This is a genomic window from Amycolatopsis sp. lyj-346 (genome assembly GCF_046548975.1).
Lineage (GTDB): Bacteria > Actinomycetota > Actinomycetes > Mycobacteriales > Pseudonocardiaceae > Amycolatopsis.
Window position 1 is genome coordinate 1 of sequence record NZ_JAJPWT010000002.1, and the last position, 461,373, is coordinate 461,373.

General features: G+C 73.9%; 192 protein-coding genes and 6 pseudogenes (1 of these 198 only partly in view). 81 read left to right on the forward strand and 117 right to left on the reverse strand.

Annotation, left to right across the window (positions count from 1 at the left end; all coding sequences use genetic code 11):
* Positions 1-176, forward strand: a pseudogene (locus ACLJQE_RS07410) (MerR family DNA-binding transcriptional regulator); the annotation flags it as partial.
* A 626-nt stretch (positions 177-802) separates the two neighbouring features.
* On the opposite strand, the gene ACLJQE_RS07415 reads toward ACLJQE_RS07410, so the two are convergent.
* Positions 803-1,357, reverse strand: a complete 555-nt coding sequence (locus ACLJQE_RS07415; protein WP_410638350.1) for an STAS domain-containing protein — start codon at positions 1,355-1,357, stop codon at positions 803-805.
* A 296-nt stretch (positions 1,358-1,653) separates the two neighbouring features.
* Between ACLJQE_RS07415 and ACLJQE_RS07420 the strand changes: the two genes are divergently transcribed.
* Together ACLJQE_RS07420 and ACLJQE_RS07425 are read left to right on the forward strand one after the other, a co-directional pair.
* Entirely contained in the window at positions 1,654-1,953 is a 300-nt protein-coding gene (locus tag ACLJQE_RS07420; protein WP_410639151.1) for a DUF5994 family protein, read from the forward strand.
* Entirely contained in the window at positions 1,839-2,129 is a 291-nt protein-coding gene (locus ACLJQE_RS07425) for a DUF5994 family protein (protein ID WP_410639152.1), read from the forward strand. Before ACLJQE_RS07420 ends, ACLJQE_RS07425 begins: the two co-directional genes overlap by 115 nt.
* Positions 2,130-3,136: 1,007 nt before the next feature.
* On the opposite strand, the gene ACLJQE_RS07430 is transcribed toward ACLJQE_RS07425, so the two are convergent.
* From ACLJQE_RS07430 to ACLJQE_RS07440, 3 genes are all read right to left on the reverse strand, one after another.
* Positions 3,137-3,772 (reverse strand): response regulator transcription factor, encoded by a 636-nt coding sequence (locus ACLJQE_RS07430; RefSeq protein ID WP_410638351.1) that lies wholly within the window; start codon positions 3,770-3,772, stop codon positions 3,137-3,139.
* Positions 3,773-3,795: 23 nt separating this feature from the next.
* Positions 3,796-4,803: a sensor histidine kinase gene (locus ACLJQE_RS07435; protein WP_410638352.1), complete on the reverse strand. Its 1,008-nt coding sequence runs from the start codon at positions 4,801-4,803 to the stop codon at positions 3,796-3,798.
* 129 nt (positions 4,804-4,932) lie between these two features.
* Positions 4,933-5,784 (reverse strand): UbiA family prenyltransferase, encoded by an 852-nt coding sequence (locus ACLJQE_RS07440; RefSeq protein WP_410638353.1) that lies wholly within the window; start codon positions 5,782-5,784, stop codon positions 4,933-4,935.
* Positions 5,785-6,031: 247 nt separating this feature from the next.
* On the opposite strand from ACLJQE_RS07440, the gene ACLJQE_RS07445 reads away from it, so the two are divergent.
* From ACLJQE_RS07445 to ACLJQE_RS07475, 7 genes are all read left to right on the forward strand, one after another.
* Positions 6,032-6,229 (forward strand): MbtH family NRPS accessory protein, encoded by a 198-nt coding sequence (locus ACLJQE_RS07445; RefSeq protein ID WP_410638354.1) that lies wholly within the window; start codon positions 6,032-6,034, stop codon positions 6,227-6,229.
* 9 nt (positions 6,230-6,238) lie between these two features.
* Positions 6,239-6,952 (forward strand): LuxR C-terminal-related transcriptional regulator, encoded by a 714-nt coding sequence (locus ACLJQE_RS07450; RefSeq protein WP_410638355.1) that lies wholly within the window; start codon positions 6,239-6,241, stop codon positions 6,950-6,952.
* Between the two features lie 104 nt (positions 6,953-7,056).
* Positions 7,057-7,332 (forward strand): hypothetical protein, encoded by a 276-nt coding sequence (locus ACLJQE_RS07455; RefSeq protein ID WP_410638356.1) that lies wholly within the window; start codon positions 7,057-7,059, stop codon positions 7,330-7,332.
* Positions 7,333-7,344: 12 nt separating this feature from the next.
* Entirely contained in the window at positions 7,345-9,327 is a 1,983-nt protein-coding gene (locus ACLJQE_RS07460) for a condensation domain-containing protein (RefSeq protein ID WP_410638357.1), read from the forward strand.
* A complete protein-coding gene (locus ACLJQE_RS07465; protein WP_410638358.1) occupies positions 9,324-10,877 on the forward strand; it encodes a condensation domain-containing protein in 1,554 nt (517 codons plus the stop codon). The genes ACLJQE_RS07460 and ACLJQE_RS07465 overlap by 4 nt, the downstream gene beginning before the upstream one ends.
* A complete protein-coding gene (locus tag ACLJQE_RS07470; RefSeq protein WP_410638359.1) occupies positions 10,874-12,052 on the forward strand; it encodes a DegT/DnrJ/EryC1/StrS family aminotransferase in 1,179 nt (392 codons plus the stop codon). The genes ACLJQE_RS07465 and ACLJQE_RS07470 overlap by 4 nt, the downstream gene beginning before the upstream one ends.
* Positions 12,049-12,516 (forward strand): NUDIX hydrolase, encoded by a 468-nt coding sequence (locus ACLJQE_RS07475; RefSeq protein WP_410638361.1) that lies wholly within the window; start codon positions 12,049-12,051, stop codon positions 12,514-12,516. The genes ACLJQE_RS07470 and ACLJQE_RS07475 overlap by 4 nt, the downstream gene beginning before the upstream one ends.
* Here the strand turns inward: ACLJQE_RS07475 and ACLJQE_RS07480 are convergent.
* The 7 genes from ACLJQE_RS07480 to ACLJQE_RS07510 are packed head-to-tail and all read right to left on the reverse strand — an operon-like array spanning position 12,449 to position 27,100.
* Entirely contained in the window at positions 12,449-13,690 is a 1,242-nt protein-coding gene (locus ACLJQE_RS07480) for an MFS transporter (protein ID WP_410638362.1), read from the reverse strand. The genes ACLJQE_RS07475 and ACLJQE_RS07480 overlap by 68 nt on opposite strands.
* A complete protein-coding gene (locus ACLJQE_RS07485; protein ID WP_410638363.1) occupies positions 13,681-14,871 on the reverse strand; it encodes a hypothetical protein in 1,191 nt (396 codons plus the stop codon). Before ACLJQE_RS07485 ends, ACLJQE_RS07480 begins: the two co-directional genes overlap by 10 nt.
* Positions 14,868-21,209, reverse strand: a complete 6,342-nt coding sequence (locus ACLJQE_RS07490; protein WP_410638364.1) for an amino acid adenylation domain-containing protein — start codon at positions 21,207-21,209, stop codon at positions 14,868-14,870. The genes ACLJQE_RS07485 and ACLJQE_RS07490 overlap by 4 nt, the downstream gene beginning before the upstream one ends.
* 16 nt (positions 21,210-21,225) lie before the next feature.
* Positions 21,226-22,050: an SDR family oxidoreductase gene (locus tag ACLJQE_RS07495; protein WP_410638365.1), complete on the reverse strand. Its 825-nt coding sequence runs from the start codon at positions 22,048-22,050 to the stop codon at positions 21,226-21,228.
* Positions 22,051-22,052: 2 nt separating this feature from the next.
* The gene (locus tag ACLJQE_RS07500; RefSeq protein ID WP_410638366.1) at positions 22,053-24,632 is read right to left on the reverse strand and encodes an amino acid adenylation domain-containing protein; all 2,580 of its coding nucleotides are present in this window, start codon (positions 24,630-24,632) and stop codon (positions 22,053-22,055) included.
* A 1-nt stretch (position 24,633) separates the two neighbouring features.
* Positions 24,634-25,323: a thioesterase II family protein gene (locus tag ACLJQE_RS07505; RefSeq protein WP_410638367.1), complete on the reverse strand. Its 690-nt coding sequence runs from the start codon at positions 25,321-25,323 to the stop codon at positions 24,634-24,636.
* Positions 25,324-25,342: 19 nt separating this feature from the next.
* Entirely contained in the window at positions 25,343-27,100 is a 1,758-nt protein-coding gene (locus ACLJQE_RS07510) for a carbamoyltransferase (protein WP_410638368.1), read from the reverse strand.
* A gap of 179 nt (positions 27,101-27,279) precedes the next feature.
* Here ACLJQE_RS07510 and ACLJQE_RS07515 point away from each other — a divergent pair, with 179 nt between their 5' ends.
* Genes ACLJQE_RS07515 through ACLJQE_RS07540 form a run of 6 tightly spaced genes read left to right on the forward strand, consistent with a single transcriptional unit; the run spans position 27,280 to position 32,904 of the window.
* Positions 27,280-28,302: an NAD-dependent epimerase/dehydratase family protein gene (locus tag ACLJQE_RS07515; RefSeq protein WP_410638369.1), complete on the forward strand. Its 1,023-nt coding sequence runs from the start codon at positions 27,280-27,282 to the stop codon at positions 28,300-28,302.
* A gap of 14 nt (positions 28,303-28,316) precedes the next feature.
* On the forward strand, positions 28,317-29,078 hold the full coding sequence (locus ACLJQE_RS07520) for a protein phosphatase 2C domain-containing protein (protein WP_410638371.1): 762 nt from the start codon (positions 28,317-28,319) through the stop codon (positions 29,076-29,078).
* Complete coding sequence (locus tag ACLJQE_RS07525; RefSeq protein ID WP_410638372.1) at positions 29,075-29,314, forward strand: MbtH family protein; 240 nt, start codon at positions 29,075-29,077, stop codon at positions 29,312-29,314. The genes ACLJQE_RS07520 and ACLJQE_RS07525 overlap by 4 nt, the downstream gene beginning before the upstream one ends.
* Positions 29,295-30,077, forward strand: coding sequence for a thioesterase II family protein (locus tag ACLJQE_RS07530; protein ID WP_410638373.1), 783 nt, complete (start codon positions 29,295-29,297; stop codon positions 30,075-30,077). The genes ACLJQE_RS07525 and ACLJQE_RS07530 overlap by 20 nt, the downstream gene beginning before the upstream one ends.
* 18 nt (positions 30,078-30,095) lie before the next feature.
* The gene (locus tag ACLJQE_RS07535; RefSeq protein WP_410638374.1) at positions 30,096-31,100 is read left to right on the forward strand and encodes a TauD/TfdA family dioxygenase; all 1,005 of its coding nucleotides are present in this window, start codon (positions 30,096-30,098) and stop codon (positions 31,098-31,100) included.
* A gap of 13 nt (positions 31,101-31,113) precedes the next feature.
* Positions 31,114-32,904 carry a non-ribosomal peptide synthetase gene (locus ACLJQE_RS07540; RefSeq protein WP_410638375.1) on the forward strand — a complete coding sequence of 597 codons (1,791 nt, stop codon included), beginning with the start codon at positions 31,114-31,116 and terminating at the stop codon, positions 32,902-32,904.
* 99 nt (positions 32,905-33,003) lie between these two features.
* On the opposite strand, the gene ACLJQE_RS07545 is transcribed toward ACLJQE_RS07540, so the two are convergent.
* From ACLJQE_RS07545 to ACLJQE_RS07655, 23 genes and pseudogenes are all read right to left on the reverse strand, one after another.
* Complete coding sequence (locus tag ACLJQE_RS07545; RefSeq protein WP_410638377.1) at positions 33,004-34,470, reverse strand: MFS transporter; 1,467 nt, start codon at positions 34,468-34,470, stop codon at positions 33,004-33,006.
* 74 nt (positions 34,471-34,544) lie between these two features.
* Complete coding sequence (locus tag ACLJQE_RS07550; RefSeq protein ID WP_410638378.1) at positions 34,545-35,396, reverse strand: SAM-dependent methyltransferase; 852 nt, start codon at positions 35,394-35,396, stop codon at positions 34,545-34,547.
* 96 nt (positions 35,397-35,492) lie between these two features.
* On the reverse strand, positions 35,493-36,701 hold the full coding sequence (locus ACLJQE_RS07555) for a cytochrome P450 (protein WP_410638379.1): 1,209 nt from the start codon (positions 36,699-36,701) through the stop codon (positions 35,493-35,495).
* 1 nt (position 36,702) lies between these two features.
* A complete protein-coding gene (locus ACLJQE_RS07560) occupies positions 36,703-43,638 on the reverse strand; it encodes an SDR family NAD(P)-dependent oxidoreductase (protein ID WP_410638381.1) in 6,936 nt (2,311 codons plus the stop codon).
* 142 nt (positions 43,639-43,780) lie between these two features.
* Positions 43,781-44,992 carry a cytochrome P450 gene (locus ACLJQE_RS07565; RefSeq protein ID WP_410638382.1) on the reverse strand — a complete coding sequence of 404 codons (1,212 nt, stop codon included), beginning with the start codon at positions 44,990-44,992 and terminating at the stop codon, positions 43,781-43,783.
* A 28-nt stretch (positions 44,993-45,020) separates the two neighbouring features.
* Positions 45,021-47,222: an ACP S-malonyltransferase gene (gene fabD, locus ACLJQE_RS07570; protein ID WP_410638383.1), complete on the reverse strand. Its 2,202-nt coding sequence runs from the start codon at positions 47,220-47,222 to the stop codon at positions 45,021-45,023.
* Between the two features lie 34 nt (positions 47,223-47,256).
* Positions 47,257-70,710: an SDR family NAD(P)-dependent oxidoreductase gene (locus ACLJQE_RS07575; protein ID WP_410638384.1), complete on the reverse strand. Its 23,454-nt coding sequence runs from the start codon at positions 70,708-70,710 to the stop codon at positions 47,257-47,259.
* A 37-nt stretch (positions 70,711-70,747) separates the two neighbouring features.
* Complete coding sequence (locus ACLJQE_RS07580) at positions 70,748-79,969, reverse strand: SDR family NAD(P)-dependent oxidoreductase (protein WP_410638385.1); 9,222 nt, start codon at positions 79,967-79,969, stop codon at positions 70,748-70,750.
* Between the two features lie 26 nt (positions 79,970-79,995).
* Complete coding sequence (gene asnB, locus ACLJQE_RS07585; RefSeq protein ID WP_410638386.1) at positions 79,996-81,966, reverse strand: asparagine synthase (glutamine-hydrolyzing); 1,971 nt, start codon at positions 81,964-81,966, stop codon at positions 79,996-79,998.
* A 7-nt stretch (positions 81,967-81,973) separates the two neighbouring features.
* Positions 81,974-82,252 (reverse strand): acyl carrier protein, encoded by a 279-nt coding sequence (locus tag ACLJQE_RS07590; RefSeq protein ID WP_410638387.1) that lies wholly within the window; start codon positions 82,250-82,252, stop codon positions 81,974-81,976.
* A gap of 32 nt (positions 82,253-82,284) precedes the next feature.
* Positions 82,285-83,862: a thioesterase domain-containing protein gene (locus ACLJQE_RS07595; protein WP_410638388.1), complete on the reverse strand. Its 1,578-nt coding sequence runs from the start codon at positions 83,860-83,862 to the stop codon at positions 82,285-82,287.
* 29 nt (positions 83,863-83,891) lie between these two features.
* Positions 83,892-84,542 carry a nitroreductase family protein gene (locus ACLJQE_RS07600; protein ID WP_410638389.1) on the reverse strand — a complete coding sequence of 217 codons (651 nt, stop codon included), beginning with the start codon at positions 84,540-84,542 and terminating at the stop codon, positions 83,892-83,894.
* A gap of 32 nt (positions 84,543-84,574) precedes the next feature.
* The gene (locus tag ACLJQE_RS07605) at positions 84,575-85,375 is read right to left on the reverse strand and encodes an AfsR/SARP family transcriptional regulator (protein ID WP_410638390.1); all 801 of its coding nucleotides are present in this window, start codon (positions 85,373-85,375) and stop codon (positions 84,575-84,577) included.
* A gap of 77 nt (positions 85,376-85,452) precedes the next feature.
* Positions 85,453-85,638 (reverse strand): acyl-CoA carboxylase epsilon subunit, encoded by a 186-nt coding sequence (locus tag ACLJQE_RS07610; protein ID WP_410638391.1) that lies wholly within the window; start codon positions 85,636-85,638, stop codon positions 85,453-85,455.
* Complete coding sequence (locus tag ACLJQE_RS07615) at positions 85,635-87,179, reverse strand: acyl-CoA carboxylase subunit beta (protein WP_410639153.1); 1,545 nt, start codon at positions 87,177-87,179, stop codon at positions 85,635-85,637. The genes ACLJQE_RS07610 and ACLJQE_RS07615 overlap by 4 nt, the downstream gene beginning before the upstream one ends.
* Before the next feature lie 174 nt (positions 87,180-87,353).
* Positions 87,354-87,506 carry a hypothetical protein gene (locus ACLJQE_RS07620; protein ID WP_410638392.1) on the reverse strand — a complete coding sequence of 51 codons (153 nt, stop codon included), beginning with the start codon at positions 87,504-87,506 and terminating at the stop codon, positions 87,354-87,356.
* Between the two features lie 38 nt (positions 87,507-87,544).
* A complete protein-coding gene (locus tag ACLJQE_RS07625) occupies positions 87,545-88,684 on the reverse strand; it encodes a hypothetical protein (protein WP_410638393.1) in 1,140 nt (379 codons plus the stop codon).
* A 212-nt stretch (positions 88,685-88,896) separates the two neighbouring features.
* Complete coding sequence (locus ACLJQE_RS07630; protein ID WP_410638394.1) at positions 88,897-91,950, reverse strand: AfsR/SARP family transcriptional regulator; 3,054 nt, start codon at positions 91,948-91,950, stop codon at positions 88,897-88,899.
* Between the two features lie 491 nt (positions 91,951-92,441).
* Positions 92,442-98,441: pseudogene (locus tag ACLJQE_RS07635) on the reverse strand (SDR family NAD(P)-dependent oxidoreductase); the annotation flags it as partial.
* A gap of 31 nt (positions 98,442-98,472) precedes the next feature.
* Entirely contained in the window at positions 98,473-108,108 is a 9,636-nt protein-coding gene (locus tag ACLJQE_RS07640; protein ID WP_410638396.1) for an SDR family NAD(P)-dependent oxidoreductase, read from the reverse strand.
* A 7-nt stretch (positions 108,109-108,115) separates the two neighbouring features.
* On the reverse strand, positions 108,116-120,430 hold the full coding sequence (locus ACLJQE_RS07645) for an SDR family NAD(P)-dependent oxidoreductase (RefSeq protein ID WP_410639154.1): 12,315 nt from the start codon (positions 120,428-120,430) through the stop codon (positions 108,116-108,118).
* Between the two features lie 477 nt (positions 120,431-120,907).
* Positions 120,908-121,764: pseudogene (locus ACLJQE_RS07650) on the reverse strand (acyltransferase domain-containing protein); the annotation flags it as partial.
* Positions 121,765-121,899: 135 nt separating this feature from the next.
* Positions 121,900-126,372 (reverse strand): annotated as a pseudogene (locus ACLJQE_RS07655) (beta-ketoacyl synthase N-terminal-like domain-containing protein); the annotation flags it as partial.
* A gap of 679 nt (positions 126,373-127,051) precedes the next feature.
* Between ACLJQE_RS07655 and ACLJQE_RS07660 the strand changes: the two are divergent.
* From ACLJQE_RS07660 to ACLJQE_RS07685, 6 genes are all read left to right on the forward strand, one after another.
* Entirely contained in the window at positions 127,052-128,176 is a 1,125-nt protein-coding gene (locus tag ACLJQE_RS07660) for a cytochrome P450 (RefSeq protein WP_410638397.1), read from the forward strand.
* A 258-nt stretch (positions 128,177-128,434) separates the two neighbouring features.
* Positions 128,435-129,478: a methyltransferase gene (locus ACLJQE_RS07665; protein ID WP_410638399.1), complete on the forward strand. Its 1,044-nt coding sequence runs from the start codon at positions 128,435-128,437 to the stop codon at positions 129,476-129,478.
* 40 nt (positions 129,479-129,518) lie between these two features.
* A complete protein-coding gene (locus tag ACLJQE_RS07670; RefSeq protein ID WP_410638400.1) occupies positions 129,519-129,806 on the forward strand; it encodes a hypothetical protein in 288 nt (95 codons plus the stop codon).
* 20 nt (positions 129,807-129,826) lie between these two features.
* Entirely contained in the window at positions 129,827-131,713 is a 1,887-nt protein-coding gene (locus ACLJQE_RS07675; RefSeq protein WP_410638401.1) for a RiPP maturation radical SAM C-methyltransferase, read from the forward strand.
* A gap of 11 nt (positions 131,714-131,724) precedes the next feature.
* Complete coding sequence (locus ACLJQE_RS07680) at positions 131,725-132,351, forward strand: DUF5825 family protein (RefSeq protein ID WP_410638402.1); 627 nt, start codon at positions 131,725-131,727, stop codon at positions 132,349-132,351.
* A complete protein-coding gene (locus tag ACLJQE_RS07685; protein WP_410638403.1) occupies positions 132,348-133,592 on the forward strand; it encodes an MFS transporter in 1,245 nt (414 codons plus the stop codon). Before ACLJQE_RS07680 ends, ACLJQE_RS07685 begins: the two co-directional genes overlap by 4 nt.
* Before the next feature lie 126 nt (positions 133,593-133,718).
* On the opposite strand, the gene ACLJQE_RS07690 is transcribed toward ACLJQE_RS07685, so the two are convergent.
* Positions 133,719-134,027, reverse strand: coding sequence for a hypothetical protein (locus ACLJQE_RS07690; RefSeq protein WP_410638405.1), 309 nt, complete (start codon positions 134,025-134,027; stop codon positions 133,719-133,721).
* Between the two features lie 342 nt (positions 134,028-134,369).
* On the opposite strand from ACLJQE_RS07690, the gene ACLJQE_RS07695 reads away from it, so the two are divergent.
* Positions 134,370-134,978, forward strand: coding sequence for a MerR family transcriptional regulator (locus tag ACLJQE_RS07695; RefSeq protein WP_410638406.1), 609 nt, complete (start codon positions 134,370-134,372; stop codon positions 134,976-134,978).
* Positions 134,979-135,013: 35 nt separating this feature from the next.
* Here the strand turns inward: ACLJQE_RS07695 and eno are convergent, their stop codons facing one another.
* A complete protein-coding gene (gene eno / locus ACLJQE_RS07700; protein WP_410638407.1) occupies positions 135,014-136,297 on the reverse strand; it encodes a phosphopyruvate hydratase in 1,284 nt (427 codons plus the stop codon).
* 321 nt (positions 136,298-136,618) lie between these two features.
* Between eno and ACLJQE_RS07705 the strand changes: the two genes are divergently transcribed.
* The 3 genes from ACLJQE_RS07705 to ACLJQE_RS07715 all read left to right on the forward strand — a co-directional run bounded on the left by ACLJQE_RS07705 (position 136,619) and on the right by ACLJQE_RS07715 (position 144,997).
* Positions 136,619-139,411 (forward strand): AAA family ATPase, encoded by a 2,793-nt coding sequence (locus ACLJQE_RS07705; protein ID WP_410638408.1) that lies wholly within the window; start codon positions 136,619-136,621, stop codon positions 139,409-139,411.
* Between the two features lie 159 nt (positions 139,412-139,570).
* Positions 139,571-142,288 (forward strand): helix-turn-helix transcriptional regulator, encoded by a 2,718-nt coding sequence (locus ACLJQE_RS07710; RefSeq protein WP_410638409.1) that lies wholly within the window; start codon positions 139,571-139,573, stop codon positions 142,286-142,288.
* Between the two features lie 3 nt (positions 142,289-142,291).
* Positions 142,292-144,997 (forward strand): AAA family ATPase, encoded by a 2,706-nt coding sequence (locus ACLJQE_RS07715; protein WP_410638410.1) that lies wholly within the window; start codon positions 142,292-142,294, stop codon positions 144,995-144,997.
* A 2-nt stretch (positions 144,998-144,999) separates the two neighbouring features.
* On the opposite strand, the pseudogene ACLJQE_RS07720 reads toward ACLJQE_RS07715, so the two are convergent.
* Positions 145,000-172,122 (reverse strand): annotated as a pseudogene (locus ACLJQE_RS07720) (SDR family NAD(P)-dependent oxidoreductase); the annotation flags it as partial.
* A 267-nt stretch (positions 172,123-172,389) separates the two neighbouring features.
* On the opposite strand from ACLJQE_RS07720, the gene ACLJQE_RS07725 reads away from it, so the two are divergent.
* Positions 172,390-173,178, forward strand: a complete 789-nt coding sequence (locus ACLJQE_RS07725; RefSeq protein ID WP_410638411.1) for a DUF2306 domain-containing protein — start codon at positions 172,390-172,392, stop codon at positions 173,176-173,178.
* 245 nt (positions 173,179-173,423) lie between these two features.
* Here ACLJQE_RS07725 and ACLJQE_RS07730 read toward each other — a convergent pair.
* The 4 genes and pseudogenes from ACLJQE_RS07730 to ACLJQE_RS07745 all read right to left on the reverse strand — a co-directional run.
* Positions 173,424-179,558 (reverse strand): annotated as a pseudogene (locus tag ACLJQE_RS07730) (type I polyketide synthase); the annotation flags it as partial.
* 6 nt (positions 179,559-179,564) lie between these two features.
* Positions 179,565-199,160 (reverse strand): type I polyketide synthase, encoded by a 19,596-nt coding sequence (locus ACLJQE_RS07735; protein WP_410639155.1) that lies wholly within the window; start codon positions 199,158-199,160, stop codon positions 179,565-179,567.
* Between the two features lie 259 nt (positions 199,161-199,419).
* On the reverse strand, positions 199,420-219,387 hold the full coding sequence (locus ACLJQE_RS07740) for a type I polyketide synthase (protein WP_410639156.1): 19,968 nt from the start codon (positions 219,385-219,387) through the stop codon (positions 199,420-199,422).
* 23 nt (positions 219,388-219,410) lie between these two features.
* Positions 219,411-227,714, reverse strand: a complete 8,304-nt coding sequence (locus ACLJQE_RS07745) for a type I polyketide synthase (RefSeq protein ID WP_410638412.1) — start codon at positions 227,712-227,714, stop codon at positions 219,411-219,413.
* Between the two features lie 211 nt (positions 227,715-227,925).
* Between ACLJQE_RS07745 and ACLJQE_RS07750 the strand changes: the two genes are divergently transcribed.
* Genes ACLJQE_RS07750 through ACLJQE_RS07760 form a run of 3 tightly spaced genes read left to right on the forward strand, consistent with a single transcriptional unit; the run spans position 227,926 to position 231,060 of the window.
* Entirely contained in the window at positions 227,926-229,332 is a 1,407-nt protein-coding gene (locus ACLJQE_RS07750) for a glycosyltransferase (protein WP_410638413.1), read from the forward strand.
* Positions 229,329-230,303 (forward strand): ATP-binding cassette domain-containing protein, encoded by a 975-nt coding sequence (locus ACLJQE_RS07755; RefSeq protein WP_410638414.1) that lies wholly within the window; start codon positions 229,329-229,331, stop codon positions 230,301-230,303. The genes ACLJQE_RS07750 and ACLJQE_RS07755 overlap by 4 nt, the downstream gene beginning before the upstream one ends.
* Entirely contained in the window at positions 230,293-231,060 is a 768-nt protein-coding gene (locus ACLJQE_RS07760) for an ABC transporter permease (protein ID WP_410638415.1), read from the forward strand. Before ACLJQE_RS07755 ends, ACLJQE_RS07760 begins: the two co-directional genes overlap by 11 nt.
* 134 nt (positions 231,061-231,194) lie before the next feature.
* Here ACLJQE_RS07760 and ACLJQE_RS07765 read toward each other — a convergent pair whose 3' ends face one another.
* The 4 genes from ACLJQE_RS07765 to ACLJQE_RS07780 form a co-directional block, all read right to left on the reverse strand.
* Positions 231,195-240,629, reverse strand: a complete 9,435-nt coding sequence (locus ACLJQE_RS07765) for an SDR family NAD(P)-dependent oxidoreductase (protein ID WP_410639157.1) — start codon at positions 240,627-240,629, stop codon at positions 231,195-231,197.
* A 37-nt stretch (positions 240,630-240,666) separates the two neighbouring features.
* Complete coding sequence (locus ACLJQE_RS07770; protein ID WP_410638416.1) at positions 240,667-265,944, reverse strand: type I polyketide synthase; 25,278 nt, start codon at positions 265,942-265,944, stop codon at positions 240,667-240,669.
* 26 nt (positions 265,945-265,970) lie between these two features.
* Entirely contained in the window at positions 265,971-292,718 is a 26,748-nt protein-coding gene (locus tag ACLJQE_RS07775; protein ID WP_410638417.1) for a type I polyketide synthase, read from the reverse strand.
* 138 nt (positions 292,719-292,856) lie between these two features.
* Positions 292,857-293,888 carry a GDP-mannose 4,6-dehydratase gene (locus ACLJQE_RS07780; RefSeq protein ID WP_410638418.1) on the reverse strand — a complete coding sequence of 344 codons (1,032 nt, stop codon included), beginning with the start codon at positions 293,886-293,888 and terminating at the stop codon, positions 292,857-292,859.
* Positions 293,889-294,083: 195 nt separating this feature from the next.
* On the opposite strand from ACLJQE_RS07780, the gene ACLJQE_RS07785 reads away from it, so the two are divergent.
* Complete coding sequence (locus ACLJQE_RS07785; protein ID WP_410638419.1) at positions 294,084-295,139, forward strand: DegT/DnrJ/EryC1/StrS family aminotransferase; 1,056 nt, start codon at positions 294,084-294,086, stop codon at positions 295,137-295,139.
* A gap of 141 nt (positions 295,140-295,280) precedes the next feature.
* Here the strand turns inward: ACLJQE_RS07785 and ACLJQE_RS07790 are convergent, their stop codons facing one another.
* The 11 genes from ACLJQE_RS07790 to ACLJQE_RS07840 form a co-directional block, all read right to left on the reverse strand.
* Positions 295,281-295,565: an HPr family phosphocarrier protein gene (locus tag ACLJQE_RS07790; RefSeq protein WP_410638420.1), complete on the reverse strand. Its 285-nt coding sequence runs from the start codon at positions 295,563-295,565 to the stop codon at positions 295,281-295,283.
* Between the two features lie 24 nt (positions 295,566-295,589).
* Complete coding sequence (gene ptsP, locus ACLJQE_RS07795; protein ID WP_410638421.1) at positions 295,590-297,257, reverse strand: phosphoenolpyruvate--protein phosphotransferase; 1,668 nt, start codon at positions 297,255-297,257, stop codon at positions 295,590-295,592.
* A gap of 34 nt (positions 297,258-297,291) precedes the next feature.
* Complete coding sequence (locus tag ACLJQE_RS07800) at positions 297,292-298,347, reverse strand: zinc-dependent dehydrogenase (RefSeq protein ID WP_410638422.1); 1,056 nt, start codon at positions 298,345-298,347, stop codon at positions 297,292-297,294.
* Positions 298,344-298,799 carry a PTS sugar transporter subunit IIA gene (locus ACLJQE_RS07805; protein WP_410638423.1) on the reverse strand — a complete coding sequence of 152 codons (456 nt, stop codon included), beginning with the start codon at positions 298,797-298,799 and terminating at the stop codon, positions 298,344-298,346. Before ACLJQE_RS07805 ends, ACLJQE_RS07800 begins: the two co-directional genes overlap by 4 nt.
* Positions 298,789-299,097: a PTS lactose transporter subunit IIB gene (locus tag ACLJQE_RS07810; RefSeq protein WP_410638424.1), complete on the reverse strand. Its 309-nt coding sequence runs from the start codon at positions 299,095-299,097 to the stop codon at positions 298,789-298,791. Before ACLJQE_RS07810 ends, ACLJQE_RS07805 begins: the two co-directional genes overlap by 11 nt.
* Before the next feature lie 34 nt (positions 299,098-299,131).
* Complete coding sequence (gene mtlA / locus ACLJQE_RS07815) at positions 299,132-300,247, reverse strand: mannitol-specific PTS transporter subunit IIC (protein WP_410638425.1); 1,116 nt, start codon at positions 300,245-300,247, stop codon at positions 299,132-299,134.
* Positions 300,248-300,323: 76 nt separating this feature from the next.
* Complete coding sequence (gene pfkB / locus ACLJQE_RS07820; RefSeq protein WP_410638426.1) at positions 300,324-301,259, reverse strand: 1-phosphofructokinase; 936 nt, start codon at positions 301,257-301,259, stop codon at positions 300,324-300,326.
* A 273-nt stretch (positions 301,260-301,532) separates the two neighbouring features.
* Positions 301,533-301,805 carry a hypothetical protein gene (locus tag ACLJQE_RS07825; protein ID WP_410638427.1) on the reverse strand — a complete coding sequence of 91 codons (273 nt, stop codon included), beginning with the start codon at positions 301,803-301,805 and terminating at the stop codon, positions 301,533-301,535.
* Positions 301,806-301,812: 7 nt separating this feature from the next.
* The gene (locus ACLJQE_RS07830) at positions 301,813-302,502 is read right to left on the reverse strand and encodes a LuxR C-terminal-related transcriptional regulator (RefSeq protein ID WP_410638428.1); all 690 of its coding nucleotides are present in this window, start codon (positions 302,500-302,502) and stop codon (positions 301,813-301,815) included.
* 371 nt (positions 302,503-302,873) lie between these two features.
* Complete coding sequence (locus ACLJQE_RS07835) at positions 302,874-305,684, reverse strand: AAA family ATPase (protein ID WP_410638430.1); 2,811 nt, start codon at positions 305,682-305,684, stop codon at positions 302,874-302,876.
* Between the two features lie 6 nt (positions 305,685-305,690).
* On the reverse strand, positions 305,691-308,585 hold the full coding sequence (locus tag ACLJQE_RS07840; RefSeq protein ID WP_410638431.1) for an AAA family ATPase: 2,895 nt from the start codon (positions 308,583-308,585) through the stop codon (positions 305,691-305,693).
* Positions 308,586-309,147: 562 nt separating this feature from the next.
* Here ACLJQE_RS07840 and ACLJQE_RS07845 point away from each other — a divergent pair.
* On the forward strand, positions 309,148-309,813 hold the full coding sequence (locus ACLJQE_RS07845) for an O-methyltransferase (protein ID WP_410638432.1): 666 nt from the start codon (positions 309,148-309,150) through the stop codon (positions 309,811-309,813).
* A 133-nt stretch (positions 309,814-309,946) separates the two neighbouring features.
* Here ACLJQE_RS07845 and ACLJQE_RS07850 read toward each other — a convergent pair whose 3' ends face one another.
* The 7 genes from ACLJQE_RS07850 to ACLJQE_RS07880 form a co-directional block, all read right to left on the reverse strand.
* Positions 309,947-311,017, reverse strand: coding sequence for an HAD-IIIC family phosphatase (locus ACLJQE_RS07850; RefSeq protein ID WP_410639158.1), 1,071 nt, complete (start codon positions 311,015-311,017; stop codon positions 309,947-309,949).
* A 26-nt stretch (positions 311,018-311,043) separates the two neighbouring features.
* Positions 311,044-312,165, reverse strand: a complete 1,122-nt coding sequence (locus ACLJQE_RS07855; protein WP_410638433.1) for an acyl-CoA dehydrogenase family protein — start codon at positions 312,163-312,165, stop codon at positions 311,044-311,046.
* A complete protein-coding gene (locus tag ACLJQE_RS07860) occupies positions 312,158-312,433 on the reverse strand; it encodes an acyl carrier protein (protein WP_410638434.1) in 276 nt (91 codons plus the stop codon). Before ACLJQE_RS07860 ends, ACLJQE_RS07855 begins: the two co-directional genes overlap by 8 nt.
* Positions 312,434-313,291 (reverse strand): 3-hydroxyacyl-CoA dehydrogenase family protein, encoded by an 858-nt coding sequence (locus ACLJQE_RS07865; RefSeq protein ID WP_410638436.1) that lies wholly within the window; start codon positions 313,289-313,291, stop codon positions 312,434-312,436.
* 88 nt (positions 313,292-313,379) lie between these two features.
* Positions 313,380-313,670, reverse strand: a complete 291-nt coding sequence (locus ACLJQE_RS07870) for a hypothetical protein (RefSeq protein ID WP_410638437.1) — start codon at positions 313,668-313,670, stop codon at positions 313,380-313,382.
* 73 nt (positions 313,671-313,743) lie between these two features.
* Positions 313,744-316,500 carry an AAA family ATPase gene (locus ACLJQE_RS07875; protein WP_410638438.1) on the reverse strand — a complete coding sequence of 919 codons (2,757 nt, stop codon included), beginning with the start codon at positions 316,498-316,500 and terminating at the stop codon, positions 313,744-313,746.
* Positions 316,501-316,513: 13 nt separating this feature from the next.
* A complete protein-coding gene (locus tag ACLJQE_RS07880; protein WP_410638439.1) occupies positions 316,514-316,780 on the reverse strand; it encodes a hypothetical protein in 267 nt (88 codons plus the stop codon).
* Between the two features lie 190 nt (positions 316,781-316,970).
* On the opposite strand from ACLJQE_RS07880, the gene ACLJQE_RS07885 reads away from it, so the two are divergent.
* Complete coding sequence (locus ACLJQE_RS07885) at positions 316,971-317,768, forward strand: thioesterase II family protein (RefSeq protein ID WP_410638441.1); 798 nt, start codon at positions 316,971-316,973, stop codon at positions 317,766-317,768.
* A gap of 70 nt (positions 317,769-317,838) precedes the next feature.
* Positions 317,839-318,600 (forward strand): DeoR/GlpR family DNA-binding transcription regulator, encoded by a 762-nt coding sequence (locus ACLJQE_RS07890; protein WP_410638442.1) that lies wholly within the window; start codon positions 317,839-317,841, stop codon positions 318,598-318,600.
* A 1-nt stretch (position 318,601) separates the two neighbouring features.
* Here the strand turns inward: ACLJQE_RS07890 and ACLJQE_RS07895 are convergent, their stop codons facing one another.
* Complete coding sequence (locus ACLJQE_RS07895) at positions 318,602-319,762, reverse strand: cytochrome P450 (protein WP_410638443.1); 1,161 nt, start codon at positions 319,760-319,762, stop codon at positions 318,602-318,604.
* 424 nt (positions 319,763-320,186) lie between these two features.
* On the opposite strand from ACLJQE_RS07895, the gene ACLJQE_RS07900 reads away from it, so the two are divergent.
* Positions 320,187-323,288 carry an ATP-binding protein gene (locus ACLJQE_RS07900; RefSeq protein ID WP_410638444.1) on the forward strand — a complete coding sequence of 1,034 codons (3,102 nt, stop codon included), beginning with the start codon at positions 320,187-320,189 and terminating at the stop codon, positions 323,286-323,288.
* A gap of 48 nt (positions 323,289-323,336) precedes the next feature.
* Here the strand turns inward: ACLJQE_RS07900 and ACLJQE_RS07905 are convergent, their stop codons facing one another.
* The 6 genes from ACLJQE_RS07905 to ACLJQE_RS07930 form a co-directional block, all read right to left on the reverse strand.
* Entirely contained in the window at positions 323,337-324,182 is an 846-nt protein-coding gene (locus ACLJQE_RS07905; protein ID WP_410638445.1) for an ABC transporter permease, read from the reverse strand.
* Between the two features lie 73 nt (positions 324,183-324,255).
* Positions 324,256-325,233, reverse strand: a complete 978-nt coding sequence (locus ACLJQE_RS07910) for an ATP-binding cassette domain-containing protein (RefSeq protein ID WP_410638446.1) — start codon at positions 325,231-325,233, stop codon at positions 324,256-324,258.
* Between the two features lie 11 nt (positions 325,234-325,244).
* Complete coding sequence (locus tag ACLJQE_RS07915) at positions 325,245-325,781, reverse strand: NADPH-dependent FMN reductase (protein ID WP_410638447.1); 537 nt, start codon at positions 325,779-325,781, stop codon at positions 325,245-325,247.
* Positions 325,782-325,914: 133 nt separating this feature from the next.
* A complete protein-coding gene (locus ACLJQE_RS07920) occupies positions 325,915-329,067 on the reverse strand; it encodes an MASE1 domain-containing protein (protein ID WP_410638448.1) in 3,153 nt (1,050 codons plus the stop codon).
* 139 nt (positions 329,068-329,206) lie between these two features.
* Positions 329,207-330,190 (reverse strand): hypothetical protein, encoded by a 984-nt coding sequence (locus ACLJQE_RS07925; RefSeq protein ID WP_410638449.1) that lies wholly within the window; start codon positions 330,188-330,190, stop codon positions 329,207-329,209.
* A gap of 788 nt (positions 330,191-330,978) precedes the next feature.
* Positions 330,979-331,488, reverse strand: coding sequence for a hypothetical protein (locus tag ACLJQE_RS07930; RefSeq protein WP_410638450.1), 510 nt, complete (start codon positions 331,486-331,488; stop codon positions 330,979-330,981).
* Positions 331,489-331,831: 343 nt separating this feature from the next.
* On the opposite strand from ACLJQE_RS07930, the gene ACLJQE_RS07935 reads away from it, so the two are divergent.
* From ACLJQE_RS07935 to ACLJQE_RS07945, 3 genes are all read left to right on the forward strand, one after another.
* Positions 331,832-332,773: a zinc-binding dehydrogenase gene (locus ACLJQE_RS07935; RefSeq protein ID WP_410638451.1), complete on the forward strand. Its 942-nt coding sequence runs from the start codon at positions 331,832-331,834 to the stop codon at positions 332,771-332,773.
* A 119-nt stretch (positions 332,774-332,892) separates the two neighbouring features.
* Positions 332,893-334,773 carry a serine/threonine-protein kinase gene (locus tag ACLJQE_RS07940; protein WP_410638452.1) on the forward strand — a complete coding sequence of 627 codons (1,881 nt, stop codon included), beginning with the start codon at positions 332,893-332,895 and terminating at the stop codon, positions 334,771-334,773.
* Positions 334,770-336,569, forward strand: coding sequence for a serine/threonine-protein kinase (locus ACLJQE_RS07945; RefSeq protein ID WP_410638453.1), 1,800 nt, complete (start codon positions 334,770-334,772; stop codon positions 336,567-336,569). Before ACLJQE_RS07940 ends, ACLJQE_RS07945 begins: the two co-directional genes overlap by 4 nt.
* 1 nt (position 336,570) lies before the next feature.
* Here the strand turns inward: ACLJQE_RS07945 and ACLJQE_RS07950 are convergent, their stop codons facing one another.
* Complete coding sequence (locus ACLJQE_RS07950) at positions 336,571-337,005, reverse strand: hypothetical protein (protein ID WP_410638454.1); 435 nt, start codon at positions 337,003-337,005, stop codon at positions 336,571-336,573.
* A 173-nt stretch (positions 337,006-337,178) separates the two neighbouring features.
* On the opposite strand from ACLJQE_RS07950, the gene ACLJQE_RS07955 reads away from it, so the two are divergent.
* The 3 genes from ACLJQE_RS07955 (at position 337,179) to ACLJQE_RS07965 (ending at position 340,314) form a co-directional block, all read left to right on the forward strand.
* Positions 337,179-338,177 carry an ArsR/SmtB family transcription factor gene (locus ACLJQE_RS07955; protein WP_410638455.1) on the forward strand — a complete coding sequence of 333 codons (999 nt, stop codon included), beginning with the start codon at positions 337,179-337,181 and terminating at the stop codon, positions 338,175-338,177.
* Between the two features lie 112 nt (positions 338,178-338,289).
* Complete coding sequence (locus ACLJQE_RS07960; RefSeq protein ID WP_410638456.1) at positions 338,290-339,477, forward strand: serine hydrolase domain-containing protein; 1,188 nt, start codon at positions 338,290-338,292, stop codon at positions 339,475-339,477.
* Positions 339,478-339,531: 54 nt separating this feature from the next.
* Positions 339,532-340,314: a MerR family transcriptional regulator gene (locus ACLJQE_RS07965; protein ID WP_410638457.1), complete on the forward strand. Its 783-nt coding sequence runs from the start codon at positions 339,532-339,534 to the stop codon at positions 340,312-340,314.
* 44 nt (positions 340,315-340,358) lie between these two features.
* Here ACLJQE_RS07965 and ACLJQE_RS07970 read toward each other — a convergent pair whose 3' ends face one another.
* Both ACLJQE_RS07970 and ACLJQE_RS07975 read right to left on the reverse strand, forming a co-directional pair.
* A complete protein-coding gene (locus tag ACLJQE_RS07970; protein ID WP_410638458.1) occupies positions 340,359-340,844 on the reverse strand; it encodes a nucleoside 2-deoxyribosyltransferase domain-containing protein in 486 nt (161 codons plus the stop codon).
* A gap of 95 nt (positions 340,845-340,939) precedes the next feature.
* Complete coding sequence (locus ACLJQE_RS07975; RefSeq protein WP_410638460.1) at positions 340,940-342,358, reverse strand: hypothetical protein; 1,419 nt, start codon at positions 342,356-342,358, stop codon at positions 340,940-340,942.
* Positions 342,359-342,588: 230 nt separating this feature from the next.
* Between ACLJQE_RS07975 and ACLJQE_RS07980 the strand changes: the two genes are divergently transcribed.
* The gene (locus tag ACLJQE_RS07980; RefSeq protein ID WP_410638462.1) at positions 342,589-343,599 is read left to right on the forward strand and encodes a methyltransferase; all 1,011 of its coding nucleotides are present in this window, start codon (positions 342,589-342,591) and stop codon (positions 343,597-343,599) included.
* Between the two features lie 177 nt (positions 343,600-343,776).
* A complete protein-coding gene (locus tag ACLJQE_RS07985) occupies positions 343,777-344,445 on the forward strand; it encodes an MFS transporter (protein WP_410638463.1) in 669 nt (222 codons plus the stop codon).
* 45 nt (positions 344,446-344,490) lie between these two features.
* Here the strand turns inward: ACLJQE_RS07985 and ACLJQE_RS07990 are convergent, their stop codons facing one another.
* Positions 344,491-345,243 (reverse strand): TetR family transcriptional regulator, encoded by a 753-nt coding sequence (locus tag ACLJQE_RS07990; protein WP_410638464.1) that lies wholly within the window; start codon positions 345,241-345,243, stop codon positions 344,491-344,493.
* 80 nt (positions 345,244-345,323) lie between these two features.
* Here ACLJQE_RS07990 and ACLJQE_RS07995 point away from each other — a divergent pair, with 80 nt between their 5' ends.
* Complete coding sequence (locus ACLJQE_RS07995; protein WP_410638465.1) at positions 345,324-345,791, forward strand: glycogen operon protein GlgX; 468 nt, start codon at positions 345,324-345,326, stop codon at positions 345,789-345,791.
* Positions 345,792-345,817: 26 nt separating this feature from the next.
* On the opposite strand, the gene ACLJQE_RS08000 is transcribed toward ACLJQE_RS07995, so the two are convergent.
* Positions 345,818-346,804 (reverse strand): helix-turn-helix domain-containing protein, encoded by a 987-nt coding sequence (locus ACLJQE_RS08000; RefSeq protein WP_410638466.1) that lies wholly within the window; start codon positions 346,802-346,804, stop codon positions 345,818-345,820.
* 156 nt (positions 346,805-346,960) lie between these two features.
* On the opposite strand from ACLJQE_RS08000, the gene ACLJQE_RS08005 reads away from it, so the two are divergent.
* The 4 genes from ACLJQE_RS08005 to ACLJQE_RS08020 are packed head-to-tail and all read left to right on the forward strand — an operon-like array spanning position 346,961 to position 350,242.
* Positions 346,961-347,914, forward strand: a complete 954-nt coding sequence (locus ACLJQE_RS08005; protein WP_410638467.1) for a ring-cleaving dioxygenase — start codon at positions 346,961-346,963, stop codon at positions 347,912-347,914.
* A gap of 11 nt (positions 347,915-347,925) precedes the next feature.
* On the forward strand, positions 347,926-348,450 hold the full coding sequence (locus tag ACLJQE_RS08010; protein ID WP_410638469.1) for a hypothetical protein: 525 nt from the start codon (positions 347,926-347,928) through the stop codon (positions 348,448-348,450).
* Positions 348,447-349,625, forward strand: a complete 1,179-nt coding sequence (locus tag ACLJQE_RS08015; protein WP_410638470.1) for an acyl-CoA dehydrogenase — start codon at positions 348,447-348,449, stop codon at positions 349,623-349,625. Before ACLJQE_RS08010 ends, ACLJQE_RS08015 begins: the two co-directional genes overlap by 4 nt.
* Positions 349,622-350,242 (forward strand): alpha/beta hydrolase, encoded by a 621-nt coding sequence (locus tag ACLJQE_RS08020; protein WP_410638471.1) that lies wholly within the window; start codon positions 349,622-349,624, stop codon positions 350,240-350,242. The genes ACLJQE_RS08015 and ACLJQE_RS08020 overlap by 4 nt, the downstream gene beginning before the upstream one ends.
* Before the next feature lie 11 nt (positions 350,243-350,253).
* On the opposite strand, the gene ACLJQE_RS08025 is transcribed toward ACLJQE_RS08020, so the two are convergent.
* The 5 genes from ACLJQE_RS08025 to ACLJQE_RS08045 form a co-directional block, all read right to left on the reverse strand.
* Positions 350,254-351,069 carry an alpha/beta fold hydrolase gene (locus tag ACLJQE_RS08025; protein ID WP_410638472.1) on the reverse strand — a complete coding sequence of 272 codons (816 nt, stop codon included), beginning with the start codon at positions 351,067-351,069 and terminating at the stop codon, positions 350,254-350,256.
* Between the two features lie 2 nt (positions 351,070-351,071).
* On the reverse strand, positions 351,072-351,668 hold the full coding sequence (locus ACLJQE_RS08030) for a TetR/AcrR family transcriptional regulator (RefSeq protein WP_410638473.1): 597 nt from the start codon (positions 351,666-351,668) through the stop codon (positions 351,072-351,074).
* Positions 351,669-351,744: 76 nt separating this feature from the next.
* Positions 351,745-351,936, reverse strand: a complete 192-nt coding sequence (locus ACLJQE_RS08035; protein ID WP_410638474.1) for a hypothetical protein — start codon at positions 351,934-351,936, stop codon at positions 351,745-351,747.
* 70 nt (positions 351,937-352,006) lie between these two features.
* Positions 352,007-352,975, reverse strand: a complete 969-nt coding sequence (locus ACLJQE_RS08040) for a glycine betaine ABC transporter substrate-binding protein (protein WP_410638476.1) — start codon at positions 352,973-352,975, stop codon at positions 352,007-352,009.
* Positions 352,976-353,004: 29 nt separating this feature from the next.
* Complete coding sequence (locus ACLJQE_RS08045; RefSeq protein WP_410638478.1) at positions 353,005-355,467, reverse strand: ABC transporter permease subunit; 2,463 nt, start codon at positions 355,465-355,467, stop codon at positions 353,005-353,007.
* A gap of 413 nt (positions 355,468-355,880) precedes the next feature.
* Between ACLJQE_RS08045 and ACLJQE_RS08050 the strand changes: the two genes are divergently transcribed.
* The 3 genes from ACLJQE_RS08050 (at position 355,881) to ACLJQE_RS08060 (ending at position 360,160) form a co-directional block, all read left to right on the forward strand.
* The gene (locus tag ACLJQE_RS08050; protein WP_410638480.1) at positions 355,881-356,585 is read left to right on the forward strand and encodes an aspartate/glutamate racemase family protein; all 705 of its coding nucleotides are present in this window, start codon (positions 355,881-355,883) and stop codon (positions 356,583-356,585) included.
* Between the two features lie 255 nt (positions 356,586-356,840).
* The gene (locus ACLJQE_RS08055) at positions 356,841-358,478 is read left to right on the forward strand and encodes an ABC-F family ATP-binding cassette domain-containing protein (RefSeq protein ID WP_410638482.1); all 1,638 of its coding nucleotides are present in this window, start codon (positions 356,841-356,843) and stop codon (positions 358,476-358,478) included.
* Between the two features lie 2 nt (positions 358,479-358,480).
* The gene (locus tag ACLJQE_RS08060; protein WP_410638484.1) at positions 358,481-360,160 is read left to right on the forward strand and encodes an ABC-F family ATP-binding cassette domain-containing protein; all 1,680 of its coding nucleotides are present in this window, start codon (positions 358,481-358,483) and stop codon (positions 360,158-360,160) included.
* On the opposite strand, the gene ACLJQE_RS08065 is transcribed toward ACLJQE_RS08060, so the two are convergent.
* The 8 genes from ACLJQE_RS08065 to ACLJQE_RS08100 are packed head-to-tail and all read right to left on the reverse strand — an operon-like array spanning position 360,148 to position 383,265.
* On the reverse strand, positions 360,148-360,702 hold the full coding sequence (locus ACLJQE_RS08065) for an isochorismatase family protein (protein ID WP_410638485.1): 555 nt from the start codon (positions 360,700-360,702) through the stop codon (positions 360,148-360,150). The genes ACLJQE_RS08060 and ACLJQE_RS08065 overlap by 13 nt on opposite strands.
* A gap of 22 nt (positions 360,703-360,724) precedes the next feature.
* Positions 360,725-363,352: an alpha/beta fold hydrolase gene (locus ACLJQE_RS08070; protein ID WP_410638486.1), complete on the reverse strand. Its 2,628-nt coding sequence runs from the start codon at positions 363,350-363,352 to the stop codon at positions 360,725-360,727.
* Between the two features lie 23 nt (positions 363,353-363,375).
* Positions 363,376-370,026, reverse strand: coding sequence for an SDR family NAD(P)-dependent oxidoreductase (locus tag ACLJQE_RS08075; RefSeq protein ID WP_410638487.1), 6,651 nt, complete (start codon positions 370,024-370,026; stop codon positions 363,376-363,378).
* A gap of 41 nt (positions 370,027-370,067) precedes the next feature.
* Positions 370,068-371,381, reverse strand: a complete 1,314-nt coding sequence (locus ACLJQE_RS08080) for an FAD-dependent oxidoreductase (RefSeq protein ID WP_410638489.1) — start codon at positions 371,379-371,381, stop codon at positions 370,068-370,070.
* A gap of 5 nt (positions 371,382-371,386) precedes the next feature.
* Positions 371,387-372,265 (reverse strand): ACP S-malonyltransferase, encoded by an 879-nt coding sequence (locus ACLJQE_RS08085; RefSeq protein ID WP_410638491.1) that lies wholly within the window; start codon positions 372,263-372,265, stop codon positions 371,387-371,389.
* Positions 372,266-372,276: 11 nt separating this feature from the next.
* On the reverse strand, positions 372,277-377,730 hold the full coding sequence (locus ACLJQE_RS08090) for a beta-ketoacyl synthase N-terminal-like domain-containing protein (RefSeq protein ID WP_410638492.1): 5,454 nt from the start codon (positions 377,728-377,730) through the stop codon (positions 372,277-372,279).
* 28 nt (positions 377,731-377,758) lie between these two features.
* The gene (locus tag ACLJQE_RS08095) at positions 377,759-378,571 is read right to left on the reverse strand and encodes a polyketide synthase dehydratase domain-containing protein (RefSeq protein ID WP_410638494.1); all 813 of its coding nucleotides are present in this window, start codon (positions 378,569-378,571) and stop codon (positions 377,759-377,761) included.
* A complete protein-coding gene (locus ACLJQE_RS08100; protein ID WP_410638495.1) occupies positions 378,571-383,265 on the reverse strand; it encodes a beta-ketoacyl synthase N-terminal-like domain-containing protein in 4,695 nt (1,564 codons plus the stop codon). Before ACLJQE_RS08100 ends, ACLJQE_RS08095 begins: the two co-directional genes overlap by 1 nt.
* A 322-nt stretch (positions 383,266-383,587) precedes the next feature.
* Between ACLJQE_RS08100 and ACLJQE_RS08105 the strand changes: the two genes are divergently transcribed.
* The gene (locus ACLJQE_RS08105; protein WP_410638496.1) at positions 383,588-384,829 is read left to right on the forward strand and encodes an MFS transporter; all 1,242 of its coding nucleotides are present in this window, start codon (positions 383,588-383,590) and stop codon (positions 384,827-384,829) included.
* 22 nt (positions 384,830-384,851) lie between these two features.
* Here the strand turns inward: ACLJQE_RS08105 and ACLJQE_RS08110 are convergent, their stop codons facing one another.
* Positions 384,852-386,354 carry an SDR family NAD(P)-dependent oxidoreductase gene (locus tag ACLJQE_RS08110; protein WP_410638498.1) on the reverse strand — a complete coding sequence of 501 codons (1,503 nt, stop codon included), beginning with the start codon at positions 386,352-386,354 and terminating at the stop codon, positions 384,852-384,854.
* 186 nt (positions 386,355-386,540) lie between these two features.
* Between ACLJQE_RS08110 and ACLJQE_RS08115 the strand changes: the two genes are divergently transcribed.
* The 3 genes from ACLJQE_RS08115 to ACLJQE_RS08125 are packed head-to-tail and all read left to right on the forward strand — an operon-like array spanning position 386,541 to position 390,058.
* Positions 386,541-386,804 (forward strand): acyl carrier protein, encoded by a 264-nt coding sequence (locus ACLJQE_RS08115; protein ID WP_410638499.1) that lies wholly within the window; start codon positions 386,541-386,543, stop codon positions 386,802-386,804.
* On the forward strand, positions 386,801-388,381 hold the full coding sequence (locus ACLJQE_RS08120) for an HAD-IIIC family phosphatase (RefSeq protein ID WP_410638500.1): 1,581 nt from the start codon (positions 386,801-386,803) through the stop codon (positions 388,379-388,381). The genes ACLJQE_RS08115 and ACLJQE_RS08120 overlap by 4 nt, the downstream gene beginning before the upstream one ends.
* A gap of 51 nt (positions 388,382-388,432) precedes the next feature.
* A complete protein-coding gene (locus tag ACLJQE_RS08125) occupies positions 388,433-390,058 on the forward strand; it encodes a PQQ-binding-like beta-propeller repeat protein (protein ID WP_410638501.1) in 1,626 nt (541 codons plus the stop codon).
* Positions 390,059-390,069: 11 nt separating this feature from the next.
* Here the strand turns inward: ACLJQE_RS08125 and ACLJQE_RS08130 are convergent, their stop codons facing one another.
* A complete protein-coding gene (locus tag ACLJQE_RS08130) occupies positions 390,070-390,717 on the reverse strand; it encodes an LmbU family transcriptional regulator (protein ID WP_410638503.1) in 648 nt (215 codons plus the stop codon).
* A 573-nt stretch (positions 390,718-391,290) separates the two neighbouring features.
* Between ACLJQE_RS08130 and ACLJQE_RS08135 the strand changes: the two genes are divergently transcribed.
* From ACLJQE_RS08135 to ACLJQE_RS08165, 7 genes are all read left to right on the forward strand, one after another.
* Entirely contained in the window at positions 391,291-392,481 is a 1,191-nt protein-coding gene (locus tag ACLJQE_RS08135) for an MFS transporter (RefSeq protein ID WP_410639159.1), read from the forward strand.
* 110 nt (positions 392,482-392,591) lie between these two features.
* Entirely contained in the window at positions 392,592-393,590 is a 999-nt protein-coding gene (locus tag ACLJQE_RS08140) for a hypothetical protein (RefSeq protein WP_410638504.1), read from the forward strand.
* A 17-nt stretch (positions 393,591-393,607) separates the two neighbouring features.
* Positions 393,608-394,054, forward strand: coding sequence for a hypothetical protein (locus ACLJQE_RS08145; RefSeq protein WP_410638505.1), 447 nt, complete (start codon positions 393,608-393,610; stop codon positions 394,052-394,054).
* 157 nt (positions 394,055-394,211) lie between these two features.
* Complete coding sequence (locus tag ACLJQE_RS08150; protein WP_410638506.1) at positions 394,212-394,490, forward strand: hypothetical protein; 279 nt, start codon at positions 394,212-394,214, stop codon at positions 394,488-394,490.
* Positions 394,491-394,858: 368 nt separating this feature from the next.
* Complete coding sequence (locus ACLJQE_RS08155) at positions 394,859-394,981, forward strand: hypothetical protein (RefSeq protein ID WP_410638507.1); 123 nt, start codon at positions 394,859-394,861, stop codon at positions 394,979-394,981.
* Positions 394,982-394,995: 14 nt separating this feature from the next.
* Positions 394,996-395,484, forward strand: a complete 489-nt coding sequence (locus ACLJQE_RS08160; RefSeq protein ID WP_410638508.1) for a hypothetical protein — start codon at positions 394,996-394,998, stop codon at positions 395,482-395,484.
* A gap of 137 nt (positions 395,485-395,621) precedes the next feature.
* Positions 395,622-396,491, forward strand: a complete 870-nt coding sequence (locus ACLJQE_RS08165; RefSeq protein ID WP_410638509.1) for a hypothetical protein — start codon at positions 395,622-395,624, stop codon at positions 396,489-396,491.
* 277 nt (positions 396,492-396,768) lie between these two features.
* Here ACLJQE_RS08165 and ACLJQE_RS08170 read toward each other — a convergent pair whose 3' ends face one another.
* From ACLJQE_RS08170 to merB, 3 genes are read right to left on the reverse strand one after another with little or no spacing between them, the layout of a single operon-like run.
* Complete coding sequence (locus ACLJQE_RS08170) at positions 396,769-397,767, reverse strand: carbohydrate kinase family protein (protein WP_410638510.1); 999 nt, start codon at positions 397,765-397,767, stop codon at positions 396,769-396,771.
* 20 nt (positions 397,768-397,787) lie between these two features.
* Entirely contained in the window at positions 397,788-398,981 is a 1,194-nt protein-coding gene (gene metK, locus ACLJQE_RS08175; RefSeq protein WP_410638511.1) for a methionine adenosyltransferase, read from the reverse strand.
* Positions 398,982-398,999: 18 nt separating this feature from the next.
* Positions 399,000-399,761, reverse strand: a complete 762-nt coding sequence (merB, locus tag ACLJQE_RS08180) for an organomercurial lyase (RefSeq protein ID WP_410638513.1) — start codon at positions 399,759-399,761, stop codon at positions 399,000-399,002.
* Positions 399,762-400,351: 590 nt separating this feature from the next.
* Here merB and ACLJQE_RS08185 point away from each other — a divergent pair.
* Genes ACLJQE_RS08185 through ACLJQE_RS08220 form a run of 8 tightly spaced genes read left to right on the forward strand, consistent with a single transcriptional unit; the run spans position 400,352 to position 415,963 of the window.
* Positions 400,352-400,582, forward strand: a complete 231-nt coding sequence (locus tag ACLJQE_RS08185) for an MbtH family protein (protein WP_410638515.1) — start codon at positions 400,352-400,354, stop codon at positions 400,580-400,582.
* 8 nt (positions 400,583-400,590) lie between these two features.
* Positions 400,591-405,687, forward strand: coding sequence for an amino acid adenylation domain-containing protein (locus tag ACLJQE_RS08190; protein WP_410638517.1), 5,097 nt, complete (start codon positions 400,591-400,593; stop codon positions 405,685-405,687).
* Positions 405,684-410,111: a MupA/Atu3671 family FMN-dependent luciferase-like monooxygenase gene (locus tag ACLJQE_RS08195; protein ID WP_410638519.1), complete on the forward strand. Its 4,428-nt coding sequence runs from the start codon at positions 405,684-405,686 to the stop codon at positions 410,109-410,111. The genes ACLJQE_RS08190 and ACLJQE_RS08195 overlap by 4 nt, the downstream gene beginning before the upstream one ends.
* Before the next feature lie 49 nt (positions 410,112-410,160).
* Entirely contained in the window at positions 410,161-412,626 is a 2,466-nt protein-coding gene (locus ACLJQE_RS08200; protein ID WP_410638521.1) for a type I polyketide synthase, read from the forward strand.
* Positions 412,599-413,453, forward strand: coding sequence for a 3-hydroxyacyl-CoA dehydrogenase family protein (locus ACLJQE_RS08205; protein WP_410638523.1), 855 nt, complete (start codon positions 412,599-412,601; stop codon positions 413,451-413,453). The genes ACLJQE_RS08200 and ACLJQE_RS08205 overlap by 28 nt, the downstream gene beginning before the upstream one ends.
* Complete coding sequence (locus tag ACLJQE_RS08210) at positions 413,450-413,746, forward strand: acyl carrier protein (protein ID WP_410638525.1); 297 nt, start codon at positions 413,450-413,452, stop codon at positions 413,744-413,746. Before ACLJQE_RS08205 ends, ACLJQE_RS08210 begins: the two co-directional genes overlap by 4 nt.
* Positions 413,739-414,872 (forward strand): acyl-CoA dehydrogenase family protein, encoded by a 1,134-nt coding sequence (locus ACLJQE_RS08215; protein WP_410638527.1) that lies wholly within the window; start codon positions 413,739-413,741, stop codon positions 414,870-414,872. Before ACLJQE_RS08210 ends, ACLJQE_RS08215 begins: the two co-directional genes overlap by 8 nt.
* Positions 414,869-415,963 carry an HAD-IIIC family phosphatase gene (locus ACLJQE_RS08220; protein WP_410638529.1) on the forward strand — a complete coding sequence of 365 codons (1,095 nt, stop codon included), beginning with the start codon at positions 414,869-414,871 and terminating at the stop codon, positions 415,961-415,963. The genes ACLJQE_RS08215 and ACLJQE_RS08220 overlap by 4 nt, the downstream gene beginning before the upstream one ends.
* Before the next feature lie 240 nt (positions 415,964-416,203).
* Here ACLJQE_RS08220 and ACLJQE_RS08225 read toward each other — a convergent pair whose 3' ends face one another.
* From ACLJQE_RS08225 to ACLJQE_RS08250, 6 genes are all read right to left on the reverse strand, one after another.
* Positions 416,204-416,884, reverse strand: coding sequence for an O-methyltransferase (locus ACLJQE_RS08225; RefSeq protein ID WP_410638532.1), 681 nt, complete (start codon positions 416,882-416,884; stop codon positions 416,204-416,206).
* Positions 416,885-416,892: 8 nt separating this feature from the next.
* Positions 416,893-417,708, reverse strand: a complete 816-nt coding sequence (locus ACLJQE_RS08230) for a class I SAM-dependent methyltransferase (protein WP_410638534.1) — start codon at positions 417,706-417,708, stop codon at positions 416,893-416,895.
* Positions 417,705-419,324, reverse strand: a complete 1,620-nt coding sequence (locus tag ACLJQE_RS08235) for a helix-turn-helix transcriptional regulator (RefSeq protein ID WP_410638536.1) — start codon at positions 419,322-419,324, stop codon at positions 417,705-417,707. Before ACLJQE_RS08235 ends, ACLJQE_RS08230 begins: the two co-directional genes overlap by 4 nt.
* A gap of 507 nt (positions 419,325-419,831) precedes the next feature.
* Positions 419,832-421,298 carry an MFS transporter gene (locus tag ACLJQE_RS08240; RefSeq protein WP_410638538.1) on the reverse strand — a complete coding sequence of 489 codons (1,467 nt, stop codon included), beginning with the start codon at positions 421,296-421,298 and terminating at the stop codon, positions 419,832-419,834.
* Between the two features lie 259 nt (positions 421,299-421,557).
* The gene (locus ACLJQE_RS08245; RefSeq protein ID WP_410638540.1) at positions 421,558-423,342 is read right to left on the reverse strand and encodes a S9 family peptidase; all 1,785 of its coding nucleotides are present in this window, start codon (positions 423,340-423,342) and stop codon (positions 421,558-421,560) included.
* The gene (locus ACLJQE_RS08250) at positions 423,339-424,664 is read right to left on the reverse strand and encodes a M20/M25/M40 family metallo-hydrolase (protein ID WP_410638542.1); all 1,326 of its coding nucleotides are present in this window, start codon (positions 424,662-424,664) and stop codon (positions 423,339-423,341) included. Before ACLJQE_RS08250 ends, ACLJQE_RS08245 begins: the two co-directional genes overlap by 4 nt.
* A gap of 82 nt (positions 424,665-424,746) precedes the next feature.
* Between ACLJQE_RS08250 and ACLJQE_RS08255 the strand changes: the two genes are divergently transcribed.
* The 4 genes from ACLJQE_RS08255 to ACLJQE_RS08270 all read left to right on the forward strand — a co-directional run bounded on the left by ACLJQE_RS08255 (position 424,747) and on the right by ACLJQE_RS08270 (position 427,877).
* The gene (locus ACLJQE_RS08255) at positions 424,747-425,283 is read left to right on the forward strand and encodes an ArsR/SmtB family transcription factor (RefSeq protein WP_410638543.1); all 537 of its coding nucleotides are present in this window, start codon (positions 424,747-424,749) and stop codon (positions 425,281-425,283) included.
* 245 nt (positions 425,284-425,528) lie between these two features.
* Positions 425,529-426,200, forward strand: coding sequence for an NAD(P)H-binding protein (locus ACLJQE_RS08260; protein WP_410638544.1), 672 nt, complete (start codon positions 425,529-425,531; stop codon positions 426,198-426,200).
* A 49-nt stretch (positions 426,201-426,249) separates the two neighbouring features.
* Positions 426,250-426,768 carry a flavin reductase family protein gene (locus ACLJQE_RS08265; protein ID WP_410638545.1) on the forward strand — a complete coding sequence of 173 codons (519 nt, stop codon included), beginning with the start codon at positions 426,250-426,252 and terminating at the stop codon, positions 426,766-426,768.
* On the forward strand, positions 426,765-427,877 hold the full coding sequence (locus ACLJQE_RS08270; protein WP_410638546.1) for a 3,4-dihydroxy-2-butanone-4-phosphate synthase: 1,113 nt from the start codon (positions 426,765-426,767) through the stop codon (positions 427,875-427,877). Before ACLJQE_RS08265 ends, ACLJQE_RS08270 begins: the two co-directional genes overlap by 4 nt.
* 378 nt (positions 427,878-428,255) lie before the next feature.
* Here ACLJQE_RS08270 and ACLJQE_RS08275 read toward each other — a convergent pair whose 3' ends face one another.
* Positions 428,256-429,131, reverse strand: a complete 876-nt coding sequence (locus tag ACLJQE_RS08275; RefSeq protein WP_410638547.1) for a helix-turn-helix domain-containing protein — start codon at positions 429,129-429,131, stop codon at positions 428,256-428,258.
* 64 nt (positions 429,132-429,195) lie between these two features.
* Between ACLJQE_RS08275 and ACLJQE_RS08280 the strand changes: the two genes are divergently transcribed.
* The 3 genes from ACLJQE_RS08280 to ACLJQE_RS08290 are packed head-to-tail and all read left to right on the forward strand — an operon-like array spanning position 429,196 to position 431,062.
* Entirely contained in the window at positions 429,196-429,822 is a 627-nt protein-coding gene (locus tag ACLJQE_RS08280) for a DsbA family protein (protein WP_410638548.1), read from the forward strand.
* 35 nt (positions 429,823-429,857) lie between these two features.
* Positions 429,858-430,664 carry an MBL fold metallo-hydrolase gene (locus ACLJQE_RS08285; RefSeq protein WP_410638549.1) on the forward strand — a complete coding sequence of 269 codons (807 nt, stop codon included), beginning with the start codon at positions 429,858-429,860 and terminating at the stop codon, positions 430,662-430,664.
* Positions 430,655-431,062 (forward strand): nuclear transport factor 2 family protein, encoded by a 408-nt coding sequence (locus ACLJQE_RS08290; RefSeq protein WP_410638550.1) that lies wholly within the window; start codon positions 430,655-430,657, stop codon positions 431,060-431,062. Before ACLJQE_RS08285 ends, ACLJQE_RS08290 begins: the two co-directional genes overlap by 10 nt.
* A gap of 6 nt (positions 431,063-431,068) precedes the next feature.
* Here the strand turns inward: ACLJQE_RS08290 and ACLJQE_RS08295 are convergent, their stop codons facing one another.
* The 14 genes from ACLJQE_RS08295 to ACLJQE_RS08360 form a co-directional block, all read right to left on the reverse strand.
* Positions 431,069-432,109 (reverse strand): hypothetical protein, encoded by a 1,041-nt coding sequence (locus ACLJQE_RS08295; protein ID WP_410638551.1) that lies wholly within the window; start codon positions 432,107-432,109, stop codon positions 431,069-431,071.
* 55 nt (positions 432,110-432,164) lie between these two features.
* Positions 432,165-432,608 (reverse strand): hypothetical protein, encoded by a 444-nt coding sequence (locus ACLJQE_RS08300; RefSeq protein WP_410638552.1) that lies wholly within the window; start codon positions 432,606-432,608, stop codon positions 432,165-432,167.
* 50 nt (positions 432,609-432,658) lie between these two features.
* Positions 432,659-433,498 carry a DUF3592 domain-containing protein gene (locus tag ACLJQE_RS08305; RefSeq protein ID WP_410638553.1) on the reverse strand — a complete coding sequence of 280 codons (840 nt, stop codon included), beginning with the start codon at positions 433,496-433,498 and terminating at the stop codon, positions 432,659-432,661.
* A gap of 8 nt (positions 433,499-433,506) precedes the next feature.
* Positions 433,507-434,034, reverse strand: coding sequence for a hypothetical protein (locus tag ACLJQE_RS08310; RefSeq protein ID WP_410638554.1), 528 nt, complete (start codon positions 434,032-434,034; stop codon positions 433,507-433,509).
* A gap of 52 nt (positions 434,035-434,086) precedes the next feature.
* Complete coding sequence (locus ACLJQE_RS08315; RefSeq protein WP_410638555.1) at positions 434,087-437,098, reverse strand: hypothetical protein; 3,012 nt, start codon at positions 437,096-437,098, stop codon at positions 434,087-434,089.
* Position 437,099: 1 nt separating this feature from the next.
* Entirely contained in the window at positions 437,100-438,134 is a 1,035-nt protein-coding gene (locus ACLJQE_RS08320) for a hypothetical protein (RefSeq protein WP_410638556.1), read from the reverse strand.
* Positions 438,131-439,435 carry a hypothetical protein gene (locus ACLJQE_RS08325; RefSeq protein WP_410638557.1) on the reverse strand — a complete coding sequence of 435 codons (1,305 nt, stop codon included), beginning with the start codon at positions 439,433-439,435 and terminating at the stop codon, positions 438,131-438,133. Before ACLJQE_RS08325 ends, ACLJQE_RS08320 begins: the two co-directional genes overlap by 4 nt.
* 186 nt (positions 439,436-439,621) lie before the next feature.
* Positions 439,622-440,947 (reverse strand): PHB depolymerase family esterase, encoded by a 1,326-nt coding sequence (locus ACLJQE_RS08330; protein ID WP_410638558.1) that lies wholly within the window; start codon positions 440,945-440,947, stop codon positions 439,622-439,624.
* On the reverse strand, positions 440,944-443,817 hold the full coding sequence (locus ACLJQE_RS08335; protein ID WP_410638559.1) for a ricin-type beta-trefoil lectin domain protein: 2,874 nt from the start codon (positions 443,815-443,817) through the stop codon (positions 440,944-440,946). Before ACLJQE_RS08335 ends, ACLJQE_RS08330 begins: the two co-directional genes overlap by 4 nt.
* Positions 443,818-443,856: 39 nt before the next feature.
* Positions 443,857-445,029: a ThuA domain-containing protein gene (locus tag ACLJQE_RS08340; protein ID WP_410638560.1), complete on the reverse strand. Its 1,173-nt coding sequence runs from the start codon at positions 445,027-445,029 to the stop codon at positions 443,857-443,859.
* A 220-nt stretch (positions 445,030-445,249) separates the two neighbouring features.
* Positions 445,250-447,547, reverse strand: a complete 2,298-nt coding sequence (locus ACLJQE_RS08345; RefSeq protein WP_410638561.1) for a hypothetical protein — start codon at positions 447,545-447,547, stop codon at positions 445,250-445,252.
* A 166-nt stretch (positions 447,548-447,713) separates the two neighbouring features.
* On the reverse strand, positions 447,714-449,156 hold the full coding sequence (locus tag ACLJQE_RS08350) for a non-reducing end alpha-L-arabinofuranosidase family hydrolase (RefSeq protein WP_410638562.1): 1,443 nt from the start codon (positions 449,154-449,156) through the stop codon (positions 447,714-447,716).
* Positions 449,157-449,566: 410 nt separating this feature from the next.
* Positions 449,567-450,598 (reverse strand): alpha/beta hydrolase, encoded by a 1,032-nt coding sequence (locus ACLJQE_RS08355; protein ID WP_410638563.1) that lies wholly within the window; start codon positions 450,596-450,598, stop codon positions 449,567-449,569.
* A 130-nt stretch (positions 450,599-450,728) separates the two neighbouring features.
* Positions 450,729-452,060, reverse strand: a complete 1,332-nt coding sequence (locus ACLJQE_RS08360) for a cytochrome P450 (protein ID WP_410638564.1) — start codon at positions 452,058-452,060, stop codon at positions 450,729-450,731.
* 159 nt (positions 452,061-452,219) lie between these two features.
* Here ACLJQE_RS08360 and ACLJQE_RS08365 point away from each other — a divergent pair, with 159 nt between their 5' ends.
* The 4 genes from ACLJQE_RS08365 to ACLJQE_RS08380 all read left to right on the forward strand — a co-directional run bounded on the left by ACLJQE_RS08365 (position 452,220) and on the right by ACLJQE_RS08380 (position 455,536).
* Positions 452,220-453,050, forward strand: coding sequence for an SAM-dependent methyltransferase (locus ACLJQE_RS08365; RefSeq protein ID WP_410638565.1), 831 nt, complete (start codon positions 452,220-452,222; stop codon positions 453,048-453,050).
* Between the two features lie 424 nt (positions 453,051-453,474).
* Positions 453,475-454,152, forward strand: coding sequence for a sensor histidine kinase (locus ACLJQE_RS08370; protein WP_410638566.1), 678 nt, complete (start codon positions 453,475-453,477; stop codon positions 454,150-454,152).
* A 4-nt stretch (positions 454,153-454,156) separates the two neighbouring features.
* A complete protein-coding gene (locus ACLJQE_RS08375) occupies positions 454,157-454,807 on the forward strand; it encodes a response regulator (protein WP_410638567.1) in 651 nt (216 codons plus the stop codon).
* Between the two features lie 102 nt (positions 454,808-454,909).
* Positions 454,910-455,536, forward strand: coding sequence for a response regulator transcription factor (locus ACLJQE_RS08380; protein WP_410612679.1), 627 nt, complete (start codon positions 454,910-454,912; stop codon positions 455,534-455,536).
* A 6-nt stretch (positions 455,537-455,542) separates the two neighbouring features.
* Here ACLJQE_RS08380 and ACLJQE_RS08385 read toward each other — a convergent pair whose 3' ends face one another.
* The 3 genes from ACLJQE_RS08385 to ACLJQE_RS08395 form a co-directional block, all read right to left on the reverse strand.
* Positions 455,543-456,868, reverse strand: a complete 1,326-nt coding sequence (locus ACLJQE_RS08385; RefSeq protein ID WP_410638568.1) for a hypothetical protein — start codon at positions 456,866-456,868, stop codon at positions 455,543-455,545.
* A gap of 146 nt (positions 456,869-457,014) precedes the next feature.
* Complete coding sequence (locus tag ACLJQE_RS08390) at positions 457,015-461,031, reverse strand: VWA domain-containing protein (protein WP_410638569.1); 4,017 nt, start codon at positions 461,029-461,031, stop codon at positions 457,015-457,017.
* Between the two features lie 121 nt (positions 461,032-461,152).
* Positions 461,153-461,373 carry the end of an NADase-type glycan-binding domain-containing protein gene (locus ACLJQE_RS08395; RefSeq protein WP_410638570.1) on the reverse strand. It continues 760 nt past the right edge of the window, so only the last 221 of its 981 coding nucleotides appear in the window; its start codon lies off the right edge, out of view; its stop codon occupies positions 461,153-461,155.

Below are 461,373 nucleotides of genomic sequence, written 5' to 3' on the forward strand. Positions count from 1 at the left end.
AACGCTCCACCGGCGGGCACCGCCGCTACTCCCGCCACCAACTGCGCCTCGCCGCCCGCGCACGGGAACTGGTCGACCAGGGCACCCCCGTCGACGCCGCCTGCCGCATCATCACCCTCGAAGACCAGCTCCACGAAGCCCGCCGTCACAACACCCAACTAACCACCGGCGACTGACACCCCCACTCGGCACGCGGCCCCGCGCCGCGTGCCGACCGCAGCCAGAGCCAGGACGCTGCACAGCGCGCTTGATCACCAGCGCGGGCTCTGCCCAATCCTTGCTCTGTGCCTTTATCGCTAGCACGGCTTGTCCAACTTCGGTGTGCGGCTACCCAGTCACGGGTTTACGCGAGGCGCGAGCGCCTTTCAGGGGGCAACCGCCGTCTCCGGAACTGGCCGTCTGGACTTATTCAGGGGCTCTGGAGACGTCCGCGACGAACCGCTCGGCGCCGCTCCAACGCACTCGTGACCTCATCCACCCGCCGGGCCACAACCTGCTCATCGAGCTGATCCCGCGCCACGCTCATCGCCTGGTCCTCCGGTCGCCTCTACCCAGCAAAGCATTCCCCAGACCACGCATCACCTCCACCCGGGCGTCCGGTCACACCCACGGCGGCGCCGCGAACGCGCTCCCGGAGATCATCACCCCGATCGAGATGATCGGCCCCGCGACCGTCACCAATGTGTCGCTGCTGGGGCAGGGGTTGTTCCGGATTGCCGAGGTCGGCCCGACCGACAACCTCACCTTCACCCCGAGTCGCGTTCACCTGCGGCAACGTACTCGGCAACGAGTGCGGGCATCCTCAACCGCGGTCTCCGCGACCAACGACCACGCCCTGCTGCTCCTGGGCTCGGCCGGCGGGGTGCAGGAGCACACGCCTGGGCACGGGGGCGGCGACGGCGGCCGCGCGCGAGGTGTGGATGACCAGGGTTTCGTGCAGCCGGGCGATCAGCAACGGCCGCCACGTCGACCGCGTCGTCGCCACGATGCGCAGCTCGGTGCGCGGGGCGGCACGCCGGTGGCAGGCGAGCAGCACCTCGAGCCCCGCCGAATTCAGGAAACAGACCTGCGAAAGGTCCACCACGAGCCGCCGCGGGCACCGGCGCAGGACCACATCGATGGCCCGGTCGACCTCGGGCGCGGTGTCCAGATCGAACTCGCCGGCCAGAGCCAGGACTGCCGTGCGGCCGATCAGCTCCTCCGACAGCTTCAGGCCCGGCGTGGACGACGGTGTCCCGTGCGGGCCGAACATGACCAGCACCGATGGTTCCGGTGCAACGTCATGGCTACGGCGTATGGTCAGCGCGCTGAGTTTCATGAGTTCACTCCCGGCATCGCCGGCCGGCTCGTACCACATCGGACACTGCGCGGGCCCGGCGCGGACTTCCGGTCTTCGGCTGGCGGTCGTCGCAAGAGCGGGGACTGGGCACTTCGGCGCTGTCCTCCGGAGCATACCGCCTTCCGGTACCGGTGAGCCTGATCGTTCAGCCCAACTTCGTTTCCCGGCACGCGATCCAGGGGGATGCGTGTATCTTCGGGAGTGTCCGGGAGCATTTCGCACGCGGGTGCTCAAGCCTACGTCGTCCTCGGACCCAGACCGGCCCGGTTCGCATGGCCGGGGACGGGAGCACCGACATGAAGTCGGTCCCGCACATGACTGTCGCCGCACGGTTCGCCCTGGCGGCCGACGAACACGCATCGCACTCACCACGGCTGCGGCTGAAGCCGAAAGCACCGACGACAGGCTACGTCGACGGCGCCTGGTGGCCCACATCCCGGGACCTGACCGCCGAACTGCCGCCGATCCTGGCCGTGCTGGCCGTCCGGCTGGGGGGGGAATCGAACGGGTCACGTTCAACCTCGCGGCGTGGCCGTCCACCGGACGTCGCTTGGCGTTCGACGGCGGCGACGTCCGCCTCGAGGGCTTCCGTTCCCAGCACAGCGGCACCGTGACCGTCATCGGTGCCTGGGGCCGGCACCAGGTGACTTTGCTCGTCATCCCGCCCGGCACCGACCCGGATCTCGCCCAGCGCATGCTGATGACCGCGGCGCACCGGGGCAACGAGGACAGCGTGGAGACCCTGCTTTCCGGCCCTCGTCCGGCCCTCGCGACGTCAGTCGTCGCATAGCCGTCAACCCGGACAGTCCATTGAGGACAATATAGAACAGCTCAGCCCGGCTTCCCATGGTGCCCCGGTACCGGCAGAAGATCCGGCGGGTGCCGTTCGACCTCAGCGCGCCGATGTAGGTCGAAGACGAGAACTTCACACTTCTTCCGGGTCGGGCTGCCCGCCCCGGGCGACGACGGATCACCCACCGCGGAACCGGGCACCGCGCAGCTCCTGCGCACCGCGCTCGCCGAGCTGGCGAGCAGCCCATTCTCCCGGCTCGGTTCTCTCGGGAAGCAGCTGCTCAGCCCGGACCGGCGGTGGCTTCCGGTGGCCGACAGCGTCCGCGCGCTCGTGCCGGTCTCCGTCCGGGCGGCCGGGGACCACGATGTCGTCGACAACCAGATCTCGCTGATGCTCCCGCCGCTACCGGTCGACGTTGTCGGCCGACAGTTCTCCCGCGTTCTGCCCGAAGAGGTTCAACGCCCCGATCGCCTGGGCCGTGCGCGCGGCCGCGAAGACCCCCCAGCGCAACATCGTCACGTGGCCACCAACATCCCGGGCCGCGGCGGCCGCTGTCGCTGCCGAGTTGTCCCCCTACGTCCCGATCGCGCTGCAGCTACGCGTCGGCGTGGCCGTGCTCACCTACTGCGACCGGATGACCTTCGGCATCACGTCGAACATCGCGACCATGACCATCGCCGCACGCGCCTCGAACGTGACAGTGCACCGGGAGCCACCCGTTCGCCGACGCCCCGGGCTGCGACAGTGCTACGCCGATCGGGTGAACCGAGAGAATCTCGGTAAACCGTATCCCCGGGCCGGCAGTGAGGGAGGTGAACGACTGGCGTGCAACTGATCAACGGAGCAGGAGACGTCCGGTGAGAAGATTCGGCAGACCGAAAACGCGCTTCTTGTCCGCCGTCGAACTCGTCGGGGTTCTGGCGGCCGCCATCCTCGGTGGAGCGGGTACCGCATCGGCGGCTCGCCCGGCTTCGCGGGTCCATTCACGGCCGCGTGTCGCCGCGTCAGGGGTTGGCGGTGATGTCAGGAAGGATGCCGGCCGCGACCGCCTTCTTGATCGCGTCGACCCGGGACGTGGCGTTCAGCTTCGCGTAGATGTTGGTGAGGTGGCGCTTCACCGTGCCCTCGCTGATGTACAACCGGGTCGCGACTTGGGCGTTGCTCATGGCCATGGCGACCAGCGAAAGTACCTGCACCTCGCGTTTCGACAGCAGGTCCTGCTGGTTCCGGGCATGTTCGAGGGACCTCATGGTCGCTCGCGGGACCGAAAGGACCACGTTGTGCCGGCTGCGGCTCACCGAGTGCACCGTAGCCACCAGTTCCTCGCACCCGATGCTCTTCACCAGGTACGCGGCGGCACCGCTGTCCAGCAGGTCGCCCACGACCGCCGGGGAATCATGCATCGTCAGGATGACGACCGCTGTCGAAGGGCAGTGCTGTTTCAGCTGCGTGATCACGGATTTGGCGCCGGGGCCCGGCATCTGGACATCGAGCAGGAGGACGTCCGGCCGAGTGTCCTGAACCAGGGCGATGGCCTGGTCACCGGTGGACGCCTCACCGAGGACACGCAAGCGTGGATCCGTCATCAGCAGTTCCTGGATGCCTTGACGGAACAGGGTGTGGTCGTCGGCGACGACCACGGTGACCCGCCGGTCCGGCCCGGTCACGACGCGCCCGGAACCGGGATCGTGATCGACACCGTGGTCCCGGAGCCTTCGGCACTCGTGATCATGAAGTGCCCGTCGAGCAGTTCGACGCGTTCGCTCATCGACCGCAAGCCGATACCGGAGCCGGTCATGGTGACGTCGAATCCGCAACCGTCGTCCTCGACCTTGGCCAACGCCTTGCTTTCCCGCACTTCGACGGTCACGCGGATGGTGCGCGGGCCCGCGTGCTGCACGGCGTTCCGGATCGCCTCACGCAGGATGATGTACAGTTCCTCGGACACCGCGAGCGGCATCGTGGCCAAATCGCCACTGAGGGCGGTAATCATTTCGATGCCGGCCGGGACGTGCGCCGCGGCATAGTCCGAGAGCGCTTTTCGCAGACCACCGTGGTCGCTGGCCGAATCGTGCAGCTCCTGAGCGGTCTCGCGCACGGCGGCGAGTGCTTCCTCCATCAGTGCACGGGCCGCAGAAATCTTCTGCCTCGCTCGATCCGAATCCCGCTTCACGTAGATTTCGTGCAGCTCCAATTCCTGCATGGCAACGCCGATCGAGTGCGCGACGCGATCGTGGAGCTCCCGGGCGATCCGGTTCCGTTCGTCGCGGTGCGAGTTGTTCACCTTTTTCAGCAAGTAACTGGCATACGACACGGCGCCGAGGCCAACCCGGCGCATGATCGACGCCTCCAGCGTGCCGGCTGCCTCGCACAGCGCGTCGTCATCGCCACCGCTCGCCCGCACTTCCCGGACCACCAAGGGCAACAACACCGCGAACATCTCGATCGCCACGCGTACCGATTCGACCGGATGCACACCCAGCATCGCCCGAGTGGCGCCGATCTCGTCCGCGAGGTGCGCCGTGCGCAAATCTGTCGCGATGGTGGGATCACCCGGGTGTTCCGCATCGTCGAGCACGGACCCGAGCTGATAGCGAAGCTGCGCGGATGCGCGTTCGGTCGCGACCAATGGACTGCGCAAAACCCGCAGACGCTCGGACAGTCTTTCCATCGCTCTTTGCCGGACTGCCGACGTGAACTCAAGGCCCACCACATCGCCCCCATCAGCAGGATTAACCCAGATAACGAATTACACCATGCGAGTGCCCTCATTTCAATACCCGGGAAAGAATCTGCCGCGTCATGGCATGTTCGACAACAGCAGCGTTACGTGAGCTGCGTACTGCGTAGTCATGAAGGCGCGATACGGACGCCGCCGGACAGAACGGCCGGGCCGGCGGACGGGCGCGAGCAGGAGCACCGCGACGACCACCGACCCGCAGCAGACCACGGCGGCGGCGGGCTGCAGATGCCCGCCCGCAACCGCGGCCGCGGCGAAGAACCCCCAGCCCACCACGGTCACCGCGATCGCCATCACCGTCCGGGCTCGACGCTCGCCGAGCAGCACCGGCAGGGTCCGCCGCCCGGCCGCCCGGTCACCCTTGAGATCGGAAAGGTCCTTGGTCCAGCCGACCAGACCCATCCACAACGACATGACCAGCCCGAACGGGAGCAACGGGGTATCCCAATCGCCGCCGGCCGCGCAGCCACCCGCCGAGTAGGTCAGCAGTCCGAGTGCCGTGACCGAGACCAAGAAGCCGGGCACGGTCATCTTCAACGGGCACGGCCCCAGGGAGTACGCCCAGCCGACGGCGAGCATGAGCAGCACCAGCACCACCATGCGGAACGACACCAGCGCACAGCACCCGAGCGCGCCCACGGCCAGCAGGAAGCAGGCCGCTGTCGCCGAGGTCACCGGGAGGCTGCCCCGAGCGATCGGTCGCGTCGAACCGTTGACGCGATCCTCGACCACGTCGGCGATGCCGTTCATCAAGTAAATTGCCCACGTCGCGGCGAGCCATCCCGCTGCGCCCGCAAACGCCGACAACCCCAGGGTGAATTCTCCGCGCGCAACACCGGCGAGAACGAAACCGCTGGCGAATCTCAATTGGAAGACGAACTGTACCACCGGTCGCGCCTCCAGCCACGCCATCCGGACAGTTCGAGAAATATTCAGCGGATTGATAAGAGTATGATTTGCCATATTTTATTGTGCTATGAATAGCCTTGACGTCGTCAACGGCACGGATCGGCGACTATCGACTACGACTTTGGTCACATACCGGCTACGACCTTCGCTGCGACCGCGTTCCCCGAGGGGGTCAGCGACCTTGAAACGGCTCTCGCCCGTCCATTACCGTCGTGATCGTGGGAGCACAAAGGCTTAGCTGGTGATAGCAGTGTCATCGCATTACTACCGGGTCATCGTCAACGACAGCGGTTGCTACTGCATCTGGCCACACGACATCGCGGTGCCTCCCGGCTGGACGTCGACCGGGTTCTCGAGCACCGGCGAGACCGCGTTGCGCCAGATCGCCGAACTTTGGGGCGCGAAAGCCGCTCGGTACCGCAGCGGTCCGGGCGTGACGGACACATAAGGGGAAGCGATGACTGTTGCCGACTGCCCGCCGGTTCAGGACGACGGCTCGATCGAAATCCTACTCTGCGATTCACAGCCGCTCAGCCGGATCGGCCTGAAGACCACCCTCTCGGAATATCCGGGGCTGCGGGTGGTGGGCGAAACCGCGTCCGGCGGGCAGGCCGTGCGGGCCGCGCGCGCCCTCAAACCCAACGTTGTTCTCTGCGACATCGGGCTTACCGGGCTGAACGTGATCTCGTTCACCGAACGGATCACCTGCGTCGACGCCCGGGTTCCGGCCGGCGGAAAAACGGCGATAGCCTTGATCGTCGACCATGTCGACTACGACATACTGACCGCACTGCGCCTGGGAGCTTCGGGCATCCTGCTCAAGACCTGCGACGTCGACGAGCTGATCTGGGCGATCAAGGCCATCCACGACGGGAACCGGTATCTCGCTCCGGAAGTGGTCAGCGACGTCCTCGACTACACCTTCGGCCACGCCCCGACGCCGGTCGGCAATATCGCGCTCGAGAACCTGACGCCACGCGAACTGGAGGTCCTGGAATTGCTCGCCACCGGGATGAGCAACCAGGAGATCAGCGACGAACTGAACATCGGCGAGCCGACCGTCAAGTACCACATGTCGCAAACGCTGCGCAAACTGGATCTGCGTGACCGGCTCCAGGCGGTGGCGTTCGCGTACCGGAACGGTCTCGTGTCCCGCGGTTCGGCCGGATAGGCCGGGCCTGTCCCATGGTCGAGGAACGGCTGGTCGAACGGGTGAAGCGGCCCGGCGCGCATCGCGCATATCGTCGGGGTGAACACGCTTCGCCGGGAGAATCCATGCACATCGACCCCGATATCGGCGCAGTCGCTGCACAGCTCACCGACCTGGCGACCGCGCTACGCAAGGGAGACCGCGCCGACGCGCGGCACGAAACACTGCTCTGCCTCGTGGAGAGCGCGTCTCGGGCTGCACTGGCCTTCACCTCGGCCGGCCGGGCCGGGTTGCTCGACGAAGCGCTTTCCGCCGCGCGAGCGGCAGTGACAGCCGCCTCGTTCGCACTCGTCGAGCAGGGCCCACCGCGCCGACCGGACGACTCGACAGCACGCCGCTGAGGAGGACCGCCGATGACCACCCCCACCCGATCCACCGAGGACCCTCCGGCAGCCACCGATGTCGAACGGACACTCACCCAGCTGTGGGCCTCGACGCTCGGGGTTGCGGAGATCGGTCTCGACGAAGACTTCTTCGCCCTCGGCGGCAGTTCCGTGCAGGCGTTCGCGGTCGCCGCGGTGCTGAGCGACCGGCTGGGCGTCGAACTGCCGGTCGATGTCCTGTTCTCCGTGCCGACCATCCGCCAGGCCGCTCAAGCCGTCATCGGGGCCGGCGACTCCGGCGCCGTGCGGCGGCCCGCGCTGGATCCCGGCGCCGATCTGCGGGCCTCGGCCAGCCAGGAACGCATCTGGTTCGCCGAACAATGGCGTCCCGGCACCGCGACCTACCACATGCCGTGGGCGCTGGACATTCGCGGCGCGCTGGACCGCGGCGCGCTGTTGCGCGCGCTCGACCTGCTGATGTCACGGCACGAAATCCTCCGCACCGCGTTCCCCGCCCGGGACGGCCGGCCCAACCCGGTCGTCCGGCCGGACCCGTGGCTTCCGGTGGCCGAGCACGATCTCGGTCGCGTCGCACCCGGATCACGCGCGCAGCTGGCCGAAGCGACCCTCGCCGACCACGCGCGCCGGCCGTTCGACCTCGAGCACGGCCCGCTCGCGCGTGCGGATCTGCTCAGGCTTTCCGCACGGGAACACATCCTGCTGCTCACGATGCACCATCTCGTCGGCGACGCCTGGTCGACCCGGGCTCTCATGACGGAGGTGGTCGAGGCGTACACCGCGTTCGCCGGTGGCGGCGAACCGGCGCTGCCGGAGCCGCCCACGCCGTTCGGCGCGTTCGCCGCCCAGCAGCAATCGGCGGTCGAAGACGGAACGTTCGCCGGTTCCGTCGCCTACTGGGCCGACGCACTGGCCGGGGTACCGCCGGATCCCGTCACCGTGGCGCCGAGCGGGCACAGCGGTTCCGGTGGGCGCCTCGTGCGCTTCGAATTGACGGACAAGCTTTCGTCGGGGGTCCGCGAACTCGGCAGGGAGCTGGCGGCGACTCCGTTCACCGTGCTCGCGACCGCCATGGCCGCGCTGCTCAACGCCCGCACCGGCCGGGAGGACGTCGTGCTCGGCACGACCGCCGCGAACCGGGAACGGGCGGACGTCGCCCCGATCATCGGCCCGGTGTTCAACCTCCTTCCGCTGCGGTTCCCGGTCCCCGCCGACGCGACGTTCGCCGCGCTGGTCGCCAAGGCGAAACCCGCCGTCCTTGGTGCTTTCGCCCACCAGGAAGTGCCCTTCGACGTGCTGGTCCGCCGGCTGGCACCGGACCGCGAACTGAACGCGCTGCCGTTCTTCCGGGTTCTCTTCGAACTTTCGCCGGAGCCGGAGCCGGTGACCGCCGGAGGTCTGTCCTGGACACCTCGGCTGGTGGACACCGGGACCGCGAAGTACGACCTCGCCGTCACGATCACCGAGTGCGGCGCCCGGTTCCGCGGCACGCTCACCTACGACTGCGGGCGCTATGACACCGCCGACGCGGAACGCTTCGCGGGTGATCTGCTCGACACGTTGGAGCACGCGTGCGCAGACCCGCACCGCGAGCGGCCGGCCGCCCGACGACCGGAGCCGGCAGCGGAAGTCCCGGACGAGCCGGCCGGCGACGTCGACGCGGAGCCGGATCACCTCGAACGCCTGCTGATCCGGCTGTGGGCGGACCTGCTCCGGCGGGAGCCGGCGGGGATCGCCACCGGGGACAGCTTCTTCGCGCTCGGCGGCACCTCGCTCGAAATCGCCCGGCTGGTGGCCTGGCTGCGCTCGGAAATGCGCATCCCGGTCAATCCGCTCCAGATCTACCAGCGGCCGACGGTGGCGGCCCTGGCCGCAGCCGTGCTCGCGGCCGAGCCGGAACCGGGATACGCCCGCGACCTGGCCAGGGTGTTGCTCCGGCTCCAGGAGGCCGGCTCGGACCGCTGGCACCCCCTCCACCCGAGGACCTCGGCGTGAAGCGGTTCGAGTTGAACTACGCGCAGCGGCGCAGCCTGTACCGGACTCCCGCTCGAGAGGTCTACACGATCACGGTCGCGGTCGAGCCGCCGGCCGGGACGACCGAGCAAACCGCTCGGGCGGCACTGGACGAACTGGTGGCGGCGCATGAGGCGCTGCGCTCCCGCCTGGTGTTCACCCGGGACGGCCGCCCGCTGCAAGAGGTCGCCGAAGCGCAGGACGGGATCGAGGTCGTCCTGCGGCCGATCCGGCACTTCGGCGAGATCCCGGACACCGCCGTCGCCGAACCAGCGCCGGTGGACCCCCGGATCCACGCCGGCAGGTGCCTGCTGTACACCATGGACGGGTCGGTGCGGTGCGTCATCCTTACCGTGACGCACCTGTTCGCCGACGGCGTGAGCCAGGGCGTGCTGTACCAGGACCTCACCGCCCTGCTGCACGGAGAACGGCTGTCCGGCACCGCGAACCGCAGGCAGGCGAGCGACTACGCCGACTCGCTGCTGGTCGCGACCACCCGCGAAAACACCGAGTTCTGGAAGAGGCGGCTCGCGGACGCCCCCCGGGCGTGCACCTTCGGCGGCTACACCCGTGCCGGCGAGGAGGAGCTGCGGATCGCGCGCCGGGCGGATGACCGGGTGCAGGACGCAGTCATGGCCGCCGCGCGCGAGGTCGGCGTCTCCGCGTTCACGGTGTGGGCGACGGCGCTCAGCGCGCTGGTGAGCGTCTACACCGGACAGGACCGGCAGGTGTTCCGGTCCGTGTCGGCCAATCGGCTCGAGCCTGCCGACGAGGAAGCGGTGGCCAACCTGGCGCAGCCCGTCTACATCCGGCTCGACGGCGAACAACGGGACACCCTCCGGCACCGTGCCGAGCTGGTGCTCGAAGCGAGCATCGACGCCCACACCCGGGGGGTTTTCGACGCCGCGGAGCTGTTGGCGTGGCTGGACTCTCCCGGCGTCCGGCGTGGCGTCGCGTTCCGGCCGGCGTTCGATCTCAACTTCCTCGTCCACGACGACGGCATGCGCGCGCCGACGGGTGACTACGTCCAGCGGCGGCGCGTGGTGCCCGCCAGGGCCACTGCCGACCTCGCCGTCCAGGTCCAGCAGGGACCGACGACACACGTGCGGGTGACCGCAGGTGAACCGATCTGGACCGCCCGGGCCGCCGGCGACATCGCGACCGATCTGTCCGGGGTACTGCGGCTGCTCCGTGATCACCCGGACCTGCCGGTCCACGATCTCCCCCTCGCGCGGCTGAGGAGCGCTTCCCGGCTGAGGCACGGGCATCCGAGTGGGATCGGCATCGACGACGACGCCCAGCGCGCCCTGCTGACCGGAGTCGCCGGGGTACGGTCCGCGAGCTGGACAGCGCTGCCCGCCGCGGAGGGGATGCGTGTGCTGGCCGTGGTCGAGACCGAAGTCCCGGTCGCCGCCGGCGCACTCGCCCGGTCCTACACCGGCCGGCAGCCGTGGATCTGCGGCGCCGTCGTGCCCGACCGGATCGAAATCAAGTGCCCGGAAACCGCTGGTGCGAAGGGAACGACGCGATGAGCCGCAGACCCGCCGTGCTCGGTGGCCCGCCATTGCTGGCCGATCCGCTGCCGATGACGCGCCCGACCATCGTCGCCGACGACGAGCTGTTCGGCCACTTCGGCGCGATCTTCGACAGCGGTATGCTCACCAACGGCCCGGCGGTGGCCGAATTCGAGCGGCAAGTAGCCGCGTACCTGCGCGTCGACGACGTCATCGCGGTCAGCAGCTGCACCACCGGGCTGATGCTCGTGCTGCGTTGTCTTTCCGCGTCCGGCTCGGTCATCCTGCCCAGCTTCACATTCATGGCCAGTGGGCACGCCGTGCGCTGGAACGACCTCCGGCCGCGGTTCGCCGACTGCGAACCGGACACGTTCACCCTCGACCCGCAAGCGGTGCGCAACTGCTCCGGCGACGACGTCTCCGTCGTGCTCGGCGTCCACACCTTCGGCGTGCCCAGCGATGCAGACGAGCTGGCCCAGGCGGCCGCGGCGCGTGGCGCCGAGCTGATATTCGACGCCGCGCACGGGCTCGGCGGACGCTACCGGGACGGCACGCGGATCGGCTCGAAGGGTCTCGCCGAAGTGTTCAGCCTGAGCCCGACGAAAGCGCTGTCCACCGGGGAGGGTGGGCTGATCGCGACGAACGATCCGGGCTTGGCCGCGGAACTGCGGCTGGCCCGCAACTACGGCAACCCCGGCGACTACGACAGCCGGATGATCGGGCTCAACGCCAGGATGACCGAGCTCGCGGCCGCGATCGGGTTGCGCAACCTGCCGTTGCTGGACGCCACGTTGGACCGCCGGCGCCGGCTGGCGGGCCGTTACGCCGAAACGCTCGCCACGCTGCCGGTCCGGCTGCAGCGAGTGCCCGACGGCACCACACCGGTCTACAAGGACTTCACCGTGCTCGTCACGGACGAGGAATTCGGGCTTTCCCGGGACCAGCTGGCCGCCGCCCTGGCCGCGGAGGGCGTCAGCACCCGGACGTACTTCGATCCACCGCTGCACCGGCAGCGGGCCTACACCGAATCCGCTGCACAGCTGCCTGTGACCGAAATGATCACCCGGAAGTGTCTCACTCTGCCGCTGTATTCACACATGCCATTCGACCTCGTCGACCGCGTCTGCGAAGCGATGGCGCTAGCATACGCGCACCGGCACGAGATCGCGGCGACCATGGGAGACGAGCGGTGAACTACATCCAGCAGCTGCGGTCGGTGGTCGGCACCCGGCCCCTGATCCTGCCCGGCACTTCCGTTCTCGTGCTCGACGACGACGGCCGGGTGCTGCTGGTCGAGCGGATCGGCATCGCCGGCTGGGGGCTGCCCGGCGGTTTCATGGAGCCGGGCGAAAGCTTCGAGGAGGTCGGCCGCCGGGAGGTGCTCGAGGAAACCGGGCTGGAGCTCGGGGCTCTCACGCTGCTCGGGGTCTTCTCCGGACCCGAGTACTACTTCCGTTACCCGCACGGCGACGAGGTGTTCAACGTGACCGCCGCCTACACCGCCAAGCCGCTCGGCGGGGAGCTCCGGGTCGACGGCGTCGAGCTGAGCCGGGGCCGGTACTTCGCGGTGGACGAGCTGCCCGCGGACGTCATCGGGCCGGAGAAGCCGATCGTGGACGCCTACGCCAAGCTTGTCGCCGACCAGCCCGGCCGCTGACCGGCTTCCCGGCGCCGCGCCAGAGCGCGACGGCGCAGCCGAGGGTCACCGCAGCCGTGGCGGCCAGCAGCACGCGGTAGTCGACGGCGGTGATCAGAACCGCGCCCAGTGCGATCGAGGCCGTGTTCGGGATGAGGATGACCATGTTGCTCGCGGCGTTGACCCGTCCTTGCACCCGCACCGGGGTGTGCGCCTGCATCGCGGTGCTGAAGCCGACGACGAACCACACCATCGCGGCCCCGTTGAGCACCGAGGCGACCACCACCACCGGCATCACCGGGAACGCGAGCGCGAGGTTGCCGACGCCGAACGAGACCAAGGCGAACGCCACCAGCCCGTCCTCGCCGAGACGTGCGCACAGCCGTCCGGCCACCAGGCCGCCCAGGATCGCCCCACCGCCCTGGATGCTGGTGATGACGCCGAAGAACGACGGCGGCCGGTGCAGGCCGGCGTCGATCACCGCGAAGATGACCGTCTCGAAGAACCCCAGCACCGCCCACGCGCCCGCGCCCGCCGCCGTCACCCGCGCCAGCAGCGGGACCGCGCGAATGTGCTTGAACCCGGCCAGGAACTCCCGGCGGAACGACTCCCGCTCGTCCGGTGGCGTCTCCGTCACGCGAATGCCGCCGAGGATCACCGCCGCCAAGGCGAACAGGATCGCGACGAACGCAGCCAGCGCCTTGCCGCCGACCGCGGCGTAGATCCCGGCGCCCGCCAGTGGCGACAGGACGCGGACACCTTGGCTCGCCGCCTGCAGGGCGGCGTTCGCGGCGGCCAGTTTCTCGTCGGGCACCAGCTCCTTCACCAACGCCGAACGCGCGGCTCCGACGAACAACGCCGACGCGCCGTAGCAAAAGGTGACGGCGTAGAGGATCCACAGCTGCCGCACGGAGTCGACGGCCAGCAGGCCCAGTACCACGCCACCGGTCAGCACGTTCGTCACCACCAGCAGCCGGCGGCGGCGCACGCGGTCCACGACGCTGCCGGCCGCGGGGGCGAACAGGACGGGCAAGGTCAACGTCAGGAAGATCGCGCCGGCCGCGCTGTTGCTTCCGGTGAGGTCCTTGGCCCAGATGCCCAGCGACAGGTAGAGCGCGGTGTCGCCGAGATTGGACACCGTTTGGCCGATCAGGAGCCGCCGGAATCCGGCCTCGGCGAGCACCGTCACGCGCACCTGACTTCCGCCGGGATCGCCGGCGGCCAGCCGGCCGGGTCGACGCCGTGCTGGCAGAGGAACGCGTAGGCGAACCGCTCCAGCCCGAAGGCCACGCACCCGGTCGACAGCTCGGTTCCGTCGGCCGCACCGATGTCGAACCGCGACGTGAAGAAGCTGTCGTGGTAGTTGAACGACCCGCAGGCGATCGTGCGATCGGCCGCGACGCCGAGGCGCAGCTCGTACTTGGACTCCGAAAGGCTCTGCAGTGTCATCTTCGCCGCGAAGTCGGCGCCGACGAAGAACGGGTCGTTGGCCACTTCGCAATGGCCACTCAGCTCGTGCCGCTCCAGGAACGCACGGACGTTTCCCAGCATGGCCTGCCGACGCTCGCGGACGTGATCGCGGTCGCCGATGAACACGATCTCGCGCATCGTGAAGTCCCACAGGCGCTCCAGCCCGTCCTCGTACTTCGACTCGTGGCGGAACACCTTGGCCGCGGCGGTCACCGCGGCGCGTCCCGCCGGCAGCCGCATCCCTTCGTGCTGGTGGTACACGTGGAAGCACGTCGCCGGCGGCAGGCAGTAGTCGGCCGGACCGGAGTGCTCCAGCACGTAGGAGGCGACGTCACCGCCCGGCGCGTGCCGGTCGGCGAACGCACGGTAGTTGTCGATGTCACCGCGAAGCCGCGTGGCGAACATCATCAGCTGCGGGAACGACGCGATGTACCCACAGCGGTCGATCACTTCGGTCGGGATCAGGGTCGGGTAGCGCACCTCGGTCGCGCCGCATTCGGCGGCCATCGCCCGGAACCGGCCGTCGAAGTACTCCAGGAGCGCCAAGGGCGCCCCGCTGATCGCGGTCAGCCCGGGTGCCGTGGTGGTGGCCGCCTGCGTCGCGCGCAGCCGTCCGGCGGTGTCGGCTGCGTACTCCCCGTGCTCCGGCAACCGCCACACGACTTTGTTCGGCACCTCCCGGCGCCGGAGGATGTCGTCGACGACCAGGCGGCGGACCTTCTCGGCCACCTCCTCGGCCCGGCCGGCGTCGGCCAGGGAGATCTCCACGCCCGCGACCCCGCCGTTTCCGCGGATGAGGCGGAATTCCCTGATGTCTTCGCTGACGTAGTAGACGTGCCGCCGCAGGTCGTCCGCGTGGTACTCGGTCAGCGGCTCGGCGAACGTGACGGCGAACGGTGTGCTCATCGGTTTGCTCCAATGCGGTCGGCCAGGGCACGCACGGTCCGGGCCCGGAAGAAGGTGACGAGAGGAAGCTCCACCGCATAGCGGGCGTTGATCCGGTCCCGCAGCTGCGCCGCCTTGAGCGACTGCCCGCCGATTTCGAAGAAGTCCGCCGTCACATCCGTGACCGGTACGCGCAGCAGGTCGCTCCAGATGCCGGCGATTTCGAGCTCCAGCTCGCCCACCGGCGCCGAACCGCCTCCCGCACGCGGGGTCCGCCGCTCGACCGCCGCCGTGAGCGCGACGCGATCCACCAGCCCGCTGGAGGTCGTGGGGATCTCGGAGATCCGGTGCAGCGCGGCGAGTTCGACGCCGGCCGGTACCTCCGCGGCGAGCGCGGCCACGGCATCCGGCAGCGGAACTTCCTGCCCGGCGACGTAGTACGCGATCAGGCCGCCCCGTTCGACGGTCACGACCGCGTCGCGAACTCCGGGCTGCCGGCACAACGCCGCGGCCAGTGCGGTCACGTCGACGGGAACGCCGCTGACGGCGGCCTCGTCGAGCACGTCCAGCTGCCCGTCCGGCAGCCAGCGGGCCTGCTTGCCGGTGGTGCGCAGCCGCTCGCCGTCGATCGGACCGGCGACGGACGGCTCGCCCACGACCTCGATCCCGCCGAAGCACAGCTCCCCCGCGACGCCGGGCGGTACGAGCTCGCGGTCCTCACCGAGGACATAGGCCGAAACACCGGGAATCGGCCGCCCGGCCGGAACGCGCGCCGACCAGCCGCTCGCGCCGGCGCGGAAGACGCACACCCCGCCGAGCAAATGGGTCTCGTGGTACACGGGGACATCGGGCGCGAGCGCGCGCCAAGCCTCGAGGACCCGGGCCGGGAAAGCGTCACCGTGCACGACGATCGTCCCCGCGAGCCCGGTGGCGGCTTCGCGGCCCACCGTGGACGAGACGTCCGCGAGCCGGGCCGGAGTCAGGCTGAGCAGTCCGTAGGGGGCCTGCCGGACCAGCCCGGCGACACCGTCGCGGACGACGCGCACGCCGGCGCCCGTCACCAGGCCCAGCAAGATCGCCGAGAGCTCCGCCGCGGACGTCGGCAGGCCGAGCATCGGCACGCCGCCGGCCAGCCGCTCACCGTACTCGCGCCGCGCCCACACCAGATATCCGGTGAGCGCCCGGTGTGCGATCGCCTGGCCGCCGACCACGCACGCCGGGTCCATCGGATCCACGTCGCACAGTGCGGTCGCCGACGGCCCGGTGCCGGCCCCAGCCGCGCGCACGGCGGGGTGTCCGTCCGGGGCGACCGTCACGAGCGCACTCACCCGCTGCTGGCCGGCGCCCTTTCCGGCCGGCGCGAGGAGGAACGCGGCGCCGGTGCGGCAGACGGCCAGCACGGCCACCACCAGGTCCGCGCCGGGCGGCAGTTCCACGGCCACGGCCGAGCCCTTCCCGGCGCCGGCCTCGCGCAGCCGGGCGGCGAGCCGATCGGCCCGCTCGGACAAGTCCCGGTAGCTGAGCCGGACGTTCCCGTCCGTCACCGCGACGGCCTCCGGCGCCGACCTGACCTGCTCGCCGACGAGCTCGTGCAGGCACCGGTCCGGACCGAGCCCGGCCCGGGATCCGTTCCACTCCGACACCAGCCGGTCCAGCTCGGCGGGCGCCAGCGGCGAGAAGCCCTTCTGCGGCTCCTCCGGCCTGGCCATCGCCCGCAGCACTGCGATGTAGTAGCGATGCACGGCTTCGGCGAGCTCGTCGGACACCTTGCCGGTGTAGTAGTCGACTCGCCAGAGCATCTGGTTCGACCGCGGGTTGCGCAGTACGCCCGCGTTGACGCTGAAGCTGTTCGGCTCCACCCGGTATTCGGCCTGGTGCGCCACCCTGCCGTCACGGATCTCGACACCGGCGTCGAGTACGTCGCTCATCACGTGGAAGTGGTTGTACAGGAACGAGGTGTCGAACAGCCTTGAGCGCGACCCGGCATCCCACTGCATGTGTGCGTAGGGGTAGCGGCGGTGGGGCAGCATCTCCTGCTCGGCGGCGAACGTGCGGCGGATCAGGTCCAGCCAGGTCCCGCCCGGAACCGTGACCAGCACCGGCGGGATGTTCAGGAACATCCCGCGCACCTCGGTGCTGTCGACGTCCTCCGAGCGCCCGTGGGTGCTCACCCCGGCCATCACGTCCGCACGGCCGCTGAGCAGGCTCAGCACCTTGAGGTACGCGGCCAGCAGCACCGTCTTCACCGGGACCTCGGCGATCGCGGCGACGGTGAGCACGGCCTCGCACAGATCCTGCGGGATCAGCGTGTCCGTGGAACGGTGGGCGGCGTCGCGGGTGGAGGTGAACCTCCAGCGGCGCACCCCGTCGACGACCTCGCCTTCGGTCGGCGTGTCGTACGTGGCGCCCGGTGCCGGCCCGTCCGGGCCGGTTCCCCAGTGCGGCAGCTGGAACGGGAGGCGATCCGCGAGCTTGCCTGCCCAGAAGTCGCGCTGCTCAGGTGAAGCGATGGCTTCCCGCTCCAGCTCGATGAAGTCGCGGAAGTGCGCGGCAGGTCGTGGGAGCGCAGGCGCGTCCGGATCCCGCAGCAGCGCCACGTACCGGCGCAACGTCTCGGCCTGGGTGGAGAACAGGCTCCAACCGTCGAACACCGCGTGGTGCTCGGTGATCGTCCACTGGAATTCCTCGTCCGAACGCCGGTGCAGCTGGTAGCGCAACAGTGGCGCCTCGTCCACTTTGAACGGATTGTGCCGCTCCCGGTCGAGCACGCCGAGCAGCCGGCGCTCTTGCTCCGCTTCGGACAGGTGACGCAGGTCCGACACCTCGATCGGCAACTCGGCAGCGGGGTACACCAGCTGCATCGGCTCGCTGAACCGGCTCAGGTCGAACGCCGTGCGCAGGATGCTGTGCCGGGCGACCACATCCCTGGTGGCCTGGCGGAACGCGGCCTCGTCGAAGGGAGCGCGGACGCGGAAGACGTTGACGTTGTGGTATGGCAGATTCGACGGGTCCAGTGTCATGTGGTAGACCATTCCGGCCTGCAGGACCGACATCGGGTACGCGTCCTCCAGCCCGTCCGGCAGCTTCTCCCGGTCTTCCGCCGACATCAGCGAGAACGGCTCCCGCACCCGTTCTTCCTCGGCGACCGGCTCGGCGCGCGCCGCGAGCCGCGCGATCGTCGGGGTGGTGAACAAGTCCTGCAGGCTGATCGCCAGCCCGCGTTCCTTGGCGCGGCCGATCGCCTGCAAGGTGCGGATGGAGTCGCCACCGAGGTCGAAGAAGCTGTCGTGGATGCCGACCCGGTCGACCTCGAGCACTTCGGCCCAGACCTCGGCCAGCGTCCGCTCGGTGTCGTCGCGTGGCGCCGTGTACCGCTGCCCGAGCTCGGGCCGGACGGCTTGCGGCGCAGGCAGCCGACGATAGTCGATCTTGCCGTTCGCGGTGGTCGGCAACTCGTCGAGGATCACGAACACCGCCGGAACCATGTAGTCCGGCAAGGAATGCGCGACCTGCTCGCGAAGCTCGCCGGTGGTCGAGCCGGCGCCGACCACGTACGCCACCAGACGCGGCTGCGCACCGTTGTCGGCGCGGGCCGTGACCGTCGCGGCGCGCACGCCGGCCACGTTTCGGAGCACTGCTTCGATCTCGCCGGTTTCGATGCGGAACCCGCGGATCTTGACCTGGCGATCGTTGCGTCCCAGGTACTCCAGCTCCCCGGCGAAACTCCAGCGACCGACGTCACCGCTGCGGTACAGCCGGGCTCCCGGCACGCCGCTCCAGCGGTCCGCGATGAACCGTTCGGCGGTGAGGCCGGGCCGGCCGAGGTAGCCCGCGGCCACTCCGGCGCCGCCCACGTGGAGCTCACCGGGTACCCCGGGAGGCAGCAGATTGCCGTGGCGATCGAGGACGTAGATGGCCAGATCCGGGATCGGCACGCCGATCGGGCTTTCCGGGCGGGTCACGTCGGCGCGGGTGAGCGGCCGGTAGGTCGCGTGCACCGTGATTTCGGTGATGCCGTACATGTTCACCAGGCGAGGCCGGTCGTCGCCATGCCGGTCGAACCACCGCCCGACGCTGCCGAGATCCAGCGCCTCGCCGGCGAAGATCACCAGTCGCAGCGCGAGCTCGGCGCCCGCGTCGGCGTCGAAGGCCTCCAGCTGGCGGAACGCCGACGGGGTCTGGTTGAGCACGGTCACGCGTTCCCGGCACAGCAGCTCGTGGAAGTCCTGCGGGGAGCGCGTCACCAGATGAGGCACGATGACGAGCCGGCCGCCGTAGAGGAGGGCGCCCCACAGTTCCCACACGGACACATCGAAGGCGTAGGAATGGAACATCGTCCACACGTCGGTGTCGTCGAATCCGAACCAGTCGTGGGTACGGGCGAGCAAACGGCTCACGTTGGCGTGGGTGACCTCGACCGCTTTCGGCCGGCCGGTCGTGCCCGAGGTGTAGAGCACGTAAGCCGGATCCGCCGCCCGCACCCGGACCTCGAGCGCGTCCGCGGCGGCTGCGGCGATGTGCCCGGCGTCGGCGTCCAGGTCGAGGACCGCCCAATCGCCGGACGGCAGCACGTCCCGGGACGCCGGGTCGGTGACGACCACCGCGGCGCGGGCGTCACCGAGCATGTACGCCAGCCGCTCGCGCGGGTAGCGGGGGTCCAGAGGCAGGTACGCCGCACCGGACTTCAGCACGGCGAGCAGCGCCACGACGAGGCCGGCCCCGCGGTCGAGGCACAGACCCACGACGGAGCCCGGACCGGCGCCGCGGTCCCGCAGCAATCGCGCCAACCGGTTGGATCGAGCATCCAGGTCCTGGTAGGACAGTGCGTCCCGCACGTCGGACACCGCGGTCGCGGCCGGGTTCCGCCGCGCCCGGACAGCGAAGAGCTCGTGCAGCGGCCGGGGGTCGGGTGCAGCTCCGAAGGCGTCACCCTTCGACTGGGCGACGACCGCCGCGAGCTCGTCCTCGGTGAGCATCTCCAGCTCGCCGACCGGGGAGTCCGGCTCACCGGCGGCCTGCAGCAGCCGCAGGTAGCAGGAGACCAGCTGCGCCACCGCTGCCGCGTCGAACAGGTCGGTGTTGTATTCGACCTCGAACTCGGTGCGCTCCCCCAGGAAGATCGACCAGGTGAGGTCGAACTTCGCGGTGCCGCGTTCCAGACCGACGGGCTCGAGCCGCGCGGCGCCGAGACGGGCGCCGGATTCCGGCCGGTCCTGCGCGCCGAACACCACCTGCACGATGGGGCTGTGGGTGAGGGCCCGCTGCGGGCTGAGCTCGGACACCATCCGTTCGAACGGCAGGTCCTTGTGCCCGAAGGCTTCCATCACGACGTCGTGCGTGCGGCGCAGCGCGTCGGTCAGCCGCGGACGCCCGGAGAGATCCATGCGGACCGGTACGGTGTTGACCATCGGGCCGATCACCTCGGCCAGCTCGGCCCGATCCCGCAGCGACACGGGAGTACCGACCACAAGGTCCTCCTGCCCGGTGTAGCGGGAGAGCAGGACGCCGAACACCGTGAGGTACGCGGCGAAGGGCGTGACCCCCACGGTCGCGGCGACCGCACGCACCCTCGCGGCCACTGCCTCGGGCACCTCGAAGGTGACCGTCCGCCCGGTGAACGTCTGGGCCGCCGGGCGCGCCCGGCTGGACGGTACCTCGAGTACCGGTGGCGCCCCTTCGAGCCGGTCACGCCAGAACTCGACTTCCCCGGCGAAATCGCCCGCGACCAGCCGGTCGGATTCGGCGCCGGCGAAGTCGAGGTAGCGCGCGGGCACCGCGGGCAGTTCGGCGGCGCGGTCCCGGTAGAGCACGTCGAGGTCACGCAGCAGCACTCCGAGTGCCACACCGTCGACGACCATGTGGTGCGCGGTGAACACCAGCAGATGCCGTTCGGCGCTCACGCGCACCAGCAGCAGCCGTGCCGGTGGGCCCCCGCGCAGATCGAAGGGGCGGCAGGTGTCCTGGGTGGCCACGGCCAGCGCTCCGGCATCCGGGTCGTCCTCCGTGGACACGTCGCGGTAGCTCCACTCGGCCGGCGCCTCGGCTTCGACGACCTGCTCGGGCCCCGAGCCGTCGTGCCCCGGCAGGAACCGGGTGCGCAGCGCGCCATGCCTGGCGACCAACGCGGTGTACGCCCGGCGAAGCGCCTCGGCGTCCAGCGGTCCGTCGACCCAGCAGGCCGCCGGCGTGTGGTAGGTCGCGGTGCCCGGGCTCCACTGCTCGAAGAACCACATCTGGCGCTGCCCGGACGACATCGGGCCCCGGTCCGCGGCCAGGCTCGGCAGGTCGTCGGCCTGCCTCCGGGCCAGCAACCTGGTCAGCTCGGCTTCGGCGTCGAGGGAAAAGTCGTCGATGCTCACGTTCACGTTCCTTCCGTCAGCGCGCGGTGAACCCGCCGTCCACGGTGATCACCGCGCCGGTCACGTCGGTCGATTCGTCGGTGCCGAGCCAGACACAGGTCCGCGCCACGTCGTGCGCGTCGACCAGCCGGTTGGTGGGCTGGTCCGTCACGAAGACGCCCTCGTGTTCGGCGGGCGGCAGCCCGAGGCTCCGCGCGATCTCGCCGAGCATGCGGCCGTCGAGGTCCGGGGCGTCGCGAACCGATCCCGGGCACACGGCGTTGACCCGCACGCCCAGCGGGGCCAGATCCAGCGCGGCGGCTTTGGTGAGGCCGACGAGCGCGTGCTTGGCGGCCACGTAAGCCGCGAAGTAGCGGTAGCCGACCAGCCCGGCGGTCGACGCGATCGAGACGATGCTCCCCCGGCCGGCGTCGACCATCGCCGGGGCGACGGCCCGCAGCATCCGCCACGAACCGTCCAGATCGACGTCCAGGACGAGACGCCAGCCGGCCTCGGTCACCTCGTGCACCGGAACTCCCGCCGGCGTGGCGAGTCCGGCGTTGTTCACCAGCACGTCGATACGGCCGAAGCGATCCAGTGTCTCGTCCACCGTTGCGGTCACGGCCACGGCATCCCGGACATCGACCTGCCGGGTGAGCACCGTCACCGCGTGGTCACGGCACAGTTTCGCGGTCGCACCCAGCTGATCGGCGGTGCCCAGCGGGTACGGGCAGCCGTCGATGTCACCGGCCACGTCCAGCAGCACGAGGTCCGCACCCTGCTCCGCGAACGCCAAAGCGATGGCACGGCCGATACCGCGGGCTGCCCCCGTGACGACAGCGACCTTGTCACGCAGCCGCATGATCAGTCCTTCCCGGTCATGATCGTCGCGAGGTCGCGGGCCGTGCGGAGGCGGTAGACGTCCTTCACGCTGAGCTCGCCGAAACCGGCCGCCCGGGCTTCGATCGCGGTCCGGAACGCCAGCAGCGAAGTGCCGCCGAGGAGGAACAAGTTGTCCTCCCGCGAGACCGGCTTCCCCAGCAACCGCCGCCACAGCGCCATCAGCCATTCCTCGGCGCCGCGCCCATCGCCGTCGCCGGGGTCTGCGTCCGGCGCCGTGTCGCCGGGGTCCGGCAGCCGTCCGGCGTCCAGCTTGCCGTTCGGCGTCGTGGGCAGCGCGTCGATCCGCACGATCGAGCGGGGCAGGCAGTGCTCCGGGAGTTCGGCGGCGAGCCGGTCGCGCAGGGCAGCCGGATTCGCGCGGTTTCCGACGACGTAAGCGGCGAGGTAGGCGTCCTCGCGCTCCCGGACCACCACCGCGACCGCGACGACGGACGGATCCCGCAGCAACGCCGCTCGCACCTCGCCCAGCTCGATGCGGTGACCCCGGATCTTGACCTGACTGTCGAGCCGGCCGAGGTGCTCCAGCTCGCCGGAGGGCAACAGCCGGCCCTGGTCCCCGCTGCGGTACCGCCGTGTGCCGCCGGGGCCCGCCGTGAATCGTTGTGCGGTCAGCGCAGCACGGCCGAGGTACCCACGGGTCACGCCGGCGCCCTCGACATGGATCTCTCCGGGCACGCCGACCGGCAGCCGCCGGCCACGCCGGTCCCGGACGCTCACCGTCCACCCGGGCAGGGCCGCGCCGATCGACCGCGACCCCGTCTCGACGGCCTCCGCGTCGACGACCTTCCAGGTGCAGTGCACGGTCGTCTCGGTGATCCCGTACATGTTGACCACGCGCTGCTGCGGATAGCGGCCGATCCAGTCCCGGAGCACCTTGGGGTCGAGCGGCTCGCCGCCGAAGATCAGCAGCCGCACCAGGAGCGGCTCGGCCCCGGGGTCCACCACGGCCAGCTGGGCGAACGCCGACGGCGTCTGGTTGAGGACCGTGACGTGTTCGCGGCGCAGCAGCCGGTGGAATGCGTGCGGGTCGCGCGCGGTGTCGCGGGGCACCACGACCAGCCGGCCACCGGTGGTGAGGCAGGCCCAGATTTCCCACACGGAGAAGTCGAAGGCGCAGGAGTGGAACAAGGTCCACACGTCTCGCGGGCCGAAGCCGTACTCTCCGGTCGCGGCCAGCAGGCTCAGCACGTTCCGGTGGGTGACGAGGACACCCTTGGGCGTTCCGGTCGAACCGGACGTGTAGATGACGTAGGCGTCGTCGTCCGCGGTGGTCCTCGGCATCCTCACCGGCTTCGCCGACGACACGCTCTCCGCCGAGAGGACCGGCGCGTCGGTGTCGATCGGCACAGAGTCCTGCGCGATCACCACGGCGAGCCCGGCGTCGCTCGCCGTGAACGACAGCCGCTGACGCGGGTAGGCAGGATCGAGCGGCACGTAGGCCGCGCCGGCTCGCAGCACACCCAGCAGCACCGCGATCAGGCGGGCCGACGGCGCCATCGCCACACCGACGCGGTCACCTCGGTGAACGCCCGCCGAGGCGAGCCCGGAGGCGATCCCGTCCGCCTGCCGGACGAGCTCGCGGTAGGTCAGCTGGGCGTCAGCGGCACAGACCGCGATGGAGTCGGGGGCCTCGGCGGCCCGCTCGATGACCGCCGAGGCGATCGTGGTGGCCGGGTCGACGGCGATGTCCGACCGGCCGGCAGCCGCGGGGACCAGCTCGACCGCCCCGACCGCATCCCGCTCGTCGACGTCGAGCACCGCGGCGATCGAGACGAGCAAGGCCTCGGCCGCCGCCGGGTGAACCAGATCCGTCCGGTAGTGGCAGTCCAGCTCGGTGCCGCCGAGCCGGAGCTCGACGGCACCGGACTGACCAGAGCGCCACTCGTCCACCGTGGGCACGTCGGCCGGGTCCACGGTCACCGCCGGGGTACCGGCACCTTCCGGCAGTGCCGCGCCCGGCAGCCGGACCGAGTCCCGTAACTCGGCCCGGCTCGCCCGCTCGTCGAGTTCGACGGCCAGCACGCCGCGGCCCCCGGTCCACGCCACACCGATCGGCACGACCGCGGCGCCGGTGTACCGGCCGAGGACCACCGCGGCCGCCGCGCAGACGTCCGCGACGTCCACGCCGGCCCGGATCGTGGCCGTCCGCACCGCCACACCGGCCGGGCCCGGGGCGCCGATCCGCGCCCAGTCCAGCGGAAGCTCGTCCACAGCGTGGGCCGCCTCGGCCGGCCGGGTGCAGGCGCGGAGCGGACTCGAAGTGAGCCGGGCCCCGAGGCGACGCACACCGCGCAGGTCCATCGCCGAGGCGTGGGCCGAGACGATCAGGTGCTGAACACCGTCGGCATAGCGCAGCAGGACGAGCCGGGTTCCCGGTCCGCGCCGGTGGTCCAGCGGCCGCCGCATGATCCGCCTGCGCAGCCGCGCGGCCCGTTCGTCGGTGCTCGCGAGCCCGGTGTCCTCCGTGTACAGGCGGATGCCGGGTTCAGCCGGTGTCCCAGTGCACACGAAGGCGGCCGCGGACAGGGCGCTCGAGTTCATCTCAGGTCCTCAGGGTCGTCCGGATGGCCCGCAGCAGCGGGAGCGCGTCGTCGACCAGGTACATGTGCCCGCCGGGCAGCTCGACGACCGAACACCCGGCGGTGGTCACCTTTCCCCAGCGTTCGCAGTCCTCGGCGCCGACGATGTGGTCGGCCGTCCCGCGGATCGCGGTGATGGGCACCGGCAACGGGGACTCTCCGGTGTCGCGGTAGGTCTCGTGCATCTGCACGTCCTCGCGGAGCACGGGCAGCACGAGGTCGCGCAGGTCCGGGATGTCCAGAGCGGGATGCCGGTAGCCGGCGAGGTGCTCGACCCTGGCCACGAACTCGTCGTCGGTCAGCGGCGCGGGGTCGCGGCCGAGCGGCGTGGTCGGGTCCAGCGACCCGCTGGCGAACAGGTGCACCGGCCGGTAGCCGTGACCGAGCAGGCACCGGGCCACCTCGTAGGCCATCAGTGCCCCGAAGCTGTGCCCGAACAACGCGATCCGATCGTCCGGGGTGCACCTTCCGGTCACCTGTTCCGCGGCGAACGCCACCGTGTCCGGCAGGCTGAGCGGCCACGGCTCGTCGAAGCACTCCTCCCGGCCCGGCAGCTGGACACCGTGCACGGTGAAGCCGGGCTGAACCGGCCATGAACGGTAGAAGGAGGCTCCTCCGCCCGCGTAGGGAAAGCCGAACAGCATCGTGTGCATCTCGGGTTTGCTCCTCACCTCAGCGGTCGGCGTGGTGGCGCACCAGGAAGTCCTGCAGGACCAGCCGGTCCAGACGCGACCGCCGGAAGGTGGCGGTGGCGGTCCACGGGTCGCGGATGATGGGCTGGCCGCGCAGGTTGAGCGACGTGTTGAGCAGCACCGGCAGGCCGGTCAGCTCGCCGACCCGGCCCAGCAGCTGCCACAGGCGCGGGTGGTCGGCCCGCGACAGCACCTGCACGCGGGCGGTGCCGTCGACGTGCGTGACAGCGGCGAGCGCATCGCGGAACTCCGGCCGGGTACGGGTGATCACGAGCATGTGCCGGTACGACTCCGCCGTGCCCGGCCGGATGTCGAAGAACCGGTCCGCGTCCTCTTCGCGCACCACCGGCGCGAACGGCCGGAAGTCCTCACGCTGTTTCACCACGGCGTTGAGCCTGTCGCGCACCCCGGCATCACGCGGATCGGCCAGGATGCTGCGATTGCCCAGTGCGCGGGGGCCGAACTCCATGCGCCCGGTGAACCATCCGACGAACTTCCCGTCGGCCAGCAGGTTCGCCACGTCGTCGAGCAGCTTGTCCTCGTCGTCGTATGCCTGACCGGCGATCCCGTCGGTGCCCGCGATCGCGGCGGCACATTCGGCCTCCGAGTACGCGGGCCCCCAGTACGGCATCCTCATCCGGGGAAAACGGCGCCGATCATGGACGACCAGCGCGGCGCCGAGCGCAGACCCGTCGTCACCGGCGGCCGGCTGGATGAACACCCGCTCGAAGATGCCGCTGCGTTCGAGCATCCCGTTGAACGTGCAGTTGAGCGCGACACCGCCGGCGAAACACAGGTTCCGCTCGCCCGTCTCGGCGGCGAAGCACCGCATGCTGTGCAGGAGCGCGACTTCGACGATCTTCTGCACGGTGGCCGCGACGTCCATGTGGTCCTGGGTGATCGGAGCGCCCGGCTCCCTCGCGGGGCCGAACAACCCGGCAAGCACGCGGCGGGTCCCCCGCAGCGTTTCGAATTCCTGCCAGCCACGGTTCCGCGCCAGGACGGGTACCGCGTACGTGCCGTCCGGCCGCAGGCGCACCAGCTGGTTCGCCGCCTCCGGGAAGCGGTCCGGATCGCCGTACGGAGCGAGCCCCATCACCTTGTACTCGTCCGAATTGAACTCGAAACCCAGATGCAGCGTCACCGCGCCGTAGAGCGTGCCGAGTGAGTGCAGCGCCGGAATCAGCCGAAGTGGCCGGATGCCGGCACGGTCGGCCACCGAGACGGTCATGCTCTCGGTCTCGCCCATGCCGTCGGCGACCACGACCAGCGCCCGTTCGAACCCGCTGAGGGCGTAAGCGCTCGCACCGTGCGCCAGGTGGTGCCGCACCGGGCGGAACAGACGGTCCCAGTCGGCACCCGGGAACGCCCGCGCCAACCGGGCCTTCATCGACTCGGGGGCGTAGACATCGTCGTAACGCCGGCGGAAGTACTCGTCGAGCGAGTCCGACGATGCCGGTTCGTAGTGGAACCCGTGCGCCACGGCGTCCAGATCGGCAAGGCCCAGGCCGGCTTCGCGAAGGCAGAACTCGATCGCGTTGACCGGCAGCGCGCCGGTGGTCTTCTCACCGGTGAACCGTTCCTCCGCGGCGGCGGCGACGACTCCGTCGTCGGTCACCAACGCGGCGGCCGCGTCCAATCCCTGCACGATCCGGTATTCGCGCTCTTCCAGGTGCGGCAGTTGCCTGCGCTTGAAGGCCATTCCGTCCGGCAAGCCGCTGATACCCAATACCCGCATGATGATCCGGCCTCCGTGGATTGCCGACTGGCCGCTGACGTCCTTGACCTGCTCGACGATAGGGCGCAAGCGGGCCGCCGTCCCCCCACCCGAGTAGCAACCCGGCCCCGCCCTAGGTCAGGGACGCGTGCGCCGTGTGGCCGGGGACAGCACCACGGGCCCGTCCCTACGCTCGCCGTATGAAGCGTCAAGCCGTCTTGGTGACCGGAGGAGCCGGATATCTGGGCTCCGTGCTGTCCCGCCGGCTCGCTGCGGCGGGTCATCCCGTGGTCGTGGTGGACAGCCACCTGACCTCCACACCGCGCGCGTCCACCACGGACGTGCGGCACATCGAGGGCGACGTCCGATCCGTGGCCGATTGGGGAGCTGCGCTGCGCGGAGTGGACGCGGTCGTGCATCTCGCGGCGATCGTGGGTGATCCGGCCTGCGACCTCGATCACGACCTGACGTGGGAGACGAACTACCTCGCGACCGTCCACCTGGTGGAGGCCTGCCGCGCGGCAGGCGTACGCCGGTTCGTCCTCGCGTCCACGTGCAGCAACTACGGTCTTTCTCCGGACGACCGCGCGCGCATCCATTCGCCGATGCAGCCACGATCGCTCTACGCGCAGACCAAGATCTTCGCCGAGCACCACGTGCTTTCGGCCCGTTGCCCAGCCTTCAGCACGTCGATCCTGCGGTTCGCGACCCTCTACGGGATCTCGCCACGGATGCGGTTCGACCTCGCTGTCAACACCATGACCGCGATGGCCGTCCAGCAGCACAAGGTCGTCGTGCACGGCGGCTCGCAGTGGCGGCCGCTCCTGCACGTCGAGGACGCCGCGCAAGCGCTGCTGCTGGCGGTCGGCGCACCTGCGGCCGGCGGGACAGGTGACACCTACAACGGCATCTACAACTGCGGCTCGGACGGTGAGAACTACCAGCTGCGCCAGGTCGGCCAGATCATCGTCGACGCCGTGCCGAGCGCCCGGCTGGTCGTCGAGCACACCAGTCTCGATCCGCGGGACTACCAGGTGGACTTCACCTCCGCGCGGCTGGGTCTCGGCCTGCGCCCGCGCAGAACGGTCCACGACGGGGTCGGCGAACTCGCCGTCGCGGTGGCGAACGGCCGGTTCGGGCTCGCGACGGATCCCCGCTACAGCAACGTCGAGACGGTCGCGGCCGCCGTACGCGACCGCCCGCTCGCGGCGGTCAGCGCCTGAGGAGGCGAATACCCATGCAGGTCGCCTACGCCACCTGGGCCGGGCCGGGCCGGGCCAACGAAGACCTCGTCGTGGCGACGAACGACTCGGTGGTCCTGCTCGACGGCGCCACCACGATGGTGCCGGACACCGGGTGCGTCCACGATGTCGTCTGGTTCGTCGGGCAGCTCGGCACGGTGCTGACCACCCGGCTGACCACCGATCCGGGGACTGCCGCGGCCCCCGCGCTCGCCGACGCGATCGCCGCGGTGCGGCGATCGCACGAGGACACCTGCGATCTGGCTCACGTCGACTCGCCGACCGCGGCCGTGGCGGTTCTGCTCGCCCGCGGGGAGCGGCTCGACTACCTGGTCCTGTGCGACACCACGGTCGCCTTCCGCCTGCGGGACGGAAGGATCCTCGTCGTCACCGACGAACGAATACGGCAACTGCCGGACGACTACCAGTTGACCAAACGACTGCTGCGCAACAGGTCCGGCGGGTTCTGGGTGGCCGGCGCCGACCCGGCCGCCGCCGGCCACGCGCTCCAGGGCGGTGTTTCCACATCCGATGTGGACAGTGTGCTGGTCCTCACCGACGGCGTCACCCGGCTGGTCGAGCGATACGAGACCACCTGGCCGGAGCTGTTCCGGCTCGCCGAGTCCGGCGGTCCGGAAACGGTGCTCGCCCGGCTGCGACGCGCGGAGTCGGCCGAACCCGGCCGGTTCCCCGGCAAGCTCCACGACGACGCGACGATCGTGTTCTGCGCGGTCACGACCCAGGGAGGAACGCCATGAGCGAAACCGGTGACCATCAGGGCGACTGGCTGGTTCTGGTCAACGAGGAGGAACAGCATTCGCTGTGGCCCGGCTTCGTGGCCGTGCCGGGGGGATGGCGGATCGCGCACGGACCGGACGCCCGGGATTCCTGCTTGACCTACGTGGAGCGGGCATGGCCGGACATCAGGCCACGCTCGGTCCGCATGGCGCTCACGAACGCTGCGACGGCCGCAGATGCGACCCACCGGGCATGACCCCGCGGTCGTCCGGCCCGCGCGGCGCCGGAACGCCCGGCGCACGCTGGTCTGTCTCGGCTTCGCCGGCGGCGGCACCGGGGCCTATCGGGCGTGGGCCGACGTGCTCGACGACGAGACCGACCTGGCCCTGATCTGCTACCCGGGCCGGGAGGGCCGGTTCACCGAGCCCGCGGCCGGTACCTGGCACGAGCTGGTCCGGGACACCGCGGACGCCGTGCGCCGGACGGCATCGACCCCGTTCGTCCTCTTCGGGCACAGCATGGGCGGCTGGGTCGCGTTCGACGTCACGCTTCTGCTGCAACGCCACGGCGCCGCCGTCCCCGAAGCGCTCGTGGTGTCCTCGTGCAACTCGCCCGTCCGCGGGCTGACCGAGCGGGACCGCTTTCCGCGGGCCGGCGACGACGACGAGAGCCTGGTGCGCTGGATGCGCACCTCCGGCTCATTGCCCGACCACGTCCTGGACGACGCCGACATGCTGGCGATGGCCCTTCGGCTCATGCGCGCCGACCTGCGCGTCCGGGACACCTACCGGCCCGACCGGCAGGCCGCGGTGCAGGTGCCGCTACAGGTCTGCCACGGCGTGGACGACGACGTGATCGAGCAGTCGGTCGCCGAGCAGTGGCAGGCCGCGGCCACCGGGCCGTTCGAGATCACCCGCCTCCCCGGCGGCCACTTCTACCAACCGCGGATCTGGCGGGACCTGCCGAAGCACTTCGCAAGCCTTGCGGCGGCGCCCGGGTTCGCCGGGAAGGAGAGCTGAACGACCATGCGAACGACGATGAGCACACAGGTGGACCTCCGGATGACGCCCGGAGCTCCGGCGCTGGTCGAGGTGTCCGGAGTAGACAGCATGGAACAGGCGACGACCTGGCTTCGGCACCGCCGCCCGGGGCTGCGTGCGGCGCTTGACGAGCACGGTGTGGTCTTCCTCCGCGGCCTGCCGATCCGCGGGACAGAGGACTTCGCCGTGGTGCGAGACTGCGTGGTCTCGTCGCGCGCGCCCTACCGGGAGAAGGCGACCCCGCGCAGCGCCTTCGGCGACGACGTCTACTCCTCGACGGACCTGCCGGCCGCACAGCGGATCCGGATGCACAACGAGAACAGCTACACGATGACCTTTCCCGGCATCCTGCTCTTCTGCTGCCTCGAGGCACCCCGCGAGGGTGGCGCGACGCCGACCGCCGACTGCCGCCGCGTCCTGGCCGAGCTCCCCGGCGAGCTCGCGCACCGGTTCCGCGAACACGGCTGGGCGTTGCGGCGCAACTACAGCGAGCACCTCTCGCTGCCGTGGCGGACCGCGTTCGGCACCGAGTCGCGAGCGGATGTCGAGCAGTACTGCCGGCAGAACGTGATCGGCCCGCAGTGGGGCACGGACGGTTCACTCCACACCACTCAGGTGCGCTCGGCGATCATCCACCACCCGCGGACCGGCGCCGCCGTGTGGTTCAACCACGTCGCGTTCTGGAACCGGTTCTCGCTCGACGACAGCATCCGGGACGTGCTCGAGTCCGAGTTCGGCGCGGACGGGTTGCCGTTCGCGACGTCGTTGGGCGACGGCGCCGAACTGACCGAGGCCGAGGTGGCCACGCTGAACGCCGCGTACGACGCGGCCACGGTGCGCGAGCCGTGGCAGCCGGGGGACGTGATGATCGTCGACAACATCCTGGCCGCGCACGGACGAGATCCGTTCCGCGGCGACCGCAGGATCGCGGTGGCGATGGGCGATCCCGTCGCGCTGGTGGACTGCGCGCCGACCGTACCCGCCGCAGCGGGCCTGAGCTGAGGGAGGAAGGGGCATGCCGACGACCGCGGATACCGACCTGATGGCACGCCTGCGCGAGGTAGTGGCGCTCCGCCCCGGGGATCTCGCCGTAGTGGCAGCGGGCGGCACGCTCACCTACGCCGAACTGGCCGACCGGATCGACGGGCTGGCCCGGACCCTGCACCACCACGGCGTCGGCCGGGGCGACCTGATCGGCATCTGCCTGCCACGCCGCGGTGAGCTGCTGGTGGCGTTGCTGGCGGTGTGGCGGCTGGGCGCCGCGTTCGTCCCGATGGACCCGGTGTACCCGCCGGAACGCCTGCACCACATGGCTTCCACCACGGGAATGTGCGCCGTGCTGACCGACGGCACCGCAGCTCCGTCGTTGTTCGGAGTGCCGGCGATCCGGGTGGACGAGTCAGCGGCGGAGGCTCCGGAACCCTCGCCGGCGCCACGTTCCGAAAGCGGCCACTCCGACGAGCTCGCCTACGTGATCTTCACTTCCGGATCCACCGGCACCCCCCTGGGGGTCCAGGTCGGCCGGAAGTCGTTGACCCATCTGATGGCGAGCCTCGAACGGTCTGGGGTCTACCCGGCGGCCGGAGCACGGGTGGCCTGGAACGCCAGCGTTTCGTTCGACGCCTCGGTCCAGCAGTGGACACGGGTCTGCCGGGGCGACACGATCGTGCTTCTCGACGAGGAGGTGCGCAGGGATCCGCAGCGCCTGGCGGAGTTCCTCGCCGACCACGGTGTGACGGACTTGGACGTGACGCCCTCGCACTGGCAGGTGCTGCGCGACCACGTCCGGCAGCCGCTTCGGCTGTTCGTCGGCGGTGAGCCCATCCCGCCCCGCATGTGGACGGATCTGGCAACCGGCGATGCGGTGCGCGCGGTCAACCTCTACGGTCCGACGGAATGCACCGTGGACTCGACGGCGGCCTGGATCACCGGCACCCGGCCGACGATCGGACGGGCTCTGCCCGGCGTGCGGACCTACGTGCTCGGCAACGCACTCGAACCGGTCCGCACCGGTGAGCTCTACCTCGCCGGCCCAGGTGTCGCGCACGGCTATCGCGGGCGCCCCTCCCGCACCGCGGAGCGGTTCCTCGCCGACCCGTTCGCCGGCGACGGCTCCCGCATGTACCGCACCGGGGACCGGGTCCGCCGGTCGGACGACGGCGAACTCGAGTTCCTCGGGCGTGCCGACCGGCAGGTCAAGATCCACGGCTTCCGGATCGAGCCGGCGGAGATCGAGGCCGTGCTCGCCACGCATCCCGGTGTCGCGTCCGCCGTCGTGGTCGTCCACGACGATCCCCACCGCGGCCGGGTGCTCGTGGCGTACTGCCTCGGAGCCGTCCCGGCGGCCCGGCTGCGCGAGCACGCCGCCGCCCGGCTGCCCGCGTTCATGGTGCCGGCCGCCTTCGTGCCGATGCGCGAGCTGCCGCGCACCGCGAGCGGCAAGGTGGACACGGCCACCCTGCCCACCCCCACGTTCGAGGAGTCCAGCGAGGCACCGGGCGTCGAAGATCAGCTGCCGGCCGGGCCGGTGGAAACGCTCATCGCGCAGATCTGGGCGGAGCTCCTCGGTCGCGAGCACGTGCACGCGACCGACGACTTCTTCGCTCTCGGCGGCCATTCCCTGCTCGCCCTGCACGTCGTGGCGGCGATCAAGCGGGAATGGGGAGTGCAGCTTCCGTCGACGACGGTCTACCAGCTCCCCCGCCTGCGCGATCTGGCCCGGCACGTCGCGAAGATCACCGCCTGCCGGGCATCCGCTCCTCCCCTGCTGTGTTCACAGGGCCGACCAGCCGTCAACCCAAGTTGACTCTCCCGCCCGTGAGCGGTTGAGACTTCCCGCAGGTCACCGTGCTCGCCGTACTCCGCCGCGACGACGGCACCACAGGGCGATCGGTCGGGGTGCGTCTCACGCACCGAAGGACGACTTCGGCAGCGCTCGTACGAACGCGAACACCAGCACCGCGCTCGCCGCGAGGAGTGCCGCGCTGACCGCGAACGCCTGGTGGTACCCGTGCATCGTCGCCGCTGTCGGGTCCGGTGTGGTGCCCGGTGTGGCGAGGTACGCGGCGACCGACGTGGTGAAGATCGTGTTGAGCAGGGCGACGCCGAGGGAACCGCCGATCTGCTGGGAGGTGTTCACCAGCGCGCTCGCCACCCCCGCGTCCGCGAGGTCGATGCCACTCAGCGCGACGTTGTTCATCGGTGTGTACACCAGGCCCATCCCCACGCTCATCACGACCAGCACCGGCAGGATCAGCCCGAAGTACGACGAATCCGGTTCCAGCAGGGTCAGAGCCAGCACGGCCACCGCGGCCAGCGCCGCGCCCGTCGTCATGAGGGCCCGCGCGCCGAAGCGGGGCAGCAGCTTCGCGGTGTACGTCGCGGTCAGCACCACGCAGACCGGGAACGGCAGGAAGATGATCCCCGCCTGCAGCGCGGTGTACCCCAGCGTCTGCTGGACGTAGTACATCATGAACAGGAACATGCCCATGCTCCCGATGCCGAGCAGGACCGACGTCAGGTAGGCGACTCCTCGGTCGCGGTCGAGCACCACCCGCAGCGGCAGCAGCGGGGTGCGCACGCGCCGCTCGACGACGACGAACGCGATCAGCAGCACCAGGGCGGCCGCGATCAGGCCCAGTGTCCGGCTCGACCCCCAGCCCTCGTCCGCCGCGGTGGTGAACCCGTAGACCAGCGTGATCAGGGCGGCGGTGCCCAGCAGGGCCCCGGCGACGTCGTAGTGCGCGCGGCCCTCGATCCGGCTCTCCCGCAGGTTCGGCACCGCGACGGCGAACGCGACCAGGACGACCGGGACGTTGAAGAACAGGCACCAGCGCCAGCTGGCGTACTCGGTGAGCACGCCGCCGACGAGCGCGCCGGCCGCGGCGCCCGCTCCGCTGACCGCGCCGAAGATGCCGAACGCCTTGGCGCGCTCGTGCGCTTCGGTGAAGGTGACCGTGATCAGCGACAGCGCGGCGGGCGCGAGCAGCGCGCCGAACACGCCCTGCAGCCCGCGGCCGGCGAACAGCATCCACGCGCTGGTGGCCGCTCCGCTCAGCGCGGAGGCGACGGCGAAGCCGGCCAGGCCGATCAGGAACACCCGTTTGCGGCCCGCGTAGTCGGCGACGCGCCCGCCGAGCAGCAGCAGCCCGCCGAACGTCAGCGTGTACGCGGTGATGCCCCACTGCCGGTCCGCGTCGGCGATGTGCAGCGCCTGCTGCGCCGACGGCAGCGCGATGTTGATCACGGTGGCGTCCAGCACCACCAGCAGCTGCGCGGTGACCACCACGGCCAGCAGCACCCAGCGCCGGGGGTCCGGCGCGAGCGGGCCGGGCGCCTGCGCCGTCCCGGCGACGGCGCGATCCTCGGACATGTGCCTTCCTTTCTGTGCTCGACGTCGCCCGGCTGGAGGCCGGCTCCGGCCTCCAGCCGGGCGACCCAGGGTCCCTAGGCCGGCTTGCGCAGGACGACGAGGAGCACGCCGACCGAGGGCGCGCCCTCGCTCATCGCCCGCAGCTCTTCGGGGCTGGGGGCGATCGCCAGGACCTGTTCGACCTCCGGCGGCACCTCGTTGTGCTCGGCGTACTCGCGCAGCGGCCCGTAGAACCGCTCCTCGGTGTACCTCGTGTTGAGGGTGATGTCGGTGACCTCGACGACCTCCAGGCCGGCCGCGGCGGCGAAGACCGGGTAGTCCCCTTCGGTGACCAGCGGCGCGGTGTGCCACGATTCGCCCACCTCCGCCAGCGCTTCCTTCTTCTTCGCGTTGGCCTCGGGGTCCCGGTCGCTGAAGTCGGTGAGCGCGACCGTGCCGCCCGGCCGCACCACCCGGGCGATCTCCTGGAGCGCCCGGACGCGGTCCGGCACGCACACGATCGACTCCAGCGCGAAGGCGTGGTCGAACGAGCTGTCCTCGAAGGGCAGGTCCATGGCGTCGGCGCGCTGGAACCGCACCCGGTCGGCGACGCCTTCCCGCTCGGCGCGGGCGTTCGAAACCTCGACGTCGCGGGCGCTGATCGAGATCCCGGTCAGGTCGGCCCCGGTCCGGACCGCCGTCCGCACGCCCGGGCGTCCCTGGCCGCAGCCGACGTCGAGCACCTGGTCGCCCGGCTTCGCCCCCAGCTTGCCGGCCAGGATGTCGGTGAGCCGGTCCGCCGCCTGCTCGAACGTGCTCTCGTCGTCCGGCCCGGTCCAGTAGCCGTAGTGCGTGCTGCCGCCGAGGAACCGGGTCATCAGGTCGTTGGTCGCGTCGTAGAACGTGCCGACTTCTTCGGGCTTGGGCAGGGTGACGTCAGTGGTCATGGCTTCTCCTAGGCAAGAATTGTGGAGGGGTAAGGGAAACGGCCGCGGATTGTCTGTTCCGGTTTCTCGGGGTTCTGCACTCCTCCCTCGGGTCGTTCAGGCGGAGACGGCGAGTGGCACGGTGTGGGCGTTGAACATCTGGTCGGTCCGGATGAACCGGGGCGGGTCGCCGGGCACGGTGGCCAGTTCGGGGAAGCGGTCGAACAGGACGTCGAGGGCCACGCGCCCTTCCAGCCGGCCCAGCCCGGCGCCGATGCAGAAGTGGATGCCCCGCGAGAACGTCAGGTGCGGGTTGGGGTGGCGCTCCGGGCGGAACTCCGCCGGGGCCTCGAACACCCGGGAGTCGCGGTTGGCCGGGGCCAGCCACACCATCACCAGCTGGTCGGGCGGGATCGTGACGCCGCCCAGCTCCGTCTCGGCCACGGTCACCCGGGAGGTCACCGAGAACGGCGGCAGGTAGCGCAGGGATTCCTCGATCACGCCGGGCAGGCGGGAGCGGTCACGGCGGGTGCGCCGGAACTCCTCCGGGTGCGCGTCGAGGCACAGGACCGTGTTGCTCAGCATCATCGTCGTGTTGAGGTGCCCGGCGAGCAGCAGCGTGTCGACGAGGCCCGCGACCTCCTTGTCGCTCAGGCGCTGCCCCTCGACCTCGGCGTGCACGAGCCCGCTGAGCAGGTCCTCCCGCGGCTGTTTCCGCCGGTCGTCGATGAACTGCTGCAGGTACCCGGCGAACTCCCGGTGCCGCTCGATGACCGTCTTGGTGACCTCTTCCTGGCCTTCGAAGCGGCCGACCAGCTGCACGTCGTCCGCGGTGGCCGGCATCAGCGACTCGGCCTGCTTGCGGAACAGCTCGCGGTCTTCGGCGGGGATGCCGAGCAGCTCGCAGATCACGATGACCGGCAGCGGGTAGGCCAGCGCGCTGACCAGCTCCAGCCGGCCCGAGGCCCCGGCCTCGTCGAGCAGTTCGTGCGTCAGCGCCGCGATCTTGGGCTCCAGGTCGGCCACGACCTTGGCCGTGAACGCGTGGCTGACCAGCTTGCGCAGCCGGGTGTGCGCCGGCGGATCCAGGTAGAGGAGCTCGTCGTAGGCCTCCTCGGGGTTGTCGACCCCGATTTCGGGCGCCATCAGCCGCTGCAGGTTCGAGGAGAACACCTGCGGCTTGCTGAGCAGCCGCACGATCTCCGGGTGGCCGTAGACGTGCCACATCCGGGTGTCCGGGTCGTAGTCGACGACTTTTCCGGGCTCGATGCCGCGCAGCCAGAACTGGCGCTCGTCGACCCCCCACTCGTCGAACTTGGGGATCATGTCAGGCTTCCTTTCCGTAGAGCGCGTCGCACAGCCGCAGCACCTTGTCCAGCGACTGGGGCGCCGTCATCACGTCGGTGTGGCTCGCGGTGTCGACGTCGGTGACGAAGAAGTCGTCGATCCGCTCCTCCCACTCGCGCCAGTACTCGACGCCGTCCAGCCCCGGCAGGCCGGGGTTCGGGAAGAGCACCATGTAGTCCTCGTAGCCGCCGAAGAACCGGCCGCTGCCGTTGCGGACGTAGTAGCAGCGCACCGCGTCCGGCCGCGGCAGCGGCTCGGCGACGTGGTCGTCGGTGTGCTGCCGTTCGAGGAAGCGCGCCAGCTGTTTGACCTGCGTGCGCAGCTGGGTCTCGGTCTTGGTGATCCCGGCGGCCAGCGCGGCCGTGATCAGCGAGTCGAAGAACTCCGGGTAGGGCAGGCCGGGGTCCACCTCGCCGCGGTGCAGGATGGGGGTGCCGTCCTTGGCGTCCAGGCGGTTGTTCCCCAGCACGAGGTTGACCGCGCGGAACGCGCTGACCTTGGCCACCGCGTCCGGCTCGGTCCGGCCGCCCCGGATGATGGCGTTGACGCGGTTGGTCGCCGCCGCGTCGAGGGTGTCGAGCATGACCAGCGTGTCCACTTCGGCGCCCTGCAGCTGCAGCTGCCGGACGACCTCGTAGGCCAGGAGGCCGCCCACGGAGAACCCGCCGATGTCGTAGGGCCCCTCGGGCTGCACCGCGCGGATGAGCGACGCGTAGTGCTTCGCCATCGCCACCTGGCCGCCGAGGATTTCCCCGGACTCCGTCCAGCCCTTCGGCCGGATCCCGTAGAAGGGCCGTCGGCAGCGCTGCGCCAGCGGCTGGTAGGACTCGACCCCGCCGTTGCCGTGGTGGATCCAGAACACCGGGCGGCCGGCGCCGCCCCGGTTCATCCGGACCAGCTCGGGGAAGTCCGCCTCCACCAACGGTTGCGGGGCGGGCACCGGCGCCGGAGCCACCGGCGCCGACTGCTCCTCCGCGGCCCCCGGCACGCCGAGCCGGGCGACGATGTCGCGCAGCGTTTCGCACTCGGCGATGACGTCCAGCGACGCCGTCTCGTCGAGGTGCCGCTTCACCTGGGACAGGAACTGGGCCATGAAGATCGAGTCGAAGCCGTAGCGGCGCAGGGGCACGTCCGGGTCCAGCCGGGCGGGGTCCATCTCCAGCACGCCGGCCAGCAGCTCCGCCACGCGGTCGGCGAACGCGGCGGACGCCGGAGCGGAAGCGGCAGCCGGGGCCGCCGGCGCCGCCGCGACCACCGGTCGCGGCCGGCGGATCACGCCGTCGCTTTCGGCGACGAGCACCTGCTGGCCGAGGCCCTCGGCGCCGTCGGCGGCGGGGAACGCGCCGCGGAAGCCCGCTTCGGTCAGCAGCCGCTGCCACGTGGCCGGAGTCAGCAACGGCGTGCCGGGAACGCGCGGCGCCGGGTCGTCGTGGCGCCACCAGCCGTCCAGGAGGCCGAAGGTGAAGTGGCTGAACAGGCTGCCGCCGCTGAGCTCGTTGAGCAGCAGGATCCCGTTGGCGCGCAAGGTGGCCTTGGTGTGCCGCAGGGTGGCGCGGATGTCGCGGGTGGCGTGCAGCACGTTCGTGGCGATGGCGACGTCGAAGCCGCCGACCGGGATCTCCTGCCCGGCGGGCGGGTGCTCGACGTCGAACAGGCGGGTGTCGAGGTACGGCGTCGTCTCGCCGAACTCGCGCCGGGCGTGCTGCAGGAACGCCTGGGAAATGTCGGTGTAGCAATAGGTTTCGACGTGGTCGCGCCACGGCCGCAGGTGGCGGAACACGGTTTCGCTGGTGCCGCCGGTGCCCGCGCCGATCTCCAGGATGCGCAGCCGCGCATCGGGGTCCTCGGCGACGCGGCGCCGGACGTAGCCGACGAGCGTTTCGGCCAGCACGCCGTTGAAGTGGTCGGCGACCGGGTTGGCCTTGTAGACGCCTTCGACGAGCTCGACCGACGAATCCGGGAACAGCACGTCGGTGGCCGGGCGGCGGCCGGTCAGGACGTCCGCTAGGGCGCGCAGCGCGGTGTCGGCGAGCGTGGCCTGCGCCCGGGTGCTCGCCTCGGCCAGCCAGCCGTCGCGGTCGCGTTCCCAGGCGGCCCAAGCGTCTTCGGTGGCCACGGCAGGCTCACTCGCGGCGCTGTACCGGCCTTCGTCGTCGCGGCGCAGGTGGCCGGCCTCGGTCAGCACGTCGAGGGTGTGCCGCAACCAGCGTTCGTACTGCGCCGTGATTCCGCCGCGGGCCCGCCATTCCGCCGCGGTGGCCGCGTCGCCGGGCTCGAACAGGCCGAGCGAGCGCAGCACGGCCCAGCCGGCGCGCAGCAGAGCGGCGTCCAGTGCCGCGCCGTGCCCGCCGACCTTCCGCCGGAGCCGGGCGGTCTCCTCCGCGCGGTCGGGCCGGTCCTCGCGCAGGGCGGTGACCAGCGCCGGGGACCGGGCGTCGAGCTGCTCCAGCACCTCGTCCGCCCGCAGCTCGCCGATCGCGTGCGTGTCCGTCACCTTCACCAGCGCCAGCCGCGGGTGACGCGAGCCCATCAGCGTCTCGTAGGTGGCCATCCCTTCGGCGGGCTCGATCGAACCCACCCCGGCCCGGGTCATCCGCGCCCGGTGGGCCTCGTCGGCGACGACGCCGACCCCGCCCCAGTAACCCCAGTTGACGACCTTGACGGGACAGCCGAGCCGGGTGCCCAGGTGCTCGGCCCAGGCGTCGGCGAAGGTGCAGCCGGCGGCGTAGTTGGCCTGCCCGGGTGAGACGAGGAACGACTGCAGCGACGAGAAGACCACGACGAAGTCCAGCGGCTCGCCCGCGAAGGCGTCGGCGATGTTCACCGCCACGTCCGCCTTGGCCGCGTAGGCGGCGGAGAACTGCGCTTCGTCCATCCGGGCCAGGCTCCGGTCCCCGAGCACGACGGCGGAGTGCAGCACGCCGCGCACCGGGCCGTGGCGGCGCACGATCTCGTCACGGGCCCGCCGCAGCGCCGCTGGGTCGGTGGCGTCGGCCTGGACGTAGTCCGGCTGGGGGCCGTGGACGGCGAGCCGTCGGCGGCGGGCTTCGATGCCCGCGTCCAGGGGCCGCCGTCCGATCCACACCACCCGCACCTTGTGCCGGCGCATCATGTGCTCGGTCCACACGGTGCCGATGCCGCCGGCGCCGCCGATGGCCACGACGACGTCGTCGGGCTGCAGGCTCGCCGGCTCCGGCTCGACCGGGACGGGCCCGGTCACCTCCAGCAGGCGCTGCCGGTACCACTCCCCGGTGCGGCGCGCCCGCAGCGCGCCGTCCGGCTCGGGCGGCAGCGCGAGCACGTCGTCCCAGGGCACCGGGGCGTCGCCGGGGACGTCCACCACCCGCACCGGCCAGTGCGGGTATTCCTTGGCCAGCGCGCCGAACAGCCCGTGCAGCCCGGCGGAGACGGGCTCGGCCGCGGTGTCGCCCGGCAGCAGCCGGGCCTGCTTGGTGACCACCGTCCAGCCGAGCTCCCGGGCCTCGGCGCCGGTCGCCAGAGCCGCCTTGACGAGCCGGAAGGCGGTCGGCGCCGCCACCGGGGCGAGCACCACGACGTGCTCGGTCCCGGCGGGGACCGGGTCGTCGGCGCCGAGCACCGTGGTGTCCGGGCAGCGACGCCGGAACCCGGCCTGGTCTTCCGGGGTGCCGCCGAACAGGGCCACCCGGGCACGCCCGGCGGGCCACTGCGGAGCCGGGTCCACGGCGGTCGCGTCCCACACCGGCGTCAGCAGGCTGGTCCGGGCGGCTTCGGGCGCCTCCGCCGTCGGCAGGGTCCGGGTGCGGAAGCCGGTCATGCGGACGCAGACGAGCCCGTCGGCGTCGCACACGTCGACGTCCAGCCGGCGCACCTCGCCGCCGCGGTCGCCGTCGGTGCCGCGGACGACGACCCAGCCGTCGGCGGGGGTCGCGGCCCGCACTTCGACCTCCCGCACCGCGAACGGCAGCGCGAGCCGGCCCGCCGTGCCGTCGTCCTCGCCCAGCCAGACGCCCAGGACGGCCTGCAGCGCGCCGTCGAGCAGGCTGGGGTTGAGCACGAGCGGCGACTCGGCCTCGCGCGGCAGGCTCAGCCGGGCCACGGCGATGCCGTCGTCGTAGTGCAGCGAGCGGACGGCCCGCAGCGCCGGGCCGTAGTCCATGCCGATGCGCTCGTACGTGCGGTAGAACCCGGACGCGTCCAGGCTGTGGGCGCATTCGTCCCGGAGCCGTTCGACAGCCACGGTTTCCCGGGCCGGCCCGGCGAGGGCTTCGCCGGTCCCCTGGGCGTAGACCGTCTCGTCCCCGTCGACGCGGACCTCGAACGCGCGGCGTCCGGTCCCGTCGGCCGGTTCGAGGCGCACCTCGACGCGCCGCGGCCCGGTCACCTCGATCGGCCGCAGCCAGCGGACGTCGTGGAGCCGGACGCCCGTCCCGGGCCCGGCGAGCGCTTCGCGCGCCAGTTCCAGGTACGCCACGGCGGGCAACGTCGGGACGCCGCGCAGGCGGTGGTCGCGCAGGTAGAACTCGCTGCCGTCGAGCACCCCCGGCCGCGCGGCCTGCTGACGCGCGGCCTCGGCGGTGGGCTCTGGAACAGCCCGGGTGCCGTGGTCGGCGATCCAGAAGCGACGCAGGTTGAACGGATAGGCCGGCAGCGGCACCCGGCGCGGCGGCGTGCCGCCGTGCAGACGCCGCCAGTCGAAGTCGAACCCGGCGGCCCACAGCTCGAGCAGCCGCGGCAATTTGCCCTTGGCGACCCAGGTGTCCATCGCGGCGGCGATGTCCTCGTCGCCGGCGAGCACCCGCCACACCGCGTCCGGCCGGGGCCGGCCGCGGTGGAGGCCGGCCGGCTCGTCGCCGTCGGCGAACGCCCGGAGGGTGCGGCGCAGGTCCTCGATCGTCTCGGCGGTGAAGGCCAGCCGTTCCGGCATCGCGACCCGGCCGACCTGGAGGGTGTAGGCCAGGCTCGCCAGGTCGTCGTCGCCGAGGCCGCGGTCGTCGATCCAGGCGAGCAGCTGCCGCGCGCGGGCCACCAGGGTGGCGGGTTCGCGGGCCGACAGGACGATGGCGAACGGGCCCGCTCCCCCGCGCACCTCGTGTACCTCGGCGGGCGCGCGGTACTCCTCGAGCACGACGTGCGCGTTCGCGCCGCCGAAGCCGAACGAGCTGATCCCGGCCCGGCGGGGCAGCTCGGCGCCGTCGGCGCCGACCGGCGCGGCCCACGGCCGCTTCTCGCGCACCAGGAAGAACGGGCTGCCGTCCAGCTCGACGTACGGGTTCACGGTCTCGCAGTGCAGGCTTTCGACGAGCGTGCGGTGCTTCAGCTGCAGCAGCACCTTCAGCACGCCGGCCACGCCGGCCGCCAGCTCCAGGTGCCCGATGTTGGTCTTGACCGAGCCGATCCCGCAGTGGGCGGCCGCGACATCGGCCCCAAAATCGGCCCCGAAGTCGGCGTACAGCTCGCGGAACGCCTCCTTGAGGCCGTCGACCTCCACCGGGTCGCCGAGTTTCGTGCCGGTGCCGTGCGCCTCGATGTAGCCGACCGTGCGCGGGTCGATCCCCGCGCGGCGGTAGGCGTCGCGGACCACCGCCGCCTGCGCCCGCGGGTTCGGCGCGGTCAGCGAGTTCGCCCGGCCGCCGTGGTTCACCGCGGTCGCGCGGATCACCCCGTGGATGTGGTCGCCGTCGCGCTCGGCCGCCGACAGCCGCTTCAGCACCAGCATCCCGACACCCTCGCCCCGCGCGTAGCCGTCCGCGTCGGCGGAGAAGGTCTTGCTGCGACCGTCCTCGCTCAGCATCCCGGCCCGGCCGAAGCTGATGTGGCCGTCGGGCACCGGAACCGTGTTGACCCCGCCGGCCACGGCGAGCGAGCACTCCCCGCGCTCCAGCGCCGAAACCGCCCGGTGCAGCGCGACCAGCGAGCTGGAGCAGGCCGTTTCGACCGGCTCGCTCGGGCCGTGCACGTCCAGGAAGAAGCTCATCCGGTGGGGACCGATGGACGGCACCGTGGCCGTGGCCGCCACGCCGTCCGCGCCACGGGCGTGCGCGTCGATCAGGCGGTGGTACCCGGTGACCGCGGTGCCCACGATGATGCCCAGGTCCGAGCCGGCCAGCGCGTCCGCCGCGTACCCCGCGTCCTCCAGCGCCTTCCAGACGTAGAGCATCAGCAGCCGGTGCTGCGGGTCCATCAGCTGCGCTTCCCGGGGCGCGATGCCGAAGAACTCCGGGTCGAAGTCGGCGACGCCGTCCATGAACCCGCCCCACTTCACGGTGGTGCGGCCGGCCTCGTCGAAGGCGTCGCCGTACAGCTCGCGCCAGTCCCACCGGTCGGCGGGGACCTCGCCGACGCAGTCGCGCCCTTCGGCCAGGTTGCGCCAGAACGCGTCGAGGTCGTCGGCCTGCGGGAAGCGGCCGCTCACGCCGATGATCGCGATCGGCTCCGCCGTCGCGGGCCGGTCGGCCGGGGCCTGCCGGGAGACCGCGTCGCGCTCGGGAGCCTGGCGGACGGGCTCGCGCACCGGCGGGGCCGGTGCCGGGCGCAGGCCGAGGCGGTCGGCCAGACCCGCGCCGTGCTCGGCGGCGAGGTGCGCGGCCAGGGCCCGCAGGGTGGGGTGCTCGAACAGCGCGGTGGGCTTGAGGTCCGAGCCCAGCGCGTCGTTGACCATGCTCACCAGGTGGCTGATGACGACCGAGTCGAGCCCGTACTCGCTCAGCTCGACGTCGGCGTCGAGGTCCTCGGGGCTCACCTTGAGCAGCCGCCGGACCTGGTCGGCGAGCACGTCGCAGACGCGGTCCCGCAGCACGTCCGGATCGACCCCGGCGCCCTTCGGCGGCTTGTCCCCCTTCAGCTGCTTGGCCAGGCGCACGGCCTCGGCCTTGTCGATCCGGCCCCGGCTGACCAGCTCGTACAGCTGGGTCACCGAACTGACGCGGTGGCTCATGTCAGGCTCCGTTCGCGGTCGTCGCGCTGATGGCTGCTCGAGGGCCGGAAATCAGGGTGACGCAACCGGTTCCCGGTTCGATCCCGCTCGTTCCCGGGCCCGCACCCCCGGCCGGTATTTCCGGCAAATCGGACATGACCGCTCACGCCGAGACGGCCAGCGGCACGGTGTGCGCGTTGAGCATCTGCGAGCTGCGGACGAACTGCGGCGGTTCGTCCGGAAGGGTGGCGATCTCGGCGAAGCGGTCGAACAGGATGTCCAGCGCGATCCGGCCCTCCAGCCGGGCGAGACCGGCCCCGATGCAGTAGTGGATGCCCCGCGAGAACGTCAGGTGCGGGTTGGGGTCGCGCCCAGGCCGGAACTCCACCGGGTCGTCGAACACCCGCGGGTCCCGGTTGGCGGCGCCGAGCCAGACCATCACCAGCTGATCGGGCGGAATCGTGACGCCGCCGACCTCGGCCTCGGCCGTGGTCACCCGCGACGTCACCGCGAACGGCGGGAGGTAGCGCAGCGACTCCTCGATCACGTCCGGCAGCCGCGAGCGGTCGGCGCGGACGCGGGCGAACTCGTCGCGGTGGGCGTCGAGGCACAGGATGGTGTTGCCCAGCAACATCGTGGTGGTCACGTGCCCGGCCAGCAGCAGCACGTCGGCCAGCGTCGCGATTTCCTTGTCGCTGAGCCGTTCCCCTTCGACCTCGGCGTGCACGAGCCCGCTCAGCAGGTCTTCGCGCGGGGTGCGGCGCCGGTCCTCGATGTAGTCGGCCAGGTATTCGCCGAACTCCTTGCGCTGCTGGATGGTCGTCTCGGTGACCTGCTCCTGGCCTTCGAACCGGCCGACCAGCGAAACGTCCGAGCCGGACGCCGTCGGGATCAGGGACTCGGCCCACTTCCGGAACAGGTCGCGGTCGCTCGCGGGCACGCCGAGCAGCTCGGCGATCACGATCACCGGCAGCGGGTAGGCCAGCGCGCTCACCAGCTCCAGCCGGTCGGTCACGGCGGCCTCGTCGAGCAGCTCGTGGGTCAGGCGCGCGATCTTCGGCTCGAGGTCGGCGAGCACCTTCGGGGTGAAGGCGTGGTTGACCAGCCGGCGCAGCCGGGTGTGCCGCGGCGGGTCGAGGTAGAGCAGCTCGCCCGCCTGCGCCTCCTCGACGTCCGCGCCGATCTCCGCGGCCATCAGCCGCATCATGTTGGAGGAGAACAGCTTCGGGTTGCTCAGCACCCGCGCCGCCTCGGGGTGGCCGTAGACGTTCCACATGCGGCTGCCGGCGTCGAAGTCGACGACCGTCTCCGGGACGGAGCCGCGCAGCCAGAACTGCCGTTCGTGCACGCCCCAGGTGTCGAATTCGGTGATCATGGTGTCCGTCCTTTCGGTACTCGGGAGGTCAGGGGCGCGAGAACGCGGCGAGGTGCTCGGCCGCGCCGTCCAGCAGCAGCAGGCCGATCTCGTCGACGTGCCGGTGCCGCCACGACTCGTGCGGGGTGCCCCGCACCCACTGGTTGAAGGACCCCAGCGCGGGTCCGGTGTGCACCTGGTAGTTGACCTTGTCGCCGGGGGTGCCTTCCAGCGCGATCCGGGCGCTGTAGCCGAAGTAGCGCCGGAAGACCAGCGCCATCTTCTGCTTCGGCTGCCGCTCGGCCCGCGCCAGCAGCTCGGTCCGGCCGGTCGCCCGCAGGTGCCGGGCGACGTCGGCCCAGACTTCGTCCAGCGGCTTGCGGAAGTAGGCGCGCTCCAGCTGCGCGCGGGTCTTGGCGGGCAGGTCGTCGAGGCTGTCGTGGTGGGTGTAGAGCGCGTGCAGCTTGGTGCCCCGCGACGGGAAGAACACGCCCTTGCGCAGGACCTGCACCTTGCTGCCGAGCTCGAACATGTCCCCGGCCGGGGCGTAGTCGGTGTCCTGCACGTCGATCTCGGCCAGCATGTCCTTGACCGTGTCGCTGGTCGCCGCCTCGACCGTGCACTGGTTGACCGAGCCGGTGAGCACGTAGTCCGCGCCCAGCACGAACGCGGCCGCCACCGCCGCGGGGGTGCCGATCCCGCCGGCCAGGCCCATGCAGATCGGCTCGGCGTAGCGGTGCTCGGCTTCCACGCGGCGGCGCAGTTCGAGCAGCGCGGGCAGCAGGACGGTCGGGATGCCGCCGTCGGTGTGCCCGCCGGAGTCGGCCTCGACGGTGATGTCGTGGCTCATCGGCACCCGCCGGGCCAGCTCGGCCTGCTCGGCGGTGAGCGTGCCGTCCGCGCGGAGCCGCTCCAGCACCGCCTCCGGCGGGGGCGCCATGAACGCGGCCGCGACCTCCGGCCGCGACACCTTCGCCATGATGCGGTGCCCGCACACCGGCTCGCCGCCGGGCCCGCGGCGCAGGCCGGTGGCCCGGTAGCGCACGAGCGCGGGGGTCATCCGGATGAACGCCGAGGCCTCGACCAGCCGGACGCCGTGCCGCAGCAGCACGTCCACCACGGCCTCCTCGGTGGCGGGGTCGTCGTGGCCGGCGATGAAGTTGACGCCGTAGGGATCGCCCGGCCCGAGCGCGGACTGGACCTCCTTGATCCCGCGCTCGATCTCCACCGGGTCGAGGCCGCCGGTGCCGAGGAACCCGAGCATGCCCGCGCGGCCCAGCCGGGCGACCAGCTCCGGCGAGGCGATCCCGCGGTACATCCCGCCGGCGACGTAGGCGTAGCGCAGGCCGTGCCGCTCGCGGAAGACCGCACTGCCCAGGTTCTGCGCCCGGAGCCCGGGCGACGGCGCGCGGGAGGCGGCGCGGGTCTGCTCGACCAGCTTCGTCAGCACCGTGCCGCCCAGCTCGACGAACTCCGTGACGCCGACGTCGAGCAGGTACCGCACGGTTTCGGTCCAGCGCACCGACTGGACGATCTGGTCGGCGAGCGTCCCCGCCGTCGCCCCGGCGGGGTACGGGCGCGCCGTGCTGTTCGCGATCACCGGCACCCGGGGCGCGCCGAGGTCGAACCGGCCGAGGCACCGGCGGAACTCCTGCTGGGCCGGGCGCATCAGCGCGGAGTGGAACCCGCCGGACACGCGCAGCCGCACCCAGCGGAGCCCGCGGGCCCCCAGGTACGTGCCGAGCTCGTCGATCGCCTCGGCGTCGCCCGAGACGACGCACTGCTCCGGCGAATTGTCGTTGGCCACGGCGAGGGTGGTGAACCCGCCTTCGCGCAGCAGCTGGGTGACCTGGTCGCGGCCGAGGCCGGTCACCGCGATCATCCCGCCGCCGCCGGCCCGGGCCATCAGCTCGCCCCGGCGCCGGACCAGGCGCAGTCCCGTCTCGAAGTCGAACGCGCCCGCCGCGTGCAGCGCGCAGTACTCGCCGAGGCTGTGCCCGGCGTAGAACGCCGCTTCCCCGCCGTTTTCCTCGCGCCACCGGCGGTGGGCCAGCGCACCGACCACGAACAGCGCCGGCTGGGTGAACTCCGTGCGGTTCAGCTCGCGCCGCGGGTCTTCCAGGCACAGTTCGCGGATCGAGTAGCCGAGCAGGTCCGAAGCCTGCTCGGTCTGTTCGGGGTAGGCGTCGAACAGCTCGCGGCCCATGCCCTTCACCTGGGCACCCTGGCCGGGGAAGATCACCGCTTTCACCGGTCCTCCTCTTCGGCGCGGCGGACGCGGGCGCTCACGCCAGGCTCCGTTCGAATTCGTCGAGGCTGATCGCGCCTTCGCCGGCGGCTTCGATCAGCCGGGTCAAGAACTCCTCGTCGGGATCGGCCGCCTCGGCGGGCCGCGGCCCGTCGAGCGCCCGGACGCGGAACCCGTGCAGCCGCAAGCAGATCTCGCCTTCGTCGTCGCACACGTCGATGTCGAGCGCGTACTCGCCGGGAACCGCTCCGTCCGCGGCGAACCGGACGACCGCCCACGCCGTGTCCGGCAGCGGGCGCAGCACGCGGACCTCGTCGACCGAGTGCGGGAGCGCGGCGGGCACCGCTTCGTCGCCGTCGGCGGCGAAAAGCCCCAGTGCGCTTTGGAACGCCGCGTCGAGCAGGCTCGGGTGCAGCACGAACGCCGGGTCGGCCGCGGCCTCGGCCGGGCGCCGCAGCCGCGCCACCGCGAGTTCGGCTCCGCTGTGCAGCCGCTCGATGGTCCGCAAGGCGGGCCCGTAGCCGAGGTCGAGCCCGCCGAAGCGCGCGTAGCACTCCCCCGCCTCGAGGACGCGTCCGTGGCACTGCTGCTCGACCAGGGCCGGGATGTCGTGGCGCGGCAACGGTTCCGGGTCCGCCCCGGCGGCCAGCACGCCGTGGCCGTGCACGACGGCCTCGCCGTCCGGGCCGGTGGTGCTCACCCGGTAGGCCAGCGTGCCGTCCCGGTCGGCCGAGAGTCCGATGTGGACATCGGTGGCCGACTCGACCGGCAGCGGCCGGTCCCAGGTGGCGCCGGTGAGCGACCAGGCGCGGTCGCCACCCGCCAGCCGGGCCGCGGCCAGTGCCATCTCCAGGTAGGCCGCTCCGGGCAGCACCGGCACCCCGCGGACCCGGTGGCCGTCGAGGAAGAACTCCCGGCCGGTGAACCGCGTGGTGTAACGCGGCCCGGTCAGATCCGAGGTGTTCGCGTGCACGAGCGGGTGCAGCTTCGCCCCCGCAGTCCCGGTGGTCCCGGCCGCCGGGACGCTGGTGTCGAGCCAGTAGCGCTTGAGCCGGAACGGGTAGGTCGGCAGCGGGATCCGCCGCTGCGGGCCGGTGTGCCACCGGCTCCAGTCGACCTCGGCGCCCCGCACCCAGGCCCGCAGGGCGGCGGCCGGGTCCGCGCCCGCCGGGGCCGCCGGAACGCCGTCGCGGGCGACGCGGCCGGTGACGACCGAGCCGTCCGGTTCGCCGCGCAGCCACGATTCCAGGCCGGCCGCGAGTGCGGCGACGCTGCCGGCGACGCAGCCCAGCCGCTCGGTCATGGCGGTGCGCCCGAGCTGGGACGTGGAGGCGATCGAGGCCAGGTCGGCGTCGTCGTAGCGGCCGTCGCGCAGCGCGGCGACCCAGTTCTCCACCAGGGTGCGCAGCACTTCGGGGTGGCTCGCGGACAGCACGACGGGCAGCGGTCCCGCGGGCGGCGCGGCGGGCGCCGGCTTCGGCACGTACTCCTCCAGCACGACGTGCGCGTTCGCGCCGCCGAAGGCGAAGGAGCTCACCCCGGCGCGGCGCGGCAGCTCGGCACCGGCGGCGTCGACCGGCGCCGGCCACGGCTGCTTCTCACGCACCAGGAAGAACGGCGTGCCGTCGAGCTTGACGTACGGGTTGACCGTGTCGCAGTGCAGGCTCTCGACGAGCGTGCGGTGCTTCATCTGCAGCAGCACCTTGATCACGCCGGCCACGCCGGCCGCGACCTCCAGGTGCCCGATGTTGGTCTTCACCGACCCGACGCCGCAGTGCGCGCCGGTCACCGCCGCCCCGGCGTCGGCGTAGAGGTCGCGGAAGGCCTCCTTGAGCCCGTTGACCTCCACCGGGTCGCCGAGTTTCGTGCCGGTGCCGTGCGCTTCGATGTAGCCGACCGTGCGCGGGTCGATCCCGGCCCTCCGGTAGGCCGCGCGGATCACCGCGGCCTGCGCCTTCGGATTGGGCGCGGTCAGCGAATTCGCGCGGCCACCGTGGTTTTCGGCGGTGCCGCGGATCAGCCCGTAGATGTGGTCGCCGTCGCGCTCGGCCGCCGACAGCCGCTTCAGCACCAGCATCCCGACACCCTCGCCCCGCGCGTAGCCGTCCGCGTCGGCGGAGAAGGTCTTGCTGCGGCCGTCCTCGGCGAGCATCCCGGCCTTGCTCATGCTGATGTGCAGGTCCTTGCTGAGCACGGTGTTGACGCCGCCGACGATGGCCATGTCGGACGTGCCGTCCTGCAGGGCGCAGACCGCGCGGTGAGTGGCGATCAGCGCGCTGGAGCAGGCGGTGTCGACGGGCTCGCTCGGGCCGTGCACGTCCAGGAAGTAGCTCATCCGGTTCGGCCCGAGGCACGGCGCGGCCCCGGTGGCGTCGTAGGGCTCCACGACCGGCGAGTACTTCGCGACCATCGTGGGGTACCCGGTGCTCGCGGTGCCCACCACGATCGCCAGGTCGCTGCCCGCCACGGACTCCGCCGCGTAACCGGCGTCTTCCAGTGCCTTCCACGCGTAGAGGAGCATGAGCCGCTGCTGCGGGTCCATCAGCTCGGCTTCGCGCGGGGAGATGTCGAAGAACAGCGGGTCGAAGTCGCCGACGCCGTCGATGAACCCGCCCCACTTGACGTTGCTGGTGTTGGGCTCGGTGACCGGGTCGCCGTAGCACTCGCGCCAGTCCCAGCGGTCGGCCGGGATCTCGCTGATGCAGTCGCGCCCCTCGGCCAGGTTGCGCCAGAACTCGGCGATGTCCCCGGCCATCGGGAACCGGCCGCTCATCCCGATCACGGCGATCGGCTCCGGTCCCTCCGGCTCTTCCGGCTCTTCGGCGGCCGCTTCCGCCGCGGCGGCCTCCGGTTCCGGCGGGACGGCGGGGCCGCCGAGCCGGTCCGCGTGGTGGGTCAGCAGGTAGTCCGCGAGCCCGTCGAGCGTCGGGTACTCGAACAGCAACGTCGGGTCCAGCGTCAGCCCGAACCGCGCGTTGACCTCCGAGACGAGCTCGGTCAGGGACAGCGAGTCCACCCCGTACCGGCTCAGCTCACGGCCGCCCTCGATCCGCTCCGCCGGGAGCCGCAGCACGGCCGACGTCAGCTCCGTGAGCTCGGCCAGCACCGCCGTCCGCGGCGCCGGGGCCGCGACCGGTTCGGGAGCCGGTTCGGGGCCGAAGACGGCGCCGTGGTGCTCCGCCAGGTAGGCGGCCAGGCCGTCGAGGGTGGGGTACTCGATCAGCAGGGTCGGCACCAGGCTCAGGCCGAACTCGTCGTTGAGCAGGCCGACGAAGTCCACCAGCGAGATCGAGTCGAACCCGTACTCGGCGAGGTCGACCGCGCCTTCGATTTCCTCGGCCGGCACGTCGAGCAGGCGTGACACCCGCTCGGCCAGCAGCAGTTCCACCAAGCCGCCGGACTCGGGCACGGCGGGCACCTCCGTTTCGGTGACGGGTTCGGGGACGGGAGCGGGCTCCGGGGCGGCGAGCAGGGTCCGCTCGATCCGCTCCCGGTCGCCGTACATGACCAGGACGTGCGGTGCGCCGCTGCCGTAGGCGTGGCGGAGCGCCGCCACCCCGGCCGCCGACGGCATCGGCACGATGCCCACGGTGTCCAGCATGGATCGTTCGGTCGCGGCGTCGACGCGCATGCCACCGCCGGCCCACAGCGGCCAGCCGACGCTGAGCGTGTGCCCGTGCCGCTCCCCCGCGGCGACCTGGGCCGCCCGCCGGGCCGCGAAGGCGTCGAGGAACGCGTTGGCCGCGGCGTAGTCGGCCTGGCCCGGGTTCCCGGACGCCGACAGCGAGGAGAAGCCGATGAAGAACTCCAGCCGCGTGCCCGCGGTCGCCTCGTCGAGGTGGACCAGGCCCGCGACCTTCGCGGCGAAGACCGCCCGCAGGTCGGCCGCGGTCTTCTTGGCCAGGTAGCCGTCGCGCAGGACCCCGGCGCAGTGCAGGACCCCGTGGAGGGCGCCGTGTCCGGCCACGACGCCGTCGACGCAGCGCTCGACCGCGGCCCGGTCCGCGACGTCCAGCTGCCGGTAGCTCGCGTCCGCCCCGGCCGCGCGCAGCTCGTCGAGCAGCGGGGCCGGCTCTTCGGGCGAACGGCCGCACAGCACCAGCACCGGCGCGGCGACGCTGGTGGCGATCTCCCGGGCGAACACCCGGCCGAGGCCGCCCGCGCCCCCGGTGATCAGGTAGACGCCGCCGGCCCGCCACGGCCGCACCGCCGGCGCGTCGGGCAGCGGGGTCCACCGCGCGACCTCGCGGCGGCCGTCCGTTTCCCGCGTCACCACGTCGTCGGGGGCGGCGGCTTCCCGGCGCAGGCGGGCGGCCACTTCGGCCGCGTCGGCGGTGGACGCCACCTCGACGAGCTGGGTGAGCAGCTTCGGGTGCTCACGGCGCGCGGTGCGCAACAGCCCGGCCAGCCCGGCGTACGGCTGGTTCTCCGCACCGGCGGGCACGACGACCTGCAGCAGCACCCGGCCGTCCCGGCTCGCCCCGACGACGGCCCGCAGCCGGGCGAGCAGCGCTTCGGCCTGCGCGGTGAAGGCGGCGGCCAGGTCTTCACCGCCTGGCAGGGCGGTGCACGGCACGTCGAGGTGAGCCCCGACCGCGGCAGCATCGAGGGCCCCAATGCCAGCGAGCAGCACCTCGTGGCGAGCCGGCGGCTGCGTCGGTAACGGCGCGGCGGCCGGGTGCCAGCCGGACCGGGCCAGCACGAGGGAACCGCGCTCCCGGCCGCCGCCGGGCTCGATCCCATCGACACCAGCGGAGCCGACAGGCAGCGCCTCGAGGCGAGCCGATCCCCGCGCGACGCCCGACCCGGCCAAGTCCCCGCCACCAGGCACAGCGGCGCGAACCTCGGCCCCGCCGACACCAGCTGAGCCGACAGGCAGCGCCTCACGGCGAACCGATCCCCGCGCGACGCCCGACCCCGCCAGATCCCCGCCACCCGGCACAGCGGCGCGAACCTCGGCCGCGTCCGCACTGGCGGAGCCGACCGGCACTGCCTCGCGGCGAACCGGCCCAGCCGGATTTCCGCCGCCCCGCGGGGCAGCGGCCGCATCCGCCGCCTCCACGGCGGCGCCACCGGGCTGGTTCGCGCCGCCCGGCCGCACGGCGACCGCCTCCGAGTCGCCCGCACCTGCCGGGCCGCCGCCCGGGAGGGCGCGGAACGTGAACCCGAGCAGGCGCACGCACACCTCGCCGTCGTCGTCGCACAGGTCGATGTCCAGCCGCCGGACCGTGCCCGGGCGGTCGTTGGCCGACGGGCGGATCACCGCCCAGCCGGTGGCCGGCGTGGGGGCGTGCACGCGGACTTCGGTGAGGGCGAACGGCAGCGCGGCCGTGACCTCCTCCGCGCCTTCGGCCAGGGCCAAGCCGAGGGTGGCCTGCAGCGCGGAGTCGAGCATCGCGGGGTGCACCGTGCTGCCGGTCGCGGCGCCGGGACGGCGCAGGCGCGCGACGATCAGTCCGTCACCGATGTGGAGCCGCTCGATGCCCCGCATGGCGGGCCCGAGCCCCATTTCCGTGCCTTCGTACTCGGCGTAGCAGGCGTCGCGGTCGAGCGTGCGGCGCGTGCACCGGTCCCGCAGCGCGGCGATGTCCAGCCGGGGCGGCGCGGTGGGCGCGGACGGCTCGATCCGGCCTTGGCCGTGGGTGACCGGCTCGCCCGCGCCGGTCGTGGCGATGCGGTAGCCGAACGCGCCGCCGTCCTGCGGATCCAGGGTGATTTCGGCGGTCGTCGGCGCCGTGATCCGCGCCGGCCGCGTCCAGACGACGTTGCGCAGCACCACCCCGGTCCGCGGGAAACCCTCGGCTTCGGCGGCGGCCCTGGCCAGTTCCAGGTACACGACGCCGGGCAGCACCGGCACGCCGGAAACCCGGTGGTGGTCGAGGAAGAACTCGCGGCCCGTCAGCTCGACGGCATGGGCGCGGCCACCGCCGGGTCGCTTGTGGACGGTCAGCGGAGCCGGCTCGGCGACGGGCGGGACGGCCGGCGGCGTGGTGATCCAGTACCGCTCACCGCCGAACGGGTAGCCCGGCAGCGGCACCACGCGGAAGCCGCCGCCGAACAGACCGCCGAACGACGCGAGCTCGCCGCGCACGTACCGCTGCACCGCCTCCGACGGCGTCAGCTCCCGCGGATCGACCGGCTCGGGGTGTTCGCCGGGCACCGTCCCGGTGACGACCGGGCCGGCGTGGCCGTCGCGCAGCCAGGCCCGCATGGCCTCGGCCCACTCCGCCGCGTCCCGCGCGACGCAGGCCCACCGCCACGTCTCGTGCCGCCGTCCGGTCGCCAGGGTGAACGCGACGTCGCCGAGGTCGAGGCCGGGGTGGGCCTCGACGTGGGCGAGCATCCGCTCGACGTGGGCGCGCAGCGTGCCCTCGTCCTGCGCGGACAGCACGACCGGCCACTCGTCCCGCGCGGGGTGCGCCGGGCCGTCGGGCTCGGGCGCCTCCTCGAAGACGGCGTGCGCGTTGGTGCCGCTGGCGCCGAAGGAGCTGACCCCGGCCCGGCGCGGCCCGGACGCCGGCTGCGGCCAGTCACGCAGCTCCGCGGGGACGTGGAACGGGCTGCCCGCCAGCGGGATGGCCGGGTTGGGCCGGGTGAAGTGCAGGGACGGCGGCACCTGCCGGTGGTGCAGCGCCAGCAGGACCTTCAGCGCGCCGGCGACGCCCGCGGTGAACTGGGTGTGCCCGAGGTTGGTCTTGATCGACCCGAGCGCGCAGCCGCCGGACGGCGCGCCGTCGAACGCCTCGGCGAGCGCGCCGAACTCGATCGGGTCGCCGAGCGGGGTGCCGGTGCCGTGGGCCTCGAGCAGCTGGACCCCGTCCGGGCGCACCCCCGCGGCGCGGTGGACCTGGCGTACCAGGTCCACCTGAGCCTGGGCGCTCGGCGCGGTGATGCCGTGGGTGGTGCCGTCCTGGTTGACGCCGGACCCGCGGATCACGCCGTAGACGTGGTCGCCGTCGCGCCGGGCGTCGCTCAGCCGCTTCAGCACCAGGACACCGGCGCCTTCGCCCGGCACCATCCCGTCCGCGGCCGCGTCGAACGTGCGGCACCGGCCGGTCGGCGAGAGCATCTTCGCGGTGGCCGAGTACTCGTAGAGCCGCGGGGTTGCCTGGACGAACACGCCGCCGGCCAGCGCCATCGACACCGTGCCGAGCCGGAGGCTGTCGCAGGCCAGGTGGATGGCGACCAGCGAGCTGGAGCACGCCGAGTCGACCGCGACCGCGGGCCCGGACAGGTCGAGCAGGTAGGAGATCCGGGACGCGATGACCGAGGCCATGTTGCCCCACATGGTCTGCGGCGGCCGCTCGGCGCCGATCAGCTCGTGGTAGTCGCCCGGGTAGGCGCCGACGTAGACCCCGCACGCACGGTCGGTGAGCCGCTCGCCCGCGTAACCGGCGTCTTCCAGCGCGTGCCAGCACTCCTCGAGGAACACCCGCTGCTGCGGATCGGTGTGCACGGCCTCGGTGCCGGACACGCCGAAGAACAACGCGTCGAAGCGGGCCGGGTCCTCCAGGAAGCTGCCGTGCTGACGGCCCGCCTTCGGGCCCAGCCGCCCGGTCAGGTCCCAGCGGGTCACTTCGCCGACGAGGTCGTCCCCGGCGGCCAGGTGCGCCCACAGGCTCTCGGCGTCCGGGCTGCCGGCGAACCGCGCGGCCAGGCCGACGACCGCGATCGGCTCGGCGGTGGCCGTCGACGCGCTCGGCAGTGGGGTCGCCGGGGTCGCCGGGGTCGCCGGGGTCGCTCCGCCCGGCCAGGCGCGGCGGCGCTGGAACGGGTACGTCGGCAGCGGGGTGCGCCGCACGTCGCGCCCGGCGAACAACGCCTCGGTGGCCAGCTCCCCGCCGTCGCGCCAAGCCGCCCGGATCCGCTCCAGCCCGGCGTCCGCCGCCGGGTGCTCGGTCCCGTCCGCCAGCCAGGACTCCAGCCGGCTCAGCAGGGTTTCGCGGTCGGCGGCGGCGAAGGCGACGCGCTGTCCGAAGTGGACACGGCCGTTCGCCAGGGTGTGGCTGACGTCCCGGAGCACGGCCTCCGGCGTCGCGGTCAGGTGCCCGGCCAGCGCGGCGACGAGCTGCCGCAGCGGTTCGGGCCGGGGCGCGGACACCACGAACAACAGTTCCCGGCCGTCGTCCTCACGCGGCCCGGGGGTGGGCGGTTCCTCGACGACGACGTGGGCGTTGGTGCCGCTGAACCCGAACGAGCTCGTCGCGGCGACCAGCCGGCCGCGGTGGTTCGGCTCCCACGGCCGCAGCCGCGTGACGACGTGGAACGGGCTGCCGTCGAGCCGGATCGCCGGGTTGGTCTCCTCGTGGTGCAGCGACGGCGGCAGCGTGCGGTGGCGCAGGGCCAGCACGATCTTCAGCAGCCCGGCCACGCCGGCGGCCGACATGGTGTGGCCGATGTTCGTCTTCACCGAGCCGAGCGCACAGCCGCGGGAGCCCTCGGCGGCGCCGAACGCGCGGACCAGCGCCTCGGTCTCGATCGGGTCGCCGAGCCGGGTGCCGGTGCCGTGCGCTTCGACGTACCCGATCTCCGCCGGGTCGACGCCGAAGCGCTCGTGCACCTCCCGGATCAGCCGCTCCTGTGACGCCGCGCTCGGGGCGGTGATCCCGTTGGTGGCGCCGTCCTGGTTGACCCCCGACCCGCGGAGCACGGCGTGGACGTGGTCGCCGTCGGCGAGCGCGTCGGCGAGCCGCTTGAGCACCACCACCCCGGCGCCTTCGCCGGGGACGAAGCCGTCGGCCGCCGCGTCGAAGGTGTGGCAGCGGCCGGTCGGCGAAAGCATCCCCGCGCGCCCGGCCGTCAGGTGGGTGCGCGGCGTGGTCAGCACGGCGACGCCGCCGGCGATCGCCAGGTCGACTTCCCCGCTCCACAGCGCCTGGCAGGCGAGGTGGACGGCGACCAGCGAGCTGGAGCACGCCGTGTCGACGGCGATCGCGGGCCCGCGCAGGTTCAGGTGGTAGGCCACCCGGGCGGGCACGATCGACGGGGCGTTGCCCCAGGCCGCCTGCGCCGGCGGCCGCTCGTCGAACCAGGCGCTGTAGTCGCCGCCGGTGCAGCCGGCGTAGACGCCCGCGCGGGTGCCTTCCAGCGCGGCGCCGACGTACCCGGCGTCCTCCAGCGCCGTCCACGCCTGCTCGAGGAACAGCCGCTGCTGCGGATCGGTGTAGGCCGCTTCGCGCCCGGACATCCGGAAGAAGCGGGCGTCGAACTCGTCGATGCCGTCGAGGAAGCTGCCGGACCGGCACGGCACGTCCGCCCATTCCGGGCCGGAGGTGTCCCAGCGCTCGATCGGGCCGACCAGGTCGTCGCCGGCGGCGAGGTGCGCCCACAGCGCGTCCAGGTCGGGCGACTGGGCGAACCGGCCGCTGATCCCGATGACGGCGATCGGCTCCCCCACCACCCCGGCGGCGGGCGCGGGCAGGGCGGCGGGCGCCGTCATCGGCTCGTCGCCGGCCGCCGGGGCCGCGCCGGGCAGGGCGGGCCGGTGCTCGCCCGCGATGTGCGCGGCGAGCTGCTCGACGCTGTGGTGGTCGAAGATCACCGTGGTCAGCAGGTCGAGCCCGAGCGATTCGTTGAGCTGCCGGACGAAGCCCGCGCCGACGATCGAGTCGAGGCCGTAGTCGGCGAACGCGCGGGCCGGGTCGATGGCGTCCCCGGGCATCCGCAGCGCCTCGGCGAGGGCGCCGAGCACGACGGCGGCGACCGCGGCCACGGGCACCGGGGCCGGCTTGGCGGACACCGGGGCAGGCAGGGCGGGTGCCACGGCCGGCTCCGGCAGGGCGCGCGGCCGGCGGGCCACCCCGTCGCTGTGGGCGAGCACCACCTGCTGGCCGAGCGGCTCGGCGTCGGCCGCGGGGTGGGTGACGGCGGTGAATCCCTCCTGCGCCAGGAGAGTCCGCCAGCCGGCCGGGGACAGCGCCGGGCCGTCCGGCACGCGCAGCTCGGGGTCGGTGGGGGCCCACCAGCCGTCCAGCAGCCCGAAGGTCAGGTGGTTCACGAGGTAGAACCCGCTGATCTCGTTGAGCGCCAGCAGCCCGTTGCCGCGCAGCAGGGCCTTGACGCCGCGCAGCGTCGCGCGCACGTCCGCCGTCGTGTGCAGGACGTTGGCCGCGATGACGACGTCGAACGTCCCGGGCTCCGGACCCTGGCCGTGCGGCGGCTCGGCGACGTCGAGCACCCGGTAGGTGAGGAAGCCGTGCCGGGCGCCGAAGGTGTCCTCGGCGCGGTGCAGGAACGCCCGTGACACGTCGGTGAAGCAGTACTCGGCGAGCGGCAGCCCGGCCTCGGCGAGCCGGTCGAGCACCACGCGCGTGGTGCCCCCGGTGCCCGCGCCGGCCTCCAGCACGCGCAGCCGCGCGCCGGGCTCGGCGGCGAGCCGCGCCCGCAGGAAGCCGACGACGTTCTCGGCCAGCACGGCGTTGAAGTGGTCGGCGACCCGGTTGTCCCGGTACACGCCCTCGACCAGGTCGAAGGAGCCGCCCGGGAACAGCACGTCGGTGGCCGGGACCTCGCCGCGCAGCACGGCGGGCAGGGCGGGCACGGTCCGGCCGAGCAGGGCCAGCGGCGTGCGCAGGTCGGGATTGGCCGCGGTCCAGCGCTCCGCCGAGCGCGGCCAGTCCACCCGGCACGCCTCGGCGTCCGGGACCGCCGCGGTCCAGCGGCCCGCGTCGTCGAGCAGGCCGTGCTCGGTGAGCACCCGCAGCGTCGGCGGCAGCCAGCGGGCGAACCGGCCGCTGGCCGGGAGGTCCGCCGCCGCGGCGAACCCGGCCGCGCGCAGTTCCGCGGCGACCCAGCGGGCCAGGGCCGCGTCGACCTCGGCGGGCACCGGGCCCGCCTGGTAGGCGGCGAGCGCCGCGGGCAGCGGCACCTCGGCCGGGGCGGTGGGCGCGGCCGGCGCGCCGGGGTGCACCTCGGCGGTCTGCCCGGTCAGCACGCCCTCCACCGGCAGCGGCCGGCCGAGCCGCAGGAACCCGATCTGGTCGAGCGGCCCGGCGAGCAGGGCTTCCAGCGCGGCCATCGCGGGGCCGGGCTCGATCGGCGCGAGGCCGGCCGCGGCCATGTCCTCGAGCAGGTCCTCGGTGACGTTGCCCCAGTAGCCCCAGTTCACCGTCTTCACCGGGCAGCCCAGTGCCGCGCGCATGCCCGCCGCCGCCGCGTCCACGGAGGCGCAAGCCGCCGCGTAGTGCGCCTGGCCGGCGTTGCGGATGAAGGTGACCAGCGACGACACCAGCAGCACGAAGTCGAGGTCGAGCCCCGCGAAGACGTCCGCGAAGTGCGCGCAGGGGTCTACTTTGGACGCCAGCGTCGCGGCCAGGTCCGGCTCGGCCAGCTCGGCGAGCGGGGTGTGGCTGAACGTCATCGCCAGGTGCACCACGCCGTCGATCCGGCCGTGCCGCCGCAGCACCTCGTCGCGGACGGCGCGCAGCGCGGCCGGGTCGGCGGCGTCGGCGCGCAGGTAAGCCGGCTCGGGGCCGGCGATCCCGGCCCGGCGCGCGCGGATGCCGTCGTCCTCGGCGCGGCGGCCGACCCAGACAACGCGGGCGCCGTAGGTGCGGGCGAGGTGCTCGGTGAGCACGACGCCGAGGTCGCCGGCGCCGCCGACGAGCAGGTACACGCCGTCCCGGCGGAACACCGGCGCGGCGGGCGCGGGCAGGTCGACCGGCAGCAGCCGGCGGCGCAGCCACTGCCCACCGGCACGCACGACCGGGTGCGCGCGGCGGTCGGCGGGCAGGCCGAACACCTCGGCCGGCCGCAGTGGCTCGTCGCCGGGCAGGTCGACGGCCCGGACCCGCCACCGCGGCTGCTCCTTCGCCAGGCCGCCGAGCAGGCCGTGCAGGGCGGCCTGGGCGGGGTCGCCGGGACCGCCCGCCGGGTCGAAGGCACCGCGGGTGAGCAAGGTCAGCTCGAAGTCGCGGTCGCCGTGCCGGGCCTGCAGCCGGTTGAGGACCTGGTGCATCCGCCGGACCGCGGCGCGGTGCCCGGAAAGCCGGGTGGCCGCGGAGCCCTCGACCCGGGTCGGGAACGCCAGGACGGCGGCGCTTTCGGCCGCACCCTCCCCGGTGACCACCTCGGCACCCCAGTCCCGCAGCGCGGCGACATCACCGGCGGACAACCCGACGGCGAGCAACCGCCCTCCGGGGGCGGCTGTCGTGGGCCGCTCGGCTTCCCAGACGGGGCAGACGGTGAGGTGCCCGGCGGGCAGGGTGGCGGGCTGGGTGGCGGGCACCGAGCCGGAGTTCACCCCGAACCCGGCCACGGTCGCCGGAGCGGGCACGGGCGCGGGCGATGCGGCAGCCGCCGAACCGGCACGCGCCCCGACCCCGGCGGCGACCACCACCGGAGCGGGCACCGAGGCAGGCGCCGGACCGGAGTCCACACCGGACTCCACGATGGACCCGTCGACGACCGCCGGTGCGGGCGTGGTCTCCGGAGCAGGCACGCCAGGCGACGCGAGCCGCTCCGGCTTCGGGAGGACATCCGTGTACCAGTAGCGGTCACGGGCGAACGGGTACGTCGGCAGGCCGACGCGGCGCGGGCGGGGGCCGTCGGCGTGCAGGCGGGGCCACTCCACCGTGACGCCGCCCGCCCAGGCCTCCGCCACCGAGGCCGGCTTGCCGCGGGCCGCCCAGCGGGTCAGGGTTTCCTGGAATTCGCCGTCCTCCGCGAGGGCGGCCCAGGGGCCCGTGGGCTCGCCGCTGCCGGTGAACGTGTCCGGGGGCAGTGGTGCCCCGGCGGCGTAGGCGTCCAGTGCCGCGCCGAGGGTCGCCAGGTCGGCCGCGACCGTCGCGAACCGGGCGGGCATCGGCTCCCGGCCGACCTGGAGGGTGTAGGCGATGTCGGCGAGGTCCGCGTCGCGCCACGAGCCGTCGCGCAGCTCGTCGCGCAGCCGCTGCGCCGACTCGCGCAGCCGCGTCTCGTCCAGGGCGGACAGCACCACGATCTGGGCCGTCGCCGGCCGCGGCGGGGGTTCGGGCACGACGTGCTCCTCCACGAGCAGGTGGGCGTTGGACCCGCCGGCGCCGAACGCCGAGACCACGCCGACGCGCGGCTCGCCGCCGGTCCGCGGCCACGGGGCGGCCTCGCGCTGCAGCACGAACGGCGTGCCGGCGAAGTCGATCTCCGGGTTGACGCTCTCGGCGTGCAGCGACGGCGCGAACGTCCCGTGCCGCATCTGCAGCAAGACCTTGCTGAGACCCGCGATCCCCGCCGCCGCCTCGAGGTGGCCGACGGCGGACTTGACCGAGCCGATCGCGCAGAAGCCGCGGTCTTCGGTGAACTCGGTGAACGCGGCGGTCAGCCCGGCCACCTCGATCGGGTCGCCCAGCGGGGTGCCGGTGCCGTGCGCCTCGACGTAGCCGATGCGCCGCGGGTCGATCCCGGCGGTCCGGTGGGCGCGGCGGATCACCGCCGCCTGCGCCCGCGGGTTCGGCACGGTGAAGCCGTGGGTGTGCCCGCCGTGGTTGACCGCGCTGCCCCGGATGACGCCCAGGATGCGGTCGCCGTCGGCTTCGGCGTCGGCCAGCGGGCGCAGCAGCACCGTGCCGACGCCCTCGCCGGGCACGTAGCCGTCGCCACCGGCGCCGAAGCTGCGGCAGCGGCCGTCGCTGGAGGCGAACTGCGTCTGCCCGATCATCAGGTACTTGCCCGGGTGCAGCGACAGGTTGACGCCGCCGGCGATGGCCGCACCGCACTCCCCGCGCCGCAGCGCCGCGCACGCGAGGTGGATGGCGGTCAGCGCCGAGGCGCACATGGTGTCCACCGCGACGCTCGGGCCGTCGGCGTCGAAGAAGTACGACACGCGGTTCGCGATCGACGCGAGGCTGCCCGGCACGACGACCGGCTCGCCCCGCACGGCCTGTTCCGCGCCGTAGAGCTGGTACTCGGTGTACATCGCCCCGGCGAACACCCCGATGTCGCCCGCGTCCGCGCCCGCCCGGGCCCGCGCCGCGGCACGCAGCGAGTCCCGCGTGTGGCCGGCGTCCTGCAGCGTCTCGTACGCCGACTGCAGGAACAGCCGCTCCTGGGGGTCCATCGTGGCCGCCGCGGCCGGGGAGATGCCGAAGAACAACGGGTCGAACTCGTCGACGCCGTCGAGAAAGCCGCCCCACTTGGCGTAGGTCTTGCCCGGGACGCCGCGGCGCGCGTCGTAGTAGCGCTCGTGGTCCCAGCGGTCGCCGGGGATCTCGGTCACGCAGTCCACCCCGGCCAGCAGGTTGGCCCAGAACTCGTCGAGGTTCCGCGCGCCGGGGTAACGCCCCGACATGCCGATGACGGCGATCGGCACGTCCTCGCCGGACCGGCCGGGCGACGGCGCGGGCGCCGGTTCCGCCGCGACCGCCGCCGGGGCGGCCGCGGGTGCCGGCTCGGTCAGGCCGGCCAGTGCGGCGAGCGCGTCCGGCTGGGTGCGGGCGAAGTGGCGGGCGAGCCCGTCGATCGTGCGCACCTCGAAGAACAGTGTGCTGCCGACGTTGCCGAACACCTTCCGCACCGCTTCGGTCAGCTGCACCACCAGGATCGAGTCGATGCCGTAGCGGTCGAACGTCACGTCGGCGCGCACCGACGACACCGGCAGCTGGAGCACGTCCGCGACGAGACCGCGGAAGTGCTCACGCGCCCGCTCCAGCAACTCGGCCTCGCGGTCGGTCCCCGCCGCCACGGACGCGGGCGCAGGCGCGGCTGCCGGTGCGGCGACGGGAGCCGGCGCCGAGCCGGGTTCCCCGGGGACCGGCGCGAAAGCCGGGCTCCCGGCCGGAACGGGCTGCCGGACGACGCCGTCGCTTTCCGCGACGAACACCTGCTGCCCGAGGTCGTCGGCGCCCTCGGCGGCGACGAACGCCGGCCGGAAGCCGGTCTCCTCGAGGGCGCGCAGCCAGTCGCGCGGGCTGAGGCCGGGCGAGCCGGGAATCCGCAGCGCCGGGTCGTCGTAGCGCCACCAGCCGTCGAGCAGGCCGAAGGTGAGGTGGCTGAAGAACACGTTGTCACTGAGCTCGTTGAGCAGCAGCACGCCGTTCGCGCGCAGGGCCGCCTTGGTGTTGGTCAGCGTCGCGCGGATGTTGCGGGTCGCGTGCAGCACGTTCGTGGCGACGGCGACGTCGAAGCTCCCGAGCTCGACACCTTGCTCCGCCAAGGGCTTCTCGATGTCGAGGATGCGGGGATCGAGGTAGGGCGCGGCCTCGCCGTAGGTCCGGCGGGCGTGCCGCAGGAAAGCCTGGGAAAGGTCGGTGTAGCAATAGGTTTCGAGGTGCTCGCGCCACGGGGCCAGCCGGCGGAACAGCACCGCACTGGTGCCGCCGGTGCCCGCGCCGATCTCCAGGATCCGCAGCCGCACCCCCGGGTCCTCGGCCACCCGGGCGCGCACGTGCTCGACGAGCGTGTCGGCCAGCACGTCGTTGAAGTAGTCGGCGACCGGGTTGTCGCGGTAGACGGCTTCGACGAGTTCCAGGGACGACTTCGGGAACATGACGTCGGTCGCCGGGCGGCGGCCGGTGAGCACGTCGGTGAGCGCGCGCAGGGTCGTGTCGACGAGCACCGCCTGCGGGCGCTTGCCGTCGCTGTCCAGCCACGGCGCCCGGTCGAGGTCCCAGCGGCGCCAGGCAGCGTCGAGGTCGGCCGGCCCGGTGTCGACGGCTTCGTAGCGGCCGTCGCCGGTTTCGCGCAGCAGGCCCCGGCGGGCGAACACGGCCAGGGTGTGGCCGAGCCACCGCTCGTAGCGGGCCTCGATGCCCCCGGCGGCGAGCCAGTCGGCGACGGTGCCGCGGCGGCCCGCGCCGAACAGGCCGAGGTGGCGCAGCAGGGCCCAGGTGATCCGGACCAGCGCGTCCTCCATGGACCGGCCGTGCCCGTCGGCGGCGGCGCGCACGCGCTCGATCGCGGCGCCGCGGTCGGGCCGGGCCGCGAGCAGCGCCGCGACCGGGGAGGACCCGGTGCCGGGCAGGGTGGTGAGGACGCTGTCCTCGTAGGCGACGGCGATGCTGCGGGCGTCGGCCGCCTTCAGCAGGGCCAGCCGGTCGTGCGGGGACGTCAGCAGCCGGTCGAACGCGGCCATGCCCTCGGCCGGTTCGATGGAGCCCAGGCCCAGGCGCGCCATCCGCTGCCGGTAGCCGGCTTCGGCCACCACGCCGACGCCGCCCCAGTAACCCCAGTTCATCACCTTCACCGGGCAGCCGAGCCGTCCGGCCAGCTCGTCGGCGTAGGCGTCGGCGAACGCGCAGCCCGCCGCGTAGTTGGCCTGTCCCGGCGCGGTGAAGAACGCCTGCATCGAGGAGAAGAACGCGACGAACTCCAGCGGCTGGCCGTCGAAGACCTCGGCGAGGTTGACCGCCACGGCCGCCTTGGCCGCGTAGGTGGCGCGGAAGCGCTCCTCGTCCATCCGGGCCACGCTGCGGTCGCCGAGCACGATCGCGGTGTGCAGCACGCCGTGCACCGGCCCGTGGCGCCGCACGATCTCGGCGCAGGCTCGGCGCAGGTCAGCCGGATCGGTGGCGTCGGCGCGCACGTAGTCCGGCTTCGGCCCGTGGGCGGCGATCCGCTCCTGGTTCGCCGCGATCTCTTCGTCCAGCGGACGGCGGCCGATCCAGACCACCTGGGTACCGTGGCGGCGCACCAGGTGCTCGGTCCACACGGTGCCGATGCCGCCGGCCCCGCCGATGGCGACGACGACGCCGCCGGGCGCCCCGGGCACGGCGGGCGGGCGCGCGTCGGCGACCTCCAGCAGCCGCTGCCGGAACCACTCGCCGCGGCGCCGGGCGGCGACCGCGCCGCGCAGCGCGGCCGGCGGATTCAGCACCGCGTCCCACGGCACCGGCTCGGCCGCGGCGACGTCGACCACCCGCACCCGCCAGTGCGGGTACTCCTTGGCGACCGAGCCGAGGAGGCCGTGCACCCCCGCGTGCTTCGCGTCGACGAACTCGTCACCCGGCACGCGGCACGCCTGCCGGGTGACCGCGGTGAACCCGATCTCCCGCTCGTCCGCCCCGCCGGCCAGCAGGGCCTTGATCCACCGGAAGACGGTGTACGCGCCGTCGGCTCCCTCACCTTCCGGAGCGAGCCAGACGACGTGGTCGGCGTCGGCGGGCAGGTTCCCGGCATCCTCGGCGCCGAGGACGGTGGCGCCGGGGAAGCGGGCCAGGAACGCGTCGCGGTCGGCCGCGCCGCCCCCGGCGAGGACCGGCCGGGTGCCGGCCGCCGGTGCGCGTTCGACGTCGCCCGGCAACGCGTCCCAGACCGGGGCGAGCAGGGCCGTGCGGACGCCCGCCTCCGCCGCCACGCGCCGGAAGGCGAGCCCGCGCAGGCGCACCGCGACGCGGCCTTCGTCGTCGCACACGTCGATGTCCACTGTGTCCAGTGGCTCCAGTGGTTCCGCACTGTCCACAGTGGTCGTTCGCCCGCCGGCGCGCCGCACGTGCGCCCACATCGCCGCCGTGGTGGGCGCGAGGATGTCGACCGCGTCGACGGCGAACGGCAGGGCTGGCCGGCCCGCGGGCCCGGCCAGCGCGCCGGTCTCGTCGCCGAACAGCCCGACGACCGCCTGCACCGCGCTGTCCAGCAGCGCCGGGTGCACGGCCAGGCCGGGGTCGTCGGCACCGCCGGGCAGGACGAGTTTCGCCAGCACTTCACCGTCGCCGACGGCCAGCCCGTCGAGCGCGCGCAGCCGGCTGCCGTGGCCGATGCCGACCGCGTCGAGGGCCGCCCGGCACTGCCCGGCGGTCAGCGACCGGACGCGGCAGCGCTCGCGCACCTCGCGCAGCGGCACGGTCGCGGCGGGGCCGGGTTCGGCGTACCGGCCGTGGGCGTGCGCTTCGGCGCCGTCGCGCCGCACGCGGAAGACGTCCCCGTCGCGCTCCACCGACAGCTCGGCCCCCTCGGCGCCGACCGGGAACGGCGCCGCCCACACGAGGTCGCGCAGCCCGGCCGGGGTGAACGCCCCGGGGGTCGCCGCGCGCCGGGCGAACTCCAGCGACAGCACGGCCGGCAGCACCGCCCGGCCGTTGACGTGGTGGTCGGCGAGGAAGAACTCCTCGCCGGTGAGCCGGACGCGGTAGGCGGTGGCCGTCTCCCCCGGCCAGTAGCGCTGCCGCTCGTACGGGTAGGTCGGCAGCGGCACGATCCGCCGGGCCGCGGCGGGGAAGGCTTCGGCGTACCGGACGGCGTCGCCGCGCACGAACGCCGCCGCCAGCTCCCGGGCGGTGGCGGGCGGCGCGGTCACGGCAGCCGGCGGGTCGGCGGGCGCCTCACCGGTCAGCACGTCCGCCTCCGCGCCGGACAGCCAGGCCCGCAGGCGCCGCACGAGCGTGGCCGGGTCCCCGGCCACGACGGCGAGCCGGTACGGCAGGGGCGCCCGGCCGGCCGCGAGGCTGAAGGCGATCTCCGCGGCGGACAGCTCCGGCTGCCGCTCCAGGTGCGCGGCGAGCCGCCCGGCCGCGGACCGCAGCGCCGCCGGGGTCCGCGCCGACAACAGGAACGCCTGCTCCCCCGGCACCTCGGCGGCCGGGTCGCGCCGGTACTCCTCCAGCACCACGTGCGCGTTGGTGCCGCTGGCTCCGAACGAGCTGACCGCGGCGCGGCGCGGGCCCTGCGCGGGCGCGGCCCATTCGGTGGTTTCCGACGGCACCGTGAACGGGCTGCCGGCCAGCGGGATCCGCGGGTTCGCCGCGGCGAAGTGCAGCGACGCCGGGATCCGGCGGTGGCGCAGGGCGAGCACCGCCTTGAGCACCCCGGCCACCCCGGCGGCGAACTGGGTGTGCCCGAGGTTGGTCTTGATCGAGCCGAGCGCGACGCTGCCCGGCGGGGCGCCGTCGAACACCCGGGACAGGGCGCGGAACTCGATCGGGTCACCCAGCGGGGTGCCGGTGCCGTGCGCCTCCACGAGCTGGACGCCGCCGGGCCCGATCCCGGCGTGCACCTCGCGCAGCAGCCGTTCCTGGGACGCCGCGCTGGGCGCGGTGAGCCCGTTCGTGGTGCCGTCCTGGTTGACGCCCGAGGCGCGCACGACGGCGTGGATGTGGTCGCCGTCGCGCTCGGCGTCGGCGAGCCGCTTGAGCACGAGCGCGCCCGCGCCCTCGCCCGGCACGAACCCGTCGGCGCCGGCGTCGAAGCTGCGGCACCGGCCCGACGGCGAGAGCATCCCGGCCCGGGCGGCCGAGGCGTAGAGCCGCGGCGTCGTCTGCACGAACACGCCGCCGGCGATGGCCAGGTCGGTGGTGCCCGCCCGCAGGTCGCGGCAGGCCAGGTCGATCGCGACCAGCGAGCTGGAGCAGGAGGTGTCCACGGTGAGCGCCGGGCCGGTCAGGTCGAGCAGGTAGGCGATCCGGGACGCGACGACCGAGCCCATGGTGCCCCACAGCGCCTGCGCGGGCGCCGTGCCGTCCAGGTGCTCCCCGTAGTCGCCGGCGTAGCAGCCGACGTAGACGCCGGTCCGGTCGCCGGGGCGGCGTTCGCCGGTGCGGCCGGCGTCCTCCAGGGCGTTCCAGCACTGTTCGAGGAAGATCCGCTGCTGCGGGTCCATCGCGGTCGCCTCGACGCCGGAGATGCCGAAGAAGGCGGGGTCGAACCGGTCGATGCCGCGCACGAAGCTGCCGGTGCGGCAGCCGATCTCCGGCGCCAGCGGCCACCGGGTGACCGGCTCGACGAGGTCGGCGCCGGCCAGGAGGTGGTCCCACAGCTCGTCCGGGCTTTCCGCGTCGCCGTAGCGCGCGGCCATCCCGACGATCGCGACGGCGTCGTCGTCCGGCGCGCGGTGGCCGGCGGGGGCGGCCGCGGCCGGGCGCACCCCGGCCAGGAACGCGCCGAGGCGGGCCAGGGTGCCGTGGTCGAACAGGTCGGTCGTGTCGATCGCGGTGCCCAGCGCCTCGTTGAGCCGGTGCACCAGGCTCACGCCGAGGATCGAGTCGAGCCCGTAGTCGGCGAACGGCCGGTGCCGCTCGATCTCGCCGGGCGGCAGCTGGAGGATGTCCGCCAGCTCGGTCAGCAGGACGTGTTCGGCGTCCGCCTCTCCGGCGGGAGCCGCCGGCCGCGCGGGTGCGGGGGACGTCTCGTGCGTCGACGGCCCGAACCAGAACTCGGGGCCGGCGAAGGGGTACCCGGGCAGGTGCACCCGGCGCGCGGCCGGCCCTCCACTGTCCAAAAGGGACCAGTCGAGCGGGGCGCCCTTGGCCCAGAAGGCCGCCGCTTCACCCCAAAGGCCGTCGGCGGCCCACCGTTCGACCAGCGCGCGCAGCTCGGCCTTGCCGGCCAGCGCGGCCAGGGTCTCCTGGCTGGCCCGGACCCGCCCGCGCCACCAGGGCCCTTCGGCGGCGGGGTCGGCGAGGAAGGCCCGCAGCTGCTCGCGCCACTCCCGCACGTCCCGCGCCACGAAGCACAGCCGTTCGGTCATGGCCTCGCGGCCGGTCTGCAGCGTCGCCGCGACGGCCGCGAGGTCGGGGTCGTCCTGGCGGTCGAGCCAGCCGGCCAGCGCGGCGGCGCGGCCGCGCAGGTCCTCCTCGGTCCGCGCGGACAGCGGCAGCAGCACGGGACGGCGCAGCGGGGCGGACAGCGTAGGAGCGGACGGGGTGGGGGTGGGCCGGTGCTCCGCCACGATCACGTGCGCGTTCGCGCCGCCCGCGCCGAAGGAGGAGATCCCGGCGATCCGCCGCCCGCCGTCCGGCCGCGGCCACGCACCGCCGTCGCGGCCGAGGGCGAACGGCGTCGCGGCGAAGTCGATGTCGGGGTTGGGTTCCTCGGCGTGCAGGCTCGGCGCCAGCTCGCCGTGGCGCAGCTGCAGCACCACCTTGGTCAGCCCGGCGATGCCCGCGGCCGCCTCCAGGTGGCCGATGTTGCTCTTGACCGAGCCGAGCGCGCAGGAGCCCGTGGCGGGCTCGTCCGGGGCGAACGCCTGGGTGAGGCCGTCGATCTCGATCGGGTCGCCGAGCCGGGTGCCGGTGCCGTGCGCCTCGACGTAGCCGATGTCGGCCGCGCTGAGCCCGGCCCGGTCGAGCGCTTCCCGCACCACCGCGGCCTGGGCGCGCGGGTTGGGCACGGTGTAGCCGTTGGTGCGGCCGCCGTGGTTGACCGCGGACCCGAGGATGACCGCGTGGACGGGGTCGCCGTCGGCCTCGGCCGCGGCCAGGGGCTTGAGCAGCACCGCGCCGACGCCCTCGCCGGGGACGAACCCGTCGCCGCCCGCGCCGAAGCTGCGGCAGCGGCCGTCGGCGGCGAGCATCCGGGCCCGGCACAGCTCGACGTAGGTCGAGGGGTGCAGGTACAGGTTCACCCCGCCGGCGATGGCCAGTTCGCACGCGCCGGAGCGCAGGTGCTCGCACGCTTCGTGGATCGCGGTCAGCGAGGCCGAGCACATCGTGTCCACCGGCAGGCTCGGTCCCCGCAGGTCCAGCAGGTAGGAGACGCGGTTGGCCAGTGACGCGAAGGAGGTCCGCGGCGCGGGCCGGAGCCCGCCGGAGGCCGGCGGGCGGTGGCGGTCGAAGCCGGTCTTGGTCACCCCGGCGAAGACCCCGACCCGGCCCTGGTGCCGCTCGGCCAGCCGGGCCCGGGTGTACCCGGCGTCTTCCAGAGCGCACCACACCGTTTCCAGGAACAGCCGCTCCTGCGGGTCGATGTCGGCGGCCTCCCGCGGCGCGATGCCGAAGAACGCGGCGTCGAACCGGGCGAAGCCGTCGAGGAACGCGCCCCACTTGCTGTAGCTGGCCCCCTCCTCGACGGCCCGCTGCCGGTCGGGCTCGTAGAAGCCGTCCAGCGACCACCGCGTGGCCGGGATTTCCCGGACGCTGTCGCGGCCGGCCCGCAGGTTGGCCCAGAAGTCCTCCAGGGTGGGGGCGTCCGGGTAACGGCCGCCGATCCCGATGACGGCGATCGGTTCGCCGGCCGCGACGGGCCGCGGGGACGCCGGTGCGGGAGCAGCGGCCCGAGCCGCCGCGGAACCGGACTCGGGTGCGGGCTCCGGCTCCGGGGCGGGAGCAGCGGCCCGAGCCGCCGCGGAACCGGACTCGGGTGCGGGCTCCGGCTCCGGGGCGGGAGCAGCGGTCGAAGAGGCCTCGGCGAGCCAGCGGGCGCAGCCGTCCGGGAAGTGCTCGGCGAGGTGGGCGGCCAGGTCCCCCAGCGTCGGGTACTGGTAGAGCAGCGTCTTGGGCAGCGCCCCGAACCACCGCGCGAACCGCCGGTTCAGCCGGGTGACGGTGAGCGAGTCGATCCCGTAGCCGTCCAGCGGGGCCGCCGCGTCGAGCCGGGCGGGGTCGAGCCGCATCGTCTCGGCCAGCAGGTCCTTCAACCGGACCAGCACGCGGGCGGTCAGGTCGGCCGGCTTCCCGTGCATGTCGTTCCCTTCCCCTTCCCCGGAAATCACGACGTGGGCGGCACCGAGCGCGATCGCTCCGTGCAGGGCCGCCAGTGCGGCGGCGGTCTCCAGCGGCGGGCCGAACCGCTCCGCGAGGGCGGGCAGCTCCTCCTCGGGCGGGTGCATGCCGCCGTCGCGCCACAGCGGCCAGCCCAGCGAGACGCTCACGCCGTGGCGCTCGCCGCGGGCGGCCCGCCCGGCCCGGACCCCGAGGTAGGCGTCGAGGAACCCGTTGGCGGCGGCGTAGCCGGCTTGGCCCGGGTTGCCGAGTGCCCCGGCGGCCGCGGAGAACGCGGCGAAGAAGTCGAGCGGCAGGTCGCGGGTCGCCTCGTCGAGGTGCACCACGCCGCTCACCTTCGGCGCGAGCACGCGCCGGAAGTCCTGGTAGGACGCGTGGATCAGGTAGCCGTCGCGCAGCACGCCGGCCGCGTGCACGACGCCGTCGAGCCGTCCGTGCGTGCCGACGACGTCCTCGACGAGCCGGCGCACCGCGGCCGCGTCCGTGACGTCCACGCTGCGGTACTCGCCGGGTCCGCCGGAGTCGGGGGCCCGGCCGCACCGGACCACGACCGCGCCCGGGGCGCGGCGCGTCACGTCTTCGGCGAGGAGCCGGCCGATCCCGCCCGCTCCGCCGCTGATCAGGTAGACGCCGCCGGGGCGCCACGCGGCCGGGGCGGCGGTGGCCGGCGTGGTGTCCCAGTGCGGGACCTCCCGGCCGGCCGGGGTGTAGCGCACGTGGTCGCGTTCCCCGCCCGCTTCGGCGGCCAGCGCCGCGGCCAGCTCGTCGGCCGACGGCTCGTGCGCGAACTCGACGAGCTGCCCGTGCAGCGCCGGATCTTCCTGGGCGGCGGTGCGCAGCAGCCCGAGCAGGCCCGGGAACGCGGTGCCCGCCCGGCAGGCGACCTGCACCAGGCACGGGCGGCCCGCCGGTGCCGAGAGCAACCGCTTGAGCTCGCCGAAGAGCCGGATCGCGGCCCGTTCGTAGGCGGTGGCCGGGTCGTCGCCTTCGCCGGGTACCAGCGCGAGCGAGGTGCCGGGGAACCGGTCGCGGACGGCGGCTCCGGGCAGGTCGCACACCAGGACCAGCCGCCGGGCGCCGGCCGGCGGAGCGGCCGGGCCTGCCGGTTCGGCGCGCCACGCGGGCACGCGCAGGATGCTGCGGGTCACGGCGGGAACTTCCTTCCAGCGGGGGCGGGCAGCGGTTTCAGACGCCGAGGACATCGGGGCTCTCCCGGTCGGCCAGGACTTCTTCGAGCAGGGCCGCGCGGGCGGCCACGTCGAACGACGGGGGTTCGGGCTGCGGGACCCAGTGGCGTTGCCGCGCGAACGGGTACGACGGCAGGGCCACGACGCGGCGGGTCCCGGCGGGGTGCAGGTCCGCCCAGCCGACCACGCGGCCTTCGCACCACAGGGCGGTGAGCCGGGCGAGGTCGCCCGCGTCCGCCGCTGCCGCGGCGGCCGGATCCGGCGTGCGGTCCCGGGCCACCGCGGCCCCGCGGGCCCGCCGCAGGGTGCCGGTGTGCAGGCCCGGGTGGGGGGTGCCGTCGAGGAACGCGCCGAGCGCGGCGACGACGTCTTCGACGCGGCCGGCGGCGAACCCGAGGCGGTGCTCCATCTCCTCGCGGCCCACCTGCAGCGTGAACGCCAGGTCCGCGAGCGACGGCGCGCGGTCCTCGGCGAGGGCGCGCACGAGGAACCCGCGCAGGTCCTCGGCGCGCGCCCGCAACCGGCCGGCGTCACGGGCGGAGAGCACGATCGCCTGCGGCCCCGCGGCCGGCGCCGGTGCCGGCCGGTCCGGCGGCGCTTCCACGACGACGTGCGCGTTGACGCCGCCGAAGCCGAAGCTGCTGATCCCGGCGCGCAGCGGCAGTTCGCGCCCGGCCGCGTCCGTCACCGGCGCCCAGCGGCGCCGCTCGCGCACCACCTCGAAGCCGCTGCCCTCGAGCTTCAGGTGCGGGTTCAGCCGGTCGCAGTGCAGCACGGGCAGCAGCTCGCGGTGCCGCATCTGCTGCAGCACCTTCAGCAGGCCCGCCAGGCCGGCCGCCGCTTCGGCGTGGCCGATGTTCGCCTTGACCGAGCCGAGGGCCCGGACGCGGCCGGCCGAGGCGCCGAGGTCCCGGTAGGCCGCGGCGAGCGCGTCGACCTCCACCGGGTCCCCCAGCGCGGTGCCGGTGCCGTGCGCTTCGACGTAGCCGATGGTGTCCGGGTCGACCCCGGCCATCGCCGCCCGCACCACTTCGGCCTGCGCGGCGGCGTTGGGCGCGGTCAGCGACGCGGCCCGGCCGCCGTGGTTCTCGGCGCTGCCGAGGAGCACGCCCCGGATGGCGTCGCCGTCGCGCAGCGCGGCCGCCAGCGGCTTGAGCAGCACGGCCGCGGCGCCTTCGGCCCGGACGTACCCGTCGGCGGCTGCCGAGAAGGTCTTGCACCGGCCGTCCGGGCTGAGCATCCCGGCCTGCTGCGTCGCGGCGAAGGTGTCGACGCTCAGCAGCAGGTTCACCCCACCGGCGATCGCCATGCCGCAGCGCCCGGACCGGACGCTCTCCACCGCGCGGTGCACGGCGACGAGCGAGCTGGAGCACGCGGTGTCGATCGGCTCGCTCGGCCCGTGCACGTCGAGCAGGAACGAGAGGCGGTTGGCGAGCACGGCGTGCGAATTGCCGGTCGCGGTGTAGGCCTCGGGCGCGACCCCGCTGGCGTTGAGCAGGTGGTGGTAGTCGGTGCCGGACACGCCGAAGAAGACGCCGGTGTCCGCGGGCAGCCGGACCGGCGGGTACCCGCCGTCCTCCAGCGCCGTCCACACGGTTTCCAGCGCCAGCCGGTGCTGCGGGTCCATCAGCTCGGCTTCCAGCCGGGACACGGCGAAGAAGTCCGCGTCGAACCGGTCGACGTCCCGCAGCAGCCCGGCGAACTTCGGGAAGTCCGTGCCCGCCACGACTTCGGCGTAGCGGTCGTCGAACCGGTCGCCGGGGTAGGGCGTCACCAGGTCCTCGCCCGCCCGCAGCCGGGCCCAGAAGGCGTCCGGGTCGTCCGCGCCGGGGAAGCGCCCGGCGACGCCGACGATCGCCACCGCGTCGCCGGCGGGCCCGGTGGAAGCGGGTTCGAGGGAAGCGGGTTCGATCGCCACGGCGGGCGTGGCGGCCGGCCGGGCCGCCGGTTCCCGGTCCCCGAGCCGGCCGGCCAGCTCGCCGGCGAGGCCGCGGATGTTGGGGAACTCGAAGAACACCGACGGGCGCAGGTCGGTCCCCAGCCGGGCGCCGAGTTCGGCCGCCAGCGAAGCGAGCGTGATCGACTCGAAGCCGAAAGCCGGGAAGTGGGTGTCCTCGTCGATCTCGGCCGGGTCCAGCTTGAGCAGCTCGGCGACCGTCTCCCGGACGACGCCGGCCAGCCGGTCGCGGACGTCGCCGGCGGGGGAACCGGCCGGCCCGTCCGACGGCGGAACCGCGCCGAACCGGGCTCCGGCGAGCAGGCCCAGCACCCGGCCGGTCTCGTCGAGCAGACGGACGTCGAAGCCGGCGTCGCCGGTGCCCTCGATCAGCAGGGCGCGGGTGCGACCGAAGTCCCCGCCGGTCGCCGACGCGAGGTGCCCGATCGCGGCGTCGGCGTCCCCGGTCAGGTACTGCACGCCCTGCACCAGCCCGGCGAACACCCAGGCCGGGATGCGCACGCGCCGCGGGTGCGGGTCCTGGCGCCGCGCGGGCTCGGCGACCCGCACGAGGAGCCGGCCGCCGAGTTCGGCGACGCCTTCGACGACGCGGGCGTAGGGCCGCGGATCCACGCCGAGCTCGGCCAGCTTCGCGTAGAAGGCGTCCTGGTCCAGCGACAGCGGCGCGCTCACCGCCGGCTCGGTCCCGGTTTCCGCCGCCGCGGCGGGCCGGACGTCCGCGCCGAACAGCAGGGTGCCGTCCTCGTCGCGCAGTTCGGCGCGGTGGGCGCCGTCCCGCGTGCCCAGCCGCCACTCCAGCTGCCGCTCCCCCGCCGCGGGCGCGGGCAGCGCGCCCCAGCGGGCGTCGCGGACGGTCCACCGGTCCCCGTCGAGGCCCGCGAGACCGGCGAAGGCGAGCACGCCGTCCAGCAGGGCGACCGTGGCGTACCGGCGTTCGCGGCGGACGGAGTAGACGTAGTCGAGCAGGTCGTCGCCGCGCAGCGGGAGCCGGTACCGGATGCCGCTCAGGTCCGACCGGTTCACCCCGACCCACGGGTGCTCGCGCCGGGTGAAGGCGAGCGGGCGCAGCACGTCCGGCGCGTCGGCGAAGCCGGGGTACCAGCACCGGACCTGCTCGAACGGGTAGGCGGGCAGCGACAGCTTGGCCGGGCGGGTGCCCGGCGGCCAGAGCACGTCCCAGTCCACGGCCGCGCCCGCGGTCCAGCAGGCGGCCAGGGCCGCGAGGTCGGCTCCGGCGAGGGCCCGCGTCACCTCTTCCTCGGCCGGGGGCCGGGACACGCCCATCGTGCTGGCGGTGAACCGGACGCCGGCGGGCACCCGCACGGTGGCGTCCCAGTCCAGTTCGGACAGTTCGGCGAGCCGGGCCTCGGCGGCGGCGATGTCTTCGGCGGCGAACGCCAGCCGGCACGGCAGCTCGTTCTTGCCGGTCTGCAGGGTGTGGGCCAGCGCGTCCAGGCCCGGCCGTTCGGCGCGCACGTACGCGTGCAGGTCGCGCAGCACCCGGCCGAGCGCCCGCGGGGTCGTCGCCGAACAGACCAGCAGCCGCGGCACGCCCGTGTCCGGGGCCGGTGCCGGGTTGTCGTGCTCTTCGACGATCAGGTGCACGTTGGCGCCGCCGGCGCCGATCGAGGTCACCCCGGCCCGCCGGGGCACCTCCTGCCCGTCGATCACCGGACGGCGCCATTCGGCGCGCTCGCGCTGCACGACGAACGGCGTGCCGGCGAAGTCGATCGCCGGGCTGACCGGCTCCGCGTGCAGGGAGGCCGCGAGCGTGCGGTGCTTGAGCTGCAGCAGCACCTTCGTCAGGCCGGCGATGCCCGAACCGGACAGCAGGTGCGCCACGTTCGACTTGACCGAGCCCAGTGCGCAGAAGCCGCGGTCGGCGGTGTGGCGGCGGAACGCCGTCGTCGCGCCCTTGATCTCGATCGGGTCGCCCAGCGACGTCGCCGAGCCGTGGCCTTCGAGGTAGCTGATCGTGCGCGCGTCCACGCCGGCGTCGTCGAGCGCCTTTTCGATGGCCCGGGCCTGCTGGGCCGGGCTCGGCACGGTGAAGCCGTTGCGCACGCCCGCGTTGGTCATGCCGGTGCCGCGGATGACGCCGTGGACGTGGTCGCCGTCGGCGATCGCTTCGGCCAGCGGCTTGAGCACCACCATCCCCACGCCCTCGCCGAGCACGGTGCCGTCGGTGCCGATCCCGTAGCTGCGCAGCACTTCGGCGGTCTTGCTGGTGAAGTGCGCCTGGGACGTCGCGATCAGGTCGTAGGGGTGCAGCATGAGGTTGATCCCGCCGACGACGGCCATCCGGCACTCGCCGGTCCGGAGCATCCGCACCGCCTGGTGCACGCACGTCGAGGACGAGGCGCACATCGTGTCCAGGAACATCGACGGCCCGGTGAAGCCGTAGAAGTAGGACAGCATGTTGGCGAACACGCCGAGCTCGCTGCCGCTGGTGGCCGTGCCGCGCGTCAGCATGTTCTGGAAGCCGTAGAGGGAATAGCTGTTGTTCATCGAACCGACGAGCACGGCGACGTCGCCCTGGTAACGGCGCTGGATCGTCTCCCGGGAGTAGCCGGCGTCCTCCAGCGCCGTCACGCCCGCCTGCAGCAGCAGCCGGACCTCGGGCGACATCAGTTCCGCCTGCCGCTGGGAGATCGCGAAGTACCGCGGGTCGAACGCATCGATGTCGCGCAGGAAGGTCCCGGTTTTCACGACGGTCTTGCCGGGCACGTCGCGCTCGTCGAAGTACAGGTCGTCGTGGCGCCACCGCTCGCGCGGCACCGGCTCGAAGCTGTGCCGCCCTTCGCTGAGCAGCTCCCAGAACTCCGCCAGCGTGTCCGCGCCCGGGTAGCGGCCGGCCATGCCGATCACGGCGATGTCGTGGACATCCCGCTCGGCCTTCTCGGCGCGCGCGGGCCGCGGCCGCTCGCTCACCACGGGCGGGGCGGGCGGCGGTTCCGGTGCGGGCGCGGGCGGCGATTCCGGTGCGGGGACGGGTTCCGGCTCGGGTGCGGCCGGCGGCTCGGGGGCCGTGCCGAACAGCTCCCGCAGCCGGTCGCGGTGCTCGGCCAGCAGGTGGCCCGCCACGCCGCGCAGGTCGACGTGCTCGAAGAACAACGTCTTGGGCAGCGAGCCGAAGTCGTCCTCCAGCCGGCTCGTCAGGTCCACCACGACGAGCGAGTCGATGCCGTAGCGCTCCAGCTTCTCGTCGGGCCGGATGCGCTCCGGGTCCTGCCCGGTCAGCTCCGCGAACAGCCGGCGCAGGTGGTCCTCGGCCCGCGCGGCGAGCGTCCGATCGTCCACTGTGGACTCGCGTGCCGCGGGCGCCGGGGTGACCGGGCGGACGGCGGGTTCGTCCGGGACCAGGCCCGCGTACCGGCGCAGCTTCGCCGCCTCCCCGAACAGGACGGCCCGCTGAACGGGCGCGTCGGCGCGCAGCGCGCGTTCCAGCGCGGCGAGCGCGGCCGGCGTCGGCAGCGCGACGGTGCCCGTCGTCTTGCGCAGGTAGGCCTCGGTCGCCGGATCGACCCGCATGCCGCCCTCGGCCCACAGCGGCCAGTCGACGACGCGGACCGTGAGGCCCGACGCCTGCGCCGCGTGGGCGTCGAGGAACGCGTTGGCCGCCGCGTACGCCGTTTGCGCCGCGCTGCCGAACGCGCCCGCGACCGAACCGAACAGCAGCAGGAAGCCCGCGCCCTGCTCCCGGCAGGCGGCGTCGACGTGCGCGGTGCCGGCCAGCTTGGGCGCGAGCACCGCGGCGGTGGCCTCCGGCGGCGTGGCCACGAGGTGGCCGTCGGCGAGCACCCCGGCGGCGTGGAACACCCCGTCGAGGCGCCCGAACCGCGCCCGGATCGCCGCGGCCGCGGCGCGCACGCCGTCCGCGTCGGTCACGTCGACCGGCTGGTGGCAGACCCGGTCGCCGTACCGGTCCCGCAGCGCTTCGACTTCGGTGCCGGGGGCCCCGCGGCCGCCGAGCACCACGGTGGCGCCGTACCGGTCGCACAGGTGCGCGGCGACCAGCCGGCCCACGCCGCCCGCGCCACCGGTGATCCAGTACACCCCGCCGGGGCGCAGCAGCGACTCGCCGCCGTCGGTCACCGGCAGTTCCACGCTCTCCCGGCGCAGGCGCCGCCCGTCCCGGTCGTAGGCGACCTCCACCTCGGCCGCCGTCGCCTCGGTCCGCACGATCGCCTCGAACCGGGCGGCGTCGTCCGCGCCGAGTCCCTCGACGAGCACGAGCTTGCCCCGGACCGCCGGGTTCTCCTTGCGCAGCGACTTCAGGACCGCGGCGAGCGGGGCGTGCACCGGGTCGTCCGGAGCGCCCGGGGCGAGGACGAGCACGGTCCGGGCCGCCGTTCCCGGCCGGCCGAGCAGGGTGCGCAGGTGCCGGTAGCAGGCGTCGAACGCGGCCGCGGCCGCGTCGGCCGGCGCCGCCGGCGCCGCCGGCGCCGCGGCGGGCAGCGGCAGGATCTCCGCGTCCAGCCGGGCCGCGACGGCCGCGGCGGGCGCGTCGGCCAAAACGGCGTTCAGCACCACCAGCGGACCCGCGGCGCCGGGGCCGGCCGCGGGCGGGGGCGCGGGCCGCCACACCTGCCGCACTTCGAGGAGGTCACCCTCGGCCGGCTTCGCCGCGAGCGGGCGGGCGGTGTAGCCGCGCAGCCGGGCGCACAGCACCCCGTCGTCGCCGTGCACGTCGACGTCCACTTTGGACTGGTCACCGCCCGCGCCGCGCACCACCGCCCAGGCGCCGGCGCCGACCGGGGCGTACAGGGTCAGCTCGTCCAGGGCGAACGGGACCGCGGCCGCGGCGGGCCGCCGCCAGCCGGGACCGTCCGCGCCGAGGGCGAGGACGGCTTGCAGCGCGCTGTCGAGCACCACCGGAGGCAGCAGCCAGCCCCCGCCGGCCTCCGCCGGCACCCGGATCCGGGCGAGCACCCCGTCCGCACCCCGGGACACCGCTTCGAGGCCGCGCAAGGCGGGCCCGTGCTCGATCCCGCTGGCCCGCAGCGCCGCGTAGCCGTCGGCGACGTCGAGGGACTCGGGGTACCGCGCCCGCAGCCCGGCCGGGTCCACGGGCTCGCCAGGGCCCGGCCCGGTCACCAGCCGCCCGACCGCGTACCGGTCGCCCGACTCGCCGAGGACGGCGACGTCGTAGCCGTCGCCGTCGGGCACCAGCCGCAGCCGCACGGCGAGCCGGTCGCCGGGCACGGCCAGCGGCCGGACCCACCCGAAGTGGCGCACGCTCGGGATCCCGGACCCGCCGATGCGGGCCGCGGCGGCGAGGACGAGGCCGAGCACGGCGACGCCCGGCACCACCGGGGTCCCGTTGACGACGTGGTCGCGGAGGAAGTCCTGGCCGGCGGTGAAGGTCAGCGGGAACGTCCAGCCGCCGTCGGACTCCCGTCCGTCGCCGAGCGACGGGTGGCCGGGCCCGGCCGGATCGAGCGGCCGGAACCAGAACGGCGTGCGGGCGAAGGCGTACCCGGGCAGGTGCACGCGCCGCCCGGTGCCGGGCCAGGCCGACCAGTCCACGGGCAGGCCGTGCACCCAGGCGCGGGCGAACTTCTCCGCGCGGCCCTGCTCCGCCCACCGGGCCGCCAGCTCGGCTACGTCGGCTTCCTCCAGGCCGGCGTCGAGGGCGCCGATCGGGCCGGCATGCCCGCGCAGGCACCCTTCCGGCTCGGTTCCGCCACGGGCGACGCACTCCAGCTGCCCGGCCCACCCGGCCAGGTCCGCGGCGTGGAACACCACCCGGGCGGGCATCGGGACGCGGCCGTGGCGCAGCGTGTGGGCGACGTCGGCCAGGGCCGGGGGCTCGCCCTCGGCGAGGCGCGCCCTGGCCCACGCGGCCAGCCCGGCGCAGGTCTCGCGCAGCCGCTCGTCGTCCATCGCCGACACCGGCAGCCATTCGTCCGTGTCTGCCCCGCCGGTGGCCGCCGCGGGCGCCGGGGGTGCCTCCTCCAGAACGGCGTGCGCGTTCGTCCCGCCGAAGCCGAACGAGCTGACCGCGGCCCGCAGCGGCCCGTCACCGGCCGGTGTCCAGCCGGCCGGCCGCTCGACGACGTGGAACGGCGTGCCGGTCAGCGTGATCAGCGGGTTCAGCCGCTCGAACCCGACGGTGGCCGGCAGCCGGCGGTGCCGCATCGCGGCGATCACCTTGAGCAGGCCCGCGATCCCCGCGGCGCCTTCGAGGTGCCCGATGTTCGGCTTGACCGAGCCGATCCCGCACCGCTGGTCGGTGCGGGTGTCCCCGAGCGCGGCGAACGCCTTCTTCAGCCCGCGCACCTCGATCGGGTCGCCGACGGGGGTGCCGGTGCCGTGCGCCTCGACGTAGCTCACCGACGCGGGGTCGATCCCGGCCTGCCGGTAGGTGTCCACGATCAGCTGGGCCTGGGCGTCGGGGTTGGTCACGGTGAGCGAGCTGGTGCGGCCGCCGTGGTTGGTCCCGACCGCCTTGACGATCGCGTGCACCGGGTCGCCGTCGCGGCGCGCGTCCGCCGCGCGCTTGAGCAGCAGGACGCCGCCGCCTTCACCGCGCACGTAACCGTCGGCCGCCGCGTCGAACGCGCGGGCCCGCCCCGTCGGGGACAGCATTCCCGCCTTGCTGAACGCGATGAAGTGCCGCGGCGACCAGACGAGGTTCACCCCGCCGGCCAGTGCCAGCTCGCAGTCGCCGGCCAGCAGCGCCTGCACCGCCTGCTGCACCGCCACCAGCGAGCTCGCGCAGGCGGTGTCGTTGACGACGCTCGGCCCGCGGAAGTCGAAGTGGTGCGACACGCGGTTGGCGATGATCGCGTACGCCGCGCCGGTCGGGTAGTAGGCGTCGATCCCGTCGTGCTCCTGCTCGACGAGCTCGGCGTAGTCCCAGTGGCACACGCCCATGAACACGCCGGTGCGCGAGCCGGCGAGCCGGTCGCCGCGGTAGCCGGCGTCTTCGATGGCGTGCCAGCTCAGTTCCAGCGCCATGCGCTGCTGCGGGTCCATCAGCCGCGCCTCGCGCGGGGAGACGTGGAAGAAGTCCGCGTCGAAGCACTCCACGTCGTCGACGAACCCGCCCCAGACGCTGCTCGTCTTGTCGCCGTCGCGGCGCGGGTCGCCCGCGTGGTCGGCGGCGCGCCAGCGCCGCGGGGGCACCTCGCGGATCAGCGAGCGGCCTTCGGCCAGGTTCGCCCAGAACTCGTCGATGGTGCGGGCGCCCGGCAGCCGCAGCGCCGCGCCCACGATGGCGACGTCGGCGCCGGCCGGGTCACCGGAGGGGTGGCTCATGAGAAGTCCTCGTCTTCCGTGCCCGGCTAGGCCGGCAGCATGCTGGTACGGCGGTCGATCACGCGCAGCCCGGAACGCAGCGGCGCGGTGTCGCGGGCCTGCCCGCGGACGAACCAGTGGTGCAGCCAGAACAGCGAAGCCAGCAAGGTGAACGCCTGGTTCTCCTTGGTGCCGACGCGTTCGGCGGGGCCGTCGAAGACCCGGTCCACGAGCGCGCGGGTGAACCCCGGGTCGAGGACCCCGATCTCGTCCATAGTGGACCGATCGGTCAGGGTGTCGCGGTAGTCCGGGCACGCGCGCACGAACGCCGCGCTGTCGGTGGCCCGGTAGGGGAACTTGCCCTTGGCGAGCACCCGTTCCGGCAGCACGTCCGCGTAGGCGCGCTTGAGCAGGTACTTCTCGTCGAACGGGTCGCCGAAGCGGTGGTTGACCGAAGCGGCCAGCCGCACCACGGCGGGATCGAGGAACGGGCAGCGGTTCTCGACGCCGTGCCCGAGCGCCATCCGGTCGCCCTGGGTGGACAGCAGGTAGCCGGCCAGCAGGGTGCGGAACTCCAGCCACTGCGCCCGCTGCACGGTGCCGAGCCCGGCGTACCCCGGCTCGCCGGCCACCAGCCGCTGCGCCGGGCCGAACGGGTCGGCCGCGTCGCGCAGCAGCCGGGCCGCGAACCGGCCGTTCTGGAACCGCATCTGGTGGGTGAACAGCCCGGGCAGGTGCTCTTCGGTGAACCGCCGGTACAGGCCCAGCAGCCGCTTCGGCGCGCCTTCGTCGCTGAAGTGCGGCAGGTACGGGTGGCTGCGCGCGATCCGGTCGAGCCGCGCCTGCTCGTCGAGCTCGTCCCAGGCGTCCAGCAGCAGCGCGTCCTTGAAGATGCCGTAGCCGAGGAAGGCCTCGTCCGCGCCCTCGCCGCTGAGCACCACCTTGATCCCGGCCTCGCGCACCCGCTCGGCGAGCAGGTACATCGGGACGAACGCGGTGCGGAACGCCGGGACCTCGGCGTGCCGGACCGCGGCCGGGAACGCGCCCACGATGTCCTCGTCCCGCACCCGCACAGCGTGGTGCCGGGTGCCGAGCCGCGCGGTGAGCGCCTCCTGCTCGGCGGACTCGTCGAACCGGGCGTCCTCGAACTCCAGGGAGAACGTCCGCAGGCCGGCGGGCTGCCGCCGCGCGGCCAGGTGGGCGATGATCGAGGAGTCCAGGCCGCCGGAGACGTAGACACCGACCTCGACGTCGCTGCGCAGCCGCACGTCCACGGCGGCGGCCAGTTCCGCGCGGACCCGCTCGATCGCGGCCGCCTCGGACTCCGGGGCCGGGCCGGGCGTCAGGTCGAGCTCGGCCCAGCGGCCGCGGTCCACCCGGTCACCGCGCAGGCGCAGGTATTCGCCCATCGGCACCTGCTCCACCCCGCGGTAGCCGCTGTGGGCGGGCAGCGGCGTCCAGGTGGCGAAGATCGACGCGAGCTGGCCGGGGTCGAAGGAGAACCGGAACCCCGGGTAGGCGAGGAAAGCCTTCATCTCCGAGGCGAACAGCCAGGCGTTCCCGTGCCGCGCCACGAACAGCGGGCGCTTGCCGAACCGGTCGCGCACCAGGGTGAGCTCGCCGGCCACGGCGTCGTAGACCGCGAAGGCGAAGGCGCCGTTGAACCGGGGCAGGCAGTCCCGGCCCCAGGTCAGCCACGCCTGCAGCACGACCTCGGTGTCGGAGTCCGTGCGGAACCGGACCCCGCGCGCCCGCAGTTCGCGGCGCAGCTCCCGGTAGTTGTAGAGCTCGCCGTTGTAGCACAGCCACCACCGCCCGTCGGCGCTGCCGACCGGCTGCGAGCCGCTCTCGAGGTCGATGATGCCCAGCCGGACCGTGCCCATGGCGAGCCGGTCGTCCAGGTAGCAGCCCGCCTCGTCCGGGCCGCGGTGCTCGATCTGGCGGAGCATCCCTGCGATCAGCTCCCGGTGGCCCTCGGGCGACCGGTCGCCGCCGTACACACCGGCGATTCCGCACATCCCCGCGTCACCGGCCGTCCGCGCTCGGCACCGCGCTCGGCACCGCGGCCGATTCGACGAACTCGACGATGGCGCGCAGCGACACCAGCACGCTGTCGAGCAGGTCCTCCCCCAGCTCGACGCCGTAGCGCTCGTGCACGTGGTTCATCAGGGCCAGGTAGCCGAACGAGTCGAGCACGCCGGCCTTGAACAGGTCGGTGTCCTCGGTGATCTCGTCGCCGAACCGGAAGAGCGCTTCGCTCTCCAGGTGGCTCTTCAGCTCGGCGGTCAACGTGGGGTCGGGCATCGGAGTTCCTCCCTCGGTCGGGCGGGTGCGGTTCACGGGCGGGACAGCGGTTCGGCTCCGCCGATCAGCTCCGCCAGCGCGGGCCAGTGCGCGCGGATGAAGAAGTGGTCGCCGGGCAGCCGGTGCCGCAGCAGCGGCTCGGTGGTTTCGCGCTGCCAGGCCGCGATCTCCGCGTCGGTGAACGGTTCGCGGTCCCCGGTGACGACGGTGATCGGCACGTCCAGCGGCGGCTCCGCGCGGTGGGTGTACCGGCCGAGCACGGTGAAGTCGGCCCGCAGCACGCGTTCGTAGTGCGCCATCAGGTCTTCGAACTGCCGCAGCTGCGCGGGCACCCCGCCGAGCCGCTCGAGGTGGGCCCAGAACGCGTCCCCGCTCAGGCGCCAGGTGTCGCGTTCCCGGCTCGGCACCGACGGGCCGCACTCCCCGGAGACCACGAGCCGCCGCGGCGCGGGCAGGCCCTCGGCCCGGAGGCGCCGGCAGAGCAGGAACGCCAGGCGCGCCCCGAGGCTGTGGCCGTAGATCGCGTACGGCTCGTCGAGCCGGTGCCGCAGCTGGTCCAGCAGGTCGGCCACGACCACGTCGACGTCCGCCGACAGCGGCTCGGCCACCCGGCGGCCGCGGCCCGGCCGTTCGAGCGGCACCACCTCCAGCTCCCCGAGGTGCGCGGTGAGGGGCCGGTAGGCGTTTTCGTCGCCGCCGGCGAACGCCACGGTGAACACCCGGCGCGGTGCCGTGGCGGCGGGCGCCGGCGTGGCGTCGATCTGCCGCACCATCCTGGTCAGCACTCCTTCCCCGCCGACTTCCCGGAAACTCGCCGCGGGCAGCCGGCGCAGCACCGCGCGGACGCTGTCGGCCCAGCGCACCGTGCCCGCGATCTGGTCGCTCAGCGTCCGCGCCACTTCGCCGTCGCGGTACGGGCGCGCGGTCACGTTGGCGATCACGGTCCGGCGCAGCGGGGCGAAGGTGAACCCGCGCAGGAAGGCCGCGAACTCGTCCCCGGCCGCCCGCAGGTACCGGGAGTGGAAGGCGGCCGACACGCGCAGCGCGGTCACCCGCACGCCCCGGTCGGTCAGTGCCTGCTTGGCGCGGTCGATGTCGGCCGCCGAGCCGGACAACACGTTCTGCGTGGGGGTGTTCCGGTTCGCGATGTCCACTGTGGTCAGTCCGTCGGCCGCGAGCAGCCCGGCCAGCTCGTCGGCCGGGACGCCCAGCACGGCCAGCATGGCCCCGCCGTTCTCTTCGGCCATGAAGGCCGCGCGCTGCGCGACGAGCTTCAGCCCCGTCTCGAAGTCGAAGGCCCCCGCGGCCAGCAGCGCGTTGTACTCGCCGAGGCTGTGCCCGAGCAGCACGTCGGCTTCGGGCTCGCCCCGCCGGATCCGGTCCAGGTAGGACAGCGCGTTGACGACGTAGAGCGCGGGCTGGGTGTAGCGGGTGTCGTCGAGGCGGCCGTCGGGGTCCGCCAGGCAAAGCCGGGCGATGTCGTAGCCGAGGACCTCCCCGGCGAGGGCGACGTGGTCGGGAAACCGGTCGAACAGCTCCGCGCCCATTCCCTTGGCCTGGGTGCCCTGGCCGGGGAAGAGCACGACACTGCCGCCGCTGGCGTCGGGCATGGCTGCTCCGCTCTCCAGAAACTGGCTGGTCAGGTCAGGGGCCTGCCCCACGTGTCGAGGAAGGCGACGGTGCCGAGGGGACGGCGGGGCGGTGGCCGGAAGGCGGTGGTGGTCGTGTGGGCGACCGGCAGCAGGCCGACCTGCGTCACGTCCTCGGGCAGGCCGAGGATTTCCGCGGCCTCCCGCTCCCGCCGCAGGTGCAGCGTCGTCAGGACGGTGCCGAGGCCCCGGGAGCGCAGCGCGAGCTGGAAGCTCCACACGGCGGGGTAGATCCCGCCGTAGAACGAAGCCGCCTCGGGGTGGCCCGGCGGCGGGGTGCCCTGCACGCACGGGACGACCAGCACCGGGACGCGGTCGATCACGTCGATCAGGTGCTGCACGGAATCGACCATCCGGCGGACCGGCGGGTGCGCCACCGCGGCGCCCAGCTCGGCCCGCACGCCGGCGAGGTAGGTGCGGCCGACCTCCCGGAACAGCGCGCCGAGCTGCTTGCGCGGCCACGGGTCCCGCACGACGACCCAGCGCCAGTTCTGCTGGTTGCCCGGCGAGGGCGCGTAGGTGCTCAGCCGCAGGCAGGTTTCCAGGACCTCCGGCGAGACCGGGCGGTCGAGGTCGAGCTTGCGGCGGACCGCGCGGGTGGTGCTCAGCACGTGGTCGACGCCGGCGGTGTCGATGTCCATGGTTCCTCCTGCCGGCGTGGACGGCTCGCCGGTCACGCCGGGATCGGGTGCTCGAGGGCGGACGTGCGCCGGGGCGCCCCGGCCGACGCGCCGGTCAGCACGAGGTGGTGCAGCCGGCGCAGCTCGTCGGAGGGGTCGAGGCCGAGTTCCTCGTTGAGCACGCGGCAGGTGTGCTGGTAGGCGACGAGGGCGTCGGCGCGCCGTCCCGCCCGGTTGAGCGCGGTGACCAGCTGGTGGTGGAAGCGCTCGCGCAGCGGGTAGCGCCGGATCAGCGCCTGCAGCTCCGGGATCACCTCGGGCAGGTGCTCCTGCTCCAGGTCGGCCTGGACCCGCAGTTCGAGCGCGGCCTCGCGCAGGCCCTCCAGGCGCACGGCTTCGGCGTCCAGCGCCGGTCCCTGCCGCACGTCGGCGAGCGCGGCCCCGCGCCACATGGCCAGCGCCCGGTCCATCCGGGCGGAGGCGTCGGCGGCGCGGCCGGCGTCCAGCGCCGCCCGGCCCTCCCGCACGGCCCGCTCGAACCGGCGGACGTCGAGGCACGCCGGGTCGATGTCCAGCAGGTAGCCGTTGCGCACGGTGGCGAGGAGCTTGCTGCCGGAGCCGACGTGCGCGGCCAGCTGCTTGCGCACGTGGTAGACGTAGGTCTGCACGGTGCCCAGCGCGGTCCTCGGCGGCCGCTGCGGCCACAGCTCCTCGGTGATGCGGTCGACGCCGACGGCGCTGGGGCTTTCCAGCGCCAGCAGGGCGAGGACCTGCCTGATCTTGGTGGACGTCGTCCCGAACTCCCCGCGGGGGCCTGCCACGCGCAGGGGTCCGAGCAGGCTGATTTCCAGCACGGCCTCTCCTCGGTTCGGCGCGCCGGGCTTCCGGCGCGGCAGCGGTCCGGCGGGCACGCTCCCGCCGGGGACGGATCTCACCCCGAAGTCCACATGCCGGGCGGCCGGTAGACCGGGCCGCCGGGCCGCCACGGGGCCCCGGCGCGGCGGTCCCGTCCCGGTGGCGGTGCGGGCCGGCGACGCAGCAGGACGAGCGCCGCGAGCAGCGCGGCCAGTTCCGCGTCGTCCGGCGCGCCCCGCCTGATCACGACGGCCGGGCTCATGTCGGCGGGTTCCCGTGCTTGCGCAGGGGCAGCTGCGCGTGCTTGGCCCGCAAGGCGCCCAGCGCGTCGATCAGCACCCGTCGCGTGTCGGCGGGGTCGATCACGTCGTCGACGAGGCCGCGTTCCGCGGCGTGGTAGCCGTGCATCAGGCTCGTCCGGTACTCCTCGATCAGCTTGGCGCGGACGGCTTCCGGGTCCAGTGCGGTGCTGATCTCCCGGCGGAACACCACGTTGGCCGCGCCTTCGGCGCCCATCACCGCGATTTCGTTGGTGGGCCAGGCGAAGGACAGGTCGGCCCCGATCGAGCGGGAGTCCATGACGATGTAGGCGCCGCCGTACGCCTTGCGCAGGACGACCTGCACGCGGGGCACCGAGGCGTTGCAGTAGGCGTAGAGCAGCTTCGCGCCGTGGCGGATGATGCCGCCGTGCTCCTGGTCGCGGCCGGGCAGGAAACCCGGCACGTCGACCAGCGTGACCAGCGGAATGCTGAAGGCGTCGCACATCTGCACGAACCGCGCGGCCTTCTCGGCGGCGTGGATGTCGAGGACCCCGGCCAGCACGGCGGGCTGGTTGGCGACGATCCCGGTCACGTGCCCGTCCAGCCGGGCGAGCGCGCAGATCACGTTCTCCGCCCAGGACGCGTGCACCTCGAAGAATTCGCCGTCGTCGACGATCTCCTCGACGACCGCGCGCATGTCGTAGGCGCGCGCCCCGTCGGCGGGCACGATGTCCAGCAGCCGCTCGCAGCGGCGGTCGGGGGCGTCGAGCGGCACCACCGGAGGTGCCGGCTCGCGGTTGTTGGACGGCAGCAGGGAAATCAGGTACCTGACGTCTTCGAGGCACTCCTCCTCGGTGTCGTGGACGAACCCGCTCGCGCCGGACACCGTGGCGTGCACCTCGGCCCCGCCGAGCTGCTCGTGGGTGATCTCCTCGCCGGTCACCGAGCGCACGACGTCCGGGCCGGTGATGTACATCTGCGCCACGTCACGCACCATGAACACGAAGTCGGTCAGCGCCGGCGAGTAGGTCGCGCCACCGGCGCACGGGCCGAGCATCACGCTGATCTGCGGGATCACCCCGGAGTAGCGGACGTTGCGCTCGAAGATCCCGCCGTACCCGGCGAGCGCGGTCACCCCTTCCTGGATGCGCGCGCCCGCGCCGTCGGACAGCGCCACCAGCGGGGCGCCCGCGGCCGCGGCCAGGTCCATCAGCTTCTGGATCTTCTGCGCGTGGGCCTCTCCCAGCGAGCCGCCGAAGATGCGGAAGTCGTGCGCGTAGGCGAACACCTTGCGCCCGGCCACCGTGCCCCAGCCGGTGACCACCCCGTCGGTCGCGGGCCGCCGGTGCTCCAGCCCGAACCCGGACGAGCGGTGGTGGCGGAACCTCTCGATCTCCCGGAAGCTCCCGGGGTCGAACAGCAGGTCGAGCCGCTCGCGCACGGTCAGTTTGCCCTTGGCGCGCTGGGCGCGGGTGGCCTCCGGGGAGGGCCCGTCCTCCGCGCGCCGCCGGGCCGTCGCCAGCTCGCGAACCAGGGCGCGCATGTCCGGCGCCACCGACGGCGGTGCCGTGGGTTCCTCGATCGTCGTCACCGCCGGGCCTCCCGCCGGACCGGCAACGCGCTCTTCTCGTCGCTCACTGTCGTTCTCCCCAAAAACGGCGCAACAACGCGTTGCGGATGGAATTCCTTCGCAGCACCGGGAAAGGGCCGGCCCGGCTCAGTTCGGCCCCTCGCCGCTTTCCCGGCCGGCCGGGAAAGCGGCCGTGAGGGCGGCACGCGCGCCGGGGGTCAGCGACGGCCCCGCGGGTTGCGCCACCCCGAGACCCCCCACGGCACCGCGCTTCCCGCCGATCGCCGAACCGCTTCGCATGTCACCACTCCTTTTCTCGCCGTCGACGAGAACCATGGTCACAAGCGCTGTTCCCAATCCGTTCCGTCCTCGATACCGCTCACTTCCACCCGAGGGGTATCTCCGGTCGATCGGACGCAGCGGCCGGCTTTTCCCGCGTGCGGCACGCGGTCGCGCGCGGCGTCGAGCCGCGCTTCGACGGCCTCCGGCGTCGCCCCTTCGGCCAGCACCCGCCAGCCCGGCAGGCCGGCACCGTGCCGCGCGGGAGCCGGCCGGGGAAACTCGACCGCGGCGAACCAGCGGGGCGCCGGCGGGCGCACCGGCACGCCGGCCAGCGCGCGGAACAGCTCGGTCTGCACGTCGAAGCCGGTGGCGGTCTTGATCAGCCGGGGAATCCCGCGGGTCCCGAAGCACGGCCGCGAACCGACGATCCGCGGCCCGCACTCCGACAGCACCACCGTGGTCTCCGCGGGGCCGAACTCGTAGCCCACCAGGTCCAGCATGGCGGTGACGGTGGCCCGCACGGCCGTCGCCGCCGACTCGCACAGCGGCGCCGGGTGCAGGTAGCGGACCCCGCGGTCACCCGGCCGCCGGGCGGTGAGCCCCACGACCCGGTGCATCCCGTCGTGGGTCAGCGTCGTGGTCACCACCTCCGGCCCGGCCACGAACTCCGCCACCGCGAAGGGAGCTCGCCTGCCGGGCGCGGCCAGCCACCGCCGCAGCGCCGGTGGCGACCCCACCACCGACTGCTCGCACCCCGAGCGGACGACCACCGGCCAGCCGAGCTCCGCCGCCGCCGCGGGCACGTCCCCGGCGGCGGCCACCACGCGGGTGCGCACCACGGGATGGCGGCTGCGGGCGAGCACCCGGCTCAGTTCGCCGATGTCGGCCAGCACGTGCGGCGCCCGCGCGGACTCGGGGCCCGGGACCCCGGCGACCGGGTACCCCGCGGCGTCGAGCACGTGGGTGATCGCCCGCTCCCGGACGACCCGGGCCACCGCCGCCGCCACGTCGGCCTCGTCACCGGGGTCCACCAGGGCCAGCCGGCCCTCGGCGAGCGGGGCGAACACCCGCTGCTGCGCCCGGTCGACGAGCAGCCACGGATCGAGGCCGCTGCGCACCGCTTTCCGCGCGAGCGAAAGCGCGGGGAAGCACAGCAGCAGCCGCGTGGCCGGCGGGCGGATCCGGTCCGGCGCCATCAAGGCACCCCGTCCGCGGTGTCCCGTCGTGCCCCGGACACGTCACCCGGACACCGCCGTGTCATGTCGACTCCCCACAGTGCGGTGGACCGCGATCCACCGGAGGAGCACCGCAGCCACGAAAATCTGGCGCCAGCTTTCGACGGTATTGTGACCGGCCCGGTTCCCGTTCCGTTCCCGTGACCGGAACACGCCGGCCGGACGGCCGCGGCTCAGTGGCGCGCCCCCGGCAGCACGCCGGCGACCCCGAAGATCTCCTCGGCCCGGCGGCGGCACTCCCGGCCTTCCTCGGGGGAGCCGAGCGCTATCCGGGCCTCCGCCATCCCGGTCAGCGCCCGGGCTTCTTCGATCCGGTAACCGATTTCGGCGGCGAGGGCGTGGGCCTGCTCGTGCAGGACGAGGGCTTCGGAGTGGGCGCCCTCGGCGCGGCGCAGGCGGCCGATGAGGTTGTTGATCACCACCCGCCGGATCGGCGTCCAGTGGGCGCGGTGGTGCTCCAGGCCCAGCGCGACGAACCGCCGGGCCTGCTCGGCCCGCCCGAGCCGGTGACCCACCAGCGCCGACACGGCGTAGGCCAGGGCGACGTCGCCGGGAGCGCCGAAGTCCTCGCCCAGTTCCCGGGCGAGGGCCAGCTGGGCGTCGGCTTCTTCGAGCGCGCCCGCTCCGAGGAGGGCGAGGGCCAGGTCGACGAGCGCCACGACCTCGTTCTCCCGGGCCCCGACCTCGCGGTTCAGCGCCAAGGCCCGGCGCGCCGAGTCCACCGCTTCGGCGTAGCTGCCCTGCTGCTCGTGCAGCGAGCTGAGGTTGACCAGCGACTCCGCCTCGGCCCGCCGGGCGCCGAGCTCGCGCTTGATGCGGATGGACTCCTGCAGCAACGGCAGCGCCTCGGCGAGGCGGCCGGTGGTGCACATCAGCAGGCCGAGCATGCCGGTGTCCTTGGCCATCCCCCGGCGGTCGCCCACTTCGGTGGCCAGCTCGAGTCCCTCGGCCGCTGCCTCGATCGCCTCGCCGAACTTGCCGTGCTTCCAGTGCGCCACGGCCGAGTTCGACAGGCTCAGGCGCAGCAGCGGGGCGTCGCCGAGCCGGCGGGCCGACGCCACGGCCAGCTCGGCGACTTCGGCGAACGCCGCGTACAACCCGGCCGCGTCGAGGTGGAAGACCAGGTTGCGGGCGAGCCGGACCACGTGGCGGTCGAACCCCCGGCCGTACGCGAGCGTCACCGCTTCCCGCAGGGTGGCCTGCTCGCGCTCGAGCCAGGCGCGGGCGGTTTCCCGGGTCGGCAGGTGCGGCAGCGCGGGCGCGGCTTCCGCGTTCACCGGCGGCAGCTCGGCCCGGCCGGGGAACAGCAGGTCGCAGACGTGGTCGGTGACGTGGACGAAGTAGTCGAGCAGCCGCTCGAACGCGCCGTGGGCGCCCTCGGCGTCGTCTTCCGCCTCCTCGCCGGCGTTGACCTGGGCGACGAAGCTGCGCACCAGGTCGTGGAAGGTGTAGTAGCCGATTTGGTGCTGCTGCACCATGTGCGCGTCGAGCAGGACCTCCAGCACGGTCTCGGCGAGGTCCGGGGGCAGGCCGAGCAGGGCGGCGGCCGAGTAGACATCGATGTCGCGCCCCGGATGCCGGCCCAGCACGCGGAAGGCCGCCCGGTGGCGCGGAGCCAGTCCCTCGTAGGAGATCCGCAGTGTGAGGTCGACCCCGCGGCCGCCGGATTTGAGCTCCTCCAGCCGCCGGGACTCGTCGCTCATCCGGTCGGCGAGGTAGCCGATCGGCCACCGCGGGCGGTTGGCGAGCCGGCTCATCGCGATGCGCATCGCCAGCGGGAGGTGGCCGCACAGCTCGACGAGCTCGGTCACCGCCTGCGGCTCCGCCTCGGCGCGCCGGCCGCCGAGCAACCGGGCGGCCATCGCGACCCCGTCTTCGGTGCTCATCGTGCCGAGCGACATCCAGTCGGCCCCGTCGAGGTCGATCAGCCGGGTCCGGCTCGTGATCAGGACCAGCGACCCGGGGCTCAGCGGCAGCAGCGGCCACACCTGGTCGACGTCGTGGGCGTTGTCCAGGAGCAGGAGCAGCCGGCTGCCCGCCGTCGTGGTCCGCCACAGCATCCCGCGCGCTTCGCCGTCGTCCGGCAGCTGGTCGGCGGGCACGCCGAGCATGCCGAGCAGCACTTCGATGGCGCGCTGGGGCGCCAGCGGCTCCCCGCCGGAGGTGTAGCCACGGAGGTTGACGTAGAGCTGGCCGTCCGGGTACCGGTCGGCGACCAGGTGGGCCGCGTGCACGGCCAGGGACGTCTTCCCCACCCCGCCCATGCCGTCGATCGTCACGATCTTCGGCCCCGGGCCCGCCGGCGCCTCGATCCGGCTCAGCAGGTCTTCCAGCTCGGCCTTGCGGCCGATGAAGTCCGCGAGGTCGTACGGCAGGGTGCGGGCGGGCCGGGCGGGCGGTGACTCCGGCGGGGGCGGCGGCTCCGGCGTGAGCGAGGGCGGCGGCTCCGGTGCCCCGAGCCCGGGATCGTTGCGCAGGACGCGCTCGTACAGCTCCGCGAGCGCGGTGCCCGGGTCGATCCCCAGCTCGTCGGCCAGCAGGGCGCTGACCTTCCGGTACTCAGCCAGCGCGTCCGCCTGCCTGCCGGAGCGGAACAGGGCGACCATCAGCTGCCCGCGCAGCTTCTCCCGCAGCGGGTGGGCGGCGATGTGCTCGCGCAGCTCACCGACCAGCTGCCGGGCCTCGCCGCGCGACAGGCGCAGGTCGATCAGCTGCTCGACCGCGTCGAGGTAGCGCTCCTGCAAGGCGGCGTCCGCCGCCCGGATCGCCGGGCCGCCACCGCCGGCGAGCACCGAACCGCGCCGCAGCTCCAGCGCTCCCTGCAGGTGCGTCGCCACCTCGTCCCACCGCCGGTCCGACGACGCCTTCCTGGCCTTTTCGAGCAGGCTCAGGAAAACGTTGACGTCCACCTGTTCGGTGGGCAGGACGGCGCGGTAGCCGGGCCCCTCGGTCAGGATGATCTCGTCACCGGCGGGGATCAGCCGGCGCAGCCGGGCCACCGCCTTGCGCACCTGGTGGGTCGCCGTGGCGGGCGGCTCCTCGTCCCAGACCGAGTCGACCAGCTGCGAAACGCTCAGCACCTGGCCGGATTCCAGCAGCAGCGCCACCATGACCCGTTCCTGCACGGCCCCGCCGAGGTGGATCCGGCGACCACCGGACCAGCACTCCAGCGACCCCAGGACGTTGATGCGGAGGTCCGCGTCCGGACGCGGCGGTGCACCGCTCATCGGTCCTCGCCGTCCTCAGGCACGCCGACCGCCCCCGCCCAGTGCAACGTCCACCCTTCCTGGCGGAAACCCGATCCCGCCGGCCCGTACGGCTGCTCACCCCCGGCCATGTTATGCGCAGAATCCAAGAAATTTCTCCGATCCTGGCCGCCGGAGTTGAGTCATGGGCAAGCAGGCAGCCACGGCGAGCTGAACGGGCAACATCCCGGCGCGGCAGGGCGAAAACTGTTGACGGAACCGGACCGCACCCGCAGAATTCGCTCCCCCCGCGGGTGATCTTCCTCCATTCGGCCGAATCCCCTGCCGCCGGAGCTCGTCGACATCGTCACCACCATGGCTGGCAACCACCGGGATTCCCCCGTGCGCGTCGGGATGGCCGAGCGCTTCACGGCGGCGGCCCACACCATGGAGACTTGGGCCCTGACGGCCCCCGGATCCGGGGGCCGACGTCACCGTCTGACGGACGCCATCCACCGGCGGCGCGGACGCGGTCACGCCGAGGGTGGCCTCCCGGCCCGTTCCCGATCGGTGAGCCACCGGTGCACCGCGCGGGCCACCTCCGCCGCGTTCTCCTGTTCCATCACGTTCATGTGGTGCCCGGGCACCTCGACCGTGTCGTCGGCGAAGGCGATCTCGTGCTGCCAGATCGGGTGGTCCGGGCCGACGCCGTCGGCCTCCGTCGGGAGCGGGTCCTTCGCGCGCACGAACAGCATCGGCGCCTTCGTGGCCCGGGGGGTGAACGTGCCGAGCACCGTGAGGTAGCCGCCCATCGCCGTGAGCCGGGCGTGGCCGATGCGGCCGAAGAACCGCTCGCGCGCGAACATCTCGTCCGCCAGGGTCGGTTCGATCAGGGGCAGGTCCTCGTCGAAGAAGTACGTGTCGACCAGGACCACGCCCGCCGGGGTGCGGCCGCGTTCCTCCAGCCGCAGCGCCGCCGCCGTGGCCAGCCAGCCGCCGGCCGAATAGCCGACCAGCGCGAACGGCTCCCCGCCGGCGGCGCGCTCCACCGACTCCGCCAGGAGGCCGGCCATCGCGTCGAACGACGCCGGCAGCCTCTCCCCCGCGTCGGCGTATCCCGGCAGGTGCACGACCGAGACGTCCCGGACGCCCTGCAGTTCGGCCGCGAACCGCGCGTAGTGCAAGGGACTCGACGACGCCGCCAGGGTCGGGACGCAGATCAGCCGCGGCCGCGCCGGGCCGTTCGCCAGGCGGACCGGCGGTGGCAGCTCCGCCAGGTACGACGCGTCGTCGTACTTCGGCCGCAGCCGCGCCGCCGCGCGCAGGAAGTCGTTGCCCGCCGCGATTTCCCGCCGCTCCCACGCCTGGCGGTACAGCGCGTTGACCGTGTCGCCCACGTCCGCCGCGGGCGCGGAGCCGGCGGTCGCCAGCTCCCCGGCGACGCGGCCGGCCAGCGCGGCGGGCGTGGCCAGGTCGAACACGACCGACGCGGGCAGCCGCACCCCGGTCGCCGCGGTGAGGCGGTTGCGCAGTTCGACGGCCGTGAGCGAATCGAACCCGGCTTCCAGGAACGGACGGCCGGCGGCGATCGCGTCCGCCCTCGCGTGGCCGAGGACGACGGCGGCCTCGTGGCGGACCAGCTCCAGCACGCGGGCGCGACGGTCCTCTTCGGACAGTCCGGCGAGCCGATCGCCGAACGGCGCGGCCGGGTCCGGCTCGCTCGCCGCGGCGCGCCGGACCGGGGTCCGGACCAGCCCGCGCAGCAGCGGGGGCAGCCGGTCGCCGGACCGCCGCAGCACGGCCCGGTCGAGGCCGATCGGGACCAGGACGGCGTCTTCGCCCGCCAACGCCGCGTCGAACAGCCGCACACCGTCCTCTTCGGACAGCGCGACGACACCCGCGCGCGCCATCCGGTTCAGCTCGGCGCCGCCGAGACCGCCCGCCATGCCGCCGTCCTGCGCCCACAGGCCCCAGGCGAGCGCCGTCGCGGGCAGGCCTTCGGCCCGGCGCCGCTGGGCCAGCGCGTCGGCGAACGCGTTCGCCGACGCGTAACCGGCCTGGCCCGGCGCGCCGAACTGCCCCGCAGCCGAGGAGAACAGGACGAACGCCGCCAGGTCGAGGTCCCGGGTCAGCTCGTGCAGGACGAGCCCGGCGTCCACCTTCGGGCGCAGCACCGCGTCGAGCTGCTCGCGCCGCAGCGCGGTCAGCACGCCGTCGTCGAGCACGCCCGCGGTGTGGATCACGGCGGTGAGCGGGTGCGCGGCGGGCACGCCCGCCAGCAGCGAGCGGACGGCCTCCCGGTCGGCGACGTCGCACGCCACGACCGCCACGTCGGCGCCCAGCCCCCTCAGCTCGGCGGCCAGCCCGGCCGCCCGGTCCGGCCGCCGGGCGGCCAGCAGCAGGTGGCGGACCCCGTGGGCGCGGACGAGGTGGCGGGCGAGCACGCCGGCGAGGTCCCCGGAACCGCCCGTGACGAGGACGGTCCCGTCCGAGCCGAAGGTGATCGGCCCGGCCGCGGCGGCCGCGGCCAGCCGGGGTACGTGCGCCTGCCCGTCGCGCAGCACGAGCTGCGGCTCGCCGGCGCCCAGCGCGTCCGCCAGTACCCGGGCCGACGCCTCGGTGGCGTCGGTGTCGACGAGCACGAACCGGTCCGGGTGCTCCGCCTGCGCGGATCTCAACAGGCCCCACAGCGGCGCCTGGGCCAGGTCGGGGGACGCGGCCGCCACCGCGCCGTGGGTGACGAGCACCAGCCGCGAGCCGGCGAACCGCTCGTCTTCGACCCAGGACCGGGCGAGCGCGAGGATCCGGGCGACCGTGTCGTGGACGGTGGCGGCGAGGTCGCCGGAGCCCGCGGCGACGGACGTCAGCACCACCGGCGGCACCGCCGTCCCCGCGTCGATCGCCCGGCCCAGCTCGGCCAGGTCGTGGTACTTGGCCGAGACGTCCACGTGCGCGAGGGCCGGGCCGAGCTCGCCGGCGACGGGCCGGCCGCCCGGTTCGACCGGCCGCAGCGGCAGCCGCGGCCAGTCGAGCCGGAGCAGTTCCCCGGTCCGCGGCCGGTCGCCCAGCTGGGCCGCCACGACCGGTCGCAGGACGAGGGAGCCGACCGTCAGCACCGGTCGCCCGGCCCCGTCCGTGGCGGCCAGGGACACCGCGTCCGCTCCCCCGGCCGGGGCGAGCCGCACCCGGAGGGCCGTCGCTCCGGCGGCGTGCAGGCGCACCCCGCTCCACGAGAACGGCATCCGCGGCACCCCGGGCTCCGCCAGCGACCCGAGGCGGGCGGCCGCGTGCAGGGCGGCGTCGAGCAGGGCCGGGTGCACGCCGAAGCGGTCGGCGTCGGTGGGCAGCGCCACCTCGGCGAAGACCTCGTCCCCGGCGCGCCAGACGGCGCGCAGACCCTGGAACGCCGGGCCGTAGCCGAGGCCGGCGGCCGCCAGGTCGTCGTAGAGGTCCGCCACGGGCAGCTCCGTGGCTCCCGCCGGTGGCCACCCGGGTACCTCCTCGGGTGCCGGACCGGCGGCCACGACGACGGAACCGGTGGCGTGCCGCGTCCACGGCCCTTCTCCGGCTTGGGCGTGGAAGTCGACCGCGCGGCGCCCGGCCGGCCCGGGGGCGCCGAGCACGACCTGGATCCGGGTCGCCTCGCCGTCCGGCAGGACCAGCGGGGCTTCGAGGGTCAGTTCTTCGATCTGCCCGCACCCGGCTTCGTCGGCGGCCCGCAGGACCAGCTCCACCACGGCGGCTCCCGGCAGCAGCCGCTTGCCCAGCACTTCGTGGTCGGCCAGCCACGGCTGGCCCGTGGCCGGCAGCCGCCCGGTCAGCACGAGCTCACCGCCGGCCGCCACGGGCACGCCCGCGGTGAGCAGCGGGTGGTCGAGCGCGGTGAGCCCGGCGGCGGCGACGTCCGCGGCGCGCGGCGGCTCCCGGAGCCAGAAGTGCTCGCGCTGGAACGCGTACGTCGGCAGGTCGACCCGGCGGCTGCCCGGGAACAGCGCCGCCCAGTCGGGCGACAGGGTGGCGAGCGCGCCGAACAGCGTCCGCGGCTCCGAGCGGCCGGCGCGCAGCGCGGGCCGGAAGCGGATGTCCCCGGTGCAGGCGGCACCCATCCCGGAGAGCACGCCGTCGGGTCCCAGTTCCAGACCGGTCGTCACGCCCTCGGCCCGCAGGGTCTCGACGGCGTCGGCGAAGCGCACCGTCGCGCGGACGTGCGTCACCCAGTAGTCCGCGGTGGACAGGTCGGCGCCGGGGAACACCGTCGAGCGGATCGGGATCCGCGGCGGAGCGTAGGCGAGTCCTTCGGCGACGCGGCGGAACTCCGCCAGCATCGGCTCCACCAGCGGCGAGTGGAACGCGTGCGACACGGCCAGCGCCTTCGTCCGGCGGCCCTGCCCGGCGAAGGTCTCCGCGATCCGATCGACGTCCGCCCGTGCCCCGGAGAGCACCACCGCCCGCGGTCCGTTGACGGCGGCGATCCCGGTCGTGGCGCCCAGGTACGGGCGGACTTCGGCCTCGGTGGCTTCGACCGCGGTCATCGCGCCGCCCGCGGGCAGGGCCTGCATCAGCGCGCCGCGGGCGGCAACCAGCGCGGCGGCGTCGGCGAGCGAGAGGATCCCGGCCACGTGCGCGGCCGCGAGCTCGCCGACCGAGTGTCCGGCCAGGACGTCCGGCCGCAGGCCCCACGACTCCAGGAGGCGGAACAGCGCGACCTCGACGGCGAACAACGCCGGCTGGGCGTACTCCGTGCGGGCCAAGGCTTCGGCGTCCCCGAAGACGACGTCCCGCACGGGCCGCGGGAACCGCGCGCACACGGCGTCGAAAGCCGTCGCGTAGACCGGGAACCGGTCGTACAGCTGCCGGCCCATGCCGGCGTGCTGGGCACCCTGGCCGGAGAACAGGAACGCCACCTTGCCCCCGGCGGCCGGCTCCGGCTCGGCCCGCGCGAGCGCGGCGAGCAGCTCGGCCCGGTCGGCTCCGGCGACGACGGCCCGGTACTCGAACAGCGGCCGCGTGGTGACCAGCGACCGCCCGATGTCCACCGGGGACAGCTCCGGCCGTTCCCCGGCGAAGGCCGCCAGCCGGGCGGCCTGGTCCCGCACCGCCTGCCCGGTCCGGCCGGACAGGACCCAGGGCACCATGCCGGCGGGCGGCGCGGGGTCCGGCCGCTCGTCTTCGGGCGGGGCCTGTTCGACGACCACGTGCGCGTTCGTCCCGGAGAGCCCGAACGCCGACACCCCGGCCCGGCGCGGGCGGCCGGTCTCCGGCCACGGCACCTGGGCGGTCAGCAGGGAAACGGCGCCCTCCGCCCAGTCCACGCGGGGGTTCGGCTCGTCGACGTGCAGCGTCCGGGGCAGGACGCCGTGACGCATCGCCTCGACCACCTTGATCACCCCGGCCACCCCGGCGGCGGCCTGGGTGTGCCCGATGTTCGACTTCACCGAACCCAGCCACAACGGCCGGTCCACCGGCCGGTCCTGGCCGTAGGTCGCCAGCACGGCCTGCGCCTCGATCGGATCACCCAGCGTCGTGCCGGTGCCGTGCGCCTCGACGACGTCGACGTCCGCCGCGGCCAGTCCGGCGTTCGCCAGCGCCGCCCGGATCACGCGCTGCTGGGCCGGGCCGTTGGGCGCGGTCAGGCCGCTGCTCGCGCCGTCGGAGTTGACCGCCGAGCCGCGCACGACGGCGAGCACGGGGTGGCCGAGGCGGCGGGCCTCGGAAAGCCGTTCCAGCAGCAGGATCCCGGCCCCCTCGGCCCAGCCGGTCCCGTCGGCCGCGGCGGCGAACGGCTTGCACCGGCCGTCCGGGGCGAGGCCGCGCTGCCGGGAGAACTCGAGGAACGCCGCCGGCGTGGCCAGGACGGTGACGCCGCCGGCGAGCGCCAGCGTGCATTCACCGCGCCGCAGCGATTCGCTCGCCAGGTGCAGCGCGACCAGCGCCGACGAGCACGCCGTGTCCACCGTGATCGCCGGTCCTTCGAGGCCGAGCGTGTAGGCGATCCGGCCGGAGGCGACCCCGCCGGCGCTGCCGGTACCGAGGAAGCCTTCGAGACCCTCGGGCGCGTTGCCGTTCCAGACGCGGGCGCCGTACTCGGTGTAGATCACGCCGGCGAACACGCCCGTGCGGGTGCCCCGCAGCGACACCGGGTCGATCCGCGCGCGTTCCACCGCTTCCCAGGCGGTTTCCAGCAGCAGCCGGTGCTGGGGGTCGGTCGCCACCGCCTCGCGCGGGCTGATCCCGAAGAACCCGGCGTCGAACTCGGCGGCGTCGTGGAGGAACGCGCCCGCCGCCGTGGTGGACGTGCCGGGGTGGTCGGGATCGGCGTCGAACAGCCCGCCGAGGTCCCAGCCGCGGTCCTCGGGGAAGCCGCCGACGGCGTCCGTGCCGTCGACGACCAGCCGCCACAGCTGCTCGGGAGTGCGGACCCCGCCGGGGAACCGGCAGGCCGTCCCGATGATCGCGATCGGCTCCCGCGCCCGGTCTTCGAGTTCGCGCTGCCGCTGCCGGGCGTCGCGCGCCTCGGTGACCGCGCGCTTCAAGTACGTCCGGAGCTGGTCCTCGTCGGCCACGTCACGCCATCCCGAAGTCGTTGTCGATGAGTTCGAAGAGCTCCTCGTCGGTCGCCCCGGCCAGGTCCTCGCGGCCGGTGTCGTCGTCCGGCGCGGCGCCGGGGCCGGCGACGAGGGCCTGCAGGCGCGTGAGGATCCGGGCCCGCACCTCGGGTCCGGCGGACCGGAGCACGGCGGCGACGTCGTCGAGGCCGGCGAGCGCCGCGGCCGCGGTGTCCTCCCCGGCACCGGCGAGGCGCGCCCCGGTGAACGCCGCGACCGCGGCGGGCGACGGGTGGTCGAAGACCAGCGTGCTCGGCAGTTTGACCCCGGTGGCGGCACTGAGCCGGTTGCGGAACTCCACGGCGATCAGCGAGTCGAACCCGATCTCCAGGAACCCGCGGTCGTCGCGCACGGCCGCGGCGGTCGTGAGCCCCAGCGCGTCCGCGGTCAGCTCCCGCACCAGGCCGAGCACCGCCTCGGTGCGCTCCGCCGGACCCAACGCGCGCACCCGCCGGGCGAAACCGGCCGGGTCGGCGCCGCGGCCGGGATCGGCCGCCCGGCGCCGGTGGGGCCCGGCCAGGCCGCGCAGCACGGGCGGCACCGCGGCCGGGTCCCCGGCCGAGCGCAGGGCCGCGGTGTCGACGCGCACCGGGACGACGACCGCTTCGGCCACGCTCAGTGCCGCGTCGAACAGTTCGAGGCCCTGGTCCGAGGACAGCGGCAGCAGGCCGATGCGGGCGCCGCGGGCGAGGTAGACGTCGCCGAGGCCGCCGCTCATCCCGCTCGGTTCGGCCCACAGACCCCAGGCCAGTGCCTTCGCCGGGACACCTTCGGCGCGGAGCCGGTGGGTGAACGCGTCGAGGAAGGCGTTCGACGCGGCGTAGCCGGCTTGCCCGGCCGTCCCGAGCAGCCCGGACGCCGACGAGAACAGGAGGAATGCCGCCAGGTCCCGCTCCTTCGTCACCTCGCGCAGCGCCAGTGCCGCGTCGAGCTTGGGCCGCAGCACCGTCTCGAGCCGCGCGGGGGTCAGGGCCGTGACGACGCCGTCGTCCAGCGCACCCGCCGAATGCACGACGGCGGTCAGGTCCGGCAGCGCGGCCACGACCTCGGCCAGCGCGGCGCGGTCCGCGGCGTCGCAGGCGTGCCAGGTGACCTCGGCCCCCAGCTCGCGCAGCTCGGCCAGCAGCGCGGCGGCTTCCGGCGTGCCGGCACCGCGCCGCCCGAGCAGCGCGAGCCGGGTGACGGCGTGGTGGGTGACGAGCCGCCGTGCGACCAGGCCGCCGATCAGCCCGGCCGCGCCGGTGACCAGCACCGTCCCGCCGCCCCACGCCGGGGTGCCGGTGCCCGGGGCCAGGCGGGCGAGGCGGGGAACCCGGAACTCGCCGTCCCGGACCGCGACCTGCGGCTCGTCGAGGGCGAGGGCCGCCCCGAGGCGGTCCCCGGCCGGGTCGTCCACGAGCACGAACCGGCCGGGGTGCTCGGACTGCGCGGAGCGCACCAGGCCCCAGACCGCCGCCTGGGCCGGGTCCGGCAGCTCCCCCGCACCGGCCGCGACGGCACCGCGGGTGTGCAGCACGAGCCGGTCCGTTTCGGCGCGGTGCTCGCCGCCGAGGAAGGCCTGCACGAGCTCCAGCGCCCGCGACGTCGTCCGGCGGACGGTGGTGGCCGGATCGCCGTCCTCGACGGCGAACCCGGCCACCAGGACGCCGCTCCCGGCCGCGAGATCGTCCACTGTGGACACGGAGGTCCAGGCCGCGGGGACGTCGGTGGCCGGGGCGGTGACGGGCACCCAGTCGAGCCGGTGGAGCCCGTCGGCGGCCGCCGACGGACGGGCGAGCTCGGGGACCGGCCGGGTCACCAAAGCGTCGATCCGGGCGACCGGCGCGCCGGTCTCGTCGGCGACGGTCACCGCGAGGCCGTCGCCACCGGCCGGGGACAGCCGGACGCGCACCCCGGTGGCCTCGGCCGCGAACCGCGTGTACCCGGTCCACGAGAACGGCAGGCCGTCCGGGGCGCTCAGCAGCCCGGCGGCGTGCAACGCGGCGTCCAGCAGGGCGGGGTGCAGGCCGAAGGACTCCGCGGGACAGCCGTCCGGGAGGCGGACTTCGGCGTAGACGTCGTCGCCGGCTCGCCAGGCCGCCCGCAGGCCGCGGAAGGCCGGGCCGTAGCCGTAACCCCGTTCGGCGAGGTCGTCGTAGAAGCCGGTCAGGTCGACGGGGACCGCGCCGGCCGGCGGCCACTCGGGCAGCCCGGGCGCCGCCGGTTCGGCCACCGACAGCACCCCGGTGGCGTGGCGCGTCCACGCCCCGCCGTCCGGCCGGGCGTGGACGGCGACGCCGCGGCGGCCCGCCTCGTCCGGCTCGCCGACCAGCACCTGCGTCTCGACGGTCCCGGTCGCGGTCAGCACCAGGGGCGCCTCGAGCGTCAGCTCCTCGACGGTCGGGCACCCCGTGTGGTCGCCCGCGGCGCTCGCCAGCTCCAGGAACCCGGTGCCGGGGAACAGGACCACCCCGTGCACGGCGTGGTCGGCGAGCCACGGCCGGCCCGCGGTGCCCAGCCGTCCGGCGAACCGGACCTCCGCCCGGTCGGCGACCGCGACGACCGCCCCCAGCAACGGGTGCCCGGACTCCGGCGGCCCCGCGGCCGCTCCCCCGGCCGTCGCGCCCCGGTCCAGCCAGAACCGCTCGCGCTCGAACGGGTAGGTGGGCAGCGGGACGCGCCGGGCGTCGGGGAAGAACGGCCCCCAGTCGACGGCGACGCCCCGGACGTGGAGGGCGGCCACCGATCCGGCGAACCGGTCCAGGCCACCGTCGCCGCGCCGCAGGGTGTCGGTCACCACGGCGTCGGCGCCACTCGCCTCGACGGTCTCCAGCACGGCCGCCAGCAGCACGGGGTGCGGTCCGACCTCGACGAACGCCGGGTGGCCCTGCCCGGCGAGCCGCTCGACGACCGGTTCGAGCAGCACCGTCCGCCGCAGGTTCCGGTACCAGTAGCCGGCGTCCGTCGCGGGGCCGTCGAGCCGCTCGCCGGTGACCGTCGACCAGAACGCGATCTCCGGCACCCGCGGCCGGATCGGCGCGAGCTCGCTCAGCAACCGGTCGCGGATCCGCTCGACGTGCGGTGAGTGCGACGCGTAGTCCACCGGCACGACCCGGGCCCGCACGCCTTCGCCGGCGCAGTGCGCGACGAGTTCGCGCAGGGCTCCGGGGTCGCCCGAGACCACCGCCGAGGAGGGCCCGTTGACCGCGGCGAGCGCGAGCCGCCCGTCCCAGCGGGCCAGCAGGTCCGCCGCCGCGGGTCCGGGCAGAGCGACCGAGACCATCCCGCCCTGACCGGCCAGCTCGCCCAAGGCCTTGCTGCGCAGGGCCACCACGCGGGCGGCGTCCGGAAGGGACAGCGCGCCGGCGACGCAGGCGGCGGCGATCTCACCCTGGGAGTGCCCGACGACCGCGGCCGGCTCGACGCCGGCCGACTGCCACAGCCGGGCCAGCGACACCATCATCGCGAACAGCGCCGGCTGCACGACGTCGACGGCGTCCAGGCCGGGCGCCCCCGGTTCGCCGAGCAGCACGTCGGTCACCGACCAGTCGACGAACTCGCCCAGCGCGGCGTCGCATTCGGCCACGTGCTTGGCGAACACGCCGGACTCGCGCAGCAGCCGCGCACCCATTCCGGCCCACTGACCACCCTGGCCGGGGAACACGAACACGGGCCGGCCCGGTGTGCCCGCGACACCCGAGAGCACCGAGGGCGACGGCTGACCGGTCGCGAGCGCGTGCAGCGCCGGGCGCGGGTCCCCCGCCGGCCGCACCACGGCACGGTGGCCGAACAGCGGGCGCGCGGCCAGTGAGGCCCCGAGATCCGCCCACGGGACGGCCGTCCGACCATCCACATGGGACAGCAGTCGGGCGGCCTGCGCGGCCAGCGCGGTTTCGGTCTTCGCCGAGAGGACCAGGGGCACGGCCGCGGGGGCCGCGACCGGCCGGGGACGCACCCGGGCCGGTGCCTGTTCGAGGACGACGTGCGCGTTGGTCCCGCTCATGCCGAACGACGAGACGCCCGCCCGCCGCGGCCGGTCCCCGGCCGGCCAGTCCACCGCGTCGGTGAGCAGCCGCACCGCACCCGATGGCCAGTCCACGTGGGGGGTCGGCTCGTCGACGTGCAGCGTCCGGGGCAGGACGCCGTGACGCATCGCCGCCACCATCTTGATCACCCCGGCGATGCCCGCCGCCGCCTGGGTGTGCCCGATGTTCGACTTCACCGAACCCAGCCACAACGGCCGATCCGACGGCCGGTCCTGGCCGTACGTCGCCAGCACCGCCTGCGCCTCGATCGGATCACCCAGCGTCGTGCCGGTGCCGTGCGCCTCGACGGCGTCCACTTCGGACGGCCGGAGCCCGGCCCTGGCGAGCGCGTCCCGGATGACGCGCTGCTGGGCCGGGCCGTTGGGCGCGGTCAGGCCGTTGCTCGCGCCGTCGGAGTTGACGGCGGAACCGCGGATCACCGCCAGCACCTCGTGCCCGTGGCGTTCGGCGTCGGACAGCCGTTCCAGCAGCAGCACGCCGGCGCCTTCGCCCCAGGCCGTGCCGTCGGCGGCGGCCGCGAACGGCTTGCACCGCCCGTCGGGCGCGAGTCCCCGCTGCCGCCCGAATTCGACGAACGCGCCGGGGGTGCTCATCACGGTCGCCCCGCCGGCCAGGGCGAGCGTGGACTCGCCGCGTCGCAGCGACTCGGCCGCCAGGTGCAGCGCGACCAGGGACGACGAGCAGGACGTGTCCACGGACAGGGCCGGGCCCTCCAGGCCGAACGTGTAGGCCACCCGGCCGGCGGCGACGCTGGAGGCGATCCCGGTGAGCAGGTGACCGGCCGCGGCGCCGGCGGCGGAGTCCCACGGCGGGCCGTAGCCCTGGTGGGTCACCCCGGTGAACACGCCGGTCCGGCTGCCGCGCAGGAGGTGCGGGTCGATGCCGGCGCTTTCGACGGCCTCCCACGACGTCTCCAGCAGCACCCGCTGCTGCGGGTCCATCGCCCGGGCCTCGCGCGGGCTGATCCCGAAGAACGCGGCGTCGAAGCCGGTGGCGTCCTCGAGGAACCCACCGGACCGGGTGTAGGTCTTGCCGGGCACCCCGGGCTCGGGGTCGTACAGCGCGGAGAGGTCCCAGCCGCGGTCTTCGGGGAAGCCCGAGACGGCGTCGCGGCCCGAACGGACGAGCTCCCAGAACCGGCCGGGGGTGTCGGCGCCACCGGGGAACCGGCAGGCGATGCCGATGACGGCGATCGGTTCGTCGGCCGCTGCCGGCGCTGTCGTCGCTTCGTCCCGCACCGCGCCGAGCGCCGCGCGGTGCAGTTCCCCGGCGAGCGCGGTGACGTCCGGGTGGTCGAACACGACGGTCGCCGGCAGCCTCAGCCCGGTGTCGCCGTTGAGCCGGTCACGCAGGTCGACGGCGGTGAGCGAGTCGAACCCGAGCTCGCGGAAGGCGCGGCCGGGGTCGACGGTGCCGGGCGCCTGGTGGCCGAGCACCGCGGCGACGTGCCCGCGGACCAGGTCGGTGACGAACGGCAGCCGGTCGGCCTCGGGCAGCTCCGCCAGCCGGGCCGCGAGCGTCGTGGTCCCGGCCTGCACCGCCTTCGCCGCGACCTGCCGCGCTTCGGGCAGTTCGTCCAGCAGGCCGCCGCGGCGGCCCGAGGTGAAGGCGGGCACGAAACCGGCCCAGTCGATGTCCGCGACGACCAGTGCGGTCTCGCCGTGGTCGAGGGCGTGCCGCATCGCGGCCACCGCGCGCCGGGGTGGCATCGCGACGAGACCCCGGCGGCGCAGATGCTCCTCGACGCCTTGGCGGGTGGACATGCCGGCTTCGCCCCACGCGCCCCAGGCGATGGCCGTGGCCGGCAGGCCCCGGGCGCGGCGTCGCTGCGCGAGCGCGTCGAGGTGGGCGTTCGCGGCGGCGTAGGCCGCTTGGCCGTCGGCACCCCAGACCCCCGAGATCGAGGAGAACAGCACGAAGGCGTCCAGGTCGGTCCCGGCCAGCAGTTCGTCCAGGTGGGCCGCGCCGCCGGCCTTGGCCGCACCGACCCGGGCCAGCTCGGCGGCGCTCGTGTCGTCGACGGGGGTGAACTGCGCGACGCCGGCGGTGTGGAAGACGGCGTTCGGCGGGTGCTCGGCCAGCAGCGCGGCGAGCGCCGACCGGTCGGCGACGTCGCACGCGGCGACGGTCACCCGCGAGCCGAGCGCGGTCAGTTCGTCCCGCAGGGCCGAGGCGCCCGGTGCCTCCGGCCCGCGGCGGCCGGCGAGGACCAGGTGTTCCGCACCGGTTTCGGCGAGCCACCGGGCGACGTGGGCGCCGAGCGCGCCCGTGCCGCCGGTCACCAGCACCGTGCCGCGGGGCTGCCACGGCCGTTCGGGCGCGGTGGCCGGCGCGGCCGCGCGAACCAGCCGGCGGCCGTGGACACCGTCGTGGCGCACCGCGACCCGGTCCTCGCCGGCCGCGCCGAGCAGACCGGCGAACCGCGCCACCGCGTCGCCGGCGACGTCGGCGAGCCGGAGGTCGCGATCCGGCGCTTCGAGCGCCGCGACCTGGCCGAGTCCCCAGATCCGCGCCTGGTCCGGGTCCGGGACCTCGGCCGGGCCCACCGCGACCGCGGACCGCGTGACCAGCCAGCAGGGCACGCCGGTCCCGATGTCGGCGAGGGCTTGGAGCGCCGTCGTGGTGAGGGCGAGCCCGGACGGCACCTCCGGGTGCTGCGGGTGCGGCGCGGTGGCCGCGGCGAGGAGCGAGACGACCCCGGCGAGCGCCTCTGTGCCGCCCAGAGCGGCGCGGAGGCGCTCGCCGGTGGTGCGGCGGTCGAGGCCGGGGTCGAGCGTGACGGCGACGACGGCGGCACCGAGGGCCCGGTGGACGTCGCCCGCCCAGGGGGCACCGTCGGCCGGGAGCAGGACCAGCCACCTGCCCGGTGGCGGGGAGGCAGGCCGTTCCGGCAGTACCGGCCAGGTGATCCGGTAGCGCCACGGGTCGTCGTGCGGCCGCTCGTGGGCCAGCCAGAACCGCTCCCGCTGGAAGGCGTAGGCAGGCAGGTCGACGGTCCGGGCGCCGGTGAGGAACGCCGGCCAGGCGGCGTCGCGAACGTGGCCGAGGGCGGCCACGACCGTGGTCGTCTCCGGTTCCGCCGCCCGCAGGGCCGGGACGAAGGTGAGGTCTTCGGCGCATTCCGCGCCCATCGCCGAGAGCACGGCGTCCGGCCCGAGTTCGATGCAGGTCGTCACGCCCGCTTCGGCCAGCGCCGTGACCGCGTCGGCGAAGCGGACGGTCGCGCGCACGTGCTCGACCCAGTAGCCGGGGGTGGCGGGGTCCCCGGACGGCGACACGGTCGAGACGATCGGGATCCGGGGCCGTGCGTACGACAGGCCCGCGACCACGGTCCGGAACTCTTCGAGCACCGGCTCCACCAGCGGTGAGTGGAACGCGTGCGACACGCTCAGCCGCTTGGTCCGGCGACCGGCCGCGGCGAAGTGCGCCGCGAGCGCGGCGACGGCCTCTTCGGCACCCGAGACGACGACGGCTTCGGGGCCGTTGACGGCGGCGATGCCGGCGGCTCCGGCCGGCCGGGCCCGGACTTCGGCCTCGGTCGCCTGGACGGCGACCATCGCCCCGGTTTCCGGCAGGGCCTGCAGCAGCCGGGCGCGGGCGGCGACGAGCGTCCCGGCGTCGGCCAGCGAGAGCACCCCGGCGACGTGGGCCGCGGCGATCTCCCCGATCGAATGGCCCACGAGCTTCTCCGGCCGGACGCCCCACGCCTCGAACAGCCGGTAGAGCGCCACCTCCAGGGCGAAGATCGCCGGCTGGGCCAGCTCTGTGCGGCTCAGGTCCGCGCCGCCGAGCACGACCTCGCGGTCGAGCCCGGCGGCCGCGCAGGCCTCGTCGAAGGCCCGCGCGTACACCGGGTACCGCTCGTGCAGCTCACGGCCCATCCCGGGGCGCTGGCTGCCCTGGCCGGTGAACAGGAACGCCGGCCTCCCGCCGGCCACCCGGCGCGGCCGCGCGGTGCCGAGCCCGGCGAGCAGCGCGTCACGATCGGCGCCGGCGACGACGATCCGGTGCTCCCAGGCGGGCCGGGTGGTCAGCAGCGAGCAGGCGATGTCCGATGTGGACAGTTCGGGCCGGTCCGCCGCGAAGGCCCGCAACCGCGCGGCCTGCGCCCGGGCCGCGGCCGCGGTCGCGCCGGTCACCACCCAGGGCACCACGCCCTCGTGCGTCCCCGGCTCGTCGTCGGCCGGAGCCTGTTCGAGGACGACGTGCGCGTTGGTCCCGGAGATCCCGAACGACGACACCCCGGCCCGGCGCGGGCGGCCCGGCTCCGGCCAGGGCACCGGCTCGGCCAGCAGCGACACCGCCCCGGCGGCCCAGTCGACCTGCGGGGTCGGCTCGTCGAGGTGCAGGGTCTTCGGGAGCACGCCGTGCCGCATCGCTTCGACGAGCTTGACGATGCTCGCGATGCCCGCCGCGGCCTGCGTGTGGCCGAGGTTGGACTTCACGGAGCCCAGCCACAGCGGCCGGTCCGCCGTCCGGTCCTGGCCGTAGGTCGCCAGGAGGGCCTGTGCCTCGATCGGGTCGCCCAGCCGCGTACCGGTGCCGTGGGCTTCGACCGCGTCGACGTCCGCGGCGGACAGCCCGGCGTTCGCCAGCGCGGCCCGGATGACCTGCTGCTGCGCCGGCCCGTTCGGGGCGGTCAGGCCGCTGCTCGCGCCGTCGGAGTTGACCGCCGAGCCGCGCACGACCGCGAGCACGGGGTGGCCCTGCCTGCGGGCGTCGGACAGCCGTTCGACCAACAGCATGCCGACGCCCTCGCTCAGCGCCGTCCCGTCGGCGCCGGCGGCGAACGACCGGCACCGCCCGTCGGCCGACAGTGCGCCTTGGCGGGCGAACTCGACGAACATCATCGGTGTCGCCAGCACCGCGACGCCGCCGGCCAGCGCGAGCGTGCACTCGCCGCGGCGCAGGGATTCGCAGGCCAGGTGCAGGGCCACCAGCGACGACGAGCACGCCGTGTCGACCGTGACCGCGGGACCGGCCAGGCCGAGGGTGTAGGAGATCCGGCCCGAGGCGACGCTGCCGGAGATCCCGGTGCTGAGGTAGCCCTCGAGGTCCGCCGGTGCCCGGCTCAGCCAGGAGCCGTAATCGTGGTAGACGAGCCCGGCGAACACCCCGGTCCGGCTGCCGCGCAGGGAAACCGGATCGATCCGGGCGTGCTCGACCGCCTCCCACGACGCTTCCAGCAGGAGCCGCTGCTGCGGGTCCATGGCCAGCGCCTCGCGCGGGCTGATCCCGAAGAACGCCGGATCGAAATCGGCGACGCCGTCGAGGAAGCCGCCCGAGCGGGTGTATGTGGTGCCGGGCCGGTCGCGGTCGGCGCTGTAGAGGGCGTCGAGGTCCCACCCCCGGTCGGCGGGGAAGCCGGAGATGACGTCGGTGCCGGCGGTGACCACCCGCCACAGGTCCGCCGGACCCCGGACCCCGCCGGGGAACCGGCAGCTCATCCCGACGATGGCGATCGGCTCGGCCTCGCCGGACGTGAGCTCCCGGTTGCGGCGCCTGAGCCGCTCGTTTTCCTTCAACGCGGCGCGGAGGGCTTCGACGATCTGCTCGGCGGAGGTGGTCATCGTCGGCTCACGTTTCGTCGTGGGGTTCGCGGGATTCGTCGTCGCCGCCCAGGGCCAGCCGGACCAGGTCGGCCACGTCCATCGCGTCGATCGAGCCCGCGGTGGCCGGTTCCCGCGCCAGGTCGAGGACGGTCCGCACGAGCCCGGCCTCCTTCAGCCGGGCGTAGCCGAGGGTGGTCAGGGCGGCGCGGAAGTCCTGCTCTTCGGAGTCCACCGGGGGTTCTCCGCCGTGGTCCGGGACGAGCAGGCTGCTGAGGTGACCGGCGATGTCCGCCGCGGCCGGGTAGTCGAAGACCAGGGTCGCGGGCAGCCGGAGCCCGGTCAGCTCCCCGAGCCTGGTCCGCAGCTCGACCGCGGTCAGGGAGTCGAAGCCGAGCTGGAGCAGGCCGCGGTCGTCGCGCACCAGCGCGGGGTTCGGCAGCCCGAGCACGGCGGCGACCTGCTCTCGCACCAGGCCGAGGACGGCCGCCGGGCGGTCCGCCGGGGGCAGCGCGGCCAGCCGCTGAGCCCACGTCCGGTCGGCGGGCGCGGCGCGCCGGGTGGCGCGCACGAGGTTCCGCAGGAGCGGCGGCACCGGCCCGGACGGCGAAGGAGGCAGCACCCCGGCCACGAGCCCGGTGCCGGCGCTCCGCCGGACGGCTTCGACGAGCTCCGCGACCGGTACGTCCGGCGGCGGCGCGTGCGGAAGCCCCCAAGTGAGGGCCCGCGCGGAGTGCCCGCCGGCCCGCCACCGCGCGGCCAGCGCCTCGGCGACCGGCCCTTCGACCGGCCCGGCGACCACCACCACCTCGCCGCGAATCCGCGGCGGAAGAGCGAAGCCGGTCAAGGAGGGCAGCCGGAGCACCGCAGGGAGACCGGCCGGGGCCGGCGGCTCCCCGGACTCGGAGTCCGGTGGCGCAGCGGGCAAACCAGGCATCGCCGCCGGAGGGACCGGAGAGTCCGGTGCGCCGGGCCGGACACCGGACTCGGCGTCCGGCACTTCAGCCGGCAAACCAGGCATCGCCGCCGGAAGGACCGGAGAGTCCGGTGCGCCGGGCCGGACACCGGCCCCGCCGTCCGGCACTTCAGCCGGCAAACCAGGCACCGCCGCCGGAGCGACCGATGCTCCCGATGCGACACCGGATTCACCCTCAACCGGCGAACCAGGCACCTCGGTCGCCTCCCCGACGACCACGATCGTGCCGGTGAAGGCTTCCGGTTCCTCCGGCGAAAGCAGTGCGCGTTCCAGCCGGGGGACGTGCACCGCACCTTCGCGCACCGCCAGTTCCGGCTCACCCAGGGTCGCGGCCGCCTTCGCCAGGTGCTCCGCGTCCGGGGAGCCGTCCAGGTCGGCGAGCACGATCCGGCCCGGGTGGTTCGCCCGCAGGTCCCGGATCGCGCCCCACACCGCGGCACGGGCGGGGTCGGGCAGCTCGGTGTCGGTCACCGCGACCGCTCCGCGCGTCGCCACCACCACCGTGCGGTCGCCCGCCGCGCGGGCCCACGCGATCGCCTCCGCCGGGTCGTCGCAGAACCGCAGCTCACCGTCCGGCACGGACTGCCCGCCAAGGGCGGGCAGCGGGGGCCAGCCGATCCGGAAGAGCACGTCGGGGCCGGCCGGGCGGAGCCGTCCGGCCGGCCGCAGGACCAGGGACTCCGCCGAGAACACCGGGAGCCCGCTCTCGTCGCTCAGCTCGACCGCGAGCGCGTCTTCGCCCGCCGGGGAAAGGCGGACCCGCGCCGCGGTCGCGCCGCCGGCGTGCAGGGCGGCCCCGGACCAGGCGAACGGCATGCGGCCCGGGCCGTCCGGCCAGGTCAGGCCGCCCGGCTGCAGGGCCGCGTCCAGCAGCGCGGGGTGGATGCCGTACCGGCCGGCGTCGGCCGCCTCGCGGTCGGGCAGCCGGACTTCGGCGAGCACGGCGTCGCCGTGCCGCCACGCCCGGGCGACGCCGTGGAACGCCGGTCCGTAGTGGACACCGGCCTCGCCGAGCAGGTCGGCCAGGGCATCGAGGTCCAGCGGCTCGGCCCCGTCGGGCGGCCACGGCCCGGTTCGCGGCGGTGGAGCGGCCTCGGTCACCGCCAGGACGCCCTCGGCGTGCCGCGTCCACGGGGCGTCCGCGGCCGCGTCCTCCGGGCGCGTGTGCACCCGGAAGGCGTGGCGGCCGGTGGCGTCCGGTGCGTCGGCGACCAGCCGCAGCTGCAGGCCGCCCCGCTCGGGCAGGACGACCGGGGTGGCCAGGACGAGGTCCTCGACGCGGTCGCGGCCGAGGTGTTCACCCGCGCGGAACGCGAGTTCCAGGACCGCGGTGCCCGGCAGCAGCGTGGTGCCCCGCAAGGCGTGCTCGCCGAGCCACGGCGGGGCCGACGCCGTGACCCGGCCGGTGAACACCACCGCCCCCGAGCCCGGTACCGCGACGGCCGCACCGAGCAGCGGGTGCCCGAGCGGGCTCACCCCGGCCGACGCCACGTCCGCGGCGCCGGTCCCCGACCGCAGCCAGAACCGCTGCCGCTGGAACGGGTAGGCGGGCAGCGGCACCCGTCGCCCGCCCGGCCGGATCGCGTCCCAGCCGACCGGAACGCCCCGGACGTGCAGTTCGGCCGCCGAGGTGAGGAAGCGGGTGAGACCGCCCTCGCCACGGCGGAGCGTGCCGGTCACGACGGGCGCCGGCGTGCCCGGCTCGTCGAGGATCTCCCGGATCGCCGCCGGCAGCACCGGGTGCGGGCCGACCTCGACGAACGTCGTGTGCTTCTGCTCGGCCAGCGCCCGGACGGCCCGGTCGAAGCGCACCGGGTGGCGCAGGTTGCGGTACCAGTAGCCGGCGTCCAGTTCGCGGCCGTCCAGCACGTCCCCGGTGACCGTCGAGCAGAAGGCCACCTCGCCCGTGCGGGGGCGGACGGGCGCGAACGCCGCGAGCAGCTCGTCGCGGATCGGCTCCACGGCCCGGGAGTGCGAGGCGAACGCGGCCGGGATCAACCGGGCCCGCACCCCGTCGGCCTCGCACCGGGCGACGAGCTCCTGCAGCGCGTCGAGGTCCCCGGCGACGGCGACCGAGCTCGGCCCGTTGACCGCCGCGATCGACAGCCGCGAGCCCCAGTCCGCGATGAGGGCGGTCGCGGCGGCCTCGCCGAGGGCGACCGGCGCCATGCTGCCGCGGCCGATGAGCACCCGCGAAATGGCGCTGCGCGAGACGATCACCCGCGCGGCGTCCGAAAGGGACAGCGCGCCCGCGACGCAGGCCGCGGCGATCTCGCCCTGGCTGTGGCCGACCACCGTGTCCGGCCGCACGCCCGCGGCCGCCCACAGCTCGGCCAGGGAGACCATGACGGCGAACAGCGCGGGCTGCACGACCTCGACGTCGTCGAGCGACGGCGCGCCCGGCTCGCCGCGCAGAACGGCGAGCACCGACCAGCCGGTGAACTCCGCCAGCGCGGCGTCGCACTCCCGCATCCGCCGCGCGAAGACGGCCGACCGGTCGAGCAGTTCGGCGCCCATGCCGGCCCATTGCCCGCCTTGGCCGGGGAACACGAAGACGGTGCGGCCCGGGGTGCCGGCGACGCCGCGCACCACCGCCGGGCCGGGACGCCCGTCGGCCAGGGCCGCCAGTGCCTCGCCCGGGTCGTCGCCGGCCAGGACGACCGCCCGGTGCTCGAACCGCGGCAGCCGGGCCAGGGTGTGCGCCACGTCCGCGGGGTCCGCGGTCTCCAGCGCGGTCGCGACCTGACGCGCCCGGGCCCGCAGGCCGTCCTCGGTCCGGGCCGAAAGCACCAGCGGCGCCGGCCCCGCGGGTGCCGCCGTCCGGGGCGGTCCGGCGGGCGGGGCGGCCTGTTCCAGGATCAGGTGCGCGTTCGTGCCGCTGATGCCGAACGAGGAGACCGCGGCCCGGGCCGGGCGTCCGGTGTCCGGCCACGGGGTGTGTTCGGTGAGCAGCCGCACGGTCCCGGGCGACCAGTCGACGTGCGGGGTGGGCTCGTCGAGGTTGATCGTGCGCGGCAGTTCCCCGCGACGCAGCGCCAGGACCATCTTGATCACCGCGGCCACCCCGGCCGCCGACTGGGCGTGGCCGATGTTGGACTTGAGCGAGCCGAGCCACAGCGGGCGGTCGGCGGACCGGTCCCGGCCGTAGGTCGCGAGCAGCGCCTGCGCCTCGATCGGGTCGCCGAGGCGGGTGCCGGTGCCGTGCGCCTCGACCGCATCGACGTCCGATGTGGACAGTCCGGCGCCGGCCAGCGCCGCCCGGATCACGCGTTGCTGCGACGGCCCGTTGGGCGCGGTCAAGCCGTTGCTCGCCCCGTCGGAGTTCACCGCGGAACCGCGGATCACCGCCAGCACCTCGTGCCCGTGGCGTTCGGCGTCGGACAGCCGTTCCAGCAGCAGCATCCCGACCCCTTCACCCCAGGCGGTCCCGTCGGCGGCCGCCGCGAACGGCTTGCACCGCCCGTCGGGCGCGAGTCCCCGCTGCCGGCTCAGTTCGACGAACAGGTCGGTGTTCGCCATGATCGCCGCCCCGCCGGACAGGGCGAGCGAACACTCGCCGCGGCGAATCGCCTGCGTCGCCAGGTGCAGCGCCACGAGCGACGACGAACAGGCCGTGTCGACGGTGAGGGCCGGGCCCTCGAGCCCGAAGGTGTAGGCGATCCGGCCCGAGAGGACGCTGGTCGTGCTGCCGGTCAGCCGGTAGCCCTCCAGCTCGCCGGGGAACTCCCGCGAGTCGGTGCCGTAGCCGAGCGACGCGCCGCCGACGAAGACGCCGAGCCGCTGCCCCCGTACCGAATCCGGGTCGATGCCCGCCGCTTCGAAGACCTCCCATGCCGTCTCGAGCAGGAGCCGCTGCTGCGGGTCCATGGCCAGCGCCTCGCGCGGGCTGATCCCGAAGAACTCCGGGTCGAATTCGTCCGCGTCGTGCAGGAAGCCACCCGCCCGCGCGTAGGTCGTGCCGGGCCGGTCGGGATCCGGGTCGTAGAGGGCGTCGAGGTCCCAGCCGCGGTTGACCGGGGGACCGGTGACCGCGTCGACGCCGTCGCGCACCAGCCGCCACAGGTCTTCGGGTGACCGGACGCCGCCGGGCAGCCGGCAGCTCATCGCGACGATCGCGACCGGGTCGTCGGCGGTCTCGCGAACCTCGAGGGCCGCGGGCGCGACGGGGGTGGCCGCCGCGGACAGCTCGGCGTGGAGGTGGGCCGCCAGCGCCACCGGGGTCGGCTGGTCGAACACGACGGTGGCGGACAGCCGCAGCCCGGTGGCCGCCGACAGCACGTTGCGCAGTTCGACCGAGCTCAGCGAGTCGAACCCGAGGTCCTTGAACGCCTTGTCCGGCGCCACCTCCGCGGCTCCGGTGTGCCCGAGGACCGCGGCGACCTGCGCGCGGACCAGCTCCAGCAGCCCCTCCGGCCCGGCCGGCCGGGTGTGCGGAGACGGCGGTCCGGTCGTCCGCGGTGGGGTGGTCCCGGCCAGGCCCCGCAGCGGCGGCGGGATCTCCTCGCCGCCCCGCCGCAGGGCCGCGACGTCCAGGTCCGCGGCCACGACGAACGGCCGGTCGAGCCGGCGCGCCGCGTCGAACAGGGCGAGCCCCCGCTCGTCGGACAGCGCCGCCAGGCCGGCCCGGGCCAGCCGGGCGTGGTCGGCCGCGCCGAGCCGCCCGGTCATGCTGCCGTCGTGGGCCCACGCGCCCCAGGCGATCGACACGGCGGGCAGCCCGGCGGCGCGGCGGCGCGCCGCGAGCGCGTCGAGGGCCGCGTTGGCGGCGGTGTAGTTGCCCTGCCCGGCGCCGCCGAAGAACGCCGACGCCGACGAGAACAGCACGAACTCGGCCAGGTCGGTGCCGCGGGTCAGCTCGTCGAGGTGGTGCGCCGCGGTGAGCTTCGGCCGCAGCACCCGGTCCAGCCGGTCGGGGGTCATCGTCGCCACGAGGCCGTCGTCGAGCACGCCCGCCGCGTGGATCACCGACGTCAGCGGGTGTTCGGCCGGGATGCCGGTCAGCAGCGCGGCGAGGTCGCGGCGGTCGGCGACGTCGCACGCGGCGACGGTCACGGACGCGCCCAGCCCGGTCAGCTCCGCGACCAGCTCGGGCACGCCCGCCGCCGCCGCGCCGCGCCGCCCGGTCAGCAGCAGGTGCCGCGCTCCGTGCTCGGCGACCAGGTGCCGGGCGAGGAGGCCGCCGAGGGCGCCGGTGCCGCCGGTGATCAGGACCGTGCCGTCCGGCGCCGGAGCCGACGGCACGGTGAGCACCACCTTGCCGACGTGCTTGGCCTGGCTGACGAACCGGAACGCCTCGACCGCGCCGCGGACGTCCCAAGTGGACAGGGGCAGCGGACGGAGTGCGCCGTCGGCGAACAGGCCGAGCAGTTCGAGGAGCATCTCCCGGATCCGGTCGGCGCCGGGTTCGGTCAGGTCGAACGTCCGGTACGTCACGCCGGGCCGGGTGGCCGCGAGCTCTTCGGGTGGCCGGACGTCGGTCTTGCCCAGCTCGACGAACCGCCCGCCGTCGCGCAGCAGCCGCAGGGACGCGTCGACGAACTCGCCGGACAGCGAGTTCAGCACGACGTCGAACCCGGCACCGGCGAACTCGGTTTCGAAGTCGAGGGTCCGCGACGAGGCGATGTTCCCTTCCGGCACGCCCAGCGCCCGCAGCACGTCGTGCTTGCCCGGGCTCGCGGTCGCGTGGACCTCGGCGCCGAGGTGGCGCGCCAGCTGGATCGCCGCCATCCCGACGCCGCCCGCCCCGGCGTGCACGAGCACCTTCTCCCCCGCCCGCAGCCCGGCCAGGTCGTGCAGCCCGTACCAGGCGGTGAGGAAGACGACCGGGATCGCCGCCGCCTCGGCGAACGTCCACTCCGCCGGCATCCGCACCAGCTTCCGGTGATCGGTGACGGCGACCGGGGCGAAGGCGTGGTCCAGCAGGCCCAGCACCCGGTCGCCCACGGCGAACCCGGTGACGCCGGGGCCGGTTCCGGTGACGACGCCCGCGCCTTCGATGCCCAGCGGCGGGGCCTCGCCGGGGTAGAGCCCCAGTGCGTTGAGCACGTCGCGGAAGTTGAGCCCCGCCGCGCGGACGGCCACCCGGACCTGCCCGGGGGCCAGTGGTGCGGCCGCGGCCGGGTGCGCGACCGGGGCGAGCCCGTCGAGCCGGCCCTGGTGGACGACGTCGAGCCGCCAGGGACCGGCCGGCGGCGGTGCCGGGTCGCTGTCGGTGCGCACCCGCCTCAGGCGGGGCACCAGGATTTCCCCGGCCCGCACCGCCAGCTGGGGTTCGCCGGTGGCGATCGCCTCGGCCAGGAGCCCGGCCGCGCCGTCGGGTTCGGTGTCGAGCAGCACGAACCGGCCGGGGTGCTCGGCCTGGGCGGCGCGCACGAGCCCCCAGACGGCGGCCTGGGCCGGGTCGGTGGTCGCGTTCCGGGTGTGCAGGACCAGCCGCGCGGCGCCGAACCGGTCGTCCGCCGCCCACGCCTGGCACACCGCGAGGACGCGGGCGGGCTCCCCCGCCGGGACCACCACGACGTCGGGCACCGGTGCGCCGGCCAGCTCGGCCAGGTCGCCGGCCGTCACGAACCGCGGGCCGGCGGCTTTCGGCGGGGTGACCCGGACCCAGTCCAGCTCCAGCAGGCCGTCCCCGGGCGCGGCGGTGCGCGGCCGCAGGACCAGGGAGTCCACTGTGGCCACCGGACGGCCTTCGGGGTCCGTGAGGTGGATCGACACGGCGTCCCCGGCGACGGGGCGGAGCCGCGCGCGGACGGCCGCGGGGCCCGGTCCGGTGACGGAGACCCCGCGCCAGGCGAACGGCACCGGGGTCCCGCCGTCGAGCCGGCCGGTGAGGCCGAGGGCGTGCAGCGCGGCGTCGAGCAACGCGGGGTGCAGGGCGAAGTTCCGGGCGTCGTCCCGCAGTTCTTCCGGCAGGGTCGCCTCGGCGTAGACGTCGTCGCCCTGGCGCCACGCCGCGGTGAGGCCGCGGAAGGCGGGACCGTAGCCGTACCCCGAGGCGGCCAGCCGTTCGTAAAGCCCGTCGAGGACAAGGGGTTCCGCACCGGCGGGCGGACGCCCGTCGAAGCCGCCGGGCTCCCCGCCCGTGGGGCGGACGGACCCGGTGGCGTGCCGGGTCCACGCGTCCGGCCGTCCGGAATGGACGGTCAGCGGGCGGTGGCCGGCCTCGTCCGCCGCGCCGACCCGGACCTGGACGGTCACGTCGCCGTCGCCCGGCAGGACGAGCGGGGCCTCGAGGGTGAGCTCCTCGACGGCCGCGCACCCGGCGGCGCCGGCGGCCCGCAGGGCCAGCTCCAGGACGGCGGTGCCGGGCACCAGCGTCGTCCCGCCGATCGTGTGGTCGCCGAGCCAGCCGGGCGCGGTCGCCGACAGCGTGGCGCTGAGCACGGCGCCGTCCCCGTCGGCCAGCCGGACGATCGTGCCCGCCAAGGGGTGCCCGGCGCGGTCCGGTCCCCGGCCGGGGGCCAGCCAGAAGCTCCGGTGCCGGAACGGGTACGCGGGCAGGTCGGCCCACCGGCCGCCGGCGCACAGCCGCGCCCAGCCGACGTCGTGGCCGAGGCCGTGCAGGCGGCCGGCGGCCGCGACCGCCGTCCGCGCGCCGGGCCGGTCGGCCCGCTGCGCCGGCACGAACTCGAGGTCGGGGTCGATCGCCGGGCCGAGGGCCGAGAGCACCCGGTCGGGGCCGATCTCCAGGCAGGTGGTGACGCCGTCGGCGCCGAGCCGCCCGAGCGCGTCGGCGAACCGCACGGTGCCGAGCACGTGGTCCACCCAGTAGTCCGCCGTGGCCGGGTTTCCGGCCGCGGCCGGAAGCAGCGGGATGACGGGTTCGGCGAACTCCAGCCTCGCGACGACGGCGCGGAACCGCTCGGCCATCGGTGCCATCAGCGGCGAATGGAACGCGTGCGCGCCGGGCAGGCGTTTCGTCCGGCGGCCCCGCGCGGCGAACCCCGCGGCGATCGCCTCGACGACGTCCGCGGCACCCGAGACGACGACGGCGTCCGGGCCGTTCACCGCCGCGACGGCGGCCTCGCCGGTCAACGCGGCCCGGACCTCGTCCTCGGTCCCTTCGACGGCGACCATCGCGCCGCTTTCGGGCAGCTCCTGCATCAACCGCCCGCGGGCCGCGACCAGCGTGGCCGCGTCCGTCAGCGACAGCACGCCGGCGACGTGCGCCGCCGCGATCTCCCCGACGGAGTGGCCGACGACGACGTCGGGGCGCGGTCCCCACGATTCGAAGAGCCGGTACAGCGCCACTTCCAGCGCGAACAGGGCCGGCTGGGCGAACTCCGTCCGGCCGAGCCGGTCGCCGTCGGCCACCACCGCGGGGTCGAGGCCCGCCGCGGCACACGCTTCGTCGAAGGCCTTCGCGTACACCGGGAACTGCTCGTGGAGTTCGCGGCCCATTCCGGGGTACTGGCTGCCCTGACCGGTGAACAGGAACGCCAGCTTCCCTCCGGCCGCCCGTTCGGGCCGGACGTCGGCCAGTGCGGCCAGCAGTTCTTCGCGGCCTTCGCCGACGACGACGGCCCGGTGCGCGTGGGCGGACCGCGCGGCCAGCGTCCGGCCCACGTCCCGCGCCGTCAGCTCCGGGTGCCCCGCGACGAACGACCGCACCCGGCCGGCCAGGTCGTGGACGGCCTCCGGGGTCGCCCCGCTCAGCACCCACGGCACCACTCCCGCCGGCGCCGGCCCGGGCGGCTCCGGGTCGGCCGGCGCCTGTTCGAGGATCACGTGGGCGTTGGTGCCGGAGATGCCGAACGACGAGACCCCGGCCCGCCGTGGCCGTCCGGCCGACGGCCACGGCGCCGGTTCGGCCAGCAGCGCCAGCGCGCCGCGGGTCCAGTCCACGTGGGACGACGGCCGTTCGACGTGCAGGGTGCGGGGCAGTTCGCCGTGCCGCAGCGCGAGCACGGTCTTGATCACGCCCGCGAGGCCGGAAACCGCCTGCGTGTGCCCGATGTTCGACTTGAGCGACCCCACCAGGACCGGCCGGTCACCCGGGCGGTCACGACCGTAGGTCTCCTGCAGCGCCAGCGCTTCCACGGGATCGCCCAGCCGGGTGCCGGTGCCGTGCGCCTCGACGGCGTCGACGTCCGCAGGGGACAGTCCCGCGTCGGCGAGCGCCGCCCGGATGACGCGTTGCTGGGCCAGGCCGTTCGGTGCGGTCAGCCCGTTGCTGGCGCCGTCGGAGTTGACCGCCGAACCGCGCAGCACGGCCAGCACGCGGTGGCCGTGCCGCCGCGCGTCCGAGAGCCGCTCCACGACCAGGGCCGCGACCCCTTCGGCGGCGCCGAACCCGTCGGCGTCGTCCGAGAACGCCTTGCACCGGCCGTCCGGCGAAAGCGCCCGCTGCCGGCTGAGGCTGCGCAGCGCCGCCGGGGTGGTCATCACGGTCGCGCCGCCGGCGATCGCCAGGGAGCACTCCCCCGCGCGCAGCGAACGCGCCGCCAGGTGCAGTGCGACCAGTGACGACGAGCACGCGGTGTCCACCGTCATCGCCGGGCCTTCGAGGCCGAAGGTGTAGGCGATCCGGCCCGCCGCCACGCTCGGGGCCCCCGCCGTCACCTGGTAGGCCTCGAGGCTGCCGGGGATCCGGTCCGGTGTCCAGTAGTCGGGCACCTGGATGCCCGCGAACACCGCGGTACTGCTGCCGGCCAGGGAGTCCGGCGCGATGCCGGCGTGCTCGAGCGCCGTCCACGTGGCTTCGAGCAGCTGCCGTTGCTGCGGGTCCATCGCCAGGGCCTCCCGCGGCGCGATGCCGAACAGGTCGGCGTCGAACCGGTCGATCCCGGTCAGGTACCCGCCGCCGCGGACGTAGCTGGTGCCCGGCCGGTCCGGGTCGGGGTCGTACAGCGCGTCGAGGTCCCAGCCGCGGTCGGCCGGGAGCTCGCCGACGGCGTCCCCTCCCCCGGCCAGCAACCGCCACAGGTCTTCGGGTCCCTCGACGCCACCGGGCAGCCGGCAGCTCATGCCCACGATCGCGAGCGGCTCGTCCGCGGCCGCCGGAGCCCCGGCGGCCGCTTCCGCGGCACGCGTGCCGAGCGCGGCGTTCCGCAGGTGGGCGGCCAGCGCCGTCGCGGTCGGGTGGTCGAAGACGATCGTGACCGGCAGCGCGAGCTCCGTCGCGGCCGCCAGCCGGTCGCGCAGCTCGACCGCCGTGAGCGAGTCCAGCCCGAGCTCGGAGAACGGCCGGTCCGCGGCCACCGACGCCGGCCCGTCGTGCCCGAGGACGGCGGCGAGCTGGGTGCGGACCACCGTCCGCAGCAGGTCGTGCTGCCCTGCTTCCGGCAGCCCGCGCAGGCGGTGCCCGAGTGCGGAAGCGGTCGGTCCCGGTTCGGTGTTCCGGCGGGCTTCGGCGATCTCGCCGAGCAGCGGGCTCGGCCGCGCCATCGTGTAGAGCGCGGCGAACGTGGTCCAGTCGACGTCGGCCACGACGGTGGCCGGCTCGCCGCCGCCGACGGCCGCCGCGAGGGCGTCGAGCGCGACGCCGGGGTCGAGCGGGGTGAACCCGCGGGCGCGTAGGGCCGTCTCGAACGCCGCGGTGACCATGCCGCCGCCGGGCCAGGGGCCCCACGCCACCGCCGTCGCCGCCCGCCCCCGGGCGTGACGCTGGTGGGCGAGCGCGTCGAGGCAGGCGTTCGCGGCGGAGTACGCGCCCTGGTCCGCACCGCCCCAGACCCCGGCGGCCGAGGAGAACAGCACGAAGGCGTCCAGCGGCCGGTCGCCGAGGACGCGGTCGAGGACTTCGGCGCCCAGCACCTTCGCCCGGAACACCTCCGCCAGGTCCGCCGGGCCGATCCCGGCCAGCCGCCCGAACCCGCCGGTTCCGGCGGCGTGGACGACGGCGGTCAGCTCCGCGCCCGGGACCGACGCGACCAGGCCGGCCACCGCGCGGTCGTCGGTGACGTCGCAGGCGACGACGGTGACCCGGTCCGCCCCCAGTTCTTCGGTGATCGTCGCGGCGTCCGGGGCCGCCGGTCCGCGGCGGCCGGCCAGCACGACGTGCGCGGCGCCGTTTTCCACGAGCCAGCGCGCGACCCGGCGGCCGAGCGCGCCGGTGCCGCCGGTGACCAGGACGGTACCCCGCGGCCGCCACGCGGTCCGCGTCGCCGGGACCGGGCGCACCAGGCGCCGCGCGAAGACGCCGGAGGCCCGGACGGCGACCTGGTCTTCGGTTCCGGTGAGCACCGCGGCCAGCAGCCGCGCGGCCTGCGCGACCGGCTGCTCGGGCAGGTCGGCGAGCCCGCCCCACCGGCGGGGCTGTTCCAGCGCGGCCACCTGGCCGAGGCCCCAGACGGCGGCCTGGCGGGGCGCGCGGACCGGGTCGTCGGCGCCGGTGCCGACGGCACCCGACGTGACGCTCCACATCGGACAGCCGAAGGCCCGCACCGCGGCGAGTGTCCTGGCGAGACCCGCCGGGACCGCGGGGTGGTCCGGGTCCGGGCGGTCGTCGAGGGCGAGCAGGGAGACGACCCCGGCCGGTTCGTCCTCGGGCGAAAGGTCCCCCTCGCGGACGTCGGCGCCTGCGGCCGACAGGGCCGCGACGAGCAGCGGACGCCACGGCGAGTCCTCGCCGCCGACGACGAACCACGTCCCGGAAAGCGGTGCGGCGCCGTCGGTCGTCGTGGGCCACCACGCGATCTCGTAGCGCAGGCCCGCCGCGGGATCGGTGGCGCGCCCCGCCCCCGCCGGCGGGCGCCACCAGAACCGCCGGCGCCGGAACGGGTAGGTCGGCAGGTCGGTGCGGCGGGCGCCGGTCCCGGCGAAGACCGCGTCCCAGCGCACGGCGGCACCGTGCGCGTGGGCCTGCGACAGCGACCGGAGGAACCGGTCCTGGCCGCCGTCCCCGCGCCGCAGCGTCCCGACCGCCGCCGCGGCCACTCCCGCGTCGTCGAACGTCTCCCGCATCCCGAGCGCGAGCACGGGGTGCGGGCCGACCTCGACGAACACGCGGTGCCCGGCCGCCAGCAACCGGCGCACCCCGGCTTCGAAGCGCACCGGTTCGCGCAGGTTGCGGTACCAGTAGGCGGCGTCGAGGCCGTCGGGGCCGACCGGTTCGCCGGTGACCGTCGAGAAGAACGGGATCTCCGCCGGGCGGGGCGTCACCGGCGCGAGCGCGGCGACGAGCCGGTCGTGGAGGCGCTCGACGTGCCGCGAGTGCGACGCGTAGTCGATCGGGATCTCGCGGGCCCGCACGTCGCGCAGCGCGCACGCGGCGACGAGCTCCCGCAGCGCGTCCGGGTCGCCGGACACCGCGACCGAGTTCGGGCCGTTGACCGCCGCGACCGACAGCCGGTCGCCCCAGCGGGCCAGCAGGGCGGTGACGTCCGCCTCCGGCAGCGGGACCGAGACCATCCCGGACAGCCCGGCCAGTTCGGTCAGGAGCCGGCCGCGCAGGGCGACGACCCGGGCGGCGTCCGGCAGGACAGCGCGCCCGCGACGCACGCCGCGGCGATCTCGCCCTGGGAATGGCCGATCACGGCGGCCGGCTCGACACCGTGGGCGCGCCAGAGCGCGGCCAGGGACACCATCACCGCGAACAGCACCGGCTGCACCACGTCGTCCCGGTCCAGCGCCGGGGCCGTGGCCCGCTCGCGCAGGACGTCGGCGGGCGAGAAGCCCAGGTGCTCCGCCAGCGCGTGTTCGCACTCGGCGAACCGGGCCGCGAACACCGGCGAGCTGTCGAGCAGTCCGGCCGCCATCCCGGCCCACTGCGAGCCCTGGCCGGGGAAGACGAACACCGTCCCGCCGTCGACGGCGGTGGCCCGCACGACGTCGACGGCACCGTCGCCGCTCGCGACGGCGTCGAGCGCGGCCAGGAGCCCGGAGCGGCCGGTGGCGACGAAGGCGGCGCGCTCGGCGAACCGCGCGCGGGTGGTGGCCAGCGAGTACGCGACGTCCGCCGGGGCCCGGTCCGGTTCCTGCGCCAGGTGGTCGCGCAGCCGCCGGGCCTGTGCTCGCAACCCGGCCTCGTCGCGGGCGGAAAGCACGTAGGGCAACGGCCGGTCGGCCGGTGCCGCCACCGCCGGTTCGGCCGGGGGCTGCTCCAGCACCACGTGGGCGTTCGTGCCGCTGATCCCGAACGAGGACACCCCGGCCCGGCGCGGGCGGTCGAGGGCGGGCCACGCGGTCGCCTCGGTGAGCAGCCGGACCCGCCCGGCCGACCAGTCGACGTGCGGGGACGGCGCGTCGACGTGCAGGGTCGCGGGCAGGACGCCGTGGCGCATCGCCTGCACCACCTTGAGCACGCCGCCGATCCCGGCGGCGGCCTGCGCGTGCCCGATGTTGGACTTCACCGAACCCAGCCACAGCGGCGTTTCCCGGTCCTGGCCGTAGGTCGCGAGCAGGGCACCGGCCTCGATCGGGTCGCCGAGGGTGGTCCCGGTGCCGTGCGCCTCCACCAGGTCGACGTCCGAAGCGGACAGTCCGGCGTCGGCGAGGGCGGCGCGGACGACGCGTTCCTGGGCGGGCCCGCTCGGGGCGGTCAGCCCGTTGCTGGCGCCGTCGGAGCCGATCGCCGACCCGGCCACGAGCGCGAGCACGGGGTGGCCGTGGCGGCGCGCGTCCGAAAGCCGTTCCAGCAGCACCAGACCGGCGCCCTCGGCCCAGGCGGTGCCGTCGGCCGCGGCGGCGAACGCCTTGCACCGCCCGTCCGCGGCCAGCCCGCCCTGCCGGCCGAACTCGAGGAAGATCCCCGGCGTGGCCATGACCGTGACGCCGCCGGCCAGTGCGACCGTGCACTCCCCCTGTCGCAGGGCCCGCGCGGCCAGGTGCAGCGCGACCAGCGACGACGAGCACGCCGTGTCCACGGTCACCGACGGGCCTTCGAAGCCGAGCGTGTAGGCCACCCGGCCCGACAGCACGCTCGCCGCGCTGCCGGTGAGCACGTGCCCCTCCGCGCCGTGGCCCGGCTCGTGCAGCCGGGGGCCGTAGTCGCTCGACGACGCGCCGACGAACACCCCGGCCGGGGTGCCGCGCAGGGCCGCGGGGTCGATGCCGGCCCGTTCCAGCGCCTCCCAGGCCGTCTCCAGGACGAGCCGCTGCTGCGGGTCCATCGTCAAGGCTTCGCGCGGGCTGATGCCGAAGAACTCCGCGTCGAACAAGGCCGCGTCGGGCAGGAAACCGCCGCGACGCGGGATCGTCGCCGCGCCGAGGTCCCAGCCGCGGTCGCCGGGGAAGCCCGTGATCGCGTCGACGCCGTCCGCGACCAGCCGCCACAGGTCCTCCGGTGACCGGACCCCGCCGGGGTACCGGCAGCTCATGCCGATGATCGCGATCGGCTCGCCGGGCTCGGCGGCGGTCGCCGGGGCGGCGGTCACGCGCTGTTCGCCGCGCAGGTGCGCGGCGAGGGCCAGCGGGGTGGGGTGGTCGAACGTCAGCGTGGGCACCAGGGGCAGGCCGGTCGCCGCGGCGAGGCGGTCCCGCAGCTCCACCGCGGCCAGGGAGTCGAAGCCCAGGTCGCGGAAGGTCCGGCGCGGGTCGACGTCGGCGGCGTCGGCGTACCCGAGCACGATCGCGGCGGCGGACCGGACGAGGTCGAGCGGATCCCCGCCGGGGACCGGCCGCGGCGGCTCGGGGACCGCTTCGACGTCCACAGTGGCCGGACTGTCCACACTGTCCACACTGGACGGGGCGGCGGCGAGCCAGTACGGCGTGCGCTGGAAGGGGTAGGTCGGCAGCCCGATCGGCCGGACCGGTGCCGGGGCGCCGAACACCGCGGGCCAGTCGACCGGCACGCCGTCGGCGAAGGCCTGGGCCAGCGCGGAAACCAGGGTGCGCGGCTCGGGGTGCCCCGCGCGCAGCACCGCCGCGACCGACACCGCCGCGTCCGGCGGCAGGTTGTCGCGGACCAGCGCGGCCAGCACCCGGTCCGGGCTCACCTCGACGAACCGGGTGACGCCCTGTTCGTGCAGGGTCCGGACGGTGTCGCCGAACCGGACGGGTTCGCGGAGCTGGCGCACCCAGTAGCCGGGCCAGCGCAGGTCGCCGCCGGCGGCGAGCCGGCCGGTGATGTTGGCGACCACGGGAACGGTGGGCTCGGCGTAGGTCAGCCGGTCCGCGGTGCGGCCGAACTCGCCGAGGATCGGGTCGAGCAGCGCGGAGTGCCCGGCGAGCCCGATCGCGAGCCGTTTCGTGCGGCGGCCGCGGTCGCCCCACCGCCCGGCCACCGCCAGGACGGCCGCCTCCGTCCCGGAGACGACCGTGGCCCGGGGGCCGTTGACGGCGGCGATGGTGACTTCGCCTTCGACGTCGGCCAGGGAGCCGAGGACTTCCGCTTCGGCGGCTTCGATCGCGACCATCGCGCCACCGCGGGCGACCGTCTGCATGAGCCGCCCGCGGGCCGTCACGAGCGCGGCCGCGTCCGGCAGGGACAGCACCCCCGCCACGTGCGCGGCGGCGAGCTCGCCCGCCGAGTGCCCGGCGAGCAGATCCGGGGCGAGGCCCCAGTGCCCGAGCAACCGCACCAGGGCGACCTGAACGGCGAACAGCGCGGGCTGGGTGAACCGCGTCTCGTCCACGAGGGCGCCACCGCCGAAGACGACCTCCTCGAGCGAGGTGCCCAGCAGGGGGTCGAACGCGGCGCACACCTCGTCGAACGCGGCGGCGTAGACCGGGAACGCCCGGTACAGCTCGCGTCCCATCCCCGGGCGCTGGCTGCCCTGCCCGGCGAAGAGGAACGCGGTCGCCCCGCCCGAGGCCGTGCCGCGGACGACGTTCCCCGCGTCGGTGCCGGACGCGAGCGCGGCCAGGCCGGCCCGGAGCTCGCCTTCGCCGGTGCCCACGACGACGGCGCGTTCGGGAAACGCGGTCCGCCCGGCGGCGAGCGCCCCCGCGATCTCGGCGGGCGGGCGGCCGGGCTCGGCCGCGGCGAACTCCGCCAGCCGGCCGGCCTGCTCCCGCACGGCTTGGCGGGTCCGGGCGGACACGGTCCAGGCCAGCACCGGCGGCGCGGCCGGGGCGGGTGTGGCCGCGGCGGGCGGGGCCGGGGCCGCGTACCGGGACAGGACCAGGTGGCAGTTGGTCCCGCCCATGCCGAACGAGCTCACCCCGGCGTAGCGGCCGTCCGCCGGCCACGGCGTACGGCCGCCGGCGACCGCGAGGTTGAGCGCGGCCAGCGGGATTTCCGGCGGCGGCGCCACGTGGTGGAGGCTGGCGGGAACTTCTTCGTGGTGCAGCGAAAGCACCGTCTTGAGCAGCCCGGCGACTCCGGCGGCCGCATCGAGGTGACCGATGTTCGTCTTGACCGAGCCGACGAGCAGCGGCCGTCCGGCGGGCCGGGCGGCGCCGAGCACCGAGCCGAGCGCGGCCGCCTCGACCGGATCACCCCGCCGGGTGCCGGTGCCGTGCAGTTCGACGTAGCCGACGTCCTCGGGGCGGACGCCGGCGCGGGCGTAGGCGGCCCGCAGGACCGCTTGTTGCGCGGCCTCGTCCGGCACCGTCAGTGCCTCGCTCGCGCCGCCGTGGTTGATCGCGCCGCCGTGCACGACCGCGTAGACCGGGTCGCCGGCCGCCTCCGCGTCGGCGAGCCGTTTGAGGACGACGAGGGCGCCGCCCTCGCCCCGCACCGTGCCGTTGGCGCGGGCGTCGAAGACGTGGCACCGGCCGTCCGGGGACAGCCCGCCGAACTTGGTGAACGCGACGGCGCCGTCCGGGACGAGGGTGAGGTGGACGCCGCCGGCGAGCGCCACGTCCGTTTCGCCGCGCCGCAGGCTTTCGCACGCGAAGTGCACCGCGACCAGCGACGACGACTGGGCGGTGTCGACGGTCAGGCTGGGCCCGTGCAGGCCGAGGAAGTGGGAGACGCGGTTGGCGGCGAGCCCGCGGTGCAGCCCGGCGAACGTGTGCGGGGTGATCGCGGAGAGCCCGGCCCGGTGGGTGAGCAGGGCGTAGTCGTCCCCGCCGGTCGCGAGGAACACCCCGGCGTCGCAGCCGGCCAGCCGCGCCGGGACGATGCCGGCGTCTTCCAGCGCCTCCCAGCCGAGTTCGAGGGCGAGGCGCTGCTGCGGATCCAGTGCGGCGGCGGCCCGCGGCGAGATCCCGAAGAAGCCGGGGTCGAACCCGCGCACGTCGTCGAGGAAGCCACCCCGCGTGGTGGTCGCCGTGCCGGGCGCGGCGGGATCCGGGTCGACCAGGCTGTGCGCGTCCCAGCGGCCGGCGGGCACGTCGGTGATCGCGTCGGTGCCCGCGCGCAGCAGCCGCCAGAACGCGGCGGGATCCGCGGCCCCCGGCACCCGGCAGGACAGCCCGACGATCGCGATCCGGTGATCACCGCCGTTGCCGTCCGGTTTCGGCCCCGTGCTCGCGGACATCCGGCCTCCCCCGTTCACCACTCGGCCGACCCTCGCACCCGCGTCCGGCCCCCGGCGTCTCCGGGCTTGCGCCGAGCACCTGGCGGGGATCCCCGATGACCCACGTCGGACCGGTGGTGGCTCTCCGTCAGCGGTCGCCGAAGACCCTTGCCGCGATGGCCGGCGCGGCCTCTTCGCCGATCACCGAGAGGTGGTCACCCGGCACGGGAGGCTTCGCGCGGATCGATTCGTCCTGCTGACCGGGCTGCGGCGGGCACTGACCTACCCCGCCACCGAGATCACCGACACCGCTGCATCATCTTGACCGGACACCTCTACCGGTATTCGACCGGCTTCCGGCGGTGCCAGCCGCCCGGTGACGGGAAGACGACCGCGGGCCCGGCATTCGAGTACGTGCCACCCGAAAGGCGAAACTGAAGCACCCGTGCTCGCCGGTATACCAGGTCCCAGCCGGGAGGGGTCCCCGGCTGGGGAGGGGAATATGGGACGGATGTGGCTGGGATCCGGCCGGGAGAGCCGGCTGCGATAGCCACCTCGATGAACGGCGTACGCATCTGTTCGGCTCAACGGGGAGGGAGTGCCCGGTCATGACGCTGACTCAGTCGGCTTCCGACACGCCAGGCCAGTCCAGGAATGAGTTCACCCTTCGCCAACTCCCGCCGAGCAACTCGCCCGCTCCATGAGAACGGGATACCGGCGCCGGCTCAAGCGGGACCCCTTCGAATACCTCGAGGACCTTCGCCGTCGCACCGCGACCGGCGTCATCCGGCTCCCCTGGGGCGGCTGGTGCGTGAGTGATCCGGATCTGGCGAACGAACTGCTGCGCAGCCCCGAATTCAACACCGGCACGTCCGGGTTCTTCGGGGACCTGCTGCCGACGCGGACCGCGCAGGTCGCCATCGGCCAGGCGGCGCGGAACCTCTTGCGGACACGGGTGTCCGAGTATCGGGACGCACTCGTCGGGGCCCTCGCGGACCTGCCCCCGGCCAGTGGCTGGCCGGCAGCCGGGGCCGAACTCGTGTACCGCGGCCTGGCAAACGTGCTCCTGCACCCGCGGACTTCCGCCGGAACGCGGCGATTGATGGACCAAGCCCTGCACGGCGGCGTCATGTTCCGCTCGCCACACGTGTGGCGGCGGGCGCGCGCGGAAATACTGCGCGGAAAGCTGATCGCAGCTGTCGCCGAGGAAGTGGGCTGGCGCAGGGCGGGGCCGGCCGGCCAGTCGCGTGATGTTCTGGACGCCGTGCTCGGTGCGTGCCCGGACGTCCTGGCGGACCGAACTGTCGCCGAGGTCTTCCTGGTGCTGTTCCGGTCGATCGTCGCGCCCGTCGGTTCCACGCTGGCCTGGTCGGTGTTGCTGGCCTGCCTGCACCACACGTCGGATTCCCCGTGGCCGTGGCCCCCTGCGTGGATCGTGCGGGAGGCGATGCGGCACCGCCCGATGGTCTGGATGGTCGGCCGCACCGTCATCCGGCCTGCCGAATTCGGCGGCCTCCCCTTCGAGCCTGGCGACGTCCTCTCGGTCAGCCCGTTCTTGGTGCACCACGACCAGCGCCGCTGGGCCGACGCCGATGTCTTTCGGCCCGAGCGGTGGGCGGAACCAGGTGAGCGTGGCCCCTACGTGCCGTTCGGCGCGGGGCCGTACAGCTGTGTCGGCGCGTCGGTGGCGCTGACCTTGATGACCGAAACGCTGGCGGCTCTCACGCGGGACGCCCGGCTGACCGTCACCGGAGCCGACGCCCGCCCGGCAATGGCCGAGGGTGCCGTTCCTCGGCCCTTCACCGTCCTCCGCACCCTCACCTGAGACGGAGGACATCGACACCGAAAGGAGGTGAACGACCATGATCGCCAAGCTGCGCCGCATCCTCGGCACCAAGCCGCCCGGACGGTGGCATTGGTAGGACCCGACAGCCGACACGGAACTCGGGGGCTCGATGACACAGCGAAGCTTTTATCGGGCCCCCGAGCGCCGGCGTTTACCGCACTGAGGCGATGACGAAAAGCAGGAGAGCAGGCAGGCATGGCGACATCTGAGACTCCGGCCACGGTACAGAGCACAAGCATGCGGGAATCGGACCGAAACCTGCGAGAGCTGTCCGATCTGATCACCCCGATGTCGATCAGGGTGGCCGTCACCCTGCGCATCCCGCAGAAGATTTCGGGAGGCGGGCTGACCGCGGAAGCGCTGGCGGCGGAGACGAACACCGATCCCGGTGTGCTGGAACGCATCCTTCTCCACCTGGTGAGTGCCGGGGTGTTGACCCGGGATGACGGTGGCCTGTTCGGGTTGACGCGCGTCGGTGATCAGATGCTCGTCGAAAACGACGGGTCGGTGAATCCGGACTTCCTGGATCTGGGCACGGTATCAGGACGTGCCGAGTTGTCTTTCTTCCGCCTTCCGGAAGTCGCCCGGAATGGCGACATCGTCGCTTATTCGGCGCAGTACGGCACGAGTTTCTGGGATGATCTCGGCAAAGAACCGTCATCGGCTGTCCACTTCGACCAGGTGATGGCCGCCGGAATGAAAAAGAGAGTCCAGGAGATCGCCGAGTCCTACGACTGGGGGGCACTCGGCAGCGTCGTCGACGTCGGTGGTGGAAACGGAACACTTCTTGTCGGCTTGCTGCAAGCCCATGCGGGTCTTCGGGGTACGGTGGTAGACCGCGATGCCGGCCCCGCCGTCCGGGCTTTCCGCGATGCCGGGTTGAGCGGCAGAGCAGGGGCGTTCAGTGGGAGTTTCCTGGAGCCACTGCCGCCGGGAGCCGGCGGATACGTGGTGTCGCGTATCCAAAGCGACTGGAACGACGCCGACGTCCGAACCATCTTGGGCCACTGCGCCGACGCCGCCGGAGCGCAGGGCAGGGTCATCGTGGTCGACGAGTTCGCGGCCGAGGAAGGCGTTCGAACCGACTCTGAAACCGACCTCCGGATGCTGATGTACTACGGGGGAAAGGAACGGACGATGGAACAGGTGCGCGAACTTGCCGCGGACGTGGGCCTGTCGGTGAGATCGCTCCGTCGCGCCGCCGACTGGACGATCATGGAGCTGTCCTCGAACGCCGGCGCTGTCCGCGGCGGCTCTTCCGTCGAGGAAGCGCTTTACTGACGAGGCTTGCGGGAATTACCCTGTAGCCGCGGGGCGGCCGGTGAACGACTTCGCCGGTGCGTCGCCATGTTTTCGGAATTCGTATCGAAACGAGGGGGAACAGGTGAAATCCACACCCGCTGACGCGCTCACGGTGACGAACCTCGCGGAATCCGATGACCGTCACGGCGCTGATCGCGCCGTCGAGTTCCACGTCGCGCAGGGTCACGCCCTCAGCGTGACGCCACTGGCCGAGCGTGACGAACACGGCGATGCCGACCGCGGCGTCACCATGTACAACGAAGCCGGCAGGGCCGACGCCGCCTCGACCGCTGCGAAACCGCGCTGACCGGCGGAACCCGCGTTTCGATGCCCCGCGGGCACGTTCCCCGCACCTGCCTGGTGTCGATGCCGTGGCACTCGCTGCACCGCCCCTCCCTCGCCCTCGGGGTACTGCGCGCGGCGTGCGCACGGGAGGGCCTTCCGGTCCCGGTTTCCTACCACGGCAGTCTCGCCTTCGCCGACATGATGTTGTCGGCCGGCCTGACCGTGGGCGACTACGCGCAACTGGCGGACACCGGATTCCACCATTCGCTCGGCGAATGGGTTTTCGCGGGCGCGCTCAACGGACCCGATTTCGGTTGTGCGGGCATGCGGGATCTGGCCCGCGGCGCCGGCCTGCCCTTCCGCATCGCCGCGGCGGTTCGTGAGCTCGCGGACGAATTCGTGGATCAGGCCGCCGACACGATTCTCGCCCACGAGCCGGAACTGGTCGGCTTCAGCGCGACCTTCAGCCAGACCATCGCCAGCCTCGCGGTGGCCCGGCGGATCAAGGACCGGCGACCCGGCGCGCAGATCCTGCTCGGCGGCTATTCGACCGACGGCCCGATGGGCGTGGCGCTGCACCGGGAGTACCCGTTCGTCGACTACGTCCTGCGCGGCGAGGCCGACGTGTCATTTCCGAAACTGCTTCTGGCCCTCGCCGAATGCCACGCGACCGGCACCCGCGACGGCCTCGACGACGTGCCCCAGCTCTGCTGGCGTGACGACGACGGCGCCACCCGGGTCAGCCCGTGCCCGTCCCGGCCGGTCTCGCCGACGTCGATCACGACACCGGACTACGACGACTGGTTCGCCGCCGTGCCCGCTTCCGTCGCGGCCCGCGTCGAACCGGAGCTGGTCGTGGAGTCCTCCCGCGGCTGCTGGTGGGGCGCGAAACACCACTGCGTCTTCTGCGGCCTCAACGGCACCGCGATGGCCTACCGGGCCAAGCCCGCCGAGTCCTTTGTGGACGAAGTGCTCGGGCTGGTGCGCCGGCACCGGATCCTCGACGTCACCACGATCGACAACATCCTGCCGAACGAGTACTACCGGTCGGCGCTGCCGGAGCTGGCCGGCGCCGGCCACGACCTGCGCATCCACTACGAGATCAAGGCCAACGCCCAGATCGAGGACGTGGCCGCGCTGCGGGCGGCCGGGGTGTGGGACGTCCAGCCCGGCGTCGAGAGCCTGGTCGACGACGTCCTGCACCGGATGCGCAAGGGTGTCCGCGGGGCACACAACGTGCGGATGCTGCGCGACGGTGCCTCGGCCGGGCTCAACATCACCTGGAACTGGTTGTACGGGTTTCCGGGCGAACGCGTGGCGGACTACGCCGCGGTCGTGGCCCAGTTGCCCGCCCTGGTGCACCTGCAACCGCCCAGCGGTGCGGCACGGATCGCCCTGCAACGGTTCTCGCCGAACTTCGACGACCCGCGGCAGGGCTTCACCGAGCGCCGCCCGGCGGCGGGGTCGCGCCTCGTCCACGACATCGACGACCCGGAGCGGCTCGCCGAGCTCGTCTACTCCTTCGACACCCCGGACCAGGGACTGACGGCCGAGGAGGTCACGCCGCTGGTCGACGCGCTGGTCGCGTGGACGGCGGGCTATCCGGGGAGTGCGCTGATCGCCCGCACCATCGGCGACGTCGTGGTGATCCGGGACCGGCGCCACGGCTGGGCACCGGCCGACCACGTGCTCGAACACCCGCGGGAAATCGCGGCCTGGCGAGCACTGGAAACCGGCCGCGCCCCGCTCCGGGTGCTCGCCGAACAGAACCACGAATGGGACCCGGACGACTTCGGCCACTGGCTTCGCCGGCTCGAGGAGGCCGGCCTGGTCTTCACCGACGGCACCTTGTGGATCACGCTCGCCACCTCGCCCGCCGTGGCGCGGAAGACCCACTTGCCGTTGCCGGTTCTCACGCCGTCCGCCTGAGAAGGAGCCCCATGCGTACCCTGGCCGCCCCGCACCCAGCGTGGCCCGAAACGGTCGAACTCGACTTCGGCCGGATCGACGCCGATCCCGGCGCCGCACTGCGTGTCGTGGCCGAACTGGCCGGACGTGCGCAGCAGCTGCGGCTGCCGGAGCCGTTCGCCTTCGGCGAATCCGCGCACCGCGACGCGACGATGGTGCGCTTGCTCGCCGCTGCCGCCGCGGCGTTCGTTCCGGTGGACTGGACCTTGCGGGAGCCGTTGCCGGGCGCCATTCCGGAACGCGCTCTGTGCCATCTGCCGCCGCCGCGGAACGAACTCGGCCGCCGCTGGCGTGAAGCCCACGGCGTGGGCATCTGCACCTACCGGTACGGCCCCGGGTTCGTCCTCATCCACGACACCCGCCCGGGCGGGCCGCTCAACCGCGTCCACGTCGAAGCCGGCTGGGTCGACACGTTCCGGACCCTCGCCGGCACGGACCGGCCGCCGGCCGGCGGGGCCGCGGCGGATCTCGCCGACCAGCTGGCGGCTCACCAGCTCGCCCTGCGGTTGGACGACCGGTACGCCGTCGTGCTGCCCTACCACGCGGATCGGCGTCCGCCACCCGGCCGGGCGGTCCCGGCGGTGAAGCCGAGCCCATGACCGACGCCTCGCCGAAGGCGCCGGCGCCCGGGCTGCGCGGGCATCGCGCGTTCCGGCTCCTGTGGACCGCGGACGCCGCCTCCCAGCTGGGTACCGCCGCCGCGACCGCGCTGGTGCCCCTGCTCGCCGCGACCACCCTCGGCGCCACTCCGCTGCAGATGGGACTGCTCACCGCGGCGCAGACCGTGGCGTTCCTGGTCATCGGCCTGCCCGCCGGTGCCTGGATCGACCGGACCCGCCGCCGCCGCGCGGTACTCGTCGGCGCCGACCTCGTCCGGGCCCTGCTGTTCTTCGGGCTTCCGATCGCGGGCTGGACCGGGGTGCTGGACTTCGGGCAGCTGCTCGTCACGGCTGTTCTCGTCGGCGTCGCGACCGTGTTCTTCGACGCCGCCTACCAGGCGTACCTGCCGGTGGTGATCGGGCTGGAGAACCTGGAAACCGGCTACGCGCGCCTGCAGATCACCCTGTCGGTCGCCGCGGCCGCCGGGCCCGGCATCGGCGGCCTGCTCACTCGCGCGATCGGCGCCGCCTCCGGGCTGGTGCTCACCGGGGCGGGCTACCTGGCTTCGGCCGCGCTCCTGTCGCGCGTCCGGGCCGACGTGCCGCCGCTACCACCGCGGCCGCGGAAGGTGCGGCTACGCACCGAGATCGCCGAGGGGCTCCACTACATCGCCGGTCACCGCCAGCTCCGCCCGCTGGCCGTCGCGAGTGCCGTCGCCGCGTTCTTCACCGCGGGCATCATGTCCATGGAAGTCCTGTTCTTCACGCACGACCTGCACCTGGACGCGGCGGGCGCGGGCGTGCTGCTGGCCCTGTCGGGCGTGGGCAGCGTCATCGGCGCCGCGACGACCGGCCGCTGGACCCGCCGCATCGGGGCGGCTCGCGCCAACTGGCTGGTGCCGGTGCTGACGTGGCCACCCCACCTGCTGCTCCCGCTCGCCCAGCCGGGCCTGCCCGGCCTGGTACTGGCCGCAACGGGAATCGTCATCCACGCCGCCGGCGGCACGACCTACAACGTGATCGTGATGACCCGCCGCCAGCACCTGACGCCGGACGCACTGCGCGGCCGCGTCCACACGAGCATGCGCGTGCTCATCTGGGGAACCATGCCGCTCGGCGCACTGGCCGCGGGCGTCTTCGCCGAGTCGGTGGGTACGCGCGCGACCCTGACCGTCGCCGTCGCCGGGATTCTCCTCGCGATCGTGCCCGCGGCCTGGTCCGCCCGCGACCCGGCCCAGTGACGTCCTGCGGGAGGCCGACACAGCAACCGCCGCCCGCGCACGCGAGAAGGCCGGGCATCCCCCACCACCTTCCTTCGAGCAGTGTTCGAAGGCGCGGGTGCGGGATGCCCGGCCGCCATGCCGAGATCAGGCCCAGGACGACCGCAGCGCGATCAGGTCGGCCGTCGACTGGTCGCCGAACGACGCCGCCCCCTGCGCGGGCAGGTTGTCGACGTTGTCGTAACCGCCGAAGCCGTGCGCGCGCATCAGCGCCTCGGCCGCGGCGTTGGCGGCGCGGTGGTTCGTCGCGCGCTCGGCGGCCTGGAGCGCCGCCCAGCCGACCCGGAACACGTCGACGCAGCAGCCCACGGGCACGACGTCGCCGGAAACCTTGAGCGGCCGCACCGCGGCACCTTCGGCGAACAGCTTGGTCGCGACAGTCTCAACAGAATTCATGGTGCGTTCCTTTTCGGGTGTCGGGAGTTCGACGATCGAGAGGCTATCGACCGGTGCCCCGCCGCGAATCCATCATGATAAGGGCGCAGTTCACGAAACCGCCCCGCGAAGATTGCCGGACGACGCATCTGTTGCGTCCATCGCCCGCCGTATAGGTCATTATACAGTTGAGGGGCTCGTTGCCGAGGGTGGCGCGGCGTTTCGAGCCGGGTGCCCGCCGGACGGAAGTCTGGGCATCCGACCAGACTTCGCGCGCGGTGCTGGGCCTGGCCCGCCCGCCCGCGATTCACTGGCCTCTCCCGCGCGGGCGTGCGGAGAACGGGAGAACCGGGCGCAATGCGGATGGCTGAACTCAGCGCGGAATCGGGTGTTCCGGTCGCGACGGTCAAGTACTACCTGCGCGAGGGCCTGCTGCCCGCGGGCCGCCGGGTCGGCCCCAACCAAGCGCAGTACACCCCCGAGCACGTCAAGCGGCTCCGGCTCGTCTGCGCACTGCGCGAGATCGGGGGGCTGTCGCTGGCGGAAGTGGCCGACGTGCTCGCGGCACTCGACGCCGGCCGCGCGGCCCGGGTCGTGCTCGGCGTGGCGCAGGACGGCCGGGTCTCCGTCCGCCCGGTTCCCGCGCCGGCCCGGGCCTGGGCCCTCGGCCGTGTCAGCGAGCTGCTCGGCGAACCGGCCGACGACACCGACCCGGCCGTGACCAACCTGGTCACCGTGCTGGCCGTGTGCCAGAGCCTGGGCCACGAGGAGGTTTCCGGCCGGCTCGCCGCGTACGCCGCCCTCGCCCGCGAAGTCGCCGCGGTCGACGCCGCCCTGATCGACGACTTCGGCCCGGCCCGGCGCCCCGCGGAGACCGCGCTCATCACCACCTTGCTCGGCGAACCGCTGTTCGCCGCGCTACGCCACTTCGCCCTCGTCGACGCGCTGAACGCGACACCGGCCGAAGCCTGACGCCGGGGCCTGCCCTCCCCCGGCGCCGGACCTCGTCAGCGCTTCCGGTGCAGTGGCGCACGGCCCGCGTATTCCGCCGCCGTCCCCAGCTCCTCCTCGATCCGCAACAGCTGGTTGTACTTCGCCGTGCGGTCGGCCCGCGACAGCGAACCGGTCTTGATCTGGCCGCATTCCACGGCGACCGACAGGTCGGCGATCGTCGTGTCCTCGGTCTCCCCTGACCGGTGCGACAGCACTACGCCGTACCTCGCGCGCGAAGCCGTCTCGACCGCGTCCAGCGTCTCGGTGAGCGTGCCGATCTGGTTGACCTTGACCAAGAGCGCGTTGGCCACGCCCTGTTCGATGCCCTCCGACAGCAGCGCCACGTTCGTGCAGAAGACGTCGTCGCCGACGAGCTGCACCTCCTCGCCCAGCGCCCGCGTCACCAGCTGCCAGCCGCCGATGTCGTCCTGGGCCATGGCGTCCTCGATCGACGCGATCGGGTACCGGGCGACCAGGTCGCGCAGGTACCCGGCGTGCTCGGACGCCGACCGCTTCACGCCTTCGCCGCGGTAGTGGTAACTCCCGTCCTCGTAGAACTCCGAGGCCGCCAGGTCCAGCATCAGCACCACGTCGTCCCCGGGCACGTACCCGGCCCGCTCGATCGCCCGCACCACGAAGTCCAGCGCCTGCTCGGCCGTGTCGAGCTGGGGTGCGAACCCACCCTCGTCGCCGACGTTCGTGTTGTGCCCGGCGTCACGCAGGATTCCGCGCAGCGTGTGGAACACCTCGGCGCCGATCCGGACCGCGTCCGCGAAGCTCGACGCGCCGACCGGCGCGATCATGAACTCCTGGAAGTCGATGCCGTTGTCGGCGTGCGCGCCCCCGTTGACGATGTTCATCATCGGCGTCGGCAGCAGGTGTGCGCCGTCTCCGCCGAGGTGGCGGTACAGCGGCAGCACGTGCGCCCGCGCGGCCGCCTTCGCCACCGCCAGCGACACCCCGAGGATGGCGTTCGCGCCCAGGCGCGCCTTGTTCGGCGTGCCGTCCAGCTCGATCATCGCCCGGTCCACAGTGGCCTGCGAGCGCGAGTCGAGGCCCACGACCGCGCCGGCGAGCTCGCCGTTGACCGCGGCGACCGCTTTCGCGACTCCCTTGCCCAGGAACCGGCGCGGGTCGCCGTCGCGCAGCTCGACGGCTTCGCGCGTGCCCGTCGACGCTCCCGACGGCACTGCCGCCCGCCCGGACGACCCGTCGGCCAGCTCGACGTCGACTTCGACGGTCGGGTTGCCGCGGCTGTCCAGGATCTCCCGGCCGGTGACTTGGACGATGGCAGTCATTTCTCTCCTCAGCGCACGACGGGGTCGCACTTCGGGTTCGGGGAAGGGCCGGCGGGACGAACACGGCACGGGCGGGACGACGTCGTCACCTGCCACCGGCCGGACCGGTACCACCGTTCTACCGAGCCGGAACTGGGGAAAACCCCAGGATCGGCCCGCGCGGGAGAACGTCGCGGTGCAGGAGGTGCCGACCGGGTACGGAGCACGTGGCACGAGCCCGATGCCGCGCGCGTCCGGCGGATGGGCCAGGCTGGTCGCACCGGCCAAAGCTCCGGCCGGCGATCGCGCGCAGACGGGAGAGACGTGGCTGTTCGGAGTGGGGTGCGGGGATCTCCCCGGTCGGAACTGGCGGGCCGGGACTGGGAACTGCGGGTGCTCACCGATCGCGCCCGCGTCGCCGCCCTCGGCGAAGGGCAGGCGGTGCTGCTGCGCGGGCCCGCCGGGATCGGGAAGACCCGGCTGCTGTCCGTCGCGCTCGGCGAGCCGGCCGGGACCGCCGCCACCGTGCTCACCGCGACCTGCGCCGACACCGGTGCCACGGCCTACGAAACGGTCCGCGCGCTGTTCGGTCCGCTGTGGCCGCGCGGGGCCGATCTGTTCACCGGCAGCGCCCGGCTCGCGCTGCCCGCCCTCGCCCCCGAACGCGGCGACGGCGCCGCCGACACCTACTCGGTCATGCACGGCCTCTCCTGGCTGGTGGCCGACCTCGCCGCCCGGGGCCCCGTCGTCCTGGCGGTCGACGACGCCCAGTGGGGCGACGAAACCTCCCTGCGCTGGCTGGGCTTCCTGCTGCGCCGGGCCGAAAACCTGCCGGTGCTGGTGCTGATGACCCAGCGCACGGGCCCGGCCGAGCCCGGCCCGGAGGCGCTCGCCGAGATCGGCACGGCGGTGAACTGCCTGGCGGTCGACCTCGCGCCGCTGGCCGCCGACGCGGTCGCCGACGTCCTGGCCGCCGGGTTCGGCGCGGCCCCGGATCCGGAGTTCGTCCGCCGCGCCGTCGACGTCACCGGCGGCAACCCCTTCCTCCTCGACCGCGTGGTCGGCGCGCTGCGCGACCGCGTGCCCCCGGACGCCGGGCACGCCGACGTGCTCGACGAGCTCGGCCGGGAAGCGGTCGTCGGCCCGCTGCTGGACCGGCTGTCCCCGGACGCGCTGGCCGTCGCGCGCGCGATCGCGGTGCTGGGCGGTGAGGAGCTGGAGACGATCGCCGCGCTCGCCGGCACCCGGCCCGGCCCGGCGGGCCATGCCGTGCAGGCGCTGCGCGAGGGCGAGCTGCTCGAACCGGGCCGGCTGGACTACGCCCACGACCTGATCCGCACGGCCGTGCTGAACACCGCGGACCCGGCCGAGCTGACCCGGCTGCGCGAACGCGCGGCCATGCTGCTCAACGACAGCGGCCGCTCCAGCGAAGAGGTTGCGGCGCACCTGCCGGTGCTCGACGGGCCACCGCAACCGTGGATGGTCACGGTGCTGCGCGAAGCAGCTGCCGCCGCCGAAAGCCGGGGTGCGCCCGCGGCGGCCGCGCGGTACCTCGCGCAGGTGCTGCGGGCCCGCGAGGACGACGTCCCCGTGCTCGTGCACCTGGCCAGGGTGCTGGGGCAAATCGACCCGGCGGCGTCGCTGCGGCACCTCGAACGCGCGCTCCAGCTGGTGGACGACCCGCGCCGGCGGGTGCCGATCGCCATGCAGTACGTCATGGTGTCGCTGAGCGCGCAGAACGCCCAGCGGTCCTACGCACTGGCAACGGAAGTCGCCGACGCCCTCGAAGCGGTGATCGGGTCCGCTCCCACTTCCGCCGACCGGGCGCTGCGCATGGTCAGCCAGTCGGCGCTGCTGCTGTCCGGGCTGGACGAGAAGGCCACCGTCGTGCAGGTCGGTGCCCGGTTCCGCGACGTCGTCGCGCCGCCGGGCGACACCGCCGAGGAGCGCGAGCTGCTCGGCATGCTCTCGTCGCTGGGCACCTTGCAGGGCCGCCCCGCCGCCGAAGTCGTCGCCCAGGCCGCCCAGGTGCTGCGCATCGGCGACGTCGCCCCGGGCGGCTGGGCCGTGCTCGGCGCCGTGCTCACCCTCTACCTCGCCGACCGGCCCGAGCCCGCGCTCGCCGCGATCGGCGGCGTGCTGGACCACGCGCAGCGCCGCGGCGAAGCGTGGACCTACGTCCTCGGGGCGACCACCCGCGCGCTGATCCACCAGTTCTGCGGCAACCTCACCGACGCGCTGGCGGACGCGCAGCACTCCTTCGACATCATCACGCAGGAGCGCTGGGCGCCCGGCACCGTCATGCCGCAGGCCGTGCTGGCCTCGCTGCTGGTACGCCAGGACGATCCGGCCGGGGCGGAGCGGACGCTGGCCACGATCGTCCGGCCCCGGCTGGAAGACTTCACGCTCGAGTACCACTGGTACCTGCTCGCGAAGGCCCGCGCCCGGGCCGCCCTCGGCGATCCGGAGGGCGCGCTCGCCGAGCTGCGCAGGTGCGGAGAAAGCCTGCTGGACAGCGGGATCGGCAACCCGGTGCTGGCGCCGTGGTGGTACGAGGCGGCCGAGCTGCTCGCCGGCCTGGGCCGGACCGCCGAGGGCGAGGCGGTGCTCGACAGTGCCGAACCCGCGATCCGCCGCTGGGGCACCACCCGGGCACTGGGCATGCTCGAGACCTCGCGCGGAGTGCTCGCCACCGGGGACGCGGCGATCGAGCGGCTGCGGAACGCGGCCGAGCTCCTGGCCGATTCCCCCGCGAAGCTGGAGCAGGCGAAGGCCGAGTACCTGCTCGGCAAGCGGTTGCTGGTGCGCGGGGACGCCGAAGGCGCGCGGGAACGGTTACGCCGGTCGATCGACCTGTCCGTGCTCAGCCGGGACCGGCAGCAGCTCGGGCTTTCGCTGCCCGCGTTGGCGGAGGCGGGCGGGCGGATGCGCCACGGCACCGGTTCGCCGTCGGACGCGCTGAGCGGCAGCGAACGACGGGTGGCCCAGCGAGCCGCGGAGGGGGCGACCAACCGGGAGATCGCCGAGTCGCTGTTCGTCACCCAGCGCACCGTCGAGGTGCACCTGACGAGCGTCTACCGCAAGCTCGGCATCGGGGGGCGCGCCGACCTGGCGGAAGCGCTGCGCAACCACTGAGCCACCGTTGGTCGCGGAATGCCCGGCTGTGCCCGGAAAACCTGGCCGCGCGGGCAGAGCTCCCGGCCCCGGCGGGCGACTCGGCACCAGGACCCCGACGGCGGCTTAGGCTGCCCTCGGCCGGGTCGATGCCGACCGGCCGAGGGAGGAGGTCGGCCGGTGCGCGAATCGCGGCTCGTCGGCCGGGAGCACGCGGTGAACGTGCTCGACGACCTGGTCGCGGGCTTGGCGCGGGGACGCGGGGCCACGGCGGGGATCTCGGGTCCCGCGGGCACCGGCCGGACGGCGCTGCTGGACCGGGTGCTCGCGGCCGCGCCGGGTGCGCCGGCTTCGTGCGTCCCGGACGGGATCCCGTTCGGCGCGGCGACGCAGCTGGCCGCCGCGCTGCTGCCTCCGGCTGCGTACGCCGACCTGGTGACCGCCTGCCTCGAGGACCGTGAGCGCGCGGCCGGCCGGCTGTGCGATGCGTTCGTGAGCCTCGCCGCCGCACGACCGCTGGTGCTGGCCGTCGACGACCTGCAGTGGGCCGACGAATGGTCGCTGCGGTGGTTCCGGGAGATGGCCACGCGCACCGGCGACGCCCCCGTGCTGCTGCTCGCGACGGCGCCCGAGCCGCTCGCCCTCGGCCACCGGATTTCGTTGTCCCCGTTGACGACCGCCGAGACGACGTCGCTGGCGCGCCGGGCGCTGGGCGAGCAGCCCCCGGAGGTGCTGGCGGCCGTGCTGGACGTCGTCCGCGGGCGGCCCGCGGTGCTGCACGAGCTGGCCGAGCGGTGGACTGCGGATCGGGCGGCGCCCGGGCACGGGGACCCGGCCCGGGTGGCGGCGGCCGGACGAGCGGTGACGTCGGCGCGGGCGGCACGGGTCCGCCGCGGCCTGCCGCCGGACGCGCTGGCCCTGCTGCGGGCGATGGCGGTCTCGGAGCACCTCGACGTCGTGGCGGCGATCGATCTCGCCGGGCTGCCGCCGTCGGCCGTGCCCGGGGCGCTGAGCGTGCTGGAGACCGGCGGCCTCGTGACGGACGGGCGCCCGGCGGAGCCGCACCTGGCGGCGGACGCGCTGGCCGAGCTGGCCGAACCGGAGCGGGCCGAGCTGTACCGCCGGGGCGCGGAGCTGGCCCTCCGGACGGGGGCGGGTGCCCTGGTCGCGGCGGAGCTGGTGCGCGCGGCGCCCCCGGTCGGCGAGCCGTGGGCGCGGGCGGTGCTCGTGGAGGCGGCCGAGCAGTGGTCGGCCCAGGGCAACCCGGTGGCGGCGGCCGAAGCCCTGCGGCGCGCGCTGGCCGAGCCCGCCCGCCCGGCCGAACGGGCAGCCCTGCTGATCCGGCTGGCCGCGGCGGTGGTCCACCGCGACCCCGGCCACGCGGACCGGCGGCTGGTCCAGGTGCTGAGGGAGCCGGATCCGGCCGGACACCGGGCAGCCGCGACGGCCGCGGACCTCCTCCTGGCCCGCGGCGACGCGGAGACGGTGCACCGGCTGGTGGCGGAGCTGGGTTCCCCGGCACCGGGCCGTTCGTCCACTGTGGACCCGGCACTGGTGGCGCTGGGTTTGCTGGCGCGGGAGGACGCGCCGGTCGATCCGGAGATACCGGTGCCGGCGCTGCCCGAGGTGGCCGTCCCGGGCGCGGAGGCACCGGCAGGCGAGGCGGGCCCGGACGCGCCCGGCGGCGAAGAACCCGGCCGCGACGGGGAAACCCGCGGTTTCGCGACGGGGGCCGCGCCCCGCTCCCCCCACCACAGCCACACCACACCGGAACCACCTACCCGCAAACTCCCCGACCGCGAGTCCGCGACACCGCCCGGCCCCGGCCCCCACCGCCACGCGATGCCGGGCCGACCGCACCAGCCGCTCCCCGCCATCCCCCGCGATCCCGCCGCAGCCGGTGCCGCCGCCTTCCACCTCGCCGTTCGCGGGGAACAGCGCACGGCCGTTCTCGATTTCGCCGACCGCGCGCTCGTCGTGCGGGAAGAGGCGCCGCTCATGCCGCGCATCGCCGCCTGCCGGGCGCTGCTCTGCGCCGGGGTGCCCGGCGAGGCCGTCGACGCGCTGACCGCCGTCATCGCGGCAGCCCGGCGACGGAACGCGCGGGCCCCCGCCGCCCGGGCGCTCGTCCAGCGGGCCGCCGCCGCGCTGGGCGACGACCGGCCGGACGACGCCCTGCACGATCTCGCCGCCGCCGACCGGGAACTGCCCGCGCGCTGCTGGCATCCCGCCGCCCTCCCGGCCCGGTCCGCCGTCGAGATCACCGTCCAGCTGCGCCTCGGGCGATTCGAGCACGCCCGCGACCTCGCCGCCGAACCGCTGCCCCGGGAGGCCGGTCACGGAGCAGCCGCCGCGTTCCTGCTGCACGCCGAAGCGGAGCTCGCCCTCGCCGGCGACGACCCGGAAACGGCGCTCACCTCAGCGCTCGAGTGCGGCCGCGTCCTGCGCTCGCGCGGCTGGGTCAACCCGATGCTCATCCCGTGGCGCACGACGGCGAGCCTCGCGCTGCGCCGCCTCGGCGACCGCGAAGCCGCCACCACCCTGGCGGCCGAGGAGCTGGCTCTCGCCGAACACTGGGGCACCGCCGCGGCCCTCGAGGCACTGCGCGACCGGGCCGTCGCCGGGCACCGCGCCGTGCCCGCCCCGCGGTGGCCCGCCGATCCCCTGCCCGCGCCGGTACCGCGGTTCCCGCCCGTGCGCCCCGGCGCCCTCTCCCCCGCCGAACGCGACGTCGCCGAGCTCGCCGCGCGCGGGCTCGCCAACCGGGAGATCGCCCGGGAACTGTCGATCGCGCTGCGGACCGTGGAACTGCGGCTGACCAAGGTGTACCGCAAGCTCGGCCTCAAGGGCCGGGGAGCGCTCGGGGACCACTGGCCCACCCGGACCACGGACGGCTGAGGCGTGCTGTTCGGGCGCGAAACCCAAGACGCCGTCCTGACCGAAGCGGTGCAGGAGTCCGGCGGGGTCGTCGTGGTGCGCGGGGAAGCCGGGACCGGCCGTTCGGCGCTGCTGCGGCGGCTCGGCCGCCTCGCCGCCGGACGGGGCGCGCGGGTCCTGCGGGCGGGCGGGTCCCCCGCCGAACGGGACTTCCGCTTCGGTGTCGTGCGGCAGCTCGTCCTGCCGCTGCTCGACGATCCCTGCGAAGCCGCGCTGCCCCCGCTCGCCGGGAAGCTGATCCGGTCGCTGGCCGGACCCGTGCCGGCGGGCGACGACGACGTCCGGCTGCGCTACGGCCTGCACGTCCTGCTGGTCTCCCTCGCCGAGACCGGTCCGGTCGTGGCGCTGGTCGACGACCTGCGCTGGGCCGACGCCCCTTCGCTGCGCGCCTTGGCTTTCCTCGCCGTCCGGCTCCGCGGGACGCGGGTCTCCCTCGGCGTCGTGCTGCCCGGCACCCCGCGCGCACCGGTGCTGCAGGAGATCGCCCGGACGGCGGGGCACGAGGTCGTGGCGCGGCCGCTGTCCCCCGCCGGCACGCACGCGATGGTCGCCTCCCGGATCGGGACCAGGCCCGACCCCGCCTTCGCGACGACCTGCCACGACCTCACCGGCGGCCGGCCGAAGGACCTCGACGAGCTGCTGTCCCGCGCGTTCGCCCGCCGGCTGGGCAGAACCGCCGGCGACTGCGAAGCGCTGCGCGAACTCGGCGCCGCCGTGCGCCGGGAACGGCTGCGATCGCTGGTCCGGCGGGAGCCGGAGGTCGAAGCGTTCGCGCGGGCGGTCGTGACGCTCGGGCGGCACGCGGAACCCGAGCTGGTCGCCCGCTTGGCCGGGCTGGACGAAGCGGCGTGCGCCGAGGCCCGCACCCTGCTCGGCGACGCCTGGCTGAGCACCGCCGTCGACGGACGGCTGGTCCCCGAGCCCGCGCTGGTGCGGGTGGTCGAGCAGACGCGGACCGCGGCCGGCACCGCCGCCGCGCACCGGGCCGCGGCGGCTTTGCTGACCGCGCACGGGTTTCCGCCCGAGCAGGTCGCCGCGCAGCTGCTGAGCGTCGACACCCTCCGCGGGCGGGAAGAGGTCGCGACGTTGCGGGCGGCGGCCGTCGCGGCGCAGCGCCGGGGCGCCCGGGACCTGGCCGCGCGCTACCTGCGGCGAGCCCTGCTGGACGTCCCGCCCGGGCAGCCGGGCCGGGCCCGGCTGCTCACCGAACTGGCCGCCGCCGAAGCCGATCCACAGGCGGTCGTGCGGTACCTCGTGCAAGCCGCGCCGCTGCTGCCCGCGGGCCGCGAACGGGCCGAAGCGGTCGCGCGGATCCCGCTCGTCGCCGCCGCGCGCGGACCACTGGTCACGGAGCTCGTCCGGACGGTCGCCCGCCCGGACGAGCCCGATCTCGCCCGGCGCCTGGAGGCCCGCGACTGGTTCGCCGCGCTCGAGGAGCCGGACCGGCCGGCCGCGGCCGGCGCCCGGCTGCGGCAGCTCCCCGACCGGCCACGGGGACCCGGCGAACGGGAACTGCGCGCGGTCCTGCTGCTGGCCGCCACGCTCGGCGGACGCGTCAGCGCCGAAGAAGCGGCCCGGCACGCCATGCTCCTGCTGGACCACGAACCGGCGCGGACCGTCCGGGCCGGGACCGCGCTGCGGATCGTGCCGCTCGTGCTGACCGCCGCGGGCCGCCCGGACGCCGTCACGTCGTGGCTGGCGTCGGCGGGCGGGCCGCGGGCCACGACCACGACGCGGGTGCTCGTCGACGTCCACCGAGCGCTGGCGCTGCTTTCGCGCGGCCGGTTCGCCGAGGCCGCAGAGCCGGCGGAGCGGGCGTTCCGCGCGGCCGAGCCGGGGAGCTACGACGTGCTGGCGCTGCCGGCCACGACCCTCGCCCTGGTCGCGGACGCCGCGCGCCGCCGCGACCTGGCCCGGCAGGTGCTCGACGGTCTCCCCCGCTCCGAGGACCTCGCGGTGTTCGCGGTCCGCCGCGGCCTGCGGGGAATGCTGGCCGCCCGCGAAGACCCGGACGCGGCACTGGCGCAGTTCCTCGACCGCGGCCGTCTGCTGGACCGGGCGGGCTGGCGCAATCCCGCGATCCACCCGTGGCGCGGATCGGCGGCGCTGCTGGCGCTGCGGCTCGGCCGGACCGGGCAGGCCCGGCAGCTGGCCGAGGAACACCACCGGCTCTCCGTCGCGTGGGGCGCGCCCGCGACCGTCGGGCGGTCGCTGCGGGTGCTCGCCGCACTGGCCGACCGGCGGCGCGCGGTCGAGCTGCTGCGGGAAGCCGTCGAACTGCTGGACGGCGCGCCGGACGAGCTCGAAGCCGCCAAGGCCTGCGCCGACCTGGGCACGCGCCTGCGCCAGGCGGAACCGGAGACGGCACGGCGGTTGCTGGCCCGCGCGCGGCAGCTGGCCGAAAGCTGCGGCGCGGGCCGGCTCGAAGGGCAGGAAGACGGCGCCTTCGGCCACGTGGAGCCGTCCCGGTCCATGCCGGAGCTGACCGCGGGCGAGGCCACGGTTGCCCGGCTGGCCGCGGGCGGGCGGACCAACGCCGAGATCGCCGAGGAGCTGCGCATCAGCCGCCGGGCCGTCGAGAAGCACTTGACCGGCCTGTACCGGAAGCTGAAGATCGACGGCCGCGCGCAGCTGGCTTCGGCACTCGGTGAGCGCTCCACAGTGGACTAGACCTAGTCACCGGCGCCCAGCTTTTCGTCCAGCAGCGCGAACATTTCGTCGTCGCTGGCCTCGGCGAAGTCGAAGCCGGCGTCGGCCACGTCGTCCCGGGCGGTCCACGTGCCGCGCACCCGCTCCAGGCGCGCCGTGATCTCTTCGAGCGCGCCGGGGTCGATCGCCGTGTCCCGCAACGCTTGTTCCAGCCGGGCCAGGTCGGCCAGGATCGCCTGCTCCGGCTTCTCGTCCGGGGCGAGCAGCTCCGCGAGGTGCCGGGCGAGCTCGCGCGGGGTCGGCTGGTCGAACGCCAGCGTCGCGGGCAGCGCCAGGCCCGTCACCGCCGTCAGGCGCCGGCGCAGCTCGACCGCCGTCAGCGAGTCGAAGCCCAGCTCCGTGAACGCCTGGTCCGGGCCGACGCGGTCCTGGTCGCCGTGCTCCAGCACCACCGCGACGGCGTCGGCCACGACCTCCAGCAGCAGTTCCGTCCGCTCCGCCGCGTCGAGCCCGGTCAGCCGGGGCGCGAGGTCCGGCACCGCTCGTCCCACCCCGGCGGCCGCCCGCCGGGGTGGGACGAGCGTGCGCAGCGCCGGCGGGACGTCGTCGAGGGCGCGCAGCGCGGGCAGATCGAGGTGCACCGGCACCACGAGGGGGTCGGCACCCGCTCGGACGGCGTCGAACGCGGCCAGGCCGTCCGCCGGGGCGAGGAGCCCGACGCCCGCGCGGGCCAGCCGCCGGAGCTCCGCCTCGGGCAAGGCCGCCGTCATCCCGGTCCCGGCCGTCCACGGGCCCCACGCCAGCGCCACCGCGGGCAGGCCGCGGCGCTGGCGCTGGACGGCGAGCGCGTCGAGGACCGCGTTCGCGGCCGCGTAGTTCGCCTGGCCCGCGCCGCCGAACGTGCCCGCCAGCGAGGAGAACAGCACGAACCCGGCGAGGTCGTGCCCGGCGGTCAGCTCGTGCAGGTGCCGGGCACCGTCGGCCTTGGGGCGCAGCACGGTGTCGAAGCGCTCCGGCGAAAGCGAGCCGACGACACCGTCGTCCAGCACGCCCGCCGCGTGCACGACGGCGGTGAGGTCGAGACCGTCGAGCACCGCCGCGACTTCGGCGCGGTCGCCGACGTCGCAGGCCCGCACGTCGGCTCGGGCACCCAGCTCGGCGAGGTCGTCGAGGAGCCCGGGCTCGGCGGTGCCGGACCGGCTGACCAGGACCAGGTGCCGGTACCCGCCGGCGGCGAGGTGCCGGGCGACCAGTGCGCCGAGGCCGTTCGTGCCGCCGGTGACGAGCACCGCGCGGTCGCGGTCCCACTCGGTGACGGCGTCCCCGGGCGTGGCCCGTTCGACCCGTGCGGCCGAGGCCACACCGTCCCGGATGGACAGTTCCGGTTCCCCGGACCCGAGGAAGCCGCGCACGGCCAGGGAGCCGTCGGAATCGGCCAGGACGAACCGGCCCGGGTTCTCCTGCTGCGCGGACCGCACCAGGCCCCAGACGGCGGCCGCCGCGAAGTCCTCGCCGTCGAGCGCGCCGGTGGTCCGCACGACCAGCTTCGCGGTTTCGAAGCGCGGGTCGGCCAGCCACGCCTGGACCAGGGCCAGCACCTCGGCGGTGCCGACGCGGAGGTCGGCGCCCGCCGGAACCGCCACCTCGAAGAACTCGGGCACCGCGGCCAGTTCGGCCAGGGCCCGCGCCGGATCGGTGAGGGTGTGCCCGGGGGCGGTGACGACGTCGGCGGGGGCGGCGGCGATCGGCGTCCAGCCGAGCCGGTAGAGGTGCGCGGGGCGCGGCTGACCGGCCTCGCGGACGGTGAGCCCGTCGACCGACGCGACCGGCGTACCGGCGGCGTCGGCGATCGCGAGGCTGATCGCGTCCGGGCCCGCCGGGGCCAGCCGGACCCGCAGGTCCGCCGCGCCGGGCCGGTGCACCGACACCCCGCGCCAGCTGAACGGCAGCGCGGGCGGGCCGTCGGGCTCGGCCACGAGCGCGGCGTGCAGGACGGCGTCGAGCAGCGCCGGGTGCAGGCCGAAGCCGGCGGCGTCGTCGACGCGGACTTCGGCGAACAGCTCGTCCCCGCGCCGCCACAGCGCCTTCAGGCCCTGGAACGCCGGCCCGTAGGCGAAACCGCGGTCGGCCAGGGCCTCGTAGGCGCCGGTCAGCTCGACCGGAACCGCTTCGGCCGGCGGCCAGTCCGCGGCGTCGAAGCCCGCCGGCGCCACGTCCGGGGCGACGACGCCGGTCGCGTGCCGGGTCCAGCCGCCGTCGTCGCCCGCGGAGTGGATCTCCACCGGGCGCTGCCCGGCGGCGTCCGGTGCACCGACGGAGACCTGGACGGTCACGGCCCCGGTCAGGACCAGTGGCGCCAGCAGGGTCAGGTCACCGACGCGGGCGCAGCCGGCCTGGGCGCCGGCGTGGCGCGCCAGCTCCAGGAACGCCGTGCCCGGCACGAGGGCTGCGCCGAAGACGACGTGGTCGGCCAGCCACGGCTGCGTGGACGGCGACAGGCGGCCGGTGGCGACGAGCGTGCCGGTGCCCGCCACCTCGACGACCGCGCCGAGCACCGGGTGCCCGCCACCGCGCGGGGCGTCCGCCGGGCGGGCCGGCGGCCAGAACCGCCGGTGCTCGAACGGGTAGGCGGGCAGGTCCGCCCGCGGCCCGTCGGCGGCCCAGGCCACGTCGAGCCCGGACACGTGCAGCCGGGCCAGCGCGGTCAGGAACGTCCGGTCCTCGGCGCGGTCGCGGCGGGCGGCCGGGACGACGACCGCGTCCGGCACGTCGACCAGGCCGGACAACACCGCGTCCGGGCCGACCTCGACGAACCGGGTCACCCCGGCGAGCCGGTCGAGCGCCTCGGCGAACCGGACGGTGTCGCGCACGTGCCGGACCCAGTACGCCGGGTCGGTGACGTCGCCCGAAGCGATCATCGGGATCTTGGGCTCGGCGAAGGCGAGTCCGGCGACGACCTCACCGAAAGCGTCCAGCATCGGGTCCATCAGCGGCGAGTGGAACGCGTGCGAGACGGGCAGCCGCCGCTGCTTGCCGAACTTCCCGGCCACGGCGGTGACCGCGGCTTCGAGCCCGGACAGCACCACCGACCGGGGTCCGTTGACCGCGGCGATGCCGACCCCCTCGCCCAGCAGCGGCCGGACGTCCGCTTCGGACGCCTGGACGGCGATCATCGCGCCGCCTTCGGGGAGTGCGCCCATCAGCCGGGCGCGGGCCGACACCAGCGTGCAGGCGTCGTCGAGGGTGAGCACACCGGCGATGTGCGCGGCCGCGATCTCCCCCACCGAGTGCCCGGCGACGAAGTCCGGGCGCACGCCCCGGGATTCCAGCAGCCGCGCCGTGGCGACCTCGAACGCGAACAGTGCGGGCTGGGTGTGCTCGGTGCGGTGCACCCGGTCGTCGGCCAGCGCGGACCGGACGGCCGGGCCGAGCCGGTCGAGGACGTCGTCGAACGCGGTGGCGAACACCGGGAACCGCGCGGCCAGCTCGCGGCCCATGCCCGGCCGCTGCGCACCCTGGCCGGAGAACAGGAACGCGGTCGAGCCGGTGGTGGCCGCGCCTTCGACGACGTCGGGAGACGGCTCGCCGGCGGCGAACGCGGCCAGCGCCTCGGCGGGCCGGTCGGAGACGACGACGGCCCGGTGCGCGAACTTCGGACGCCGGGCCAGCGCGCGGCCCACGTCCGCCGCGGGCCACTCGTCCACCGTGGCCGAAAGGCGGATCGCGTGGGTCCGCAAGGCCGCGGCCGAGCGCGCGGAAAGCGGCCAGACCGACGGCTCTTCCGGCCCTTCTGCCGCAGTGGGCAGCGCGGGACCCTGCTCGATGATCACGTGGGCGTTGGTGCCGCTGATGCCGAACGACGAGATCCCGGCCCGCCGCGGCCGGGACACCGACGGCCAGTCGCGGGCTTCGCCGACGACCTCCACCGCGCCCGCGGTCCAGTCCACCTGGGATGACGGGGTGCCGGTGTGCAGACTGGCCGGGACGACGCCGTGGCGCATCGCCTGGATCATCTTGATGATGCCCGCGACGCCGGCCGCGGCCTGGGTGTGGCCGATGTTCGACTTCACCGAACCGAGCAGCAGCGGGGTGTCCCGGTCCTGGCCGTAGGTCGCCAGCAGCGCCTGGGCTTCGATCGGGTCGCCCAGCATGGTGCCGGTGCCGTGCGCCTCGACGACGTCGACGTCCGATGTGGACAGTCCGGCGCCGTCGAGCGCGGCGCGGATCACGCGTTGCTGCGACGGGCCGTTCGGCGCGGTCAGGCCGTTGGAAGCACCGTCGGAGTTCACCGCGGAACCCCGCACCACCGCGAGGATCCGGTGGCCGTTGCGGACAGCGTCGGACCGCCGCTCCAAAACCAGCAGGCCGACGCCTTCGGCCCAGCCGGTGCCGTCGGCGGCGTCGGAGAACGCCTTGCAGCGGCCGTCCGGGGACAGCCCGCGCTGGCGGGCGAACTCGACGAACGTCGCCGGGGTCGCCATCACGGTGACCCCGCCGGCCAGCGCCAGGGAGCACTCCCCCGACCGCAGCGCCTGGCTCGCCCAGTGCAGCGCCACCAGCGACGACGAACACGCCGTGTCGACCGTGACCGCCGGGCCTTCCAGCCCGAGCGTGTAGGCGACGCGGCCGGAGGCGACGCTCGGCGCGCTGCCGTTGCCCTGCTGGCCTTCGTAGTCGCTGCCGGCGAGCAGGCTGCCGTAGTCGCTGTACATCACGCCGGCGAACACGCCGGTCGCGCTGCCGCGCAGGGTCGCCGGGTCGATGCCCGCGTGTTCCAAAGCCTCCCAGGACGTTTCGAGCAGCAGGCGCTGCTGGACGTCGGTCGCGACGGCTTCGCGCGGGCTCATGCCGAAGAACCCGGCGTCGAAGCCGGCGGCGCCGTGCAGGAACCCGCCCGCCCGCGCGTAGGTCGTGCCCGCGTGGTCGGGGTCCGGGTCGTAGAGCGCGGCCAGGTCCCAGCCGCGGTCGGCCGGGAACGGGCCGATGGCGTCGCGGCCGGTGGCGACCAGGTCCCAGAACTCGTCCGGCGAGCCCACGCCACCCGGGTAGCGGCAGCCCATGCCGACCACGACGATCGGATCGTCGTCGCGGGCGCGGGCCGGGCGGACCTCCGCGATCGGGGCGTCCGCGCCGGTCAGCTCGGCCAGCAGGAACGCCGTCAGCGCCGCGCTGTTCGGGTGGTCGAACACCAGCGTCGACGGGAGCCGCAGCCCGGTCGCGGTGGCGAGCCGGTTGCGCAGCTCGACACCGGTGAGCGAGTCGAAGCCCAGCGCGGAGAAGGCGCGGGACGGCTCGACGGCGGCCGGGTCGGCGTGCCCGAGCACCGCCGCGACCTGCGTGGTGACCAGGTCGGCGACGACGTCGTGGCGCTCGGCTTCCCCCAGGCCGGTCAGCCGCGAAGCGAGCTCGCCCGCGGCGGCGGCCCGGCGCGTGGTCGCGCGGACCAGCCCGCGCAACGGCGCGGCGACCTCGCCGGACGCCGTCGCGGCCAGCCGGACCGGCACCAGCGCCGGTGTCCCGGCGCCGATGGCGGCGTCGAACAGCGCGAGGCCGTCTTCGGCGGTCAGTGCGGCGATCCCGGCCCGAGCCATCCGCGCGAGCTCGGCGCCGCCGAGCTCCGCGGTCATGCCGCCGACCCCGGCCCACGGCCCCCAGGCGAGCGAGACGGCCGGCAGGCCGAGCGCGGCGCGGTGCTGGGCGAGCGCGTCGAGGTAGGCGTTGGCGGCGGCGTAGCCGGCCTGTCCCGCGCCGCCGATCGTGCCCGCGACCGACGAGAACAGCACGAACCCGTCGACGTCGCCGGCCAGCTCGTGCAGCAGCCACGCGGCCTCGGCTTTCGGCCGCCGGACGCGGTCGAGCTGTTCCTCGGTCGTCGTTTCGACGGTGCCGTCCTCCAGGACGCCGGCCGCGTGCACGACGGCGGTCAGGCGGTGGCCGTCGAGAACCGCGGCGAGCGCGGCGCGGTCGGCGACGTCGCAGGCGGCGACCGTCACCTCGGCGCCGGCGTCGGTCAGCTCGGTGACGTCGGCCCGGCCGCTGCGGCTGACCAGCAGGAGGCGGCGCATGCCGTGCGCGGTGACCAGGTGCTTGGCCAGCAGGCGGCCGAGGCCGCCGGTGCCACCGGTGATCAAGACGGTGCCGTCGGGATCCCAGCCGAGCGGGCCGGGCTCGGCGGGCACCTTGACGAGCCGCGGAACCTCCACGACGCCGTCGCGCACGCGGGCTTGTGGTTCACCGGTGACCAGTCCGACGCCGGCCGGATCGGCGCTGTCGACGAGCACGAACCGGCCCGGGTGCTCGGACTGCGCCGCCCGGACCAGTCCCCACACGGCGGCCGCGTCGAGGTCGGCGCCGTCGGTGGCACCCGTGGTGTGGAAGACGAGTTCCGCGTCGCGAGGCTCGGCGAGCCAGTCGCGGACCAGCGCCAGGGCCCGCGCGGGGCCGTCGGCCGTGACGACGACCCGGTCCGGCGTCTCCTGCCGGGTCGAGGTGGCCGGCACCCAGTCCAGCCGGAACAGGGCGTCCTCGGCGCGGGTGCGGGCGGCGGTCGCGGGCCGGAACGTCACCGCTTCGACGTCCGCGACCGGCTCCCCTTCGGCGTCCACGAAGGACAGGGAGACCGCGTGGTCCCCGGCCGGGCGGATCCGGACGCGCAGGAACGACGCGCCGGTGGCGTGGAGCCGGACGCCGCGCCAGCCGAACGGCACGTGCGGCCGGTCGTGCCCGGCGGTGAGCGCGACGGCGTGCAGGGCGGCGTCGAGCAGCGCCGGATGCACCCCGAACGCCGTGGCCGGCTCGTCGCCGAGGCTCAGTTCGGCGAAGACGTCGTCGCCGTGGCGCCAGGCGCGGCGCAGGCACTGGAACGCGGGCCCGTAGCCGAGGCCGAGCGCGGCCAGCCGGTCGTAGGCGTCGCCGAGTTCGAGGGGCTCGGCATCGTCCGGGACGCGCACCTTCCGGTACGCCGCCGGGGTTTCCGGTTCGAGGACGCCGGTCGCGTGGCGGGTCCAGCTGCCGTCGTCGCCCTCGATGCGGGCGAAGACGTCGAGCTCGCGCTGTCCGTCCTCGGCCGGGGCGGTCACGCGGACCTGCAGGTGGACGGCACCGTCCGCCGGGACGACGAGCGGCTCGACGACGGCCAGTTCGCGCACGACGGCGCCGAAGCTCAGTGCCAGTTCGGCGAAGGCCGCACCGGGCAGCACGACCGTGCCCAGGACCGTGTGGTCGGCCAGCCACGGCTGCGCGGTCAGGGAGAGCCGGCCGGTGTGCAGCCGGCCGCCGCCGCCGGCGAGGTCGACCGTGCCGCCGAGCAGCGGGTGCGTGGCCGCGGCGAGCCCGAGCCCAGCGGGGTCGCCGGTGGCTCGGCGAGCCGGGGGCCAGAACCGTTCGTGCTGGAAGGCGTAGCCGGGCAGCGGAACCGGGCGGCCGTCGGCGAAGCCGTCCCAGTCCACCGGCAGACCGGCCGCGAAGAGGCGGGCGAGCGCGGTGCGGAAGGTGCGCGGCTCGGCACGGTCGCGGCGCAGCACCGGCACGACGACGGCGTCTTCGCTCGCCGCGAGTCCGGCGAGAACCGCGTCCGGGCCGACTTCGACGAACTTGTCGACGTGCCACGCCCGCAGCGCACGCAGGGCGTCGGCGAAGCGGACGGTGTCCCGGACCTGCCGCACCCAGTACGCCGGATCGGTGACGCTTCCGTTCGCCACCACGGGAATGACGGGCTCGTGGTAGGTCAGGGTGGCCGCGACTTCGCCGAACTCGGCGAGCATCGGGTCCATCAGCGACGAGTGGAAGGCGTGCGAGACCGCCAGCCGTTTGGCGTCACCGAAGTGCGCGGCAACAGCGGCGACAGCGTCTTCGGGGCCGGTGATGACGACCGAGCGCGGGCCGTTGACGGCCGCGATGTCGACGCTCTCGGCCAGCAGCGGCCGGACGTCGTCCTCGGCGGCCCGCAGGGCGACCATCGCCCCGCCCGGCGGGAGGGCCTGCATGAGCCGGCCGCGGGCGGTGACCAGCCGGGCCGCGTCGGCCAGGGAGAACACCCCGGCGACGTGCGCGGCGGCGAGCTCGCCGATCGAGTGGCCGGCGACGTAGTCCGGGTGGGCTCCGCGGGCGGTCAGCGTGTGGAACAGCGCGACTTCGACGGCGAACAACGCCGCCTGGGCGTACTCGGTCCGTTCGAGGGCGGCGGCGTCGTCGCCCCACATGACGTCCCGGACCGCCGGATCGAGCGCGGCGAGCACGGTGTCGAGGGCCGCGGCGAAGACGGCGTCGGCGGCCAGTTCGCGGCCCATGCCGAGGCGCTGGGAACCCTGGCCGGAGAACAGGAACGCGGTCCGGCCGGGCGCGGGTCCGCCGGTCACGACGTCCGGGTGCTCGGTGCCGTCGGCGAGCGCGGACAACGCGCTCTCGCCGAACACGACGGCTCGCTCGTCGAAGCGGGCGCGGCCGTTCACCAGCGTCCACGCGACGTCACGAGGATCGCGTTGCCCGACGTGGGCCCGCAAGTGCCGCGCTTGTTGCCGCAGGGCGGCGGGTGTCTTGGCGCTGAGCAGCCACGGCACCTCGGGCGGCGTGGGCCGTTCGGGGACGGGAAGCGGCTCCGGCTGCTCCAGGATGACGTGGGCGTTGGTACCGCTGATGCCGAAGGACGACACGCCGGCCCGGCGGGGACGGCCGGCGGCGGGCCAGGAGGTTGCGCCGGTGGCCAGCTCGACCGCGCCCGCGGTCCAGTCGACGTGCCCGGACGGTGCGGTGACGTGCAGGGTCCGCGGCACGACGCCGTGGCGCATCGCCTGCACCATCTTGATGATCCCGGCCACTCCGGAAGCGGCCTGGGTGTGTCCGAGGTTCGACTTCACCGACCCGAGCAGCAGCGGCGTCTCGCGTCCCTGCCCGTAGGTCGCGAGCAGGGCCTGCGCCTCGATCGGGTCGCCGAGGGTGGTGCCCGTGCCGTGCGCTTCGACGACGTCGACGTCCTGGGCGGACAGGCCGGCGTTGGCCAGCGCCGCGCGGATGACCCGCTGCTGGGACGGGCCGTTCGGCGCGGTGAGGCCGTTGGACGCGCCGTCGGAGTTGACCGCGGAGCCCTTGACCACGGCGAGGATCTCGTGGCCGTGGCGTTCGGCGTCGGACCGCCGTTCCAGGACCAGCACGCCGACCCCCTCGGACCAGCCGACGCCGTCGGCGCTGCCGGAGAAGGGCTTGCAGCGGCCGTCGGGGGCGAGACCGCGCTGGCGGGAGAACTCGACGAACGCCGCCGGGGTCGCCATCACCGTGACGCCGCCGGCGAGGGCGAGGTCGCAGTCGCCGGCGCGCAGGGCTTGCGCGGCCCAGTGCAACGCCACCAGCGACGACGAGCACGCCGTGTCCACGGTGACCGCGGGTCCCTCGAGGCCGAGGACGTAGGACACCCGGCCGGAGGCGACGCTGCCCGCGCTGCCGCTGGTCTGGTAGCCCTCGGCGTCTTCGCCGCCGTCGAGCAGCCTGCTGTAGTCGCCGTACATCACGCCGGCGAACACTCCGGTGGCGCTGCCGCGCAGTGACGAGGGATCGACGCCCGCGCTTTCGACCGCGGCCCAGGACGTCTCGAGCAGGAGGCGCTGCTGGACGTCGGTCGCGACGGCTTCGCGCGGGCTCATGCCGAAGAACCCGGCGTCGAAGCCGGCGGCGTCGTGCAGGAACCCGCCGTGGCGCGTGTAGGACGTGCCGGGGTGGGCCGGGTCGGGGTCGTACAGCGCGGCGAGGTCCCAGCCGCGGTTCGCCGGGAACCCGGTGATGGCGTCGCCGCCGGTTTCGACCAGCTGCCAGAGGTCTTCGGGCGAGCCGACCCCGCCGGGGTAGCGGCAGGCCATGCCGACGATGACGATCGGGTCGCCGTCGACCGCCTTCGCCGTGGGCGCGGTTTCGGCCGGTGCCTCACCGGCGATGTGGTCGGCCAGTGCGCCGACGGTCGGGTAGTCGAAGACGAGCGTCGCCGTCAGCTTCAGCCCGGTGGCGGCGGCGAGCCGGTTGCGCAGTTCGACGGCGGTGAGCGAGTCGAAGCCGAGCTCGGCGAACGACTTGGCGGCGGTGATCCGCTCGGTGCCGCGGTGGCCGAGGACGTGCGCGACCTCGTTCGTGACGACGACCGCGGCCTCGGCCCGCCCGCGCGGCCGCCCGGCCACCGCGGCGGCCCGCCGGGCGGGGGCACGGACCAGGCCGCGCAGGGGGTACGGGAGGTCATCGCGGCGGCGCAGGACGGCCCGGTCCAGCCGGACGGGCAGCACCACGGGCGCGCCGGCGGCGAGGGCGGCGTCGAAGAGCGCGGTGCCCTGCTCGACGGCGAGGGGCGGGAACCCGGCACGGGCGAGCCGTTCGAGGCCGGTGGCCCCGAGGTCGGCGGTCATCCCGGCGGTCGGGACCCACGGGCCCCACGCGAGGCTGACGGTGGGGAGGCCGCGGGTGTGACGGTGGGCGGCGAGGGCGTCGAGGAACGCGTTGGCGGCGCCGTAGCCGGCCTGGCCGGGGAGGCCGAGGGTGCCGGAGACGGAGGAGAAGAGGATCAGGTCGGTGTCGTCCGCGGTCAGCTCGTGCAGCAGCCACGCGGCCTCGGCCTTGGGTCGCTGAACGGCCGCGAGGCGCTCGGGGGTCAGGTCGGCGAGGAGGGCGTCGTCGAGGACTCCGGCGGCGTGGACGACGGTGGTGATTTCACGGTCGTGGAGCAGCTGTTGCAGGGCGTCCCGCCGGGTGACGTCACAGGGGGCGATGGTGACTTCGGCGCCGGCTTCGGTGAGTTCGGCGATCAGGTCGGCGGCACCGGGGCTGTCGGGGCCGCGACGGCTGACGAGCAGCAGGCGGCGGGTGCCGGTAGTGGTGACGAGGTGCCGGGCGATGATCGCGCCGAGGCCGCCGGTGCCGCCGGTGATGAGGACGGTGCCGTCGGGGTCCCAGGTACGGGTGGTGGTCGGCGGGGCGGGGATGAAGCGGGCGGCGAGGAGGGTGTTGTCGCGGAGGGCGAGCTGGGGTTCCTCGCTCGCGAGGGCGGCGAGGTGGAGCTCGGGGGTGACCGGTTGCGGCTCAGCGGCCTGCGCCGGCAGATCCACCAGGCCGAACCGGCCCGGGTGTTCCGCCTGCGCCGCCCGCACCAAACCCCACACCGCCGCAGCCGCAACATCCGCGCCCTCGGTCGCGCCGCGGGTCACGAACACCAGCTTGCCCGTCGCAACCTCGGCGATCCAGCGCTGGGTCAGCTCCAGTGCCCGGCACGTCAGCTCATGCGCCGAAGCCGGAACATCCGGACCGGCTCCGGCCAGGCATGTCACCACCAGAGGCGCACCGGTGAGGTCGTCGACCCTCGGCAGGGCGAGGCCGAACGGATCCTCACCCCACAGCACGGCACCGGAAGCCGGGGCGGGCGTCAGCACCGGAGTCCACCCGAGGGTGAACAGCGCGTCGTTGCGCTGGACCACCGGGCGGTGTTCGCGCAGGTCGAGGGCATCGACCGTCGCCACCGGGCTGCCGTCGGGGGCGAACAGCTCCAACCCGTCCCCGCGGACGTGGACCCGCAGCGCCACCGCGCCCGCCGCGTGCAGCGCCACCCCGCGCCACGAGAACGGCAGCACCCGCGCCGGGGTGTCCGGGCGCAGCGTCAACGCGTGCAGGGCCGCGTCCAGCAGCGCCGGGTGCAGGCCGAACTCCGCCGCCTCCGCGTGGTGCTCCTCGTCGAGGGCCACCTCGGCGAACACCTCGCCGCCGCGGCGCCAAGCCGCGCGCAAACCGCGGAAACGGGGGCCGTACTCGAAGCCGTCCGCCTCGAAGTCCGCGTAGAAGTCCGCCAGGGTGATCGGCGAGGCGTCCGCGGGCGGCCACACCTCGGCGTCGCCGGCGGGAGACGGCAGAGCCGAGCTCAGGGTGCCGGTGGCGTGTTCGGTCCAGGTGTCCTCTTCGGACTGTCGTGAGTGGATGGAGATCGGCCGGGTGCCGTGCTCCCCCGGCTCGCCCACCCGCACCTGCACCGACGCGGGCACCACCAGCGGCACGGCCATGGTCAGCTCGTCGATCCGCGGGCTACCGCACTCGTCGCCCGCGCGGATCGCCAGTTCGGCCAGCGCCGTGCCCGGCAGGAGCGCCGCCCCCGCCACGACGTGCTCCGCCAGCCACGGCTGCGCGGCCACCGACAGCCGCCCCGTCAGCACGACCTCGTCCGAGCCGGCCAGTGCCACCACGTCGTCGAGCAGCGGGTGCGCCGGCGACCCCGCCGCGCGGACCGGTCGCGGCGCGGGCCAGAAGCGTTCGCGCTGGAACGGGTACGTGGGCAGGTCGACCCGCCGTCCGCCGGTCAGCGCGGGCCGCCAGTCGACGTCCACCCCGGCCACGAACAACCGCGCCGCGGCCTCGACGAACGCGGCTTCTTCACCACGGTCACGCCGCATCAGCGGCACCGCGAGCGCCTCCGGCACCAGCGCCGACAGCACACCGTCCGGCCCGGCCTCGACGAACCGCGTCACCCCGGCCCCGATCAGCGTCGTGACGGCGTCGGCGAACCGGACCGCCTCCCGCGCGTGCCGGGCCCAGTAGTCCGCGGTGGCCGGATCGCCCCCGGCGACCACAGTGGACACGAAGGGCATGCTCGGCGCGGCGAACGTCAGCCCGCTCAGGACGTCGGCGAACTCCGCGAGCATCGGCTCCACCAACGGCGAGTGGAACGCGTGCGACACCGTGAGCCGCCGCGTCTTCCCGAACCGCGCGGCCACCTCGGCGACGGCCTCCGCCGTTCCGGAGAGGACGATCGAGCGGGGCCCGTTCACCGCGGCGATCGCGACGTCCGGGCGCAGCAGCGGCCGGACCTCGTCTTCGGCCGCCACGACCGCGACCATCGCGCCGCCGTCGGGCAGCGCCTGCATCAGCGCACCGCGGGCGACGACCAAGCGGCAGGCATCGGCCAGCGAGAACACGCCGGCGACGTGCGCGGCCGCGATCTCGCCGATCGAGTGACCGGCAACGAAATCGGGCGTGACACCCCACGATTCGGCCAGCCGCAGCTGCGCCACCTGCAAGGCGAACAACGCCGGCTGCGCGAATTCCGTGCGGTCCAAGCGCGCCTGGTCATCGCCGCGGAGGACAGCCGCGATCCCGGGACCGAACTCCTCGAGGACGGCGTCGTGGGCCTCGGCGAACACGGGGAACCGCCGCGCCAGCTCGTGCCCCATGCCCGCGCGCTGGCCGCCCTGGCCGCTGAACAGGAACGCGGTCCGGCCGGGCACGGCGGGGCCGGTCACGGCGGCCGGGTGGTCGAGCGCAGACAGGGCGGACCGGGTGGTCTCCGGGTCGGTGGCGAGCACGACGGCGCGGTGCGCGAACCGCGACCGGCCGGCGAGGGTGTGCCCGACGTCGAGCGAGTCGGCGGCGAACGCGGCCAGGCTCGCCGCCTGCTCGTGCAGTGCGGCCTCGGACTTGGCCGACAGCGGCCACGGCACGACCGCGGGCACGGGCGCGGCGGGTGCCTCCGGGGTGGCCGGGGGTTGCTCGAGGATCGCGTGGGCGTTCGTGCCGCTGATCCCGAACGACGAGACCGCCGCCCGGCGCGGACGGCCGTGCTCGGGCCACCCGGCCGGCTCGGCGAGCAGCGCGACACCGCCGTCCTCCCAGTCGATGCGCGACGACGGCGTGTCCGCGTGCAGGGTGCGCGGCAGCACGCCGTGGCGCATCGCGAGGACCATCTTGATCACGCTCGCCACGCCCGCGGCGGCCTGCGTGTGCCCGAGGTTCGACTTGACGGAACCCAGCAGCAGCGGGGTTTCGCGGTCCCGGCCGTAGGTCGCGATGAGCGCCTGCGCCTCGATCGGGTCGCCCAGCGGGGTACCGGTGCCGTGGCCGTCCACCGCGTCGACGTCCGAAGCGGACAGGCCGGCGCTCGCGAGCGCGGCGCGGATGACGCGTTGCTGCGACGGGCCGTTCGGCGCGGTGAGACCGTTGGACGCGCCGTCGGAGTTGACCGCGCTCCCCCGGACCACGGCCAGGATCGGGTGACCGTTCCGGCGAGCGTCGGAAAGCCGTTCCAGCAGCAGCATCCCGGCGCCTTCGGCCCAGCCGGTGCCGTCCGCGCCGTCGCCGAAGGAGCGGCAGCGGCCGTCCGCGGACAGGCCGCGTTGCCGGGAGAACTCGACGAACGTCGACGGCGTCGCCATCACCGTGACGCCGCCGGCGAGGGCGAAGTCGCACTCCCCCGACCGCAGGGCCTGCGCGGCCAGGTGCAGCGAGACGAGCGACGACGAGCACGCCGTGTCCACGGTGACCGCCGGGCCCTCCAGCCCGAGCACGTAGGACACCCGGCCGGACGCGACGCTGCCCGCGCTGCCGCTGGTCAGGTAGCCCTCGGCGTCTTCGCGGCCGTCGAGCAGGCGGCTGTAGTCGTGGTACATCACGCCGGCGAACACGCCGGTCGCGGTGCCGCGCAGCGCCACCGGGTCGATGCCCGCGCGCTCGACGGCCTCCCACGACGTTTCGAGCAGCAGCCGTTGCTGGGCGTCGGTGGCGAGGGCTTCGCGCGGGCTCATGCCGAAGAACCCGGCGTCGAATTCCGCCGCGTCGTGCAGAAATCCGCCGTGGCGGGTGTAGGACGTGCCGGGGTGATCGGGGTCGGGGTCGTAGAGCGCGTCGAGGTCCCAGCCGCGGTCGGCGGGGAACTCCGAGATGGCGTCGCGGCCGTCGCGGACCAGCTCCCAGAGCTGCTCGGGCGTGCGGACGCCACCCGGGTAGCGGCAGGCCATGCCGACGATGACGACCGGATCGTCGGTCGTCGCGGCCGTGCGGCGGACGTCGGCGACCGGGGTGCCGGCGTCGAACAGCTCGGCCAGCAGGTGCGCGGCCAGCGCGCTGACGGTCGGGTGGTCGAACACCAGTGTGCCGGGCAGCCGCAGGCCGGTGGCGGCGGCGAGCCGGTTGCGCAGGTCGACGCCGCTGAGCGAATCGAAGCCGAGGTCGGAGAACGTGCGGGCGGGATCGACCGCGGTGGCGTCGGCGTGGCCGAGTGCGAGCGCCACGTGCGTGGCGACCAGCCCGGCGAGGGCTTCCGCGCGTTCGGCGGCGGGCAGTGGCGTGAGGGTGCGGACCAGGTCGCCGGCCTGCGCGGCCCCGGTGGCGGCGCGGCGGCGGCCGGGCCGGACCAGGCCGCGCAGGACGTGCGGGACTTCCGGCTGCCGTCGCACCGCGGCGAGGTCGAGCGGCAGCGGGAGGAGCGCGGGTTCGCCGGCGCCGCGGGCGGCGTCGAACAGGGCGAGGCCGGCTTCGACGGTGACCGGGGGCATCCCGGCTTCGGCGAGCCGGCGCAGGTCCGCTTCGGACAGCGTGGACGTCATGCCACGGCCCGATTCCCACGGACCCCAGCCGAGGGAAACCGTGTGCGGGCGACAACGGGCGAGTGCGTCCAGGAAGGCGTTCGCCGCGGCGTAGTTCGCCTGCCCGGCACCGCCGAACGTGCCGACGACCGAAGAGAAGAAGACGAGCTCGGTGCCGTCCGCGGTCAGCTCGTGGAGGTGCCAGGCCGCGTCGGCCTTGGCGCGCAGGACGTACTCGAAACGCTCCGGGGTGAGCGCGGCGAGGGTGCCGTCGTCGAGGACGCCGGCGGCGTGGACGACGGTGGTGATGTCGCGGCCGTCGAGGAGGCGGGCGAGGGCGTCGCGGTCGCCGACGTCGCAGGCGGCCACCTCGACGCGGGCGCCGAGCGCGGCAAGATCGTCGAGAAGGGCGGGGTCGGCGGTGCCGGAGCGGCTGACGAGCAGCAGGTCGCGGCGGCCGCGAGCGGCGAGGTGGCGGGCGACGGCGCTGCCGAGTCCGCCGGTGCCGCCGGTGATGAGGACGATGCCGTCACGTTCGGGGGCGTCGGCCGGTGGCTCGGTGATGCGGGTGAGCCGGGCGGCGAAGACGCGGCCGCCGTCGATCTTCAGGACGGGTTCGCCGGTGGCGACCGCCTCGGCGGGCTCGAGGGAACCATCGGTGTCGACGAGCACGAACCGGCCGGGGTGTTCGGCCTGTGCGGCGCGGACCAGTCCCCCGGCCGCGGCCGCCACCGGGTCGCCTTCCCGGGTCACGACGACCAGGGTGCGGTCGCCGGTGAGGCTCTCTTGCAGCTTGGCCAGGACGTGGGTGGTCACTTCGCGCAGGGACCGCGGGACGTCGGTCAGGTCGCCGGTGACGGTCAGGAGGTCGAAGGCGGGCGCGGTTTCGCGAGTGGTGACGGGCGTCCAGCCGAGGCGCAGGAGTGGTTGCGAGGCCTTGGTCGCGCCGGGGCGGCGCAGGACGAGGCGCTCGACCGAGACGACCGGGGTGCCTGCCGGGTCGGTGGCGGTGACGCGGACGCCGCCGTCAGCCGGGGCGAGCCGGACGCGCAGGGCGGTGGCGCCGGTGGCGTGCAGGGTGACGCCGTGCCAGGAGAACGGGACGCTGCCGCTGAGGTCGGGGTCGAGGAAGGAGACGAGCCGGAGGGTCGCGTCGAAGAGGGCGGGGTGGAGACCGTAGGCGGGGGCGTCGGGACGCTGCGGTCCGGCCAGGGCGACTTCGGCGAAGATGTCCGGGCCTCGGCGCCATGCGGCGGTCGGACCGGGGAAGGCGGAGCCGTAGCCCAGGCCGTCGGCGGCGAGGCGGTCGGCGAGGCCGGTGAGGTCGACGGGCTCGGCATCGCCGGTGGGCCAGGTGTCCGGGCCGAAATCTTCGCCTGCCGCCGTTTCCGGGACCAGGCGGCCGGTTGCGTGGCGCACCCACGTCTCGTCCGTGCCGTCCACCCGCGACGACACCGCGAACTCGCGCCCGCCCTCGTCGTCCGCGGCGCCCACCCGCACCTGCAGGCGGCGGTCCACGGTCAGGGCGAGCGGCGCCTCGATCGTCAGCTCGTCGACCGCCAGGTCCTCGCCCGCCGCCAGCGCGAGCTCGACGAACGCCGTGCCCGGGAGGACCGGGGTTCCGTGGACCGTGTGGTCGGCCAGCCACGGCTGGATCGCCGTCGTGAGGAGGCCCGTCAGGACCACGCTGCCGTCGGTCAGGTCCAGGGTCGTGCCCAGCAGCGGGTGCCCCGGGGCCGACGGCCAGAAGCGCCGGTGCTGGAACGCGTACGTCGGCAGGTCCACCACTCGCGCGCCCGAACCGGCGAACCACGCGGGCCAGTCCACCGCCGAGCCGGCGACGTGCAGGCGCCCCAGGGCTTCGAGGATCGCGACCGGCTCCGGGCGGTCGCGGCGCAGGACCGGCGTCACCACCGCGGACGGCTCGTCGACCAGCCCCGCCAGCACCGCGTCCGGGCCGACCTCGACGAACGTCGTCACGCCCGCTTCCCTCAACGAGCCGAGCGCGTCGGCGAAGCGGACCGTCGCGCGCACGTGCCGGACCCAGTACTCCGGGGACGTCACGTCGCCGGCCGCGACCACCGGGATTTCCGGCGGCGCGAACGACAGCTCCGCCACGACCGCGCGGAACTCCGCCAGCATCGGCTCCATCAGGGACGAGTGGAACGCGTGCGAAACCGCGAGCCGCTTCGACTTCCCGAAGCGGGACGCCACCGCCAGCACCGCCTCCTCGACGCCGGAGATCACCACGGACCGCGGGCCGTTCACCGCCGCCAGATCGACGCCGTCGGCCAACGCCGGGCGGACATCCTCTTCGGACGCCTCGATCGCGACCATCGCGCCGCCGCGCGGCAGCGCCTGCATCAAGCGGCCGCGCGCCGACACGAGAGTGCACGCGTCGGCCAGCGTCAGCACGCCGGCCACGTGCGCGGCCGCGATCTCCCCCACCGAGTGGCCGGCGACGAAGTCCGGGCGGACGCCCCACGACGCCAGCAGCCGCGACAAGGCCACCTCGATCGCGAACAACGCCGGCTGTGCGAAACCGGTTTCGGCCAGGGCGCCGGCGTCGGAACCCCACACCACCGAGCGCAGTGCGGGCTCGAACGACGCCAGGACCTCGTCGAAGGCTGCCGCGAACACCGGGTACTCCTGGGCCAGTTCCCGGCCCATGCCGATCCGCTGGGCGCCCTGCCCGGTGAACAGGAACGCCAGCGGCCCCGGCGATGCGACGCCCCGGGCGACCTCGCGGACGCCGCCGGCCTCGGCGAGCAGCACCGCGCGGTGGGCGAACCGGGCCCGGGCAGTCGCCAAGGTGTATCCGGCGTCGAGCGGCGCCGGAGACGCGTCGGTCAGCCGCGTGACCTGCTCCGCCAAGGCCTCCTCGGACCGCGCCGAAACGATCCAGGGCACCACGGGCCGCTCGGCCGCCGGAGCCGGCGCCACCACCGGAGCTTCGAGGACGACGTGGGCGTTGGTCCCGCTGATCCCGAACGACGAGACGCCGGCTCGCCGCGGCCGGTCCGCGGCCGGCCACTCGCGCGGTTCGGCGAGCAGCTCGACGGCCCCCGCCGCCCAGTCCACATGGGACGAGGGGGTCCCGGCCCACAACGACTTCGGGACCACGCCGTGGCGCATCGCCAGGATCATCTTGATGATGCCGGCGACGCCGGCCGCGGCCTGCGTGTGGCCGATGTTCGACTTCACCGAGCCGAGCAGCAGCGGCGTTTCGCGATCCTGGCCGTAGGTCGCGAGCAACGCCTGCGCCTCGATCGGGTCGCCCAGCGTCGTCCCGGTGCCGTGCGCCTCGACGACGTCGACGTCGGCGGTGGACAGACCGGCGGCGCCCAGCGCGGTCCGGATGACCCGTTGCTGCGACGGGCCGTTCGGTGCCGTGAGGCCGTTCGAAGCGCCGTCGGAGTTGACCGCGGAACCCCGCACCACCGCGAGGATCCGGTGACCGTTGCGGACGGCATCGGATTGCCGCTCCAGCACCAGCAGACCGACGCCTTCGGACCACCCGGTGCCGTCGGCCTCGTCCGAAAAGGACTTGCAACGGCCGTCTCTCGCCAGGCCACCCTGGCGCGCGAAGTCGAGGAACGTCGCCGGCGTGGACATGACCGTGACCCCGCCGGCCAGCGCCAGCGAGCATTCCCCCGACCGCAGCGCCTGGGCCGCCCAGTGCACCGCGACCAGCGACGACGAACACGCCGTGTCCACCGTGACCGCCGGGCCCTCCAGCCCGAGTGCGTACGCGACCCGCCCCGACGCGATGCTGCCCGCGGTCCCGTTGACGTCGAAGCCGCGCGTCCCGGGATCCTGCGCGATCGCCGCGTAGTCGTGGTACATCACCCCGGCGAACACGCCGGTGCCGGAGCCCTTGAGCGACGTCGGATCGATGCCCGCCCGCTCGAACGCCTCCCACGAGACTTCCAGGAGCAGCCGCTGCTGCGGGTCGGCGCTGAGCGCGTCGCGGGGTGAGATGCCGAAGAAGTCGGCGTCGAACCCGGCGGCTTCGTGCAGGAAGCCACCCTCGAAGCCGGCGCCGGGCAGGTGCCAGCCGCGGTCGGCGGGGAACGGCGTGATGCCGTCGCGGCCTTCGGTCAGCAGTTCCCAGAAGTCCTCCGGCGACGCCACCCCGCCCGGGTACCGGCAGGCCATGCCGACGATCACCACGGGGTCGTCGTCGCGCGCCGCCACCCGCGCCGGGCGGGAGGACGAGTCGTCCCCGGACGCCAGGAACTCCGTGACGGCGTCGGGTGTCGGGTGGTCGAACACCAGCGTCGCGGGCAGCCGCCGCCCGCTCGCCTCGGCGAGGCGGTTGCGGAGCTCGACCGACGTCAGCGAGTCCAAACCCAGTTCGCGGAACGTCAGCGACGAGTCGACCGACGCCGCGGACGCGTGGCCGAGGACGTTCGCCACCGTCGACACGACCAGTGCGCCGAAGTCGGTCGCCGCCGCGGCCGCCCGGCGCGGGCGCGGCGGGGCCAGGCGGTGGAACACCGGCGGCACGACGTCCAGGGCGCGCAGGGCGGCCCGGTCGACGTGCGCGGCGACCACCGCGGGCTCGGTCCCGGCGAGCGCCGCGTCGAACCAGGCCAGGCCCTCCTCGACCGAGTGGGCCGGCAGCCCGGCACGGGCCATCCGGCGGCGGGCGGCCTCGGACAGCGTGCCGGTCATGCCGCTTTCGCGCGCCCACGGGCCCCACGCGATCGCGCGGGCCGGCAACCCGGCGGCGGCGCGGATCCGGACGAGGTCGTCGAGGGCCGCGTTGGCCGCGGTGTAGGCGCCTTGGCCGCCGTTGCCGAGCACGCCGAACACCGACGTGAACACGACGAAGGCGGCCAGGTCGGGTGCCAGCTCGTGCAGGTGCCAGGCCGCGTCCACCTTCGGGGCGAGGACGCGGCCGAGGCGATCCGGGGTCAGGGTGCCGAGCACGCCGTCGTCGAGGACCCCGGCGGCGTGCACCACGCCGGTGACGGGGTGGGCGGCGAGCAACCCGGCGACGGCCTCGCGGTCGGAGACGTCGCAGGCGACCAGGGCCACCTCGGCGCCGAGGGCGGTCAGCTCGCCGGCCAGGTCACGGGCACCGGGTGCGTCGGCGCCCCGGCGGCCGGCCAGCACCAGCCGCGCCACGCCGTGGGTGGTCACCAGGTGCCGCGCGACGTGCGCACCGAGCCCGCCGGTGCCGCCGGTGATCAGGACGGCGCCGTCACCCCAGCCGGCCGTCCCGGGTTCGGCGGTGGGCACGGGCGCGAGGCGCGGTACCTCGACCCGGCCGTCGCGGACGCGGGCTTCGGTCTCCCCGGACGTCGGCAGCGCGGCCAGCTCGGCCGCCGAGGGCACGCCGGAGAGCAGGAAGAACCGGCCCGGCCGTTCCGACTGGGCCGAGCGCACGAGACCTTCCGCCGCGGCGGCGACCGGGCCACCGCCGGTGACGAACACCAGCCGCGTGTCGTCCTCGAGGTGCCCGCGCAGGTGGCTCAGCACGGTCGAGGTCACCAGGCGGACACCGGCCGGGATGGGCAGCCCCACGGGGTCCGGGATCGGCACGAGCAGGACGTCGGCCGATGCCGGGACCGCGTGCCGGCCGGTCAGCAGCGCCCCGAAACCGTGGTCGTCCGCACCGACGACGGCCCAGGTCAGGTCGGCCGGAGCACCGAGGTCCTTGGGTGTCCACTCGACCCGCAGCAGCGGCGGCGCCACCGGGCCCGCGTCGGCCGGGGGCCGCAGCACCAGTGACCCGACGGTGGCGACCGGCGTGCCCTCGGGGTCGGTCACCGACAGGGTCACGGTGTCCGGACCCAGGCGGCGGATCCGCAGCCGCAGCGTGGACGCGCCGACCGCGTGCAGGCCGACGTCCGACCAGACGAACGGCAGCCGCGCGCGCGGGCGCGGGTCGAGCCCGAGGAACGGCACCAGGTGCAGGGCGGCGTCGAACAGGGCCGGGTGCAGCAGGTAACCCGCGGGGTCGCCGGCCTCCGGGGGCAGGACGAGGTCCGCGCACAGGTCGTCGCCCTCGTGCCAGGCCGCGCGGACGCCGCGGAACGCGGGCCCGTAGTCCAGGCCGGCCGCGGCCAGGGTCGGGTACAGCTCGGCGACGTCGAGGGCTGCCCCCCGATCCGCCGCCGGCTGGACCGGGGCCGGGACGGCCGGCACGAGCCGGCCGGTGGCGTGCTCGGTCCAGGTGCCGTCCGAGGTGCGGGAGTGGACGGTGACCGGGCGGCCACCGTCGTCGGCGCCGACGCGGACCTGCACGGTCACGCCGTCGCTCGCCAGCGGCAGGGGCGCGGTGAGGGTCAGCTCGGCGAGCGCGCCGCACCCCGCCTCCGCGCCGGCGCGCAACGCGAGTTCGACGAAACCCGTGCCGGGGAACAGGATGCGGTCCTCGACGACGTGGTCGGCGGGCCACGGCAGCGCGTCCGGCGAGACGCGCCCGGTGAGCACGAAGCCGTCTTCGCCGGGCAGCTCGACGGCCGGGCCGAGCAGCGGGTGGTCCGAGCGGTCGACGGGGCGGGCCGCGGGGCGGGCGGTGGCCCAGAAGCGTTCGTGCTGGAAGGCGTACGTCGGCAGGGCGACCCGGCGGGCGCCGCTGCCGGCGTAGAACGCCGTCCAGTCGAGTTCGGCGCCGAGGACGTGCAGGCGGCCGAGCGCGGTCGCGAACGCGGTCTCTTCGGCGCGGTCCGCGCGCAGCAGCGGCACCGGGGACGCTGCGGGCAACGTGCGCGCGACCAGGCCGGACAGGGTGCTGTCCGGGCCGATCTCGACGAACGTCCCGATCCCGTCGTCCCGCAACGACTCCAGGGCATCGGCGAAGCGCACGGTCGAGACGACCTGGTTCACCCAGTAGCCCGGGTCGGTCAGCTCACCGGGCTCGGCGGGACGGCCCGTGACCGTCGACACGACCGGCAACGAGGGTTCGTGGAACGTCAGTTCCCCGGCCACGCGGCGGAAGTCGTCGAGCATCGGTGCCATCAGCGGCGAGTGGAAGGCGTGCGACACCGAGAGCCGCCGAGCCTCCTCGAACGACGCCGCCAGCCGCAGCAGCGCGTCCTCCTCGCCGGAGACGACGAGCGACCCGGGGGCGTTCACGGCGGCGATCGCGACGCCGTCGGACAGCAGCGGCCGGACCTCGTCCTCGGTGGCCCGCAGCGCGATCATCGCGCCGCCTTCGGGCAGTGCCTCCATCAGGCGGCCGCGCGCGACGACGAGCGCGCACGCGTCCGGCAGGTCGAGCACCCCGGCGACGTGCGCCGCGGCCAGCTCGCCGACCGAGTGCCCGGCCACCCGGTCCGCGCGCACGCCGAGCGACCCGGCGAGCCGGAACAGCGCGACCTCGAGGGCGAACAGCGCGGGCTGGGCGACGCCGGTGCGGTCCAGCACGGCCGGGTCTTCGGTGTGGATCGCTTCGGTCACCTCGGCCGGGAAGTGCGCGCAGACGTCGGCGTACGCGGCCGCGAAGACCGGGAACCGCGCGGCCAGCTCGCGGCCCATGCCGGGGCGCTGGGTGCCCTGCCCGGCGAACACCGCGGCGACCGCGGGCTCGACCGGGGGCGCGATGCCGGTCGCGATTTCGGCGCCGCCCAGCAGCACGGCCCGGCGGTCGAACGAAGAACGGGTGGTGAGCAGGGAATGGCCGACGTCGACCGGATCGGCGTCCACCGTCCGGAGCCGGTCGACGGCCGCGCGGAGGGCCGCTTCGGACTGGGCCGAGACGATCCACGGGACGGCGGTCACGGCGACCTCGCGCGCGGGTTCGGCGACCGTCTCCGCCGGAGCCTGCTCCAGGATCAGGTGCGCGTTCGTGCCGCTGATGCCGAACGACGAGACGGCCGCCCGGCGTGGGCGGCCGGCGGCCGGCCAGTCGCGGGCCGCGGTGACCAGGTCGATCGCCCCCGCCGTCCAGTCCACGTGGGACGAGGGCACGTCGGCGTGCAGCGTGCGGGGCACCACTCCGTGCCGCATCGCTTCGATCATCTTGATGACGCCCGCGATGCCGGCCGCGGCCTGCGTGTGCCCGATGTTCGACTTGATCGACCCGAGCAGCAGCGGGGCCGGCCGGTCCTGCCCGTAGACGGCGAGCGCGGCGCGGGCTTCGATCGGGTCGCCGAGCCGGGTGCCGGTGCCGTGTGCTTCGAGGACGTCGACGTCGGCGGGCACGAGGCCCGCGTCGCCGAGGGCTTCGCGGATCACGCGCTGCTGCGCGGGTCCGCTGGGTGCGGTGAGGCCGTTGGACGCGCCGTCGGAGTTGACCGCCGAGCCGCGCACGATCGCCAGGACGTCGTGGCCGAGTTCGCGGGCGCGCGAAAGCCGTTCGACGACGACCATGCCGACGCCTTCGGCCCAGCCGGTGCCGTCCGCGCCGTCGCCGAACGCCTTGCAGCGCCCGTCTTCGGACAGGCCGCCCTGCTTCGCGAACTCGACGAAGATGCCGGGCTCGGCCATCACCGTGACGCCACCGGCGATGGCCAGCGACGTCTCGCCCGAGCGCACCGACCGCACGGCCAGGTGCAGCGCGACCAGCGACGACGAGCACGCCGTGTCCACGGTGACCGCCGGGCCGCCGGTACCGAGCACGTAGGCGACCCGGCCGGAGACCAGGCTCGGCGAGGTGCCGGTGAGCACGTACCCCTCGGCGTCGCCGGTGCCTTCGGCCGGCCGCGGGCCGTAGTCCTGGGCGGTGGCGCCGACGAACACGCCGGTCCGGGTGCCGCGCAGCGACGACGGCGCGATCCCCGCGCGTTCCAGGGTTTCCCACACGACTTCGAGCACCAGCCGCTGCTGGGGTTCCATCGCCTGCGCTTCCCGCGGCGAGATGCCGAACAGGCCGGCGTCGAACCCGGCGACGTCGGCGAGGAACCCGCCGGGCCGCCCGGTGCCGAGCACCGACGCGGGCCAGCCGCGGTCGGCGGGCATCGCGGTGATCGCGTCCACTTCGGACTCGACGAGCCGCCAGAGTTCCCCGGGCGAGCCGGCGCCGCCCGGGTAGCGGCAGCCGAGACCGACGATGACCACCGGATCGGCGTCGCCGGCCGCGGCGATCGCGGGTGCCGTCTTCGGCGTGGCGCCGTCGAGGTGCCCGGCGAGCGCGCGGACGGTGGGGTGGTCGAACAGCTCCGTCGTGGCCAGCGTGCGGCCGGTGGCGGCGCCGAGCCGGACGGCCAGGTCGACGTTCATCGCCGAGTCGAAACCCAGCTCGCGGAAGGACGTGTTCGGGTCGACCTCGGCGATCCCGGCGCCGAGGACCGCGGCCGCCTCCGCGCGCACGAGCTTCAGCAGGTCACGGTCGACGGGGGCCGCGGCGGGCGCCGGCTCGGGCGCGTCGAACCAGTGGCGTGCGCGGTCGAAGGCGTAGGTCGGCAGGTCGAGCGGCCTGCCGCCGGCGGTGAGCGCCGTCCAGTCGACGTCGATGCCCCGCACGTGCAGCTCGGCCAGCGCGGCGAGGACCCCGGCGTCTTCCGGGCGCCGGGGCCGCGAAGCCCGCACGGTCACCGGGTCGCCGTCCAGGGTGGCACGCACCAGCGAGGTGAGCGTGCCGTCCGGGCCCAGCTCGAGAAACGCGGTGCTGCCCAGCTGGGACAGCGTGGTGACGGCGTCGGCGAACCGGACGGTGTCGCGTGCTTGGCGGACCCAGTACCCGGGTGAGCACAGCTGGGCTTGGCGGATGACGCGGCCGGTCACCGTCGACACCATCGGCAGCCGCGGCGGGCGCAGGTCGAGCTGCTCGACGACCCGGCGGTACTCGGCGAGCATCGGGTCCATCAGCGGCGAGTGGAACGCGTGCGAGACGGCCAGGCGGGCGGTCTTGCGGCCGTCGGCCTCGAACCGGGCGGCCAGTGCCAGCACCGGCTCTTCGGGACCGGCGAGCACGACCGAAGCCGGGCCGTTGACCGCGGCGAGCACGACATCGCCGCCCAGCAGGGGTTCGACCTCGGCAGCGGAGGCGCGGACGGAGACCATCGCGCCACCCGGCGGCAGCGAACCCATCAGCCGGCCGCGGGCGGTGACCAGCACGCAGGCGTCGTCGAGGGACAGCACGCCGGCGACGTGGGCGGCGGCGATCTCGCCGACCGAGTGCCCGGCGACGTGCTCCGGCTCGATCCCCCACGAGGCGAACAGCCGGTACAGCGCGACTTCGTAGGCGAACAGCGCGGGCTGGGTGTGCCCGGTCTCGGCGAGCACTGCGGCGTCGGCCGAGCCCGGCTCGGCGAACAGGACGTCGCGCAGCGGGCGTTCGGTGTCGCAGCGCGCGCAGATCTCGTCGAGTGCCTCGGCGAACACGGGGAACCGCTCGTACAGCTCTCGGCCCATGCCGGGCCGCTGGGCGCCTTGGCCGGGGAAGAGGACGGCGAGGCGGTGCTCACCGGCCGTGCCGGTGACGACGTCGGCCGACGGCTCCCCGGCCGCGAGGGCGGGCAGGGCGGCGGGATCGAGCACGACGGCCCGGTGCGGGAACGCGCCGCGGGTGGTGACCAGGGAGTGCGCGACGTCGAGCGGGTCGGCGTCGAGGGTGGTCAAGGCCCTGGCCTGGCCGCGCAAGCCGCCCGCGGTGCGGGCCGAGAGCACCCACGGCGCGGTTTCGGACGGGGTGCGCCGGGGTTCCTCCGGGACCCGGGGCGCGGCGGAGAGGACGAGGTGGCAGTTCGTGCCGCCCATGCCGAAGGACGAAACCCCGGCGTAGGCGTGGGGCCCGGGCCACGGGACCGGGTCGAGGGCGACGCGCAGGCGCCAGTCGTCGAACCGGATGGCCGGGTTCGGGTGCTCGTGGTTGCGGCTGGGCGGCACTTCGCCGTGGGACAGCGACAGCGCGACCTTCAGCAGGCCCGCGATGCCGGCGGCGCCTTCGAGGTGCCCGATGTTCGTCTTGACCGAGCCGACCCACAGTGGATCTTCCCCGCGGCCGGGCGCGAAGACGGCGCCGAGCGCGGCGGCTTCGAGGGGGTCGCCGACGCGGGTGCCGGTGCCGTGCAGCTCGACGTACTTGACGGCGTCGGCGGGGACGTCCGCGCGGCGCAGCGCGGCCCGGATGACGGCTTCCTGGGCGTCGGCGCTCGGCGTCGTGAGGGTCTCGCTGAAGCCGTCGTTGTTGACCGCGCCGCCTTCGATGACGCAGTGGATGCGGTCGCCGTCCCGCAGGGCGGCGGTCAGGGGCTTGAGGACGACGAAGCCGCCACCCTCGCCGCGGACGTACCCGTTGGCGCGGGCGTCGAAGGTGTAGCAGCGGCCGTCGGGCGAGAGGCCGCCGAACCGGTCGGCGGCGATGGTGCTTTCCGGGGCGAGGTTCAGCTGGACGCCACCGGCCAGCGCCAGCTCGGCCTCGCCGCCGCGCAGCGCCTCGCAGGCGAGGTGCACGGCGACCAGCGACGAGGACTGCCCGGTGTCCACCGACAGGCTCGGCCCGCGCAGCCCGAAGGTGTAGGAGATGCGGTTGGCGACGACCGCGCGGCTCTGCCCGGTGAGCGTGTGGTGCCCGATCGCGTTCGCGCCGCCCTGCTTGAGCAGCGTCGCGTAGTCGTCCGCGCTCGCGCCGACGAAGACGCCGGTCGAGGTGCCTTCGAGGCGCGACGGCACGATCCGCGCGTCTTCGAGGGCCTCCCAGCCCAGCTCGAGGGCGAGGCGCTGCTGCGGGTCCATCGTCGCGGCCTCGCGGGCCGGGATGCCGAAGAACGCGGCGTCGAAGGTGTCCACTTCGGACAGGAACCCGCCGCGGCGGGTCTCCGGCGGGACCGAGGACCGGCGGTGTTCCGGGACCTCCGTCGTGCCGTCGGCGCCGTCGCGCACCAGGGTCCAGAAGGCACCGGGTGCGGGCGCCGCGGGCAGGCGGCAGGCCAGGCCCACGATCGCGACAGCACCTTCGCGGGCAACGTGCTCGGCTCGATCCACCGCGGCGCTCCCAGTGATCCGGTTCGGGCGGACGCCCGGGTCGCCTCACGACGCCGGAGCCACCGCCGGGGTTCAGGTCGAAAGCGACTATGCCGTCGCCGGGGCCGGTTTTTCCCCAGAGATCGGCCCGGGCTGCCCGGCCCCCGGCGCGAAGTCTGGGGTTTTCCGTGGTTTCGCGGCGGCATGCTCTTCGCGCCGGATGTCCCGTGAGGAAGGCGAACCATGTCACGCATCGGAACGGCGTTGAGACGCCCCTGGATCGTCCCGTTCTACTTCCTGGTGTTCGCGTTCCTCGCGTTCCGGCTGCCCAGTTACCTGGGCTTCGACCCGAGCAAGTCGACCGCGGCGACCCGCCTCGACCTGCCGTTCTACTACCCGCTGCTGGTGGCGCACATCCTCTTCGGCTCGGTGGCGTTCGTGACGGCGGCGATCCAGGTCTGGCCGTGGCTGCGCAACCGCAACCCGAAGCTGCACCGCATCTCCGGCCGTGTCTACGTCCTCGGCGGCGCCCTGCCGGCGGGCCTGGCGATCCTGACGATCACGCCGTTCCTCACGCACGGCCCGGGCCAGAAGGCGGGCAACGCGCTGCTGGGCCTGCTGTGGCTGATCACGACGATCGTCGGCTTCCGCCGGGCGCGGCAGGGCCGGATCGTCGAGCACCGCGAGTGGATGCTGCGCAGTTTCGCGCTGTGCTTCTCGATCCTGGCGTCCCGCTTCTGGCTGGGTCCGGTGATCCTCTGGCTGGAGCCGGAGGTCTTCACGATGGGCGTCGACGGCCCGCCGGCGGTGCAGGACCAGGTGTCGACGCTGACGTCGTGGATCCCGTGGGTGGTCAACCTGCTGATCGCGGAGTGGTTCAACCACCGGGCCCGTTACAAGGCGCTGGGCCGCCAGGCGGCCAAGCGCGCGGCGGCGAAGGTCTCGGTCCCCGCCGCCCCGGCCGAGCCCGTGCTGGCGCCGAACACGAAGACGCCGGTGCTGGAGCGGACCGCCCCCGACCCCGTCCCCTGAGTCTCGCGGACTGCCTTCCCGCGGCGGAAAACCCCGGCACAACCCCAGGTGCCGGGGTTTTCCGCGCGCCCGGTCCGTGGATCGGTCGGTGCGCTCCAGGGCGGCCCTGGTCGCGCTGGATCAACACCGCGGCGCGTCTCCGTCGAGGGTCGAGGGTGGCGGCGGGGGAAGCGAAGTGCGCCCCAAGGCCACCTCGGGTGCGTCCATGCACCGGAGGTGGCCTTGGGGCGCACTCCTGCCGCGACCTAGCCGACCCGGGGCAGCCAGGCCTGGACCGCCGCGACCGCGTCCGCGATGTGCTCCTCGACGATCGTGAAGTGGTTGCCCGGCACATCCGTCACCGTGTCCGCGTGGGGCCAGGCCGAGCGCCAGTCCACGGCCTCCTGGGCCGCGACGATCGGTTCCGACGCGCGGACCAGCAGCGTCGGGCACGGCAGCGGCCCCAGCTCCCAGCCCTCCATCAGGTCGAAGCACCACGCCATCGCCGACAGCCCCGCGCTCGTCACCTCGGTGTACTGCTGGTTGCGCTTGTACAGCCCCTGCATCAGCCCGCCCCCCGCGCTCGCGACGAACTCGCTGTCCACCGCGTACGGGTCCAGCAGCGCGACGCCGGCCGGAGGCGTGCCGCGGCGGCACAGCTCGGTCGCGATCGCGTGCACCAGCAGGCCGCCGGTGGACACGCCGAGCACGATCGACGGCTCGCCGCCCGTGTACGCCGAGATCGCGTCGGCCTCCGCCGCCACCAGGGCCTGACGGTCGGCCGGGAGGGCTTCGCCGTCGGTGAAGCCCGGGATCGGCACCGCCGAGACGTCGTGGCGACCGCGGCAGGACGCCGCGAACAGCGAGTACTGCTGCACCCCCGCCATCGCCACCAGCGCCGGGACGCAGATCAGGTGCGGGCCGGGCGCCGCGTCCGGGGACCGGCGGGCCAGCCGCAGCGGGCGGATCGGGCGGGTCAGCTCCGCCGACGTGCGGAACTTCGGGCGCAACGTCGCCGCCGCGCGCAGGAACGCGATCGCGTCCGCCTGCTGCCCGGCTTTCAGCGCTTCGGTGAACAGGCCCGCGATCGTCTCCGGGGCCTGCACCGACACCGTCGTGGTCACCTCGCCGGACGCCGGTTCGACGGCGAGTTCGGCGGCCAGGTGGGCGGCCAGCTCCGCCGGGGTCGGGTGGTCGAACACCACGCCGACCTGCAGGATCAGGCCGGTGGCCGCCTGCAGGCGGTTGCGCAGGTCCATCGCGGTCAGCGAGTCGAAACCCAGCTCCGGGAAGCTGCCGTCGACCGGCACGGCGGCCGCACCCGGGTGCCCGAGCACCGCGGCGGCCAGGCCGCGGACCAGGTCGAGCACCGCGGCCGGCCGGGCACCGTCGGGCAGCTGCGCGTACGCGCGGGCGAACGAGCCCGCGTCCTGCTCCGTCGTGGCCGCCGAGCGGCGGGACGGCGGCGGCAGCAGGGCGTACATCATCCGCGGGACCTCGCCGGCCGCGCGCATCGCGGCCAGGTCGAGCCGGATGGCGGCGAGCACCGGCTCGGCCGGGCGGGCCAGCGCGGCGTCGAACAGCGCCAGGCCCTGCTCGGGCGACAGCGCCAGTGCTCCCCCGCGTTCCTGGCGGCGGCGGCCGGTCTCGTCCAGCCGGGCGGCCATCACACTGCGGTCGCCGGCCCAGGTGCCCCACGCGATCGACGTCCCCGGCAGGCCGAGGGCACGGCGGTGGCGGGCGAGCGCGTCGAGGAAGGCATTTGCGGCGGCGTAGTTGGCCTGTCCGGCGTTGCCCGCCAACCCGGCGAACGACGAGAACAGCACGAACGCCGTCAGTTCGCGGTCGCGGGTCAGTTCGTGCAGGTGCCAGGCCGCGTCGAGCTTCGGCGCGAACACCGTGTCGAGCTTCTTCGGGGTCAGCGAGCCGAGGACGCCGTCCTCCAGCGCACCGGCGGTGTGCACGATCGCCCGCACCGACGGCTCGGCGGCCAGCAGCCGGGCCAGCGCGTCCCGATCGGACACGTCGCACGCCCGGATGTCCACCGTGGCGTCGAGCTCGGCCGCGAACTCCGCCGCGCCGGGTGCCGCCGGGCCGCTGCGGCTGACCAGCAGCAATTCGCGGGCACCGTGCTCGGTGACCAGGTGCCGGGCGACCGACCGGGCCAGCGCCCCGGTGCCACCGGTGACGAGCACCTTGCCCCCCGTCCAGTCCACAGTGGATTCCTCGCCGCGCACCCGCGTGAGGCGGCCGACGTGCGGCACGCCGTCGCGCAGCACGACCTGCGGCTCGCCCGAGGCGAGCAGGCCGGGCAGCAGCGGCAGCAGGTCCCGGATGGACTGGTCGCCTTCGCGTTCGAGGTCGGCCAGCACGATCCGGCCGGGGTTCTCGGTCTGCGCCGAGCGCAGCAGACCCCACGCGGTCGCGCCCGCCAGGCCGTCCTCGGTGGCGCCGCGGGTGACGAACACCAGCCGCGTGGTGCGCAGCCGGTCCTCCCCGAGGAACGCCTGGACCTCGCCCAGCACCCACTTCGTCAGGTCGCGGGCCGCTTCGCGGTCGTTCTCCGGCCGCACCGGCACCAGCGGCATCAGGATCACCTGCGGCGCGGGCAGACCGTCGTCCAGGGCCCGGGACAGGGCGCCGATGCCGAGGAACGTCTCGACCGCGCGGCCGAGGGTGTAGACGGCGCCGGTCAGCCCGAACTCGTCGGCACCGGCGACGACCCACGTGCCGTCGGCGAGCCGGCCGGGCTCCGGGGACGGCACCGGCTGCCACTCCCAGCGGAAGAGGCTGTCGCCGTGCGCCGGAGCGGCCTCGACGGGGCCGGCGGCCCGCAGCAGCAGCGAGCCGACGGACACGATCGGCGTGCCGGCGGTGTCGGCGAGCTCGACGCGGACGCTGTCGGGGCCGGTCGGGCTGATCCGCACGTGGGCCCGGGACGCGCCGACCGCGTACAGCTCGACGTCGGTCCACGAGAACGGCAGCCTGCTGCGTCCTTCGCCGGTGAACGACGCCGCGTGCAGAGCGGCGTCGAGCAGCGCCGGGTGCAGCGCGCACGCGGCCGCTTCGGGGCGGTTGGCTTCCGGCAGCGCGACTTCGGCGTAGACGTCGTCGCCGTGCCGCCACGCCTTGGCGAGCCCGCGGAACAGCGGGCCGTACCCGAAGCCGTTTTCGGCGGCCGTCTCGTAGAACCCGGTCAGGTCGATCGGCTCGGCGCCCGCCGGCGGCCACTCGGCGGAGAACTTCCCCGCTTCGGGCACGTCGCCGGCGCGCAGGACGCCGGTGGCGTGGCAGGTCCACGGCTCTTCCCCGGCGTCGGGCCGGGCGTAGACGGACAGGGTGCGCCGCCCGGCCGGGGTCAGCGGGCCGAGCACCACCTGCGTCCGCACGGCCTGTCCGGGCGGGACCACCAGCGGCACGGCCAGGGTCAGCTCGTCGACGACCGGGCAGCCGGCCTCGTCTCCGGCGCGGATGGCCAGCTCGAGGAACGCGGTGCCGGGCAGCAGGACCGCGCCGCCGAACGTGTGCTCGGCCAGCCACGGGTGCGTGGGAACCGCCAGCCGTGAGGTGAACAGGAAACCTTCCGTGTCGGGCAACGCCGTCACGGCGCCGAGCAGCGGATGGCCGGCGGACGCGAGGCCGAGCGCGGTGATGTCGCCGGTCGCCTGCAGCGCGGCGCGCGGCCAGAAGTCCGTGCGCTGGAAGGGGTACGTCGGCAGTGCGACGCGTTCCCCCTCGGCGGGGACCACGAGGTGCCAGCCGACGTCGGCGCCGCGGGCGAAGGCGGCGCCGAGCGCGGCCAGGAACCGGTCGGGGCCGCCGTGGCCGAGCAGCAAGGTCGCCGACGCCGTCGCACCCGTACCCGACTGCTCCAGCAGTGCCTGCAGGCCGAGGCTGAGCACCGGCTGTGGGCTGATCTCGACGAAGTGCCGGGCACCGCGGTCGAGCGCGGCGAGGACGCCGGCGTCGAACCGCACCGTGCGTTCCAGGTTGCGGTACCAGTATTCGCCGTCCATTTCCGGGCCGTCGAGCCACCGCTGGTCGGCGGTGGAGAAGAAGGGGATCTCCGACTCGCCGGGGTGCAGTTCGCCGAGGACCTCGAGGAGTTCGTCGTGCAGCACGCGCACCTGGGGGCTGTGCGCGGCGAAGTCGACGCCCTCGACGCGCCAGCGCATGAGCCCGGCCGCCGACAGGCGTTTTTCCAGCGTGGTCAGCGCTTCCGGCGCACCGGCGACGGTGACCGTGCGCGGCCCGTTGACCGCGGCGATCGAGAGGGTGCCTTCGAAGTCGCCGAGCAGCTCGCCGACTTCGGCCTCCGACGCCATCACCGACAGCAGGCCGCCGTGCCCGGCCAGCCGGTCGCCGATCAGGCGGCTGCGCAGGGTCACGATCCGCGCGGCTTCGGGCAGCGACAGCACCCCGGCGAAGCACGCGGCGGCGATCTCGCCCTGCGAGTGCCCGAGCACCGCGGCGGGCCGGACGCCGTAGGAGCGCCACAGGTGCGCCAGCGACACCATCACCGAAAACAGCACCGGCTGCACGACGTCGACCCGGTCGGCCGAGGGGGCGCCCTCGGCGCCGGTCAGGACGTCCAGCAGTGACCAGCCGACGTACGGCCGCAAGGCTTCGGCGCACTCTTCGATGCGGGCGCGGAAGACCGGCTGGGTTTCCAGCAGGGCCACCGCCATCTCGGGCCACTGCGAGCCCTGGCCGGGGAACACGAACACCGGGCCGGGCGCGGCGGTCACCGTGCCGGTGGCCACGGTCGGGGCCGGGACGCCCGCCGCGAGCGCGGACAAGCCTTCCCGCAGGGTGGCGTGCCCGGTCCCGGCGACGACGGCGCGGTGGTCGAACCGGCTGCGGGCCAGCAGGGTGCGGGCGATCCCCGCCAAGGACTGCGCCGGGTGCTCGTCGAGGTGGGCCAGCAGCCGGGCGGCCTGCGCGGCGAGGGCTTCCGGCGACTTCGCCGACAGCACCCACGGGATCGCGGCCGGTTCCGCCACGGGCTCGGCGGGCTCGGCGGGCGGGGCCTGTTCGAGGACGACGTGCGCGTTGGTCCCGCTGACGCCGAACGACGACACGGCGGCCCGGCGCGGCGCCCCGGTCCGCGGCCACGGGCGGGGTTCGGTGAGCAGCTCGACGTCACCGGCGGTCCAGTCGATCTTCGTCGACGGCCGGTCGACGTGCAGGGTGCGCGGCAGGACACCGTTGCGCATGGCGAGGATCATCTTCAGCACGCCGCCGACCCCGGCCGCGGCCTGGGTGTGCCCGAGGTTGGACTTCAGCGAGCCGAGCCACAACGGGCGGCCTTCGGGGCGGTCTTGGCCGTACACCGAGATCAGCGCCTGCGCCTCGATCGGGTCGCCGAGGCTGGTGCCGGTGCCGTGCGCCTCGACGACGTCCACTTCGGACGGTGAGAGCTTCGCGTCGGCCAGCGCGGCGCGGATCACCCGCTGCTGCGACGGGCCGTTGGGCGCGGTGAGGCCGTTGGAGGCGCCGTCGGAGTTGACCGCGGACCCGCGCAGCACGGCGAGGACCTCGTGGCCGTTGCGGCGGGCGTCGGACAGCTTTTCCAGCGCGAGCATGCCGACGCCTTCGGACCAGCCCGTGCCGTCGGCGCCCTCGGCGAACGCGCGGGAGCGGCCGGTCGGCGACAGCGCGCCCTGGCGGCTGTACTCGATGAACACCATCGGCGTCGACATGATCGCGACCCCGCCGGCGAGCGCGAGGGAACATTCCCCGCGGCGCAGGGCCTGGGCGGCGAGGTGCAGGGTGACCAGCGACGACGAGCACGCGGTGTCGACGCTGACGGTCGGGCCTTCGAAGCCGAAGGTGTAGGAGATGCGCCCGGAGGCGACGCTGCCGGCGCTGCCGTTGCTCTGGTAGCCCTCCAGGTCTTCGGTGACGCCCTGCAACGCGATCGCGTAGTCGTTGTACATCACGCCGACGAACACGCCGGTGTCGCTGCCGCGCAGGGAAAGAGGGTCGATGCCCGCGCTTTCACACGCTTCCCACGCGGTTTCCAGCAGCAGCCGCTGCTGCGGGTCGGTGGCCAGCGCCTCGCGCGGGCTCATCCCGAAGAACGCCGCGTCGAAGCCGCCGGCGCCGTGCAGGAAGCCGCCCTCGGCGGTCGCCGACGTGCCGGGGCCGCCGACGTCGCCGAGCAGATCGGCCAGCGGCCAGCCGCGGTCGTCCGGGAAGCCGGAGATCGCGTCGGTGCCGTCGTCGACCAGCCGCCACAGCGCTTCGGGGGTGTCGACGTCGCCGGGGTAGCGGCAGCTCATGCCGACCACGGCGATCGGCTCGTCGCCCGCGGACTCCGCGGCCACCAGGCGCTCGCGGGTGCGTTGCAGGTCGGCGGTCACCCGGCGGAGGTAGTCGAGCAGCTCGGCTTCGGTCGCCACGGGTCACTTCACCCCCAGATCGTTGTCGATGAACGCGAGGAGCTCGTCGGCGCCCAGTCCGCCGGCGGACGGCGTTCCGGCCGCGTCGCCGGGTCCGGTCCACTTGACGAGCAGGGCTTGCAGCCGCACGGTGATCGCGGCGCGGGCGTCGTCGTCGGAGGCGACGGCCGACAGCAGGTGTTCCAGCTTTTCGATTTCGGCCAGTGCCGGGCGGGCGGCCGCGCCGTCCCCGAGCGCGGACGCGACGAGGAATTCGGCGACCCGGGTGATCGTCGGGTGGTCGAACACCAGCGTCGCGGGCAGCCGCAGCCCGGTCCGCGCCTCCAGGCGGTTGCGCAGTTCCACCGACGTCAGCGAGTCGAAGCCGAGATCGGTGAAGCCGACCTCGGCGCCGACCGTCCCGTCGTGCCCGAGTACGGCTTGCACCTGCTTGCCGACCAGGCCGACGGTGACCGGGAGCCGTTCCTCGACCGGCAGCGGCGCCAGCCGGGCGGCCAGGTCGCCGCCGGGCTCGACGGTCGTGGTGCGCCGCGGCGCCGTGGTGACCAGACCGCGCAGGGCAGGCAGGAGCGGGTCCTGGCCGCGCAGCACGGCGAGGTCGAGCCGCAGGGCCGCGACCGCGGGGAGGCCGGTGCCCAGCGCGGCGTCGAACAGCGCAGTTCCGTCCTCTGTGGACAGCGGCGGCAGGCCGGAGCGGTGCATCCGGCCCAGTTCGGCGTCGGTGAGCGTGCCGGTCATGCCAGTGCCGGAGTTCCAGGCGCCCCAGGCGATCGAGACCGCGGCCTTGTCCTCGGCGGCCCGCTGGTGGGCGAGCGCGTCGAGGAACGCGTTGGCGGCGGCGTAGTTGCCCTGGCCGGCCGCGCCGAGCGTGCCCGCGATCGAAGAGAAGAAGACCAGCCGGGTCTCGGGTGCGGTGAGTTCGTGCAGGTGCCAGGCCGCGTCGACCTTGGGCGCGAAGACGGTGTCGAGGCGTTCCGGGGTCAGGGCGCCGAGGACGCCGTCGTCGAGAACACCCGCCGCGTGCACGACGGCGGTCGGCTCGACCTCTTCCAGGACCTTCGCGAGTGCGTCACGGTCGCTGACGTCGCAGGCGACGACCCGGGCTTGGGCACCCAGCTTCGCCAGCTCCGCGACGAGGTCCGCGACCTCCGGCGCCGCGTTTCCCCGCCGACCGAGCAGCAGCAGGTTCCGCACCCCGTGCTCGGCGGCCAGGTGCCGGGCGAAGGTTGCCCCCAGCCCTCCGGTGCCCCCGGTGATGAGCACCGTCCCGTCCGGATCCCAGGACGGGGCACTTTCACGGGAAAGTGCCGGGGTCAGGCGGGCGGTGTGGAGGCGGCCCGCGCGCAGGGCCACCTGGGGTTCGACGGCGGCGAGGGCGCCCGCGACGGCCGTGTCCGGGACCTCGTCGGCGTCCGAATCCAGGAGGACGATCCGGCCCGGGTTCTCCAGCTGGGCCGCCCGGAGCAAGCCCCAGACGGCGGCGTGCGCGAGGTCGACGTGCTCGGCCGGCTCGACGGCGACGCCGTGGCGGGTGACGACGACCAGTGCGGGCTCCGCGGTGAGCCCGTGCTGGACGTCCGCCAGCACCCGGGCGGTCACTTCGCGGACGGCAGCGGGAACCGGTCCGGCCGCGGTGGGCACCCGCAGGAGCGTGAACGGCGGTGAGGAGGGGATGGCGGAGGCTTCGGGGAGCAACGGCCAGGTCAGCTGGTAGCCGGTCGGTGCCGGGGCGGCCACGGTGGGCACGGCCCGCAGGTCCAGGGAGCGGACCGCGACGACCGGCGTGCCGTCCGGGGTGGTCGCGGTGACCTCGATCGAGCCCTCGACCGGGGTGAGCCGGACCCGGAGCGCCGTGGCACCGGAGGCCAGGAAGGCGGTACCGGACCAGCTGAACGGCAGGCCGCCGCTCACGTCCAGCAGCGAAGCCGCGTGCAGCGCGGAATCCAGCAGAGCCGGGTGGACGACGAACTCCGCGGCGGCGTCGTGGTCGTCTTCGGCCAGCGCGACCTCGGCGTAGACGTCGTCGCCGTGCCGCCAGGCCCGGGTCAGGCCCTGGAACATCGGGCCGTAGCCGAGGCCGCGGTCGGCCATCGTGTCGTAGAAGCCGGTCAGGTCGACGGCCTCCGCACCGGGGGGTGGCCACTCGGCGAGGCCGGCGACGGGCTCGTCGATCGCGGGCACCAGGGTGCCGCTCGCGTGCCGGGTCCAGTCCGCGCCCGGCTCACCGTCGTCACGGGAATAGACGCGCAGGGTGCGGGCGCCGTCCTCGCCGGCGCCGCTGACCGCGACCTGGACGAAGACCCGGCCGCCGTCCGGGACGACCAGCGGGGCCTCCAGGGTCAGCTCGTCGACGCGCGGGCAGCCGGCCTGGTCACCGGCGCGCACGGCCAGCTCCAGCAGCGCCGTGCCGGGGACCACCACGGTCCCGCCGACGGTGTGCCCGGCCAGCCACGGCTGCGCGGCGAGCGACAGGCGCCCGGTGAACAGCAGGCCGCCGGAATCCGGCAGCTCGACCGCGGCGCCGACCAGGGGGTGCCCGGCGGCCCAGAGCCCGGCCGCCGCGACGTCGCCGGCCTGGGCCGGTCCGCCGCCCGGCCAGATCCACTGGTGCTGGAACGCGTAGGTGGGCAGCGGCACGACCCGCGCGTCCGGGCCGAACACCGCCGGCCAGTCGAGGGCGACGCCGGACACGTGCAACCGTCCGAAGGCTTCGGTCACCGCGTCGGCTTCGGCCCGGTCGCGGCGCAGGAACGGAACGGCGACCCGGCCGTCGGCCAAGGATTCCGCGGCCATGGCCGAGACCGTGGCGTCGGGTCCGATCTCGGCGAAGGCGGTGACACCCAGCTCGGTCAGCCGCCGCACGGCGGGCCCGAACAGCACCGGCCGCCACACCTGCTCCACCCAGTGCTCGGGCGATGCCAGCGTCGACGCGGTGACCAGATCGCCGGTGACCGTCGAGACGATCGGCAGCTCCGGCGCCGAGCAGGTGAGCCCGGCGACGACCTTGCGGAAGTCGTCGAGCATCGGCGTCATCAGCGGCGAGTGGAAAGCGTGGCTGACGCGCAGCCGGCGGGTCTTGCGGCCGTCGGCTGCGAAGTGCGCGGCGATCTCTTCGACGCGCCCTGCGGCACCGGAGACGACGACCGACGACGGCCCGTTGACCGCGGCCGGCGCGACCTCGTCCTCGTGGCCGGCCAGCAACGGCCGGACCTCGTCCGCGGTGGCCTGCACGGCGATCATCGCGCCGCCTTCCGGCAGCTGCTGCATGAGCCGGCCGCGGGCCGCGACCAGCGTGCAGGCGTCGTCGAGGGTGAACACCCCGGCGACGTGCGCGGCGGCGATCTCGCCGATCGAGTGCCCGGCCAGGTACTCCGGCGTGATCCCCCACGATCGGACCAGGTGGTACAGCGCGACTTCGAAGGCGAACAGCGCGGGCTGCGCGTACTGCGTCTCGTCGAGCGCGGTGGCGTCTTCGGCGAACAGCAGCTCCCGCAGCGGGCGGTCGAGCTCCCGGTCGAGCCGCGCGAGCACGGTGTCGAGTGCCTCGGCGAACGCCGGGAAGCGCGCGTAGAGGTCGCGGCCCATCCCGGCGCGCTGGCTGCCTTGGCCGGCGAAGAGGAACGCGGGCACCTGCTCCCCCGCCGTCCCGGTGACCAGCCCGGCAACACTGCCGCCGCGGGCCAGCACCTCCAGGCGGGTCTCGAGGTCGGTCCGGGTTTCGCCGGCGACGACCGCGCGTTCGGCGAACTGCGTCCGGGTGGTGGCCAGTGCGAACCCGATGTCGGACGCGCTCGCGTCGCGGTGCCCGGCGAGGTGCGTGAGCAGCCGGGAAGCCTGCTCCCGCACCGCTTCGGAGGTCCGGCCGGACAGCGGCCAGGCCACCACCGACGACGATGGCCCGGCCCGCGGCGGCACCGGCACGGCCGGCGGGGCTTCGAGCACGGTGTGGGCGTTGGTGCCGCTGATGCCGAACGACGACACGGCGGCGCGGCGCGGGCGGCCGCGGTCCGGCCAGGCCCGCGGCTCGGTGAGCAGCTCGATCGCGCCGCTCGCCCAGTCGACGTGCGAGGACGGCTCGGTGACGTGCAGGGTGCGCGGCAGCGAGCCGGTCCGCATGGCCTGCACCATCTTGATGATCCCGGCGACGCCGGACGCGGCCTGGGTGTGGCCGAGGTTCGACTTGATCGACCCGAGCAGCAGCGGCTCGCCCTCGGCGCGGTCCCGGCCGTAGGTGGCCAGCAGCGCCTGGGCTTCGATCGGATCGCCGAGGGTGGTGCCGGTGCCGTGCGCCTCGACGACGTCGATGTCCGCGCCGGAAAGTCCCGAGGCGGCCAGTGCCTGGCTGATCACGCGTTGCTGGGCCGGGCCGTTCGGGGCGGTGAGGCCGTTGGACGCGCCGTCGGAGTTGACCGCGCTGCCGCGGACGACGGCGAGGATCTCGTGGCCGTTGCGCTTGGCGTCGGACATCCGCTCCAGGACGAGGATCCCGGCGCCTTCGGACCAGCCCACGCCGTCGGCACTGTCCGAAAAGGACTTGCAGCGGCCGTCGGCGGACAGCCCGCGCTGGCGGCTGAAGCCGATGAACGTGCTCGGCGTCGACATCACCGTGACGCCGCCGGCGAGGGCCAGTGAGCACTCCCCGTTCTGCAGGGCACGGGCCGCGAGGTGCAGGGCGACGAGCGACGACGAACACGCCGTGTCGACCGTCAGGGTGGGGCCTTCCAAGCCGAACGCGTAGGCGACGCGGCCGGAGGCGACGCTCGGCGCACTGCCGTTGCCCTGGTAGCCCTCGGTGTCCGGGCTGCTCTGCAGCAGCATCCCGTAGTCGGAGTACATGACGCCGACGAACACGCCGGTGCGGGACCCGCGCAGCGAACGCGGGTCGACGCCGGTCCGCTCGACGGCTTCCCAGGAGACCTCGAGCAGCAGCCGCTGCTGCGAGTCGGTCGCGAGGGCTTCCCGCGGGCTCATCCCGAAGAACGCCGGGTCGAACTCCCCCGCGTCGTGCAGGAAGCCACCGCTGCGGGTGTAGGACGTGCCGGCGTGGTCGGGGTCGGGGTGGTAGAGGCCGTCGACGTCCCAGCCGCGGTTGGCCGGGAAGTCGGTGACGGCGTCGACGCCCTGCTCGACGAGGGCCCAGAGGTCCTCGGGCGAGCCGACGCCACCCGGGTAGCGGCAGCCCATGCCGACGATGACGATCGGGTCGCCGCTCACCGCGGCGGCCGTGGTGACCGGCTCGGGAACGTCGGCCTCGCCGTCGATTTCGCCGAGCAGGAACGCGGTCAGCTCGGCCGGGGTCGGGTAGTCGAAGGTGAGCGTGGCGGGCAGCCGCAGGCCGGTGGCCGCGTCGAGGCGGTTGCGCAGCTCGACCGCGGTGAGCGAGTCGAAGCCCAGCTCGCGGAACGGCCGGTCGGCCGCGACCCCGGCGGTGCCGGAGTGCCCGAGCACGGCGGCGACCTGGGCGCGGACGAGGTCGAGCACGGCTCGGGACCGCTCGGCTTCGGTGCGGCCGAGCAGCGGACCGTCGAGGCGCGCCACGGTGGCCGCGGCCTTCCGGGCAGGGGGGCGGACGAGGCCCCACAGCAGGTGCGTCACCTCGGGCTGGGCAGCGAGTGCGGCGAAGTCCAGGCGGACCGGCAGCACGGTGTCGAGACCGGTGGCGCAGGCCGCGTCGAACAGGGCGAGCGCGTGGTCCGGTTCGAGCGCGGGCAGGCCGGTGGCGGCCATCCGCCGCAGGTCGGCGCCGGTGAGGGTGGCGGTCATGCCGCCGGCTCGCGACCAGGCGCCCCAGCCGAGCGACAGCGCCTTCTGGCCGCGGGCCCGGCGACGGCGGACGAGGGCGTCGACGGCCGCGTTCGCGGCGGTGTAGTTCGCCTGCCCGGCCGCGCCGAAGGTGCCGGCGACCGAGGAGTAGACGACGAACGCGGTCAGGTCGAGGTCGCGGGTCAGCTCGTCGAGGTGCCAGGCGGCGTCGAACTTCGGTGCCAGCACGGTGCCGAGCCGCTCGGGGGTGAGCGAGCCGAGGACGCCGTCGTCGAGGACACCGGCGGTGTGCACGACGGCGGACAGCGTGACGCCGTCCAGCACGCGGGCCAGCTCGCCGCGGTCGGCGACGTCCGCCGCGGCGACGTCGACCGCGGCGCCGGCCGCGGTCAGCTCGGCGACCAGGTCGGCCGCGCCGGGGGCGTCCGGGCCCCGGCGGCTGACCAGCAGCAGCCGCCGGGCCCCGTGCGCGGTGACCAGGTGGCGGGCCAGCGTGGCGCCGAGCCCGCCGGTGCCGCCGGTGATGAGCACGGTCCCTTCGTCCCACCTCGGCGGAACGTCGTCGGCGGGCGAGACGCGGGCGATCCGGGCGACGCTGATCTCGCCGCCGCGCACCGTCGTCTGCGGTTCGCCCGACGCCACCACGGCGGGCAGCGCCGCGATGGACTGCGGTGCGCCGTCCACATCGGACAGGTAGAACCGGCCGGGGTGCTCGCGCTGCGCGGAACGCACCAGGCCCCAGACGGCCGCGGTGGCGAGGTCGTCCAGGCCGCGGGTGACGAAGACCAGCCGCGAGTCGTTCAGCGCCGGGGTCGAGGTCCAGGATTGCAGCAGTGCAAGGGCTTCGGCGGTCGCGGCGCGCACCCCGCCGGGTCCCGGCTCGCGGGCCGGGACGTGGTGGACGACGACCTCGGGGGCGGCCTCGGCGATTGCCGCGAAGTCGTCGAGCACGGCCCAGCCGGGTCCGGCTTCCTCTGCCGGGCGGGGCGCGGGAACCCAGTCCAGGTGGTACAGCGAGTCGACGGGCCGGGTCCGGGCCGGGGCCGCGGGGCGCAGCACGAGCGACCCGACCGTGGCGACCGGGTCACCGGCCGCGTCGCGCAGTTCGATGGCGACGGAGTCTTCGCCGCGCCGGGTCAGCTTGGCCCGCACGACCGCCGCGCCGCCCGCGTGCAGGGTGACGTCGCTCCACGCGAACGGGAGGCGCCCCCCGTCCACTTCGGTCAGCCCGGCGTGTTCGGCGGCGTGCAGGACCGCGTCCAGCAGGGCCGGGTGCAGCCCGAAGGCCGCCGCGTCCCGCTCGGCCTCCTCGGGCAGCACGACGTCGGCGAACACCGCTTCCGGCGTGCGCCAGACGGCCTTGAGCCCGCGGAACAGCGGCCCGTAGGCGAACCCACCCGAGGCCAGCCGCTCGTAGAACCCGTCCAGGGCAATCGGTTCGGCGTCCGGCGGCGGCCAGGCGGCCGAGTCGTCCGGCGTGGTGGTGCCGGTGCCGAGGCGGCCACTGGCGTGCCGCGTCCACGGCTGCTCGCCACCACCGTCGGGGCTGGAGTAGACGGCGAGGGCACGATCGCCCGCGGGACCGGCCGGGCCGACGACGACCTGCAGCCGCACCGCGCCTTCGGCCGGCAACACCAGGGGGACTTCGAGGGTCAGCTCGTCGACGCGGTCGCAGCCCGCGCGGTCGGCGGCGCGGATCGCGAGGTCGAGGTAGGCGGTGCCGGGCAGCAGGGCCGCGCCGAGCACGAAGTGGCCGGCCAGCCACGGCTGCGTGCGCAGCGAAAGCCGGGCGGTGAAGAGGAACCCGCCGGAGTCCGGCAGTTCGACGCCCGCGCCGAGCAGGGGGTGCCGGGCACCGTCGAGTCCCACGGAGCCGAGGTCGCCCGGTACCGCGCCGGACGTGCGTGGCCAGTGGCGCTCCCGCTGGAACGGGTAGGTCGGCAGGTCCGGGCCGGGGCCGTCGGCGGGACCGAAGAACGCGGGCCAGCCGACCCGCACCCCGGCCACGTGCAGGCGGCCCAGCGCCGTCACGAACGCGGTCTCCTCGGCTTGGTCACGACGCAGCAGCGGAACGCAGGCGACGTCGGAGCCGAGGGTTTCGCTCGCGGCGGCGGACAGCGAGCCGTCCGGGCCCAGTTCGACGACGGCGGCGGCACCCCGCTCGCCGAGCACGCGCACGGCGTCGGCGAACCGGACGGGCTCGCGAACGTGTTCGAGCCAGTACCCGGGCGTGCGCGGTTCGGCGAGTTCGCCGGTCACCGTGGACACGATGGGCAGCCGCGCCTCGCCGAACGCCAAGCCCGCCAGCACTTCGGCGAAGTCGTCGAGGATCGGGTCCATCAGCGGCGAGTGGAAGGCGTGGCTGACCGCGAGCCGCCGGACGTGGTGCCCGGCTTCGGTGAGCGCGTCGGTGGTCCGCGTGACGGCGGCTTCGGGGCCCGCGACCACGACCGCGGCGGGGCCGTTGACCGCGGCGATCGTCACGCCGTCCACCAGGAACTCGCGGACGCTCGCTTCGGGCGCGCGGACCGCGGCCATCGCGCCGCCGGCCGGGAGCGCGGCCATCAGGCGGCCGCGGGCGGCGACCAGCGTGCAGGCGTCCTCCAGCGACAACACCCCGGCGACGTGCGCGGCGGCGATCTCGCCGACCGAGTGCCCGGCGAGCCAGGACGGCGTGACCCCGAACGACTCCAGCAGCCGGAACTGCGCGACGCCGAGGGCGAAGGTCGCCGGTTGCGTCCAGTCGGTCCGGTTCAGCAGCGTGCCGTCCCCGGCGAAGACGACCTCCCGCAGCGGCCGGTCCAGCAGCGGGTCCAGCAGCGCGCACACGGCATCGAAGGCTTCGGCGAAGACCGGGAAGCGCCGGTACAGCCCGGCGCCCATGCCCGGCCGCTGCGCACCCTGGCCGGCGAAGACGAACGCGCTCTTGGCGCGGGCCCGCGCCGGGGTCGCGGTGGGCGTCTCGGCGAGCGCGGCCAGCTGGTCGAGAGGGTCGCCGACGATGGCCGCGCGGTACGGGAACGCGGTGCGGGTCGTGGCGAGCGCCCGGGCGAGCCCGGCGGGAGCGCGGTCGCCGAGCAGCGCGTGGAGTTGCTCAGCCTGCGCGGCCAGCGCCTGTGGCGTGCGCGCGGACAGCAGCAGCGGCGCGGTCGGCGGCTCTTCGGCGACCGCAGGCTCGAAGGCCGGGGCCTGTTCGAGGATCGCGTGCGCGTTGGTGCCGCTCAGCCCGAACGACGAGACACCGGCGCGGCGCGGTCGCCCGGAGTCCGGCCAGGAGCGGTGCTCGGTAAGGACCCGGACCTCCCCCGCGGTCCAGTCGACGCGGCTCGACGGCTCGTCGACGTGCAGGGTCTTCGGCAGCTCGCCGTGCCGCAGCGCGAGCACCATCTTGATGAGCCCGGCGACGCCGGCGGCGGCTTGGGTGTGGCCGAGGTTGGACTTGACCGCGCCGAGCCACAGCGGTTCTTCCCGGTCGCGGCCGTAGGTGGCCAGCAGCGCCTGGGCTTCGATCGGGTCGCCGAGGACCGTGCCGGTGCCGTGCGCCTCCACCGCGTCGACGTCCGAAGCGGACAGCCCGGCGTCGGCGAGCGCCTGGCGGATCACGCGTTGCTGGGCGGGTCCGTTGGGTGCGGTGAGGCCGTTGGACGCGCCGTCGGAGTTGACGGCGGTGCCGCGGACCACGGCGAGCACCGGGTGGCCCTGCTCCCGCGCGGTCGACAGGCGTTCGACGACGAGGATCCCGGCGCCTTCGGACCAGCCGGTGCCGTCCGCGCCGTCCGCGAAGGGTTTGCAGCGGCCGTCGGCGGCGAGGCCGCCCTGGCGGGCGAACTCGGCGAAGGAGCCGGGGGTGGCCATGACGGTGACGCCACCGGCGAGCGCGGTCGTGCATTCGCCGCGGCGCAGCGCCTGCGCGGCCCAGTGCAGCGCGACCATCGACGACGAGCAGGCGGTGTCGACGGTGACCGACGGGCCTTCCAGCCCGAGTGTGTAGGACAGCCGCCCGGACAGGACGCTCGCGGTGGTGCCGGTGGCCAGGTGGCCTTGGACGTCCTCGCCGGACGTGGCGAGCAGGTTCGCGTAGTCCTGGCCGTTGGTGCCGACGAACACGCCGGTGTCGCCGCCGTGCAGCGTCGCCGGGTCGATCCCGGCGCGTTCGAGGGCCTCCCAGGACACTTCGAGCAGCAGCCGCTGCTGCGGGTCCATCGCCATCGCTTCGCGCGGCGAGATGCCGAAGAAGTCGGCGTCGAAGTCGGTGACGCCGTCGAGGAATCCGCCGGTGAGCGCGAACTCGTAGCCCGAAGCGAGGGTGGCGAGGTCCCAGCCGCGGTCTTCGGGGAAGCCGGTGATGCCGTCGCCACCGGCGGCGAGGAGCCGCCAGAAGTCCTCGGGCCCGCGGACGCCGCCCGGGAAGCGGCAGCCGATGCCGACGATGACGATCGGGTCGTCGTCGGCGTTCGCGCGCACCGGCGCGGCGGCTTCGACGAGGGTTCCGGCCAGCTCGCCCAGCAGGTGGCGGGTGAGGATCTCCGGGGTCGGGTGGTCGAACACCAGCGACGGCGGCAGGTCGAGCCCGGTCGCCAGTGCGACGACGTTGCGCAGCTCGACGGCGGTGAGCGAGTCGAAGCCGAGGTCGCGGAAGGCGCGGTCGGGGGCCACTCCCCCGGTGCCGCTGTGGCCGAGGACGAGCGCGACCTGCTCCAGCAGCAGCCCGAGCAGGAAGTCGGACCGGTCGTGCTCGGGGACGGCGGCCAGGCGCGTGCGCAGCTCTTCGTCGCCGCGCGGCGCCTCGGTGCGCGCGGCCGCGGCGATGCCGCTGAGCAGCGGGCCGCGGCGCAGCACGTGCGCGTACCGGGTCCAGTCGATGTCGGCGACGACGACGGTGGTGTCCGCCAGGACACGGTCCAGTGCGGCGGTCGCGCGCTCCGGGTCGAGGGGGGTGAGCCCACCACGGCGAACGCGTTCGGCCACGGCGGGGTCGGCGGCGAGCATGCCGCCGCCCGCCCACGGGCCCCACGCGATCGAAGTCGCGGGCAGGCCGAGGCCGCGGCGGTGTTCGGCCAGGGCGTCGAGGGTCGCGTTCGCCGCCGCGTAGACGGCCTGGCCGGCCGAGCCGAACGTGCCCGCGACCGAGGAGAACAGCACGAAGCTGCGCAGGTCGGCGGTCAATTCGTGCAGGTTCCACGCGGCCTCGGCCTTGGCGCGGTACCCGGCCTCGAAGCGGTCCGGGGTGAGGTCCTCGAGGACGCCGTCGTCGAGGACCCCGGCGGTGTGCACGACGTCGGTCAGGTCCGGTATCCCGGCGAGCACGGCGGCCAGGGCGTCGCGGTCGGTGACGTCGCACGCGGTGATGGTCACCTCGGCGCCGAGCGCGGTCAGCTCCTCGTGGAGTTCTCGCGCACCCGGGGCGTCGGAACCACGGCGGCTGAGCAGCACCAAGGGGGTGCGCCCGGCCTTCGCCAGGCGGCGGGCGGTCTCGGCGCCGAGCGCGCCGGTGCCGCCGGTGACGAGCGTGGTTCCCGCGCCGGGCTCGGGGACGCGGCCGGGTGCCGCCGGCGCGGCGACGATGCGGCGGCCGAACAGCCCGGCCGCGCGGATCGCGACCTGGTCTTCGCCATCGGCTCCGGTGAGCGCGGCGGCGAGGCGGCGCGGGACCTCGGCGTCCAGCTCGCCGGGCAGGTCGACGAGCCCGCCCCAGCGCCGCGGGAGCTCGAGCGCGGCGGCGCGGCCCAAGCCCCAGACGGCGGCCTGTGCGGGCCGGCCGACCGGGTCGCCGGGCAAGACGGCGACGGCTTCGCGGGTCACGCACCACAACGGCGTGTCACCCAAAGCCTGCAGCAGCGCGGCGGTGGCGGTGAGCCCGGCCGGGACGCCCGGGAAGCCGGTTTCGTCCAGCGCCAGCAGGGACAGCACGTGGTCGAACTCGTGGTCGCGCAGGCGGTCGCCGATGGTGTCGTCGAAGACCAAGGGCTCGCCGTCGAAGTACCCGGCGACGGTGGTGACCCACGGGTCGCCGTCCAGGGCGGCCGGGACGACCACGAGCCACGATCCGGTGCCGGGACGGGCCGCGGTGACCGGGACCCACGTCGCCCGGTGGCGCCATTTGTCCACAACGGACTCTTCGTGACGCGAACGGCGGTAAGAGGACAAGGCGGGCAGCAGCGCATCCACCGAAGCGTCATCGACGTCGAGCCGCGCGGCCAGTCCCGCGGCGTCACCCCGGTCGACGGCGGCCCAGAACTCGGTGTCGGCCGTCTCGCCGGTGGGTGCGGCGGCCGAGGGCCAGAACCACTCGTGCTGGAACGCGTACGTGGGCAGCGGAACCCGGCGGGCGCCGGTGCCGTGGAAGAAGGCGGACCAGTCGATCCGCACCCCGGAAACGTGCAGCTTCCCCAGCGCGGCGACCAGCGTTTCGACGTCGTCGCGGCCACGGCGGGCCACCGGGATGCCGTCGGTCATCGCGGACAGGACCGCGTCCGGGCCGATCTCGACGATCAGGCCGGCTCCCCGCAGCCGCGCGGCGGTGCCGGCGAACCGGACCGGTTCCCGGACGTGCGCGACCCAGCGTTCCGGGTCGGTGACCTCACCTTCGGCGAGGAACGGCACGGCGGGCGCGGTGAAGGTCAAGCCGGCGACGGCGTTCCGGAACGCGGGCAGCATCGGGTCCATCAGCGGCGAGTGGAACGCGTGCGACACGGTCAGCCGCTTGGTCTCTTCGAAGTTCCCCGCCGCGGCGAGCACGGCGGCTTCGACGCCGGACAGCACGACCGCGTCCGGACCGTTGACCGCCGCGAGCGCGACCTCGTCGTTCAGGTAGGGCGCGATTTCGTCCTCGGTCGCGCGAACGGCGACCATCGCGCCACCGGGCTCGAGGTCCTGCATCAGCGACGCGCGGGCGGTGACCAGCGCGCAGGCGTCGTCGAGGGAGAGCACGCCGGCGACCTGCGCGGCGGCGATCTCGCCGACGGAGTGGCCGCCGACGAAGTCCGGCCGGACGCCCCACGTTTCCAGGAGCCGCACGAGCGCGACCTCGACCGCGAACAACGCGGGCTGCGCGAAACCGGTCTGCGACAACGCTTCCGCGTCCTCGCCCCAGAGGGCTTCGCGCACCGGCGGGTCGAGGCGGTCGAGCACGGCGTCGAGCGCGGTGGCGAACGCCGGGAAGGCGTCGTAGAGGCCGCGGGTCATGCCGGGCCGCTGGGCGCCCTGGCCGGTGAAGACGAACGCGACCTTCGGGACGCCCTTCGCCTCGCCGGTGGTGACCAGCGGCGACGGGCGGCCCTCGGCGAGCGCGGCGAGCCCATCGGCGGTGAAGACGACGGCGCGGTGGTCGAACGCCGAGCGCGTGGTGGCCAGGGAGTACCCGAGGTCGGCCGGGTCCGCGGTGACGTCCAGCAGGCGAGCCGCCTGGTCGCGCAGCGCCTCCGGGGTGCGGCCGCTGAGCACCAGCGGAACGCACGGCAGCTCCCGCTCGGCTTCGTCGCGGGCCGGGACGACGACGGGCGGTTCCTCGATGATCGCGTGCGCGTTGGTGCCGCTGATGCCGAACGACGAAACCCCCGCGCGGCGCGGACGGCCGGCCTCCGCGGGCCACGGCCGGGCGTCGGTGAGCAGTTCGACGTTCCCGGCCGTCCACTCGACGTGCGTCGACGGTTCGGTGACGTGCAGCGTGCGCGGGAGGGTGCCGTGGCGCATGGCCTGGACGACCTTGATGATCCCGGCGACCCCCGCGGCGGCCTGCGCGTGCCCGATGTTGGACTTGATCGAGCCCAGCAGCAGCGGCGTTTCGCGGTCCTGGCCGTAGGTGGCCAGCAGCGCCTGCGCTTCGATCGGGTCGCCCAGGGTGGTGCCGGTGCCGTGCGCCTCGACGACGTCCACGTCCGCAGTGGACAGCCCGGACGCGGCGAGGGCCTGGCGGATCACGCGTTGCTGCGAAGGCCCGTTCGGCGCGGTCAAACCGTTCGACGCGCCGTCGGAGTTGACGGCGGACCCGCGCAGGACGGCGAGGACCTCGTGGCCGTGGCGGCGCGCGTCCGACATCCGTTCCAGGACGAGGATGCCGGCGCCTTCGGACCAGCCGACGCCGTCGGCGGTGTCGGAGAAGGACTTGCAGCGGCCGTCGGCGGCGATGCCTCGCTGGCGGCTGGAGGCGACGAACGACCCGGGCGTCGACATGACCGTGACACCGCCGGCCAGCGCGAGGGAGCACTCCCCCTGCCGCAGCGCCTGGGCGGCCCAGTGCAGGGCGACCAGCGAGGACGAACACGCCGTGTCGACGGTGACGGTCGGGCCTTCGAGACCCATCGTGTAGGCGATCCGGCCGGACGCGACGCTCGGCGCACTGCCGTTGCCCTGGTAGGCCTCGGCTTCCGGGCTGCCCTGCAGCAGCATCCCGTAGTCGGAGTACATGACGCCGACGAACACGCCGGTCCGGGAACCGCGCAGCGACACCGGGTCGACGCCCGCGCGTTCCACGGCCTCCCAGGACACTTCGAGCAGCAGCCGCTGCTGCGAGTCCGTGGCGAGGGCTTCCCGCGGGCTCATCCCGAAGAACGCCGGGTCGAACTCCCCCGCGTCGTGCAGGAACCCACCGTGGCGCGTGTACGACGTGCCCGGGTGGTCGGGGTCGGGGTGGTAGAGGCCCTCGACGTCCCAGCCGCGGTTGACCGGGAAGCCGGACACCGCGTCGACACCGTTCTCGACCAGGTTCCACAGGTCTTCGGGCGAGCCGACGCCGCCGGGGTAACGGCAGCCCATGCCGACGATGACGATCGGGTCGTCCGACACCGGGCGCACGGTGACCGAAGTGTCCTCGGTGGCCGTCCCGGTCAGCTCCCGGCCGAGGTACGCGGCGAGCGCTTCCGGCGTCGGGTAGTCGAAGACGAGCGTGGCGGGCAGCCGCAGGCCGGTGACCGCGTCGAGGCGGTTGCGCAGCTCGACGGCGGTCAGCGAGTCGAAGCCGAGGTCCTTGAACGCGCTGCGGCCGTCGACGGTGTCGGTGGCCGCGTAGCCGAGGACGAGCCCGGCTTCGGCGCGGACCAGGTCTTCGACCGCCCGGGCGCGGCCGTCTTCGGTGAGCCCGCCGAGCCGTTCGGCCAGCGCGGTCGCGGGACGGCTCGTGCGGGGTGGGGCACCGCCGGGCACCAAGGCGCGCAGCAGCACCGGGACACCCGGGCGGCCACGCAGGGCGCCGACGTCGAGCCGCATCGGCAGCAGGGCGGGTTCGGCCTCGGTCAGTGCGGCGTCGAACAGGGCCAGCCCCTGGGCCGGGTCGAGCGGGGGCAGGCCCGCCGCGGCGAGGCGGCGGTGGTCGGCGTCCGACAGCTGGGCCGCCATCCCGGCGTCCCCGGCCCACGCACCCCAGGCCAGGGACTGGCCGGGCAGGCCCTCGGCGCGACGCCGCTGGGCGAGCGCGTCGAGGAAGGCGTTGGCGGCGGCGTAGTTGGCCTGCCCGGGGCTGCCGAGCACACCGGCGGCCGAGGAGAACAGGACGAACGCGCCGAGGTCGCGCGTCAGCTCGTGCAGGTTCCAGGCCGCGTCGACCTTCGCGCGGAACACGGTCGCGACGCGCTCGGGGGTCAGTGCCTCGACGACGCCGTCGTCCAGGACACCGGCCGCGTGCACGACGGCGCCGATCGGGTGCTCGGCCAGCAATGCGGCGAGGGCGTCGCGGTCGGCGGCGTCGCAGGCGGCGATCGTGACGTCGGCGCCGAGCGCGATCAGCTCCGCGCGCAGTTGCCCGGCACCGGGGGCGTCCGGACCGCGGCGGCTCACCAGCAACAGGCTCCGGACGCCGTGGGTGGTGACCAGGTGCTTCGCCACCAGGCCGCCGAGCCCGCCGGTGCCGCCGGTGACCAGCACGGTGGCGCCGTCCGGGAAGTGCGTGGCCGGGCCGTCGCCGACCGGGAGGCGGGCCAGCCGGGGCAGCACGATTCCGCCGTCACGCAGAGCGGCTTGGGTCTCGCCGGAGTCGAGGACGCGCTGCAGCGGCGCGGTGAGGTCCGCGGCCGCATCCACGTCAATCAGCACGAACCGGTCGGGGTGCTCGGCTTGTGCCGAGCGGACCAGGCCCCAGACCGCCGCCGCGGCCGGGTCGACGGGGTCGCCCTCGGCGGCCGGGACGGCTTGCGACGTCACGAAGACCAGGCGCGACCGGGCGAAGTCCGGTTCGGCGATCCAGTCCTGCAGGAGTTCGAGGGCCCACGCGGTGGCGGCGTGGGCGGCGGCCGCGTCGCCCACGCCGGGCGGAACCGGGGCGAGCACGACGGCCGGGACCGGGTCCGCGCTGAGCCGGACGGTCGCCAGGTCGGGGAACACGGCCGGCGTGGCGAAACCCAGGCCGGTGCCGAGGACGACCCAGTCGGCGTCGTCGGCGGGCTGCGTCACGGCGACGGCCGGCGCGGGTGTCCACACGGGACGGAACAGGGATTCGTGCCGGGTGGCGCGCAGGTCGCCGGCCGCGACCGGGCGGAAGCTCAGCGCGTCGGCGGCGAGCACCGGGGTGCCCGCGGGATCGGTGACGGCGAGGGCGACGGCGTTCTCGCCGGCGGGGGTGAGCCGGGCGCGCAGGGTGGTGGCGTGCGCGGGCTGCACGCCGACGCCGCTCCACGAGAACGGCAGGCCGTCGCGGCCGAGGTACGCGGAGGCGTGCAGGACCGCGTCGAGCAGAGCCGGGTGCAGGCCGAACGACGCGGCCTCGGTCTCGTGCTCCGGCGGCAGCGCCACCTCGGCGTACACCTCGTCGCCGAGCCGCCAGGCCGCGCGCAGGCCCTGGAACGCCGGGCCGTAGCCGAGGCCCTGCTCGGCCAGGTTCTCGTAGAAGCCGTCCAGCCCGATCGGTTCGGCGCCGGCGGGCGGCCACTGTCCCGGCAGGACCGCGGCGGGTGCGCCGCCGACCCCGAGGCGGCCGAAGGCGTGCCGGACCCAGCCGTCGTCCTGCTGGGAGTGGATGCTCACCGAGCGGCTGCCGTCCTCGGCGGGCGGACCGGCGACGACCTGCACGCGCACGCCCCCGGACGCGGGCAGCACGAGCGGCGCCGCGAACGTCAGCTCCTCGACGCGGGCGCAGCCGACCTGCGCCCCGGCGCGGCCCGCCAGCTCCAGGAACGCCGTTCCGGGCAGCAGTTTCGTGCCGAGGATCTCGTGCTGGCCGAGCCAGGCATGCCGGCGCACCGACAGCTCACCGGCGAACAGGAACCCGCCGGACTCGGGCAGCTCGACGGCGGCGCCGAGCAGCGGGTGCCCGGCCGGGTCGAGACCGACCTGGCCGAGATCGCCGCCGGCACCGCCTTCGAGCCAGTAGGTACGGCGCTGGAAGGCGTAGGTGGGCAGCTCGACGACGCGGGCGCCGGTCCCGTCGTGCCAGGCCGTCCAGTCGAAGCCGCCGCCGCGCACGTGCCAGCGGGCCAGTGCCGAAAGCAGGGTCGTGGTCTCGTCGCGGCCGCGGCGGGCGGTGGGGATGCAGTCGGTGTCCGGGCCGGTCAGCTCGGCGGTCATCGCCGACAGCGTGGCGTCCGGGCCGACTTCGAGGAACGTGGTGACGCCGCGGGAGACCAGGTCGGCAACGGTGTCGGCGTAGCGGACGGCGTCGCGCACGTGCCGCACCCAGTAGTCCACAGTGGCCACGTCACCGGCTGCGGCCATCGGGATCGACGGCGGGGCGAAGGTCAGCGTGTCCAGCACCGCGCGGAAGTCGTCGAGCATCGGTTCCATCAGCGGCGAGTGGAACGCGTGGCTCACCGCGAGCCGCTTGGTCTTCGTGAAGTGCGCGGCGACGGCGAGCACGGCGTCTTCGGCACCGGAGACGACCACCGCGTCCGGGCCGTTGACGGCCGCGATCGAGACGTCGCCGGTGAGCAGCGGCAGGACGTCGGCTTCGGCTGCCTGGATCGCGACCATCGCCCCGCCGGCGGGCAGCGCCTGCATCAGGCGGCCGCGGGCTTGGACGAGCTTGGCCGCGTCTTCCAGGGACAGCACCCCGGCGACGTGGGCGGCGGCGATCTCGCCGACCGAGTGCCCGGCGACGAAGTCCGGGCGCACGCCCAGGGATTCCAGCAGGCGGAAGAGCGCGACTTCGAAGGCGAACAGCGCCGGTTGTGCGACCGCCGTGTCGTCCACCCCGGACTCGCCGGGGAGGTCGAGCAGCGCGAGGATCTCGTCCCGGGCCCGGGTGAACACCGGGAAGTTCAGGGTCCGGCCCATGTCGGCGCGCTGGGAACCCTGGCCGGTGAAGAGGAACGCCGACGCGCCGGGGTGCAGCGCCGAACCGGTGTGCACGCCGGGGGCGGCGGCCGACGTGGCGAGGGCGTGCAGGGCGGCCCGCAGTTCGCCGCGGCCGGCGCCGGTGAGCACGGCCCGGTGCGGGAAGGCGACGCGCGTGGCGGCCAGGGAGTGGGCGACGTCGAGCGGGGTGTGCCGCGGGTGGGCGTCGAGGTGGGCCAGCAGGCGGGCGGCCTGCTCGCGCAGCGCGTCCGGGGTGCGGGCGGACACCGGCCACAGGTAGCCGGGCGGCTCGCTGACCGGGGCCGGTTCGACCGGCTCCGGGACGGGCTGTTCGAGGATCAGGTGCGCGTTGGTGCCGCTGATGCCGAACGAGGAAACGGCGGCCCGGCGCGGTTTGCCGGTCTCCGGCCACGGGCGGGGCTCGGTCAGCAGCGAGACGCGGCCTGCCGTCCAGTCCACGTGGGAGGTCGGGGCGTCGACGTGCAGGGTCCGCGGCAGGACGCCGTGGCGCATGGCCTGGATGGTCTTGATGACCCCGCCGACGCCGGCGGCGGACTGCGTGTGCCCGACGTTCGACTTGAACGAGCCGAGCCACAGCGGGTCGCCCGCGCGCTCGCGGCCGTAGGTGGCCAGCAGCGCCTGGGCTTCGATCGGGTCGCCCAGCACCGTGCCGGTGCCGTGGGCCTCGACGGTGTCGATGTCGTCGGCGGTCAGACCGGCGTTCTCCAGCGCCTGGCGGATCACCCGCTGCTGGGAGGGGCCGTTGGGGGCGGTGAGGCCGTTGGAGGCGCCGTCGGAGTTGACCGCGGAGCCGCGGATGACGGCGAGCACTTCGTGGCCGTTGCGGCGGGCGTCGGACAGCCGTTCCAGCAGCAGGAGCCCCGCGCCCTCGGAGAACCCGGCGCCGTCGGCGGCTTCGGCGAAGGACTTGCAGCGGCCGTCGGCGGCGAGGCCGCCCTGGCGGTCGAACTCGCCGTAGAGCCCGGGGGTGGCCATCACGGCGACGCCGCCGGCGAGGGCGAAGGAGCACTCCCGCGCCCGCAGCGCCCGGGCCGCCCAGTGCAGCGCGACCAGCGACGACGAGCACGCCGTGTCGACGGTGACGGCGGGGCCTTCGAGGCCGTAGAAGTAGGCGATGCGCCCGGAGATCACCGAGGATTCGGTGCCGGTGACGAGGTAGCCCTCGACGCCGTCGGGCAGCGCGGCGAGCCCGCGGCCGTAGCCCATGGACCCGGCGCCGACGAACACGCCGCCGGTGCTGCCCTCGACGTCACGCGGGTCGATGCCGGCGCGTTCGAAGGCTTCCCAGGCCAGCTCGAGGACGATCCGCTGCTGCGGGTCCATGGCGAGCGCCTCGCGCGGCGAGATGCCGAAGAAGGCGGGGTCGAAGTCCCCGGCGCGGTGCAGGAAGCCGCCCCGGTGCGGGGACTCCGGCCAGCCGCGGCCGTCGGGGAACTCCGTGACGGCGTCGACGCCGTCGTCGACGAGCCGCCACAGGTCCTCGGGCGACTGCACGCCCCCGGGGTACCGGCAGCTCATGGCGACGACGGCGACCGGTTCGGCCGCCGCGGCGAGCAGCGTGGTGTTCTGCCGCCGCAGCTGTTTGTTCTCCTGCACGGCGACGCGCAGTGCTTCGACGACTCGATCCGACCCGGCCGGCATAGACATCTCCAGGGTGAAGTGTGGTCTTACCCGGGTGACGCCACCGCGACGGCGTTCCTCACGGACCGGCGCCGAGCGAACGTCCACTTGCCGGGGAGTCAACCGCACGCCCAGCCCGGAAACCCCCAGACTTGCCCGCCACCCCACGCTCACCCCGGACACGGCGGAGGCGGCACTTTCACGTGAAAGTGCCGCCTCCGGTCGCCGGGGTGGGTCAGTCCTGGTCGCCGCCCAGGACGAAGCGGACCAGGTCGTCCGCGTCCATGTCGCCCACGTCGCCGTCCTCGGGCTCCGGGCCGGCCTCCTCTGGGCGGCCGGCCCGCTCCGCCGCCTCCGCCAGGAGGTCCATCAGGCCCAGCGAACGCAGCTGGTCGAACGACACCGACGCCAGGAACTTCCGGACGCGGGCTTCTTCCGCCGACGCCGGGGCCTCGGCCTCGTCGCCGAACAGCTCGCGGTGCAGGTGGGCCGCCACCGCCTGGGACGTCGGGTGGTCGAACACCAGCGTCGACGGCAGCCGCAGGCCGGTGCGCTCGCCCAGGACGTTGCGGACCTCCACCGCCGCCAGGGAGTCCACGCCCATGTCGCGGAACGCCTGGGACGGCTCGATGTCGCCCGGCTCGCCGTAGCCCAGCAGCTCCGCCGCGACCGTGCGGACCAGCTGCAGCAGCGCGTCGCGCCGCTCCGGCGGCTCCAGCCCCACCAGCTCCTCGTGCAGCGTCGCCTCGGCCACCACCGCGTCGCGCTCCGAGCCCGCCGCCGACAGGGCCTGGCGGACCTCCGGCAGCTCGCTCAGCAGCGCGCTCTCGCGCGGCAGCGTGAACGTCTGCGCGAAGCGGTTCCAGTCGAAGTCCGCCGCCAGCACCGAGCCGCGGACGCCCAGGGCGCGGCCGAACGCGACCATCGCCTCTTCCGGCACCAGCGGTACCAGGCCGTGCCGCTGCATGTGCTCCAGCATGTCGCCCTGCAGCGCCATGCCGGCTTCGCCCCAGACGCCCCAGCCGATCGAGACGCCCGCCAGTCCGCGACGCTCGCGGTCCTCGGCGAGAGCGTTGAGGTAGGCGTTCGCCGCCGCGTACGCGCCGAGTTTGCCGCTGCCGAGCATGCCCGACACGGACGAGTACAGCACGAAGAAGTCCAGCTCACGGTCGCCGACGAGCTCGTCGAGGTGCCGGGCGCCGGCCACTTTGGACTTCAGGACGCCTTCGACCTCGTCCAGGGTCAGCGCCACGACGTCGGCGCCGTCCTGGGCGACCCCGGCGGCGTGCACGACTCCGCGCAGCGGGTGTTCCGGAGGGATGGCCGCCAGCACGGCGGCCACCTGGTCGCGGTCGGAGACGTCGCACGCCACCACCGAGACCTCGGCGCCGCGCCCGGTCAGCTCCTCGGCCAGTTCGGCCGCGCCCGGCGCGCCGGGACCGCGGCGGCTGGTCAGCACGAGCCGCCGGACGCCGGCGTCGGCGAGCCAGCGGGCCGTTGCGACGCCGAGTGCGCCGGTGCCGCCGGTGATGAGCACCGTGCCGGGCCCGGCCAGCGCCGGGGTGACGGTGGGGGTCTCCGCCGCCGTGGTGCGCCGCAGGCGGCGGCCCAGCAAGCGGCCGTCGCGCAGCGCGACCTGGTCTTCGCCGTCGAGGCCGTGCAGGACGTGCGGCAGGTGCCGCAGGTCGGCCTCGCCGGGGTCGGCGGGCAGGTCGACCAGCCCACCCCAGGCCGCCGCGCGTTCCAGGGCGACGGTGCGGCCGAAGCCCCAGACCGCGGCCTGGTCGACGGTGTCCGGGGCCGCGGCCCGGTTCTCGACCGCGAGCGCTTCGCGGGTCAGGCACCACAGCCGGGCCTCGACGCCGGCCCGGGCCAGTGCCTGGACCAGTACCGCGGTGAGCACGACCCCCGGTGGCGCGGTGGGCGCCGCGTCGATCGGCCGGGTGCTCGGCGCGAGCAGTGAGACGACGCTGTCGAACGGCCCCGGCAGCTCACCGATCCGAGCGGCCAACGCGGCCGGGTCGGGGTCGGCGACGGTGAGGACGGTGACGTCCCCGGGCAGTGCGCCGAGCACCCGGTCGCTCCAGTCGTCGCCGTCTTCGGGTACGACGGCCAGCCAGCGGCCCGGCTCGACACCGCCCGCCGTCGGCTTCAGCGGCGTCCAGTCGATGCGGTACCACCAGCGGTCGACGGCGGCTTCGGTGCGCAGTTTTTCGCGCCACGACGTCAGCGCGGGCAGCACCGCGTCCAGCGCGGTCCGGTCGACGTCGAGCGCCGAAGCCAGCGCTTCGCCGTCGGTTGCCGCGACCATGCCCCACAGCCGGGCGTCGGCCGCGCTTTCACCGGTTTCGGCCGCGGCGGGCGGCGCCGGTTCCGGCCAGTAGTTCTTGCGCTGGAAGGCGTACGTCGGCAGCGGCACCCGCGCGGTGACGCCGGCGCGTTCGTAGTAGGCGCCCCAGTCGATCGTGACGCCTTGGGCGTGCGCCCCGGCGACCGCGGTCACCATCCGGCGCCAGTCGCCCTCGCCGGTGTGCAGCGTCTCCTGGAACACCAGCGGTTCGCCGGTGCGGTCCATGGTCTGTTCGAGGGCCATCTTCAGCACCGGGTTCGGGCTGGGTTCGATGAACGCGCTCGCCCCGCCGGCCACCACCGCGTCGGCCGCTTCGCCGAACAGCACGGTCTGGCGCAGGTTCCGGTACCAGTACCGGGCGTCCAGCTCCGCGGTGTCGAGCAGCCCGCCCGTCACCGACGAGTAGAACGGCACGGCCGAGCTGCGCGGCGACACCGGCGCGAGGAGCTCCAGCAGGTCGTCCTCGAGGAGTTCGACCTGCGGTGAGTGCGCGGCGAAGTTCACCCCGGGCAGGCGCCAGCGCATCATGCCGGCGGCCGAAAGGCGCTTCTCCAGCTTCGCCATGGCCGTCTCGTCGGCGGAGACGGTGACGAGCTTGGGGCCGTTCACCGCGGCGATCGAGACGTCGTCACCGGCGAGCGCGCGGACTTCGCCGGCCGGGGCCACCACCGACAGCATCACGCCGGTGCGGGGCAGCTTCTGCCGGATCAAGCGGCTGCGCAGGGCAGCCACCCGTGCACCGTCCTGGAGAGACAGCCCACCCGCGACGCAGGCGGCGGCGATCTCGCCCTGTGAGTGCCCGGCGACGGCGGCGGGTTCGACGCCGAATTCACGCCAGAGCGCGGCCAGCGACACCATCACCGCCCACAGCGCGGGCTGGACGATGTCGACCTCTTGGAGGGCTTCGGCGTCGTCGAGGACGTCGAGCAGGGACCAGTCGACGAACTCCGCCAGCGCGGCCGCGCACTCGGCCATCGTCGCGGCGAACACCGGCGACGCGGCCAGGAGGTCCTTGGCCATCCCGGCCCACTGGGAGCCCTGCCCCGGGAAGACGAACGCCGGGGTGCGCGTGCCGAACGCGCGTCCGGTGACGACGTCCGGTGCGGCCTCGCCCGCCGCCACCGCGGTGAGCGCGGCGGTCAGCCCGGCCCGGTCCTCGCCGACGAGGACGGCGCGGTGCGCGAACGCCGTCCGGCCGGACAGGGCCCGGCCGACCGCGGAGACGTCCTGGCCGGTCCCGTGCGCCAGCAGCCGTTCGGCCTGACCGCGCAGGGCGCCGGCGGTCCGGCCGGAGAGCACCCACGGCACGATCGACGGCGGCCGCACCGGTCCCGGCGCGGGCACCGGCGCCGGGCCGGCCTCGAGCACGGCGTGCGCGTTGGTGCCGCTGATGCCGAACGACGACACCGCCGCGCGGCGCACGCGCCCGGTCTCCGGCCACGGCCGGGCTTCGGCCAGCAGCTCGACACCGCTGCCGTCCCAGTCCACGTGGGACGACCGGGTGGCCGCGTGCAGCGACCGCGGCAGGACGCCGTGCCGCATCGCGAGGATCATCTTGATGATCCCGGCGACGCCCGCCGCGGCCTGGGTGTGCCCGATGTTGGACTTGACCGAGCCGATCGGGAGCGGGTCCTCGCGGTCGCGGCCGTAGGTGGCGATGAGGGCCTGCGCTTCGATCGGGTCGCCGAGCGCCGTGCCGGTGCCGTGCGCCTCGACCGCGTCTATGTCCTTCGTGGACAGTCCGGACGCGGCGAGGGCCTGGCGGATCACGCGTTGCTGCGACGGGCCGTTCGGCGCGGTCAAGCCGTTCGACGCGCCGTCGGAGTTGACGGCGGACCCGCGGACCACCGCGAGGATCTCGTGGCCGTTGCGGATCGCGTCGGACTGCCGCTCCAGCAGCAGCATGCCGGCGCCTTCGGCGAAACCCAGGCCGTCGGCGTCGTCGGAGAACGCCTTGCAGCGCCCGTCCGGCGCGAGCCCGCGCTGGCGGCTGAACCCGACGAACGTGCCGGGCGTGGCCATCACCGTCACGCCGCCGGCCAGTGCCAGCTCGCATTCGCCGCTGCGCAGGGCCTGCGCGGCCAGGTGCAGGGTGACCAGCGACGACGAGCACGCTGTGTCCACGGTCAGCGTCGGGCCTTCGAAGCCGAAGGTGTAGGCGACGCGGCCCGAGGCGATGCTCGGCGAACTGCCGTTGCTCTCGTAGCCGTCGGTGTCGGCGAGGTGGTTGAGCGTCAGGCCGTAATCGTTGTACATCACGCCGACGAACACGCCGGTGCCGCTGCCGCGCAGGCTCACCGGGTCGATCCCGGCGTGTTCGACGGCTTCCCAGCCGGTTTCCAGCAGCAGCCGCTGCTGGGCGTCGGTGGCGAGGGCCTCGCGCGGGTTCATGCCGAAGAACTCGGGGTCGAACTCGCCGGCGTCGTGCAGGAAGCCGCCTTCGCGGGTGTACGTCGTGCCCGGGTGGTCCGGGTCCGGGTGGTAGAGCGAGGCGATGTCCCAGCCGCGGTTGGCCGGGAACGCGGTGATGGCGTCGCGTTCCTCGGTGAGCAGTTGCCACAGCTGCTCGGGCGTGGTGACGCCGCCCGGGAACCGGCAGCTCATCCCGACGATGACGACGGGGTCACCGGCGACCGCGGCGGGCGCCGGCGTCTCGTCGGCGACGGCGCCGGAGCCGAGCAGGGCTTCCAGGAGGTGCTCGCCCAGCGCGGCGACGGTCGGGTAGTCGAACACGGCGGTCGCGCCGAGGCGGACGCCGGTCGCGCCGTCGAGCCGGTTGCGCAGCTCGAGGGCGGTCAGGGAGTCGAAGCCGAGCTGCTGGAACGTCTGGCCGGCGTCGATCGCGCCGCCGTCAGCGTGCCCCAGCACCTGCGCGACCTGAGTGACGACCAGGTCGCGGACGGCCCGGGTGCGCCCGGCGGCGTCGAGCGCACCCAGCCGCCGGACGAGCCCGACGGCCGCCTCGGCGCCCGCCGCGGACCGCTTGAGCGGGACGCGGATGAGACCGCGCAGCACCGGCGGGACGTCACCCACGGCGCGCAGCACCGGCAGGTCGAGCCGGACCGGCGCGACGTCGGGCACACCGGCGGCGAGGGCGGCGTCGAACAGCGCGGTGCCCAGTTCGGCCGGGATGGCCGGGGTGCCGGCGCGGGCCATCCGGGCGAGGTCGGCTTCGGACAGGGCACTGGTCATGCCGGAGCCGGTCGCCCACGGACCCCAGGCGAGGGAGGTGGCGGGCAGGCCGCTCTCGTGGCGAAGCCTCGCCAGTGCGTCCAGGAAGGCGTTGGCGGCGGCGTAGTTGGACTGACCGGCGGTGCCGACGGTGCCGGCGACGGAGGAGAAGACAACGAACGACCGCAGGTCGCGGGTCAGTTCGTGGAGGTTCCAGGCGCCGGCGATCTTCGGTGTAAGAACGCGTTCGAGGCTGTCCGGGGTCTGGGAGCCGAGGACGCCGTCGTCGAGGACGCCTGCGCTGTGCACGACGGCGGTCAGGGGGTGCTCGAGGCCGTCGAGGAGGGCCTTGAGGGCGGCCCGGTCGGCGACGTCGCAGGCGGCGGCGGTGGCTTCGGTCCCGTGCGCGGCGAGTTCGGCGACGAGGGTGGCGACTTCGGCCGGGTCTCCGCCGCTGCGGCTGACCAGCAGCAGGCGCCGCATCCCGTGTTCGGCGGCGAGGTGGCGGGCGAAGACCGCGCCGAGGCCGCCGGTGCCGCCGGTGATGAGGACGGTGCCGTCGGGGTCCCCGAAGTTCTTCGCTTCTTGGAGCGCGACCCGGGCGAGACGGCCGCCGTGCACCCGCCCGTTCTTGACGGCGACTTGCGGTTCGCCGGCGGTGAGAGCGGCTTCGATGCCGGCGCCGGTGTCGTCGAGGTCGACGAGCGTGACGCGGCCGGGGTGTTCGGCTTGGGCCGAGCGGACGAGGCCCCAGACCGCCGCGGCGACCGGGTTGCCTTCGGTGGCGCCGCGGGTGACGACGGCCAGGCGGGTTTCGCGGAGGCGGTCGTCGGCGAGCCAGCGCTGGAGGAGGTCCAGGACACGGGTGGTGACGTCGAGGGCGGCGGCCGCGGGGTCGTCGCCGGGTGGCTCGAGGAGGGGAAGGACGACGAGGCCGGGTGCGGCGGCCGCCGCCGCTTCGAGGTCGGCGAACTTTTCCGCGGTGGGAAGCAGCTCACTCGCGCCAAGAACCCCGACGTCGGTGAGGTCCCTCGAGTCCACGGCCAGCGGCGTCCACGTGAGCCGGTACAGGTTCTCCTGGCCCGTCCCGCCCGGCGGCCGGACCTCCGCCGGCTGCCGCAGCCTCAGTGCCGCCACCTCGGCCACCAACGCACCGGACGAGTCCGCGATCGCGAGCGAAACCCCCGGCCCGGCCCGGGAAATCCGTACCCGGACCGAAGCCGCGCCGGTGGCGTGCAGCTGCACCCCCTCCCAGGCGAACGGCAACCCCGCTTCGCCGCCGAGCAGGCCGATCGCGTGCAGGCACGCGTCGAACAACGCCGGGTGCAGACCGAACGCGCCGGCCTCCCCCGCGTCGTCCGCGGGCAGGGCCACCTCGGCGAACACCTCCTCGCCCGACCGCCACGCCGCCGTCAAGCCGCGGAACGTGCCCTCGTACGACAGCCCCGCGTCGGCCAGGCGCTCGTGGTGACCCGACAGGTCGACCGGCTCCGCGGTGGGCGGCCACGGAAAACCGGCCCCCGGAGTCCGCTGCGGACCGAGCGCCCCGGTCGCGTGCCGGACCCACGTGAGGTCGTCGCCGTCCTCCGGTCGCGAGTGGATCGTCAACGTCCGGCGCCCGTCCTCGCGCGGCGCGGACACCCGCAGCTGCAGCTGGACCCCGCCCCGCTCGGGCAGTACCAGCGGCGCCTCCAGGGTCAGCTCGTCCAGGCACGGCGTCCCGGCTTCGTCCCCGGCCCGCAGCGCCAGCTCCGCGAACACGGTCCCGGGCAGCACCACCGCGCCCCCGACGACGTGCCCGCGCAGCCACGGGTGCCCCGAGACCGACAACCGGCTGGTCAGCAGCACCTCATCCGACTCCGCCGGGCGCACCACGGCGCCGACCATCGGGTGCCCGCCGACGCCAAGGCCCGCGGCCGTCGCGTCGCCGCGCGGGGTCGCGCCACCACGGGGCCAGAAGCGCTCGCGCTGGAACGCGTACGTCGGCAGGTCGGTCCGCCGCCCGCCCGGCAGCACCGCCGGCCAGCCGACCCGGGCGCCCACCACGTGCAGCCCGGCGAGTCCGGTCAAAGCGGCCCGCGGCTCCGGGGTTTCCTTGCGCAGCAGCGGAACCGTGATCGCGTCGGCGAGGGTGCCTGCCGTCATGGCGGAGAGGACACCGTCCGGGCCGAACTCGGCGAACACGCGCACGCCGAGCCCGTGCAACGCCGTCACGCCGTCGGCGAAGCGAACCGTCCGGCGGACGTTGTCCACCCAGTGCTCCGCGGAGAAGTCCGTGACGAGCGCCCCGGTGACCGTCGAAACCACCGGAATCCGCGGCGGCGAGTACGTCAGTCCTTCGGCGACCGCCCGGAAGTCCGCGAGCATCGGGTCCATCAGCGGCGAGTGGAACGCGTGCGACACCGTGAGCCGCCGGCTCTTCCCGAACCGCTCCGCGAGAGCCAGCACCGCTTCTTCGGCTCCGGCGAGCACCACGGCGTCCGGGCCGTTGACCGCGGCGATGGCGACGTCGTGACCCAGCAGCGGCCGCACCTCGTCCTCGGTGGCCCGCACGGACACCATCGCGCCCCCCGCCGGCAGCGCGCCCATCAGCTCGGCGCGCGCCCGCACCAGCGTGCCCGCGTCCGCCAGGGACAGCACGCCGGCGACGTGCGCGGCCGCGATCTCCCCGAGCGAGTGCCCGAGCACGTAGTCCGGCCGCACGCCCCACGACTCGAAGAGCCGGTACAGCGCGACTTCCAGCGCGAACAACGCGGGTTGCGCCGCGGCCGTGCCGGCGAGCCGGCGGGAGTCCTCGCCCCACACGATGCCGGCCCACTCGCCGGGCAGGTGCTCGGTGACGGCGTCCCAAGCCCGCGCGAAGACGGGGTACCGCGCGTAGAGCCGGCGGCCCATCCCCAGCCGCTGGGCGCCCTGGCCGGCGAACACCGCGGCGAGCTTTGCCGATTCGACGACCCGCCCGGTGACGACGGCCGGGTGCGGCTCGCCCGCCGCCAGCGCCTCGAGGGCAGCGGACAGCTCGGCGCGGTGCTCCGGCAGGACCACCGCGCGGTGGTCGAACGCGGTGCGACCGGTGGCGAGGGTGTACCCGGCGTCGACCCGGTTGCCGTCGTACCCGGCCAGCCGCGCGGCCTGCTCGCGCAGCGCGCGGTCCGTCGTGGCCGACAGCGGCCACGGGACGACCCCGGCGTCCGGCGGCGCTTCCGCGAGCTCCGGCTCCGGGGCCTGTTCGATGATCGTGTGGGCGTTGGTGCCGCTGATGCCGAACGACGACACCGCCGCGCGGCGCACCCGGCCGGTCTCCGGCCAGGGCCGGTTCCCGGTGACGACCTCGACGTCCCCGGCCGCCCAGTCGACGTGCGAAGACACTTCCCCGGCGTGCAGCGACCGCGGGACGACCCCGTGCCGCAGCGCGGCGACCACCTTGATCACGCCCGCGACGCCCGCCGCGGCCTGGGTGTGGCCGATGTTCGACTTCACCGAGCCGAGCAGCAGCGGCGTCTCGCGCTCCTGGCCGTACGTCGCCAGCAGCGCCTGCGCCTCGATCGGGTCACCGAGCGTCGTTCCGGTGCCGTGCCCCTCGACGACATCGACGTCCGAAGGGGACAGCCCGGCGACGGAGAGGGCCTGCCGGATCACGCGTTGCTGCGAAGGGCCGTTCGGCGCGGTCAAGCCGTTCGAAGCGCCGTCGGAGTTGACCGCCGAGCCGCGCACGACGGCCAGGATCGGGTGCCCGTTGCGCTTGGCGTCGGAAACCCGCTCCAGCAGCAGCATTCCGGCGCCCTCGGACCAGCCGACACCGTCCGCGTCGTCCGAGAAGGACTTGCAGCGGCCATCCGGCGAAAGCCCGCGCTGGCGCGAGAACCCGACGAACGTGCCCGGCGTCGACATCACCGTGACGCCACCGGCCAGCGCCAGGGAACACTCCCCCGAGCGCAGCGCCTGCGCGGCCCAGTGCAGCGCCACCAGCGACGACGAACACGCCGTGTCCACCGTGACCGCCGGGCCCTCCAAGCCGAGCACGTACGCGACGCGCCCGGAAGCGACGCTGCCCGCACTGCCGTTGCCCTGGTAGGCCTCCAGGTCCGCACCCGCGACGAGGCTGTTGTAGTCGTTGTACATCACGCCGGCGAACACGCCGGTCCGGCTGCCGCGCAGGCTGCGCGGGTCGATGCCGGCCCGCTCGAACGCCTCCCACGAGACCTCCAGCAGCAGCCGCTGCTGGGTGTCGGTGGCGACGGCTTCGCGCGGGCTCATCCCGAAGAACGCGGCGTCGAACTCGGCGGCGTCGTGCAGGAAGCCGCCGTGGCGGGTGTAGGAGGTGCCCGGGCGGTCCGGGTCGGGGTCGTAGAGCGCGTCCACGTCCCAGCCGCGATCGTCCGGGAACTCGGTGATCGCGTCGGTGCCGCCGGTGACCAGCTCCCAGAGCTGTTCGGGCGTGGTGACGCCGCCCGGGTACCGGCAGCTCATCGCGACGATCGCGATCGGCTCGTCGGCCACCGCGGCCGTGACCGGCGCGACGTCGACGCGGTCGCCGTCACCTTCGCCCAGCTGCCCGCCCAGCTGCCCGGCCAGGTGCCGGGCCAGGGCGGTGACGGTCGGGTAGTCGAAGACCGTCGTGGCCGGCAGCGCGACCCCGGACGCGGCGGTCAGCTTGTTGCGCAGGTCGACCGCGGTGAGCGAGTCGAACCCCAGCTCCTGGAACGTCTTCGTGGCCGGGACGGCCGCGGCATCGGCGTGCCCGAGCACCAGCGCGACCTGTTCGCGCACCAGCGTCAGCAACGCTTCGGCCCGCTCGTCCGGCGTCAGCCCGGCGAGGCGGCGGACCAGCCCGGCGGAACCGCGGCCGGCCTGCTTGCGGCCGGCGACACGCACCAGGCCGCGCAGCAGCGGCGGGATCTCCGGCTGCGTCCGGATCACCGGGAGGTCCAGGCGGACCGGCAGCAGCACCGGGCGATCCGTGGTGAGCGCCCGGTCGAACAGCCGGATGCTCTGTTCCGGCTGCAGCACGGGCATGCCGAGCCGGGCCATCCGTTCGAAGTCGGCTTCGCCGAGCGTCCGGGTCATGCCGGTGGCCGCGGCCCACGGGCCCCAGCCCAGCGACTGCGCCGGGAGCCCTTCGGCCGTGCGGTGGAGCGCGAGCGCGTCGAGGAACGCGTTGGCGGCGGCGTAGTTGGCCTGCCCGGCGCCGCCGAAGGTGCCGGCGACCGAGGAGAACGAGACGAACGCGGCCAGGTCGAGGTCGCGGGTCAGCTCGTGCAGGTTCCAGGCCGCGTCGACCTTCGGGCGCAGCACGGCCGCCAGCCGCTCCGGCGTCAGCGAGCCGAGAACGCCGTCGTCGAGGACCCCGGCGGTCTGCACGACCGCCGCCAGCGGGTGCTCGGGCGGGACCTCGTCGAGCAGAGCGCGCAGCGCCTCACGGTCGGCGATGTCGCAGGCCCGGACGTCGACGTGCGCGCCGGCGGCGGTGAGGTCGGCGGCCAGCTCGGCCGCGCCGTCGGCGGCCGGTCCGCGGCGGCTCACCAGCAGCAGGCGCCGGACGCCGTGCCCGTCGACCAGGTGCCGGGCCAGCAACCCACCGAGCCCCCCGGTCCCCCCGGTGATGAGCACCGTCCCGTCCGGCTCCCCGAACCGGGCACTTTCCCGTGAAAGCTCCGCCTCGGCGCGGGCGAGGCGGGCGGCGCGGGGTTCGCCGTTGACCAGCGTGAGCTGGGGTTCGCCGGTGCCGAGGGTGGCCGGGAGTGCGGCCAAGGACGCTTCGGTGCCGTCGAGGTCGACGAGCGCGATGCGGCCCGGGTGCTCGACCTGGGCGGTGCGGACCAGGCCCCAGACGGCGGCCGCGGGCAGGTCCGCCCCGGTGGTCGCGCCGCGGGTGACGAGCACCAGCCGTGCGGGCCGCTCGACGGCCAGCCAGTCCTGCAGCACGCCCAGCACGTGCGTGGTCAGTTCGTGGGTCTCCTGAACGACGTCGGTGCGCTCGTCGGCGGCGATCGGCCACAGGACGACGCCTTCTTCGGCTTCCCCGGGGCCGGAAAGCCCGGCGGCGGCCGGGAACACGCCGGCCACGCCCAGCGGGTCGGTGCCGGCGACCGACACCGCGCCGGTCTCGGGTGCGCCGACGGCGACCGGGATCCAGTCGAGCCGGAACAGCGAGTCGCGGTCGACGGCGAGGGCCGCGGACTGCGGCCGCAGTGTCAGCGAGCGCACGGTCGCGACCGGCTCGCCCTCGAGGTCGGCCAGGTGCAGCGAAACCGCGTCGTCCCCGGCGGGCGAGACGCGCACCAGTACCGCGGTCGCGCCCGAGGCGTGCACGGTGACGCCCTCCCACGAGAACGGCAGGGCGCCCGGCCGCACGGCGGAACCGAACGACGCCGCGTGCAGGCACGCGTCCAGCAGCGCCGGGTGCAGGCCGAACGTCTCGGCGGGTTCGTCCTCGGGCAGCTCCACCTCGGCGTAGACGTCTTCGCCGTGGCGCCAGGCGGCGGTCAGGCCGCGGAAAGCCGGGCCGTACTCGAAACCTTGGTCGGCGAAGCGGTCGTAGAGGCCGTCGACGTCGATTCCGGTGGCGTCCGCCGGCCGGATCACGGGTGCGGCGGGGTCGCCGGTGGCGAGCAGCGTGCCGCCGGCGTGGCGGGTCCACAGCTCGTCGGGTGCGTCTTCCCGGCGCGAGTAGACCGAGATCGGCCGTGCGCCGTCCTCGTCCGGGGCGCCGACGGCGACCTGGACGTGCGTGGCGGTTTCGTCCCCCAGCACCAGCGGCGCTTCGAGGGTCAGCTCGCCGACGGCCGGGCAGCCCGCCTGCTCGCCGGCCGTGGCCGCGAGCTCCAGCAGCGCGGTGCCGGGCAGCAGCACTGCGCCGGCGATCCGGTGCCCGGCCAGCCACGGGTGCGCGGCGAGGGAAAGCCGTGCCGTGTAGAGGAAGCCGCCGGACTCGGGCAGCTCGATGCCGCCGCCGAGCAGCGGGTGGGCGACGGCGTCGAGGCCGGTGCCGCCGGACAGGAGGGCCACGCGCGGCCAGAAGCGTTCGTGCTGGAACGGGTACGTCGGCAGCGCGACGCGACGGCCGGCGGCCAGGTAGGCGTCCCAGGCGACGTCGACGCCGTGCAGGTGCAGCGCGGTGAGGGCCTCGACGACCGAGTCGTCCTCGTCGCGGTCGCGGCGCAGGCACGCCACCGCGACCGCTTCCGGCGGCAGGCTTTCCGCGGCCAGCGCACTGAGCACCCCGGCCGGGCCGAGCTCCAGGAACGCCGTGACGCCGTCGGCGAGCAGCGTCGCGATCCCGTCGGCGAACCGGACGGCGGCGCGGACGTGCCGCACCCAGTAGTCCGCCGTGGACAGTTCTTCGCCCGCGATCGCGCCGGTCAGGTTCGACACCACCGGCAGTTGGGCGGGGGCGTACTCGACCGTCTCCGCGACCGCGCGGAAGTCGTCGAGCATCGGGTCCATCAGCGGCGAGTGGAAGGCGTGGCTGACGTCGAGGCGGCGGGTGCGGTGACCGTCGGCGGCGAACGCGGCGGCGATCCGCGTGACGGCCTCCTCGTCGCCCGAGACGACCACCGACCCGGGTCCGTTGACCGCGGCGAGGGACACGGTGCCGTCGAGCGCCGCGGCGACCACGACTTCGGGCGCGTTGATCGCGACCATCGCCCCGCCGGCGGGCAAGGCGGCCATCAGCCGGCCGCGAGCGGCGACCAGGCGGCAGGCGTCCTCGAGGGAGAAAACGCCGGCGACGTGGGCCGCGGCCAGCTCGCCGATCGAGTGCCCGAGCACCAAGTCGGGCGTGATACCCCAGGAGCGCACGAGCCGGAACAGCGCGACCTCGATCGCGAACAACGCGGGCTGGGCGAGGTCGGTCGGCTCCAGCGACGCTTCGGGGTCGAACATCCGGTCCCGCAGACCGGGCTCGAAGTGCGCGCAGACCTCGTCGAGCGCGGCGGCGAACACCGGGAACCGTTCGTACAGCGCACGTCCGGCCCCGGCGCGCTGGGCGCCTTGGCCGGTGAACAGGAACGCCGTACGGGCGCCGGAGACGGCTTCGCCGGCCGCGAGCCCCGGCGCTTCGGTGCCCGCCGCGAGGGTGGCGAGCCCGGCGAGGGGGTCACCGGTCAGGACCGCGCGGTGCTCGAACGTCGTCCGGGTGGTGGCCAGCGACCAGGCGACGTCGCCGGGTTCGAGACCGACCGCGGTGGACAGCAGCCGGGTCGCCTGCGCGCGCAGGGCGTCCGGGGTGCGGGCGGACAGCAACCAGGGCGCGGGCCGCTCGGCGGACGCGGGTTCCGGCTCGGCGGCCGGGGGCTGCTCCAGCACGACGTGGGCGTTGGTGCCGCTGATGCCGAACGACGACACCGCCGCGCGCCGCGGGCGCCCGGTCTCCGGCCACGGCCGGGTCGCGGTGACCAGCTCGATGTCCCCGGCCGTCCAGTCCACGTGGGACGACGGCGCGTCGACGTGCAGGGTCTTCGGCACGACGCCGGAGCGCAGCGCGTAGACGGATTTGATCACGCCGGCCACGCCCGCGGCCGCCTGGGTGTGGCCGAGGTTCGACTTGATCGAGCCGAGCAGCAGCGGCCGGAACTCGTCGCGGTCCTGGCCGTAGGTGGCCAGCAGCGCCTGGGCTTCGATCGGGTCGCCGAGCGTGGTGCCGGTGCCGTGGCCCTCCACGACGTCGACGTCCGAAGTGGACAGCCCGGAAGCCGCGAGCGCCTGGCGGATCACGCGCTGCTGCGACGGGCCGTTCGGCGCGGTCAGGCCGTTGGACGCGCCGTCGGAGTTGACGGCGCTGCCGCGGACCACGGCGAGCACGGGGTGGCCGTTGCGGCGAGCGTCGGACAGCCGTTCCAGGACGAGGACACCGACGCCTTCGGACCAGCCGACGCCGTCGGCGGCGTCGGCGTAGGACTTGCAGCGGCCGTCGGCGGCGAGGCCGCGCTGGCGGCTGAAGTCGAGGAACGTGCCCGGCGTCGCCATCACGGTGACGCCGCCGGCCAAGGCCAGCTCGCACTCGCCGCGCTGCAGGGCGGTCGCGGCCATGTGCAGCGCGACCAGCGAAGACGAGCACGCCGTGTCGACGGTGACCGACGGCCCCTCCAGGCCGAAGACGTAGGACAGGCGCCCGGACAGCACGCTGCCCGCGTTGCCGGTGCCGAGGTAGCCGAGCGAGTCGGCCGGGAATTCGACGTTGGCGCCGAGGTAGTCGTGGTACATGATGCCCGCGTAGACACCGGTGCGGCTGCCGCGCAGGGTTGCCGGCCGGATCCCGGCCCGCTCCAGGGCTTCCCACGACGTTTCGAGCAGCTGGCGCTGCTGCGGATCCATCGCGAGGGCTTCGCGCGGGGAGATGCCGAAGAAGCCGGGGTCGAAGCCGGCGACGTCGTCGAGGAAGCCGCCTTCGCGGGTGTAGCTGGTGCCCGCGTGGTCGGGGTCCGGGTGGTAGAGCGCGTCGACCGGCCAGCCACGGTCGCCCGGGAAGCGGGAGACGCCGTCGCCGTCGCCGAGCACGAAGTCCCACAGCTCGTCGGGCGAGGTGATGCCGCCCGGGTAGCGGCAGCCCATGGACACGATGACGACCGGGTCGGCCTCGACCGGGGTGGTCCGGGCCGGGGCCGGCGTGGCTTCGAGGGCACCGACCAGCTCGTCGTGCAGGTGGCGGGCCAGTGCGAGGACGGTCGGGTAGTCGAAGACGAGCGTCGCGGGCAGCCGCAGCCCGGTCTCGGCCTGGACGGCGTTGCGCAGCTCGACCGCCGACAGCGAGTCGAAGCCGAGGTCCGCAAAGGACTGTCCCGGCTCGACCTGGCCGAGGGAGCTGTAGCCGAGCAGGCCGACGACGTGCGTCCGGACGAGGTCGACGAGGGCGCGCTGCCGGTCGGCCGGGGCGAGCCCGGCGAGCCGCGCGGTGAGCCCGGAGTCGGCGCGGGACCGGCGGCGCGCGGTGCCGCGGACGAGGCGGCGCAGCAGCGGCGGCACTTCGGGCGCGGCCGAGAGCGTGTCGAGGTCGAGCCGGACGGGGGCGAGCAGGGCGTCATCGGCGCCGAGGGCGGCGTCGAACAGGCTCAGGCCCTGGTCGAGGGCCAGCGGCGGGGTGCCGGCACGGGTCATCCGGTCGCGGTCGGCGTCGGTGAGGGTGCCGGCCATGCCGGTTTCCCAGGCACCCCAGGCGAGGCTCACGGCGGGGAGGCCGTGCGCGCGCCGGTGGGCGGCGAGGGCGTCGAGGAAGGCGTTGCCGGCGGCGTAGTTGCCCTGCCCGGCGGCGCCGAAGACCCCGGCGACGGACGAGAAGAGAACGAAGGTCTCGGCGTGTTCGGCGAGTTCGTGGAGGTGCCAGGCGGCGTCGGCCTTGGGGCGCAGGACGGCGTCGAGCCGCTCTGGGTCCAGGGAGCCGAAGGTGGCGTCGGCGAGGACACCGGCGGTGTGCACGACGGCGGTGATGTCGTGTTCGGCGAAGACCCGGCTCAGGGCTTCGCGATCGGTGACGTCACAGGCGATGGCGGTGGCCTCGACCCCCAGCTCGGCGATCAGCTCCTCCGCCCCCGGGGTGTCGGGGCCGCGGCGGCCGAGAAGCAGCAGGCAGCGGGCGCCGTGTTCGGCGACCAGGTGGCGGGCGAGGTGGGAACCCAGGTCACCGAGGCCGCCGGTGATGAGGACGGTGCCGTCGAAGCGACCTTCGACGGCGGGCGCGACGGCGGCGCGGCCGAGGCGCGGGACGTGCAGCTTCCCCTCGCGGACGACGACCTTGGGTTCGCCGAGGGCCACGGCGGCGGCGAGGAGATCGGAGCCGTCCTCGAGGTCGACGAGCGTGATGCGGCCGGGTTGTTCGGCCTGGGCGGAGCCGAGGAGACCCCAGATCGCGGCGGTCGCGAGGTCGGTGGAACCGGCGAGGACGACCAGGTGGGAGTCGGTGAAGCGGTCGTCTTCGAGCCAGGTCTGGACGGTGCGGAGGACTTCGTGCAGCGTCTCGCGGATGGCTTCGGGGGTGTCGCCGGCGGGCGCGGGCCGGTAGACCACGTGCGAAGGCGCTTCGTCCGGCTGCACCTCGTCGAGCGCGGGCCACGCCACCGGGCCGGCCGCCGCACTCGCGGGGACCGGGACCCAGTCCACCGTGAACAGCGACTCGTGCCGGGCCTTGCGCCCCGCACCCGTGCCCGCCGCGACCGGACGCAACGCCAGCGCCTCGACCGAGGCCACCGGCTCGCCCGCCGCGTCCGCGACCTCGATCGCCACCGACACCGGGTCCGCCGCGTCGATCCGGACCCGCAGGGCCGAGGCTCCCGGCGCGTGCAGCGTCACGCCCGACCAGGCGAACGGCAGCAGCCGGTTGGCGTCCTCGCCGCGGTCCGCCGCGCCCAGGGCGTGCAAGGCCGCGTCGAGGAGAGCCGGGTGGAGTCCGTAGGTGTCCGTCGCGCCCGCCTTGGCCGGCCGGGTCACCTCCGCGAACACCTCGGTACCGCGCCGCCAGACCCGCTCCAAGCCTTGGAACGCCGGGCCGTAACCGAATCCGGCGGAGGCCAAGCCGTCGTAGAAGCCGGTGAGGTCGACCTCACCGGCGTCCGCGGGCGGCCACTCCACTGCCGCCGGTGCCGGGACCGCGGCACCGGGGGCGAGCACCCCGCCCGCGTGCCGCTCCCAGGTCGTGTCCTCGGGCTCGTCCTCGAGGCGCGAATGGACGGTGAACGCCCGGCGCCCGGCGTGGTCCGGGGCCCCGACCAGCAGCTGCAGCCGCACGCCACCCTGTGACGGCAGGACCAGCGGGGCCTCCAGGGTCAGCTCCGCGACGCGCGGGCAGCCGACGCTGTCGCCCGCCCGCATCGCCAGCTCCAGGAACGCCGTGCCGGGCAGCAGGATCGCGCCCATGACGACGTGGTCGGCCAGCCACGGCGTCGCCGCCGCGGAGAGCCGGCCGGTGAACAGGTGGCCTTCGCCGTCGGCCAGGCCGGTGGCCGCGCCGAGCAGCGGGTGGCCGGCCGCGGTCAGGCCGAGGCCGCCCGGGTCGGTCGCCGCCGCGCCCGGCGGAGTCGCCTCCGGCCAGTAGCGCTGGTGCTGGAACGCATACGTCGGCAGGTCGATCAGCCGCGCGCCCGTGCCCGCGTAGAACCCGGCCCACTCGACCGGCACCCCCGCCGTGTGCAGCGCGGCGACCGCCGAGGCGATGGACTGCTCCTCCGGCCGCCCGGACCGCAGCAGCGGCACGCACTTGACGTCCTCGCCCACCCCGCTCGCCATCGCGGACAGCACGCCGTCGGGCCCCAGCTCGACGAACCGCGTGACGTCCCGCTCGGCCAGCCACCGCACGCCGTCGCCGAAGCGGACGGTGTCGCGCACGTGCGACACCCAGTACGCCGGGTCCTGCAGCTCCCCCGCCGCCGCGACCCGGCCGGTGCGGTTGGACACGACCGGCGTGGTCGCCTCGCCGTAGGAGATCCGGCGCGCGACCGCGGCGAACTCGCCGAGCATCGGCTCCATCAGCGCCGAGTGGAAGGCGTGGCTGACGCGCAGCCGCTTGGTCCGCCGGTCCCCGAGCGACGCCGCCAGCGCGTCGATCGCCGCCGCGTCACCGGAGAAGACCACTGACTCCGGCCCGTTGACCGCGGCCAGCGCCACGTCGCGGCCGGCGAGCAGCCCGAGGGCCTCGGCTTCGGAGAGCTCGGCGGCGAGCATCGCGCCACCGAGCGGCAGCTCCTGCATGAGCCGGCCACGAGCGGAGACCAGCGCGCAGGCGTCCTCCAGGGAGAACACCCCGGCGACGTGCGCCGCGGCCAGCTCGCCGACGGAGTGCCCGAGCAGGTAGTCGGGCCGCAGCCCCCACGACTCGACGAGCCGGAAGAGCGCGACCTCCAGCGCGAACAGCGCGGCCTGCGCGTGCTTCGTCTCGTCGAGGACCGTGCCCGAGCGCACGACCTCGGTGAGCTCCGGATCGAGGTGGGCGCACACGGCGTCCCACGCCTCGGCGAACACCGGGAACGCTTCGCGCAGTTCGAGGCCCATCCCGGGGCGTTGCGCACCCTGCCCGGTGAACAAGAACGCGACGGCACCGGACGTGGCGACGCCGGAAGGTCCGCTCCCGTCCGCCAGCGCGGTGAGCCCGGCCCGCAGATCGTCCACAGTGGATCCGGTGACGACCGCGCGGTGCGGCAGCGCGGCCCGCGAAGTCCCCAGCGAGAAAGCCAAGTCCACCGGCGAAGGCGCGGAGTCCAAAAAGGACAACAAGCGCGCGGCCTGGCCCCGCAGCCCGGCCGCGTTCTTGCCGGACACCGGCCAGTTCAGCACCCCGGGCACCCGCGGCGACGGCTCGGCGACGGCCTCGACCGCGGGCGCCTGCTCCAGGATGACGTGCGCGTTGGTGCCGCTCAGCCCGAACGACGACACACCCGCGCGGCGCAGGCGGCCGGTCGCCGGCCACGGCCGGGTGCCGGTGACCAGCGCGAGCCCGCTGGCGTCCCAGTCCAGCGCCGACGTCGGCGCGTCGACCCCCAAGGTCTCCGGCAGGACGCCGTGCTGCAGCGCGAGCACCATCTTCAGCACGCCGGCCACCCCGGCGGCGGCCTGGGTGTGCCCCAGGTTCGACTTGACCGAGCCCAGCCACAGCGGTTCGCCGTCGCGGTCGCGGCCGTAGGTGGCGGCCAGCGCGCGGGCCTCGATCGGGTCGCCGAGGGTGGTGCCGGTGCCGTGCGCTTCGACGGCGTCGACGTCGGCCGGGGTCAGCCCGGCGCCGGCGAGGGCCGCGCGGATGACGCGTTCCTGCGCCGGGCCGCTCGGGGCGGTCAGGCCGTTGGACGCGCCGTCCTGGTTGACCGCGCTGCCCCGCAGGACGGCGAGGATGCGGTGGCCGTGGCGTTCGGCGTCGGACAGCCGTTCCAGCACGAGCACGCCCGCGCCTTCGCCCCAGCCGGTGCCGGCCGCGCCTTCGGCGAACGAGCGGCAGCGGCCGTCCGGGGCGAGGCCGCGTTGGCGGCTGAAGGCGATGAACAGCGTCGGGGTGGCCATCACGGTCGCGCCGCCGGCCAGGGCCAGCGAGCAGTCGCCGCGGCGCAGCGCGTGCGCGGCCAGGTGCATCGCGACCAGCGACGCCGAGCACGCCGTGTCGACGGTGATCGCGGGTCCCTCCAGGCCGAGCGCGTAGGCGACCCGGCCGGAAAGGACGCTGGAGGCGTTGGCCGTCGACAGGTAGTCCTCGGCGCCTTCGGCCGCGCTCGCGGCGAGGTGGATGTAGTCCTGGAAGTTCGTGCCGGTGAACACGCCGGTCGACGAGCCGCGCAGCGACGCCGGGTCGATGCCCGCGCGTTCGACGGCCTCCCAGGAGATTTCCAGCATCAGCCGCTGCTGCGGGTCCATGACCAGCGCTTCCCGCGGCGAGATGCCGAAGAACGCGGAGTCGAAGTCGCCGGCGTCGTGCAGGAAGCCGCCGTGGCGCACGTAGGAGGTGCCGCGGGCGGCGCCGTCCGGGTCGTGCAGCCGGTCGACGTCCCAGCCGCGGTCCCCGGGGAACTCGGTGATCGCGTCCCGCCCGGCGGACAGCATGTCCCACAACGCTTCGGGGCTCGACGCCCCGCCCGGGAAGCGGCAGCCGAGGCCGACGATCGCGATCGGCTCCTGGTCGGCCGTCTCGGCCTCCCGCAGCTTCGCGCGCGTCTCCTGAAGCTCCACGGTGACCCGCTTGAGGAAGTGCCGGAGCTTTTCTTCGTTGTCCATCAGCGCTCGTCCATCCTGCGTGCTCACGAGATCCCGAACTCCTTGCCGAGCAGGTCGAACATTTCGTCGTCCGAAGCCGAGAGGACGTCTTCGCCGTCCGTGCGCTCCGGCCGCAGCCCGTCGAGCAGCCGGTGCAGCCGGCGGGCCACGTCGTCTCTGCGGGTTTCGTCGAGGTCGCCGGCCGCCACGGCCCGTTCCAGCCCGGCCAGCTCGGCGTCCACGGGGTCGGCCGCCGGCTGGTCCGCCGGCACCAGCTCGGCCCGCAGGTACTGCGCGAGCGCGAGGGGGGTCGGGTGGTCGAAGACCAGGCCCTGCGGCAGGTTCAGCCCGGTGCGCCGGGCCAGGAGGTTGCGGAATTCGACCGCGCTCAGCGAGTCGAAGCCGAGCAGGCCGAACTTGGCCTCGGGCTCGATCGCGTCGCCGCCGGCGTGCCCGAGGATCATCGCGGCGGCCGTCCGCACCGCCTTCGACAGCGTGCTGACGCGCTCCGGCTCGGACATCCCGGCGAGCTGCCGGGATAGGGGCTCCTCGGCGGTCTCCGGGGTGCGCTGGGCGGCTTCGATGGCCGTGCGGGCGCTGGGGATGCCGTCGAGCAGGTGCGTGGTCCGCAGCAGGGCCATGCCGGGTGCGTACCGGGTCCAGTCGATGTCGGCCACGGTCACCGAGGTGTCCCCCCGCCGCAGCCCTTCCCCGAGGGCCAGCAGCGCCCGGCGCGGGGCGAGAGCCGCGGCGCCGCTGCGGCGCATCCGTTCCTGGATGGCCGGGTCGGCCGCCATGCCGACCTCACCCCAGGCACCCCAGGCGACCGACAGCGCGGGCAGCCCGGCGGCGGCGCGTTGTTCGGCCAGGGCGTCGAGGACGGCGTTCGCCGCGGCGTAGCTGCCCTGCCCGGGCCCGCCGACGGTGCCGGCGATGGAGGCGAACAGCACGAACATGCGGAGGTCGAGCCCGGCGGTCAGCTCGTGCAGGTGCACGGCGGCCGCGGTTTTGGGCCGCAGCACGGTCTCGAACCGGTCCGGGTCGACGGCGTCGACCACGCAGTCGTCGAGCACCCCGGCCGCGTGCACGATCCCGCGGAGGGGGAACTCGGCCGGCAGTCCGGCGATCAGCTCGGCGAGGGCGTCGCGGTCGGCGACGTCGCAGGCGGCCACGGTCACTCGCGCACCCGCTGCGGCGAGTTCGTCGACCAGCTCTTTCGCGCCCGGAGCGTCGAGGCCGCGGCGGCTGGTGAGCACGATGTGTCCCGCGCCGGCGTCGGCGAGCCAGTGCGCGAGCTTCCCGCCCAGCGCGCCGGTACCGCCGGTGACGAGCACGGTGCCGTCGGTGGGCACTTCGCCGACGTGGTCGGCGGGTGGTCCGGCCGGGTCGGGCACGAGCCGCCGGACCAGGGCGCCGTTCGCGCGCACCGCGATCTGGTCCTCTTCGCCCGCCGCCGCGAGGGTGCCCGGTAGCCGGGTCAGTGCGCGGGGTTCGAAGTCCGCGGGCACGTCGATCAAGCCGCCCCAGCGGCCGGGGTACTCCATCGCGGCCACCCGGCCCAGGCCCCAGACGGCGGCTTGGGCGGGGCGGCCCGCCGCGTCACCCGGGCCGGCCCGCACCGCGCCGGTCGTCAGGCACCACAGGGGTGCGTCGACCCCGGCGTCGCCGAGCGCCTGCACCAGAGCCGCGGTCGTGGCGAGCCCGCCCGGCACCGACGGCGTCTCCGGACTCGGCGTCTCGTCCAGTGCCAGCAGCGACAGCACTCCGGCCGGGCTGGGGAACGTCTCCAGCAGCGCTGTGATCCGCTCGGCCAGTGCCGGGCGGTCCGGCCCGTCGACGACCAGCCGGACCGTGTCCGCGCCGAGCACGTCGACCAGCACCTCGACGCGCTCGTCGCCGTCCAGCGCGGCCGGGACGGCGATCAGCCAGTCCTCGCGACGCGGGGCGGCCGTGCCCGCCAGGGGCTGCCAGCCGACGCGGTAGCGCCAGCCGTCGGTCGTGGTCCGGTCGACGTGTTCCTTGCGGTGCGCCGCGAGCGCGGGCAGCACGCGGGCCAGCTCTTCGGCGTCGGCGCCCACCTCGGCGGCCAGCGCCGAGACGTCGGTGCCTTCGAGTGCGGCCCAGAAACCGTCGGCGGGCTCGGCGGGCACCGTGGCGGCGGGTTCCGGCCAGAACCGCTCGCCCTGGAACGGATAGGCCGGCAACCGGACCCCGCGCGCGTCCGCCCCGGCGAAGAACCGGGCCCAGTCGATCGCGAGGCCGTCGACGTACAACCGGCCCAGCGCGGTGACGATCGTGGTTTCCTCGTCGCGGCCCGCCCGCAGCAGCGGCACACAAGTGGCGTCGACGGTCTCGGCGGCCATCCCGGACAGCACGGCGTCCGGGCCCACCTCGACGAACCGCGTGACCCCGCGGGCGGCCAGGTCCGCGACGACGTCGCCGAAGCGGACGGTCCGGCGGACGTGGTCGACCCAGTACCCGGCGGTGGCGAACAGCTCGTGTTCGGGCTGCCCGGTCACCGCCGACAGCAGCGACCGCTGCGGCACCCGCAGGTCCAGCCCGGCGACGACCTTGGCGAAGTCCTCCAGCACCGGCTCCATCAGCGGCGAGTGGAACGCGTGGCTGACGGTGAGCCGGCGGGCCTTCGCGAACCGTTCCGCCACGGCGAGCGTGGCCGCTTCGGCCCCGGCGATGACGACCGACTCGGGCCCGTTGACGGCGGCGAGCGCGACCTCCGGGCCGAGCAGCGGCTCGACGTCGGCGGCGCTCGCGCGCAGGGCGACCATCGCGCCGCCCTCGGGCAGCTCCTGCATCAGCCGGGCGCGGGCGCCGACGAGCGTGCACGCGTCGGCCAGCGACAGCACGCCTGCCGCGTGGGCGGCGGCGATCTCGCCGATCGAGTGCCCGGCGAGGTGATCGGCCCGGACGCCCCAGGCGTCGAGCAGCCGCAGCAGCGCGACCTCGACGGCGAAGAGGGCGGGCTGGGCCCAGCCGGTGGTGTCGAGCAAGGCAGCGTCGTCGCCGAAGACGACGTCGCGCAGCTCGGTGCCGAACTCGGCGCAGACCTCGTCGAAGGCGGCGCGGAACTCGGGGAACCGGTCGTACAGCCCGCGGCCCATGCCGAGCCGCTGCGCGCCCTGGCCGGTGCACAGCAGCGCGGTGCCGCCGTCGCGGGCGGTGCCCTCGACGAGGTCCCCGGCGGCCAGTGCCGAGCGCAGCGTCTCCGCGTCGGCACCGACGACGACCGCGCGGTGTTCGAGGGCCGCCCGGCGGGTGGCCAGGGCGAGTCCGGTGGCGGCCGGCGGCGTCGAGGCGGTGGCCAGCCGGGCGGCCTGGACGTGCAGCGCGGTCCGGCTGCGGGCCGAGAGCACCCAGGGCACCACGGCGGGCGCCGGTTCGGGTGCCGGGGGTATTTCTTCGGGGGCTTGTTCGAGCACGACGTGCGCGTTGGTCCCGCTGACGCCGAACGCGGACACCCCGGCGCGGCGCGGCCGGTCCGCCTCGGGCCACGGCGTCGGTTCGGTGACCAGGTCGATCGACCCGGCCGTCCAGTCCACCTGGGACGAAGGCGCGTCGACGTGCAGCGTCGGCGGCACCACGCCGTGCCGCATGGCCTGGACCACTTTGATCACGCCGCCGACTCCGGCGGCGGCCTGGGTGTGCCCGATGTTGGACTTGAACGAGCCCAGCAGCAGCGGCGTCTCACGGTCCTGGCCGTAGGTGGCCAGCAGCGCCTGGGCTTCGATCGGGTCACCCAGCGCCGTGCCGGTACCGTGTGCTTCGACGACGTCGACGTCCGATGTGGACAGACCGGCGTCGGCCAGCGCGGCCCGGATCACCCGGCGCTGCGAGGGACCGTGGGGGGCGGTGATGCCGTTGGACGCGCCGTCGGAGTTGACCGCGGAGCCGCGCACGACGGCGAGGACCTCGTGGCCACGGCGGCGGGCGTCGGACAGCCGTTCCACGACGAGCATCCCGACGCCTTCGGCCCAGCCGGTGCCGTCGGCCGCGTCCGCGAACGCCTTGCAGCGCCCGTCCGGGGCGAGGCCGCCCTGCAGGCTGGTGCCGAGGAAGTAGTTGGGGCTGGACATCACGAGCACGCCGCCGACCAGGGCGAGCTCGCACTCCCCCGCCCGCAGCGCCTGCGCCGCCAGGTGCAGCGCCACCAGCGACGACGAGCACGCCGTGTCGACCGTCATCGACGGGCCTTCGAGACCCAGCACGTAGGACACGCGCCCGGAGACCGCGCTGGCGGCGTTGCCGAGCCCGGCGTGCGCGCCGACGTCGGCGTCGCTGCCGGCCAGCACGCTCGCGTAGTCCTGGCCGTTGGTGCCGACGAACACACCGGTCGGGGTGGCGCGCAGGCCGAGGGGATCGATCCCGGCGTCTTCCAGTGCCTCCCACGACGTCTCGAGGACCTGCCGCTGCTGCGGGTCCATCGCCAGGGCTTCGCGCGGGGAGATGCCGAAGAACGCGGCGTCGAAGCGGTCGATGCCGTCGAGGAACCCGCCGTAGGTGGTGGCGGACGCGCCCGCGGCGAGGGCCGCGAGGTCCCAGCCGCGATCGGCCGGGAACGGCCCGACCGCGTCGTGCCCACCGGAGACCATGGTCCACAGGTCTTCCGGCGAGCGGACCCCACCGGGGTAACGGCAGCTCATCCCGACGATCACGACGGGGTCGCCGGTGCGGGTCCGGCCGCGGCGGACCGGGCCGGTGCGCTCGTCCGCACCGAAGAGCTCGGCCAGCAGCAGGCGGGCGACGGCGGCCGGGGTCGGGTGGTCGAACACGAGCGTGGCCGGCAGTTCGAGCGCGGTGGCCGCGGTGAGCCGGTTGCGCAGCTCGACCGACAGCATGGAGTCGAAGCCGAGGTCGGTGAACGGGTCGGTGGTGCCGACCGCGCCGGTGTCGCCGTGGCCGAGCACGGCGGCGACGGTGGTGCGCACGAGCTCTTCGGCCGCGCGGACCCGGTCGGCCTCGCCGAGCGCGGCCCAGCCCCCGGCGACCGGGCTCGACGGAACGCGCACCGGCGTCGCGGGCACGGCGTCGACGGGCGTGACGGCGCCGGCGAACTCGACCTCGCCGGCGAGCAGCACCGGCCGGTCCGCGGAGTCGAGCAGCGCGAGACTGACCGTGGTGCCGCCGAGCGGGGCGACCCGCAGCCTCAGCGTGGACAACCCGCGTGCGTGCAGGGAAACCCCGCGCCAGGCCACCGCCTCCGAGCCGCACGCGTGAAGGGCTTCGGAGAGCAGAAGCGGGTGCAGGTCGAACGCAGCCGGGTCGCCTTCGAACGTGACGTCGGTCAGGTACGCGCCTTCGGCCAGCACGGCGGGTTCCGGACCGGCGACCGCGGCCAGGCTGCCGGTGGCGTGGTGCGTCCACTCGGGAGTCTCGCCGGAGGCGGGGGCGGAGTGGACGTCGACCGCGCGACGGCCGTCGGCGCCGGGCGGGCCGACCCGCACCTGCAGCACGACGACGTCCTTCGGCGCCAGGGCGAGCGGGGTGGTCAAGGTGAACTCGGCGATCTCCGGGCAGCCGAGGTTGCGGGCCGCACGCAGGGCCAGTTCGAGGAATCCCGTGCCGGGGAAGGTGTCCCGGCCGGTCAGCCACGGCTGCGTGACCGGGGAAACGGAGCCGGTGAGCACGGCCTCGGTGGTCGCGGCGACGTCGAGGGCGGCCCCGAGCAGCGGGTGCCGCACCGGGGTGAGGCCGAGCCCGGCCGCGTCGCCGGTACGCGGGATCAGCGTCGGCCAGTACCGCTCGCGCTGGAAGGCGTAGGTCGGGAGGTCGACCGGGCGGGCGCCGGTGTGCACGGCCGCCCAGTCGACGGCGCCGCCCGCGACGTGCAGCGCGGCCAGCCCGGCGACGAGAGCGGTGTCTTCGTCCTGGTCGCGGCGGGCGAGGGGGATCGCGCCGTCGACCAGTCCGGAGAGGACGGCGGCCGGGCCCAGCTCGGCGAACCGCGTCACCCCGGCTCCGCGGAGCCGGGTGACCGCGTCGCCGAAGCGGACGGTGTCGCGGACCTGCCGGACCCAGTACTCCGGGTCGGTGACGTCGCCACCCGCGACGACCGGGATTTCCGGCTCGGCGAACGACAGCTCCGCGACCACGGCGCGGAAGCCGTCGAGCATCGGGTCCATCAGGCGGGAATGGAACGCGTGGGACACCTTGAGCCGCCGGGACCCGGGGAACCGCGCGGCCACTTCCAGCACGACGTCCTCGGGACCCGAAAGCACCACCGAATCCGGGCCGTTCACGGCGGCGATGTCGACGTCCTCGGCGTGAACGTCCACTTCGGACGCTCGCACCGCGACCATCGCGCCGCCTTCGGGCAGCGCGCCCATCAGCCGGGCGCGGGCCGAGACCAGCGCGCAGGCGTCGTCGAGCGACAGCACCCCGGCGACGTGCGCGGCCGCGATCTCGCCGACCGAGTGCCCGGCCAGGACCGCCGGGCGCACGCCCCAGGATTCGAGGAGCCGGAAGAGCGCCACTTCGTAGGCGAACAGCGCGGGCTGCGCGTACTCGGTGCGGTCGAGCCGGTCGTCGGTGACCACTCCCCCGAGGCGTTCGGCGATCTCCCGGAACGTCTCGGCGAAGACGGGGTACACCTCGGCGAGCCGATTGCCCATTCCCACCCGCTGCGCGCCCTGTCCGGAGAAGAGGAACGCGGTCTCGCCGCGCGACGCCGTCCCGGTGGTCACGTTCGCCGCGGCCCCCTGCTCCAGCCAGGAGCGCAAGCCGGCGCGCAGAGCCGCGGCGTCGGGACCGGTGACCGCGAGGCGGTGTTCGAACGCCGTCCGGGTCACCGCGGTCGACAACGCGATGTCGGCCGCGTCCGCGTTGTCGGTGGTGGCGCCCAGCAGCGCTTCGGCTTGGGCGCGCAGCGCGGGTGCCGAGCGGGCGGACACGAACCACGGCACCGGCCCGGCGGCGCGCGGACCGCGTTCGGCCGGCTCCTCGGAGGCCTGTTCGGGGGCCTGTTCGACGATCGTGTGCGCGTTGGTGCCGCTGACGCCGAAGGCAGACACGGCGGCGCGGCGCGGGCGCCCGGTCTCCGGCCACGGCTCCGGCGCGGTCACCGGCCGGACGGCCCCGGCGGTCCAGTCCACTTCGGACGAGAGCCGGTCGGCGTGCAGGGTTCGGGGCACTTCGCCGTGGCGGATGGCCAGGACGGCCTTGATGATCCCGGCGACGCCGGCCGCGGCCTGGGTGTGCCCGAAGTTCGACTTGACCGAGCCGATCAGCAGGTCGTGCTCGCGGTCGCGGCCGTAGGTGGCCAGCAGGGCCTGTGCTTCGATCGGGTCGCCGAGCCGGGTGCCGGTGCCGTGCGCCTCGACGACGTCGATGTCCGAAGCGGCCAGCCCGGAGGCGGCGAGCGCCTGCTGGATCACCCGTTGCTGCGACGGGCCGTTGGGGACGGTCAGGCCGCTGCTGGCCCCGTCGGAGTTGACGGCGGTGCCGCGGAGCACCGCGAGCACGGGGTGGCCGTGGCGCCGCGCGTCGGAAAGCTTTTCCAGGACCAGGATGCCGGCGCCCTCGGCCCACCCGACGCCGTCCGCGCCGTCGGCGAACGCCTTGCAGCGCCCGTCCGGCGCGAGCCCGCCCTGCTTGCTGAACTCGGCGAACGCCTCGGGGGTCGCCATGACCGTGACGCCGCCGGCGAGCGCCAGCGAACATTCGCCGGAGCGCAGCGCCTGGGTCGCCCAGTGCGCGGCGACCAAAGAGGACGAACAGGCCGTGTCGACGGTGGCCGACGGGCCCTCGAACCCGAAGGAGTAGGCGAGCCGGCCGGAGAGGACGGCCGCGGTGGTGCCGGTGCCGGCGTGTCCTTCCACGGTCTCGCCGGACGCGGCGAGCAGCTTGCCGTAGCTCTGGCCGTTGGTGCCGACGAACACGCCGGTGCGGCTGCCCCGGAGGGTCGCGGGCACGATGCGGGCGCGTTCCAGGGCTTCCCAGGTGATTTCGAGCAGCAGGCGCTGCTGCGGGTCCATGGCGAGGGCCTCGCGCGGGGAGACGCGGAAGAACCCGGCGTCGAACCGGTCCGGCGCCTCGACGAACCCGCCGCGCCACGCGTCGACGTCGCCCAGGCTGATCGTGCTGCGGTCCACCCCGGCCAGCAACGCCGGCCAGCCGCGGTCGGCGGGCAGCGGGCCGATCGCGTCGGTGCCCGCGGCGAGCAGGTCCCACAGCTGCCCGGGCGTCTCGACCCCGCCGGGGAAGCGGCAGCCGATGCCGACGATCGCGATCGGCTCCGCGGCGGCGTCTTCCATCTCGCGCACGCGCCGGCGCGACCGGTGCAGGTCGGCGGTGACGCGCTTGAGGTAGTCACGCAGCTGGCTCTCGCTAGCCATCCTGGCCTCTCGGTGTCGTCCGGTCGGGACTCGCGGCACCGCGGTCCGGGTTCCGCATCACGTGAGTCAATCGCGTCCGGCGCCCGCAAACCCTTAGTCTTCGCGCCGGCCCGGCTCGGTGGAAGCGGACCGGAATGTAGGTGATTCACGGCAAAGCCGTTGTTACGGTCGCGGCGGCCGTGTGCTCCCGTCCGAGGAAAGGTGCTTCCCCATGAGCCGACAACGGCGTCCGATCCTGTTCGTCAGCTCACCGGACAGCGGGCTGGTCAACTCCCTGCTGGTGCTGGCCGCGGAACTGTCCCGGCGTGGGGTGCCGGACCTGTACTTCGCCACCTTCGACAACCGCCGCGCCGAGGTCGAGGCGATCGGCGCCGGCGGCACCGGCAGCCGCGTGCGGTTCCGGTCGCTCGGCGCGCCCATCCCCGAACTGTCCTCGGGCTCCTGGGACGACGAGACCTACCGCGCGGTCACGCAGAAGTCCCGCTGGAAGGCGCACAAGGCGCTGATGCGGCACACCTTCGACACGCGCTTCCGCGACCAGTCCTACCGTGCGCTCGCCGAGGTCGTGCGCGAGGTCGAGCCGGCCGCCATGGTGATCGACTCGCTGCTGCACGCCGGGTTCGAGCTGGCCGTGACCCTGCGGATCCCGCACGTCGTGAGCGTGCCCTTCTCGGTGAGCAACCACCTGACCAAGCTGCCCAAGGGCTTCCCCGTCCCGCACTCGGGCCTGCCGCTGGAGATGACGGCCCGGGAGCGCCGGGCGAACGCGTGGTTCGGGTTCCGCCGCAAGGCGTTGTACTTCACCGATTCCCTGCTGCGCAAGCGGGTCGTCGAGTACGTCAAGTCCAGCAAGGAGCTCGGCGTCTCCAAGCTGGCCGCGAAGTACACCTCCCGGATCGACGAAGCCGCGCTCGTGCTCGTCTACTCGCTCGCCGAGCTGGAGTACCCGGTCGACATCCCCGGGCACTTCCGGATGCTCGGCGCGATCGTGCCGCCGCTGCCCGAGCTGCCGGACGAGCAGGACGTCAAGGGCTGGCTCGACCGGCACGAATCGGTCGTCTACATCGGTTTCGGCACGGTCGTGCGGCTGAGCGAGGACGAAATCAAGGGCCTGGTGGAGGTCGCGCGGCGGCTGGAGGGCAAGCACGCGGTTCTCTGGCGGCTGCCGGCCCAGTCGTGGCACCTGCTGCCGCCGGCCGAGCAGCTGCCGTCGAACCTGCGGGCCGAGAAGTGGCTTCCTTCGCAGCTCGACGTCCTCGCCCACCCGCACGTGCGCGCGCACTTCACCCACGGCGGCGGCAACGGCTACATCGAAAGCCTGTACTTCGGCAAGCCCCTGCTGCTGCGCCCGCTGTTCGTCGACGGCTACGACCAGGCGGTGCGCGCCCGCGACACCGGCGTCGGCCTGGTCGTCGAGTCCTCGCACGGCATCGACGTCGACGACGTCACCGCGAAGCTGACCGAGGTGCTCGAAAACCCGTCTTTCACCACCCGGGCAAGGGAAATGGCCCGGCTGCAGCACGAGCCGGGCCGCGGCCGGGACGGCGCCGTCGACGCGCTGCTCGCGCTGGTCGCCGGCGAGCAGGCCGGGGCCGAGCCGGCCCGGTCGGCCCGGTGATCGAGGCCGCGGGCCTGGCCCGCACCTTCGTCGCCGACGGCCGCGAGGTCGCCGCGGTCCGCGGGGTCGACCTGCGGGTCGAAGCCGGGGAGATCGTGGCGTTCCTCGGCCCGAACGGCGCCGGCAAGACCACGACCATGCGGATGCTCACGACCCTGCTGCGGCCGACCTCCGGGCAAGCCCGGATCGCCGGCGCCGACCTGCGCACCGAGCAGGCGCGGGTGCGACGGCACCTCGGTTACGTCGCCCAGGGCGGCGGCACGCTCGACGAGCGCAAGGTTCGCGAGGAGCTCGTGCTGCAGGCCCGGCTGTACGGGCTGAACAAGACCGACGCCGCCGAGCGCGTCCGGGACGTCTCGGGCCGGCTGGGCCTCGACGGCCTGGAAGACCGCCTGACGGCGTCGCTGTCCGGCGGGCAGCGGCGGCGGCTGGACCTGGCGCTGGGCATGGTGCACCTGCCGGTGGTGCTGTTCCTCGACGAGCCGACCACCGGGCTGGACCCGCAGAGCCGGGCCCACCTGTGGAGCCACATCCGGCGCCTGCGCGACGAGCAGGGCGTCACGGTGTTCCTGTCCACCCACTACCTCGACGAGGCGGACGCGCTGGCCGACCGGATCCAGGTCATCGACGACGGCGTGATCGTCGCGGAGGACACCCCGGAAGCGCTGAAGTCCCGCCTGCTCGGCGACGGCGTGGAGGTGACGGTGCCGCCCGGGCGCGCGGACCACGCGGAGTTGCTGGTGGGCGGACTGCCGGGGGTGCGTGGCCTGCGCCGCGAGGAGGAGACGCTGCGGTTCCGGGTCACCCACAGCGAAGAGGTGCTGTCGCCGCTGGTGCGGGCGCTGGACCAGCAGGACATCCCGCTGGTGGCGCTGCGCGTGCGGCCCCCGACCCTCGACGACGTGTTCTTCGCGCTGACCGGCCGGGGCCTGCGCGAGCAGGAGACCGAGGGAGTGACCGATGCTGCGTGAAGCGATCCTGGTCTACCGCGCCGAGCTGGCGGTGACCCTGCGGAACAAGCCCTACCTGGTGCTGGGCATGATCCAGCCGGTGCTGTACCTGGTGCTGTGCGGGCCGCTGCTGGCGGTGCTGGTCAGCAAGACACCGGGCGTGCCGGCCCAGACGTCCTGGGAGGACCTGACCCCGGCGCTGATCATCCAGATCGCGGCGACCAACGGTGTCTACTGTGGATTCGTCCTGCTGTCGGGCATCCGCGCGGGTGCGGTGGACCGGCTGCGGGTGACCCCGGTGAGCCGCACGGCGCTGAGCCTCGGCCAGGCGCTGCCGTCGGTGACGTTGTCGCTGGTGCAGGGGGTGATCATCCTGCTGCTGGCGAGCCTGGTGTTCGGCGTGGCGCTGAGCGTGGCCGGGGTGGCGCTGGTCCTGGTGATCACGGCGCTGACGGCGTTGACGATCGCCTGCTGCGCGAACGCGATCGTGCTGAAGCTGCGCAAGGAGGACACGTTCACGTCGATCGTGAACATCGTGATCCTGCCGCTGACGCTGCTGTCGGGGATCCTGCTGCCGATCACGCCGGACCGGGCGCCGATGTGGCTGTACGTGCTGTCGCGGTTCAACCCGCTGGCGTACGTGGTGGACATCAGCCGGGCGAGCTTCCGTGAGACGCTGCCGCTGCTGCCGACCCTGCTCGGCGCGGCGGTGATCGTCGCGCTGACCGGGCTGGCGGTGCGCTGGAACTCACGGACCTTCCAGGCGGTCGCTGCCTGACCTCTCCACCGACCGGGCCGGGGACCTCTCCCCGGCCCGGTTTTCCGTGCGCGCGTAGCCGGCCCGGCATGCGTGAAGGCCACCTTGAGGACGTCGAACTCCCTCAAGGTGGCCTTCACGAACCACCGGGCGTGTCAGTCGGTGCCCAGTTCCGAGTCGATCAGCCGGAACAGCTCGCCGTCGCTCGCGGTGTCCAGGGACTCGAGGAAGCCGGTGTCACCGCCGAGGCGGTCCAGCAACGAGCGCAAGCGGGTCGTCACGAAGCCGGCCGCCTCCGGGGTCAGGGCCGGGTCCGCCACCAGCTGCTCGAAGCGGTCCAGCTCGTCCAGCACCCGCGACGACGGGTCCACCGGTTCCGGGCTCAGGAGCGACACCAGGTGCGCGCTCAGCACCCGCGGGTTCGGGTGGTCGAACAGGACCGTCGCCGGCAGGGTCAGGCCCGTCGCGTAGCCCAGGCGGTTGCGCAGCTCCACCACCGTCAGGGAGTCGAAGCCGATCTCCGTGAAGCCCGTGTCCGGGTCGATCGCCGCCGGGGAGCCGTGGCCCAGGACGCTCGCCGCCAGCTCGCGGACGAGGTTCAGCAGCTCACGGCTCCGCGCGTCCGGCGCCAGTTCGCCCAGCTGCGGGACGAACGAGCGGACGCCGTCGGCGTCGATGCGGGCCGTGCGGCGGGTCTTCGGGACCAGGTCGCCCAGCACCGGCGGGACGATGTGCCCGCGCAGCACCGCCAGGTCCAAGCCCACCGGGACCACCATCGCGGCCGGGGAACCGAGCGCCGTGTCGAACAGCGCCAAGCCTTCTTCCGGGGTGAACCGGCGCATGCCGGACTTCGCCAGCCGCTGCGCGTCGACGTCGGCGAGCGTGCCCGCCATGCCTTCTTCCTGCGCCCAGGGACCCCATGCCAGCGACACCGCCGGCAGCCCCTGCGCCCGCCTCGAAGCCGCCAAGGCGTCGAGGAAGGAGTTCGCCGCCGCGTAGTTGCCTTGGCCGACGCCGCCGAGCAGGCCGCTCGCCGAGGAGTACAGGACGAACGCGGTCAGGTCGAGGCCGCGGGTCAGCTCGTGCAGGTGCCAGGCGCCGTCGACCTTGGGGCGCAAGACCTTCTTCAGCCGCGCGCGCGTCAGCGACCCCACGACGCCGTCGTCGAGGACGCCGGCCGCGTGCACCACCGCTGTCAGCGGGTGGCCTTTCGGCACGGCCGAGAGCAGGTCGGCGACGTCTTCGCGGTCGGCGGTGTCGCACGCGGCGACGCGCACGTCCGCGCCCAGGCCCTTCAGCTCGTTCACCAGCTCGGCGGCGCCCGCGGAGCCGAGGCCCCGGCGGCTCGCCAGCAGCAGGTGCCGGACGCCGTGGTGGGTCACCAGGTGCCGGGCCAGCAACCGGCCCAGCCCGCCCGTGCCGCCGGTGACGAGCACCGTGCCGTCCGGGTTCCCGAAGCCGGGCTCCGGCCGGTCCGCCGCGGGGGCCCGGACCAGCCGGGCGCGGTGCGGGACGCCGTCGCGCACCGAGATCTGCGGTTCGCCGGACGCGAGAGCGGCGTCGACCGCATCCCCGTCGACCAGCACGAACCGGCCCGGGTTCTCCGACTGCGCCGCCCGGACCAGCCCCTGCACCGCCGCGGCCGCGGGGCCGTCTCCGGTGCGGAACACGACCTGGACGTCGTCGGCGGCCAGGAAGAACTGCAGCTGGTCCAGCACCTGCGCGGTCGCGCGGTGGGTCGCGGTGACCGGGCCTCCGCTCGTGTCCACTCCGACGACGGCCACCCCGTCGTCCTTCGCCGCGGCCACCAGACCGGCCAGGTCGTCCGCGTCCTCCCCCAGCACGACGAGCCGCCGACCGGTCGGAGCGACCTCCGGCAGCGGGGTCCATTCGAGGTGGAACAACGAGTCGTGCCCCTGCTGCGGCGGCGTGGCGGCTTCACCGAACGAGACGCCTTCCGCGGACGCGACCGGCGCACCGGTGACGTCGGTCAGGGTGAGGCGGATCGTGTCGCCGTCACGGCGGAGGTGGACCCGCGCGGCCGCCGCGCCACTGGCGTGGAGTGCGAACCGCGTCCAGCCCGTCGCCGGGCGGAGCGGGGCATCCAGCAGTGTCACGGCCTGCAAGGCCGCGTCCAGCAGTGCCGGGTGCAGCCCGAACGCGGCCGCGTCGTCCTGGCGCGAGGCGGGCAGCATGATCTCGGCGAAGACCTCGTCGCCCGAGCGCCACGCCGACCGCAGGCCACGGAAGGCGGCGCCGATCTCGGCGTGGTCTTCGTAGAAGCCGTCGAGAACCAGTTCCACCGCGGACGGCGGCCAGGCCGGGTCGACCGCCGGTTCCGGGGCGCCGGGCGCGAGCCGGCCGGCCGCGGTCCGCGTCCAGACCTGCTCACCGGCGCCCTCGGGCCGGGTCCAGATGGTCAGCTCCCGTGTCCCCGCCGTCCCTTCCGGCCCGACGACGACCTGCGCGTGCACCCCGCCGACCGGCGGCAGCGTGAGCGGGACCTCGACGGTCAGCTCTTCGAGGAGGTCGCAGCCGACCTCGTCGCCGGCCCGCACGGCCAGCTCGACGAACCCGGTTTCCGGGAACACGATCACGCCGTCCACGGTGTGGTCGGCCAGCCACGGCTGCAGCTGCGGCGACAGCGCGCCGGTGAACAGGAAGCCGCCGGACTCCGGCAGCGCGACCCCGGCGCCGAGCAGCGGGTGCTCCGCGGAGTGCAGGCCGGACAGGCGCAGGTCGCCGTGCGCGCCGTGGAAGCCTTCGGGCCAGTAGCGGTCGGGGCTGAACGGGTACGTCGGCAGCGCCACCGGACGGCCGCCGCCGAAGAACTTCGCCCAGTCCACCCGAACGCGGGCGTGGTGCAGCCGCGTCAGGGCGGTGACCAGCGTCCGGGGCTCGTCACGGACGGCGACCACTTCGCCGCCGGTGAGGCTTTCGGCGGCCATCGCGGCGGCGACGCCGTCCGGGCCGACGTCGAGGAAGGTCGTCACGCCCGCTTCGGCCAAGGTCGTGACGGCGTCGGCGAAGCGCACGGCTTCGCGCGCCTGCCGCACCCAGTACTCCGGCGACGTGAAGTCCGCGGTACCGGCGACGGTCGAGACGAGCGGGATCGACGGCACCGCCAGGTCCAGCCCGGCCACGACCCGGCCGAACTCTTCGAGCGCGGGCTCGATGAGCGGCGAGTGGAAGGCGTGCGAGACGGCGAGCCGCTTGGTCTTGGCGAAGTGCTCCCCCACCGCGAGCACGGCGGCTTCGGCGCCGGAGACGACGACCGACCGCGGGCCGTTGACGGCGGCGATCACGACGTCGTCGCCGAGCAGCGGGACGACCTCTTCTTCGCTCGCCACCACGGAAAGCATCGCACCGCCCGGCGGCAGGGCCTGCATGAGCCGGCCGCGTGCGGCGACCAGCCGGCACGCGCCGGGCAGGCTGAACACCCCGGCGACGTGCGCGGCCGCGATCTCGCCGACCGAGTGGCCGGCCAGCTGATCGGCGGTGATCCCCCACGACTCCAGGAGTCGGAACAGCGCGACTTCGAAGGCGAAGAGCGCCGCCTGCGCGTACTGGGTCTGGTCGAGCAGCTCCACGTCGTCGCCGTGCACGACCTCGCGCAGCGGGCGGTCGAGTTCGACGTCGAGGTGCGCGAGGACGGCGTCGAGCGCGTCCGCGAACACCGGGTAGGTGGCGGCCAGCTCGCGGCCCATGCCGAGGCGCTGGCTCCCCTGTCCGGCGAACAGGACGGCGAGCTTGCCCTCCGGTCCGGCGAGGGTCGGCCCGTCGAGCCCGCGCAGCCCGGTCAGCAGCTCGTCGTGGTCGGCGGCGATGACCGCGGCGCGGTGGTCGAAGTGCGTGCGGGTGGTGGCCAAGGCGGCTGCCAGGTCGGTGAGATCCGGTCCGGCGGCGAGGAAATCCGCGAGCTGCGCGGCCTGGGCCGCGAGCCGCTCCGGCGTCCGTGCCGACAGGAGCACCGGCACCGGCCCGCTCACCGGCGCTTCCCGAAGTTCGGTGTCCTCGGCCTGTTCGAGGATGACGTGCGCGTTGGTCCCGCTGACGCCGAACGACGACACCGCGCCGCGGCGCGGACGTCCGGTCTCGGGCCACGAGCGTGGCTCGGTCAGCAGCGTGATCGAGCCCGCCGTCCAGTCCACTTGGGACGTCGGCTCGTCGAGGTGCAGGGTCTTCGGGAGCACGCCGTGGCGGAGGGCTTCGACCATCTTGAGGACGCCCGCGACGCCCGCCGCCGACTGCGCGTGCCCGAGGTTCGACTTGATCGACCCGAGCAGCAGCGGTGTTTCGCGGCCCTGGCCGTAGGTGGCGAGCAGCGCCTGGGCTTCGATCGGGTCGCCGAGGGACGTACCGGTGCCGTGCGCCTCGACCGCGTCGACGTCCGATGGGGACAGTCCGGCGTTGACGAGAGCCTGACGGATCACGCGTTGCTGCGACGGGCCGTTGGGCGCGGTGAGGCCGTTGGACGCGCCGTCGGAGTTGACGGCGGTGCCGCGCAGCACGGCCAGGGGGGTGTGCCCGTTGCGGCGCGCGTCGGACAGCCGCTCCAGCAGGAGCAGGCCGGTGCCTTCGGCCCAGCCGGTGCCGCCCGCGGTCTCGGCGAACGACCGGCAGCGCCCGTCCGGGGCGAGGCCGCCCTGGTAGCCGAACTCGACGAACGCGCTGGGCGTCGCCATCACGGTGACCCCGCCGGCGACGGCCAGGGAGCACTCGCCGGAGGCCAGTGCGCGCGCGGCCATGTGCAGTGCGACCAGCGACGACGAGCACGCGGTGTCGACGGTGACCGACGGGCCTTCCAGCCCGAACAGGTACGAAATACGCCCCGACAGGACGCTGGTGGCGGCGCCGGTGAGCAGGTGCCCGGCCAGTTCCGGCGGCGGTGAGTAACCGTTGCCGGAGCCGCCGACGTAGACGCCGGTGGTGCTGCCGCGCAGGCCTTCGGGGTCGACGCCGGCGTGTTCGAACAGCTCCCACGCCACTTCGAGGAGCTGGCGCTGCTGCGGGTCCATCGCGAGGGCCTCGCGCGGGGAGATGCCGAAGAAGCCGGCGTCGAAGTTCGCGACGCCGTCGACGAACCCGCCCTCGTGGACGGAGGAGGCGCCGTCACGGAGGCCGAGCAGGTCCCACCCGCGGTCACCGGGAAACTCCCTGATCGCGTCGGTGCCCTCGGCGACCAGCCGCCACAGGTCCTCCGGCGAGCGGACGCCGCCCGGGTAGCGGCAGCTCATCCCGACCACGACGATCGGGTCGCCGTCCACCACCCCGGCCGCGGCGGGGGCGGCCCCCTGGCTGTCGTCGCCGAGCAGTTCGGCGGCGAGCAGGCGGGCGACGGCGTCCGGGCGCGGGTGGTCGAACACCAGCGTCGAGGGCAGGGTCAGGCCGGTCGCCGCGTTGATCCGGTTGCGGAGTTCGACCGACGTCAGCGAGTCGAAGCCGAGGTCCTTGAACGGGCGGCGGGGTTCGACCGCCGCCGCGCCCGCGTAGCCGAGCAGGCCGGCCACCTGCTCGCGGACCAGGTCCAGCAGCAGGTTCTCGCGTTCTCGCGGGTCGATGCCGCGCAGGCGGGCCAGCAGTCCCGAAGCCGCCGTCACGTCGCCGGAACCGGCGTCGGCGAGCGCACGGACCTCGGGCAGCTCGTCGAGCAGGGTGCCGTCGCGGCGCGAGGTCAGTGCCGGGGCGAACCGGTCCCACCGGACGTCGGCGAGCACGACGGCCGTGTCGTCGTGGGCGACGGCCTGGCCGAGCGCGAGCAGCGCCTGCTCGACCGGCAGCGGCGGGAGGCCGCGGGCGCGCAGGAACCCGGCCGTCTCCTCGTCTTCGGCGACGCCGGTGCCGTCCCACGCGCTCCACGCGACGGCGGTCGCGGTCCGGCCACGGTCGCGGCGGTGCCGGGCGAGTGCTTCGAGGCCGGTGTCGACGGCGGCGCGGTCACGCCGGCCTTCGGCGCCCCAGACCGCGCTCACCGACGTGAACAGCACGAACGCTTCGAGCTCGGTGTCGCCGAGGGCTTCGTCGAGCTGGACGGCGGTGGCCCACGCGTCGGGAGCGCCGGTCATCCCGGCGGTGTGCAGGACGGCGGTCAGCGGCCGGTCTCCGGGGATGTCGGTCACGACGTCGGCTCCGCATTCGGTGACCCACGCGGCGACGCGCGCGCCGAAGCCTTCCTCGGCGCCGGTGACCAGCACGGTGCCGTGCGGGCGCCACGGTTCGGCGGCACCCCCGGCCGCGGCGTGGACGAGGCGGCGGCCGAAGAGGCCGGACGCGCGGACGGCGACCTGGTCTTCCGGGCCGCCGAGGGCGGCGGCAAACCGGGCGGCCGCGCGCTCGTCGAGGGTTTCGGGCAGGTCGATCAGGCCGCCCCAGGCCCGCGGGTGCTCCAGGGCCAGAACGCGGCCGGCGCCCCAGAGCGCGGCACGGGCGGGATCGGCGGGCGGGTCCGAGCGGCCGACGGACACCGCGCCCCGGGTGACCGCCCACAGCGGTACGACCGGATCGGCGTCGGCGAGAAATTCGACGAGGGCGGCCGTCGTGGTGAAGGTCGTCCCGTCCAGTTCCAGGAAGGAGACGACACCGGCGTGGTCGCCGAGCCCGGCCCGCAGGACCTCGACCGGATCGGCGTCCGGTGCCACCACCCGGCAGTCGGCTTCGAAGGGGACATCGAGCCCTTCCGGGACGAGCGCGAGCCAGCGTCCGGCCGCGGACGGTCCGGCGGGCAGCGGCTTCCACGTGACGCGGTACCGCCAGCCGTCCACGACGGACTGTTCGCCACGGCGGCGGCGCCACGACGACAGCGCGGGCAGCACGCGGGTGAGGGCGTCCTCTTCGACGTCGAGGGTGCCGCTGAGCGCGGTGAAGTCGGCGTCGTCGACGGCGGTCCAGAACTCGGCCTCGGCCGGGTCCGCGGTGTTCGCCGGAGCGGGTTCGGGCCAGTAGTTCTCGTGCTGGAAGGCATACGTCGGCAGCGGGACGACCTGCGCGCCCTCGGCGAGGAAGCTCGCCCAGTCGGGGCTGACCCCGCGGACGTGCGCCTTCGCCACCGACGTCAGGAACCGGTCGAGGCCGCCGTCGGTGCGGCGGAGGGTGCCGGTGACGACCGCGCGGGCGCCGGCGTCCTCGGCGATCTCCTGCAGCGGGACGCTGAGCACCGGGTGCGAACTGATCTCCAGGAACGCCTGGTACTGCAGGGAAAGCAGCTCGCGGATGGCTTCCTCGAACCGGACGCGCTGCCGGAGGTTGCGGTACCAGTAACCGGCGTCCAGCCGGGTCGTGTCGAGCCAGTCGCCGTCCACTGTGGAGTAGAACGGGATGTCCGCCTGCCGCGGCTTCAGCCCGGCCAGCGCGGTCGCCAGCTCGGCCTCGATCAGCTCGACGTGCGCGGAGTGCGAGGCGTAGTCGACGTCGATGCGGCGGGCACGCAGGCCCGCCTCGGCCAGCTCCGCCAGCAGCTCCTCCCCCGCCGCCGGGTCGCCGGCGACGACGACGGACGACGGGCTGTTGACCACGGCGACCGACAGCCGGCCTTCGAACCGGGCCAGGCGGGCTTCGACGTCGGCGGCGGGGACCGACACCGACAGCATGATCCCGGCGCCGGCGAGCCGGCGGGCGATGGCCTGGCTGCGCAGCGCGACGACGCGGGCGGCGTCGGCGAGGTCGAGCGCGCCGGACACGCAGGCCGCGGCGATTTCGCCCTGGGAGTGCCCGACGACGGCGTCCGGTGTGACGCCGTGGGCCTGCCAGAGCGCGGCGAGCGCGACCATCACGGCGAACGACGCGGGCTGCACGACGTCCACGCGGTCGAGCGGGGCGGCGCCGCGCAGGACTTCGGTCAGCGACCAATCGACGTAGGGGGAAAGTGCGGCTTCGCACTCGGCGATGCGGGCGGCGAACACCGGCGACTCGTCGAGCAGGCGGGCACCCATGCCGGCCCACTGCGCGCCCTGGCCGGGGAAGACGAAAACGGTCCGGCCGTCGAGGTCGGCGGCGCCGGTGACGATCGCCGGGTCCGGGGTGCCGGACGCCAGCGCGGCGAGGCCGTCCCGCGGGTCCTCGGCGACGATGACGGCGCGGTGTTCGAGCGCGGCCCGCGATTTCGCCAACGACCACGCCAGGTCGGCCGCGGTGGTGTCGTGGGTGTCGAGGTGCTCGCGCAGGCGGGCGGCCTGGGCGGCGAGCGCGGCTTCGGTGCGCCCGGCCACGACGAACGCGCGGACGCCGGGGCGCGCTTCGGTGGCGGGCGGCTCGACCGGTTCGGGCTGTTCGAGGATGACGTGGGCGTTGGTGCCGCTGATCCCGAACGACGACACGGCCGACCGGCGCGGGCGCTCGGTCTCCGGCCACGGCCGGTTGTCGGTGACGACCTCGACGGCGCCCGCGGTCCAGTCCACGTGGGACGACGGCTCGGCGAAGTGCACCGACTTCGGCACGACCCCGTGGCGCATGGCCTGGACCATCTTGATCACGCCCGCGACCCCGGCGGCGGCCTGCGTGTGCCCGATGTTCGATTTCACCGACCCCAGCAGCAGCGGGGTTTCCCGGCCCCGGCCGTACGTCGCCAGGAGGCTCTGCGCCTCGATCGGGTCACCCAGCGGCGTCCCGGTGCCGTGGCCTTCGACGACGTCCACATCGGACGCGGTGAGCCCGGTGCCGGCGAGCGCCTGCCGGATCACCCGCTGCTGCGAGGGCCCGTTGGGCGCGGTGAGGCCGTTGGACGCCCCGTCCTGGTTGACCGCCGAACCCCGCAGCACGGCGAGGACTTCGTGACCGTTCCGCTGCGCGTCCGAAAGCCGTTCCAGCAGGACGAGGCCGACCCCTTCGGCCCAGCCGACGCCGTCGGCGGCTTCGGCGTAGGACTTGCAACGTCCGTCCCGCGCGAGCCCGCCCTGGGCCGAAAAGTCCACAAAGGACCCCGGCGTCGCCATGATCGTGACCCCACCGGCGATCGCCAGCTCGCAGTCGCCCGCCCGCAGCGCCTGGGCCGCCCAGTGCATCGCCACCAGCGAAGACGAGCACGCCGTGTCGATCGTGACGGCCGGGCCTTCCAGGCCGAGGGTGTAGGAGACGCGGCCGGACAGCACGCTGCCCGCGGTGCCGACGCCGAGGAAGCCGAGCGCCTCGTCGGGGAACCGCGCGCCCTGGCCGTAGTCGTGGTACATCACGCCGGCGAACACGCCCGTCTTGCTGCCGCGCAGCGAAAGCGGGTCGAGACCGGCGCGTTCGATCACTTCCCAGGAGACCTCGAGGAGGTGGCGCTGCTGCGGGTCCATGGCCAGCGCTTCGCGCGGGGAGATGCCGAAGAGGCCAGGATCGAACCGGCCCGCGCGGTCGAGAAAACCGCCTTCACGAACGTACGAACGTCCTCTTTCATCACCGAACAGACCTCCCAGGTCCCAGCCCCGGTCTTCGGGGAATCCACCGATGCCGTCACCGCCGTCGAGCACGAGGTCCCACAGCCCTTCGGGCGAGGTGACCCCGCCCGGGTAGCGGCAGGCCATCGAGACGATCGCCACGGGTTCCGGTTCCGCCGTTTCGAGCTCTTCGACGCGCTTGCGCGTCTTGGCCAGGTCGGCGGTGACCCACTTCAGGTACTCGACGAGCTTCTTGTCCTCGGTCATGGCGGCCTCAGCCCTCCCGCTCGAGTCCGGACCCGTCGCCGAGCCGGCCCAGTTCGTGGTCGATGAAGGCGAACACTTCGTCCGTGCTGGCCGCGTCGAGCCGCTCGGAGAGGTCTTCGCCGGCGGGCTCCGCTTCGGAGATCTTCGCCAGCAGCCGGCGCAGCCGGGCCGCGACGTCCGCCTCCGCGAACCCGCCCGCCGTCCCCGCGGCGACCAGCTCTTCGAGCCGGTCGAGCTCGGCCGGCAGCGAAGTCGCGGCGGCCGGGGCCGGCGCCAGTTCCGCCCGCAGGTGCCCGGCGAGCCCGGCCGGGGTCGGGTAGTCGAAGACGAGCGTCGCCGACAGGGTCAGCCCGGTCGCGGCGGTGAGCCGGTTGCGGAACTCGACCGCGGTCAGCGAGTCGAAGCCGAGCTCACGGAACTCGAGCCCGGCCCCGACCTGCCCGGCCGGGTGCCCGAGCACCGCCGAAACCTGAGTGCGCACCAGGGACAGCAGCGTCCGTTCCTGCTCGCTCTCCCGCATCCCGGCCAGCTGCGCCCGCAGGTCCGCCGCGGCGGTCCGGTCTCCCCCGGCGGCCGCGCTGCGGCGTCCGGGACGGCTCACCGGGCGAAGCAGCCAGGGCAGTTCGCCGCGCGTGCGCAGGACCGGCAGGTCGACGCGCACCGGGACCAGGTGCGCGAGGTCACCGGCGACCGCGCGGTCGAACAGGTCCGTGCCCTGCTCGGCGGCCAGCGGGGGCATGCCGCCGCGGACCATCCGTTCGCGCTCGGCGTCGGTCAGGTCACCGGTCATGCCGGTGTCCCAGGCGCCCCAGGCCAGCGACAGCCCGGCCAGCCCCTGCCCGCGGCGGGCCTCGGCGAGGGCGTCGAGGAAGGCGTTGGCCGCGGCGTAGTTGGCCTGGCCCGGGGTGCCGGCGGTGCCGGCCACCGAGGAGAACAGCACGAACCCCCGCAGCGGCCGGTCCGCGGTGAGCTCGTGCAGGTGCCAGGCCGCGTCGAGCTTCGGCGCGAAAACCGTCTCCAGCCGCTGCGGCGACTGCGACGCGAGCACACCGTCGTCGACCACGCCGGCGGTGTGGACGACGGCGGTCAGGTCGGGCACGTCGGCCAGCACGGCGGCGAGCGCGGCCCGGTCACCGACGTCGCAGGCCACGACCCGGACGTCCGCCCCGGCCAGCTCCGCAACCAGGTCGTCGACCCCCTCGGCCGCCGGCCCACGACGGCTCACCAGCACCAACCGCCGGGCGCCCTTGGCCACGAGGTGCCGGGCGAAGACCCGCCCCAGCCCGCCGGTCCCCCCGGTGATCAGCACCGTCCCCTCGGGGTCCCAAGCGGCACTTTCACGTGAAAGTGCCCCTCCCTGGCCGGCGCTTTCCCGTGAAAGCTCCGCTCGGGTCAGGCGGGCGACGCTCAGGGTGCCGTTGCGCAGGGTCAGCTGGGGTTCGCCGGTGGCCAGGGCCGCGCGGATGCCGGCGCCGTCAGGCTCGTCGACGTCCAGGAGGACGAAGCGGCCGGGTTCTTCCGACTGCGCCGAGCGGACCAGGCCCCAGACGGCGGCCGCGGGCAGGTCCGCCCCGGTCGTGGCGCCGCGGGTGACGAACACCAGCCGGGGCGCCGGGCTCTGCAGGTACGCCAGCACTTCCGCGGTGAGCGCGTGGGCCGAAGCCGCCGCGTCGGGGCCGCCGGTGACCGGGATCGCGACGACGTCGGCGCCGGAGGCCAGCGCGGTCGCCAGGTCCGGGTGCGCCTCGCAGCCGAGAGCACCGGCGAGGCCGTCGCCGACGACCGCCCAGGTTTCGCCGCCCGGCTCCGGCGCCGGGACCGGGGTCCAGGTGAGCCGGAACAGCGCGTCGGCCTCGACGGGAGCCGCGGCCGCGCGGAGCGTGACGCCGGTGGCGGTCAGGACCGGCTTCCCGGCGTCGTCGGCCAGCGCGAGAGTCACCGAGTCGCCGCCCGCCGGGGTGATCCGGGCACGGGCGCGGCTCGCGCCGGAGGCGTGCAACGTCACGCCGGTCCAGGCGAACGGCAGCCCGGCCGGGGCGCCTTCGCCGAAGCCGATGGCCTGCAGGGCCGCGTCGAGCAACGCCGGGTGCAGGCCGAACCGGCCGGCCTCGGTGCCCTCGGGCAGGGCCAGTTCGGCGTAGACCTCGGCGCCGGAGCGCCAGACCCGGTGCAGGCCGTGGAAAGCGGGTCCGTAGGCGAATCCGGCTTCGGCCGCCTGGGCGTAGAAGCCGGTGAGGTCGGCTTCGGCGGCTCCCACCGGCGGCCAGGCTTCGGGCAGCGGCTCGGCGGGCACGGCGGACGGGACCAGGGTGCCGGTCGCGTGCCGGGTCCATGCGTCGTCGGCCCGCGAGGAGATCGTCAGCTCGCGGCGGCCGCCCTCGTCCGGTTCGCCCACGGCCAGCTGCAGGACGACGGCGCCGTCCGGGTCGAGGACCAGCGGCACGGCCAAGGTCAGGTCCTCGACCGCCGCACAGCCGACCTCGTCGGCGGCGCGGACCGCCAGTTCGAGGAAAGCCGCGCCGGGGAACAGGATCGTGCCGCCGACGACGTGGTCGCGCAGCCACGGCTGGGTGGCCGCGGACAGGCGTCCGGAGAACACCACCCCCGGCGAATCGGCCAGCGCGAGGGTCGCGCCGAGCAGCGGGTGCCCGGCCGGGGCGAGGCCGAGACCGGTGGCGTCGCCGCCGGCGGCCGGCCGCGGCCAGAACCACTCGTGCTGGAAGGCGTACGTCGGCAGCGCCACCCGCTGAGCCTGCGGGAAGCGGGCGGCCCAGTCGACGGCGACCCCGGCGACGTGCAGCCGCGCGAGGGCCTCGGCGACCGCGGTGGCTTCGTCGCGGTCCTTGCGCTGCACCGGGATCACGTGCGCGGCCGGCTCGTCGACGACCGCGGTGAGCGTGGCGTCCGGACCCAGCTCGGCGAACACCGTGACGCCGGACGCGGTGAGCCGCTCGATCGCGTCGCCGAAGCGGACGGTGTCGCGGATCTGGCTGACCCAGTACGCCGGGGACGTGACATCGCCCGCCGACACGACCGGCACCCGCGGCTCGGCGAACCGCAGCTTCGCGACGACGTCGCCGAACTCGGCGAGCACCGGCTCCATCAGCACGGAGTGGAAGGCGTGCGAGACGCGCAGGCGCCGCTGCTTGGCGAACTTCGCCGCGACCGCGACCACGGCCTCTTCGCGCCCGGAAAGGACGACCGAACCGGGGCCGTTCACCGCGGCGACGTCGACCCCTTCGCCGAGGAACGGGAGAACGTCCTCTTCGGACGCCCGCACCGCGACCATGACGCCGCCGGCGGGCAGCGCGCCCATCAGCCGGGCCCGCGCGGAAACGAGCGCGCACGCGTCCGGCAGGGACAGCACCCCGGCGACGTGGGCGGCGGCGATCTCGCCGACCGAGTGCCCGGTGACGAAGTCCGGGTGCACGCCCCACGATTCCAGCAGCCGGAACAGCGCGACCTCGAAGGCGAACAGCGCGGGCTGCGCGAACTCCGTGCGGTCGAGCTGCTCCTCGTCGTCCAGCGCCGCGCGCACGACCGGGTCCAGCAGGGCCAGTACCTCGTCGAACGCGGCCGCGAACACCGGGTGCGCGGCGGCGAGCCCGCGTCCCATGTGGACTCGTTGCGCGCCCTGGCCGGCGAAGAGGAACGCGACCGGCGGGGCGACACGGGCCTCGCCCTGCAGGACCGGGTCCCCGGCGGCGATGGCGCGGAGCCCGGCGACCACTTCGGCGAGTTCGCCGCCGACGACCGCGGCGCGGTGCGTGAACGCCGCCCGGGTCACCGCGGCCGCGTGCGCCAGGTCGGCCAGCGGCGGACGATCCGTCTCGAGGTGCTCGGCCAGGCGAGCGGCCTGGTCGCGCAGGGCCTCGGGGGTCCGGCCGGAAACCACGACCGGCACCGGACCGGGGTCGGCCGCGGCGGGCCGGGACGCGGGCCGGTCGGCCGGCTGTTCGAGGATGACGTGGGCGTTGGTGCCGCTGATCCCGAACGACGACACCGCCGAGCGACGGACGCGGCCGGTCTCGGGCCAGGCGGTCGTCTCCGGGACCAGGTCCACCGCACCTTCGGCCCAGTCCACGTGGGACGACGGCTCGGCCGAGTAACGCGACTTCGGGACGACCCCGTGGCGCATGGCCTGCACCATCTTGATCACGCCCGCGACCCCGGCGGCGGCCTGGGTGTGCCCGATGTTGGCCTTCACCGAACCGAGCAGCAGCGGCGTCTCGCGGTCGCGGCCGTAGGTGGCCAGGAGGCTTTGCGCTTCGATCGGGTCGCCGAGCGGCGTGCCGGTGCCGTGGCCTTCGACGACGTCGACATCGGCCGTCGAGAGGCCGGAGACCGTCAGCGCCTGGCGGATCACCCGCTGCTGCGAGGGGCCGTTGGGGGCGGTGAGGCCGTTGGACGCGCCGTCTTGGTTGACCGCCGAGCCGCGCACCACGGCGAGGATTTCGTGGCCGTTGCGGCGGGCGTCGGAAAGCCGTTCGAGCAGGACGACGCCGACGCCTTCGGCCCAGCCGACGCCGTCGGCGGAGTCGGAGAACGACTTGCACCGGCCGTCGGCGGCCAGGCCACCCTGGGCCGAGAAGTCCACGAAGGCCCCCGGGGTTGCCATGACCGTGACGCCACCGGCGATCGCCAGCTCGCAGTCCCCGGCGCGCAGGGCCTGGGCGGCCCAGTGCATCGCGACGAGCGACGACGAGCACGCCGTGTCGATCGTGACGGCCGGGCCTTCGAGGCCGAGCGCGTAGGCGACGCGGCCGGACATGACGCTGCCCGCGGTGCCGATGCCGAGGAAGCCGAGGGCCTCCTCCGGGAACTGCACGCCTTGGCCGTAGTCGTGGTACATCACGCCGGCGAACACGCCGGTCCGGCTGCCGCGCAGGGAAAGCGGGTCGACGCCGGCGCGTTCGACGACCTCCCAGGACGTTTCGAGCAGCAGGCGCTGCTGCGGGTCCATCGCGAGGGCCTCGCGCGGCGAGATCCCGAACAGGCCGGGGTCGAACATCCCGGCTTCGCCCAGGAAGCCGCCTTCCCGGACGTAGGAGCGGCCGCGGTCGGCGCCGAAGAGCCCGGCCAGGTCCCAGCCGCGGTCGGCCGGGAACGGGCCGACGCCGTCGCCGCCGTCGAGGACCAGTTGCCACAGCTGCTCGGGCGAGGTGACCCCGCCCGGGTAGCGGCAGGCCATCGACACGATGGCGATCGGGTCGTCGGCCACCGGTGCCCTGACCGTGGTGCGCGCGACCGGGACGTCCTCCCCGGCGAGTTCGCCGCGCAGGAAACCGGCCAGCACGACCGGCGTCGGGTGGTCGAACACGAGCGTGGCGGGCAGCCGCAGGCCGGTCGCGCCGGCGAGCTGGTTGCGGAACTCGACCGCGGTGAGCGAGTCGAAGCCGAGGCCGCGGAACTCGCGTTCGACGTCGACGCTCGCGGCGTCGAAGCCGAGCACGGCGGCGACCTGGGTGCGGATGACCTCCAGCAGCGCCTTGTGCTGCTCGCTCTCGCGCAGGCCGGAGAGCCGGTCGCGCAGGGCGTTCGCGGCCGGGGTGGCGCGGCCCGCGCCGCGGCGGCTCTGGCGGCCGACCGGGCGCAGCAGCCACGGCGGCTCGGCCAGGCCGCGGAGGCGGGGCAGGTCCAGCAGCGCCGGCACGAGCGCGGGTTCGGTGCGCGCGACGGCCCGGTCGAAGAGCGCGCAGCCCTGTTCGACCGGCAGCGGCGGCATGCCCGCGCGGGTCATCCGTTCGCGGTCGGCGTCGGTGAGGGTGCCGACCATGCCGGTCTCCCACGCACCCCACGCCAGCGACGTCGCGGGGAGGCCGCGGGCGTGCCGGTGGGCGGCGAGCGCGTCGAGGAAGGTGTTGGCGGCGGCGTAGTTCGCCTGGCCCGGCGAGCCGATGGTGCCGGCGACCGAGGAGAACAGCACGAACGCGGCGACGTCCCCGGCGAGCTCGTGCAGGTTCCAGGCGGCGTCGGCCTTCGGGCGCAGCACGGTTTCGAGGCGATCGGCGTCGAGGGAGCCGATGACGCCGTCGTCGAGGACCCCGGCGGCGTGCAGGACGGCGGTCAGCGGGCGGTCGGCCGGGATGCCGCCGAGGAGGTCCGCGGCGGCGTCGCGGTCGGCGAGGTCGCAGGCGGCGACGGTGACTTCGGTGCCGTGCGCGGCGAGTTCGGCGACCAGTTCGACGATCCCGTCGGCGTCCCCGCCCCGGCGGCTGGCGAGCAGGACGTGCTTGACGCCGTACTCGGCGGCCAGGTGCCGGGCGAACACGCGCCCGAGACCCCCGGTGCCCCCGGTGATGAGGACGGTCCCGTCGGGATCCCAGGCGAAGCTTTCCCGGGACAGCTGCGCTCGGGCGAGGCGGGCGGCGCGGGCGGCGCCGTCGCGCAGGAGCAGCTGGGGTTCGCCGGTGGCGATGGCCGCGGGCAGGCCGGCCAGGGAAGCGTCGTCGACGTCGGCGAGCACGAACCGGCCGGGGTTTTCGGTCTGCGCGGAGCGGACGAGTCCCCAGACGGCGGCCGCGGCGAGGTCTTCCCCGGCGACGGCGCCTTCGGTGACGAAGACGATGCGGGTGGTGTCGTTCGGGGTCTGGAGGATGGTGAGGACGTCGGCGGTGACGCGCCGGACGTCGGCGAGCACGTCGGTGCCGCCGTGCACCGGGACCAGCAGCACGTCCGGCTCCACGGCCAGCGCCGCGGTGAGGTCCGGGTACTCGGTGCCCAGGTCCGCGAGCCGGGAGCCCAGCACCGCGCAGGTCCCCTCCGGCTCGGCGCCGGGCAGCGGGACCCAGTCGAGGCGGAACAGCGACTCCGGGCCGGACTCGGCCGGCGTCGCCGCCCGCAGGGTCAGCGAGTCCACCGACAGGACCGGCGCACCCGTCTCGTCGGCGAGGTCCAGGGTCACCGCGTCGTCGCCGGCGCGGGTGATCCGTGCGCGGACCCGGCTCGCGCCCGTCGCGTGCAGTTCCGCGCCCGCCCATGAGAAGGGCAGCCCGCCCGGAACTGAATCAGCGAAAGAGATGGCGTGCAGCACGGAGTCGAGCAGGGCCGGGTGCAGGCCGTACTCGTCGGCGTCGTCACCCGGCAGCTCGGCCTCGGCGAAGACTTCGCCATTGCGCAGCCACACCCGCTGCAGGCCGCGGAACTGCGGACCGTAGGCGAAGCCCGCCTCGGCGAAAGTGTCGTAGAACCCGGTCAAGTCCACTTCGGACGATCCCGCGGGCGGCCACTCCCCCGAACGCCCCAATGTGGCCTTGGTTGCGTCAGACGCACCCAAGGTGGCCTTCGGTGCGTCTGACGCACCGAAGGCCACATTGGGGTGCTGGGGACCGGCCACCAGAGCGGCCGGGGCCACGACGCCGGTGCCGTGGCGGACCCACTCGGCGCCGGCGCGCGAAGCCACGCTCACCTCGCGGCGCCCGTCCGCGTCCGGGGCGCCCGCCACGACCTGGACCAGCGTCGCGGCGGACAGCACCAGCGGTGCCGCCACGGTGAAGTCCTCCACCCGGCCGCAGCCGACCTGGTCGCCGGCCCGCACCACCAGTTCGAGGAACCCGGCGCCGGGGAACAGCACCTGGCCGCCGATCACGTGCTCGGCCACCCACGACGGCGACAGCCGGCCGGAGAACACGACCTTACCGGTGCCCGCGACCTCGGTGATCGCGCCGAGCAGCGGGTGCCCGGCCGCGGCGATGCCGAGCTGGTGCGCGCCGGGGACGAGCCGCGGCCAGTACCGCTGCCGCTGGAAGGCGTAGGTCGGCAGCGCGACGCGCCGGGCCCCGGTGCCCTCGAACAACGCCCGCCAGTCCACCGGCACGCCGTTGACGTGCAGTGCGGCCAGCGCGGTGACGGCGGTGGTCTCCTCGTCGCGCCCGGCGCGCAGCACCGGGGCCAGGACTTCGCCGTCGACGAGCGCGGTGAGCACGGCGTCCGGGCCCAGCTCGGCGAACACCGTGACACCGGCTTCGAGCAGGCGCGCGGTCGTGTCGGCGAACCGGACGGTGTCGCGGACCTGCCGCACCCAGTGCTCCGGCGAGGTGAAGTCGCCGGCCACCGGGATCTCCGGCTCGGCGAACGTCAAGCCGGAGACGACCGCGCGGAACTCGTCGAGCATCGGGTCCATCGCGGCCGAGTGGAACGCGTGCGACACCGCGAGGCGCTTGGCCTGCTCGAAACCCGCGGCCGCGGCCAGCACCGCGTCCTCGGTGCCGGACAGCACGACCGACGACGGCCCGTTCACCGCGGCCAGGCAGACGTCGTCCGAGAGCAGCGGCCGGACCTCCTCCTCGGTGGCGCGCACGGCGACCATCGCTCCGCCGGACGGCAGGGCCTGCATGAGCCGGGCGCGCGCCGCGACGAGCGTGCACGCATCGGCCAGGGACAGCACCCCGGCGGCGTGCGCGGCGGCGACCTCACCGACCGAATGCCCGGCGAGGAACGCGGGCCGCACGCCCCACGAGCGCACCAGCCGGAACAGCGCGACTTCGAGCGCGAAGAGCGCGGGCTGGGCCCAGCCCGTCTCGTCGAGCACCGTGGCGTCGTCGCCGAAGACGACGTCCCGCAGCGGACGCGGCAAGACCGGGTCGAGGTGCGCGCAGACCGCGTCGAAGGCGTCGGCGAACACTCCGAACCGCTCGTAGAGCCCGCGGCCCATCCCGAGCCGCTGGGAACCCTGGCCGGTGAACAGGAAGGCGACCGTCCGGTCCCGCGCGACCCCGCGGGCGACCGGCGAGCCGTCGACCAGCACAGCGCGGTGTTCGAACGCCGAACGCGTGGTGGCGAGCGAGAAGCCGACGTCGACCGCGTCGAGGTCGAGGGGCAGCGAGGCGAGCTGGGCGTCGAGCGCGGCATCGGACCGGCCGGAAACCACCCACGGCACCACGCCCGGCGTGACATCGCGCCGCGGCGGCACCGGAGAAAACGCCGGGGCCTGCTCGATGATGACGTGCGCGTTGGTCCCCGAGAGGCCGAACGACGAAACGCCGGCCCGGCGCGGGTGCCCGTTCTCCCGCCAGTCGACGGCCTCGGTGAGCAGCTCGACCCCGCCCGAAGTCCAGTCGACGTGCGTCGACGGCTCGGTCACGTGCAGGGACGCCGGGATCCGTTCCCGGTGCAGGGCCAGGATCATCTTGATCACGCCGGCGACACCCGCGGCGGCCTGGGTGTGCCCGAGGTTGGACTTCACCGACCCCAGCAGCAGCGGCGCCGAGCGGTCCGGCCCGTAGGCGGCCAGCAGCGCCTGCGCCTCGATCGGGTCCCCGAGGGTCGTGCCGGTGCCGTGGCCTTCGACGACGTCCACCTCGGACGGCCGCAACCCGGCGCTCGCCAGGGCTTGCCGGATCACCCGCTGCTGCGAGGGACCGTTGGGGGCGGTGAGGCCGTTGGACGCGCCGTCGGAGTTGATCGCCGACCCGGCGACCACCGCGAGGACGTCGTGGCCGTGACGGCGCGCGTCGGACAGCCGCTCGACGACGAGGACGCCGGCGCCTTCGGACCAGCTCGTGCCGTCGGCCGAGTCGGAGTACGCCTTGCACAGCCCGTCCGGCGCGAGGCCGTTCTGCCGGCTGAAGCCGACGAAGCTGACCGGCGTGGCCATGACCGTGACGCCGCCCGCGAGCGCGAGGTCGCACTCCCCCGCGCGCAGGGCCTGCGCCGCGAGGTGCAGGGCGACCAGCGACGACGAGCACGCGGTGTCGATCGTCATCGCCGGGCCTTCGAGACCGAGCACGTAGGACAGCCGCCCGGACACGACGCTCGCCGCGACGCCGGTGCCCGCGTGGGCTTCGACGTCGGTGGCCGAGCGGACGATCACCCCGGCGTAGTCCTGGCCGTTGGTGCCGACGAAGACGCCGGTCCGGCTCCCGCGCAGGCCGCTCGGGTCGATGCCGGTGCGCTCGACGGCCTCCCACGACGTCTCGAGCAGCACGCGCTGCTGCGGGTCCATCGCGAGGGCTTCGCGCGGGGAGATCCCGAAGAACCCGGGGTCGAAGTCGGCGGCGTCGGCCAGGAACCCGCCGCGGTCGACGTAGCTGCTGCCGCGGCCCTCGCCGGCCAGCGCGGACATGTCCCAGCCGCGGTCGGCGGGGAACTCCGTGATCGCGTCGCGGCCTTCAGAGAGCAGCGTCCAGAGGTCTTCGGGCGTGCGGACGCCGCCGGGGAAGCGGCAGCTCATGCCGACCACGACGATCGGGTCGCTCGTGTCCCCGGCCGGGCCGGCCACGGCGGACACCGATGCGTCGCCGCCGAGGACTTCGGCGAGGAGGAACCCGGCCAAAGCGCGGGGGTTCGGGTGGTCGAACACCAGCGTCGCGGGCAGGCTCAGCCCGGTCACGGCGTCGAGCCGGTTGCGCAGCTCGATCGCGGTGAGCGAATCGAACCCGAGGTCCGAAAACGCCCGCCGCACCCCGATTTCCCCGGTGTCCGCGTGCCCGAGCACGGTGGCGACGTGCTCGCGGACCAGGTCCAGCAGCACGCTCTCGCGTTCGGCGGCGGACGTCGCCAGCAGCCGCGTCGCCAGCGCTCCCCCGGCCACGGGTTCGGCGGCCAGCTCGGCGACGACCCGGCGGACGACCGGCAGGTCGGCCAGCAGCGGGCTGCGGCGGGCGCTCAGCAGCGGCCGCAGGACGTCGGCGTTCTGGATGTCGGCGACCACGAGCTGCGCGGCCGGGCCGCCCGCGTCGGCGAGCACGGTGACGGCGAGATCGGGGTCCAGCCCGCCGCCGAGGCCGGCGGCCATGCCGTTGCCCGCCCAGGGGCCCCACGCGATCGACGTCGCGGCCTGCCCGCGGGCGCGCCGGGCTTCGGCGAGGGCGTCGAGCACGGCGTTGGCGGCGGCGTAGTTGGCCTGGCCGGGGTTGCCGACGGCGCCGGCGACCGAGGAGAACAGGATGAACGCGTCGAGGTCGCCGGCCAGCTCGTCCAGCAGCAGCGCCGACTCGGCCTTCGCGCGGAAGACGGCGTCGAAGCGGTCCGGGGTGAGGCCGCCGAGGACGCAGTCGTCGAGGACCCCGGCCGCGTGCACGACGGCGTCGGGCCGGTGCCCGGCGAGCAGCTCGGTGAGCTGGGCACGGTCGGCGACGTCGCAGCGGGCGACGATGACCCGTTCGTCGGGGCCGGGTTCGCCGCCGGAGCGGCCGGCCAGCACGACCCGGTCGGCCCCCTGGTCGAGCAGCCACTTCGTGACGTGCCGGCCCAGCGCGCCGGTGCCGCCGGTGACGAGGACGGTGCCGCGGGGCCGCCACGGCGTGGTCGCCGCGGTGGCGGGAGTGAGACGGCGGCCGTAGACGCCCGAGGCGCGGACGGCGATCTGGTCGTCGTCCCCGGCGAGGGCGCCGGCGAAGCGGGCGAGCAGCCGCGCGTCGAGGTCGGCCGGGAGGTCGGCGAGGCCGCCCCAGCGGCGCGGGTACTCCAGCGCGGCGACGCGGCCGAGGCCCCAGACCGCGGCCTGCGCGGGCGCGGTGAGCGGGTCGGCCGGGCCGGTGGAGACGGCGCCGCGGGTGACGCACCACAACGCCGTGTCGGCGCCGAGGTCGTCCAGGGCCTGGACCAGCGCGGTGGTTCCGGTGAGGCCGGTGGTCTCGTCGAGCGCGAGCAGCGAAACGACGGTCGGGGCGAGGTGGTCGCGCAGCAGTTCGGCCAGTCCGGCACGCTCCACAGTGGACACGGTCAGTGCCGTGCCCAGCGCGTCCGCGACCTGGCGAACCCACGGGTCCGGCGAAGGCGGGACGAGGACCAGCCGCTCCCCCGGCGGTGCGGCCGGGATGGTCAGGGGCCGCCACTCGACGCGGTAGCGCCAGCCGTCCACCACGGACTGCCGTTGCCGCCGCGCACGCAGGGCGGACAACGCCGGGACGACCGACTCCAGTGCCGGAGCGTCCACCTGGAGGTCCGCCGCCAGCGACGCGAGATCCCCGGTTTCGACCACCGACCAGAACGAATCGTCGGCGGCAGTGCGGGTGGCGGGTTCCGGCCAGTAGCGGCGGCGCTGGAAGGCGTAGGTGGGCAGGTCCGTGCCGCGGGCGCCGGTGCCGGCGAACCACGCGGCCCAGTCGATCCGGGTACCGGCGACGTGCAGCGCGGCCACCGCGGCGGCCACGGCGGCGCGGTCGCCGCGGTCGCGGCGCAGCACCGGGACGACGGTCGCGCCCGGGACGTCGACCAGTCCGGTGAGCACGGCGTCCGGGCCGATCTCGACGAACGACCGCACCCCGCGCTCGGCGAGCCCGGCGACGGCGTCGGCGAACCGGACGGTCCCGCGCACCTGCTCGACCCAGTACTCCGGGTCGGTGACGTCACCGGCGGCGGCCACCGGGATCTCCGGCTCGGCGAACGTCAGCCCGGCGACGACCGCGCGGAAGCCGTCGAGCATCGGGTCCATCAGGAACGAGTGGAACGCGTGGCTCACGGTGAGCCGCTTGGTCTTCTCGAACCGCGCCGCCACTTCCCGCACGGCGTCCTCGGTGCCGGAGACCACGACCGAGCGCGGGCCGTTCACCGCCGCGAGGCCGGCCTCGTCGCTCAGGAACGGGCGAACGTCCGCTTCGGACGCTTCGACGGCGACCATCGCCCCACCGCGCGGCAGGGCCTGCATCAAGCGGCCGCGTGCCGACACGAGGGCGCACGCGTCGGCCAGGGACAGCACCCCGGCGACGTGGGCGGCGGCGATCTCGCCGACGGAGTGCCCGGCGACGAAGTCCGGCCGCACGCCCCACGACTCCAGCAGCCGCACCAGGGCGACTTCGATCGCGAACAACGCGGGCTGCGCGTGACCGGTCTGCGCCAGTGCATCGGCGTCCGCGCCCCAGATGACGTCCCGGAGTCCGGGTTCGAAGAGGGCGAGCACCTCGTCGAGGGCGCCGGAGAAGACCGGGTACGCCCCGGCCAGTTCGCGGCCCATGCCGAGCCGCTGCGCGCCCTGGCCGGTGAAGAGGAACGCCTGCACCGGCGGGCGGCCGGTCTCGGTCGACCCGGTCAGCGTCCGCAGCTCGCGGACCGCCGCGTCCGGGTCGGTGGCGACGACCGCGGCCCGGTGCGCGAAGCTCGCGCGGGTGGTGGCCGCGGCGTAGGCGACGTCGAGCAGCTCACCGGATGTCTCCAGCCGGGCGGCGAGGCGGGCCGCCTGATCGCGCAGCGCCTCGGCGGTCCGGCCCGAGACGACGAGCGGCACCGGCGTCGCGGCGACCTCCTCGCGCGGCTTTTCCGGGCGCGGTTCGGGAGCTTCGAGGATGACGTGGGCGTTGGTGCCGCTGATCCCGAACGACGAGACCCCGGCCCGGCGCGGCCGGTCCACCGCGGGCCACTCGACGGCCTCGGCGACGACCTCGACCGCTCCCGCTTCCCAGTCCACGTGGGACGAGGGTGCGCCGACGTGCAAGGACTTCGGCACGACGCCGTGCCGCATGGCTTCGATCACCTTGATCATCCCGGCGACGCCGGCGGCGGCCTGGGTGTGCCCGATGTTGGACTTGATCGAGCCCAGCAGCAGCGGCCGCACCCGGTCCTGGCCGTAGGTCGCCAGCAGGGCCTGCGCCTCGATCGGGTCACCCAGCGTGGTGCCGGTGCCGTGGGCTTCGACGACGTCGACGTCCGATGTGGACAGTCCGGCGCTGGCGAGCGCGGCGCGGATGACGCGCTGCTGCGACGGGCCGTTCGGCGCGGTGAGGCCGTTCGAAGCACCGTCCTGGTTGACCGCCGAACCCCGGACCACGGCGAGGATCCGGTGGCCGTTCCGGAGCGCGTCGGACTGCCGCTCGACGACGAGCAGGCCCGCGCCTTCGGACCAGCCGGTGCCGTCGGCGGCGTCGGAGAAAGCCTTGCAACGGCCGTCGGGGGCGAGGCCGCTCTGGCCGCTGAACCCGATGAACCCGCCCGGCGTGGCCATCACGGTCACCCCGCCGGCCAGCGCGAGATCGCACTCCCCCGCGCGCAGCGACTGTGCGGCCAGGTGCAGTGCCACCAGCGACGACGAGCACGCCGTGTCGATGGTCATCGCCGGGCCCTCCAGGCCCAGCACGTACGACAGGCGGCCCGACGCGACGCTCGCGGCCAGGCCGGTGCCGGTCTGCCCGCGCAGGTCGGCGTCGGTGGTCATGAGCAGGTCGGAGTAGGTCTGGCCGTTGGTGCCGACGAACACGCCGGTGCGCGAGCCGCGCAGGCCGGTCGCGTCCAGCCCGGCGCGTTCGAAGGCCTCCCAGGACACTTCGAGCAGCAGCCGCTGCTGCGGGTCCATCGCGACGGCTTCGCGCGGGGAAATCCCGAAGAACGCGGCGTCGAACTCGGCGGCGTCGTACAGGAACCCGCCCGCTTGGGTGTCGCTGGCGGCCAGCGCGGCGGTGTCCCAGCCGCGGTCGGCCGGGAAGCCCGAGACGGCGTCGCCGCCCGCGGCGACCAGGTCCCAGAGCCCGTCGGGCCCGGTGACCCCGCCGGGGAACCGGCAGGCCATGCCGACGACCACGACCGGGTCGCCGGACACCGGGCCGGTGGCCACGACGGCGGTACCGGTGCCGGCCGAGCCGACCAGCTCGCCGCGCAGGAACTCCGCGACCGCGCCCGGGGTCGGGTAGTCGAACACCAGTGTCGAGGGCAGCCGCAGCCCGGTCACCGCGGCGAGCCGGTTGCGGAACTCGACCGCGGTCAGCGAATCGAAGCCCAGCTCGCGGAACTCCCGCGTGGTCTCGACGTCGTCGGGCACGTGGCCGAGGACGGTGCCGACCTCGGTGGCGACCTGGCCGGCCAGCAGGCGCAGCTGCTCGGCCGGGCGCATCCCGGCCAGCTGTTCGCGCAGCGAGCCACGCACGTGCTCGGCGTCGCCACCCGCGCGGCGGCGGCCCGGCCGGGCGACCGGGCGCAGCAGCCACGGCAGCTCGCCCTGGGCGCGCATGGCCGTCATGTCCACGCGCATCGGCACGACGACGGGACTCGGCGAGCGGGTCGCGCGGTCGAACAGGCGGATGCCCTGCTCGACGGTCAGCGGCGGCACGCCACCGCGGGCCATCCGCTCGCGGTCGGCGTCGGTGAGCGTGCCGACCATGCCGGTTTCCCAGCCGCCCCAGGCCAGCGACTGCGCGGCGCGGCCCTCGGCGTGGCGGCGCTGGACGAAGGCGTCGAGGAAGGCGTTGGCGGCGGCGTAGTTGCCCTGCCCGGCCGAGCCGACCGTGCCGGCGACCGAGGAGAAGACGATGAACGCCGTCAGGTCGAGGTCGCGGGTCAGCGCGTCGAGGTGGACGACGGCGTCGGCCTTGGGCCGCAGCACGGTGTCCAGGCGCGCGGGGTCGAGCGAGGCGACGACGCCGTCGTCGAGGACGCCCGCGGTGTGCACGACGGCCCGCAGCGGGTGCGTGGCCGGGATCCGGGCGAGGACGGCGGCGAGCTGGTCGCGGTCGGCGGCGTCGCAGGCCTCGATGGTGACGTCGGCGCCCAGTTCGTCGCGCAGCTCGGCCGCGCCCGGGGCGTCGGGCCCGCGGCGGCTGGTGAGCACCAGGTGCCGGACGCCGTGGGTGGTGACGAGGTGGCGGGCCAGCTCGCGGCCCAGCCCGCCGGTGCCGCCGGTGATGAGCACGGTGCCGTCGGGTTCCCAGCGCGGCGGCAGGGTCAGCACGATCTTGCCGACGTGCTTCGCGCGGCTCATGTGCCGGAACGCGGCCGGGGCCTGGCGCAGGTCCCAGCTCCGGATGGGCAGCGGCGTCAGGACGTCGTCGGCGAAGAGCCGCAGCAGTTCGCCGAGCAGCTCGGCGGTGCGGTCGGGCCCGGCCTCGCCGAGGTCGAACGCGCGGTAGCGGACCCGCGGCAGCGCGGCGGCGTCGCGGATGTCGGTCTTGCCCATCTCGAGGAACCGGCCGCCGTCGGCGAGCAGGTTCAGGGACGCGTCGGCGAACTCGCCGGCCAGGGCGTTGAGCACGACGTCGACGCCCGTGCCGCCGGTGACGCGGCGGAAGCCGGCTTCGAATTCGAGCGAGCGGGAGGAGGCGATGTGGTCGTCGGCGACGCCGAGCTCGCGCAGGACGTGCTGTTTGCCCACACTGGCCGTGGCGAAGACTTCGGCGCCGAGGTGGTGGGCCAGCTGGATGGCGGCCATGCCGACGCCGCCGGCGCCCGCGTGGATCAGGATCTTCTGGCCGGGCTTGAGGTCGGCGAGGTCGACGAGCGCGTAGTAGGCCGTGAGGAACACGAGCGGGACGGACGCGGCGGTGCGCGCGGACCACCCTTCGGGCACGGGCGCGAGGTAGCGCTCGTCGGAGACGCTGTGGGTGCCGAACGAGCCGGGCAGCATCCCGAAGACGCGCTCGCCGACGCGGGCCGGGTCGACGCCCGGGCCGGTCGCTTCGATCACGCCGGCGCCTTCCGCGCCGAGGTCGCCGAGCTTGCCCGGGTACATGCCGAGCACGGACAGCACGTCGCGGAAGTTGAGCCCGGCGGCTTCGAGGCGGACCCGGACGTGGCCCGCGGGCGGGTCGTCGAGGACGTCGGCGCACGCTTCGGCACCCAGGTCGTCGATTCCCGCGGGGCCGGCGGTGAGCCGCCACGCCGGTCCCGCGGGAGGCAGCAGGTCGCCGTTGCCGGCCAGGCGGCCGAGCCGGGCGACGCGGACGCTTTCGCCGCGCACGGCGAACTGCGGCTCGCCGGAGACGACGAACCCGGTGCCGGGCAGGCGCGCGCCGGCTTCGAGGTCGACGAGGAAGAACCGGCCGGGCTGCTCGGACTGCGCGGAGCGGATCAGGCCCCAGGCCGCGGCGGCGGCGGGGTCGGCGATCCGGTCCCCGGGTTCGACGGCGACGGCTTCGCGGGTCACGAAGACGACCCGGCGGGCCCGCTCGTCGGCGTTCTGCAGCACGGTCAGCGCGCGGGCGGTGACCTCGCGGACCGAGCTGAGCAGGGGGTGGCGGGGCACGGCGATCGCACCGGCGGAACCGCCGTTCGCGAGGGCGGCCGCGCCGGGAGACCTGCGTGAGTCGTGCACGTCGTCCGGGCCGGCGCCGATCGGGACCAGGAGCACGTCCGGCTCCAGGGCCAAGGCCTCGTCGAGGTCCGCGCACGGGCGGGCGACCGGCGCCAGCAGGGGGTCGTCGCCCAGCAGCGCCCACGTTCCGGCGGGCGCGTCCTTGGCCAGGGCCGCCGGGACCCACGTCGTCTGGAACAGGGAGTCGTCGTCCGCGTCGCGCTGGACCGCTTCGCGCAGCTGGAGCGACTGGACGGTCAGGACCGGCGCGCCCGTCTCGTCGGTGACCTCGATCGCCACGGACTCGCGGTCGACCGGGGTGATCCGGGCGCGGATCCGGGTCGCGCCCGAGGCGTGCAGGGACGCCCCGGACCACGCGAACGGCAGGCCGCCCGCGATCGTGCCGAGGCGATGGAGGGCGTGCAGGGCCGCGTCGAACAGGGCCGGGTGCAGGCCGTAGCCGCCGTCGGCTTCGCCGGGCAGCTCGGCTTCGGCGAGCAGCGCGTCGCCGTCCAGCCAGGCCCGGGTCAGGCCGCGGAACGCCGGCCCGTAGACCAGGCCGGTCGCGGCCAGCTCGGCGTACACCGCGCTGACGTCGACCTCGGTCGCCCCGGCGGGCGGCCACTCGCCGGCCGCGGCGGCCGGGTGCTCGCCGACGGCGACGAACCCCACCGCGTGCTGCACCCACTCCGCGTGCGGGCCGGTGCCGCGGGACGAAACGGTCAGCTCGCGGCGCCCGGCGTCGTCGGGGCCGCCGGCGGCGATCTGCAGCAGCACCGGCTCGTCCGGGCGCAGCCACAGCGGCGCGGCGATGGACAGGCTCTGCACGGCCGAGCAGCCGACCTGGTCCGCGGCGCGGACGGCGAGGTCGAGGAACCCGGTGCCGGGGAACAGCACGTGCCCGCCGACGACGTGGTCGGCCAGCCACGGCTGCGCGTCGGTGGACAGCAGCCCGGACAGCACGACTCCGCCGGAGTCGGCGAGGTCGACGGCGAAGTCCAGCAGTGGGTGCCCGGCCGGGGTGAGCCCGAGGCGCTCGACGGCACCGCGGCCCGGGGTGACCCGCGGCCAGTAGTGCCGGCGCTGGAAGGCGTACGTGGGCAGGGTGATCCGCCGGGCACCGGTGAACCACGGCGTCCAGTCGACGTCGGCGCCGGCGACGTGCAGCCGTGCCAGTCCCGCCAGAACGGCTTCCGGTTCCGGGCGGTCCTGGCGCAGCAACGGCGTCACGAGCGCGCCGGGCTGGTCGACCATCGCCGAGAGCACGCCGTCGGGGCCGATCTCGACGAACGCCGTCACGTCCATCTCCGCCGGCACGTCGGCGAACCGGACGGTGTCGCGGACGTGGCGGACCCAGTACTCGGGGTCGGTGACGTCGCCGGTCGTGACCACGGGGATCACCGGCGGCGCGAACGCCAGCCCCGCGACGACCGCGCGGAACTCGCCGAGCATCGGGTCCATCAGGGGCGAGTGGAACGCGTGGCTCACCTTGAGCCGCTTGGTCTTCTCGAACTGCGCCGCCACTTCCAGCACGGCGGCCTCGGTGCCGGAGAGGACCACCGCGCGCGGGCCGTTCACCGCGGCGATGACGGCGCCGTCCACCAGCCGCGCGCGAACGTCCTCTTCGGACGCTTCGACCGCGACCATCGCCCCGCCGCGCGGCAGGGCCTGCATCAGGCGGCCGCGGGCCGTCACCAGGGTGCAGGCGTCTTCGAGGGAGAGCACCCCGGCGACGTGGGCGGCCGCGATCTCGCCGACCGAGTGCCCGGCGACCCGGGCGGGCCGGACGCCGTGCGCCTCGGCCATCCGGGCGAGGGCGACTTCGAGGGCGAACAGCGCGGGCTGCGCCCAGCCGGTCTCGGCGAGCAGGCCGGCGTCGTCGCCCCACAGGACTTCGCGCAGGCCGGGGTCGAGGTGCCCGAGGACCTCGTCGAACGCGTCGGCGAACGGCTTCGAGGTGGCGTAGAGCTCGCGGCCCATGCCGAGCCGCTGCGAGCTCTGCCCGGTGAACAGGAAGCCCACCGATGGCGCGTCCCCTGCTCCGCGCGCGATCTCGCGGACGCCGTCCGGGGTGGCCAGCAGCACCGCGCGGTGCGGGAAGCTCGCCCGGCCGGTGACCAGGGAATAGCCGGTGTCGAGCGGGTCGAGCCCGGCTTCGGTGATCCGCTCGATCTGGGCGGCGAGGGCGTCCTCGGTCTTGGCGGACACGACCCACGGGACGACCGGGAGTTCGCGCCGGGGCGCGGCTTCGACCGGACCCGGCTCGGGCGCCTCGAGGATGACGTGGGCGTTGGTGCCGCTGATCCCGAACGACGACACGCCCGCCCGGCGGACCCGGTCCACCGCGGGCCATTCGACGGCTTCCGAGACGACCTCGACCGCACCGGCTTCCCAGTCCACATGGGACGAAGGTTCGCCGATGTGCAACGACTTCGGCACGATCCCGCGCCGCATCGCCTCGATCACCTTGATCACCCCGGCGACACCGGCCGCCGCCTGGGTGTGGCCGATGTTCGACTTGATCGAGCCGAGCAAGAGCGGCGTTTCCCGGTCCTGGCCGTAGGTCGCCAGCAGCGCCTGGGCTTCGATCGGGTCACCCAGGGTCGTGCCGGTACCGTGCGCCTCGACGACGTCGACGTCCGATGTGGACAGACCGGCGTCGGCCAGGGCGGCGCGGATGACCCGCTGCTGCGACGGGCCGTTCGGCGCGGTCAGGCCGTTGGAAGCACCGTCCTGGTTCACGGCGGACCCGCGCAGGACGGCGAGGATTTCGTGTCCGGCGCGGAGCGCCTCGGACTGCCGGGCCAGCACCAGGACGCCGACCCCCTCGGACCAGCCGGTGCCGTCGGCGTCCTCGGAGAACGCCTTGCAGTTCCCGTCGGGGGCCAGGCCGTTCTGGCCGCTGAAGCCCACAAAGCCGCCTGGCGTCGCCATCACGGTGACGCCCCCGGCGAGGGCGAGGTCGCACTCGCCCGCCCGCAGCGACTGCGCCGCGAGGTGCATCGCGACCAGTGACGACGAACAGGCGGTGTCGATCGTCATCGCCGGGCCCTCGAGGCCCAGCACGTAGGACAGCCGCCCGGACACGACGCTGCCGGCGATGCCGGTGCCGGTCTGGCCGCGCAGCTCGACGTCGCCGGTGAGGAACAGGTCGGAGTAGGTCTGGCCGTTGGTGCCGACGAACACGCCGGTGCGGGAACCGCGCAAGCCGGTCGCGTTCAGGCCGGCGCGTTCCAGCGCCTCCCAGGACACTTCGAGCAGCTGACGTTGCTGCGGGTCCATCGCGACGGCTTCCCGCGGGGAGATCCCGAAGAAACCGGCGTCGAACTCGGCGGCGTCGTAGAGGAAGCCACCCGCGCGGGTGTCGGACGCGGCGAGCGCGGCCGCGTCCCAGCCGCGGTCGGTGGGGAAGCCCGACACGCCGCTGCGGCCGTCGGCGACGAGGTCCCAGAGGTCTTCGGGGCTCTCGACCCCGCCGGGGAACCGGCAGGCGACGCCGACCACGACGATCGGGTCGTCGTCCCGGCGGCCGCCGGTCACCGCGGTGGGCGTGTCCGGGCCGCCGAACAGCTCGGCCAGCACGAGCCGGGCGACCGCGACCGGCGTCGGGTGGTCGAACACCAGCGTCGCGGGCAGCCGCAGCCCGGTGACCGCCGCCAGCCGGTTGCGCAGCTCGACCGCCGTCAGCGAGTCGAAGCCCAGCTCGGAAAACGACTTTCCGGCCCCGACGGCGGCCGGGCCGGAGTGGCCGAGGATGGTGGCGGCGCGGCCGCGGACGAGGTCGGTGACCTGCGCGAGCCGCTCGTCGTCGCGCAAGGCGCGCAGCCGGCCGGCGAGGTCGGCGGCGGCCGCGGACGTCGTCGCGGCCGAACGGCGGATGCCACCGGCGAGCCCGCGCAGGATCGGCGGCAGCTCGTCCAGGAGGCGCAGCGCGGCGAGGTCGACGGCGACCGGCACCACCACCGGCTGCGAGAGCGTCACGGCGGTGTCGAACAGCGCGAGGCCGTGCTCGAGCTCCAGCGGCGGCATGCCCGAGCGGGCCATCCGCGCGCGGTCGGCTTCGGTGAGCGAGCCGGCCATGCCGACCGTCCAGGAGCCCCAGGCCAGTGACAGGCCGGGCAGGCCGGCGGCGCGGCGGTGGACCGCGAGGGCGTCGAGGAAGCTGTTGGCGGCGGCGTAGCTGCCCTGCCCCGCGCCGCCCATGATCCCGGCGACGGAGGAGAACAGCACGAACGCGTCGAGGTCGTGGGTCAGCTCGTGCAGGTGCCACGCGGCCGCGGCCTTGGCCGCCAGCACGGGGGCCAGCCGTTCGGGGGTGAGGGCGGTGACGACGCCGTCGTCGAGCACACCGGCGGCGTGGACAACCGCGGTCAGCGGGTGCTCGGCCGGGATCGCGGCCAGTGCGGCGGCCAGGTCGGCGCGGTCGGCGACGTCGCAGGCGCGGATCCGCACGTCGACGCCGAGCTCGTCCCGCAGCTCCCGCGCACCGGGCGCGTCGGGGCCGCGGCGGCTGAGCAGCAGCAGGTGCCGGACACCGTGCTCACGCACGAGGTGCCGGGCCAGCTCGGCACCGAGCCCACCGGTGCCGCCGGTGATCAACACCGTCCCGCCGGGATCCCACGCCCGGGCACTTTCACGTGAAAGTGCCGGGTTCGCGCGGGCGAGGCGGGCGGCGCGGGCGGTGTCGCCGCGCAGCAGGAGCTGGGGTTCGTCGAGGGCGAGGGCGCGCAGGATGACGTCGTCGGTGGTCCCGGCGTCGGCGTCGACCAGCACGAACCGGCCCGGGTTTTCCGCCTGGGCGGTGCGGATCAGGCCCCACACGGCCGCGGCGGCGAGGTCGTCGCCTTCGGTGACGAACGCCAGCCGCGAAGCCGGGGAACAGTCGTCCGCCAGCCAGTCCTGCGCCAGTTCGAGGGCGCGGGTGGTCAACGCGGTGAGAGCGTCGAGGGTGCCGCCGTCGCCGGTCAGCCGGACGAGGGTGACGTCGGTGGCGCCCTCCGGGGGCAGCACGACCGGCACCCAGCGCGGCTCGTACAGCGAGTCCACATCGGACTCCGCGGCCACGGCTTCCGAGCGCACCGAGCCGATCGACGCCACGGGTAGCCCCGCGGTGTCGGTGAGGGCCAGCGAAGGCCCGTCACCGACCCGGACGCGGACGCGGGCCGCTCCCGCGGCGTGCAGCGAGACCCGGGTCCACCGGGTCGGGTATCCGGTGATCCCCGCGCTCCGCAGCACCTCCTCGAGGAGCCGTGGGTGCAGCCCGAAGCGGGCCGTCTCGGCTTCGTCCTCACCGAACGCGACCTCGGTGGCGGAATCGTCCGCGAAGTCTTCGTGGTGCGCCCCGGTGGCGAGGACGCCCTCGGCGCGGCGGATCCAGCTGCCCGCACCGGCGGACCGGGTGTGGATGTCGAGGCGACGGCGGCCGGTCGCGTCCGGCTCGCCGACGGTGAGCTGCAGGTCGGCGGCCTCGTCGGCGGCCAGTTCCAGCGGCGCGCCGAGGGTGAGCTCTTCGACCAGGTCGCAGCCGAGGTCGAGACCCGCACGCAGGGCGAGTTCGACGAACCCGGTGCCCGGGAACACGCCGTCGGTGAGCCACGGGTGGGTGCGCGCCGAGAGGCGCCCGGTCAGCAGGAGGCCGTCGGAGCCGGCCGGGGCGAGGGACGCGCCGAGCAGCGGGTGCGCGACCGGGTCGAGGCCGAGCCCGGCGGCGTCGGCCGCGGCGTCCACAGTGGACGGCCAGAACCGCTCGCGCTGGAACGGGTACGTCGGCAGCGCCACGGTGCGGGCGCCGGTGCCGGCGAAGAACGTGGTCCAGTCGACACGCACGCCGGCGGTGTGCAACCTGGCCAGCGCTTCGGTGAGCACCGCGACCTCGTCGGAGTTCCGGCGCGCCACCGGAATCGCGGTGACGTCCCCGATCAGCGGGGTGAGCGCGGCGTCCGGCCCCAGCTCGGCGACCACCGAGACACCGGTCTCGGCGAGCCGAGCCACGGCGTCGGCGAACCGGACCGGCTCGCGGACGTGGCTCACCCAGTACTCGGGCGAGGTGACGTCCCCGGAAGCGATGAACGGCAGCACCGGCTCGGCGAACGACAACCCGCCCACGACCGCGCGGAAGTCGTCGAGCATCGGGTCCATCAGGGGCGAGTGGAACGCGTGCGACACCGCAAGCCGTCGCGGGCGCTCGAAGTGCGCGGCGGCGGCCAGCACGGCGTCCTCGTCGCCGGACAGCACGACCGAGCGCGGCCCGTTCACGGCGGCGATGGCGACGTCGTCGCTCAGGTGCGGCCGGACGTCGTCCTCACTCGCGCGGACGGCGACCATCGCGCCACCGGTGGGCAGCGCCTGCATCAGCCGCGCCCGCGCGCCGACGAGCACACAGGCGTCGTCCAGCGACAGCACCCCGGACACGTGGGCGGCGGCGATCTCGCCGACCGAGTGCCCGGCGACGAAGTCGGGACGGATCCCCCAGGACTCCAGGAGCCGGAACAACGCGACCTCGACCGCGAACAGGGCGGGCTGCGCGTGCCCGGTCTGGTCGAGCGCGGCGGCGTCCGTCCCCCGCAGCACTTCCCGGACGGCCGGGTCGAGCCGGTCCAGGGTCGCGGCGAGCGCGTCGGCGAAGACGGGGAACCGCGCGGCCAGTGCCCGGCCCATGCCGAGCCACTGCGCGCCCTGGCCGGTGAAGACGTACGCGAGCGCGGGTGGGCGCTCGACCGAGCCCGTGACGACACCGGGCGCGTCACCGTCTTCCAGCCACGCGGTGAGCGCCGCACGGGGATCCGGGCCGAGGACGCTCAGCCGCTCTTCGAACGCCGAGCGGGTGGTGGCCAGCGAGAAGGCGACGTCAAGGGGATCGGCGTCGACGTCGGCGACCTGGGTGACCTGCGCGCGCAGGGCGGCCGGAGTGCGCCCGGAAAGGAGCCAGGGCGCCGGGATCGAAGCCCGTTCGGAAGAGGTGACCGGCGCGGCCGGTGCCTGCTCGATGAGCACGTGGGCGTTGGTGCCGCTGACGCCGAACGACGAGACACCGGCGCGGCGCGCACGGTCGACCGCGGGCCACGGCTCGTTTTCGGTGGCGAGCCGGACCGCGCCCGCCGTCCAGTCCACATGGGACGAAGGGGGGTCCGCGTGCAGGGTCCGCGGCACGACGCCGTGCCGGATCGCCTCGACCACCTTGATGATCCCGGCGACGCCGGCCGCGGCCTGGGTGTGCCCGATGTTGGACTTGATCGACCCCAGCAGCAACGGGGTTTCCCGGTCCTGGCCGTAGGTGGCCAAGAGCGCCTGGGCCTCGATCGGGTCGCCGAGCTTCGTGCCGGTGCCGTGCGCCTCGACGACGTCGACGTCCGCAGCAGCCAGTCCGGACGCGGCGAGCGCGGCGCGGATCACGCGCTGCTGCGAAGGGCCGTTGGGTGCGGTGAAACCGTTGGACGCGCCGTCGGAGTTGACCGCGGTGCCGCGGACCACGGCGAGCACCTCGTGCCCGTTGCGCTGCGCGTCCGACAGCTTCTCCAGCACCAGCACGCCGACGCCTTCGGACCAGCCGGTGCCGTCGGCGGCATCGGAGAACGCCTTGCACCGGCCGTCGGCCGAAAGCCCGCCCTGGCGGCTGAACTCCAGGAGTGACCCCGGCGTCGACATCACGTTGACACCCGCGGCCAGCGCGAGCGTGCACTCCCCCGCCCGCAGCGCCTGGGCGGCCAGGTGCACCGCGACCAGCGACGACGAGCACGCCGTGTCGACGGTGACGACCGGGCCTTCGAGGCCGAGCGTGTAGGCCACCCGGCCGGACAGCGCGCTCGCCGCGATGCCGGTGCCGACCGAACCGTCGGCGTCGGCCAGCGAGCGGACCATCAGGTAGGCGTAGTCCTGCCCGTTCGTCCCGGCGAAGACGCCGGTCCGGCTGCCGCGCAGCCGCCGCGGGTCGAGGCCGGCCCGCTCGATCGCCTCCCAGGAGACCTCCAGCAGCAGCCGCTGCTGCGGGTCGAGGGACACCGCCTCGCGCGGCGAGATCCCGAAGAAGGCCGCGTCGAAGTCCGTGACGCCGTCGAGAAAACCCCCGGCTTGGCTGACGCCCATGCCCCGTTCGTCGACCCCGGCGCCGGTGACCGCCTCGACGTCCCAGCCGCGGTCGGCCGGGAACGGCCCGATCGCGTCGCCACCGTCCTCGAGGAACCGCCACAGCGCCTCGGGGCCGCGGACGCCGCCGGGGAACCGGCAGCCCATGGCCACGATGGCGATCGGTTCCGTGGCGGCGGCGCGCAGTTCCTGATTCTGCCGCTTGAGCCGCTCGGACTCCTTCATCGCGGCACGGAGGGCTTCGACGACCCGGTCGCTCGGGGTGGACATGTGTCAGCTCCGTAGGTTCATCGGGGTCAGGTGGCCTCGCCGTCGAGCGCCGCGCGGACCAGGTCGTCGACCGACATTCCGTCGATGTCGGCGGCCTCGTCCCCGGCCGGGTCGGGCCCGGCCAGGCGGCGCAAGGTGTCCAGCACGCCGCTTTCGCGCAGGCGCGCCGGGGAAACGGCCGCGAGCAGGGCCCGCAGCTCGGAATCCAGGTCATCGGGGTCCGTCGCCGGGGCGAGCTGCCGCACGAGGTCGGCGGCGAGCACGGCCGGGGACGGCTGGTCGAACACGAGGGTCGCGGGCAGGTCGAGCCCGGTCGCCGCGGCGAGCTGGTTGCGCAGTTCGATCGCGCTGAGGGAGTCGAAGCCGAGCCCGGAGAACGGCCGCTCCGGGTCGACCGCGTGCGGCCCGGCGAACCCGAGCACCGCGGCGACCTGGGTGCGGACGACGTCGAGCGCGGCCTTCTCGCGGTCGGCCGCCGGCAGCTTGCCCAGCCGCTCCCGCAGCACCGCGCCCGCGGCGGCCGGCGCTTCCGCGGTGAGGCGGTGGTACTCCGGCAGGTCGGTCAGCAGCGGCGCCGGCCGGGCCGCGGTGAACGCGCGCAGGAAGGTGGCGTGGTCGATGTCGGCGACCACCGGGGCCGCGTCGGCCGCGAGCACGACCTGCGCGAACGCGGTGAGCGCCGGCTCCGGCGGGATCGGGCGGGTGCCGGTGCGCTGGGCCCGGGCCGCCGCTTCGGCGGTCTCGGCCATGCCCGCCTGCCAAGCGCCCCAGGCGATCGAGGTGCCCGGCAGGCCGGCCGCGCGCCGGCTCTCGGCGATGGCGTCGAGCACCGCGTTCGCCGCGGCGTAGTTCGCCTGGCCGGCGTTGCCGACCGAGCTGGACGCCGAGGAGAACAGCGCGAAGACGTCGAGGTCCAGCTCGCGGCTCACCTCGTCGAGCACGAGTGCCGAGGCGGCCTTGGCCGCGAACACGGTGTCGAACCGGTCCGGGCCATAGCCTTCGAGGACACCGTCGTCGAGGACGCCGGCCGCGTGGATCACCGCGGTCACGTCCGGCGTGAGCAGCCGGCGGACCGCGGCCGCGTCGGTCAGGTCGCAGGCGACGACCGAGGCCCGCGGGCCCAGCTCGGCCAGCAGCGCGACGGCGTCCGGGGTGTCCGGGCCGCGGCGGCCGGTGAGCACGACCTGTCCGGCGCCCTCGTCGAGCAGCCAGCGGGCGACGTGCTTGCCGAGCGCGCCGGTGCCGCCGGTGACGACGACCGTGCCGCGCGGCTGCCACGCCCGCACCGCGGGACCGGCCGGAGCCCGCACGAGCCGCCGGGCGAACCCGCCGGCCGCCCGCACGGCGACCTGGTCCTCGGTTCCGGCGAGCACCGCGCCCAGCCGGGCGAAGGCGTGCTCGTCGAACTCGGTGGGCAGGTCGGCGAGGCCGCCCCAGCGCTGCGGTTGTTCCAGTGCCGCGACGCGGCCCAGGCCCCACAGCGCGGCCTGCGCGATCGAGGTGACCCGATCGGACGGCACGGCGGTGACCGCGCCGCGGGTCAGGCACCACAGCCGGGCCGCGCTGCCGGTGCCGGCCAGGGCCTGCAGCAACGCGGTCGTGGCCGCGGCCCCCGCCGTCGGCGTGGATTCGTCCAGGCCCAGCAGGGAAACGACGCCGGTGACGTCGGCGAAGCCGTCGAGCGCCGCCGTCAGGGTCTCGCGATCGGTGCCGGTGACGTCCATCCGCTCGGCCCCGAGTGCCTTGACCACCCCGGCGACCCACGGGTCCCCGGCGGAGCCGGCGGGCACGACGACCAGCCACGTGCCGTCCGGCAGCGCGCCCGAAGCGCCGCCGAGCGGCTTCCAGGCCACCCGGTACCGCAGGTCGTCCACACCGGACTGACGGGCGCGGCGGTGCTTGAGGTCCAGCAGGGCGGGCAGCACGGCGTCGAGCGCGGCGCGATCGACGTCGATCTCCTTGGCGAGCGTGTCGGCGTCCCAGCCGCTCAGGAAGTCCGGCGTGGCGGTGACGGCCGGAGTGTCCGGCCAGAACCGCTCGTGGTGGAAGCGGTAGGTGGGCAGGTCGACCGGGCGCGCCCCGGCGAACAGCCCGGCCCACTCGACCGGGGTGCCCCCGACGTCGAGCCGGGCGAGGGCCGAGAGCAGCGTCGGCTCCTCCGCGCGGCCGGCGCGCAGGGCGGCGGTCACGGTGGCGGACTCGCCGGTGAGGGTCCGGGTGAGCGCCGCGAGGGTGCTGTCCGGGCCCAGTTCGAGGTACTTCGTGACGCCGAGTTCGCCCAAGGCGGCGACGGCGCCGGCGAAGAGCACCGGACGGCGGACGTGGCCGGCCCAGTACTCCGGGGTGCCCAGCTCGGTGGTGACCGGCGACGCGGTGACGGTGGACACGACCGGGAGCGCCGGCGGGGCGAACTGCACCCCCGCGGCGATCCGCCCGAACTCGTCCACCATCGCGTTCATATGCGACGAGTGAAACGCGTGGCTGACCCGCAAAAGCCTAGACTTTCCGCCGCGGGCCGCGACGACGCCGGTGACCTCGGCGACCGCGCCGGTGTCGCCGGAGACGACCACCGACCCGGGCCCGTTGACCGCGGCGATCGACAGCGGCCGCCCGCTGATCAGCTCTTCCGCCTCGGCCTCGGAGACCTGCAGTGCGGCCATCGCCCCGCCCGGCAGCTCCTGCATGAGCCGGCCGCGGGCGGCGACCAGCCGGGCCGCGTCGGCCAGCGACAGCACGCCGGCCGCGTGGGCGGCGGCGAACTCGCCGATCGAGTGCCCGGCCACGTGGTCGGGCCGCACGCCCCACGACTCGACGAGCCGGTACAGCGCGACCTCCAGCGCGAACACGGCCGGCTGCGACCACCGGGTCTGGGCCAGCAGATCGGCGTCTTCGCCGAAGACGACGTCCCGCAGCGGGCCGGGCAGCTCGAGGTCCAGGTGCGCGCAGGCCTCGTCGAACGCGTCGGCGAACGCCGGGAAGCGCGCGTAGAGGTCCCGGCCCATGCCCGGGTACTGCGAGCCCTGACCGGAGAACAGGAACGCGAGCTTCCCGGTCGCGGGTTTGCCGGTGTGGACCAGCGGCGACGGCGTCCCGGCGGTGAGCGCGCCGAGCCCGGTCAGGAGGTCTTCGCGGTCTCCGGCCACGACGACCGCGCGCGACTCGAACCAGGCGCGGGTCGTCGCCGCGGAGAAGGCGACGTCGGGCAGGGCCAGCTCGGGGTGCGCGAGCAGGTGGTCCCGCAGCGCCCGGGCCTGGGCGCGCAGCCCGTCGCCGGTCCGCGCGGACAGCCGGACCGGCACGGTCGCCGGATCGGCGGCCGGCCGGGAGTCCACCGGCGGGGCCTGCTCCAGCACCAGGTGGGCGTTGGTGCCGCTGGCGCCGAACGCGGAGATCCCGGCCCGGCGCGGGTGCCCGGTCTCGGGCCACGGGGTGCTTTCGGTGAGCAGCGCGACGCTGCCCGCCGACCAGTCGACGTGCTCGGACGGCTTGTCCACGTGCAGGGTCTTCGGCAGCAGCCCGTGCCGCATGGCCAGCACCATCTTGATCACCGCGGCCGCGCCGGCCGCCGCCTGGGTGTGGCCGAGGTTCGACTTGACCGAGCCGAGCAGCAGTGGCCGTTCGCGCTCCCGGCCGTAGGTGGCCAGCAGCGCCTGTGCCTCGATCGGATCGCCGAGCTTCGTGCCGGTGCCGTGCGCCTCCACCGCGTCCACTTCGGACGGTGCGAGCCCGGACACGGCCAGCGCGCGCTTGATCACGCGCTGCTGGGCCGGGCCGCTGGGTGCGGTGAGCCCGTTGGACGCGCCGTCGGAGTTGACCGCCGAACCCCGCACCACGGCGAGGATCGGGTGCCCGTGGCGGCGGGCGTCGGACTCGCGCTCCAGCACGATCATGCCGACGCCTTCGGACCAGCCGGTGCCGTCGGCGGCGTCGGCGAAGGCCTTGCAGCGCCCGTCCGCCGACAGCGCGCCCATCTCGCCGAACTCGACGAACCCGGTGGGGGTCGACATCACCATCACGCCGCCGGCGACGGCGAGCGAGCACTCCCCCGCCCGCAGCGCCTGCGCGGCCAGGTGCAGGGCGACCAGCGAAGACGAACACGCGGTGTCGACGCTGACCGACGGGCCTTCCAGCCCGAGGGTGTAGGAAACGCGGCCGGACAGCAGGCTGGCGGCTTGCGCGGTGGCCTGGTGCCCCGGGGTGCCGGTGGGTGGGGTGTAGTCGCCCGAGCCGCCGCCGATGTAGACGCCGGTGTCGCCGCCGCGCAGGCCGGTGGCGTCGATGCCGGCGCGTTCGAACGCTTCCCACGCCACTTCGAGGACGAGCCGCTGCTGCGGGTCCATCACGATCGCCTCGCGCGGGGCGATCCCGAAGAAGCCGGGGTCGAACTCCGCCGCGTCGTGCAGGAAGCCGCCTTCCTTGGCGGCGCTGCTGCCGGGGCCGTCGCCGGTCAGGGTGGCCAGGTCCCAGCCGCGGTCGGCCGGGAAGCCGCCGACGACGTCCCGCTCGTCGACGACCGCGCGCCAGAGGTCCTCGGGCGAGCCGATGCCGCCGGGGTAGCGGCAGCTCATGCCGACGATGACCACCGGGTCGTCCGCGAGGGCAGCCGGAGCGGCTTCGGGGGCGGCTTCCTCGGCCGCGCCGAACAGTTCGCCGAGGAGGAACGCGGTCAGCTCCCGCGGCGTCGGGTGGTCGAACACCAGCGTCGCCGGCAGCCGGAGCCCGGTTTCGGTGCTCAGTGCGGTGCCGAGGTCCATTGCGGTGAGCGAGTCGAAGCCCAGCGCGGAGAACGCGCGATCGGGCTCGATCCCGTCGGTGCCGTGGTGGCGCAGCACGCCCGCGGCGGCCGTGCGGACGAGGTCCAGCAGGAGATCGAACCGCTCGGCCCGGGACCGGTTCGCGAACCGGTCCCGGGCCACGGTCACCGGGGCCGGGGTGTACAGCGGCGACAGCAGCGGGCTCGGGCGGACCGACGTGAACGCCGGGCCGAAGCGCTCCCACCGGACGTCGGCGACGACCGTGGTGAGGTCGGCGGACCGCACGGCGGCGGTCAGCGCGGCCGTCGCGGCGGCCGGGTCGAGCACCGGCAGGCCGCTGTCGCGCAGGTGGGCTTCGTCCTCGCCGGTGCCCGCCCAGGCCGAGAAGGCGACGACAGCCGCAGGCTGACCACGCTCCCGCCGCTGTCGCGCGAAGGCTTCCAGTTCGGCGGCTTCGGCGGCTTCGTCACCGCGGCCGCGCACGCCCCAGACCCCGGCGACCGAGGTGAGCAGGACGAACGCGTCGAGTGGCCACTCGGCGTACCGCCTGGCCTCTTCGAGACTTCCACTGTGGATGACCGCGTCCGGCGGGGACGCCAGCGCGGCCGGATCGCGGACGACGTCGACACCTTCCCAGTGTCCGGCGAGGAGGGCGGCCGGGCCGTCGCCCGTGACCAGCACGGTGCCGCGCGGCTCCCAGCGCTCCCCGCCCGCGGTGGCGCGGGTGAGGCGGCGGCCGTAGACACCGGCCGCGCGGACGGCGACCTGGTCTTCATCGCCGCCGAGCACCGCGCGCAGCCGGGCCGCGGCCCGGGCGTCCAGCTCGGCCGGGACGTCGACGAGCCCGCCCCAGCGCAGCGGGTCGTGCAGGGCGGCGACGCGGCCGAAGCCCCACAACGCGGCCGGGCCGTCGAGGCGCTCGGCCGGGGTGACCGCGACGGCGCCGCGCGTCACGCACCAGACCGGAGCGTCGACCTCGGCCAGCAGTTCGCGGGTGCCCGCCACCGTTTCCCGCAGCGACACGATCAGGTCGGCCCCGGCCAGGTCGCGGCCGGCCCCGAGGGCCTCGGTGATCCGATCGGCCCACTCGGCGTCGTCGCCGGGGACGACCACGATGTTCGCGGCCTTCGGCTCGGCGACGGCGACCGGTTGCCACGCGATCCGGTAGCGCAGCTCGTCGGCCGCGGCCGCCTCCGCCTGCTTGCGCCGCCACGCGGCGAGCGCGGGCAGGACGGCGTCGACGGCCGCCGGGTCCACGACCAGCTGCTCCGCGAGCCCGGCGGTGTCCGCGCGGTCGACCGAGGCCCAGAAGGCGTCGTCGGCCGGGCCGCTCGTGACCACTTCGGGCCAGTACCGCTCGTGCTCGAAGGGGTAGGTCGGCAGTGCGGTGCGGCGGGCGCCGGTGCCGGCGAACCACGCGGCCCAGTCCGGGTCGACGCCCGCGGTGAAGATCGTGCCCAGCGCGGTCGCGACACTGTCCTCTTCGGACTTTCCGCGTCGCAGCAGCGGCACGATCACCCGGTCGTCGGCCGGGTCGACGAGCGGGGTCAGCGCGGCGTCGGGCCCGACCTCGACGAACAGCGACACCTCGGACAACCGGCCGAGCGCGTCGCCGAAGCGGACGGTGTCGCGGACCTGCCGCACCCAGTACCCGGGGTCGGTGACGTCACCGCCGGTGCCGAGCGGGATGACCGGAGCCGCGAACCGCAGCCCGGTCACGACCGCCCGGAACTCGTCGAGCATCGGGTCCATCAGCGGCGAGTGGAAGGCGTGGCTGACGGTGAGCCGCCGGCCACCGCCGAAGGTTCGGGCCACCGCGAGCACGGCCGCTTCGTCCCCGGAAAGCACGACGGACTCCGGACCGTTGACCGCCGCGATGGCAACACCGCCGGTGAGCCGCGCGCGGACCTCGGCTTCCGGTGCGCGGAGTGCGACCATCGCGCCGCCCTCGGGCAGCTCCTGCATCAGCCGGGCGCGGGCGGCGACGAGCGTGCACGCGTCCGGCAGCGAGAACACCCCGGCCACGTGGGCCGCGGCGACCTCGCCGATCGAGTGCCCGGCGACGAAGTCCGGGCGCACGGCCCACGACTCCAGGAGCCGGAACGCGGCGACCTCGAACGCGAACAACGCGGGCTGCGCCCACCCGGTCCGGTCCAGCTCGGCCGCGTCCGCACCCCACGCGACGTCACCCAGCGTCAGCCCGAGGTGCGCGCAGACCTCGTCCCACGCGTCGGCGAACACGGGGTACCGCACGTACAGCTCGCGGCCCATGCCCAGGCGCTGGGCACCCTGGCCGGGGAACAGGAACGCCGTGACCCGGTCACGGGCCACCCCCCTGCTCACGACCGCACCGTCGAGCAGCACCGCCCGGTGCTCGAGCGCGGCCCGGCCGACGGCCAGGGTGTACCCGGTGCCGAGCACCGTGCCCTCCACAGCGGACACCCGGTCGACCAGTACCGCCAGTGCCGTGGCCGAACGCGCGGACAGCGGCCACGGGACCACCGCGGGTGCGGTTCCGGGGACGGCTTCCCGCGCGGGCGGGGCTTCCAGGACGACGTGCGCGTTCGTGCCGCTGACCCCGAACGACGACACGGCGGCGCGACGCGGCCGGGCCGCCTCCGGCCACGCGGTCGCCTCGGTGACCAGCTCGAGCGAGCCGGCCGTCCAGTCCACGTGGGACGTCGGTGCGCCGACGTGGAGGGTCTTCGGCACGATCCCGTGCCGCATCGCCTCGATCACCTTGATGATCCCGGCGGCGCCCGCGGCGGCCTGGGTGTGCCCGAGGTTCGACTTCACCGACCCGAGCAGCACCGGGGTTTCGCGGTCGCGGCCGTAGGTCGCCAGCAGCGCTTGGGCCTCGATGGGGTCGCCCAGGGTCGTGCCGGTGCCGTGCGCCTCGACGACGTCAACGTCCGATGTAGACAGTCCGGCGTCGGCCAGCGCCGCACGGATGACCCGCTGCTGCGCCGGGCCGTTCGGCGCGGTCAGGCCGTTCGAAGCGCCGTCCTGGTTGATCGCGGAACCACGCACGACGGCGAGGATTTCGTGGCCGTTGCGGAGCGCGTCGGACTGCCGCTCCACGACGAGGACGCCCGCGCCTTCCGACCAGGCCGTGCCGTCGGCGTCGTCGGAGAACGCCTTGCAGCGGCCGTCGGCGGCGAGGCCGCCCTGGGCGTCGAACTCGGTGAAGGAGAACGGGCTGGTCATCACGGTGACGCCGCCGACCAGAGCGAGCGAGCACTCGCCACCGGCCAGTGCGCGGGCCGCCCAGTGCAGGGCGACCAGCGACGACGAGCACGCCGTGTCGACGGTGACGGCCGGGCCTTCGAGACCGAGGGTGTAGGACAGCCGTCCGGAGAGCACGCTCGCCGTGGTGCCGGTGGCCATGTGCCCGGCGACGTCGGCGTCGGAGTTGAGCAGCAGCCCGGTGTAGTCCTGGCCGTTGGTGCCGACGAACACGCCGGTGGCCGTGCCGCGCAGGCTCGCCGGGTCGATCCCGGCGTGCTCGAGCGACTCCCACGCCGTCTCCAGCAGCAGCCGCTGCTGCGGGTCCATCGCCAGCGCCTCGCGCGGGGAGATGCCGAAGAAGCCGGCGTCGAACCCGGCCGCGTCGGGCAGGAACCCGCCGTGACCGTCCCCGAGCTTCGCGAGGTCCCACCCGCGGTCGGCCGGGAACGGCCCGATCGCGTCGCCGCCGTCCTCGAGGAGCTGCCAGAACGTGCGCGGCGAGGTGACGCCACCGGGGAAGCGGCAGCCGATGCCGACGATCACGACCGGGTCGTCGGCGGCGGCGCGGGTGGGGACCGGCGTGGTGACCGGGGTGCCGGTGCCGAGCAGTTCGCCGAGCAGGAACGTCGTGAGCGCGCGCGGGGTCGGGTGGTCGAACACCAGCGACGACGGCAGCGCGAGCCCGGTCGCCGCGCCGATGCCGTTGCGCAGCTCGACCGCGGTGAGCGAGTCGAACCCGAGGTCGGCGAACGCGGCGTCCGGCGCGACGGCTCCGGCGTCGCGGTGCCCGAGCACCATCGCGACCTGCGTCCGCAGCAGGCCCAGCAGGTGCTTCTCGCGCTCGGCGGACGGCAGCCCGGCCAAGGTGGCGCGCAGATCACCGCGGTCCCCCGCTTCCCGCGCCGCACTGAGCACGGCCTTGGCGTGCGGCAGGTCGGCCAGCAGCGGGAACGGCCGTCCGAGGGTGAAGGCGGGCACGAACCGCGCGAAGTCGATGTCCGCGACCAGGATCTCGGTGTCCCCGGCGCCGACCGCACGGCGCATGGCGGCGACGGCCCGGTCCGGCGGCAGCAGCGCGAGCCCGCCCCGGCCGACGCGGTCCTGCACGGCGGTGTCGCCGCCGAGCATCCCGGCGCCCGCCCACGGGCCCCACGCGATCGACGTCGCGACCCGGCCGGCGGCCCGGCGGCGGGCGGCAAGGGCGTCGAGGTGGGCATTGGCGGCCGCGTAGTTGCCCTGCCCGGCCGCACCGAACGTGCCGGCCGTGGAGGAGAACAGGACGAACGCGTCGAGGTCGAGGTCCGCGGTCAGCTCGTCGAGGTGTTCGGCGCCGAGGCACTTCGGGCCGAAGACGGTCGCGAACTGCCCGGCGGTCAGGGAATCCGTGGTGCCGTCGTCGACCACGCCCGCCGTGTGCACGACGGCGGTCAGGTCCGGGATCGCCTCGATGACCCGGGCCAGCGCGTCGCGGTCGGCGACGTCGCAGGCCTCGACGGTGACGCCGATCTTCAGCTCGTCGACGAGTTCGGCCGCGCCCGGGGCGTCCGGGCCGCGGCGGCTGAGCAGCACGAGGTGTTCGGCGCCCGCTTCGGCGAACTGTCGCGCGACCTCCGCGCCGAGTCCGCCGGTGCCACCGGTGATCAGCACCGTTCCCCGTGGGGTGTAGTCCGTCGTCCGGCCGGCCGGTGCGGTGGTGAGGCGGCGGGCGAACACGCCGGACGGCCGGATGGCGACCTGGTCTTCGTCGCCGATCCCGTGCAGGACGGCGAAGAGGCGGCCGACCGCGCGGGCGTCGAGGACTTCGGGGAGGTCGACGAGCCCGCCCCAGCGGTGCGGCTGCTCCAGGCCGAGCACGCGGCCGAGGCCCCAGAGCGCGGCCGCCCGCGGATCGGGCGCCGGGTCGGCCGCACCGGTGCTCACGGCGCCGCGGGTGGCCCACCACAGCGGGGCCTTGTCCCCGAGCGTCCGCGCGAACAGCAAGGACTCGGCGGGGTCGGTCAGCAGCGAGAGGACGTGGTCGAATTCGCCCGCTTCGGCCAGGTCGTCACCCGGTTCGAAGCGGGTTCCGCCCACCGCCTCGACGACCGAGCCGGCCCAGGGCGTCGGCGGCGCCACGACGAGCACCCGGCTCGGCGCGGCGGGCTCGGCGCGGACGGGACTCCAGACCACGCGGTAACGCCAGTCGTCCACTTCGGACTCTTCGCGCACGCGGTGCCGCCACGCGGTGAGGGCGGGCAGGACGGTGCCGAGCGCGTCGCGGTCGACGTCCAGGGTGGTCGACAGCTCTTCGACGTCCGCCGCTTCCAAGGCGGTCCAGAAGCCCGGGTCGGCTTCCGGCGTCGCGTGCGCGGGCTCCGGCCAGTAGCGGGACCGCTGGAACGCGTAGGTCGGCAGGTCGATGCGGCGGGCGCCGGTCCCGGCGAAGAACGCGGCCCAGTCCGGCCGGTGGCCGCGGGCCTGCAGGTCGCCGAGCACCGCGGCGACGGTCTCGTCCACCGGCCGGTCCTTGCGCAGCATCGGCCGCGCGGTGGTCATCGCCGACAGGACGGCATCGGGCCCGAGCTCGACGTAGGCGGTGACCCCGGCTTCGTCCAGGGTGGTGATCGCGTCGGCGAACCGGACGGTCTCGCGGGCGTGGCGCACCCAGTAGCCCGGGCCGTCGGCGAGGTCCGCACCGGCGACCGTCGAGACGAACGACAGCTCCGGCGCCGAGAAGGTGAGCCCGGCGACAGCGGCGCGGAACTCGTCCAGCATCGGGTCCATCAGCGCGGAGTGGAACGCGTGGGAGACGGTGAGCCGCCGGGTCTTCCCGAACCGCTCGGCGAAGGCGAGGACGGCGGCTTCGGGTCCGGAGACCACCACGGACTCCGGCCCGTTGACCGCGGCGACGTCGACGTCGGCAGGCAGCTGCGCGCGGACGTCGGCTTCACTCGCCCGGATCGCGACCATCGCGCCGCCGGCCGGGAGAGCCTGCATGAGCCGGCCGCGGGCCAGCACCAGCGTCGCCGCATCGGCCAGGGACAGCACGCCGGCGACGTGCGCAGCGGCGATCTCGCCGACGGAGTGCCCGGCGACGTGGTCGGGCCGCACGTCCCACGACTCCAGGAGCCGGAACAGCGCGACCTCGATGGCGAACAGCGCGGGCTGGGCGTACCGGGTCTCGTCGAGCAGGGCGGCTTCCGGCGTGCCTGGCTCGGCGAAGAGCAGGTGCCGGTCCAGTTCGAGGTGGCCGAGGGCCTCGTCGAGGGCCTCGGCGAAGACCGGGAATCGCTCGTACAGCTCCCGGCCCGCACCGGGTCGCTGGCTGCCTTGCCCGGTGAACAGGAACGCCGTCGTGGGCCGGGTGGTCGACGTGCCGCGCAGGACGTGCGCGGCGGGTTCGTCTTCGGCGATCGCCGCGAGTCCGGTCCGGACGTCGTCGGGGGTCGCGGCCAGGATGACCGCCCGGTGACTCAGGTCGGCGCGTGCGGTGGCCAAGGTGAAGGCGAGGTCGGCCGGTTCGCCGGGCCAACCGCGCAGCCGGGCGGCCTGGGCGCGCAGGGCTTCCGGCGTCCGGGCCGACACCACGAGGGGCACGGTGCCGAGCACCACCGGCTCGGGCTCCTCGACGGGGACCGGTTCGGGCGCCTGCTCCAGTACCGTGTGGACGTTGGTGCCGCTCAGGCCGAACGCCGACACGGCGGCCCGCCGGGGCGCGCCGGTCTCCGGCCAGTCGGTTCGTTCGTCGAGCAGCCGGATCGCGCCACCGGACCAGTCGATGTGCGACGACGGCGTGTCCGTGTGCAGGGTTTGCGGGAGCACGCCGTGGCGCATGGCCATGACGAGCTTGAGCACCCCGGCGATGCCGGAGGCCATCTGCGTGTGGCCGAGGTTCGACTTGACCGAGCCGAGCAGCAGCGGCCGCTCGCGGTTGCGGCCGTAGGTGGCCTGCAGCGCCTGGACCTCGATCGGGTCGCCGAGCGGCGTGCCGGTCCCGTGGCCTTCGACGGCGTCGATGTCCGCGGTGGACAGTCCGGCGCTCGCCAGTGCCTGGCGGATCACGCGTTGCTGCGACGGGCCGTTCGGCGCGGTCATGCCGTTGGACGCGCCGTCGGAGTTCATCGCCGAGCCGCGGACGACGGCGAGGATCTCGTGACCGTTGCGCCGGGCGTCGGAGAGGCGTTCGACGAGCACGAGCCCGACGCCTTCGGCGAGGCTCATGCCGTCGGCGTCGTCGGAGTAGGCCTTGCAGCGGCCGTCGGGCGCCATCGCGCGCTGGCGGCTGAACCCGATCCACGGCGCCGGCGTCGCCATCACCGTGACCCCGCCCGCGAGCGCGAGCGAGCTTTCGCCCGAGCGCAGCGACTGGCACGCCAGGTGCAGCGCGACCAGCGACGACGAGCACGCCGTGTCGAGGGTGACGGCCGGGCCCTCCAGCCCGAACAGGTAGGCGATCCGGCCGGAAAGGACACTCGACACCGCGCCGGTGATCATGTGCCCTTCGGAGCCCTCGGCCGCGTTGAGCACGGTCGAGGCGTAGTCCTGGTAGCTGGCGCCGACGAACACGCCGGTCCGGCTCCCCCGCGCCGCCGCCGGGTCGAGGCCCGCGCGTTCGAAGGCTTCCCAGGCGACTTCCAGCAGCAGCCGCTGCTGCGGGTCCATCGACAGCGCCTCGCGCGGCGAAATCCCGAAGAACCCGGCGTCGAAGTCCGCGACGCCGCCGAGGAACCCGCCGAGCGTCGAGTACGTCTTGCCGCTGCGGTCCGGGTCGGCGTCGAACAGGCCGGCGGCGTCCCAGCCGCGGTCGGGCGGGAACGACGAGATCGCGTCGCCGCCGCCGATGATCAGGTCCCACAGCGCTTCCGGTGAGGTGACCCCGCCGGGGAACCGGCAGCTCATGCCGACGATGGCGATCGGCTCGTCGACGGCGGTGGCCGCGACGACGGTCTCCCCCGCCACCGGTCCGTCCAAGGTGGACAGGACGAACCCGGCGAGGGTGTCGGCGTTCGGGTAGTCGAACACGACGGTGCTGGGCAGGCTGAGCCCGGTCACGACTTCGAGGCGGTTGCGCAGGTCGACCGCGGTGAGCGAGTCGAAACCCAGCTCGCGGAAGGCGCGGTCGGCTTCGACGGCGTCGCCACCGGAGTGCCCGAGCACGGCGGCCGCTTCGGCACGCACGAGGTCGACGACCAGCCGGCGCCCGGCGTTCGCGGGCAGCGCCCGGACCCGGCTCGCGAACGCCGACGCGTCCGCGGTGCCGTCGGCGGCTTCGGCGAGCCGGCGGACGGCGGGCAGCTCCGAGAACAGCGGGCTGGGCCGCACCGACGTGAACACCGGGTGGTAGCGGTCCCAGTCGAGGTCGGCGATGAGCAGGGCGGTCTCGTCGTCGGCCAGTGCGCGCTCGAGCCCGGCGAGCGCGAGGCGGGGTTCCATGAACCGCAGGCCGCTGCGCAGGATCCGGCCGGGGTCGACCCGGCCCAGCTCGCGGTCGTCGGCCCAGATGCCCCAGGCGACGGTGGTGGCCGGGACCCCGCGGGCCCGCCGCTGCTCGGCGAGCGCGACGAGGTGGGCGTTGGCCGCGGAGTAGGCACCGTGGTCACCGCTGCCCCAGAGGCCGGCGGTCGAGGAGTACAGGACGAAGTGCTCGAGTTCGCCCTCGTCGAGCAGTTCGTCGAGGACGGCGTCGAGATTGGCGGCGCCGGTCACCTTGGCGTCGAGGACCTCGGCGAAGGCGGCCGGGTCGGTGCCGGTGAGCGGGGCCAGTGCGATGTGCGCGGCGGTGTGCACGACGGTGGTGATCCGCCGGCCGTCTTGTTTCAGCCGGGTGATCAGCCCGGCGACGGCTGCCCGGTCGGTGACGTCGAGCGAGACGACTTCGGCCGAGGTGCCGAGTTCCCGCAGTTCGTCCAGCAGGGCTTGCGCGTTGGGCGCCGCCGGCCCGCGGCGGCCGGTGAGCACGATGTGCTCGACACCTTCGGCGGCGAGCCGGCGGGCCAGGTGCGGGCCGAGGGTGCCGGTGCCGCCGGTGATGACGGCGGTGCCGTGGGCTCGCCAGACCTTCGCGGGCTTCGCGCTTCCCGTCGGCGCAGGCACGAGCCGGCGAGCGAAGACACCCCCGGAGCGGACGGCGAGCTGGTCTTCGTCCCCGGCCCCGGCGAGCACGGCGACGAGCCGCCGGGCGGCCGCGGCGTCGAGGGTCTCGGGCAGGTCGACGAGCCCGGCCCAGTGCGCGGGGTGTTCGAGGGCGGCGGACCAGCCGAGGCCGTGCACCTGGGCTTGGGCGGGGTCGCGGACGGGGTCGGCGGGTCCGGTGGAGACCGCGCCGCGGGTCAGTGCCCAGACGCGCGGCGCGGGTTCGGTCCCGGCGACGGCCTGGACGAGCGAGAGGGTGCGGAGCAGGCCACGGTCGAGGCCGGGGTGCTCGGTCGTGGCGTGGTCGGCGGCCAGCAGGGAGACGATCCCGGTGATTCCGTCGAGGTCGCCGAGCCCGGCCGCGGCCACCTCGGGACCGGCTTGGCCGACGAGCGCGGCGGCCAGATCTTCGCGGCCGGTCTGATCGGCCCCGAGGATGACCTCGCGCACGTCCGCGCCGTGCCCCCGCAGGACCTCCGCGATCTCCTCCTCGCCCGGCTCGCCGGTGCCGACCACCAGCCAGGTGCCGGACAGCGTCGTCCCCGCCGGGCGGACCGGCCGCCACGCGATCCGGTACCGCCACGAGTCCACTGTGGACTCCTCGTCGCGACGGGCGTGCCACGCCGACAGCGCCGGGAGCAGGTCGTCGAGCGCGGTCTGCTGGCGCTCGTCCAGCTCCAGCAGGCTCGTCAGGCCCGCGCGGTCGTCGCGGGTGATGGCCTGCCACAGTTCGTCGTCGGCCGGAGCCACCCCCACAGCCTCGGACTCGTCGATCGCCCAGTAGTGCTCGTGCTGGAACGCATAAGTGGGCAGGTCGACCCGCCGGCCGCCGGTGAGCGTGTCCGCCCAGCCGACCGGCACCCCGCGGGTGTGGGCCTCGGCCAGGGACTTGAGGAACCGCTCGACCCCACCGTCGTCGCGCCGGAGCGTGCCCAGTGCCGTCACCGGAACGCCCGCCGCCTCGGCCAGCTCGCCGATCGCCATGCCGAACACCGGGTGCGGGCTCGCCTCCACGAACACCACGTGACCGTCGGCGACCGCGGCCGAGAGCGCCGCGGCGAACTCGACCGTGCCGCGCAGGTTGCGGCACCAGTACTCCCCCGTCAGCTCGGTGGGCTCGACCAGCCCGCCGGTCACCGTCGAATAGAACCGGACACCCGTGTCGCGCGGGGTGACCGGGGCCAGCAGCTCGGCCAGGTCCGCGGCGATGCCGTCGACCTGGGGTGAGTGCGCCGCGAAGTCGACCCCGTCCAGCCGCCAGCGCATCAGGCCGGCCTTGACCAGCCGCACCTCGAACTCCGCCAGTGCGGACGGGTCGCCGGACACCGTGACCGAGCGCGGCCCGTTCACCGCCGCGACGGCGATCCGGCCGGCCAGGTCGCCGATCAGCTCGCGCACCTCGTCGCCGCCCGCGACGACCGACAGCATCGCGCCGTGCCCCGACAGGCGCTCGGCGATCAGCTTCGACCGCAGTGCCACCACCCGCGCACCGTCCTCGAGGGACAGGGCGCCGGCGACGCACGCGGCCGCGATCTCACCTTGGGAATGCCCGATCACCGCGGCCGGTTCGACGCCGTGCGCGCGCCACAGCCCGGCCAGCGACACCAGGACCGCCCACAACACGGGCTGGACGACGTCGACGCGCGTCAAAGCGTCGTCGTGCAGGACCTCCGCCAGCGACCAGTCGACGAACGGATCGAGCGCGGTCGCGCACTCGGCCATCCGGCCGGCGAACACCGGCGACGTCGTCAGCAGTTCCCGGGCCATGCCCGGCCACTGCGAGTCCTGGCCGGGGAAGACGAACACCGGCGCACCGGACCGCTTGGCCACCCCTTGCACGAGCGCGGGGTCGGCGGTGCCCCCGGCGAGGGCGGTCAGGCCGCGGCGCAGGTCGGCGACGTCCTCGCCGATGACCACAGCCCGCTGCTCGAACACCGCGCGGTGGTGCGCGAGCGTCCAGCCGACGTCGACCGGGCGCTGCTCGTCGAGGGCGTCCAGCAGCCGCAGTGCTTGGGCCTTCAGTGCCGGCGCGCTCTTCGCCGACAGCGGCCAGACGACCGGGCCGGTGTGTTCGGGCTTCGGTGCTGCTTCGAGTGCGGGAGCCGCTTCGATGATCGCGTGGGCGTTGGTGCCGCTGATGCCGAACGACGAAACGCCGGCGCGGCGCGGGCGCCCGGTCTCCGGCCAGGCCGTCGGCTCGCTCAGCAGCTCGACCGCCCCGGCCGGCCAGTCGATCTTCGTGGACGGTTTGGCGACGTGCAGGGTGCGCGGCAGCACGCCGTGCCGCATCGCGTGCACCATCTTGATCAGGCTGGCGACGCCGGCGGCCGACTGGGTGTGCCCGATGTTGGACTTCACCGAGCCGATCAGCAGCGGGCGTTCGCGGTCGCGGCCGTAGGTCGCCTGCAGCGCCTGGACCTCGATCGGGTCGCCGAGTGCGGTGCCGGTGCCGTGCGCGTCGAGCGCGTCGACCTCGGCCGGGGCGAGGCCGGCGTTGGCCAGGGCCTGGCGGATGACGCGCTGCTGCGACGGGCCGTTGGGCGCGGTGAGGCCGTTGGACGCGCCATCGGAGTTGACCGCGGTGCCGCGGACGACAGCGAGGATCGGGTGGCCGTGGCGCCGGGCTTCGGAAAGCCGTTCCAGCACGAGCATCCCCGCGCCCTCGGCGAGGGACATGCCGTCGCCTTCGTCGGAGAACGCCTTGCAGCGGCCGTCGAAGGCCAGCGCGCGCTGGCGGCTGAACGCGACGAACGGGTCGGGCGAGGCCATCACCGTGACGCCGCCCGCGATGGCCAGCTCGGACTCGCCGGAGCGCAGCGACTGGCAGGCCAGGTGCAGCGCGACCAGCGACGACGAGCACGCCGTGTCGACGGTGACCGACGGGCCTTCGAAGCCGAACAGGTAGGACAACCGTCCGGAAAGGACACTCGGGATGGTGCCGGTGACGAGGTGGCCTTCGGTGCCGTCACCGGTGGCGACGCCGTAGTCCTGGAAGCTGGAGCCGACGAACACGCCGGTCCGGCTCCCCCGCACGGCCGCCGGGTCGACGCCCGCGCGTTCGAAGGCCTCCCACGAGACTTCGAGCAGCAGCCGCTGCTGCGGATCCATCGACAGCGCTTCACGCGGCGAGATGCCGAAGAAACCGGCGTCGAACTCGGCGGCGGTTTCGAGGAACCCGCCCAGCGTCGAGTAGGTCTTGCCGCCGCGTTCGGGGTCGGGGTCGAACAGGCCGGCGGCGTCCCAGCCGCGGTCGCCGGGGAACGACGAGATCGCGTCCACCCCGCCGGTGACCAGGGTCCAGAGTTCCTCGGGCGTGGTGACGCCGCCGGGGAACCGGCAGCCCATGCCGACGATGGCGATCGGCTCGTCGGTGGCTCCGGTCGCGGCGACGACGGCGTCGGCGGTGCCGGAGCCGTCGATCTCGGCGCGCAGGAACGCGACCAGGCCGAGCGGGGTCGGGTGGTCGAAGACGAGCGTCGCGGGCAGGGCGAGGCCGGTCGATTCGGCGAGGCGGCGCCGGAACTCGACAGCGGTGAGCGAGTCGAAGCCGAGGTCGCGGAAGGCGCGTTCTTCGGCGACGGCGTCCGCGGTGACGTGCCCGAGCACGGCGGCGGCTTCGGTGCGGACGAGGTCGAGCAGCGCGCGGTCGCGTTCGTCCTCGGACATCCCGGCGAACCGGGCGGCGAAGGCGCTGACCACGGCGCTCACCGGCTCGGGCCGGGCTTCGGCGAAGGCGTCGAAGAGCCGGCTGGCGCGGGTGGCGGTGAAGACGGGCAGGAAGGTGTCCCAGACGACGTCGGCGACGACGACGGCGGTGTCGTCACGCACCAGGGCGCGTTCCAGCTCGGCGAGGGCCCCGGCGGTGGGCAGGAAGCCGAGCCCGCGGCGGCTCAGCTGACCCGCAACGTGCTCGTCGGTGGCCATGCCCTCCTCGGCCCAGGCACCCCAGGCGATGGACGTCGCCCGGGAGCCGCGGGCCCGGCGCGCCTCGGCGAGGGCGTCGAGGTAGGCGTTCCCGGCGGCGTAGGCGGCCTGGCCCCCGCCGCCCCAGACGCCGGCGACGGAGCCGAAGAGCACGAAGAAGTCGAGGTCGTGCCCGGCGAGGAGGGTGTCGAGGTGCGCGGCGCCGTCGGTCTTGGCGGCCATGACGCGGGTGATCTCGGCGAAGTCCGTGGTGTGCACGGGGTCCATGGCCTGCGCGACGCCCGCGGTGTGCACGACCCCGGTGAGGTCGGGGTGCTGCTCGAGCAGGGCTTCGACGGCTTTCCGGTCCCCGACGTCGCAGGCGGCGATGGTGACGCGCACCCCCGCGGCGGTGAGTTCTTCTTCGAGCGCGGGCGCACCCGGCGCTGCGGAACCCCGGCGGCTGACGAGCACGAGGTGTTCGGCCCCGGCGTTCGCGAGCCACCGCGCGACGGACGCCCCCAGCGCGCCGGTGCCGCCGGTGACCAGGACGGTTCCGCGCGCCTGGAACCGGCCCGGGGCTTCGGTGGGCCGGTAGCGCGCGATCCGGCGGCCGAAGGCGCCTTGGGGCCTCAGCGCGATCTGGTCTTCGCCGGTGCCGGCGAGCACGGCGGCCAGGCGGCGGGTGGTGGGGAGGTCGAGGGTGGCCGGCAGGTCGACCAGGCCGCCCCAAAGCGCGGGCTGTTCGAGCGCGACGGTCCGGCCGAAACCCCAGACGCGGGCGGCGGCGGGGTCGGGAGCGTGGTCGCCGGGAGTGGCGACGGCGCCCGTGGTGAGGCACCAGAGGCGCGGGCCGGGCTCGGCGTCGCCGAGGGCTTGGACGAGGGTGAGGAGGTCGCGGAGTCCCTGGTCACCGGCGGCCGGGAGGTGGAGGACCCCTTCGGCCGGCCCGGCGGCGGTGAGCGCCGCGGCGAGCGTGCTGCGGTTGGTCGTTTCGCCGAGGTCCGAGGTCGCGATGCGGGTCACCGTCGCGCCGTGGGCCGCCAACGCCGCCTCGACCTCCGTGCCTTCCTCCGCACCGGCCGTCACCAGCAGCCAGCGGCCGCGTACCACCGGGGCCTCCGCCGTCCGGAACGGAGTCCACTCCACCCGGTACCGCCAGGACTTCGCCGTCTCCTCGGCCGCCCGGCGGTCGCGCCAGCCGGTCAACGCCGGGAGCAGCGTCTCCAGCGACGACCGCTGCTCGTCGCCCAGATCCAGCAGCCCCGCCAGCTCCGACGCGTCCCCGCGGCCGATCGCCTCCCACAGCGGGCCGTCCGGCTGCTCCGGGGCCCGCGACGGCGCACTCGCCGCCCAGTAGTGCTCGCGCTGGAACGGGTACGTCGGCAGGTCCACCACCCGCCCGCCACCGAGGTACGCGCGCCAGTCCACCGCGCACCCGCGCGTGTGCAGCGTCGCCAGAGCCGCGACCACCGACTCCGCCTCCGGCCGGTCCTTGCGCAGCAGCGGCACCGTCCCGGGCCGGTCGAGCAGCGCCGACAGCGTGCCGTCCGGGCCCAGCTCCAGGTACGTCGACGCCGCGTCCGCGACCGTCTCGGTGAAGCGGACCGTCGCGCGCACGTGCTCGACCCAGTACTCCGGCGAGCACACGTCCCCGTGGGAGACGAACGGCAACGTCGGCGCGGAGAACGCAAGAGAAGAGACCACCGCGCGGAACTCGGCCAGCATCGGGTCCATCAGGTGCGAGTGGAACGCGTGCGACACCGCGAGCCGCGTCGTCTTGCCGAAGCGGGACGCGACCGCCAGCACCGCCTCTTCGACGCCGGAGAGCACCACCGACTCCGGCCCGTTCACCGCCGCCAGGTCGACCCCGGCCACCAGCGCCGCCCGGACGTCCGCTTCGGACGCCCGCACCGCGACCATCGCGCCACCGGCGGGCAACGCCTCCATCAAGCGAGCACGGGCCGACACCAGCGCACACGCGTCGTCGAGCGACAGCACTCCGGACACGTGCGCGGCCGCGATCTCGCCGGCCGAGTGGCCGGCGACGACGTCCGGGCGCACGCCCCACGACTCCAGCAGCCGGAACGCCGCCACGCCGAACGCGAACAGCGCCGGCTGCGCGTTCCCGGTCCGCTCCAGCGCGGCCGGGTCGTCGCCCCAGACGACGTCGCGCAGGCCCGGGTCGCACCGGTCGAGCACGTCGCCGAACACGGACGCGAACACCGGGAACCGCCCGGCCAGCTCGCGTCCCATGCCGAGCCGCTGCGCGCCTTGGCCGGGGAAGACGAAGGCGAGGCCGCCGTCGGTGACGACGCCGCCGACCACACCGGCCGCCGGAGCACCGGCCGCCAGCGCGTCGAGCGCCAGAGCGGCGTCCGGGCCGACGACGACCGCCCGGTGCTCGAACGCGGTCCGCGTGGTCGCCAGCGACCACGCCAGGTCGCCGCGCGGGACGTCGAGGCGGGCCAGGTTCGCGGCCTGGGCGCGCAGGCCTTCGGCGGTCCGCGCCGACAGCACCAGCGGCGCGTCGCCGGCTGCGGAGGAAGCGACCGGCGCGACCGCCGGACCCGCTTCGAGCACCACGTGCGCGTTGGTCCCGCTGATGCCGAACGAGGACACCCCCGCGCGCCGCGGCCGGTCGGAGGCCGGCCACGGCGTCGTCGAGGAAGCCAGCGACACCGCGCCCGCCGTCCAGTCCACATGGGACGACGGCGTGCCGGCGTGCGGCGAGCCGGGCACGGTGCCGTGCTGCATCGCGAGAACCACCTTGATGATCCCCGCCACCCCGGCGGCGGCCTGCGTGTGCCCGATGTTCGACTTCACCGAACCGAGCAGCAGCGGCGTCTCCCGGTCCTGCCCGTAGGTCGCGAGCAGCGCCTGGGCTTCGATCGGGTCACCCAAGGTGGTTCCGGTGCCGTGCCCCTCGACGACGTCGACGTCGGCGGTGGACAGACCGGAGGTGGCCAGCGCGGCGCGGATCACCCGCTGCTGCGAGGGTCCGTTCGGCGCGGTCAGGCCGTTGGACGCGCCGTCGGAGTTCACCGCCGAGCCGCGCACCACGGCGAGCACGCGGTGCCCGTGCCGGCGTGCGTCCGACAGCCGCTCCAGCACCAGCACGCCGACGCCTTCGGACCAGCCGACCCCGTCGGCGTCGTCCGAATAGGACCGGCACCGGCCGTCGGGGGAAAGGCCGCGCTGGCGCGAGAACTCGACGAAGGAGTTCGGTGTGGACATCACCGTCACGCCGCCGGCCAACGCGAGCGAGCACTCCCCCGACCTCAGTGCGTGGGCCGCCCAGTGCAGCGCCACCAGCGACGACGAGCACGCCGTGTCCACGGTGACCGCGGGCCCTTCCAGCCCGAGTGCGTAGGCGACCCGGCCGGACACGACGCTGGACGCCGTCCCGCTGCCCTGGAAGCCTTCGAAGCCGCCACCGGCGAGTACCAGGCCGTAGTCGTTGTACATCACTCCGGCGAACACGCCGGTCGCGCTGCCGCGCAGGGTCCGGGGGTCGATGCCCGCGCGCTCGATCGCCGTCCAGGACGCCTCCAGCAGCAAGCGCTGCTGCGGGTCGGTGGCCTCGGCTTCGCGCGGGCTCATGCCGAAGAACGCGGCGTCGAATTCACCGGCGTCGTGCAGGAAGCCGCCTTCGCGGGTGTAGGACGTGCCGGCGTGGTCGGGGTCCGGGTGGTACAGCGCGCCGAGGTCCCAGCCGCGGTTGACCGGGAACGACGACGTCGTGTCGCGGCCTTCGGCGACCGCCGCCCAGAGGTCCTCCGGAGACGCGATGCCGCCGGGGAACCGGCAGCTCATGCCGACGATGACGATCGGGTCGTCGTCGGCGACCGCGGTCCGGGTGACGGCCGGTCCGGCGTCGGCGCCGAGCAGCCGGTCGCGAAGGTGGTCGGCGAGCGCGGCCGGGGTCGGGTAGTCGAACACGAGAGTGGCGGGCAACCGCAGACCCGTCGCGGCGTCGAGGCGGTTGCGCAGCTCCACCGCGGTCAGCGAATCGAAGCCCAGCTCGGCGAACGAGCGCGCGGGGTCGACGGCCGCGGCGCCGGCGTGCCCGAGCACGGCGGCGACCTCGCGGCGCACCAGGTCGGCCACGCGGGCGACGCGTCCGGCGTCGTCCAAGGTGGACAGCTGCCGGGCCAGCCGGCCGGCGCCCCCGGCGGCGCGCACCGCGCGGCGGCCGCCGGCCAGCGAGCGCAGCAAGGCCGGCGGCTCCGGCTGCGCGGCGAGCACCGGCAGGTCGAACCGGACCGGCACGACGGCCGGCTCGCCGGCCGCCAGCGCGGCGTCGAACAGGGCGAGGCCCTCGGCTTCGGTCAGCGCCGGGATGCCCATCCGGGCGAACCGGCGGCCGGCGCCGCCCGCCATGCCGTCGCCGCCCCACGGGCCCCACGCCAGCGACACCGCGGGCAGCCCCGCGTCCCGGCGCTCCTGGGCGAGCGTGTCGAGGAACGCGTTGGCCGCGGCGTAGTTGGCCTGCCCGGCCGCGCCGAGCGTGCCGGCCAATGAGGAGAACAGCACGAACGCGTCGAGCTCGAGGTGGCGGGTCAGCTCGTGCAGGTGCCACGCGGCATCGGCCTTGGGCGCCAGCACCTTGGCGAGGCGGCCGTCGTCGAGGGTGTCGAGGAGACCGTCGTCGAGGACGCCGGCGGCGTGCACGACGGCGGTGAGCGGGTGCGCGGCCGGGATCCCGGCCAGCAGCGTCGCCAGTGCGTCGCGGTCGCTCGCGTCGCAGGCGGCGACCGTGACGTCGGCGCCGAGGCCGGCCAGCTCGGTGACCAGCCCTTCGGGGGCGGCACCACCGCGACTGGCCAGCAGCAGGTGCCGGACGCCGTGTTCGCGGACGAGGTGGGCGGCGAGCGCCCGGCCCAGCTCGCCGGTGCCGCCGGTGATCAGGACGGTCCCGTCCGGGTTCCAGCCGGCCGCCTCGCCGGTCGTGGCGCGCACCAGCCGCGGCGCCAGGATCCGCCCGTCGCGGACCAGGATCCGCGGCTCGCCGGTCGACAGGGCCGTCTCCAGGACGCCCGCGGACGGCGGCTCGGCGGCCTCGACCAGGACGAACCGGCCGGGGTGTTCCTGCTGCGCGGCCAGCACGAGCCCGCGGACGGCGGCCGCGGGCAGGCCGGCCGGGACGACCAGCGCCAGCCGGTGCGCGTCCTCGGTCAGCCGTCCGCGCAGCAGGGCCAGCGCCTCGCCCGCGAGCGCACGGGCGGCCTCCGGCGGCGTTCCGTCCGGAACGGACAGGGTGACGACGTCGGCGCCGGTGTCCGTGACCCCGGTGACCGGCTCGGTCCAGTCCACCCGGTAGACACCCCCGCCGGTGACCGGAGCCTCGGCCGCGACCGGGCGCACGGTGAGGGAGCCGGCGGTCGCGACGAGCTCGCCGCCGGGGGTGGCCAGCGACAACGCCAGGGTGTCCTCGCCGGTCTTGCGCAGGGCCACGCGCAGCGCGGTCGCGCCGACCGCGCGCACGGCGACGTCCTGCCACGAGAACGGCACGCCACCCGGACCGGCGAAAAAAGCCGCGGCGTGCAGGGCCGCGTCGAACAGCGCGGGGTGGAGGTCGAAGGACTCGGCCTCGACGTCGTCGGGCAGCGCGACCTCGGCGAAGACGTCGTCGCCGTTCCGCCAGGCCGCTCGCAGGCCCTGGAACGCCGGGCCGTACTCGCGGTCGTCGTAGAAGCCGGTGAGGTCGACGGCGGTGGCGTCCGCCGGCGGCCACGCACCCGGGAAGCCTGCCGTGGCCTCGATGCGCCCGGCCAGCCGGCCGACGGCGTGCGAGGTCCAGTTCCCGCTGACCTCGCCATCGGGGCGGGAGTGCACGGCCACCGGGCGGCGGCCCCGCTCGTCGGGGGCGCCGACCCAGACCTGGACGACCACACGCTCCCCCGCCGCGCCGAGCACCAGCGGGCGGGTCAACGTGAGGTCCTCGACGTCCGGGCAGCCGGTCTCGGCGCCGGCACGCACGGCCAGCTCCAGCAGGGCGGTGCCGGGCACGACGACGGCGCCGCCGACGCGGTGGTCGGCGAGCCAGGCGTGCGTACCCGCGTCGAGCCGGCCGGTCAGCAGCAGGCCGCGGGCGTCGGCGACTTCGACCGCCGTGCCCAGCAGCGGGTGGTCCACACTGCGCAGCCCGGCCGAGCGCAGGTCGCCGCGGCCGCGGCCGGTGTCACGCGGCCAGAACCGCTGCCGCTGGAAGGCGTAGGTGGGCAGGTCGACCCGGGTACCGGTGCCGGCGAAGAAGGCGGGCCAGTCGACGGCGACGCCGTCACCGTGCAGCCGGCCGAGCGCCTCGGCGACCGACGTGGTCTCGTCGCGGTCCTTGCGCAGCAGCGGCACGGCGAGCGCGCCCGGCACGTCGACCATCGGGGTCAGCGCGGCTTCCGGCCCCACCTCGACGAACCGGTTCACACCCGATTCCGCGAGCCGGGCGAGGGTGTCGCCGAACCGGACGGTGTCGCGGACGTGCCGCACCCAGAACTCCGGGTCGGTGGCGTCACCCGCGGTCACCAGCGGCACCGACGGCTCGGCGAAGGTCAGCTCCGAAACGACCGCGCGGAACGCGGGCAGCATCGGGTCCACCAGGTGCGAGTGGAACGCGTGGGACGCGCGCAGCCGGGTCGTGCGCTCGAACTTCGCGGCCACCTCGAGGACGGCGTCCTCCCCACCGGACACGACCACGGCGGCAGGCCCGTTGACGGCGGCGATGTCCACCCCGGCCACCAGGGCCGCCCGGACGTCCGCTTCGGACGCGCGGATGGCGGCCATGGCGCCACCGGCGGGCAGCGCGCCCATCAGCCGGGCGCGGGCCGAGACCAGTGCGCAAGCGTCGTCGAGGGACAGCACTCCGGCGCAGTGGGCGGCGGCGATCTCGCCCGCCGAGTGTCCCGCGAGCACGGCGGGCCGGACGCCCCACGACTCCAGCAGCCGGAAGAGCGCGACTTCGACGGCGAAAATGGCCGACTGGGCCTGAGCGGTGCCGGCGAGCCGCCCGGCGTCCGCACCCCACACGACGTCCCGCAGCCCCGGGTCGAGCCGGTCGAGGACCTCGTCGAACGCGGCCGCGAACACCGGGTGCGCGGCGTGCAGCGCCCGGCCCATCCCGAGGTGCTGGGAACCCTGGCCGGTGAAGAGGAAGGCGGTCTTGCCCTTCGTTCGCGGTGTGCCGGACGAAGGCGGTTCCCGCAGGGCCGCCGCGACCGCGGCGGCGTCCGAACCGACCACAGTGGACCGGACGTCGAACGCGGTGCGCGCGGTGGCGACCGAAAGAGCGAGGTCGGCGAGCGGAGTGCCCTGGCCGAGGGCGTCGGCCAGCCGTGCGGCCTGCGCGCGCACGGCCTCCTCGGACTTGCCCGAGACCAGGATCGGCAGCGGCCGCGCGGGGTACTCCCGGACCGGCTTCTCAACGGCCGGTGCCTGCTCGACGATCACGTGCGCGTTCGTGCCGCTCAGCCCGAACGACGAGACGCCGGCGCGACGCGGCTCGCCGGTCTCCGGCCACGGCGTCGCCGCGGTCGCCAGCTCGATGCTCCCGGCCGTCCAGTCCACGTGCGACGACGGCGCGTCGACGTGCAGGGTCGGCGGCACGACGCCGTGGCGCATTCCCAGCACCACCTTGATCACCCCGGCCACACCAGCCGCCGCCTGGGTGTGCCCGAAGTTCGACTTCACCGAACCCAGCAGCAGCGGCGCCGCACGGTCCTGTCCGTAGGTGGCCAGCAGCGCCTGTGCCTCGACCGGGTCACCGAGCGTGGTGCCGGTGCCGTGTGCTTCGACGACGTCGACCTGCCCGGGTGCCAGCCCGGACGTTTTCAGCGCCTCCCGGATCACGCGCTGCTGCGACGGCCCGTTCGGGGCGGTGAGCCCGTTGGTGGCCCCGTCGGAGTTGACCGCGCTGCCGCGGACCACGGCGAGCACCGGGTGCCCGTGGCGCTGTGCGTCGGACAGCCGCTCCAGCACGAGCACACCCGCGCCCTCGGCCCAGCCGGTGCCGGCGGCGGAGTCGGCGAACGAGCGGCAGCGGCCGTCCGGGGACAGCCCGCCCTGGCGGCTGAACTCGACGAACGTCGTCGGCGCGGACATCACCGTGACGCCACCGGCCAGCGCCAGCTCCGATTCGCCCGAGCGCAGCGACTGCGCGGCCAGGTGGATCGCGACCAGCGACGACGAGCACGCGGTGTCCACGGTGACCGCCGGGCCGACCAGTCCGAGGACGTAGGCGAGCCGGCCGGACAGCACGCTGTTCGTGTTGCCGGTCAGCAGGAAGCCTTCGGACGGGCCCGCGGCGCCGGTCAGGTACTCCTGCGCCATCGCGCCGACGAACACGCCGGTGCGGGTGCTCTTCAGCGCCGACGGCACGATGCCGGCGCGTTCGATCGCCTCCCACGCCGTCTCGAGCAGGATCCGCTGCTGCGGGTCCATTTCGGCCGCTTCCCGCGGCGAGATGCCGAAGAAGCCCGCGTCGAACTCTGCGGCGTCGAGCAGGAAGCCGCCGGACATCGCCGCCTCGCCGCCGTCCGCGGCGAGCGCACCGAGGTCCCAGCCGCGGTCGGCGGGCAGCCCGGTGACGCCGTCCCGCCCGGCGCTCAGCAGCTCCCAGAACTCCTCGGGGCCGGTCACCCCGCCGGGGTAGCGGCAGCCGAGCCCGACGATGGCGATCGGCTCGGCCGCGCGGCTCTCCAGCGCGGCCAGCCTCTGCTGGGTGCGCACGAGGTCCGCGCTCGCCCGCTTGAGGTAACTCCGCAGCTTCTGTTCGTTGTCCATGAATCAGCAACCCATCCCGACACGACGGCGAGCGGTGCGCCCCGGTGACGGCTGCTGCTCCGGCAACCCGGCGCCCGGCGGCGTGGCCACCCGGGGCGCGAATGTCTTTTTGTTTTCCTCGCGGAAGAATGCGCTCGGCTACCAGACGGCGGCCGTCAGCGCCTCGCCCAGATCCAGCTCGCGGCTGGTCTGGGTCAGGTCGGACTCGACCATCATCCGCATCAGCTCTTCGAACGACACGGTCGGTTTCCAGCCCAGGTCGGTGCGGGCGAGCGTCGCGTCGGCGCAGAGCACCTCGACCTCGGCCGGGCGCACCAGGCTCGGGTCGACGACGACGTGGTCGCGCCAGTCGAGCCCGACCGAGGCGAACGCGATCTCGGCCGCCTCGCGGACGGTGTGCATCCGGCCGGTGCCGATGACGTAGTCGACCGGCTCGTCGTGCTGCAGCATGAGGTGCATCGCGCGCACGTAGTCGCCGGCGAACCCCCAGTCGCGGACCGCGTCGAGGTTGCCCAGCCGCAGCTCGTCCTGCACCCCGAGCTTGATCCGCGCGACCGCGCTGGAGATCTTGCGGGTGACGAACTCCATCCCGCGCCGCGGGGACTCGTGGTTGAACAGGATGCCCGAGACGCCGAACATCCCGTACGACTCGCGGTAGTTGCGGGTGATGTAGTGCCCGTAGGCCTTCGCCACGCCGTAGGGGCTGCGCGGGTGCAGGAACGTCCGCTCGTTCTGCGGGGTTTCCGCGGCCTTGCCGAACATCTCCGACGAGGACGCCTGGTAGAAGCGGATCTGGCCGCCCGGTGCCGGGCGGGACTTGTCGAGCCCGCAGACCATCCGGATCGCTTCGAGCACCCGCAGCGCGCCCATGCCGTTGACGTCCGAGGTGAGCTCGGCCTGCTGCCACGACATCGGCACGAACGAGATCGCACCCAGGTTGTAGATCTCGTCGGGCTGCACCAGGTCCACCGCCGCGACCAGGCTCGCCTGGTCGAGCAGGTCGCCGTGCACGAAACTCAGCTCCGTGGCCAGCCTGCTGACACGCAGCTTGCGCGGATTGGCCTGGCCGCGCACCAGGCCCCACACCTGGTACCCCAGCCTCAGCAGGTACTCGGCCAGGTAAGAGCCGTCCTGCCCCGTGATGCCCGTGATCAAAGCTCGTTTCGTCATGGTTCTCCCACATCCACCGGCCGGCTGTGCCCACGGCTAACCGAGATTGCCGCTGATCGGGTTCCATTGGACGCCCCGCCGACTCGGGAAATCATTGGAGAATCCCGGTGTTCCGCCGCGATGACTGGTGTTTTCCCGTCGCGGACGGGTCCATCCTGGCACTTTCCTCCCATCCCCGAAGCGAGCGAGGAACCGATGGCCTTTGCCTACCCCGTGTCCCAGCCGTACCTGACCGGCCGGGAGTGCGAATACGTGACCGAAGCGGTCGGCACGGGCTGGATCTCCGCCCAGGGTCCGTTCGTCCCGCGGTTCGAGGCCGCGTTCGCCGCCTGGAACGGGCAGGCGCACGGTGTCGCGTGCTCGTCCGGCACGGCGGCGCTGACGCTGGCGTTGCGCGCGCTGGGCATCGGCCCGGGCGACGAAGTCCTGGTGCCCGAGTGCACCTTCGTCGCTTCGGCGTGGGCGGTGACCTACACCGGCGCGACACCGGTGTTCGTGGACTGCCGCGACGACCTGACGATCGATCCGCGCTTGGCCGAGGCGGCGATCACCGCGCGCACCAAGGCGATCATGCCGGTCCACGTGCACGGCCGCCGCTGCGACATGGACGCCGTGATGGAGCTGGCCTTCGAGTACAACCTGCGGGTGGTCGAGGACAGCGCGGAGGCGCACGGCGTCCGCCCGGTCGGGGACATCGCCTGCTTCTCGCTGTACGCCAACAAGATCGTGACCGCCGGCGAGGGCGGGATCTGCCTGACCGACGACCCGCGGCTGGCCGCCCAGATGGCCCACCTGCGCTCGTTCGCGACCGGCAAGGCCCACGACTTCGTGCACAAGAACCTGGCCTACAACTTCCGGATGACCAACCTGCAGGCCGCCGTGGCGCTCGCGCAGGTCGAGAAGCTCGACGAGATCCTGGAGCTGCGCGCGCAGGTCGAGAAGCGCTACGACGAGCGCCTGGGCTTCGCCGGGATCACGCGCATGCCCGGCCGCGACGTCCTGTGGATGTACGACGTGCTGGCCGAGGACCGCGACGAGCTGAAGAGCCACATGGCCGCGTCGGGCATCGAGACGCGGGTGTTCTTCCCCCCGATGAGCCGCCAGCCGATGTACCTCGATCCGTCGTGGCCGGAGCTGAACGCGGCGGAGTTCGCGGCCCGCGGCCTGTGCCTGCCGACGCACACGGGACTGTCCGAAGCGGACCAGGACTTCATCGCCGCCCGCGTCGCGGACTTCTACGGCTCCCGCTGACCCGGCCGGGGCACTTTCACGTGAAAGTGCCTTCGGGAACGGAAGAAGCGCCCACCGGGGTGGTGGGCGCTTCTCGGGTGGGGCTCCGGCGGGCCGCCCGTACAGTGAACGGACGGCCCGCCGGAAGTCGGAGGGAGCGGGTCAGCCGGCCGGCTGCTCCGCCGAGTCGAGGTCGCGAGCCAGCAGCTCGGCCACCTCCGACAGCGCTTCCTCGGCGCCTTCGCCGTCCGCGGTCAGCAGCACCTCTTCGCCGCCGCGGACGCCGAGGGCCATCACCCCGAGGATGCTGCCCGCGTCGACCAGCTGGTCCTCGTCGCGGCCGATCTTCACCGGCACCGGCAGGCGGCCCGCCAGCTCGACGAGCAGCTTCGCCGGCCGCGCGTGCAGCCCGACGGGCGAGCCGATCACCACTTTCCTACTGGACATCAGGAACTTCCCATCTCGTGATCGCTAGTCGACCGACCGGGCCGAGAACTCTTCGACGACCTTGCGCGCCGACGGCACGTCCGGTGCCGTCAGCACCTCCCGGGCCAGGATTTCGCACTGCTCCAACGTGTAGTCCTTCAACGCGGCCCGCACCGCCGGGACCGCGGACACCGACATCGACAGGCTGGTGATGCCCAGCCCGGCGAACACCGGTGCCAAGCCGGGGTCGCTCGCCGCCTCGCCGCAGATGCCGGCGCTCTTGCCGGCCTCCTTCGCCGCCGCGGCGACGGTGGCCACCAGCGCCAGCAGCGCCGGCTGCCACGGGTCCAGCAGCTCCCCCAGCTCCCCCAGCATGCGGTCGGCGGCGTAGGTGTACTGCGAGAGGTCGTTGGTGCCGATGCTGACGAAGTCGACTTCCGCGAGGATGTCCCGCGCCCGGATCGCCGCGGCAGGCACCTCGATCATCACGCCGGTCTTGGCGATCCCGTGCTCCCGGGCCAGGTCGCGGAACGCCGCCGCCTCCGCCGGGGTGGCGATCATCGGCGCCATCACCCGCACGTCCGCGTCGTGGTCGCCCGCCGCCAGGCTGATCGCCTCCAGCTGCGCGGTGAGCAGCCCCGGGTTGCGGACGCCGACCCGGTACCCGCGCACCCCCAGAGCCGGGTTCGGCTCGTCTTCGGTGTTGGCGAACGGAATGTACTTGTCGGCCCCGGCGTCGAGCGTGCGGATGACGACCGGACGGCCGCCGAACCCGCGGAGCACTTCGCCGTACGCCGCCCGCTGCTCCTCGACCGTCGGGGCCTCCGTGCGGTCCAGGAACAGGAACTCGGTGCGGAACAACCCGACCCCTTCGGCGTCGGCCGCGGCGTCCGACGCCGCCCCGCCGGCGCTGCCGACGTTGAGCAGGAGCTTGACCGGGTGACCGTCCGCCGTAGCGCCCGGACCGCGGTGCGCCGCGAGCTTTTCCTTCAGTGACGCCGACTCCGCTTCGATCCGGCGGACGTACTCGTCGTCCGGGTCGACGGCGACGGTGCCGCGCGTGCCGTCGACCGCGATCCTCGTGCCGTCCGCCAGGCCCGCGGCGCCGGCGCAGCCGACCACCGCGGGGATCCCCAGTGCCCGGGCGACGATCGCCGTGTGGCTGGTGGGCCCGCCCTTCTCGGTGACGATGCCGAGCACCTTCGCCGGGTCGAGCAGGACCGTGTCGGCCGGCGCGATGTCCTGGCCGACGAGGACGAACGCCCCGTCGACCGCCGGGATACCCGGCTGGGTCAGCCCCAGGGCGGCGGCGATCGCGCGGTCGCGGATGTCGATCAGGTCCGCCGCCCGCTCCCCGAGGTATCCGCCGATGGCTTCGAGCGCGGCCACGTGCTTGCCGAACGCGTCGCGGATCGCCCAGGCCGCGGGGCGGCCGCCCGCCACCCCGTCGGCGATGCCGGTCCGCAGCGACGGGTCCTGCGCCATCATGATCTGGGTGTCCATGATGGACTTCGACTCGCCCGACACCGAAGCCGCGCGCTTCTCCAGGTCCGCCACCGCCGCGTCGAGCGCTTCGGTCGCCGCCGCCAGCTCCGCTTCGGGAGCCGCCGCGGCGTCCCAGTGCTCCGGCAGCACCGGGGGCGGCGTCAGCCGCACCACCGGGCCGGCGGCCGCGCCCGGGCTCGCCGGGTTGCCCCGCAGTTCGTCCACCACCGTTGGTCGCCTCCTCAACTCCGCGCCGCACCGCTCACGCGGAAACGGTGCCCGGCTCGATCGTCACCTTGATCGCTTCGCCGCTGCTGACGATGTCGATCGCCTTCAGCACGTCCGACAGCGGCAGGTGGTGGGTGATCAGGTCGTCGACCGGGACCTTGCCCGACGAGATCAGTTCCAGCGCCTGGCGGTTGTGGTCCGGGCTGGACCCGTTGGCGCCGTAGATGGTCAGCTCCCGGTAGTGCACCAGGTTCGAGTCGCACGCGATGATCGGGTTGTCCTTCGGCAGGCCGCCGAAGAAGCTGATCCGGCCGCGGCGCGCGGTCATCTTCAGCGCGTCCTCCTGGGCCTTGCCCGCCGCCGCGGCCGTGATGACCACGTCGGCGCCGTCGCCGCCGGTGAGCTCGAGGACCTTCTCCACCACGTCGACCTCGCTGCCGCAGATCGCGGCGTCCGGCTTGACGAGCTCGGCGGCGAGGTCCAGGCGGTTGCGGTTGAGCTCGACGAGGTAGACCGCGGCCGCGCCCTTGGCCCGGGCCAGCCGCACGTGCAGGCAGCCGATCGGACCGGCGCCGACCACCACGACGACGTCGCCCGCGCCGACCTGCGCGAAGTTCTGTCCGTTGAGGACGCACGCGAGCGGCTCGGCCACCGAGGCCTCGGCGTAGCTGACGCCGTCGGGGATCCGGTTGACGCCGTCGACCTTGAGGACCTGCTTCGGCACGATCATGTACTCGGCGAACCCGCCGTCGAAGTGGTACCCCATCGACAGCTGGTTCGGGCAGACCTGCTGCAGCCCCTTGCGGCACTGCTTGCACTCGCCGCACGGGATGGCCGCGATGACCTGGACCCGGTCGCCGGACGCCCAGCCGGACACGCCGGCCCCGGTTTCCACGACCTCGCCGGCGATCTCGTGCCCGATCACGCGCGGCGGGTCGATGTGGTGGTGCCCGTGCCGGAAGATCTTCAGGTCCGTGCCGCACGTCGACGTGTTGTGCACCCGGATCTTGATCTCGTCCGGGCCGGGCTTCGGTTCGTCCGCGTCTTCGACACGCAGGTCGCCCGGCGCGTAGAAACGTGCCACCTTCATCGGGAAAACTCCTCGTCCACTTCGTTCAACAGTCGCAGGATCGTCTCGGCGTCCGGTGCCTCGCGCAGTTGCTTGACCTGTTCGGAATCCATCAGGATCCGGGCCAGCGAGGACAGGATCCCGACCTGCTCCGAACCTTTGGCCGCGATGCCGACGCAGAGCCGGACGTCGTTGCCGTCCCAGTCGACCCCGGCGGGGAACTGGAGGATCGCCAGCGCGGTGCGCTTGACGAACTTGCGTGACTCGTCGGTGCCGTGCGGGATCGCGACGCCCTCGCCGAGGTAGGTCGACACGGACTTCTCGCGTTCGTGCATCGCGTCGAGGTACCCCGGCTCCACCGCCCCCAGTTCGAGGAGCTTCTTCCCGACCTGGGTGATCGCGTCCGCCTGGTCGGGGGCGGTGCAGCCGATGAGCACGGACTCGGGCCCGAGGATGGTGGCGTCAGTCGGCAAGGGAACCGCCGTCCCGGATCGCCTGTTCGACGCGGTCGAAGACCGGGTCGCCGAGAAAGCTCTGGAAGCCCAGGATCACCGCGTTGCCGTTGGCCTTGCGCGCCCGGCTGACCAGGGTGGACTGGCACAGCACGACCTGCGCGTCCCCCGGGATCTCGTTGACCGGCGTGTGCTCGACCTTGACCGAGTACGGCTTCAGCCGCTTGGCCAGCTGGGAGGCGACCATCACGCTGCTGCCCATCCCGGCGTCGCAGGCGATGATGACCTTCTTGACTTCCTTGCCTTCGATGCTGCTCATTCCCGTGCTTCCTTCCTTCGATCGACGGTGATCGTCACGCCGCCACGGTTCCACCGGAGGCGATGGCCGCCTCGCGTTCTTCCTTGCGTGCGTCCCGGCCGAACTTCAGCAGTACGGCGGCGACGACGAATGAGACGGCCGCGGCGACCAGCACCCCGGCGACGACGCCCAGGTAACCGCCCTTCGGCGTCACGGCGAGCACCGCGATGATGCTGCCCGGCGACGGCGTGGCGGTCAGGCCCGCGCCGAAGATGCTGAACGTCGCGACACCCGCCGCGCCACCGGCGATGGCGGCCAGGATCAGCCGCGGGGTCGCCAGGATGTACGGGAAGTAGATCTCGTGGATGCCGCCGAGGAACTGGATGACGATCGCGCCCGGCGCGGTGGCCCGTGCGCTGCGGACGCCGAAGAGGGTGAGCGCCAGCAGGATGCCGAGGCCCGGGCCGGGGTTCGGCTCGATCAGGAACTCGATCGCCTTGCCGTCCTTCAGCGCGTCGGCCACGCCCAGCGGGCTCAGCACGCCGTGGTTGATCGCGTTGTTGAGGAAGAGCACCTTGGCCGGTTCGACGATGATCGAGACCAGCGGCAGCAGGTGGGCGTCGATCAGGCCCTGGACGCCGTTGCCGAGCGCCTTGGTGATGCCCTGCACGACCGGGCCGATGCCCAGCATGCCCAGCACCGCCAGCGCGCCGCCGATGATGCCGGCGCTGAAGTTGTCGACCAGCATCTTGAAGCCCGGCGCGGTCTTGCTGCCGACCCGTTCGTCCCACAGCTTGATCAGGAAGCCACCCAGCGGGCCCACGATCATCGCGCCGAGGAACATGGGGATCGACGCGCCGACCGCGATGCCGACCGTGGCCACCGCACCGACGACGGCGCCGCGCTGGCCGTGCACCATCCGGCCACCGGTGTACCCGATCAGCACCGGCAGCAGGAAGTTGATCATCGGGTCGACGAGCTCGGCGATCTGCGCGTTGGGCGTCCACCCGCTCGGGATGAACAGCGCGGTGATCAGCCCCCAGGCGATGAACGCGCCGATGTTCGGCATGACCATGCCGGCGAGGTGCCCGCCGAACCGCTGGATGGTGACCCGTACGCGTTCCGCCCTCGACGGAGTGGCTTCCTCTTCGCGCTCCGCAGTGGTAGTCATCGTTGGCTTCCTTCTCTGGAAAGGGTTTCGGAGGGATCGCCATCCAGCGATGGCGCGAGCGGTCCGGTCCGATGCGCTATTCGCGCACCTTCTCGTCCCACTCCGGGCGCGGGTCCACCCGTACTCGACGGGCCCCCACGTCTTCAGGACCCGGCATCGTGCTCCCGGGCAGCGACACGGCGGCCGCTCCCCAGGCGACGGCGGTGGCCAGCGCCTGCGGGCCACTCCCCCCTGCCGCCAGGAAACCGGCGAGCATCGCGTCGCCGGCACCGACCGAGCTCCGCGGTTCGGCCGATGCGTTGGCGCACCAGACTCCCGCTTCTTCCACCAGCACGGCACCCTTGCTGCCGAGACTGGCGAGCACCTTGCCCGCGCCGAGCGCGCGCAGCTCCTGTGCGGCGTCGACGACGTCCCGCACGGTGTCCAGCTGCCGGCCGACGGCTTCCTCGAGCTCGTCGAGGTTCGGCTTCACCAGGGCCGGACCGGCCTTGACCGAAGTGCGGAACGCCGGGCCGCTGGTGTCCACGACGACCTGGGCACCGGTCGGGGCCAGGCGCGCGATCAAGTCGGCGTAGAAGTCTTCGCCGGCGCCGGGCGGCAGGCTTCCGGCCACCACCACCCATTCCGCGTCGGCCACGTGGGACATCAAGGTGTCGCACAGGGTTTCCAGCTCCGCACCGGAGAGGTGCGGGCCGCTCTCGTTCACCTTGGTGACGGTCGCGTCGGGTTCGACCACGCTGATGTTGCTGCGCACGGGTTCCGCGGTCCGCACCCGGACCACGTCGATGTTGTAGGCGTGCAGCAGGCTGATCAGGTGGTCGCCGTCGGCTCCGCCGGCCGGGACGACGGCCCGGGCCTTGAGCCCGTTGCGCACGAGAGCGCGTGCGACGTTGATGCCCTTGCCTCCCGGCTGGACATGCGCACCCGTCGCCCGGTGCAGCTCACCCCGGATGAGCCGGTCGACCTCGATCGTCCGGTCCACGCTCGGGTTCGCCGTCAGGGTCACGAACACTTCAGCACACCTCCGCCGGGCTCCTCGTTGATTTGGTTGATATTGCCTGTGTTCGTATGGGTTTGCAAGGCCCAAGTTCACCGAAAGTTCAACCGTTACCTTCGAGAACTCGCACCACGTGGCCCTGAGCCTGGCAGAACGCCGAGCACAGCGCGTATCCCAAAACCCACACAAAGGCAGATTGCCGGGCCGGCTCCCGGCGCCGACAAGACGGGGCCGGGTGGCCCTCCGATTTCCGGAGGACCACCCGGCCCGCCAAGCGGTTTTCGCAGTTCACGCCGTTTCGCCCACCGTCCCGAGCGCCACGGACCCCGCCGGGGTCAGCCGGGCCCGCACCCGCTGCCCCACGCGGCCCAGCCGCGCCGGCTCGACGAGACCGCGGTGGGCGAGGGAGTGGGCGGTGTACTGGTCGCAGCACACCAGCCCGTCGATGTAGAGGTCCGGCTCGCAGCTGCAAGCGATCTCCGCCCGGCCGGACGCGACCGCCAGCAGCATCGCCCGGGCCCGGTTGTTCAGCTCGCCCACCGGAAGCGCCGTCGCGGTCATGACGGCGTCACCGCACGAAATCCGGCAGCGCGCGGGGAGGCCACGACCCGACCCCGAAGATGCCCATCGAGTAGGCCTTCGAAATCAGCGCCGGCCGGTTCTTCACCTTCATCTTCCGCAGCAACGTCGTCACGTGGTACTCCACACCGCCGCGGCTCATGTAGAGGTTGGCCGCGAGCTGGATCGTGGAGACCCCGGAGGCGACGCCCTCGAGGATGCGGGCGTCGATCTCGGACAGGATCTTCTTCTTGCTGCAGGCGACCTGGCCGCGGAGTTCGTTCTTGTCCGGCCGGAACACGACCGTCAGGCTGTCGAGGCGGTCACCGACCCCGTGCACCGTGGAGCCGACGAACTCTCCCGAAAGCGTCGTGCCGTTCTCCCGCATGACCAGGATCCGCTCGACGAACCGGCTGCGTTCCCCGCGCGCCAGCAGCCGCAGCTGGTTCTCGACCTTGCTCCGCACACTGGGGTGCAGCAGGTCGCAGAGACCGGTGCCGGTGACCGCGTCCGAGCTGCACTCGAACACGCGGAAGAACTCCATGCTGGCCGACACGATCCGCAGGCGGTGGTCGAGGTTCACCATGCACATCTCGGGGGTGATCGCCCGCAGCGCCGGCTTGCGCGCAGCGGTCCGGGAACCCCGGTCCACCACGGCCACCCCGACACCTTCAGCCAGATCCGCGACGTCCGCACTCATGAAGGCATTCCTTTCTCCGGCTGGAAGCTGAACCCCCGGGGGCGAGAAGGCCGACGGCCGCCAGTCAGTGTGCGAGCCGTGTCTCCGGGGTGATGCAGATCATGTTATGCACGCTCGATTAGCGCGGGCAACACAATCCGGACACCCGCTCTTAACACTGTGGTGCGGTGGCGCCGCGGGTACGGAGGTTCGGAGGGCGGTGCGGTGCGGTGCGGTACCGAACCGCACTCCAGCGGGCAAAAGTGCTGCCCTTTGGCACCCGACCTGGGAATCAACGAGGGGAAAGGGGGTCCGTACCCCCACACCGCGCACCGCACCCGCCTACCGAACCGGAGGTGCGGACCCGCGGCGCGGGAGTGCGGCACGGGGGATCAGCTCTCCTGGTCGAGCGCGCCGAAGCGCTCGATGAGTTCGGCGCGGCCGTTGACCTCGAGCTTGCGGTAGGTGCCGGTGAGGTTCTTCTCGACCGCCCGCCGGGTGACGCCGAGGGAATCGGCGATCCGCTGGTTCGTCCAGCCGCGCACCACGAGCCGCGCGACCGCGGCCTCGGTCTTGGTCAGGTTTCCCAAGCTGTCGCCGGAAAAGCGCAGCACGGGGCCGTTCAGCTCGGTTTCGGCGCTGCCGTCCAGCCAGGAGGCACCGATCGCCTTGACCAGTTCCCGGCCCTCGGCCAGCAGGTCTTCGGCGCCGGGCAGCCCGGCGCCGAGCAGCCGGGTGCCCAGCACCACCGCGGTGCGAGCGCGCTCGACGACGTTCTCCGACTCGCGCAGGATGCCGGCGGCCTCCTGCAGCAGCGCGATGCCGTCCGCACCGCCGGTCAGCATCCCTTGCAGGCGCAGGGAACGCCCGACGCTCAACGGAGTGCCCCACCGCTGCGCGAACTGGTCCTCTTCGGCCGCGTGCGCCTGGGCCGCGGCCAGGTCGCCGAGCCGCTGGCGCACCAGCGCCGCCCAGATCCGCCACGGGTACTGCGGGGTGTTGACCCAGCCTTCCCGTTCCAGGCGCCGCCCGCAGTCGAGAAAGCGGCCCAGCGCGGTCGCCGGGTCGCCGCGGACCAGGTCGATCATGCCGCGGATCAGCCGCCGGGCGGCGAACACGCGGTGGTCGCTGCTGTCCATCGGCGTGCCCAGCAGGCGCTCGCCGAGCTCCGGATCCTGCGTTTCCAGGGCGATCTGGGCGAGGGTGGTGACCGACCGCGCGAGCGCGTCCGGCCAGGCTTCGTGGTCGGCGCCTTCCAGGACACCGAGGGCGATCCGCCGTGCTTTGGCCAGCTCCCCCTGTGCCAGCTTGACTTCCGCGGTTTCGGCGGCGATCAGCGGCGCGGTGTCCGGCCAGTGGTCCTGGGCCGCCTGGGCGGCCGCGGTCAGCGCGGGCTCGAGCACGGCGGCGCGGTCGGCGAGGACCGCGGTGGACACCAGCAACGGCAGGGACGTGTAGGCGTGCCGCGGATCGAGCGGCTCCTCGCTGACGAGTCGCTTGAGGACGGTCTCGACGTCGTCGGCCGCCACGCTGCCCGAGACCACCGCGCTGTGCAGCAGCACCACCGCGAGCTCCCGGCCGCCCGGCGAGTCCAGGCGTTCGGCGTGTTCGAGTTCGGTGAGCCGGGCCAGTGCGGCCTCGCCGCCACCCGGCTGCCCGATCCCCGGGTACCAGGCCCGGGCTTCGGCCCGCAAGGCCAGCTCCGCCGGTTCCCCTTCGCGCAGCACGGGGTCGACGGCGGCGCGCACGGCCGCGCCGAGGTTCGGCGCCGACGCGGCGAACGCGGGCGGGATCCACAGCGCCGCTTCCGCCTGCTGCGCTCCGGGCGGCAGCAGCGACAGCGCCTGCGACAGGTGCCGGGCCGCGGCGACGAGGTCGAAACCCCGTTCCGCGGCGGCGAGTTCGACCAGCAGCCGCCCCCGTTCTTCGCTGTCCGGCGCGGTGTTCAGCAGCGCCCGGCGCAGGTAACGCGCCGCGAGCTCGCCGGCCCCGCGCTCCAGCACGGTCGCCGCGGCCGAGCTGAGGATCCGCACTTCCCAGGGGTCTTCGGCGATGCCGACCTTCATCAGCGTCTCGGCCACCCGCTCCGCTGGGCGGCCGTGCTCGTAGAGAAGCCGCGCCGCGCGCCGGTAAAGGCTTTCCCGCAACTCGACCGGGATCGCGGACTCGATGCCGTCGCGCACGCTCGTGGTGACGAAGCCGATCCGGTCGTCCTCGCGCTCGACCAGGCGCAGCCGTTCCAGGTGCTGCACCGCCGAGGAGTACTCGACGTCGTCGAGCCCGACGAGGTCGGCGGCGAGAGCGGGCTCGGCGCGGTCGCCCAGCACCGCGACCGCGCGGGCCAGCGCGAGCACCGCGGGCGGCTGCGAACCCAGCGACATCAGGACGCGGTGGTCGAGCAGCCGCACGGCTTCGAGCCGGGCGGCCGCGGTCTGCGCGGCGACCGGCCGCAACCCCTCGGCGACCAGTCCGGTGAGGACGGTCGCGACGCCGGCCGGGTTGCCGCCGGAGACCTCGTGCAGCATCGCGGTGAAGGGTTCCTCGGCGGCCTCGCCGAACGCGACCTCGGCCATCGACGCGACCGCGGACCGCGAAAGCGGCGCGGGCACGACGATCCGCGCGGCCGCGGTCACCAGTTCGTGCACCAAGGGGTACTTCGGCGCCTCGCACTCGTCGGCCAGCGCCAGCGCCAGCAGGATCCGCGACCCGCTCAGCCGCTTGGCGAGGTAGCCCAGCAGCCGCAGCGATCCCTGGTCGGCCCACTGCAGGTCGTCGACGATCACCACGACCAGGTCGTCGTGGGACATCGCGTGCACGACCGTGTGCAGTCCATAGAGGACGGCTTCGGTCGGCAGGTAGTGCTCGTGCCCGTTGGTGATGAGCCGCTCTTCGGTCAGGGCGCGCAGGATCTGCTCGGACGCCCCCTGGAACCACCGGTCCCGTTCGGCTTCACCGGCCGCGACGAGCACCGGGCGGCACAGCTGCTGGGCGATGCCGAAGGCGAAGTCCTCTTCGAGCCGGGTCGCGTCCGCGCGCAGCACCCGGGCGCCCGCGCCGAGCGCCGCCGCCATGGTGTCCCGCAGCAGCGCGGACTTCCCGCTGCCGGCCGGGCCGCTGATCAGCAGCAGGGAGCCGTCGCCGCCCGCCGCCGCGTTCAGCGCGGTCGCGATCGCGGCCCGTTCCGTGTCACGCTCCAGCAGCACCGGTCATCAACTCGCAGCGGAACCGGGGCTCATCAGCTCGGCGAGCTGCCCCCGGCCGGTCACGGTCAGCTTGCGGTAGACCCTGGTCAGGCGCAGCTCGACCAGCCGGCTGCTCAGCTGCAGTGCCCGCGCGATCTCCGGGTTCGTCCGGCCCGCGGCGGCGAGCGCGGCGATCCGGGCCTCCTGTTCGGACAGTGCGCCGGCCGGGCCGCCGGGGACGGGTCGCGCGGCGGCGTCCGGCCCGCGGCGCGCCAGCCGGCCGGAGACGTCGCGGATCTTCTCCGTCAGTCCCGCCGGCAGCAGTTGCGGCCGCAGCGTCGCCACCCGCCCGAGCAGCGCGGCGGCCTCGGTGACGGCACCGTCGTCGAGCCGCGCGGCGGCGAGTTCGGTGACGGCGGTCAGGAAGTCGACGCGCCGGGCCGTTCCCTCCAGCAGCAGGACGGCGCGTTCCAGGTGCGTTCGGCGTTCGCGGCCGGTGAAGACGTCGGCCAGGAGCAGGCTGGTGACCCCGCGCGCCCCCGGCACGCCCCAGGTTTCCGCGCGCACCAACGCTTGCCGGGCCAGCTCCGCCGCCCCGTCGTCCCCGCAGCGGGCCAGTGCCTGCGCCGCGCCGGTCCGCCACGGCAGGTCGACGGGGTTGCCTTCGCGTCGGCCGGCGGTCCCGCGGCCGGCCGCGCGGAACGCTTCCAGCGCGGCTTGCGCGTCGCCCTTGGCCAGGTGCACGCGACCGCGTTGCAGCAGCAGGTACCCGGCGGCCAGCCCGTCGTCCGCGCCGGCCGGAAGAGCCGGGCCGATCGCACGTTCGGCTTCGTCGAGCCGGGTCGCGGCCAGCGCCGCTTCCGCCCGCACGGCCCACAGGCCGGGCAGGGCCCGCGGGTGCCAGGCGTGTTCGGGCAGCCGCGCGATCGCGGCTTCGAGATCGGCCCGGGCCTGGCCGAGGTTGCCGCGGCGCAGTTCGCAGCGCGCCCGCAGCAGCACCGCGTTCGCCGCGACCGCGCGGGCTCCGGCGCGGACCGCATCGGAGTGGACGTCGGTGAGGCTGAGCACGGCCTCGGACAGGTCGTCGGTGCACAGCAGCACCCACGCGGCCCGCAGGCGCAGGGTGTGCGGCAGGTTCGCGCGCGGTTCGAGCGCGAGCCGCGCGAGTTCCCGGGCCCGCCCGGGGTGCCGGCCGCGGCGGGCGAGTTCGACCGCGGTCGTCGCCGCCCGCACGGGATCGGGTTCCCCGGGCACCGGCCGCGGCGCGTCGAAGACGGGGGCCGGGCCCGCCGGACCGGCCGCGCAGTCCTCCTGGGCCAGCCGGCCGAGCGCGGCAAGCGCGGACGTGCCGGCTTCGAACCCGCTGCGGCGGCGGCAAGTCGTGGCGATCACCCGGTGCGCGGTGCGGGTGTCCCCGCGGGCGAGCAGGTGGTCGGCCGCTTCGAGCAGGACCGCGCCGGAGACTTCGGGTCCGGTGTCGAGCAGCACGCGCTGCAGGCGCTGGTCGCTCAGCTCCGGTTCGTCGGCGACCTCGGCCAGTGCCAGCCCCAGCATCAGTTTCCGGCGTTCGGCTGGGCTGACCGGCTCCCGCAGCGCCCGGCCCAGCAGCCGGGCCGCGCCCGCGTCATCGCCGAGGGACCGGCGGTGTTCCGCGGCCCGGCGCAGCGTCCCGACCGCCCAGGACGTCCCGACCGGGCGCACCGCGGCGAGCAGCTCGGCGAGCTGGTCGTCGGGCATCGCCGCGCGGTAGGCCAGTTCGACGCACCGGTTCGCGAGCTCGCCGCGGTCCGCGGCGCTCAGCGTGCCGAGGGCGGCGTCCGCGGTGGCGGCGCCGGCGATGCGCGTCGGCGCGTCTTCGCGCACCAGGCCGAACCCGGCCAGCTGGCGCAGGGCGTCGCCGACCCGGCCGGCGAGCGGGCCGGCCAGATTCGTCACGAGCTCGAAGTCGAGCAGCCCGCGGGACACCGCGATGGCGCGCAGCAGGTTCAGGGCATCGGACGGCAGGGCCGCGATCGACACGGCCAGCTCGGCGGCCCGGACGTCGGCCAGGTGCTCGGTGACGGCGGGCAGGTGCTCGGCCACCGGGTCTCCTCCGGCGGCGGCGAGCCGCTCGAGCACCGGCACGACCAGCGCCGGCCGCCCACCGGTGGCTTCGTACAGCCCGGCGGTGAACCGCGGATCGGTCACGCTGCCGGGGAAGCGGTCGTCGACCAGCTGCCGCAGGCCGTCCCGGGTGAGCAGCCGGACGGCGACGGTGTCCCCGCCGGGCGCGGCCGCGTGCTCACCGGTGGCGAGCACCGACCGGACCAGCAGCATCGGCGCCTGCTGCAGCCGGTGTTCCATGGCTTCGAGCCACGCCTTCGAGCCGGGATCGGCCCACTGGACGTCGTCGACGGCGATCAGCAGCGGCCCTTGGCTCGCGACGCCCACGAAGTCGCCGCACAGGGTCGGGATGGACCGGTCGGCCGAAGCGCGGCCGCAGGAGCGCCGGCCGCCGTCGAGCCGGCAGTCGGCGTCGGCGATGTCGGCGAAGAGCCGGTTGACGACGCCCCGGTGCACGGCGGATTCGCCCGGTGAGCAGGAGGCGAAGGCGGTGATCACGCCCGCGACCCGCGCTTCCCGTACGGCGGCGGCGAGCAAGGCGCTGCGCCCCGCCCCGCGCGGGCCCACGACGGTCACCTGACCGGATCGCCCGGCCAGCACCCCGCGGATCCCGCGCCGCAGCACCGCCAGCTCGTCTTCCCGCTCGACGAGGCGCGCTTCGGCGGTCCGGCGCGAGCGGTCGTCCCGCTTCCCCAGCCAGGGAACGGTGAGCACCGGCGCGGCGACGGGCGTGTCGAGAGCACGGGGGTCCCGGACGGCGGCGGCGCGCAGGGCAGACGCGACCGGCAACGCCGATCCGGTTCCACCTGGTCCGGACACCACCATCACCCTCCGCCCCGCAGCGGCTGCTTTCCGCCACCGCACCGTGGTTCACCACGGGGTGACGTGGCTGCCCAGGGTAGGACGCCGAATGTTGGTTTAACAAGTCCAGGACCTTCGTTTTGTCTGTACTTTGCCCCCGGCGACAACGCACTACCCACGAAGACCCAGAAATCCCTACATTAAGGCAACGTGGCTTGACACCCGGCCGAGGCCGTGGATGACGGTCACCCACCAGCCCGTTCACCCGGTTTTTCGAGGCCTCGAAACTGAAAAACGTTCACTGTCGCCGCGCCGCGAAGATCGGCAAAGCCGCGTTGTCCTCCGGCGGCCGGGGGCGACCACGAGTGTGGGCGGCGCATGGACTCACACCCAAACCCAAGTCGAACCCGGCGCATCCCCGGGGAGAAGCCCCCGAGGGCGGCGATCCGGGTGGTGACAAGCCCGGTGGTGACGAGCCCGGTGGCGGCCGCGGTCCGGTCACCCTGCACCGCGTTCACCAGGGACTTTCTGCGGCTGTGAACTAGACACTTCCAGGAACCGGCGAACCTATGCTTCCGCCATGGCGACCCAACTACTGGCGTCCTCCGGCGTACTCAGCTACGTGAGCGAGCATTCGCAAGCCGAGGACGACATCCTGCGCGAACTGCGCGACGAGACGGCCTCGCTGCCCATGGGGGCGGCGATGCAGGTGTCCGCGGAAGAAGGCCGGCTGCTCGCGATGCTGGTCAAGCTGACCCGGGCGCGCCTGGTGGTGGAGGTCGGCACCTTCACCGGTTACAGCTCCCTCTGCATGGCCCGCGCGCTGCCCCCGCACGGGTTGCTCGTGACCTGCGACGTCACCGACCGATGGCCGGCGTTCGGCCGGCCCTACTGGCGGCGCGCCGGGGTGGCGGACCGGATCGACCTGCGGATCGATCCGGCCGTGCAGGTGCTCGACGCCCTCTTCTACGAATACGGGCCGGGCACGGTCGACCTGGTCTTCATCGACGCCGACAAGGCCGGGTACACCGCCTACTACGAGGCCGCGCTCGGCCTGCTCGCCCCCGACGGGCTCATCGTCGTCGACAACACCCTGTTCTTCGGCCGCGTCGCCGACCCCGGCGCCCAGGACCCGGACACGGTGGCCATCCGCGAGTTCAACCGCTTCGTGCGCGACGACCCGCGCGTGGAGATGTCGCTGCTGCCGATGGCCGACGGCATCACGCTGATCCGCAAGACGGACTGAAGGAAACTCCGGCGCGCTGAAGGGGCCCTCCCGAGCGGAAGGGCCCCTTCACCGCGTCGAGGCAGTCGAGGCCGTCGAGGCAACCGAAAAAGCCCGCCCCCGGCCGAAGCCGGGAGCGGGCTTTGCCCAGTGCTCAGTGCACCGCGACGGGCTCGCTCAGGTCGGGCGCCACCAGGGTCACCGTCGTGGGCTCCTCCTGCGGCACCGGCTCCAGGTGCAGGCGCTGCAGGCCCGGCACCTCGCCCCCGGGCAGCACGGCGGTGCAGGCGCACGCGTCGTCGGCGAACCCGGCGAAGCGGTAGGCGATCTCCATCATCCGGTTGCGGTCGGTCGGGCGGAAGTCGGCGACCAGGTGGGCGTCGGCGTTCGCGGCCTGGTTGGCCAGCCAGCGCAGGATGATCGAGCCCGCGCCGAACGACACGACCCGGCACGAGGTGGCCAGCAGCTTCAGGTGCCAGAACTCCTCGAACGTCTCCAGCAGGAGCACCCCGACCGCGCCGTGCGGCCCGAAGCGGTCCTGCATGCTGACCACCAGCACCCGGTGCGACGGGTCGTCGAGCAAGCCGCGCAGGTGCTCGTCGGAGTAGTGGATGCCGGTGGCGTTCATCTGGCTCGTGCGCCGCGTGAGCTCCTCGACGCGGGACAGCTCGGTGTCGGTGGCCGGCTGGATCGTCATGCGCAGGTCCAGCGAGCGCAGGAAGTCCTCGTCCGGGCCGGCGTGCCCGGCCTGCGCTTCTTTGCGCCGGAAGGACGCCTGGTACATCTGCCGGCGCCGCCGCGAGTCGACGGTGACCGTCTCCGGGCTGAACTCCGGCCGCTCGGCGAGCGCGAGCACGTCCTCCGCGCGGTAGGTGCGCACCTCCGGGTGGTGGTAGGTCACCTCGGCCAGCTCGCTGTCGCGGTCGTCGACGAACGCGATCGTCCCGAGCGCGAAGTTCAGCTCGTCCGCAATCGCCTTGACCGACCGGGACTTGGGGTGCCAGCCGATCTGCGGCAGCACGAAGTACTCCGCCAAGCCGAGCTCCTCCAGCCGCGCCCAGGCGTGCTCGTGGTCGTTCTTGCTCGCGACGGACTGCAGGATGCCGCGCGCGTCGAGGGTCTTCACGAGCTCGCGGATCGGCTCGGCGACCTCGACCACGCCGTCCTCCAGCAGCGTGCCGTTCCACAGGGTGTCGTCGAGGTCCCACACCAGGCACTTGACCATGGTCGTGCTTGCCACCGGACTCCTCCTCAGTCGCCGGAATTCACGAGGACACGGGTGTGCCCCGCCAGGATGAGCTGGCAGATCTCGTTGCTGCCTTCGATGAGCTCCATCAGCTTCGCGTCGCGGTGCGCCCGGGCGACCACGTGGCCGTCCTGGGCCGCGGCCGAGGCCAGCACCTGCACCGCCGCGCCCGACCCGCGGGCCGCGGCGGTCGAGCTGACGTACTTGGCCAGCACGGTCGCGACCACCAGCTCGGGCGACCGGTCGTCCCAGGCCCGGCTGGCGTGCTCGCAGACCCGGGTGGCGGCCTGCTCGTCGGCGTAGAGGTCGGCCAGGTGCCGGGCGACGAGCTGGCGGTCGGCCAGCGGCACTCCGCCCTGGTACCGGTTCGCCGCGTGCTCACCGGCCGCGGCCAGGCAGGCCCGCAGGATGCCGACGCAGCCCCACGCGACCGAGATCCGGCCGTAGGCCAGCGCGGTCGTGATCAGCATCGACAGTTCGACCCCGCCGCCGCCGAGCACGGCCGAGCGCGGCAGCCGGACGTCGTGGAGCCGGACGGTCGAATGGCCGGCCGCCCGGCACCCGCTGGGGTGCGGGACGCGCTCGATCGTGACGCCCTCGGCGTTCGCCGGGACGACGACCGCCGTGCCGAGGCCGTCGAGCTCGCCGACGACCACGATCAGGTCCGCGTAGGCCGCGGCCGTGATCCAGACCTTTTCGCCGTTGATCACGACGTCGCCGCCGTCGGCGCGGACGGTGGTGGCCACCGACGACAGGTCGCTGCCCGCCGCGGGTTCGCTGAACGCCACCGCGGCCAGGTCGCCGGAGGTGAGCCGGCCGAGGTAGCGGGCGCGCTGGGCGCGGTCGCCGAAGCGCTGGATGGTCCAGGCCGCCATGCCCTGCGAGGTCATCACGCTGCGCAGGGAACTGCACAGCGAGCCGGCGTGCGCGGTGAACTGCCCGCTGTGGAAGCTGCCGGCGCCGAGACCGCCGTACTCGGCGGGCACCTCGGCGCACAGCAGGCCCCGCGCGCCCAGCGCCCGCAGCAGGTCTTCGGGCAGCCGGCCGCCGACGTCCCAGGCCGCCGCCCGGTCACCGACCCGCGCCGTCAGCTCGGCGGCGGCCGCGACGAGCGCGTGGTCACTCATCGAGCAGGCGCCCCACGAGCGCCGTCATGCCTTCGACGGTCCGGAAGTTGTCGAGCTTGAGGTCGGGTCCGACGATGGCGATGCCGTAGGTCTGCTCCAGGAACACGACCAGCTCCATGGCGAACATCGAAGAGACCAGTCCGGTGCGGAACAGGTCCTGGTCGACCGGGACGTCCTGCTTGACGCGCTCGGTCAGGAACTCCAGGATCTCCCGCGTCACGGCCGCCGGCGTGCGCGCCGGGGTTGCGGTGGTGGAGACGTCGTTCACTCAGAACACCTTCCCGTACTCGTAAAAGCCCCGTCCGGTCTTCCGGCCGAGGTGGCCGTCGGCCACTTTGGACTGCAGCAGGGCGCACGGCGCGTGCCGCGGGTCGCCGGTGCGTTCGGCGAGCGCCCGCAGCGCGTCCGCGAGGTTGTCGAGGCCGATCAGGTCGGCGGTGCGCAGCGGGCCGGTCGGGTGACCGAGGCAGCCCTGCATGAGCTCGTCGACGGCTTCGACCGACGCGGTGCCCTCTTCGACCAGCCGTGCGGCGTCGTTGATCATGGGGTGCAGCAGGCGGCTGGTGACGAACCCGGGCGAGTCGCCCACGACGATCGGCTTGCGGCTCAGCCGTTCCAGCAGGCCCAGCACGGCGTCCAGAGTGGACTGCGCGGTGCGCGGGCCACGGACGACCTCGACGTTCGGGATCAGGTACGCCGGGTTCATGAAGTGCGTCGCCAGCAGGTCCGCGGGCCGCTCGACCGCTTCGGCCAGCTCGTCGACCGGGATGCCGGAGGTGTTGGTGATCAGCGGCGTTCCCGGGGCGACCAGGGCCGCGAGCTCGCCGAGCACGGTGGCCTTGACCTTGTCGTCTTCGATGATCGCTTCGATGACGGCCGTCGCGTCTTTCGCCGCGCCCAGGTCAGTCGTCGCGGTCAGGGCGCCTTCGGCGATGTCGGGGAACGCGCCCATCAGGCGGCCGTGCCGCAGTTGCTGCGCCACGCGCCGCTTCGCGAGTTCCACCGCCTCGCCGTCGATTTCCACCAGGGTGACCGGCACCCCGTGCCCCAGCGCCATCGCCGTGATCGCCGAGCCCATCACCCCGCCGCCGATCACGGCCGGCCGATCCTGCGCCTGCCCGTCCACCGCGCCTCCTTGGTCTCCGGGATTTTTCCCTTGTCCCAAGGGAGCGTCGGTCACGGCGGTGGCGCCGGTCAACGAACCGCGCGCATGTCTAGGGTTTTCCGTCGGGCTCGCCCGCGACCGGATCGGCGCTCAGCACGCCCAGCGCCGCCAGGTCGCCCATCCACGCGCGCAGGGAACCGGTCAGCTCGCCCGGTTCGACGTCGCACGTGGGCGCGAGGGCCAGCGCCGCGGCGACGGGATCCCAGTCGTGCTGGGCCAGCGCGATCCACATCGCCGCGCCGAGCCCGCTGGCGAGCACGCGGTGCTCGCCGGTGGGCAGCACCATCTCGAGCACTCCGGTGTCGTCGACGAGCACCGCCAGCCCGGGCACCGGGCGCATCACGCTCCCCCGGATTTCCCGCGCGTCACCGCGTTCCGCCGCACCGGCCGGCCTCGCCGCGGCCTTCGGCCGGTCACAGCGCGGGTTCCGGCGCGAGGAGGCCGCCGGGGAACCGCTCCTGCAGCTGGGTGCGGCCGCTGACGCCCAGCTTGCGGTAGACGCTCGTCAGGTGGATCTCGACGGTCCGCACGGCGAGCTGGAGGGCGTCGGCGATGGTCCGGTTGGTGGCGCCGGCCGCGGCCAGCTCCCCGACCCGCCGCTCGCCCAGCGTCAGCACGTCGGTCACGCTGCCGGTGACCGGGTAGTTGCGGCCGCCGGCCGCCGTCACCCCGTCCTGCGCCTCCTCGGCCCGGCCCCAGAACCCCGACCGCACCGAGCGGTCCACGGCGGACCGGAAGGCCCGGCGCGCGCCCTGGTGGTCGCCGGCGCGCAGAAGGGCCTGCCCCAGCGCGGTTTCCGCCTCGGCGAGGTACCACGACGCCGTCGTCCGGCCGAGCACTTCGGCCGCCGCGGTGAGCCCGTCGACCGCGGCGCCTCCTTCGGCCACCAGGCCACGGCCCAGCAGCGCCAGTCCCCGCGCCGACGCCGATCCCCAGGCGCGGGCCAGTTGTTCGCCGTGCGCCACGAGTTCGGCGGCCTCCGCCCGCCGTCCGAGCCGGACGAGCACCCGGGCCCCGTCGAGCCACCACGGGACGAACAGCGGGTTCGCGCCGCCTTCCGCGCGCAGCCCGGCGCCGCACCGGCGCAGGTGCGCCAGCGCTCCGGCCAGGTCCCCGCGCGCCTCGGCGAGCCGTCCACGGGCCAGGTGGTGGAAGGGGAAGCGGAGCACGGACCCGTCGGGGCCGTGGTGGTCGGCGCGGGCCATCGCCGCGGCCGCGCCCTCGGTGTCGCCCTGCTGCAGCAGGACCAGCGCCTGCGCCACGAGGGGTGCGGTCGCGAGCTCGGGCCGGTCGTCGCGCTCGGCGGCGCGCACGGCCGCCGACGCGTCCGAGAGGGCCCGGGACAGGTCGCCCGCACCGCACGCGAGCCACGAGTGGGCGGTCAGGGCCACGACTTCCGTCCAGCCGGTGTCGCCGCGCACGGGCCCGGGGGCCAGGCCGCCCAGTGCGTGCAGGGCTTCGTCGACCTCGTCGGCGGCGAACAGGACGTAGGCGGCCAGCGAGCACGCCCACCGCACCGCGGGTTCCGGGCGTTCGACCGCGCGCCGCGCGCAGGAAACGGCGAGGTCCCGGTCGGCGCCGCGGATCAGGTGGGCCACGGACGCCAGTGCCAGCACCGCGACCTCGGCCGGGGTCTGGCCGGTCAGCGCGGACATCGCGGGCAGGCGCCCGCCGACGAGCGCCAGGGAGCCGGGCTGCTCGAAGGCGACGGCCAGCAGCGCGGCCTCCAGTTCGGTCCGCAGGCCGCGGTCGGCGTCCCCGGTGGACCCGGCGGGCTCGGCGTCGAGCTGCCCGAGCGCGCCGGTCAGCAGCCGCGTCGCCTCGTGCGGCTCGCGCGCCGACAGCGCGGCGATGGCCAGCTGCAAGGAGATCCGCGCCCGGCTGCGGGTGTCTTCGGCCATGGCGGACATCCCGGCGAGCGTCGCGTACGCCGCCAGCGGATCGCGCACGCCGACGAGGCGGGCGAACTCGATCCGCACCGGCATGTCCTGGGGCCGGTCCGCGACGAGCACCCCGAGGTAGCGGGCGGCGTCGTGCGGCCGGCCCGCCCGTTCCGCGGTGCGCGCGGCTTCGGCGAGCACGTCGCGCATCCACCGCTCCGGCAGCAGCCGGCGGCCGAGCAGGTGCGCGCCGACGTCCTCGGGCGGGCACCCGCGGTCGTTGAGCAGCCGGGCCGCGGTCAGCCGCAGCGGGCCGAGCCGCCGGTCCGGCACCCCGGTCAGGATCGCTTCCCGGACCGCGGGCGAAGCGAACTCCCGGTCATCGCCGTCCAGCAGCCGCTCGGCGGCCAGGACGCCGAGCGCGTCGGCGGCGAGCGGCTCGGGCACCCCGCCGAGCAGGGCGGCGAGCTCCACATCGGACCCGCCGAACACCGCCACCGCTTCGGCCACGCGCCGCACGTGCTCCGGGCGGCCGGCGAGGACGCGCTCGACCAGCCGGGCGCGGGCGGCCGGGGCGAGCCGGCGGGCGCGGCCCAGTGCCTGTTCGTCCGGAGCGAGCCCCTCCAGGTGCAGGGCCGCGCAGACTTCGCCGAGCACGGCGGGATTGCCGCCGGTCAGCGCGGCCAGCTCGCGGACGAAACCGGGTCCGGGTGGTTCGGCCCACCACGCGGCGGTCACGCCGGCGACCTCGGTTTCGGTGAAGTCCGCCAGATCGACGGTCGCCACGTCGCCGGGGGGCAGCGTCATCGGCGGCCACAACGGCCGCCCGGCGGGGCGCTGCGCGACCACGACGAGCAGGGGCTGCTCCGCGCCCCGGTGCGCCTGGTGCGCCAGCACCCGCACGGACGCCTCGTCGCAGTGGTGGAAATCGTCGAGCAGGACGACGACGGGGCCGGCGACGGTCAGGTCGGCCAGGCGGCGGCCCAGCCGCCGCGAAAGCACCGGCACCGGCAGGCCGTCACGGCCACCGGCGTCCGGGAGCAGGCCTTCGGCCGCCCGTCCGGCGCTCCCGCCGCCCGGACGACGGCAGGTTTCCGACAGCACGACCGCGTGGTCGGAGACCGCGCGCGCGAACTCCGCCAGCAACGCCGTCTTGCCGGTCCCGGTCGCCCCTCGCACCCGCACCAGGGTCGCCGAACCGGCCCGCGCGTTGGCGAACGCCGAAGCGAGGACCGCCAGCTCCCGTTGCCGTCCGGCCACGCGCCCGGCGACACCCGTCACCTCCGCCATTCTCAACCTGCTCTCACGGAAGGCGGCGGCCGCCGAGCCCCTCGTCGTCGGCGCCGTGCCACATTTCGCGCGCGTACGGCGCGTCGGGCACGGGGATCCGGTCGGTGGCGCGGGCCGACGGCGCCGCGGGCAGCTCGCCCAGCCCGTTCTCGATCCAGCCGAGGTCGCTCAGCAGGCGCCGCATCGGCGGGGTGTCACCGTGGATCCGGTGCAGGGACTGGATGGCGCGGCGCAGCTCGGTCGCCTTGCGCCGGGCGGCGGTGAGCGCGTCAGCGGTCATCGGGACTCCTCTCGGCGGGGCACACCGATCGCGTGCCCCGCCGACGTTAGGTCGCCCGCGACCCGGAAAACCCCGGACATCGGCGGGGATCCGGCGCGTCCTCGCCGTGTGACCGGCAACACTAGGGAATCCGTTGGCCGGGGCACGGTTCACTGACGATCCTGATACCGCGTCGAAGGGAAGCGCTCTCGTGAACATCGCGGACAACGCCACGACGTCGTGGATCCGCCGTTACCACCCGGCCCCCGGCGCGGGCACCCGGCTGGTCTGCTTTCCCCACGCCGGCGGTTCGGCCAGCTACTTCCACCCGGTTTCGGCGCGGTTCGCGCCGGAGGTCGACGTCGTCTCCCTGCAGTACCCGGGGCGCCAGGACCGCCGCCGGGAGCCGCACGTCGAGTCGATCGCCGCGCTGGCCGACCTGGTCGCCGCCGAGCTGGCGGGCCTGTCGGACAAGCCGTCCGTGTTCTTCGGGCACAGCATGGGCGCGGTCCTGGCCTTCGAGACCGCCTGGCGGCTCGAACAGCGCGGCCTGCGAGCCCCCGGCGCGGTCGTCGCGTCCGGCCGGCGCGGGCCGTCGACCTTCCGCGACGAGCGGATCCACGAACGCGACGACGACGGCGTGCTCGACGAGGTCCGGGAACTGAACCGGCTGGACGTGGCGGTCATCGGCGACGAGGAGATCCTGCGGATGGCCCTGCCCGCGATCCGCGCCGACTACCGGGCGATCGAGACCTACGCCTGCCCGGCCGGGCGCCGCGTCCGCTGCCCGGTCACCGTGCTGATCGGCGACCGCGACCCGAAGGTGACCGCGGAGGAGGCCGGAAACTGGGGCGAGCACACCGAAGCCGGCTTCCGGCTGGCGGTCTTCCCCGGCGGGCACTTCTTCCTCGCCCGGCACCAGAGCGCGGTGAACGCGGAGCTCGAGCGGGAGCTGCGGGCCCTCGCCGTCCCGGCGGCGGCATTGCCTTCCGGGCGTGATTCAACATAAAGTAACATCAGCAGCCACACAGAACGACATGGCTGAGTGACATGACAGCACGAAACGGGCGGGGGTCGCGGTGTACGCGGAAGAGCGTCAGCAGCTGATCCTCGAACGGGCCCGGTCCTTCGGCCGGGTCGACGTGGCCGAACTCGCCGGCGAGTTCGCGGTGACGACGGAGACGATCCGCCGCGACCTCACCACCCTCGAACGCCACGGATCGCTCCGCCGGGTGCACGGCGGGGCGATTCCCATCGAGCGCCTGGGCTTCGAACCGGCGTTGAACACCCGCGAAAGCGTGATGACGGCGGAGAAGAAGCGGATCGGCAAGGCCGCGCTCGCCGAACTCCCGGCCGAAGGCGCGATCCTGCTCGACGCGGGCTCGACCACCGCACACCTGGCCGAGGCGCTGCCCATCGACTGCAACCTCACGGTGGTCACCAACTCCGTGAACATCGCGCTGACGCTGTCCAAGCGGCCCAACCTCACGGTGATGCTGGTCGGCGGCCGCCTCCGCGCGCGCACGCTCGCCTCCGTCGACTCCTGGGCGCTGCATTCGCTCAGCGAGACGTTCGTCGAAGTGGCCTTCATGGCCACCAACGGCCTGTCCGTCGAGCGGGGCCTGACCACCCCGGACCCGGCGGAGGCGATGGTCAAACGCGCGTCGATCGCCGGCGCCCGACGCGTGGTGCTGCTGGCAGACCACACGAAGGTGGGCAATGACCACTTCGCCCGCTTCGGCGAATTGTCCGAAGTAGACACCTTCATCACCGACGGCGGCATCGATTCCACGGTGGCCGCGGAGATCGAGCGCGAAGGCGTGAACGTCCTGACCGCGTGAGCTACCAGCGCACCGGCAGCTCGTAGAGTCCGAAGAGGACTCCGTCGTGCTTGAACTCCAGCTCGTCCACCGGAACCGCCAGGCGCAGCCGTGGCACCCGCTCGAACAACGTGGTCAGCGCGACCTCCATCTCCAGCCGTGCCAGGTGCTGCCCGATGCACTGGTGGATCCCGTAGCCGAAGGCGACGTGGTGGCGCGCCGAACGGGCCGGGCAGAATTCGCCGGCGTCCTCGAAGACGGTGCCGTCGTGGCCCGCCGCCAGCCCGAGCGGCGCGACCCCTTCCCCGCGGCGGACGAGCTGCCCGGAGATTTCGAGGTCCTCGGTGGCGACCCGCAGGCTGACGACGTCGGAGATGGAGAAGAACCGCAGCAGCTCCTCGACGACGCCCTCGTGCCCGATCCACTGCGGGTTCTCCAGCAGCTGGACGACGCCGAGGGACAGCATGTTGGCGGTGGTTTCGTGCCCGGCGACGAGCAGCAGCATGGCCACGCCCAGCAGCTCGGCGTCGTCCAGCGCGCCGCCGGCGATCAGGCGGCTGATCAGGTCCGCACCGGGCCGCGCCCGTTTCGCGGCGATCAGTTCGGTGAGGTAGGTGTTGATCTCGCCCAGCGCCGCCTCTCGCTGCCGGACCGTCGAAGCGAGGCTGACCAGGACGCGGGTGCGCGACTCGAAGTGCTCGTGGTCTTCGTAGGGCACCCCGAGCAGCTGGCAGATGACGAGCGAGGGCAGCACGAGGCAGAAGGCGGGAACGAGGTCCGCCGAGTTCCCGGCGGCCAGCATGGCGTCGATCCGCTCGTCGACGACCTGCTGGATGCCGGGCCGCAGCTCCCGCACCTTCCGCACGGTGAACTCGGGGATGAGCAGCTTCCGGTACCGCGTGTGTTCGGGCGCGTCCATGGCCACGAACCACCCGGGCAGGGCTTCCGGCGCGCCACCGGTGGCGGGGAAACCCGGCTTCGAGGGATCGGAGCTCAGCCGCGGATCGGTCAGCGCGGCCCGCACGTCCTCGTGCCGCGCGACGAGCCAGACGGGGGTCCCGCCGGGCAGCACGGTCCGGCACAGGCCGGGCCGGGCACGCAGGTCGGCGTAGCCGTCGGGCGGAGTGACCTGGCCGGGCGCCCGCCGCGGGAAGTCGACGACACCGGGTTCCGTACTCACCATGAACCGGTTCTACCCCGCCGCGGCGCCCCACCCCCGCAAACCGGCGGAAGTCTGGAAGAACCCCTAATGACGAGCTGGATCCGGATCGGATGCCCAGGTCGCCGCGACGGGATCGAGGACCGGGCCACCCGCGCGAGCCTTTCCGGGTCACCCTGCCCCGCCGGGTCACCGCGGGGGCGCGACCGCCACCGGAATTGTCGGTGCTGCCCTGCACAATGGGCCCCGCCGAGGCGACCGCCCCGGAGAGCACCCACGTCAGCACCAGTGACAGGACGATCGTGAAGATCCGCACCCGAACTCCTCCCAGCGCAGGAACACCGCTGCGCGGCCTGGTGCGCCGATCGTCCGGCCAACGACGGGAAATCGTGCGACGAACGGCGGGGCGGCGTGGGATGCTCGGCGCCGGAACTGGGAGGAACCGGACATGACTGGCGCGCTCATCGGGCGGGCGCACCCCGCCGCGGCGCTGCGGACCGAGCTCGACCGGGCGGTGGCGAGCCACGGCGGCCTCGTCCTCGTCACCGGCGAGGCCGGGATCGGCAAGACCACCCTCGTCACCGGGCTGGCCGACGAGGCGCGCCGGCGCGGTGCCCTCGTGCTCGCCGGCGCCTGCTGGGACTCCGGCAGCGCACCCGGGTACTGGCCGTGGGTCCAGGTCGTGCGCGCCCTGCGGCGCGCACTGCCGGAAGAGGAGTGGGCGCGGACCGACACGGCGACGCTGTCGGCGCTGCTCGGCGAAACCGTGGGCGCGCCGGCCGACGACGGCTTCCGGCTGCACGACGCGGTCACCACCGCGCTGGCCGCCGCGGCCCACGACCGCCCGGTCGTCGTGGTGCTCGACGACCTGCACTGGGCCGACGCGGCTTCGCTGCGGCTGCTGGAGTTCGCGGCGCGGCACACCTGGTTCGAGCGGCTCCTGCTGGTCGGCGCCTACCGGGACGTCGAGGTCGACGCGCCGGGCCACCGGCTGCACGAGCTCGTCCTGCCGCTGGTGGCGAAGGCGACCACGGTGACGCTGACCGGGCTCGCGCCGGACGAGGTGGCCGAGCTGATGAGCCGCACCGCGGGCACCGAGCCGGATCCCGCGCTGGCCGCCGAGGTGCACCTGCGGACCGGCGGCAACCCGTTCTTCGTCGAGCAGACCGCGCGGCTGTGGCACAGCGGCAGCCCGGTGTCGGCCGTCGCGCCCGGCGTCCGGGACGCCTTGCAGCGGCGGCTTTCCCTGTTGCCGGCGCCGGTCACGCGGTTGCTGATCGACGCCGCGGTGCTCGGCCGGGAGTTCCACCGCCGGGTCCTCGCCGCGCTGACCGGGGCGCCGGCGCCGGAGGTCGACCAGCTGCTGGCCCGCGCGGCCGCGGCCCGGCTGGTGACCGCGCTCGGCAACGGCCGGTTCGCCTTCGCCCACGACCTGGTGCGGGAGTCGCGGTACGCCGAGCTGGACCCCGCCGAAGTCCGGCGGCGGCACGCCGCGGTGGTCCGCGCCCTCGACGCGTCGCCCGAGCTGGAACCGCTGGTGTTCGCGGCCGACCGAGCCCGCCACGCGTACCTCGCGGGCGCCGAGGTCGACCCCGGCCGCGCGGCCGACCTGCTGGTGGCCGCGGCGCGCGACGCGAGCGCGCGGCTGGCGGCCGACGAGTCCATCGGCCATTACCGGCGCGCGCTGGAGCGCGCCACCGACCCGCGGCGGCGCGTCGTGATCGCCCTCGACCTCGGCACCGTGCTGAGCCGCTGCGGCGAGAACGAAGCGGCATGGCGGCACTTCGAAGACACGGTCGCGCTGGTGCGCGAGCTCGACGACGACGCGCTGCTCGCCAGGGCCGCGCTCACCCTGTCCCGCACCGCCCCGGCCGGACCGCGCCTCGAGCTGACGTCGGAGCTGCTGGTGACGGCGCACGAGCGGCTGGCGGGAAAACCGGCGGAGCCGCTGTCGCTCGAGCGCGTCACGCTGGAGCTCACCGCGCGGGCCGCGGTGCTGGCGCGGGACGGCGACGACGACCAGGAGCTGTCGTTCACGCTGTGGGCGCGGCACGACCTGATCTGGGGGCCGGGCACCGCGCGGGAGCGGGAGCGGCTGACCGACGAGCTGGCCGTGCTCGCCCAGCGGACCGGCGACCGCGAAAACGAGTACTTCGCGTCGTCGCTCAAGTGGGTCGCGCTGCTGGAGCAGGGCGACCCGCGTTACCTCGACCAGTTCCGGGCCTTCCAGGCGCTGGCCGGCGGCAGCGGCCTGTCCGGTGCCGAGTTCGCGGGCCTGTTCGACCGCAGCATCATCCGCGCGCAGCGCGGCCGGTTCGCCGAGGCGCACGCGGACCTGGACCAGGTCGAGGAGCGGTTCGGCCGGGAGTTCGGCTACATGATGGACCACGTGCGCTGGAGCTACCTGCTGCTGCAGGGCCGGTTCGGCGACCTGGCCGCCCACGCCGCGCGGGTGGCCGCCGGCGACCACCCGCACCCGGAGCTGCTGGCGGTGCTCACGGCCGCCCAGCGGGGCGACGCGGCCGCGGCCCGCGAGGCGGCCGCCGTCGCCGGGCCGTTCTCCCGCGAATTCGGTTCGCTGTGGCTGCGCTGCCAGGCCCAGGTGGCCGCGCTGACCGGTGACCGCGAGGCCTGCGAACGGCTCCTCGGCGAGCTCACGCCGTACTCCGGTGAATGGCTGGTCGCGTTGTACGGCTGCGAGATCAGCGGGCCGGTCGACCTGTGGGCCGGGCTCCTCGAGGCGGCGCTGGGCCGGCTCGACGAAGCGGTGGCCCGGCTCAGCGCGGCGGCCGCGTCGGCGGACCGGATGCGCCTGCGGCCGTGGGCGGCGGAAATCCGCGCCCGGCTCGTCCCGGTCCTGGTCGCCCGAGGCGCGGCGGGGGACGCCGCCCGGGCGGCGGCGCTGCTCGAAGCCGTGCGCGCGGAGGCCGGCGAACTGGACATGCCGCACCTGGTCTCCCGGAGCGAGCCGGTCGTGGCGAAAGCCGTGGAGAAACCGGTGCCCGCCAACGAGTTCCGCCGCACGGACGAGGTCTGGTCGCTGCGGTTCGCCGGCCGCGAGGTCCGGGTGCCGGACGCGAAAGGCCTGCGGGACCTCCACTTCCTGCTCGGGCTCCCGGGAACGGAGGTCCCCGCGGTCCGGCTGCTCGCGCCCGAAGGCGGCGAAACGGTGGTGGCGGCGAAAGGGATCGGCGCCGACCCGGTCCTGGACGAGGCGGCGAAGGCGGCCTACCGCCGCCGCCTCGGCCACCTCGACGAGGAGATCGACAGCGCGGCGGACCGCGGCGACGACGCCCGGGCGGCGGAGCTGGACCGCGAACGCGAGGCCCTGCTGGCGGAACTGCGCGCGGCGGCCGGGCTGGGCGGCCGCACCCGCCGCCTCGGCGACGAGGCGGAGCGTGCCCGCAAGGCCGTGACGGCCCGGATCCGGGACACGCTCCGCAAGCTGGCCGACCTCCACCCGGAACTGGCGGGGCACCTGAAGTCGTCGATCACGACCGGCTCGTCGTGCCGCTACGCCCCGGATCCGGCAGTCCACTGGCGGCTCTGACCGGCTCCGCCGAGAAGCCCGCGACAACGCCGGCCGGGGCGACCACGGTCACTTGCGGTTGTAGAGCCGCATGGTCAGCGTGCCGAACACCGCCACCAGCAGCACCGACGCCCCCAGCGTGATGAGCACCGCCGGGACGTCCCACGTGCCCGCCATCATCGAGCGCACGCCCGTCACCAGGTGCGAGATCGGGTTGATGTCGACGAACACCTGCAGCCAGCCGGGCATCGTCGACGGGCTGACGTAGATGTTGGACAGGAACGTCAGCGGGAAGATCACCATCATGCTGACGCCCATCACCGACTTCTCGGTGCGCAGCAGCAGCCCGAACATCGTCCACACCCAGGAGAACGCGAACGAGAACACCAGCAGCAGCGCCACCCCGGCCGCCACGCCGGCGAACCCGCCGCCGGGGCGGAAGCCGAGGATCAGCCCCACCACCATGATCACCACGGACGCGATCAGGTAGCGCAGCACGTCGCCGAGCAGGTAGCCGACCATCGCCGACGGACGCCAGATCGGCAGGGTCCGGAACCGGTCGAAGACCCCCTTCTCGATGTCGGTGTTGACCGAGATGCCGGTGTACATCGTGATCATCACGACGCTGCTGGCGAGGATGCCGGGCAGGAAGAACTGCAGGTACTCCCCCGGCGAGCCGGCCAGCGCGCCGCCGAAGAGGTAGGTGAACATCAGCGTCATCATGATCGGGAACGCGGTGACGTCGAACAGCTGCTCGGGCACGTGCTTGATCTTCAGCACGGCCCGCCAGCCGAAGGTGACCGACGTCGACAGCGCGCCCGGCCGCGGCGGCCGCTCGGTCGCGACGAGCACCGCGGCCAGGTCCTCGGCCTTCGGTGCGGCGAGTTCGGTGTCCTTGACTGCGGTGGCACTCATGCGCACACCTCGCTGACGCTCGGCGCCGCCTGAGCCGGACACGCAGTGTTGAATGATTCGCTCGCAGGCTCGCTCATGCCGCTTCCTCTCCGCTTGCGGTGTGGTCGGTCAGGGCCAGGAAGACCTCGTCGAGGCTGGGCTGGCCGAGTGAGAAGGTGTCCACGGTGATCCCGGCGGCGGCGAGTTCGGCCAGCGCGCGGGCGGACTGTTCCGCGGCGGCCGTGTCGCCGGCCGCCGAGGTGAGCCTCGCGGTCAGCGCGACCGGGTCCGGCTCGTGCTGGATGGCGGCGTCGACCACCCGGGTCAGCACGCGTTCGGCGGCCTCCCGCTGGGTGGCGTCCCGCAGCCGGAGGTGGATCGCGCCCGCGCCGACCGATGCCTTCAGCTCCCCTTGGGTGCCTTCGGCGATCACGCGGCCGTGGTCGATCACCGCGATCCGCGACGCCAGCTGGTCGGCTTCGTCGAGGTACTGGGTGGTGAGCAGCACGGTGGTGCCCTGCGCGACGATCGCGCGCACGATGTCCCACACCTGGTTGCGGCTGCGCGGGTCGAGCCCCGTGGTGGGCTCGTCGAGGAACAGCAGGTCCGGGGTGCTGAGGATGCTCGCGGCGATGTCGAGCCGCCGCCGCATGCCGCCGGAGTAGTGCTTGACCTGCTTGGCGGCGGCCTCGGTCAGGCCGAACGCGGCGAGCAGCTGCGCGGCCCGGTCGCGGGCCGCCGGCCGGGTGTGGCCGAGCAGGCGGCCCAGCAGCACCAGGTTTTCGGTCCCGGTCAGGTCTTCGTCCACCGACGCGTACTGGCCGGTGAGGCTGACCCGTCCGCGGACGGCGTCGGCCTCCCGGACGACGTCGCGGCCGAACACCCTGGCTTCGCCGCCGTCCGGGCGGAGCAGCGTGGCGAGCATCTTGACGGTCGTGGTCTTGCCGGCGCCGTTGGGTCCGAGGACCCCGTAGACGGTGCCGGCCGGCACGACGAGGTCGACACCGTCGACGGCGCGGGTGTCACCGAAGGCTTTGACCAGCCCGGTGGTTTCGATCGCGGGTGAGTTCATCTGCGGGCCTTTCATGCGCAGTAGGGGCGGGTCCGGCGGGCGTCGCGCAGCGCGAGCCCCCACCAGGTGAGTTCGTCGAGCAGGGCGGTCACGTGGTCGTCGTCGAACGACGGGTCGAGCAGGTCGAGGGCGACGACGTCGCGCATCGTCACGGTGTGCAGCTCGAGGAAGACGTCCCGCAGGTGTTCGACGGCGTGGCGGCCGCGGGCGCGGTAGCCGTAGGAGACGAAGCCGACCGGCTTCGCGTACCACTCGTCGTAGGCGAAGTCGATCGCCTGCTTGAGCGGCCCCGGGAAGCTGCGGTTGTACTCCGGCGTGACGACGACGTACGCCTCCGCCCGGGCGATGCGCTCCCGGAACCGGGTCAGCGCCGGGGTCGGCGCCGCCGGGTACGCCGCCGGGAGGTCCGCGTCCGCGAGGTCGAGCGGATCGAGGTCGAGTCCCGCCCGCCGGGCGGCCGTGGTGGTGAACCACCGGCCGACGCCCGCGCCTGCCCGGCCTTCGCGGGTGCTGCCGATCAGGACCGCCACTCGCAGTGCCTCCTCCATGCCCGCCTCCTCTCGCCTTGCTCCGTAGGCGCGAGACACGTTGCCAGATCAAATCTGGCTGAAACGTTTCATCCGTCGATCCCGACCCGGCCCGGAAATTCACTGTGGACAGACCGCGTCGAGGTGACGGGTCTCAGTCGATGAAGCGAGGCAGGGACAGCGCGAAGGTCGTGCCGCCGGGGCCGGTGTCGGCCAAGACGGTGTCTCCGCCGTGTTCCCGGCTGATCTGCCGGCAGATGTAGAGGCCCAGCCCGATGCCGGCGTCGGGACCGAAGCGGGCGAACTTGCCGAACAGCCGGTCCTGGTGCGGGGGCGGGACGCCGGGGCCGTGATCGGTGACCGCGATCTCGACGGTGTCCTCGAGTTCGATCAGGGCTACTTCGATCGGGGCGCCCCGGCGGCTGAACTTGACCGCGTTGGACACCAGGTTCGAGAACGCCTGGCGGATGCGCAGCGGGTCGAGGCCGGTCACGATGCCTGCCGGGATTTCGCTGGTGACCGGGTGGTCCCTGGTCAGTTCGCCGAGTTCGCCGAGGATGGTGTGGAGCAGGCTGCCGACGTCGGTGGGTTCGAGGGCCAGGTCCAGTTCGCCTTCGCCCAGCTTCCTCGCGTCGGTGACGGCTCGGAGGAGCAGGTCGGCCTGGCGCAGGCTCCGCGCGGTGGCGGCGAGCAGGTCGTTCACCGTCGGGGAAGGCAGTCTGTCGATGCGTTCGCGGAGCAGCTCGACCATGCTGCCGGCGGCGGCGATGGGGGTGCGCAGTTCGTGCGCGTAGATGGCCACGATGTCGTCTTCCGCGCTGGTCGGCGGACTGTCCAGGTCGTCGTCGGGCATGCCGGTGTCCGATCCGATCGTGTCGGGGAAGAGCTCGGTGAGCAGATCGGCCAGGTGCCGGAGGGACCCGCCCTTTTCGACGAACGCGACCGCGCCCAGCTCGAGCGACTGTTTCGCCATCTGGTCGCGGCCGTACCCGGACAGGACGATGATCTTCGTGACCGGGCAGGCGCGGCGGATCCGGGGCAGTGCCTGCAGGCCGTCCAGCACGGGCATCGCCAGGTCGAGCAGCAGCACGTCCGGATGTCGTTCGGTGACGACGTGGATGGCTTCCTCGCCGTCGGCGGCTTCGCCCACGATGTCGACGCCGGACAGTGACCCGACGAAGGACCGCAGGGCCAGGCGTATCTCGCTGCTGTCGTCGGCCAGCACGATCCGGACCCGGCGGGCCGTGTCGAACGGGCGCGGCAGCGGCGGTGCGAGCTCGTGTTCGCCGGTGGACGGCAGCGTGGCCGGGGTGTCCCGGATGAGCTCGCCGGCCGTGATCCGGACGTTCTCGCCGAGGAGGTTGTGCATCATCTGCCGCGCTGTGCCCAGGGTGCCGCGCAGCGTCCGCATCGTGTTCGGCAGGTGGCCCCGTTCCAGCGCGTACACCGCCGTGGTGAGTCCCTGGACCACGGTGTCGTTGATTTCGAGGGCCTGTCGCCGCCGCAGCCGCGTTTCCCGCAGTTCCTGCGCCGCGCGTTCGGCCCGCCGTCGTTCGGTGACATCACGCACCGCGGCGACGACCAGCGTTCCGCCGTAGCCGGGCCCCGCGGTGGTCAACGGGCGCAGGGCGATGTCCGCCGGGAACTCGGTGCCGTCCTTGCGGCGGCCGACCAGGTCGAGCCCCACGCCCATCGGCCGGGCCTGCGGCGCGGTCAGGTAGCCCTCTCGGTGCCCTTCGTGCGCCGCGCGGAACCGCCCCGGCAACAGCAGTTCGACCGGCCGGCCGGTCAGGTCCCGCTCCGAATACCCGAAGAGCTCCACCGTGCGGTCGTTGACCAACGCGATGCGCCCGGAGCCGTCCACTCCGACGATGGCATCGGTGATCGAGGCCAGGAGGGTCCGGGTCTTCTCCTCGCTGCGGCGCAGCGCGTCCTCGGCGAGCTTGGCCGCGGTGATGTCCTGGGCGGTGCCGATCATCCTGACCGGCGTTCCGCTTTCGCCGACCACGACGGTGCCTCGGCGACGCAGCCAGTGGACGGTCCGGTCGGGCCACACCACCCGGAAGTCCGACTCGAAGGAGCGGTGGTCACGCAACGCTTGCTCGTTCGAAGACATCACCGCGTGCCGATCGTCGGGGTGGACCTGTTCGAGGAACGCCGCGTAGTCGATCTCGGCGGACTGGGGTGGCAGGCCCTGCAGCCGGTACATCTCGTCGCTCCAGCGGATCCTGCCCGTGACGAGGTCGCGTTCCCAGCTGCCGACGTGCCCCACGCGCTGCGCCTCGGTGAACCGGTTCTCGCTGCGTTCCAGCCGCTCCACGGTCCTGGCCAGCTCGGCGGTGCGCTCCCGGACCCGCGTCTCCAGCACCCGGCCGGCCAGCTCGACGGCCTGCCGCGCCCCACGTTGCTCCGCGGCGGCCGCGGCGAGCAGCAGCATGGTCAGCGCCGCCGATCCGTTGAATACCTGCAGGATCACCACCCGCTGGGCGAGTCCGAGATCGGAGAACGGGCCCCGCGAGGCCACCGCGGCCATCGTCGCGGCGACGGACAGGATCAGGGTGCACGGGGCCGCGGCGGTGATCCCGAACCGCCAGGCGCCCCACACCAGGAACGGGAAAGCCAGGATCAGCACCGGGACCTGGCCGTTGGCGATCCCGGCCGCGACGACCCCGATCGCGACGAGCAGCCCGGCGGCCTCCACCAGGCGCCGGGCCGGCGCGAGCCGCCGCGGGGCGCGCCACAACGCGTGGCCGGCCAGCAGAACCGGGGCCACCACCAGCACCCCCGTCGCGTCCCCGGCCCACCAGACCAGCGCGGTGGACCACACCTGCCTGCCCTCGATCGCGCCGGCGAACCCCAGCACGCCGCTGCCGATGACGGCGCTGACCACCATGCTGCCCAGCGCGCCCAGCGTGATCAGGGTGACCGCGTCCCGGAGCCGCTCCAGCCGCGGCCGGAAACCCGCCCAGGTCAACAGCTTCCAGGCCAGCAGCGGGGCGAGGGTGTTGCCCGCGGTGATCCCCGCGACCGCGATGGCGGTCGGGCCGAACGCGGCGTTGACCGCCGCCGCGCCGAGCAGGATCCCGGGCACCGCGCGGCGGCCGAAGAGCAGCAGGCTCACCACCGCGATCCCCGAGGACGGCCAAAACGGCGTGACTTGCCCGCGGACCAGCGCCAGCGACAACCCGAGCAAGCCGCCCAGGTAGTAGCACAACGCCACGGCGAGGCCGACGACGATCCACCCGGCGATCGCGCGTGCCGCCTCCGCCGTGCCCGCGTCACGTTCGACGGACTCGAGTTCGGCCATGACCTGGCTCCCCTGGGGGCGGAACGACTCGGCCCGAGGAGGTCCGGCCGAGCCACAGCCCGAGCATAAGGACACGGCGGCGGCAACGGTGTTTCCGCGGGAGGATTGAGCCGTTTGCGTCCTCCGGCCGGCGATGCCTTCACGGGAGCGTGACCTGTTCGGGGCCGGCCACGCCGCGCAACCGGTCGACCCGCTCCAGGATTTCGCGTGCGTCCGCACTGCCGGGGAACCGGCTCGCGGCCGCGGTCAGGGAAGACATCCGCTGCCTCGTCCGCTCCGACCGGAGTTCGGTCGCGACCTCGATCGCCGCTCCGCCCACGCGGGCCGCCTCGTCGAGGTCCCCGGCCAGTGCGTGCGCGGTGGCGAGCCAGATCCGCGTCAGCACCCGGCTCCGCGTCATCGCCCGTCCGTAGCCTTCGGTGGCGACGGTCAGTGCGTCGATCGCTTCGCCGGCGTGGCGCACGCTGACGCCCAGTGCCAGCTCGGTGTGCACGGTCCCGATCATGGCCGCCAGGTCGGTCTCGCCGAAGAACGCCGCCCACGGCGGTGGTGCGGCCGCGGACGCGGCGGCGAATTCGTCCACCGCCGCCCGTAGCCGCGTGCGTGCCGCCGAAACGGCACCCTGTTTCGCGTCCGCCCACGCCAGGTTGGCCGAGAGGATCGCGCGTGCGTGCGTGGAGCCGGTCCGGCGAGCCGCGGCCTGTCCGCGTTCGAAGTGGCGCACCGCCTCTTCGACGGCGTCGTAGTGCAGGTGCACCCGGCCGATCCGGTAGCAGATGTTGGCCAGCAGTTCGTCGTTGCCGGCGGTGGCGGCCAGCTCGAGTGCCCGCCCGAACGCGGCCAGCGCGGCACCCGGCCGCCCTTCGTCGAAACTGGTCCAGCCGACGAGGTTGTGCAGGTCGGCGACCGCGGTGCACAGCCGGGGCAGGGTCGGCTCCCGCACCACCCCGAGCAACATCAGCTCGGCATAGGGCACGAGCGCCTCCGCGGCGTCGCGGCAGGCTCCCCCGCCATGGCGGTAGTCCAGGGCCCGGAACTCCTGGGTGGCGGCTTCCAGCCGGCGGACGTCCGCTTCCCCGATCCGGACCGCCCGTGGGTGCTCGGGTCGCGGTTCGCCGGTCATGCGATCCTGCTTCCGGCCGCAGACCACTTCATCGTGCCGTGCGGACCGCTCCGGCGTTGCCCCCTGTGCGCCGGCGCGACATCGATGCGCGCATCCACGGTGTACTCCCGAACTGCTCGCCGATCATGCGCCGCCGAGGGGCAAGGGCGGACAAAGGTTGTTGTCAGATTAACCTCTGGAACCGAGGTCCACTCCGCCGATCGGGGCAAACGGAGCGCTGCCGCACAACAATTCGCGCACGCCCGGAACAGATCCCGCGGTACTGCACATGCAGATTCCCGCGAGCATCACGACTCGTCCCGTACCACCCGTTTCCGCACCGACATCCGCACGTGCCGCGTGCCGGCTTTCGAGTGGATTCACGCGGCTGTCCACCGGCCGGGGACCGGACCTGGCGGCACTGCAGCTGCCCGCGGGCGAGTTCCACTTCCTCGCCGCGCCGGGCCCACCGGCCACCGCGACGAGACGGCCCCGGGCTGGGCCGCGTCGTGGCCGGCGGCGCCAACTGGGCCATGACACCGGCTGCGACCGCAAGCCGGCCGACCACGGCGCGCGCGGCTCTCAACCCCGAGTCGGTACCCCCCTCCCCCGCTGCCGTTCGCGGCCCCGCGGATCCGGTGCCGGATTTCGCGCGCCAGGCAACCTCCGCGGCCGGCCGGGCGTTGGTCGCGATCGACCGCATCAAGAACCGCAGACGGCGCGGCTAGCTCGACCTTCGGCCTTCGACCGGGTGCGCGCGCGGTCGATCCACCGGCTGACCGAGGACATCAGTTCGGCGCCGGGAGCCGTCAGTACGGGACGGCGATGTCGGTGGCGCTGGTGGTCTCGTAGACCACGCCGGTCTTGGTGGCGTAGTGGGTGCAGGCGACGTGGACCGTGCGCAACATGGCGCCGTTGGGGATCCAGGGTGTCTCGAAGTGGACGTCGACGAGCGCGCCTCCGTTCTCGGAGTCGTAGTCGCCCGTGACGGCGCCGGTCTGAGCGGTGGCGGTGCAGCGGACGTTGATGTAGTCGGCGTCGCGCCGGTCGTTGCCCGGGGTGGCGAAGCGCGAGTAGCCGCGGAGCTTCACCCGGCGGCTGGTCCCGTCGCTTTCGGTGCCCTCGGTCTGGATCACGCCCTGCAGGACGTAGGCGGCCGTCGTACCGCCTCCGGAGCCGCCGCCGGTCCCGGGGTCCTCCGGGGTCGGCTCACCGAGGCCCGGCAGCTGATAGGGGTCGGCCTGGGCGGAGGCGACGCTCCCCAGCGACAACGCCGCGACGGCGAAAACGGTGAAGACCAGTTTGCGTGATGAACTCATGCCCGAAGCATTGCCGTCGCTTCCGCAATTCGCCACGAAATCCTGTATACGCCCCGGAAGTTGGTACGTTCGGACCAGACTTCGCCTGCTCACGCAGTACTATTCCGGCAAAATTACCCACATTCCCAAGGGGAGCCCGCACAGGATCACCGGAGGTGATTACACCACGGGATAAATACCGTCATCCGGCCACCGTGAACCCAACCGAATGCCCGCGGTTCTCTTTATCCTCTCCCCCGAGGAGCATTTTGACGAATCGGAAGTCATTCATGTCGATAAAAAACCGGCGCGGGATCCGGCCGGGCCTTGACTTCAAGGGTTCTTGAAGTTCGAGACTGACGGCATGGACGCGATCACGGTCACCCGCTTCGGCGGTCCCGAGGTACTGGAACCGGTCACCCTGCCCACGCCCGAGCCGGCGGAAGGGCAGCTGCGGGTCGCCGTCGAGTACGCCGGGGTGGGATGGCTGGACACGCTGCTCCGGCGCGGCGACGGGCCGGCCGAGTTCCCCGTGCGGCCGCCGTACGTACCGGGCGGGGCGGTGGCGGGCACGGTGACCGCGACCGGCACGGGGGTGGCCGGGGAGTGGCTGGGTGCGCGGGTCGTCACCCGCGCGCCCGGCGGCGGCTACGCGGACACGGTGCTCGCCGACGCCGGGTTCGCCTTCCGCGTGCCGGACGAGCTGGGGCTGCCCGAAGCCCTCGCCGTCCTCGACGACGGCAGCACCGCGGTGGCGCTGCTGGAGAAGACGCCGGTCTCCGCCGGGGAAGACGTGCTGGTCGTGCCGGGGGTCGGCGGGCTCGGCAGCCTGCTGGTGCAGCTGGCCCGCGACGCGGGGGCCGCCGTGATCGCCGCGGTCCGCGGGCCGGAGAAGCTCGCGCTCGCGCGGAGCCTCGGGGTGCGGGCCGCCGACTACGCGGCCCCGGACTGGGCCGGGCGGCTGCCCGGGCTGGACGTGGTGTTCGACGGGGTCGGCGGAGCGCTCGGCTCGGCCGCGCTGGCCCGGCTGCGCGACGGCGGCCGGTTCTCCGGCTACGGCATGAGCAGCGGCGCACCGACGGCCCTCACCGACGCGGACCGCCGCCGGCTCACGGTGGCGGACATGTCCCAGCTGCCGGAGTTCTGGCCGGACACCCCGCGCCGCATCCGGCACGCGCTGGCGGAGACGGCCGCGGGCCGGCTGAGGCCGGTCGTCACCCGGATCTACCCGCTGCGGGAGGCCGTCCGGGCGCACGAAGACATCGAACGGCGCCGGGTGACCGGCAAGATCCTGCTCCGCCCCTGACGCCGCCGCGGGCGTCATGAACGGCTCTTCAGGACGCCCGACGCCAGGAAGGCGTCGTTGATGACGTCGCTGCCGGGGCGCGCGCGGGTCCGCTCTACGATCGCCCGCGGAGGTGGGGCGTGGAGCCGTTGGGTCCGGGTGAGCCGGCGCAGGTGGGGCGGTACCGGCTGCTCGCCGCGGTCGGCGAGGGCGGGATGGGGCGCGTGCTGCTCGGGGTCGCCCCCGACGGCAGGCTGGCCGCCGTCAAGCAGGTCCACCGCGGCTTCGCGCACGATCCCGGGTTCCGCGAACGGTTCCGCCGCGAGGTCGAGGTCTCCCGGCTGGTCTCGGGTGCCTACACCGCGGCGGTGATGGACGCCGACCCGCACGCGCCGACCCCGTGGCTGGCCTCGGTCTTCGTCGCCGGTCCTTCGCTGCAGGAGGCCGTCGACGCGACCGGGCCGCTGCCGCCGCCCGCGGTGCGGCACCTGGCCGCCGGGCTGGCGTCCGCGCTGACCGGCATCCACCGGGCCGGGCTCGTGCACCGGGACCTCAAGCCGGGCAACGTCCTGCTCGCCGACGACGGCCCGCGCGTCATCGACTTCGGCATCGCCCGCGCCGCCGAAGGCAGCACCGACCTGACCCACACCGGGGTCATCCTCGGTTCGCCGGCGTTCATGTCGCCGGAGCAGGCGGACGGGCGGCCGCTGACCCCGGCGAGCGACGTCTTCTCCCTCGGCGCGCTCCTCGTCCTCGCGGCCACCGGACGCAGTCCCTTCGCCGGGGCGTCGGCTCCGCAGTCGCTGTACAACGTCGTCCACACGCACCCGGACCTGCGGATCCTTCCGCCCGGCATCCGCGCTCTCGCCGAACCGTGCCTCGCCAAGGACCCGGCCCGGCGGCCGACGCCGGCGCAGCTGCTGGAGCTCCTCGGGCCGCTGCCGCCGGTCCAGCGGCCGTGGCCGCCCGCCGTGCACGCGCTGATCGCCCGCCACCGGGCCGAGGTGGCGGCCGTCGTGGCCAAGCCGCCGAAGCCGCGGCGGCGGGGACGGCGGATCGCGCTCGCCGCCGCGGCCGCCGTGGTCGTCGTGGCCGGCACGATCACCGCGGTCACCCTGCTGAACGGCGACGGTGGCGCGACCGCCGCCCCGGCGAGCAGCCCGGCCCCGTCCCCGGTGAGCACGACGTCGGCGCCGAACCCGGATCCGCTGGGCCCGGACAAGCTGCGCGGCGCCGCCCCGTGCCAGGTGCTGCCGTCGGTGCCCGGGCTCGGGAAGCTCACCGCGCAGGGCGAGGTCCACTTCTTCTCCTGCACCTTCCAGACCGCGCAGCGCCAGTGGATGGAGCTGACGATCGGGGGCCCGGTGGCCGCCAAGGGCACACCCGCCGGGGAGCTCGGCGGCCTGCCGCTGAGCCTCGACGTCAAGAGCAGCGGCTGCACGGCCTCGGTGCCGGTCGTGGACCGCCCGGCCGCCACCATCGGGGTCGAGGCCGGCGACATCGGCGTGGGGAAGTTCGCCCAGCCGTGCGACGCGGCGAAGACCGCGCTCACCGAAACGCTGAACCGCCTCCGCGCGGGGAGCGTTCCCGCCGCACCACCGGGGAGTCTCGCGCCGGTCGATCCCTGCGGCCTGGTCGCCACCGCGACCGCGCAGCGGATCGCCGGGCCGATCACCAAGGTGGAACCCCGCGGCCTGCACGAATGCCACTGGGCGGCGGGCGGCGACATCTCCGTGGCGCTCGAACGCGGACACCCGCCCGTCCCGGCGAAGGAGAACTCCTACGACGCGGCCGGCACCGTCGACCTCGGTGGCGTCACCGCGTACTTCACCGCGGACCAGATCAACCCCGCGACGGTCAACTGCACCGTGACCTGGCCGCACCGGCAGGTCGGCGAACAAGCCTCGGAGAACGTCATCGTCCAGTACACCACTTCCGCCAGCACGCTCACCATCGAGCAGACCTGCCGCCAGGTGCAGGACTTCGCCAAGGCGGCCCGGCCCGGGCTGCCGAAGCCGTGAAGCCGCTGGAGCCGGGCGAGGCCCGGCACGCCGGCCGGTACCGCCTGGTCGCCGAACTCGGCGAGGGCGGCATGGGCCGCGTCCTGCTCGGCGTCGCCCCGGACGGCCGGCTGGTCGCGCTCAAGCAGGTGCACGCGGAGTTCGCGCGCGACGCCCGCTTCCGCGGCCGGTTCCGGCAGGAAGTGCTGGCATCGCAACGGGTTTCGGGGGCGTTCACCGCGGCGGTCATGGACGCCGACGCCGACGCCGAAACCCCTTGGCTCGCTTCGGTGTTCGTCACCGGGCCGTCGCTGAAGGAAGCCGTCGAGGCGACCGGGCCGCTGCCGGTCGAGGCGGTGCGCCGGCTCGCCGTCGGCCTGGCGACCGCGCTGATCGAGATCCACCGGGTCGGGCTGATCCACCGCGACCTCAAGCCCGGCAACGTGCTGCTGACCGGGGACGGGCCGCGGGTGATCGACTTCGGCATCGCCCGCGCCACCGAGGGCGGCGCCGACCTCACCGGCACCGGCGGCATCGTCGGCTCCCCCGCGTTCATGTCCCCCGAGCAGGCCGAAAGCCGCCCGCTGACCCCGGCGAGCGACGTCTTCTCCCTCGGCGGCCTGCTGGTGATGGCGGCGACCGGCCGCGGCCCGTTCACCGGCTCGACGACGGCGCAGCTGCTCTACAACGTCGTGCACGCCGTCCCCGACCTGACCGGGCTGCCGCCCGAAGTCCGCGCCCTCGTCGAGCCGTGCCTGGCCAAGGACCCGGCCCGGCGGCCGACGCCGCAGCGGATCCTCGACTTCCTCGGTCCGGTGGCGCCCGGGACCCGGCCGTGGCCGGACCCGGTGCACCGGCTGATCGAAGTGCAGGACACCGCGGTCCGCACCGCGCTGTCCTGGCCGGCGCCCGTGCCACTGCCCGCGCCGCCCCGCCGTCGCCGCTGGTTCCCGGTCGTGACCGCGCTGGCCGCCGTCGCCGGGCTCGCCGTGGGCAGCCTGGTGGCGGTGCTGGGGACGAGGGCCGGCGCGGATCCGCCGACCGCGGGCGCGAACCTGGATCCGACGAGCCTGGAAACGCTGCGGCGCACGGATCCGTGCAAGGTGCTGAACGACGTCAGTGTCCAGGACGCGGGCAAGCTGAGCGCCGTGCCGGACTCGGGGTACTTCGACCGCTGCGACTACCGGGCGAAGTCCGGCGAAAAGATCTCGATCAAGCTCGGCGACCAGATCTACGTCGAGGGCGGCAGGCCGGCCGAGGACCTCGACGGCCGGCCGGTGCTGTTCACCGAGATCAGCGGCAGCACGTGCGACGCCAGCGTCCAGGTGCCCGCGCAGCCGGAACTGGGCGTGACGGCGCTGGCCGAGACGTGCGGCCTGGCGAAGACCACGCTCGCCAAGGTCCTCGAACGCGTCCGCGGCGGCGCCGGGTACGACCTGCCGCCCGGCACGCTGCTCGCGTCGGACCCGTGCACCGTGCTCGACAAGACCGCGGTGGCGCCGGTGCTCGGCCCGGTCCGCGAGGTCAAGCTCAACCGGCTGCGCGAGTGCGAGTGGACCGCGGCGACGTCGCTGCGGCTGACCTTCGACAAGGGGTATTCCACCGTGCCGGACGACGGGAGCCCGGTCGACCTCGGCGGCGTCACCGGCACGCGCAACCCGGCCGGCGACAGCTGCGCGGTGTCGTGGAACCACCGCCAGTTCGACGCGAAGCGCACGGAACACATCCGGATCTTCGCCTCGAAAACCGGCGGTGGCGCCTGCGACACGGCGGTGGCGTTCGGCAAGGCGCTGGTGGGCAAGCTGCCGAAACCCTGACTCAGCCGCCGACGTAGGGGTTGTGCACGACGTTGCCGAGGTGGCAACCCGAAGAGCGGCAGATGACCAGGCCCATGTCGGCGATGGTGTCCCCGCTCAGCGTGAAGTTCAGGTTCGTGTAGGTGGTGAAGTCGCCCGAGTCGCAGCCCGAGTGGTCGTACCGTTTCGTCGGCGTGTAGTCCCAGCGGTGCGTCGAGGACCCGAGGCGGTAGAAGAACTGCGCGTAGGGCGCCTCGCCGTCGCACCCCCAGTCCGCGACGACGAGGTCGTACACGTGGAAGCTGCTGGGACCGGTGAAGTCGATCCCGGCGCCGGCGTAGCCGTACGACTGGCTGGCGCTCAGGTTCTGCTGAGCGTGGGCGACCCCCGGGACCACGACCGTCACCACCGCCGCCGCGACCGCGGCCAGTGCGGCTCCGAGCCCCGTCCGGCCCACCCTGCGTCGTGCTTCGGGCGTTTTCCGTGAACTGCGTCGAACCAGCACGGTGACCTCCTGTCAGAAAGTGGACAAGGCGGAAGTTTTGCCCGAAAGCGCCGAGCGCGCGCCCCCTTTCGAGTACGTTCGAATCGTCGTTCGCCGGTGAACGCGAAGTCGTGTGGGGGGCCGTCGTGCCGCAGTTGCGCATCCACTTCACGGACCTCGATCTGGCCCGGACGCGGCTGAAGCTCGAAATGGATCTCATGTGGGAGATCGTCAGCAGCGTCCAGGTTCTCCAGCACACCAAGGAACAGCTGGGCTTCGACCCCTGGCGCCGCCGGGTCCGCGACCGCGTGAGCCGCGACCGTGCGCTGCGCTCGGCCGTGCAAACCCTCCTGACCGTGGCGCCGCACGCGGCGTACTTCCCCGATTTCCTCACCCCCGCCTCGGATTCCACCGATATCGACGCCGGGGTCGACGCGGTTCTGTCGACGCCGTCCGCGCGGGTGGCCCCGGAAGTCGGCCGGCTCCGGCCGGACTGCGGTGCGGCGGCGCGCTGGCTGAACGGGCTCGCCGCCGGGAAGGTGCCCGCCCTGCGCCACCTGCGGCAGGCGTTGCGGGTGTATTTCCGTTCGTTGCTCGAACCGCAGCTCCCGGCCATCGACGGCGGTTTGCGCGCCGGCTGGGCGGACGGCGCCCGGCGCTACCTCGAGGCTGGGCCCGAAGGGTTGCTGCGGTGGTTCAGCCCGGCCGCGACGTGGGAGCCGCCGGTCCTCGCGGTCGACTACCCCCTCGACCGCGACCTCCACCTCGGCGGCCGCGGGCTGCTGCTGGCCCCCTGCTACTTCTGCGTGCTCCACCCGGTCGCGCTGGCGGATCCGCTGCTGCGTCCCATCCTGGTGTTCCCGATCCAGCCCCGGGCCCGGCTGCTGGCCGCCGGTCACGGTGCTGGCGGCGGCACCCTGAACGCGCTGCTGGGCACCACCCGGGCGACGATCCTGCGCGCGGTCGTGAGCGGCACGAGCACCACCGGGCTGGCGAAACTGGTCGGCGTCGCGCCGGCGACCATCAGCCACCACACGAGCGTCCTGCGGGACGCGGGGCTGATCACGACCCACCGGCACGAGAAGGGCGCGACGCACGCCATCACCCCGCTGGGGCTGCAGGTGCTCGCCGGCTCGAGTTCCTGAGCCGGTGCGCGCCGGTTGATGGCGGCAGGGTGGGCGAGACCGTGGGATGAGAGGCGAGGCACGTCCGATCCGGAGTTGACCCCGCCCCGAGGTCAGGCTGGAGCCTGGCCGCATGACGAACAACATCGGGTTCCGGAAAAGGGTGCCGAGGATCTTCCGGCGGGTGGCGGTCACTGCGCTGGCTGTCGCGCTGGGCGGGGTGGCCGTCCCGGCCACGGCGGAGGCCGGGCCGGATCGCCCGGAGCTGCGGGAGGCCGTGCAGGGATTCGTCGACGCCGGTTTCCTCGGGATGCAGGTGCGGGTGGACGACGAGCGGGGTGAGTGGGTGGGCAGCGCCGGGGTGCGCGAGCTGGGCGGGACCGCGAAGCCGCCGGCGAACGGGCGGTTCCGGATCGGCAGCAACACCAAGACCTTCGTCGCGACCGTGGTGCTGCAGCTGGTGGCCGAGGGCAAGGTCGGGCTGGACGCGCCGGCCGCCGGCTACTTGCCAGGGTTCGGGCTGGACCGGCGGATCACGGTGCGGATGCTGCTGCAGCACACCAGCGGGGTGTTCAGCCACACCGGTGACCACTACGACGGCACGACCCTGCCGGGGCTCCCCTCGACGGGCCAGGAATGGGTGGACAACCGGTTCCGCACCTACCGGCCCGGCGAGCTGGCGAGGTTCTCGCTGGCCAGGCCGGCGCTGTTCACGCCGGGCACGGACTGGAACTACTCCAACACCAACTACACGCTGGCCGCACTGCTGATCGAGCACGTCACCGGCCACTCCTACGCGGAGGAGGTGCGGCGGCGGCTCCTCGACCCGCTCAAGCTGCGCGGCACCGTGGTGCCGGGCACGTCGCCGGAGATCCCCGGGCCGCACGCCCATGGCTACTACCACTACCAGAACGCCGGCCAGTGGCCGACGGTCGACGTCACCCGCCAGAACCCGTCGCTGCTGTTCGGTGCCGGTGACATGATCTCGACCACCCAGGATCTCCAGACGTTCTTCTCAGCGCTGATGGGCGGCAGGCTGCTGCCGGCCGGACTGCTGGCCGAGATGCGCACGCCGCACCCGAAAAGCGGCTACGGCCTCGGGCTGTTCGTGGCGGACGCCGGCTGCGGCGTCACCGTCCTGCGCCACAACGGCAGCACCATCGGCTACGGGGCGTTGATGTACAGCACCCCCGACGGCCGCACGACCCTGACCGCCTCGCTGACCGGCGGGGACGCTGAAACCGACCTGGCAACGGAGTACCCGAAGGCGCTGGACAAGCTCCTCAGGGCGGAGTTCTGCACCGGGCAGGCCACCGGCTGACGGCGAGGGCAAGCGGGTTGACCTTGACCCGAGGTCAACCCGCACACTCGTCGCATGACTTCCTCGACCGGCAGCGTCACGATCGGCCAGGCCGCGGCGTTCGCCGGGGTCACGGTGAAGACCGTGCGGCACTACCACCAGCACGGGCTGCTCGACGAACCACGACGCGACAGCTCCGGCTACCGCCGGTACCGCTCGGCCGACCTGCTGCGGCTGGTCCAGGTCCGGACCCTGGCCGGCGCCGGCGTACCACTGGCCGAGGTCGGGCCGCTGCTCAACGCCGACGCCGAGCAGTTCGCCGCCACCCTCACCGACGTCGAACGGCGCCTCACCGAGCGGATCGCCGACCTGGCCGCCCGGCGCGACACCCTGCGACAGCTCACCGACGGCGACCGGCTCCTGCTGCCCGGCCGCGCCCGCGCGATCCTGGACCGGCTCACCGAGCTCGGCTTCGATCCCGGCTACGTGGCCGGCCAACGGGAAGCACTGGTGCTGGCCAGGGCCATGGCACCGGAGCTCTTCGGCATCTTCCTGACCCAGCTCGAACACCGGCTCGACGACCCCGGGTTCGTCGAGCTGACCCAGCGTGCCTGGGAGGCGCGGTCCTGGCCACCGGACGACCCCCGCATCGGCGAACTGGCGTCCGCGCTGGCCGGCAACCTGCTGGCCAACCGCGAGCACCTGGCCGTGCCGACGGACTTCCGGCCGGGATCCGACGACGTCACCCGATACGGGCTGATCAACCACCACCGCGAAGATCAGCCGACCTGGGCCCGGCTGAACGCGCTCGTCGAAGCCGAACTGCGCGCCGCGGGACTACCCATCCCCTACCAATGACAGCCGGCTGACCCGTCACCGGCAACTGCGCGCCGAACCCACGATCAACCGTGTGCGGCTTCGATCGCCGCGGTGAGGGTGTCGTCCACAGTGGACCACACCGGCATCCCCGGGCGGTTGATCCGGCACAGCAGGTGGACGTCGCGTTCGCGTGGGTAGCCGGGGTCCGCGCCGACGACGATGCGCCGTCCCTCCCCCAGTGCCTGCCCGAGCTCGAACAGCGCGATGGGCTGCGTGGTCTTCGCCGGGTCCGAGCGCGGGAACCAGAACAGGGTCAGCACGGCCAGCCGCAGGTGGTGCTGCTCCCAGCTGACCTGCTCGAACGCCGCGCCGGGGTCGTGGATCGGGAAGTCCGCCCGGTGCGGGTTGAACACGATCAGGGGCCGCGGCGCGCCCAGCAGCGTGCGCACCGCGTGCTCGTGCCACGGCTCGGCCACCGCGGTGATGCCACCGGCCAGGAACACCGACGGCGGGTCGCCGGGCCGGGGACGGTGGTAGGCAGGCGCCTCGACGTACCGGTCGGCTTCCACGCGCTCCCCCTCTGCTCTGGTGCTCCTGCGGTGCCACGCGCCGGCCAAGCCGGTGCCCTTGCTTCGAAGGCACCGGCCCGGACGGCGTGGCACCGTCAGCGCCGGGCCATCTGCACGCTCCAGTCGCCGAGGCCGTAGGGCGGGACCGTGACATCGACGTCGGCGTCGCCGACCGTCTTCCACGGCCCGACCGGACGCAGCCGGTAGCGCCCCACCGGGGCATCGGCGAAGGTCGCGTAGCCCGCGGCGTCGGTCCGGGCCAAGGCGACGACACGGCCGTTCTCGGTCAGCGCCACGGTCGTCTTCGCCAGGCCTTCGTCGCTGTCCGGCTGCCCGTTGCCGTTCTTGTCGATCCAGGCGCGGCCCTTGGCATCGGCCTTCCTGCCGGGCACCTTCGCCTCGGCGTAGGTGTACGGGCCGGAGCCGTAGGTCTTGCCGTCGTCGATGTAGCAACCGAGACCGGTGCGGCCGAAGTGGCCGGCCCGCTCCGGCACCTTCCCGGAGACCTTCAGCACGAGCCGCTCCCCCGGCGCGAGCTTGCCCGCCGGGTGGTACGGGTCGAAGGCACCCCACTGCTCGTGCGGCACTTCCAGCTCCCGCTCGAAACCGCCCGGGTCACAGCCGGCGTAGAGGTCGGTCAACGGCTCGGCACCGGTGTTCTGGAGAGTCACCGTCGCCGTACCGGTTTCCCCGACGGCGTAGCTCTGCTTGTCGAGGGTGATGGTCTCGGTCAGGACGTCGGTCAGCGGCCGGATCGTCGCGATCTCCAGTGCGGTGTTCGCACCGCTGCCGTCCAGCCGCAACGGCGGCGACGACGGCGGCGTCACCCAGCCCCCGGGCACCTTCTCGAAGTGCAGGTGGTAGCTCGACGACACCGGAAGCGCGTCGAACGCGAACAAGCCGGCGGCGTCGGTGACCGCGACTAGGTCGTGGGACATGCCGTTGGCGCTCAAGTGGGCCTCGGCGCCGGCGAGGTTCTCCTCGCCCGGGGACGGCTTGCCGTCGCGGTCGCGGTCGCCGTAGAGGTGCCCGGCGATGCGGTCGGTGGTCTCCTTCGGCAGCAAGGGCACGGTGACCAGCGTCGAGTTGTCGGAGTAGTCGGCCTCCGATTCCCCGTACGCGGTGAACTCCACGACCGGGTTGCCCTGGTCGAGAGTGCTGACACTGCCGCGCAGGTGGTAGGTCCGGCTCTCCCCCGGCTCGAAGCTCCCGCCCGGGCCCTGGAACTCCAGGTCACCCCAAGGCCCCGACGGGACGGAGAAGAACGGCCCGGACTGCGTGTAGGCGGCGCCGTGCACCCCGGCCGCCGTCGCGTCACCGATGTTGGTGACGGTCACCTCGACCGGAACGGCGTCCCCCGGCAGCCAGCGCCCCTGTTCGACGGTGGCCGCGATCTTGAGGTTCGGCCCGGTGTCCGCGGACGCGGGCGTCGCGAACGCAGCGCCGGTGATGGTGAGTGCCGCGGTCAGCGCGCAGGCAGCGCGTGCCGACCGGGCGAATCTACCCGTGGTCATGCAATTCCCCCTGTTCTGACGATCCTCTCCAACCTAGGACCGGCACCGGCGGCTCCGGCAGCTCGGAACATTCCGGGCCCCGGCGGAGGCAACCGGAAAGCCGGTTCAGGCGTTACCCACGAACCCCCGCAGTTGATCGCCGCGCCGGAAACCCATGAACGCCGGGACGATGACCTGCCCGGGCATACGAACCGGTCCGTACCACTGAACCCCCTTGCTAGCCTGGCGAAATGGACCAACCGAAGGCGAAGCGGTCGATCATGCCCCTGGCCGATCTGGCCACCCCGATGGCCGTGCGCGTGGCCGCGACGCTCGGACTGGCCGAACACGCCGGAACCGAAGGGGCGACAGCGGATCAGCTCGCGTCGCGGAGCGGAACGTCGGCGGCGGCCCTGCGTCGGCTGCTCGACCACCTGGTCGCCGTGGAGGTTTTCGAGCTGACCGCCGAAGACGGCCGCTACCGGCCGACGGAACTCGGCGCGCAACTGCGGAAAGACGCGCCCGAGGGCGCCAAACCACTGCTCGACATCACCTGCGCCGGGGGCCGGGCCGAACTCGCCTTCGTCGAGCTCCTCGACGTGATGACCGACGGCGCCCCGGCCTATCCGCGCCGGTACGGCCGCGATTTCTGGACCGACCTCGATGCCGAGCCGAAATTGCGGACTACGTTCGACGCCCAGATGAATTGGCGGTTCCGCGAACAGGCGCCGCTGATCGCCCGGAACTTCGACTGGAGCCGGTTCCCCGACATCGTCGACGTGGGTGGCGGTGACGGGCCGTTGCTCATCGAGATCCTGCGGGCCCACCCGGGCGTCCGCGGCCGGATCCTCGACCTGCCGCCGGCGGCCGCGGCCGCCGGCGGACGGCTGAAGGCCGCCGGGCTCGACGATCGGGCGAGCGCCGTGGCCGGCAGCTTCTTCGACCCGCTGCCCGCGGGAGCCGACGCGTACCTGCTCTCCGACATCCTGCACGACTGGGACGACGAGCACGCCCGCCGGATCCTGGCCGGCTGCCGCCGCGCCGCCGCGCCGGACGCCGCCATCGTGCTGATCGAGCCGGTCCGCGGACACGGGGCCGACACCGCGATCGACCTGTTCATGCTGATGTGCTTCGGCAGCAAGGAAAGAACCGTCGAGGAGCTGACCGAACTGGCCACCGGATGCGGCCTCGCCTTCCGCGGCGCGGCCCCGGTGACGACCGGCCGCTGGGCCCTGGAGTTCACGGTCGCAGCCGAGTCCTGACCCCTGGTCTCTGTGCGGTTTTTGAAGGAGAAGCCGGACACCGCGGATGTGGATCTTGTATTCGCCCACCGTATAGGTCGTTATACAGTTGAGGGGAGCTGCCCCTCGCTCGACGACTTTCCGGACACTTCGGGCAACGCCGTGGATGCCGGGCCGCGACGCTATACGGTGAGCTCCATGCACGTGACGCCTCCGCCGCCGCATGTCACTCGTCCGGTCGTCGAGCCTGTCTGGTGGCAGGTGTTCGGGCCCGGGTTCGCCGCCCTGGTCGGGTTGTTCATGCTGACCGTGGTCCACCGGTTCGACGGCAGGTCGGCCCTCCAGCTCGACCTCGGCTTGTCCGGCCAGAGCGTGCTGCTGATCGTGCTGCTCCCCTACCTGGTCGCGACGGCACTCGCCGTGCCCGTCGGACTCCTGCTCGGCGCCCGCTTTCCCACGGCCGTGACCGTCCCCGCGATCGGCTTCCTGTTCCTCGGCGTCCTGCTGACCGCCTTCACCCCGGGCAGCGGGCTCCTGCTGGCCGGGCGCGCCCTGTCCGGGCTGGGCACGGGCGCGGCCGCCGGTGCGGCCGTCGCGCTGATCCTGAAACTCCGCGCAGGACGCGGCGTCGTCGCGGGTGTGGCCGCCGCGTCCGGCGCGCTCGCCCTGCTGCTCGCGCCGGTCGTCGGCCGGCTGATCTCCGACGCGCTGGGGTTCCGGGTGAGCCAGTTGGCCGCGATCCCGTTCCTGCTCGTCGCGCTCATCGTCAGCGCGGTCCTCGGCCTCGTCAAGCTCACCGCGGCCAACCGCCGGGTTCCGCCCCACGGCGTGCCGTACCCGCCCGCCGGGTTCACCGGGGGCCCGTGATCGGGGGCTTCCCCACCAGCACAATGGCACTCAGTGCCAAAGACGTCAGGAAGCGGGCCGCTCACCGCCTTCGCCGAGCGCGGCCCGGACTTCGGCGAGGACTTGCTGCAGCGGAGTCGCCGTGGTCATCACGGCGACCACCGTGGCCACGTCGCCGCCCGCGGCGTCGGTCCGCGTCCGGAAGGCGTCGGCGACCAGCGCGAAGGCCTCGGCCGCGGCCGTCTTGATGTCACCCTTTCCGCCGCTGCGCAACCAGCGCCGGAGGACGTGGTTGTTGGCCGCGGCGATCGCCGCGGCGATGACGGCCGCCCGCAGGCTCGCCGCCTCGCCGCCCTGGTCCTCGAACCGCGCCTGCAGGTAACGCGCGAGGACGCGCTGGTACCGATCGACCGTCGCGACTTCCTTGTCACGCAGGGAAGGCACGGCACGGGTCAAGGCGAAGCGCTTGAGCGACACGTCGAGGTCGCCGGCGTAGGAATCCAGGACCAGCCCGACCGCGGCACACGCCACCTCGACCGGATCGCGCCCCGGGTCCGCGGCCGCGAACACCTCTTCCATCTCCGCCACGATTTCGTCGTGGTTGGCGAAGAGCACGTCGTCCTTGGTTTCGAAGTAGCGGAAGAACGTGCGGCGGCCGACGCCTGCCGCGGCCGCGATCTCGTCCACCGTCGTGGCCTCGTAGCCGTTCGCCGCGAACAGCTCCACGGCCGCGGCGGCGAGCGCGCGCCGCAGCCGCCGCCGGCCCGCGGGGGTCGCTCCGGCCCTGGTGGCGGGCACGCGGCGCGGTGCATCGGTCATGACGGGAACGTAGCAGTGGCTTGCTAGTGGCACTGAGTGCCGCTAGCCTGGCACCCGACCCCGAGCGGAAGGCGCCGACGATGTCGCTGGACCAGCACCTGCAGCCGACTGAGTCCTTCACGGCGCCGGACTCGCCCCGCGACCGGGCCGACGCCGTGTACCGGCAGCTCTTCGGCTGGTCGGTGCAGTGGCGCGGAAGCCGGCCGTTCCTGTCGCTCGAGAACGGCATCTGCGCCGCGACGCTGCCCAAGCTGAGCGCGGCGCCGGTGCTGGCGCGGCTCGCCGCCATCGGTTGCCCGGGTCCGGCCGTGGTCGTGTCGACGCCGCACGGACAGCGGGTCGCGGTCCTGGCGGAAACCGACGGGCTCATTCCCCCACCGTCGGCACTCCCCCTGGCCGTCGAGGTGCTCGCGTGGGGCGCCCTGCTCCCCCTGCCCCTCGATCCCCGACGCGGCGCACCGGGAATGGAGTGGCTCGTCGCGCCGGATCCCCGGCGGAGGTGGCTCCCGAGCCTGGACGCCGTGCTCGCCGCCCTCCACCAGCGGTAACCGCCGGAGGGTTCGGGGCGACCGTCTCACGGAGCGCGAAGGGATCCGCCCGCGAGCACCTGACGGCGAAACTCCGCGGGCGTCAACCCCAGCTCCCGCTTGAACACCTGCCCGAAGTGCGACGCGCCCCGAAAACCCCACCGCGCCCCGACGGCGGAGGCCGCAACGTGCGCGAGCGCCGGGTCGGCCAGGTCGAGCCGGCAGCGTTCCAGCCGGCGCTCGCGGATGCAGCGGGACACCGTGGTGCCGGTCCGCTCGAACAGGCCGTGCAGTGCCCGTGGCGAGAGGAAGTGCGCGGCCGCGATCCGGCCGGGGCCGAGGTCGGCATCGGCCAGGTGATCGTCGATGTGGGCGACGATCCGCTCGAGCAGTTCCTCGTGCGGGGGTCGCGCGGGGACGTGGGGCCCGAGTTCGCCGCGCAGCATCGTGCCGACGAGGGTCATCAGCGACCGGATGGTGGTGGGTCCGTGCGGGCCAAGCGCATCGAGGTTGCGGTTGACGCTGACCACCGTGCTCCACACGGTGTCGGTGAGACCCGGCGCGCAGGCGAACGGCGTCGCGGTGATCTCGGCCAGCGGATCGTCCGGCCGGGGCGTGATCGCGGTCTTGGGGAACCGGATGCAGGTGGAGCGGTAGCCGTCACCCACGGTCAAGGTCGCCGGTTTGCCCGAGTCGTACAAGGCGAACAGGCCCGGCTCGAGCCGGGCGACGCGGCCGTCCTGCGCGATGCGGATCTCGCCGGCGAGCTGCAGGGTGAGCACGTAGAACCCGGCGTCGGCGGGCCGGATCGTGCGGTGGTCGCGGTAGGCCGCGTGCCGTCCGGAGGCCATGTCGACGAAGCTGACGCCGTGCAGGTGCCGGTCGCGGACGCGGCCGGTGAACTCCTCCGGCCGGTCGCAGTCGAACTCGAAGCTCAGCACACTGCGCCGGACGGCGTCCGCCCACGACGTGAACGTGATCGGTCGCGGCGCCACGCCGGTGAACTGCGCCGGTAGCGCGGTGAATGACGTCATCGTCGCACTCCACGGTCGGTCAGCCCACGGTACCCAGCCGCTCCGCCGCGGACCAGTGCGCTGGTCCGACATCGCCGTGCGCTCTCGCGCCACCCACCGGCCCGCCGCGTTCCTACAGTTCGCCCCGGCGGACGTCCCAGTGCAGAGGAGCCATCCATGACCTACGTGCAAGGTTCGCACCACGTGACGCTTTCCGTGGCGGACGCCCAGGAAGACGTCGATTTCCACGTCAAGATCCTCGGCCTGCGCTTCATCAAGCGCACCGTCCTGTTCGACGGCTCCCTGCCGGTCTACCACCTGTACTACTCCAACGCCGCGGGCGACCCGTCGAGCGTCGTCACGACCTTCCCGTGGGCGCAGGCCGGGTTCTACGGCAAGCGCGGCACCAACCAGGCTCGCGAGGTCCTGCTGTCGGTCCCGGAGGACTCGCTGGGCTTCTGGCACGGCAGGCTGACCGGGCACGGCGTCGAGGTCGCCGACGTCGAGCGGTTCGGCAAGCGCCGGCTCGCGTTCCGGCACCCGTCGGGCATCGAGTACCTGTTCGTCGGCAACAGCGGTGACGACCGGGTCGGCCATCCCGGCCACGGCGTGCCGCAAGAACACGCGATCCACGGCATCCACGGCATCGGCGTGCACATGGCCACGCCCGACCGCATGGTCGAGTTCGCCGGCGAGTCGTTCTTCGCCCGGGACGACCTCGCCGAGGAGGGCGACGTCATCGGGCTGCAGATCGGCGACGCCAAGCACGGCAACCACCTCGAGATCACCGTCAACCGCACCGACGACCAGGGCACCTGGAGCTACGGCGCCGGCACCTACCACCACTTCGCGTGGAACGCCGCCACCCTGGAGAACCAGGACGCGCTGAAGTTCGCGATCGAAGGGCGCGGCTACACCGACATCTCCGAGCTCAAGGACCGCAAGTACTTCAAGAGCGTCTACGTCCGCACCCCGAGCGGCGCGCTGTTCGAGCTCGCCGTCACCCACGCCGACGGCGGCTGGACCTGCGACGAGTCACCGCACGAACTCGGCACCCGCTTCCAGCTGCCGGAACAGTTCGAACACCGCCGCGACGAAATCCTGGGCCTGCTGGAACCGATCGACCTCTGAAGGCGGCGCACATGAGCGCACCGCACGTGGCCGGCGGGCACGAGATCACCGTCCGGCGTGGACAGTTCTGGGTACCCGGCGAGCGGGTGCGCACGGAACACGGAACCGTGCAACGGGCGCCGTTGTTCGTGCAGTGGGAAGCGCCGCCGGGCGACACCGCGATCGAGCCGATGGGGCCGGCGTTCGCGCGGTTCCCCGGACTCGGCACGCTGACCTGGGGCCTCACCAGCGCGGCGATCACCTGCGACCCGCCGGCCCGCGACCCGGCCGAGGTCACCGGGCGGCGCATCCCGGCGCCGGCGGGCAAGCCGGTCGCGGTGGTGACCGGCGGGGCGTCGGCGTTCGCCGGGTTCGCCCCGCAGGTCGTCGAGTTCCTGGCCGGTGCCGGGGCGCACGCCCGGCCGCTGCACCTGCCGGACTTCGGCATCACCGGCAACGGGCACGGGCTGATCTTCGAGGCGAACTCGGACGAGACCGTGAAACCCGTCATCGACTGGATCCTGGCCACGCTGAGCACCCGAGGACGGACATCGTGAACCACCTGCACGTCAGCGCCGAATTCGACGCGGTCATGGCCCGGCTCGACGCGATCACGCCGGTCATCGAGGAGACCGCCGACCAGGGCGAGGTACTCGGCCGCGTGCCCGACGAGCCCGCCAAGGCCCTGCAGGGCACCGGCGCGTTCAAGATCGGCATCCCCCGCGAGCTCGGTGGCTACGAGTTCTCGCCACGCCAGGTGATCGACACGATCGCCAAACTGTCCTCCGCGGACGCTTCGGTCGGCTGGGCGTTCATGGCCGTGCAGATGGTCACCGGCACGACGGCCGCCTACCTCGGCCCCGAAGCCGCCGCGGACCTCTACCCGGACGCCGGCCACGGCGACCACGCGCTCATCGCCGGCCAGGGCACCAAACTCGGCACGGCCGTGCGGGCCGACGGCGGCTACCGCATCAGCGGGCACTGGCACTTCGCGTCCGGGATCTCGATGGCGACCCACATCCACACCGCCGCGCTCTGCGCGGAGACCGGCGAGGCGCTGGTCTTCACGCTGCCCAAGGAGCAGGCCACCGTGATCGACAACTGGGACGTGCTGGGCCTGCGGGCGACCAGCAGCCACGACTACGTGTGCGAGGACGTCTTCGTGCCGGAGAGCCACGTGTACGGCATCGCGACCACCGACGTCCGGCACGGCGGCGCCATCTACCGCATGGGGCTGGCGAACATGGCGGGCGTCTGCCACACCGGGTGGGCGCTCGGGGTCGGCCGCCGGCTGCTCGACGAGCTGAAACTGCTGGCGGCCGAGAAGACCGGCAGCCCGGGCGCGTCGGTGGACACGCAGCAGTTCTACGCCGAATACGCCCAGGCCGAGGCGAAACTGCGCGCGGCGCGGGCGTGGGCGACGGAGGTCTGGGCGGACAACGAGGCCACCCTGGACCGCGGCGAGCCCCTGAGCACCGGCCAGGAGACGCTGACGCGGCTGATGCTCAACAACACCACGTGGTCGGTGCACGCGGTGGGCCAGACCGTCTACAAGTGGGCGGCGACGGCGGCCTTGCGCCACGGTGTCCTCCAGCGGTTCTTCCGCGACCTGCACGCCGGCACCCAGCACATCACCTCCAGCCCGGTCGTGCTGCAGAACTGCGGCAAGCTGCTCAGCGGCCTGGCACCCGGTGCGCGGTGGGTGTTCCTCGACCTGCAGGAGACGCCGTGACCCCGGTCCTCGCCGAGTGGGGCGCTCCGGCGGACCGGGCCGCACTGGCCGTGCTCGCCGTGCACGGCCGCGGCCAGGACCCGGCCTTCATGCAGGCGACAGCTTCCCGGCTCGACACGGCGTCAGTGCGGTTCTTCGCGCCCGAAGCCGAGGGCAACACGTGGTACCCCCTGTCGTTCCTGGAACCGGTCGAGCGCAACCAGCCGGCGCTGGACCGGTCGGTGCGGGTGCTGGAAGCGTCCCTCGACCGGCTCGCCGGAGCCGGTTTCGACCGGGTGTGGGGCTTTTCGCAGGGCGCCTGCCTGCTGTCGCACCTGGTGCTGAGCGCCCCGCGGCCGGTGGCCGGACTCGTCCTGTTCACCGGCGGCTACCTCGGCACGGCGCCGCCGGTGCCGGCCGGACAGGGCCTGTGCGGAGTTCCCGTGGTGCTGCGGAGCATCGAGGACGACCCGTGGGGCCCCCGGCACCGGGTCGAAGAGACGGCCGCACTGTTGCGGCAGGCCGGAGCGGAGGTGGACCTGCGCATCGACCCGGGCACCGACCACATCATCACCGACGAAGCCTGCGCGACGGCCACCCGGCTGCTCAACGCGGCGGCCGTCGCCGAGGCGCCGTAGCCGCCGCTGAACTACCCGTCATTGTCCACTTCGGACGGTACGCCGCGCGGGCCGAGGAAGGCGATGACGTCCCGGCTGAACCGGCGGTCGGTCATCACCGTGTGGTGCCTGCGTCCCTCGTAGAGCTTCAGCCTGCCGTCACGCACACCTTCGGCCACCCTTCCGGCGAGCTCCGGCGGGTAGAAGGCGTCCCGCGTGCCGGCGATGACCAGGGTGGGTGCGGTGATCTCATCGAGCCGGTCCTCGATGGCGAACGCGTCCTCGGCCCGCAGCAGGGCCACCATTCCGCGGGGGTCCGCCGGGCGGGCGGCGGTCGCTCGCAGCACGCCGGCCAGCAGAGCACGGCCGGCACGCGCATCCGCGATCCCCGGCGCGAGCGCCGCGGCCGCCGCCCGGTACCGGCCGGCGGCCAGCAGGTCCGCGTACGCGTGCTGGATGCGCCGGCCGTCCGGTCCGAGTCTCGACCCGGCGGCACCGACCACGAGCCGGCGGACCAGTCCGGGGTGGTCGGCGGCGAACTGCTGGGCGAGGCAGCCCGCGGTCGAAACGCCGAGCACGTCCACCGGGCCGTCGAACCGTTCACGCAGCTCCTCGGCGTGGTGGGCGGCGAGCTCGGCCATGGTGACGCCGGGTTCGAGCCCGGGACGGCGGCCGACGACCAGCACGGTGAACCGCGCGGCCAAGGCCTTCAGGGAGCGCACCTCCGCCCAGCGTGCCGCGCCCGAGGGATTGGCCGAGTCCGGCAGCACCGTGCGGAACACGACGAGCGGGTCCCCCGTGCCGAATTCCCGATAGGCCGCGCCACCGGTGAAGACACCTTCGTGCACAGTCACTCCGTGGTCAGTCCGGTGGCGACGATGTCGATGAGCCGGTCGAGCACGCCGGGATAGCGGTCCTCACCGATGTCGTCGCGGTGCATCGGGAGGAGCAAGACCGCTTGGAGCACGCCGAGCAGCTCGTCGGTGCCGGCGTCGACCAGCTGCCCCTTGGCCCGGGCGGCGGCCAGGAACTCCGGCAGCGGCAGCACCTCCCGGGCCCGCGCCGCATCCGCCGGCCCGACGCGCCCGGCCACGGCCCGCATCTCCTCCGGATGCGTGATCAGCCGGTGGTAGAGCGGGTCGTCCTCCAGGATCTGCACGGTGGCCCGCAGGAAACCGCGCAGCGCCGCCCGGGTGTCTTCGGCCTGTTCCAGCACCGCGGACAACCGGCTGTGCAGCCGGGGCGCCTGACGCAGCATCAGCTCCAGGTACAGCGCCTCCTTGGAGGCGAAGAAGGCGTAGAAGCTGCTCTTGGCGATCCCCACCGGGGCGGCCAGGTCGTCGAGGGCGGTCTTGCGCAGGCCCTGGGTGGTGAACAGCCGGTATCCCGTCTCCAGGAGCCCTTCGGTGATCCGGGCGCGCTCCCCGGCCGTGAACGCGGGTGGCAAGCCGCCTCCTGAAACTCTGCGAACAGATCGTTCATTCGTTCACAGGCTACCCGCGGAGCACGAATTTGTCACCGCGTCAAACCGTCGTGACCTTGCTCTTGTCGTAGAACTTCACTTCCCCGGTGGCCGGAAAATGGACGCCGACACAGTAGACGTGCGCGTTGCCGGAGCCGAAGCTTTTGCCTTCGTCGACAACCAGACCGATGTCTTCACGGTCGAGGACCTTCACTTGCCGCGGCTCCGGTTGTTCTTCGTTCGCGTACTGCATCTCGACTCCTGTTCGAAGAGGCTGTGGCGGGCGGTAGGACACTACGTGATCCGGCGCTGATGCGGACGGCTCAGCTGATGAACCCGGCCGACTTGAGCCAGTCGCGGGCCACGACGCCGGGCTTCCGGCCGTCCACGCTGACCTTCTTGTTCAGGTCCGTGAGCGTGGCCGTGTCGAGCTTCGCGGCGATCGGGGTGAACACCTGCTCCAGCTGCGGGTACTTCTGCGCGACGCCGGTGGCGATCGCGATGGCGGGGTTGTACGTCGGGAAGAAGTGCTTGTCGTCCTCCAGCACGGTCAGGTTCTGCCCCGCCACGCGCCCGTCGGTGGAGGCGACCGACCCGAAGCCGCAGGTGTCCCCCTTGCCGACGCCGGCGTAGACGACGGCGTCGTTGAGCAGGTGCACCTGCGGTGCGGGCAAGGTGAACCCGTAGGCCTTCTCCAGGCCGGGGAACCCGTCGTCGCGGCTCTTGAACTCCGGGCCCATGCACGTCGAGGCCGCGGCCGGGTCCCGCTTCACCAGGGCCGCGTAGTCCGAGATCGTCTTGACCCCGGTGCGGGCGATCGCCGCCGCGTTGCCGGCGAGGGCGTAGGTGTCGTTGGCCGGCGACCGGGCCCACCAGGTCACCCCGTTGGCGGCGTCGGCCTGTTTGACCGCGTCGTACTGCGCCTGCGCGTCGGCGATCGGCTCGGTCCGCTTGAGGTAGCTGATCCAGGCGGTGCCGGTGTACTCCCAGTACAGGTCGACCGCGCCGCTGGTGAGCGCCTGCCGGACGTTGCTCGAGCCGGTGATGTTGGTCTTGTCCTGCGGGCTCGCCCCGGCCGCCTGCAGCGCGACCAGTGCGATCTGGCCGAGCAGCAGCTGCTCGTCGAACTCCTTGGAGCTGACGCGGATCTGCGCGCCGGCCAGCGCGTCGATCTTCTCGATGGAGCCCGCCCCCACCTCGGAGCCGGTCTGGTCCTTGCCGATCGTGCAACCGGCCGCGAGCGCCGCGGCGAGCACGACGGCCGCGACCGTCGCGCGCTGGGAGATCCTCATGGATCGGTCCTCCTCGAATCGTGGGAGAGCTACCTACCGCGCGGGTGCAGGACCTCCTCGGCGACCAGGCCCAGCCAGTCGGCGAAGAGCGCCAGAGCGGCGACGACGATGCCGAAGGTCAGGCTGAGGATCGGGCGGTACAGGCCGATCCCGGCGACGAGCCCGCCGCCGAGGCCGCCGCCGTCGATGAAGGTCGCCAGCGTCGCGCTCGCGACGGTGAGCACGAGCGCCGTCCGGACGCCGGCGAGGATCACCGGGACGGCCAGCGGCAGCTCGATCCGCCACAGGATCGCCGTCTTCGTCATGCCCATCCCCCGCGCGGCGTCGACGAGCGTCGGGTCGACGCCGTCGAGGCCGACGATCGTGTTGCGCAGCACCGGCAAGGTCGCGTAGACGACCAGCGCCGTCACCGCCGTCGCGGTGCCCGTGCCGATCCAGAGCGCGAGCAGCACGACGAGCCCGATCGACGGGATCGCCTGGCCGAGGTTGCCCAGGCCCAGGCCGATCGGCCGGACCCACCGGGCGCCGGGGCGGGTGAGCAGGACGCCCAGCGGGAGGGCGACGGCGAGGGTGCACACCGTCGAGATGAGCGTGAGCCGCACGTGCGCGCCCAGCTCGGCGAAGATCTCGCCGGCGTTGAGGTAGCGCTGTTCGATCGAGTCGAGCGGCTGCGCGCGCACGAGCAGGAAGAGCGCCAGCAGGGCGAGGGTGAGCAGCACCGGGCGCACCAGCAGCCCGAGCCGGCGCCGTCGGTGCCGCGGGGGCGGCCCGGTGTCCCGGCCGGGTGCGGCCCCGGCGTCCGGGACCGCGGGCGGCGGTGCCCCGCCGGCTGCCTGCAGCGCCGCGACGAGGCCGGACACGTCGCACTCCCCCAGCGCGCGCCCCGTGCCGTCCTCGGTCACCACGACCGCGGTGCTGCCGGTGCGCACCATCGTGTCCAGTGCGTCCAGCAGGGTGGCCTCGCGCGAGATCGTGGGCCGCCCGCCGGCCCCGGCCACCGGCCGGAGTTCCAGGTCCGCCAACCGGATCAGCCCGAGCCGCTTCAGGTTCCGCTTCGAACCGGCGAAGGCCGCGACGTAGTCGTCGGCCGGCGCGGCGAGGATCGCCTGGGGCGTGTCGTACTGCGCGATGCGCGAGCGTGGCCGCAGCACGGCGATCCGGTCGCCGACCTTGAGCGCTTCGTCGAAGTCGTGCGTGACGAACACGATCGTCTTGCGCACCTTCCGCTGCAGGCGCAGGAACTCGTCCTGCAGCCGGGCGCGCGTGATCGGATCGGTGGAGCCGAACGGTTCGTCCATCAGCATGACCGGCGGGTCCGCGGCCATCGCCCGCGCCACGCCGACGCGCTGCTGCTGGCCCCCGGAAAGCTCACGCGGGTACCGGCTGCCGTGTTCGCGGGTCAGGCCGACGACGTCGAGCAGCTCCCGCACGCGGGAGGCGATGCGGCGGCGGGTCCAGCCGAGCACCCGCGGCACCACCCCGATGTTCGCGTCCACCCGCAGGTGCGGGAAGAGCCCGACCTGCTGGATGACGTACCCGGTGTGCCGCCGGTGTTCGTCGAGGTCCAGTGCGGACACGTCGGTTCCGCCGATCGTGACGACGCCCGAGGTGGGCTCGACGAGCCGGTTGATCATCCGCATGGTGGTCGTCTTGCCGCACCCCGACGGGCCGGTCAGCACGACGATCTCCCCCGCGGGGATCCGCATCGTCAGGTGTTCGACCGCGGGCACCGCCTGTCCGGGGTAGTGCTTGCCGAGGTCCCGCAGCTCGATCGTCTCGCCGCCGGCTCCGGCCGCTTCCCCCGGCGTCTCCGGGACCGCCTCCCGGCGGGTGCGCGGACGTCGCCGGGCGGTCAGCTTGCCGACGACCACGAAGGCCAGGTCGAACAGCAGCGCCAGCACCACGATCCCCAGCGTTCCGGTCAGCACCTGGTTCAGCGAGTTGACCGAACCGAACCGGCCGAGGCCGTCGAAGATCTCGTTGCCCAGCCCCGGGCCCTTGACGTACGCGCCGATGGCCGCGATGCCGATCGTGAGCTGCGTCGAGACCCGGATCCCGGAGAGGATCACCGGCCAGGCCAGCGGCATCCGCACGCGCCACAGCAGCCGCACGCGCCCGAGACCCATGCCGCGCGCGGCGTCCACCACGGCCGGATCGACGCCGCGCAACCCGACGATCGTGTTGCGCGTGATCGGCAGGAGAGCGTAGAGCACCAGCGCGAACAGGACGTTCGTCAGCCCCAGCCCGAACGGGCCGATCAGGATGCCCAGCAGCGCGATCGACGGGACGGTCAGGAACGCCGCGGTCGTCGTGGTCGCCACCGACCCGAGCCACCGCCGCCGGTAGGTGAGCACGCCGATCGTCATCCCGGTCAGCACGGCCAGCGCCACCGCCGCAAGGGTGAGATCCACGTGCAGGATCGCGTCGTTGACGACGTCGATCCAGTTGTCGCGGAGGTACTCCGACAGGCTCAGTGGCGCACTCCTCGACATCGCGGGAGGCGGAACAGACCGGCCACCCCCGGGTCCGGCTGGGCCCCAAGCCCAGCACGTCCGCGGGGTTCCTGTCCACCGCCGGCCGGACGAGGGCGGCGCGACCAAGGTGATCACCAAGAGCGTCGACGAGGCCGGCGGCATCCCGAGCGCGAAGGTCAACGCCGACGGGATCCGGTGCGCGCAGCCGGGTCTGTCGCCCCTGCTGGACGCAGTGGATCCGTTGTCCGCCATCGTTTCCGGGTTCGCCCGCGGTACGCTCGACGTGCCGTTCGGCGCGAGCGTGCACGCGAAGTCGGCGGTCGTGCCCGGCCGCGACGCCCGGGGCGCGATCCGGTACCGCGAGCCCTTCTCCCCGCCGTGCGCCGGCACAACGACGGCCGCGCCGCGACCCCGACCGGGAGGAGCTGATCATGCTGGGTGTGCTCGGCGGCATGGGTCCCGCCGCCACCGTCGATTTCCTGGACAAGCTCGTCCGGGCGACCGAGGCCGGCCGGGACCAGGACCACGTGCCCGTGGTCGTCTGGAGCGACCCGAGGGTGCCCGACCGCACCGACGCGCTGTGCCACGGCGGGCCCGACCCGACCCCGGCGCTGATCACCGGCGCGACCGCGTTGCTGGCGATGGGCGCCTCGGTGCTGGTGGCCATCTGCAACACCGCGCACCTGTTCCTGCCCGAGGTCGCCGCGGTCACCGGGGCCCGCTTCCACAGCATGATCGACGCGACGGTGGCCGAGGTGACCGGGCTGCTGCCGCCGGGGGTGCCCGTCGGCCTGCTCGCCGGCACCGCGGCAGTGCGGAGCGACCTCTACGCCGCTCCGTTCGCCCGCGCCGGGCGGCCGTTGCTGGTCCCGGCACCGCCGGACCAGGAAGAAGTGATGGCCGTGATCCGGGCCGTCAAAGCGGGTGACGTGTCGGAGCGGACCGCCGGGCGCCTGCGCGCCGTCACCACCGAACTCCGCGCGGCCGGTGCGGGCGCGGTGATCGCCGGCTGCACGGAGCTGCCCCTCGTCTTCGACGGCGACCCGCGTCCCGTGCTGCCGGTGATCGATCCGACGGCGGTGCTCGCCGCCTCCGCCGCACAGCTGTTCCGCCCGGTCCGCCTCGCCGTCACCTGACCGGTCCCACCCGCGGACGACGTCGCGCGGCTGTGCTCGTCGTCCCGCGAGGGCAGTCGTTCGCTGCTAGGATTCAAGAGGTTGCCGAGCGTGATTTCGAGGAGACACCGTGGTGGGTGACGACGACATCTCCGGGTGAGATCGGAGATCCGGCCGCAGCTTGCCCTGCTGACGCGGGTGCTGCGGCGATGTCGTATTGCCCTTTTCGGCCCTGCGGGGTTGCGCCTTCGACCATGGATGCGAGTGTCTCCTGCCATGTCCGACGCTTCTGTCGTCTGCACTGATCTGTCCTTCTCCTGGCCCGATGACGTTCCGGTCTTCCGGGACCTCTCCTTCACCGCCGGTAGCGGCCGCACCGGGGTCGTGGGGCCGAACGGTGCGGGAAAGTCCACCTTGTTCCGGCTGATCGCCGGGGAACTCACGCCCACCGGCGGATCGGTCGTCGTCCAGGGGACGCTGGGGTACCTGCCGCAGAACCTCACCTTCGCCGAGGACATGAGTGTGCTCGACGTGCTCGGCATCGCGCCGGTGGTCGCCGCGCTCGATGCCATTGCCGGCGGGGACGCGGCCGAGGAGCACTTCGGCGTCATCGGGACCGACTGGGACATCGAGGAACGCACCCGCGCGCAGCTCGACCGCCTCGGGCTCGGGGACGTCCCGTTCGACCGGCGGCTGCGCACCCTCAGCGGCGGTCAGGTGACCTTCCTCGGCATCGCGGCCCAGCTCATCAGGAATCCCGACGTGCTGCTGCTCGACGAGCCGTCGAACAACCTCGACGCCGGCGCCCGGCGCAAGCTCTACGCCGTCCTCGACGACTGGCCGGGTGCGTTGCTCGTGATCAGCCACGACCGGGCGCTGCTGGACCGCGTGGACCGGATCGCCGAACTGGACGGCAGTGCGGTGACCTTGTACGGCGGTGGCTACACCGACTACGAGAACGAGGTCGCCGCCGAGCGCGAAGTCGCCGAGAAGAACATCCGCACCGCCGAACAACAGGTCAAGCGCGAGAAGCGGGAAATGCAGCAGGCCCGGGAACGAGCCGCGCGGCGCGCGAGCGCCGGCGCGCGCAACGCCCGCAGCGGCAGCATCCCGAAGATGGCGGCGGGCACCTTGAAGCGGCGTGCCCAGGAGTCGGCGGGCAAGGCCGGTGACACCCACGGCAAGCGCCTCGCGGAAGCCAAGTCCCGCCTCGACGCGGCGGAACGCTCGCTGCGGGACGACAAGCGCATCTCGCTGCAGTTGCCGGAGACCCGGGTCCCCGCGGGCCGCACGGTCTTCCTCGGCGAGCACATCAAGGTCCGCTACGGCGACCTGGACCTGTTCGCGGGCGACGGGGTGGACCTCGCCATCCGCGGACCGGAGCGGATCGCCTTGACCGGCCGCAACGGCGCCGGCAAGTCGACCCTCGCCAAGGTCGTCACCGGCGACCTCGTTCCGGACTCGGGTGCGGTCAAGCGCGTCGACGGCCGCATCGCCCACCTTTCCCAGCGCCTCGACCTCCTCGACGTCGAGCGCACCGTCGCCGAGAACCTGGCCGCGGCCGCCCCGGCCAAACCCGCCGCGGACCGCATGAACCTGCTCGCCCGCTTCCTGTTCCGCGGCGATCACGCTCATCTCCCGGTCGGTGCCCTCTCCGGCGGCGAACGCCTCCGCGCCACCCTGGCCTGCGTGCTGGGTGCGGAACCGGCGCCCCAGTTGCTGCTGCTGGACGAGCCGACGAACAACCTGGACCTGGACAGCGTCGAACAGCTGGAGGGCGCCCTGGAGTCCTACGAAGGAGCGTTCGTGGTCATCAGTCACGACGAGCGCTTCCTCAAGGAGATCGGCGTCCAGCGTTGGCTCCAGCTCGCCGACGGTGTCCTCACCGAGACCGGCGCGCCCGAGGAGGCCTGACGATGCCGGACAAGGACGTGCTCGCCGCCGATCGTCGTTCAGCCCACTTCGCGGCCGAGGGAGTTCAGTGCACCCTCGGCGACCGGGTGGTGCTGCGGAACATCTCCCTCACCGTGGCCGGCGGCGAGCGGATCGGCCTGATCGGCGAGAACGGCCGGGGCAAGTCGACGCTGCTCCGGGTGCTGGCGGGAGACCTGCCGGCGGAGCGCGGTGAGGTGCTGCGGGCGGTGCCGGGACGGCTGGGGTTCCTCCCGCAGCAGCCGGACTTCCCGGCGGGCACGACAGTCGCCGACGTGGTGGCCGAAGCCCGCTCGGCGGTCGCGGAGCTGGCCGCGCAGCTGCACGCGCTCGAAGGGGCGATGACGGGCGACGTGGCGGATCTGCCCGCCTTGCTGGCCGAGTACGGCGATCTCCAGGAGGAGTTCACCCGCCTGGGCGGCTGGGAAGCCGAAGCCCGCTCCGGTGAGGCGCTGGACGTCTTCGGGCTGGGTTCCGTCGACCGCGAGCGGCCGACGTCCACGCTGTCCGGTGGCGAGCGGGCCCGGCTGGCGCTCGCCGCGCTGGTGTTGCGGGAGCCGGCGGGACTGTTGCTCGACGAGCCCACGAACCACCTGGACGATCGCGCGGTGGACTGGCTCGTGCGGTGGTTGTCGGAGTACACCGGGCCCTGCTTGATCGCGTCGCACGACCGCGTACTGCTCGACGCGGCGGCCACGGTGATCGTGGACCTCGACGGGCCACGCGGCGAGGCGGTGCGCTACGGCGGGAACTACCGCGACTACCTCGACGAACAAGCCCGCGCCCGTGCCCGGTGGGAGCAGCGGTACCGCGAGTGGGCGGGCGAAGTCGGCCAAGCCCGGGCCCGGCTGGACGGTGCGGGCAAGAGCGCCGCCGGGCGGGGCCCCCGGGACAACAACAAGCTGGCCTACAACGCCGCGGGCAGCGCGGCCGAGGCGGCCGCGGCACGGGCGACCCGGGCGGCGCACCGGCAGCTGGCGGTGCTGCTGGAGAACCGGATCCCGCGGCCGCCGGAGCCCCTGCGGTTCACCGCCGTCACCGCGGACGAGACGGCCGAGGCGGGCCGGGAGGTGCTGCTGTCCGCGGAGGACGTCGTGGTCGGGAACGTCCTCCGCGGGGTGGATCTGCAGCTCTCGGCCGGCGAGCGCCTGGTGGTCGCCGGTCCCAACGGGAGCGGGAAGTCGACGTTGCTGCGGACGCTGGCCGGGATCGTGCCGCCCGATCGCGGGAAGGTGGTCCGGACTCCCGGTGCCCGCATCGGTTACCTGCCCCAGGAAGTGGACTTCGGCGCGGACGGCCGGAGCCTGCTGGACGCCTTCGCCGCCCGGCGGGAGACCTACCGGGAGGACGCGGCCGCGGAACTGGTGCGGTTCGGGTTGTTCCGGCGCCGGGACTTCGAGGTGCCGGTCAACCGGTTGTCCGTGGGCCAGCAGCGGCGCCTGTCACTCGCCTTGCTGTTCGCCGTCGGCCCGGACGTCCTGCTCCTGGACGAGCCCACCAACCACCTGAGCCTGCTGCTGGTGGAGCAGCTGGAGCAGGCCGTCGCCGAGTTTCCCGGGCCCGTGGTGCTGGTGACGCACGACCGCACGGTGCGGGAGCGGTACGAGCCGCGGGTGCGGGTGCTGGCGGACGGGCGGCTGGCCCCCTCCGGCTACCGGATGTAGCGGCCGTCCAGGTACTTCTTGGCCAGTTCCAGGTAGCGGGGATCTTCGGAGTTCCGGATCAGCTCGAAGAAGAACATCTCCCGCGTGATGAGCTGGGCTCCTTCCGCGGCGAGCCGGTCCAGGCCCGCGTCGTGGTCGGACCGGTTCCGCGCCGAACAGGTGTCCCGCAGGACGAACACCGACTTCCCGCGCTCCAGGAGGCCCAGCGCCGACTGGAGGATGGCCACGTGCGTCTCGGCTCCCGCCACGACGTACTGTTCGCGCTCCTCCGCGGTCACGTGCTCCTCGACGGGCGGCTCCCGGAGGAAGTCGAAGTGCTCCTTTTCGAGGCGCGGCGCGTCCGGTGCCGCGTCCACAAGGGACAGTGCCAGGCCGCCGAGCTTCTTGTGCTCGGTCAGGGTCAGCGGGAGCGCGAACTCGCGGGACACCTCCGCCAGCCAGCAGCAGTCGTGCAGCAGCTGCGTGCCGTGCACCAGGAGCGGGATCAGTTCGAGCTGCATGTCGAAGATGACGACGGCCGTCTTGTGCTTTTCCACCAGCATATTTCGGATCCGATCTGTTCGGTCAGTTCACCGTCGCCCAGAAACCGGCGAGGGCTTCGTTGACGACCCGCCCCGCCGTCAGGGGGACGTAGTGGCCGTGTCCCGGCAGTTCGCGGACCCGGGCGCCGGGAACCCGGGTCAGCAGGGCCGCCGACTCCGCGTCCACGACGCAGTCGTCGCCGCCTCGCACGAGCAGGCACGGGACCGTCAGCTCGGGGAGGCGATCGACCACGTCGAAGGCGGTCAGGGCGGCGAAGTACCCGGCGAGGACGTCCATCGGGGCCGACGCCGTGAACGCCGCGGCGGGATCGCCTCCCCGGTCGAAGACCGCCTCCAGCAGACCGCCGTGGCGGTGGAGCTCGTGGCGGAGGTCGAGGGTGCGCTCGAAGACGTCTTCACGGTAGCGGGGGGCGGTGTTCACCAGGGTGAGGGAGCGGACCCGGCCGGGGTGCCGGAGCGCCGCCAGGAGGGCCACGCACCCGCCCAGCGACCAGCCGACCAGGTCGGCCGGCTCGTCCCCCGCGGACGCGGCGACCTCGTCGGCGAGGTCGCCGAGGGAAAACCGGCCGGAGTCGAAGGGCACCTCGCCGTGTCCCGGGTAGGCCGGGACCAGGATGCGACGGCCCGCGGACAGCAGGGCCGGAACCTGCTGCGTCCACGCCCGGTGGTCGGCGTTCATCGGCGGGAGGAGCACCGTGGTCCGGCCGCTTCCCCTTTCCCGCCACCGCAACTGCGGGCCCGGGGCGCCGGTGCGCGCGGCGATGGCCCGCGCGAGGTCGGCGACGGTCTCGAAGCCGAACAGCTCGTGCGCCCGGACCGGGTCGGTCCCCTGCCGGTACGGCGCGAGCAGCTGAGCGGCCGACAGCGAGTCGAGGCCCAGGGTGGCGATCCGGGTTCCGGGACGCACCCGGTCTTCACCGTCGCCGAACCCCAGCAGGGTGGTCAAACCGGCACACAGACGCTCGGCCAGGTGCGCGTCGGCCGCCGCCGGCTCCGGATCGGCCGGGGCCGCGTCCCGCGCCCAGTGGCGTTGCCGCTGGAAGGGGTAGTCGGGGAGCGAGATGTCCGCGAGATCGGCGGGCGCGGTCAGCTTCCGGCGCACCGCGGCGGTTTCCCCGGCCTGCCAGAGCGCCACCAGCTCGCGCAGATCGTCGTCCTGGGAGGCGTCCGCGGCCTCCGGCAGTGCCTCGGCCTGCAGGGCCTCGACCAGCTGACGCCGCCCGGCGGCGACCACGACGCGCGCGTGTTCCCGCCGGGGACGTCGCAGCAGGAGCTGCGACAGGTCCCACAGCTGCTCCTCGGGCAGGTCGACGGCCACCTCGCGGAGGCGGCCCCCCAGTTCCTCCAGGCTCTGCCGGGTTTCGGCGGAGAAGCAGAACGGAAGCGGACGCGGACGGGGCCGGGCCGTCGTCCCGGCCGGGTCGGGCCGTCGCAGGACGACGTGGCCGTTGGAGCCGGTGAAGCCGAACGCGCTCACCGCCGCCAGCGGCTTGTCCGCCGGCCAGGGCACCGGGCCGGGGTTGACGCGGAACGGCGTCAGATCGAGGGAGGAGACACCGTCCTCCGTGGGGACCGCGGGCGGGATCGTCTCGTGGCGGAAGCCGAGCAGGACCTTGATCACCCCGGCGAGGCCGGAGCACACGAGGGTGTGCCCGATGAGCGGTTTCACCGCTCCCAGCAGCAGTTCGCCGCCGAAGGCCTGCTTGAGACCCGCCAGTTCCAGCGGATCGCCCAGCTCCGTGCCGGTGCCGTGGGTTTCCACGAGCGCGATGCGGGCGGGGTCGATCCGGTGGCGCCGCTGGACGTCGGTCATCAGGCCGGCCTGGGCGCGCCCGCTCGGCGCGGCGAGACCGTTGGTGGTGCCGTTGTGGTTCAGGCCGCCGGCCAGGATCGCACCGTGCACGCGCAGACCCCGGGCACGGGCCTCGTCGTTGCGCATGACCACCACGGACGCCACCCCCTCGGCGGGGACGAACCCGTCCGCCGCGTCGGTGAAGGGCCTGCTGGTGCCGGTGGGTGAGCTCATCCGGGAAACGCGGGCGAAGTCCGGGACCTCCGGGGTGCTGAACACCGACACCGCGCCGACGATGGCCGCGGCACACTGGTCCGCACGGACGTTGAGCAGTGCCGTGTGCAGTGCCGCCAGCGAGGACGAGCACGCGCTGTCCAGCGTGACCGACGGGCCACCGATGTCGTAGTGGTAGGAGATCCGGCCGGACAACGTGGACGGTGCGTTGCCCAGGAAGCTGTGCGCGCTGAGGGCGAGTTCCGGGCGCTGGGCGACGACGGTGCGGTAGTCGCCGGGCAGGCCGGTGGCGAACACGCCGCACCGGAGCTCACGGAGGTCGTCCCCGGTGAGGTGGGCGTCGTCCACGGCGTGCTGGACGTTCTGCAGGAGCAGGCGCTGCTGCGGATCCATGCACCTGGCCTCGTTCGGCGAGATCCGGAAGAACCGCGCGTCGAACTCGTCGTGTCCCTCCAGGAAGCCGCCGGTGAGCCCGGTCGCGCCGGGCCACCGGCGAGCGGGACCGAGCGCACCGCGCCCGGACATCAGCCGCCGCCAGTACGCGCCGGTCCCGTCGGCACCCGCGAACCGGCAGGCCATGCCGACCACCACGAGCGTGTCGTCTGCGAGCCGGTCGTCGTCCACGGTCATCCTCCTGTCCGGCCTGGTCACTCGAACCAGAACTCCGTCGGCTCGAAGGCGTAGCCGGGCACGGCCAGCCTCCGGTAACGCCCGTCGGCGAACACCGCTGCCCAGTCCAGCTCCTCACCGCCGAGGTAGCGGGACCGCAGCGACTCGAGCGCGGCGCGGTATTCCACCGGGTCGGCGGGCAGTTCGGGCGGGCGGGCGGCCACCCGCTTGCGCTCCCGGCGGGGCACGTCACCGGGTCGCGCCGCCTCGACCTGGGCGAGCAGGTCGGCGGTGTCCGCGGCCACCCAGGCGAGCCGGTGCTCGAAGTGGTCGCGGCCGGTGGCGAGGGTGTGCGCGATGTCGGCCAGGTCGGCGTCCGCGGCCCGCAGCCACCGGGCCAGAGCCTCGCGCATCACCCCGAGCGACCACGGCGAGCGGGCGCTGAGCACCACCAGCCGCGCCGGTCGCGGCCGGTGCCGGGCGGCGGGGGCGGCCGGTGGCTCGGACAGCACGACGTGCGCGTTGGACCCGCCGAAGCCGAACGAGCTGACGCCGGCCACCCGCGGCCCGTCGGCGCTCCACTCCTCGTTCTCGCGCAGCAGGCGCAGTGGGCCGTCCGCGAGCTCGATCAGCGGGTTCAGCTCGTGGAAGTGCAGGTTCGCCGGCAGCTGCCGGTGCCGGAGGCACAACACGGCCTTGAGCAGCCCGGCCACGCCCGCCGCGGGTTCGAGGTGGCCGACGTTGGTCTTGACCGCGCCGAGCGCGACCGCACCGGGCCCGCGGTGCGGAGCCAGCCGCTCGATCGCCGAGCGCAGGGCGCCGACCTCGATCGGGTCGCCGAGCGCGGTGCCGGTGCCGTGGGCTTCGACGTAGCCGACCCGGCCGGCCAGCTCCGGGCTGTACGCCCTGGTCAGCAGGGCGATCTGGGCGTCCGGGCTGGGAGCGGTGAGCGAGTTGGCGCGGCCGTTGTGATTTTCGGCGACGCACTCGACGACCGCGAGCACCGGGTCGAGGTCACGCCGGGCGTCGGCGAGCCGCTTGAGCACCACACAGCCGACGCCCTCGGCGCGCACGTACCCGTTGGCCGCCCGGTCGAAGGTCGCGCACCGGAAGTCCGGTGACAGCACGCCGAGCCCGGTCGCCGCCTCGGTCGCCGCGGGATCGACCAGCACGCTGACCGCGCCGACGAGTGCGACGTCGCACTCCCCCGCCGCCAGCGACAGCACACCGCGGTTGAGCGCGACCAAGGCGCTCGAGCAGGCGGTGTCGACGGTCTGGCTGGGGCCGCTCAGGTCGAGCAGGTGGGAAACGCGGTTCGCGAGCATGGTGTGCGCGTTGCCGGTGACGGCGTAGGGGTGCGCGCGGTCGGGACCGGTCTGCAGCAGCGCCTGGTATTCGGCGAACTGCACCCCGGCGAACACGCCCGCCGCCCGCACCGATCCCGGGGCCAGTCCCGCGTCGAGCAGGGCGTTGTAGGCGGCCTGGAGGAACAGCCGGTGCTGGGGGTCCATGAGCACGGCTTCCCGGGCCGAGACGCCGAAGAAGGTGTGGTCGAACCGGTCGTAGCTGTCGATGGTGCCCGCGAACGCGTCGTGCTCGAGCCCCTTCCAGCGGTCCACGCGGCGGATGGCGTCGCGGTTCTCGACGAGCAGGCGCCAGAAGCCGTCGAGGTCTTCGCTGCCGGGCAGGGTGCCGCTCATGCCGATGATCGCGAAACCCTCCTGGGCGGTCCCGGCTTCTCCCGGCGACGGCGTCGCGGTCTCCCGGGTCGTGGGTTCCCGGGTGGACGGTGGCCCGGCTTCCGGAGCGGCCGGCGGCGGGGAGGCGGCTGCCGTGGCACCGCGGCCGGCCAGGTGGGCGCTCAGCGAGCTGATGGTGCGGTAGCGGAACAGGGCGTTCGGCGGGGTGGCGACGCCGAACTCCGCGCCCACGCGGGCCGCCAGCTCCTGGAGCATGACCGAGCTGTAGCCGAGGTCGCCCCAGGTGTGCTCGGCGGTGATGTCGGCCGGGCGCAGGCCGGTCTGCTCGCGGACCAGGCCGGCCAGCCGCTCGGTGAGGTCCGCCGCCGAGGTGCCGGCGGCGGCGACCCGCGGTGGCCGGTCCGGCCCTCGCCGGACCGGTGGGCGGAGCAGGCGACGGCGGATCTCGGCGGCGTCGCCGACGCAGGCGAGCACCTGGTGGCACCCTTCGGGCGTGGTGTCGGCGAGTTCGGCGAACAGCCGGGCCCCGCGGGCGGCGGTGAGCGGTTCGAGACCGAACTCCTCGCGCAGGTATTCGGCGAGTGCCCCACGCCCGTCGCGGCTGCTGTCGGAGGCCAGCCACAGCGGCCAGTCGACCGCGAGCGTGAATCCGCGGCGCTCGCCGCGCGCGACCTGCCGGGCGCGGTCCGCGGCGAACTCGTCGAGGAACCGGTTGGCGGCGATGTAGTCGCTCTGGCCGACGTTGCCGAGCACCCCGGCGATCGAACCGAACAGGCAGAAGAGGTCGAGGTCGAACCCGGCGGTCGCGGCGTCGAGGTTGCGCGCTCCCTGCAGCTTCGGCGCCAGCACGGCCTCCGCCTCGCGCACGGATTTGGTGTGCACCAGGGAATCCCGGAGCACGCCGGCGGCGTGGATCACGCCGTCGAGGCCGCCGAGCCGCGCGACGACGCGATCGACGAGGTCCCGGGTCTGCGCGGCGGAGGTGACGTCCGCGCGCTCGTGGTGCAGGCCGTGGCCGGTGAGCCACCGGCGTTCGGCGGTGCCGGGCTCGGACCGGCCGGCCACCACCACCTCGGCCCGGTACTCGTGCACCAGGTGTTCGGCGACCGCCCGGCCGACCTCGCCCAGTCCACCGGTGAGGAGGTACCGGCCGCCCTCGCGCAGCCGGGTCCCGCGGGCCGGCGTGACCTCGGTGAAGTCGCGCACCCGCCGGTCGTCGCCGAGCCGGACTTCGGCGGGCCCGGGCGCGGCGAACTCGGCCAGCAGCGGCGCCCAGCCGGGCCGGGTCCCGGCGCGGACCCGCACCGATCGGAGGTGCGGGTTTTCCTCGGCCAGTCCGTGCAGGAAGCCGGGCATCGCGCGCGATTCGGGGTCGTCGTGGTCGAGGGACACGCTCAGCACGGTCGACGGAACCCGGTGCGCCTGCAGGAAAGCGGCGAACGCGAGGAGCTCCGGCACCGTCCACTCGCGACGGAGGTCCAGCCAGTGGAGCGGCTCGCCCCCGGCCTGGCCGGCGAGCCGGGTCAACGCGCCGGGGTCGGTGACGTCGGCGGGACCGACGGGGACGACCCGGAGACCCTCCGGTGGCGGGGGCACTTCCCCGCCGTGGTCGGTGAGGACCAGGACACTGCCCACGGTGCGTTCGGCGGGACCGACCGGCTCCGGCCGCCACACCGGCGTGAGCGGGACGGAACCGGGCGAACGCCGCCGCGGGGTGCGGCCGGGCGCGCGCCGGTCGAGCGACGGGATGACGTAGCGGTCCGCGGCGAACGGGTAGAGCGGCGCGTCCACCAGCAGCCGCACGGGGAACAGCGGGGTGAAGTCCGGGGTGGCGCCGTCGGTGTAGGCGGCGACCGCGTGCTCCCATGCCCGGTCGACGTGCGGGGCCGGTGGCCGCTCTTCGCCGGTGAGGACGTCGAGCAGCTGCCGGGTGCTGCGGGCCCAGACCCCCCGGCGGACCCGCAGGTGCTGCCGTGCGCAGCAGAGGGTCCAGCTCAGCCCGTACAGCGAGGTTTCGGGGGCCTCGCGCAGGTGGTCGGCGAGGTCGGCGACGCGCCGGTCCAAGGCGGCCTCGTCGCGTCCCGACAACGGGACGAAGCACCACTCTGGCGACGGCACGGCCGGTTCGGGGGCGACGAACTCCTGGATGACGGCGTGCCCGTTCGAGCCGCCGGCACCGAAGGAGCTCAAGCCCGCGAACCGGGTGGCCGCACCGCCCGGCGGCCACGGCCGGGTTTCCTTCACGAGGGTGAACCGGGTCGCCGCGAGGTCCAGCTCCGGATTCTCCAGCTCGCAGTGCAACGTGGGGACCAGGGTGCGGGTGGTCAGCTGGCGCACGACCTTGACCAGCCCGGCGAGCGCGGCGGCGGACTCCAGGTGACCGATGTTGCTCTTGACCGTGCCCAGGTGGGCCGGTCCGGTCCCGGGACCGCCGTAGGCCCGGCTCAGTGCGCGGACCTCGATGGGGTCCCCCAGCTCGGTACCGGTGCCGTGCGCCTCGACGTAGGTCACCGCGGCCGGATCGATGCCGGCCCGGGCGAGGGCGGCGGTGATCACCCGGTGCTGGGCGTCCTCGGACGGCACGGTGAAGCCGGCCGTGCGGCCCCCCGAGTTGACCGCCGTGGCGCGGACGACCGCGTGGACCCGGTCGCCGTCCCGCAGCGCGGCGGACAGGCGTTTCACCACGACCGCGGCGGTGCCCTCGCCGGGCACGTAACCGTCCGCGGCGACACCGAAGGCGTGGCAGGCGCCGGTGGGGCTCAGGAACTTGCCCTGGGTCAGCAGCCGGTACTTGCCCGGGTGCGGCATGACGTTCACCCCGCCGACCACCGCCACCTCGCAGTCACCCGCCCGGATGGCGGTCGAGGCCAGGTGCAGCGCGGTGAGCCCGCCCGAGCACATGGTGTCGACGGCCACGCTGGGCCCGTGCAGGTCCAGGGCGTGCGAGACCCGGTTGGCCACGGCGGCGAAGGAACTGCCGACGACCCGGCCGTCGGTGTCGAGGTCCTGGTAGTGGCCGAACATCGCGGCCACGAACACCCCGGCGCCGGGCTCCGGCCGGGCGAAGCAACCCGCGTCCTCCCAGGCGTGGTAGGCGGTTTGCAGGAAACGGCGTTCCTGCGGGTCGAGGGCTTCGGCTTCGGCGGGAGCGATGCCGAAGAACACCGGGTCGAAGTCCAGCGCGTGCGGGAGGAAGCCGCCGTGCCGTCCCTGCGCGGCGCCCGGCTCTTCGGGAGCGGGGCGGTAGTCGGCCCGCCAGTCCCAGCGGTCCTCGGGGATGACCCGCACGGAATCTTCGCCGCGCAGCAAGGACCGCCAGAACGTCTCGACGTCGTCACCGCCGGGGAATTCACCGGCCATGCCGATGATCGCGATGTCGTCGGGCCGGTGGTCCGGTTCCCCGGCCGGGGCGGCCGGCGCCTCCGCGACGGCGGGCGTGGTCGCCGCTTCGGTGGCCGCGCCGGAGAACCGGGCGGTCAGCTGCGGGTGCACGGTGTCGAGCAGATGATCGGCGAGCGCGTCGACGGTGGGGTGCTGGAGGACCAGGGCCCGGCTGAGCCGGAACTGCTCGCCGAGGGCCAGCCGGGATTCGAGCTCGCGGCTGATCCGGGCGCTGCCGACACTGTCGACGCCCTGTTCCATCAGGTTGTCCCCGGTGCCGATGCGGGTCAGGCCGGTGTGCCGGACGACCACGGCCCGCAGCCACTCCACCGTCCGGTCCCGCAGGTCCGCGCCGGAACCGGACGCGGCGGGACCGGACGCGGCCGGTTCCGGCGGCCGCTCGGGGTCGACGCGGATGTCGCCGTCGAACACGACCAGGCGGTCGGCGCCCGCGGCGAGAGCGGACACCAGCGCGTCGCAGGCGCGCTCGGGCGCCATGGCACGCAGTCCCGGCACCTCCTCGGCCGGCCGCATGCCGTCGGTGTCCCACAGTCCCCAGTCGACGCAAAGCCAGCCGGGGGTGCGCTCGGCCAAGCCGCCGGCGAAGGCGTTGGCCGCGCCGTAGCCGGCCTGTCCCACGTTGCCGGTCACCGCGGTCAGCGAGCCGAACTGGACCACCCGGGCCGGGCGGTGCGGCCCCCGGAGCGCGGCCAGGCCCAGCGCGACCCCGGCCTTGGGCCGCAGCACGGCGTCGAGGCGGTCTTCGGACAGGGTGCCCAGCAGGCCGTCGGCCAGTACCCCGGCGAGGTTGACCGCGAGCCTGATCGGGCCGAACCGCTCGTGCACGTAGCGGAACGCCTCGTCCAGGGCACCCGGGTCGTCGGCGGCGACGCTCAGGTAGGCCGCCGCGCCCGCCTCCCGCAGCACCCGCGTCCGCTCGGGTCCCGGCCTGCCGCGGCCGAGCACGACCACCCGGGCACCGCATCGATCGGACAGGTACCGGCACAGCGGCCGTCCCACTCCTCCCGCACCGCCGACGAGCACCACCGCGTCGCCGGAGCCGAGCACCTCGGCGGGCCGGGCGGGCGGCAGCTCGGCGGGCTCGTGCCGGAGGCACCCCAGGTCGCCGTCGGCGGCGACGAGCCGCGCGCCCGGGTTCGCCGCCGCGGCCGCGATCCAGGTCGCCAGCCGCTCGCCGGTGACCGGCCCGGCCACGCGGACCGACGTGTGGCGCAACGGTTCCTCGCGGGCCACCGACCCGGCCATGCCGTCGAGCACCGGTGCCAGTGCGTCGTCCTCCCGCGACAGCACCACCAGGTGCCGGACGCGGCCCGCCGCGGCGCGCAGCAGATCCGCGCAGCCGCGGGCGAAGGGCGGCACCACGTCGTACGAGGGTGCCGCCTCGCCGCGCCAGGCGATGACGAGCACGTCGACCCCGTCGAGGTCGGCCGCGCCGGCCGCTTCGCGCGGGCCGGCGTGGCGGTGTTCGACGCCCGCGGCGGACGCGGCGGCGGCGACGTCGTCGCGGTCGGTGAGCAGCAGCACCGGGCCGGCCGGCCGGTCGCCGGTCGCGGTCAGCGGGTGGCGCCGGGCTTGCAGAACGTGCATCGGGTGGTTCTCCCTCGGTGAGGGTGTGCGGACGGGAGCGTTCAGACACCCATGAACTCCTCGACGACCTTGAACTGGGCCGCGGCGCCCGGGTCGTCGGCGAACGGGTGCGGCACGCCGAGCCGGGCGGCGATCACCATCCCGGAGACGATCGCGCCTTCGTGCCCGGTGACGCTCGTGTCCGTGCCGCAGAACCAGATGCCGTCGCGGCCCTGCAGCTCGGCCAGCCGCCGCTTGTGCCGGATGTCGGCGGGGCGCAGCTGCGGCAGCTTCCACCGCCGGCGCGCGAGCACCTTCGTTTCGTCGACCGGTTCCTGCGGGTCGAAGGTGATCAGCACCGGCTCGTCGACGTCGCGGTGGGAGTGGAGCACCGAGCAGTCGCGGGTGAGACTCCCGGTGGCCTCCTCGGCGCGGGCGAGATCGAAGCCCGGCCCCATGCGGAACCGGCAGTACACGTCGGAACCACCGTCGCCGAGCCAGCCGGTGTCCTGGTGCAGGACGCTTTCCACCGGCACGTAGGCGAATCCGCCGAGCAGCTCCCGGTACCGCGGCCCCGCGTCGCGCAGCATTTCGTGCGCGATGTCGGCGTGGGTGGCGACGACGACGACGTCGAAACGGTGTTCTCCGCCGCCGGCGGACAGCAGCACCCCGCCGCCGGGTGCGGGCACGATCGCCTCGACCGGGGTGCCCAGGCGGACCCGGTCCCCCAGCTCCGCGGCGATGAGCTCGAGGTAGCGGTGGATGCCGCCGTCGGCTTTGCGCCAGTAGCCGGGAGCGAAGAAGGACAGGAGGTTCATGCTGAACGACAGGGCGACGTACATCAGGGTGTAGTCCAGCGAAGGCGCGTGGCAGCCCGAATACACGCTCATGATCGGGTCGACCGCCTGGTGCTTGAACGCCCGCGAGTAGCCGTTCTCGTCGAGGTACTCGCCGATGCTCAGCCCGCGCAGCCGCTCGTCGGCCGTCGTCGCGACCTGGTTCATGGCCAGGTGGAAGCGGTCGAACTCGTCGATCAGCTCGGCCCGCAGCGCGCCCTCGCGGTCCTGGTTGCTCCAGGTCCGGTCCGCACCGGGGAACTCGACCCGGATCGAGGAAGGGGCGACGTAGGTGCCGATGCCGAACCCGGTCAGCAGCCGGTGCAGGTTCGGGGCCAGCTTCTCCGTGAAGTGCTCCACCCCCATGTCGACCCGCACCGTGCCGGTGCCGGTCTCGACCGGGTGGCTGTACGCGTGGCCGCCGAGCCGATCGCCGGCCTCGAACAGCACCACGTCGTGGGTCCGGGAAAGCAGCCAGGCCGCCACGGATCCCGCTCCGCCGCCACCCACGACCGCCACCCTGGTGCGTTCTGCCGTCATGCCGTTCACACCCGCCGCTCTGCTCTGGGCGGCGCGCCGCCGAGGATCTTCGGAGTCAGGTCGGTCAGCACCGTGCCGGGCCCGACCTCGTGGAAGGCGGTGGCCCCGGCGCGGGCCAGGTACTCGACGGTCTGCCACCAGCGCACCGGCTTCACCAGCTGGAAGACCATCTCCTCCAGCAGGCGGGCGACCGTGACGACCTGTCCGGTGGTGCTGGAGACCACCGGCCGCACCGGCGGCCCGAACTCCCGGTCCAGCAGGAACCGGGCGAACTCACGCCGGCACGGTTCCATGTGCCGGGAATGGAACGCCCCGCTGACGGCCAGCGGCACACAGCGGTGCCCCGCCTCCTCCAGCAACGGAGTCAGCTCCGTGAGGCGATCGGCCGGACCGCTGAGCACGACCTGCTCGGGACTGTTGTAGTTGGCCACTTCCACGTCGAAGAACTCCCACCGCGCGAGGTCCCGGTCCACGTGGGGGGCACCCGTGCCGAGCACGGCGAGCATTCCGCCGCCCTCGACGGCCTGCATCAGCTCGCCGCGCCGGGCGACGATCTCCAGCCCGCCGAGCAGGTCGACCACCTCGGCGGCGAACAGCGCGGCGTACAGGCCCACACTGTGGCCGACCAGCGGCCCGGTCACCTCTCCGCCGGCTTGCTCGGCGTGGGCGAGGTAGGCCAGGCAGCTCACGAGGTAGATCGCGGGCTGGGTGTGCGCGGTCTGCTGCAACCGCCCGCCGGGGTCCGACCGGCACAGCTCCGTCAGCGGGTAGCCGATGGCCGCGTCGGCCTGCGCGCAGAGGTCCGGGTAGCGGCCGAACAGCTCGTCCCCCATGCCGGGGTACTGCGCCCCCTGGCCGGGAAACATCAGGACGTCACCGGGCACCACACACCTCCTCAGCTCAGCTCGAAGACTTCGAACGCGGACGGCCGCCGCGGGGCGGGAGCGCCGCCGGCCGCCACGGACACCGCCTCCTCCAGCAGCACCAGCGGATCGCCGTCGACGTCGGTGAACCGGAAGTCGAACGTCCGGGTGCGGGCCGAGCCGCCGGGGCGCTCGGCGCAGTCGCAGAACACCGCCTCGTCGCGCGGGACGCGGACGACCGTCAGCCGCCCGAGGTGGTACGGGACGAACACCGGCGCGGCCGCGTCTTCGCTCCCCGAAAGCAGGATCGACAGCTGCATCCCCGCGTCCAGCAACGCCGGGGAGAGCTCGAACCCCCAATCCCGGTCGACGTGCAGGAACGCCCGGACCGCACCCGGGGCGACCTCGGCCCACCGCACCCCGCGCAGGGCCGGCCCGTAGTCGTAGCCCAGTTCGCGGAACCGGGCGTAGACCTCCTCGCCGCCCATCCGGCGGCCCCCGTCCACCGGCGTCGCGGCGAACGGCCGGGCTTCGCCGGGCTCGACCACTTCGGCCGTGCAGTACGGTTCGCCACCGCCTCTGTCCACAAGGGACATTTCGCGGCCGCGGGTGACAACCTCGACGGCACCGGGGTCGGTGACGGGCCGCTGCCACAGCACGTGCCCGAGCGCCTTGCCGCCGACGTGCGGGGAGAGCACCGACAGCGCCCACGCGGCGGGCACGACCTCCTCGCCGCCGATGCGGTGCGCGGACACCAGCCCGCCGAGACCGCCCAGGTCCGATTCGGCCGAGGCGACCCAATGCCGGTGGCGCAGGAACGGGTAGCCGGGCAGCGAAACCGGCTCGCGAAGCGGGTAGAAGCCGTCCCAGCCGGGGTCGCCGCCGGACTCGAACAGGGCGGCCACGTCCGGCGCGGTGTCCGCGGTGAGCACGCCGGCCGGTCCGGTGGGCGTCCGCCCGGACCGCCGCTGCAGGTCGACGCCGAGCTGCCGGACCAGGTCGTCCTGGTCGCGGCAGACGAGGGCCACCCGGTGCCGGAAGGCGTCGCGGCCGCAGGCCAGCGTGTACGCGAGGGCGTCCATGTCGACGCGGCGGGCGAGCAGGGCGGCACGCAGGTCGTCCATGAGCAGCTGCAGCCCGGCACTGCTGTGGTGCGAAAGCGGGATGACGTAGCAGTCCCGCTCGGGCCGGGGTGGCGCCGAAGCGGGCGCCGGCACCCCGCGGAGGACGACGTGGGCGTTGGCGCCGCCGGCGCCGAAGGAACTGACGGCGGACACCAACGGCAGCGCAGCCGGCCACTCGGCCGTCCGGGTGTTGAGCACGAAGGGCGTGGCCGGGAAGTCGATGTGCGGGTTGGGCCGTTCGGCGTGCAGGGACGGCACGAGCTTGCGGTGGCGCATCTGCAGGACGGCCTTGAGCACACCGGCCAGGCCCGCCGCCGACTCGAGGTGGCCGACGTTGGCCTTGACCGACCCGAGCCGGATCCGCTCGGTGCCCGCCGCGGCGTAGGCCTTGCTCAGGGCCCGGACCTCGATCGGGTCCCCCAGCTCGGTGCCGGTGCCGTGCGCTTCGACGTAGCCGACCCCCTCCGGCGGGAGGTCCGCGGCGGCCAGTGCCCGGGTGACGACGCGGTGCTGGGCGTCGACGTTGGGCGCGGTGTAGCCGTTGGCCCGCCCGCCCGCGTTGACGGCGGATCCGGCGATGACGCCGTGCACCCGGTCGCCGTCGCGCCGGGCTTCGGCCAGCGGCTTGAGGACCAGGCACACGACGCCCTCGCCGTCGACGAAGCCGTCGGCGCCCTCGCCGAAGGGACGGCAGGTGCCACCGCGCGAAAGCATGCCCATCCCGCTGAGCAGCCGGAACTGCCGCGGGTGGGTGATCAGGTTGACCCCGCTGACCACGGCCTGCCGGCACTCGCCGGTGCGCAGCGACTGGCAGGCCAGGTGCAGGGCGGTCAGCGACGCCGAGCAGGCGGTGTCGACGGCCATGCTCGGCCCGTGCCAGTCGAAGTGGTACGAGGTGCGGTTCGCCATCGACCAGAACAGCGAAGTGGTGGGCGGCTCGGCCGGATCGGCGGGCGTGTGCCAGGCGTAGCCGCTGTTCATGACGCCGACGAACACGCCGGTGTCGCCGCCCGCCAGCCCGGCCCGGCTGTACCCGGCGTCGAGCAGGGCCTGGTAGGTCTGCTCCAGGACCAGCCGCTCCTGCGGGTCCATCACGGCCGCGTCGCGCGGGGTGAGGGTGAAGAAGGTGTGGTCGAACGCGTCGACGTCGTCGACGAAGGCGCCGCGTCCGGTGTAGCTCAGCGGCTCGGGACCGGCGGTGACGTCGACCTTCCACCGGCCGGGCGGCACGTCGGAGGTGGCGTCGACCCCGGCGACGAGGTTGTCCCAGAACTCTTCGACGGTCCGCGCCCCGGGCAGGCGAGCGGACATCCCGATGACGGCGACATCGCCGTCACGCCCGGCCGGCTCGTCCGCGGCGGGCTCGGCAGGCTCGGCAGGCTCGGTGGGCGCGGCGGGTTCCTCCGCGACGGGCTCGGCAGCCGGGGCGTCGGCGAATTCGGCGCGCAGGGTGTCACCGTGCTCGGCCACCAGGTGCTCCGCCAACCGCGCCACCGTCGGGAACTCGAACAACACCGTCGCCGGCAGGTACCCCACGACCTCACGCAACGGCTTCAACAACTCCATCGCGATCAACGAATCGATCCCCATGTCCCGGAACGGCCGATCACGCTCCACTTCGGACACCTCGAACCGCATCGTCTCCGCGATCACCCCCCGCACGAACCCCTCGACCCGCTCGACCACGGACCCCTCGGCGTCCTCACCGGCCCCCTCGGGAACGGCCACCTGCTCCCCGGGGAACGCCCCACCCAGGGCGTCACCGTGCTCCGCCACCAGGTGCTCCGCCAACCGCGCCACCGTCGGGAACTCGAACAACACCGTCGCCGGCAGGTACCCCACGACCTCACGCAACGGCTTCAACAACTCCATCGCGATCAACGAATCGATCCCCATGTCCCGGAACGGCCGATCACGCTCCACTTCGGACACCTCGAACCGCATCGTCTCCGCGATCACCCCTCGCACGAACCCCTCGACCCGCGCGGTCAGGCCGGCGCCGTCCGGGGCCGGGCGGACGAGTTCGGCCGCCGGGCCGGCGAGGGCGACCAGGACCTGCTGCTCCTCGCCGCCGTGGGGCAGCACCTGCCCGAAACCCGCCTCGCGCAGCAACCGCTGCCACTGCGTTCCGGACAGCAGCGGGCTGTGCTCGAGCCGGTAGGGGTCGTCGCCCAGCCACCAGCCGTCGGTCAGGCCGAAGGTCAGCGTGGCGTAGTCCTGGCGTGCGGTGATTTCGCCGAGCACGAGGATCCCGCCGTCCCGCAGCATCCGGCGCACGTTGCGCAGGGTGGCGGGCACGTCCGGGGTGGCGTGCAGGACGTTGGTGGCCACCACGACGTCGTACCGGCCTTCGTAGCCGGACGGCGGGTCGGTGACGTCGCAGATCTCGAACCGCAGGTACGGGTACGCGGCGAACGCGTCGCGGGCCCGGTTGAGGAAGGCGTGGGAGAGGTCGGTGAAGGTGTAGGACACGTCGTGCGGGTCGAGCCGGTCCAGCACGAACCGGGTGGTGCTGCCGGTGCCCGCGCCGATCTCCAGGATCCGCAGCGGCCGGCCGGGCACCTGCCGCTGGTAGGCGGCGACCACGTGCCCGGAGACGCCGTTGAAGTAGTCGGCGATCGGGTTGCTGCGGTAGACCGGGGCGACGAGGTCGAAGCTGCCGCCGGGGAAGATCACCTCGAGCGGGTCGAGCTCGCCGCGCAGCACGGCGGGCAGGCCCTCGACGCAGCGGTCGAGCAGGGTCAGGTGGCCCGCCAGGTCCGGGAACTCGCGCAGGAGTTCCGCCCGCGAAGGAGATGGCGCGTCCGGGATGGCCCGGACCGCCGCCAGCAGGCGGGTGTGCCGCGGGGTCGCCTCGGCCGGCAGGTCGGTCCGGTGCAGGGCGGCCCTGGCGTAGGCCTCGATCCGCTCGGCCAGCGTCCGGTTGCGGGCGGCGTCCGGGGTGTCGTCGGCGAAGGGCGGCACCAGAGCCGCGAGCCCCTCGGTGGCGCCGGTGTCCGCCACGGACTCGTGCGGGGTGATGTCCATGCGCTGCAACGCCTCCGTGCTCGCCTTGACGACGGTGATCTGCCGGTGCTCGCCCGCGAGGAGCCGCTCGACGACGGCGAGGCCTTCGGCGGGCTCGAGGGAGCCGACGCCGAGCCGCCGCATGCGCTCGCGGTACTCCGGCTTGGCGACGATTCCGACCGAGCCCCAGTAGCCCCAGTTCACGACCCGGGCGTCGATCAGGAGGGCCTCGCGGAGCAACTCGGCGTAGGAGTCCGCGGCCACGCTCGCCGCGGCGTAGTTCCCCTGCCCCGCATTGGCCAGGTAGGACTGCAGGGAGGAGAAGAACAGGCAGAAGTCGAGCTCCCGCCCGCGCAGGGCCTGGACGAGGTGGTGCGTGCCGTGCACCTTCGGCCGCAGCACGTCCAGCAGCCGCCGGTCGCTCATGGTGGCCAAGGTGGCGTCGTCGAGCACGAGGGCGGAGTGGATCACGCCGTGCACGACCTCGTGCCGGTCCAGCGCCGCGCGGAGGGCGGCGCCGTCGGCCAGATCGACCTGGTGGTGGTGCACCGCGCGGGCGCCCAGCTCGCCGAGCCGCCGCCGGGCCGCCTCGGTGCGCTCGGGCGCGCGCCGGCCGAGCAGGACGATCTCGGCCTGGTAGCACTCGGCCAGGTACTCGGCGAGCACTCCGCCGAGGCCGCCGGTGCCGCCCAGGATCACGTAGGTGCCCCCCGTCCGGAACGCCGGCCGCGAGGGCCATTCCCCGAGCCGCACGGGAGCCATCCCGGCGGTGGCGATCCGCTCGCCGTCGAGGCAGAGCGCCTTGCCGGGTGCGTCGGGCAGCGCGAGCCCGAGCGCCCGGTCCAGTTCCGCGGCGGAGAGGTCACCCAGGCACAGGCAGCGGATCCGCCACTCCGGCCGTTCCGCGGCGAGGGTCCGCGCCAGGCCGACGTGCACGCCGTCGACCGGATGCCCCACCGCCGGGAACAGCGGGCTCGGGACGGCCTTGTCGGTGACGACGTCGAGCGTGACGGCGGCCCGGGAGTCCAGCGCCCGCACCAGCCGCAGCAGCGCGGTGAGGTCCTCGTCCCGCACCCCGTCGGACCACGACGTGCGGGAGACGAAAACCAGGTGTGCGCCGTCGGGAGGGGCGGTCAGCGGTTCGCGCAGGGCACGCACCTCTTCGTGCGGGAACGCTTCGGCCAGCTCGCGGCGCAGGGCCTCCTGAGCGGGCGGGACCAGGAACACCCGGGCGGCGCCGGGATCGGCCGCCGCGGCGGGGAGGGAGCCGACCGACCACCGCGGCGCGAACGCGAGCCCGTCGACCTCGGCGCGGCGCACCGCGCCGGCGCCGGGGCGTTCGTCCTGCTGGTTCACGGAGTTCTCCTTCGTGGTGGAGCGGAAGTCAGCGCGCGGGCTTCACGCCGAGGTCGAAGACGGACAGCAGCGGCTCGTAGCCGTCGTCGTAGACCGTGCAGCCGGTCCGGAAGGGCGAGTGCTTCTCGGTCAGCACGAACGCCGATGGCAGCGGGAAGACCGGGGGCCGGTGCACCACCAGCTGTCCCAGCGAGAACGGCATCAGGCTGTCGCGGTGCTCGCCGATGGAGATGGCCATCCCCGCCTGGAACGCGCAATCGAGCAGGGGCACCGGCTCCAGCCGGATCCCGTCGTTGCCCGTCAGCAGGGCCAGCGACGCCTGCCCGAGCCGCTGCACGTAGCTGATGCGGCGGAAGTGGGCTCCGTAGTCGATGCCCATCGCGGCGAACTCGGTGTAGATCTCCCGCCGCGTGAAGTGCGAGCGCGAGTCCTCGGCGATGCGGTCGCGGACCGCCGTCGGCACCGACGGCGGCCGCTCCTGCGGGGTCAGCTGCAGCGTGCCCAGGCCGCAGCGCAGGCCGTGGTTGTCGATGGTGTAGCCGGCGGTCCGCCCGTCGGGGGCGACGCGGAACCGCAGCACCAGATCCACCGGTTCGTCGCCGCTCACCGGCCGCAGCCACGCGCCGTCGGCGACACCGTGCACCCGAGCGCCCGGGCACACCAGATCCAGCCCGCGGAAGGCCAGCTCCAGCCACACCACACCGGGCAGGATCCGGCGGCCGCGCACGACGTGCTCGCGGAACCAGGTGTGCTCCGGATCGATCGTGGCGCGCACCGCACCGGGTTCACCGGGCACGGCCCGCAGGTCGACCGGCTCCGGTCCGCGGTTCGGCGCGGCCATCAGCGGGTGAACCAGAAGTCGGTGTCGTCGAACGGGTACGCGGGCAGCCGCGCGAACCGCGGGGAACGTCCGGCGAACAGGGACGGCCAGTCGACGGGGTGACCTTCGAGGTAGGCGCGGCGGGCCTGTTCGGGGTCCGCGGTGGCGACCCCGGCGCCGTCCGGGCGGACCCGGACCGGCTCGGCCGCGGCACCGAGCGCGTCACGCAGCTGCGTGGTCGAGGACACGACCCACGCCTGGCGGTGCTCGAGGTGCTCCCGGCCGCGGCAGAGCGTGTGGGACAGCTCGGCCAGCCCGATCCGCGGCAGCTCCGCCCGCAGCGCTCCGGCGAGTGCGTGCAGCGCCCGCGGGGTCCGGGCCGACAACGGGACCAGGTACGGCCCGCCGTCCTCCGGCCGGCCTTCGGGAGCCGGCGGCGGCGCGGAAAGCACGACGTGGGCGTTGCTGCCGCCGAAGCCGAACGAGCTGATGCCCGCGACGAGCGGCCCGGTCCACGACACCGGCTTCTCCAGCAGCTCGAACGGCGTGCCGGCCAGGGAGATCCGCGGGTTCAGCTCGGTGAAGTGCAGGTTGCCCGGCAAGGTGCGGTGCTCGAACGCCTTGACCACCTTGACGACCGAGGCGATGCCCGCGGCGGCCTCCAGGTGCCCGATGTTGGTCTTGACCGCGCCGAGCCGCACCGGCTGCGCGGGCTCGGGCACCAGCTCGGCCCAGGCCCGCGCCAGTGCGTCGAATTCGATGGCGTCGCCGAGCGCGGTCCCGGAGCCGTGCGCCTCGATGTAGCCGGTGCGGCAGGCCAGCTCCGGGGTGTAGGCCTCGAGCAGCAGGCTGCGCTGGGCGTTCGGGTTGGGCGCGGTGAGCGAGTTGGCGCGCCCGCCGTGGTTTTCCACCGCGCTCTCGACCACCGCCAGTACCCGGTTCCCGTCGGCCAGCGCGTCGGGCAGCCGCCGCACGACGAGCGTTCCGTAGCCCTCGCCACGGACGTAGCCGTCGGCCGCGGCGTCGAAGGTGGCGCAGCGGTGGCGGGGTGACAGCAGGCCCGCGGCGTGCAGGCCGTCGTTGACCTGCTGGTCGAGGATGAGGTTGACGCCGCCGACCACGGCCGTGTCGCAGGCGCCGGTGCGCAGGTCGCGACAGGCACGGACCAGGGCGACGAGCGAGCCCGAGCAGGCGGTGTCCAGGGTGGCGGACGGACCGGTCCAGTCGAAGAACGCCGAGAGCCGGTTCGCCAGCAGGCTGGCGGAGGTGCCGACCAGCGAGTGGGGCGCCTGCTTCGCGGCGGCTCGCGCCTGGAGCACCGCGTAGTCGGCCCCGGTGGCGGCCACGTAGCAGCCGGTGCGCGTACCCCGCAGCTCCGCGGGCGCCTGGCAAGCGTCTTCCAGGGCGTGCCAGGTGGACTGCAGCAGCACCCGCTGCCGCGGATCCATCCAGCCCGCCTCGAGCGGGGAAATGGAGAAGAACCGGGCGTCGAAGCTCTTCACGCGCGGCAGGAACCCGGCGAACTCCCCCGGCAGCCCGCGATCCGGATCGGCGGTGCGGACGGCGTCGACGCCGGCCAGCAGCGCTTCCCAGAACGCGTCGGCGTCGCCGCCGCCGGGCAGCACGGCGGCGAGGCCGACGATGGCGAGCCGGTCGTCGGCGGCCGCCGCCGCGGACGTGGCGCGCTCGCCCGTCGGCTCGGTTCCGGGAGCTGCCGCCGTTCCGGACACCTCCGCGGCGACCGCACGCAGGGTGGTGAGCCGGTAGAAGTCGTGGGCCTGGAACGGAACGCCGTAGCGCTCGCCGATGCGCACCGCGAGGACGTTGTACCCCAGCGACCCGATGCCCTGGTAGCCCAGCGGCTGATCGGCGTCGGGCGGCGGCACGCGCAGCTCGTCGGCGACCAGCCGGCGCAGCTCGGCGACGAGCCCGCCGTCCCCGGGCCGCGGTGCCGGCTCTCGCCCGGCCTGCGGCCGCGCGAGGTCCAGCTCGGCGGGCGGCCGTTCCGCCAGCGCCTTGGTGTCGGCTTTCCCGTTGGGGGTCAAGGGGATGCGGCGAAGCCGGTCGATGGTCTTCGGCCGCAGGTAGTGCGGCAGGGCGGCCTGACAGCGGTCGCGGACCGCGCCGGCGTCGAAGTCCTCGCCTTCGGGCAGCCAGACGAAGCACCGCAGGTGGGGTTCGGGGTCGGCCGCGACGACCACGAAGACCGTGGCGGTGGGCACGACACCGCGCACGACGGCGGCGACCTCACCCGGCTCGACCCGGTAGCCGTTCACCTTGCGCTGGTCGTCCTTGCGGCCGGCGAACACGATCCGCCCTTCGCCCTCGTGCCGGACGAGGTCTCCGGTCCGGTAGGCGGGGGTGCCGCCGGGCAGCGGGCGGAAGGGGGCGTCCGGGGCGTTCAGGTAGCCCTTGGCCACGCAGTCGCCCGCGATCACCAGCTCACCGGGCGCGCCGGGGGCGACGGCACGGCCTTCGTCGTCGACCACGTGGTAGGCGGTGCCGCGGACGGGCGTGCCGAGGTGCACGTCACGGGGGCTCGCGACGCGGTGCCAGCTCGACCAGATCGTGGCTTCGGTGGGGCCGTACATGGTGTAGACGGCGCTGCCTTGGGCCAGCAGGTACTCCGCCACCTCGGGTTCGAGGTGCTCGCCGCCGCACAGCAACGTCATCGGCGTGCGTGCCCGCCAGCCCGCCGCCTTGAGCACCCGCCAGGTGGACGGGGTCGCCTGCACCAGGGTGATCCGGCCGCTGTCGAGGCGTTCGGCGAGTGCGGACCCGCTCAACCGGGCTTCGTCGGACAGGATCTCGACGGCGGCCCCGTGGACGAGCGGGAGCAGCAGTTCCAGCAGGGAGATGTCGAAGCTGACCGGCGTCAGCGCCAGCACCCGGTCTTCGGGCCGCAGACCGGGGTCGTCGCCCACGGACAGCAGGAAGTTGACGAGGTTGTCCTCGCCGACCACCACGCCCTTCGGGGTACCGGTCGAGCCGGAGGTGAACAGCACGTAGGCGGCGCGGCCCGGGTCCCCGCCAGGCTCGGGGACCGCGGCCGGGGCCGGCCGGGCGGCGGTGACGTCGTGGACGCGGGCCCGCGGGAACAGCCGGGCGGCGCGCTCGCGGGTCGTGCCGTCGGCCAGCACCACCCGGACGTCGGCGGCCGCACCGCAGCGGGTGAGCCGCTCGTCGGGCGAAACCGGGTCGAGCGGGACGAAAGTGCGTCCCAGCAGCAGCGCGGCGAAGTAGCACACCGGAACCGCCGCGGACCGCGTGACCAGGACCCCGATCGCGCCGGGATCGGCGGCACAGGCGGCGGCGAGGGCGGCGGCTTCGGCGAGCAGCTCGCGGTAGGTCAGCGTCCGGTGGTCGTCGGCGACGGCGACGCGGTCCGGGTGTTCGACGGCGGTGTCCGCGATCATCCGGCCCAGGGTGCGCTGCCCGGCGCCGGTGGACGGCGCCCCCTCGGCGACCGGTCCCGCGGGCCGGGAGAGGTCGCATCCGGACAGTGGCCGCTCCGGGTGCGCGACCGCGAACCGCGCCAGGGTCAGGAAATCCGCCGCGAACGCCGCCAGGGCTTCCGCGGTGACCAGCCGGGACGAGGAGTCGAACGAGAAGTGGATTCCCGTTTCGCCGGAGGCGAAGGTGACCGTCAGGTCGCTGGAACTGGCGGTCTCCGGCGTGCGCAGCCAGCGGACGGCCAGACCGGCCAGCTCCGGCGGGGCGCCGGGCAGCGTCGCCGGGGAGGAGTTCACCACGACGTTGAGCAGCGGCCCGGCGGACCGGCGGGGGCCGGGCTCGGCCAGCGCGAGCAGGTCCAGCGCGGGAAAGTGCTGGTGCGGGCGCATCTTCTCGCGCTGGGCACCGATTTCGCCCAGCAGCGTGCGCGAGCTCCGCGACGCCGGCGCCGGAGCCAGCCAGAGCGGGAGCAGCGTGGTGTGGCAGCCGTGGGGGGCGCCGTACGGCCGGGTGTCCACGGTGTGGGCCACCACGACGGGGTGGTCGTCGTCGCCGGTGCGGGAGTGCAGGAGCGCGCCGGTCAGCGCGACGACGAGCTGGAGCAACGTGGCGTCCTGCTCCCGCAGGAGCCGGTGCACGCCGTGGGCGTCGCCGATCGTGTGGCGCACCGACAGCGGTCTCGCGGAACCCGGTGATCGGGCCGCGCGGCCGAACCCGAGGGGCTGGTGCAGCGGGGCGCCGTCGATGGCGGTCCGCCAGAACCCGGCCGCGGCGGCGTGGTCGGGCGGTTCCGGTTGCCAGGCCGCGGATTCCGGTTCCGGCTGCGCACCCCGCCAGCACGCCGCGAGCGCGGCGAAGAACGGCGCGAACCCCCCGCCGTCGAAGACCAGGTGGCTGAAATCCAGGCGCAGCAGCAGAACTTCGGGCGACTCGCGCCGGCAGAGGAAGCGGTAGAGCTGCTGGCCCGCCGGGTCGAGCGCGGGGGCGTCGTGCAGTTCGCCGTCGGACGCGCAGTGGTGCAGCACGCTGCGCGGCGCGGGCCGGGTCCGCACCTGGAGGGAGCCGCGCACCTCGGTGAAGTAGTCCAGCAGCCGGGGGAACGCGGTCACCACGACCTCGCGCAGGGCCGCGTCGAGCCGGCCGGTGTCGGCCGGGCCGCGGAGTTCGCACGTGTAGCCGATGGTCAGGTTCGGGTCGCCGGGATTGCCCCGGAAGCGCAGCCACTGGAAATGTTCGTGCGCGGTCGCCTGCCGCATCGTCATTCGCAAGAAACCTTTCCCCCGGTCCGCTTCGGCCCACGCGGGCGGCGGCCGGATCATCGGGGACTGCTGCCGAAACGCCACCGGCGCGGAATGTCCGCCGTTGTGCACGTCCCGCTTCGCACCACCTATTTCATGGTGAACACGACGTGCTCCCGCGGTCAACCCGGGAGTCCGGCGCCAACCGAACACCAGCCGTATGCCGGATCGGCACACGCGGAGCGTGAGCTTGCCAGGCGAAGTCGTAAACTGTATATCGGCAGCGCGCAAAGCACCGGAAATTACTCAGCTGAGGAGTGTCGTGCACCAGAATTCCCTGGTACGCTTGATCCCCTTTTATCTCATCATCTTCATCGACAACCTGAGTGTCAGCCTGGTGCTGCCGGTGCTGATCCCGATCGCCTACGACCCCGCCGCGGGGCTGCTCGCAGACGGCGGTCCGGGCACGCGGGACCTGCTGTACGGCCTGGCCATCGGCACCTATTCGCTCGCGATGTTCTTCGGTGCGCCCGTGCTCGGTTCGCTCTCGGACCTGTTCCGGCGCAAACGCACGCTGGCGCTGTGCCTGGGCGGGCTGGCGCTGGGTTACGCGCTCACGGTGTGGGCGATGCTGGCCAAGGACGTGCCGCTGTTCATCGCCGGGCGCGTGGTCTGCGGCCTGTTCTCCGGCAGCCTGCCGGTGGCGCAGGCGGCGATCATCGACGTCACGCCGAAGGAGCGCCGCGTCACCGCCATCGGCCGGATCATGTTCTGGGTGTCGATGGGCTACGTCGCCGGGCCGCTGATCGGCGGCTACCTCAGTGACCCGACGCTGGTCTCCTGGTTCTCGCTGCCGACGCCGTTCGTCTTCGTCGCCGGCACTTCGCTGCTGAACCTGCTGATCCTGCTGACCACCTACCGGGAGGAGCGCCGGCCGGACGAGCTACCGGCCGGCAAGGTCTCGATTCCCAACCCGATCGCCCGGCTGGGTGAAGCGTTCCGGTTTCCCGGGATCCGGGTGCTCTCGCTGTCGCTGCTGCTGATGTCACTGGGCTGGACGGCGTTCTTCCAGTTCATCGGGCTGTACCTGACCGCCAACGAGGGCTTCGGCCAGCGCACCGTGAGCAACCTGATTTCGGTCGTCGGCATCGGCCTGGCGGCCGCGTTCCTGGTGTTCGTGCCGCTGGCGGCCCGCTACCTCAAGCCCGCGGTCTCGGTCCCGGCCGCGCTGGTGGTCATGACGGCGTGCATCCTCGCCACCGCCCTGACCGGCTCCCTCGTGGTGCTCTACCCGGTCTGCCTGATCGGCGCGATCGGCTACGGCATCTCCTACAGCGGCCTGGTCGGCCTGATGTCGGTGTCGGTGGACGACAGTCACCAGGGATCGGTCATGGGCATGGCGGGAGCGATCGCCGCGTCGACCGCCGGGCTGACCGGCGTGGGGTTCGGCCTGCTGGACGGGTCCGGCTCGGCGCCGATCCTGTCCGCGGCGGTGTTCGTGCTGGCTTCGGCGGCGCTGATGGGCCTGCGCCCGGCCGCGCGACGGCGGACCGAGGTTCCGGTGGGCACGGACCGCGCGGACAGCTGAGGGGTTCCGGCCACGCGGAAACTCATCCGGGCTGGTCAGACGGGCTGGGTTGTCCCGCCGGCGGGACAACCCCGGCCACCGGACCGGGCACGACCAAGGGCACCCCGGGCTCGACGGCGGCATCGAGGAGCAGCCGGACCAGTGCGGCCGCGACCGGCTCCACCGCGGCCGCTCCTTCCGCCGCCCCCGGGGTGTTGGTCTGTTCCGTTCGCAGCATCCCGGGGCGCGCCACCACGAACCCCACTCCGGCGTGGTGCCGGGCCGCCCAGGTCACCAGGCCCTCCAAGGCGGCCTTCGCGGTCACGTAGTGCGGCCAGTCCCGGGGCGGGTCGTGCAGGGCCGAGGACGACACCACCAGGCACCGCCCGCCGCGGCGGTCCAACGGCGCCAGCAGGCCCGCCAGCGGCGCGGTGACCAGGCGAACCGAGGTGTCCAGGAACCCGCCGAACCGGCCCAGGTGCTCCGGCACCGGCTCCAGCGGCCGGATCGGCGGGGCCGCCGAACACACGAGGAAGTCCAGTTCCCCGAGGTCCGCGGCCAGCCGCTCGCTCCACCCGGGGTCCGCCGCATCACCCTGCGCGGGCCGCAGGGTTCCCGGCAGGTCCGCGGCCTCGGCGAGCAACCGCTCCGGGAACGCGCCGCGGTGTCCCACCCGCACGGCGCAGCCCTGGCCGGCCAGCGCCAGCGCCACGGCCGCCCCCAGCCCGCGGCTGCCCCCGGTCACGACCGCGGACCGCCCCGCCAGCCGCGTCGAGGGCGGCAGGTGGGCGGCGATCGCCGCCGCGGACGGCAGCGGCGCCGGCGTGCGGACGACCGCCTCGATCTCCACCTCGGCGAGGAGCCCGCCGGCCGCGGTGAGGGTGCCGCCGGTGGTCAGCAGGCCGAACCGGCGATCGAGGGCGAGGACCTCGGCGGTGAAGGCCAGCGGCGCGGGAACCGTCCCGCCGGCCGGATGGCAACGCAGCGAAATCCCGGCCAGCAGGCACCGCTGCCCGGGCAGCAGCATGCCGGCCGAGTAACTCGACCACAGCAGGGCGACGAGGGCGCCCGGGCCCAGCGCGGCGGCGGCGCGCGGAAAACGCCGGCGCAGCGCGGCGAGCCCGCGTGGCCCGTACTCCCCCGACACACGCGTGCCCGGCGTCAGGTCGTCGAGGGTGCGGACGGCGGCCGCGCCGACGGGCGGTACTTCGCTCAACGCGGGCTCGGCCGCGCGCCCGGGACGCCAGCGGGCGGACAGGCACACCCGGTTCCCGTCACGCAGCTCGCACGACGGCACCGGCCCGTCCCCGGCGCTCGCGCGATACCGGACGCCGGGGTACACCGGGCCGCGGAATTCCACCTCGAGCCCGGCGGCACCGCCGGGTTCCGGGCGCACTTCCTCGAGCGTGGCGAGCAGGGCCAGGATCCCGTGCGCCACCACCCCGCCGAACGGCGTCGCACGCGCGTGCTCCGGCGAGCGGTGCAGCGGATTCACGTCCCCGCTGACCTGCGCAAACAATTCGACATCGCGTTCGGAAAGCAACACGGGCATTCTCCACGGGCCGACGGTCAGGAGCATGCGCGAACCCGGCGGGCGGCGGCGCAATGGTTGCGATACCGCACCGGGCCTCCCTACAGTGGATTTCGTTCGCAGGTGACTGAACCATTGTGCTCGCCGCAATCGGCGATTCACGCGAAATCTGACCGCGTCCGGTCGACATCGAGGGTACACGTGACGGATGAAAGCATTCCGACCATTTCCGACGAAGCCGCGCAAACCACGGTGCTCGAAGCGTTCCGGCACGTGCTGGGGATCGCGGAGGTCGACCCGCAGGCGCCGTTCGGCGCGCTCGGCGGCGACTCCCTGCGGGCGGTCCGGGTGCTGTCGCGGGTGTGGCGCGAACTGGGTGTGGAGCTGCCCGTCCACGCCTTGCGCGACACCACCACCGCCGCCGAATTCGCCGCGGTGGTGCGCGAACGAAGCGGGACGCCATGACCCGCGGCATCGCGCTGGCCGCCACGTTCACCCTCGACCAGATCGCGGCCGCGGCGGCGGACCGGGCCGCGCGGCTGGACACCCCGGTGGTCGCGGCGCCCTACGGCCAGACCGTCGAGCCGCTGCTGGACCCCACGAGCGCGTTGCTGGCCAACACCGGGGTGAACGCCCTGCTGCTGCGCCTGGAGGACCTGCGCGGTGGCCTGCTCGACGAACTGCTCGCCGCGCTGGCCGCGGCACCCGGCCGCTGCACGGCGACCTGGCTGGTCGCGTTGACTCCCCCATCGCCGCACTCGCTCGGGGACCCGGCGACGGCCACGTGGCTGAGCAGCGCCGAGCGCCGCGTCGCCGACGCGGTGGCCGCCCTGCCCGGCGTGCACCTGATGCCCACCGACGACATCGCCGCGCACTATGCCGTCGCGGAGGTGCACGACGAGTACGCCGACCGGATCGCCCACCTCCCCTACACCGACGAGTTCTCCGCCGCACTGGCCGACCGCGTGGTGCGGCTCGCCGCGACGACGTGGCGCGCGCCGCGCAAGGTCGTGGTGCTGGACTGCGACGACACGCTGTGGTCCGGCGTGTGCGGCGAAGACGGGGCCGAGGGCGTCGAGGTCGGCGACGGCCACCGCCGGGTGCAGGAGTTCCTGCTGGCCCAGCGATCCCGCGGCAAGCTGCTGTGCCTGTGCAGCCACAACAACACCGACGACGTGCACGCGGTGTTCGACCGCCACGCCGGAATGGTGCTCTCGCTGCGCGAGATCACCGCGCAGCGGATCGGCTGGGACCCGAAGCCGGCTTACCTGCGCGAGCTGTCCGCCGAACTGGGACTGGCGCTGAACTCCTTCATCTTCGTCGACGACGACCCGGTGGCGTGCGCGTCGGTGCGCGCGCAGCTGCCCGAAGTGGTCGTGGTCGAAGTGGACCGCGACGGCGGCCGCGCGTGGCGGCAGCTGGTGCACGAGCCGGCGTTCGACCAGCTCGCGGTGACCGACGAGGACCGGCTGCGGTCGGACTGGTACGCGGCGGAAGCCGAACGGAAGACGCTTCGTCAGTCCACAAAGGACTACGAGGAGTTCCTGGCCCGCTGCGACATCGAAGTCTCGCTGGATCGGCTGGCCGACCGGACGCTGGAGCGGGCCGCCCAGCTGACCGCGCGGACCACCCAGTTCACCCTGACCGGCTCGGCGTGGACCGTTCCCGAACTGCGCGCGTTCCTGGACCGCGGCGGCACCGGGTGGGCGGTGCGCGTTCGCGACGTCTTCGGCGATCACGGCGTCGTCGGCCTGGTCCTCGCGGAAGCCCGGGACGGCGTGCTCGACGTACCGGTCTTCCTGCTGAGCTGCCGGATGCTCAACCGCCGCGTCGACGGCGCGGTGCTGCGCCTGCTCTGCGCCGAGGCACTGTCCGCGGACTGCCCGACAGTGCGCCTGCACCACGAGTCCACCCGCCGGAACGCGCCCGCGCGGCAGTTCCTCGAGCAGCTTACCGGCGCCGCCGTCGGCCCGGCGGATCCGCCCGGCTCGGCCGACATCGTCGCGGCCGGCTGGGCCACCGGGGCGGCGGCCGCCCCGTGACCGGGTTTTCTTGACCAGCACAGTCAACCAGCACAGCGAGGGGAGCACACCGTGCCACGCATCGGACACCCGGCCAGGCGAGCCAGGGCGCGGACCTGGGGCGCGGCCGTACTGGCCGCCGCTCTCGCCGCCACCCTGCCGGTCGGCGCCGGTCCCGCCGGCGCGGACGTGCGCGCCGGGAGCACCCCCGGGCGGGCCGACTGGCCCAGCGCCGGGCAGAACAACCACAACACCCGGCACGCCGCCGCGGAACACCTGCTCACGCCGGCCAACGTCGGCCGGCTCAAGCCGAAGTGGGCCCTGACGACCGCCGGCGACGTGTCGGCGACGCCGGCTGTGGTCGACGGCGTCGTCTACGCGCCGGACTGGGGTGGCCGGCTCTGGGCGGTCGACGCGCGAACCGGCACCCCGGTCTGGTCGCGCGCGGTCTCCGACTACACCGGCGTCACGGGGGACGCTTCACGCACCAGCCCCGCCTACTGGCGCGGCCGTCTGTACCTGGGCACCGGGGTGCTGGCGCAGGGCTCCGGCCCGGCTACCACCCCGGGCAAGGGCGCCCAGGTGGTGTCCGTGGACGCCCGGACCGGTGAGCGGGTCTGGACCGCCGTCGTCGACCCGGACCCGGTCGCGATCATCACCGGCGCGCCGACCGTCGAAGACGGCGTGCTGTACGTGGGGGTGTCGTCCAAAGCTTCGATCACCGAAGGGCCGATGACCTTCCGCGGCTCGGTCGTGGCGCTCGACGCGCACACCGGGCGCCTGCTCTGGCGGACCCGCACCGTGCCCGAGGGGTACACCGGCGGCGCCGTGTGGGGCAGCCAGCCGGTCGTCGACCGCCGACGTGGCCTGGTCTACGTCGGCACGGGGCAGAACTACTCGGTGCCCGCCGGGGTGTGCGAGACACCCACCCAAAGCGGGTGTGTTCCCCCGTCGCCGGACGACCACTTCGACAGCATCCTCGGGCTGGACCTGCGGACCGGTGCGCTGCGCTGGGCCACCCCGACGTTGACCGCGGACACGTGGACCATCTTCCAGCCCGACCGGGGCCCGGACTTCGACTTCGGCGCCGGGCCCAACCTGTACCGGACCACGATCGGCGGGAAGAGCACCGAACTGCTGGGAATCGGGCAGAAGAGCGGTGTCTACTGGGCGGTCGACCCGTCGACGGGGCGCGTCGTGTGGCGCACGCAGGCCGGACCCGGCGGCCCGCTGGGCGGCATCCAGTGGGGGACGTCGACCGACGGGAAGCGGATCTACGCGGGCATCGGCAACGGCAACCACCTGCCGTGGACGCTGAAGGCGGCCGACGGCAGCACGTCCACCACCACCGGCGGCGGGTTCGTCGCGCTCGACGCCGCCACCGGCGAGATCGAGTGGCAGGTCGCCGACCCCCAGGCCGCCACCGGCGACTGGCTCGACGACGCCTTCGTCAGCAGCGCCAACGGCATCGTGTTCGCCGGCTCGTCCGCACCGAGCGGCACGAACATGTACGCGCTGGACGCCGCGACGGGTCTGGTGCGGTGGAGCTTCGCCGCCGGCGGGTCGGTGTTCGGCGGCGCCGCGGTCGTCGACGGCTCGGTGTACTGGGGTTCCGGCTACTACTACGCCAACGTCTGCCCGGCGGGCTGCCCCGGCCACAACAACAAGCTCTACGCCTTCAGCATCGACGGAAGGTGACGAACGGCGGTTCAGCCGCCCGGGAGCGGGGAGACGACGAACGGTTCCTCGTTCCCGGGCGCTTGCCCGGTCACGACCACGGGCACCACCGGTACCACGGGTTCCGCCGCGACCTCGACGTCCGAGAGCACGTGGGTGGCAGCCTGGTCGAGACAGCCGATCATCCAGGACTCCAGGCTGCTCCCGGACTCCGCGGCGGCGCGCATCCACCGGTCCACCCGGTCCTGGTCCACCTTGAGCGGCTGGACGACCGGCCCGGCGGCCGCGGTTTCCCCGCCCCGCTTGACGCTCTGGACCTGCGCCCGCAGAACGTTGCGCGACCACCCGTGTGCTTCGGCTTCGGCCAGGAGCCGATCCTGGTCCGGCGGATCCAGCGAGGCCACCTCGGCGTGGTGCTGGAAGCTGACCCCGTCCCGGCGTCGTTCGACGGGGAACCGGCGAGCCACCCAGGCGTAGTTGCGGACGGTCTGGTAGTCCAGCCCGACCGCTTCGACGGCTTCCCGGTACCGGTCCTGGTACCGGTTCTGGCCGCAGACCAGCCAGTCGCCGACGAACCAGGCCGACGTACTCGCGATCCGGGCCACGCTGTGGCCGGCCCGCATCCACTGCGCGTACGAGAGCGCTTCCGGGAAGCGCAATCCCAGGTCGGTGGCGACCACCCGCCCGGGAAACCTGGCCGGCCGTCCCGAACCCAATCGCGCGGCACTCCGCCTTCCGGCCGTCATCTCGACACCCCCATGTCACATTCCCGTGAAGGGGACGTGAATATCGTCTCACCGTCCCCGACACTCGAAACAATGCTCCTCCGCAGCGGCAGGATATGCATGGTCCGCAACCTGCCGATACCCCTGGAAGGTTGAACTACCTCCCGGTCGCGTCACCGTGTGTATCCACCGCTTCCGCTTGTCCCGCGCCATACTCCCTGAGTGACGGTTTCGTCTATCACCAAGAGTGACGGTGTGCTCCGTGGCGCGCACCGCTCGGACGTTGCCGAATTCGTGCCCCGGAGACAATTCCCCGATATCGAGAACGGGTGCGCAACGCGGCCTTCGCCCTGTCACTGCCCCGATCCATCGACCGGGAAGAGGACACTCGACCGAAATCGCCTGGACGCGTGGCGCAGTCCCGGCACATACTGCGGTTGATCATGCAGGTTCCGGCCTCGCCGGGACTCGAGACCGGCGGCGCCTCGGCGAAAGGATCCCGGCGTGCCGCCTCCAGCCACCGCCCGCGTGTCCACCACCGAGTACCCGAAACGACGCCGCGGGCCGGCGATCGGCGCTCTCGCCCTCGGCGCGTTCGGCATCGGCCTGACCGAGTTCGTCGTCGTCGGCCTCCTCGGACCGCTCGGCGAAGACCTCGAGGTGTCCATCCCCACCGCCGGGTTGCTGGTCACCGGCTACGCGGCGGCGGTGGCGATCGGTGCACCGATCATGACCGCCGCCGGAACCCGGTTGCCGCGCAAGACCATGCTCGTCGTGCTCATGGGCCTCTTCATCGCCGGGAACGTCCTCGCCGCCGTCGCACCCGGATACGGCGTGCTCATGACCGGCCGGGTCGTCTCGGCGCTGTGCCACGGCGCCTTCATGGGCATCGGCCCGGTCATGGCCGCGAGTCTCGTCGCGCCCGAGCGGCGCTCGCGGGCCATCGCGCTGATGATGACGGGCCTGACGCTGTCGACCGTGGTCGGCGTGCCGTTCGGGACGGCGCTGGGCCAGCAGCTCGGCTGGCGATCGGCGTTCTGGGCCATCGCCGGAATCGGTGCGGCCGCACTGGCCGCGATCATGGCCTTCGTCCCCTCGCGACCGAACGACACCGGCAGCGGGCTCCGCGGCGAACTTGCCGTGTTCCGCCGCCTCCAGGTGTGGCTGGTGCTGGCCGTGACGATGCTCGGCTGGGGTGCGGCCTACGCCGCGATCACCTTCCTGGAACCGATCCTGACGCGCGTCGCCGGTTTCGACGCCTCGGCGGTGCCCTGGCTGCTGCTGCTCTTCGGTGCGGGGCTGACCGGCGGCAACCTGCTGGGAGGCAGGCTCGCCGACCGGGCGCTCACGCCCACCCTTTACGGCACCATCCTCACCGCGACTGCCGCACTGACCGTGTTCGCCTTCGCGGTCCACAAGCAGGCACCGGCGGTGATCATGGTGTTCGTGCTCGGGGCCGCGAGCTTCGCGATGGTCCCCGTCTTCCAGACCCGCGTGATGGACGCCGCCAAGGACGCGCCGTCGCTCGCCTCTTCCGCGAACGCCTCGGCGTTCAACGTCGGCATCGCTCTCTCCGCCTGGCTCGGGGGGATGGCGATCGGCGACGGCTACGGACTCATCGCCCCGGTGTGGATCGGCGTCGCGCTGGGCGTCACGGCGCTCGGCGCCGCCTTGGTCTCCGGCGCCGTCGAGCGCCGCACTACCCGGTCGTTGTCTTGACCGGTTGTCGTAGCAGTTGTTCGCGGCTAGTCCGGACGGGTGATGCGGCTCAACCCGCGGGCGTGGTGGGGCGTGGAGTCGGCGTTGACCGATTCCGAGGGGGAATTCGCATGTTCCGACGCGCTGCCGCGCTCACGTTCGCGGCACTCGCACTGGGCACCGCCGTCACCGCGCCTTCCGCGACCGCGGCCGGGGCCTGCACCTGGACGGCGCACAAGGTCGTGGCGCCCGACGGCTACCTCGACACCGACGTCGAGATCAGGGGGACCGACAGCCACGGCAACTACTCCGGTGACGTCATCGACCGGCGGGTCAACATGGGCAAGGTCGTGCTCTGGACCGACGGCAGGCCCCGCATCCCGGACGCGCTCGCGCCGTTCGTCTACCCGCACGTCGCCGACGAGAACTCGGCGGGAACAGTGCTGCTGGACGGCGGTCTTCCGGCGACGACCCGGGGCGTCTACCTGTTCGGCGGCGGCCACCGCGGTCCCGGCACCCTGACCCGCCTGCCCGACCCGCCCGGATACCGGCTCGACTCGGCCGTCGCGCTCAACGACCGGGGTGACGTGCTCGCCGCCGCCACCGATCTCAAGGACGGCCACCGGGTGAACGTCCTCTGGTCGGTCCTGGCCGCGGGACCGCGGATCATCGACATCCCGGACCGGTACGGCATGGACCTCGACGACGACGGCACGGTGCTGCTCGCCGCCCCGGACAACAAGCTCGGCGGGCTCTGGCGGGCCGGCGTGGTCACCCCGCTGACCGGCGAAGACCGTCCCGTGCTGATCCGTCAGATCCGGAACGGCGTCGTGGTCGGCACGGCGATCGACTCGTGGCCCGCTTCGCGCGCCTTGGCGTGGCACGGCCCGGCCGACCCGCGACCCCTCGAGCAGGGTGGGACGGCGGAAGCGATCAACAAGCACGGACTGATCGCGGGCAGCCTGACCGACCTGATCGGACCATCCGCGGTCTGGCAGGGCACCAAGCTGCTCGGCCTGCTCCCGTTCCCGGAGGGCGGCGACGCGGACGTGTACGTCATCGGCGACGACGGCGTGATCTTCGGCAACACCGGCGGCGATCACGCCGCGCTGCGCTGGACCTGCGACTGACGAACGAGGAGCTTCCCGTGAAATTTCTGCGCTGGACCCTGGCCGCCCTGCTGAGTGTCGCGGCCGTCCTGACGGCCGCGCCGCCCGCCGGAGCGGCCACGAACCCGTACACCCCGGCCGAAGTCTGCGGCGCCGGTTACCGGGTCATCTCCTCCCTGCCGGCCAAGACCGACGGCGGGAGCAAGTGGGGCGGGGTCTACCTGCTCTACAAGGCCGGTGGCTACAACTGCGTCGTCACCATCAAGTGGTCGTTCATCGGGGTCGCCACCGACACCTTCGCCGGGCTGTACCGGGACTCCGAGGATTCGAGCAAGAACGTCTACGACCGCGGGAACTTCAAGTACTACGCCGTCGCCCGGGGGTACGCGCCCGATTGCATCAAGTACGCGGGCTGGGTCGGCGACAAGATCGGGGACGCCGGCACACGCGCGGGCGCCGCCAGCGGCTGGGGCTGGTGCGACTGAGGCTTGGGGCTTGGGGCTTGGGGCTTCAGGCTTGAGGCGGAACGGAGGTCCGGCTCCGCGGTGTGCACCAGCCGCGGGCCGGGCTCTCCGCCGGATATCGACAGCAAGCCGCGGGCGCCCCGGAGCAGCAGCGTGCTCACGGGCATATCGTTGGGCTGTGTCGGATCCCTGGCTGCTCATCGAGGTGCTCGACGGGCCAGTCTCGGCGAGCGAGTGGCGTCATGCCCACGCTGGTGCACTGATCGACGCCGCGATCGCGGACCGGGCCGTGCGGTGGTCGTGGCAGGTACGTAGTCGTGGTGTGGCGTTCGAGATCGTCTTCCGGACGGAGCGCATCCGCGACGAGTTCTGCAGCCGGCTCTCGGTCAAGGCAGCACTCGACGCCGTGCCGGACCCGCGGTACGGGCTCAACGTTGTTCCCGGCGGTGGCGACTAGGTATCCGTCACGCTGACCCGACATGAGCGGATCCCAGTGCAAGAACGACGCGGTCGTCTCTTCCGCGAACTCGCGACAGTTGAATAGGCCAGCTCACCAGTCGCCAAACCCGATCAGGTGATAATTCTGAGCTTCGAACCCCTCGAACAGAGCATGAGAACCACCGAAATCGCCTGGCAGGAGTATCTCGACCGCGGGGACCTGTTGAGGTAGCGTTCCCCGCCCGACTGGGCGTCAAGGCCAACGATCGGGCAACCGAGCAACGGGAACTCGCCGCACGACGCGAAGAGTGGTGGCGCCGGTTCACCTGGGCTGCCGAGCTTGCGCTGGACGACTCGAAGGCGAAGCGGACCGTCGGCCTCGGCTTGATGCTGAAGCTGGCACGGTCGGAGCTGGCACAGCAAGACGAGTACCAGATGCTCGACGTGTTTCATCAACGCGTGCTCGATGAGATACTGAACCCGACCGACAAGACGGGGCAGGGCCGATGACTCGATCGAACCGCGTGACCGAGGAGCAAATCGCCGCAGCTCAACTTCGTGTGTATCTGGATCAGAAGCAGGGGCGCACCACTCCGGATGTCGTGCAAAAGATCGCCGACTCTCTCCCCGGAGCCGAACTGGCCGACTTGAAGGCCACCCCGCTCGCCGCCGTCGAAATTGAACAGCCGGAAGAAAAGAGTTCGGCCACGGACCCGAGGCGCACTCTGGCGGCCGCCATACTCAGGAAGTACGCAGCAACACCCAGACACGATGAGACCGCGGATTCTGAAACTCTTCTAAGTAAAAAAATATACGATCAACTTGTGTTTCACCCATGGGCCAACGGCCCTTCTGATGCCGATCAGGTCATGCGAAAAGCGGATGCTCCACCATCGGATATCATCTGGCTCCCCCATCACGTCGATGATTTGACCATAGAAAAATCAGAAGGACTTCAAGAGTTGGTGGAGTTGGCCCGCGAACTCCTGGAAAGCGGTCCGGAAAAAGGCTGACGCCGGCCGGCTCGCCGCAGGCCCCGGCATCGGCTCGCAGCAGGGCCGGGACCGAGCGAAACCCGGGTTCGGTAGCGCCTGGCCCGGCGCAAGCTGGGCACGTCCCCAGCCGGGGGCACTTCCGGACGGAGGGGGACGTGGTGAACACCGTGGATCCGGCGAAGGCCCGCCAGGAACGGCTCGAGCGGTGGCGCGGGCACCCCGGGGTGCTCGCCGGTGCGGTGATGGCTTCGGTCGCCGCCCTGGTTTCGGGTGGTCTGGCCGGGTTGGGGTTCGGCGGACTGGTGGAGCAGTTCCGGACCATGGCGATCGACAGCGTCTTCGACGACCGCGGGGACGGGGAGCCGCCGTACGTCGTCGTCTGGGGCAGTCTCGGTGTTCTGCTCTGTCTCGCCACGGCCGCGCTCGCCGGTGCCGCCGTGCGGCGCTACCGGGGACGTTCGGGGGGCACCGGGTTCCCGGTCGTCCTGGTGCTCGCGGGGAGCACGGCCGGCACCTGGGTGTCGGCCCGGGATTGGCTTCCCCCGCTCGCGGTCGGCACCGCGGTCGACCCGGTGTTCCACAAGGACGAGGCCTGGGGGTTCTGGGCGTGGGTGTTCTACTACGCCGACTGGTGGGCGCCCGCGCTGCTGCTGGCGCTGACCCTGGCCACGCTGGCCTACGCGGTGGCGGAGGGCCGGCGGCACGCCGAGCTGGCCCGGACCCGGGATCGGCTGCTGGCCCACGGCTGCCGGGTGCGGGCGGACGTCGTCGAAGTCAAGCTCCGCCTCGCGAGCGACGAGGGAGGCACCCGGGTCGTCGGGTCCACCGTCACCGTGTCCTACGCCGACGCGGCGGGCGTCCGGCGCTGGGCGACCCGCCGCTCCCGGGAAACGGGACTGGTGATCGGGCCCGGCGGTGCGGAGGTGCTCTTCGACCCGGCGCGGCCCGGCGACGAGAAGTCGGTCTTCGTCGCGCTCCGGCGGTATCCCGTCCTCACCGACTGGCTGCCCGCCGGGCGCACGTGAGCCTCGCCGTGATGCTCACGATAACGAACACGCCCGACCATTCGGCCAATGCGACCCCATCCGAAGGCCTGACCCTCCCGCGCCCGCCGGGCGCGGGAGGCGAACATCAGCAGCAACACGTCGGCCGCGAGGCTCAACGGTGATGGGCACGAACAACCCGTCCACGCTACGCATCAGGTAGTCCTCCATGGACAACCCGAGAACCGTCGAATCCCTGACAGGCCTTGCACGGCGGCGGCCGTGCGGTGAACGCCGGCCGCCGGCAATTCCAGACGGGTCAGGGTTGCGGGCTCACCTTTCCGCCGAGGACCCGGTGCTCGATGTCGGTGGCCGCGGCGGCGCCGTACGTCGCGGTCAGCCGGGCGAGGAACTCCTCGGGCGCGAACAGGTATTCCTGCCCCCCGGCCGACTCCAGGACGACACTCGCCAGTGCGGCGCCGATGCGGGCGGCCTGCTCGATCCCCGTTTGCCGGCTCAGCCCGGCCAGGAATCCGGCGCGGAAGGCGTCGCCGACGCCCGTCGGGTCGACGACGGCGTCGGTCGGCACCGCGGGGATCGTCAGCGGGGGTTCCGTCCCCGACTCGATCCGGACGCCGTTTTCGCCGAGCGTGGTGATCCAGCGCCCGACCCGGAACAGGACGTCGCTGCGGGTCCAGCCGGTGGCCGACAGCAGCATGTCGTGTTCGTATTCGTTGGTGAACAGCAGATCGGCGCCCTCGACGAGGGAGCGGATCTGCGGACCGGTCAGGCGGGCCAGCTGCTGGGACGGGTCGGCGGCGAAGCGGAAGCCGTGTGCGCGGCAGTCGCGGGTGTGCCGGAGCATGGCGTCGGGATCGTTGGGGGCGATCAGGACCAGGTCGAGGCCGCCGTGTCGGGCGGCGACGCGGGCGAGGTCGATGTCGCGGGCTTCGCTCATCGCCCCGGCGTAGAACGAGGCGATCTGGTTCTGGGACTCGTCGGTGGTGCAGAGGAACCGCGACGTGTGCCGGGTCGCCGACACGTGCACCGAGGCGGTGTCGACGCCGTGGCTCTCCAGCCAGGCGCGGTAGTCGGCGAAGTCGGGGCCGACCGCCCCCACCAGGATCGGGGTCAGGTCGAGCTGGGCCAGCCCGAAGGCGATGTTGGCGGCGACGCCGCCGCGGTGGATGTGCAGGTCGTCGACCAGGAACGACAGGGACACGCGGTCGAGCCGGTCGGCGATGAGCTGGTCGGTGAAGCGGCCGGGGAACACCATCAGGTGGTCGGTGGCGATGGAGCCGGTCACGGCGATGCGCATGGTCACAGTCCCGTCGATGGTCACAGTCCCGTCGCCTGGCGCAGGTCCTCGACGCGGTCGGTGCGTTCCCAGGGCAGGTCGAGGTCCGGGCGGCCGAAGTGGCCGTAGGCGGCGGTCGGGGCGTACAGCGGCCGCAGCAGGTCGAGCTCACGGATGATCGCCGCGGGACGCAGGTCGAACACCTCCACGATGGCCTGCTGGATCTTCGCCGGGTCGACCGTCTCGGTGCCGAACGTCTCGACGAACAGCCCCACCGGCGCGGCTTTGCCGATGGCGTAGGCGACCTGCACCTCCATCCTGGTGGCGAGGCCGGCGGCGACGGCGTTCTTGGCCACCCAGCGCATCGCGTACGCGGCGGAGCGGTCGACCTTGGACGGGTCCTTGCCGGAGAACGCGCCGCCGCCGTGGCGGGCCATGCCGCCGTAGGTGTCGACGATGATCTTGCGGCCGGTCAGGCCGGCGTCCCCCATCGGGCCGCCGACGACGAACCGGCCGGTCGGGTTGACCAGTACCCGCAGCTCGGCGGTGTCGAGGTCGAGGTGGCCGGTCACCGGGGCGATGACGTGCTCGCGGACGTCGGCGGCCAGCAGGCGGTCCGGATCGATGCCTTCGGCGTGCTGGGCCGACACGACGATGGTGTCGAGGCTGACCGGCCGGTCCCCCACGTAGCCGACGGTGACCTGGGTCTTGCCGTCCGGGCGCAGGTAGGGCATGAGCCCGGACTTGCGCACCTCGGTCAGCCGGCGGGCGAGCCGGTGGGCCAGCGCGATCGGCAGCGGCATCAGCTCGGGGGTGTCCGAGCAGGCGTAGCCGAACATCAGGCCCTGGTCGCCGGCCCCCTGGCGGTTGCTTTCCTCCTCGTCCGACTCGACCCGCGACTCGTACGCGGTGTCGACGCCCTGGGCGATGTCCGGCGACTGCGAGCCGATCGCGACGTTGACGCCGCAGGAGTTGCCGTCGAAGCCCTTGGCGGAGGAGTCGTAGCCGATCTTGAGGATGACGTCGCGGACGATCGCCGGGATGTCGGCGTACGCCTCGGTGGTCACCTCGCCGGCCACGTGCACCTGGCCGGTCGTGACGAGGGTCTCGACGGCCACGCGGGAGCGGGGGTCCTCGCTCAGGAGGCTGTCGAGGACGGCATCGCTGATCGCGTCGCACATCTTGTCCGGGTGGCCTTCGGTCACCGACTCGGACGTGAACAACCGTTGCGGCATGGCGGGTCTCCAGTGTGGTCAGGTGGGCAGGTCGTCGTGGAGCAGTGGCCCGAATTCGCTGTGGGCGATCTCGACCGCGTCGATCTTGTTCAAGACCTGTCCCGCGAGGCTCGGGTGTGCGTGCAGGTACGCGTGCGCGTCCGGGGCGGTGGCGTGGAATCCGGTGTGGAGGCAGGCGACGGCGAGCGGGCCGGTGCGGGCGACGGCGGCGAGCAGCACGACGGCGCCGGGTGGTTGCCAGTGCCAGTGCGTGCCGTCGAAGCGAACCGTGATGCGCCGGTCGTTCCCGGGGTCCCGGGAGACGATCGTCGCGGGCCGCCCGGTCATGAGGGGGATCCCGAGTGCGCCGATCGCGCACGTCGCGTTCAAGACGAACCCGCGGCCGAGTTCGACCCGGTGCGGGGAGGGCCGCCCGGACAGCGGATAGGCCGCGGCCACCTCGCCGTCCGGGGCCAGCCGGACGAGGTCCGCCTCCGCCAGCGCCCGCAGCGAGGCGCCTGCCTGAAGCCCCGACGCCCCGGCCATCCGGTGCAGCGCACCGGCCGGGGGTGGCCGTCCCGTCGCGAGCATGTGCCGCAAGAGCCCGCGGTGCAGGCGGCGCAGTGCGGCGGGAAGCCGTGACTGGCTGCCGGCGATGCCACCGCGCGCGACGGCGTCGATGCCTTCGGGGAGCACGTCGGCGAACCGGCGGCGCCGGTGCCCGGAGACCACCGGCGCCGCCGGCCGCGGAATGCCCGAAACTTTCGACGCGACGGTCGCCGGAACGTCCTTCCCCAGCACGTTGTTCCCTTCTCGCGATCGGCGGCCGTCACGAAAGTACACAGTGGACATACGCGGGAAGTCCCGCGGCCCGCTCGGAAAGAAGCTTGCCGAATGATCCCCAGAACACGAAAGCGGCAGAAGCCACACCGTAAACGCGAGACGATCAGAGGTCAATCGTCTTCGGGCACACGCAGCTTTTCGGCGGAATCGACGCCGCCATTCCGCCTAGATGCCCGCGACCAGCAGTGATGCACGTCACGTCCAGGGCCTGGCCACGGCAAACAGGAGGCCGCACCAGGCAAAACGCCAGGAAGGAATCGTGGCCTCCGCCGTTAACGGCCGGTATCACATTGCCCGCAGGCGCCGGCCGGAACCGAAGTGCCACGGAGCGCCGACCGCTAGAGTAACTGCCATACTCTATTGTCGGGAACCGATTCGGCCCATGCTGTTGGAGTGCAACGCACGGGGGACTGCAGTTCTCCGGCGGCCGTGGCCGCGGTATCCGAACGCGGCCGGTGCTCGTCGGTCATCGGGTGTGGGGGCGAGGCTCCGGACACCCTTGTCTTCGTGATCTCCCGCAGCCTCATCCCGCCGAATCGGAGGAACCCTTGGACGGCAACATCCAGTCCTATGTGGTCGTGCTCAACGACGAGGAGCAGTACTCGATCTGGCCCGCCGACCGCGGCCTGCCGCTCGGCTGGCGCGGCGACGGCGTCCGCGGTTCCAGGGAGGAATGCCTGGCCCACATCGGCGAAGTCTGGACGGACATGCGCCCGCTGAGCCTCCGCAAGGCCGTGGCCCAAGCCGGTCCGGCCACCCACTCCCACAGTGAAGGATAGCGTGCGAGATGGTGCTTGATGAATTCCACGCCCAGGTGGCCGAGGCACCGGACGCGCTCGCGGTGCAGGACGGCGACCTGCGGCTGACCTACCGGAACCTGGCCGCGCACGCGTCCGGCCTTGCCGCCGAGCTCACCGAGCGGGGGGTCGGCCAGGACAGCGTCGTGGCCGTCTACGCCAACCGGTCGGCGGAACTCGTGGTCGCCGAGCTGGCCATCCTGCTGGCGGGCGCGGCATTCCTGCCGCTGGACCCGGCCCACCCGGCCGCGCGGATCCGCCAGGTGCTGGAGCTCTCCGGTGCCGCCGCGGTCCTCAGCACCGCGCCGCTGGTGGCCGGGGACGCCCCGCTCGGCGACGACGTCCTGGTGGTCGATCTGAGCCGGGACCCCGGGGACTCCTCAGCCACGGCCATCCCCGCCCCGCCCCGGGTGAACGGCGCCGCACTGGCGTACGTGATCTACACGTCGGGTTCCACCGGCGAGCCGAAGGGCGTCGCGGTGACCCACGCGGGTCTGGCCAACCTCATGCGCTGGCACCACAAGACGTACCGGACGCAGCGCACGGACCGGTCCACGCTGCTGGCCAGCCCCGGCTTCGACGTCTCCGTCCAGGACATCTGGTTCACCCTGACCGCCGGTGCCGCGCTGGTGATCCCGCCCGCCGAGGTCCGCACGTCGCCACCCGAGCTCGCCACCTGGCTCGCCGACGAGCAGATCACCGTGACCTTCCTGCCCACCCCGCTGGCCGAGGCCATCCTCGACGAGACCTGGCCGGCGCACACCGCGCTCCGGTTCCTGCACACCGGTGGCTCGGCGATGCAGCGCGGGGTGCCGGCGGGGTTGCCGTTCCCCGTGGTCAACCTCTACGGGCCCACCGAGGCCACCGTGAAGGTGACGGCCTGCGAGGTGCTGCCGGACGGCCCCGTGCCGCCGCCGATCGGCGTGCCCGTCGACGGCGTGCGCTGCTACGTGCTCGACGGGCTCGACCCGGTGCCGGACGGCGAAGCCGGCGAGATGTGCCTGGCCGGCGACTGCGTGGCGCGTGGCTACCTGGGCGACCCGGCGAGCACGGCGGCGGCGTTCGTGCCGGACATCACCGTTCCCGGGCAGCGGATGTACCGGACCGGCGACAAGGTCCGGCGCCGGCCCGACGGCGTGTTCGAGTACATCGGCCGGTACGACGACCAGGCCAAGATCCGCGGGTTCCGGATCGAACCCGGCGAGATCGCCACGGTGCTCAAGCGGCACCCGGAGGTCCGCGACGCCTTCGTCACGGTCGAAAACTCGGGCCGCCCGGACGCGCGCCTGGTCGCCTACGTGGTCTCCGCCGTCGCGCCCGCCGAGCTGACCGCGTTCGTCGGGGCCCGGCTGCCCGCGTACATGGTGCCGGCCGCGATCGTCGCGCTGCCCACGCTGCCGCTGACCCCCAACGGCAAGGTCGACCGGAACGCCCTGCCCGCGCCCGACCGGGCCGCGGCCGGCCTGGCCGACGACGTCGTGGCGCCCCGCACCCCGACCGAGATCGCGGTGGCCGGGATCGTGGCCGGGTTGCTCGGCATCACCGAGATCGGCGTGCACGACGACTTCTTCGCACTGGGCGGGAACTCGCTGCTCGTCGGCAAGCTGGCGGTCCCGCTCGCGACCGAGCTGAACGCCGCGGTCAGCGTGGCGGAGCTGTTCGAGGCCCGGACCGTGGCCGGCCTCGCCGCCATCGTCGACGAGCGGGCCGCCGCGACCGCGGGCAACGGGCACGAACCCGTCTCCCCGCTGATCCAGCCGATCCCGCCGCCGGTGCGCCGCGTCCCCCGGGACCGGCCCATCCCGCTGTCCCTGCCGCAGGAACGGGTCTGGTTCTTCGAGCAGGTCTCGCCCGGCAACCTGGCCTACAACTTCCAGGCCACGGTGTCGCTGAACGGCAAGGTGAACGTCGACGCCCTGCGCGCCGCGCTGAACGAGATCGTCCGGCGACACGAGGTGCTGCGGACGACCTTCGTCGCGATCGACGGGGTCGGTCACCAGCAGCCCGTGGCGGAAGCCGAGGCGCCGCTGAAGGTGCTCGACGTCCCGGCCGCCGAGGCCGACGACGTCGTCGCCGCGGAACTGCGCGAGCCGTTCGACCTCACCAAGCCGCCGCCGGCCCGCTGGGTGCTGCTGCGCCACGAGAACGACCAGAACACCTTCCTGCACGTGGAACACCACTTCGTCCACGATGGCTGGTCGCTGTCGATGTTCCTGTCGGAGCTGCGCGTCCTCTACCCCGCCTTCGCCGCCGGACAGCCCTCCCCGCTGCCCGAACTGGCCGTCCAGTACGCGGACTACGCGCACTGGCAGCGGAACTGGATGCAGGGCGACGTGCTGCGTGCGCACGTCGACCACTGGACCGCCCGGCTGGCCGGCGCCCCGGACACGCTGGAACTGCCCACCGACCGGCCGCGGCCGCCGGTGATGACCTTCCGCGGCCGGGCACCGCGCATCCTGTTCCCGAAGGAGCTGTCCCGCGCGTTGCGCGCCTTCAGCCGGCAGCACAAGGTGTCGCTGTTCGCCACCATGTACGCGGGCTTCGCGGCTCTGCTGAACCGCTACACCGGGCAGCGGGACATGCTCGTCGGGACCGGCGCGGCGAACCGGAACATCCCCGAGCTCGAGCCGTTGCTCGGGATGCTCGTCAACACGCTGGTCCTGCGCACGAAGGTCGCACCCGACCAGCCGTTCAGCGACCTGCTCGAGCAGGTGCGGGTGTGCGTGGCCGAGACGCTGGCCTGGTCGGACACCCCGGTGGACGCGGTGATCGACGCGATCGACCCGGCCCGCGACCCGTCGCGCACCCCGCTGTTCCAGGTCATGTTCAGCTTCCACGACTCCGCGGTGCCGGACATCGACTTCGGCGGGCTCACCGGCCGGGTCACCGAACGCTCGAACCGCACGGCCAAGTCCGACCTCAACGTCATCGTGATCCCCCGCGCCGAGCAGCGCCTCGGCCGGGCGCCGAGTCCCGAGGACGACGACCTGACGATGATCTGGGAGCACTCGTCGGACCTGTTCGACGAAGCCACCATGACGCGGATGATCACGCACTACCTGACCCTGCTCGCCGACGCGGTGGCCAGGCCGGACACCCGGGTGGGCGCGCTGCGCCTGCTCCCGGACGAAGAAGCGGACCAGCTCGAGCGCTGGGCGCACGGGCCCGCGACGGCCGGCACCGAACCGGTGACGGACCTGATCGCGCGGCAGGTGCGGACGCGACCGGACGCCGTCGCGGTGAGCTGGCCGGAGGGGCAGCTCACCTACGGCGACCTGTGGCGGCGCGCCGGCGGGCTGGCCGACCGGCTGCGCGAGGCCGGCATCGCCGCCGAGGAACCGGTGGCGGTGTGCGCCGACCGCTCGGTCGAGCTGGTGATCGGCGAGCTCGCGGTGCTCATGGCCGGCGGGTGCTACCTGCCCGTCGACCCGAGCTACCCGGCCGAGCGGATCACCTTCATGCTGCAGGACGCGGGCGTGCGCAAAGCCGTGGCCACGCTGCAGATGCACCTGCAGCTGCCGCCGTCGACCAGCAGCTTCCGCGTGTTCGACCTGGGCACTCCCGACGCCGACGCCGGAGACCCGGCGGGCACCGACGGCCCGGTGACTCCGGACCGGCTGGCGTACCTCATCTACACGTCGGGGTCGACCGGCAGGCCCAAGGGCGTGGCCCTGTCCCACCGTGGCCTGGCGAACCTGGTCGGCTGGCACACCGCCGAGTACGACCTGGGCCCGGCGGACCGGACCGCGCTGTTCGCGAGCCCCGGGTTCGACGCGTCGACGTGGGAGATCTGGCCCACCCTGGCGGTGGGTGCCACGCTGTGCGTCGTCCCGCCGAAGCTGCGGGCGGCCCCGGCGGAACTGGTGCGCTGGCTCAGCGAAGAGCGGATCACCGTGGCGTTCCTGCCCACCCCCGTCGCCGCGGCCGTGCTGACCGAGCCGTGGCCCGCCGACACCGCGTTGCGTGCCCTGCTGACCGGCGGCGACGCGTTGCCCGCCGCGCCTCCGGAGGGACTGCCGTTCCGGCTGTTCAACCACTACGGGCCGACGGAGAACACCGTGGTGGCCACGGCGGGCCTCGTCCCGCCGGGTCCGGCCGGACCGCGGCCGCCGATCGGCAGGCCCATCGCCGGTGTCGACGCGCACGTGCTGGACGCCGAAGGCCGCCGGGTGCCCACCGGGGTCCGGGGCGAGCTCTACCTCGGCGGGACGGCGGTCGCCCGCGGCTACCTGAACCACCCCGAGCTCACCGCGGCGAGCTTCCCCGCCGACCCGTTCACCGACGACCCGGGCGCCCGTCTGTACCGCACCGGCGACCTGGTCCGCTGGCTGCCCGACGGGCAGCTGGAATTCCTCGGCCGGGCCGACGAGCAGGTGAAGATCCGGGGGTTCCGGATCGAGCCCGAAGAGGTGGCGGCCACGCTCCGGGAGCATCCGGAGGTGCGGGAGGCCGCGGTCATCGCCCGCGCGCCCGAGGAGGGGGCCGAGCTCGCGCTCGTGGCCTACGCCTGTCGTGACGGCCGGGGCGAAGCCGCGCCCGACGAGGAACTGCTGGCGTTCCTGCGCGACCGGCTGCCCGCGTACCTGATGCCGGCCGAGGTCGTCGTGCTCCCCGCCTTGCCGCTCACCGAACACGGCAAGGTCGACCACGGCGCGCTGGCCGCGCTGGCACCGAGCGCCCCGGTCGTGCCCGAGGCGGAGCAGGCCCCGCGCACACCGACGGAAGAACGCGTCGCGCAGCTCGCGTCGGCGTTGCTCCGCGACCGGCCGGTGGGGCGTGAAGACGACTTCTTCCGCGTCGGTGGCCATTCCATGCTGGCGGCCCGGCTGGTGACCCAGGTCAACAACGCCTTCGGCGTCGAAGTGCCGATCGCGCTGTTCCTGCAGCGGCCCACGGTGGCGAACCTCGCGGACGCCGTGGCCGTGGCGACCGCGGGAGCGGGAACGGGTCCCGGTCCGATCCGGCCGGGTAGCCGCCGCACGGCCACGCGCCTGCTGTCCGAGCTCGACCAGCTCAGCGACGAGGAGGTCGCGTCGCTTCTGCGCGATGCGGAGGGAACCGCGGAGGGGACCGAGGTGCAGCCGTGAGCACAACCATCGAACCGGCGGCCGGGGACCGGCGGGCGCAGCTCGCCGCCCTGCTGCAGCAGAGGTCCGAAGAGGACAGTGAGACGCCGCTGTCGTACGCGCAACGGCGGCTGTGGTTCCTCGACCAGCTGCAGCCGGGCAGCGCGGTCTACAACGTGCCGCTCGGCTACGACATCACCGGCCCGGTGCACGTCACGGCGCTCGAAGAGGCGCTGACCGAAGTCGTGCGGCGCCACGAGATCCTGCGCACCGCCTTCCGGTCGACCGGCGGGACGCCCCACCAGGTGGTCCTGCCACCCGCGCCGGTGTCCATCCCCGTGGTCGACCTGACCGCACCCGGCCGGACGGCGGACGAGGTGGCGCGGCTCGCGGACGAGGAGGCAGGCACTCCGTTCGACCTGGTGGCCGGCCGGGTCATCCGGGCTCGCCTGCTGCGCCTGGCCGAGCAGCGGCACCGGCTGCTCATCACCGTGCACCACCTGGCCTGTGACGCCCCGTCGGTCGGCGTGCTGGGCCGGGAGCTCGAAGCCCGGTACCGGGCCGCACTGGCCGGTGCGGCCCGGCGAGAGCCCGACCTGCCCATGCAGTACGCCGACTTCGCCGAATGGCAGCAGGACACGCTGGCCGGGCCCGAGCTCGACCGGCTGCTGGCGTACTGGACGGACCGGCTCGCCGGCATGCCCACGCGGCACCTGCCCACGGACCACCCCCGCCCGCCGGTGCAGAGCTACCGTGGCGCCGCGCTCTCCTTCGAATTGCCGCCGGACGCGGTCCAGCGGCTGGAGGAGCTGGGCCGGGAGGAAGGCGCGACGCTCTTCAGCGTCCTGCTCGCGGCCTTCGCGGTGCTGCTGCGGGCCCACGCGGGCGAGGACGAGGTCGTGGTCGGCACCCCGGTCTCCGGGCGGGAACGGCCCGAACTGGCCGGGCTCATCGGGTTCTTCACCAACACCCTGGTGCTCCGCTGCGACCTCGCGGCGCGCCCGACGTTCCGGGAGCTGATCCAGCGGCTGTGGGCCGAGGTCAAGGGCGCGCTGGCCCACCAGGACCTGCCGTTCGAGAAGCTCGTCGAGGAGCTGCACCCCGACCGTGACCTCGCCCAGAACCCGTTGTTCCAGGTGCTGTTCAGCTACCGGTACGAGGAGGAGGGAGCGGGGCTTCGCCTGGACGGCTGCCAGGTCCGCCCGGTGCTGGGCGACACCGGCACGGCGCGGTTCGACCTCACGCTGAGTCTCGCGCGCACTCCCGCCGGCCTGACCGGCCGGCTGGAGTACAACACGGACCTGTTCGAGGCCGCGACGGCCGAGCGGATCGCCGAGCGGTACGTCAGTGTCGTGACCGCCGCCGCGCAGGCCCCGGACCGGCCCGTCGACGAACTGGCGGTGCTGCCGGCGGCCGAGCTGGCCACCTTGGCCGGCTGGCAGGCCGGTACCCCGGCCGAGCTCCCCGACGTCCTGGTGCACCAGCTGCTGGCCGAGCGGGCGGCCGCGACACCCGACGCGGTCGCCGTGGTCGCCGCCGACGCCACCCTGACCTATCGCGAGCTCGACCGGCTCGCCGAGCGGTTCGCCGTCCGGCTGCGGCAGCTCGGGGTGGCACCGGACGAGCCGGTCGGCGTCCACCTCGGCCGCACGTCCCTGCTGATGGTCGCCCTGCTGGGGATCCTCAAGGCGGGTGCGGCGTACCTGCCGCTGGATCCCGCCTACCCGCGCGACCGGCTGGCGTTCATGGTCGCCGACGCGGGCGTGCGGCTGGTCGTGGCGGACTCCCGGTCGGCCGCCTCCGCCGGGCGGCTCGGCGCCGAGCAGGTCGTGCTGCCCGACCTGGCCGGGACACCGGACACCGAGCCGGACGGTCCGCCCCCGGCGGTCACCGCCGGCAACCTGGCGTACGTGATCTACACGTCGGGGTCCACCGGGCGGCCCAAGGGCGTCATGGTGTCCCACCGCAACGTGGTCAACCTCTTCGCCGGGATGAACGAGACCTTCGGTGCCGACGAGCCCGGCACCTGGCTCGCGGTGACGAGCGTGTCCTTCGACATCTCCGTGGTCGAGCTGCTGTGGGCGCTGACCCACGGCCACCGGGTCGTGCTGCGCGGCGAGCCACCCCTGCCGTCGGCCGCGGCCGCCGCGGAATCGGCCACGGCCGCCGCGGCCCGCGCCCGCCCCATCGACTTCAGCCTGTTCTACTTCGGCAGCAGCGACTCGGAAGCCAACGCCGGGGATCGCTACCGCCTGCTGCTCGAAGGCGCGAAGTTCGCCGACCGCAACGGTTTCACGGCCGTGTGGACGCCCGAGCGGCACTTCCACCAGTTCGGCGGGCTGTACCCGAACCCCTCGGTGATGGCGGCGGCCGTCGCCGCGAGCACCGAACGGGTCCAGGTGCGCGCGGGCAGCGTGGTGCTGCCGCTGCACGACCCGCTGCGGGTGGCCGAGGAATGGTCCGTTGTGGACAATCTTTCGGGAGGCCGGACCGGTATTTCCCTCGCGTCGGGCTGGCACGCCAACGACTTCGTGCTCGCCCCGGACCGCTTCGAGCGGCGCAAGCAGCTGATGATGGACGGTCTCGCGGAGGTCCGGCGGCTGTGGCGCGGCGAAAAGGTGGCGCGGCGCAACGGTGCCGGCGCCGAGATCGAGGTCGGCGTGTTCCCCCGGCCCGTCCAGCCGGAGCTGCCGGTGTGGCTGACCAGCGCCCGGCACCCGGAGACCTTCCGGCTGGCCGGCGAGGCGGGCACCGGGGTGCTCACCCACCTGCTCGGGCACAGCCTCGAGGAACTGGCCGAGAAGATCGCGCTGTACCGCAAGAGCTGGCGCGAGGCCGGGCATCCCGGGGACGGCCACGTGGCGGTCATGGTCCACACGTTCGTCGGCCAGGACCTCGACGAGGTGCGGGAGCTGGTCCGGGAGCCGATGAGCCGGTACCTGGAGACCTCCTTCGACCTGATCGCCTCGCTCGGCGCCACCACGGGGAGCGCCGAGGAGTTCAAGGCGTTGTCCCCCGGCGAACTGCGGGAGCTGGTCGACCGGGCCTTCGAACGGTTCTTCGCCACCGCCAGCCTCCTCGGCACCCCGCAGGTCTGCGCCGACATGGTGGACCGGATGAAGGCCGCCGGGGTCGACGAGGTCGCCTGCCTGATCGACTTCGGCGTCGACGAGACGGCGGCACTCGACGCACTGGCCCACCTGACGACCGTCCGGGAGATCACCGACGAGCGCCGGGAGGCCGCGCTGGCCAAGGCCGAGGCGCCGATCGCCGAGCAGCTGCGCGAGCACGCGGTGACGCACCTGCAGTGCACGCCGTCGCTGGCCCGCGCCCTGCTGGCGGACCAGGACGCGCGGGCCGAACTGCCCCGGCTCAGCCGGTTGCTGGTGGGCGGCGAGGCGCTTCCCACCGACCTGGCCGGCGAACTCTCCGGCGCCGTCGGCGGCACGGTGCACAACATGTACGGGCCGACCGAAGCCGCGGTCTGGGCGACGACGTCCGCGATCCGGCCCGGCGGCGGCCCGGTCTCCATCGGGCGGCCGCTGGCGAACGTCCGTGCCTACGTGGTCGACCGCGAAATGCGGCCGTGCCCGGCGGGCGTACCGGGAGAGCTGCTGCTCGGCGGGGGCGGTGTGGTCCGGGGTTACCTCAACCGCACCGAGGTGACCGCCGAACGCTTCCAGCCCGATCCGTTCGCCCCGGAGCCGGGCGCGCGGCTCTACCGGACGGGCGACCTGGCCCGCTGGGCGCCCGGCGGCGGGCTCGAGTTCCTCGGCCGGCTCGACGACCAGGTGAAGCTGCACGGTCACCGGATCGAGCTCGGCGAGATCGAGACCGCGCTCGCCGAACACCCGGGGGTCCGGACGGCGGTCGCCGTCATCCGGGGCGCCGGCGCGGAGCAGCGCATCGTCGGCTACTACGTGCCGGCCACCGGACGGCCGACGACCACGGCCGAGCTGCGGTCCTTCCTCGCCACGCGGTTGCCCGGCTACATGGTGCCCAGCGCGTTCCACCTCATCGACGCGGTGCCGTTGACCCCGAACAAGAAGGTCGACCGCCGGGCGCTGCCCGACCTGTCGGACGCGCGCCCCGAGGGCACGACGGCCTACGCGCCGCCGACGAACGCGACCGAACGGCTGGTCACCGACGTGTGGCGGGAGGTGCTCGGCGTCGACCGGGTGGGCGTGGACGACAGCTTCTTCGAGCTCGGCGGGAACTCGCTGCTCGTGGTGGTCGCCAGGGCCCGGCTGCTCGAACACCGGGAAAGCGGGCTCTCGCTGGTCGACATGTTCCGGTACCCGTCCGCACGGGCGCTTGCCGAGGCCATGGACCGGAAACCGGCCGGAGGATCCGACGAGGCGGTCGGCGCCGGGGCTGCCCGGGCAGCCGCCCGCCGCGCCGCCGGCCAGGCCGCAACACGGCGAAAGGGCAGGGCGGGAGTGTGAACGTGCCAGCGACGTTTTCGACACGGCAGCAAGCCGTTGGGGGCCTTCGGTGAGTACCGAGACGGAAGACGGGATGGAACCGATCGCGGTGGTCGGGCTCGCCGGGCGGCTGCCGGGCGCGGCCACCATCGACGAGTTCTGGCGCAACCAGCGCGACGGCGTCGAGTCGGTCAGCAGGTTCAGCACCCGGGAGCTGGTCGACGCCGGGTGGCCGGTGGAAATGGTGACCCACCCCGACTACGTGCCGGCGGCCGCGGTCATCCGGGACGCCGACCAGTTCGACGCGGAGTTCTTCGGGTACACCGCGCAACAGGCGGAGATCAGCGACCCGCAGCAGCGGCTCTTCGTCGAGTGCGTCTGGAACGCGCTCGAGGACACCGGGCACGACCCGGCGCGGTTCGACGGCGCCGTCGGTGTCTACGCCGGTTGCTTCGCCAACAAGTACCTGCCGCTGAACCTCTTGGCCAACGAGCGGTTCCGGCGGTCACTGGCGGCGTTCTCCGCGCGCCCGTACAACGACAAGGACTTCCTCGCGACCCGGGCGGCGTACCTGTGCAACCTGCGCGGTCCCGCGATGACCGTGCAGACGGCGTGTTCCACGTCGCTCGTCGCCATCCACCTCGCCTGCCAGGCGCTGCTGGGGCACGAATGCGACATGGCGCTGGCGGGCGCAGTGGCGCTGCCCATCCCGCTGATCGGCGGCTACCCGCAGGTCGCGGGCGGGATCTTCGCCAGCGACGGCCACTGCCGGCCGTTCGACGCCGCCGCCGGCGGGACCATTCCCGGGTACGGCGTCGCGGTCGTGGCGCTCCGCAGGCTGAGCGACGCGCTCGCGGACGGCGACCACATCCGCGCGGTGATCCGGGGTACGGCGGTCAACAACGACGGTTCGACGAAGTTCGGGTTCAGCGCGCCGAACATGCAGGCACAGGCCGAGGTGATCGCCACCGCGCACGCGGTCGCCGGCGTCCCGTCGGAGACCATCGGCTACGTCGAGGCGCACGGCACCGGCACCCCGCTCGGCGACCCGATCGAGGTGGCCGGCCTCACCAAGGCCTTCGACACCCGTGAACGCGGGTTCTGCGCGCTCGGCTCGGCGAAGGCCAACGTCGGTCACCTGGACGCCGCCGCCGGGGCGGTGGGTTTCGCCCGGGCGGTGCTGGCGCTGGAACACGAGGAGATCCCGCCCAGCATCAACTTCGCCACGCCCAACCCGGCGCTGGCGCTGGACCGCACTCCGTTCTACGTGCCGACCACCGCCCGTTCCTGGGCCCGGGGCGCGACGCCGCGCCGGGCCGGCGTCAGCGCCTTCGGGGTCGGCGGCACCAACGCGCACGTGGTGCTGGAGGAGGCGCCGGTGCGGCAGAACACCGCGCCGCCCGCACGCGGGACGCAGGTGATCGTGCTGTCCGCGCGGACCGGGAAGGCGCTGGCGGACGCCGCCGCAAACCTCGCCGGCCACCTGGATCGGCACGACGAAGTCGACATCGCCGACGTCGCCTACACCCTGCAGGCCGGCCGGGCCGCGTTCCCGCTCCGCCGTCACCTGGTGTGCCACGACCGGACCGAGGCGGTCGCCGCTCTCCGGGCATTGGCGCGGACCACGGACGTCGCCGGCGGGGCGAAGGCCCGGCAGGTGATCTTCATGTTCCCGGGCAGCGCCTCGTACCGGCCGGGCGCCGCGGCGGAGATCTACCGCAGCGAGCCGGTTTTCGCCGAGCAGGTGGACCACTGCGCCGAACTGGTGCGGCCGTTGCTCGGGTACGACGTTCGCCCGTTGCTCTTCTCGTCCGCCCAGAACGGTGACGGGCGGGGTGTTCCGGCTGCGGTCTTCATCCTGCAGTGGGCCCTCGCGCGGTTGTGGCAGTCGTGGGGTGTCGAACCCGCCGCGATGATCGGCGTGGGCGACGGCGAGTACGTGGCGGCCTGCCTGGCCGGCGTGATCGGCCTGGCGGACGCCCTCGACGTCACCATCGCCCGTGCGGACCTCGGCGCCCGCGCGGCGGAGTTCGCCGACCGGGTGGCGCGCTACGAGCTCAAGCCGCCGGAGGTGCCCTACCTCTCCGACGTGACCGGCACCTGGATCAGCCCCGAAGAGGCCGTGGAGCCGGTCCACTGGGCCCGCGGCCCGCGCGAGCCCTCCCGGTTCGCCGACGGCCTGCGGGAGCTGGCCGGCGAGCCCGGCCGGATCCTGCTCGAGGTGGGGCCGGGCAGCACGCTGACCGAAGCCGTCGCGCGGCAGGAGATCGCGGGGCTGGTGGCGCTGTCCGCGCTGCCGGCCGCGGCCGCGGGCCGATCCGACCTGGCCCACCTGCTCGACACCGTCGGCAGGCTGTGGCAGTCCACTGTGGAAATCGACTGGGATGCCCTGCACGGCACGTCGCGACCGCGGCGAGTGTCACTGCCGGGCTACCCCTTCCAGCGGCGCCGGTACTGGCTCGGGCCCGACTCCGGCAGCTACCAGCCACTGGGCCTGGAGGAGGCGTCATGGACGAGCCGTTCGTTGCCATCGTAGGTGCGGGTGTCATGGGCACCGGGATCTCGACGCTCGTCGTCGGGCACGGCCTGCCGGTCGTGCTGGTGGACGTCGACGAGGGCGTGCTCGAGCGCGCCCGCGCGGCGTCCGCCACCGGGCTGCGGCACGCACAGCTGACGGGGGCGCTGCCGCCCGGCTGTGTCCCGGGGAAGCTGCACACGACACTTTCGCTGAGCGACACCGCGGACGCGATCGCGGTCATCGAGGCGGTCACCGAGCTGCCCGAGAAGAAGGCGGAAGTGCTCGCCGGCATCTCGGCGCTGGTCCGGCCCGGGACTCCCCTGATTTCCAACACGTCCGGCATTCCCATCGACGAAATGGCGGCGTGGGTGCCCCGCCCGGAAGACCTCATCGGAACGCACTTCATGAATCCCGCGTACCTGATCGCGATGGTCGAGGTGATCCGCGGCCCGAAGACCGCGGACAAGACCGTCGAGTCGGTGCTCTCGCTGCTGACCCGGATCGGACGGCGGCCGGTGGTGGTCAACGACGCACCCGGTTTCGTGACGAGCCGGCTCCTGCACCCGATGATCAACGACGCGGCACAGGTGGTCGGCGAAGGCACCGCCAGCGTCGAGGAGGTGGACACCCTGATGCAGGGCTGCCTCGGTCATCCGACGGGTCCGCTGCGCACCGCGGACCTGATCGGCATCGACAACCTCGTCGACGCGCTGAACGCACTGCACGCCCGGACCGGGGACGAGCGGTGCCGCCCCAGCAAGGTTCTCCTGGAAAAGGTCCGGCGAGGTGAACTCGGCCGGAAAAGCGGCCGCGGCTTCTACGTCTACAGTGAGGCAAAGTCATGAACTCGGAACAGCAAACCGCCAAGGCACCCTTCGACACGGACGTCGTCATCGACGAGATCAGCAGCTTCGTGGCCGAGCAGACCGGGACCCGGCCCGAGGTGGACCAGGATCTCTTCGCCACCGGGCTGGCCAACTCCATGTTCGCCATGCAGCTGGTCGTGTTCCTGGAACAGGCCTACTCCGTGACGGTGGCCGGGCCGGACCTGCAGCTGTCCAACTTCCTCACGGTCAAGAGCATGGCCGCGCTCACCAGCCGGCTCCAGGCGGAGTCCGCCGCAGACTTCGATGTCTGACGGGCTTACCCCCGGCCACGCGGACACCTGGCGCTTCGTCGAGGAGAACGCCGGCGCCTGGGACATCGCGGGCGAGATCCCGCGCACCGTCCTGAGTGGACTCGGGTCCGCCGGCGTTCTCTGCGCGGAAGTGGGGAAACCCTACGGCGGGCTCGGCCTGCGCAGCCTGGAGAGCGGGGAACTCACCGCGTACGCCGGGAGCCTGTGCAGTTCCGTGCGCAGTGTGATGACCTCACAAGGGATGGCGGCCTGGACGATCCAGCGCCTGGGCACCCGCGAACAGCGGGCCGTCTTCCTGCCGCAGCTGACCGGCGGCCGGCTCGCGGCCGTCGCCTTCAGCGAACCCGACGCCGGCAGCGACCTGGGTGCGATGACCACCGAACTGCGGTTCGACGGAGACACGGTGGTCCTCGACGGCAGCAAGACCTGGATCACCGCCGCGGCCTACGCCGACCTGATCGTCGTCATCGGGAAGGCCGGGGAGAACGCGGCGGCGGTCGTCGTCCCGGCGGACGCCGAGGGGGTGCGGATCGAGAAGATCCCGCACCCGCTCGGCTGCCGCGCGGCCGGACACGCGCACGTCCGGCTGGACGGCGTGCGGGTGCCGGCCGCGAACGTCCTCGGCGGCACGGGGCTGTCGCTGCCGTTCCTGGTGACGACGGCACTGTCCTACGGCCGGATGTCGGTGGCGTGGGGCTGCGCCGGCATCCTGCGCGGCTGTCTCCGCGCGGTGACCGGGCACGCCGGTTCGCGGCGGCAGTTCGGCAAACCGATCGCGGAGCACCAGCTGGTTTCCCGGATGGTCGCCGACCTCTACGCCGCGGAGCAGGTCGCCACCGCGGTGTGCCGGCGCGCCGGCGAGTGCTGGGAGTCGGGCTCGCCGGACCAGGTGATCGCCACGGTCCTGGCGAAACACGTGAGCGCGACCGAGGCCGTGCGCGGTTCCGCGTCGGCCGTGCAGATCATGGCCTCGGCGGGCGCGTCGGACGGCCACGTGGTCGCCCGCGCCTACCGGGACGCCAAGTTGATGGAGATCATCGAGGGCAGCAGCGAGATTTGCCGGCTCGAACTCGCCAGGCACGCCCTCGCCACCGGGAACGGCACCGCACGGCAGGAGGCGCAGTGAGCGAATCGTTGGCAACCGGCAAACCGGTCACCACCGTCAAGTGCGTCGTCTGGGACCTGGACAACACACTGTGGAAGGGCACTCTCCTCGAGGGGGACGACGTGGTCATCGACGACGGCGTCCGCGAGACGATCGTGGCGCTCGACTCCCGCGGCATCCTGCAGGCCGTCGCCAGCAAGAACGACCACGGCCCCGCCTGGGAGCGCCTCGAAGCCCTCGGTGTCGCCGAGTACTTCGTGGCGGCCAGGATCGGGTGGGGCCCGAAGTCGTCGTCGGTGCGGGAGATCGCCGACGAGCTGAAGTTCGCCCACCACACGATCGCCTTCGTCGACGACCAGCCGGCGGAACGGGCGGAGGTGGGGTACCACCTGCCGGAGGTGCGCTGCTACCCGGCCGAGTCGATTCCCGGGTTGCTGGCGCTGCCCGAGTACACCCCGGCGACGGTGACGGTCGACTCACGCCGCCGCCGCGAGATGTACCAGGCGAACGTGCGGCGCCAGGCCGAGCAGGAGTCGTTCGACGGGCCGTCGGAGGAGTTCCTGCGCTCGCTGGACCTCGTGATGGAGATCAGCCGAGCCACGGCCGGCGACCTGTCCCGGATGGAGGAGCTGACCCTCCGGACGAGCCAGATGAACGCGACCGGTGTCCACTACTCCGACGCCGACCTGCGCGCGCTCCTGGACGACGCCCGCCACGAGGTTCTCGCGGTGACGATGAGCGACCGCTTCGGCTCGCACGGCGCGGTCGGCGTCGTGCTGCTGGAAACCGGGCCGGCGGTGTGGCACCTGAAGCTCCTGGCCACCTCGTGCCGGGTCGTTTCGTTCGGAGCCGGCGCCACGGTCCTGAACTGGCTGGTCGACGAGGCGGCGACGGCCGGCGCCCACCTGGTCGCGGACTTCCGGCCGACCGCCCGGAACCGGATCATGGAGGTCGCCTACCGGTTCGCCGGGTTCAGCGACGAGCACTGTGCCTGTGTTGCCGGACTGCCGCAGTCGGAAAGCGCGGAGACCCAACGACTGCACATCACCCCGGCGCCGAGACCGGCGCCCGGCACCATGCAGCTCACCGCTGTCCGGCTGGCCACGACCTGACCGCCGGTTGGCCCGAAATGGCCCTTCTCCTCGCCACCGCGAGGGGAAGGGCCATTTCCTTTCGGGCGGATCACTCCCGGGCCAGGAGGTTGCCAGGCCTGTACCCCGTCGGTGAAGTGGACCGTTCCGGACGTGGTGCTGTTGCCGTAGGCCATCCGGAGCTCGGTTCAGGGAATGGGAGAAGTCACGACAGCAGGCACGACTTTGCCGGCACCCCCGGTGCGGGGGTGCCGGCAACAGTCAGTTCACGGGTGCGGGAGCTTTCTTCCGGGCGAGGGTGATTCCGTCGGCCATCGTCAGCATCGAGACGTCCACCCGCGGATCGTCGCGCAGTGACGCGTTGAGCGCCCGGACCCCGGCGGTGTCCGGGTCCCGGCTGGCCGGGTCGACCACCCGGCCGAAGAAGAGCGTGTTGTCGATGACGATCAGCCCTTCCGGCCGCACGAGGCCGAGTGCGGCCTCGTAGTACGTCCCGTAGTTGGCTTTGTCCGCGTCGATGAACACCAGGTCGAAACTCTCGCCGCCGCGCTCGTCCGCGAGGCCGGCGAGCGTCTTCGTCGCGGCACCGATGCGCACCTCGATGCGTTCGGCGACGCCGGCGCGCTGCCAGTAGTCGGCGCCGATCGCCGGCCAGCGGCCGTCGACGTCGAGGGTGACGACCGTGCCGCCCGGCGGCAGCGCCCGCGCCATGCACAACGTGCTGTAGCCGGTGAAGGTGCCGATCTCCAGCACCGAGGTGGCACCGGACAAGCTCACGAGGAGGGCCAGCAGCTGGCCCTCCTCGGCCATGACCTGCATGGCCGTGCCGCCCGGCAACCCCGCGGTCACCGCACGGAGCTCGGCCAGGATCGGGTCCTCCCGCAGGGACACACTGCGGACGTACTCGTGGATTTCCGGTGTGGCCACGATCTGATCAGCCATGCCGCGGCTCACTTCCTCGCGACGCAGGCGAACGACAGCGGGATCGGGTCACCCGCGATCCGCCAGTTGTGGTCGCCGTCGGACTCCATCAACGGGAGCCGCTGCCGCGCGTCGTAGGGAACTTCGCGGAGGTGCTCGATGGTCAGGCCGGCGGCGATGAGCGAATTCACCACTTCCTCCACGGTCCACCGCCAGCCGTAGATGGAGTGCTTCTCCACCTCCACCGCGTCGTCGATCTTGTCCGCGTAGCTCTTGTCCATCTCGTGGTGCACCTGCCGGGACTGGAACAGCGAGCGGGTCACCCGCAGTTCCCCGTCGACGGCGTCGAACAGGTTGAGGATCGGGTGGATCTCCACGATCGTGAGGGTGCCGCCCGGCTTGACGAACTGCGCCGCCACCTCGGCCCAGCGGGGGATGTCGGGCAGGAACGAGAGGGTGCCGTAGCCGGTGAACACCATGTCGAACTGCCCGTCGAGCACCTGGGGCAGGTCGTAGAGGTTCGCCTGGACGAACTTCGCGTCGAGGTCCAGCTCCTCGGCGAGCCCGCTCGCGATGTCGATCGCCTCGTCCGAGATGTCGGTGCCGGTCACCTTCGCGCCCATACGGGCGAGCGAGAGCGAGTTGACGCCGATGTGGCACTGCAGTTCCAGCAGGGACCGGCCGCTGACGTCGCCCAGCTCCTCCCGTTCCAGCCTGCGCAGCATGTTGTGCCCCTGCTTGAACCGTTCCACGTCGTAGTACGACGATTGCAGGTGCGCCCGCGCTCGCAGGTTGAAGCCTTCTTGGTTGGCCGAGATCTTGTCCAGGTCGCTCATCGCGGTCATCGGTGGTGGTTCCCTTCGGCGTGGATGGGTGGTTGTGGACGGTCGACGGCGACCAGCGGGGCCAGCTCGCGGCGGCTGGTCACCCCGAGCTTCTGGTAGGCCCGGCCCAGGTAGTTGTCGACGGTGCGGGCGGACAGTCCCAGCCGGTGCCCGATGGCGGGGCTGGTGAACCCGCCGGCGGCCAGCAGCGCGACGTCCCGCTCGCGCCGGGTGAGCTCGGCCAGCGGGGCGGTGAGCCGCAACAGCGGGGTGGCCGCGTCCGGACGCGCGAGGCCGCCGGGGCGCGTGGCCGTGTGCCGCAGTGCGGCCGCGGCGGTGGCGGTCTCCGCGGCGAACAGGTGCATCCCGAGTTCGGTGAACTTCGCCGTGGCGACGTCCAAGGCCGCGGAGTCGGACCGGGCCAGCGCGGCCGCGGCGCCGGCCATGGCCGGCACGACCGGCCCTTGCACCACGTCGGCGAGCTCGGCGAGGCGATGCCGCACGGCGTTCGGATTGCCGAGGCGGGACACGTCGTACCGGGCCAGTGCTTCGACGGCGTACTGCCCCGAGGCCATGGCGATGTCGGCCGCGGAGCGCGCCTGCCGGGCGGCGAGCGTGGTGTCCCCGCCGGCCGCGGTGGTCCACGCCTGGCTCAGGGTCAGCCACGGGACGAACAGGCGGCTCCCGGGTGCCCGGTCGGCGAGCTGCCGGGTCTGCTCGGCGCCGGCCTGGTCGCCGGACATGGCGCGGGCCACGGCGAGCTCGGCCAGGCACGGTGCCAGCAAGAGGCCCGAGCTGCCGCCGTCGAGCAGGCGCGAAGCGGTCTCCAGATCGGCGATGGCGGCGGCCAGCTCGCCGCGCGCCTTGGCGACCTGGCCGCGCAGGGCGAGCCAGCCGCCGGCCACCGCGATGTTCCCGGCGGCCATCGCCTCCCGGTACCCGTCCCCGGCCATCCGGTGGGCGTGGCGCACCCGGCCGGCCATCAGCAACGCGAAGCAGTGCGCGTAGCCGATCTCGGCGGACCGCGACCGGCTCGCGCCGGGCCGGTCCGCGGCCGCCAGCGCCTGGTCGAACCGGCCGGCCAGGCTGGCGGCGACGACCACGGTGGCCACCGCCGGCCGGATCGCCTCGCCGGGCGCGTGCCGGTCGCGCAGCACGTTCTCCCCCGCGGCCAGTGCCGCGCGGGTGCTGCCGTCCAGCAGCAGCAAGCCGGCCCGGTGGGCCTCGGCCACCGGGCTGCCGACGTCGCCCAGCACCCGGTACGCGGCCTCGACGTCGCCCGCTCCCCAGTACTTGATGGCCGCCGCGGTCACCGCCCAGCGGGTGCGGCGGGCGAGGGGCGCGTTGCTCGACGGCTGGTGCGGCAGCACCTCGTCCGCGTACTCGTACAGGCCCCGCCGCACCAGCACTTCGGCCGCGAGCTGGTCGGCCGCGTTGCCGCCACCGTGGAGGCGCTGGGCCGACGTCGCCACGGCCTTGGCCAGGTCCAGGTGCACCTTGACCAGCACCCGCTGTGCTTCGGGGAGCAGCCGGGGCCGCCGCGGGACCGTGTCGAGGGAAACCGGGTCGAGGGAACCGGCCGGCAGGACCACGGCCGAGCAGGGCGCCCGCACGTCGCCGACCTCCGGACCCGCCATCACAGGACCCGTCCGGACGAGGGGGCCTTGCGGGTGGACACCGGGAAGCGCGCATTGCCCACTACCGGCGAAGCTGTTTTCACAAATTGGCATTCGGCGTGTTCATTTTGCCTTGACAATTGACTGCACAACAAAGAACTCCCCCAGTGTGTCGTCAGGAACGTTCGCGCTGAGCCCGCTGTCCAGAATGCACGACCGACAGCATCAGAATGGATAACTCAAGGTTTGATCAACGAACCCCCCAGGGTCCTGTCAACCTTCGAACCGTTTTCCAGCATAGACAGCAATTGTGCGCATTGTCAACCAATTGTCCGCTTCGACCACCCTCCGGACGCATCCCCTAGACCATTTCGGTCAGCCGAGCGATTTGCGCACGGTTCCCTGGGTATCCACCGGCTGATCTTGATCTTTCCGCCGTATACCCGCGCCAATAAACAAAGGTGATTCCACCCCGCGCGTGCCGCACGAGGTGGAATCACCTTTGTCTTATATGTCTGATTTTCCGGGTCAGACGGCGGGGTTCATGTCGACCTGCTTCTCGGGCTCGGCGGCCGGAGCCGCCGGGGTCCGCCTGAAGTTCAGCGCGACCAGCACGATGAGCACGATGCCGGCCACGGTGACCCACATGGTGGTGCGCAGACCGTCGGCGGTGGCGGCACGCAGCGCCTCACCGGCCAGCCCGTCGTGACCGGAGTTGAAGACCGCCACCAGGACGGCGAGGCCGACCGCGGCGCCGACCTGCTGGCCGGTCGAGGCGATGCCCGAGGCGATGCCCTGCTCCTCTTCCGCGACCCCGGTGGTCGCCGCCGCGTACATCGCGGTGAACACGGTGCCCTGACCGATGCTGAGGACGAAGACCCCCGGCACCAGCGCCAGGTACGAACCGGTCGCCGAGATGGTGACCGCGAAGGCCACGGTTCCGACGGCACCGGTGAGGAGCGCGACGATCAGCGTGGTGCGCACCCCCAACCGGGTGGCCAGCTTCCCGCCGGACAGGTTGCCGATGAGCACCCCCACGCAGGGTACGAGGAACGCCAGACCGCTGAGCGTTGCGGAGTAGCCGAGCACGGCCTGGAAGTAGACGGTGTAGAAGTAGGGCAGCGCACCGAACGTCCCCATGAACACGAAGACGACGACGGTGCCGGTGCTCAGGTTGCGGTTGCGGAACAGGCGAAGCGGCAACAGCGGGTCGCGGCCGCGGCCCTCGATGGTGAAGAACACGCCGAGCACGGCCACCGCGATGGCCGCGGTGAGCAGGATCGTCGGCGAAGTCCAGCCCGACACCGGTCCCTGGACGAGGGTGAACACCAGCAGCGTCGCACCCACGGTCGCGGTCAGCGCACCGGGCAGGTCGAACTTGCGCCGGACGATCCCCTGGTCGGTGTCCTTCGGGATGATGAGGAAGGTGAGCAGCATGGCACCACCGGCGAGCGGGACGTTGGCGAAGAAGATCGACGCCCAGCCGAAGGCGCCCGTCAGCACGCCACCGAGCAGCGAACCGAGAATCATGCCGCTGCCACCGGCCCCGCCCCAGATCGCCAGCGCGCGGTTGCGCTCGGGACCTTCCGCGAAGGTGGTGGTGACCAGCGAAAGCGTTGCGGGAGCGAGGAAAGCGCCACCGATACCCTGCACCGCACGCGCGACGATCAGGACCACCGGGTCGTCCGCGAGCCCTCCGGCGAGCGAGGAAGCCGCGTACAGGAACAGGCCGAAAGCGAACATCCGGCGGCGTCCGAACAGGTCCGCCGCACGGCCGCCGAGCAGCAGGAAGCCACCGAAGGCGACGGCATAGGCGCTGACCACCCACTGGAGGGTGTGCGCGGAGAAGCCGACGCCGGTACCGATGTCGGGCAGGGCCACGAAAACGATGCTGTAGTCGATGGCGTAAATGCACTGGGCAAAAGCCAGCAGGGCCAGGATCCAGCCGAGGCGTCGGCGGGACGGCGTCTCGACGCCGGCGACTGCAGGAGGCATTTTGTGTGCCTATCCTTTCTGAGTGTGGTTTCTTCGGGCCGAGCTGGTCGACGAAATTTTCGGGCAGCGTGAAATCACGGTTTTGTCCTCAATGGACAGCGAATGATCGAGAACCAGAAGGGAAACCGCGACATTGCGGACCCACGGGGTGACGCCGGCGTCCGGCGAGCCGGGACAGCGCGGTGCCGAGAGTAATCTTCTCACTACCACAGGCGCTGGCGCCAGCTATTTAGTGAATGTGTGACTCCCTCGGTTGTATTCAGGGTGAACTGGCGGCGTTCGACAGCTGTTCGACATCGGCGGGACGCGGCTCGAGATAACCGCGGAACCACTGCTCGACCGCGGCGTCGAGTTCGTCCCATTCAGCTCGGTCATCCGGGAGATGACCGCGGGAAAGGCGGATGAACCGCACGGTCTTGCCCAGCCCGGTCAGCGTCGCGTACAGCTGCTCGGTGCCGTTGATGACGACCGTGGTGTCGTTTTCCGCATGAGCCAGCAGCAGCGGCGCCCGGATGGCCGCCGCGTGGGTCAGCGGGCTCGTCGCCTTCAGCCGCGCCAGGTCCTCGGGGTCGTCGACGTCCCCGATCCACTCCACGACCCGCCGGCTCCACGTCGGCGGCAGGGCCCGGACGTCCTCTTCGAGGTCGGCCGGCCCGCAGATCGCGACCCCGGCCCGCCAGTACTCCGGCAGCCTCGTCAGGCAGCTCAGCGCCGCGAACCCGCCGTAGGAAATCCCGTAGACACCGAGCCGGTCGCCGTCCACCCAGTCCAGGCTTCGGAGAAAACCCGCGGCCGCCTCGAAATCGGCCAGGTCGCCGCCGCCCCAGTCGCGGTAGATCAGCCGCTGGTAGGCCAGCCCCCGTCCGGTCGACCCCCGCACGTTGGGCGTCAGCACGGCGATTCCGGCGCGCACCAGACGCTGGGTCAGCGGGTCGTGGACCGGCAGCGCGGCCCACTCCGGCCCGCCGTGGATGCTCAGCACCGCGGGCACGGGACCCGCCGTCGAACGCGGGCGGTACAGCAGCCCGGAGATCGCCGTCCCGTCCCGCCCGGTGAACCAGACCGTCTGCGGCGCGACGAGGTCGTCCGGCAGTGCGTCGCTGAAGCCGGTGAGCAGGCGCCTCTCCCCGGAGGCCGGGTCCACCAGCAGGAACTCGGTCGCCCGGTCGCCGGCGCCGACCTGGACGAGCAGCCGGTCTCCGGCGAATCGCGGCACGTAGCCGTCGTAGCCGAACGGCTGGGAGGCGAATCCGGGCAGTTCGATCGCGGTCTCGGCCGTACACAGGATCGTGCACTGGTCCTGCGGCAGCGCCCAGAAGACCTGCGGACCCACGATCACGTTCTCCACGTCGGCGTCCGGCGTGGCGATCCACTTCAGCGGCCGGCCGGGGACCAGCAGAGCGACCCCGAGGAAGTCGCGGCCCTCGGTGGTGCACAGGTAAATCCCGTCCTCGTTCCACCCCCCCGGCTGGTACTTCGCCGGACCGTCGTGCGGGGTGAGGTGCCGGACCTCGCCGGTCTCGAGGTCGCAGGCGTAGAGGTCCTGGTCGGTGTTCTGGTGGAACTTGAGGACGAGCAGGTACCGGGAGTCCGGTGAGAAGAACATGGGCACATACCGGTCGTCACCCTCCAGGACCATCTTGGACTCACCGGTCGCCAGGTCCCGCACGTAGACGTCCAGACAGGTGACGTCACGCGCGCTGGTCGCGTAGGCGAGCAGGCGGCCGTCCGGGCTGTACGGCTGGCTCACACTCGAATACGGCACGCCGATTTCGCGCCGGACACCGGGTTCCGCCGCGATCCACTCCACCTCGCCGGACACCGGATCGAGTTCGGCCAGCCGGTAGTCCTGGCCGCCGGTCACGTCCGCCACGACCAGGAGGCGTGACTCGTCGGGCCGCCACGCCAGCCGGGTGACCGCACCGTCGATCGGGAACATCCGCCGCTCCCCCGCCCAGGTCTGGAACCACGGCTGCGGCCGGCCGGATTCGTCGCCGACGTAGGCGAAGCCGTCCTTCGCGGGCCAAGCACCCCAGACGCTCATGAGTGCGCCGCCAGCGCGAGCTGGATCGTCGCCGCGGCAACGATCCCCCGGTGGAACAGGTCGAGGTCGAGGTTCTCGTTGGGGGCGTGGTTGGCCTCGTCGGCGTTGGCCAGCGGCACGCCGTAACACGGACAGGCGAGCCCCTCGCTGAGCACGGCGATCGGCAGGCTCCCGCCGAGCGACGGAACCAGCAGCGGCCGTTGCCCGAGCGCGTCTTCGACCGCCTGGAGAATCGTGCCCGTGTACGGCGTTTCGGGCAGTGTGCTGGACGGGGCCACCGCCGCGTCGGGCACGAACTCGACATCGGGAGCGTACTTCGCGACGTGCCGCCGGATGGCTTCGGCGACCTGGGCCGGCGTCTGGCCGGCGACCAGCCGGGCCTCGCACCGGGCGATGGCGACGTCCGGGATCACCGCGCGGTGGTCGCCGGAATCCTCGCAGCTCAACGAGTTCACGGTCAGCGTGGGCACGGCCAGGCGTTCGTGGAAGCCCAGCCCGGCCGGTGGTTCCATACCGGTCGCCCCGATCCCTTCGAGCGTTCCGGCCACGTCCACCGGGAGATCCGCCAGTGCGGCGCGCTGGCCATCGCTCAACGGCGCGACGTCGTCGGCGAACCCGGGCACGGTCACGGTCCCGTCCGCCGTCCGCATGGTGGCCAGCAGCTGGACCAGCGCCCACGCCGGGTTCGGTGCGACGCCACCCCAGTGTCCCGAGTGCAGCGGCCGGTTCGCGCCCCGCGCCCGCAGTTCGAACATCAGGATCCCGCGCATGCCGAGGACCACGCACGCCCGGCCCGAGTCGTGCACCGGCCCGTCGCTCCAGACGACCAGATCGGGCTGCCCGACCTGGCTCACGGCCGCGGCCAGGTTGGGGCTGCCGATCTCTTCTTCGCCGTCGAGCAACACCGTGACACGACAGGGAAAGCCGCCGGTCAGGTCCCGCAGGGCCCGCAGCCCCAGCAGTTGCGCGAGGTTCTGCCCCTTGTTGTCGCCCGTGCCCCGCCCGTACATCCGGCCGTCACGGATCGACGGCACGAACGGCGGCGTCGTCCACAGCTCGAGCGGCCCGGCCGGCTGCACGTCGTAGTGGCCGTAGATCAGCACGTGCGGCCCCGGCCCGTCCGCCGTCCCGATCAGCGCGGGCCAGCCACCGGTCTCGGCTTCGCGCGCCTCCAGGCCCGACGCGCGGAGCAGCCCGAGACCGTGGTCCGCGGCCTCCGCCATGCCTTCGCCGGTCCGGCTCACGCTCGGCCGGGAGATCCAGTCCGCCAGCTCACCGACCAGATCCCGGTCGTCAACCCACTCCCGGAGCTGCTCGATCACCGGACCTCCAACTGATTGCACAGAATGATATCGATAACAGTCAAGCAAACCGATGGCGGCTTGGCAAGGTACAGTGCGGGGCGTGGAAGCGACTGTCGAAGAACTCAAGGCGCTCGGACACCCGGTCCGCTGGCGCATCCTGCGGCTGTGCCTGGACCGCGCGTTGACCAACAAGCAGCTGTCGGTCGAACTTGATCTTTCTCCGGCAACCACGCTGCGCCACATCCGCGCCCTGGTGAAGACGAACTTCCTGGTCGCCGAGCCGGTTTGCACCGGCGAGAACGGCGCACTGCAGCGGCCCTACCGCGCCACCGCACGCACCTGGGGCCTGACGATCATGCCCGACGACTCGGGCCTGGCCCAGCAGGTCGACCTGGCCGTGCTCGGCGCCCACCGCGCCGAGCTGATCGCCGCGGGCAAGGACTCCGGCCGTGGCGCCAAGCGGGGCGTCCTGCGGTTGCGGCCCGAGTCCGTCGAGTCGCTCCACCGCCGGATCCAGGAACTGATCGCCGAGTACACCGACGAACCCGATGGCGAGCCGCTCAGCTATCTGTGGTCGCTCGCCGCGCAGGCCCAGCTCGACCTCGACCCCCGCGACAATGACGCCGACCCCGATTGACCGAAAGGTGCGACCGGTGGTTGACTAATTTCGTCCGCCACCGGACGAAGATCACTTGCGATCGCTTCGGTGTCGTCCGTCCGCTGATCACTTGTCACGGCACAGCTTTTGGGGCAGCTGCTCGTAACCGAATCCGACGCGCGGGGTCAACGAGGATTCCCGTCGGCGGCGGCGTTTCGTGCCGGGCTCCACCGTTCCACCGCCTCGCTCGAAGACTGCCAGCAATGGGGAGAAAAGGAAATCGGATGAAGATTGTCATCGCCGGGGGCCACGGCAAGATCGCCCTGCGGCTGACCCGGCAGCTCGCCGGGCGCGGCGACTCCGTCGTGGGCATCGTGCGCAACCCCCGCCACGTCGGCGACGTCGAACGAGCCGGCGGGGAAGCCGTGGTGCTCGATCTCGAGCACGCCACAGTGGACGAAGTGGCCGCGACCCTCGCCGGCGCGGACGTTGCCGTCTTCTCGGCGGGCTCGGGCAACGCCGCCACCGCCGCCCGCCGGGACCGGATGGACCGGGCCGCCGTCGTGCTGGTCATGGACGCGGCGGAACAGGCAGGCGTGCGCCGGTTCCTGCACGTCAGCTCGATCAACGTGGGCTGCGCCGACGACCGCGGCATCGGTGAGGGGTACGCCGTCTACCTGCGCGCCAAGCGCGCCGCCGAAGAGCACATCTTCGAGCGCGACAAGCTCGATTGGACGGTCCTGCGGCCCGGCGTGCTCACCGACGGCGACGGCGACGGCACCGTCAAGCTCACCGCCGGGGACCGGATCGGGCCGAAGCGCGCCAGGTTCGACCAGGTCGCCAGGGAAGACGTCGCCGCGGTACTCGTGGCGCTCATCGACCGGCCCGACACCGCCGGCCGCATCTACGTGGTGGTCGGCGGCAAGACCCCCATCGAGAAGGCGATCGACGTGTAGCGCAGAGGTGACGACGATCTGCCACGCAGCCGAGCCTGGGGAGGCTTCCGTGATCATCGTCCCATCGACCGAAGACCGTGCGACGGTCCTGCGCCAGGCCTTCGCCTGCTTTCCCAGCGGGGTGACGGCGATGTGCGCGGTGTCCGGCGGCGAACCGGCCGGGATGGCCGTCAGCTCGTTCACCTCGGTGTCCTTGGACCCCGCACTGTTGTCGGTGTGCGTGCAGAACACCTCGGCCACCTGGCCGAAGCTGCGGGCGTCCCCGCGGCTCGGGCTCAGTGTCCTGGCCGAGCACCAGACCGCGGCGGGCCGGCGGCTGGCCATGAAGACCGGCGACCGGTTCGCCGGGCTGGAATGGCAGACGAGCGATGACGGCGCGCTCTTCGTCCTCGGTGCCTCCGCCTGGTTCGACTGTGCGATCCAGGCGGAGGTGCCGGCCGGCGACCACACCGTCGTGCTGCTGGCGGTCCACGGGGTGCACGCGAACCCCGACGTCCCGCCGCTGGTCTTCCACGGCAGCCGGTTCCGCCGCCTGGAGAACGACGAGCTCGCCGTGGGAACGTCATGAGCCTCCGGCTCACCCCCGCCCGAGCGGCGACCGAGTCCCCGATCGACCGGGCACTCGCCGCCGTGACCGCAGGCGAACCGGTCGTGCTCGTCGACGACCACGCACCGGAACCGGCCGGTTTCCTCGTGGCCGCCGCGGAATCCGTCACCACCCGGGTGACCGCCTTCCTGGTCCGCCACTCGTCCGGGCTGCTGTGCGTCTCCCTCCCCGGTTCGGAGTGCGACCGGCTGGGGCTGCCCCCGATGTCCGCCGCCGGCCACGCGCCGCCGCGGTTCGAAGCGTGCGTCACGGTGGACGCGGCGACCGGCATCACCACGGGAATCTCGGCTCACGACCGGGCTCGCACCGCGGCCTTGCTGGCGAGCGCGGACTCGTCCGGAAGCGATTTCACCCGTCCCGGTCACCTGATTCCGGTGCGCCACGCCGCCGGTGGCGTGCTCCGGCGCCGGGGGGTGGCCGAAGCCGCGGCAGACCTGGCCCGGGCGGCCGGAAGACGCCCGGCGGCCCTCTTCGCCGCGATGGTCGGGCTCAGCCGGCCCACCGAGCTCGCCGCCCCGGCCGAGCTCACCGGGTTCGCCGGGGCCCACGGCCTCGCCGTGGTGTCGCTCGGCGACCTGATCGCCCACCGGTTGAGCCTCGACCCCCTCGTGACGCGGCGCGCCACCACCGGGTGGCCCGCACGCACGGACACGATGCACGCGATCGGTTACGCCGGCGCGTTCGACGGAGCGGAACACCTCGCCCTGGTCACCGGCACCCCGGCCGGAGCCGACGACGTTCCGGTGTACGTCCACCGCGAGTGCCCGGCCGGCGACGTGCCCGGATGGCCGCGCTGCGAGTGCCGGCGCCGGCTGGACTCCGCCTTGACGACCATCACGGCCGAGGGGTGCGGCATCGTCGTGTACCTGAAGCCGGGGAGCCGCCCGGAAGAACCTTCGGCACCGGCCCGGCTCGCCGAAGAGCAACTGCTCTCCTCCGTCGCGGCGAACATCGTCCAGGACCTGGGCGCGCGATCGGTCCGCTTGCCGGCCGGCCAGGAACCGCACCGGACCGCGTTCCGGCGCCGGGGTTTGCCGGCCCGCGTCCACTGGTTCGACCTGACTCCCTGAAGGCAGCGGCAGGCCACGAGCCCGCCGGTTCCGGGAACGGTTTTCGCCGACGCCGGAAACCGTTCCCGGGCGTTCGCGGCAGCTCCACCGCTCCCTCCTGCGCGTACAGCGCGGCACCGCCCGGTGCGGCGCGGGCCCGTCCGCCCCGGCAGGCTCCAAGCGCCCCAATGTGGCCTTCGGTGCGTCCAACGCACCCAAGGTGGCCTTCGGTGCGTCCAACGCACCCAAGGTGGCCTTGGGGCGCTCGCGGTCGACGAGCCTGCTCGTGATCGACGGTACGAGAAGGCGCCACCAGGTCGGGCTGCCTCCGTTCGGGTGGGCCGGTGGCTGCTTCCGCGGCGGAGAACCGGAAGAACGGCGTCCACGAGACCCGGCGCCTCAGCTTTGTGGCCTGACGCGGTCCCGGAAGCTCGCCGGTGTCGTGCCCGTGCGGTACAGGAAGTACTTGGAGAAGTTGGACGGGTCGTCGAAGCCGAGGTGTTCGGCGGTGCGGGCGATCGTGTCGTGCCCGTGGGCGAGGAGGCGCTTGGCTTCGAGCACGACGCGTTCGTCGATGAGCTGCTTGGCGGACAGGCCGGTGTTGTCGCGGGCCAGGCGGTTGAGGGTGCGGGTCGAGTAGCCCAGGCGGGCGGCGTAGTCGGCGACCTTGTGGCGGGTGCGGAAGTTCGCCTCGAGCTCGTCGCGGAACCAGAGGAACGCCTGGTGCGTCGGCGGGCGGTGGCCGCTGCCTTCCTTTCCGGCCAGGACGAGCAGGAGCAGGGCCGCGGCGAGGGCGCGGGCCAGTGCGGCGTCGCGGAGGCCCGCGCCCGGCGGGGCCGCGGGGGTGGCCAGTGCGGCGTCGAGGGCGGCGGCCGCCGGGGTGCCCGCGATCGTGGCGGCGGTCCAGTGGTTCGGGGTGGCGACTTCCGCGGCCCGGATCAGCTCCCGGGTACCGCTGTCGATCGCGGCCGGGGCGATCAGGAAGACCTGGCCCTCGATGCCTTCGATGGCGCCCCACTGCTGCACCTGCCCGGCTCGCACCCAGACGACGTCGCCGGGTCCGAGCGGGTAGCCGGTGAAGTCGACGGTGTGCACGGCGCTGCCCGCCTCGAGCCGGATCAGCAGGTCGAAGCCGAGGCGCTGCGGGGCGACGAACTCGTGCGGACCGCCGCGGGCCCGCATGCGCGCGAGCGAGGTGAGCTCGATCTCCCCGATCACGCCGGGCGGTGGGGCATACCGGACAGACCGGATGTTGCCCCGCGGCGGATGTCCCATTTTTACCATGGTACGTCCGGCCACGACCGTGAAAAGCGCAGGTCCGCTTCCTAGGCTGAGAACCATGAAAGCGAGATTGACCTACGTGTTCGACGCCTACTGTGGCTGGTGCCACGGCTTCGGCCCGGCGATCCGCGAGTTCGCCGCCGCGAACTCCGGGCGGATCGACCTCGAAGTCGTCAGCGGCGGCCTGTTCACCGGGGCCCGGGTCGCGCCGATCGGCACCATGCCGTACGTGGCCGGCGCCAACGCGCGCATCGCCGAGCTGACCGGGGCCGAGTTCGGGCCCGGTTACCGCGCCCTCGTCGCCGACGGCCGCTTCGAGATGGACTCCACGGCGGCGGCCGCCGGGTTCGCCGCGCTGCGCGCCGCCGCGCCCGGGCAGGCGCTGGACGCCGCGGAAGCCATGCAGCGGGCGTTCTACGTCGACGGGCTGAGCCTGTCCGAGGCTTCGACCTACCGGCACATCGCCGGACTGCTGGGCCTGGCCGCCGACGCGGTGCTGACCGCGTTCACCGCCCGCACCGGGGCGGCCCAGGACTTCACCCGCGCCGCCCGGCTGGGCGTCACCTCCTACCCGACGCTGCTGCTGCACACCGGGACCGGCGTGCTGCGGCTGGGCGGCCCGGCGGCCACGGCCACGCAGCTGACCGCCGCCCTCGACCGCCACCTCGCCCCCGTTTCTCACTGACACTGCCCGCTGACACGCGAAAGCAGGACCTGACCATGAGTTCCCTGAGCTACCGCGTCATCGACGCCGCCGACACCTCGCTGCACAAGACCAGTGTGCTGGTCACCGGCGAGACCGAGGCCGTCGTCGTGGACGCGGCCTTCACCCGGGCCGACGGGCACCGGATCGCCGCCGCGCTGCTCGACTCCGGCAAGCGGCTGACCACCGTGCTGATCACCGCCGGCGACCCGGACTTCTACTTCGGCGCCGAGGTCATCGCCGACGCCTTCCCCGAAGCGGCGTTCCTCGCGCCGGCCGACGTCATCGAGCACATCCGCGAGACCTACGAGAAGAAGCTGGCCGCGTGGGCGCACCTCGGCGCCAACCTGCCGACCCGGCTGGTCGACATCGCGCCGCTGACCACGCCGTCGGTCACCGTGGACGGGGTCGAGCTCGAAGTGCGCCGTGCCGGCACGGCTCTGGGCGACCGCGCCTGGTACGTCTTCGAGCCGGGCGAACGCGCCCTGCTCGGGGGCGTGCTCCTGTTCGAGGGCCTCCACGTCTGGACCGCCGACGCCGCGAGCACCGGGCAGCGCGCGGAATGGCTCCGCGTCCTCGACGAACTCGAAGCGCTCGACCCTGCCTTCGTCGCCGCCGGTCACCGCGTGGCGGGGGCGCCCACCGACCCGACCGCGATCCGGTACACCCGCGAATACCTGCGGTTCTTCGAGAAGACCGTCACGGACGCGGCCGACGCCGCGGCGGCCGAGGAAAGCCTGCTGGCCGCCTACCCGGACGCCGGGCTGAAGATCGCCGCGTCGCTCGGCACCAAGGTCGCGAAGGGCGAAATGACATGGGGCTGACCGACGACACCACGCCCGCCGCCGTCGTCCGGCGGCAGTACCTCGCCTCCGCCGCGGGCGACCTCGCCGCGCTGCGGGCGACCCTGGCCCCGGACGTCGAGTGGACGGAGATGGCCGGGTTCCCGCTCGCCGGCACCTACCGCACCCCGGAGGGCGTGACGAGCGGGGTCATGGAGAAGCTGGCGCAGGACTGGGACGGCTGGGCGGCCCACGACGACACCTACGTCGTCGACGGTGAGAACGTCGTCGTGCTGGCCCGCTACACCGCGACCCACCAGGCGACCGGCCGCGCGTTGAACGTCCGGGTGGCCCACCACTTCACGGTGCGCGGCGGGCTGATCGTCCGGTTCGAACAGTTCACCGACACCGCACTGGTCCGGGACGCGGCCACCGCCTGAAGGCGATCACCCCGGCGGCAGGGCCACCGAAGCACTGCCGCCGGGCCCGGTCACGGTCGCTCGGACCGTGAGCGCGGCCGGCAGCCGGACGATCGTGACCTGCCAGGTCCGCGGCGAGCCGACGTCGTGGGTGCCGGTGGCCCGGGCGACCAGGTCCGGGATGCGGTCGGCGGGCACCTCGCGCAGGTCGAACCGCGGGACGGCGGAATCGGCGGGCGCGAAGACCACCGAAAGCCGGTGTTCCTCGACGACGGCGGTGAGCACCTGCGAACCGTCCACCCCGCCGGCCAGAGCGTCGATGGCCCGGCGCAGCGCCCCCGCGTCCAGCAAGGACTGCTCCGGCCCGACGGTGATCGTCGCGGCGCCCGAGGCGGACGTCACCGTGGTGGACGACGACTCTGTCGACGAGGCCGGCTGTTCGGCGACCGACTCCGGGCTGAACAGCTCGGCGCGGAACAGGCCGAGGACGGCGGCCGCGCCGAGCAGCAGCCCGAGGAACACGACCACGGAGAACCCGCACCCCTCCGCCGGCCGCTGGACCAAAGTGGACCCCGGCGCGAACTGGACGGCCGTCTCCGCCGCCCGGCGCGCCCACTCCTCCGCCGGGTGCGGCACGACTTCGGTCCGCCACGGCTGCTCCGGTGGGTACTCGACGACGAGGACGTCACCCACCCGGTAGCGCGGGAGGTTGACCAGGTTGACGTGGTGGGTGGCCTCGACGCGGAACGACGGCGCGGCCTCGGGCGCGACCGTCAGGACCAAGGTGAGCGGGACGTCCCCGGTCTCGGTGCCGCCGGCACGCAGGCTCTCGATCCTCGCGAGGGCGACGCGGGGAACGACCGCCGCCTCGCGGGCGCGGCGCGGTATGCCGGCGACGTAGAGCAGGAGACCGTAGCCGAGCGGAAGTCCCACGCACGCCAGGAACACCGGCACGCTCTCGATGACGACACCGGTGACGCCCGCGCACAGGGCCGCTCCGACGACGCCGCCGGTGAGGAATCCGCGCGCGAGGGCGACCGGGCCGAGGTGGGTGGGCGCAGCTGACATGGACGTGCTCCGGATTCTCGAAGGGAGTGCCGGGGACCCGGCCGATGGCTTCGGGTCAGGTCCGCTTGCGGCTCGCGATCACGTCGGCGAGCTGCCGCACGTGGGCGGGGTCCGCGTCCCGGGCAAGGGCGACGTAGTGGTCCATGACGGCCGGCCGGTAGCGCACGGGCAACGTCCGTCCCGGGGCGAGCCGGGTGAGCTCGGTGATCGTGAGGTTTTCGTCCGCGATACCGCGGAACGAGAGGCCGTCGGCGGTCTCCACGTCGAACATCAGGACCACGCGTGGACTGCCGTCGCTGCTGACCTCCCGCCAGTCGACGAGAACGCCGAGCGCAAGCACCCCCGTACGCAGTTCCGCATTGCGCTTCCAGGCATCCCGGCTCAGGAGCGGGTTCGGGGCGACGCCCGGGAAGCCGGGTCCGACGCCGAGCGATTCCCGGCTCAGGTCGGGCCTGAGCTGCGCCATCAGATCGTCGAGGTTCTTCTTCCAACCGAACATCCTGACTCCTGTCCGTGCACCTGAACCCCTGTTTGTTTGCCGGACCCGCCCTAGCCGAACGGCGGACCGGGGAACGCCGCCGCCGGATCCGGTTCCACCAGCACCGCTTCCGGGTCCCGGGGGTCGTAGCGGACCAGCACCGACGAGCCGCGGGCCGGAGCCTGGAACAGCGGCGTGATCATCGTCGTCACCACCGTGCGCTCCCCCGTCTCCGCCGGGAACCGGACGTGGACGACGAACCGCGGGTGCCCCATGACCCAGACGTCGGTGAACTCCACGTGCGTCACGTGGCCGGTCACCTGGCGGCCGGTTTGCCTCAGTGCCTCGGCGCGGTCGTCCGCCTCCGCCTCGGTGAGGAAGGACCGCAGCATCATCACGATCAGCACCAGCGCCACCAAAGCGGCCACCGACGGCACCAGGTACGGCTCGTAGTAGACGACCCAGTCCACATCGGACCACGGCACGGCTTTGCCGTCGGCCTGGGACGGCAGCCGCTGCCCCACCGACTCCGGCGGGGTCCACGACGGGATCGCCACGCCGGAGCCGAGCGCCACGCCCAGTGCCGTGCTCAGCGAGCTCGCCCGGAAGCCGAGCCCGAGGTGGGACAACGACAGGCTGCCGTCCCACAGCATCGCGAAGCCGAGCGACGACGCCACCGTGATCGCGGCGCTGAAGAACAGCACGAGCGAAACCGCCGGGCCCGCGTCGGCCCCCCACGCGTCGACGCGGTTCAGCGACATCAGCCGGAAACCGTCCAGCAGCCCGAGCGCCCCGGACCAGCCCACCGCCGCCCAGGCGAGCGTCGTGGGCACCCCGAGCAGCCACAGCCGCCGTCCCCGGCGGACCGGCCGCCGATCGCCCGGCAGGCCGAGGTCGAAAGCCCCGAACACCGTGCCCCCTAGGCGATCGGGCCGAACACGGCGACCTTCGCCGGGTCGGCCGGGTCGAGGCGGGCGTCGTGGCGGGTGCCGGGCGCGTACTGCTGGATGGTCGCCTGCGGGGTGATCAGCGGGGTGACCGTCCGGTAGGTGGTGCCGTCGGCGCGGGTGACCTCGAGCGTCGCGGTGTAGCGGGCCTGCCCGGCGACCGTCCGGCCGGTCGGCTCCAGGGCCCGGACGACCAGGGTGGCCGGCTCGCCGGTGTCGTACAGGCGCCGCAGTTCGGTGCCGTAGGCCTGCAGTTCCTGCTGCTGGCGCAGCTGTTCCTCCATCGGCAGCGCCAGGTACGCGGCCATGTCGGGGTCGGCGTTGAGGTTCCGGAACGCCTGGGCGGCCAGCTGCGGCGTCGGCAGCTGCGGGGTGATGTCGTACCCCTGGGCCGCGGCCGCCCGCCGGAACTGCTCCGCGTGCTGCTGGAACTCCTGCGCGCCGCGGGCCGCGCCCTGCTGGGTCGCCTCGTTGACCTTGTCGCGGATCTTCTTGAACATCGGCCCTGCCCTTCGCTGTGCGGTGTGCTCACAGCTTCGGCGGGACACGCTGCTACCGAACCCGGGTTTGCCCGTCGTCGGAGGCGTCGAGGCAGGTCAGGGCCGCCCAGAAGACCGGCGAGCGGGCCGGCTCGGGCCGCTCCCGCCATCGGGCGAGCCGGGTCCGCTGCCACGCGCACAGCTCGGTGACCGGGTCGTCGCCGTCGAGGGCGGTGTCGACGGCGATCAGCAGTTCGGCCATCGGGTCCGCGCCGGGTACCGCGGCCGACGTCGGCAGCGCCCACACCGTCGCGGCGACCAGCCGGGCCCCGGCCGCGACCGCGGCGAGCAGCACGCCGAACGGCTCGGGCAGGCCGAAGTCGCCCGCGCTGGCGCAGCCGATCAGCGCCACCCTGGCCGGCATGGTGTCCACTTCGGACAGGGCGAGGTCGGCGGCGGTGAACGGCCGGTGCGCCCCGATCGGCTCGGCCGTGCCGGGCAGCTCGGCCGGGCAGGACAGGTGCAGCGCGGTCTGCGCGCCGTGTTCGTCGCGGACGCGGCTGACGTGCCCGGCGAACACCAGCCGCGAACACGGCTCGGCCAGCAGCCGGGCGAGCAGCCGCCGGTCGGTGTCGGTGCGGCGGACCAGGTCGAGGCCCCGTGCGGCGGCCGGGCGGACCGGGCCGGCGGCGAGCCGCGCGTCGAGGTGGCGGATCAGCGGCGACGCCGCGTCCTGCTTGCCGAGCACGGAGCCCAGCTCCCCGAAGGCGCTCTGCCCGGGGATCCGCGGGTCGAGGAAGTACACCGGCGGGCCGTCGGGGGCCGGCGGGCGGCGCGGGATCCCGGCCGGGGCGAGCAGGGAGACGTCGGCGATGTCGAGGACGCGGTCGTCGCCGTCGAAGCAGGTGCTTTCCGCGCCGGGTTCGAGCGCGTGGTCCGGCCGCCGGTCGGGCAGGGCCAGCAGGCCCCACGGCACCGCGGCGAGGCTCGGTGACGGCTGCACGCGCAGCAGCGGGCGCCGTCCGCCGTCGGCGGCCTCCCGCAGCCGCGCGACGAGGTCGGCGGGCAGCAGGTTGAGGGCGAGGATCCGGGCCAGCCGTCGTTCGCCGTCGAGCGTGCCGAAGGCCGCGAGCGACCGCTGGACGGCGCCGGCGACGCTCTCGCCTTCGCGCGGCGTCGGCGAGGCGTCGGCCAGGAACTCCCGGGCCGTCGCGACCAGGGCGGCGTCGACCGGGTGGGTGTGGACGGTGTCGAGGTCGCCGGTGGTCCGCCAGCTGAGGTAGGTGTGCCCGGCGTCGGCGTAGCGCAGGAGGAACGTCTCGCGGCCGGGATCGGCGGCGGGCCACGTCGCCACCGTTTCGGTGGCCGGGCGGGGCAGGCCGTACCGCTCGGCGGCGACCTCGAGCCAGCGGTCGAGCTCCATGGGCGAGCCGGGAGACCAGCGCAGGGCGGGCGGCGGCGCGAGCCGCAGCGGGAGCGACGCCGTGACGGTGCCCAGTGCGGCCAGCGGCAGCCCGGCGGCGGGCGGCGCCACCGGGTGGGCGGGGACCGAGCCGGTCAGGTCGAGCGCGGGTGCCCCGGCTCCGGTGTAGGCCCCGACCGCGCAGGTCCGCTCGATCAGTTCGGCGGCCAGCCGCGGCTCCTGCAGCCGGGCCAGTACCGCCATCAGCAGTTCGGTCGCCGGGCCCGCGACGTCACGCGCCCAGACCGTGCGCGCCTGCGGCGACGCGAACTCGAACCGGTAGTCCGCCGCCGCCAGCGCCACCGGGAGGAGCAGGTCCAGCACCGCCCGCAGGTCTTCGCCGCGGGCGAAGCCGATCGTGGCCGCCACGAAGTCCGTGTGCAGGCGCTCGGTCCACTCCCCGGCCGCCCGCGCCGACTCCCGCGCGCGGGTCACGTGCTCTTCCGCCGTCGCCCAGTCGCCCTCGGCCGCGGCGCAGCGGGCCAGCGCGACGTCGAGCCGGCGCCGGCCCGGGGTGTCCCCGTTGGCCGTCCAGAGCTTGCCCGCGTGCTCGAACTGGTCGCGGGCCTGCCGGGGGTCGCCCGCGAGCAGCAGCAGCGTGCCGAGCGCGTGGCTCGCGTCCGCCACGTCGCCGGTCGCGCCCGCCGCCGCGAGTTCGTCGCGGGCGGTGACGATCGCCGCGACCGCGCCCGGGAGGTCGCCGCCCAGCGCGCGGTCCGCGGCCAGGTCGATGGCGAACTTCGCGGCCGCCGGCCGGCCTTCGTGCCCGGCGCCGAGCCGGAACAGGTCCGCCCGCGCGCCGGCGTCCTCGCCGCCGGCCTGGCGGAGCCGGGCGCGTTCGGCGAGCGCCATCGCCCGCAGCCCCGCCACCTGGGCATCGGCCCCGTCGACGCCCGCCAGGGCCGTGAGGATCTCGTCGATCTCGGCCAGTGCGCCTGCCGGGTCCCCGGCGGTCACCCGCACGCGCGCCTCGAGGATGCGCAGCTCCAGTTCGTCGGTGCCGTGCGGGTCGAGCAGGTCGGGCGGGTACTGCCCCGGCCCGGCCGCCTTCCGCTGGGCCGCCCGGCGGCGCTGCCCCGCGATCAGCTCGCGGGCGCGCGGCACGTCACCCTCCTCAGTGGACAGAGAGACGAGCACGCGCTCGGCGACCTCGCGGGACCCCTCGATCGTCCGCAGTTCGGCGTACTGTCCGAAGTGGACGGCCGCGGCCGCGCTCACGCGGAAGGCGGCCACCACGGCTTCGGCGCACTGCCGGGCGTTGCGCAGGTCTCCCGCCGAATAGCAGACGGTGGCCAGATCGCTGACGGCGGCCAGTTCGAGGTCGGTCCGGTCGAGCTGGCGCGCGAGCTGCCGCATCCGGCCGTAGGCCCGGTGCGCGCCCGCGATGTCCCGTGCCGCGGCGAGCCGCTTGGCCTTTTCCTGGATCTGGACGGCTTTCACGAGCAGCCGCCGGTACCCGGCTTCGGTGAGCGAACACGCGGGCAGTTCACCGTACGGCGCCGGGTCGAGGCCGAAGTGCACCGCGACGCACCGGCAGTTGTAGCCGTGCGAACTCGCGCCGGCCAGTTCCGCCGGGAGCGGCCGGTCCGGCGGGGTGTGCGGCGGCGGCAGGCCGACGAGCACGTCAGAACTCCTCTTCCGCCGACGCGGCCGCCGCGCGCTCGGCCAGTGTCCTGGCCTCCGGCGGCAGTGCCGCGCGCGCCCGCACGAGCGACACCACTTCGGCGCGGTCTTCCCGCGTGGTCCCGGTGCCGCCGTCGGCCGTCACGCCCACGACGATGCCGATGGGGGCGGCCACGGCGCGCCGGGCCGCGGCTTCGGCCAGGTCGGCCGCGCCGGCGAACCAGCCGGCTCCCAGGTGCAGGGGGACCTCCGCGAACACCTCACCGTCGTGGGTCGCGAACGCGGTGAGCGCCGCGTCGGCGAACGCCCCCGCGACTTCGACCTCCAGCCGGGCGCCCGTCTGCGGCGTGACGATCCGCCAGGCCACCGTGTTCTCCGCGGCGTCGAGGATGCCCGGTGGCACCCGCGCCCAGTCGACGCTCGCCCGGCCCCCGGCCACGACCCCCGCCGCGGGCGCCGCCGAACCGGCCCCCGCGGCCAGGGCGTACTCCCGCTGCCCCGGCGACGCGGCGGCGGCCGGCGCGGCCGCGGCTTCGGCGCGCACGACGTCGTCCCGGTCGTCGAACCACGCCGACAACCGCCGGCACAGGCCGCGCACCTCCCCGGCGACGGCCGTCGCCGCGACCCCCTCGGCGGCGGCGTCGAACAGCTCCGCCGGGGTGGCCTCGAAGCCGTCGAGCATGCCTTCGGCCACGGTTTCGACCGCTGCCGTGGCGACGGCGGCTTCCAGGTCCAGCAGCGCGGGGTCCAGTGACGGCACGCCGAGCGCCGGGCTCGCGGGCCACCACCGGCGGGCCCACAGCAGCAGCGCGAGCGCGGCCGGTTCCGGCCGGGCCGGAACGTCCACGTGCCCGGCTTCGAGGGCCGCCAGCGCGCGCTCCGCGCCGACCAGCCGCGTCAGCCACGGTTCCGCGGCCGCCGCGTCCGTGAGTTCGACGCGCATCGACCCTGGCTCGCCGGCGAGCAGGTCGGCCAGTGCGAACCGGAGGAGGGCGCCGTCCGCGGCGAGGACCGGCGTGTGCACCGGGTGCGTCACGACACGGCCTCCAGGTCCGGCAGGCGGGCCACGAGCGCACGGCGCACCTTCGTCCGCAGGTCCAGCGAGGTCGACCGGACGACGCCGGTGACGAGGTCCCGGACGTCCGCGGCGCCGTCCGGGACCTCGCCGCGGACGTCGAAGCCGTGCAGCCGGATCCACAGCCTGCCGAGGAACTGCTTGGCGAATTCGCGCAGCTCACGCACGAGTTCGGCGTCGGGTCGCGGGGTGAGCGGTGTGGCGCCGGCCAGTGCCCGCCGGGCGTGCAGCACGTAGCCCTCGCGCGCGACCTGGGCGTTGAGCTGCCGCGCGAACGCGGGCCCGCCGGCCGCGGCGCCGTCGAGGGGCCGGAGTGCGGGGGCGAGGACGACGCCGAGCGCGAAGCAGGCGGCCAAGGCGGGCAGCTCGAGCCCGAACCCGGCGGCGACCCGGGCGAGCTCGTCGTCGACGAGACCGGCGACCGGCCCCCGCTCGTCGGCCGGAAGCCGGCGCAGGGTGGCGCGCACGCGGCGTTCGACGCTGCGGTCGAGGATTTCGGGGCCGGTTTCGTCCTGCCGTCGCAGCGGCGGGACTGTGGCGCGGGCCCCGCGCTGCAGGCCGAGTCCCGGCAGCCCGGGGACGGCCTCGGCGAGGACACCGGCCCCCTCGAGGTGGCGGAGGGCGAGCCCGAAGGCGTGCCCGGCGGCGGACTCGGCGAGCGCCAGCCACGCGGCGTCGGTGAGCTGGTCGACGAACTCGCCGAGCAGCGCCACGGCGTCCTCCGGCGCCAGGCCGGCGTCGGAATTCCCGTGCCAGCGCCGGTGCAGTTCCGCGGTCAGGTCCGCCGCCACGCGAGGATCGGCCAGGTACGCGCTCAGCCGGGCAACGCCGGCTTCGCCGTCTTCGCCGTGCAGCTCGCGCAACGCCGCCGCGGCCGTCTCCGGCGCATCCGGACCCGGCATGCCGAACCCCGTCGCCAGCTCGTAGGCCAAGGGGAAGCAGACGTCCTGGACATCGCCGGCCGTGATGCGCAGGACCCGGCGCTGCCGCTTCAGGTGCGTGAACCACGCGGCCGTCGCCCGCAGCCGCGGCGCGTCGGCCAGCAGCACCCCGGTCAGCTCGGCCGCCGCGGCCGGCTCCAGCACCGGACGCCCCAGCCGCGGCCGCGCCGCCGTGCGGACCACCAGCGGATCGATGATCTTCTTGACGGTCCGCGTCAGCGGGCCGCCATCACCCGAGGAGAGCACGTCCACGCCGGGAATCCGCGCCCACGCCGCGGCGAGGACGGCGGAGCGCAGCCGCGGTTCGCCCGATCCGGTCAACGGTCACTCTCCCCCTCGCTCCCCCGCACCTTACCGAGGACGGCGCCAGAGGCAGGTAGGCCCGGCGGGGAGACCGCCGGGATCCAGGGGACGGCCTCCGGACTCACCGGCCCGGGCGGCTCGACCACCACGCACGACGCCGACACGAGCCACGCGTACGTCCTGCCGTACTGATCCCGCGCCGGGTCAGTTCCGGGTCCACTGCTGGGTGGTTCCGTGGGTGCAGGTTCCCAGACGCACGGGGGTGCCGTTCACGGTCGCGCCCGCGAGTTCCAGGCAGAGACCCGACTGCGTCGCGGTGACGCTGCCGTCGGAGCCGACCCGCCACTTCTGGTTGGCTCCGCCGTGGCACGCCCAGGTGATCGCGGCCGTGCCGGGGGCGGTCCCGCCGCCCTCGGCGTCCAGGCAGCGCAGCGTGCCGCCGGAGTAGACGGTCAGCTCACCGGCCGCGGTCGCCCTCCACGTCTGGTTCGAGCCGCCGTGGCAGTCCCAGACCTGCATTCGCGTGCCCTGGGTGGTCGACTGGCCCGGCACGTCCAGGCACCGGCCCGCGGCCACGGAGCGCACCGGGCCGCCGGTGGTCGCGCTCCCGCCGCGGTCGAGGCCGAGGAAGGAGATGGCGTACGCGAGCATCCCCGCCTGTGGCAGGGTGTGCCCGGTACTCGCGATGGTGATGCCTTCGACGGTGGCCTGGGTGCCGGTGTCGCCGTAGCGGTTGCGGGTCCACGACGACTGCGGGTGGTCGGTGAACGACGGCGTCTGGCTCAGCCCGCGCAGCGTGGTCCACTGCTTGATCTCTTCGCCGTGGTTCGGGTACGCCAGGGTGGTGTCCTGGTTCCCGTGCCACAGCTGCATCCGCGGGTAGGCGCCGGCATAGCCGGGGTACATGGCGCGGGCCTGGTCGGCCCACTGCTGCGCGGACTTGACGACGTTGCCGCCGGCGCACTGGCTGTTCCAGAGGGAGCCGTCGGTGGTGGCGAAGCACCCGGCGGGCACGCCGGAGAACGCGGCACCGGCGGAGAAGACGTCCGGATACTGCGCGGCCAGGACGTTGGTCATCATGGCACCCGAAGAGAAGCCGCTGACCACGATCCGGCCCGGGTCCACGTCGTAGTGCTGGCGGGTCCACGCCACCATCGCCATGATGCCGGTGGTGTCGCTGCCGCCGTCACGGGTCAGGCCCGCTTTCGTGGAGACGTCGAAGCAGTGGCCGTCCCGGGTCGCCTCGGGGACGACGACGAGGTAGCCGTAGCGGTCGGCGGCCGTCGCGTAGTCGTGCCCGTTGCCGTTGAAGATCGCGCCGGCCGAACCACTGCAGTAGTGCACCAGCACGAGCAGGGCCGGTTTGGGCGCCACGTTGTCCGGCACGTACAGGTACATGCCGAGATTGGTCGGGTTGGCGCCGAAGCCGGTGACGCGGGTCAACGCGGCGGCCTCGGCCGGGCGAGCCGTCAGGACCACCCCGGCGACGGCGAGGGGCAGCAGGAGGAGGAACGCGAGCAGGCGTTTCACCGCAGGCTCCACTGCTGGTTGGCCTGGCCACCGCAGGACCAGAGGATGATCTTCGTACCGTTGGCCGTGCCCTGCGCGTTCGCGTCGACGCACAACCCCGACTGGACGCCGGTGATCGTGCCGTTCGCGTTGACGTTCCACTGCTGGTTCACCTGGTTGTGGCAGTCCCAGATGATCACCGGGGTGCCGTTGGCCGTGCCCTGGCCGGACGCGTCCAGGCACTTGTTCCCGTAGACCATCAGCTGCTTGCCGCTGGTGTAGGTCCACTGCTGGTTCGCGGCCTGGCCGGCGCAGTCCCGCAGCTGCACCTGGGTCCCGTTGGCGGTCGACGAGTTCGGCACCTCCACGCACCGGCCGGAGGGCTTTCCGACGATCTGCTTGCCCGACGACGGGGTGCCGGGCTGGCCGACGCCGGCGCCGGTGAAGTGGACCCAGTTGACGTTGAACAGGAAGGCGGCGCCGCTCTGGCCGGCGGGGTTGCGGGCCACGAAGTAGAGCTTCCCGGTGCCGGCGGGCGGGCTCGGCAGGTTGACCGTGAACTCCTGCCAGTTCTGCCAGCCGCCGGTGCCGGTGATCGGCACCGAAGTGACCAGGGCACCGTCCGGCGCGTTGCGGCGCACCTCGAGCGTGCCGCCGGAGCCGCCCGAGGACGCCCGGACGTGCAGACCGGTGATGTTGTCGAGCGCGAGCGGGTCGTAGGACCACCAGTCGCCGTCCTGGACGAACGCCGCGCTGCTGCCGCCGCCCATCGGATCCGTCGCGGCTTCCACGGTGACGCCCGCGGTGTCGGTGCCCTTCCCGTCCGCGGTGCGGCCGGTGGCGCTGAAGAACTCGGCCTGCTTCATCTTGGGCTGCAGCACCACCTGGGCGCGCCCGGTGACCGGGCCGGCTCCCCCGGATCCGCCCTTGTCGGTGTAGGACGCTTCGACGACGTAGAAGAGGTTGTCGTTTTCGTTGTGCCCGGAGGAAAGGGTGGTCTGCACCCGCGCGGTGCACCCGTGGTACTGATCGAGCGGGTGCCCGTGCGCGTCGTGTCCGAGGTAGGCCTGGACGGTCACCTGCGAGCAGTCGATCGTCCCGTCCTCCGGGTCGCTGACCGTGACGGCGACGTTCACCGCGTCGCCCCACTCGAACAGCCCGCCGGTCGGTGGCGTCGTGATGGTGAGCGTCGGTGCGGTGTTGCCCGAGGTGACCGCGACGCTCGCGGTCCCGGTGGCACCGGCCGTGTTGGTCACGGTCAGCACCGCGGTGTAGTTGCCGGCCGCGTAGGTGTGGCTGGGGTTCGCCGCGGTGGAGGTGGTGCCGTCCCCGAAGTCCCAGCTGTACCGCAACGTGGACCCGCCCGGGTCGGCCGAGCCGGCGCTGGAGAAGTTCACGGTGAGCGGGGCGGGCCCGCTGGTGCGGTCCGCGGTGGCCTTCGCGACCGGCGCGGCCGAGCCACCGCCGAGGTAGTCGACCCGGACGATGGCCGCGTCGCTGTTGCCGCCGCCGTAGCCGGTGCCCCACTCGATGACGTAGAGCGCGCCGTCCGGGCCGAACTCGAAGTCCATCGGCCGGTTGAACTTCATCGACGGCAGCAGCGGGTCGATCGAGGTGACGTTCGAGCCGCCGCTGTCGAGCTGGAAGGTGAACATCGCGCTGGTGTTCCACTCGGCGAAGACCGCGCGGCCGTCGAAGTCCACCGGCCACTTGCGCGCCGACGCGAGGCCGGGATCGAACCGGTAGACCGGCCCGGCCATCGGCGCCCCGCCGGACAGCTGCGGGAAGTGCGCCGGGTCCGCCTGGTAGTGGTAGTACACCTGCGCCGGGATGGCCGGCGGCAGCTTCGTCAGCCCGGTGTTGTTGGGCGAGCTGTTGGTCGGACCGCCGGCGCAGTCGAACTTCGCGCCGGACGCACCGGTGGCGAAGTTGTACTGGTTGTAGGGCAGGTTCGGGCCGATGCAGAACGGCCAACCGGCGTTGCCCGGCCTGCTGACGACGTCCCATTCCACGGTGTTCTGAGGCCCGCGGTTCGGGTTGGCCGCCCCGGCGTCCGGGCCGTAGTTGGCGACCAGGGGGTAGCCGGTCTTCGGGTCGAGGCCGATCCGGAACGGGTTGCGCTCACCCATCATGTAGATCTCCGGGCGCGTGCCGGCCGTGCCGGACGGGAACAGGTTGCCCGACGGGATCGTGTAGGTCCCGTTGGCTTCCGGGTGGATCCGCAGGAGCTTCCCGGACAGGCTGTTGGTGTTGCCCGCGGTGCGCTGGGCGTCCCAGCTCGCGCGCCCGGAGCGCTGGTCGAGCGGGCTGTAGCCGTCCGAGGCGAACGGGTTGGTGTTGTCACCCAGCGCCAGCCACAGGTTGCCGTTCTTCTTGTCGATGACCAGGCCCGCGCCGTGGTGGCAGCATTCGGCGCGCTGCACCGGCACGTCCAGCACGACCTTCTCGGTCGACTGGTCGATGGTGTCGCCGTTGACGGTGAACCGGCTCAGGCGGTCGACGTTGCCGGCGTTGTTCGGCGAGTAGTAGACGTACACCCACTGGTTCGTGGCGAACCCCGGGTCCAGCGCGATGTTCAGGCCGCCGGACTCGTTGGCCGTGAAGACGTTCAGGTGCGTCGAGAGGACCGCGGTACCGTTGGGCTTGACGACCTTCACGTCACCGAGCCGGTCGATGTAGAACACCCGCCCGTCCGGCGCCACGTCCAGCGCCATCGGGTTGGACGTCTCGTTGTGCAGCGTGACCTTCTGGAACTTCGAGTCCGGCGGCAGCGCCGCCGCGGCGGCCGGGACGGCCGCGTTCACGGGGGTCGTGAGCACCGGGATCAGGGCGGCGGCCAGGACACCGGCCACCGCCAGCGCGCCGCGGCGCAGCGCGGAAAATCCGGACATGACGGGTCTCCTCGGGGCAGCCGGGGTGGTGCGGACGGTTCAGCGCAGGGTCCACTGCTGGTTGGCCTGCCCACCGCACGACCACAGGATGATCTTCGTGCCGTTGGCCGTGCCGCGCCCGGACGCGTCCAGGCACAGGTTCGACTGGACACCGGTGATCGTGTTCGCGTTCACGTTCCACTGCTGGTTGGGCTGGCCGGTGCAGTCCCAGATGATCACCGGCGTGCCGTTGGCCGTGCCGCGCCCGGAAGCGTCCAGGCACTTGTTCCCGTACACCGTCAGCTGCTTGCCCGCGGTGTGGGTCCAGCTCTGGTTCGCCTGCCCGGCCACGCAGTCCCGCAGCTGCACCTGCGTGCCGTTCGCCGTCGAGGCGTTCGGCACCTCCACGCACCGGCCCGACTGCGCGCCCACGATCTGCTTGCCCGTCGGCGGGGGTGTCGTGGTGACCGAGCAGTCGGCGGGGACCGCCCCGGCCGCGGTCCGGATCCCACCCAGCAGCAGGCGCAGGAAGTTCGGTTCGCTGAAGCTCTCGACGGTGTGGCCCATGCCGGTGTACCAGGAGCGGCCGCCGTCGAAGTCGTGGCACCACGTGGTGGGGTGGTCCGCGCCCATCGTGGCGCCCGAGTAGCTGGATTCGTCCACAGTGGTCAGGACGTGGACAGCCGACCGCGGGTTCGCCCGGAAGTCGTACCACTCGTCGAACCGGGTGTACTGCGCGGGCAGCCCCTGCGTGGACGGGTGGACCTGGTCCTCCACCTTCACGAGTGCGTTCTGCTGCGCGGGGTGCTGCTTGAAGTAGGCACCGACGAGCTGGCCGTACCAGGCCCAGTCGTACCCGCTGTCGGAGGCCGCGTGGACGCCGGCGAACCCGTGGCCGCCCTGGATGTACCGCCGGAAGGCGTCCTTCTTGGCCTGCGTGCCCACCGGGTCGCCGGTCGTGGACAGGAAGATCACGGCGGCGTAGGGAGCCAGGCCGGCGTCGGTGAACACCGAGTCGTCTTCGGTGGCGTCGACCGCGAAGTCGTTCTGCTGGCCCAGTTGCCGGATCGCGGCGATCCCGGCCGGGATGGAGTCGTGCCGGAAGCCGGTGGTCTTGGAGAAGACCAGGACCTTGAAAGCCGCTGCGGGCGCGGCGGACACGGGTGTCGCGACCCCCAGCAGCACCACGGCGAGAAGAATGGCCGCGCGCAGAGTACGAGACAGCGTTGTCACGGGGTACTCCTCTTCGGGAGTGCAAGGAGCGCGCGAGGTGCGCGCTGTGAAGTCGCCCGGTCACCGGCCGGGTAAAGCCACCATAAGGTCGCCGGGCGGCAACGTCAAAGAACCGTGAAACTTACTCAGCCGCAACGGATCGCGCGCGCGGCGAGTTTCCTGATCAGTCCACAAAGGAGCAACGGCGGACGCGCCGGGTGCACCGGCCGGTGCACGATCATCAGGGCACGAGGACCGGCGGGCTGAGTGTCACGGCCGCGGAGCCGGGCGGCCCGACCGTGACGCCCGCGCGGTAGGTCCGGGTGATGCCGCCGCGGGTGACGCGGATGTCGTACACCGCCGATTTGAGGAACTTCTCGATCAGGCCCTGGTCGAGCGCCAGCCGGGTGAGGATCTTCTTGTCGCCGCTGGTGAGCATGCCGCGGATGAACGGCGACAGTTCGTCGCCGTCGAAGGTGGTGTACGCCACCTTGAAGTCGACGTCGGCGCCCGACTTGAACTCCCGGCGCATGAAGCCCTCGATGTGGTTGTTGGCGAACTGGTTCGCCCGCTCCGGCGCCAGGAAGATCGGGTACCCCTCGCGCCCGAGCCCCGGTCCGTGGAGGTGGTAGCGGATGTAGTCGACCAGGCCGTACTTGCTGCCCAGGTGCAGCAGCGACTCGTCACCGCCCCTGGCGAGCGCGGCGGCCACCCGGCTCCAGTCGAGGGTGCGGCTGATCGTCTTGACGCGAGACGCCATCTGGGAAAGCACGAGCATTCCCTGCACCCGGTTGCGGGCGATCGCCGAAAGGCCGAGGGTGCCGAGGTCCAGAATCAGGTCCAGCTGCGCAGCGCCGCGCTGCCCGGCCCGCCCCGCCGGCATCAGCGCCGGCCACTTGGTGCCGCGCAGTGCCGAGCCGGCCCGGCCCGCGGTCCGCGCGATCCCGGACGCGGCGGCGGACACGTAGGGCAGCGCGCTCGTGATGAGCGTGAACACCATCGCGGCGCGCTTCGCGTCGGCCTGCTCGCGCGCCGCCTGCGCCGCGTCCTTGCTCGCCATCCGGGCGGCGGCCGCCGCGCCCAGCACGTCCGCCCGCTTGTCCGCCGCGGCCGAGTCGGCGTAGGCGCTGCCCGCCGCGGCCACGTCCATCACCGCGAGGAACGCGCCGGCGGCGGGGGCGGCCGGAGTCAGCAGCGCCAGCATCGCGACCACGTTCGCCACCGCGAGCCCCAGTTCGGCCTGGGCCTTCGCCTTCTCCGCCTCGGTGATCTTCTTGTGGTACTGGTCCACGAAGTACTTCACGCCCGCGGTGGACCAGTCCCGCCTGCCGTTCTCGCCGCCCAGCAACCGGCTGATCGACGGGCCGAGGATCTTCCAGTCCACTTTGCCCGGTGTGCCGAGCATGGTCAGGAACGTCTTCGCGTCGGTCGCGTTCTGCTTCGCGGTACGGATGATCGCGTCGGTCGCGACGGCCTCGGACTGGCCGGACAGCGCGCTGACGGACTTCAGCTCGTGCCGCTGGTGCAACACGGCGAGGTTGGCGTCCTCGGCCAGCATCGCCGCCATCAGCTCCTTGAACATCGCCGCGTTCTCGAGGCACTGCCGGTGGACGTCGCGCAGCACGCCCAGCGCGGCGTCGTCGATCTCCCCGCCCCGCTTGCGTTCGGACTCGGCATCGAGGTCCGGGGCGAACAGCACCGGCGAAAGCTGCTCGCCCGGCGGCCCCGCGTCGGTGCGGGCGGCGTCCCCGCCACCGGGGCCGGGCAGCAGCGTGGGTGCCGGCGCGGCCGGCGGCCCGGGCGGGGCGAGCAGGCTGATGCCGGTGCGGCGCACCCCCACCTGCGCCCCACGCAGGATCTCCGGCCAGTTCTCGAGGAAGTCGACCACCGTTGCCGCGTCGACCAGGCTGCCCGCGTCGGCCAGCGGCTTCGGGGTGGTGCTCCGGCTCACCAGGTTCTCCTTGTCCTCGACCCCCTCCGGGCCGCTGTGCTCGGCCGGCATCTTGGACTGGTTCTCCTTGGCCTTGTCCTCCTTGGCTTGCTGCAGCTCCTGGGCGAGGTTCTCGAGGCGGATGACCTGCGAGCCGAGCGTGGACTGCGACAGCGACACGGTGTCGGCCGCGAGCGCGGACAGCAGCGGACGAGCGGCCGCGACCGGGTCGATCTTCTCCTTGGTGACCGACCGGTCCCACAGGTCCTTGTACGCCGGATCCGCGATGGCCTCGGGCAGCTGCAGCCCGAGCTGCGCCCAGAGCCGCTCCAGCGTGCTGTTGAACGGGACCATGCTGTCCAGTTCCTTCTTGATCGGCGCGGCCTGGCTGGTGTCGACCTGCCGGGACACCGGCAGCACGCCGGGTCCCGCCGCACCGGGGCGGCGCAGGAACCGGCCGACCGCCTGGTTCCCGGCGAGCCGCTGCAGCCGCAGCAGTCCCCCGCCGCCGGATCCGGGGGCGGGCGCGTCGCGGTGCGGGCCTGCCGGGTGGGGCTGCGGGCAGGCCCGGGTGACCGGTGCGGAGGTCCCCTCCACGCGCTCCGACATGGCTCGAAGGTACGTCCGCGGTCTCCGTTGTGCCCAGGCCGGTGGCCGTCGTTTCGGGCAGCTCGGGCTGCCCCGGAAGGCAGCCGGGCGGGTGGCGACCCCGGCGTGGAACGACGAGGAGCCCCAGCCGTCCACCGGCTGGGGCTCCTCGTCGTGCTGGGTGTGGCTAGCGCTGCAGGGTCAGCACGCCCGGCCGCCACGGGAGCCGGTTGTACTCACCGCCGGCCGCCGGGTCCTTGCCCTGGTAGAGGAACTGGAGGTTGCAGGGGTCGATGGTCTTGGTCTGGTCGGGGTTGGTGCGCACGATGTCGCCGTGGCTGATGTCGTTGGTCCAGGTGGCACCGCTGTTGGCCTTGCCCGCGAAGGGCCGGCTTTCGCTGGCCGCCTGCGGGGTCCACGAACCGCTGAGGCTGTTCGAGGTGAACGACCGGAAGTAGCGCCCGCCCGAGCCCATCGCCTCGACGATCATCAGGTACTGGTTCTGGCCCTGGACCTTGTAGACCTCGACGCCCTCGAAGAGGTTGGCCTTCGTGTCGCTCATGATCGTCGTGTAGTTCGACCCGAAGTTGCCCGGGAAGTTCCCGATCGGCATGCTGGCCCGGTAGATCTTGCCGTTGTCACCGGCGAAGAACAGGTACATGTTCGAGCCGTCGGCGATCAGGGTCTGGTCGATCGGTCCGGTGTCGGAGCCGGAGATGCTGCCCGTGAACAGCGGCTGCGGCGCGGACCACCCGTTGGGGTTGGTGGGGTCGCTCGACGTGCGGTAGATGAACGGCCAGGCACCCCACTGGTAGGCCAGCACCCAGATGTTCTTCGGCGCGAAGTAGAACAGCGTCGGGGCGACGGTGCCGGAGTTCATCCCGTTCTGGGCGGCCGAGGCCATGTCGGACCAGTTCGTGAAGGTGCCGAAAGCCATCGAGCCGTACTGCGCGGACGAGTTGACCGTGGACCCGTAGACGAGGTGCTTGCCGTTGTACACGACGTTCGTGAAGTCCTTGAGCGCCAGCCACCCGTTCTTCGGCTGCGCCAGCACCCCCGACGACGACCAGCGGTAGGTCGACGGCAGCGTGCAGCCGTTGCCCCCGGTCGTCGTGGTGGTGGTCGTGGGCGTGGTCGACAGGCCCGTCCACTTCTGGTTGGTGCCGCCGTGGCACGTCCAGAGCGCCACCGCGGTGCCGTTGGCCGTGCCGGCGCCGGTGACGTCCAGGCAGAGCCCGGACTGCACCCCGGCCACCGAGCCGTCGGCGTTCACCCGCCACTGCTGGTTGGCCCCGCCGTGACAGGTCCAGATCTGCACCCGGGTGCCGGCGGTGGCGCTGCCGGGTACGTCCAGGCACTTGCCGCCGAAGACCGTCAGCTGACCGCTGTTGGTCGACGTCCACTGCTGGCCCGCACCGCCCGAGCAGTCGTAGATCTGCAGCAGGGCACCGTCGGCCTGGCTGGAGTTCGCCACGTCCAGGCACCGGCCCGAACCCACCCCGCGCAGGGCGCCGGTGACGTCGGCCTGCGCGGCGTTGGCGCCGAACAACGCCGTCACCGCGACCGTCGCCCCGGCGGCGAGCACGGCGATCAAGTGCCGGCTTCTGCGGCTGATATTTCCTCTGTTCATGACGACCTTCTCCCGGTCAGCTACCCGCCGTTGGACGGCCAGATCGGTGTGCGCATGGGCAAGACGATTACTGTTATCGCTAACATGCGTTGCGCAAGCCTGAACGTCCGGGAGCGGGATTGTCAATCCACGCGAACCGGCCGCGACGTCCCCGAAGCCGAGCCGGGTGACTTTGCCTCCTCAACGCCCTGCGGTCGGTCCACAAAGGACGAAGAATTCGTGAAAGTTACACGCACGCAGGGCCTTCGAAACTTTCGGAACACCTGGTCACGGTGACACGAATGCGTCGCCGAGCGCGGCGGGAACGCCGGGATCCAGGACGGCGAGTACCGGCCTGCACGGCCGGGCGGGCTGTCACGGGCCGTTACCGGACCCGGGGCATCACCCACCCGATCGTGTGCCCGCCCCCCTCAGCGGCCGACCTTGCGGTCGGCCCAGCTGATGACGGCCCGGAAGTAGTCCGGCGCGTTGGGCGCGTAGTTGATCGCGTGCCCGTAGCCCTGCAGCGCATACGTCGTCAGGTCCGCGCCGAGCCGGTAGTACGGCGACTCCGAGCTCTTGATCCCGCTCGCCGTCCCGCAGTCGGTGGCCAGCAGCCCGCAGAAGACCGTGTCCTGGCCCAGCACGACCATCACCGGCCGGTCGATCAGCAGCGAGTAGGGCGCGATGATGCCGAGCGGGAAGAGGTCGGCCGCCTGCTCGTACGCCGAGGTGTCCTTCGTGGCCTCGTCGAAGGCGATCGCCCCGGCCACCTTCGGCCCCGGCGCGTGGAAGATCGAGTACCGGCTGTCCGGAACCGTGGTGAGGTACCCGGGGTCGTAGCCGGCGGTCGCGAACCGGGGATCGAGCAGCGCCGGGTAGGTGGAGGTGAAGACCGCCGCCGTCCCGACGAGGTTCAACCGGTGGGCCAGCCCGGTGACGAGCACCGCGTCGACGTCGTTGAACGTGGCCGCCTCGATGCTGGCGGTACCCGAGCCGAACGAATGCCCGGCCAGGATCACCTTCCCGAAGCGCGGCCCCTGCGCACCGGACCGCACCGCCTGGATCACCTGGTGCACCACGGTGGCTTCGGTGACCGTCGTCAGCACCGCGCTCGGCGGTGTGCTGCTGCGCCCGGTACCGAGCCGGTCCAGTGCGAGCGTGGCGTACCCGGCGTTGTTCATCGCCAGCCGGTAGGACCGGATCTCCGGCTGGTACCCGATGTCCCAGTAGGAACTGTTGTACGTGCCGCCGGGAATGAGCACCTGCACCGTGTTCGCACCACCCGAGGGCACGCACAGGGTGCCGTGCATCGTCTGCGGGAGCGCCACGAGCGTCACCGGGAAGTACACATCCCGGCAGCTCGCGCCGTCGGCTCTGGCGGACACGGGCACCAGCAGGAAGCCGAGTGCCACCAGCACGAGCACGGTGGCCCGACGGCGACGGCCGGCGGCGCGCTTCATCCCACCACGGAATCCGGACACGAGAAACTACCTCCGAAAAGATCAGTGCTGATCAGGTTGGCAAAACGATCGAGAAACGGGGCCGATCGGGGTTTTTCGATGCTGGGGTCGGTGCTGGGGCCGGTGCCGGTCAGACCCCCCGGCGGGGAACCACGGTCATCGGCATCCGGTCGGGATAAGCCGCCGACGTGACGGTGAGACCCACCGGCACACCCGGCACCGGAAACAGGTTCCACCCGGCCAGGACGGTGGCCGCGACGAGCGTGATCTCGGTGTGCGCGAAAGCCTGCCCGATGCATTGCCTGCCACCCGCGCCGAACGGGACGTACGCGCCCCTCGGCACGCGCGCCGCTCGCTCGGGCAGCCAGCGATCGGGATCGAACCGCTCCGGGTCGTCGTGGAACCGCGGATCGAAGTGGAGCGAAAAGGGACTGAACATGACCTCCGTACCGGCGGGCAGCCGCACCCCGCCGAGTTCGACGTCCCGCAGGGCCCGCCGCATGAGGATCCAGATCGGGTACATCCGCAGGACCTCACTGACGATCCGGCGCAGGTACCCCAGCTTCGCGACGTCGGCGAACGTGGCCGCCCGGCCGGCCAGCACCTCGTCCACCTCCGCCCGTGCCCGCCGCTCGATCTCCGGGTGCCGGGCCAGCTCGTGGAACAGCCAGGTCAGCGCCACGGCGCTGGTCTCGCTGCCCGCGGTCAGCAGCGTGATCACCTCGTCGTAGACCTGGTCGTCGGTCATGCCGTCGCCGGTGCCGGCGTCCCTCGCCAGCATCAGCATGGACAGCAGGTCACCGTGGTCCTCCCCCGCGGCACGCCACCCGGTGATGACCTCGTGCACGACCTGCCGGAGCCGTTCGACCGCCCGGTCGAACCGCCGGTTGGCGGGAATGACCGGGACGTGTTCGAGGAACCTCGGGGACAGTGCCCGGACCATCCCCGCCTTGAGCACCACCGGGATCGACCGGCGGGCCTCCGCGACGGCTTTCCGCCCCAGTTCGGTGGCGAACAGCGTCTCCCCGACCACCGTGACGGCCAGCCACTGCATGTCGGCGTCCAGCCGGCGGACCTCGCCCGACCGCCAGGTACCGGTCAGTTCCGCGGTGACCCGCACCATCGTGTCCGCGTACGCGGCCAGCCGCGTCCCGTGGAACGCGGGTTGCATCAACCGGCGCTGCCGCAGGTGGAAGGCCCCTTCCGACATGACGAGCCCGTTTCCCATGAACGGCCGGAAACGATCGAAGATGATCCCCTTCGAGAAGCAGGTTCCCTGGGTGACGAGCACGTGGTTGACCAGCTCCGGGCTCGTCAGGAAATACGTCTCCAGCGGACCGAGGAAGAGCCGCACGATATCGCCGTGCGCACGCAGGGAAGACGTGAACCCGACCCGCTGCCGCAACAACGACGGGGTGTGTCCCAGCAGGATCCGACGGCCTGGTGCGACCGGGACGTCCATTTCCTCTCCTTGGCTGTCCGGAAGGAGATCTGCCACCTTAGGCCCATCCGGCGGCAGGCGACAGCACCCATCGGCTGAAAACCCGTCACACCGATGGCGTAATCGAGGAGGCCACGGGAGTGAGTATGTTCTTCGTTCGACAGATGAGCGAGGTGCATGATGACAACACAACACCGCGAAGAGGAATGGGTTCCTCCGGGTATCGACACGACGAAACCCAGCAGTTCCCGTACCTACGACTACCTCCTGGGCGGCGCCCACAATTTCCAGGCCGACCGGGAGGCCGCCGAACAGGCCGAAAAGATCATGCCCGGCATCCGGGACGTCGCCCGGCTCAACCGCGCGTTCCTCGGCCGGGTCGTGCGCACGTTGATGGACCTGGGCATCCGGCAGTTCCTCGACATCGGCTCGGGGATCCCCACGGTGGGCAACGTCCACCAGATCGCCGGCGAGCTCGACCCGCACTGCCGGGTCGTCTACGTCGACCGCGACCCGATCGCCGTCGCGCACAGCAAGATGCTCCTGCGCGCCAGCGAAAACGCCACGATCGCGCACGCGGACTTCACGAACCCCGAAGGCATCTTCGCCGCCCCGGAAGTGCGCCGGCTGGACTTCGGCGAACCGATCGGCCTGCTGATGGTGGCCATGCTGCACTGGATCCCGGACGCCAGCGATCCGCACGCGCTGCTCGCCGAGTACCGCCGCCGCGTCCCACCCGGCAGCTACCTGGCGATCTCCCACCTGGTCAGCGACCGCGACAGCGACCGGATCAACAGCGCGGTCGGCACGTTCAACCTGGCCAAGGGCCACGATCAGGCGACCACCCGCAGCTACGACGAAGTCGAGACGATGTTCGGCGACTTCGAGCTGATCGACCCCGGCCTGGTCGGCTGCGCACTCTGGCGCCCGGGCGGCCCCGGCGACATCTCGGACGACCCGTACACCAACACGCAGCTCTACGGCGGAGTGGCCCGGAAGGTCACCGGCTGACCGCGGTTTTGCCCGGGGTTTTCCGGTAGTGGAGTTTGCGGCGGGTCCCGGTCGGCGTTCCTCCGCTTGGCGACGGCGTTCTGCTCCATCCGCCGTGCGACTCCCCGGCCGTGCGGCGTCCCGGCATTGTCGAATTTCCACCGGTTCACGGCGCAGTTCATGAATCGTTTTTGGCGCGCCACCCGGGCCGAGCCGCGCGGATCATCGCTCCGACCTGCGACGTTACGAGCGTTTCCGCTTCGGGACCATACCGTGACCCGCGGCGGCGGCTCCGCGTGAAACGCCGGGGCGAGATGTGGCGATTAGTACAGCGGGTGACCATCCCGCTACGCGAAACGGAGCAGCCGGCTGGGCTACCCGCACGAGAACTGGTTCCCCGATTTGCCCATGGGGGTCCAGACCATTTCTGGTGGACGGGGGAAAGATGCGCCGGACATTCGTCGTCGCCGACTTCGGTCGTCCCGCGGGGTACGAAGACCGGCTGAAACGGGTGCTCCACGATCTGCACGACGGGCTCGGGCCGACGCTCACGGCCGCCGTGCTCGGGCTGCGTGCCGCCCGGGACCTGATCGGGCGGGACCGGGCCGGCACCGAGCACCTCCTGGCCCGCCTCGAGGACGAGCTCTACGGCGCGATCACGGACCTGCGCCGCATCGTGGCCGACGCACGGCCGCCCGCCCTCGACGAGGCGGGGCTGGTACTGGCCGTGCGCCGGTACGCCGCCACGCTGACCGGGCGGGTGCCCGCCGAACACGGGCCGCTGCGGGTCGGGGTCGAGGTGCGCGGCGAACTGCCGCCGCTGTCGGCGGAGGTCGAGGTCACCGCCTACCGGATCATCCGCGAGGCGCTGGTGAACGTCGCCCGCCACTCCGGGGCCCGGGAGTGCACCGTGCACCTCTGGCCGCTCGACGGCGACCTGCACGTGGAGATCGTCGACGACGGCGTGGGCACCGACGGCGAGGCCCTGCCCGCGGTCGGCGGCACCGGGCTGCGGTCGATGCGGGAACGCGCCGGCGACCTCGGCGGCGGCTGCCGGGTCGAGCCGGTTTCCTCCGGTGGCACGCGGATCGCCGCCTGGCTGCCGCTCGCCGCGGGGAAGTGAGGCGGTGTTCGGTGCCCTGCGCGTCCTCGTGGTGGACGACCACCCGGTCTTCCGGGCGGCCCTCTGCGCGATGCTCGACGCCACCGACGGCATGGAGGTCGCCGGCGAGGCGGCCGACGGCCTGACCGCGGTCACCGACGCGGGCCGGCTGGAACCCGACGTCGTCCTGATGGACCTGAACCTCCCCGACCTGGACGGGGTCGAGGCGACGCGGCGGATCGTCAGCGCGAACCCGCACACCGGCGTGCTCATGCTGACCATGTTCGAAAACGAGGCCGCGGTGTTCGCCGCCATGCGTGCGGGCGCCCGCGGCTACCTGCTCAAGGGCGCGCGCAACGAGCAGATCATCCGCGCGGTGCGGGTGATCGGCGACGGCGAAGCCATCTTCAGCCCGGCGATCGCCACCCGGGTGCTGTCACTGCTGGGGACGGCGACCCCGCGTGACGAGTCGTTCCCGCGGCTCACCCTGCGCGAGACGGAGATCCTGCGGCTCGTCGCGCAGGGCATGGGCAACGCCTCGATCGCCGAGGGGCTGGTGCTGAGCCAGAAGACCGTGCGCAACCACGTGTCCCACATCTTCCGCAAGCTCCGGGTCACCGACCGCACCCAGGCCATCGCCAAGGCCAAAGAGGCCGGCATTGCCCGATCGGAGTAAGGAAAACGGGACATATCGGGACTCCATGTCCCTGTTCGGCAGGCGCCCGCACCACGATCCTGGGGGTGGAGCGATCCGACGTCGTTCGAGGGAGGGCCACCGATGATCACCGACCAGGTTCCGGTGCTGCTGCACGCCACCGACACCATCACCCACGCGGGCGTCACGGCCGCGCTGCGGTCACGTCCCGAAATCCGCTTCGCCGACGAGGACTCCGGCGAGCCCGCCGTGGTGCTGGTCATCGTGGAGCGGCTCAACGAGGAGGCCCGGCAGCTGCTGCGCAGCCTCCAGTGCGCCGGCCACGCGGGCGTCGTCCTGGTTGCCGGGGAGGTGGAAGACTCGGAACTGCTGGACGTCGTGGGCAACGGGGTGTCGGCGATCATCCGCCGAGCCGACGCCACCCCGGACACCCTGGTGCGCCTGGTGAAGGCCGCGGCGGTCGGCGAAGGTGCGCTGCCGCCCGATCTGCTGGGCCGCCTGCTGTCGCGGGTGTCCCGGCTGCAGCGGGACGTGCTGCACCCGAACGGGTGGGACCTGGCCGGGATGTCCCAGCGGGAAACCCGGGTGCTGCGGCTGGTCGCCGACGGCTTCGAGACCAAGGAGATCGCCGACCAGCTGAGCTACTCGGAGCGGACGGTGAAGTCGATCCTGCACGACATCACCAACCGCTTCCAGCTGCGCAACCGCGCCCACGCGGTGGCCTTCGCCATGCGCGAAGGGCTCATCTGACCCGGGCTATTCGACCCGGCCGGAGAAGGAGACCGACGGGGTGCAGCGGCCACGGTCGCCGGGGTTCTGGCAGCTGACCGCGAGCACGATCTTCTCCCCCGGCTGGAACCGCCAGGCCTGCAGCCAGTGGTGGTCCAGATCGCGGAAGTTCGAGAGCCCGACCTCCAGCAGCACGGTCTTGGTGCCGCCGGCATCCCGCAGCAGCCGCAGGGTTCCGGTGTCACCCCGCGGGTTCTGCAGGATCAGGTCGGTGATCACCAGCGTCTTGCTCGCGTCCGGCAGGGTGTAGGGGAATTCGGCGAACCGGTTGAGGTTCGAGTCGATCCGCGCGTCCGCGGCCACCCGGAAGTCCGTCGGCGTCCCGTCGGCGGCGGCGTTCGAGACGCGGGTCGGGGGTGTGCCGGGACCGGAGCCGGGGGGCGCGGGGTTGTCACCCGGCGGGGTCAGGCCGACGGCCTTCATCGCCTCTTCGGAGTTCTGCTTGGCCTGGTCGGCGTTCTTCTTCGCCTGGTCGGCCCCGGCGCCGGCGTCCTGCGCCGCCTTCACGATTTCCTGGTTCTGCTCTTCGGCGGCCTCCCGGGCGGCCGACTTCACCGCGGGCCGGAGCACGGTGAACCACAGCGTCACCAGGGCCAGCAGGAGGATGAGCAGCGCGGCAAGCGCGGGCAGCAGCCACTTCGGCAGCAGCTGCCGCTGCACCATGGTGCCTTCGGTCTTGAGCGGCTCGGCCCCGTCGGCGACGACGAACACCTGGAAGCGGTGCCGGACGGGTTGCCCGCGCAGGAACCGCTTGCGCGGCCGGGTGCGCATCCGGATGAACGCGGCGGTGCCCGGCGCCAGGTCGGCCCGGTCGCGCTCGAGCCGGAAGTCCAGCTCGTCCTCCGGGTCCAGCGGGCTCAGCTCGACCGCCACCGGCCGGTTGCCGCGGTTGTCGACGGCGACCTCGAAGTCGGCCTTGGAGCTGCCCTCCACCTTGGCCGGCACGATCTCGGCGGTCACCTCGGTGAAGGCGCCGAGCTCGACGGTGCCCTCCTCGACGACCGAGCCGGCGGGGTCCTCGCTGGAGAACACCCGGACGCCGAACGGGATCGTCCCGGCGGGGACGTCGGAGGACCGCGGCGGCGCGAACCGCACGGTGACCGTCCCGGTCTCCCCCGGCATGAGGTTGACCGTCGCCGGTTCCGCGGTGGCCCAGCCACTCGCGTCGCCGACCACGTCGATCGCGAACTGGTCGACGACCTGCCCGGCGTTCCGGATGGTCACCGTGCAGCTCGTCTCCTGGCCGGGTTCCGCGACCAGGCCGGCCTCGGACAGCGTCGCCGTTGCTCCCATGCCCGGAAGTCTGGCCGCCCGCGCCCGGCCGCGGCACCAGCGGACGGGTGTGCGGCCGTGCGCCCCTGGTTGCCCCTACGGGCAGCGAACCGGAAAAGGGGCACTTTCACGTGAAAGTGCCCCTTCCCCGGGGGCCCGCGGGCCGCTCAGCGGGTGAGGAACGGCGGTTGATGGGTGCGCAGGACCACCAGGACCTCGTTCGACCCGGCCGCCCCGAACTTCGGGCCGCTCACCGAGGTGACCGACACCGTGCGCGGCCCGATCAGGTCGTGGTGGAAGATCAGGAACTGCGCGTCGAACTTCCCGTCGACCCCCACGGTGACCAGGCCCGGGGTCGCGGAGATCCCGGCCGACCAGGCCAGCCGGACCGTCGCGCCCGGCGGGAAGTCCGTGCCCGTCACGCGGGGCACGGAGCCCAGCGGGCCGACGCCCGGATCCACGGCCACCACCGGCCGGCGGATCACCACCCGCGCACTGGCGGTGTTGTCGCTCGCGTTGTCGTCCGGCCCGCTCGTGCCGACCGTGCCGGACACCGGCGCGTCCGCCGCGGCCTTGGCCGCCAGCGAAATCCGGAGCTCGACGGTCTGGCCGGGCGCCAGCGTCCCGAGCGCGCAGCTGCCCCCGCCCGGCGCGCACCCCGGTGCCACGGACGTCACCGGCAGCTGCGGCGGCAGCTGGGTGACCAGGCGGACGTCCGGCATCGGTGCCCCGGAACCGTTGTGCACCAGGAAGGTCAGCACGACGTCGTCGCCGCCGGTGAACAGCGGGACCGCCGACACCGCCAGCCCCACCGACAGCGAACCCGGCGTGACCGGGGGCAGCGGCTTCTCGCCGACGGTCACCACGGCCGTGGCGGAGTCGTCCCCTGCGCCGGCGTCCTGGCCCGCCGTGGTGACCGTGCCCGTCGCGGCCTGCGGCCCCGGTTCGGCGCCGGTGGCGCTGAACCGCACCCGCGCCTGCGCACCCGGCTCGAGCGTGCCGAAGGAGCAGACGAGCTCCGGTGTGCACGTGCCCACGCTGGTGATCGGCGCCTGCGGCCGCAGCCCGGCGGTCAGCCGGACGAACAGCCCGACGCCGGGTGACGCGGCGACGCCGTGGTTGGTGACCACGAATTCGAACGTCGTGAGCCCGGAGAACGGGATGGCGGCCGGGACGGCGGTGGCGGTCACCCCGACGTCGGCGATCCGCTGGAACGCCGGCTGCGAGGCGCCGCCGGGTCCGGCGATCAGCACCACCGGCGTGCCGCCGGCCGACGGCACGGTCCGGATGCTCGGCCGGGCTTCGCCGGGCGTGCTGTCGAAGGCGACCAGTGTCCCGTCCGGCGACCAGGCCGGGCCGTCCACGGAGCCGGTGTCCGCCACGAGGAGGCGTGCGGGGCCGCCGTCGGCGGGTGCCACGCAGAGCCGGCGCCGGTCGTTCTGGAACACGAGCGCGGCGCCGTCCGGTGAGACGTCCGCCGAGCCCTGCGCTCCGGCGCCGCACGGCGCCCCGAACGACGGCGAGAGATCGCGCTGGGTGCCGGCGACGACGCTGTCCGGCCCGGCGGCGAGCGAGATCTGCCACAGCTCCTGCCGGAACTCCCGGCCGGGGTCGACGGACATGACGGCGGTCTCGGTGGCGGTGCCGCCCCGCCCGGTCGCCGTGCAGGTCACGGTGGTGGCGCCGACCGGGAAGAGGCTGCCGGACGACGGCGTGCAGAACGGCGTCACGGGGGTCTCGCGGTCGGCGTCGACCGCGGTCACGGGGTACTCGACGGCCGTGGGCCCGGTCCCGGTGACGGTCTTGTCGTGCACGGTGATCAGCGGCAGCCGCGGATCCTTGACCCGGACGGTGACGTCTTCGGTGTAGCCGGGGCGGACGGTGGGCTCGCCGCCCAGCCGGAACTCGACCCGGCAGTGCAGGAACGCCCCGATCGGCGCGGCCGGCGCGACCGCCGCGGTCTCGACGAAGTGCGCCTCGGTCCCGCCGGGTACCTGCTGCGTCCCGTCCGGGCTGAACGTGAGCGTGAGCCCCGGATCGCAGAAGGGCACCGGCTGCACTTTCACCTTCAGCTCGCCGATCTTCTCCGTGATGACGGCGCTGATGTTGCCCGGATCGGTGCTCGCGACGACGCCGTCGGTCGCGTTCACCACCTGGGTCGCTTGGTGGGTGCTGTCCAGGCCGCCGCCGCCGGCCCCTGCCGACACCGCGACCACCCGGATGCCCTGGGCCTTCAGGTGCTCGATCGCCTGGGCGAGCGTCACCCCGCGGTCGTCGTGCACGGGGTCGCCGCTGGGGTCGTGGCTGGGCGCGTCGCCGACCAGCACGATGATCTTGCTGCTGTCCGGCCGGAAGGTGACCGCGCCCGTGGCGACCCGGTCGAGGGCGTAGATCCAGTCTTCCGGGATGTCCCCGCCGCCGAACGGCGTGATCTTCTTGAAGGCGTCGGTCACCGCGGTCTGGCTCTTCGTCAGGTCCTGCTGCACCTGGAACAGCCGGCCGTCGGGGTTGTTCGCGTCGACGATGTCGTCGCGGTCGCCGAACGCCACGGCGGCGTACTGGGCTTCCGGCTGTGCCGTGCTGATGGTGGTCATGACCTGGGTCAGGTTGGTCTGCATGTCCCCCAGCGCGGTGCCCATCGAGCTGCTCTGGTCCATCAGCAGCACGATGTCCGGCTTGGCCGGCACCTTGTCGGTCGGCACGGTCTTGGCGATCGACGCCGAAGACCCCTGCCCGACCGGGATGTCGACCACCGACGGCTGCACCCTGCCCGGCGCAGGCGGCGCGACCCGCGAGGCCGCCCGCGTCAGCGTGATCTTCGTGCCGTCGGCCGACCACACCGGCTGCGCGTCGTCACCGCGCAGGTGCGCCGGGATCGGGATCTCGCCGAGGATCCGGCCGTCCGCGACGCGGGCGATCCGCACGGTGTCCCGGCGGCTCTCGCCCTCGGCCACGGTGTTCGTGAAGGCGATCATCGTCGCGTCCGGCGACCAGGCCGGGTGCTGCTCGCGCTTGGTCCCGTCCCGCGGGCCGGTCAGGGCGCGGGGTGCGCTGCCGTCGGCGTTCGCCACGAAGACCTCGGTCTCCGACGACGACTCGCCGGGGCCGGCCTGGGTGTAGGCCAGCTGCGCGCCGTCCGCGGAGAACGCCGGGTCGAATTCGTCGGCGCCCGGGCGGTGGGTGAGGTCCCGGCGATCGCCGCCGGAGGCGTCCGCGCTCCAGATGTCGGTCGTGCCGCCGGCGCGCAGCTCGGTGAACACCGGCCGGCCGTCCGGGCGGAACGCCGGTTCGGTCTCACCGGTGGCGGTCAGCGCCGAGATGATCGACACCACGCCGCCTTCGACCTGCTTGACGTCGCCGAGCGGGTCCTGCGCGCGGGTCGTGAAGGCCAGCCGGGCGCCGTCGCGCGACCACGCCGGCTCGGCCGAGTCCCCGGGATCGGGAACCGCGCGGGTGACCGCGCCACCGGTGTCGGCGACCAGTGCCACGTCGCCGGCCGGGCGGAAGCGGGTGGTGGTGAACGCGATCCGGGCCGGCCCCCACGCGGGCTGGGTGTCGGCGGCCGGGTCGGCGGTCAGGCGTGCCGGGGTGCCGCCGGCGACCGGGACGGTGTAAATGTCCCCGGCCGGGTCGTCACGCGTGCTGCTGAACGCCAGCCGGGTGCCGTCGGGCGACCAGCTCGGCGAGTCGTCGGTGGCCGGGCCGGACGTCACCTGGCGCAGGCCGCGGCCGTCCACGCCGATCACGAAGAGCTTCCGGCTGCCGGTGCGCCCGGAGGCGAAGGCGACCGTGCGGCCGTCCGGGGACAGCGCCGGGTGGAGGTCGACGGCGTCGTCGTCGGTCAGCTGCCGCGCCGCCGGGGCCCCATCGGGGAGGTGGAACAGCTCGCCGTCCCGCTCGGCGCCCCCGGCGGCCGCGGCGCGGTGGCTCACCCACACGAGGCCGCCGGGGCCGGCGGACGCGTCGGCGTCGACGCTGCCGAGGCCGCGTGGCAGCGCCGGCTCCGCGCCTTCGCCGGTCGCCTGGTACAGGCCGGTGGTGGCGCCGCTGACGTAGCCGACGCGGTACGGCGCGGCCACCGGCGCCGGTGCCTGCGCTTCGGTCGGCGAGAGCGCTCCGCTGATCGCCCAGCCGCCGAGCAACGCAACGACCGCGATGCCCGCCACCGCTCGGTTCGCGCGCATGGTCGGTCCTCCCCAAAAGACTTCGGGTGAACCTTGTTCAGCCGTCGGCCGGCGCAAGGGTTACCACGACCAGCAGGTTGCGGTCCGTAGCGCCGACCTGACCAGAACAAGATTCAGTGAATCAGCCGGCTTCGAACAGCTCGATCTCGGAGATCGCGACGTCCGTGCCGTTGAGCGAGCGGTACAGCCCGGTCACGTGCAGCTCGACGCTCGTGGCGCCTTCGCTGTTCTCGATCGGGACTTCCTGGGCGTCCGGCGTGTCGGCCAGCACCATGTCGTAGGTCTTGCCGGTGGAGAACACCAGGTGCAGCTTCTGCGGCCGGTGCGCGGCCGGGAAGTTCG

Excerpts from the sequence above, each read along its gene's own strand:
- ACLJQE_RS07415 (WP_410638350.1), bottom strand. The coding sequence starts at position 1,357 with ATGTGGTACGAGCCGGCCGGCGATGCCGGGAGTGAACTCATGAAACTC.
- ACLJQE_RS07420 (WP_410639151.1), top strand. The coding sequence starts at position 1,654 with ATGACTGTCGCCGCACGGTTCGCCCTGGCGGCCGACGAACACGCATCG.
- ACLJQE_RS07435 (WP_410638352.1), bottom strand. The coding sequence starts at position 4,803 with ATGGAAAGACTGTCCGAGCGTCTGCGGGTTTTGCGCAGTCCATTGGTC.
- ACLJQE_RS07440 (WP_410638353.1), bottom strand. The coding sequence starts at position 5,784 with ATGGCGTGGCTGGAGGCGCGACCGGTGGTACAGTTCGTCTTCCAATTG.
- ACLJQE_RS07450 (WP_410638355.1), top strand. The coding sequence starts at position 6,239 with ATGACTGTTGCCGACTGCCCGCCGGTTCAGGACGACGGCTCGATCGAA.
- ACLJQE_RS07455 (WP_410638356.1), top strand. The coding sequence starts at position 7,057 with ATGCACATCGACCCCGATATCGGCGCAGTCGCTGCACAGCTCACCGAC.
- ACLJQE_RS07460 (WP_410638357.1), top strand. The coding sequence starts at position 7,345 with ATGACCACCCCCACCCGATCCACCGAGGACCCTCCGGCAGCCACCGAT.
- ACLJQE_RS07470 (WP_410638359.1), top strand. The coding sequence starts at position 10,874 with ATGAGCCGCAGACCCGCCGTGCTCGGTGGCCCGCCATTGCTGGCCGAT.
- ACLJQE_RS07485 (WP_410638363.1), bottom strand. The coding sequence starts at position 14,871 with ATGAGCACACCGTTCGCCGTCACGTTCGCCGAGCCGCTGACCGAGTAC.
- ACLJQE_RS07495 (WP_410638365.1), bottom strand. The coding sequence starts at position 22,050 with ATGCGGCTGCGTGACAAGGTCGCTGTCGTCACGGGGGCAGCCCGCGGT.
- ACLJQE_RS07500 (WP_410638366.1), bottom strand. The coding sequence starts at position 24,632 with ATGAACTCGAGCGCCCTGTCCGCGGCCGCCTTCGTGTGCACTGGGACA.
- ACLJQE_RS07505 (WP_410638367.1), bottom strand. The coding sequence starts at position 25,323 with ATGCACACGATGCTGTTCGGCTTTCCCTACGCGGGCGGAGGAGCCTCC.
- ACLJQE_RS07510 (WP_410638368.1), bottom strand. The coding sequence starts at position 27,100 with ATGCGGGTATTGGGTATCAGCGGCTTGCCGGACGGAATGGCCTTCAAG.
- ACLJQE_RS07515 (WP_410638369.1), top strand. The coding sequence starts at position 27,280 with ATGAAGCGTCAAGCCGTCTTGGTGACCGGAGGAGCCGGATATCTGGGC.
- ACLJQE_RS07520 (WP_410638371.1), top strand. The coding sequence starts at position 28,317 with ATGCAGGTCGCCTACGCCACCTGGGCCGGGCCGGGCCGGGCCAACGAA.
- ACLJQE_RS07525 (WP_410638372.1), top strand. The coding sequence starts at position 29,075 with ATGAGCGAAACCGGTGACCATCAGGGCGACTGGCTGGTTCTGGTCAAC.
- ACLJQE_RS07530 (WP_410638373.1), top strand. The coding sequence starts at position 29,295 with ATGCGACCCACCGGGCATGACCCCGCGGTCGTCCGGCCCGCGCGGCGC.
- ACLJQE_RS07535 (WP_410638374.1), top strand. The coding sequence starts at position 30,096 with ATGAGCACACAGGTGGACCTCCGGATGACGCCCGGAGCTCCGGCGCTG.
- ACLJQE_RS07540 (WP_410638375.1), top strand. The coding sequence starts at position 31,114 with ATGCCGACGACCGCGGATACCGACCTGATGGCACGCCTGCGCGAGGTA.
- ACLJQE_RS07545 (WP_410638377.1), bottom strand. The coding sequence starts at position 34,470 with ATGTCCGAGGATCGCGCCGTCGCCGGGACGGCGCAGGCGCCCGGCCCG.
- ACLJQE_RS07550 (WP_410638378.1), bottom strand. The coding sequence starts at position 35,396 with ATGACCACTGACGTCACCCTGCCCAAGCCCGAAGAAGTCGGCACGTTC.
- ACLJQE_RS07555 (WP_410638379.1), bottom strand. The coding sequence starts at position 36,701 with ATGATCCCCAAGTTCGACGAGTGGGGGGTCGACGAGCGCCAGTTCTGG.
- ACLJQE_RS07560 (WP_410638381.1), bottom strand. The coding sequence starts at position 43,638 with ATGAGCCACCGCGTCAGTTCGGTGACCCAGCTGTACGAGCTGGTCAGC.
- ACLJQE_RS07565 (WP_410638382.1), bottom strand. The coding sequence starts at position 44,992 with ATGATCACCGAATTCGACACCTGGGGCGTGCACGAACGGCAGTTCTGG.
- ACLJQE_RS07580 (WP_410638385.1), bottom strand. The coding sequence starts at position 79,969 with ATGAGCCACCCCTCCGGTGACCCGGCCGGCGCCGACGTCGCCATCGTG.
- asnB (WP_410638386.1), bottom strand. The coding sequence starts at position 81,966 with ATGTGCGGAATCGCCGGTGTGTACGGCGGCGACCGGTCGCCCGAGGGC.
- ACLJQE_RS07590 (WP_410638387.1), bottom strand. The coding sequence starts at position 82,252 with ATGCCCGACCCCACGTTGACCGCCGAGCTGAAGAGCCACCTGGAGAGC.
- ACLJQE_RS07595 (WP_410638388.1), bottom strand. The coding sequence starts at position 83,862 with ATGCCCGACGCCAGCGGCGGCAGTGTCGTGCTCTTCCCCGGCCAGGGC.
- ACLJQE_RS07600 (WP_410638389.1), bottom strand. The coding sequence starts at position 84,542 with ATGGACATCGACACCGCCGGCGTCGACCACGTGCTGAGCACCACCCGC.
- ACLJQE_RS07610 (WP_410638391.1), bottom strand. The coding sequence starts at position 85,638 with ATGAGCCCGGCCGTCGTGATCAGGCGGGGCGCGCCGGACGACGCGGAA.
- ACLJQE_RS07615 (WP_410639153.1), bottom strand. The coding sequence starts at position 87,179 with ATGCGCGCCCTGGTTCGCGAGCTGGCGACGGCCCGGCGGCGCGCGGAG.
- ACLJQE_RS07620 (WP_410638392.1), bottom strand. The coding sequence starts at position 87,506 with ATGCGAAGCGGTTCGGCGATCGGCGGGAAGCGCGGTGCCGTGGGGGGT.
- ACLJQE_RS07625 (WP_410638393.1), bottom strand. The coding sequence starts at position 88,684 with ATGGCGCCGGACCGGATCCGCCCGCCGGCCACGCGGCTGCTGCTGTGC.
- ACLJQE_RS07630 (WP_410638394.1), bottom strand. The coding sequence starts at position 91,950 with ATGAGCGGTGCACCGCCGCGTCCGGACGCGGACCTCCGCATCAACGTC.
- ACLJQE_RS07640 (WP_410638396.1), bottom strand. The coding sequence starts at position 108,108 with ATGACCACCTCCGCCGAGCAGATCGTCGAAGCCCTCCGCGCCGCGTTG.
- ACLJQE_RS07645 (WP_410639154.1), bottom strand. The coding sequence starts at position 120,430 with ATGTGGAGCGTCACGTCGGGTGCCGTCGGCACCGGCGCCGACGACCCG.
- ACLJQE_RS07660 (WP_410638397.1), top strand. The coding sequence starts at position 127,052 with ATGAGAACGGGATACCGGCGCCGGCTCAAGCGGGACCCCTTCGAATAC.
- ACLJQE_RS07665 (WP_410638399.1), top strand. The coding sequence starts at position 128,435 with ATGCGGGAATCGGACCGAAACCTGCGAGAGCTGTCCGATCTGATCACC.
- ACLJQE_RS07675 (WP_410638401.1), top strand. The coding sequence starts at position 129,827 with ATGCCCCGCGGGCACGTTCCCCGCACCTGCCTGGTGTCGATGCCGTGG.
- ACLJQE_RS07680 (WP_410638402.1), top strand. The coding sequence starts at position 131,725 with ATGCGTACCCTGGCCGCCCCGCACCCAGCGTGGCCCGAAACGGTCGAA.
- ACLJQE_RS07685 (WP_410638403.1), top strand. The coding sequence starts at position 132,348 with ATGACCGACGCCTCGCCGAAGGCGCCGGCGCCCGGGCTGCGCGGGCAT.
- ACLJQE_RS07690 (WP_410638405.1), bottom strand. The coding sequence starts at position 134,027 with ATGAATTCTGTTGAGACTGTCGCGACCAAGCTGTTCGCCGAAGGTGCC.
- ACLJQE_RS07695 (WP_410638406.1), top strand. The coding sequence starts at position 134,370 with ATGGCTGAACTCAGCGCGGAATCGGGTGTTCCGGTCGCGACGGTCAAG.
- eno (WP_410638407.1), bottom strand. The coding sequence starts at position 136,297 with ATGACTGCCATCGTCCAAGTCACCGGCCGGGAGATCCTGGACAGCCGC.
- ACLJQE_RS07725 (WP_410638411.1), top strand. The coding sequence starts at position 172,390 with ATGTCACGCATCGGAACGGCGTTGAGACGCCCCTGGATCGTCCCGTTC.
- ACLJQE_RS07740 (WP_410639156.1), bottom strand. The coding sequence starts at position 219,387 with ATGGACAACGAAGAAAAGCTCCGGCACTTCCTCAAGCGGGTCACCGTG.
- ACLJQE_RS07745 (WP_410638412.1), bottom strand. The coding sequence starts at position 227,714 with ATGGCTAGCGAGAGCCAGCTGCGTGACTACCTCAAGCGCGTCACCGCC.
- ACLJQE_RS07750 (WP_410638413.1), top strand. The coding sequence starts at position 227,926 with ATGAGCCGACAACGGCGTCCGATCCTGTTCGTCAGCTCACCGGACAGC.
- ACLJQE_RS07760 (WP_410638415.1), top strand. The coding sequence starts at position 230,293 with ATGCTGCGTGAAGCGATCCTGGTCTACCGCGCCGAGCTGGCGGTGACC.
- ACLJQE_RS07770 (WP_410638416.1), bottom strand. The coding sequence starts at position 265,944 with ATGTCCACCCCGAGCGACCGGGTCGTCGAAGCCCTCCGTGCCGCGATG.
- ACLJQE_RS07775 (WP_410638417.1), bottom strand. The coding sequence starts at position 292,718 with ATGGACAACGAACAGAAGCTGCGGAGTTACCTCAAGCGGGCGAGCGCG.
- ACLJQE_RS07780 (WP_410638418.1), bottom strand. The coding sequence starts at position 293,888 with ATGACGAAACGAGCTTTGATCACGGGCATCACGGGGCAGGACGGCTCT.
- ACLJQE_RS07785 (WP_410638419.1), top strand. The coding sequence starts at position 294,084 with ATGGCCTTTGCCTACCCCGTGTCCCAGCCGTACCTGACCGGCCGGGAG.
- ACLJQE_RS07790 (WP_410638420.1), bottom strand. The coding sequence starts at position 295,565 with ATGTCCAGTAGGAAAGTGGTGATCGGCTCGCCCGTCGGGCTGCACGCG.
- ACLJQE_RS07800 (WP_410638422.1), bottom strand. The coding sequence starts at position 298,347 with ATGAAGGTGGCACGTTTCTACGCGCCGGGCGACCTGCGTGTCGAAGAC.
- ACLJQE_RS07810 (WP_410638424.1), bottom strand. The coding sequence starts at position 299,097 with ATGAGCAGCATCGAAGGCAAGGAAGTCAAGAAGGTCATCATCGCCTGC.
- mtlA (WP_410638425.1), bottom strand. The coding sequence starts at position 300,247 with ATGACTACCACTGCGGAGCGCGAAGAGGAAGCCACTCCGTCGAGGGCG.
- ACLJQE_RS07825 (WP_410638427.1), bottom strand. The coding sequence starts at position 301,805 with ATGACCGCGACGGCGCTTCCGGTGGGCGAGCTGAACAACCGGGCCCGG.
- ACLJQE_RS07830 (WP_410638428.1), bottom strand. The coding sequence starts at position 302,502 with ATGAGTGCGGACGTCGCGGATCTGGCTGAAGGTGTCGGGGTGGCCGTG.
- ACLJQE_RS07845 (WP_410638432.1), top strand. The coding sequence starts at position 309,148 with ATGGCGACCCAACTACTGGCGTCCTCCGGCGTACTCAGCTACGTGAGC.
- ACLJQE_RS07850 (WP_410639158.1), bottom strand. The coding sequence starts at position 311,017 with ATGGTCAAGTGCCTGGTGTGGGACCTCGACGACACCCTGTGGAACGGC.
- ACLJQE_RS07855 (WP_410638433.1), bottom strand. The coding sequence starts at position 312,165 with ATGAGTGACCACGCGCTCGTCGCGGCCGCCGCCGAGCTGACGGCGCGG.
- ACLJQE_RS07870 (WP_410638437.1), bottom strand. The coding sequence starts at position 313,670 with ATGCGCCCGGTGCCCGGGCTGGCGGTGCTCGTCGACGACACCGGAGTG.
- ACLJQE_RS07875 (WP_410638438.1), bottom strand. The coding sequence starts at position 316,500 with ATGGCGGAGGTGACGGGTGTCGCCGGGCGCGTGGCCGGACGGCAACGG.
- ACLJQE_RS07880 (WP_410638439.1), bottom strand. The coding sequence starts at position 316,780 with ATGACCGCTGACGCGCTCACCGCCGCCCGGCGCAAGGCGACCGAGCTG.
- ACLJQE_RS07895 (WP_410638443.1), bottom strand. The coding sequence starts at position 319,762 with ATGGTGAGTACGGAACCCGGTGTCGTCGACTTCCCGCGGCGGGCGCCC.
- ACLJQE_RS07900 (WP_410638444.1), top strand. The coding sequence starts at position 320,187 with ATGACTGGCGCGCTCATCGGGCGGGCGCACCCCGCCGCGGCGCTGCGG.
- ACLJQE_RS07905 (WP_410638445.1), bottom strand. The coding sequence starts at position 324,182 with ATGAGTGCCACCGCAGTCAAGGACACCGAACTCGCCGCACCGAAGGCC.
- ACLJQE_RS07910 (WP_410638446.1), bottom strand. The coding sequence starts at position 325,233 with ATGAACTCACCCGCGATCGAAACCACCGGGCTGGTCAAAGCCTTCGGT.
- ACLJQE_RS07915 (WP_410638447.1), bottom strand. The coding sequence starts at position 325,781 with ATGGAGGAGGCACTGCGAGTGGCGGTCCTGATCGGCAGCACCCGCGAA.
- ACLJQE_RS07920 (WP_410638448.1), bottom strand. The coding sequence starts at position 329,067 with ATGGCCGAACTCGAGTCCGTCGAACGTGACGCGGGCACGGCGGAGGCG.
- ACLJQE_RS07925 (WP_410638449.1), bottom strand. The coding sequence starts at position 330,190 with ATGACCGGCGAACCGCGACCCGAGCACCCACGGGCGGTCCGGATCGGG.
- ACLJQE_RS07930 (WP_410638450.1), bottom strand. The coding sequence starts at position 331,488 with ATGAGTTCATCACGCAAACTGGTCTTCACCGTTTTCGCCGTCGCGGCG.
- ACLJQE_RS07935 (WP_410638451.1), top strand. The coding sequence starts at position 331,832 with ATGGACGCGATCACGGTCACCCGCTTCGGCGGTCCCGAGGTACTGGAA.
- ACLJQE_RS07960 (WP_410638456.1), top strand. The coding sequence starts at position 338,290 with ATGACGAACAACATCGGGTTCCGGAAAAGGGTGCCGAGGATCTTCCGG.
- ACLJQE_RS07965 (WP_410638457.1), top strand. The coding sequence starts at position 339,532 with ATGACTTCCTCGACCGGCAGCGTCACGATCGGCCAGGCCGCGGCGTTC.
- ACLJQE_RS07975 (WP_410638460.1), bottom strand. The coding sequence starts at position 342,358 with ATGACCACGGGTAGATTCGCCCGGTCGGCACGCGCTGCCTGCGCGCTG.
- ACLJQE_RS07980 (WP_410638462.1), top strand. The coding sequence starts at position 342,589 with ATGGACCAACCGAAGGCGAAGCGGTCGATCATGCCCCTGGCCGATCTG.
- ACLJQE_RS07985 (WP_410638463.1), top strand. The coding sequence starts at position 343,777 with ATGCACGTGACGCCTCCGCCGCCGCATGTCACTCGTCCGGTCGTCGAG.
- ACLJQE_RS07990 (WP_410638464.1), bottom strand. The coding sequence starts at position 345,243 with ATGACCGATGCACCGCGCCGCGTGCCCGCCACCAGGGCCGGAGCGACC.
- ACLJQE_RS07995 (WP_410638465.1), top strand. The coding sequence starts at position 345,324 with ATGTCGCTGGACCAGCACCTGCAGCCGACTGAGTCCTTCACGGCGCCG.
- ACLJQE_RS08000 (WP_410638466.1), bottom strand. The coding sequence starts at position 346,804 with ATGACGTCATTCACCGCGCTACCGGCGCAGTTCACCGGCGTGGCGCCG.
- ACLJQE_RS08005 (WP_410638467.1), top strand. The coding sequence starts at position 346,961 with ATGACCTACGTGCAAGGTTCGCACCACGTGACGCTTTCCGTGGCGGAC.
- ACLJQE_RS08010 (WP_410638469.1), top strand. The coding sequence starts at position 347,926 with ATGAGCGCACCGCACGTGGCCGGCGGGCACGAGATCACCGTCCGGCGT.
- ACLJQE_RS08035 (WP_410638474.1), bottom strand. The coding sequence starts at position 351,936 with ATGCAGTACGCGAACGAAGAACAACCGGAGCCGCGGCAAGTGAAGGTC.
- ACLJQE_RS08040 (WP_410638476.1), bottom strand. The coding sequence starts at position 352,975 with ATGAGGATCTCCCAGCGCGCGACGGTCGCGGCCGTCGTGCTCGCCGCG.
- ACLJQE_RS08045 (WP_410638478.1), bottom strand. The coding sequence starts at position 355,467 with ATGTCGAGGAGTGCGCCACTGAGCCTGTCGGAGTACCTCCGCGACAAC.
- ACLJQE_RS08050 (WP_410638480.1), top strand. The coding sequence starts at position 355,881 with ATGCTGGGTGTGCTCGGCGGCATGGGTCCCGCCGCCACCGTCGATTTC.
- ACLJQE_RS08055 (WP_410638482.1), top strand. The coding sequence starts at position 356,841 with ATGTCCGACGCTTCTGTCGTCTGCACTGATCTGTCCTTCTCCTGGCCC.
- ACLJQE_RS08060 (WP_410638484.1), top strand. The coding sequence starts at position 358,481 with ATGCCGGACAAGGACGTGCTCGCCGCCGATCGTCGTTCAGCCCACTTC.
- ACLJQE_RS08065 (WP_410638485.1), bottom strand. The coding sequence starts at position 360,702 with ATGCTGGTGGAAAAGCACAAGACGGCCGTCGTCATCTTCGACATGCAG.
- ACLJQE_RS08075 (WP_410638487.1), bottom strand. The coding sequence starts at position 370,026 with ATGCACGTTCTGCAAGCCCGGCGCCACCCGCTGACCGCGACCGGCGAC.
- ACLJQE_RS08080 (WP_410638489.1), bottom strand. The coding sequence starts at position 371,381 with ATGACGGCAGAACGCACCAGGGTGGCGGTCGTGGGTGGCGGCGGAGCG.
- ACLJQE_RS08095 (WP_410638494.1), bottom strand. The coding sequence starts at position 378,571 with ATGGCCGCGCCGAACCGCGGACCGGAGCCGGTCGACCTGCGGGCCGTG.
- ACLJQE_RS08100 (WP_410638495.1), bottom strand. The coding sequence starts at position 383,265 with ATGACGATGCGGCAGGCGACCGCGCACGAACATTTCCAGTGGCTGCGC.
- ACLJQE_RS08120 (WP_410638500.1), top strand. The coding sequence starts at position 386,801 with ATGACCCGCGGCATCGCGCTGGCCGCCACGTTCACCCTCGACCAGATC.
- ACLJQE_RS08140 (WP_410638504.1), top strand. The coding sequence starts at position 392,592 with ATGTTCCGACGCGCTGCCGCGCTCACGTTCGCGGCACTCGCACTGGGC.
- ACLJQE_RS08155 (WP_410638507.1), top strand. The coding sequence starts at position 394,859 with ATGCTGAAGCTGGCACGGTCGGAGCTGGCACAGCAAGACGAGTACCAG.
- ACLJQE_RS08170 (WP_410638510.1), bottom strand. The coding sequence starts at position 397,767 with ATGCGCATCGCCGTGACCGGCTCCATCGCCACCGACCACCTGATGGTG.
- metK (WP_410638511.1), bottom strand. The coding sequence starts at position 398,981 with ATGCCGCAACGGTTGTTCACGTCCGAGTCGGTGACCGAAGGCCACCCG.
- ACLJQE_RS08190 (WP_410638517.1), top strand. The coding sequence starts at position 400,591 with ATGGTGCTTGATGAATTCCACGCCCAGGTGGCCGAGGCACCGGACGCG.
- ACLJQE_RS08205 (WP_410638523.1), top strand. The coding sequence starts at position 412,599 with ATGGACGAGCCGTTCGTTGCCATCGTAGGTGCGGGTGTCATGGGCACC.
- ACLJQE_RS08210 (WP_410638525.1), top strand. The coding sequence starts at position 413,450 with ATGAACTCGGAACAGCAAACCGCCAAGGCACCCTTCGACACGGACGTC.
- ACLJQE_RS08215 (WP_410638527.1), top strand. The coding sequence starts at position 413,739 with ATGTCTGACGGGCTTACCCCCGGCCACGCGGACACCTGGCGCTTCGTC.
- ACLJQE_RS08225 (WP_410638532.1), bottom strand. The coding sequence starts at position 416,884 with ATGGCTGATCAGATCGTGGCCACACCGGAAATCCACGAGTACGTCCGC.
- ACLJQE_RS08230 (WP_410638534.1), bottom strand. The coding sequence starts at position 417,708 with ATGACCGCGATGAGCGACCTGGACAAGATCTCGGCCAACCAAGAAGGC.
- ACLJQE_RS08235 (WP_410638536.1), bottom strand. The coding sequence starts at position 419,324 with ATGGCGGGTCCGGAGGTCGGCGACGTGCGGGCGCCCTGCTCGGCCGTG.
- ACLJQE_RS08240 (WP_410638538.1), bottom strand. The coding sequence starts at position 421,298 with ATGCCTCCTGCAGTCGCCGGCGTCGAGACGCCGTCCCGCCGACGCCTC.
- ACLJQE_RS08245 (WP_410638540.1), bottom strand. The coding sequence starts at position 423,342 with ATGAGCGTCTGGGGTGCTTGGCCCGCGAAGGACGGCTTCGCCTACGTC.
- ACLJQE_RS08260 (WP_410638544.1), top strand. The coding sequence starts at position 425,529 with ATGAAGATTGTCATCGCCGGGGGCCACGGCAAGATCGCCCTGCGGCTG.
- ACLJQE_RS08270 (WP_410638546.1), top strand. The coding sequence starts at position 426,765 with ATGAGCCTCCGGCTCACCCCCGCCCGAGCGGCGACCGAGTCCCCGATC.
- ACLJQE_RS08275 (WP_410638547.1), bottom strand. The coding sequence starts at position 429,131 with ATGGGACATCCGCCGCGGGGCAACATCCGGTCTGTCCGGTATGCCCCA.
- ACLJQE_RS08280 (WP_410638548.1), top strand. The coding sequence starts at position 429,196 with ATGAAAGCGAGATTGACCTACGTGTTCGACGCCTACTGTGGCTGGTGC.
- ACLJQE_RS08285 (WP_410638549.1), top strand. The coding sequence starts at position 429,858 with ATGAGTTCCCTGAGCTACCGCGTCATCGACGCCGCCGACACCTCGCTG.
- ACLJQE_RS08290 (WP_410638550.1), top strand. The coding sequence starts at position 430,655 with ATGGGGCTGACCGACGACACCACGCCCGCCGCCGTCGTCCGGCGGCAG.
- ACLJQE_RS08295 (WP_410638551.1), bottom strand. The coding sequence starts at position 432,109 with ATGTCAGCTGCGCCCACCCACCTCGGCCCGGTCGCCCTCGCGCGCGGA.
- ACLJQE_RS08300 (WP_410638552.1), bottom strand. The coding sequence starts at position 432,608 with ATGTTCGGTTGGAAGAAGAACCTCGACGATCTGATGGCGCAGCTCAGG.
- ACLJQE_RS08310 (WP_410638554.1), bottom strand. The coding sequence starts at position 434,034 with ATGTTCAAGAAGATCCGCGACAAGGTCAACGAGGCGACCCAGCAGGGC.
- ACLJQE_RS08335 (WP_410638559.1), bottom strand. The coding sequence starts at position 443,817 with ATGTCCGGATTTTCCGCGCTGCGCCGCGGCGCGCTGGCGGTGGCCGGT.
- ACLJQE_RS08345 (WP_410638561.1), bottom strand. The coding sequence starts at position 447,547 with ATGTCGGAGCGCGTGGAGGGGACCTCCGCACCGGTCACCCGGGCCTGC.
- ACLJQE_RS08350 (WP_410638562.1), bottom strand. The coding sequence starts at position 449,156 with ATGAACAGAGGAAATATCAGCCGCAGAAGCCGGCACTTGATCGCCGTG.
- ACLJQE_RS08355 (WP_410638563.1), bottom strand. The coding sequence starts at position 450,598 with ATGAAGCGCGCCGCCGGCCGTCGCCGTCGGGCCACCGTGCTCGTGCTG.
- ACLJQE_RS08360 (WP_410638564.1), bottom strand. The coding sequence starts at position 452,060 with ATGGACGTCCCGGTCGCACCAGGCCGTCGGATCCTGCTGGGACACACC.
- ACLJQE_RS08365 (WP_410638565.1), top strand. The coding sequence starts at position 452,220 with ATGACAACACAACACCGCGAAGAGGAATGGGTTCCTCCGGGTATCGAC.
- ACLJQE_RS08370 (WP_410638566.1), top strand. The coding sequence starts at position 453,475 with ATGCGCCGGACATTCGTCGTCGCCGACTTCGGTCGTCCCGCGGGGTAC.
- ACLJQE_RS08380 (WP_410612679.1), top strand. The coding sequence starts at position 454,910 with ATGATCACCGACCAGGTTCCGGTGCTGCTGCACGCCACCGACACCATC.
- ACLJQE_RS08385 (WP_410638568.1), bottom strand. The coding sequence starts at position 456,868 with ATGGGAGCAACGGCGACGCTGTCCGAGGCCGGCCTGGTCGCGGAACCC.
- ACLJQE_RS08390 (WP_410638569.1), bottom strand. The coding sequence starts at position 461,031 with ATGCGCGCGAACCGAGCGGTGGCGGGCATCGCGGTCGTTGCGTTGCTC.